The following is a 401,678-nucleotide window of genomic DNA, read 5'->3' on the forward strand; positions in this document are numbered from 1 at the left end:
CCGTCAAATATGGAACGCGCATCGGCTCCAGTTGATGTCGCGATTTCCACGCCACTACAAAAGGTCTCTACATTGGGTAATTGCGGGTGTCTGTGTTTGCCAAAACGCTTAACGACTACTCCATTGGTCACTGGCCACGGCAGTTTCCCTTTATTACTGGTGAAACTGTTTCCTAAGGCCTTTGCCTCTGCCGTTAGTGCAAAGGTGCTGGAGCTACCACCTGTTGCGTCTGCCCCGGAGTTGTTGTTGGAATTCACAATGGCTGCACGAACCAAAGCATCGATCTGGCGGTCTATCTCATCGGCTTGCTTTTGCTTGCTTCTGATTTGACTAGCAAACTTTGACTCGTCCTTTTTAAGCTCAGCCACTAAAGCTTCTTGCTGCTCTTTTTCTTTGCGAAGAGCTTCTTTGGTCTTTTTGTTTTCAGCGATCAAGGCTTGCTTCTGCTTTTGCTGCTCCAAAAGCGACTTGTTGAGCTCTTGCAGCTCAAGGGTCTTACGCTGAATGCTCTCCCCTTGTTCTTTACGGTATTTGGCATATTGGTTCATGTACTGAACCCGTTTGTAGGCTTGTAAAAAGTCCCTTGAGGAAAGTAAGAACATGATGCGGCTTTTGCGGCTTTTGCTCTTATAGCTCTTGACCACCATTTGCGCGTAGTCCTCTTTGATTTGCGCCAATTCTTCTCTGAGTTGATCGATCTTTTTGAGATTCACATTGATCTCTCGAGTTAATAGATTGGCCTGTCTGTTGGTGATTCTGATCAGGTTTTCCTGCGCACGGATGCGCTTATCGATATCCTCTACTTCTGAGAGTACGGAGCGTTCTTTCTTCTGGGTGTCAAAAAGTAAAAGGTTGATCTGCTTGATCTCTTGTAAGATCTCTTGGCGTTTTTCCTCCAGAACAGTGCGTTCATCTTTTTGGGCCTGCGCCTGATTGCTACACAGCAGCAAGGTCAGTAGGCTGATAAAAAGCAGTCGTAAAGTCATTAATCCAGTTGAATTTCAGTAAGTCCGTCTGGCATTGTAAACGGAAATCGAATCGGAATATTTAAATCTACAGAACGAAAATCAATTTCCAAAGTAGTAATTGCGTCATTTTCAGAGGCTTTTATCACCACCTTTTTAGGCAAGACCTGATCATCAACTTTCTGATAGTCTGGGTAGTACATTCTGAGTTTGCGCCCTTTAGTTTCTTGATCAATCCCTTGACTGGCAATTTTAAAGAAATCTGGATTGAGGGCCAGAAAATGGGTGAACAAGTCCAATTCTTGCTTAGGTGCAAGCTTGTATTGATTGTTCTCCACACTCTTTTTATACCCTTGAGATTCTAATTTAAAAATGGATTGGCCCAGAAGGATGTTTTGTGCTTTTTCAAAATCGATCTCCGTACCCAACCAATCACTGATCAAAGCAAAGTCACCGTCAAAATAGGTGCCCCCAATACGCTCGTAATACTGTACTCTATCAGGAGTGATCATGACTTTAGAAAGCGTGATCCCCAAAATGGAAGCCTTGATCCAAATGGCTTTGTTTTTTTCCATTCGCAGACTTACGGTGATATTTTGGGACGATTTTTCATCCTCATAATCCACATTGACCCGCGCAGCCAAAGTCTCAAACTGCGGCTCTGCTGCTTGATGCGTCTTAATGATGTCCTTAACTGAAAAGCCTGGGTTGGCGTCTTTAGAGCCATTAACCAACTTAGCACTTCCGCAGGAACTCAACAGAAAGGCTAAAACAAAGGCGATATGTAGTTTCAATTTTTGCATGTTTATGGAGTACCCAGATCTTGTGCTTTTTTGGCGTATTCTGCAGCTTTAGTGCTGTTGCCTTTCAAGTTATATGCCTTGCTGAGTTGATCGTAAAAGTCTTTTTCTAAGGCCGGATCATCAATGACATAATCCACACCTTCTTCTAGAATTGCTATGGCTGAATCTGCCTTGTCCAAGCCCATCAGACTCACTCCTTGAAGCAAATACAAGAGTGCTTGCGCTGGGTATATCTCCAAGGCGGTCTCACTCAAATCAAATGCCGCTTGATAGGACTCGGCATCAATTTGAAGCAGCAAGGTATTTTTTAAAAGACTGTAGTCCGTATTGTTCGCGGCCACTCCTTTCTGATAGAAATCCAGGGCTTTCTCGCGTTTATCTTGACTCAAGAAGTAATCACCCAATTGCTGCCATAAGGCAGAACTATTCACCGTACTTGAAAAAGTAGTAATGGCCTCATCTAAGGCGCCTTCGTAATTCGGATTTTCAGCCACAAAATCCATAAAGTCTGCCAGCACCTTATACTTGCTAGAAGCGTCTATAGCATCTGCAGCCAACACCTGCTGCATTGAAGATACAGCCTTGTCTTGTTCTCCGTCTCTCAAAGCGAACTTATACAGTGCCAGATGCACCAAATCAGACTCCGGAAAACGGGTCAAAAGCATATTAGCAGCTTCCTGTGCCTTGTCTGAATCACCCTCTGTACTGTAACGGTAAATGAGTTCCAAATAATCTTGCTCGGTAGCTGCATCGCTGTTGGTGATTCCCTCTAATCGGGTGATCTCAGAGGACACATCGCCCGTTATACTGATCACACGCTTGCGCAGTTCGTCACGTTTGGCATTACGCCCCACAGTCTGGTCCAATTCATTGATGAGTTCCATAGCCTCGTCAAATCGAGCGGTACGAACGTACAAGTTGGCGAGGTCTTCTTTATACACGGGATCAAAACTGATCAGTTTTTGCACCACGGGTATGGCCTTCTCATAATCACGCGTCTTGTGATAAACCTCATAGAGTAGCTCCTGCACGTCTTTTCTGCCGGATAGATAGGAATCGCTTTCAATCAAAGCGTTCTCTGCCGCTTCATACTGTTTCAAAGCAAGGTGATTCTTAGCCATTTCATAATAGACCACGGCACGTTGGTCCGTAACAGAACCGGCTGCGCTCATAGCGCTTTCAAGAGCTTCTAAGGCCTTTTCATAGTTCTGAATACCCTTTTGCTTAAGCGCTTCAAAAAAGCTCTCCTGAAAGGCGTCAGACACATTTCCCAGATCATCGGCAAGGATGTCATCGTCTTGAGCAAAACCAGGCACTACCGATCCAAAGATCAGCAGTAAGTATATCAGCATTTGCCCGCCCGTTTTCACCGTCTATTATTTTAATTCTGAGTAGTCTCCAAGGCTAATGGCCTTGAATTGGCCGTTGAAATGGACTTTGTTTCCAATCATAGCTTCTTCTAAAGTAGCATTTTTAATGGTGGTCTCAGATTGTATTATGCTATTTTTAACGTTGGAGCTTTCTATGGTAGTATCCGCGCCAATGCTTACGTGAGGGCCTACAGTGGTATCTTTCAATACTACTCCGGAGGCAATACTGCAAGGTGGAATGATCTCGGCATTCTCCAAACTCACATCGCTAGCGACCAATTCTGCACCTTCCTCATACAAGAAGTTGAGCATCTTAGCATTGGTTTCAACGGTAATCGTTTTGTTTCCGCAATCCATCCAATGATCCACAGTTCCGGTCTTGAAGATCTTACCTTGGGACATCATGCGCTTAATACCGTCATTGATCTGGTATTCACCTCCATTAATGATTTGGTTCTCCAGCACGTATTGCAGCTCCGCTTTTAGCTCACCCACATTCTTGAAATAGTAGATTCCAATAACCGCTTGATCGCTAACAAAGGTTTCTGGCTTTTCTACCAATTCTACAATATGATCATCACTGTTGAGTTTCACCACCCCGTAAGCTTCAGGGTTGGCAACTTTCTTAGTCCAGATCACACTATCGGCCTCTGGATCCAAGGTAAAGCTTGCGCGTATCAAGGTATCTGCATACGCGATTACTGCCGGACCTTCTAGAGAGGGTTCTGCGCACATAATGGCATGACCGGTTCCTAAGGGCTTATCTTGACGGTAAATAGTTCCTTTTGCTCCTAAACTCGTCGCCAACTCAGTCAGACTCTCCTCTACATCAGGACCAAAGAAAGCAGGATCTCCAATTACAAAGGCAACTTCTTCAATAGGTTGATTGAGTATTCCCGCGATATCGCGAACCAAACGGTGAACAATTGGCATCCCAGCAACGGGTACCAAAGGTTTTGGAACTGTTAAAGTATGTGGTCTAAGACGAGAACCTCTTCCCGCCATTGGAACAATGATCTTCATAGTATAAGGTTGATTTTTTCTTTGATTGTTTTTGCTTGAGGCTATTGTTTTCCGGTGCTGCCAAACCCTCCGGCTCCACGCTCGGTTTCACTCAAGGATTGACCCGTATTCCACTGCGCTTGTTCACACTTGGCAATGACCATTTGGGCAACACGCTCCCCATTGGTGATCTTGAACTCCTGATCGGAAAGGTTCACCAAAATTACACCTATCTCTCCACGGTAATCGGCATCAATAGTTCCTGGAGCATTTAGAACGGTTATGCCGTGTTTGGCAGCCAAACCGCTCCGAGGTCTTACTTGCGCCTCGTAGCCTTCTGGCAATTCCATGAAAAGGCCGGTAGGCACAATGGTGCGCTGTAAAGGCTTTAAAACAATAGGTGATTCCAAATTGGCTCTGAGGTCCATTCCCGCAGAACCACTGGTTTCATAAGCCGGCAATTGATGCGCGGACTTGTTGATTATCTTAACTGATACCATAGTGAATTGGAGGTTGGTTAAACGAGCTAATTAATAGCCGCCGTCTGCATTGGGTGCGCTGGGGTAATTGAGCTGTTCACGCTCTGGAATTCCGCTGAATTTAGTATAATGAGTATTTCCGCCTTGCTGATATTGGATCACGCACTCATCCGCAGCGAGTTTAAAACTGTCGTTGAGCTCTGGAACAGGATTTCCGTACTCACCGTTAGGAGCATCACTCATGGTCATGTCTGGCTTTTCTGGATTGGTCCAATGCGCCACATATACCTTATCATCACCGGGCTTAGTAGCGAGTTCTAATAATTGTCCGCGGAAGTATACCGAATCGATCTTTACATCAGCAGCCATTTCAGACACTGGAATGATCAAATAAACACCAGATCCTCCCATTTCTACACCAGCCATCCATTTTTGTGAATAAGCATCCGTGATCGTAAAGGGTGGATCGTTCTCTAATTTCTTATTACTGCAGTCTGAATTCGCCATAAAAACTAGGGCTAACAGCCAAATTCCAAAGGTTCGTAGTTGATTCATAGTATTGTTTTTAGACTCAACTTCAAAAGTCTTGCCATAAAAGTAAGATTTTAAATACTTACTGCTTACAAAAAAGGCTTCCCGTTTCCGAGAAGCCTTAGTTATAATAGCTTTATCAGTGATTATCCGTTCAAGGCCTCTGCACCACCAACGATCTCTAGGATCTCTGCGGTAATAGCAGCCTGACGGGCTTTGTTGTATTCCAAAGTCAAGGAAGCCTTAAGCTCACCTGCGTTGTCTGTCGCTTTGTGCATCGCAGTCATACGTGCTCCGTGCTCACTGGCTACAGAATCACGAATGGCTTTGAACAATTGCGTTTTCAAGCTTTTAGGGATCAATTGCTCCACGATGTACTCTTTGTTTGGTTCAAAGATATAATCGGCAGCTCCGCTAGAAGCATCATCAGACGCTTGTTGGATCGGCAAGAATTGCTCGTGCATCACGATCTGTGTTGCTGCGTTCTTAAACTTGTTGTATACCAACACGATCTGGTCGAATTCTCCATTAGTGAAGATATCCATGAGCTGTTGTGCAATAGCAGCACTGTTCTCAAAGTTTAGATCGTCAAAGATCTCGCTGTTGAAAGTCACAATATTCTCCGTTTTGCTGAGGATGTCATTCCCTTTCTTACCAATGGTCATAAAAGCGATCTCTTTCCCGGCATAAGTAGTCTCTTTCAACTCCTTACACGCCTTAACAATGTTACTGTTAAAGGCTCCGGCCAAACCTCTGTTGGAAGTAATAGCAACCACCAACACTTTGTTCACCTCGCGTTGCTCAGCGAATGCACTTCCACTGTCGCCTTCTAAACTGGCGCTCAAGTTTTGAAGCAATTCAGTAAGCTTGTCAGCATACGGACGCATTGCAGTGATCGCATCCTGAGCTTTCTTCAACTTGGCTGCAGATACCATTTTCATGGCACTGGTAATCTGCATCGTAGAAGATACTGAGGAGATCCTGTTGCGTATTTCTTTTAAGTTTGCCATGTTGCTTTATTCATTGAAGGCTGGCATCCCTTTAAAAGAGATGCCGACCCTGATTATGCTTGATATTTAGCCGAGATCTCTTTGGCAGCAGTTGTCAAAGTGTCGATAACCTCGTCTGTCAATTTTCCTGCTTTAAGCGTATCCAAAGTACCGCGGTGCTTGGTGTTCAAGTATTCGATATAATCGCGCTCGAATTCTTTTACTTTCTCTACAGGAACTTCACGTAGTAAGTTCTTAGAACCTGCGTAGATGATCGCAACCTGATCCTCAACCGTGTAAGGGTCATTCTGAGCTTGCTTCAAGATCTCTACGTTACGCTTACCTTTTTCAATTACGTTCAATGTAGCCGCATCCAAGTCAGATCCGAACTTCGCGAAAGCTTCTAGTTCACGGAACTGCGCTTGGTCAAGCTTCAAAGTACCTGCTACCTTCTTCATGGATTTGATCTGTGCAGAACCACCCACACGAGATACAGAGATACCTACGTTAATTGCTGGACGTACACCCGAATTAAAGAGGTCAGACTCCAAGAAGATCTGTCCGTCAGTAATCGAGATTACGTTTGTTGGGATATATGCAGATACGTCACCCGCTTGTGTTTCAATAATTGGCAATGCTGTTAGGGAACCACCACCTTTTACCTTGTCTTTCAAAGATGCAGGAAGGTCGTTCATATCCTTAGCGATATCATCATCGTTGATCACCTTAGCCGCACGCTCTAGTAGACGTGAGTGTAGGTAGAAAACGTCTCCAGGATACGCCTCACGTCCCGGTGGACGACGTAGCAAAAGAGATACCTCACGGTAGGCTACCGCTTGCTTAGATAGATCATCATAGATAATTAGAGCAGGACGTCCTGTATCGCGGAAGTACTCTCCAATCGCAGCTCCAGCAAATGGAGCATATACCTGCATCGGTGCAGGGTCAGAAGCGTTTGCAGCAACGATAGTTGTATAAGCAAGAGCTCCTTTTTCTTCTAGTGTACGAGCGATGTTCGCAACTGTAGATGCCTTTTGTCCAACGGCAACATAAATACAGTATACGGGCTCACCAGCATCGTAAAATTCTTTTTGGTTGATGATGGTATCGATACAAACAGTAGTCTTACCTGTTTGACGGTCACCAATTACCAACTCACGCTGACCACGTCCTACTGGGATCATGGCATCAACAGCTTTTACTCCAGTTTGAAGCGGCTCGTTTACCGGCTGACGGAAGATTACCCCAGGAGCCTTACGCTCTAGTGGCATTTCAAAAGTCTCTCCTGCAATTGCACCTTTACCGTCGATTGGTTCACCCAAAGTGTTTACCACACGGCCAACAATTCCTTCTCCTACGTTGATAGAAGCGATTCGCTGGGTACGTTTTACAGTAGCTCCTTCTTTAATACCTTTTGATGGGCCTAAAAGTACAACCCCTACGTTGTCTTCTTCCAGGTTCAGTACAATTCCTTCTAATCCGTTTTCGAATTCTACCAATTCCCCATATTGAGAATTAGACAATCCGTATACGCGGGCAATACCATCACCTACGGTAAGTACGGTTCCAACTTCGTCTAACGAAGCTGTAGCTTCGAAGCCGGATAGTTGTTTTTTTAAGATTGCTGAAACTTCAGCTGGATTTACTTGTGCCATATCACTGTTTATTACCGGAGCACTGCTCCGAAAGCGTAATTATTAAATGCTATTACTAAATTCTTTTCTTAGTGTACTCAATTGGTTAGAAATGCTTGCATTGTACTGCATATCTCCAACGCGCAATACGAAACCGCCAATGATCTCTGGATCGATCTCGTTCTCCAGGCTCACGTTATCGCTACCTGTAAGGGTCTTCGCTTTAGCCAACACCTGATCTTTCAAGGCACCGTCTAAAGCAACAGCAGTAGTTACTTTTACCACTTTTACTCCCTGTGTATCGTTATAAAGCCCAATGAAACCTGCGGCTACATCGCCTAAGTATTGGGTGCGCTCATTGGCAGCCATTACTTTGATCAGGTTTTGAGTTGTCTTTTGAGTACCCTTGAACAACTCCAACAAAACAGCTTCTTTATCACTGCTTTTGATAACTGGACTCTGTAGTGCCAATCGCAGCTCTTTGCTCTCGGCTACAGTAGCGTGAACGCCTTGCATGTCTTCAAAGACCGCTTTGACGTTGTTGTCTTCAATAGCTTGCTGCAGGGCAGCCTTTGCATATCGCAATCCTACTTTGCTGCTCTTCATAATTCTAGTTTAGTTTAGCGTCACCTAAAAGGTCCTCAACTAATTTTTGCTGCTTACCAGCATCTGCCAACTCAGCGCGTACCACTTTTTCTGCAATATCTACAGAAAGTGAAGCTACTTGACTTTTAAGATCGGCAACGGCGGCTTTCTTTTCACTTTCGATGGCAGCCTGTGCTTGCGCGATCATTTGATCGGCAGCAACTTTAGCCTCGTCTTTCGCGTCAGCGATCATTTTAGCTTTCATATCACGAGCTTCCTTGAGCATCGCATCACGCTCTGCACGTGCTTCGTTCAACAACTTTTTGTTGTCTGCCTGAAGATTTTCCATCTCCATTTTGGCTTTCTCAGCAGCGTCAAGAGCTCCTTGAATATTGTCTTCGCGCTCGTTAAGTGCGTTTAGGATAGGTTTCCATGCAAACTTTACCATCAAAAAGATCAACAGTAAGAACAAGATGGTCTGCTTAACGAATAAGTCGAGCGAAAAATTTTCTAATAATTGTTCCATAATACTTTATAGTGCTTTAAAACTGTGCGTTAACAAACACTTTCCTGCAACCAACCGTTGCAGGAAAAGTGTAGTTCTTAAGGTTCTTATTTTCCTAAGAAAATAGCCGCGAATGCCAAACCTTCTAAAAGAGCCGCGATAATAATCATCGCAGTTTGGATCTTGTTAGTAGCTTCTGGCTGACGAGCGATACCTTCCATTGCACCTCTACCGATTTGACCTAGACCAATACCAGCACCGATTACGATTAAACCAGCACCTACAAGGTTAGGAACCAATGAAGTAGCTTCTTGAAGAATTGCTAAAGACATAATTGAAATATATAATTAAACAAATAAAATACGTTCTTAGTGATGCTCGTGCTCTTCTACCGCCATCCCAATGAACAACGCTGAAAGCATTGTAAAGATGTACGCCTGAAGAAATGCTACAAGCACCTCGATCAATGTAATGAACATAGACAATACTAGTGACAAGGTTGTTGACCCTACCGCTGTCATGTCGTTCTGCATATTGATCCCGATGGCAATCAAACTCATTACCACAATGTGTCCCGCTGTGATGTTCGCAAACAAACGAACCATAAGCGAGAATGGCTTAATGATCAGCGTTCCCGCCAATTCAATTACAGCCAATAAAGGACGTAGCAAATAAGGTACACCTGGCATCCACAGTTGGTGGCTCCAGAAATGCTTGTTACTGCTCGCCAAGTAAATTACCAAAGTAAAGATGGCTAGTGCAGCAGTTACTGCTAATTGTCCTGTTACGTTAAATCCAAAAGGAGCAAGTCCTAATAGGTTCAAAATCCAAACAAAGAAGAATACCGTTAATAGGTAACCGGTAAAGTTGCGGTAATTAGCACCGATGTTTGGTTTTGCAATTTCGTCTCTTACATAGATCACTAGGGGCTCTAATACACGAGCAAAACCAGTAGGGATCTTTTGAGTTTTATATTGTTTGGCCAAACGACCAAATAAGAATAACATTAATAGACCGATCAAAAGGATACCTAAAACACTCTTGGTAATTGAAAGGTCAAATGGTGCCGTAGCGTTTGTTGGGTGATGTGCATCGTCAAACTCAACGGTTGTGGCTCCTGCGTTAAGCTCGTAGATCTTTCCGTGGATCTTTACAAAACGGCTGCCGCCTTTCTCTACGATCTCTTTCCCTTCGTCATCGTGGTGGAAGGCAGAAGACATAAACGCAGTCAATCCGTTCTCACCCCAAAGAATTACAGGAAGTGGGAATCCAACGTGGCTCTCTTCGCCATCAGGAAAGTGTGTAAATAGGTGAAAATCGTGAGAATCTTTGGTGTGGTGTACAATGTATTCTTCGATCTCTTCTGGGGTGTTAACTGGGTCGGAATGACCGTCCTTCTTAGCATCAGGATCACCCTTTGCAAATGCAGTTAACGAGATAAGAAAAACAAGACTAAAGGTCGTTACTGTTTTTGATAGTAGCTTCATTCTAAATTGCTTCCTTTTGAAGTTATTATAACAACTCCCAAATTTTGGCGCAAAGGTAGGCTTTATTTTCTGTTTAAAACAGCATCATTCTTCATTTTTTGCAACTCTTTTTTCACTGAGCAATCTCGAAATAAAAAAGACTTCAAAAATTAAAGACAAAAACAACGGAATCAATAAACTTATCGCCTCCAGATTTGTAAACGATTCTCCGCTAAATAAATAGGGATTAAAGACAATTAAAAACACCAAAGCCTTTAGCACAACGCTAGCCAGGTAAAGGAATCCCAGCTGATCGGCAAATTTTTGAACTCTGCTTAGCGCTGCTAAAGCAAAACACAAGACCAATGAAAAAATGGAGTTGAAAATGTAAATATCCTGAAGTGGAAAAGGCAATTCACGACCCGAGTCGTTCAAGAAATTAGTGTGTAAAAAAAATGCGCCTATCAGGATCGCCACAAAGACCGCACATGAAATTCCTAGTTTTTTACCCATTTAATTGTCTTTATTGAACCGATTTACGCGATGAATTACAGAAAACATTGACGCAAAAATAGCAACTAAAGTGATGGTGGTTTCTAAGAAGGTGGTATTAAATTTTGAGTCCAGCCAACTGCCGAGCAAATTCCCCAGCCAGATGATCAGACCCATTTGCAGGCCAATACTTGAAAAGACGGCCCAATTTTTCAGTGCTCCGTTCCGTTTTTCCTTTGGCATTTTTTATATAGTATAGATGAGCCGTGTCTTCGGCGCGAGTTGATCCTTTAGTTGGATACAGAAACGTCCTTGCCCTTTTTGGCAGCACGTACTCCAGCCACTGCGGCAGAATCGCTTAAGGCGTTCTCAATGGCGTCTTTGGTCAAACCACCCATAACGCAAGTGGCGTTAAAGCTAGCTCCAGGTTCCACGGCCAATTTATTGGCAAAAACCTCCCCTTCAATCACAGCTGTAGCACGTAGGGTCAAGGTTCCAGCAACGGTAAGTGTTCCAGAGACCTTTCCTTCTACATCAGCATTTTCACAGTGCAGCGAACCCTTGAGCGAGCCTGTTTTCCCCACCACAACCTTAGCAGGAGTGGTCAAATTTCCTTCAACGGAGCCTTCTAATCTGAATCCGCCTTTAGACTTGATATCACCCACAAGGTGAGTGCCTTCGCTGATCTTGTTCTGGTTGGTTCTGGTTTCCATTCCGGGGCGTGATTTTTTATCAGAAAACATAAGTTTTGTATTGGGGATTAATCGGGATTCTCTGTTGACTCCTGCTCAATATAAGCAGCGAGGTTTTTGTGTATTTGGATTACTTTATAGTTGTCTCTACTGATGCTGAAGTATTCCGGCTTTACCTTGTAGCGCTTGTTGTCTCTCAAGAGTTCTCCAAAGCCAAGTGCGCCTAATTTACTGTCTAGACCATGTACCACTACAAAATGCTGCTCTGGCGTGTAGAAGTCTTTAGAAACGCTCATTTGTTGGTAATTCAGATACGTCAAGGCAGAACTGATGGTATCATAAACAGTCTGTGCTGCTTCTTTCTCGTCAGCCTTAAAACTGTAAACCAATTTAAAGGAGTTGCTCGCCGCGTTGTCTAAGAAAGAGCTGTCTTCTAAACGAGGAACAGTCGTTGAATAGATGAACTGCGCTTTTTTACCCTCTTCACTGTTCGGATAGTTCAGTGCGACAAAATTCAGGGCCTTTTTATAGGCTTCAAATCCATCTCTACGCCCAAGAGCTGTAGCCTTAAGCAATTCCAACTTAGGTACAATTTCGTTACCGTTATAGGTAGTAATGTACTGATCACAGCCGGCAATTACTGCGTCGTATTGTGACGCCTCAAATTGGGCAAACAGTTGATTGTATTTAAACTCCGGACTGGATTCATCCGTAGCCAAAGCCGCATCCGGATTATTGATGATCTCTGCATAACGAGAGTCTGGATAATTGGCCGTAATGTCGTTTTTATAATAATCACGGCGGTCCGCATTACCCATCTCGTTATAAATCTTATACAGATTGTATTTAGAAGGCAACACCAAGCGTTCTTCTGGATTCTTGGTCAAAAGTGTTTCCAAACGCTCAGCAGCTAAAGGATACTCTTTAAACTTCTCTTTATAGATCAATCCGAGTTGGTAATAGGCAAAATTCCTGTCTGTGGTCAAGGTATCGATCTTGCCTTGTTCCGTCGGAATGGTTGCCAGATAGGTCTCCGGCTTAAAGCGCGGATCATCCCCAATGGAAAAGCCTTCTGCCGCTACTTCTTCTTCATCTGCAGCACCTAAAGCATTTTTGTCCGAGCGGCGCCAGTCATCTTCTAGCTCACGATCACCCCATCGGCGTCTAAACTCTTGCTTACCATAGGCCACCGTTGTAGTATTGTAGAAATAGAAGGCTCCTGCTTTGTCGGACTCACCGGTTCCTCCTTCAAAAAATTCGTTGTCGGCGAATCCATCACCGCCGTTCTTAGCTTGGTCAATGGAATCTTGAATCGCTTGAGCTCTTAGCGCATCAGTATACTCGGTAAAGTATGCCAAACGCTCTTCCGCAGTCATATTTACCAAAGTCAAAATACTATCATTGGTTGCTGCAACAAGCTCATATTGGATAACATCGTCTAAATTGTCACGCTTCTTCTTAAGACGTCGGTACTCTAAAGTATTCGGTCTCATTTTGACCAAAGTACTGTCGTAATAAGCACCTGCAGTCTGATATTCTGCGCGGTCAAAGAAAATAGTACCCAAGGTCACATAGTTGCGCGCTTGGAGGTAATCATCTTGTTGGTTGGCTTTGATGGATTTGTTGTAGTACTCCATGGCCACCTCAATGCTGTCATTGCTTTGGTGATACACCCCGATCTGATGATAGATCTTATCCAAATACGGACGGTTCTCTCGGTTTTCGGCCAAATCAGTCAGTAGCTCCAAGAAAGCTACCTTATCTCCAGTCTCGTAGTTGAAATTCTTAGCCTTTTCTATATAGGCGTTGATCATGTAAACACGTGGCGTCTTTCTGTTGAGCGCAATGACCTCATCAAAAGCCATATTGGCGCTGTCTGGAAATTGCAATCTGTTGTATAGTTGCCCTTGAATGTAGAGCAATCGCCCTTTGTTCTCGTTGTCTCTGGTGTACTCAGCAGCTGTTTTTATGTAAGGCAATGCAGCTTCTAAAGTATCTAGATTGATATACGCCTGCCCAATCATGGCCGAAGCTTCTGAGAGGTCTTCATCTTCAATCTCTCCGCGCTTGATCATGCGGTTTAGATCATCAATAGCGATCTCTTCATTGTTTAGGCGGATGTTGGCTTTGGCCTTCCAGATCTTGGCCGTGTTGATCTTATCTCCCGTGGGATATTTTGAAAGAACATAATTAAAGGCTTCCAAAGCTGGAATGAAACGCTGGTCAAAATAACGGGCTTTTCCCAAAAGGATAAAGGCCTCATCCATTTGCGGATTGCGCTCTTTTCCATCGATGTACATCGAGTTCTTTTGAATTGCCTTAGCGGCTTTTTCCTCAGCCTTTTCAAAATTCGGGTTTTTGGATTGTCCTGGCAGACTCACATCCTCCAAGATCTCCATGCGTTCTACAGGAAGAATTTCCCAATAGTTATCACGATAAGTATCGGCAAGGGATTTGCGTCCTTCATCAAAGGCCACTTGTCCGTTGTAAAGCTTGTTGTATTCCGCGGCAACGGCATTTAAATTTCGGTTGATAAAACCGTCCTTCTTTGTGGAACAGCTCATGATGCATAAGCTGCAAATCAAAAAAGCGCAGGCCCCGTAAAATCCCCGTTTGAACATGGTGTAATTTTATATCAACTAAACTGAAAAAAGCCTGTTTTAGTATGCGTTTTTCCAGAGAAGGGTAAAAATACATTTCTTTTTCAATTATTGCGGGCTTCGCCCTAAAAAATGAGGCATTTCCACAGATTCTGATGTTTCAAATTGGCAGAATCGTTTGTACTTTTGCAAAAAAAATTGCCATGGCAGACTTTCACGAACTCCAAATTGCAGCTGTAGAACAGCAAACCGATACTGCGGTAAGTTTAAAATTTCAAGTGCCAGCCACTTTAAGTAATGACTATCAATTTGCTGCAGGTCAATATGTTAACCTCAATGCAATTATAGATAGAAAAGAAGTGCGTCGCGCTTATTCTATTTGCAGTTCTCCTAACAGCGGGGATCTGACCGTTTTGGTCAAAAAAGTAGAGAACGGTGTGTTTTCTACCTATGCGAACACCGCTTTGTCTGCCGGAGACTCCCTAAAAGTAGCTACGCCAGAAGGGCGATTTGTACTGCCAGAATCCAAAGCTGCCAATTATTTGTTTTTTGCAGCGGGTTCCGGAATTACACCCATTCTCTCTATGATCTCTGACTGTTTGGAAAACCGCCCAGACACAAAAATGGTCTTGGTTTACGGAAATAAAACTCCTGAAGGCACTATTTTTAAAGGAGTGCTTGAAGATTTGCAAAGTCAATATCCGGAGCGTTTGCAAATAGAATGGATCTACAGCCGTGGCGATGGAGACAACTATCACTTTGGGCGCATTGATCGTAGCAAAGTAGGTTTTACCGTGAATAATAAATACCAGGACACCACTTTTGATGACGCCTTTGTCTGTGGCCCTGGTGATATGATCGATACCGTTATTGAAGCCCTAGCTGATTTTGGAATGGCAGAGCAAAACATCCATTTTGAACGTTTTACAGTTTCTTCTGACGATGATGAGATCACAACTAATGAAGTGCCTGATGGAAATGCGGCTATCACTTTTATCATTGATGATGAGTCTAACACCATCACCGCACCGCATGCTGAATCTGTGCTTGACAGCGCATTAAAACACGATTTGGACGCGCCGTATTCTTGTCAAGGTGGAATTTGCAGCTCATGCATTGCAAGAGTTACCTCTGGAACCGTAGAAATGCGCAAAAATCAAATTCTTACCGATGCAGAAGTTGCAGAAGGTCTAGTACTTACTTGCCAAGCCCACGCTACCTCAGCTCAAGTAACTATTGATTACGACGACGTTTAGTCCAATAAACGCAAGGTCTGAAGGATAATTCCATCCAAGGTAGCTTGTTCCTGTTCCGTTTTTAAGGCGACTCTCATGCCGATGATCGCGTTGTATATGGCGGCTGCCGTACTCTTAGGGTCAATATCTGTCCGGAGTTCATTTTGATATTGAGCTTTCTTGATGGCCATCTCACAGGCTTTTTGTAAATCCCATTGATTTCCGCGTACAATTGCTGCTACGTCTTCATCTACCGCGGCCATTTCTGTTGCTGCATTTACCAACATGCATCCTCTAGGATGAAAATCGTCTATATCCTGTTCAATGATCAAGGTAAAAATAGCCTCCAAGGTCTCTTTAAGATCGGTGGCCGTTTCAATCAAATAAAGATGCCTACCAATGATCCTTTTTCGATACTGATGTAGGGCCTGCAAATACAAATTTCTTTTGTCTCCAAAGGTGTCGTAAAGACTGGATCTACTCACCCCCAAATGGGCCACCAAATCATTGGCAGAAGTTGCGTGATATCCCTTCTTCCAGAAGAGACCCACGGCAGCATCGAGCACATTCTCAACCTCAAATTGTTTGGTTCTGGCCATTAAAAAGCAATTTTTCGAAAAAACGGGGGTTTTTTGCGGTATTCCAAAGGTAGTAATTTATCGGAACATTTGTTCCAATAAATAATAACTCACTGTTTTTCAGTGTTTTAAATATATTCTCTTTGATATCGATGATGAGACCCCCACCTACCATCAGACAAGTGCAAAAATAGGGGTTATGGAACGTTTGTTCCGTAATTAAAAAGGTCGGAACAAACGTTCCGATATTATTAATTGCCTGATTATAAATCTATTACAGATTTTTCAGTACAAGATCTGAAACCTGTTGAGAAGGGATGGAATTTATAGCATTTTCATAGCCAGAAGGGTAATCTTTCCCGTAAACTGAAGTTGGAATTGCGGGATACTTTTCCAGGTCGGGCAACAACCAATTGGTCTCGTTTTGTCCAAAAGGCGCAAAGCCTAAATAAGGATGAGTCACCCCCCAAATGGTGAATACGGGTAAGCCAAAATTTGCTGCCAAATGACCATTGCCACTATCCATGGCCAGCATGCCATCCAAATTGGAAATCAGGTCTAATTCTTGGGGGAATTTGAGCAATCCTGCGACCACCTCGACATGTTTCAAGCCAGAAGCTAATTTTAAAAGTGATTCCCTTTCCGAAGGCCCTCCAAAGAGCAGGGTCTTTAGTTCATTAGATTGATCTAATTGTTCGAGAACTTCACGCATTTGCTCTTCCGAGTAGGATTTTGAACCAAATGCAGCATATGGTGCTATTCCCAAGATCTTTCCGGTCCATCCCTGGAGTAGCTCTAAAGCCGCTTGAGGTATAACTCCACGATCTAAGGGAACAAACTGATTCAAATCTACTGGGAAACCGAGCTCGCCCAATACCTCCGCATATCGCTGGTGTGAGGATTTCAAAGGCTTCCATGTTTTATTGTTTGGTTTGCACAAGGCTTTTTTCGCTGCACGATCTTTGTCCATTTTTGATCGCTTAACTCCGCTAAAGCTCATGAAGGAACGTACCATTTTAGAACGCAGCACATTGTGGCAATCTGCCAAATGGGTCACTCCCAATGCCTTCAATTCCTTGGCCAGGGTACACATGCCTAAAATGCCTTTGTGTTTTCCTTTAACCTCCGCAGCCAAAAAAGAAACATCGGGAATTGCGGCAAATATCGGTTTGTGAAAAGCTTTAGAAACAACAGTAATCTTCAATTCAGGGTAGCTGGCACGAAGGACTTGCACCGCAGGAACGAGCATGGCTACATCACCCATGGCCGAAAGGCGCAAAATGGCAATATGCTGCTGTTTTTCTCCCAAAATTTAAGAATAGGTCTTACTTCTGACCGCGAAGTACTGGGTTAAGCTCGTCGTCGTTGTACATTTTCATCTGTTTGTAGACTTTCATGTACTTATCTCCGGCTTCAATATCTTCTAGAAGTTGATCTATAGCTGTTGAAAGATCTACACGCTGCTCTAAAAGCACGTCCAACTTCTTCTGGCAAGCTGCGCGGTGAGCATCCGTAGCGTCCGTGCGCTCTGCTTCCTCACGCATATGATAGATCTTTAGTGCCAAAATAGACAGTCGATCCACACCCCACGCAGGGCTTTCCGTGTTGATTCTAGCACCCTCTTTAACGGCTACATCCTTGTATTTATCCAGAAAGTAACTGTCAATGTACTCCACCATGTCTGTTCGGTCCTGATTGGAAGCGTCAATCTTGCGCTTTAAGGTCAAAGCTGCTTCCGGATCGATGTTTGGATCGCGAATAATGTCTTCATAATGCCACTGCACGGTGTCTATCCAACATTTGCGATACAGCAAATGCGCCAAAAGATCTTCCTTTTCGTCATATGGATTCGAGAAAGCTTGGTTGACATCATCAGCAATGTGATAGTGCTTGATAACTTCTTGGAAAATGGGGTTTGCCTTGGCAGAAAACATAGTCAAATTTTAATGCAGTAAAGATACATTAAATGACCGTTCTGGCGGCAAAGGGCAGCAAAAGAAAGGCCCACAAGAGTATTTCTGTAATGGGGCGTTGCTGATTGCGCTCTGTCAAGTTAGCCAAGGCCACTCCCAAAGGAAACATCAAAAAGATGAGTGACTGCGTTTGTGCAGGTTGCACTCCAAAAGCGACTAGCCAAGCCACTATGGCCGCAAAAACTATAAAGAGTTGACGTTTTTTTCGGATCAGCATGATCTTGCGAAATCCCAACCAATAGGCAGGTACCACGACGGCAGAAAGCGCCAACAAATATGCTGCCGGCCAGGCTGTTTGCATGGATTTGAATTCTGAAAGATCAAAATTCCAATCTTGAAGCTGAAAATACTGTGGCAGTTGGTCATTTATCACCCAAAATCCCGCTAGATAAATGATTCCAACGGTCAGAACAGCAAAAAACGGTACCAGCCAATTCCGATAATCAGACGCGTCAAACAACAAGACTCCCACAAATACCAGAAGCAAAATGCCTCCGGCACCATACCAGGCTAAAGCTGCAATAGCGATCCAAAAAGTAGCATCATAGAGCTTCTTTTTAACCGATTTTAGACTTTGAAGGCTAATAATTCTCCGAATCGCCATTAAAACCAATACGTGAGCAACCACACCGGTCAATTCCAATTTTGAGATAGGAATCATTGCCAGCAAGAACGAATAGGCTACTACCACAAAGGAATTCTTTTTAGAGAGTTCGTTTTTTCTAACAATAAAATCAACAAGTAAGATGCTGAATATCAGCAATCCAGACATTGACAAGAACTCCAAAATTGCCCAGATGTCATAACCCCGATTGCAGGTGTAGAACCAATCCAAGGCAAAAATCAGTAGTAAATACAGGGAAACCCACAGAAAATTTAACGGTTTAGAAGTTGCGAAAATCCTTGTGAGCATCTAGAGAATTTGTAATTTTGTCAAGTAAATATAAAAATATGAGTTGGAGAGGTTTTTTTGAAGGAATTCAATCATTTTTTGAAAACGTAGCGTTTGCACCGTACGAATGGTTGCGCGCTTTAGAACTTGAAAACTGGTGGTTAGCCAATACAGTAACTTGGCTATTCATTTTGGTAGGATTTGTTGCTTTCTTTTACTGGATGAAGCAATTGCAGATCTTCAACCAAAACAACGAAGAAGACCGCAGCCAGGTTTCTCACTCATTCTTAGGATAAGTCAAAACCGATATCGGTTCTATAATACATCGTATCGAAATGTAGTTTAGCTGCATTTTGGTACGATTTTTTTAGTGCCTCTTTGTAATCATCTGCCAAGGCGGTCACTGCAATAACTCGCCCACCATTGGTCACTACTTGACCTTCTTTTTCTGCGGTTCCCGCATGAAATACTATCGCATCTTCTACATTTTCAATCCCTGAAATAGTTTTCCCTTTTTCATAAGCTTCTGGATAACCTCCAGATACCAACATTACTGTTGTGGCGGCCTGAGGATTCACAGAAAACGCTGTGCTTCCAAGAGTTTGCGTATCCGTTGCCAGTAAAAGATCTACTAAGTCCGACTCAATTCTTGGGATCACTACTTCCGTCTCTGGATCTCCCATACGCACGTTGTATTCAATCACCTTTGGATCATCTCCTACCTTAATCAAACCAATAAAAATGAACCCGCGGTAAGTCAGATTTTCTTCTTTCAAACCATTAACGGTAGGAATTACAATTTGCTGTTCCACCTTTTCAAGGAAAGCCGAATCTGCAAATGGAACTGGGGAAACTGCTCCCATTCCACCGGTATTGAGGCCCTTATCTCCTTCTCCAATACGCTTGTAGTCCTTCGCGTTCGGAAGGATCTTGTAATCTTTCCCATCGGTCAAAACAAAAACGCTCAGCTCAATCCCATCCAAAAATTCTTCAATAACTACCGTACTACTCGCAGCACCAAACTTTTGGTTGGCCAGCATGTTTTCCAACTCTTGCTTTGCCTGGTTGATATCTTCCAGGATCAAAACTCCTTTCCCTGCTGCTAGTCCGTCGGCTTTTAAAACATAGGGTGCGTTAAGCGTCTCTAAAAACTGCTTTCCAGCCTCAAGTGTTTCAGAAGTAAAACTCTGATAAGCCGCAGTTGGAATATTGTGGCGCTGCATGAACCTCTTGGCGTAGTCCTTACTTCCTTCCAATTGCGCAGCCTCTTGAGACGGCCCAACTACAGCTACTGATTTTAACGCTTCATCTGCTTTAAAGAAATCGTAAATACCATCAACCAGTGGTGCTTCTGGACCTACAACAACCAGCTCGATCTTCTCCTGCAAAACCAAGGATTTGATTCCCTCAAAATCACTTACTCCTAAGGCCACATTTTTGGCAATGGCTGCCGTACCGGCATTCCCTGGAGCAACAAATAACCGCTCGCATTTAGGGCTTTGTACAATCTTGTGTGCTAAGGCGTGTTCTCTACCTCCGGAACCGATAATAAGGATGTTCATTTTTGCTGATTTTGACCGAGGGACAAAAATAATTGTTTGTAAATTGACCTACTAATTTTTCGATTTGAATTTGTTCGATTTTACACTTAAAATCAAAGGCTTTCCGCTCGCAGCAGCGCGGGAGCACTTGCAACAAACCCAATCGATTCCTGCAAAAGACAAAGGCGATTACCAAAGAGAGCAAGCGCTTAAAATCGCCAATTATCACCTAAAAAATACCGCTTTTTATCGCGACTTAGTGGGCCGAGAAACCATTACAGATTTCTCTGAACTTCCCTTGTTGACCAAAGCCGATCTACAACAACCCTTGGCCGATCGACTCAGTGAAGAATACACTACGGGCAAGGTCTATGTCAATAAAACTTCCGGTTCTAGCGGGCACCCCTTCATTTTTGCTAAAGACAAATTTGCGCATGCGCTCACTTGGGCGTTCATCATGCAACAGTTTGGGCAATACAACTTGGACTTTAACCGCTCTTATCAAGCGCGGTTTTATGGAATTCCCTTGAAATTTCCGGGCTATCAAAAAGAACGACTCAAGGATCTGTTGAGTCAACGCTACCGTTTTCCCATCTTTGATCTGCAGGAAAAAGAACTTGAAAAAATCCTCAAACAATTCAAAAATCGCAAGTTTGAATACATCAATGGTTACACGAGTTCCATAGTGCTTTTTGCCAAATTCCTCAGAGATAAAGGCCTTGTACTTACGGAGGTTTGCCCGAGTTTAAGACTCTGCCTGGTCACTTCTGAAATGCTTTTTGAGTCTGACAGGATGTTGCTAGAAACACATTTAGGGGTTCCTGTGATCAATGAATACGGCGCCTCAGAGTTGGATTTGATTGCCTTCACGGCTCCCGATGGCAGCTTTGCGATCAACACAGACAACCTCTTTGTTGAGGTCGTGGATGATGCGGGAAGTCCAGTGCATATGGGTAGTCCTGGACGATTGATCATCACCTCTCTATACAATAAAGCGCATCCTTTTATTCGATACGATATTGGAGATCTGGGCATCATAGACGAAGATGAAAAAGGCAAGCCTTATTTAAAAGAACTCATTGGTAGAACTAACGATATAGCCCATCTTCCCAGCGGAAAAACGGTGCCCGGGCTTACTTTTTATTATGTGACTAAAAGTGTTATAGAAGATTCTGGAAAAGTGAAGGAATTTGTAGTGATTCAAAAGGAGATCGATCGATTTTTGGTCCGATATGTTAGTGATCAGGCCCTTACCGAGACGGAAACGGCTACTATGGAAAAAGCTTTGGAAACCTATTTGGAAACAGGACTTCATCTGGATTTTGAACATTGCCAGACCATAGTGAGATCGGCCCGAGGGAAACTAAAACAATTCAGCAGCGAGTACCATGGCTAAACACATTTGCATAGTCAGCAATTATTACCCGCCAGAAATGGGGGCGGCAGCCAATCGCATTCAAATCTTGGCCGAATCTTTATTAGCCCGAGGTATGGAGGTCACGGTACTTTGCCCGCTACCCAACTACCCTTTTGGAGCAATCTTTGACGGCTATCCGCAAAAAGGGCCCTATTCTGAGGTTATTAATGGGGTTCAAACACTGCGTTTGAGCACTTTTGCAACCAAATCCACCAAACCTTGGCTACGGTTTAAAGCCATGGGAGCCTTTGCCAAAAGCGTGAGTAAGCAGCTCAGTAAAGAACACTCCTATGATGCGGTGATCATTCAATGTTCTCCCTTGCTAGTCGGCTTCCGAAGTTTAAAAACGGCCAAGAAACTCGGCTTAAAAACGGTGATCAACATCTCAGATATTTGGCCCTTAGCAGCGGTAGAACTGGGCGCCATGAAAAAAGGGCTCATTTACGCTTGGATGCGCATGATGGAAGTCTATATCTACAAGAATGCAGATTTAATCCTAGGACAGTCTAAAGAGATCCTCAAGCATGTTTCTAAAGAAGATGCGGAAGCTCCTCAGCTGCTTTACAGAAACTTTCCAAGGGTTGAGGCCACCACATTGTGCAAAAGACCAGAAAAGACCGTTAAAGTGATCTACGCAGGTCTTTTAGGAGCTGCCCAAGGTATACTTTCTGTCTGCGAGCAGATTGAGCTGCCGCCACATTGGGAATTACACATTTACGGACAAGGGAACGAGCAAGAAGCGATAGTCGATTACCTCAACAATTCTTCCAAGTCCATTATCTATATGGGCTCGCTCAGCAAAGAAGAATTACACGCCAAATTCGCGGAATATCATTTGGCTTTGGCACCTTTAAAGACTCGAATATACGGTTCGGTTCCTTCCAAACTCTTTGAGCTACCTCACTTTGGGCTACCTGTGATCTTTATGGGAACTGGTGAAGGGGCCGATGTTGTAAAAAACTTTGGATTGGGATGGAGCGTGAAGGGTTCTGATTGGAAGAGTCTCAATAAATTATTAGCTACAATGGATCAGGATAAGTCTGCTTGGCCAGATCCGACGCAATTGCAACAAACGGCTCGAAAGGAATTTACTCCAGAACAGCAGTTGGCTCGCTTGATAGAGCTGTTAAATCAATAGGCTTTTTCATCTCCGCGGATGGCATTGTACACGGTCTGTACAATGATCTTCAAATCCAAAAGCATGGACCAGTTTTCCAAGTAGAAAATATCAAACTTCACACGGTTGATGATATCCTCATCGGTCTCTACTTCTCCACGATACCCAGTAACCTGCGCTAGGCCCGTGATTCCTGGTTTGATGAAGTGACGTACCATGAATTTATCAATGCGTTCGGCATACATATGGGTGTGACTCACCATATGCGGTCTAGGACCCACAACAGACATTTCTCCTTTCAGAACATTGATGAACTGTGGCAGTTCATCCACACTTGTTTTTCTGATGATACGCCCAACGCGAGTAATGCGCTGGTCTCCTCGGGTCACCTGATGTAAATCAGCCATGGGATTAGGGCGCATGGAGCGGAATTTATAACAGAAGAATTCCTTGTAATCCAAACCATTGCGCTTCTGCTTAAAGAAAACAGGGCCTTTGGATTCCAATTTGATGATGATCGCCAAGAGCGGTGTCAGCCAAGAAAGTAAACCAATAATGATGATCAGTGACAAGACAATGTCAAAAGTTCGCTTGATAAACAGGTTGAAAGGCTCCAAGATTGGAATACGTCTCAAGGACAATACCGGTAAATAACCGTAATAGTTGTATTCCAGCTGGCGAGAATAGATCTCTTTGTTGTCTGGAACAAACTTGAGGATCTTTAAATTGTTATCTGCAAAATCAACCAAACTGCCCAATTGGTCGTTGTCTAATTCACCAATTGAAGAGTAGATCTCATCAATATTGTTTGCGATGATAAAGTCAAAGATGTCCTGCATTTCAATGGCCTCTTTACCTTTGAAATCATAGGATTTAATAAGCTGATATCCGTATTCCGGATTGTCGGTAAAAAATTTACGGAGCTGTTCTGTCTTTTGATTCAGCCCTAAAATAATGACGTTTCTGTAGTTTCCTCCAATAAGGCGATAACGCTTCAGTAAATAGTAAATGGCTAGTTTAAATGCACCAATGACACCAAACACCTTCGCTACATAGACCAAGACTTCTCGCGGATCTTGATCCATTTCGTTATAAATGCCAAAGAAGGCAAATACCAACAGTATGAACAGTATGGATTGCAGCCCAATCAAGGAAAGGATCTTAACCACTTTCGTAAAGCGGTAGATCTCGTAGAAATTGGACTTTACCGAGAGTACGATCCAAGCCAAGGAAACAAAAACGATATAGGAATAATACGCTGATTGATCGCTAAAAAACCCTTGTGCCAACCAATGGATAGTAGCCAAATCTATGGCGTACTGTATGGGTCTGATATAACCCGAATATCGTCCTCGTTTAGAAAACACCATTACTTGCGAATGTGCTTGGAAAAGTCTTTGTGCTCGCTTTTAAGCAAATCTTCTGGACTCAAATTTTTAAAATACTCATAGGTTTTTGCCATCCCTATAGCGCGATCTACTTTAGGCTCCCAACCTAAGATCTCACGAGCTTTAGTGATGTCTGGCTGTCTCTGGAGCGGATCGTCTTTAGGCAGTGGTTTAAACACGATCTTTTGATCGGTCCCCGTCAATTTGATGATCTCCTCAGCAAAATCAAGAATAGAAATCTCATCAGGGTTCCCAATATTCACAGGCAGGGTATAATCACTCATCAACAGACGAAACAAGCCGTCAATCTGATCATTCACATAGCAAAAGGAACGGGTTTGTTGCCCATCTCCAAATACGGTGAGGTCTTCTCCGCGTAGCGCTTGACCAATAAAGGCAGGTATTACCCGACCGTCATTGAGTCTCATGCGTGGACCGTAGGTGTTAAAAATACGGGCAATACGCGTTTCCATGCCATGAAAACGGTGATAGGCCATGGTGATAGATTCTTGGAAGCGTTTGGCCTCGTCATAAACCCCTCTTGGCCCAATGGTATTTACGTTTCCGTAGTAATCCTCACTCTGTGGATGCACCAAAGGATCTCCATACACCTCACTAGTAGATGCAATGAGGATTCGAGCCTTTTTCTCCTTAGCCAATCCGAGCAAATTGTGGGTTCCCAAAGAACCTACTTTTAAGGTCTGAATAGGGATCTTTAAATAGTCGATTGGACTCGCTGGAGAGGCAAAGTGCAGTATATAATCCAAGCGGCCCGCCACGTGCACAAAAGTGGTCACATCGTGGTGGTAAAACTCAAAGCGCTCCTTTCCAAAAAGGTGCTCTATGTTTTTGAGATCGCCCGTGATCAGGTTATCCATGGCAACCACTCTTAAGCCTTCTGCTATGAAGCGATCACATAGGTGAGAACCTAAAAATCCGGCGGCGCCAGTGATTAATACGCGTTTGGTCATTAACTGATTTCTTTTCGGCCCACCGAAATATAGTGAAATCCTTCAATAGCCATTTCATTCACGTCGTACAAATTACGCCCGTCAAAGATTACAGGGTGATTCAGATTATCTTTTAATGTATTGAGGTTTGGAGTTCTAAAGATGCTCCATTCGGTATTGATGACCAAGGCATCTGCATTTTCTGTTGCCTCGTACATGGAGTTTGCAAAATTGATCTTGTCACCCACCTTAGCTTTGACATTTGGCATCGCCTCTGGGTCAAATGCAGTGATAGTCGCTCCCAATTCCAAGAGCGCCTCAATCATATAAAGTGATGGTGCTTCGCGGATGTCGTCGGTTTCTGGTTTAAAGGCCAAGCCCCAAAAAGCAAAGTGCTTTCCAGCCACTTGATCTTTAAAATAACGCTTGATCTTAGGCACCATAGATACTTTTTGAGCGTCGTTCACACCAATTACAGCATCTAAGATCTCAAAGTTGTAACCAGCGTCTTTCCCAGCTTTGTGAAGCGCTTTCACGTCTTTTGGAAAGCAGGATCCTCCGTAGCCAATTCCAGGGAATAAAAAGCGGTTTCCGATACGAGAGTCAGAACCCATTCCGGCACGCACCTTGTCTACATCAGCTCCCACAAGTTCGCAGTAATTCGCCACCTCATTCATAAAGGTGATCTTGGTCGCTAGAAAAGAGTTGGCTGCATATTTGGTGAGCTCCGCAGACTTTTCATCCATTACAATGATCGGATTGCCTGAACGAACAAATGGCGCGTACAAACGCTGCATTTCTTTGATCGCTTTTTCATCTGTAGCACCAATAACAATACGCTCTGGCTTCATAAAATCATCTACAGCAAAACCTTCACGTAAGAATTCCGGGTTAGAGACTACAGCAAATGGAACGTCTGTTTGGGCAGAGATGGTTTGTTCGACCAAATCAGCAGTTCCAACAGGCACCGTACTCTTATCTACGATGATCTTATAGGTTTTTAATTGCTTTCCGATGTCTTCCGCAACGCGAAGCACATAAGAAAGGTCTGCAGATCCATCCTCATCCTCTGGTGTTGGCAAAGCCAAAAAGACGATATCGGCATGGTCCAAACCTTCACTGAGCTCCGTAGTAAAACGCAGACGTCCGGCTTTAATATTTCTGTCAAAAATTACATCCAAATGCGGTTCGTAGATAGGAACTTCTCCGTTGCGCATACGATTCACTTTATCCACATCGATATCCACGCAAAAAACGTCGTTGCCAGTCTCTGCCAAGCAGGTTCCTGTCACTAATCCAACGTATCCTGTTCCAATTACAGCTATCTTCATTTGCTCTTTTATTTTTTTTCGGGTTTTCCCCTGAATTTCTCGGTCAAAACTAATACAATAAACTTAAAATTGCCCACCAAATAACGTTTCCACATACGGCCAGGTTCTTGCAAGAATCTGTAGAACCATTCTAAGCCGGAATTCTGCATCCATAGCGGTGCGCGTTTGGTCACTCCAGCAACTACGTCAAAACTACCTCCAACACCCATGATCATGTTTACCGCAGCGAGTGCTTCACGATTCTGATAAAGAAAATTCTCCTTTATGGGAGAGGTTATGGCCACAAACAAGATCTGTGCTCCACTAGCAGCGATATCTGCAGCGATCTGCGGTTCGTCCTGCTTAGAAAAGTAGCCGTTTCGGTATCCGGCAACCAGATCCTCACCGTATTTTTCTTTGTAGATGGAAACCACCTTACTCACCACATCCTCTTTAGCTCCAAAGAGGTAGATCTTGTAGTTCTTCTGATGAGCGAGCTCTACAAGTTTCCCCATTAAGTCAATCCCAGCTACGCGCTCTTTTAGGGGTTGATTGAGGAATTTGGAGGCCCAGATAACGGCCTGACCATCTGCGTTGATCAGATCGGAATTATTCACACTCTCGCGCAGCTCCGCGTCGGACTGCATCTTGACAATCTTTCCGGCGTTAACGGCAACGTGATGTATTTGCTTGCGATCTGCAATGGCCTGATCCACTAGGGCAAGGGTCTGCTCCATGTCCAGATTGTGAATCTGGGTATTTAGCATGTGGATTTTTCTGGCAGTCATGCAGTTCACTTGAGGGCTCGCCGGCAAAAATACGAAATCAGCACCAGCTGGCGGCATAAATTTCGAGGAGTTCTATGCCTTCTAAAAACTGCAGGGAAAACCCTCCTCAAACAAGGGTTTTAAAGCGTTTAATTACATCACACCATCAAAGGCACGAGCATCTTCATTGAGTCTTTTGGAGTTGATGCTGTTGACGATTTTAAGAATGTCCTTTTTGGCCTTTAAATAGTCATTATTCAAATACTGGTGGTTGATCTGTCTTGCGTGAAGATTCGCGCGTTCTTCTTCAGATAGTTCTGCCTTAATCGGAGTCATATCATAGATCTGGAAACGGCACAGTTTGATGCGTTCAAAACAATCTTGGTTCTTGGTCAAAAAGGCGAAGGTCTCTTGAAGATCTTCTGCAGTTTCATCTCGGTATCCAATAAACATAGTTGCTCTAAGACTAATTCCCGCATCTTTAACATCATTGACAAATTGATCCAAGCGCGCCACAGTAGTTCCTTTTTGCATATCGTCCAAAAGTCGCTGCGAGGCAGTTTCCAAGCCAAAGGAAATACGGGTTAGGCCTGCTTTTTTCGCGCGCTTTAATGTTTCTCTATCCAAACCGTTTCTTTTACGATTGTCCACATGAACTGCACAAAACCATATCGGATTCTCAACAATTTTAGGCAAACCATCAATAAGGGCGTTCCAAACCTCAACATTTGAGTTGAGTTTTAGATCTGTAAATGCAAAAATGTTTGTACCTACTTGATCGCTGAGCGCTTGCAGATCTGCAAGTACTTTTTCTTTGGATTGAGACCGATAGGTTCGCCCATTGACCAAAACCACGTCCGTACAGAAATTACACTTTCCCCAACTGCAACCTCGTGCTGTCATGTATGGGATAATTCTGTTTGGGTATTTATCCCAAGGAAAGTCGGAATAATCGGGAACCGGCAGCTCCTCCATCTTTTTGAAAATGTACTCATTGACCTTTGAATGCTCCTCTTGGGTGTAAACCCCAGGATACTTGAATAGATCATTTCCGGCAAAAAAGTCTTGCAAGAGAAGCCCGAGATAGGCATCAATTTCACTTCCAACTACATAATCAACCCCTGGAATGTCCACAAATTGCTTCACATGATTCAGATCATTGAAGGCCGGACCGCCAATGATCACAGGAATATTCAATTGCTTCAAATGAGCCACCACACGCTTGCAAATGGTATAATTCTCCGTGTAAGTAGAGATCAAAACCAGATCTGTATCTTCTGGAATTGCAGCAATCACTGAAGTGGCCAACTTCCGCTTTTTCAAAAACCGTTCTTTGATGTAGGGTAATTTCTCAGCCTGTTGGATCATGCTGCGTACCGCAGTAGATTGGCTAAAGACAATTCGAGATCGGTAATAGTCCATCTTGGTTTCCACCTTCTCCCGTTTGCGACTTTTGATGCCGTTACTCAATGGGCTGATGACCTTTAAATTGAATCCCGCATCGCGGATATATCGCGCTACCAAACCCATAGAAATGGTTGGGTAATAGGAAAAGTTGTTTAGATCGATCAGCGTGATATTCTTGCTGTCCATAGTGAATTACGTTAGTTGTGAAAGCTGAATTAGCGCCGAAAAAACGGCCTCTCTACTAAGTTAACAAAAAATCACTCTTGTTCAACAGCTTGATTTACAATCGCTTCTCTAAGGATCAATAAGTAAACAGGAATACTGGTGTAGGTGAAGAAATTTCCCGATATGAGTACGGCTATGCCCAACAAAATAAAATAAGCATAGTGCACTTTTTGAAGTTTAAAGTTGAAATAGCCCTTAACGTATACCGCCAAATAAACCAGCGCGCCCAAAACACCCCAAAAGAATACAAGGTCTACCAGGTCCATTTGAGATCTAAGACCAAAATCACTCACTCCTCCAAAAAGATAATTTAAAGCCCCCCATTGCTCCTGAATATATGGCCAGGTCTGGTTTAAGAAAAGCTGATCTCGATAAGAAAGCACAGCAGTCACTAAGCCTTGTTCTTCTCGGATTTGAGAAAACATCGGAACTTGATAAAAGAGCACATAAAAACTCGCAATTAGTCCAACTATACCCACAGCAAGAAACTGTTTTTTATAGCGAAACGAGCTGAAAAGAAATAGCAGAATTGCAAACAAAACCAAGCCTAAATACAGGGTTTTGGTCCCAACCAGCAGACTGCTTAGAACAACGATCCAGAATAAGGGATTCCGCCAATATCCGTGGCAGTCTTTAAAATAGCAATACCCTAATGCCACCAGATAGACATAGGTGCTTGTGGCAGAGGTTATAAGCATACCGTTATAACCAAATCGATCTCCCAAATAAGTCTTAAGCACATAAATATCCGTAATAAGACCTATTATCATCAAGGCGAAATTGACCCAAAGAAAGACTTCAAAAAATCGGAATACACTGTTGTGACCTTTCTCATTGGCTGGATATGCATTGAAGAATCCGAAGAGGATCAAGGGAAACATAAAACGACCAAACACCACCAAGTTTTGTTGTTCAAACGGTAGGTTTAAAGTCCACTGGCCAGCAACAAAGAGCAATCCGAGGACCGAAAGCATGACCAAGAACTTATACGTTTTTCGAAACTGAAGCAGTATAAATCCTGCTACAATCAAAGCAATAATTGCCTTTACCCACTGTTGAAGATCAGTGGTATGATCAATATAGCGTTGGTATTTGGAAAAGAATTCCACCACCAAAAAGAGCACAAAGCAAGCAGCAAGTCCAAAGCTGTCCACGAACTTCAACACACTATTGCTATCGGAACGGGCGCTATTCATGGATTAAAGCAATTGATAGTTTTCTGCAGATGTAGACTCAATAAACCGTTGGAGTTGTTTTAGGGAATAAGGCGTAAAGGCTTTTGGATGACCAATAATTACAAAGTTTCTCGCCGAGTCAGCATGCTTGATATAGCGCTTATACGCTTGGTTGAGATAACTCGTCTTGAATCCGTCGATACTGACCACAGAATGCGAAAATTGCGTCAGTAAACGCAAAACATCGCCCTTTTCTTTGGCTATGGCTTGCCCATCTCCAAAAGCGCTGTGATCTGCCCCTCCAAAAAGCTTAATCCAAACAAATTTCCAGAAAAACAGCGGCGAAACTCTATGTGCGCTTATAGGAATCTCTTCAAAAGTGCCTTCTGATTCTGGCACATTCGGATCTTCACTAAAGCGATAGTGTGTGGTATAATCCTCAATATTTCTAAAATCGTAAAACTGATCCTCTGAATTATAATAGCCTCCCGGAAATGCCGTGCTGTCTCGCTTAATTCCATTGGCCAAAAGAGCCTTTCCAATGGGCTCAAAGGGTTGAGCGCTCCAACCTCCTGCCCGATACGAGCTACAAGGCATCCCACTTATTCTGCTTAGAATCTGATGGTATCTTGTTACGATTTCTAAGACCTGCTCCTCTGAAAAATCGGCCAATCGGTATCGAGAAGTATTGATATCCCAGCCGTCTTGTTTGTAAAAGGAATCTTCCCAATGCGGGTGAATGTGCAACTGAATGGCATGTCCATTCACGGATAAGTCCCGTATTTGTCCCGCAATCAAATCATAATCGGCCGCTAACTGAGGAAATTCATCTTTTTGACGCTCCAAGGCCATTAAATACCCAGCATCCACATAAAAGGTGGCTTTAATCTTTAGGGGGTCTAAAATCTTGAGTAGCTCCTGAGTTGGTTTTATCACGCAGGCGGAAACCGTTCCGGTTTGATTTCCGAAAAACAGTTCGTAATCTAAGGTGATAAAAATGTTCACTAGAGGCGGTATTTAAAGATCAATTGCAGGGGTAAATTAAGCAAATAATACAGGATTTGCGCAGGGCGAGATTGTTCACGTTTCCAACTAAAGTCTGGATTGAGCTTAATTTCCTTTGCGGCAGCCATTCGATTTCCTGCAACGATAGGCGGCATATCAAAGGCCTCATTGTTAGCTAACTTCTCGCTTACCGAACTAAGATCAATCCCGACAAAGTCTTGGATTCGCATTAAGCTTTGTTCGGGTTGTTCCACTACAGATTCGTAGCGCAATCTCATGACTTGTTTAGAACCTAGAACCCACTGTGCCAAAAGTCCAAACTTATTGATCAAACTGTAGTAAACCATTGCTGCAAGCGGTTTTTTAGGCGTTTGAACGTTTTTGCCGAAGGAATAGATCACACCGCGAACATCGCGGACCACATAAATGATCTTTACGCGCTTTTTGTCCATTCGAGCCAACTGAAGACCACGAGAAATATACTTTGCTGAATCCAATACCGCGGGGCTTTGATGAACCTGAGCAATAATGTCAAAAAGTGATTTTTGAAACTCTTGATACTTTTTGTTAGAACTCAAAAGCGAAGCAGGGATGTGGCCGTGACCCTCCACTTTATCTCTGTGCTTGTTCCAACGCACCAGCTCTTCTCTGGTGAATTGCGCTTCCATTTGTTTCACAACAGGCGCCCAAAACTCGGATTCGCGCAAGAGTTCACCGTTGCTCAGGGGTTTATCCTCTAAATAATAATCCAGGAACTGATGCATCTCCCCAAGGGTTTGGATCCCCGGAGCGTTACCCAATAAAGTAGCGAGCATGGTGGTACCGCTACGACCTGCGCCCATCAGATAGATGATCTTCACGTTTGGATATTAGTTGATTTAACAAAATAAAGGCCACCAAGATACTCATGTATTTGACGCCAAGCGAGCGTTCCAGTAAACTTTCGGTGATCATAGCTACTAGAATTCCGATCCACAGATAAAAGTCCAACCAATTTTTGGAGCGCCACAAAAGTCGGGTGATCAAGAATATTGCGAGTAGAAAACAGCATAGACCGTAGAGTCCAAATGTGCTTAAGAATTCTACAAATTGATTGTGAGCGTTGTAATTATTCTGAAATGCTATTTCTTCTCCCATCGTCTTGTATGCCTGCATTCGCAGCTCGTTGTCTTCTCCAGGGCCAGGTCCAAATATTGGTGCGTCTTTAAAGACTTCAAAAGATGCTTCCAAGCGATCAAAACGGGTGTTTTCTCGAGCTTTTGCTTCTTCTGAAAAGATATAGAAAAACTTATCCTTCAAATAGTTTGAGGGGTGTAGTACAACAGCGCCCACACAAAGTAAAAGCAAACCTACAGCGCTCAATTGCAACCAACGAATATTGGTTTTCATAATGTAGATCAGCCATAAAATCCCGGCGACCAATAATGCATTACGCGCCACTAATTGGAACAGTAATGTCGTTAGCAACAATCCCACTACAGGCCTCCATTGGCTTTTGAGGTATTGAGTAAAAAATATATGCGCTAACAACCAACAAATGAGCAGTCCCAAATAAGCTGGGTGTCCGTCTTCTAAAGGAGATGTGAAGTTAAAATTCATATAGCGCCAGCGCAGCAAATAACTCAGCGGCTGCTGTTCTGAAATCATGGTTGTGACTACGGGATAATAACAAACAATGGCCAATAAGGTAATTCCAATCAAAAGCCCGTAAAAAAACCATCTCCGAATTTGATGTGCGCGTTCATGTTTGCTCAGTAAAAGCAGTGAAAGCGGTATAACCACCAAAGGCGCGGAGCGCAACAATTCTTTGGTGGCATTGTCCCACTGTCCGTAAAAAAGGCCTGTGATTCGCGGTAAAATGAGCAGTACAGCAATCAATAAAAAGGGTTTGAGCGTGCCAATTTTTGCAGGTTTTTCACTTAAAAATTGCTGTGCCAGACCGCAGGCCAAAATCAGTGCCATGGCTATGGTACTGAACTGGTCTTGAAAGGGCAGTGTGATTCCCAAAGCTATTGTGGCAAACACGAGAAGCTTATTCACGGCTCTTTTTAGGTTGGTATGTGATTTTCCTTGCGTCAATCTAAAACTTGCTTCGTATTAGTTCCCACTTTAAGATTGTCAAAAAGCACATGATGCGTGTGACTGTCTGTCCAATATCTGTACTGACCAAATTTTAAATAGGGTCTTGCTTTATTGTGCATATTGGGCCCAAATGCTTTTGCATCCTTTGCATCAATCAAAGGGTTTGAATTTAGGTTGGCACTGAGGTAGCCTGAGTCATCAAATGCTAGTTGGTAATTGAGTTCAAACAAATTCCATTGGCCTTTTTCAATTGGAGTAGACGCAACTCGGGACCATTTTTTGTCGGCAAAATCTGTATTTAGTTTTCCATTGAGTCCGTAATAAAGCTCTGCAAACAAACCCTCAGGCTTAGAAGTAACATACAGAGCTATAGCTGGCCTGTTGAAAGGTAAATTCTTCTGATAATAGGCCCAAGTTTGCCCCTCCTCTGGCTTTGAATGTATTTGTAGGATCATTGTTCTGCGCCCATTATTGAGGTTGTCTTGATCTAATTCCCAGGACTCAGGAACCATGAACTCGATGGAGAGCGACATCTTATCGTTTACGTAGTATGCATCTAAATCCATGGTCATTTCAGAACGATGGGGGCCTTTTAGGTTCTCCGTTGGGCCGAGTTCGGTTCGGAGAGCCGTTCTTGAATCAATTGTAACTAACTTGTAATAACCAGCAGTAGTTGTAGTGCTTGAAGTGTGATACCCCAACTTATCAGAAAGTGGAAAACGCTCAAAATCCTCTGTGGTCCCAGTATAATGCTCAACAAGCTTCGGATTTTCTAATAACAAAGCTTCTAGTACAGCTGAATATTCTTTATAAAATAATGCGGAAAGATGCACACCGTCTTTCTTAAACCATTTGACATCATCTGCAGGAGAAAAAATCTCTTCAAGGTCCACCAATATGAGGTTTTCTGAGGTAGAAGCGTCCACAAAGTCGCGAATCCCTTGATTGTATTGTTCAGCCCACAACAAGCGAGTGGCGTGATCTCTTTGGGAAGTAGAAACCGGCATGATGGTATGAAGCAAAATCTTGGCAGAAGGAAAATTATCCTGCAGTTTGAGAATTTGCGCTTGCAGTCTTTCCAGCGTTTTTTGTACCGGTTTTTTCCATTCATTAGTCCCAATGTTGATTAAATAATAATCACTTTCAGGAAGGTCATCTAAGGATTTTTGCAGATCAAACAACGTATAATTATTATACGCATGAAAACGATAGCCATTATTGTCTAAATGTTTACCGTTGAACTTTAAGGCCCTTCCAAATAAGACGTCGAGTCCTCTTCTGAGATCTTGAGCTTCTTGAAAGTGAAACTGGGAATCTCCTACAAAACTTAGGCTTACCTCTCCTGATTCTTGCGGATCAAACTCAAAAGACCAAAGCGTTATTTTTTGTTCTTCTTGTTTGTTTTTTGGAGGCAGACTGTGCCATTTAAGATTGTTGTTGATGACAATGGTATTGCCTTGAATTTTAATACTGCTGAATTTGAAAACCGAAGTAAGTCCATTTTCATAACTCACTGCGTAAAATCGGTCTTTGGGAAAATTCAGCTTTAGCGATTTAGCATCAAAAAGGGGTAGACTATCCGCGTCCAAATTGTAAAAAACCAGTTCACGATGAGAAACATGTTTCGCTTTAAAAGTGCCTAGAGAATCTAAGCTATATTTGGGGGGATCTGTATTGATGACCGAAAAATCTACCGCATCGGCTCCAAGGGTGAAGTCAAAGAAATCCTCATAAGCGTCAGGTTCTTCCGCAACAATTGGGAGCTGCTGGTTTTGCTCGGCACAACCCGCGCATATTGCGGTCAAAAACGCAAACACTAATTTGTAAAAGCCCGCTTTTTTCATTTATTCATTTCGCATTCGAATCAGCTTAGCCGGAACACCTCCAACTACACTGTAATCTGCCACGTCTTTAGTCACGACAGCCCCAGCTGCAATGATACAGTGATTCCCTACCGTGACTCCTGCGGTGATGATCACATTGGCTCCTATCCAGACATCGTTACCGATCTTAGTTGAGAGGTAATGCTTACCCTGAACTTGTATAGGAACGTCTATACGATCGTCTTTGTGATTTCTGGAATAAATCTTTATATCGGGGCCCATAATAACATGATCTCCTATGGTCACATTGGCTTGAATCATACTTCTAGTGCCCAATTCTGAATCATAACCAATACTGCTGTTGGGTGAGATCTCCGCGCCCTTTTTGACCCGCAATTTTTTACCGCAACTCTTTAAATAGTTGCGCACCAAAAACGCACGTAAGGCGGGAAAGAACAAGGCATAAGGCCTATAGTCTTCTGGCGTGTTCTTGAAAAACACCACATAGATGAAAAAGAAGAATTTTTTTAGCATTGGTACTCTTTTATCAAGCGTTCACAAATCCGCTCCAAGGCCAATTCTGGAAACGATTGGAGGGCAGCGTTTTGCATCTGTTCGTATTTTTCTTCGGAAAGTTCCTGAGCCGTTTTCATAAGCTCAATGAGCGCCTTCGGATTGGTTCTATCAAAGGTAAATCCGTTCTCGCCTTCACGAACCTGTTCCAGAAACTGTGGTATGTCACTTGTGATCACAGGAGTTGCGCAAAACATTGCTTCTACGGTAACGGTCGGGAAGCCTTCTGACCTTGAAGGTAAGACTAAAAATCGAGCTTGGTTATAGAGGCCTCGAAGTTGTTCGTGGCTCTGATCGATCTTTAGGTCGATCTGATAACCGTCTTCAATCAATGATTCAAACTTTTTTTGATATTCTGGGCCCTTACCTACCACGCAGAAACGAACCTGCTTTCCCATAGCCTCTAAAGCCTCGAAAAAGATGTCGATACCCTTCACATGAAAGAAGGAGCCTACATAGATAAAATCATACTGCTTTTGCGGGTTCTCTTCTGGATAAAAAACACGATTATCAACTCCAACAGGCAGGATCAATTGCTTTTCTACCCCTAATTTTTTGTGGACATTTTCCGCCACGTGGCGCCCAACGGGAACGGCTAAATCCATCTTTTTTGCCAAAAGACGGTACAACCACTGATTCTTTTTATTGACCTGGGCATTGATGTCTCCGCCGTGAAAGGTGACCATCAATTTGGTCTTTGGGTGAAACAATTTGTAGGCCCAAACTGCAACGATCAACGGAACAAAATAATGCAAGTGCACTACTTGATATCGCCTAAAAAGAAAAGGCGTAAAGCCAACAAAAAACTTCAAATACTTCCAAACAGATCCCAAGGCTCCCGTCATGGATCGCTTCATGGCGTATATGGAGATTTCTAGATCGTCTCCAGCCTGTCGCTTAATCTCAACAAATTGATTCTTGACAAAGATTCCCGAGTACTTTTTGGTTGCACTGGGGTACATATTGGACACGATGAGGACCTTGGTCTTACTCATTGGAAGTGGAAAGCTTTCTTTTAGAGATTTTAATTCTGACACCTCCAGTTTTAGGCACTGCCTCTAAAGTAGGATAGGCCTGAATAAAGGCTAAAGCCGTAAACACTATATAGCCCGCGAGCGGTCTTAAGGTAATTCCATTACTGAGCAAGGAGGTGGCTAAATATCCTAAAACAACCCCAATGACCAGGAGTCTAGGCCTTCGCTGTTGTATGACCAACGAGAGCAATAGTCCTAAAAACAGCAAGGTATACGGTAAGCCATTTTCTACTAAGAAGGTCAACAGGTCATTGTGTGAGTTTTTCTCGTCATACCACCAATCGCGGGTGGTGATAAAGTCTGCTCCTTTTCCTTTCCCGAAAGCAAAATCTGCTGCGTTGTAATTTGAAAGCATCTCGTACTTCTTCTCATACATGGTGATTCTACCGGAAGAGTATTTATTCCAGTCAAAGGTTGGTGACAAGAGTACGAAAGCCAGCAGGCCAATCGGGATCAAGATCACCAAACGCAAGATCAATCGCTGAAAGATCTTATGCATGCTAAAGAGCATGGTTCCCATAAAAACTAGAAGGAATACTAGGGCTGATCGTATTTGATAACCAAAGTTCAAAAACAGAAAACCACCCGACAGTACTGCGATCACCGTAAGGTATTGTCGCTTTAAATAAAGCCAGTAACTAATGCCAATTAGGACTCCAACCAAGAGGTAATTGTGCGTGTGAAGTCCCGTGAAGTATACCGGAAGCCAATTACGCCAGTGGTTGTATGAGGGATCAAACAAGGCAATGCCAACCAGAGTAAGGGCAACACAAAGCCAACACAGACCCAACAATAGCGTTTTGAGATTATAGCCGTGTTTGCGATGCTGTACTATTAAAACGCAAAAGAACAAGACCGGAGCGGCGAGCTTTAAAGTATATTCCATACTGTCCAAAAGCCCAATCCCGTTATAGATGGCCGTTGCAATATTAAAAAGCAGCATGGCCCCTATTATACCCAAGCTAAGCAATAGGCCACGTGCATATTTGAGGTTTTTTGCTAAATAAAGTAGCATAAGCGGCAACATGAGGTATTCGATCATTCTACCGATCTCCTTAGGAATTCCTAATGGATTGAATTTAATGGCATTGGGCATAAGATGGCGCTGCCACCAGCCTACTTCCACAAGCAAATAAGCAAAGACCAATTTGAGCACCAGAAGCACCACCAAAGTCTTGACTATGGTGTGATCTACGCGTATGATTTTCTTCCGGCTTTCGCTCATGATTTTAAGATAGATGCAAAAACCCCGCTAAGGTTGCCACACTTTTTTGCGAATATAATAGGCTCCGATGAGTTTGGAAAGTACCACACTCACTGCCGTTGCTGTTGCAACGCCGTAAATTCCGTGAGATTGTACCAAGCTGAGGTTTAAGATCACATTGACAATAAATGCGATAAATAAGATATTCTGCCAATAGACCTGATGACCCGTCATTTGAAACATAGCACTCACAGGTCCCAAGATAGCGTTAATAAGTTGACCGGCGGCTAAAATGATCAAGGCCCAAGCAAAAGGAATGAACTCATCCCCGAAAAGACCCAGAATAAAGCCTTTAAACAATAATATGCCTAAAAACAACCCTAAGGCTACCACAGAGTTTACTAAGACCGTAAATCGAACCATACGCTTAAATAGGCCCATTTCTCCATTGCCAAAAGCAGTGGCGATCTTTGGTGCCAAAATGGAATCTGTGGCCTGCATGGCAAAACTCACCACGGCGGCTACTTTGATCAGCACACTGTAAATACCAACCTCAGCACTGTCCTTAAAAATTCCCAGGATCACACTATCTGCCCATCCGAGAAAAACAATGAGCGAAGCGCTTAAAAGCATAGGTAAAGATTGTTTGACAAAGCTCTTGGTGCGATACATACTCTCCTTGACTACCGGAAATACTGTACGGCGTAAATACACCAGACTAATGACAACCAAAGTCAATACAGCACCTGTATGGGCAATTGCAGCTACAATAGCCTCATCGGGTTCAAAGGCCATCAGCAGGACAAAGAAAAAGATCAGGCTGAATAAGAAACGGCCACCATTGAAAAGAAAAGCGTACAAACTGTTCATGCGCAATCCGCGGAAGATCGCTGCATGCAATAGCACAAAGGAAAACAACATCACACAGGGGGCTGTCCACTGCAAGAATGGGGTGAGTTCTGGATCTTTAAATACTTTAAGGCTGATCAAATCCGCAGCAAAGAAGATCACGGTACTCAGCACCAAGGTGGCCAGCATCAGATAGGGCAACAGTTTAAAATAGATGCCGCGTGCATTGTTCAAATTGTCTTGCAAGGCAAAAACTTTGACAAAGTGCGTGTCTATTCCCAATCGGCAGGCCAGCGAACTTAAGATCATCACCGAAAAGCTCAACGATAAGCGCCCTTGAGTCTCTGGCCCAAAATATTTCACCACAAAATAGATGAACAGATAGCCGCTTAAAAAACCGAGCATACGTATGGCCAAGGCCTTTCCGCCCTTAGCTAAAATCTCTTTGAAGTCTGTATTTAAATTTCGTGGATTAATAATATTAATTCTTTAGCGTTGCAGCCTTACGTCTTCGATACAATAAGACAAATAAAGTCAATCCCCCTATTAGCCCGAAAACAAAGTACATAAATGATCTCTGAAAATCGCTGAATTGGACACTGTTGTTTTGAAGAAAGGCGGATATCTTTGGTTCAGTATCCTCATAAATAGTAGGCACTTCGTTCCACATGGAATGGCCGACTCCATCGAGCAGAATTAGCTCCAAAGAATCTCCTTTTTCAGTAGCCTTATTTGCAAAGGTCCTCAAGTCCTTTGAGCGAATTAATGGATCATCAGATCCAGAAAATATAATACTTGGAACAATTCTCGCCTCACTTTCCATGTAAACATTCCATGGAGAAAACCAAGAAACATCATCATCACCAATTAGATCAGATCCATAACCCAAACTATCATTTCTTATCACGGGAGAATAGGCCACAATTAAATTTGGTCTATATCGAGAAAATGGAGCGAGACTTCGAGGATTTGCTAAACAGGCCGCATAAGCCATTTGACCTCCAACGGATGCACCAATAGCTATAATTTGATCAGGGTCTAAATAAAGCTTATCTGCGTTTGTTCTCAAAAAGAAAATTGCATCCTGAACATCTTCCAAAGCGTCTTGAGGTGTAGCTCCGGGAAACTCCGTGCTGGTTCTATATTCCACCACATAGGATCTTGCGCCCATTTTTGATAAGTCTCTGGCTAAATCCTTAAGCTGAAACCAATTGAAGTCTAACCATCCGCCACCAGATAAAAGCACAAGTGCCGGGGCCATCTCGTCATTTGATATTTGGTTATTAACCCGCATACTCAGTATCCTTAAAGACGAACCATCGGGAGTCTTTTTATAAGGTATAGTATCTTGACCACTGACCTTAATGGCTCCGCAGAAAAGAAGTATTGTAATTAAGCATGTTAGAAGCCGTTTCATCTTATTGAATGTCTATGAAAGAACCTATTTTGTTTATAACAGTCGCCTCACCAACAACTCCTTTGTAACCATCTGAATCATAGATGAAAATGCGCAAACGCTCTATGTCTTTTATAGTAGTCCTTAAGGGCTTATTAAACGGAATACTTAGATCTTCTAAACGGAATGTTAGATTGTCAAAAGCGCGCCCTTTCTCTTGACTTACTGGTGCTAATTGATCCTCTTTGCCAGCCTTTGGATATACTTGTACACTCAAAATATAAGCTCCATTTAAACTGAGGTTTTGTGGTAAGAAATCCAAGCTGAGCTGCAAGTGACCCAGCTTCTGGTGTAGCTTTAGGTCTTTAAAGCCGAGTTGCTCCGTAAAGGCCGTGGTTGTAGAATCTTGATAGAGTAGATTGCCTTCTGTTAATAATACCAACTTGCTGTTAAATTCTTCTTGTTCTGCTTTCCACATGGCTTCTGATGAGCGATCTGGCAAATCATAATATTCATTGATGTATTGCCCCAAATGATTAGAGGATTTCAATGCACCATAAAAGTTTAAATGACTTGCATCTTTAAAATCTGACCGTTTTAGATCTAATTGCTCATAAAATTGGTTTTGATTGATATATCTCACATCATATTTATTCGCCAATGCAATTAGCTCCTCATACATTTGATAGTTCACCCACGGGTATCGCAGGTCGGGTACGGTATAGAGTAATAACTCAAAGTCATGCTTCTTAGACAGTTCAACCAATAGTTCCAATTCTGCTATGTGTTTTGGCTTAATAAAATTCTCTGCCTTCTTGACTACAGGAGTTATTATTTTAAAGTCTTTATAAACCTCTGATAAACTATCATTTAGCGTTTTGTAAGCTCCCATATAACCCCTATCAAAAAAATTCAGATAAGGATCAATTTCCAGCCTTCTGTCTAAATCAATATAATCTTGTTTGTACCAGTCTTTGTGGTTTCGCAAAAAGGGCGAGTATACTCCAGAAAGCTCATTTAAATTGTAAATGTCCCAGCAGCGACGAAACTTTAACCAAGAAGTATTTGATGCAAAATCAAAGGCTCGTAATTGAAATCCCTTGGATACATCAGTCTCTATATCTGCCAAAGACCCTCTAAAAATTTCAACAGCCACAAGCTTCGGAGCGCATGATTTAAGGGCTTCTTCTAAAATAACACTAGAAAGCTCAAGTCTTAATCCATCACTTCCGAAATTAAAACTTCTGCTCTTGGTATGCTTGTCAATGACTGACGGAATAGTTGAGGTAAAAACATGTGAACTTCCTATGAACAGCACGTCAACTTCATTGTTTGCAATAGTTTGCTCAAAAGCCGCCTTAGTATTGTGGAACTTATGATCTGTAGCAAAAACTCGATTTAAATACCAAAATCCACCTCCGAGGAGCAAAACAAAGAGAACAATATTGATTTTTGACTTTTGACCCATTAGAACTGAAAGTAAATGAATTCAGATACGCCTTCTTCCCCATAGATCCCGAAGATCAAAATGGTAAAAACGATAACCATATACAGTACCGGTCTGAAGAAGAATGGAATTTTATCCAATAGCTTTACCGCGCCAAACCTGCGGTGGGTTGCATCAAAGATCAGCAGCAGTAATATTGCGACTAAACCAGCTAAGAATTCGGGTTGGTCAAGCCCCAACTCAAAATAATTGGTAGGCTTGGACCAATCAAAAATACCTTTGGCCACGTACAACGCGTCTGCGGTACTATTCGCTCTAAAGAAAATCCAAGCAAAAGATGCTATGATAAATGTCAAAGGAATAAACACAAGAGTTCCTAAAATACCTTTTCTAGAAACCTTTAAGCCGTGATTATTCATGGCTTTTTCTGCCACTATAAACAAGCCGTGTATGGCTCCCCAGATCACAAAAGTAATGGCCGCACCATGCCAAAGTCCACTCACTAAAAACACGATAAACAAGTTGGTGTAAACACGCAGCTCTTTCTTTCTGCTTCCTCCAAGTGGGATGTACACATAATCTCTAAACCATGAAGATAAAGATATGTGCCAACGCCTCCAGAATTCCGTTATGGATTTAGAAAAATAAGGCGCGTCAAAGTTCTTCATCAGGTCAAAACCAAGTATTCTTGCAGCTCCAATTGCAATATCGCTATAGCCCGAAAAATCACAGTAGATCTGAAACGCAAAGGCAATGGTGGCCACAATCAATGCTCCCCCTCCGTAACTCTCTGGATCATTATAAACTTGATTTACCAAGATCCCTAAACGATCTGCAATGACCATTTTTTTAAACAATCCAAAAGCCATCAACAGCAGGCCAGTGCGCGCAAATCTATAGTTGAATTTATGCGTGACAAAGAACTGCGGCAAAAGGTGCTTTGCTCGTTCAATAGGCCCTGCCACCAACTGTGGAAAGAAAGCAACAAAGGAGAAAAAGGCCAACATATTTTTGGTAGGCTTGATCTTGCCATAGTAAATATCTATGGTATAACTCAGGGTCTGAAAGGTGTAGAAACTGATTCCTACAGGTAAGATGATGTCTAAGGTCGTAGACTCGATCTCACCTCCAAAAAAGCGAAAGCTCTGTACAAAGGAATCAATAAAGAAATTCGCGTATTTGAAGTAAACCAAAAGCCCCAAATTGGAGATCAAACTTACCAGCAACAGTGTTTTTCGTTTGGCTTTTTTATCGGTTTCTCCAAGGGCCTTCCCAACAAAAAAGTCGACGAAGGAACTAAAAATGATCAAGAACAAAAAGCGCCAATCCCACCAGCCGTAAAAGAGGTAGCTGGCTCCTAAAATAAGGACGTTTCTCAAAGTCAACTGCTTGGCAGCTAGCCAGTAAAGCACAAAGAATACTGGAAAGAAAATCGCAAAGTCAATTGAATTGAATAGCACGGGCGCTTCTGGATTTTAGAGCATACCTACAAAGTCTAATTTCTGTTTTTTGTCTCCAATCTGCAAGGATCGGAAGCCTTTGTGACCCACAAGGAACACAATAATATCGGCTTTCTTAACAGCTTCAGTAGGCTCAGTGAGCTCACGCCCGTGCCCGTTTTGTAGATTCGGTTCTACTTGCAAAATTTGATGTCCTTCTTCGATCAAGGTCTCCGTAACGTAAAGCGCTGGAGACTCTCTTAGATCATCAATATCCGGCTTAAAAGCCAAGCCCATACAGGCAATGACTGGCTCGCGTTTATGCTCAATTTTAAAGGCGAGTGCCTTGTTCTTTATTTTTTCAATGACCCATTCGGTCTTGAAATTATTCACCTCACGGGATTTGCGAATGATCTTACTCTGCTCTGGAAATTCAGAAACGATAAACCAAGGATCAACCGCAATACAATGGCCTCCTACTCCTGTTCCTGGGCGTAAAATATTTACTCTTGGGTGTTTGTTTGCCAAGGCGATCATCTCCCAAACGTCTATCCCCGCCTTATCACAGATCATGGAAAGTTCGTTGGCAAAGGCGATTTGATTATCACGCGATGCGTTTTCTACCAATTTGACCATTTCAGCAGTCTTGGCATTGGTTGGGTGCAGGTCTCCGACCACAAAGTGCTTGTAAAAAGCAATGGCTTTTTGGGTGGATTGCTCGTCAATCCCACCTATCGCTCGGTCGTTGTGCTTGAGTTCATGCAACACATTTCCCGGCAAAACACGCTCCGGACAATAGGCCATATAGACATCGCCATTGAGTTCCGGACGTTGCTCGTGGATCAAGGCGCGCATTTTTTCTGTTGTTCCAACAGGTGAAGTAGACTCTAAAATCACCAAAGCACCCTTTTTAAGCGTTGGAATGATCTTTTCGGTAGCAGCGGTCACAAAACTGAGATCGGGCACGTGGTCGTCTTTAAATGGCGTAGGAACAGCAATTAAATAGACGTCAGCTTCTTCTGGTTGCGTAGTCGCGCGTAAATGCCCTTTGTGCACTACGTGATGCACCAAACCGTCCAGATCGGGTTCTACAATGTGAATTTGCCCGCGGTTAATGGTATCTACTACGTGCTGATGTATATCCACACCGATCACTTCCAGTCCGCGACTCGCGATCAATGCTGCAGTGGGCAGGCCAATATAGCCCAGTCCCATCATTACTACTTTTGGTTTATGTGCCATCTTTACAATTGGTTCATAAAACTAACAATTCTTTCACAAGCCTTGCCATCACCATAAGGGTTGTGCAACTGGCTCAGCTTTTCATATTGGGCCGGATCGTCCATCAAACGCTTGGTTTCATTCACGATCAGATCAACATCGGTGCCCACCAACAAAACAGTCCCAGCCTCGACGGCTTCTGGGCGCTCCGTTGTTGTTCGCGTTACCAAAACTGGCTTTCCTAAACTCGGAGCCTCTTCTTGAATCCCACCGCTATCGGTAATGATCAAATAGGCGCGCTTCATCAGCCAAATAAAAGCGGGATACGCCAAAGGATCCACCAAGTGAATGTTAGAAATGCCCTGCAAGTATTCATTCACGGGCCCTTTTACATTCGGATTCAAATGCACTGGATAGACGAGTTCCGCCTCGGGATAGGTTTTTGCAATGGTACTCAGTGCACGGCAAATAGCCTCTAAACCGTCTCCATGATTTTCACGGCGGTGTCCTGTAATGAGAATTAAACGTTTGTTCGGGTCTACGATTTGCTCTAAACTAGCAATCTCCGTATTGGAATAATCAGGCTGTTCCACGATCTCTAAGCCTTTGAACAGCGCATCGATCACCGTGTTTCCGGTGATGCATATATTTTCTTCTGCGGTGTTTTCTCGCTTTAAATTGGCTGCGGATGTTGGGGTGGGCGCAAAATGATAATCCGCGATCTTTCCGGTCAAGGTTCTGTTGAACTCCTCTGGAAAGGGATATTGTCTGTTGAAAGTTCTCAGCCCGGCTTCTACGTGGCAGACTTTTGCGCCGCTGTAAAAAGCTGCAATTCCGGTGGCCGTTGAGGTAGTGGTATCTCCGTGGACGTATACATAATCCGGAGCAAATTCCTCTAAAACAGGCTTCAAGTTTGTAATGATATCTGCCGTTAGGGTGTAGAGGTTTTGATTTGGACGCATAAGCGCCAGGTCATAATCCGGTTGGATGTTGAAAAACTCCAGAACCTGATCCAGCATTTCACGGTGCTGCCCGGTTACACAAACCTTGACCTCCCAGTTGGATTGCTTCAAGGCGTGGTGTACCAAGGGAGCCATTTTTATAGCCTCCGGACGAGTACCAAAAACAATTAAATGACGGCTTTTAGTCATGGTTGATTAGTTGATGCAAACTGGTTTTCCAATTCTGGGGATTCACGCCAAATACCTCCTTGATTTTTTCTTTACTCAAAACACTGTAGGCAGGACGTGCTGCAAATGTAGCATAATGCTCCGTTGAGGCAACTTGATTCTCTCGCTTTTTTGACAATCCAGAGGCAATCGCAATAGCAAAGTCATACCAAGTCGCTTCACCTTCATTGCTGTAATGATAGGTGCCATAATCTGATGCCTTTTCCGAGATGAGTTTCCAGAAAAACTCCGCCAGATCCAAACCGTTGGTTGGAGTCCCTGTTTGATCCGTAGTAATGGTCAGTTCCGCTCCTTCTTCTAATTTCTTCCGAATGGATCTGTAGAAGTTATGCCCATAAGGGCTGTAAAGCCAAGAGGTGCGTACAATAAAATGAGCTTCCAATGCTTCTTTTATTGCGACTTCACCGGCTTCTTTTGAGGCTCCATACACATTAATTGGCGCTGTCGGATACTGCTCAGAATAAGGCTCATTGGCCATTCCGCCAAAAACGTAATCTGTGGAAGGGTGGATCAAAACCGTATGGTGCTTTTCACAGCACGCTGCTAGGTGCCCGACGGCCTCCGCGTTAAGTGCAAAGGCTGCATCGCGGTCAGATTCTGCTTTATCTACGGCCGTGTAGGCTGCAGTATTGATGCAATAGTCAAATTGATGGGTGTCAAACAGTGCTCCAACCGCCTCAGAATCGGTCAAATCTAACTCCTTGCGAGAGGCCCAAAGTACTTGATCGGCAAGAGACCCCGGAACGGTCGCTTTTAAGCATTGTCCAAGTTGACCAGAGGCTCCGGTGATAAGTATGCGCTGGTTGCCCATGATGGTTAGAAGTTAGTTGGATCAAACAACGGCAGGTTCTGATCCTTCTCAGAAACAATTATTTGATCTTTGGGTAGACGCCAATCGATCCCGAAGGTTGCGTCGTCAAAGCGAATTCCTGAATCAGATTCTCGATTGTAAAAGGCATCGCATTTATAGGCAAAGACCGAATAGTCTGAGAGTGTCGCAAAGCCGTGTGCACATCCGCGCGGGATATATAGCTGCTGTTTGTTGTCCTCATCAAGTATGACAGCATAATGCTGACCAAAGCTCGGAGAGTTTTTGCGCAGATCAACAACCACGTCTAGCACTTGACCACTGATCACACGAACCAGTTTGGCCTGCTGATGCGGAGCCGTTTGAAAGTGCAGGCCACGAACTACGCCTTTTTTGGATCGTGATTGATTGTCCTGAACAAAATCAGTAGCAATTCCCGTTAAGGCTTCAAACTTCTCTTTGTGGAAGGTTTCGCAGAAGTAGCCGCGCTCATCCTGGTACACATCCGGAGTGATCAAATAACAATCTTGTATGGGTGTTGGAGTAACTTTCATTTAATCCAATTGCATGAGGTAACTGCCGTAGCCACTTTTAACCAAGGGCGAAGCGAGCTTTTGCAGCTGAGACTTATCGATATAACCCATAGCATATGCCGCCTCTTCTATGGCGCCGATCTTTAATCCTTGTCGCTGTTCAATCACCTCAACGAATTGACTGGCTTGCATGAGAGATTCAAAGGTTCCGGTATCTAACCAAGCGGTTCCTTTGTCTAAGACGGCAACCTGCAGATCGCCCTGTTGTAAATAAACGTTGTTGACGTCAGTGATCTCTAATTCCCCTCGCGCACTTGGCTGAATGTTTTTGGCAATGTCAACCACACGATTGTCGTAGAAATAAATTCCAGGAACCGCATAGTTGGACTTAGGATGCTGCGGCTTCTCTTCTATGCTAACAGCTTTTCCTTCAGCGTTAAAATCAACCACACCATAACGCTGCGGATCATTCACATGATAGGCATAAATAATGCCTCCGTCTGGGTTGTTATTGGCTTGAAGAAGTTCTTTTAGACCGCTTCCGTAAAAGATATTATCTCCTAAGATCAAAGCCACCTTATCATCCCCAATAAATTCCTCGCCAATGATAAAAGCTTCTGCTAAACCTTTGGGTTCTGCTTGGGTGGCATAGCTGAACGAGCATCCCAACTGGCTTCCATCACCTAAAAGGGTTTTGAAAAGCGGAAGGTCTTTTGGAGTGGAAATAATCAAAATCTCACGAATCCCCGCATACATCAAAGTACTGAGCGGATAGTAGATCATCGGCTTATCATAAACAGGCATGAGCTGTTTACTCACAGCAATGGTCAGTGGGTGAAGTCGCGTTCCGGATCCTCCTGCCAAAATTATCCCTTTCATAGGCCAAGTCTGTTTTTGTGGTTTAAATACCAGTTCAAAGTTTTGTCCATGCCCGATTCAAAATGCTCTTGCGCTTCCCAACCCAACTCCGTGGTTATTTTAGAGGCATCAATGGCATATCTAAAGTCATGACCCGGTCTGTCAGTTACAAAACTGATCTGTTCTTTATAAGATTGCCCGTCTTCTCGCGGTGCTTTCTCATCCAATAATTCACAGATGAACTTGGCAATGTAAAGGTTATTGCGTTCGTTCTTTCCGCCAATATTGTAGGTTTCACCGAGTCTGCCTGTAAGCAGTGCTTTATGCACGCCGCGGCAATGATCGGCTACGTAGAGCCAATCTCTAATGTTTTGTCCGTCCCCATAAATTGGAATGTTCTTACCAGAAACGGCAGATCTAATTATAGTGGGTATGAGTTTTTCGCTATGCTGATGAGGTCCGTAATTGTTGGAGCAGTTAGTGGTTACCGCAGGGAAGCCGTAAGTGTGAAAATAGCTGCGCACCAACATATCAGAAGCTGCTTTAGAAGCGCTATACGGACTGTTGGGTGCATAAGGTGTTTCTTCTGTAAAAAGGCCTTCATCTCCTAGGGTTCCGTAAACCTCATCGGTAGAAACATGCAAAAAGCGAGCATGTGTAAAGGTATCTTTAACCTGATTTGGACCGTCCATCCAATGTGTGTAGGCCGCGTGAAGCAATCGGTGCGTTCCCACTACATTGGTTTGTACAAAGGCATCGGGGTTAGTGATGGAATTATCCACATGAGATTCCGCAGCAAAATGCACTACATAATCAAATCGGTGCTCTTGAAATAAATCATGAATCAATTCAGAATCACAAATATCACCTTCAACAAAGTGATAATTTGTATTGCCCTTAGCAAACTCTAGGTTTCTGAGGTCTCCGGCATAGGTCAGCTTATCGAGATTGACCACCTGGTGATCGCTCTCTTCCAAAAGCATTTTTATGTAGTTGGAGCCGATAAAACCAGCTCCGCCGGTAACCAATATGGATCTATTCTTCTGGGGCATCTGCAATGCGTCTTAAGCGTACATACATGAATCTAAAGAACGCCAGTAGACAGAAACCTCCAAATAAGAGTACAGGGAGCATGATCATTCTGCGCTCTGTAAAGCTTCTATCTGAAGGATAAACCGCTAAAGTAGACATAGGAACTACCGTTTGCTCGGTTAAAATAAGCTCCTCTCGCAGCAGTTTTATCTCGTTTTGGATTTCCACTTTAGAACGTATAAGTTGGTCAAAATCGTCATCCTTTTCTACAATATAAGTTCCGCTTCCACTGCCCTGTTTTTTGGTAGCATCCCTAAGCTCTTTGATCAAAGTGTCAATTTGCATGACCGTTTGTTCTTTTGAACTCAATTGATCTTGTAAGTTACCTACAGACATTTGACGCATTTGCTCTATGGCTGGATTGTTATTGATGTACGCCATTAAGGCCTCAATAATCTTCTCCTTACCATTGGCCTTAAAACCAATTTCTACGGTGTGATATCTATAATCCGTATCAAAGGTCTTGTACAAGGCAAACTCGTCATCTTCTTCAAACTCAACATTCTTTAAAACAGACTCCAGGCTTCGGTTGCTGTCTTCAAAACGGCTTACAATGTCTTGCATTCTAACCACTGGGGTAACAGCAATGCTAATGAGCTCCGGATCTTCCATATCCAGACCCACAGCCTCCATAAAGGCTTTGTCACTTTGATCAATCTTCTTTTGGATCAACTCTACGGTTTGGTATAGATAACCTGCTCCGTCAAAGTTTACACGTACCATCACCTTGGCCGTCTTTCCGCGTGCTTCTGACTGTTGCCAGAAGTAGCCTCCAACAGCTCCACCCACAATCAAAATAAGGGCGATATACCAGTACTTCAATAAAAAATCAATAGCAGAGAACGCCAGACGTACCGTATTTCTATAGGATTTGCCAGCAGCACTGAACAAATAGCCTAAATCTATTTCGTCTTGTGGTTGTTGATTGTTACTCATTGTTAGTTAGCTTAATATTTGTTCCAATATCTTTTCTGTGATCAGATATGTGGGTTTTACTCCGGTTGTCCCTAGGCCTCCTGAGGCCAGTGTACTTCCTGTTTTCAAGGGATTATCCGACGCGTAATACGCATAGTTCACACGAACCTTTTTGGCAATACTACCCCGAATCCTCGAAGCCGATTGAATGGCCTTTTGGTAATGTGCTCCTTCCATTTCTAGCCCGATCACATTCCAGGTTGACTGGTGAAAGAACTGCAAAATATCTTTATTCTGCAAGGAGGTTCCCAAAACTGTGATCATGGCTCCAGTGCAAACGTTCACATCGTCATCGGCAAACATAGCCTTTTTCAGTCTGTTCTTAAAAGGATAATTGTCTGCTGTTCCTTCAAATATATGGGCATTCGGGATCATAATATCACCTTTATCCCCTTCTAGAATTCCAGCCTTTCCCATAATAGAAACGGACTCCACGTTCAAAAAGTGCTTTTTGCCTTTATCACATTGATAGGGTTTGAGCAATTCATCCATGGTTTCATAGGCCTGCTCGCCAAAGGCGTAATCCATAACCACGATAATTGGATGCTCATTTGCCGCTGAGGTTGCGTCAGAATCAGTTTTCTTAAAGTCCGGATGGGCTGAAGTATCAAAGATCTGAACGTCAATATTGGTCCCGCTACTGTCCTTCAAGTAGATCATCCCCTCCTTTTGCGCCTGTTTAAAGACCTTGGCTCTATGGGTTTTACTCTCTTCCTTGCTTAAGGTTTGATAGACTTCGAGCGAAGATTTTTTAGTGAATTCTGTTGGTAAAGCACGTTTGGCGTACAAGGTATTCATCACCGAGTGCATATTAGCACTGATGATGTGGATTGGGCGGTCTAACCATTCTTTATTGAAGAGTTCTTTTTTGATGTTATCTGCCCATCGCTCGCCGTGGATGTGATGTCCGAGACGTTCGCGCAATACCGGAGAAAAGGTGATAAGACGTTTGCTGTTGTTTAGATGCTCATCTAAGGCCAACTTTCCTAAATAATATATGATGCTGATGAAGCGATTCGGGTTTTCTTTGCAGCTAAAGCGGGAATAAACATTGCTTACCTCTTCAAAAGTGCGTCCAAGAATGTTTGCAATATGCGTAATGGCGATCTCCTTGTCTACCTGACTGAGCTTGGAGTTCTTCGCAACAGCCTCTTCTACCTTCTTCCAGTCGCGGATGTATTCTCCTTCATCATCGATCAAAACGCGCTCCATGATCTTGTGCGATTCAATATAGAGAAAGGTCAAGTGCGTGAGGATGTCATAGATCTCAGAGCGGCCACGAGTGACCTCAATGTTCATCTGCTCTTTGTCAATTCGGTAACAGTTTCTGCGGCGCTTGGCAGGTACAATCGGTTTAAAGTGTGAGTTGGCATAACCTTCATTGCTGGTCAAATTGATATAACTGCATTCCTCAATGCCATAAGGAAGGCGGTCCATGACATACAACAGCCCGTTGAGCTCTATTTTCTCATCAGCAATGGAGCCGTAGATCTCTGGTTGAAGGGTTAATAATGAATCTCGAAGTGTTTCCCCAGAAACTCCCATGGGTTTGTAGAAGCCGCGGTTGAATAAATGACGCATTGTGATGTACATGCGCTCAATGGCCGCGGTACTTTCTTGGGCTCTGGTTCGTTCTAGCGTTGAATTAACTGCCATACCGATTTTGGTCTCAAAGATACAGAAATTAGCCTTGCAGGCTCAAAAGGGCGTCGGCTATTTTACGATCGTTGGACAGTCTAGGGATCTTGTTTTGCCCGCCCAGCTTTCCCTTACTCTTCATATGAGCCTTAAAACTACCTGGTTTTAATGGGCTTATCACAAGGGTTCTCAGGATTGATCCTTCAATCAGATCCAGATAATAGGTGTTTTGGGCTTGCATTTCTCGGTCAATCCAAGCGGCGATCTCTGATAGGTCATCCGGCAAGGATTCTGCCTCTACCAACCACTCGTGATAAGGCAGTCCAGATTCTGGATTGATCTGCGGAGCTACCGTGAATTCATTGATCTGCAATCCGAATTTATCAATAGCGCTCTTCATGGCCTGCTCCACTTCTTTACCAATGACATGTTCGCCAAAAGCTGATATAAAGTGTTTAATTCTCCCAGAAACAATCACTCGATAAGGCGCTAAACTGGTAAACTGCACAGTGTCTCCCAGATTGTACCCCCACATGCCTGCGGTGGTGGAAATGAGCATGACATAATTCACCCCAAGCTCCACTTCCCAAACAGGGATGCGCTTGGGATTGTCTTTAAAGAAGTCCTCGGCTTTGACAAATTCGTAATAAATACCCGCATCGAGCAAAAGCAGCATTCCTTTCTCGTTTTGACTGTCTTGAAAAGCAAAGAATCCTTCAGAAGCAGGAAACAGTTCAATACTCGGGACAGACCGCCCAATGAGCTGCTCAAAACGCGCTTTGTAAGGTGCAAAATTGACTCCGCCGTAAATGAATAACTTAAAATTAGGAAACAGCTCCCCGACCGGTTTAGCTCCTTGCTCTATCAAACGCTCAAAATACATTTGTACCCAAGAAGGGATTCCGCTTATAACCCGCATATCCTCCTTAATGGTCTCCTCCACAATAGCATCAACCTTGGTTTCCCAATCTTCAATGCAGTTGGTTTCCCAACTCGGCATTCGGTTCTTTTGCAAATAACTCGGCACATAATGCGCAACGATCCCAGATAGGCGCCCCATTTTAATGCCGTTCTTCTCATCCATTTCAGGACTTCCCTGCAAAAAGATCATTTTTCCATCTACAAAATCAGCATTTCCCGTCTCTGCGATATAACAGAGAATCGCATTGCGAGCTGCCTTGATATGTTCTGGCATGGATTCCTTGGTAAGCGGAATGTATTTAGCTCCAGAGGTGGTTCCCGAGGTCTTGGCAAAATAAAGAGGCTTGCCCGGCCATAGAATGTCTGGCTTTCCAGCCACTACCTCATCCACATAAGAGCGCAAGGCTTCGTAATCACGGATCGGGACCTGAGCCGCAAAGTCTTCTGGAGTTTGGATGGCTTCAAAATTATGATCCATTCCAAATCGGGTGTTCTTTGCCGTTTGAACCAAGTTTTGAAGTACTGCTAATTGAGTTTGTTTGGGTGCTTGAGCCCAGCGATCTATGCCGCGTTTTACGCGTTTGGCCAATATTTTCGCTGCAAAGGATTTTAACGACATAAGACCTTAGTCAAAATCAATGAATTGTGAGGGATCAATGGGGTAACCATCGCTCCAGAGTTCAAAATGCAAGTGAGGCCCTGTGGTGAGCTCACCGGTATTTCCCACAATGGCAATCACCTCTCCGGAAGAGACCAGATCTCCTTGTTCTTTACTCAAGGAAGAATTGTGTTTATAGGCTGATATGAGGTTGTTTCCGTGATCAATGATCATCACGTAACCTGTATCAGTGGTCCAACTGGCAAAGATGACGGTTCCGTCTGCAACTGCTTTTACCGGAGCGTCCTTTGCGGCTACTATGTCTACAGCAAAGTGCTTGTTGTTGGGATCATAAGCATCGGTCAAAGTACCGTTCACTGGAGGGAACAACACAAAGTTTTTTTGATTGTCCGATTCAAAAATGTTGTATTTGTCCTCCTGCTCCACTTGGTCACGCAAGAGCGAATCTGCCTTGGATGGATTGAGGTCCACCTCAGAAATATCCACTTTGGCCGCCTCTAAAATAGAATCGCGATTGAAATTCACCGTGGTCACATCTCCGCTTAATACACGTCTAATGGAGGCGATATACTGCTCATTCATGGCCACTACTTGTTGCAAAGAGTCGGTGGTGTAGGCCAGATCTGTTGCTTTGTTCTTTAAAGCTGTTGATGAATACCCAGGAATGTATTCTCTCAAAGGTGTAAAGGCAATGATCAGCGTGGTGATCCCAATGAGAAATAGTGCAAAAAAGGCCGAAAAAACAAAGACGTTCAAACGATTCAGTTTAAAAGAGAAGCGTTCTTCAAAGGTGTCGTCGTTGAGCACTACCAAACGGTATTTATGCAACAACTTGCGCGATATTCGCTGTCTTTTAGATTCTTTCTTGTTCATGAAACCAGACCTTAGAGGCAAAGATAATTAAACGGTACTACTCGGTGCTAAAGTTGGTATAAAAACGCTATTTCTAACGAATTCTTGTTACATTTGTTTAATAATTCAATGACTATGAACGCACTTTTCATTCCTTTGGCAATCGGTTGGCCGCAAATTGTATTGATCGCAGTAGTTGTACTGCTTCTTTTCGGTGGCCGTAAGATCCCAGAACTTATGCGTGGATTAGGAAGCGGAATCAAAGAGTTTAAAGACGCCTCTAAGGAGGACGATTCCAACAAAAAGATCGAAGAATAATCCCGAGTTAGATATATAAAAAAAGCCGCTTTAGAAGCGGCTTTTTTTATGACTTGTTCTCAAACTTGAGCGACTTTAAGATCGCTTCTAGTTCAAATTGGTAATCTCGTTTATCTATGGACGGTGCAAAGGTAAAGCCTTCTACGATCAAGTAGCGATTGTTGGCCTCATCTCTAATGGCATAGTTCACAAAAGGTCCTGCCATCCATTTGTCACGGACTTCCCACGTACCCTTGGTCTCATAGGCAAATTTGCCGTCGATCTCTGACTCAAAAATAAAGGGAGCGTAGGCCTCCTCGGTAATAAAACGTCCGCCCTCATCAACAGTGACATTGTCTCCACCAATAGAGTCGCGCAGTTTGATGATGTTGTTGATCACCTCGCCGTTAGGGTCAATAGCGTCTAATCCTACCTCATAGACAATGATGTTCAAACTCCCGGTGCGAATGTCCTTGCGGATCCACAAGAAATTATCTTCCTCCTTGGCCACACGGTAAGCGGTAGGGATCAACATATTCACCCCCATCTTCTCTTGAAGTGGTGCCGTACTCATTAAGGATTTATTGATTCGACGTTGTTTCTCAGCAATTTCAGTTGCCTTGATGGCCGCAATAATATCTTCTGATTTTTCATTGAGCGTATTGATAAGCCCTTCCTTATCTGGAGCCCCTACAAACACGCCTAACTGCGGCTTTGCATAAGGATTGTTCGCGTAACGCACATAAGTACTGTCTGATTGAGAGAACTGAACAAAGGTGCGGTTGTACTTGGCAAAACCAGAGAATGCCGATGGTGGAATCTGATTCATATTGAACATAGGCTCATCTTGTGGCAAACCGTCTACAGGTGCGGCAAAAACAGACCTCACGGCCTCTCCCACACGGCCTTCCCAAAGGTCATTGCTCATTACAATTTGCAAGTTGTTGATGTTTCCGTTGGATTCGGCGTAGATACGCGCCGGTTCTTTTTCGGAATTAGTACAAGCGGCTAAAACAAGCACGCCCAGCAATGCTAAAAAGTATTGTATTCTCATTGTTTGATTTTTTTACCCCTTTGAGACCTTTAGTTTCATTCCGGGTTTCAAAGCAGTACCACTAATATCGTTCCAAGATTTAATATTCTCCACACTAACTCCAGGAAATTTTTGAGCAATGCTCCAAAGAGAGTCTCCTTGCTTCACCGTGTAGACCTTAGCCCCTTGACTGTTGGTCGTTGTAGTAGCTGCGGAGCTGGTCCGCGCTCTGCCTGGGTTTCTGGGATATATGGTCAGGCGTTGACCTACCCTCAAATTGTCACTTCTCAGATTGTTCCAGCGCCTTATTTGGGATACTCTAACCCCGTATTTATTGGCTATTTTTCCTAAGTAATCTCCGCTGCGTACGCGGTATCGGATCTTTGCATCTTGAGCAACAAACTCCGGCAAGGGCTTTTCGCGTTGCGCGATCTCTTCCGTAGCCAAACCGTAAATAGCATCCTCATTGGCTACAAAGGGACCAATGGCCTGCACGGGTAAACGCAGTACATAATCCTCATCTTTTACCACGGGAATGATCCCTAAGAAGTAACTCGGATTCAAAAACTGCAATTGTTCCACGGGAACATTGGTATATCTAGAGACCTGCTCTAAAGTGATGAGTTGCTTGACCTTTACAGTATCTGTTGCTATGTATGAAGTGCTTTGTTCTGTGGGTTTAAAGCCGTGTTCATCAGCATATTCAAAAAGATACATGGTAGCTAAGAAAGACGGCAAATAACCGGCAGTCTCACGCGGTAAGTTCCCGCGAATGTTCCAATAATTGGTATAACCACCAGAGCGTCTAATGGCCTTAGAAACATTTCCTGGGCCTGAATTATAGGCAGCTAAAGCCAAATCCCAATCTTCAAAGGAATTGTAAAGCGTTTTCAAATACTTACAAGCAGCCTCAGTGGCCATAAGCGGGTCTGAACGTTCGTCCACATAAGAACTCACGTCCAGATCATAGATCTTTCCTGTGGTGAACATAAATTGCCAAAGCCCAGTGGCTCCAACGCGTGATTTTGCAGTAGGGTCCAAGGCAGATTCTACTATGGCCAAATATTTCAGTTCTAGTGGGATCTCATGTCTGTTCAAGGCCTCTTCAAACATCGGGAAGTAGTAATTGGCGCGAGCCATAAGCCTTCCCATAGATCGGCGTCTATTCTTTAAATAGTATTTGATCACACTTTCCAACTGCGGATTGTATTCCACATTGAAAGGCGTTTTAGCATCAATGGCTTCCAGGCGTTCTTTTAAGACCTCCGTGGGAAGTTCTTCATATTCAACGGGCTCGTAATCCAGATCGGTAACTGTTGTATAAAGCTCTTGGTAGAGATCATTATTGGCGAGCTCGCTGAGCCAAAGACTGTCCATTCTGCTTGCCATCGGGTCGTCCTTCAATGCAAAGACAACGGAATCTTTAGTCGTTGTAGAAAGCTCCACGGAACTAAAATCTCCTTGATTTACGGTAGTCATTAAGGTATCAACCACCTGAATGGTATCTCGAGGAAGGTCGGTTCTGGGGTCGTCATTCTCTTGACCAAAAAGCAGGCCGCTGTGACCGAAGAAAAGTAATAAAAAGCAAACAGAAAGGGCTCTCATAAGGTTTTGCAAATTAAGTATTCGCACTGGCAAACACAATTGTTTAACGTTTCTTTGCCCTATTAAAGTACAAAACCCGCCAATTGGCGGGTTTGTGTTTTATTGAATGATCAATTTCTTGGTGGCTGCGCTGGACTCCGAGAAGACCTTCAGCAGATAAACTCCACTAGGAAGGTCAGCGTTCAAGGTGTGCGTTTTCCCTCCTTGATTAAAGGTCCAATCCTTAAGTCGCTTTCCGGTAATGTCATAAAGCGATACTCCTTGAATAAGATCACGACCGTTGTTAGTAAGGGTAAAAGCGCCGTTGGATGGGTTTGGGCTCACACTTAATGTGGTACCCAAACTAAATTCGTCAACGCTCAGGCCATCATCCACTATAAAAGAAACATTGTCCAACATTGCTTTGGAAGGCCCTGTGGCCACTTCTGGAATCGACGCAGTAATACGAATAAAAGCATCTTGTCCTTCAATTCCAGAAAGCAGTCCGCTTACGTCCACAGTTTCTGAATAGCTTACGCTTAATCCTACTGGATCAATGAAATCATCTAACCAAAAGTTAGAAAATGGAGTTCCGTCCATACGGTATAGGTCAATTCTCAACTGACGTGGAATGGTGATTTCTGCCCCCAGAGTGAAGTCAAAATTAGCGGCAAAATCAAAGGAAAAATCTGCAGCGACAATAGTTGCAGGAATAGTGATCATTTGCTCTAAGATCCACTCGGTATTTTCTGTGTTTCCATCAAAAGAAGTATAGGCCGCAAAAGAACCATCTGTAGGGTCTATATCGTCAACAAATCCGCAAACATCAAAGGAATTGGATTGTACGCGCCAGTTCTCAGTACAGCTGGTTGGGCCTCCATCGGTTGAACCAACAGCAGCTATGGTCCATGGGCCTAAAGCGCCATCTTCAAAGCTACCGTTACTGATTAATTCAACTTGTGCGGTTGAAAGGTTTACAGCCGCAAATGCAGCCAAGAAGAGTAGTGTTTTCTTCATAATATCTCAAGTTTGGTTAATACTAACTAGTCTCAAGATATTAAAAAGGTTGCTTAAAAGACTTAAATTATAGTTAATCTAAAATCGCGGCAACTCCAGGAAGCGTTTTCCCTTCTAACATCTCTAACATAGCACCACCTCCAGTAGAAACATAGCTCATACCTTTTGCAAGACCAAATTGCTTGGCCGCTGCTACAGAATCACCTCCTCCAACTAGTGAAAAAGCGCCATTTTCTGTGGCATCAACAATGGCATTTCCTAAGGAAATTGTTCCGTTGGCAAAACTCTCCATTTCAAAGACCCCAACAGGTCCGTTCCACAAGATGGTTTTGGATTGGGCAATCACATTGGCAAAGGCCTCACGTGTTGAAGGGCCTGCGTCTAAGCCCATCCACTGATCTGGAATAGCATCAATTGGACATATTTGGGTCTGAGCATCATTGGCAAAGCCGTCTGCAGCCAAAACATCTGATGGTAAATGAACAGCTACGCCTTTAGCTTCGGCTTGCTTTAAAATCTCTAACGCCAGCTCCATTTTGTCGTCTTCCACTAAAGATTCACCAATGGACCCGCCTTGCGCTTTGATGAAGGTAAATGTCATTCCTCCACCGATGATCAAATGGTCAACTTTGTCTAGGATATTTTCAATGATGGTGATCTTAGAAGATACTTTGGCGCCACCCAAAATTGCAGTTACCGGCTTTTCACTGTTGTTCAAAACCTTATCAACACTCTCAATTTCTTTGGCCAATAGATTTCCAAAGCATTTTAACTCTGGGAAATACTGTGCAATGACCGCTGTAGATGCGTGAGCGCGGTGCGCAGTTCCAAAGGCATCGTTGACATAGATATCTCCAAGGCCCGCCAAAGCTTTGGCAAACTCTGCATCTCCGGACTTCTCCTCAGCATGGAATCTCAGATTCTCTAAAAGAAGGATCTCACCGGGCTTTAAATCTGCCGCAGCAGCTTCTGCCTCTGCCCCGATACAATCGTTTACAAATTTGACATTAACCCCTAAAATATCACTAGCCGTATCTACAATATGACGTAGTGAGAACTCTTCTTGACGTCCACTGGGGCGCCCTAAATGCGACATAAGTATACAACTTCCTCCAGCTTCTAAAATGTGAATGATGGTAGGTTTTGCTGCTTCAATTCTAGTGGTATCTGTAACCTGAAATTCGTCATTAAGCGGCACGTTAAAATCCACGCGGATCACGGCCTTTTTATCTTCAAAATTAATGTCGGCTAGAGTTTTCAAAAGTGGCTGCTGTTAAGGTTAATAATCTATTTTACACACCCATTGACTGAACTTTTCCAATACAATTTGTGGGCTGTAAAGATAGCAGATTTTAGGGTGTTTATATCCTGCTAAAACGTTTATCTTTAGCCCATGCTTTTCGATACGATTTTGGGTCACAAACACCTGGTTACGCATCTGCAGGTCTCTGCAGATCAAGGCCGAGTGCCTCACGCGCAACTTTTTGTGGGTCCCAGTGGGGTTGGTGTCTTACCCATTGCCATCGAATACGCCGCTAAGCTACTGTCTATCAACAATTTAGACAACCAATCTGCTGTAGTCCAGCGTGTTAGGCAATTGCAGCACCCAGACTTGCATTTTGTATTTCCAGTAGCCACCACCACAGAGGTAAAAAGACATCCCGTCTCTGATCTGTTTCTAGATTCTTGGAGAAGTTTTGTGGCGGAGAAACCCTATGGAAGTCTTTTTGAATGGTATCAGCATATTGGGATTGAAAACAAACAAGGACGTATAGGTGTGGATGAGGCTCAAGATATGGTCAAGAAACTCTCTTTAAAATCGCATCAAGGCGGTTATAAGGTGATGATTGTTTGGATGGCTGATAAAATGAACACCGAATGCGCCAACAAGATCTTAAAGTTGGTTGAAGAACCGCCTGCAGACTCTGTTTTGATCTTGATTGCAGAAAATGAAGAGCAGATCATTGGAACCATCCGTTCTCGTTGTCAAAAACTCAACTTTCCCTTATTAGCTCAAGAGGCAATTGCTAGTGGGTTGCAGCAAAAGTTTGATATAGACATGGCCACAGCTCAAGGTTTGGCCAAACGCGCTGAAGGCGATTTCAATAAGGCAGTTCACCTCCACCTGCATGACGGGGACAATGTTCTTTTTGAGCGCTGGTTTTTGTATTGGGTTAGAACGGCCTTTAAAGCCAAAGGCAATAAAATGGCCATCAATGATCTCTTAGCCTGGAGTGAAGAAGTCGCGGGAAGCGGACGGGAAACCCAAAAACAGTTCCTGGCATTTTGTACCGAATTCTTCAGAGACGCCATGCTGATCAATTACGGCGCATCAGAAATTGTTTACTACACTCCGGAGAGTCCAGATTTTGATCTGAAGAAATTTGCTCCTTTTATTCATGAAGGAAATATTCAGGAGATCATCAGCAATATTTCCTCCGCACTATACCATGTGGAACGCAACGGAAATCCAAAAATCATTTTTTCAGATTTAGCGATTTCACTCACTCGTTTGATCCACAAAAAGGCATCATAGGTAAAAATTATCGTAGTTTCTTCTTTTTATAGGCATGCCCTATTAAAAATGGCTTTAAATAAGACGTTTTAAGCGCGTTTTATAAATCTCTAGGGTATATTGTCAATTATGTGTGCAAAGAACTAAGCGGAGCGCTATAAAGAAGAATTAGCGCTTGCGGAGCACATAGATGAGGGAAGAATAGTCTCCCGTACGCCAAGCGGACATATTGGAACGAAATCCATTGAAAAAAGCACGAAACAAATTGGATTTTCCATGTTTGTACTTTTCTGAAAGCAAACTCACATAAAATGAATCAAAGATCATCGGTTTGACCGCCTCCAAAACAAAATCCTCTTGAGTCAATTTCTCAATACTTGTTCTTGAAAAATGCCAAAGGTGACGGGGCACATCAAAAGCGGCCCAATCTGCTCCGTAATGATTGGCGTCCCAACTTTCAAAATTCGGGACAGCAATGATTAAAATCCCCTGATCTTTTAATTGGGTATTGATCCATTTCAGATACTCTTTGGGATTGGGCAAATGTTCTAGCACATGCCATAAAGTAACCGCAGTTGGTCTTGGAATTAATCCACCCGGACGCTCGGCCAATAAATCCAAATTTTTAGCAGCAGCTAATTCACGAGCGTGATCATTAGTTTCAATTCCTGAAACCTTCCAACCTCGTTTTTTAGCTTGATTTAAAAAGTCTCCTGTGCCAGCTCCAATATCTAAAAGTATCCGCTCTCCTACTACATGAGATTCCACCAAATTGATCTTGGAACGGAGCGCCCAATATTTGACCCATTGATATAGTGTGGCTGTTAATCCTTTCTTAGAATCTGTATGGGAAATATACTCCTGACTGTCGTAATATTTGGCAAGGTCATTGGGGATTGGATCCGTATACAACATATTGAGATCCGAATCAAAAAGCAGGTCAAATTCCTCTCCTGTTAAAAAGTGGTCCTTGACTTTAAAGCGCGATTGAAGTACAGATCTGTTGTTGTTCATTAGAAGATGTTCCACGTGGAACATTTAAAATATTATCGGCCCATATATACCAAAAGCACCGAAATATCATTAGGTGAAACGCCACTAATTCGAGACGCCTGAGAGATGGTTGCCGGGCGTATGCTTGTCAATTTTTCTTTTGCTTCAAAGGAAAGTGATTTCAATTTAGAGTAATCAAAATTATCTGGAATCGTAATCCCTTCTAAGCGGTTTAATTTGTCGGCGTTGTTCTTCTCCTTCTCAATATAACCCGCATACTTTACTTGGATCTCTGTTTGCTCCAAGACCTCGTTGGTGAGCTTATGGTCATGAATATAATCAAAGACCGCTGGGATCTTTTTCATATCCTCCATAGTAATTCCTGGACGTGAAAACATACGCACCATTTTATCACTCTGTTTCACCAAAGCACTGTCTTTAGATTCCAGTATGGGGTTTGCCAATTCTGGGCTAACGCTTGTAGATTTAAAGAAGTGAATAAACGCATCCGAGGCCGACTGCTTTTGCTCCATATTCTCTAGACGCTCCTGAGAGGCTAAACCAATTTCATAGGATCTAGGTGTTAATCTAAAGTCGGCATTATCTTGTCTGAGCAAGGTGCGATACTCTGCTCTAGAGGTAAACATTCGATAGGGTTCCTCGGTTCCTTTGGTGATGAGATCATCTATTAAAACACCGATATAAGCCTCACTTCTCTTAAGAATGAATGGGTCTTTTCCATGCACTTTAAGGTGTGCATTGATGCCTGCCATTAGACCCTGAGAACCGGCTTCTTCGTATCCAGTAGTTCCATTAATCTGACCCGCAAAGAACAAGCCAGAAACTAGTTTGGTCTCTAAGGTATGTTTGAGCTGCGTGGGTGGAAAGTAATCATACTCTATGGCATAACCCGGTCTAAAAAACTTCACATTTTCAAAACCAGCTACAGATCTTAGTGCTTTAAATTGTACTTCCTCTGGCAGAGACGTAGAGAATCCATTTACGTAATATTCCACCGTATGCCAACCTTCTGGTTCTACAAAAAGTTGGTGTCGGTCTTTATCTGCAAAACGGTGAATCTTATCTTCTATAGACGGACAATATCTAGGTCCAATACTTTTAATTCTTCCGTTGAACATAGGAGAACGATCAAAGCCTTCTCTGAGTAAATCATGCACCAAGTTACTGGTGTAAGTCATGTGGCAGGAACGCTGCTCTGTTAGAGGTTTTATTTCTGGTAAATAGGAAAATTTTGCCGGGTCTGCATCTCCAGGTTGCTCAGACATTTTTGAAAAGTCCAATGATCTTCCATCCACTCGCGGGGGAGTTCCTGTCTTCATTCTGCCCGCATCAAATCCTAAATCCACAAGTTCTTTAGTGATTCCAGTTGCGGCTCTTTCTCCTGCTCGACCCCCTCCAAATTGCTTTTCTCCAATGTGGATCAAACCATTTAAAAAGGTTCCATTAGTAAGCACTACCGCCTTGGCTTTAACTTCTATTCCCAAGCTTGTTTTTACGCCGACAATTCTATCGCCCTCTATAATCAAACCTGATACCATTTCTTGATAGAAATCAAGGTTGGGCGTTTGCTCCAATAGCGCTCTCCATTCTGCAGCAAATAACATGCGATCACTTTGAACCCTTGGACTCCACATTGCAGGTCCTTTGGATTTATTGAGCATTTTAAATTGAATGGCTGTTTTGTCGCTTACTATTCCACTATAACCACCTAAGGCATCAATCTCACGAACAATCTGCCCCTTTGCAATTCCACCCATGGCTGGATTACAACTCATCTGGGCAATGTTCTGCAGGTTCATTGTGATCAAAAGGGTCTTTGATCCCATATTGGCCGCAGCCGCCGCAGCTTCAGATCCTGCGTGGCCAGCACCGACTACAATAACGTCATAAGATTCAGCAAACATAAGCTCTCATTGTTCCACGTGGAACATTAAAATTAGACGCTGCAAAGATAGTACTTAATAAAATAAGAAAAAAGTAATGAGTTTCTGATTATTCTACTGATTATCAAACAGTTGAATCGCTTTTTCTTCTGCTTCTCGCATTAGGAGTTGATCTGCTTCTGTTTTATCCTTAAAACCCATACAATGTAGGACTCCATGCGCCATGACGCGCGATAACTCTTGCGTGTAGGTTACCTTAAAATCTGTCGCATTATCTTCTACACGTTCTAGCGAGATCAAAATATCAGCTGACACCGTCTTTCCGTAGGTATAATCAAAAGTAATTATGTCTGTGAGGGTGTCGTGATCTAAATACTGTTTATTGACCTCTAACAAATGTGCATCATCACAAAAGAGATAAGAGATGTCCCCCGCTTTAAAGTCATGTAATTCACACAAGGTATTAAGCCACTTTTGAACATGTTCCCACTCCGGAATTTCATACTCCGTGCGATTCTCAAAATTGATGCTATCCATCCTGTCCTTTAAAATAATCTTGAACGCGTTTTTTGTAATCTTGCTTCATCGGCAAGGCCTGACGATTGAGAATTTCGGTAGTATTGAAGTACTTCTTCACATCTAAACTCGATGGCAAAAGTGGATTTGTGTAGTCTTTCTGATTGGTGGTCGCCTCTCGTCTTTGTTCTTTTCCTTGTTCAAAAGTAGCCTCGTCTAACTTCAGCATTTCATATTTCAATTCGGTCATTTTTTGCAAAGTTCGCTCATTGAATCCTTTCTCTAAAAGCTCCTCCTCAATTTCCTCCATTTTTTTGAGAATATCTCCGCCGGCTCCTTTCAGACCTTCTTCACCCATCTTGTCTTCCAATTGTTTTCTGAGCATTTGTTGTTCTTGATAGATACGGAACAACTCCCCGTTCATATCCTCGTCAGAGCCTCCATTACTCTCTCCTGTTCCGTTAGTACTTCCTTGACCCTCTCCTTCTCCATCGCCTTCGCCTTCACCGTCTCCTTGACCCTGACCTTGGCCTTCACCTTCTCCCTGGCCTTGCCCTTCGCCTTCGCCTTCTTGGCCCTGTTTCGTTCCCTTCTTCATTTTCTCGTTAAGGCTCTCTTGACTCTGTATGATGTCTGGCAATTGAAATCCACGTCCTTGACTTCCGCTACCGGAACCTGCGCCCATCATCATTTGGTTTTGCATACTGTTGAGAACACTACTTAACAGCACCGCGAGATCATTGGCTCCTGTTACTGCATACTGCTGGCTGCTAACACCCATCATAACGCGATTTTCAGCCAGACGCTCGAGCGATTTCTCAATATTAAAGGAGACATCTGTGATCAATTCATTGATGCTATTCCCTATCATAGGCTGACGCAATGCCAAAGCAAAAATGGAATCGTCAATATGTTCAAAATGCTGCCTGAGATTATTCTGTGCTTTGAGCTTGGTGGAGAAAATAGCACTGTTGTAATCAATGCGTTTGAAGTCCTCCATTAAGGCCTCTTGCTCAAAGGAGAAAACGACCAAATTGTCCAAGATCTGACGCAGCATATCAATATCCTCTTCCATACCTTCCATAGACGCCCCTGCCATTGCTTGCTGCATTTGCTGACCCATCTCTTGCATTTTTTGCCCGGCTTTTTGTTGCTTAGGGCTGGCCTGTTGCTGTTCGTTATTCTTAAGATCATCCGTGGCGTCTTGCTGGTCTTCTGTAACCTGCTTTTCCCCAGTTTTATCTTGTGGAATGGACATGGGTTCCTTTAAGTCCTCATTATCTTTTCTGAGTTCTTCCAGTTCTTTTTTGAGTTCTTCAAAAGCTTCGTTGAGCTGCTCTTGCGCCTCGCTAGTATTCTCATCTTGCGGCGCATTACTCAACTCCTCTTGCTTCTTACCGAGTTCCTGAAGATCATTTGCGATCTTTTGAGCTTTCTGGGATACATAATAACGTTTGGTGAGTTCCAAAAGCTGTTCTAGGTTCTTCTCCTGATTTTTATTGTTTTTTGCAAGTCGATCTAGCTTCTGGGACAACTCTTCCTTGTTGATCTTATCTTGTACTTCTTGCAGCTCTTTGAGCAACTCCTCATTCTCTTTTAGAAGTTCTTCATTCTCTTTCAAACGCTCTTGCAATTGCTCTTTAAAAGGGTCTTCTTCATCTTGTTGAAACTCGTCTAAATTGTTCTCCAACTGCTTGGAAAACTTTTTCATTAAGGCGTCTTGCTGTTCTTGTCGCTTAAAGAAATTCTCTAGCTTCTTTTTGTCATTCCAGTTGAGATTAGCTTTTTCTTTCTGCGTTTTAGAAAGTTCTTGAAGTAAAGCTTCTCGCTCCTTCATGTCCTTGAGCGTCTCGTCTAAATTGTCAATGGTTTCTTCTTGCTGTTCGAGTTGCTTATCCTCTGTTTCTGAGTCCGTGAGTTCCCGATAGGAATAAATACCACTTTTGCTGCTTTTTCCGCCACGCAGGCCATCGTTGTCAAAGACCTCAAAATAATATTCATAGGCCACGCCCTTTTCAAGGTTCAATTGACCTGGGAAAGTCGCTACAAACTGATCAAAAGTGCCTCCGTTGATGGGTAGATCTTCACGAACAGCCTTAGCTTCTTCTCCGCTTGGATAGTAAACCAACTCAAGCTTACGCAGGCCGTAATCATCAGAAATTCGTCCTAAGAAATAAGTGATCTGGTCATCTATGCTGTCTTGCTGACTGTTGAGTTGAATGTTGGGATATTCATCCTTTACCACGTTGATGGCAAAGTTCAAATTCTCATATTCCTTTAAGTTTTGATTGGACGTAGTTATGGCGTAATCCAAGTCATTGAAAAGCCTTAGATCCTTCACAAAAGAACCCGCATCATCCGCAAAATTGTAGACACTGTCCTTGGTTTTCAGCAAGGCTTGCTGGGTTTGAACGGTCTGTAGCTTCCAGGTAATCTGTGTGCCCTCTGGCACAGTAGCATTGCCTGAATTGGTCAAGACCTCATCGGTCTTTCCGGTATAGCCTGGATAATCCAACTGCATTTCCATGGCCACCAAAGACGGAACTTCAATCACATTCAAAGAATAAGGGATGGACGTCACATTATTAGCCGTTAGACGAAAATCAAGATCTGCATTGGGCCTTTTAAACTCGTACTGAAACAGGCCTGGGCCCACGGGTTTCATTAAAAAACGCTGTCCGTCATAGGTCAAATAAGCCGTTTCTGGAATCACCTCTCCCGAGGTTGCTACGCGTAATGTAAACGACTGATGTTGAATAGCATCTAAAGACTCATTCTCTAAAAAGAAAGCAAAGGGCGCTGGTGGCTCATAGGCCGTATCGTAGTTGACCACGCGCTTGTAGGAATCTGTAAACAGCTCCTTACCGCCTAAAACACTGATCACCACAAAGAGTAAAACAGGAATCGCCACATATTTCAAATAAGGCAAATTACCCGCATAATTTATGGCGCGTTTAAAAGGAATGGGTTCTAATTCCGAAGCTTTTTGGTCTATGCTCGCGGCGAGTAATTCTGATTCCCTTTGGTTTTGGTTCAGCTGAATGACATTGAGCAACTTATCACTAACTTCTGGGAAGTGGTTTCCTATCAGTCGTGAGGCTTCTTCATGGGTAATCCCTTTTTGCAACTGAAACAGTCTGGTTAGCGGAAGGGCAATGAATCGAACAAAAAGTAAAACCTCAACTGCAATAAATGCCCAAAATAGAATAGCGCGACCGCCAGAATCCAACCACAGGAAATGCTCCACCAAAAGCGTGATCAATAAATACAGTAAACCTGTTGCCAAAAACAACAAACTACCCTTGATCAGTGCATTGGTGTAGTATTTTTTAATAAATTGTTCCAGCTTTTGCTGGATGATCCCAAAAGTGCTCATAGCTGGCTCTTACGCGCTTGTAAACTTCTAAATTACAACTTTATTTTCCAGTTCTGTCTGATTTAACAGTCGTTTAAGGAAGCTGCAAAGACCGTACCTATTCCGCAAAAAGCAAGACAAACCCTCAACTTATGTTACAAGATCTAAAATACCTCTCTGCATTTTCAATACCAGCCGTTGCTATTTTTTCCTTTTGGATGGGAGAAAGCTGGGCCTATTTCACGCCTATTTTTGCCTTTGTTCTGATTCCAATTATGGAACTGCTATTGCCTGTAAACACCGACAATCTAGAAAGTGAGCAGGTAGATTCTAAGCTTAAAAATCGATTCTTTGATGTTTTGCTTTATTTGAATCTTCCAATCGTTTACGGAATCATTGGATACTTCCTGTGGAGCCTGTCTTGGGCAGACTACAGCACTGCCGCCCTAGTGGGTTACACCTTCTCTGTTGGGATCGTTTTGGGCGCCAACGGTATTAATGTGGCGCATGAGTTGGGTCACAGAAAAACAGCCTGGGAAAGAACTTTGAGTAAGATGCTTTTACTGCCCGCGCAGTATATGCACTTTTATATAGAACACAATTACGGACATCATTTACATGCCGCTACGGAGAAGGATCCGGCTTCTGCTGCTTACAATCAAACAGTATATTCCTTTTGGTTTACCTCTACGACCAGACAATACAGCAATGCTTGGCAAATTCAAAAACGCTTACTTAAGGCTGACAATTTGAGCTTCTTTAGTCTCAAAAATGATATGTTCTGGTATTTGGTTTTGCAGCTGAGTTACTTTGGTTTGTGCTTTGTGTTTTTTGGACCGGTGGGGCTCCTCCTAGCCGCTGTTATAGCCCTAGTTGGCATACTTCTTCTGGAAAGCATCAACTATATTGAACATTACGGTTTGCGCCGCGCCAAGACCAAAAGCGGTCGTTACGAACGCGTTTCTGAAATTCACTCCTGGAATTCCAACCATGTATTGGGCCGTGTGATCCTTTATGAACTAACGCGTCACAGTGATCACCACTATAAAGCGAGTAAAAAGTATCAGGTTTTGGAGTATCATGAGATCAGTCCTCAACTGCCTTTCGGCTACCCCACTTCTATGGTCTTGGCCATGGTACCGCCACTTTGGTTTAGCATTATGAATAAGCGTGTACCTAAAGAAATGGTAGCGCTGCAGACTGCAGCTTAAGCAAGTATTTTAGTCTAAACTGGCTTAGACTTTCTCTCAATTAAGCGTAAATTTGCGACTTAAATTGAGAGTTATGAGTCGTTCGGTACGCGTACGTTTTGCACCAAGCCCAACAGGGCCACTCCACATTGGAGGGGTTCGAACCGCATTATTCAACTACCTTTTTGCTAAGAAACAAGGCGGCACTTTTGTGCTTCGTATAGAAGATACAGACCAAACCCGTTATGTTCCCGGAGCAGAAGATTATATCATAGAAGCACTAAACTGGCTTAACATTCCTTTTGATGAAGGGCCTGGAAAAGAGGGTGGTTTTGGGCCTTACAGACAGAGCGAACGCAAGGCGAGCTACAAACAGTATGCAGATCAATTGATTCAGGCAGGACACGCATATTACGCTTTTGACACACCAGAAGCTTTAACCGAGCTCCGCGCAACTGCAGAAGCTAATAAAGAAACCTTTTCATACGGCTGGGCCAATCGAGATGGATTGGACAACAGTTTGAATATGTCTGATGAGGATTTGCATGCCCGATTAGAATCAGGAATTCCCTATGTGATCCGCTTTAAAACACCTGCTGACGAAACCCTCACTTTGCAAGACATCATCCGTGGAGAAGTGAAAGTACACACCTCTACCCTAGATGACAAAGTGCTCTTTAAGAGCGATGGTATGCCTACCTATCACTTAGCGAATATTGTAGACGACCATTTGATGGAGATCACTCACGTGATTCGTGGAGAGGAATGGTTGCCTTCCTTGGCGCTGCACTATTTGTTGTACCGATCTATGGGTTGGGATGCGCCAGAATTTGCACACTTACCGCTCATTATGAAGCCTGTTGGTAAAGGAAAACTCTCTAAACGCGATGGCGATAAAATGGGCTTTCCTGTATTCCCGCTACAATGGAATCCACAAGAAGGAGACTCATCTGCGGGCTATCGTGAAGACGGATACTTGCCAGAAGCTGTAGTGAATATGTTGGCTTTCTTAGGATGGAATCCAGGAACGGAGCAAGAGATCTTCTCCCTTGAAGAATTAGTGGAGGCTTTTGATCTCTCTCGAGTAAATAAGGCTGGAGCTAAATTCGATCCAGAAAAAACAAAATGGTTTCAAACGCATTATATCCAACAAAGAAGTGATGCTGAGCTGGCCGCTGAATTTGGACATCTATTAGCGACTAAAAACATCAGCAGCCGTTTGAATATGCCAGCCATTGTAGGCGCACTAAAAGAACGCATCACCTTCACAGAAGACCTTTGGACCCTTGGGCATTACTTCTTTGTGACTCCTGATTCTTATGATACCAAAGCGGCTAAAAAAGCCTTTAAGGAGGACACTCCAGAGCTGATGAAAAAGGTAGTAGAGCTCTTGAACGATGTGGATGATTTTACCGCAGAGAACACTTCAAAAGCTGTAAAAACTTGGATTCAAAGTCTTGAATTGGGCTTCGGGAAGGTGGTGATGCCACTTCGTTTAAGTCTTGTAGGTTCCCTGCAAGGTCCCGATGTCTTTGATATTATGGAGATCCTGGGTAAAACGGAGTCTGTGCGACGTGTTGAAAACGCGATCAGAAATATGGTCTAGAAATAAATAATTCCTCGTAAAGCTATGAGGTTATTATTTCCTTTAAGATCATCCAACTCTGGATTGGTCCCATTGAGTGCGTTGAGGGTATTGGTAAGCCCGCGCATATAAAGCAAACTGATTCTGAATGGCTCAATTCCAAAGGTCAATCCGCCCACCAACCTAAAGTCTATAGTAGAAAGGTTCCTAAGATCTTCCACTCGCGTTAAGGTGTAGCCCGCTACTAAATTATTCTCTTGACTTTCTTCTGCTGGTTTGAATTTTCCTTGTACGGCAATAGCGGGTCCTGCCTCAACACTTAAATGATGTCTAAAGATGTTGTAACTGGCCAAAAACTGCAGTTGCACCGACTGCTGACTCATGTTTACTAGCTCGTCTCCGTTGATTCCAACGGTTTGTATGTCAACCTGTTGATTGTAAAAAGTGACGGCGTAGATGAAATCCATGGTACGGCTGTAAGAGCCACGGGTTTCAAGGCCTAAGGTAAAACCATTAGAGCTGCTCAAAGGCAGATCATCGGTGTCTATATCGGAGAATAAGTAACCTCCAGAAACACCAATTTTATTATAGTTTCTATCATAACCTTGCGCAGCCGCTGAAAAATTTAGCAGTAGGATTGTAACAAATAGGGGGAATATGTGCCTCATAGTATAGCTGAAAGCTGCAAATGTATTGCATTTTTCTTATCTTCTCTTAGTCATTTTAATAACTTAAAAATCAACCCATGGAGTATATTCTTATTGGTCCAGCACTCTTGTTTGGTCTTCTTATTCTTGTCTCTTCCTTTTTTATGGTCAAACAACAGACGGCTGCTGTTGTGGAAAGGTTCGGGCGTTTTGTCGGTATTAGAGGTTCAGGTCTGCGCTTTAAAATCCCACTAGTGGATCGTATTGCGGGTAGAATCAACCTAAAAATTCAACAGTTGGATGTCATTGTAGAGACTAAAACCAAAGACGACGTATTTGTGCGTCTTAAGATCTCTGTTCAGTACCAAGTGATCAAAGACAAGGTGTATGAAGCCTTCTATAAACTAGACAACCCTCACGATCAGATCACCAGTTTTGTATTTGACGTAGTGCGTGCTGAGGTGCCAAAAATGAAACTCGATTACGTTTTTGAGCGTAAAGACGATATTGCAATCGCCGTTAAACGAGAGCTTAACGAAGCGATGGTAAATTATGGGTACGACATCATCAAAACCCTGGTGACCGATATTGATCCAGACGTACAGGTAAAAGCCGCGATGAACCGAATCAACGCTGCCGAGCGTGAAAAAGTAGCTGCAGAATACGAAGCAGAAGCAGATCGTATCAAGATTGTTGCTAAGGCGCGTGCTGAAGCGGAAAGTAAGCGTTTGCAGGGTCAAGGTATTGCAGATCAGCGTCGTGAGATCGCTCGTGGTCTGGAAGAATCTGTAGACGTTTTGAATAATGTGGGGATAAACTCTCAAGAAGCCTCTGCGCTTATTGTGGTGACTCAGCATTACGACACCCTACAATCCATTGGTGAAGAAACCAACACCAACTTGATCCTTTTACCAAACTCTCCGCAAGCGGGAAGCGATATGCTCAACAATATGATCGCCTCTTTCACTGCGAGCAATCAAATCGGTGAAGAGATGAAAAAGCAGAATGCTGCGCGAGGTTTAGGAAAAAATAAATCTGAATAAAGATGAAGCGTTCTATCCTACTAATTCTGCTGCTTAGCTTTGGATTAACCGTTACAGCTCAGACTGAAGATGAACTGAAATCCTTGGCTATTGCACAAGCAAAAATCGCCTGTGAAGCCACAGAGAATTCAGATTATGAAACCCTTTTTGATTATACCATGCCCGAAGTTTTAGAGCTTATGGGCGGACGTGAAAGCGCCTTGGTCATGATGGGGGAAACCATGAAGAACATGGAAAATCAAGGGATCAGCATCACCAGCAGTGAGGTTATTGAAATGACGGGTTTTGCCTATGAACAAGACCAGTATCGCTGTGTGATCAAAAACAAGGTAGTGGTCAAAATGAGTCCGGAGCAATCCACGCAATCCATCTCACATATGTTTGGTGTTTATAACCCTGAGTTAAACCGATGGTATTTCATTGAGGGTGCTCAAGTGAATAATGAAGCCATTATTGGAATGATCCTGCCCGATCTCAAAACCTCTTTGAACATCCCTCCGGATGAACGAAGCATGATAGACAACTAAAAAAGAAAAGCCCCGTAATTCGGGGCTTTTTTTATGATAAGGCTTGTGCTTCTTGGACCAGTAAGTCGTTGCGATCTTCTAAAGCTTTGTTTATAAACTCAGTTGCTTCTGGAGTCTTTTCTTGTCCTTTAGATAGCAATACACCAAGAACTAACATTGCCGCAATACGGGTTCCCGCCTTTTTTGCAGCAGTAGCGAACAAAGGTTCTAGTTCTTTATAGCTCACTTTATCTGCCAACTCAATTATACGACCTCTGGTGGCGTTTCTCTTCTCCTCTGGTAGATTGGTATACTTTTTACCAAGTTGTTTAATTACGTCTATTGCAGCGCGCTCTGGAGCCTGCTGTTTAGGTTTGTTCTGCTGCGGAGCTTGGGGTTTTTGTTTTGCCCAAGTATCACGCAAGCCAACAGTCTTATTAAAGATCAAATTGCTAGGCTTACTGTCTGGATCTACATTGAAATAACCAATTCGTTGAAATTGGAAGTGCTCCAAAACCTTGGCCTCTGCTAGAGAAGGCTCCAACATCGCCTTGCGGATCTTTAAAGAGTCTGGGTTGACAAATTCCATAAAGCTCTTGTCTTTATGAGTGTCTGGAGATTCATCCAAGAACAAACGGTCGTATTCACGCACCTCGGCTTCTATGGCATGGCCTGCAGAAACCCAATGCAAGGTTCCTTTTACTTTGCGCAAACTCGCCTCGGTACCACTGCCGCTCAAACTATCAGGGTCATAGCTACAGTTGATCTGAGTGATATTACCCTCAGCATCTTTCTCGACTGATTCTGCCTTGATGATGTAAGCGCTCTTTAAACGAACTTCTCCTCCTAAAGTCAGCCTAAAGAATTTACGTCCAGCCTCTTCTTTAAAATCTTCTTGTTCTATATAAAGCGTCCCTGAAAAAGGAATCTCTCTATTGCCCGCGTTTGGATCTTCTGGGTTGTTCTCTGTTTCCAACCACTCTTCTTTTCCTTCTGGATAATTGGTTATTACCAACTTCACTGGGTTCAAAACGGCCATCACGCGGTTTGCCACTTTGTTCAAATCTTCTCGAACACAGTATTCCAAATGTGATACGTCAACCAAGTTCTCACGCTTGGCAATCCCAACACTGTCTGCAAAATTCTTGATAGAATCTGGCGTATAGCCTCTACGGCGCATCCCAGAAATAGTAGGCATACGCGGATCATCCCAGCCAGAGACCACGCCTTCTGCCACCAATTGGGCTAGTTTACGCTTGCTCACTACGGTATGAGAAATGTTTCTACGGGCAAATTCGCGCTGTTTTGGGCGTAATTTTGCCGGGTCGTGGATCTGATCTAAAAACCAATCGTACAATTCGCGGTGGGGTAAGAACTCCAAAGTACAAAGCGAGTGAGAGACTTGCTCTACGTAGTCACTTTCTCCATGCGCCCAGTCATACATTGGGAAGATACTCCAATCAGAACCCGTTCTGTGGTGGTGCTTGTGCAAAACGCGATACATCACCGGGTCACGCATAAGCATATTTGGAGAGCTCATATCTATTTTAGCACGCACCACGTGCTGTCCTTCTGGCATCTCTCCTGCTTTCATCTTAGCAAAGAGATCTAAATTCTCTTCTACAGATCTATCGCGGTAAGGACTAGCCACACCAGGCTCGTTAGGAGTTCCTTTTTGCTCTGCAATGGCTTCTGAACTTTGAGAATCCACATAAGCCTTGCCTGCTTTGATGAGTTCTACCGTCCAATCGTAAAGTTCTTGGAAGTAATCTGAGGCATAACATTCCGTATCCCAAGTGTATCCTAACCATTCGATATCACGCTTAATGGCGTCTACAAATTCTTGCTCCTCCTTAGCTGGATTGGTGTCGTCAAAGCGCAAATTTACCGGCGCATTGTAGCGCTCGCCCAAACCAAAATTCAAACAAATGGCAGAAGCGTGCCCCAGGTGCAAATAACCGTTGGGTTCTGGTGGGAATCTAAAACGAAGTTGCTCATTGGAATACGATTTTGAAAGATCGTCTTCAATGATTCGCTCTATGAAATTCAAGGATTTATCGTCGCTCACAGCCTTTGTTTTTAATGACTGACAAAGATACCAAAACCCAAGAATAATATATCTTAGCGGAAAATTTTTTTAGGTGGGAATCATTCGCTTACACAACGTTAGAGTATACGCCTCACACGGCTGTTTGAAAGAAGAAACCATAATTGGTTCTGATTATTTGGTACAATTGCAGGTAGAAGCCGATCTACAAAAAGCCGCCACCACCGATGATCTCAACGATACCGTAGATTACGTACACCTGAACGCAATCATTAAGGAAGAGATGGCTGTACCGAGTAAACTCCTTGAAGTCGTTGCTAAAAAGATCAATACCCGCATCTTAGAAGAGCTGCCAATGGTAAGCAAAACAAAGGTTTGCGTGGCTAAGATCAATCCGCCGATTGGTGGTGATGTAGCTTCGGTTGAAGTTTGTTTGGAAGACCAACGCTAAAATCGCGGGAAACTTCCCGATTTACAACGAATTTTTTTACATTTGCCCTCCACAATGGCATCGTGGCCGAGTGGCTAGGCACAGCTCTGCAAAAGCTTGTACAGCGGTTCGAATCCGCTCGATGCCTCAACAAAAGAAAACCCGCTAAGATTTAGCGGGTTTTTTTATTCTGTAGTTTCTGTTTGCTCCGTCTGGAAATCTTGTATTCCTTGCTTAATTGTTTGGTTAGGGAAGAAACCTTGATAGAGTAAGATCATCCCAAAACCAATAATCAAGATACTCACCCAACGTTTGGTTCTAAAGATAAAGCGAGGCGTGAGTTTAGAACGCAGCTTCTTTGCTAAGGTGATCTTGACCAGATCCGTTGAGAAAAAAACAATCAACACCGTAGCTAAAAACAGGATCACTCCTTGTTTGGAAGCGGTTAAGGCGTTGGCCATGATCATGGTTCCTATCCATCCTGCAAGCACTCCGAAGTTTACGAAGTTCAAAAGGAACCCTTTTAAAAACAGCCCCGGCAAGTTCTTCTTAACACTGACCGAATAATGTTCCCGAACAATTTTAATGAAGGATTTTGAGATCCGTATGTAGGAGATTATCCCGTAGATCACCAGTATAGCGCCTCCAAAAATGATCAGGTTGGGATCATTTTGAAGCTTTTCTAAGATCTTTTCGGTACTGAAATAAACAAATACAATGAAGAGTATATCTGCTGTAAAAGCCCCAATATTGAAGAATAGTGCGGCTTTAAAGCCTTTTGAGATAGCAGTTTCTATCAGTGTAAAAAAGACAGGGCCCAGCGCAAAAGCCAGTACAAATCCATAAACTGCTGCATATAATAAGCCCTCTGTCATACCCCATAAAAGTACAAATATTTACAGGGGTAAAAAGTCAAATGTTTAGAAACCTTAATCCTTAGAATTAGGATATAAAAAAAGCTCATAATCACAAGGAATTATGAGCTTCACAATTGAATATATCTTACTGCTAGTACATGCGCTCAATGCGGCCGCCAGCAAATGTTCTCTTTTTCAATTCGGCAGGTTCTCCGTAGACGTAGATATCTCCACCGGCAGTTACTTTTAATTCTGCTTTGTCTTTAGCGTGAATCTCTGCTTCACCTCCAGCGGCAATAGTTACTTTGGTATATGAGGTAATTAGCTCCTGACCTTCATAAATTCCACCAGTATTCAGAGTGACTTCCTGCCATTCTGTTTTCCCAGAAGTTTCTAAAATTCCACCTGTTACAGCACGCGCTTTAAGACGTTTTACATCCAAACCAACTTTAATGGTTCCTCCTTCTTGAGCACGTAATTCCAGGTCATCTTGAGTTAAAGTTTCATTAACCGTGATATAAGATCCTTCATTGGCGTCAATGGTTTCAATGTTTTTGAAATACACCTCTACAAAGGTGTCATCTCCATTAAATCGACGGTCAATCTCCATACGGATCTTCAATTTTCCGTTATCATTGATGATCTTGACATAATCAACATCTCGCCCTTTAACCACTACGCGATTCTCATCTGCAGGGATCATATTGACTTCAATCAGATCAAAAACTTTAATAGTATTAAAATCTCCGACTTCTTTATTGATCTCTTGGGCAAAGATCTGACTGGTAAAGACCAGAACTATAAGTGTAATTATCTGCTTCATTTTTCTTTAGATTTCTACACTAAGGATAGGGCAGGGCCTGAAATGTTACAGTGCGTTGGGATAATCGTGCTCTTCTCGGTGGCCAATCATATTATAATCCAGCTGCTTTTTCACTAAATCGGCATGCTTTAAAGTAATAAACACTTCATCTCCAAGCTGATACATCAACTTAGTGTTGGCACCAACTACAGCCATTTGGTCACGGTCAAAATCAAAATGATCTTCTTTTAAATCACGCAAAGAAACCATTCCTTCACAACGATTGCTCATGATCTCCACATAGATTCCCCATTCGGTCACCCCAGAGATCACTCCTAAGAATACTTCGTCTTTATACTGACTCATGTATTTAACTTGCATATACTTAATGCTGTCGCGTTCTGCACTTGAGGCGGTATATTCCATATCGCTGCAATGACCACAATCCCGTTCAAATTGATCTTTATCTGCACTCTTGCCTCCGTCTAAATAATGCTGCAACAAACGGTGCACCATTACATCCGGATAACGGCGAATCGGTGAAGTAAAGTGAGAATAATAATCAAATGCCAATCCGTAGTGACCAATATTATCGGTACTGTAGATGGCCTTACTCATGGATCTTATGGCTAAAGTATCTACCAGGTTTTGCTCTTTAGCGCCTTGAACATCTTTTAAAAGCTGATTCAAGGCAGCGGTAGTTGACTTTCTGTCTTTTACGGAGAACCTATGACCAAACTGATGGGCAATGTTACCCAATTGGGCGAGTTTTTCATCATCTGGTTCATCGTGTATACGATACACAAAGGTCTTTGGAGGATCCTGTTTCCCTATGAATTCTGCAACTCTTCGGTTAGCTAAAAGCATAAACTCTTCAATGAGTTTGTTGGCATCTTTAGAGGTTTTAAAGAAGATTCCAGCAGGATTGTTCTGATCATCCAAGTGGAATTTAGTCTCCACTTTATCAAAAGAAATGGCCCCAGCCTGCATGCGTTTTTTACGCATGATCTTGGCTAGAAAATCTAAGGTTGAAATCGCCTCAACCAAAGGTGCTGGAACTTTATAAGCCCCATCACGAATGGAAATATCTTCTGGAATTTCTACCTCAGAAAAAGGAGCTTGCTGCTTGGCTTCAATGACCACTTGAGCTTCTTCATAAGCGTATCGCGCATCAGAATAGGTCACTGTTCTACCAAACCATTGGGATTGGATCTGTGCTTTCTTGTCGATCTCAAAGACTGCAGAAAAGGTGTATTTCTCTTCGTTAGGACGTAAGGAACACGCATTGTTAGAAAGTACTTCTGGCAGCATAGGTACTACTCGATCCACCAAGTAAACAGAGGTAGCACGCTCAAAAGCTTCTTCGTCTAAAATGGTTCCTTCTTGCAGGTAATGAGATACATCGGCAATGTGAATTCCGATCTCAAAATTGCCGTTTTGCAAAACTTGAAAAGAGAGCGCATCATCAAAATCCTTGGCGTCTTTTGGGTCAATAGTAAAGGTTAGAACCTTACGCATATCCCGTCTTTTATCGATCTCTTTTTGTGTGATCGAAGTATCTAAACCATCTGCAAATGCTTGCACCTCAGGTGGAAATTCATACGGCAAACCGTATTGCGCTAAAATGGCATGGATCTCTGTATTGTGCTCACCTTCAGGACCAAAGGTTTTAATAATGCTTCCAAATGGCGAATCTGCAGACTCTGGCCAGTCCTCTAACTTAACCAGAACCTTATCACCATCTTGCGCCTTTCCGATCTTGTTTTTCGGTACAAAAATATCAACCGATAACTTGGAGGCAGAGGTATCTACAAAAGCAAAGTTCTTTTGAATTTGAATGGTTCCTACAAATTCGGTGCGCTTGCGCTCGATCACTCGTGTGATCTCCCCTTCAAGCTTGCCGCCTTTGCGTCTTTTAAAAATATAGACCTCTACTTTATCTCCATTCAATGCACGGTTCAGATTGCCTTGTTTAATAAAGACATCGTCTTGCATGCCTTCTACAATGACATATCCCTGACCTCTGCTGGTCACATCAATAACTCCTTCATGATAGAAAGACTTAGCAACGATCTTAAATTTGCCTCTTTCTCTCTCTTCTACTTGACCTTTAGACTGTAATTGTCGGAGTTTTTTAATGATCTGATTGCGTCCACTAGGATCTGTGACTTGCAATTTTGCAGCGATCTGTTTGTAGTTAAAACTCCTGGAAGGATCTTTTTTAAGGATACTGAGTATGCTTCGGCTAAGATGCTGAATCTTAGTAACTCCTTTTTTCTTTCTTTTTTTCTTTCCCATTGGAAACTTTAAGCGACAAAAGTAGACCAATAAAGCGAGAATGCGTTTTTTAAGCCTAAAAGATTTGGTAAATTAGAACATTGGAACGATTTGAAACCATAGCCATATTCACCTATCCTTCAGAATATACCGTTCTGGAGCATCTGCTTCAGCAACAGGCCATTCGCTACGTTTTCCAAAACGAGACTATGATCTCCGTCCTTCCCTTTCACTCTAACGCCATAGGCGGAATCCGACTCAAAGTTCACCCAGAAGACAAGGACACAGCGATTCAAATCATAGAAGATCTAAAATCCTCAGGAAGCTTACAGATCGTCTAAAGGGTTTTTAACACTATTAATAATATTCTCTTTTTTTCTTTTTTTAAATTGATTTTAATGCTGCTTATTATAGGCTGTTGAAAACTGGTAAAACTTAAGCAGCACTTATTTTGATTCTCTGTATAAATGAGTTTATCTACCAGTTCTCAACAAGATATTACAATACTGAAGTTCTGATTCTAAAAGAATTGCAGTTTGTAATTCACAACTGTGAATAACTCTATCAAAAAGTGGATTTTTAATAAGTAGATCTGTGAACAGCTGTTAGAAAGTTGCTGTATTTTTGTAATAAGTTCATCAAAAGATGGAATAAGAAAAATTGGTTGCTGAGTTGATTTTTATAAGGAACATTTCAGTGGAAACTTCCAAATTTTTTTATCGGTAAGACGTAACATTTTATAAACATTTAATTTACATAAGACCGCTTTTTAAACAATTGTTGAAGCTCAGCACATTAGCAAATTTTACATCGACTAAACTTTTAAAGACAACGCCATTATGAAATTAGCCATTGGAAATGATCACGCCGGAACCGAGTACAAAGCTGCAATTAAAGCGCATTTAGAGGCCCAAGGGCATCAGGTGAGTAACCATGGAACTGATGATAATTCCAGCGTTGATTATCCGGACTTTATCCATCCTGTAGCTACAGAAGTTGAAAACGGTACTGCAGATCTCGGTATTATTATCTGTGGTAGCGGAAACGGTGCAGCCATGACGGCAAATAAACATCAACAAGTTCGTGCAGCCCTTTGCTGGACCAAAGAGATCACTGAGCTGGCCAGACAACACAACGATGCTAATGTATTGAGTATTCCGGCGCGCTTTACCTCTTTACCGCAAGCTATTGCAATGGTTGATGTCTTTTTGGCTACAGAATTTGAAGGCGGACGTCACGCCAATCGCGTAAATAAGATCGCCTGCATGTAAAACGATCATCATGGGCGGGAACCATCATCAAAAAGATACTAAAGGCACTAAACTCGTAGTGTCCATCCTGCTCAATGTGGTAATTACCGCTTCTCAAGTTATTGGAGGTATCATTTCTGGTAGCCTCGCCTTGCTCTCAGACGCGCTCCATAATTTTAGCGATGTACTTTCGCTACTGATCAGTTATGTTGCGGACAGACTTTCTAAACGATCCGCTTCTACTTCCAAGACCTTTGGTTATAAACGCGCAGAGATCATTGCTGCTTTTATCAATTCCAGCACGCTGCTTATTGTGGCAGTGATCCTGATCATTGAATCCATAGAGCGCTTTGTAAATCCGCAGGAAATAGAAAGCAATTTGGTGATCTGGCTCTCTGCAATCGCTATTGTGGCCAATGGATTAAGTGTATTATTATTAAGAAAAGAGGCTGAGACGAATATGAATATGCGCTCGGCTTATTTGCATTTACTCACTGATATGTCTGCATCTGTAGCGGTTTTGATCGGTGGTTTGTTGATGAAATACTACCAAATGTGGTGGGTAGATAGTGTGTTGACATTAGCCATTGCCTTGTATTTGATCTATATGGGATACGACCTTTTTAAGCAATCCCTTAAAGTTTTGATGCTATTCACACCAGAAGGAATTGACATTGAAAAGATCATCAATACGGTCAATCAATACCCAAGCGTAGAAGCGATGCATCATGTCCATGTTTGGCAGGCCAATGAACACGAAACACATTTAGAAGCGCATTTGGATTTAATAGACGATATAAAGATCTCTGAGTTTGACGCTTTATTACTACGGATAGAAGCGTATCTTCATAAAGAATTTAGGATCAATCATGTGAATATTCAACCGGAATTCAATAAAAACGACGCCAAAGATGTCATTGTCCAAGACTGATCTAAAAATAGAAGTAAAGACCTTTGAGCAGCTCAATATTCGCGAGCTTTACGAACTATTGCAGTTGCGTTGTGAGGTATTTGTGGTGGAACAAGATTGCGTATACCAAGATTTAGACGGCAAAGACCAAAAGGCACTTCATATCATTGGAACACGCAACGATAAAATAGTGGCATATACCCGTTGTTTTAAACCGGGAGATTATTTCCCAGAAGCTGCTATTGGTAGAGTAGTGGTAGCAGAAAATCACCGTAAGGACGGTTATGGAAATCAGATCATGACGGCTTCTATTCAGGCTATAAATGAGCTTTACAATACCAGTGTGATTAAACTATCCGCTCAAACCTATCTGATTGACTTTTACAATTCTCACGGTTTTGAAACTACAGGAGATTCCTATTTAGAAGACGGAATTCCACACATAGCCATGATAAAAAAATAGATCATGCGATTTCAAAAAGTGCCGAACACACATCCTGATTTATTGCCTTTGGTTCGCGAGTTAGATGCTGAACTAAAGATCACCGACGGAGAAGATCACGCCTTCTACAATCAATACAACGGTTTGGATGACATTCAACATTTGCTGTTGGTCTATATAGAAAATCGCGCGACCGCCTGCGGCGGTTTTAAAGCTCTAAATGAAACTACGGCAGAAATCAAGCGCATGTATACAGCTGTTGATGCACGCGGAAAAGGCATTGCAAAAGCAGTCCTTCAAGAGCTTGAAATTTGGGCCAAATTAGAAGGCTTTAAGCAATTGGTTTTAGAAACGGGAATCCGTCAGCATGCAGCCATTGCCTTGTATGAATCCACAGGATATATACGAATGGAAGAAAACTACGGCCCCTACAAAGGCCTTGATGAAAGCTTCTGTTTTAAAAAAGAGCTCTAGTCTATTTTAGAATATTCGCGTAGCGCTGAGGGTCATTCAAGACCGCTAAAGCTTCTAAGATCTCTGGGTTGTTCACTACTTGGTATTCATATAGCCCTTCTCTGTAGAAATAACGCTTTAAGATCTCTTGCTCCAACAGCGATATGATCTCTACCTTCTTATCGCGAAGTTCGTTTTGTTTCACCGCGTCTATTTCTGAGCGCAAAGTAGCATACGCCTTTTTGATTTGATCCTGAAGCTCGTCACTCTTTGCCTTGTTAAAGGCTGCGTCAAAGGCTTTCTCAGTTTCGGTCTCGTACTCAAAACCGTTTTTGTTGAGGTATTTCACAAAAGCGTCAAAGTCAGCATTAGAGAAGGAGAAGTTCTCCCAAGAGTCTAGGTTTTTCTTGTAATAATACTCTGTGGCGTAGTTGAAAATAGCATTGTCTCTTAAGAGCGCTGTAGTGATCGGGCTGTATTTAGAGGACTCCAATTGAATATCCGGTAAAATACCACCGCCGTCATAGACGGTACGACCGCCACGCGTTTTAAATGCGTTATACTCGCTAGGTTCTGCTCGCACTGGGTCTCCGTTTTCATCTCGGTTCCAGTAGTCCAAAGCTTGAATACAGCGCCCACTCGGGGTGTAATATCTCGAAATAGTGATCTTGAGCTGGGTTCCGTAGGTAAGATTCTTAGGTCTTTGTACAAGCCCTTTACCAAAACTACGCGCTCCAATAACCACTCCGCGATCCAGATCTTGAATCGCCCCAGAAACGATCTCGCTTGCAGAGGCAGAGCGTCCGTTAACCAAGACTACCAGCGGAATTTCTGTATCTACCGGATCTTGTTGGGTCATATAACTTCGGTTGTATTTTTTGATGACCGATTTTGTCGTGGTGATTACTTCGCCTTTGTCAACAAAAAGGTTCACAACGTTGATCGCCTCATTGAGCAATCCACCCGGGTTGCCACGCAGATCCAGAATGATCTTGGTAGCGCCTTCCTCTTTGAGATCCTCCAAGGCCTTACGTGTTTCAATCGTGGTCTTTGCATTGAATTTACTCAACACAATATAACCCGTATCTCCATTGATCAGCTTTGAAAAAGGAACCGCCTTAATACCTACAGCCTCACGGGTAAGTTGAGTGGTGTACTCTTTACCTTGACGCATATAGGTCAAGCTTACCGTGGTGCCAGGAGCCCCTTTTAAGAGGTCTCCGGCATCATCAGTAAAGTCGCTTAGGGCAATGTTGTCAATTTTTATAATCTCATCGCCCGCTTTTAAGCCCGCTTTGTCCGCGGGATATCCTTTAAAGGGTTCCATCACTAGGATCTTCCCTTTTAGTGTTCTTGCTGAGGCGCCGATCCCGGTGTATTCTCCGGAGTTGTTAATTCTAGCGTCCTCTACTTCTTGCTCATTCCAGTAAACGGTATAGGGATCCAGATCATCCAACATGCCGGTTATGGCTTTGTCCATAAGTTCTGCAGGAGTGGTTTCATCCACATAATTCATATTGAGCTCCTTGAACAGAGTTGTGAAGATCTCTACTTGTTTTGCGATCTCAAAGAAATCGTTTTTAAAAGCCGTGGTCCCGAACAAGATCAGTCCTAAAACAACGGGAATTCCTATACGTTTAACGCGCTTGAGCATAGCATTTATTTTATGAGTTTGTCGATCTAGCAGATCGTTTTAAATAACGTCGTACAAAAAAGAACACCGCCCCTAAGACCAATACAAAAGGCCAGAGGTAAAGCACTCCAATAAAGAAGGTCAACAGGCCGCTCCATCCGCCTTTAAAGGCATTGACGATCTTACTGCCAAATGAGGCTTGCACTTGAGTCTCTACGGTCTCTTTGTAGAATCGCAAGGAGATGGTACTCATGCTCACTTGACTTTTAAGATAATTCAAGCGCCCCTGTTTGGCTTCTATCTCTTCACGAATGCTGGCGAGCTCTCGCTCTATTTCCAGCATCTCTTTGACATTTTTTGCCTTTTTGAGCAACTCCAAATAGCGCTCCTCCAGTTTGCGCTTGGCTTTGAGCCTAGCCTCTAAATCCACGAATTCCTCACCAACATCCCGACGCGAGATGCGCTTGGTGTCAAAGTAGTCAACCCCTTGACCAATGGAATCTACCAAAGGCTCAAAGTTTGCTGACGGAACACGAATTATAAGGTTTCGGTAAACTTGATTGTATGATTTTCCGGTATTGTCGTCTTGTAAATTACCACCGTGGGCAGCGATCGCTTTGCGAATGCGGCTGTAAGTGGCTTCCATATCGCGGGTTTGAAATTCAATCTCCGCGGTCTTGATGATCTTGGCGTCTTTGTTGTCAGTATCATCGTATTCTGCAGTAGGTTCTGTGTTTAGATAGGTGTTCCCATCTACGTCCGCGACAGCCCATTCGTTTGAATCTGCAATTCCCATAGTGCTTGACCCTGAGTCAGAACAAGCTAAAAAAGTCCCAAAAAGGGCGATAAATAAGGTTTTCATCATTCCAATTGTTTTAAAAGTTTTGCCATTGACAGGCGTAATTCAATTAAAGTTGGAAGATTTTTGCCCGTGTATACAAACAACATCAAATACCGTGCAGAAGTTGTATCGATATTATTTTTCTCCAATCGATACGCTTCCCGCATAAGGCGCTTGACCCGGTTGCGATCCACAGCTTTTTTAAAATTCCGCTTAGAGACCGCAAAGGCAGCTTTGTGAACCGCATTTTCTGCGGGCATAAAGCGCATCAGTAAGGGAAACGCCTTAGCCGTTTTGCCTTGTGCAAAAAGAGCCTCGATCTGTTTGCTGCTTTTGAGTCGCTGTGAAGCTGGAAATTTTAACATAGGATAAATGTAACCAATTAAGGCTTTGACAATTCCCAATTATTTCTAAAAACAAAAAAAGTCCTGCATTTGCAGGACTTTTAATGATTTATGATGTGTTGATTTACATCTTCTTCATATTGTCATCGGGTTTGGCATCTGCCATCAATTTTGAAGGATCAATTTCAATGCTTTGAATGGTTTTTCCGTTAGACGGAATTTCAAAATCATAGGTCGGATACGCCCAGGCCCAATCGCTTAAAACCGTGCGATTCACGCCAGCATACGGATTGTCTTTTCCGCCACGCATCATGCGTAGTGGAATATAGAAAGACTCTTGAGACCCATCAGCATAAGTAACCATAAGGTCAATAGGCATTGGCATAAGGCCAGTGCGCTTAAGGGTAACTTGAGTCCCGCCTTCTGAAGCTATAACATTCTCAATTCCGTAGTCAATAGTATTGGTGGTCTGCCCAAAATCTTGCAAGTACCAATCCAATTCCATCCCCGAAACCTTTTCAGCTACTCGAATGAAATCATTCGGAGTAGGGTGCTTAAAGACAAAGTCCTTGTAGTAGCGTTTGATGGTCTTGGCCAAGTTCTCCTTACCGATCACATAGCCCAACTGTGCCATAAATACGGCTCCTTTGCTGTAGGCGGCAATTCCGTAGGCCATGTTGATGTCGTAACGATCGGCATGGGTGGTAAGCGGCTGTTCCTTGCCACTATTGGCCAGGTAAATGTATCCGCGGTAGCTACCTGTATGTGGGTTCTCGGCGTTTTCTCCCATGATCTCATTCATGGCCTCATTGGAAATGTATGAGGTAAAGCCTTCATCCATCCATTCGTGGATCGACTCGTTGGTAGCCAATAGGAATTGGAACCAGCTGTGGGCCATCTCGTGGGCAGTAACCCCCACTAAAGAACCGAATTTACGTTCTCCAGTAATAAGCGTACTCATGGCGTATTCCATACCACCGTCTCCACCTTGGATCACAGAATACTGCTTGTAAGGATAGGTTCCGATGTGGGTATTGAAGAACTCTAAAAGTTCAGCAGTTTTAGGCTGCAATTCTTTCCAATTCTTCAAGTTTTGTTCACTCATGGTCTTCTTGTAATAGAAGTTGAGCGTCACGCCATTGGCTCCCTGATAGGTATCGTGGATATAATCCGGATCGGCCGCCCAAGTGAAATCGTGCACCATAGGCGCATCAAAAACATAGGTTGTCTTGCCTCTTTTTGTGGTAGGCTGTCCAACCAAATATCCGGTTCCTCCAACAACAAAATCCTTATCAATGCTCAAGCTTACTTTCCAATCTCCCCAAACACCGTGGAATTCACGGCCAATGTATGGGTGGGCGTGCCAACCTTGGAAGTCGTATTCTGCCAATTTTGGATACCATTGCGTCATGGAATAAGCAACGCCCTCGGCATTGTAGCGTCCGCTTCTGCGGATCTGTACGGGTACTTGAGCGTCCCACTCCATATAAAAAGTGGTGCTTGCGCCCGGTAAGATCGGCTGGGCCAAATCAACCTCCATAACGGTTCCAACTACATCGTAATTGAGTTCCATTCCGTTTTGGGTCAGTTTCATCGGTTTGATAAATCCGATCTCTTCTGGACTCAATTTGGATATTCTGTCCTTTACCCGCGGATCTGCATCAGCAATAGTTCTGGAACGAACATCCATTTCACTGCCAGGCTGAAAAGCGTTGAAATACAAGTGATAAAACACACGGTTCAACGTATCTGGCGAATTGTTGGTGTATTCTATGGTCTGTTTTCCTTTATACTGATGGCTCTCAACATCAAAGTCGATATCCATAGTATAATCGGCCTTTTGTTGCCAGTATGAAGTGTTGTTCTGCGCAAAGCTGCTCAAGGTCAAGCAACCTACAAGCAGTAAAATGTAAGTTCTCATTATCGTGACATTTTATCAGCCATCAAGATGGCGTTGTACATATTGACCATTTTTCCAGAAGCGGAGATCTCACCAAATGCTTGAGCGTTAGAAGGATCACCTCCTAAAACAACATTTTGAGAAGAGTTCAATCCACTCTTCATCAAGATATCCTTTACTTGAGCCGCAGTCAAATTAGGATAGTAGGAACGAATAACTGCCGCTACACCTGCTGCAGCTGGTGCCGCCATAGAAGTACCTTGCTGATAGTCATAGGTGCTGTTAGGCATGGTTGACCAGATTTTGGTTCCAGGCGCAAACACGTCTACAGAAGTGTTTCCGTAGTTGGAGAAGTTGGCTACCATTTCACTACCGTAATCGTGGTGCAAAGCACCAATGGTGATAAAATTGTCTGAGATCTCAGCACCGTCCAATTCTTGATCGTTTGGATATACCTGAATACCGTCCAAGTCTAAGGCTTCATTACCAGCAGCATTTACGATAAGCACGTCTTTGCTCGCCGCGTATTTGATGGCATCCCAAACCCATTCTGGGTGAGGAGAATAGTATTTTCCAAAACTGGTATTGATCACTTTTGCGCCATTGTCTGCTGCGTATCGAATCGCTAAAGCGATGTCTTTATCGTATTCGTCTCCGTCTGGAACAGCGCGCAATACCATGATCTCAACGTTGTTGGCCACACCGTTCATTCCAATACCGTTGTTGCGTTCTGCAGCAATGATACCGGCTACGTGTGTTCCGTGAGAAACGTCTTCTTTGTCTGCCGTTGGTCCGTCAACATCGTTATTTCCGTATGACTTGTCGTTCCAATCGTCTGGATTGTCTCCAAGAGCACCTCTAAAATCCGCAGTCATATTGAAGTGAGAATCCATGCGCCCACCGAAGTAATCGATCCCTTCTTGAAGCTGATCCAATACATCCGGCACGGTGTCTCCGTAAGTAAGCATTTGCGTCAACATTCCAATTTGCTGCTGCGTAGTAGCATCAGGATTTGCAATTCCTTGCAAGTCTTTAGCGTTGTAGTCTTCTTTGCCTAACTTTTTAGCGATAGCTTCATGAGCCGGTTTAACTTGCGCTAAGATGGCATTGTATTGGTTTAAAGTTCCCTGTACATCGGCAACTTCTTTTTCGTATTCCGCTTTTGCTTTTTGATAGATCGCGTAATCTTCACGATCTGCAGCACTAATGGCAGCCTCTGATTTACCTTCGAATTTAGGCCCTAGTTTGCGCATATAACGAACATATTCCATGTTCTCAGCTACTATATCGCCCAAGAAATTCCAACCGTGGATATCATCAACATATCCATTGTTGTCATCGTCTTTACCATTGTTTGGAATCTCATCTTTATTTACCCAGATCACATCGTCTAGATCTTCATGCTCAATGTCGGTTCCGCTATCAATTACCGCAACGATAACAGTTTCCCCTTTCTTTTTGTTGAGCAGTTCTGCATAGGCTTTGTCAACACTCATTCCTGGAATGGTGTCCATTACTAAGTCTGCAGCTCCCCAACTTTTGGTTTGAGCCTCTGTAAGTGGCGCAACTTTTAAGGGTACTGAATCAATATTTCCAATAGGAGTTGAAACCAATGGAGCTGGACCTCCACAGGAAACCATAAACAGCGATAAACCTAAAGCTGGAATGATCATCTTCTTCATATTCATAGGTATCTTTAATTAAATAGATTATTAAATGTATGTGCTTGGTCAAAGCGCACGCCTTTTTCGGTATGCTTGACCGTGATAATTTCATGATGCGGATCGTGTTCTAAAAACAAGTACAATTCCTCGTTCGCCGCCCGATCCAAAAAAGCAGCTTTTTCATCCAAGGTCAACAACGGACGTGTGTCGTAACCCATCACATAAGGAAGCGGCACGTGGCCGGCTGTCGGAAGCAGATCTGCCATAAACACCAAGGTCTTGCCTTTGTATTTGATGTGCGGGATCATTTGCTTTTCCGTGTGTCCATCGGCAAAAAGTATTCCAAAGCCCAGTTCGCTAGACGCTGCATAAGGCAAACCTTGTGGATCCACAAAATGCAATTGCCCGCTTTCTTGTAGCGGCATGATGTTCTCTTTCAAAAAAGAGGCCTTCTCACGCGCGTTTGGATTCACGGCCCAATCCCAGTGGGATTTGTTGGTCCAGTATTTCGCGTTTTTAAACGCAGGGCGATATCCGCTTTTGTCTGCATTCCAAACTACAGAACCTCCGCAGTGATCAAAATGCAAATGCGTCATAAAGACGTCGGTGATATCATCCGGATGAAATCCGTGTTTTGCTAAGGAGCCCTCCAGACTGTAATCTCCCCAGAGGTAATAATAACCGAAGAATTTTTCGGATTGTTTATTGCCCATTCCGGTATCTATCAAGATCAATCGGTCTCCATCTTCAATAAGCAGACAACGCGCTGCCATATCGATCATATTGTTGGCATCTGCCGGATTGGTTCGCGTCCAAAGCGATTTGGGAACCACGCCGAACATGGCTCCGCCGTCTAACTTAAAATTTCCGGATTCAATAGGGTAGAGGGTCATTCCTTGAACAAAAGTTATGCAAATTACTAAAAGACAAAGACTCTTCCCCGATTAGGCCTCAGATTTTTGGGATTGTTAACGCAGTATTTTAACAATTTTAGCACTATTTGGTTCATTGCCGCCAAATCTTATTATTTTTAGAAAACCAAACCGCAGCACATGATTGAATTAGCAGGGATAATTGTTTTAGGAATTTTGGCCCAATGGGTGGCCTGGAAATTTAAGATCCCCGCCATTTTACCGCTGATCTTGATCGGTTTGTTTGTGGGGCCTATCTCAACCTTGATCTCTGAAGATGGCACCCAATGGATCCAGCCCATTTATAATGGCGATAAAGGCCTTTTCCCAAATCAGCATTTGTTCAATTTTGTGTCTTTGGCTATTGGAATCATTCTCTTTGAAGGAGGATTGACCCTGAAGCGCGGAGAGGTTTCTAAAATTGGTCCTGTGATCGGGAAGTTGATCAGTTTGGGTTCTGTAGTGACCTTTGCGGGAGCGGGTCTTGCGGCTCATTATATTTTTGGCCTAGACTGGCGCATTAGCTTTTTATTTTCTTCGTTGATCATCGTTACGGGTCCTACAGTAATCACACCCATCCTCAGAAATATTCCGCTTAAAAAAGACGTCTCTGCCGTTTTAAAGTGGGAAGGTATTTTGATTGATCCAATCGGTGCTTTGGTTGCCGTATTGGTCTTTGAGTTCATCTCCGTTGGAGGAGACGCAGGCTACACCAAGCAAGCATTGGTGGAGTTTGGAAAGATTGTCCTGATTGGTTTTGCCTTTGGTATTTCTGGTGGATATGCGCTTTATTACGCTATAAAAAAGAAATTCATTCCGCATTATTTACTGAACGTGGTGGCACTATCTGTGGTGCTTTTGATCTTTGTAGAGAGCGATATTTTCGCACATGAATCCGGCCTTTTGGCTGTGGTGGTTATGGGGATGTTCTTAGGGAATAGTGATTTACCCAACCTCAAGGAACTGCTTTATTTTAAAGAGTCTTTGAGCGTACTATTGATCTCCATACTGTTCATTTTATTGGCGGCAAACATTTCCTTAGAAGACCTTTTACTGGTTTACACTTGGGAGACTGCAGCGCTTTTGGCTGTTATTGTTTTTGTATTGAGGCCGATTGGAGTGTTCCTTTCTACCATAGGCAGTAGTTTAAAAACCAACGAGAAACTCTTTATCTCTTGGGTAGGACCTCGTGGTATTGTAGCTGCGGGTATTGCCTCGCTTTTTGGAACTAAATTGGTAGAGCAAGGCGTACGAGGTGCGGAGTATATTACTCCTTTGGTTTTTGCTGTAGTGTTAGCAACAGTACTTCTCAATGCGGCTACGGCCAGACTTTTTGCTCGTTTGGTCGGGGTGTTTTTGACCTCTTCTGAAGCGATTATCATTGTGGGGGCTTCCAAACCCTCACGAGTCATTGGCAGCTACCTTAAAAAGAACAAGCGCGATGTGGTTTTGATAGATACGAATGCCAGCAATATCAGTCTAGCACGTGAGCTCGGCTTGGATTCTATGAATGCAAACATTTATGAAGGCGATTTGACCGACAATATTGAATTCAATGATGTAGGTTTCCTTATAGCTATGACGGGTAATGACGAGATCAACAAATACGCTTTGACCAAGTACAGCGCTACTTTAGGTGAGAACGGATCCTATCGCCTTATGAGTGATGAAGAACGCAAAAAGGGGTTGCAGAACGGCAGCGCTCCAGAAGAGGTGCTTTCTACCACTCATGACTATGCAGATCTAACCCGTGTTGCTAACGAGTTTCCTTCCATTCAAGAGATCGATATTGATTCGGAGGTGGTCTTTCAGCGCCTTTTAGATTATATCTGCGAGCACAAGGATATGGTAGCTTTATTCTTAAAAACTCCAGATGGCGAGCTCAGCTTTATCAACAACTCTTCAGAAATGGACATTGTTGAAGGGTCTCAATTGGCTTACCTAGGCAAGACCATAGACGTTGAAAGTGTTTTGAAAAATGCTTCTAACTAGAAGGCAAAGGGCTGTTTGAAAAATAATCTCGCTAAACGAACGTTCCCATTGACAAAGCCATCCCTTATGAAAAGAGTTATCATCATAACCGCTTTTATTGTTGCCAGTTTTTCTTCTTGTAAGGACGATGATGTTTCTTGCGTGAGCTGCAGCAATGAGTTGACCCAAACCTTTACGCTTTGCCGTGAGGCCAATGGAGATGCCTCGGTCAACGGTGAAGACACCGACACCGATTATGATGTTTACCTCTCGGATCTAACCGAGCAGGGCACCAGTTGTAATTAGTCGTTGAGTTTTAAAACGGCCATAAAGGCTTCTTGTGGGATCTCCACATTACCAACCTGACGCATACGCTTCTTCCCTTTTTTCTGCTTTTCCAATAGCTTTCTCTTACGAGAGATATCACCACCATAACATTTGGCAGTAACGTCTTTTCTAAGGGCTTTTACCGTCTCACGAGCAATGATCTTGGCGCCAATAGCCGCCTGAATTGGAATATCAAATTGCTGTCTTGGAATAAGCTCTTTAAGCTTTTCACACATCTTTTTCCCAATGTCATAGGCATTGTCCTTGTGTAAGAGTGCAGAAAGGGCATCTACGGTATTGCCGTTGAGCAGCACGTCTACTTTTACCAAGTTTGAAGTGCGCATTCCAATAGGTGCGTAGTCAAAGGAGGCGTATCCTTTAGATACCGTTTTGAGTCGGTCGTAGAAGTCAAATACAATCTCCGCCAAAGGCATATCAAAAGAAAGCTCCACACGTTCTGGAGTCAAGTAATTTTGATTGGTGATCTGTCCGCGCTTTTCTATACACAGGCTCATTACCGGCCCAACAAAATCAGACTTAGTAATGATACTTGCCTTAATGAATGGCTCTTCCACACGATTCATGGTAGAAGGTTCGGGAAGATCAGAAGGGTTATTCACCAAAATCACCTCATCTGGTTCTTTGTTGGTGTATGCGTGATAAGATACGTTAGGAACCGTAGTGATCACGGTCATGTTGAACTCGCGCTCCAATCGCTCCTGAATGATCTCCAAGTGAAGCATCCCCAGGAATCCACAACGGAATCCAAAACCAAGGGCTGCAGAACTCTCTGGTTGGAAAACCAAAGAAGCATCATTGAGCTGCAGCTTTTCCATAGAGTTTCTCAGTTCTTCATAATCCTCAGTATCTACAGGATAGATCCCAGCAAATACCATCGGTTTTACATCTTCAAAACCTTCAATCATTTTGGTTGTAGGCTGCTTTGCGTCGGTAATAGTATCACCCACTTTTACATCACGAGCATCTTTGATCCCTGTGATGAGATAACCTACATCTCCCGCGCCTACTTTTTGTTTCGGAGCTTGTTTGAGCTTGAGGGTTCCAACCTCATCGGCAAAATAGGTTTTTCCTGTCGCCATGAATTTGATCTGTTGCCCTTTGCGGATCTCGCCATCAATCACTCTAAAGTAGGTTTCCACTCCGCGGAAAGGATTGTAAACAGAATCAAAAATCAGCGCTTGCAGCGGGGCTGCAGGATCTCCTTGAGGAGCAGGAATGCGCTCAATAATGGCGTTTAAAATATCTTCAATACCAATGCCCGTCTTGGCGCTGGCAGGAATTACCTCTTCGGCATCGCAACCTAAAAGATCAACAATGTCATCAGTTACTTCTTCTGGATTTGCACTCGGAAGGTCAACTTTATTAAGCACCGGAATGATCTCTAAGTCATTCTCCAAAGCCAAATACAAGTTAGAAATGGTTTGCGCTTGAATGCTTTGAGCGGCATCAACAACCAAAAGCGCTCCTTCACAAGCAGCGATAGATCTTGAAACCTCATAGCTAAAATCCACGTGACCTGGGGTGTCAATGAGGTTCAACACATAAGTCTCTCCTTCATACACATACTCCATTTGGATCGCGTGACTCTTAATGGTGATCCCGCGTTCACGTTCGAGATCCATATTGTCCAAGAGTTGGTTTTGACTCTCACGTTCAGTTACCGAACCCGTATATTCCAAAAGTCTGTCGGCCAAGGTAGATTTTCCGTGGTCGATATGCGCGATGATGCAAAAGTTGCGAAAGTGCTTCATATACTTGCCTTTGGGGCGATTTTTGCGCAAAGATAATGCAAAAGCGCGGCTTTTAGTAGCATTTTGTAAGAATCTGATTTTGCGTAATTTTGCAGCCAATGGCCAAGATAGGAGATATAGACGTAGGCGAGTTCCCTTTATTGCTCGCACCGATGGAAGATGTAAGTGATCCGCCGTTCCGCGCATTATGCAAAGAACAGGGCGCAGACGTGGTGTATACGGAGTTTATTTCATCAGAAGGACTCATCCGCGACGCAGCAAAGAGCGTGATCAAATTGGATATATATGAAAAGGAGCGACCTGTTGGGATTCAGATCTTCGGAGCCAATATGGATTCCATGCTGCAATCTGTAGACATTGTAACAGCATCCAAGCCAGACATCATTGACATCAACTTTGGGTGTCCGGTAAAAAAAGTGGTTTCAAAAGGAGCCGGCGCTGGGATTTTAAAAGACATTGATCTGATGGTGAAACTCACTAAGGCCATGGTAGAACGCACGCACTTGCCTGTAACGGTAAAGACGCGCTTGGGTTGGGACCATGACAGCATTAAGATCGTTGAGGTTGCAGAACGACTCCAAGATGTAGGTTGTAAAGCTATCTCGATTCACGGAAGAACGCGCGCCCAAATGTATAAAGGCAATGCGGATTGGCGCCCTATTGCAGAGGTAAAGAACAACCCGCGGATGCACATTCCTGTTTTTGGCAATGGTGATGTGAACACCCCAGAGCGCGCTGTTGAAATGCGCGATCAGTACGGATTAGACGGGGCGATGATCGGTCGTGCCAGTATTGGTTACCCTTGGTTCTTTAGAGAGGTAAAGCACTATTTTGAAACCGGAGAGCACTTAGCACCACCAACACTTCAAGAACGTGTGGAGGCAGCTAAACGTCACTTACAAATGTCCATTGATTGGAAGGGTGAAAAGCTCGGAGTTTTTGAAACCCGACGTCACTACACCAATTACTTCAAAGGAATTCCTCATTTTAAAGAGTACCGTACAAAAATGGTGACCAGCGATCATTCTGCTGATGTCTTTGCCACTTTTGATGAGGTTTTGGAACGCTTTGCGGATTTTCAATTTGTCTAGATCCTAGAGAGCATCTTTTCATTGACGTTTCTGGAAGCAATATTGGCGGCTATCACGCCCAAGATCAACATGGTTGCTAAGACCACCACAGCATTTAAGAGCGTGGGTTTAACCGGATAAGCTAAGGTTGCGGTGATGGCTACCCAGCCAAATTGCAATTGACACCAAACGATAATAAAGCCTAGAGCAAGCCCAATGGCACCACTAACAGCGGTCAATAGGACTCCTTGATAATAGAAGATCTTTCTTATCTCAGACCCCATTAGCCCGAGGTTTTGCAGCGTTTTTAAGTTTCCTTTCTTATCCAAGATCATCATGATGATGGCTCCAATCACATTGAAGAGCGCAATGATCAATACCAGAGTAAAGATCAAATAGACCGCAACATTCTCTGTGTTGAGCATTTTGTAGAGTGCATCGTTTTGTTGCAGGCGAGTTTTAATATCTACTGGATTTCCAAAGTGTTGTGCCAGGGCTGTTTTGACGACTTCGGGATCAGCGCCAGGGTTCAGCTTGATCTCCAATCCAGAAATGGTATTCTCATCATAGTCTAAAAGCCGTCGCGCCAAATTGATGTCTGCAAATATATAAGTGTCGTCTACGTCTTCATTTACATTATAGACTCCTGTAACTACCACGCGTTCTTTTCTAAAGGCTTGCTGCGGATCTAAAATTTGGCCTGTTCCCGGTTTGGGCGCGTAGATCTCCAGCAGCTCGCTGTAGTCATAGGTTCCCAGAGATAGCTTTACAGAAGTTGTGAGACCAATTACCGCTTCATTCTCACCGCTGCGAAACCAATCGTTAATAAAAAGAATGCTGTCTACGGGCACAACAGCCTCAAAACGGTCATCGACACCCTTTATGGTCGCAATGTGATTCTTGCCTTTAAAGTTTAGATAAACGCGCTCTTCAATGATCTCCGTAACCGCCAAAACTCCGTCCGTAGTTAAAATGGCTTGGCGTAGATTGGCATCCGTTCTAATGGTCTTACCACTTTGTGGGTAGACTTTAAGATCGGCATCAAAAACGTTAGTAAAACTCAACGAAAAATCGCGTAAGCCAGCAAAACCAGAAAGTACTATATACAAGGCGGCAGTGGCTACAATTACGCCCACAGCGGCAATGCGCGTTATTTTGTTAATGGCGTTGTTGTTGCTTTTGCTCCAGAGGTAACGCCTTGCAATGTAGAATGGCGTATTCAACTTAGGATTTTTTTCTTCTCCCGAGTAGATCCGGATTTTTGACAGGGTCCAGTTCCCCTTCCAGGGCTTTCTCTATAGATTCAATATACTCTAGGGAGTCGTCTAGGTAAAAGATCAGGTCCGGCATTTTTCGCAACTGGTCTCGGGTAAGTTGTGCCAACTGATGTTTGATGTTTGGTGTCACCGTTTTGATCTCCTCCATCATGGCCTTGGCGTGTTGAGCCGGAAAAATGCTCAAATAAACTTTGGCAATGGATAGATCCACAGTCACATTCACTTTAGTGACAGACACGACAACTTGGGTCTGCCCAGCCTCACGCAACATCTTTTGGATCAAGTTTGCGATATCGCTTTGCAGGATGCCTGCTATTTTTTTCTGCCGATTGCTTTCGTTCATAGGACAAAAGTAGCATATTTACTTATTGAATACATTATTCTAGCACAATTGAAATTAATATTAATGACAAAAATTGAACACATAGGAATTGCCGTGAAGGATCTAAAATCCGCAAACAAAGTATATGCCGCACTTTTAGGCAAACCCCATTATAAAGTAGAATCGGTAGAGTCAGAAGGGGTGGACACCTCATTCTTTGAGTGTGGAGAGTCTAAAATTGAACTTTTGGCCGCCACCAACCCAGAGAGCCCCATCGCCAAGTTTATTGAGAAGCGGGGAGAAGGGATCCACCACATCGCTTTTGCTGTAGATGACATAGAAGCGGAGATCGATCGGCTTAAAAAAGAAGGCTTCCGCGTTTTGAATGAAACCCCTAAGCAAGGGGCTGACAATAAAATCATTGCGTTTTTACATCCAAAATCAAGTAATGGTGTTCTTGTAGAGTTGTGTCAGGAGAGAAATTGAATTAAATAGTTTGCGGATCAATTAACTAATTTTACATTTGCACACTAATTCAGGACCCATAGCTCAGCTGGTTAGAGCACCTGACTCATAATCAGGGGGTCGAAGGTTCGAGCCCTTCTGGGTCCACTAGATTGTAAAATAACTGTTACTAATTCGCTTGGAAAGAAGCTTTTCCTTTGCGATTTTAAAAAAATTAGTACATTAGAACCCGAATATGCGACCCCAAATCGTAAAAATAACAGTCTTAGGACTGTGTTTGCTGTTGCCCCAAACAATAGCTGCCCAGAGTCCACCACCGCCTACGGGCCCCCCGCCACCGGGGCTTCCCATAGATGCATCAAGTTTTGTATTGCTTATTTTTGGTGTCGCGCTAGGTATCTTTATTGCCTACAGAAGAAAACGTCTTAGCTAGATTGTTTTAGCAATTTCTGAACGTATTTTCCCACAACATCAAATTCCAGATTGACCGTATCGCCTGCTTTAAGCGCGTGAAAGTTTGTATGCTCATGCGTGTAGGGAATGATCGCCACACTAAATTCGGTATCCGTACTGTCAACTACAGTAAGACTTACGCCATTTACCGTAATTGACCCTTTTTCTATTGTGAGGTTTCCTGGAATCAGATCATGTCTAAATCTATAGGTCCAAGAACCGTCTAAGGTTTCAGTTGCGATGCAGGTCGCTGTTTGATCTACGTGTCCTTGAACAATGTGCCCGTCCAAACGTGCCCCCATTTTCATGGCGCGTTCTAAATTTACACCACTACCCACAGCGAGTTCTCCGAGATTGGATTTTTGAAGGGTTTCATCTATAGCCGTAACCGTATATTGATTGCCATCAATGGCCACTACCGTGAGACAAACACCGTTATGAGCCACACTTTGATCGATCTGTAGCTCTGGCGTCATTTGCGCCTGCATGCTGATGTGGATATTTCCGCCATCGCGCTCAATTTTCACTACTTCTGCTACTTCTTCAATGATCCCTGTAAACATCTTAATATTGTTGTTAACTTTGTAGTACAAAAATACGAATAATCGCCCAGCTGTTATTGCTGAACTAAAGGCGGTTTAAGACCCAAAGGCTTTGAGCAAAAAAGAACAGATCACAGTAGGAATTTCCATAGGAGATCTCAACGGAATTGGCGGAGAGATCATCCTTAAAACCTTTTTGGATTCCCGTATGTTGGAGTTCTGCACGCCAGTGATCTTCGCTTCAGTTAAACTGATGTCTTTTTACAAAAAGCATTTTGGATTGCAAATGAATTTGCACGGCATTCACAAGTTGGATCAGATCGCTCATAAAAAGATCAACGTCTTTAATGTTTGGAAGGAAGGGGTGAATGTCCAATTTGGAGAAGAGCACCCAGAAGCTGGAGCTTACGCCATAAAGAGCTTTAAGTCTGCAGTGCGCGCCTTAAAAGAAGACAATATTGATGTTTTGGTCACCGCGCCAATTCACAAACACAACATTCAAGCAGAAGACTTTAAATTCCCTGGCCATACGGATTATCTCAATCAAGAGTTAGAGGGTAACAGTATGATGTTTATGATCAATGAGTCTTTGCGCGTGGGTCTTTTGACGGACCACTTACCGGTAAAAGATGTTTCTGCAGCCATTACACCAGAGCTCATTGAGACCAAGATCAAAACAGTCACCCAAACCTTAAAACAGGACTTTGGTATTATTACGCCAAAAGTTGCCGTTTTGGGGATCAACCCACACACCGGTGATAATGGCGTAATTGGAAAAGAAGACGATGAGGTAGTACGGCCAACTTTGGCCAAACTCAATGAGGAAGGGACTTTAGTATACGGGCCGTATGCGGCGGATAGTTTCTTCGGAACCAAGAATCACTTAAATTTTGACGCCATCATTGCCGCCTATCACGACCAAGGCTTAGTGCCCTTCAAAACACTATCCTTTGGACAAGGGGTGAACTATACGGCGGGACTTCATAAAATTCGCACCTCTCCAGACCACGGAACAGCTTATGATAAGGCCGGAAAAGGCGAGGCCGATCACACTTCTTTTAAAGAGGCGGTCTTCAGTGCTATTCAAATCTATAAGACCCGACAAGAATATTTAGAGTTGAGCGCTAATCCTTTGCAGAAAAGAGCCCGTAAGGTTTTAGCGAAGAAAAGATAGACCAGCAATACTCCAGCAGAAGTGATTCGAATTTTTCGCGTTGAAGTGAAAATTGAAATTTTTGTGGAAGGGAGCAGTGTTTTTTGAGCTGCATAGCAGCGCTACGGAGCGATAAAAACGCAAAGCACAGCCGCAAAAGGGCAATTTTTTAACCAACGGTGAAAAGTTCTAATAACTTCTAAATAAATTATTATCTTTGCAGCCGTCTTTGATAGAGACGGGATCGTAAACGAGTTGATTGTGAAGGAATTAAAAGCATATACTATCCCGTTTGTGGGCCTTAAATTAGGCGCCCATCAGTTTGACTATCAGATAGACAACGCGTTCTTTGAGCACTTTGAATATGATGAGTTCCATCAGGCCGACGTAAAAGTTGACCTAGAACTGGAAAAGAAAAGCACCCTTTTGGACCTGCATTTTCAGTTTGAAGGAACCGTCAACATCAATTGTGACTTGACCAATGAGCCTTATGATCAGCCGATTTCTGGCAATTTTGACCTCGTGGTTAAATTTGGACAAGAGTACAATGATGAAGAAGAAGATCTTTTGATTTTGCCTCACGGCAGTTACGAGGTTGAAATAGCACAATATATATATGAGAGTCTTGTGCTAGCTGTTCCAGTAAAAAGGGTTCATCCCGGAGTTGCAGACGGCACCTTGAAATCAGAAGCTCTAGAAAAGTTAGAAGAACTCAGTCTGAACAGTCAGGCAGAACAAACTGACGAGGATCAAACAGATCCGCGTTGGGACGATTTAAAGAAATTATTAACGGATAAATAAATAAGTAATGGCACATCCTAAGAGAAAGATCTCTAAAACCAGAAGAGACAAGCGCAGAACGCATTATAAAGCTACTGCACCTCAATTGGCCACTGATCCTACTACAGGAGAAACGCACTTATACCACAGAGCGCACTGGCACGAAGGAAAGCTATACTACCGTGGACAGGTTCTTATCGACGATACCGAGTCTGCAGAAGCATAGTAGTACCTGTTTTGTAAAATATTACTCTCGCGGTCAAATTTTTTGATTCGCGAGAGTTTTTTATTACAAGAAGCCAAAAATGTCACAAATGAGCCAATTTTGGCTTGTTTTTGTCTAAAATTCGTTATTTTCACTTCCTTTTAAGGCAATAATGCCTTTTTTTGTGTACTGAATTCTGTAAAATGAGTAAGATCACAGCAGCTATTACCGCTGTCGGGGGCTACCTGCCAGATTACGTACTGACCAACCAGATTCTGGAAACTATGGTTGATACGAACGACGAATGGATTACCACCCGTACCGGAATCAAAGAACGCCGCCTGTTAAAGGACAGCAATAAGGGAACTTCTTATTTGGCCATCAAAGCCGCACAAGATGTCCTTGAGAAAAGCGGCACCGACCCAAAAGATATTGACATGGTCATTATGGCCACAGCGACTCCGGATATGCCGGTAGCAGCAACAGGCGTTTACGTAGCCTCTCAGATAGGAGCCGTAAACGCTTTTTCATATGATTTAGTTGCGGCTTGCTCAAGTTTCCTTTACGGAATGTCTACGGCAGCGCGCTATATTGAATCTGGGCGTTATAAAAAAGTACTGCTCATTGGAGCAGACAAGATGTCTTCAATCATTGATTATGAAGATCGTGCCACTTGTATCATCTTTGGTGATGGCGGTGGCGCTGTGCTTTTTGAGCCTAATGAAGAAGGCTACGGATTGCAAGATGAGGTCCTGAGAAGCGACGGTATTGGCCGCGAGCACCTGAAGATCGACGCAGGTGGATCAATCCTTCCTGCATCTCATGAAACCGTAGACGCCAAAAAGCATTATGTGTTCCAAGACGGAAAAACAGTATTCAAATTTGCCGTATCCAATATGGCAGACGGTGCTGCGAAGATCCTAGAACGCAACGAACTAACCGGCGATGATGTTGCCTGGCTGGTTCCTCATCAAGCTAACAAACGCATCATAGATGCTACCGCCCGCCGTATGGGGTTGGATGACAACAAGGTGATGATGAACATTGAGCGTTATGGGAACACCACTTCGGCAACCCTACCGCTTTGCCTATACGATTACGAAAAACAGCTTAAAAAAGGAGACAAATTGATCTTTGCCTCTTTTGGAGGCGGATTTACCTGGGGCTCTATTTATTTGACCTGGGCATACGATTCATAAAAACCACAACCTAATAAACTAAAAAACAAAATCCGATGGAAATTAAGGATATTCAGAATCTGATCAAGTTTGTAGCCAAGTCTGGCGCAAACGAGGTAAAATTGGAGACGGACGAGTTTAAGATCACCATCCGTACTGGGATGGAGAGCAAAGGCCCTGAGGCCACTTACATTCAGCAAATCCCTGCTGCTGCTCCTGTTGCCGCTGCACCTGTTGCTGCTGCTCCAGCTCCGGCTGCTGAAGCCGCTGCGCCTGCTGCAGAAGCTGCACCTGCGAGTGACGATTCAAAATACGTTACGATCAAATCCCCTATTATTGGAACCTTCTATCGCCGCCCGGCGCCAGACAAACCAATGTTTGTTGAGGTAGGAGACAGTATAGGTAACGGCGATGTGCTTTGTGTTATTGAAGCCATGAAGCTGTTTAACGAGATCGAATCAGAAGTGTCTGGTAAAATTGTGAAGATCCTTGTTGAGGATTCTTCTCCAGTTGAATTTGATCAGCCACTATTCTTAATCGACCCATCATAGTCAAATCGGATTACATAGTGTGTTAGTCAGTCTGGACTGATGCAAAAAATCACAGTGTTATGTTTAAAAAAATACTGATTGCCAATCGGGGAGAGATCGCTTTGCGCGTTATCCGAACCTGTAAAGAGATGGGTATTAAGACGGTAGCTGTATATTCTACTGCCGATGCCGACAGTCTTCACGTGCGTTTTGCAGATGAGGCTGTGTGTATTGGACCGCCTGCGAGTTCAGAATCCTATCTAAAAATATCGAACATCATCGCTGCAGCAGAGATCACCAATGCTGACGCGATTCACCCCGGATACGGGTTTTTATCTGAGAATGCGAAGTTCTCTAAGATTTGTGAAGAGCACGAGATAAAATTCATCGGTGCCTCCGCAGAAATGATTGACCGTATGGGAGACAAAGCTTCTGCAAAAGCCACGATGAAAGCTGCAGGAGTACCTTGTGTTCCTGGTTCAGACGGTGTAATTCCAGACTTTGAAACCTGTAAAAAGCTCGCAGTTGAGACAGGATATCCTGTTATGCTTAAAGCTAGCGCCGGTGGAGGAGGAAAAGGAATGCGCGCCGTTTGGAAAGAAGAAGATCTTCAAGCTGCCTGGGAGTCTGCTCGCCAAGAGAGTAAGGCTGCCTTTGGAAACGACGATATGTACATGGAGAAACTCATTGAGGAGCCACGCCATATCGAGATCCAAGTAGTTGGAGATTCTACAGGAAAAGCTTGTCACCTCAGTGAGCGTGACTGTTCTGTACAGCGTCGTCACCAAAAATTAACGGAAGAAACTCCTTCTCCATTCATGACAGATGAGTTGCGTGATGCCATGGGTAAAGCCGCGGTAAAAGCAGCAGAATACATCAACTATGAAGGAGCTGGAACGGTAGAGTTCCTAGTAGACAAGCATCGCAACTTCTACTTCATGGAAATGAACACGCGTATTCAGGTAGAACACCCGATTACCGAAGAAGTTGTTGATCACGATTTGATCCGCGAGCAGATCAAAGTAGCTGCTGGGGTAAAGATCTCCGGAAAGAACTACTATCCGCAATTGCACTCTATTGAGTGTCGTATCAACGCTGAGGATCCTTATAACGACTTTAGACCTTCGCCAGGGCGCATCACCGTTTTGCATGCACCGGGAGGACACGGAGTTCGCTTAGATACTCACGTATACGCCGGATACATGATTCCACCGAACTATGATTCTATGATCGCGAAGCTGATTGTTACTGCGCAAACGCGTGAGGAGGCGATCGCTAAAATGAAACGTGCGCTAGACGAGTTTGTTATTGAGGGAATCAAAACGACCATTCCATTCCACCGTCAACTCATGGAAGAAGACGCCTACGTAGAAGGAAACTATACCACGGCATTCATGAACGACTTTGAAATGCGCGAACCAGAAGAAGAGTAACACTTCTTTTTGAGATATTGAGAAATCCGGAGTCTTTTGGCTTCGGATTTTTTTATTTTTAGTCCATGCGAGAAGGCTATTTTAAACACATGGCTTTTGTAGTGACCTCTGTTATAGTGGTCGCTATTGGGCTCAAGACTTTGGGAGTATATTTTGCGTTCTCTATTCCGCTGTTTATGGTCATTTTTATCATCATTGCTAAAAAGTCTAAGAAATGACGCTTTCCTATTGGGAACATAAAACTTGGTTTAAGGATATTGATTTCGCGATTATTGGAAGCGGCATCGTGGGCCTTTCTGCAGCTTTGGCTTTACGCACTCGATTTAGTCAAGCCAAGATCACCGTTTTGGAGCGTGGAATGCTGCCTTCTGGAGCCAGCACTAAGAATGCAGGCTTTGCTTGTTTTGGAAGCGTTTCCGAGCTCTTAGACGACCTTTCTTCGCATAGCAAGCAAGAAGTATTAGAGTTGGTTAAAAGGCGTGTCAACGGTCTGGAAAGTTTAAAATCACTCTTAGGTACCACTGCCTTGGCCTTTGATCCCTGTGGCGGTTATGAGTTATTTACTCAAGAAGACACGGAGCTCTATGAAGAAAGTCTAACCGCTATATCAAAATTAAATGCTCTACTCGATCCTATCTTTAAGGCTCCTGTTTTTAGCGCGGTAGCTAATAGCTTTGGATTCAATCAGCTTCAACCGAAGCTCATCTTCAATCAGTTTGAAGGAAAGATAGACACCGGAGCTATGATGCAGGCCTTGATCCGAAAGGCGCAGGCTCATAATATTCAAATCATCAATGGTGCGGCAGTCACCGCTATTTCTGACGATGAGTCTGGAGTGAAATTGCAACTCAATGGCGGTACGGAGATCTCTGTTGACCGCTGTTTGATAGCTACCAATGGTTTGGCCGGAGGTCTGTTGCAAGAAGATCTTAAACCGGCAAGAGCGCAAGTTTTGATCACCGAACCTATTCCAGACCTTCACTTTAACGGCACCTTTCATTTAGACCGCGGATATTATTACTTCCGCAATATTGACAACAGAATTCTCTTTGGCGGTGGACGCAATTTGGATGTGGACGGAGAGACCACTACAGTCATGGAGACCACAGAGCGCATACAAAACGCCTTAGATTTACTGTTACGCCATACGATTTTACCCGGGAAAGACGTTAAAATTGAACAGCGCTGGAGCGGTATTATGGGAGTGGGCAGTAAAAAAGCGCCCATTGTCAAGCAGCTTTCCAACCGTGTTTTCTGCGGAATTCGCCTAGGCGGAATGGGAGTTGCCATTGGTGCGGATACCGGCCAGGCGTTGGCCAATCTAATTGATTAATGCGCAAATTCATTCGTTTTCTATTCAAGAGTTTCTTTTGGTTTTTGGTCTTGTCCAATCTCTGGGTTTTGGCGTATCGTTATTTGCCTGTTCCAGCAACACCTTTAATGGCTATTCGATATTTCCAACAGGAGGAACCTGCGCCAGTACAACATCAGTGGATCGCTTTAGAACAGATCAATCCTGAGCTACAAAAAGCGGTGATCTGTGCGGAAGATCAGCAGTTTTTAAATCACAAGGGTTTTGATGTAGCAGCCATTAAAAAAGCCCAAGCCAGCAATAAAGAAGGCAAGGCATTACGCGGAGCGAGCACCATCAGTCAACAAACGGCAAAGAATGTCTTTTTATGGCCTCAGCGTTCATGGGTTCGGAAAGGATTTGAAGCGTATTTTACTTTTTTGATCGAGATTTATTGGAGCAAAGAGCGCATTTTGGAAGTCTATTTGAACAGTATTGAATTCGGCCCGAGTGTATACGGCGCTCATGCTGCAGCTCAGCATTGGTTTGACAAAGAAGCAGCAGATCTCAGCAAGGATCAGGCCACGGCCCTAGCGGCTATTTTGCCCAATCCTAGAAATTATCAGCCTGTAAATCCATCAGCTTATATTGCTAAGAGAAAACGCTGGATCAGCAAGCAGATGATTAACTTTGGACCTTTGGAATTTGAATCAGAAACACCCAACGACCTTGGTGCCAAATAAAGAAGACTTATTACAGCTATGTCATGCCTCACTCGATAAGCGGTTGAAAGGCCTAAAGCAGGCGCAAGCGGCTGTGGACGAATCTATGTCTGGAGCCGTAAAGAGCAGCGCCGGAGACAAACACAATACGGAGCGCGCTCATTTGCAATTGCAAAGTGAGAAATTGGGGCAGCAGTTCAAAGTCTTAGACCAGCAGCGCTTGGTGCTTTCAAAAATTATAACGGATTCCGTGACGGGAAGAGTTCATTTAGGCAGTTTGGTAGAAACTGATCAGCAGTGGTATTTCTTGTCGATTCCTGCTGGAGCTTTAGTCTCAAAAGATCAAACCTATTGGGCCATTGCGCCGCAGAGTCCAATTGGGCAACTGTTGTTAGGAAAAGCGGTAGGCGATTCGTTTTCTTGGAACGGCAAGAGCCAAGAGATCAAGGCAATTTATTAATCGTCATCACGCGTCGCGTCATAGACCTCAATGTTCAAGGATGCTGCAATGCCATCAGCCTTGTGCATAGCATCTTCTTTTGTTTCTCCTTCATAGACCGTGATGTGCTTGTTCCTTTGATAAAACAAGTTGATGCGGTAGACCGTCTTTCCCATAGCTGCTTCAGCAACCCAAACGCGGGCGCGATAGTTTTTGGTCGTTTTAAATACAGACACGTATTCAATCTCAGGAAGGGGTTTCCAACTACCAATAGTCACTCCCCATACCGAATACAAGTGGCGGTATTTCTTTTCAAAGACGTTTACTTCCGCTCCTTCTCTTAAGGATAAACGCGCTGCAACCCCCATTAAGATCAGGCCAAACATAGTGCCTTGGGTAAGCAAATACGCTCCTAAAAGCACTACTGCGATGGAGAAGACCACTTTTATTTGTGGAATAGGGTTTAAAAAGCGCATTAATCTTGAATTTTTAGGTGGATTTGAGTACCCGATTCTAGAGCGTCTGATGCGTTGAAAAAATACTCTTGAGGTCCGTTTTTAGCATGAATAAGATAGTGACTTCCTTTGAAATAACTGGCGTGCACAGTGGCAGAGAAATCGGCAGGTTCAGAGACTGCCACTAGTTGATGTGGGAACAAATAGCGCCCGTCTTCAAGCGCGTTGATCTCTCCAAAGAATCCCGCTTGGTATGCGCTGGAGACGTTTTTATACAGTTCTTGTGGAGGTCCGTAAAAGGAAACGCTTCCTGCTTCTAGAATCAAGACCTTATCTGCAAAACTCAAGGCCTCATTGGCGTCGTGCGTAGCGGTAATGCAGGTGATTCCTTCCTGTTTTAAGTAATTGTACAAGAGCCGCCTTAAACGCGAGCGTCTAAACTCATCTATATGGGCAAAAGGCTCATCCAAAAGCAGGATTTCAGGAACCAAGGCCAAGGCTTTCGCAATGGCCACCCGCTGCTTTTGACCCCCGCTCAGTGACTTGACTTTTTGTTTGGCAAATGGTACCAGGTCTAAAAGCTCAAGCAGCTGCTCAGTTCTTGTGGCTTCTTGCTCCGGATTGCGTCTGGAAAAATGTTCTTGAATATTCTCATTAACTGTAGTGTAGGGCATCACATTGGCTTCTTGAGCTACTAGCTTCATATATGGAGCGCCAGGAACCAATTGATCTTTGGGCCCTAGAACAGGATCGCCTTTCCATTGAATGTGGCCAGATTGGAGATCCATTAGACCATAGATCAAGTGGAGCAGGGTTGATTTACCACTCCCGCTTTCTCCCAGAATGGCTAAATGTTCCCCAGCTTCCAAATGGAATTTAAGAGGACCCAACAGCTGCTCTTGTTGGTCATAGCCGAATTGTTCAATGGAGACTTCAAGCATAGAAAAAAGCCCTTGCTTGTTGGCAAGGGCGTTTATGTTTTATCCTTTCACTTTTGAACTGACATCTTCTGGCAGTACGCGGTAACCCATATTGTAGAGGGTAAAGCCAAAGAGGTCTGCATAGAGTTCAATGGTTTTACTCACTGGAGTTCCAGCGCCGTGACCGGCATCTTTTTCAATACGGATCAATGTTGGATTGGCTCCTCCGTTCTTGGCTTGCAGTTCTGCAGCAAACTTAAAACTGTGGGCTGGTACCACACGATCGTCATGATCTGCAGTGGTGACCAAAGTGGCTGGGTAGTTAACACCTTCTTCCACATTGTGTACTGGGCTGTATCCTAAAAGATAATCGAACATCTCTTTGGAATCTTCTGAGGTTCCGTAATCATAAGCCCATCCTGCACCGGCGGTAAAGCTGTGATAACGCAACATGTCCAAAACTCCTACTGCAGGTAAGGCTACCTTCATCAAGTCTGGGCGTTGGGTCATTACGGCTCCAACTAAAAGACCTCCGTTAGATCCACCGCGGATCGCGAGGTATTCTGAAGAGGTGTATTTGTTTTCAATCAAGTATTCTCCTGCAGCAATAAAGTCGTCAAATACATTTTGCTTTTGCATTTGCGTACCGGCATCGTGCCAAGCTTTTCCGTATTCACCACCACCTCGAAGGTTAGGCACGGCATAAACTCCACCTTGTTCCATCCAAACGGCATTAGCAATGCTAAATCCAGGGTTTAAAGAGATATTGAATCCACCGTAGCCGTAAAGAATGGTTGGGTTTTTACCGTTGAGCTCCAAACCTTTCTTGTGGGTAATGATCATCGGCACTTTTGTTCCGTCCTTAGAGGTATAGAAAACTTGAGTGCTTTCATAATTATCTGGATTGAAATCTATGGCTGATTTGCGATATAGCGCAACTTCACCGCTGTCTGCTTGGTAGGTGTAAATGCTGCCTGGCGTGTAGTAATTGGTAAAGCTGAAGTAGATCTCGTTCTCTTCTTTTTTAGAGAAGAAACCGCCTGCTGAACCGATTCCCGGTAATTCAACCTCACGTACCAAAGTACCGTCATAGTTGTACTGCATCACCTTAGAGATGGCATCTACCGAGTATTCCGCAAAGATATATCCTGCTCCCGTAGAAGGGCTCAATACGTTCTCTGTTTCTGGGATCACATCTACCCAATTGGCTGGATTGGGATCTGTTGCTGAGGTTTTAACGATACGCTGGTTAGGAGCGTTTAGATTAGTCACTAAATAAAGAGTGTCTCCATCGTTATCCAACATATACGTATCGCTATCTACATTGTCAATTACGGTGATCAATGGGCGATCGGGATTCTCTAGGTCTTTTAAGAACATTTTGTTCCCGGAGGTTGAAACCGAGGCAGAAATGGCTAACCATTTGTTGTCTTCAGAAACGCCACCGCCAACATAACGGTGCTTTTCAGCTTCTGTTCCTCCAAAGACTACTGGATCTGCTCCTTGATCTGTTCCTAATTTGTGGTAGTACAGTTTGTGCTGATCGGTCTTTGCAGAAAGCTCGCTACCTTCTGGCTTATCATAACTCGAGTAATAGAATCCTTCATTCTTATACCAAGAAATACCACTGAATTTCACGTCGCGTAAGGTGTCTTCAATGATGGCTTTTGAAGCAACATCCATGATCAAAATCTTACGCCAGTCGCTTCCCCCTTCAGAAATACTGTAGGCTGCTAAGGATCCATCCTCAGAAAAACTCAGCCCAGAAAGGGAAATGGTTCCATCCTCTTTAAAGGTATTCGGATCTAAGAAAACCTCTGCAGTACTTGGGTCGTCCCCAGTTTTGTAGCGGTAGACCACGTACTGGTTCTGCAAACCGTCATTCTTTCTAAAGTAGGTATAGTCTCCTTCTTTAAAAGGCGCAGTAACTTTTTCATAGTTCCAGATAGATTCCAAACGCGATTTGAGTTCTTCGCGGAATGGAATGGTATCTAAAAATCCGTTGGTCACTTCATTTTGGGCGTCTACCCAAGCTTCTGTTTCTTCACTTCTGTCGTCTTCTAGCCAACGGTAAGGGTCAGCTACATTGACACCAAAGTAAGTATCTACGGTGTCTACTTTTTTGGTTTGATGATATTCCACTGTGGGTACGGGTTCTGGGGTATTTTCTTGGCAACTCATTGCCACTACAGCCAAGAGGACTGCTCCAAATAATCTCTTCATCTAAATTTAGTTTTACGGGCCTAATAAGCAGCCGATTGCCAGCTGAATTTTAAGGCAGCTAAAGGTAAGAAAAACTAGCGTTGCTGCATTGCTGCAAAAATCAGTTTAACAGCAACTTAAGAGCTCGTCTCAAGTAAACAGTGGGGTGTAGGCTTTCCAGTATTTATAAATCAGTAACGCATTGAGTCCGGCTACAACCAAAGCAATGCCAATATCTGGCAAGTCTAAAAAGACGTGAAACAGTACAATGTTCAAGGAAATGGGCGCGAGTAATATAAGTGCAAAAGGAACCCATTTATTCAATAAAAGCATCAGGCCTACCAGAATTTCTAAAGCACCTACAATATAGAGCACATAGCCTGTGGCATCTAGTGAGGTCATAAATTCTGCGGCTCGAGGCGGGAATTCTGGTGGTGTTAAAAATTCAAAGAATTTGTTGGCTCCAAAAGCCAATAAGGCAAGGCCTAAAAGCCACTTTAAAATTTTAGAAAAGGTGGAATTCATAGGGCGGTGGTTAGTTAGTGAGCTGCGCATGAGCGCATTACTAAAGATAATAAAAATAAAAAACCCTGTGATCTGGTGACCACAGGGCTCAATTTTGAGAAGTGTATTTCTCTTATTTCTTCAAGAACTGTTTGTTGATCACAGCTCCGTTAGTTTCAATCTTTAAAACATAAGCACCAGTAGCTAGCGCTGCAACATTGATGGTTTGGTTACCCACTGTTCCAGACTGTACTAAAGCACCGTTTAGGTTATAGATGTTGTACTGAGCATCGTTAAGCGGTGTTCTGTAATCCAATTGCAACAACTCTGTAGCAGGGTTAGGGAAAACAGTTAAGGCAACTTCATTAGTTTGCTCCTCAACACTCAAAGGTTGACCTTCATAGATAGTCAAAACTTGATCTACAGCAACATCTTCAAAAGTGTCCACAGTACCTGATGGCCACTTAACAACCAAAGTGTTGATGTTAGTCGCAGTTCCCAATCCGAAGTGTGTATTGAGCGTGCTCAAGAAACGGAATCCTTCTCCGTTACGCACATCACGGATCTGTGTTCCGGCATCTGTAGTCAATTCAATTCGAGCTCCAATACCGTTCACATTACTTGGATCTCCCACCGTGTTGATGGTCAACCAGTGGTTGGCGTTCCCGTCATTATAACGGATAAAGCCTGAGTTGAAAGCGTCTACAAAACCGTCGTTGTTCAAGTCTCCAAAAGCTCCGTTGCTTCCACTAATGGCTCCAAAGGAAATAGTAGTAAAGGTTAGATCACCGTTTCCGTAAAGGATGTTCCCGTTAGAGGCGATATCCAAGAAACCGTCGTTGTTGAAATCGTGCGTAGCGTTCTCAATTCCAGTAGCCGTAACTGACAATACACCAGAAGCAGCGGTTACATCAGTAAAGGTATATCCAGATCCAGGACCGTTATTACGCATAAGTTTGTGCGCTCCAGAACTTGCTCCGACAAAGACATCCATATCTCCGTCGTTATCAAAATCTCCCCAAGCAGAAGACCAAGTTTGCATCGGGTCTGCCAAGCCAATGGCTACGCCGTTCTCTGTAAAGGTACCGTCTCCATTATTTCTGTGCATTTGGTTGGTTCTACGTGCAACCTCTCCACCACACTTAGCGATGAACATGTCTAAAAGACCGTCGTTGTCGTAATCGATCCATACAGATCCGTAGTTACCCCCAGAAGGGTAATCCCCTAAACCACCTTGGTTAAAGGTCAAAGCTCCGGTTCCGTCATTAATGTAGTATACGTTAGGAGCAACATCGTGACACACAAAGGCATCCATGTTTCCATCGTTATTGATGTCTACAAAGTTGGAACGCTGAGAGAATACGAATTCAGGTCCTGAAACCTCAACAAATCCGCTCCCTGTTCCGTCAGAACGCATAAAAGTTACTCCACTTCCACCTCCGTAAAGCAAATCGGTGTATCCGTCACGGTTGTAATCAGCTGCAGCTAAACTCCAAGAAGGTGTGTAGTTTGCAGAGGATGTTGAAATGTTACGAGTCACGAAAGTTCCGTCGGGTTGTTGTTCCAAGATGTTCACGTTGGTAGAACTGATCGAAACGATATCGTCCAGAAAATCTCCGTTCATATCCACAACAGCTCGGTTAGATCCCGAGGTAGATACAGAAGAAAAACTGAAGCTAACCGGATCCACACTACCCGCAGAATCCTGGGCAAAAACAGCACCTACCGTAGTCAAGGCAAGGATGCTTAGCATAATTTTTTTCATGTCATTTTTTAGTTAAGTGTTTAACGTTGTTTAGTCGCAAGTTCCCGTAAGTGAGTTGATCCAGGCTTCCACCATGGCAACTGCTTGGTCATCGCGTATAGTTCTGCCCAAAAGGGGCATGCGGTATTCTTCTGCTTCTGAGTTCATTCTAAAGTATAAAACAGAAGTGTCAATATCGCCAGGGACCACGATCTGAGTGTTGGGTGGAATCGGAGTTTCCGGATCCACACATACGCCCAAATTCACGTTGTCCGCAGTTTCATTAAAGGCAAAGCGCACCGGGCGATAGTCACAATGACGATCGTCTGAATGGCAATGCGCACAATTTATATCTACATAAGAGCGCATGCGCAAGCTGATGGGCTGCGAAGTGTCTCTCCAGTCAATTACGGTTTGTATATCGGCAGGCAGGTTATCTGCCAGATAGCCCATGGCTACCATTTTTTGCAGCTGATTGCTCACGCCATCACTGTAGGCATAATCACTGTTGATGTGTTGTGGTTTGAGTCCAATGGGGATCGGATCTAATTGTGTTTTATGGCAGGTAAAGCATTCCGCTTCTGACGGGATGCGGTAATTGATGGTGCGCTCCACACCTTCTTGCAGCCAAGTTACCTCCGTGAAATCTCCGTCGAGATTCAAGGTCGCTTCTGTTTGCTCATCGTTCCAGATGTATTCTGCAAACTCCCAACCAGAGGCCTTACGATAGATCAAACGGGTTTCGATGATTCTCGTATTGCCCTCAGGCAACACATTGTCATAATAGAAGGTCTTGATCAAAATGGTTCCAACCGGCATGTCTAAAAGCTCGTAAGACTCTGTAAAATTCGCTTGAGCTCCATCAGGCATCCAAATGAAACGTTTCTTTAAGGCATAGTCCGTAAATAAAGTACTTATGGGTTTGTATGGCAGCACACCATAAACCGGGAGCTGATCTGCCATGGCCCCATCAAAGAAATTGTAGTCTGATAGGTTGTCGTACGGGAATTGCTCCAAATTGAAGTTTACCGGACTTACTGGGGTAACGTTGATTCTCAAGGTTGCTCCAACGCAATTATCGGTTCCATCCTCGCAAATATTGTAAGTGAAAGTGACCTCCCCAACGGTGAATCCGTCTGCAGTGTATTCAATAAGATCATCGCTTGGATCGTCTGGAGTGTTGTTCGGGTCAAGGATATTTACACTGCCAGAGGTTGCCGCAGAAACACTCAATGAACCTGTTTGAGGCACATTTTCATCGTTGGTAAATACATTTATAGAAATGGTTGCATTTTGTGCAACAACAGCCGTGTCATCTACCGCCACATAGGTCAAGGGCGTGTAGCCGTTATCGTCAGAATTACATGCTACCAAAGCCAAAAAGGCAAGGCAGAGTACTCCTATCCTTTGAATAAGGTTGATCATGGTTGGCACATTAGTGTAAATATTAAACAAGAACGGGACAAAAAACCCTACCTCCCAAGCATTTAACAAAACTATTGCAAAAAAAACAACCATCCGCAGGGATGGTTGCTATTCTATCATTTCTGATAGGGCTATTAAGAGAACATGGGTTTATATGCGTCCCAATGTTTGTACATCAAATATCCGTTAAGCAATGCCACTAAGATGGCAGGGCCGATGTTTGGCAAATTCAAAAAGGCGTGGAACAAGACAATGTTGATTGAAATAGGCACGAGCATTACTAAGGCTAGCGGCACCCACTTTCTAATGACTAAAAGCAATCCTACGACTACCTCAGTGAGGCCGACAAGGCCCATCAAATACCCTTTACCAACATCTGTTGCGTTAGAATAACGCAGCGCGGTGAATAAATATTCAGCTTGTGGATATCCAGAAAAGTCAAAGTCTTGTAGAAACCAGAAGAATTTGTTGAATCCAAAGAGCAACAACATCAGTCCTAGTCCAACGCGTATAATAAGATTTAAATATTTCATTTTAACTGTTTTGGGTTGATTATGAGGTCTTAGACGAAGCCTCCCCAAACAGCTTACAAAAGTTTCTCCCGGTCCAAATGCTGAGCAATCTGAACCGCATTGGTCGCAGCTCCTTTTCTCAGATTGTCACTCACGATCCATAGGTTCAAACTGTTTGACTGACTCAAGTCCCTTCTAATACGCCCTACAAATACGTCGTCTTTATGATGCGCGTAGATCGGCATAGGATACGTGTTGGTATCAGGATTGTCCTGTACCACCACGCCTTGAGTTCCCGCAAGCAAATTGCGGACCTCATTGAGCTCAAAGTCGTTTTCAAATTCAATGTTGACAGATTCGGAGTGGCCACCTTCTGTAGGGATGCGCACCGCTGTAGCCGTTAAGGCAATGCTTTTGTCATTGAGGATCTTTTGAGTTTCTCGAACCAATTTGAACTCCTCTTTAGTATATCCGTTGGATTCAAAGACGTCACAATGCGGCAGGGCATTGCGGTAAATGGGATAAGGATAGGCCATCTCTCCTTTGACACCGCTCACCTCGTTGTTCATTTGCTTTACAGCTTTGCTACCCGTACCAGAAACAGACTGATAGGTTGAGATGACAACACGCTTAATCTTGTATTTGTTATGCAAGGGCTTAAGCACCATTACCAATTGAATGGTAGAACAATTTGGGTTAGCTATGATTTTATCCGAGGCTGTCAAATCATAGGCATTGATCTCTGGAACCACCAAATTGATATCCTGTTCCATGCGCCAGGCGGAGGAATTGTCTACTACGGTACAACCAACTTCAGCAAATTTTGGCGCCCATTCTTTGGAAGTATCCCCTCCAGCAGAGAATAGTGCCAACTGTGGTTTCATTTCAAGTGCAGTTTCCATACTCACCACCTTAAACTCTTTGCCTTTATAGGCTACAGGTTTTCCAACCGATCGCGCTGAGGCAACTGGAATGAGTTCTTCAATAGGAAAATTGCGTTCTTCTAAAACGCGGAGCATGACTTGGCCAACCATTCCGGTGGCCCCAACAACTGCTACTTTATACATGATTTAAAATTTAAAATGCAAAAGTACAGCAAGCCGTCAAAAGGAAATCAAAAAAGAAGCATAAAAAAAGCTGCCTTGGGGGAGGCAGCTTTGCTATCTAATCTTAAAAGAGATTATTTTTTAAGTAGGTCTCTGATCTCTGCAAGTAATTCTTCTTGCGATGGTCCTGCCGGAGCTTCTGGAGCCGGCTCTTCTTTCTTCTTGGTCTTGTTGTAAGCCTTAACGATCATAAACAGTACGAATCCTACAATCACCAAGTTGATGATGGCATCGATCCAGTTACCGTAAGCAATCGCATTTTCTGGAGTAGACACTGTACCATCAGCAGCTACAACAGCTTCTGTCAATACAATCTTGAGATCTGTAAAGCTGACACCTCCTGTGAAATGACCGATCACAGGCATCATGATGTCGCTCACAAATCCTTTAACTACTGCAGATACTGCACCAGCAAGAATAACTGCTACTGCTAGATCAATGACGTTACCCGTCATGATAAAATCTCTAAATTCTTTTAACATGGAATATTGATGTATTAGTTAATTGACTACAAAGTACTAAAAACTAAGGCGGAATGTTAAAAGCAGTGGCTAAGTTTTTAACACACTTATCGAAGAACGACACGTTTTATTCGACCACCAACTGCAGTCAATAACTCATAGGAAATCGTGTTGGCTTTTTTGGCTAAATCTTCTGCGGATTGAATCGTGCCAAATACTTCCACTTCATCACCTTCTTGGCAATCAATTTCGCTAACATCAACCATGATCATGTCCATACAAACATTACCGACAATTGGGGCTTGTTTTCCGTTGATGATAACAGTTCCCACACCTTTTCCAAGGGCTCTTGGCAAACCGTCTGCATGTCCAATGGGAAGTGTTGCCATTTTCATGGGTGATGCAACCACATGACCGCGGTTGTAGCCAATGCTATCTCCCGGCTGCAAATTGTGGATCTGACTGATCACAGTTTTTAGTCGCATCACTGGCTTGAGTTCGCGATCTAATTCTGGAGCATTTGCGTATCCGTAAAGACCTATTCCGCTGCGAACCAGATCATAATGCGCTTGCGGGTAATTAAGAATCCCAGAAGTATTGGTAGCATGCGCAAAGAATTTTTGATCTCCTAAAGCACGTAATTTAGGAAGGACCTCGTCAAATGCTGCAAGTTGACCCAAGGTGAAGTCGCGTTCGGCGGCATCTTCACTGGCGGCTAAATGTGTGAAAGCAGACCGTAAGGATAAAAACTCGCTCTTATTCACGAGATCTGCGGCTCTCGTTGCTTGCTGCGGATCAAATCCGAGTCTGTTGAGTCCAGTATTTATTTTAAGGTGTACGGGATAGGCCACTAATTTCTGATCGCTGGCAAACCTGCTAAAGGCTTCCAATAGTCGCTCCGAATAAATACTCGGCTCCAGGCACTTCGCGACCATCAACTCAAAATTGACGGGTTGTGGGTGTAAAACCAGTATGGGCAAAGTCACTCCAGCGTCTCTTAAGAATAATCCTTCATTTACATAAGCTACAGCTAGGTAATCAACACCAAGTTCTTGCAATTCCAGAGCCACGGTAGTAGCATCTCCCCCATAGCCGTTGGCTTTGACCACCGCGAGCATTTTGCAATCTGGGTTGAGTTTTGATCTTAAGAAATGGTAATTATGATGCAAGGCACCCAGGTCCAGTTCCAATACGGTTTCTGAAACTGAACTCATGCTTTTTTCTGTTTGGGCGAGATCTGCTCAGGATCTTTAACTTCCATTTTTGAGAGCTTTTCACGCAGGTTGGCCTTGTAAAAGGCAGCACGACTCAAAGGTTCGTATTCATCAGTTTCTCCTAGTAGAACCAAATTGTCATTGGCGGATTTGCGATAAGAATACTGCGCTAGGTTTCCCGTTCGGGTACACACAGCATGTACCTTGGTAACGTATTCTGCTGTGGCCATAAGTGCGGGCATGGGTCCAAAAGGGTTGCCTTTGTAATCCATATCCAAGCCGGCCACGATCACGCGAATACCGCGATTGGCAAGGTCATTACAGACCTTGACGATCTCATCATCAAAGAACTGTGCCTCATCAATTCCAACCACATCGCAGTTGTCTGCAAGGATGGGAATATTCGCAGCAGCAGGAACCGGAGTGGAGAGAATTTCGTTGCTGTCATGAGAAACTACCATTTCCTCGTCATAACGACGATCCACCGCTGGTTTGAAGATCTCCACGCGCTGTTTTGCAAATTGAGCGCGCTTGAGTCTGCGGATCAATTCCTCTGTTTTACCAGAGAACATAGAGCCACAGATGACTTCTATCCATCCAAACTGTTCTTGTTGATTTACGGTGTTTTCGAGAAACATTTTGTAATTTACTACACGAAAAAAGACATATTTCCGTTAGGATTAACGGGTGGCGTAAAGGTAACAAAACGTCCAAATAAAAAGGAGCTAATTTGATAAGTTATGGGTTGAACATTACATTTTTAGATCGCAATCAGACTAACAAGACCGATCGTGTGATTTATTCAATTCCAAAACTTCAGTAAAGTGAGAAAAATGAACAAGACTATCCATGCCGAATTGCGCGAGTTGGCACAGGAAATACTAGACGGGCCTAAGGTGCTGAGTGCCGTAGAGCTCAAAGGGAAGGCTCAAAGACTTTATGAAAAACTCATCATCCTAAGCCATTTAGAAGCTCAGGTGGGCGTTGATCCATTGACCACTCCAGTGCCTGATAAAGAATCTTTAGACTCTAAGAGTTATCGGGAGCAAAATTGGTTTACAGAACCAAAGCCGGTTGAAAAACCAGCACACGATGAAGAACTTGTAGAGCCGCTCATTGAAAAGATCAAAGACATTGTAGCTCAAATGCCGGAGGAATCACAAAAGGTCGATGCGCTTTTAGAAGATATTCTGCCCAAGCCTAAATACGTCAAGAATGATTTGGAAGACCTTGCTGCAGATTACAAACACACGCCTGTGTTTGAGCGCAAACAAGAAGCTCCGCCTACATCGGTAGAGACTCCAGAGCCTCCAACGCAAGAAGTTGCAGAGACCACAAACAACACGGTTGACAAACCACGTTCGCTTAATGAGGCATCTGCTGCAGGGGCACAAATTGGACTCAATGACCGCATTGCTTTTATCAAGCATTTGTTTGACAACAAACCAGAAGATTATGCGCGTGTGATCTCTCAACTAGACACCTGCGATTCCTTTGAGCAAGCTCAAAACTTTATTCAATTACAAGTAAAACCCGAGTACAATTACTGGTTGGATAAACAAGAGGTTGCAGAGCGTTTTATGAGCATCATTGAGCGTCGCTTCTAAGCCGATGAATCCCGGGAAACTCATTTATTGGTCCAGCACCGTGGCCATTTGTTTGATCATGTGCTATTCTGCCAGCATGTATTTTTCCAACACAGAAATGGTTGAAGGCTTCTTTAGACGCTTCAATTACCCGGATTACTTAGTTATTCCTTTGGCCGTTGCCAAGATCTTGGCTGTGGTCATGATCTTATGGCGCAAGATCCCTTGGGTTACCGAATGGGCATATGCCGGTCTCTTCTTTGATTTGGTTCTTGCCTTCTTTGCCCACGAACGTTTGGGAGATTCGGTTACCTTTGTACTGTTGGCAGCTATTGCTCTGCTGACTTCGTACTTTTTTGGTAAATACTATAGATGAACGCTTCGCTTTATTTAGTTCCCACTCCTATTGGTAATTTAAAGGATATCACCTTGCGCGCTTTAGAAGTGCTGCAAGAGGCTAGCTTGATCTTAGCAGAAGACACGCGTACCAGCGGAAAGTTACTCAAGCATTACGATATTGCCACACCCATGCGTTCTTATCACATGCACAATGAGCACAAGGCCACAGCGGCTATTGTTGCTCAAATGCAGGCAGGACAGACTGTGGCTATGATCTCTGATGCGGGAACTCCGGGAATTAGTGATCCTGGTTTTTTGTTGGTTCGAGAAGCCTTGGCTGCGGGTTTGCAGGTGGAATGCCTTCCTGGTGCAACTGCTTTGATTCCAGCTTTAGCCGCAAGCGGTTTGCCTTGCGAACGTTTTGTTTTCGAGGGATTTTTGCCGGTCAAAAAAGGACGTGCCACGCGTTTAGATAGTCTTAAAGAAGAGTCCAGAACCATGGTCTTTTATGAATCTCCGCATAAGTTATTAAAGACCCTCACGCAGTTTGAAGAGCTGTTTGGCGGAGACCGCAAAGCCGCTGCTGCCCGCGAGTTGACCAAGCTTCATGAAGAGATTGTCCGTGGGAGTTTAAGCGAAATAAAAAGGCACTTTGAAACCAAAGCGCCTAAAGGTGAATTTGTATTGGTAGTAGCCGGAGCTTCTTAAAGGTGCTTCCCTTTATTCCAACCGTGCTTTCCTAAATACTGATTACCGCTTTCTACAGCACCATCTTCAATAGAAGTTCCCATAGAGTCGTTCCAACGGTTCAAGTATCCAAACAAGGAAATCACTCCTAACATTTCAACGATCTCGCCTTCATCCCAATGTTGGTAGAGACGTTCTTTGATCTGCTCGTCTACTTGATTAGGAACTAAAGAAGCTGCCAGTGAAAAGTCAAGGGCTGCGCGTTCAGCTTCACTAAAAGCCGGATGAGTACGGTATTCCCAAATGTTGTCCAATTGCTCTTGTTCTGCTCCATAGCGTTCTGCAGCGCGAATGGCATGCGCTTGGCAATAACGACAACCCGTACTGTTGCTGCTTACCCAAGCGATCATTCTCTTAAGGGCAGAGGTCACTCGACCTTCATTGGCCATAACCGCTTTGTTGAGGTTGATAAACGCTTTGCTAATGGCCGGTCTGCGTTGCATGGTCAGTACGCTGTTTGGGCAAAAGCCAAGGGTTTCGTTGAAAAATTTGGCCAGTTCGGCGGTTTCCGGATCGTGGTCCGGAGAAAGTGGAGTCACTAAAGGCATGGGTTCAATTTTTTATGTTGTGAATTTACAAATTTAAGGCGTTGAAAAGCGGGAAACCTTACATAAAAAACCGCAATTTGGCTACCTTTACTCCTGTAGTCATATCCTCCTTAATCAATCGCATCCCATGCAATGGAACCTTAAAGAAATACCTCCTCAACAAAGTGTTGACCAACTTAGAGATGCCCTAGGCATTCCCGAGGTTGTCGCTACTTTATTGGTGCAACGGGGGATCACTTCTTTTGATGCTGCTAAGGAATTCTACAGACCTTCTTTGGATGCCCTGCACGATCCTTTGTCTATGTGTGATATGGACAAGGCGGTAGCTCGTATTGAAGCCGCAATTGCCAATGAGGAATTGATCATGGTTTATGGCGATTACGATGTGGACGGCACCTGCAGCGTAGCTTTAATGGCTTCTTATTTGCTGAGTTATTACGACAGAGTTTCCACCTATATTCCAGACCGATATGCAGAGGGTTACGGCGTGTCTTTGCAGGGCATTGATTTTGCCAGTGATAATGGAGTTGGCCTTATCATCGCTTTAGATTGTGGTGTAAAAGCGATAGAACAAGTGGCCTACGCTAAAGAGCGTGAGATAGACTTTATTATTTGTGATCACCATTTACCAGGAGACCAACTTCCGGATGCTGTTGCTGTCTTGGATCCCAAGCGATCGGATTGCGATTATCCGTACAAAGAACTCTGCGGATGCGGGGTAGGTTTTAAGCTGATCCAAGCCTTAGCTGCTCAACGCAATTTGGGAATTGACTCTCTATTGCCCTATTTAGATTTGGTGGCAACAGCTATTGCGGCAGATATTGTACCTATGACAGGAGAGAACCGGGTATTGGCGGCGCACGGTTTGCAGGTAGTCAATCAACGACCACGAGCGGGAATCAAAGCACTTTTAGCGCAGCGAGATAAAACCAGTTTTGACATTAGTGATCTGGTTTTTGTGGTTGCTCCGAGGATCAATGCTGCGGGTAGAATGAAGCACGGGGATTATGCGGTTGCCCTGCTCATGGCAGACTCTGTGGATTCTTGTTTGGGATTCGCGCAAGAGATCGAGGCCTTTAATACTTCAAGGCGTTCCACAGATGAACAGATCACCGCAGAAGCTTTGGCTAAAATATTGGATCAAAAAGAAGAAGATCGCGCCACTACAGTGGTATACGAGCCACATTGGCACAAAGGCGTAATTGGGATCGTAGCCTCTCGACTTATAGAAAACTACTACCGCCCCACATTGGTGATTACCAAATCTGGAGAGCAGCTGGCAGGTTCTGCCCGCTCCGTAAGTGGCTTTGATGTGTATCAAGCTTTAGACGCTTGTAAAGAACATATGATTCAATTCGGGGGTCATAAGTACGCTGCTGGCTTCACCTTAGACGAAGCTCAATATCCTGCGTTTAAGGCTGCTTTTGAAAAGGTGGTGGCGCAAACTTTGGACGAATCTTTAAAGACCCCTCAGCTCAGTGTTGACTTAGAGCTGAAACTAGAAGACATCACCCCAAAGTTCTACCGATTGATCAAACAGTTTGCTCCTTTTGGTCCCGGGAACCGTACGCCAGTCTTTGTAAGTAGAAATTTAAAAGACTCGGGTTGGGCCAAGCAGGTCGGATCGGATCAGTCTCATTTGAAATTCAAGGCTACCGATGGTCAATACAGCTTTGACGGCATTGGATTTGGATTGGGCAAAAAGCTTGACCTTCTTCAAGACAAACAGTCTTTTGATCTGGTTTATTCCTTAGATGAGAATCATTGGAACGGTAATGTGAGCCTGCAATTACGTGCTAAGGACCTTAAAAGTTCCGATTTATAAGGCGGTCTCGTAGAATTGTGTACTTTTATTCTTGGATGCGATACCCGGTATCGTTGCAACTAACGCAATTTTTAGGGGGATGAAACAGATCATCATTTTTTTGTTGCTCATTATAGTGGGAATTATGGGCTACAACGCTTACAGTAAATACAAGAGGTTCAACCCGCCCGGGTCTGAATACCAAGCCAATAAACCCATCGATCTCAATTACTTTGATGCAAATGTAGTAACGGACTATTATAGAGCCGTTGCGCGACTAAATGGTTATGCAGCACAAATGTGGAGTTTTCACGGTATCGATGTAAGAGCCCCCAAAAAAGATAACGCGGCTACCCAAGAGGCTTTGGTAAAATATGAGGAGCTGATGGCCTCGGTAAAAGCCTTAGAGGCAAAGCTAGAAGAATCTGCTTCTCTTAAAGAACAAGGCTTGACCAATCAGCAAATAAAGTCCTTGGGTCAGAACGAGCCTAAGTCTGCAGAAGGTCAAAAAACTAAAAATCAGATGCTTTTAGACTGGTTAAGTCAAAGCCCGAAAGACTTTGATTTTGGTATGGGTGAACAAGGCCCCTTGGTGTTTGAATTGCAGGGCATTTTGATCAAAATGGGCTATGAGATGGAACACGATGGTATCTTTAGAATTGCAACCTCAAGTGCTCTAGAGGCTTTTGAAACTAAAAATGGTTTTTATGCTGATGGCCGTATGGATCCCATTACCGCCTACGCGCTTTTGACTAACTAAGAATCAGCCTCAAAAGTCTTTAAAGAAAAGGACTCGCCGTCAAATTCACCATAAGTATAATGGTTGATCCAATCACCCAGATTGATATACCTTGAGTGATCACCCACCTGAATTTCCATAGGGAGGTGTCTGTGACCAAAGATGAGGTAATCGTAATGTTTGGTTTCCAGTTTGCGCTTGCAGTATTGTACTAACCATTCCTCGTCTTCTCCCAGGAACTTCTTGTCTTCGTCTCCAGAGATGAGTTTATTCTTCACAGATAAATACTGAGCGATCCGCATGCCTATGTCTGGATGTAGCCATCTAAACAACCAGTTGAAAAACGGATTGGTGAAGACTTTCTTCATGCGTTTGTAACCCTTGTCACCAGGGCCCTTGCCGTCTCCATGTCCTAAAAGGAACTTCTTCCCGTTGAATTCAAACTCCTCATTATCTCTGTAAGTTGGAATGTTTAATTCATCCTCAAAATAGGATTTCATCCAAAGGTCGTGATTGCCCACAAAGAAGTAAATGGGTATGCCGCTATCGCGAATCTCGGCCAACTTGCCAAGCACACGAACAAAGCCTTTTGGCACGACGGTCTTATATTCAAAATAGAAATCAAAGAGATCTCCGAGCAAGAAAATTGCGGCAGCATCTTGTTTTACATCATCCAACCAACGCACAAATTTCTTTTCGCGAGGCATACTCTGCTCAGGCGTTGGAGCGCCTAAGTGGTTGTCACTGGCAAAGTAGATTTTCTTTCCTGCAGGAATTTGCATGGGTTAAAGATAGTAAATGCGCTTCTAGTTCTCAGAAGCAAACCATTCCGCAAAGCTGGTTGCGGTCTCTTGAAGTTTTAAGGAATGTAATTTGATGTCTTTTGGCAGGCGTTTCGCGATCTTTTCTGCAAAGTCAATCACCATCATTTCACTGGTGGGTTGATAGTCTACCAAGAGCACATTGTGCCCGCGATCTTGCAGCTCTTTGGCCAGCTCAACATGCGGGGTGTTCTTATTAAAAACCGTGGCGTGATCAAAGACCTCAACGATCTCCTCTTTTACGATCTTTTTTAGATCTCCAAAATCGATTACCATCCCGTGTTTGACGTGATTTGGATCGGTAATGGGTTGTCCAATCACAGTCACATAAAGGTTGTAGCTGTGCCCGTGTACATTACGGCATTTACCGTCATAACCCCAAAGGGCATGTCCTGTTTCAAAAGAGAATTGTTTGGTGATTCTGATGTTGCTCATAAGTCCGCTCCACTAAGAGCAGCAAAAGTACTAAAGAACAGCCAAATATTCTTTTTAGAAGCTCAGAAAGACATTTCAGCAGAAAGACTTGGAGAATATCTGAAGAAATAAAGATATTGAGGCTTCAAAATACAATCCGATCAAAATTCCTCCTCACATTAGACTCTTAGCTTTTATTTTATGGCTTCCGTTGCAGGCCATTTCCAGTGATCTAAATTACTGGGATAAGGCTCCCGAACAAATCGAAAGTTATACTCAGCAAGACACCTTGCGACTCAAACTAATTTATGGAATGATGCAGTATAACAATATGCGCAACATCCAAGCCAATGAGGCACTCTTAGAAGAAGCTGAGCAAATCACCGAGCAATTCGCAATGCCTAAATACCAGATCAAACTCTTGATCAATCAAGGGGAGCAATTGACCTTGGCCGGGGATTATAAAAATGCGATGATCAAGCTTTTGGAGGCCTTGGAAATGCTGGAAGAACATCCAAACACAGAAGATTTTGTCCATTTGCAAATAGCTCGGACCGAGGTTTTAAGAGAGCAAAAGATCTATGAAAAAGCTCTGGAGGAAATGCAGCGCGCCTTGGCGGTTTTAGATCCAGAAAGGCACCACTTTTTATTGGGATGGGCCAATATGCAGTTTGCCAATATTTATACTAACCTTTATGAAGATCCTCGGTACATAAAGGCCGAGCAGCACTTGGATGAGGCCGAAAAGTTCTTTTCTGTTGCAAAATCACAGACAGGGTTAGGACTGGTAGCCGTAAAGCGGGCACGCTATTTCAAAAACACGCTTTTTTCTAAATCCAATGCCGCAAAGGATCGCGAAGGGGTTTACAACCGTGTTTTGAACCTGGCGGATGAGTCTATGAACTATTATGAGCCGCTTTCTCAGAGTGCCAATATCGCTTATGCAGAATACACCAAAGCCACTGCAGCATCCATAATGGGGCTTCATGAGAATTCAATTCCATTTTACAAAGCTGCTTTGAAGAGCTATCAAAAATCTGAGAATTTATTTTTTCTCATGAAGATCCACCAACATCTTTTTGTAGCCTATTCGATCTTGGGTAATCAGCAGCAGGCCATGACAGAGAATCGGAAATTTGTGAAGCTCAAGGACAGTATTTTCGGGATGGAAAAGCGACAGCTCATCGCAGAGGCTGAGACCAAATTCGAGACCGAAAGGATTCAATCAGCCAAAGAAAAGGCAGAGATCGAAAGCAAACGCAATCGCAATTATTTAATTGGTTTAGGAGTGATGTCCTTGCTGTTACTAAGCTCAGGGATCTTCTATATTGGGCGAAGTCGGGCTCAGAAAAAAGCAGAACTCATTGCTCTAGAACTCGGAGAGACACAAAAGCGCTTGGCCTTAGAAAAACAGTATCGTGATAGTGAGCTCAAAGCTCTAAAAGCACAGATGAATCCGCATTTTATCTTCAATGCGCTCAACTCTATTCAGGAATATATCATCCTCAATGAGAAGGAGTTGGCCGGAGATTATCTGGGTAAATTCGCCGATCTGATGCGCAAGTATCTCAACTACAGTGACGCTGGTTTTATCAGCCTACAAGAAGAAGTAGACACCTTAGAAATGTATTTGGAATTGGAAGCCATTCGTTTTGAAGACTCTTTGAGTTACCGCGTTGAAATAGACCCGGAGCTCCCGGATGAATTCGTCAAGATCCCAACCATGCTCATCCAGCCCTATGTGGAGAATGCCATAAAGCACGGCTTGTTGCACAAAAAGCAAGACCGTCAGCTCAAAGTTGAATTTGCGATGGAAGATGCAAAGACCGTGCGCTGCATAATTGAAGACAATGGTGTGGGAAGAGCTCGGGTAAAAGAGATCCAACAGCAAACCCAAAACAAGCGAAAAGGCTTTGCCACCAAGGCAACGCAGTCTCGATTGGAACTGCTGAATTACCAAAAATCTCAAAAGATCGGGGTGGAGACCATTGACCTTTTTGATAAAGAAGGAATCGCCTGCGGAACCCGAGTTGTATTGTCCATTCCTATTAAAAAAGAATTGTGATGAAGTGTATCATCATTGATGACGAACCCAAAGCGCGACGCCTATTGCGTATTCTTGTTGAAGAGAATTGTCCTAAGATCACTGAGATTTTGGAGGCAGGAGACTTGTTGTCTGGTGTTGAGATAATCAAAGAACAGGAACCCAGTATTGTCTTTCTGGATATTGAAATGCCGGAACATTCTGGTTTGGAGATCTTGGAATTCATAGAGAAAGATGTGGTCAATTTTGAGATCATTTTCACCACAGCCTACAGTGAATACGCCATTGAAGCTTTTCAATTGGCCGCGGTAGATTATTTGCTCAAACCAGTAAGGCCTGCTCAGGTAAAACAAGCCGTTGAAAAAGCGGTGAACCTATTAGGCAAGTCTCAGATCAATGAGAAGCTGGAGTCTTTGAGAAGCACTTTACTTAAAGGAGAATTCAATAAGATCGCTTTGCCAGTCAGTGATGGAGTCCAATTTGTTCCCATAGATGAGATCATCCTTTTAAAGGCTGAAGGCATGTATACTACTTTTTACACCCAAGCAGGTGAGTTGGTGGTGAGCAAACCGCTCAAGAACTTTGTACCAACCCTACAGGAGAAAAGCAATTTCTATCGTCCACATCGTTCGTATTTGATCAATCTCAAGTACATCAAACAGTACGTAAAAAGTGATGGTGGTTATATTGTTATGGACAATGACCAGCAGGTTTCCATAAGCAGAGACAAGCGGGATGAGTTCTTTGCTTTTATCAGTAATCTGTAGGTTTCTTTAGGCTGATGGGATTCAGCAATTCAAATTGACATTTCAGCAATTCGCGACCGCTTAAGGGCTTGATTAGGGCTAGCTTAGCTTCCATAATCAAACCGTCACACGATGAAACTAATCAAAAATTTAATGCTCCTTTTTGCCATCAGCTTTTTTGTGGTAGGCTGTGAGCAAGAACTATTACAAGAAGAAGTATCCTCTGAAGAAACCGCTACAACCGTTCGCGGCAAAGCTGCTGATGCCTTTATCCGCAGAGGAAAACTCAAGCAACGCCCCCGCTTTGGCTACAAAGTAGTCACTGTTGTTGCAGACATCAATGACCTTGTACAACGCATTGATGGAGAGGTATTCAGCACCAATGAATTTATCCCTACAATTGACATTTATTCTGCAGAGGCCACTGCCTTTGACGGAGAAGATAAAAAGTTTATCTTTAATGGTTTAGACTTTGAAAATGGAAGTCCGAACGGCTGGCCAATCAAGCAAAAGATCAGTTTTTATGATATGGAAGATCAACAAGTTGGGACTCCACAAGAACTTTGGTTAACGCCTCAAGACGATGATGGAGTAGATATTTTGTCCGTTAAGATCAAGCAAAATGGCCCAAGAGGAGCTTATAAGATCAAAACTAAGATCCAAGCTGTTGACAGCACAGATTCTTCTACTGTCACTTATTATTTCACAGCCATTAGCGAAGATGGAATGTTAGAGAAAGACAAGACCGTTGGTTACGAACCATCGGATCGCGTTTACAGTTTTAAGGAAGTTACTGGACTCTCAGCAGAGACAGAATCTATTGAATATAACGATGGTGAGGACCTTCGTAGTAAGATCAATCCAGAGACCAATTCTGTTGGAGTTATTGTTGAGGTAAGAAACGAGCTTGGACAAATCATGGATGACGACCTTTTTGTAGTCAATATTGAAAACACGGCTCCGGAGGGCATTCAGATCAAAAACACCAAGCACAGAGTTCGCACCAACGGCAACAGCGTTATTCGCGTGAAGCTAGAAGGTACTGACGTGGAACAAGCCAGCTATGTGGAATGGCCAGAACTAGATGGTGGAGGTCGCGTGAAATTGAACGCAACCGGGGAGTTAGACTTTGAATTCGTATCAGATCCTCAGCCTATAGAAAATGTAAGTATTGGAGATTTCTATCAAGTTCCATTGAGCGTTTTCAATGAAGGTGGAGAAGTTATTGCCGTTCTGGAAGCAGAATTCAATGTAACAGGGCCAACACCTACGGACCCAGTCACTTTTGGAACTCTAGCTATTCAAAGCATGGCTGGAGGCGATGCTTATGAAATGAGCATTTCCGCACTAACTATTGGAGATGCTGATGCGAACCCAATCGAGTTCATGACAGTGATCTTTGAAGAACCTTTTGAAGGGCCTGCCCCTCTAGAAACAGAGGTAAATTTGTCTTTTATGGGGATAGATGGCGATTTACCTACCTACGGTCGTGGCGACATTGTATTTGAAGCCGCACCTATAGGTTTTCCTTATCCGGTTAAGATCCTTGCCTTTGATGTGGAAGGCAACGTAATAGCGGAAACAACACAGGAAGTTGTGATAGAAGAGTAGCTCTTCAATGTTCTAAGCCTCGGTCTTTGGATCGGGGCTTTATTTTTTGGCCAAGACGTAGTACTTATTTTTATACTTGACAATCAAGGCCAAGGCGCGATAAAGGATCCAAACCAGCAGCGCATACCAGATCCCATCCATCTGCAGATCAAAATACTTACTGATGAATAGCGTCGGGATGAAACCTAAAATCGTGGAGCCGAGTAATACGTTACGCAAGTATTTCATCTCACCCAAACCTTTAAAGACCGCATCTAAAGTAAAAGCCATAGCACTAATCGGCATCGACACTAAAACATACCAAAAGATATCGTTGTATACAGCGAGCACTTCGGGTTCTTTATTGAATAATACCCCCAACGGCGTGTAGAAAATGATACCAACGGTGATGAGGATTGCACTGACCACCAAGTTGTAACCGCAGACCTTTTTGGTGAGTGACCACAAACCTTTATAATCTTGTCCTCCTAGCAAACGCCCGCCAAGTATATTCCCAGCCGCACCGTATCCGTCTAAGAAAAAGGCCGCAAAAAGCCAGAGGTTTATGGCAATGGTATATCCCGCAATTTCATTATCCCCGAGAGAAGTAGCCTCTCTAACGGCCAAGATCAAAGCGGCGTTCAAGGCTAAAGAGCGCACCACCAAGTTCCCCCACATACTCACCAAACGCTTGACTTCTGGGTGGAGGGTTTTTTTAAAGCGGAGTGAAACTTTGGTTTTTGTTTTGAGCAAAACCGTAACTAAAATGGCCATCACAGCCTGAGCGATCAAACTGGCCCAAGCAGCGCCTTTAATGTTCATGGGGTCGATAAGTCCTTCTACACCATAGACCAAGGCAAAGTCTAGAATGATGTTAACCACCACGCCCGTTGTGGCCACAATCATCGGCCAAAAGGTGTTTTGCAGGCCTCTAAAAATCCCAAAGATGGCAAAGGTGTATAGCGTTAGCGGGAAGCCCCAAACACGAATGTTGTAATAGTCCACACTGTAATCCAGTATGCGTCCGTCTGCCTCCATTAGAATGAATATCTGACGGGAAAAGAAATAGGTTGAGGCCAAAATGATCAGGCTTGTCAGCACATTGAAAAAAACTGCTTGTGCCGGGAAGCTGCGGAGTTTTTCCAAATTCCCTGCTCCTAAATTTTGACTGATTATCGCTGTGATTGCGGACCGTGACTGCCCAAGCACCCAAATAAAGGTAGAGAGCAGTGTCCCCACAATTCCAGCCGCTGCCAGGGATTCTTTTCCAAACTCCGGTATATTCCCAACTACGGCCGTATCTGTAAGAGATAACACCGGTTCTGCAATACCAGAAATAATTGCTGGAATCGCCAGTTGCTGAATCCTTTTAAACGAGATATCAACCAAGACCTTTAGTGTTTAAGGGCAGTTCGTAACAGTAAAAAGGATGCTCGCTCTGTTTTGGGAAATAGATATTACCCAAACGTTGATATCCACGGGCTTCATAGAATTTTTGATTCCGATGGTTTTGACTAAAAGTATCCAAACGCACGGAGGTCACATTATTGACCTTGGCCAGACCTTCTGCAAAATCCATAAGCGAACGCGCCAAACCTTGTCCCTGGAATTGCGGATGCACCGCCAGGCGATGAATATAGTACTGTTTAGCGTCTTTGGTCAACCAATCGATCTCTTGATATTCTTCATCCTTGAGGGTGGAAATGGTAATGGTTCCCGCAAGGATGTCATCTTGGAATAAAAGGTAGAGTTCTTTGCGTTTTAAGTCGTTTTCAAAAGCTGCTTTTGAAGGGTAATGTGCATTCCACTGATAGATGCCTCGGGAGATCATATCCTGAGCGCAAGCCGCTGTGAGGGCCAGTATTTGCGGTATTTCTTCTTTTTTTGCGAGCCGAATCATTAATTCGCATTACTTTTGTGTAAAGGTAATTAAACCCACCACCAAAATGAAGAAGATAATCGTACCGGTTGGAAACACCGAAAACGGAATCAACAATTTGAACTATGCTGTAAAGTTTGCCTCCATGAGTGGAGCCACAGTTTACCTCGTAAACCTTTACAGAGAGTTCTCTAAAGTTGGGGGTCTTACCAAGGTCAATGAGTTGCTACATGAAGAGAGTGAAGCACAACTGCAAAAGATCATTGACTCGGTTGATACGGGAGATGTAGAAGTACTTGCTCGTGCTATCAAAGGAGATCCTTTTGATGGTATTACCCGAATTGCCAATCAATTGGAGGTAGATCTTATGATCGTTTCTCCTCAGAGTATTGACATTAAAGATGAGGTCTACTTAGGCAGCATTACCGGAAAGATCATCAAAGAAACAGACATTCCTGTTTTGGTGATCCCACAAGATTATATCTTTAGAAAGGTTGAAGTGATCCTTATGGCCATTAAAAGTGGTAGAATCGTAAAAGAAGGTTTGTTGGACCCACTTAAATCCATGCTGAACCTATTCTCTGCTAAACTCAACGTATTGCACGTGATCACTCCAGATGCTGATGAGAATGACCTAGAACACGATGAAGCATTAAAGGAATTGGAAAGCAACACCAAAACCACAGAAAACGCTACTATCTATCAAGGAGTATTGGAGCACTTCCAATCCAACAATCCGGACATGCTTTGCGTGATCCGCAGAAAGCGTGGATTCTTCCAAAAGCTGTGGGAAACCTCAGCAGTTATGAAAAAAGACTTTTACACCAGCAAACCTTTGCTGATCTTAAGCGGGCAAGAATAAAATTTTACTATTTTTGCTTCCCACAATGGGGATGTAGCTCAGTTGGCTAGAGCGCTTGACTGGCAGTCAAGAGGTCGTCGGTTCGAATCCGATCTTCTCCACCAGATTTAGAAGGGTCTTACAGGAATGTAAGGCCCTTTTTTATTTTCATTTGCACACAATTTGCACGCAGTTTAATCTATTGTAAATCACAGTATAATTATTAATTTTAAGAGAAATGATTTATTCAGGAGATGAAAGTGATTTGTTTACAAGATGAAGCTTTTTATGCGCTTGTCGAAGAAGTAGTAACTCGAATAAAAGAGAAGCACGATGTAAAAGAGGATAAGTGGATTAATACTGAGAAAGCTATGCAACTTTTAAATATCAGAAGTAAGACGACTCTCCAAAAACTGCGGGATAATCAAGAAATAGTATTCACTCAGCCACAGAGGAAGATTATTTTATACGATCAAGAATCAATTATAGAATATCTAGAACGAAATGTGAAAAGTTGATATGAAAGATCTATATGTAACAGGAGTCAATCATGGATTTATTTTGGGTCAATATAGGACTGACTTAATTAAATCTCTATTGGAAACGGATAATGAAACAATCTATATTGATGGTTTAAGAGCGGGGTTTTCAATTTCTCAAGAGAGAACACATGTTAAACGCAAAGCTGAACTAAGAGATATCAGAATGAAAAATAAAGATTTGGATCTAGAACGTTAGTTATTTTCTAGTGATTGCATTATAACTTTCATTTTTAAAACTTCTCTTCTTTTTCGATAATTCTTGCTTTTGTAGAAAGAAACAAAGGCTAGTGAGCCTATATTCAAGTTTTGTTCTAAGCCGTATACAATGTCTAAAAGCTTGTTGTAATCTCCACTTAACTCAAAAGAGTAAGAGACTACGGTTCCATTATTATTTTCAAATCGATGAGGCTCACCGAATTCAACAATTTTAATTGAACTATTATCTTTTTGTTGGTTAAGATATTCTAAGAGCCCATTTTGTATAGTTGTATTCCTTAGATTATTATTCTCCAAGATTGAATCAGCGTGCTTTTCCCGTTGAGATAATTGTAGATTTAGCTCCGCTAGACTAGCTAAACTAACCCCATTTTGTTCAAGCTGAGTCACCTCTTCAGAAAGCAATAATGTCTTTTTAAATGCCAATTGATAGCATAAGACAAAGCTCATAACAAACACTCCGGTAAGCACAAGAATTTTGCGGTCTAAGATCATTGAGGCTGAAGTTTAATGGTTAATGAGAAGATGGAAGAAGATCTCGATTCATCTGAAAACCCATCAACCTGAGTAGTTAAAATAAATCTCAATTGCTCAATATCAGAAATCCATTGTGCAAATTTCTTTGGATTGTTCGTAGTCCCATGTATATAAATGTGGTCCCCGAGAATATTGATCTCTTTGTCGGCACGAATGCTTCCTACCAGGGGCTGGTAAGTAAATTCAATTAGCTGAATATGATTTGGCACAGTGGCGACAATTCGATTCAAATAAAATGAAGACTTAGATCCTGAGTTTGAAAGTATTGATTTAACTATTGCTTCTTTTTGCTCAAGATCGCTTTTTCGAGAGGCATAATTTTCTTGTTGAGTCTTAATTAGCTGCTCTTGCTCAGTTAGCATTTGCTTTTTCGCGTAAAGGCTATTAAACACAATTGCATTGATTAGTAATAATGTGAATAGAAAAGCCCCCGCAATTTTCCATCCTCTTGAGAAGATCTGTTTGCCTCTGAAGCTTATTTTAAGACTCTGAGCGAGCTTAGCCAGATTTGTGTATGGATTGTCAACTAAATAATTCGAAAGTGCCGAGAGCGCGATTAAATGCGCTGATTCTATTTGGTCTGATTGAATTTTGACTTTTTCACTCCTTTGTGGCACGGAAGCGTAGTTCACGATTCCTTCATCATCAATGTCAACCGTTCCCGACGCACAGGGTATTTTGTGTGGTTCCTTGAAAATAGATTTTATACTACTGAGGCTTGAAAAGCCAAGAGAGACACCAACAACATTTATATTCTTTTCATTTAGGGAGGCTACTATTTTTTCAACAGCGGTTTTGCGACAGATAGCAATAAAAAAGCCACTTTTTCCTTTGACTGCATCAAAGTAAAAATCATCTAAGCGAATACTCGGAAAAGCCTTCAATATCAAATCTTCCGAATAAGAAGACTCCTTTGGTAAATGCTTAATAAGGACCTGATTGGTATTTATGACTAATGTGCAGTGCCTTTGTTTTCCTATCCAATTAGTAAGTTCTTCATCACTTTTAAGTGTCGATGCAGCAATCTCAGTAAACCAATTTTCCCTTCTATCCGCTTTGAGCGCATGATATAAGGGCATACCTTCAAATTCTGAAAACTCGATACAGGCATATTTAGAGCCATACAAACCATATGTCCTAAATCCTTTAATCACTAACGAATTACTGTTGGTTTAATAAGGACCGTTAAATTTCTCTTGGTATCTTCTCTTCGGCGTTTACTGAAAAGCCATTTAATGACAGGAATTCTTGCCAAAAAAGGAACGCCTGACCCAGTATCATCCTTAATGATTTGTTCAATCCCACCTAGCACCGCAACATCCTGGTCTTTCATGATCAGAATTGAAGAAAACTCTCTGGTATTAATATCTGGTGGAGCGTCATCGGCGATTCTGGTTCCACTAAAACTTGATTGAACTACTCGAACATCCATCGTAATTTGGCCATCTGCAGAAACAAATGGATTAAACTCAAGAGCTAATTCTGCGGTGATTGGCAAATAGTTTACTATCGTATTTGTTTGCGGGTTTTGGCTGCCGATGATCGTTTGATTGGTAATTGTGTAATAGGTAGTTTGACTGGTTGATAGATATGCCTTGTGACCATTCAATGCACTTAGCTGTGGAGTAGATAAAATCTTAATATTACCGTTGGTTTCATTAGCCTTGATATCAACATAGAATTCGGGCAATACCTTTCCTAGATTAAGACTTCCAAAACCATCAAAACCACCAATAATTCGGTTCACACGATCAGACCCCAAGCGTATGTCAGTTGATGGGAATATTGAGCCAGAAGTAGAAGACGGTTCTTCACCTAGTCCAAATGAAACTCCCGCTTCAACTAAAGCGGTGCGATCCACTTCCATAATCATTACTTCAATTAAAATGAGTGGAACTTTTCGATCTATCTGAGCCAGAAACTCTTTGAAACGAGCTACTTGCACTCCAGGGCCGCTAACCACAAAACTATTGAGCTGATAGTCAGTTTTTATAATGAGTCCCTCACGTATGCTCTCTGGGATCAGGGTTTCCAGAGATAATTTCTTAGTTGATACCAGTCCTGTTTGAACCCCTCCACTTTGAGTTGCAGGTTGCGCTGTTGAAACCCCAAAGCGCGATGAGCCTGTAGTAAAAGATTGGTTGAGTTGCTGGGTGAAGGAACGTTTTGGGTCCTCTAAAATATTTATCGAACGATTAAGAAGCGGAATTACCTCAAGTTGTTTTAACGTCAACTGATCATCAGTTCCGTAATAATAGATATTATCTTCTCTACGGAAGGTAAAGGTTGGTGCGCTTTGAGTTGCCCCTCGAGTAGTTCCAGAAGCTGTTTGACTATCAATGACAGCACTCTCGAAAATACGATTCAAAAGCAAATCGTAGCTAATGGCATTAGCCTTAACGCTAGCAACACCCGCACCATCGAGTGGCGAGGCTGTGAAAACCGATAAACCAAGCTCATCACTTAAGGTATAGATAACATCTGCAATTGGTGTATTTTGAAGGTCAACTTCAACTATACCTGCAACAGAATCAAGAACGCGATAGTAGAAACTTCGACCAATTCGTCTTTGTGGGCGTTGACCACCTTGAGCTCCAGCCTGAGCTGTATTGGTGCTATAATCAGCTTCAAAAACATAGAACCCATCTCTGGAAACCGTCAGATTTAATCCATTTGTCTCTGCAAGCTTGGCAAGGCCAACATCTAGGTTCACATCGTTTAGATAAAGCGTTAGGGGTGTGGCTACTAGTCCCGGAGAAAACAACAAGTTTTTGCCCGTTTCATCCATTATTTTACGAAATACACGCTCCAGCTTATCATTCTTCAAATCAAAACTAATGGTATTTCGATCCGCTTTAAAAAAGACACCCACGACACGTTCATCAGCTGTTGGAGCCATGTATTTTTTAAACGACATGATATTACCGGTAAAACGTATATCTAGTTCATACTCTTGGGTTAGAAATACGAGGATATCCTTTACAGAAACATTTGGGAAGTTATTGATTAGCGTAATGGATTCGAGCTCTGGATCGACATTCACATTTAAGCCGTGGATGTCTGCAATTGCTAGTAAAAATGTAGATAATGAGGTGTTTGAAATACTAATATTGAGCGTTTCATCCAGCCCCGGGGTACTAACAGAAAGGATCTCCAGCTGATTTTTAATGCTTTGTGTCCGGGTGTCATTCTGTCCATGGGCGGAGAAGACATATGCAACTAGAAATATTACGAGTAAGAGTCTTTTCATTGATGCGATTTTAATAATGCGTAGACTTCATCGATACTGGTTACTCCAGCATTGACTAGACGAAGCGCATTACTTTTGAGGGTTTTAATTTCTTTTCGTTCTAAATATTCGTCAATTTGAAGTTGATTATCTCTGATTGAAAGCTCAAGTTCTTCATCAATTGGAAGTACTTCATACACCGCTATTCGTCCTTTATACCCAGTATAGTAGCAGTGTTCACAACCAACTGCCTTATAACTCGCCGTTATGGTATTCAGGTCAAATTCTCTTGGGACATCTTTACTGGTTACGCTATGAGGTTGTTTGCACTTTGGACACAGTTTTCTGACTAGTCGCTGAGCAACACTTAGAGATAATGTACCTGCGAGAAGGTACGATGGCACTCCCATGTCGATAAGACGAGAGATGGTAGCCCATGCTGAATTAGTGTGGATAGTTGAGAGCACTAAGTGACCCGTTAAAGCAGCCTTTATCGCCATGTTAGCCGTCTTTTCATCACGGATCTCACCAACCATAATTATGTCTGGATCCTGTCGCAAAAAGGTGCGTAATGCTTTAGGGAAATCAAAACCTATGTCCTCCTTCAGTTGGACTTGATTGATGCCTTCAAGAGTATACTCAATGGGATCTTCTATTGTTACAATATTAGAGCGCTCTTCATTTAGCTTCTTTAAAGTACCATAAAGAGTAGTCGTTTTTCCAGATCCTGTAGGACCAGAAATCAAGATAATACCATTGGGGTCCTTAATAGCTTCCAAGTAAGTAGCCAGCTCTTCACGTGAAAATCCGAGATCTTTGAGGTCAGCTGCTTCAGAATTGCGCTGAAGAATTCGAAGCACCACTTTTTCACCATACAAAGTGGGCATTGTAGAAACCCTGAGGTCGTAATTCTTATTGCCTTCATTAATGCTAATACGGCCGTCTTGAGATATTCGTTTTTGCGATATATCAAGATCTGCTTTAATCTTTATTTGATTAACAAGCTCTGGATACTTAGTGAGCGGCACCTCATATTGGGTTTTCAGATTCCCATCAAGCCTAAACCTAATTCTCCCAAAGGACTCATAGGGTTCAATGTGAATATCACTACTCCCAAACTCTTGTGCAGAGGTAAGTAATTGTTCAAGAAAATCTTGGTCCCCAAGAGTTAGCGCTCGCCCACCAATTGACTCTCGGTAATTTGCTGATAAAAAACTATTAATGAGCTCTTTTGATGATACTTCTAAAGTAAATGGGAATTCTAAAACAACTTTTAATTCAGTCTCCAAGGAAGTTAAATCAGCACTATCGGTGAGAAGCACCACGTGACCGTTTGATCCGGCTTTAGGAACAATACGGTAATGAAAGGCCTCTTTAGAACCTATACGCTGTTTTAGCGATACGGGAAGCTGAAATTCACTCATCTACTACTGATATATGTTGGGGGACCACCCAAACCAATTACTCAAGTATACACCTAGTAAGAACAAGGCCATGGTTCCGGCAAGGGGGAGATATTTCGAGCCAGACTTGAGTCTTAAAAATAAGGAAATTATCACTGAAAAAAGAAGCGAAAACACAAAGAAATTTAGAAAACTGAGTGTTGGAAAACTTACCGCGAAGGCAAAGAAAAAGAGCACATCTCCAAGTCCTAAGGTGCCATTGATAAATGGTTTCTTTAATTTAAACTTTGAATACGCATAAAGACATAGGATTATGATTCCAATAAGAGCCAAATTAGTCAGCAAAGCCTTTATTACATCCATCCAGCTGCTATTTGACACAAAGAGGCAAAAACCAAAGGCTGCCATGACAGGAAACAGAAACCAATAAACAGCCCTGGTTTGAAAATCTTGGACTACAATAACAAGGAGGACAAAGGCTAGTAGTATTTTTACTGCCAAGATCAATCTTTGACAATTTCAGTGGGTCGACCATCTTGATTGATCTGCCAGATATTCATAACGCCATCTCCATCAAAATCTTGAACAGCTTCAGCTTGCACGGTAAAGCTAGAGGCATCCGCAGAGAGCACCTCGTATCTGTAAAGAGCGGTGCCGCCCATATCAACTGTTTTGGGATGAACAAAGTCTATTTGATCCAGCTCCATAGAGTACTGACTATTTGAATAATAGTAAAACGTCTGCAGCTGAGCGATATGCTTTAAATTTAATTTGGCTTCTTGAGATTTAGCCTTAGTAATTAAGGGCATTAAGTTTGGATATGCGATCAACATGATTGCCCCAATAATAGCTAAGACGACAAGCATTTCATTCAAGGTAAATGCAGGAACTTTTTCGTTACGCAAATTTCTATATCGCATGGAACTAAAATACAATTTGTGATTGGCTTATAAAAGGGAAAATCCCTTAAAAATCAGAGCTCATTCAGTTACAAATTCTCATCGCTTTTCATATCTTTAAGTATGCTTAGAATACTACTTTTCAGCCTGATCATAGTTACGACTTACTCTTGTGAGGAGACCATTTTTGAACCAGATATTTCCGAGGATGCCGTGTCAATTTTAGCTCCAGTTGATGGAGTTACCATTGACAATGAAACCACACGATTCAGCTGGAACGGTATTGATGGCGCAACCGAATATCGTATCCAAGTGGCGACGCCTAATTTTGAAAATGCTACTCAAATTTTGACGGATTCTGTGGTAGATCAATTTTCGCTGGAAATTCGTTTGTCTTCCGGAAGCTACCAATGGCGAGTTCGCGCTCAAAATAGCGGACATCAAACCCCTTACACAACAGCTACATTTACCGTTGAATAAAAGATGAAGGTGAATAAAACAACATATCTTCTCTTAGTTGTAGTTCTTGGAATCTGGGGGTACTTTATCGTTTCGTTGGTGAGTGATCTTTCTGGTGATGACGCATTGGACACTTCTTCATTGAAGGGCGGCACTATTACAACCTATGAGTCAAAAGAGAAGGAGCGCTTTGAACTCATCGAGAATCCAAGAGATCCTTTTTTTGGAACAATGAATGAGGCACCAAAAAATACTTCTGCTGCTAAAACTCAGTCGACATCTACAAAAGCCAATTGGCCATCAATCATCTATAAAGGAAAAGTGAGCGGTTCAAAAAATGCTACTAGATATATACTTGCAATAAACGGAAAGGAGTACCTAGTCACTAAAGGACAGGTAATCACAGACGTCACACTGATATCAGGGGATACCGAGGCGGTTAAGGTGCGATTCGAAGGGCAGACTAAGACGTTCGCAAAGCAGTGAAATGGTTAATGCGCATACAAGCTTCCGCACTATATTTTGCACTTTTAGCAGCAACCTTAATAGCTCTACTTTTGAGTTCTTTTTTACTGCTGAGTAAAACCCAACGCATATTTCAAATTAAAAACCTTTCAATCCTCAACAGTTTGGAGGCCGTCACTCAAGGTCTTGACATGGCACTTTCAGGCACTAATTATGATGCCTATAGTTATAACGATCGTAGTGTCAAAATTAAACAGGATGCTTGGGGCGGCTTCTTTTTATTCGAGGCTCAAGATACCACTGATAGCTTTGGGCTTCAAAAACAGGCCTTGACGGGTGGGATATTTAAAGAGCCAACTTCAATAGTGCTTAAGGATAATTTTCTTCCACTTGTAGTAGCTGGAGAGGCTCGCATTGAAGGAACTGCACTCCTTCCCGAACGTGGCGTAGAGTCGGCCGCAATTGCGGGTAAGTATTATCTGGGTGAAAAGCTCATTTTTGGAAATTACCGAAACGTTTCATCCATTAATTTTCCTCGTCTAGATCCTAAGTGGCTCTCCAAGACAGACTCACTTATCACTACAATTCCTGAGTCAGGCATTTCACTTTCAACTGAAATTAAAAAGACCTTTAGCGGTAGCGTGTCACATGTTTTCAGTACTGATCCTTTATGGATAGACCAGAACATAGGCGGGCAGGTTATTATTCAATCATCCTCCACGGTTAATATTACAAAACAAGCCAACCTTAGTGATGCCTTGATTATTGCTCCAAAAGTAATTATAGAAGATGGCGTTACGGCGAGGCTTCATGTTATGGCAACGGACTCAATACTTGTTGGCAACCAAGTTGATCTTAAATATCCGTCATCGCTTGTATTGATTGATAAAAGTGGGGAAGAGATGACTGGAAACGTTAGCTTTATTGGTGAAGCCAAGTTTGGCGGGAATATTATCTACTACAACTCTGAGAGTAACGATGAAATCCTCAATACTAATATCGGTACAAATGAAAATACAACAATTATTGGAAGCATTTATGCCAATGGCGCAGTGGAATTGCTGGGACAATTACAAGGAACATTGATTTGCTACTATACGGTGGCAAATCAAAACAGTCAAAAATATCGCAACTATATTTTCAACGGACGCATTATCACTGAAAACCTCCCCAGAAAAATCGCTGGGCTCCCATTAGAGAATAACCCTCAAACAATAGCTAAGTGGTTATATTAAAAAAGATAAGAGCAGCAACACTTATGGAAACGCTCACGGCAGTTTTAATTGTAGTCGTTGTGTTTTCCATTGCAAGCGCTTCGTTGCAAAACATCTATGGTGCTGAAGTAAAGAATAATGATGATCTGTTCAGAAATCGACTAAAGGAGCTAGCCTACTTAGCTAAGAACAATAAACTGTCCTACCCGTTTTTAGAAGACACAACAGCATGGAATATTTATCTGGAGAAAAATGAAGATGAAATAAAGCTTACTGCTCAATGGAAGAAGGGCAGATCAACTATAACTCAAATCTGGCAGAATAATGATAAGATTTAAAAAGTTGCCCGCATATACCTTATCAGAAGTACTTGTGGTGCTTGCTCTGACAGCCATAGTTGCCGCTTTGAGTTTTAGCGCCCTTGGTTTTGTAAAAAGAAGTTTAGGTTTAATTGAGACTAATTATGAGTTTGCCAATGCTTATAGATCTCTTGAATTAGAGATATCTAACGATTTTGCAAAGTCAGAATATATAAGTACTCGTGACAGCAACACCTTGGTTATTAGTAATCCAGTTGAAACCATTGAATATGAATTTGGAAATGAATTCCTCATTAAAAACAAGGATACTCTCTACACTGGTCCAATCGATGTAGAGTTTTACAGAGTAGGAACTTCCACCCAAAAAGGGATAGTTGATGCCATGAAATTGATATTTTCAGTCAATGATAAAACTTCTTTATTCATAACTTCACTTAGTAGCAGTGAATCCAAACTAGCAGCCTTTGGAAATTGAATTTGAAAATACAAGAACATCACGCAAGGAGCAACAAAATGGCATAGAACAAATTCTCAACAAAGAGATTAATTTGTTTGGTGGTAGTTTTAGCTCTAAAAAGAAAGAGTATTTCTACAGGGAACTCTCTATCCTTATGCAGTCTGGGGTAAGTCTCAAAGCCGCTCTTGAGATTATGCTGGAAAGCCAAGAAAAGAAGAAAGATAAAGCCTTTATTGAAAGACTTATTACCAAAGTAGTATCTGGGAAATTATTATCGGAAGCCATTGCAGATGAACCCGGTTTTAGTAGCTATGAACAACATGCCCTTAGAATAGCGGATAGGACAGGGCAGAAGGAAGTCATCACTTCAGATCTTTATCATTACTATTTAAATAAAAACAAACAACGTCGACAACTATATGGATCTCTAACCTACCCGATTATCGTAATGCTCACAGCAATTGGAGTAACCTTTTTTATGCTCAAGTTTGTCGTGCCTACTTTTCAAGATACGTTCAGACAGAACGAGGTTAATTTACCAGGAATTACAGAGTTTATAATAGGGATCTCAGAGTTCGTATCAACAAACGGTTGGATGCTATTTTTTGGTAGCCTATTAATTATTTTGTTGTTTAGTTTAATTCGTAAAACAAATGCTTACAAACGCTTTATTGGAAAATTTGTACTGCGGGTTCCGCTCATTGGAAACCACATAAAACGAAGCTACATCGTGCAATTTACTCATGCAATGTCATTGCTCACTAAATCAAAAGTTCCTCTGGTGACAGCTCTTGGCTTAGTGAAAGAAATGATTGCATTTTATCCTCTGTCCAGCGCGCTCTCGAAAGTAGAATCGCAAATTATGAATGGTGAATTACTTCACAAAGCCTTTGGTAGAAATCCTTTCTTCGAAAAAAAGATGATCGCCCTTTTAAAAGTTGCAGAAGAAACGAGTCAAACCGAATATATTTTCAATAAACTCTACGAACAATACAGAGATGATCTGGTTTATCAATCAAGACAATTATCGAATATTCTTAATCCTGTCCTTACACTTCTGGTAGGATTTGTAGTAGGAATTATTCTATTAGCAATGTACCTACCAATGTTTCAATTGAGTAGTTTAATAGAATGAATGTAAACCTCGTAAATTCGATTTAATGAATTAATGAAAATGTTCTTTTTACATAAAGTTGATCTTTTTAAATCAGAAATAGTATTTGTATTTTCTGGTATAATTTGGATGTTTAACTCTAATCTGTTTTATTAGCTTTGGACTGATAATGGAATCTTAGAAGAAAGAATGAAAAAGGAATTACTATTTAAAATTGAGTTAGCTGTTGAGCTGCTAACATCATACACAGGATTACTTACTCGAGAAAAAATCATTACTCTTTTTAAACAAAATGGCATAACTGATGATTTGGCTAAAAAGGTGTACATATTCTTACCAATAGTTTTCTGTAAAAATTTGCTTCCATCAATTGCCTTCCCGAAAACTTATATCGAACAAAAGCCAGATGGCAAGCAAATAAGGAAAAAATTTGACGAAAATGACATATATAAATTAATTGAAATCTCCGCAGATAGTTATTTTGCTAGAGAACCGGATGGCGAAATAGTTTTGAAAATAGCGAGCCTAAGTTCCGAATTTAAAGCTGTAAATGACCTTCTGAATAAAGGAGGCGAATTGGAAAGAATAAAACTTACTGAAACCATAATTATATTTTAATAACTGTTATTGTTTCTCTTGACAAGATTATTCTAAATCAATTTGTTATATATTTTGACACAGACAAGCAATTAGATAATAGAATAAATAGTGTTGAAATGTCTACTTTATCTTTCGAGATGCGAAAACACCGAGGTGCAATTTTCACATGGCGGGATAATTTCTCCAGTTCGAGGACGAATAGCATCGGTAAATTTCACTTGACTAGGCAGAGCATTAGGTCTTTTAAGAAGAACTTCGTTCGCCGCCCTAAACTCGCCACAACATCCAACAGTATTTCCAGAAGTGGTTTTATTCCCTATTCCTCCGAGATCGTCTGCAGCTTTTTGCAAAACAGGAGCGATTTCAGATGGTGGGCTTCCGCTAGTGGCAATTGAACTTACCCCATCTAGTTCAGCCCCTACAACTGTCGCCGGTGAACTACCCGTTGCTTGGAGATCATCCGCAATCGACGCGACCTCAGCTTGTAGTCTACCACTTGCGCCAGCACTTGCTGCATTGTCCGTAGAATTAATAATATTCTTGGCGACTTTATTAGATACACCACCAAAATTACCCGTAGAAAAGCCAACACCTTGTCCTCCCATGCTACCTTGGATGGTATAAAGGTCTTTGGTAGTTTCAAAAGCTCCTCCTTCAGCATTTTGATATGCCTTGGAAACTGCTGTGACGGTGTTACTCATCATTTGGATATCATTTCTCAAAGGTTGAGTGAATTCGTTCATGGCGTTGCTCGTCCTTGTTGTTAAAGCACTACCCTGAGTTTGCCATGACTTTAACTTGTTATAAACTTTTATTAACCATTTAGGCGGATCTATACTTGCAATGGGCGCCATACCGTCTGGATCGATATAGAAAACTGGATTGTCAAAGGCAAAATTGTAAGGTGAGTGTCTTCTCATCTGATCGGCCAATGGGTCAATATTCATCCAACGCCCAATAGAAGGATCATAATTCCTCGCTGAAATGTCATACCAATTAATTCCAAGTTGGTTGTTGAACTCTTTGCCGCCAAACTTCCAATTTTGCGCGATGCTATTCCCTCCAGAAATAACATTATTGTAGCCTTTTTGTTCTAATCCGAAGGGGTAATAATTCGATTCTTCAACTATTTCTGTAATAGCAACAGCACCGTCATTATTTGAGTCTGAATAACTTAAACGAATATTACCCAAATGATCTTTATACTGAAAGACATATTGATATTCTATTCCTCCTCCTAAAAGTGAGACAGGGTGAATATAGCCCTCGGGTTGATTTAAAAATTCCAGCGTTCCATCCGTATATTTGAATCCACTTGAATACTCAGTGGTTAAATCTATCAAGTTTGATGAATCAATAACCCGTTTAGCTAGTTTTATTCCACTCGCACTGTAAGTATATATTATTGTTTCTTCTACTCCAGAACCTATATCGTTATTGTTAAATACTACTTTGGTGGGTAGGTTTAAATGATTGTATTCAATTGTTGTAATGCCTTTATTGGCATCAGTAATCAAATTTCCGTTAATGTCATAGGTAAAGTCATCTACTCCTCCAAAGACGGTGTGATCGTTTCCGTCGTTAAAGCCTTCTGAAGCCCCACTACCTGTTGCATTGTCAGCGACATTGATCAATCTATTGCCATCATATTGATAGACGAGCTCATCCCATCGTTTTCTTCCTGTCCCAACATTACCATTTCTAAACAATCCTTGAATGTTACCAACCATATCGTAACTCACGCTCCACAGCCCGTAATCTTCGTTTGTATCAAGCGTTGGTCCACTAGAGCTGTTGGCTTTGGTTATTCTACTAAGATTGTCGTATGTATAAGTATAGCTGCGCTTTACATCATCATTTGATGTTTGCCAGATGGTCTGCGCTATATTTCCGTTGTACAGCGGTACAGCTCCTGCAGCAAGCCCCTCAATACCTGTATAGTTTATATTAAATGACCACAAGTCTGTATTGCTAAAATCACCAAGATCTTCAATGGGGTTAATCTCTTTCAACCAACCTCGAATGTTGTAAGTATAGTCTACTTCTTGGAGTACCTTGTCAATATTCGTAGCATAAAACTGAAGCCCTTCAATAGCAGCATCATGGGTATAAAAACTAACATCTCCTATTAGTGGTGGGTTCACTCCTCCTGTAGGCTCTGTATGAACAACAATTCCGTTTTGTATGAATTTAATATCATCACCTTCTCGTTCTACAGCTAAGATGTCACCAATTTGATAATCCAGATATCCCGTAGGATAATTTGATCCGATCTTAACTCTGTATTTATGCTCACCGGACAGAGTCCTTACGTGGAACGCATAGTCAATATCTCCAGGCCCATGAGTAGTATTAATATCGTTTAGTCCAATCATAAACACTCGAGCCGTATCCACAACCGTGAATTGTAAACCGCCGTCAATCATTATTTTTCCGATCGTCGCAATACCAGCATTCCATGCGTCGTTATTACCAGGGTCATCCTTTTCAATGCGTCCAGTTGCGCTTACATTAACACGGACTCCTCCCGTTAATCCACTGGCGAAAAGCTCGCCGCCGACCTTCTTTTTTATCAATTGACCCAGTTCATCATATGTATTATCAGCAATTAATTCTAAGCCCGATCCATTAAAATCCTGCAGATGTGTTAACAATCTATTGCGATGATCATAAGTATAATAATCCCAAGTTGATAAAGGTGAGTTACTTCCTTTGATGTGAACACTAAGTGAATATTCTGTATTTCCAATGAAGTCAAGTTTAGCTGAGAATTCATCAGTTGTATCGAGAAACTCATTTACTGAATAGGTGTAATGGTTTCTCCCTTTATCATCATAAGCCATCACCGTACTGATCCAATCTGAAGTGTTAAGCACCTTCGTTTTAGATATAGTCTGTAAGCCAGAAACGTCATTCGCAACGTTTTGAGAAAAGATATCTGTGGGTACAGAAAATCCAGTAGGTAGATCTACATAAGAATCATAGTAACTAATAGTCAATAGATCCATATTAGTTTCGTCATTTGGAAAAACATTGTTTGTATAATACACGGAAGTTCCCCCAATACTTATGGCTGTCGATGAAGCTTCATTATAGACGCTTAATCCGCTCATGGCAGTAACTAATTCAAGGCGCGTTTGCACAGTATTATAGATTCCCGTATACGCGACACGTCCTAGATCATCGTATTTTGTAAATAGCCACTGATTATTGGCCTTCAAATTCCCATCTTGAGTAAGGACAGGTCTATCAAGTGCATCGTATACGAGATATTCTCTTGCTTTTCCTGGGAGTTGTTTTTCTACAGGTCGATTACGATAATCATACTGGTATTGATAACAGTAGTTTGAAAGCTCTAAAGCACTAATACCATCAGACACATCAACAGATGGTGGAATTACGAAGCTTAAGTTTCCGTAAATATCGAAAACATAATGCGTGTCATGAGCGACTCCCTCATTATAAGTTCGTTTTAAAACTACGCGACCGTACTTATCAGTATACTGTACTGCCGTATTGTTATTACCACTTGAAGGATTCCAGTTTTCGTCCTTGGTAATAACTTTTGTTAAACTAGCAGCAGGGTAATATTGTCCGTTATCAACTAAAGTGGGGACATAATTGGCATCTAAACTGACTGAAAACAGGGGTACTTCATTCCCAGCGTTAGCGCTGTATTCCATTTTTACTGTATGGTCAGCATCTGAAGTTGGATCGAGCCTCCATGCTTCTCCTGGAGCACCTGTTTCCAATTCTCGGGACTGTGGTGATAACTCATATCTAACTTCTTGATATGGGTTGGGATCCGTCGTGTTTAAATCAGAGGGGTACTTCGTTAAATAGTAACTATCTAAATTAGAGATAACAATTCCATTATCACTCATATCTAGCGTGGTATTCGCTATAATTTGGTTTGGATCTGCGTATGGTAAATACTGTTTTGTCTGCCTGCCTAGATGATCATACTGCATCACAGTGATAATATCTTGATAGGACCCGCCACCATTATGGTCTATGGACTGGATAGGTCTACCTAAACCATCGACATAAGTGATAGTTTCTATTTTTCCAGCGTCTGGGGTAGTAGCTTGATTTCCGTTCGTAACAGCTACATTATAATTGATACTGTGCACATAATTCTCAGTAGTTGTTTGTCCAATCAAAACAATTGGAAAAACCAATAAAAAATAAACTAGCTTTTTCATTTTTGTTTCGATTTAGTTGTTTTTGTAATTGTATTGATACTCCTGTAGTATATTACCATCTTGATCTTCGACGCGTATTAGTCTTTGCATACTGTCATAGAAGTAATTCATGGTGTACCCTCGTGGGTCTTGGGAAGATAATACACCGACTAAAGGTTCGTGTTTATAGCTAGTCACCAACGCTCCAGAGAGATTTCTAAGCGCTATCTCCTGAGCTGAATTTAATCCTTCGGTAACTATGAACCCTGTGCCAAATTCTGGCAGTGCTTCAATTTGAGCGTAAGTTGCATTTTGAACCTGGGCAACGACATAGCGTTTATCGTATCCCCAAATGTATGCTGTTGGTGGGCCACCTGTTTGCCTTGTTTGGACGACATTACCATTGACATATCGTTCAATTTGAATTCTTGCTTCTAGAATTTGATTTCCTTTGGCAGTTTGAACTTCTTCAGGATAAATCCCGTCAAACAAGGTCTTTTTAGATGAAACCAACGTATCGTTGATATAACGGTAAGTCTCTACAGGTATGGCAACCATATTACTGCTTCGAAGTGAACTATATTCACTCGTAAATTGGCCAGGATACTTCATAACTGAACGAACGAGCCTTCCTTGACTATCAGCAACAAGAGTCTCTTTTAGAAGAAAGGAGTTAAAGTCTCCTGATAATAGATCATCATCGTAATACGTGTAGTCTGTGATAGTTATAATTGTATCAATGACGCCAGTGCTTAAATACACACGTTCAGAACTCTTTGTTTGTGACACATTACCTGTATTTCCATAAGCCGATGTGAAATAAAACTCTTGACGAGCAATAGCTGGTGTACAAAGGTCCGCACCAACACCTTCTGTAGTGCAAGAAAGTGGTGGAGTAACATATACATATCCCTCCAAACTGTTCGGCCCTGTAGTGAAGGTGCCAGGTTCCAAGCTTATATACCATTTACCATTACCATCCTCACGCGGTATTGGAAACATATTATTGTTGCTCTCAACTGTTCTTAGCCATAACCCTGCATTTGAATAGAAGGGTTGTTTCACATAGCTCGTTTCTTCGATGTACTTTGTGGTTTCGGAATTTGTTGGATTAACAATTCCATCAGATATAGTCTTTTTTGATTTTCCTAGTTTGTAGTCTGTAGAGTAATAGTTTGGTGTTTGCTTACCTTCAATGGTATAGGTGAAGATACCATTAAAATAAGAGCCATAATTTTCTATGTAAAACGCATTGGAGGTGGTAATGGATTCTGAGCCTCCTGTAAAGTCTACTATAGTTTCATTTACACTTGGATATGCAATATGAGGACCATCAGTGCCTGAAGCGTATGAGCTTCTATGCAAAATTTTCGCTATTTGTTCTCCACTGGGAGCCGTCGAATATTGATTGGAATAGTACTCATAAATGGGCTGAGAAATCACCACACCAGTGGCATAAGAATAGGTCTTTTCCATGGCCAATACTCCTGTGCTTTCATAATCCTTGATGTTTTCCACGCGTACACCAGCCTTAACCACTTCTGTGCTTCCTGTACTGCCAGTGGTCAGCACATTGCGGCCCAAGTTGAACACGGTGGAGCTTCCAGCTTCAGGATTAACTAGAGTGATTTGATAACACCCTGCATCTAAACTCAAGCTTTGATTTTCGACACCAAAAGCATGAGCTGTAGTGCTGCGATAAATCACATCATCCACATCAATCAAAAGACGGCCATAGAGAGGCCCGATATCAACAATCTGATCATAGGTAAGGGCTGCAGGCATTCGTGCACCCCCGCAAGAGCTTATATCACTGCGTTTAAATAAAATAATATCCTTGCCAGGATTGTTGGCAACAGTATTAAGTAGGGCCAGATTAAACAAGTAGGTGTCATTATCAGGTACGTTAAAAACCAAGTGACTAATTAATGGTGGACCACCAACTGAGCCATACATATCTTGACATCCGATCGTAGGACACTCTGAACCTGCCCAAGCTCCCGCTCCAACGATTCCACCATCTAAGGCAAGGGATCCTATGTTCTCGTAGCTATACTGATCTTGAACTTCAATAGGATTTACATAATTTGAACGGTTGGGGCCGTACGTAAACTCACTAAACCCACCTGTTGGGTAGGTGATTTTTTTTAACATCCCGCGTTTAGCCTTTTCAAAATCAACAGTTCTATCGGCACCATCTATCACACCTGGGTGGAAAAACTTTGGATATAAAACAGTATTAGTTTTTCCATTGAAGTAGCCATAGTAATCCTGACCCAAATTGTCCAAAGAGGGCATTGAGTTCTCTAATTCATATTCAAAATCGTAGCTATTAATTGCTTGATTACTTCCATCTTTATACGTTATTCCTTCAAGCTGTAAGCGTATATCACTTTGAGGTGTAGAAGGACTTGGAGTGATTGTGGAAGATGTTTTGAAATAATCATATTCGAGCTCAATGATTCTTAGTTTATCTCCTGTACCATAATCACTAAATACATTTACCCGTTCAACCTTGTTATTAAAATCAATATCATAACGAATTCCTAAGTCAAGGGTTATTACAATTTCTCCATTATGCTTTATCGTCGTTAAGTGAAATTGATTCACCCAGCTCTGTGATGAAGCACTCGCTGATTCCTTTGTTGGAGAAAATTCGGCATAGTCTAGTTGTATGTCATCGTACGCAGCAATCCCAGTTATTTGATTTGTTACTTGAGACACAAACGTGGCTGGTGCAGGACTCTGATATTCACCTAGATTCGTATATTCAAATTCATAAATGTCTTTTCCCGTAGGTGAGATTACCTTAGTGAGCAACCAAGAAGAGTTGTATTTCCTTGTGAGTCCGTAGGAGAATCTGGCATCGGGATTCACATCATTTTCAGATCGAGTATACTCTGCCTGTTCTAATTCATAAATAGTTCCATCATCTCCAGTAATGGTCCATTTTGTTATTGGCGCTATACCAGACCCATATAGTTTGTGGGCGTCCACTTTTATACGTGGGTTGTTGAGAGGTACCGGCAATCGTGTTTCAATATCAAAAACAAAAGTTTCACTTATTCCTAGAGCGTTGAAACTAAAGTAGTCAGCTTGTGTATCGTAATGACCGTCATTGATTTCTTTTTTAAACTGAAGTGACGCAATTGCATCTGCCTTTGAATTAAAGAGTTTGTGCTCACTTTCATAGGACAAGATCCCCGATCTAACTACATCATCCCAATGAGTCTTGTATTTTGTAACGGTTTCTCCTGCACCATCAAAAAAATCATCTGGCATACCGTTAACGATCCGCGAAACACGACCTCCAACATTAAGATTCCAAGACAAGCCAACATTAGAAGCGACCTGTTCAACCTTAACTCCAGTTGCATCATATGTCAGAGAAATGGGTAAATCCAATTCTCTACCTGGATATACATAAACAGGCACTGAAATATTGGGAGATCCCGTGAACATATTTACCTCAGTATTGCCGTATTTCTCGAAAGCTGCGGCTTCTGGAGTCTTGGGATTAGCGATAATTTTGTTTATTTCTTGTCCGGGATCGAAGGAATCATCCTCAATTTGGGCAGTAGCTGGTACGCTAAATAAAATGATAGATAGCACAATGTAGTGCCATATGCTGATGGTGCGCATATGATATAAATTTGCGGTTTATTAAGATGTATTTTTAAGAAAGAAAATTTCTTATCGGGGAGTTGAGATAAAGATAAGCGACAATCTCCAAATATTCATACGTGATTCCACGTATAACCATTTACACAAGAGAAATCTCACTTAAATCGAAAATATACTACTGACAAACAGACTATTATGAAATTTTAAATATTTGTTAAAGAATAATGAATTCATAAATCTGTAGTTAGAATTTTAAGGCAAAATCGATCTCATTATATTCTGAAGGTTCCGATTTAGATTGATTTCAATAGCTTTTGCATACCTCGATAATCAAGAAGACCCATTTGCGTTCGTATTTGCTCTCTGAATTCTTTAGCTTCTTTTGAAAAGTAGGAGCTAGTGATTAGTAACCCGGCAGTGGCCCGATCTGCTTGCACCGTTCCATATAGTTCTCTAACATATCGAACACCCACAGGTCTGTCTGCAGAGAAGTTTTTACATTCAACATAATACACAAACTCACCAAATAATGAGTTTTGTACTATGTACATATCCTTACCTCCATCCCTTGTTGCTTTGGTTCCAACAACATCAAAACCTTGTTTCGCCATCAACTCTAAACTGAGTTCTTCAAATTTTCTGTGGCCGATTTCATGAATCAGCTCGGGATATCTCTTTACCCGGTCCAGAAGGTCGGTATTTACTACCTCAATTTTCGTAATCAATTCCGGCTTGGGGGGAAGGTAAATGGAACTTTCTTCTTTCTTAAAAGGTTCCAAGGTAGGCATCAGGAATTCCGAAGGATTCTGCAACACCTTAAGGTACTCCTTGAGTAGTAGCGGGTTATAATAAACTGAGCCTGGATAGGTAGTAAGTGCAGAGTTGAATTCTTCAAAGAAGGTTTCAACAGTATCAACGTCACCCAATGCTATTGTTGCTAATATTGTTGCTTGGGGTTTTGTAAGTCCTTGAACGTATATAAGCTGTGGCCTAGTATTATCTGGAACGAAGATGTCATCTCCAATGGTAATTAACTTTGGGCGCTTCTCTTTTGGGACCTTGTAGTAAGGACGTATATATGAGTTGATTATGTATTCCGAGTTTATGCTAGTATTATCAATCACAAACAGCTGTTGTTGTTTTTGTTCAAGAGCGTACTTTAACCAACTATCATCAACTATACGTGTATTTGTGCTACTTATAATTCTGCTATTGAGAACATGACAATTCTGCCTTTGTATGCCTAAAGTGCTTATTTCTGCTAATTGGTCAAGAGCACTGGCAACTAAACTTGTTTTGCCACAGCCACGTTCTCCATACACATGAATATGATTGTGAGCAATTAACGCACTCGTAAGTTGTACGTTAAATTCAGGTATAGGGAGTATGTAGTCATCTATATCCATGCTCTTATTCAGTAGCCTAAATATGGCAGTTTTACTCTTAAAGGGTATTACGTTAAATCTTTAGTGATGACGCTGTCATCCTCTTTTTTATCAAGAATGATTATAAAATTAACATTGTATCACGTAGGGGAGTAGAATTATAAATATATGAAACGAATCGAATAAATTCCTTTGTGAAACATATTCTCATTATTAAAAATGCCATAAAGCGGATAAACAAAAACACCCAAAAGTGCTTTTCTCAGCGATATATGAGTTAAATGGCCCGGTGACTTGATGCGAGTATTGAGTTGTAGATCGGATAGGGAAAACAAGCGTTCTTCATTTTTATAAAATAAAAGGAAGACGAGACCGTCTTCCTTATTTAGTTTTCCCAGCTTAAATAAGACTCTTTGGTAAGAATGATATGATCTAAAAAGCAAAAGTCTAATAACTTAGATCCTGCGATTACTTTTTTGGTTAAATCGCGATCGGCTTTGGAAAATTCTAGCTTGCCACTTGGATGGTTATGGCAAATAATTATTGCAGATGCATTAGTCAATAGAGCTAATTGCCAAATTTCTCTGATAAATACCTGAACTCCTGTTGACGTACCTATACCGATAGTGGCCATACCTAAAACCTTGTTCGCATTGTTCAAGAGCATAACCAAGAATGCTTCTTTATAATCAATAAAATCGTTGTCAATAAAAAAACGAAAGTGATCAGCAGCTTTTTGAGGTGAGTCAATTAAAGGCATCTTGTCAAAAATGGGACGCTTGTACCGTATACCAATTTCATAGGACTCTTGTTGCTCTCTGACCATCGGTAAGCTACGCACTGATCTTCTGTTCGCGTCCCTTTTATTGAGTTCTGAAACAGCATCCTTTTGTGGAATGCCGATCATATCAATGTTCTCTAGCTTTCTTTCGTTTTGCGCAGATTGTTCTGTTGATTTATGAGTACTCATGCTATTAATTTTTTATGTTCTCTCACATGATAGCAGAGGTGGATATGTCGTAAAAGCACCGCAATCAGAAGTACTCTTTGTACACTATGGAGGTAGCGGTGAAAGGCAGGCACGGTTGACCATGAATCATCATGCGAACGATCATGTGGTATTTTGGCATGAGAACAAAGTCTTCATAAGTAAATGGCTTGTAATATCGAGCCATCTCTCGTGATAGGAATAAACCATCTTCGGCCGAGGTTCTCATGATAATGAGATTGCCAACGTTTGAAAAAACAGTCTGTTTGACACTGGGTTCAAGCGATGAAAGACTTTGAAACGCCATACATACTTGAATACCTGCTTTCCTCAGTTCTTCGAGAATAGAAACAATCCCGGTATTTGAATTCGATGCGTAATTCTGGGCTTCATCAATGTATATGGTGATAGGTATTCTTTGGTCTGTAGGTGTGTTTAAACGAGCGAATCCAGCTAGCATGATTCCCGTAATAAATAGGTTTCCAATAAGCTCTGAAGCCCCGCCTATCGCACCCTTGTTGTTATTCACAAACACCAACTTGGATTCATTAATCGCCTTTAAGATTGAAAGAGAATTTTCGTTATAAACAAGTAGATTTTTTAGCTGTGGATAGGCGAGAAACTGAAACAGTTTATAAATAGGAACAAAATCGAATTTCGGAGTATAGAGTTTAAACTGTTTGGTGAAGAAGTGCTTTACCTCTTTGTTCTTGATGTGCTTCGAGATGTCACTCCTAAAATCTTTGTCTTGCAGTAGCCTTAAAACATCCTGAAAAGTGAATGCTCCCGGAGATTCTAAGAGCGCCATGATGGAATTAAATAAAATGTATCCCATCTTGTCACCAAATGACTTTTTCTCCACCAATCGTTCTAAGATCTCCACCATTCCGCTGGCTACCAGTGCGCGCTTGGACTCTGAGACTTTGCGAAGGGGATTGTATCCAATTCCATTAACCTCTATGTCGGTCAAATCAACATCAATAACATCGCCCTGTCTTTGGGTGGGAACGAAGTTCTTGATAGATTCGACCAGTGATCCGTGTGGGTCAATGACGATACACCCCCATCCATTCTCAAGATCATTAATGATAAAGGATTTTAGGATGTTACTTTTACCAGACCCCGTTTTTGAGATGATTGCGGTATGGTACTGAGTATCTTCTGGAGTTCGGATTCCAAAGACCTTGTGATGTTCTTTGGTTCTGAAATTGGTCTTGGCGAAGTACTTAATCTTTTTAGGATCTCGATCATGCATGAGCTCAAGTTTAGCTCAACGATAATCTCCTGCATAACACCTAAAAATCCCACCTCGCATTTTCGCTGTTCGCAAGTGGATGTTTAGACATTTGCTCTTTCAGGTGCTCGTCGGAAGCAAAGAGATAGATGGCTGTTGTTTTTATGTCACTATGCCCCATCATTTTTGAGAGGCTGTAGATATCACAGCCACCTTCGAGCATGAGTCTCGCAAAGGAGTGTCTCAATTTGTGGAGGCTAAAGTTAATTCCGCTCTCTTTTTTGAGTCGATCCACCATATTTTTGAGTCCATAGATCGTAAATCCAGTGTTTCGCTTTGCACTAGTGAATAGCTCTGGACAGGTTTTCCGAAGTTTATGACGCTCCTCTAAATAGCGTCTAAGTTTTGATATTAAGCTTGGGTGAAGGGGGATGAATCGGTCTTTGTTTCCTTTACCTCTTCGAATCAAAAGTACCTTACGATCAAAATCTAAATCAGTGTAGTGTAGGTTAACAAGTTCGCTTCGCCGAACGCCAGTAAACAGAAAGGTTGCAAAGATGGCTTCGTTACGTCGGCGAATAAAGTTTGAAGGGTAGGGGTAGTTGGCAACGAACTCGAGCAGCCGATTAATCTCTGCCTTTTTTAAGCACTTAGGGAGTTGCCTCGGAAGTTTAGGGAGTTCTATACCAAGAACTGGGTTTTCTGAGATCAACCCTCGCTGCATGCAGTATCTGAAAAACACCTTCAGGCGCATAAAGTGCGTTCTGAAGGTCGCTGCACTCCAGTTTCTCTTCACCCGACCCATGTAAAAATAGTGCCTGGTGTTTTCAGGAGTTACTTGGTCAATGGATGATAAATTGAGATCCCGAAAGAGTTGGGAAATAGAACATTTTGCCGTTTGTGCTGAAGCTGGTGAACAGCCTTTGAAGTGAATTTCGTGTTCACAAAATTCATGGATTAAGTTTGAAATAGTCATAGTAATTGGATGACCTTCAACAACATTTTTGAGCCTCCCCACTGTTTGGATGGAATCACCTGCAGATGGATTTTCATGAAATCCCCTTATTTTTTCGGGTAATTTGGGAGTAGGGCTCGAAGAAAAAAATTATCAGTGACGCGCTCTAACCACCTGAGCTACACGCGCAGTAAATTGGCTTATCCTGTAAGGGTTTTAGCCGAATTTAGCGAAAAATGGGGTGTGAAAGTTTGGACCACATCACCATTTAAGTATTTAAAGTTTTGATGTCGAAGTAAGTATTAAAAAGTCGAATAAAAGCTTAGTTGCACAGGTTGTAAATATCTCATTGATGCCTGTGCTTAAGGATAAGTCTAACACACTATTTTAATTTTGAAAGCTCTTTCTTAGGTAAAAGATTTAGGAGTCGTTATCCGTTTTGGATTTAGCATCACTTTTAACAAATTCAGAAAATTTCTTCTGAAGCCAAGCAAATACTTCTAATGTGAACACTCCACCAATAAGGGCTAGACTATAAAACACCTTGTTGTTACCAGACTTGAATTTGAAATCAGGTAATACTTCAGAAACAACTATAGTCAGAAGTCCAACGCAGGTTCCTAGAACAAGGATTGGGTAAAGGTTTAATTCCTCAATTTCGGGGCTCTTTTTTAGCCAAAAGATTAAGACACGAATAATCGAACCTAATAGACCAAAAGCCATAAGAGTTAGGATATAACTGAAAGTGCTTCCGGGATTGTGGTATATTGGATAGAAAAAAATTAAATTTTCATATTCATCAGTTGCTTCTTGATAAAGGATATTATCAGAGATTGTGTTGCCAACTTCAACTAATTGTGCAGGCTTTGTCTGAGCCTGTTCAAATTTTTCATCAATAAGAATACTTGCAATGCCACCAATTACCAAGTACAAGGATATTAATAAGCTTATCGTTATGATAATTATATTACCTCTACCCATTACTTAATCTGTATTTTTCATCTTCATCGTGAACTTCTTGTTCTTGGAGCTTACTTTTCTTCTTATCACAGTGTTTGGGTTCTGTGTGAGAGGTGCAACACCAATATCGTGATGTAATCCCGTCTGGAGATAAAACAAGGGTATGATACTCAGTTCTCCCAGGATTAAAAATTTCATTTGAAAATCCTGAAAATGATATTTCAAGTGTTGAGTCTAAATGAATGGTAATTTCAAAAAAACCATCAAAATCAGTCTGAGTGCCAACAGGTGACACTGTCAGTAATGATCCATCCGCAAATTTTTCAATTATGTTTACTGTGGGCAAGGGCTGACCAGTTTCGTCAACCAATTGCCCTGTAATTGTTTTGAATTCTTGACCAAATGCCGAAAGACTCAAAAAAAGGCAAAGCCATAAAGGGAGCAATGAATGCTTCATATTAGGATAAAATTTTTGAAAGAGATATCCTAACTTACAACTTAAGAAGTTCGGTTTGAATATTCTTCTTATAAGCCTCTAAAAGCTTTTGAACACTTTTGTATTCTTGTGAATTCTCGTCTAACTCATTCAATTTTTTAGAAAGTTCATTTGCCTTTTCTCGATACTTTAGGTCATTGTAAAGTTCTAAGGCTTCTTGAATTACTTCAATGGTTTGACCCTGAGCATCAGTGCCATAAAACTTTTCTAAAATAGAGGCCGAGGCGATAGTTGGGGTGAATGATTTCAAATCGGCTCTTTCCCTTCCATCAAGACTGATGAGGATATAAGGAGCGTCCCCTCCGTAAGATTTTTTTGATGTTTTATGGACCAATCTCATTTCTGTGGCACCACCGAAATGTACTTCCTGAGGAATGTAATCTTTAAACTCATATGAATGTCTCGGATCAATGATTGCAATGTGTCTCGATTTTGCTACAATTTGTCCAGGACTATCCAATCTAATATCTAAGTCACCTCTGAAGTATGGTTTTGACTCAAATAGTGCTTTACCCAATTTACCAATCATTCCGCTGATAAGGCTTCCTGCTAATAGGACTGAAGAGGCAGGAGCAAATACCGGAATACCTCCAGCTTTTGATAACAGACCCGCAATATTCCCAAAAGTTTCTTCATTGAAGGTGTCCGCTACTAAACTGAAAGAACATAAAATTGTGCCCATATCAAGAGCAGGAGTGTAATAGACAATCGGAGAACCTTGATTTCTTGCACTAGGTTCGTAATATGTATTATCCTCAATGCGTTTAACTATTTGATTTATTGCCTTAGGCGCCTCATTATGTGTAATAACAGACTTCACACTAGAAACAACCAGGAGATCCTTTTTACCCAAAAATTTATTGGGAGCATCACCAGTATATACAGTTAAAATCTCAATACTTAACGGTTTGCCAATTTCGATTGGTTTAAAATCTGGGCGTTCAAATTCTTGAGCCTTAATTTCTCCATGATCAACCGTTAGATGAAAATCAGTGCCTTCTGTAACTGCCTTATTGAAAGCTTCTAATTCACCCGTTAGTGTTTTTCTTTTAGCTTCATCTTCGAAAACAGGAACATCTCCCACATAATAAATTAGTGCCATAGCTAGACAAATTTTAGTTAATTAAAACTTTCTTAGGGAGATAATCTAATAAGATCAGAAAGCGGTTTTAGCTCGGACGAGCCTGATTGTCAAGGTATAAAAAAAATTAAATTAATCCTAACTGGCTATTTTTCTCATAGTAGATTAATGTATTTAAGTGCGTCTCTTGTCTGAATTGATCTTAAATATCGTTCAGTCATTCGAAGTGAAGTATGACCCAGAAGCTTCATAATCGTTGTTGGGTCGGCTCCAGCTTTAGCCATATTGCAGCTAAAGGTGTGGCGAAAGCGATGTAAATGGAATGATACTCCGGAGAGTTTTTCGTATTTGGATACCCAATGCTTCAATCCATGCTGAGTAAAGGCAGTTCCTCGCTTGCAAGATACAATCAAAGAAGGGTGGTAAATTTCTTGCTTAGAGCGAATATTTAAGTAGCCTTCCAAGGTTTGTCTTAGTTTAAAATTAATTGGGATGTATCTTGAATATTTGGACTTTGAAGTTTCTTTATTGATAAAAATTGAGTTTTGTTCTAGGTCAATGTCTTGAACTTTAAGTCCAAGTAGTTCACCTCTTCGAATACCTGTGAATATTAGTAGATTGAGAATGGTTAAATCTCGAATTTTCTGCCAAGTATCTTTACTGTTCTTCATGGTAATTGCTGCTATAATTTTGGAGATCTCATCTTGAGTTAGAGACTTTAGGTCCCGGTATTCTGGAGCACGCGGCTTAGGTACAACAGATGAAATACTTCTATTCTCAATGAATTTGTTTTTTTCAAGCCAATTGAAAAAAACCATAAGCTTTCGGTAATAGGTATCGAGTGTAGAAGGTTTGATGCCAATTTTCATCACACTTCCAACCATACGCTGTCGCTGAGAAACACGCGTAAAAAATTGCACAACATTTTGGGCACTGAGATCTTCTAAAGTTGCTACTTCAGGCATGTATTTACAGAAGGTATTGAAAACCTCCGTGTATCCTTTGATGGTTTGTGGGCTGAGTCGCTTTAAATATTGGCACTCCTCAATGAACTTTTTAAAGGTAATCTTGAGTTCGTTGGTTTCTTGTGTAAATGGATTGATGCATGGTTGAATAGTCATAATTCCATACTAGGGCATATAAAAGAATCGTGATAACACCACCACCTGATGTGGTGAGTGGCAGTGGTATCACTTGAAGAATTATCGATTATTAATAGATTTTCATCTTTTTCAACAATCTGTAATAAATCTTTACAAAAACCGCTGTGATACCGGTTGATGCACCAGGAGTCCAATACGTTAAGTCTGTTTCTGTTGAAAACACTTTAATACCCCATAGCACACCTGAAAATAAACCAAACAACACGATGATTATAATCGAAAAGTTGAGGTGCCTACGAATTACTTTCTGATTTTCAGAATTGGCAGGGGAGTTGTGAAGATTGTAATATTCTCTTAATTGACTCTCCGACATTTCGTTTCCGTCCGACAGTGTGTTCCATGAGAAAAAACGAAACTTCGATGATTTAATTGAAAACCAAATCAAAGCCAATAGTTGAACAGCGATTAACAATAATATTATAAGTTCCATTTTTTTCTTTTGTTTATTAAAACGATAGAGTATCCGTTATTTTGAAAACCACAGACTAATTGATATTTAAGAGTCAATAAGTCCATTTGATCGTTTCGCTTATCGGCTTCAATCATTGCCTCTTTGATTTTATCTATCATCGCGTTTTTCTCAGTTACTATTGAATTACGGAGTCCAACTAAATCATACTTTGACGATATATTTTGAGCTACAGCGCAGAAGTATTCCTTAATGAACCTTGAGATTAATGGATGTTGAATTGAAAACCCTAATTCACTGTTGTATGAAACCATGTTAGGAGTGTAGAAGTTAAAGATGTTCCAATAAACCGCGTAGTAACCCTTACATGAAAATAAATAGACAATTTCATCATTAGTCTCTGGCATAAAGCTACGCCACCATCGAGGAGAATTGATTCGATTATCAATGAACCTCTGTTTTCCTGTTGTTGCATTTTTATAAGCATGACAAATCAAAATTGAACTATCACGACAAACGCATTCTGTACGATTTATATCTTTAGGATTTCGAATTAGACTACAAGCCTTAATCAATGTAATTAACCGCTTAATTACCACGTTATCCAGATCCTCTTCTAACGAGTAGTATACTTCGCCCTTTTTTTTCTTAAACCAACCCATTATTTGAATCTTCTTAAGAAGTTATTGTGCATTATCATTCCATGAATGTAGGTTTCAATAAAAGCCCTGCCGACTTCACTGTCAGGTGTGTTTATTTCCTTCCTTAATTCATTATAGGAATAATCCTTTCCATCAAAATTATAGCCACCTTTTGTTTTTGAGAGTATTTCTAATTCTTGATCAATAAGTCGAATAATATCATCTCGTTTAGGCCCCTCATTGATCAATATTTTAGGAGATTCTTTACTATTAATTGATTCCAAGCCGCTTTGTTTACCCTTAAAATAAGGCTCCATTAAATCTTGAATATCTAAGAGCACTTGATCCAGACCAGAGCTTTTATCAAAAATGGATCCATTGAATTCATTTATTTTATCCTTTAGCTGGAAATGTCCCCCTTCTCCGGTGTAAATAAACAAGTGGTAAACATGTTCAGGAAATATTCTTACAATGTAATTTAACAAATCAATCCCGTGTCTTTCCATACTAAAATCAGCGATCAAAATGGCTTCCTGATATTTCTGGCACGCTGCTTCATACTTTACTTGGTCTTGAAAAAAGAATACATTGTCAATCAAGTAATCTAATTCCTTTAGACCTGATACATCGTCTTTCATAGTTTCTATTTCTCTTTTTTTGTCGTCGATGACAAGAATTGGAAATCCGAAAACTATTTTTCCTTTGCTCTGGTTTGAAACTGCTTTGCTCATTGTCAAATTCTTGGAATTAGTATTGTTACTTTAAAACCCCTGTTTTTCCTGCGATCAGGGTTGGTCATAATTGAGTTTACCGCAGGAGATTCGAAAAAGATATATCCATTGAAATGATCTATCATCTTTGATATTATAAATAATCCATATCCACGCCCATCTCCTTTTTCAGAATATCCTAATTCAGAGATTAGTGTTAAATCCTTAGATGTGCCTATTCCGTCGTCTTCAAATTCAATGCGGACAAATTTTTTACTTTCGTCCTTTGGAGAAATTCTGTGTGTTTGTTCTTGATTAAATTGCTCACCGGTAACTACTCGAGTTTTAACATAGATTATAAAACTTTTTGATTTTGTGCGCCAAGTAGCTTCTTCGGCATTTCTAATGATATTGTCAAAAATTTGGAACAATCCTACCTCGTAGAAGCGCACATAACAGTTATTGGCATATGATGCCTTAATCGTGTACTTATTTCTAGGGTGATCCCTTTTATGCCATAAAAGTGAAAGCTCTATAATTCTATTAACATTTACTGTTTTGACGTTATTCGACTCTATTTTGCTTGTAAAATCAGTAAGATTCAATTCATCGATGTGCTGTATATCGATGGAATTTTTGAATATGGTATTACTCGCTTCTTGAATAAGGCGTATTCGCTGGAGCATGATGGCTAAATTTTCTAGCTTTTTGACTACTGAAGCACGATTGAACTCTGAATCCTTATTGCTTTTATCTATAGCTGGAATTATGCGCTTACTTACTTCGTTGTAAGACAACTTTATTAATGGTGTGGATTCATGAAGACTTAGACCTAGAATTTTCTCATAAACTGAAATTTGAAGTTTCCGGTTAACATTTAGTATTATGAGGCGGTAAAGCCATAGTGCAATTAATATCTTGGCCAATGCACTTAGAATCCAACCTATAGTTGTGACTGTAGCGGCTTCAAAAAGGATGTCTTTTGTAAGTGAAAAGAACTGTAATGAGGAGTAAGTTCCAAATCCAAGATATATCAACGTGTTGAATCTTGATTTAAGCGTCCCTTTTAAATAGTAATAACCTAAATAACCAATACAAAAAGCTCTTATTAGCCTAAACAAAATATCGACTATTAGGAACTTTCTAAATAGAATTTCAATAATTACCAGAATTGCTAGTAGAAAACAATATGCCAAGGTTAGTTTACCTTTAGTAACACCCCACTTATTCTGATATTCCTTAAATTTTCCGAAAGCCCTTGCCGAGTACAAAAGGAACAGACCACACATGACTAGATCCAATTCTTGAATCAAAACGCCAAAATGATCGTCAGAAATAACCCTCGAAAAATCAAATATACTCTGTAAAAGTATTAATATGACTATGAGTGAATTGACCCCCCATCCTAGGGCTACCTTACTAGAATCAATCTTTCCATCAATCTTTGAAAATTCACGTGTAAGATAAAAAAGTAGGCCTATAACCGGAATTTGAATACCGAGGAATACCAAAAGGAGTTCAGACATAAAACTAAATCGATAAAACTCCTGATATACAGGAGTTTAATTAGCAGTGCTTACAATCGAATGCACTAAAAGAACGATTTGGCAAGCAATGATGAGCGTGATAACTAGTACGTCCGCAACCTCCATTACTGTATCTCTTTTATGTTTCATGTCTTAATAGGTTTTAAATACTATATCATAATTTTGATCGGTATGAAATAGTTGTATTCCTACGTCATTAGACGTTTGAAATTACTTAAAAATCTTATATCTAATTCTTAAGTAATTCACAAAGACATTAAAAAAATTGCCAAATCAACTGGGGAGAATTCAAATATATCTTTTTTTTTGGATTTTCAAAAAAGGGATTAATCTTCAAGACTAATAAAATATTGGACCACACTCTATAACAACATCTCTACCTATTAAAAGACAATGAAATAGTCAAGAAGCATTAATTATAAAATGAATGCTCTCGCATTCATTGCTTTTGATATCCTATTTATCCACTTGTGATCCACAGTATTAACTTGCCAATCGGTGGTATGCATAAATTCTATCAAGCCCTATAATACATAAAGCACCAGTTCTAACCCCTGGTGCTCCATGTTATATGACAAACAAAACTTCAAAACTGGCTGAGCTCAGAACTCAAGCCGGTATTTCATTACACGATCTTGCATACTTGATTAAGATAAGCCCAGGACATCTTCAAAGAATCGAAGACGGTCATAGCGAACCTTCGGTAAGGGTTGTTTCAGTTTATCATATGCTCTTCAGAGCACCTTTTGAGATAATGCTGACAGATCTGTATGCGCATCTGTTCGCACAGCTCTTGGAGCAAAGCCAAGGGCTTATCGCCGATTTAAAAAAGCGGCAATCTCCAAAGAGCACTTATAGAATAGAATCTTTGCAAAAAATTGTCAATTCATTAAACCAGACAGATTATGAGTTTGTCAACTAGGGTGGTGCCTACCAAGGTGGTAAGTATTTATCCCTATACCCGAGGATTTGCCTATGCGGTAATGGATTCTCCGGTAAACTTGATTGAGTTCCGGCTTTTTGAATTAAAGAAATTGGATGTAAACCGAATTGTACTTCTTGTACTCGAAATTGTTGAGAAGCATCAACCTGTAACGGTAGTTCTAGAAGATACCAATTCGAAGTATTGCAGAAAAGGTGCTCGAACGAAGCAGTTGATTCGCGCAATTGCATTAGCGGTGAAGAAGAAATCTGTGGAGATCGATTTTATCTCAAGGGATAAAGTAAGACAGATTTTTCGAAGATGGAACGCCAAAAACAAATATGAAATTGCGGAAGTTCTGATCAGAAATATTTATCAGCTTGGTGCCATTAAAATGGAAAAACCAAAATATCCAGGAAGAGAGCCTAATGTGGAGGCGGTGTTTTCGGCTGTGTCATTTGCAATAGTCAATTTCTTTAGCAACTAACTTATATATTGAATTTTTGATTATTGATTTTAAATAAATCTATTTGGTCTGTTAGGAGGCAGAATGAGTACATGTTCAGTTATTCCAAGTCATTACTTCATACCTTCCGGTTTGCCTATTGAAGTACTGAACACTATCCAAATTGAACACTTTGAGCGTCTCTTCTCCAACCTTAAGGGCACTTTGATCATAAAAATAATCTTTAAGCTGTTCAATAGTACGAATTCTTAAACTGATGTTGTTTGGAAAAAGATCGAACAATATTTCGTATTCTGCTAAAGCGTTATCTACTTCTTGTTTTCTTAAAAAGATAGCAGATTTCCAGAAATACGCATCTACATGGCGGGGATAGTGTTTTATTTCTAAGTTTAAGTGCTCTATCGCAGAATCATAAAGCTCCATCGATAAGTAAGAGTCGCCTATACTGAAATTTACATTTGGAGTGAGTGAGTCTAGCTTAAAAGCTTTTTGGAAATAATGAAGAGCTTTATTGTGGTCATTCATAGCACTGTATTGAGTGCCAATATTGTGATAAATAAACGAACAATCTTTGCAAAATGATATTGCTAACTTCAAAGTTTTAACCGCTTCTTCAAAGTCTTTATGAATGTTTTGATATCTACTTTTTACATTAAGCAATCGAGCTTTGTCGATATCTTTAGATGCAATATCAATAACCTCATCCATGGTTTTAAGAGCAGAATTGTAATTTTTTTCTATGAAGTAGTTATAACGTGCAATACCCATGTATGCATCGATAAAACCTGGATCAACTTTTTTAGCTTCGCTAAAGTAGTGTAGCGCCTCACTATTATTTAATCTAATTAAAAAGTCACCAATTAATTGATAAGATCGAGATAGGTTGAATTCGTCCAAAGAAAAATCAAGAAGTGAATAGGCATTTTCTAATCCTAAATCTAAATTTCCTTTTAGTCCATAAACTAAAGAACGCAACTTTATATAATCGAATTTATCAACTCCGATGTCTGATATTAAATCTAAATAGTCTTCAGCCTGTTCTGCATCTCCTTGCTTCAAACTTATTGACGCTGAATGAAGATAAATAACATATTCTATGTCTTCTAAAAGTACGCCTCGTGAAAAATCGTTGAACGATACCGTTTCATATTGACTTTGAACACCATCCATATCATAATCGGAGAATTCTTTAAATCGTCTTGAAACGAAGTTTACTCTGACCTGTGCATTGTTTGTGGTGGATTCAGAGTCTAACTCTTTGGTAGTTCCATAGATTAGATGATCTGCGCCATATTCGGTCATCACCCTTCTGTAGTAAGATTGTTCATCACCATCTTGGCTGTTTTTATCATAAATGAAATTGTGACAATAATGTATATCAAGGTTTAGGCTGTCAATATTGTTTAAATAATTTAATCGCTCCTCAATTTCAGCACCAATATCCATGAATTTTCCTTCAATTGCAACGCGTCTTTCCAAAGGAATTATTAGTACTTTAAATTTATCGGTGTCTTCTATATTGAATGTACAACTCTCTACAATAGATTCATTTGTTACATCCTCGGTTTGGTTAACTGGAATTTGTTGATCAATAACAGAGTGTTTCAATAGACGAACAGACAAAAAAACTAACAATATCATTAAAGTAATTACCCGAATAACGGGCCAAAATCTGTTGGTAAGTGTATTACCCCATTTTCTACGGTGTGTATTATTAGAAAAGGTGTTCTTTTGGTTGTCTAATAATTTAGCATTGGCTTCGCCAACATTAATCTCAGGCGTATTCATCTTATTTTCTACAATACAAAAGTTCCAATTCTCATCTAGATTGATATCATATTGATTAAAGGGCTCTGCTAGCTCATTCTTTATATGATTTATCTTGGAGATAAACTGGTTAAATACCTCCCTGTCTTTTGCTTTATGGTTGCGAATGGTTATCAGATCAAAAAAGTCCTTTAAGTTTTGAATTGTATGCCTTTCTTTGAAATCATGTTTTTTATCCTTCTTGTAGAAAAAGAAGCATAAAAATGTGATTAATACTCGAACAGTAAACTCGATTTCATCTTTTTCAGGAAGCTCAATGTTTCTATAAATATTATCTGCTGATGTAAATGATAATTCAAATTTTTGATCGCTTTTGCTGTCCCTTATTTGTTCTAATAATTGATCGGCAGCATCTCGGCATATAATTCCAACTTTACGATCTAGATTTCGATTGGTTGGTAGAATTGTCCTAAAAAACTTCGTTTTGTTCGACACAACGAACTTGGTGTGCCGTTCTTCTTTTTGACTCGCCATATAATAAAAGTAGCGAATTTTCAACTTCCATAACTACCTCCGAAACTTCCATAACTACTTCCGAAACTTCCATAACTACTTCCTAATTATTGCTTTACAGTATTCCTAACTATGCAATGTCGAAAGCAAAAACCACCCCGAAGGGTGGGTCGCCAACGACGTCAAAACAACACTTTGACATCTTGACTTATTCAATTGAGAACTCGACCTCTCAATCGAATCTATAGGATTCTATCAATTCAGATATAATCCGTCAAGACTTCAAAGTGGTCTTAAATGAAACTCATTTTAAAACCACTGAGATGAAAAATCTTCAAAACTTAGAGAGCCGTTGTTCATTAACAACAAAAAAGATTTACCAACTTCTTCTCAAGGCCAACCGGCTAATTCATTGCCCAATCCATCGTGAGGCGGGCAACGAAATCATCTCCCAAATTGAGGCCATGGCAATTAATCCTGAAGAACGCCTCTTTTGTTATTACCTCAGCTCACGTTACTTCTATCTCTCATATATGGAGAATGAGGACTTGGAATTTCTGGAATATGCGCATGATTTCCTAAATGATCTAGTTCAGTTTGCATTTGACAACGGGATAAAAGTTACAAACCGAATGCACTTTATGCGTGCGCGCGTAAAACATATTCTGTCCAAGTCTGTTTGGGAGGAAGAACGTGTTGAATGGCTTGTCATAAAAGCTAACAAGATCGTTACTCATATTCTTAAAAAGGACCCGTATAACGAAGAATACCTTGAGCTTCAACGACAACTTGCGGCATAAGTTGGTACCAAGAGAATTATTGGTTCCGAATTCACTCATCCCAAATTCAATATTAAGAGATTCCAGTGTTATACTTAAATCAAATCATTCAACGATGAAAACAAAAATCAACTCTTACAAAGACGACTTCACAAGGCTCGTCGATTCAGAACTATCGGAACATATTGTCCAGCGAGACATTTCTCATCGAAAGAAACACCAAGGCACTGCCCAAAAACTGAGTACTCTGGACTATAGATCGCTACCGGAGACGGCCAAGATCTTAGACTATATTGGTGGTATTACTGCAGATTACCAATTAGATGTAGACCATGTCGACGCTCGATTGAGCGGTGGACTCCAGAAGGTAAAAGGGCAATCGCATGTAGAGGACTCCAAAGAAGCAATGGCGGATGTGGACAAAAAGATCAACAAAATCAATCAGGAGCTGGCACCATTGGTTGGTAAACTGGATGAGCAAGCAAAGAAATATGAACCCGCAATCCGAAAGTTTAATTGGTTTATCGCACCTATGATCATATTTATCTCGGGATTAGAACTGCTAGCTAATTTCCAGATTTTCTCTCTATTGGGGGGCGGATTGATCTCAAATATCGCTACCGCTGTCCTAACAGTAGTCTTTGTTCATTGGTATGGGTATTTCTCGCCATCAAAAGTTAAGAATTACGGAAAAGGAGATCCTAGAAGAGAACTACTCATTTTTCTTGGATTCTGCGCGCCTTTATTTGTCTTGTTCTGGCAACTTAGCAGTATGCGAATAAGGTATTTAATTCAGCTCAATCCCAAATTAGATGGAGTATTGGTAGCTAGTCCACTTGTCTTTGTCATTATAAATATGCTGGCGTTCATCATTATTTATTGGCTAGTTGCATACTATCTTCAGCCTAAAGAGGTTGTGAATCGGTACAAAAATTACAAAAGAGACCGTAAGGCAATTGTAAAGCTAGAGGTTAAGAAAAAGGAATTTCAGGAACAGCGAAATAGAATTGCCCCAGAACTTCGGGGAAAGCTTACCGATCGGTACAATGTTTTACTCTTAGGAAAGCAAAAAGAGCGAGAAATTCAAACCCGCATGAGAACCTGCTTTGAGGAGTTCAAATCAGAACTTTTCTTAAAGACCAATGGAGCCTGCGCAAAGTTATTTACCGGTGACATTGAAAAGGACCTGCCGCAGCTGCGGCTCAACTACCAAGATGTTCAACCACAAATTCAGGCATCATGAAGTATATATTATCACTTTTATTGGTGGCAACTCTTTGCGGTTGTATCCAGAATACTGAGAAGCCTGCGATTGCAATTACAATCCTAGCAGATAGGACCGATACTATTATTCCTCCTCCTCAACCAGGTATGGTAAAAGAGATTGTAGAAAGGAATTCTGATAAAAATGCTCGAGTTGTATTTAGGTTCCAGAACATTGGAAACACAGACTATAATTCGACCTATGTTATACGATCAGACGGACACTCTTTATTAGACAATGAACTTATTGCTCAAGCTGAGCAGCAAGAATTCTACGAGCAGATCGATTCGCTCATTATAAAGGAGAATGGTAAGCAGTTTACGTATAATACCAGTAGCATTTTTGTGCCACTCGCTCATCAATTGCGAACTATTAAAAACGAGACTGCCAAACAAAAGGTTATTGTCCTTTTCAGCGACTTGGGCGAGATTTCTGACATCTACAATATACTGATCGCTAAAAATCGTAGCAGGATACTGGAAGATCCTCAAGTCGTGGCCGTGGAGATAAGACGACAATTAAACATAGTAGATCTGTCGGGAGTACAGTTATACATCGTGAACTTTCCAAAAACTAGAGAACAGAATAGAATTTTTAGTGCGATGTGTGCTGTCTTACAGGAAGTATTCAACGACTCCGGCCTTGAAATTCATATTGGCATGGATCAACAATTAAGTTTTTAGCCATGTCTAAGGAAATCGGAAGAGTGTTAATGGCGGCCATCAGACAATTGTTGGAGGCCTTATGGAAGCTCCTTCTTTTGTTCATTCATATAGCTGCGAAAGCAATTGAACTCACGGCTTCCTTGGTGTCTCGGTTAACTGCAAATTTGTTGAATTAGATTCTTAAAAAATGAAACTGCTATTAGAAATAATTGAACAAGCCTTCTTCGGTGGAAGCGAATTTCTCGGGGGTGGAGTCGACGAACTATTCAAAAAGAAATCCAAGCTATTAGAAGCAAAGTTCGGAAATGAATATGAACTTCTGTCACGCTATAATCAAGGATTTGCTCTCGGGACGAAGCGGTTTACAACATTACAGAGCAGGCAGAACCTTTTGCTATTTGCAGCCTCAGGAGTTGGTAAAACGTCAGTCTGTCTTATTCCGAGCGCTATATCTGTTTGTACATCGAAATTGGGAGCGAGTATGATCATTAATGATCCATCAGGAGAATTGTCAGTTCTTGTTTACCTACTACTTAAAAACGGATATACAGTTTTAAAATTCGATCCAAATGATCCTAAAAAATCAATTTACTACAATCCACTGACTCGAATAAAGAACAAATCAGATATTCAGAAGATAGCTAGAATGTTGGTTAAAAAATCAACTAAAGAACTGGATTTTTGGGCCGTAAAGGCAATAGAATTAATTGCTTTAATCATTGAATTTTTGATTGATCATGCGCCTAAAGTGAATCAGAACCTGGCTAATGTCTATTATTTACTTCAAAACCTCGCAGGCAATGAAGATGTAATAAATGGCTTGTTCATCGAAAAGGCCACCGAGCAACAATGGATAGCCTTTAAAAGCGTAATCGCCAATAGTCCAAATACGAAAGCGTCTATAGTGAGTAGCGCCTTGAGTAATTTGTCTTGGTTGGGGTCAGACCCAGTTCTGTGTGACCTTACTAGCGTAGATACCTTCAATGTATCTCACATGCGAATTGAAAAGACAGTACTCTTTTTAAACTGTCCGTTAAATGATATGGAACATTATTCGGTTTTATTGGGTCTTTTCTTTGAGCAGGTATTTACTGAGGTGTTTAGTTCGCTCCCACAGGAAGAGGACAAGGACATTTACCTGCTGATTGATGAACTTTCCACGATTCCGCTACCTAATTTGGCAAGTGTCATATCGAATGCTCGGAAATTCAAAATGCCCATTTTGGGGGTTTTACAATCCGAAAATCAATTATATGAGAATTACGGTCAATACAATGCAAAAACGATAATAAACAACGCCTGCAGGGTCTATATGACTGGACTTACCGATGAATGTGAACGCCTTGAAAAGACCTTGGGAACATTCCAATACTATGAGGATAAGGATAAAAAGGTGGTCCGCAGCCGACCATTGATGACTTCAGATGAGATTCGTACTATGCCTCAAAATCGAGTGATAGTTCTGCCTAACGGAGGAATGCGACCATTGTTTGTAAAAGTGAAGCCATACTATAAGATCCCTAAATATCTGCGTTTTTTAAAAACCGAGGCTCCAGAAGATTATATGCCGCTGCAGTCTGCTGACTACAAAGTTCAGTATTTGTCATTGGAAAAATATAAAAACCAGTAGCTATGAAAAACAGAACACATTTTGACCCTGGGAAGATTTTATTCTTTGTTGAACAGATTCTGGAGGCATCATTAATATCTCTAGAGAACTATGCGGATAAAGCCCTCTTGAATAGTGGAAAAAACAAATCTCTATCTAAAGAGAAGTATCTAGAACATCTGCCGGACTACGATAATCGTTTTGACCCAAGCGACACGATCATAGATCAATCTGTATTAATCTCAAAACGATCTAAAGAGTTAGAACGAATCAGAGATGAAAACGATCAAGAGTTAGATCTTGAGACTGAATAGGTCACCGATATGGGCAAATTATACAAAAGCGTCCACGATTATTTAGACGAGGTCTTTGCTGACTTCGACCCTACGGATCAAGAAATTGCAGAGGCCAAAAGGACCTATTGGAGGGAGTATAACCGCCGCCTAATCGCTTGTCGCCGAAATAAATACAAGGAGTTTGTCGTTAGGCTTGATAAGCAGACTCTAGCCCTAGTGCGATCTAATATGCCTAATGAGAAATCAGTAACTCAGTTTTTGCAAAAGTTAATAGTTCAAATATTGACCAAGTCTAAGCATGTGTCTTCTCCAATAGACACAGCTTTAATTGAGCAGCAACTTTTTTTAATAATTGAAGATTTAAAGGAGTTGATTGAAGATGAAGCAAAAAATGAAAAGGTGGAACATTTAATAAGTCGCATTACGAGTTGCCTGACTGCAATAGAATACACTTTTGATTATAAAGAGTAAAACATATAAACGGACGTCTGCTTTGGAGCCCATCTTTGAGTATCTGCTCAGAGACCCCGAAAAGGATGGCGGTTTTGTAATTACCAAGTTTGTTAAAGGAAGTGATCGCAGCCCAAAATCTTTAGCGAAACAATTCGAACGCAACGAGACCTATCGTAAGATTAAGCGAAAGAACAATGTTGTTCTGTACATGGACATCCTGTCATTCCATCAATCCGATGGATACATTTCAAACGAAATACTCCAACGCATTACTAAAAAATATTTATCTCTTCGTGCCCCTTTATCAATAGCGTTGGCCACCGTTCATCGTCATGAAAAATCACACACTCATCTTCACATTTGCTATGGAATTGAGTATAGAACTGGAATATCAGTAAGAATTTCGAAGAACAACTTTCAGAACAAGATCAAGCTTCCTATGGAGCAGTTTCAGCGTGAACAGTTTCCAGAACTCAAGTACTCCGAGATCGATCATACCAATTCGAAAAAAAAAGAGCAGTAGTCAAAGATGTTGAGGCCCAGATGGAACTCCGGGGAGTAATTTCGAATAAGCAAATTCTTAGTGCCATTTTGGAAGAAACTTTTTTGAATGCTTCGTCAAAACAGGATTTTTATTTACGACTTAAGCAGAAAAACTTAGAGTTGTACAGCCGTGGAGGTCAGTTTGTTGGCATAAGCTTGAACCGGAGGTTTAGATTTAAAACTCTAGGATATACTGATGAACTATTGAGAGAGCTGGACAAATCACACAACAAAACCAATCGTTTAACGCAACTCCAAAAACTAAAGGAAAATCATAAAAGACATTTGCCCAACCGGGAACGTTAACCATTGTCTTTTATGCGGCCTGTCCTAAGTCGAAAGCAAACTGCGTAAGCAATCTTTTAGGACAGGCGGGCTCAAAATAACTCAAGTCGCTACGCTTTTAAGACATTTTGAGGCAGGATTGCATTGTGACCGTCACAAGCTCCATATCACAATGCGATCCTGCTAGGGAGACCCTAGAACCCCAGAACGTATTATTGCTTCACAATGCGTTTGAAGACGAAATTCTCGTTTGTTGTAATTTTTAAATTATAGATTCCTGAAGAGACAGAACTAAGGTCGATAGAGGTTGTACTCGATGTGAGGACTTTACGACCAGAAATATCATAAACTTCGAGTTCAATAACTGGGAAAGAAGATGGTAGTTGGACTTTAATAATCCCATTTGTCGGATTCGGCCAAATAACTGCATTATCCAAGCTAAATCTATTAATGGAAAGCACACAATTCTCGGAACTATCGTAAGGGTCCGTTCCACAATCAAACTCTTCACCGTTGGTTGAATCATCACCATCACAGTTAGCTGCTCGCCAAATTGGATTTGTTCCGTCATACCCAGTTGTGCCAGGACCGAAGTTTGGGTCGCAGGGATCTGCAGGATCACTACCGGTGAAATACTCGTCCAGGTCTAAAATTCCATCACCATCGTAGTCTCCTACATCGCAGGCGTCACCAATACCGTCTCCATCAACATCATTCTGATCTGGGTTTGGATCTAGTTCACAATTGTCAAGGTCATTGGGGATGCCGTCATTGTCGATGTCGTTGATTAGGTTGCGGTGCCAAGTGATTGTGGTATTAGTTTCAGACAAAGAGATAATGTCGGTAAAGCCATCTTGATCGAGGTCGGCTAGGGCAAAAATAGTAGCCAGTGGACTGGTAAAAACTTCGTCATACTCTGTAAATACACCAGACCCGGTATCATCGTTCAGTGCGATAAGAATGTCTTCCGCGGAGAAGCTTGAGTAAACAAGATCCGGATATGTGTCATTATTAAGGTCTGTTGATTCAATTTGAGCTTGATTGAATGCGCCTCCTATAGTTTGTTCTAAAGTGACGCTCTCGTCGCCATTATTGCTGTACCACCTTACAAAGTCTCCAGGGGCAGAGGTTACTGCGATGTCTATGAGGTTGTCATTGTTAAAGTCGTTCATGGTAAGGCCATTGAAGAATAAATCACCATCTACAAGAATTTCCGTGCCACCGGTGGTGCTTCCTCCTGTGCCATCACCTTCGATCCAGGTTACATGACGTTGAAATGTTGGAGTTGCTACGGTTACGATCAGGTCAAGTATTCCATCATCGTTTATATCTCCAGGCTTAATATTACTTGGATCACCACTCAGAAAGGCAATGGTCTGAATTGGAGCGTAAGAACCGTCTCCCAGATTTTTGTACCAATGCACTCGTGCAAGGAAATCTGGTTCTCCTAGTATAATGTCTTTTAAACCATCCTGATCCCAATCAATGATTTCTAATATGGATGGAAAGTCACCCAACACAGGTGTGTCCACTGGAGTTCCAGAGTCAAAGTTACCTGTTCCGTCTCCTAGGTATTGCGTGATCATTTCTGAACTGTTTTCCACGATCACAACATCTAGGTTTCCGTCTGCGTCTGCGTGCGTGAGTTTTGCACCTAACGTTTCGAATGAACCGATAGATCGAATGGTTTGAATGGGTTCAAAAGTTTGATCTCCATTATTTTCAAGCCAGCCTACAGCATAATTACCACCACCGATATTTAGGGTTACTAATAGATCTAGGTCGTCATCATTGTCAATATCTCCTATGTCAAGGCTAATGGCACCGTTGGTACCTGGATTGTTAAATAATTGATCGTTGCCAAAAGTTACGGATTGGGCAATTGTAGTTCCAGAGATTAAGAGAGCTAGAAAAGTGTTACCGAGCGTATTCATTTGTAGGGTCTTTAGATATTAAATTTACAAATAATGTTTATAAATGTGGTAAAATATATGTTGTAATTTAAAATATCTTCAAACATCATCTTTGTTTTAAAGACAACAGTGATGGCAATTAAAAACTCCCCAGAGAGCAATGGGCTAGATCCTAGGATAATGGCTATATCAAAAAAGCTAAAACAAATGCGTATTGAAGCAGGTTATACTTCATATGAAAACTTTGCCGTTGATAAAGGCCTACAACGCATGCAGTATTGGAGAATGGAGAAGGGGAGTAATTTTACGTTTACGAGTTTCCTAAAGATTCTTGACGCCCACAAAATAAGCCTTGCTGATTTTTTTCGGGATTTTAAATAGTGCTGTGTTTAGTTCATTAAGCACAGTTTAATCCATAGCTACATGTAGTAGTAATACTTATTTGGTGGGTTATCTATATCTTCAGGCAGATACTGAATGATTTCACCCACTTTCTGAGAAAATTGTAAGGTAATTGGGAATGAGTCGCAGTAATGCGCATTGTTAAAGTTCATCTTTGTAAGCGCGAAAATCTCTTTACATATTTCCTTAATTGGCGTATCACCAATGTTTTCAATTCGAAGCGGAGCCGGAATGAATGGTCCCGGGTAGGTATTGTAATATGGTATAAACCCTGACGTATAAAGAACAGCTTTTTCTTCACTAATTTTTATGAAGGTTCCTCGCAAAACTGGGTAATTTCCAGTTCTCAGCACCCGAATTTTAGTTGGTTTTACTGTAACTAAATCATAATCTGCATCTGGGCCAAGTGTACGCTCAATTCCCTCAACTAAACCACCAAGCTCATCATAATCAGGATGAACGTAGGAATCCCAAAAATCACTGGTTTTGTGAATCACAACACGCTTAGGAGTATGTTTGTTAATCTTCTTATATTGTTCAAGAACATTCGAAATAAGCTCACGGGCATAACCACGGTTTAAATGTGGGGTTGCCACTCTGGTTTTATAGGTATTCCATTCAAACTGTTTACCAGTAAAGACAAGACCTTTCCCATCTTTGTTGAATGCCTGAGCGATGCTCGAGCGCATATGGTTATCGTCTACCTCGTTAACTCTGTGAAAGCTAATACCAAGGTAGCAAGTATCAGGGTCAATATCCTTGATCGTCCAGGGAGTGCAGTTGGCCGTCTTATAATATTGGGCAACACAATAATTCCACGCTACCATTGAGGTATCCTGCATACTCTCCTTCTTCTCAGTAATCGTCTGTTCTAGTATTAGTTGAACCGGAATATTTTTATCCAATGATAATACTTCAGCCTTTAGAAAACGTCTGAAATTGATCCATGTGTTGTCAACCTTAACCGTAGATAACTCCTCATAAACTTGCTTACTTATAACCATAACAACTATATCAGGAATTACTGAAACGTTATCCTCTGTGATCTCCTGATATGCATTTTTGTAGAGATCAACTACCGACATTACTTTTTCCGATTTCTGAGTTTCGGACGAAAGTATCTCCAGTATATCCCGTTCTTTTATTACAAAGTCATTATCTGGATCGTTGAGAAACTTACATTTGAAGCAGCTTTCCTCATTAAAACCAGGAAAGTCTGGGTTGAGCTTTTTATTAACTCCTTCGTAAACAATCTCCTCGTCTTCTTCAGACTCATCGAACAGGGTTTCTTCACTGTCTTTTCTAGAACCGGATAAGCTATTGAGTTTGAATTTGGCAGTTGACTCAATCGGTGATGAAAATTTATCAATCATTTCTTTGTACAGACTTATCTCTTTCTTCGTACCAACAATGGAATAGTGAATCTCCGAACGATGTGTATTATTCGATAAAGAAAAAAAACCGGTTGCAGCAATACCTTTCTTCGGATCATCACATAAAAAATCATTGGCAAACTCAAGTAACGGCTCGTCTAATATTTCTACCCTCATATCTCGTCGAATAATGTTGTTTGACCTGTATTTTCGATCTCCTTGATTTGAGAGGCTGAGCGAGATTCAACAATGCTAAATGGAGCTCGAATAGTCTCAAATCCAAGAATCTGAAGTTTATTTTTTTGGTTCTCGTAAAAAAGTTCCAAATGCCCACGAGAAATGAAATTACGAAGGAAGTATATATGGTTTAAGAACTGTGTATTTCTCTCGCTTTGCTTTAATCGATTTGTGAGTTTAGTAATTCTTTTCTTATCAAACAGCGGGACACTTCCATCTTCAGTATATAAATACTTTGGGTCAATAATGACATACAATTTGCCTTCGATCCATTCGAAGTGAACTTCAAAAGCCAAATGTTTATAGAATGATGTAGACTCATAATAGGTATATTTAGAAACCACCATTCTTGCATCTTTCCTACCAGATTTGCCCTTTGAGACTTCTTTCCGATACACATCGGTTACCGCATTTTCCCTTACTTTGGACTCACGCGGGTGATCATTCACTTTGGCAAAGTAGTATCGTTTAAAATGTTTGTCAAAGTAAATTTGCTTGTGTCGTAGCTGACTACGTAGGTATTTATTTACAATTCGAACCACAGTGTTTCTTGCGACCTGTCCAGATTTTACAAACTCCTCCATCTTAATCTTAGTCACGTCCAGAGATTCGAGAATATTCTCACGAAGGGTTTTGTTGTATCGCTCAAGTCGGTCTAAATAATATAAATTATTTGATTCAAGACTGAACTCTGGAGTAGGATATAGATCATGCTCTTTTATAACCCTAAAGATGTCATGTGGGTCTGTGAACTTACTTTGATATTTGTAAATTAAGGGTGGAAGGGAAACTTCAAAAAAGTTGAAGTGTAGATTCTCGCCTTTACCATAGTTGATGCGACTAATAAATTCTTGACCAGTTACTTCAGCAATATTTGGTTTACCTGTCAACAGATCTTTTTGTTTATCAAACAAAATCCTATGGGTTTTTCGATTCTTTAAGACTTGGCCTTTCTCTATTTTTTTTGCGTAGAGTACTTTTTCATTCTCAAAGTACACAACTAAGATTACTGGGAGGGAATGATTTTCCCAATACTTCATGTCATTTCTGTTGGCTAAGAACTCAAATGAGCTGCAGGTTTCTTTAGCTATATAGCTCTTCATTTTGGTAGATTTTAACTGCACCTTCATAACTTTAGAAGTTGCTTCAATCTTACCCGCCTTAGTTATCTCTGTTATTTCAATTTCCCCATCGACTCCGTAATCATGTTTGGTCTCTTCGCGCCATAAAATAACGGGACTGTGATCTACACAGTATTTGGCAAAGGCGATTACTCCTTTTTCCGCCGTAATGTGACTAGGGCTGACAAACTTACTCATGTTAGAATATTCGTTTACTCAATGAGACTAGAATAAGTCGCCTCACTGACCGCAAATGGGGAAAGTCAAATATAACGATAAGTTCACACTAATAATAGACTGAATAGATTTGCCAATTAAGCAAGAATAAGATTGGATTATTAATGAATAATCTAATTATTAGGAACCTCTAGAATTGAAATAGCACATTTTCGTTAAATGTTTTTTTAATTCAAGAACACATTTAAAAAGTACACTAATCCTCTAGAAAAGAACAATCGGTATTTAAGTTAATTAAATTCTCAAAATAATCCTCCGTGATAATGTTATTTAATCCGATCTTGTAGGTACCGTATGATGAATAGTTTACATCGAGGTGATCAAGTGGGTGGAGTTTTCCATCCTCTCTTTGCGGATCATGATCATACCGGATATATGCAGGTTCAGAATGAAATATTTTCTCGAGCAAGTCCAATCCAGTGGACTCAAAAGCTGTTGATTCAAGATAAAAATCTACTAGAGATTGGTTCAATTGAAAACTTCCATCATTTAATATTGAGTTTGCAAATGACACATTTTGACTATCTATTTTGATGCCTTCGTAGGTCGTTATTTCTTCTATATCATTATTGCTATCAAGTAATAAGATAAAAGGGAAAGATACACTAAAGTATTTTCCGTCACGATATAAGAAAACCCTGCTCATTTTGTCCACAACAACTCGAATTTGTGATTGACATTCATCTAAATCTACATCTTCCAAGTCTTTTTCAATTAAAAGATATTGAATAGTATTAAGAATTAGTCTAACGTAGTCTGCTTTCTCTCTTATAGGAAAAAAGAAGTTCTTTTCTTGAAACGGAAGAATGCCCTTCACAATAACTTTCATAGAACTCTTCCTTTTAAATACTTCATATTATCTAGAATGAACTCACGTAATGTATGCTTGTCTGTATCTATCATATCCATCTGCTGAGTTGCGACAAGTAATTTTTGGTGATACTTCTTTTCAATTTTTAGCTCCTCAAAAATCTCAACCATAAGATCATAATGAGAAATCTTTCTTAAATTTGATTTGAATCTCGTGCGAATATTTGCTTTCTCCTCTTCCGAAGGTTCTTCAATGATCATCTCTTGATATTTTACTATGTGTTCTAAACCACTTTTCATACCATCTGTTAATCCTGAAAATAGAACGTCTTCTTGTGTAACTAGGAATGATTTTATAAATGACCTAGTTAACATCGTGTATAATGAATTACGATAACTAGGATTATTAGAAATACTTTGGGTAATGCATATCACAAAAGGGAATTCCAACCCTTTAACATTGTTGCGATTACTAATTAGAACGGTATTGTGTATCTTCTCCTTTGAATCATATGCCTTATTCACGTTCCAACCAATATCTTTTTCAATTTTATACTCAATAAGGTCGGCGAGCTTAAAAATGTGCTTACTCTTATCTAGTAAAATAATTCCTATATCATCTGGTTGGACTGTTTCGTTTTCTTCTCTAATTTCATTTATTATTTCCACTACAGTGGCTGGTAATGATTTCCCAGTTTCAATTATTCGGATACTCTCGAACTCATCATCTAGATCTTCAAATCGTCTCAAAGGTTCTCTTCGAAGATGATAGTGTGAGTCTTTTATCTCAACATTATATCCACAGTCTTTCCATTCTTTTTCTTCTAACCAACGGAGTTTAGATTCTTCAAAAAGCCCCATGCCTAGACCATGTGCAAACATTAGAGTTTTTGGATCAGTCCTGTAACATTTGCCCAACAAGAAATTAGGTTCAATTGTACCCGAGATTTTTTCGTCAAAAATGCTCTGAAAAATATCTCCAGCTATGTAAATTCGTTTTTCCGTTACTAAATCACATAGTTCAAAGAAATTCTCGTCGAAATCTTGACTTTCATCTATGAACATATAGGTGAAAGCTCGTTTATGATCACCTTCTGGAAATTTTTCTTTTATGTCATTTATTGCTAATTCGCAAGCTTTGCTAAAAGACATTTGAAATGACCAACTATAGAATGGTATTTTATAAAAATGACTAATATATCGATATGCCCCGGAGTTTGGGTATGAATTTGACCCCCAAGCATTATTGCACCATAATCTAGAATCCCACTCAATTTGTTGTTCAACTTTCATGAAATTGAAGAAATTTGGTATTCTCTTTTTTAAATTGTCAGCCAGAATTTTGTTATGACAAGTAAAAAAAATTTTGGATTCAGAATCGTTGATATATAAGTCCTTAAGTTTATGTAAAAGAAGTTCGGTTTTACCTGTTCCTGAAAGTCCTTGAATTCGAATTTTTCTGTGATCTAAGTTTCCATAGATGAATCTGGTTTGATCACCATCAAACAACTGAATCTTTTGCTTTACTTTGTCTAGTGTAGTTTTAGGGACATCTTCTTTTACTCGGTCAATGTCATTAATACTCCCGATAAAAAGTGAGATTAAGAGGTCCAGCTTCTTAATATCTTCATCGGTATTTAATGACAAATCATTTAAAAATTCACTTACATCGTTTATTTCAGTTGAATTAAATTCCGAATCAATTAGAGTTGTTCTCCATTTTCTTGGTCTTCCTAAAATCTCTTTGTATAAATACTTATCCGAAATCGACCAAATATCAGCAATAACATCATCAACATAGTCTTCAAATTGATCTTTATTATCCCCGTAGTCTAATATGGCAATTTTGTTCTTGGGTGATAATACGATTAGTGCGTTGGTATAATGATAAGAGTATTTCTGATCGGTTAACGGCCTGTCTATTACATAAATTAGTATTTGGTTTTCTTCAGAGTAGTTTTGAAGTAGGTCAATAAGATCAGCGTTTGAAGTATTTTTTTCGGCTTGTAAATAGAAATAACTACTCATGTTTTATAGTTTGAATAATTTTGATGGCAGTTTCTTGAAAAAGCCAAGATTGTCAAAAGCAAGTAACTACTCTAAATGTTTAGTTTCTAATCTTTCAAGATCTAAGGTAAGATTTTCGTTATCAAATCCTGATAAGCATCTAAAACATTATTTGGCAACGACTTTAAATAAGTCTGTGTAGTATTCAACTTAGAATGTCCCAGCATCTCTGAAATAGCCATAACTGGAACTTCTTTGAGCAACGCCTGAGTCGCAAAGCTGTGTCTAGACACATAGGATGTCAATTTCTGGTCGATTTCACATAATTCACCTAACTCCTTCAGTTTTCTGTTATAAGCCCTTAGAGCCCATCTAGCATCGTCCAGTTGATTCTCGAGTTCATCTCTTTTTACGATTGGCAGGATGAAATCATCCTTATCTTTTCCTTCAAGGTAGTATGTAAGAAGTTCTTCTAGCTGAGGTGTAATTTTAATATCATAGAGTTTTCCTGTTTTACGGCGGCGGTATTGGATGCGGCCATCTATCATATTAGAAACTCTTAAAAACGCCATATCCACGAAAGAGATTCCAAAGAGCATATATGATATCAGAAAGTAATTCCGTGCATGGAAAAGCGAGTGCTCATTTCCAATTTCTAAGCTGAGTATTTTTTTTAGCTGCTCTTCATTAATTGCGCGCTTCTCAGTCGGCTTTTGACGAATCTCATACCTATTGAACGGATAAGCCTCTTGTTCGATTATTCCCGCCTTGATGCCACGGTTATAAATAGCTCGAATGGTTCGCATATATGACGCCAAGCCGTTGAGGCTGTTACCGGATTTAGATAAATGGTATTGTTCAAACTTCTTTAGAAAATCGTAGTTGAGTTCATTAAATCGTAATTCCTTGGGGTGAAAGCTTTTCAAAACCGAAAGAACTGCTTCATAAGACCGGGCGTTCCCGAATCTTTGACTAGCCCGCATTTCTTCAACTAGAGAATGCCCAAATTGATAAAATGACTCGAACTGGTTTTGGTTTACGATCTTCTCCTTCACCTGGCCAACTGATAAATACTGTAGCTCACCCTTTTCATCTAACCCGTTGATGATATCCATCGCATTTGCTCTGACTTTAAGCAGCTGATTATTTAATCTGCTTACGGAAGAAGTCCTAGGATAGGTCTTTTTTACTTCTCGTTTTTTATCGTCCCAATAGGTGGGTAGGATGGAATGACCGGTGCTAATAGAAGTAGATTTACGCTGATGACTAAGCCTTAAAATGATAGGAAATGTCCCATCTTTTTTCTTTCTTCGTTTATCTAAGCTAAGTATTATGCTGGTTTTCATGATATTAAAGATAAAATATTTGCACGCAATTTGCACGCAAAATCTGTATTTATTTGAACTCTTATGAGTATGTGTGATTCATAAGTAATTGATAATCAATTAATATTAGTTCATATTAACACATATCGATGCGTTTTCATCTTGACTGGCAGTCAAGAGGTCGTCGGTTCGAATCCGATCTTCTCCACATCAAGCAGAAAATCCACACCGAAAGGTGTGGATTTTTTTATACCGAAAAGCGTGTTGAAAGTTTACTTTCATAAACGCTAGGAGGTATAAAAAAATAAACCAACCGCAGGTTGGGTTGATTTTCTATTTGCAGTAGTGCGAGAATGTTCGGAAGCGCGCAGCGAATCCGTGCATAAACTGCCAGCGCGGCAGTCTGGCACCTTCGCTAAAAATGTCTACCAGACATTTTCTGAACGCTCGGTCCTATTTGCAGGAGTGCGAGTAACTTTGGATCATTTTCTGAAAGAAAATGAATCCCGAGAGTGCGAGTCACTTCGGAACATTCAACGTTAGTTGAATGAATCCGAAGAGTGTGTGAATGTTCGGAAGATTGAACAAAGCCAATTCAATCTGACATCTATGTCCTCTCAAAAACCCTAATCCACGCTCAAACCTAGCAACCGCAACATTTCTTGAACCCCCATTTCTTCTATTTTAGTAGCAGTGAAGGTCATGGTGAAGTTATCTGTAACAAGCTGGTATTTAAGGTAGGGCCGCTCGGTCATTTTATAGAAATCAGCCAGGTAATACTCCACATGATTATTCAATAGGCGATAATCGAGCTTGGGAGCATTTTCACTGGCACAGAAATAAACTAGTACTTCTTCACCAGATTTAATGTCTTTGGAATAATACTCATAACAGCTGCTTTCTAGGTCTGCAAGAACTTCTGATTCTACCTCTTTAAAGTTAAGTAGCTCCAGCGAGTTACCAGTTGTGTCTAAACGATCCCAGATGTCTTCTCCATTAGCATCGACAAAGAGAAGTTCACCTGCTTTTTGAGAGTAAAGCTGATACATAGTAGGGTCACCGTTTGCATCGAGATATTTTCTTGCAGTATCTCCTGTAGGCATGTAAAACATAAGTGCTTGTTCTCCATATTGGGTTAAATAATTAACCCGATTTGCAATGCTGAAGTCTTTTTCAAATTCAAAATCGATGTCAAAAGTTACTACACCCGTGAAGGTTTGGGCTGTAGTAGCAGTCGTAGCGAAGAGTACTAGAAAAAGAGTGAGGATTTTGAGATTTTTCAAAACAATACTTAAAATGAAATTCAAAGATACCGAATAAGCACAATCGACAAGCTTTGAAGCAGCACCGCACGCATTAGACAGAGTCTGGCGCTAGCGTACGGTCACTTCACCAAATTTTATTGTTTTGGTGAGCTCCTGCTAGCACCAAAAACCACTCGATGACCGTATCTAAACTCCCCCATCCCCGCGCCAGCGATAGCAGCGGCATCCTTTCTGCGTAGCGGAAAGATATAGCGGATAGCGCGTCCGTGAAATGAACTCTGTTCTACTTCACGGGGCGTCCAAATAACCTCCATTAGAACAACAGAATAGGTTAAATTATATATAAACTTACCCCAATCTGTTACATAAGTCGTAACTCTGTATACTAATTGTTAGAAACGCGGTGAAATTGCTATGAACACTCGAAAATTCTACTTTTTAATTCTATTTGCTTTGTTTATTTCTGAGGCGATCGTGGCTCAGACCATCACCGTTAGCGGTAAAGTAACCTATCAAGACAGCCCTCTTATTAAAGTGAACATTCGCGTGGTGAACACCAATCAGGGAACCGAAACAGCTGCAGATGGAACTTATCAGATCAATGCAGAGGTGGGTCAGACATTAAAGTTTAGTCATGTGGGATTCAAAGATGTGGAGATCCTTTTGGAAGAGACTTCCACGGTTCTCAATGTACCTATGGATGACTTTGTGGAAAGCTTGGATGAGGTGGTGGTTACTGCGGATGCTCCAGCGCCAAAAGAAGATGACCTTGAGGTGGTCATGAATGTGAAGTTAGCAGCGCCATTTGGGAGGAAATTCAACCCTGCCGCTCATGGAGGTGTGGTTTATTATTTGGATCAACGGGAGATCCGCATGCTGGCTAACCCAGATTTGAATTTAGCCTTAAAGGATCGTTATGCCGGAGTGAAAGGTCCTTTTACTTGGATGGTGGATGATATTGAATGGAACGAGGCTCCGGTGATCGCTTACAGTGAGATTGTACAGATGTATTTGGCCAATGTTCCGAACGTGGGCCCTACGGTATTTATCCGTACCGTTAATGCGCCAGAGCAGCTTGCTGCCAAACGGGCCAAGGAAGCGGAGAAATATAAAAATCAGAATTACTATAGCGGAGATGCGGTGAGTTACGGAGGCAACACGGCGAGTAGCGACACTATGGCTATGCGCACTATTAGTGGGACCATTCGTTATTTGGATGCTCCCATTGGCGACGTAAATATTCTAGTCATGGGCACAACCCGAGGGACTAAAACCAATGCCCGTGGACGCTACAGCATTGAAGCCAAACCCGGAGAGACCTTACAGTTCAGCCATGTGGCTTTTAAGCCCATTGAGATTCTTATTGAAGACATCACCAGCCGGGTAGATTTAGAAATGATTGAGGTATCTAACGAGTTGGATGAGGTAGTCATTACAGTAACTACAGTGGAAGGCCTCTCAGAAAAGCGGCGCAAAAAAGCAGAGCGTCCATTTGAAACATCTCGAGGACGTTTTGACCCGTCGAAGGCAGGCTATGCCGTTGGGGTGGTAGACGGAGATGAGCTGAGTAATACCTATTCTTCATTAAAAGAAGCCTTGAAAGGCAAAATTTCTGGTTACTCTGTTGGCGTGAATGGACGTGCTTATTTAAGAGGCGGTTCCTCTTCAGCAACACAAGACTATCCTGTTGCTTGGGAAGTCGATGGCGTCTTCACTACCGATGAACCCACTTATTTAGACCTCACCCAGATCGATCAGATCTATGCGCTAAAATCTTTGGCGGCTACCACAAAATATGGAACTCAAGGGGCTGGTGGAGTTATTGTGATCAAGACCAAGTACGGCAGTTTTAATGCAGCCGAGAAGAAAAAGCAAGAAGACTTAGCCAAATTGCAGAACCAGAATTATTATTCAGATGATGCAGCCGGTTATGGTGGAATTGCAGAAGCAGACAAGCCGATTTTAGACGCGCTAAAGGCCAAAGGTTCTGCAGAATCAGCTTTACAGTATTATATGAAATCGCTTCAGGACTCGCTTGCCAATTATGGGCAAGGCCTTATAGTAGCCAGATGGTTTGCCCAGCAATATGGGGATCTGTCCAATTCGCAAATGGTGCTGGAGGCGCTTTCTAACAAGCATAATAAGAATCCAGAGATTCAAAAGGCCATTGCCTATTTCTACCAGGAATTGGGAATGACCAAGGCTGCTGTTGAGCAGTATAAAAAGGTGGCTCGTTTACGTCCAGAATATGCACAATCCTTTAGAGATCTGGCCAACGCGCATTTAGAGAACAGTCAGTTCGTTTTGGCTTGGCGCGTGTATATGAGTTATATTTTGGGTGATAATGATATTAGTGGAGAAGGAATTGGGAAGACCATCTATTCAGAGATGGAATACATCTACTTTAACCGAAGCAATCAAGCCAAGATCAAGGAAAAGTTTGTTCCCATTCACGACGATATTCAAGACTTCCGGGCCGATGTTCGTTTGGTCTTTGAGTGGAATACTTCGGAAGCTGAATTTGACATTGAGTTTGTGAATCCAGAGCGACGTGCCTATTCTTTCAATCACTCCTTGGCAGACAATCAAGACCTGATCACTGATGAGAAGACTAAAGGCTATTCCAGCAAAGAGTTCTTTGTGGAGGATCTCCAAAACGGAGAATGGCTTGTGAATTTCACCTATCGCGGCAACAAAAAGCCCGAACCTACTTTTGTGAAGTTAACAGTCTATTACGATTGGGGGAAACCTTCTCAGCGTCAAGAAGTTCGGGTGTATAACTTTCAAGATCAGCGTGTTAAGTTGCAGCTCTTACGCCTAACCGATACACTTTTGGCCGTGAACAACGATTAAGTCCTTAACAGGAATTTATCAGCGAGAGGGTTCATTTTAACAACGCCTTATCAGTATCGCCCCGCAGATTTCCCGAGTTTAGCGCATGCTTTCTAATCAACGCATATGGATACTGGGCCTGCTGTGCCTAGTGGGTTTCAACGCCCTAGCCCAAAGACTTGAAGGGCGTGTCACTGATGAACAAGGCCGATCTTTGGAGGGAATCACGGTACTTAATTTAACCCGAGTGAAAGGTACGGTAACCAATGAGCGGGGCAATTATTCCATTGGTTATGACGATGGAGATACGATTCTATTTGCAGGATTGAGTTTTTCCAACTTTGAATTTGTGGCCAAAGATCTTCCAGAGGATCTCGGGCCGATCAACATCACCATGACTCCAGAAACCACTGAACTCGATGAGGTGGTGGTGCGTTCGGATCAGCTCTCTGATGAGCAGATCGCGGAGATCATCGAGCAGAATTTTGGAGCGATCATGCCGACCAAGGTCCTTTCTAATGCGGAGAAAAAGCTCTATACTGCGTCAAGTTCTGCCGGCGGTTTGGTGCCTTTTGATCTAATTCTCAATACTATCAATGGACGCATTAGAAAGCTCAAAATGCTCAATAGTTGGGAAAAACAAGACGTTATCATTGACGAGTTGCAGGCTGCGATACCAGAGGAATTTTTGAGGGAAGAGTTGGGGCTGGAGGAAGTAGAGGTCTATCCGTTTTTGCTCTATTGTGTGGAGACCTCCGTCAAAGTGCCAACCCCTGAAGAAATGAATTTGAGTCTCATTGAGTTCCTTTTGGCCAAATGGAAACAATACCAGGAACAGCGGGATTAAATTTGGATTTCTCCCCTGGCAGTCATAGCTTGCTTTGAGATAACTAATGCGATTTATGACCAACAAGTACTTTCTTTTACTGTGCCTTTTCACCCTCAGCACTTCAATTTTTGGGCAGTCAGAATACCGAGTTGATCTAATCCCGGAGGCATTAAAAGAAGACGCCAACAGCACTACTGTAACAGAGACTTATGAGTTGGAGATCGCAGATCACCAAAGCATTGTTTACAAACACAAGCGGGTAGTCACGGTTTACAATAAAGGAGGAGATTCTGATGCGGTGGCTTACGCCAGTTATGATGACGACCGCAGAATCTCCAAGCTCTCTGCTACCATACTAGACAAGAATGGAGAAGAAATAGAGCGTTTTAGAAAGCGAGATTTTGAAGATATCAGCGCCGTCGATGGTGGCACCCTATACAGCGACAGCCGCTTGATGGTTTTGCAGTACACCCCGACACAGTATCCGTATACCTTAGTTTTTGAGTCAGAAACGCAAAGCAAAGACACCTTTTATTTGCCTACATGGAACCTCATTGATTATTACGATTCTTCCATTTGGAATACCCGCTTTGTGGTAAAATACAATCCAGATCTCGGTTTTAGATATAAGGTCTTTGACCCTGAAGGAGTTTTTAAGATCAATGACAGTGAAGGCTTATTAGAAATCTCAGCCAGTGACATTAGTGCAACAAGTGCTGAGGAAATGGGCCCTTCTCCCTGGGAATTTATCCCAAACGTTCGTGTTGGTTTAACTCATTTTAGCCTAGATGGCATAGAGGGAAGGGCATCCAATTGGGAAGAGCTCGGCGCTTGGCAATATAGAAATCTAGTTGCGGGCTTAGACGGTTTGCCACAGGATGTGGTTTCTAAGGTGAGCGCTTTGGTTGCAGATGCTCCAAATACCAAAGAAAAGGTGCGCCGCATTTATGAATTCATGCAAGACAATACGCGCTATATCAGCGTGCAATTGGGTATTGGTGGCTTGCGTCCTTATCCTGCTGCAGAAGTGATTGAGAAAGGTTATGGCGACTGCAAAGGTTTAACCAATTTAACCATGGCTTTGTTAAACAGTCAAGGCATAGAGGCCAATTATTGTGTGGTTTGGGCCGGTCGAGATCAGAAAAGCATAGATGCTGATTTTGCTTCTTTACAAGGCAATCACGTGATCTTAAATGTGCCTTTAGAGGATGAAGAATTATGGCTGGAATGCACCAGTCAAACCATGCCCTTTAACTTTTTAGGCGACTTTACAGACAATAGAAATGTGGTGGCTCTTACCCCTCAAGGTGGCGTCATTAAGCGTACTCCAAATTACACCGTAGGTGATAATACCTTAGATACCAACGGAACGTTCACACTAGATGATTCAGGGACTATTTCTGGGGTGGTCAGCTTGTTTTCTAAAGGAATTCAATACGACAATAGAAGCGCTATGGTCTCCAAGGATCAGAAAGACCGCATCAGCAGTTACAAGAATTACTGGCGCTATGTAGACAACCTGGACATTGTAAACATCACACTAGAAGAGGACAAAGAAGAGGTCAGTCTGAGAGAGGAAGTGCTTTTTAGTGCTGCGGATTTTGCCAACTTCTCCAATGAAAAAGTAATAGTCCCGGTCAATGTGATGGACCGCTACACCTATATCCCGAGACGCTACAAAGAGCGTACACAAGAAGCCGTTATACTTCGTGGCGGTGTGGACAACACCAATTTTAGTATTGAGATTCCAGAAGGCTATAGCGTAGAATCCTTGCCTGCTCCAAGGAGCATTGAGTCTAAATTCGGCTCCTACACCTTGCTCGTTTTACCCGATGGTGAAGGCGCTGTGCAAGTGAATCGGAGCTTGGTGCTGCAAAGGTTTAGAGCCACTCCAGAGGAGTACAAAGAACTCAGAGGCTTTATGAGATCTGTGGCCCGCAGCGATGCGGCAAAGATGGTACTCATTAAAAAGTAGCCTGACAAGCATCACGCAAAAACCCTATAAAATCTTAATATTTAGCCCGTTGGTGTTAAAATACACGGTGCTGCATGGTTTTTTTGTACCTTAAAAGTTCAATAAAACTAACCACATATGGCAAGCCTTACTATAACAATCAATGGGGAATCCCGGACCATAACCGCCGCGCCAGAAACACCACTACTTTGGGTGTTGCGTGATGAACTGGGTATGGTCGGAACAAAATTCGGCTGTGGGATCGGTCAATGCGGATCCTGTACAGTACACTTGGACGGCAACGCAGTTCGCAGTTGTCAACTTCCAGTTTCTGCTTTGGAAGGAAAGAAGATCACCACTATAGAAGGCCTATCAGAAGCAGGAGACCATCCGGTGCAAGTGGCTTGGAAAGAAGTAGACGTTCCGCAGTGTGGCTATTGCCAAGCAGGACAGATCATGACGGCCTCGGCCTTTTTGGCACAGAATCCCAGTCCTTCATCAGAAGAGATTCGCAACGCCATGCACGGCAATATCTGTCGCTGTGCTTCTTACAATAGAATTGAAAAAGCTGTTGCACAAGCAGCTCAAAACTCTTAAACCTTAGACGTCATGGAAAACAACCAAAAACTTACCTTCAGTCGTCGTGGTTTTATCAAAACTTCGGCCTTAGCTGGTGGCGGAATGCTCATTGGCTTCAATTTATTTCAGGCTTGTAAAGAAGCTGCTCAACCCCCAGTTGATATTGCTTCGTTGAACTTTAACGATTTCAATGCCTTCATCAAGATCTCAGATGACGGCTATGTCACCATATTTTCGCCCAATCCAGAGATCGGTCAAGGAGTAAAGACCTCCATGCCCATGATCATTGCAGAAGAGTTGGATGTGCCTTGGGAAAAGGTTCATGTAGCTCAAGGGATTTTGGATACCAAGAATTATCAGCGCCAAGTAGCCGGAGGGAGTCAATCGATTCGCTTCGGATGGGATGCTCTCAGACAAACGGGTGCAACGGCCAAGCAGATGCTCATCAATGCCGCAGCAGCTCAATGGGGAGTTGATGCTTCCACTTGCAGCGCGAGTCAGGGAGTTATCACTAACGCCAACGGAGACAGTCTGCATTACGGTCAAGTAGTGAATCAAGCTGCTGGCCTAGAGGTCCCAGAGAATGTGACTCTTAAAGAAACTAAAGATTATACCATCATCGGAACCGATACCCGAAACGTGGATATCGACGAGATCATTACCGGAAAGCCGCTCTTTGGCTTGGATTATACGGCTGAGGGAATGGTTTACGCCTCCGTAATGCGTCCACCCGCTTTTGGGAATGCATTAGAGAGCTTTGATGATGCTGATGCCCGAGCTGTTGCTGGGGTTATTGATGTGGTGAGCTACGATAACAAAATCGCCGTATTGGCCAACAATACCTGGGCTGCCATGCAAGGCAAAAAGGCTCTTAAGGCCATTTGGAAAGCAGATGGCACTTTAGAGAGTACCGCTGATCACGACAGGATTCTCAATGAGATCTTGGACGGCAACTCTTTTGATACGCGTAGAGAAGACGGAGATGTGGCGGCTGCTTTTGCCGCTGCGGATGAGGTGGTAGAACGCACCTATGAATCGCCTTTCTTGCCGCACAATTGTATGGAACCTATGAACTTCTATGCCAACGTGACTGCAGATCGAATCCATTTGGTTGGACCTATCCAAACTCCAGCTGGAACCGCTGCACGTGTAGCACAATTGCTGGATCGCAATGCAGAAGAAGTTCATCTAGAGATGACTCGTATGGGAGGTGGTTTTGGCCGCAGACTCTACGGAGACTTTGTTATGGACGCTGCTCAGATATCTAATTTGGCTCAAAAACCCGTTAAGGTGGTTTACAGCAGAGAAGACGATATGACCGCGGGGATTTACCGCCCTGCTATCAAGTATCGCATTGCGGCTTCATTGAAAGACGGTGAGATCACTGGATATCATTTGAAGGAGGCAGCGATCAATTCCAATATGTACGGTTTGATCCCGCACTTCTTCCCTGCAGGGGCTATTTCGAACTACAAAGTAGATACGGCCAATTACCAGAGCAATATTACTATTGGGGCTTGGAGAGCTCCCTATACGAACTTCTTGGCTTTTGCAGAGCAGACCTTCTTTGATGAGATTGCAGGCAAACTCGGTAAAGACGCCGTTCAAATGCGCTTAGACCTTTTAGAGAATGTAAAAGACAATACGGATGAGAATATTCAGTATTCGGGCAAACGTATGCAAGATACCATTAGACTCGCTGCAGAGAAAGGCGGATGGGGCAACGCTCCAGAAGGTGTTTATCAAGGTTTTTCTGCCTATTACAGTCACAACACACACGTTGCAGAATTGGCAGAGGTAGAGATTGAAAACGGCTACCCAGTTGTAAAACGCGTTACGGTTGCAGTAGACTGCGGAATTGTGGTCAATCCTTTAGGTGCGAAGAACCAAATTGAAGGAGGTGTCATTGACGGAATAGGCCACGCCATGTATGGAGATTTTGGTTTTGACAATGGCCGTCCTACTTCTAATAATTACGACACTTACCGTCTGATTCGAATGAAAGAGACCCCGCAGGTAGATACCTATTTTGTAGATAACGGCTTGTCACCAACAGGACTCGGAGAACCCGCTTTGCCACCAGCAGGTGCAGCAATTGCCAATGCTATTCACGCGGCCACTGGCCAACGTTTAATGAAACAACCATTTGTCAATGATTTGGAACCTGCCAAAATGAAAGAGGTGATCGGTTTCACGGTACCACTTCCTGGGCAAATGGAGAACTGCTAAAGTCCGTATTTGTTTTTGAGTTTTTGGTAGGCCTCGGGTGTATCTAGGTCCTCATAGTCTTTTTGAACGCTATGAGAAGCCAGTCTTATTCCCTCAAGTTTAAAAAGTTGTTTGGCGCCAAGATCACCATCCAATTGGCTTAGCTTTTCAAAGAGTGAATCTTTAAATATTGCGGGCACTCCTTGCAAGTCTGGGTATTGCGTACAGACAATATCCGCTTCACTGCTTACGAATGTTTCTATCAGACCTTTAAGGTTATCAGCAGTAATTATCGGCATGTCCGCGAGTAAAACCAAAACTCCTTTTGGAGGTCGATTCATTAGGGTCTTGATTCCAAAAGCTAGGGAATTACCCATACCACGTTCCCACTCTGGGTTTTGAGTTATTTGTATAGCGTGGCGCTGAGTAATTTTTTCAAGGCTGATATGCTCTGCGCCGCTTATCAAAACAATATGCTTGCAGACAAGTGCTTTAGCCTTTTTAATGATACATTCCAAAACAGTGCTATCTCCCCAAGGCAAAAGCATCTTTGGAGTACCCATTCGGCTGGATTTTCCAGCAGCTAAAATCAGTATGGAAATTTCTGAACTCAATTAGTCGTGGATGCCGCTTTTCTTGTCTTTGAGCGATTGCGGTTCTTGTCCGCGCATGACGGCTAAGATCTCCGCAATTATGGAAATACCAATCTCATGAGCCGTTTCTGCTCCGATATTGATCCCGGCAGGTCCATGCAGCATTTCAATGAACTCTGGCGCTACTTCTGGATAGTGTTCTAAAAGGCCATCAAAGAGCTTTTCACGGCGCTTTTTAGGGCCTAGAAGACCGATATAAGCCGCCGGGCCATCAATGAGTGCCCCTAAGTATTTGAGGTCCTTAGAGAAACTGTGAGTCATAAGCACCACCGCGGTTCTATCATCTACTTGGGTTGGAGTTATCTGTTCCGGATTTAAATGATAAAAGTTAGTCGCTCCTGGAAAATTTTGAATGGATTTATGGTCGTCTAAAGGTGCTATAAGATCAACGCGAAACCCAACCGCTGCTGCAAGTTGCGTTAAGGCCACGGCATCGTGTTCAGATCCAATGATGGTCAGTCGAATACTCGGAGTGATGGACTGCGTAAAAGTTTCTTCACTTGCCTGATCAAAAGGCGCTCCATGTACGGCATGTTCTCCTGCATCACTAAAATAAAAAACGGATTGCGCCAGATCTTGCACTCCTTCAGCTCTACTAAATGTACTAGTGATCTCAAAGGCTTTTCGGGAGTGATCTTGGGCTTTTAAAGCGTTTAGAATTTGCTCTGGATCAGTGACGGGTTCTATCAGAATATACAGCAGTCCTTCACACCCCAAGCGGTAGCGACCGTCATAATGCATCATTTTTGGTGCGCCAGACTTAAAGACTTCATCAGCTTGTCTTAGAATATCTTTTTCTACACAGCCGCCACTTACAGCTCCAAACATTTCACCGTCTTCGTTGATAAGCATGCGCACGCCCGGTCTGCGATAAGAAGAACCTTCTAAAGCAACTACGGAGGCCAGCACCGACTTTTTATCCGCCTTGGCGGCTTCTGTCGCCTTAGTAAAAATGTGAATTAATTCGTGAAGCATCCTTAAAAATAAGGATTCGTTTGTGTTCTGAAACCCTAACAAAGTTAAAACCTTTTAAATCCCAACAGATTTACTCCTGAGTTCCTGATTTACCGACAATTATCGTTATATTTGATTGGATATAACGCTACATGGTAACGGTATCAGAAGCCATACAACTCATAACCAACAACGTAAAGTCATCAGCTAAAATGGAGCAACGTACTTTAAGCAGTGCGTTGGACAATGTTTTGGCTGCAGACGTGGTCAGTCCTATCAGCATGCCTCCTTTTAGGCAATCTGCCATGGATGGCTACGCTATTTGTTCACACGACAGTATGGAATACACCGTTGTTGGAGAAGTAGCAGCTGGTTCTCAAGATCATCCTCATTTGAATAGAGGAGAAGCGGTACGCATCTTTACCGGCGCGGCGGTGCCAGATACGGCAGATCGTATAGTTATTCAAGAGAAAGTTAATCGCCAAGAGGATCACATTCTTTTAGAGGAAGCGTTTAGACTTGGGGCCAATATTCGTCCCATTGGTGAGCAGCTTCACAAAGGCGATCCAGTTATGGGCGCAGGAATGCGCATCACACCAGCGGGTATTGGTTTGTTGGCTGGCGTAGGAGTTGCAGAAGTTACGGTTGCGACTAAACCTCGAGTAGCTATTGTGGTTACTGGAGACGAACTTAAGGCCGCTGGAGAACCCTTAAACCGCGGTCAAATTTACGAAAGCAATGGCGCGATGTTGGCTGCCGTGCTAAGCGATAAAGGATATAATGATTCTCAGGTATTAAAAGCTGAGGATGATTTAGAGGTATTGACAAATACACTACAGCAGGCCCTAACAGAAGCCGACGTGGTGTTAGTCTCTGGCGGAATTTCCGTGGGTGACTATGATTTTGTCAAGACCGCACTGAACAATTTAGGTGTACAGCAGGTTTTTTACAAGGTAAAACAGAAGCCTGGAAAACCTTTATTGTTCGGTAAAAAAGAGCAGAAACTGGTATTTGCACTCCCCGGAAATCCAGCCTCGGCACTAAGCTGTTTTTACGTTTATGTGCTCCTGGCTTTGCGGTTATGGGAAGGAGATAAGCAAGCTTCATCCCGATTCCAGTTTGCCAAAATAGAATCAAATTACCACAAAAAAGGAGACAGGGCACAGTTTTTAAAAGCGAAGAAAGGCGCAGACAATACCGTTGCAATATTGGATGGACAGGCGTCTTCCATGTTGCAAAGTTTTGCGGCCGCCGACGCTTTAGTGTTTTTAGACGAGGAGGTATCCTACGTTGACCAAGAATCCCTGGTTCCTTACTTAAACATTCTGTAATGGAACTAACTTTAAAGTACTTCGGTAGAATTGCTGAGCTAACCGGCAAAACCGAAGAGATCCGATCTGCAGCGGTAGAGACCGTTGATGAATTGGACTCTGTATTGCGCAGGGAATACCCTGGATTATCAATGGCAACCTACACTATTGCTGTAGATCATGAGATTGTTCAGCCTTCATTCCCGTTAAAAACAAAGGTAGAGGTGGCCTTACTACCTCCTTTTTCAGGTGGATGAATATGAATCGTTACCAACGACAAATACAATTAGAAGATGTAGGCCCTAGCGGTCAAGAGGCTTTGGCAAAGGCTAAGGTCTTGGTTGTTGGTGCAGGTGGGTTAGGTAGCCCGATTCTCCAGTATTTAGCAGCAGCAGGAGTAGGTACTCTAGGCGTTGCAGATATGGATACGGTTGCGCTATCTAATTTACACAGGCAATTGTTGTATTCCACTCAAGACGTTGGAAAACCGAAAGTCTTAGCCGCTCAAGAGCGACTTAAATCACTGAATCCAGAAATTGAGATCAAGACCTACCCAGAAGGGGTGCACACGGAAAACATCATGCCGATGATAGTCTCCTATGATTTGATCATTGACGGGACAGATAACTTTAGTACGCGTTATTTGATCAATGACGCTTGTGTAAAGAGCAATAAAGCATGGATTTATGGAGCGCTCTTTAAGCACCAAGGTCAGTTTGCTTTGTTCAACCACAGAGGCGGCCCGTGTTATCGTTGTTTGTATCCCAAACCTCCAGCTGCTGGTGAGGTTGCAGGCTGCAATATACTGGGAGTCCTTGGGACGGTTGCGGGTATCATTGGACTACAAATGGCTCATTTGGCCCTGCAAACGATCATTTGGCCTGAGGAGGTGCCCAATCGGTCAGTATTTTACGTGAATCAACAGAATTTTTCTGTGCAACACCTCAAAATGGACAAGAACCAAAGCCTTTGTGATAATGTGCAGTCAGATTCTTGGGAGTTACCGCAGACCAATGCCGTGACAAACTGTGATTCACCACCCAATACACTTAGCTTGAAAGAGGCTCTCCTGTTAGATCAAGCCTTGTTTTTGGATGTTCGAGATACTGAAGAGCAACCTAAGATTGCGTCTGTGGATCTGCAAATTCCAGTAAGAGAGCTGGAGCTCCGCTTGAAAGAACTAGATAAAGAAAAAACATATATCGCTTTTTGTAAAAGCGGTCAAAGGGCCAAAGCGGCTGCGACCCTTTTAAAAGAGCATTATTTTGAGGCAGTATATGCCTTGAGTGCTAGTGCACAACATTTAAAAAACGCTATCGAAAACGAAAATTCAACAACTAATGAAGTCTATTAAAAATGTGTTCAGAGAGGGCCCTATAAGCCCCGAATTTATAGCCGATTCCATTGCTAAACATCAAGTAAAGACCGGCATTGGAGCACACAATATCTTTTTGGGTCAGGTACGTGCTGATCAGGCGGGTGATTCTGCCGTGGGAGCTATAGAGTATACGGCCTACACTGAAATGGCCAACAAGGTCATGCATGAGATTCGCGAGCGAACCTTTGAAGAGTTTGACCTGACTTGCATGCACATTTACCACAGCTTGGGCTTGGTTAAGACGGGAGAGGTGTGTTTGTTCGTCTTTGTCTCTGCACCGCACCGCAAGGTGACCTTTAGAGCATTAGAATATGTAGTGGAGGCAATAAAGGCTGAGGCTCCAATTTTTGGAAAGGAAATTTTAGAGAATGAATCTCATAAATGGAAAGTCAATAATTAATGGTAGATATAACCCATAAAGGAATAACATTACGTACGGCAGTTGCTCAGGCTATAGTACGAGTTGGCTCCGAAGAAACCTTGACAGCGATCAAAGAAGATCGAGTGCCCAAGGGCAATGTACTGGCAATGGCCAAAGCTGCTGGTTTTTTAGGCGTTAAAAAAACACCGGCCCTTTTACCAGATTGCCATCCGCTACCCATAGAGTTTACGGCGGTAGATTATGAGTTCAAGGAGCTGGAGCTACACATTAATATGACTGTTAAAACCTTATACAAGACCGGTGTTGAGGTGGAGGCTATGCACGGTGCCAGTGTAGTGGCTTTGACCATTTACGATATGTTGAAACCCATTGATAAGGCCGTTAGTATTCACGAGATTAAACTCTTGGAGAAAACTGGAGGAAAGTCCAGTCACAGAAAGCGGCTTTCAAGAAAGGTAAAAGCTGCGGTTGTGGTATGTTCAGACAGCATTTCGCAAGGAGATAAAGAAGATAAGGCCGGCAAAGCTATAGTAGCGCAATTGAATGAGCACGGGCTGGAAGAAATAGATTATCAGATCATTCCCGATGAGGCCGATAAAATAACCGAGGTTTTAGATCAAGCACGGGGAGCGGGCTGTCAATTGGTAATCTACACTGGAGGTACAGGTCTTTCACCCAGAGATGTCACTCCAGACACCTTAGAACCCTTGTTGGAGCGCAGAATTCCCGGAATGGAAGAAGCTATTAGAGCTTACGGTCAAGAGCGTACGCCATATGCTATGTTATCGCGCTCCATGGTTGGAACTATTGGTAACACCTTGATCATGGCTTTACCCGGTTCAACTAAAGGAGCACAAGAGTCTATGCAAGCGGTATTTCCTGCGGCCTTGCATTTGTTCAACGTAATGGGAGGAGAAAGGCATGACTGATACGAACATATTAACGGATAAATACGGCAGAAAGCACTCCTATTTGCGTATTTCGCTAACGGAGCGTTGCAATTTACGCTGCACTTACTGTATGCCCGAACACGGCGTAGCTGTGAGCCCTTGGGGAAAACTCATGTCTCCAGATGAGGTATTTGAAATTGCCAAGCGTTTTGTCGGGATGGGTGTCACTAAAATTAGGCTGACTGGCGGAGAACCACTAGTTAGAAAGGATTTTGGGCAGATTTTAGAAAAGTTATCCACCTTAGATGTAGAACTTTCTTTGACCAGTAACGCTGTGATCATTGATCGTTATATCGATCAACTAAAAGCGGCAGGAATAAAGACTGTGAACATCAGTCTGGATTCCCTCCATCCTACTAAATTCAAGACCATAACTCGCAGAGACAATTTTGATAAGGTAAAACAGAATATTGATAAGTTAATCCAAGAAGGCTTTAAAGTGAAGATCAATTGCGTGCTGATCAAGGGCTTTAATGATAATGAGATCATTGATTTTATTCGATATACCCAGAATAACCCTGTTACGGTAAGGTTTATTGAGTTCATGCCTTTTGATGGAAATCGATGGAATAGAGACAAACTGGTTTCGCACGAAGAGATTCTCAATATGGCCTTTGCGGAGTGGTCTGCCACGGGTGTGGAACGCTTGGTAGATGAAGCTCACGATACTTCCAGAAACTATAGTGTGCACGGCTTCCAAGGTTCATTTGCAATAATCAGCACGGTAACTAATCCCTTCTGTGACAGTTGCAATAGAATTCGCCTTACCGCTAACGGAAGAATCAAGAATTGCCTGTTTTCTAATTCGGAGGTCGATTTGTTGACCACCTTTAGAGAAGGTGGAGATATTACCCCCTTAGTAGCTCAAGCGATTCAAGCAAAAGCCCCGATACGCGGAGGTATGTCTACCGATGAATCATTCAGCGATCCCAATAATTACAACCAAAACCGGAGCATGATCGCTATTGGCGGTTAGTCTTTATAGAACTCAATCAAAGCCTCAACGACCAATTGCATGTGCTCAGGCAGCTCAGATTCCGGATAAGGATGTTTCATGCCAAAAACGTGGTCCGCTCCTGGAATGACTTTAAGAATGCTCTGCGGATTCCAGCTGTGCAGGGCCTCAGCTTCTTTTAGCGTAACCGTTGGATCTTCGGTGCCATGGATGATCAGATGTGGGATATTAATGGATCTAACGGCTTTGTGAATGGTCAGTCGGTCTTCATGGGCTATAAAATCGGTGTAGAATTGATACTTATGAGGCAAAAGCTGACCGGTTCTGCTGTTTTCAATGTAGGTTATGCCTTTTTCCTGCCATTGCTTAAAATGCTCGGTACCCTCTAAAAATCGTACGCGATAATCACTTACCGAGGCTAAGGTTGCCACCTTATCAATACGCGAATCTTGGCCAGCTGTGAGACTAACAATTCCGCCTCCGCGGCTGTGTCCTAAGAGATACAACTTCTGATCAGGCGCTTCAAAATGATTGATCACCAGCTGTAGATCGTCCATTTCTATGCTGTAATTATTCTCTGAGAAAGCCTCGAGATCGGGAAAGTCTATAGGCTGTTCTACCGTTCCTCCATTGTGTGAAAAATTAAATCGGACAAAATCAAAACCCGCCCGGGTCAAGGATTCAGCCATTAAGTGCCAACCTCCCCAGTCCTTGAATCCTTTATATCCGTGACAAAAGATGATTAGCGCATGCTTCTTAGCACCTTGCGCTGGATGAAAGTTGCCAATTATAGGTCTGCCGTGATCGGGTTCTAACTGAAAGCTTTGAGTCATTTATACTTCTTTTTCTGTAAATGGAATTTCTGGGTCAAAGATCTCAACAAAGAGCTGATTGAGTTCTGTAATAAAATGTTCTAAGGTCGCTTCATTGAGTTGATTGTCTACTTGACGACTGCCTTGGGGTTTATAGCCAAAGCTCATAAAGTCCTGAGATTGGCTGCGGAATGAGATGATCCCCGCACGATCTGGAATGATTCCGAACTCAAGCTTATACATCAAAGCGTAGAGCAAGACTTGAAAGGCCTTGCTGTATTTGTAATCAGTGATCATTAAGTCCCACTCAGAGAGCTGTAGTTGTTTGGGTTCTACTTTACCCGTTTTATAGTCTATGATGCGCAATTGCCCATCTAATTTGTCAACGCGATCGGCTGTGCCCCCCAGGTTTATTGGACCTATTTGAGGATGCGTGTACACCACGGATAAAGGCATTTCTAAGGCGATGAGTTCTATTTGACGATTGGCAGCAAGCAGGGCCAAGTCACTTTCTATTGCAAATTGAACATACTTCTGGGCTACTTCAAAAACAATGCGATTTTTACCCGCGTTAAAGTGTTTCCCCAAATGCTTTACGCTCATATCTGCAACCACTTGAGGCAATTTGGGAAGCAACTTCTTAAGCTGATCTTGTTTGAGTAAGCCACCAACAAAGGGCGTATAAAGTTGCTCAATGGACTCATGAACAATGGACCCTAAAGTATTAAGAGCAATATCTTCTTCCAGAATTTCTGCGGGACGGACCTTTAGTAATTTCTCTGCATAGAAATCTATGGGATTCCTGATGTAGTTGATAAGACTGGAAGGGCTGAATTGTTTAGCAGCTAACTCTTTAAGCCTGTTAATTACCTCTGGAGTCTTGGCCACAGACTTGAGTTGTACGCTCTGCGACTGCATGCTTGAGCTGATAATATGTTCTTGAATATTATGCATAGCTCCATAGGTGCGTAGCTGTTTGATCAAACGACTTTCTTCTTTGGTATTAAATCCGCTTCCCACAGCTGTATAATACAGATCAATGTGCTGGCTTCTGTGTAGCAGACGGTAAAAGTGATATACAAAGATGGCGTCCTTCTCAAAGGTAGAAGGCAAGCCGTATTGATACTTCATATCATTGGTGATATAAGACGGCGCCATGCTCCCGCTGGGCAGATAACCTTCATTTACCGAGGTCATGATCACCCGCTTAAAATCAAGTGCTCTGCTCTCCAGAACTCCCATAATTTGTAAACCATCATAAGCGTCTCCTTGAAAGTCTATTTGTTGTTTTGACGCCAATTGCCTGAATATGTTCCGAAGCGATTCTAAGGAACTGATAGACCCGTAACGCTCTTGCATATTTTGGAGTTGTACGCAAACCTCAACCAGTTTATTTGCTGCAGTTCTGTGGATATCATTGGTCACGTGAGTCAAGGGTCGGAGTAATGCTTCTAATCGTTTTATCGCTACGACAGGATCTGTTGGCCAAGGATCAAAAATAAGTTTGAGCTGGTCTTGATCTTGGTCGCTACTACCAGCCAAGAGTTCGTCGGCGCTAATACTGATCTGATTCGTAGCGATCATGCGCTGCATTAAGGCTGTGGGTTTTTCAATGACCAACTGGGTTACAGGATGCTCCAAAACCTTGAATAATAGCTTGTAATAGTAGCTCTTCGGATATCGAATATGAAGCTCTAAAATAGCCAGCGTCCATAGTGTGAGCGGCTGGTGCTTTAAACTCACTCCCATGGTCACGTTGACCTTGTTGATCGTGTTGGGAAGCGAATTCAAAAGCGGTAAGAGTAATTGTTCATCTGCCAAAACAATTGCGGTGTCTTTGAGCTGCTCTGTTGGAATATCACCAAGGGTATTGCCAATTTCTTTTACTTGGTCTAAAGGGTTAGCGGCTTGAATTAAGTTGATCTGTTTTGGGCTGCTGTAATGGTCGCTTACAAATAAGGGTTTTTGATTTTGGTAGTAGCCCCATTCTTGGAAATAGCGCCGCATAAAGAGTGAAGCGCTGTGGGCTTTATCATTTATAAAGTGTTTGTCGGCATCCCAAAAGACAAAGTGATTTCCCTGAGCCAAGAATTCTTGGAAGAGCGCTTGTTCTGCATTGTTCAAAGCATTGAATCCTAAGAAGGCATGCGGACGATCACCTTGTGCATCAAAATAGAAACTGAGTTGTTCTACGGCCTCACGATAAACCATTCCTTGATATCCCAAGCCCTTAGCACTTAGAGCATCCTTTAAGTCCTCATAATATGCTGGTAATTGATTCCAGAATGACAAATAGGCTTGAATGAGTTCTGATTGACTTTCTTGCAAAGACCAGTGGTTCAGTTCTTGCACGCTCGCCAAATAAGCAAAAAAGGAATCCGAAGGAACTAAGTAACGATCTATCTCATTGAAATCAGCAAGTAGAATCGTGGCCCAAGAGCTAAAGGTGTCAAAATCATCCTTAGGCTGGTCGGCTTGTCTTTTTAAGTAGACCTGATAACATTCAAAGAGCAGTGGCAGTTCATCAATAATCTGCAGATCCGAGAGCTCTTGAATAAAGGTTTCAATCGGTATGATATCTGGTAAGAAGGAGGCAGTATGCTGTTTCTGCTGAATACACTGCCGCAGAAAATTACCCGCGCGTATACTGGGAACTATACAACGCAATTGTGCTATATCGTCAACTTGATCGGTTAAGTGATCCCAGCATTGGGCAATGAATGACTGCATTGTATAAAAATAAAAAACGCCCCCGATAACCGGAGGCGTTTTTCTATGTATTTAAGGGATTTCTTATTTCTGCAAAGAAATCTCTACACGTCTGTTTTCTTGACGTCCAGCTCTAGTGTTGTTAGAAGCAATTGGACGAGACTCTCCGTATCCTACAGAGATCAAACGAGATCCTTCCATACCAATAGTAGTAAGGTAAGACTTCACAGAAGCAGCACGCTCTTCAGATAGCTTCTGGTTAGTAGAATCTCTACCTACACTGTCAGTGTGTCCTTCGATTACGAAAGTAGTCGTTGGGTATTCTTTCATGATGTCAACGATGTTTTGAAGAACAGCGTAAGACTCTTGACGAATAGTAGACTTTCCAGTATCGAAAAGGATAGTTTTAGAGTACTCGTTCAAAGTGTTGATTACCTCTACAGTAACTTCTGGACATCCGTCGTTAGCAACAGTACCAGCAACATCAGGACAGTTATCGTCTTTGTCTAGTACACCGTCACCGTCAGAATCTGGCCAAGGGCATCCGTTGTTAGCAGCAGGTCCTGCTTCGTTAGGACAGTTATCATCAGAATCTTTGATTCCGTCACCGTCAGCATCAGGACATCCTCCTAAAGACTTAAGACCAGCTACAGTAGGACAAGCATCGTCCGGATCAGCAATACCATCACCGTCAGTGTCAGGACAACCGTTGAATTCAGCTGCACCAGCTACGTCAGGACAAGCATCGTTACGATCCTCGATACCATCACCGTCAGAATCAGGACATCCGTTGAACTCAGGAAGACCTGGAGTTTCTGGACACTCATCGTCTTTGTCATAGATACCGTCACCGTCAGTGTCTTTTCCACCGAAAGTGAAGATCACACCAGCAGAGTGCTGGAAGTGACGAATTCCGTAAACATCTTCGAAGGCATGCTTGTAAGTAGACTCAACGTTGATACCGAACTGCTCGCTCAACCAGAAACGGAATCCAGCTCCGAAGTTCATAGTACCAAATCCGATGTCATCTACCCAAGTGTAACCACCACCAACTCCAATTACTGGATCTAGCCATCCACCTGGACCACCGATCACATCTTTGAAGCTGTAGCTAATACGACCGTCAGCAGCATAGTAAGAAAGATCTTCTACTCTGAAGTCACCAATTTTGTTGATACGGTTTACAGATCCTGAAGCGGTCAAAGTAAGACCAGAACCAACATAACGTCCAACAGAAACTTTAGAAACAACAGGAATAATGTTCCAGTGGTCGTTTACGTTGAAGAACTCTTGCAAGAAGTTTGCTTTAGTTTGAATTGGAGTTCTTCCCACGTCCTCAGTTCCAACTGGGAAAGTATCCACAGCGTTGAACTCGATGCCGAAAGCCCAAGGATTGTTTTCGTCTTGTGCATTCACAGTACTTAACCCTAGGACAAGCAAGGAAGCAACTAAAAATCTGCTAAGATGTTTCATATTAGAAAATTTAATTTTTTTAAGTGTTAATTGAAGCAAAAATATGTTGTTAAATTTTATTAACAAAAGCAAATCTACTAAAAATTTTGTAATAAGCTTTTATTATAGAGCCTAATTAGGTTTTTAGCCGATTACATTTAACTTTTTACCCACTTTTTTGAAGGCTTCTATCGCCTTGTCAAGATGCTCTTTTTCATGGGCTGCAGATAGCTGTACTCGGATGCGTGCTTTTCCTTTCGGAACGACCGGATAAAAGAACCCAATTACATAAATTCCTTCTTCCAATAATTGGTCTGCCATTTGCTGAGACAATTTAGCGTCATAAAGCATTACAGGCACAATGGCTGAATCTCCATCAATGATATCAAAACCAGCCTCCATCATACCTTTCTTAAAATAAGCGGTATTGGATTCCAATTTATCACGCAGGCTGGTATCGTTAGAAAGCATGTCAAATACCTTAATAGATGCACCAACTATAGCTGGGGCCAAAGAATTCGAGAATAAATAAGGCCTTGATCGTTGGCGCAGCATTTCAATGACCTCCTTCTTGGCAGTGGTGTAACCTCCCATGGCGCCTCCCATTGCTTTACCTAAGGTTCCAGTAATGATATCAATACGCCCCATTACGCCTTTTTCTTCTAGGGTTCCACGTCCTGTTGGGCCAATAAAACCTGTAGCGTGGCACTCATCGATCATCACTAGAGCGTCGTATTTATCTGCCAAGTCGCATATCTCATCTAAAGGAGCTACCAAGCCGTCCATAGAGAAAACCCCGTCTGTCACAATGATCTTAAAGCGCGCTCCGGCCTCGTTGGCCGCGATGAGTTGCTTTTCAAGATCTTCCATATTGTTATTCTCATAGCGGTAACGAGCTGCTTTACACAACCGAACTCCATCAATGATGGAAGCGTGGTTCAAGGAATCAGAGATGATCGCGTCTTCTTTGGTCAATAAAGGCTCAAACACCCCGCCGTTGGCGTCAAAGGCTGCCGCGTACAAAATAGTGTCCTCAGTTCCGTAATAATCGGCGATCTTTTGCTCTAAGGTTTTGTGTATGTCCTGAGTTCCGCAGATAAAACGCACCGATGACATCCCAAAACCATGGGTGTCCATCGCATCTTTAGCTGCTTGAATGACCTCGGGATGTGAAGAAAGCCCCAAGTAGTTATTGGCGCAGAAGTTCAACACGGTTTCTCCCGTGCTGATGCTGATTTCTGGACCTTGCGGTGAGGTGATCACACGCTCCTTTTTAAAGAGGCCGGCTTCTTGAATTGCTTCGAGCTCGTCTTGCAGATGCTGCTGTATTTTTCCGTACATGAGAAGGTTTTTTACAAAGGTATTCAATCCCTGAACCAATTACCAAGTCTCGAGTTTGATTTCTTCTTGTACGTAAACGAGTATTTTTTTGAATTCCTTGAAGCCGAGTTGTTCCAAGGCGGATTGATATCGATCTAACTGTTGTTTGTATGTAGGGTCGGGGCTTCCAAACTTGTAATCAATGATTACTACCTGGTCTGCCTCAAAGACCAAACGGTCTGGACGGTGTATCTCCCCGGTCTGATCGATGATTGCGGCTTCATTTTTAGAATCCACCCCAACTTTAAAGTAAGGGCTCAGTTCAGGGTGACCAATTACCTGCAGGAGCAGTGCGTGATCTGCAGCCAGTTGTTTTCTGGAATAGCGTGCTACAACCTCTAGTTTTTCAAACAACCGAGGCAATTCTTCCTCATTATCTATTTTGGAAAGCCAAAGGTGGAGTCGGTTCCCGCGTTCTTGAGCCAAACGGGTCTCTTGTTGGTATTTCTCCCTTGGGCTGGCAATAAGACGGATCTTATTGACGCCTTTATCAGTGCTTATAAAAGGTGATGCTGTCTCGGGCTCAGCGACTTTTTGAGTTTCTTTTGCTAAAGGGGTTCCCCAACTGTAATGGGCTTGTTGTGTTTCATTTTGTTGTTCCAGATACATCCGCAGCATGCCTCCAAAAGATCGAAGGTCTGCTTTATCCGTGCTGCTGAGCAGATGCAACTGCTCTTCAGCGCGCGTCAGGGCTACGTACCAAACATTCAGTTCATCAAATAGGCGTTGCTCTAAGTAGGATTCATAGGTCTGGGGATCCTGTGTTTTTAAGGCTGTGATAGGGAGGTGAAATTCTGTAAATCCGCAGTAATGCTCGGGATCAACCGCATACCACAAGTATTCATTGCGTTTGTTGATCAATTCTGAATCCGTAAAAGGAATAATCACCACAGGGAATTCCAAGCCTTTGGATTTGTGCACGGTCATGAGCCGAATGGCATCCATATCTTCTGGGAATTGAAGACTGGCCGCATCTTCTTGTTTTTTCCAGTCCTCTAGAAAATGCGTTGTGGCATTGTTATTTTGTTGTTCAAAACTACGCGCCATATCCAAGAAATGCCGTTCATAGGCAGAGACCTGCTCTTGCAGATCAAAGCATCGGATCAAATACTCCAAGGCTTCATACAGTCCCAGACTGTTGAGATGTTCTAAAGAGAAGTTGATCTGCAATTCTTGAAGCGTTTCACTAAGAGCGGAAACCTCCTTTCGACTTACTCTTTCTAACCAGGAGTGATCTTGCTGCTTGTTTGGATGAATTTCCAAGTAGTTCCATAGAAAATGCAGGCGCGTTTCTGGGTCTTGGACATTTTCTCTCAGCCTCAAACCGCTCAGAAAGAATTGAACCATCCCAGATTCCTTTAATAATAGGCTGTCTGGAGAAACTACAGGATAAGTCTCTTGCAAGGCTTGTGCTAGGATCTTACTGTCGTCCTTTTTTCTGGTAAGCACACAAATGTCTTTTAAACGGTATCCGTGTTCCAGACACTGACTGATTCGCGATTTTACGGCTTCAATGTATTGAGGTTCGCTTTCTTCTCGTTTTGCTGCTTCAAAAAAGTCAATACTGACGTAGCCTCCAATTTTGTCGCTGATCTCTTGCTCTGCTTGGTCTTCATAACAATCCCGATACGGTCCTTGTGGCAAATGTGCTCCTAAGAATTTGAAAAGCCCGTTGTTGAACTCAATGACCTTGCTATAGGAACGCCAATTTTTCCCGAGTTCTTTTAGGTCTCCAGAGATAGCAAAGGGCGTCTGACCCGCACTTAAGCCTAAGAACTGTTCTGGCAGTCCGCCGCGCCAGCGATAAATGGATTGTTTTGCATCTCCTACCAGGAGTAAGCTTCCTTGCTGCTGACTCTGATCTTCTTGGGCGAGCGCGTTGTCTATCAACGGAATCAAATTGTTCCATTGCATGGCAGAGGTATCCTGAAACTCGTCAATGAAAAAATGACGGTAGCGCTCACCTAAGCGCTCGTAAATAAAAGGCGCTGGCTGAGATTTGATCTCCTGATGTATGCGGCGATTGAATTCAGCTACGGTGACCAAATTCCGATCTTCTTTGATGGCTTGATATTCCTGCTGAATATAATTGAGTACAGTAAGCGGTATAACCTCTCGGTAGAGTCGTTGGAACCAATCTGCAGCTATGGCCTGCTCTTGGGCAGTATGAAAAAGCTCAATGAGCTGGTCCCGAATTTCATCTATGGTTGCCTTGACCCAATCCTCTTGGGTTTTGGTGTAGAAACTGTAGCTTTCAATCTCCTGCTGCCATTTGGCTTCCCATTTTACGGAAGCTCCGGTGCGGAGTTTTTCCATAAAGTTGGGATAGGCGCCTCGACTAAAATGGGACGCATTCAAATCTTTAGAATGAATTAGTTCCAGCGCATTCTCGGCTGCCTTGACCACACTTTTTTGGAATTTGTCTTTCTGTGTTTTCAGTAAAGCAGTTAAGGCCTTGAAATCCTCTGTCTCTTTGGTTTGCAATCGGTTTAAGGCCTCAAAGCTGTTTTCATTCAGCAGTATTTTGGCCTTTTCCAACAATTGTCTTGTCGGGTCCCAACTCCTGTCCTCTTCTGTATTTTGCAAGGCAAAATCTACCAAGGTTTGCGTTAAGAATGCATCTGATCCCGTTTGGGCTAGAACCGCTTCAACGGCCTCTTGCAGGAGCAAGTCAGCCTCCGTGGTCACTTCAAAATCCGATCGCAATCCTAGATCCTTAGCGAAAGTTCTAAGCAAACGGTGGTTGAAACTGTCAATGGTCTCCACGGCAAAAGCTCCATAGTTATGCAACAGATCTTTCAGGACGCGTGCAGAACTTATCGCTAATTGATCTGGTTTGACATCAAGGCTGGCGCTTATCTCATGCTGCATAGGCGTGAGTTTGTCGTTTTGCTGATAGCCTGCAAAATGCACCAATTGCTCCAAAATCCTTGATTTCATCTCGGCAACTGCTTTATTGGTAAACGTAATAGCTAAGAGGGATCGATACGCATCAGCATGAGTTCCTTTCAGTATTTGACAGAGGTATTGTTTGACCAAAGCAAAGGTCTTTCCGCTTCCTGCGGAGGCGGCATATACAGTAAAAGGTGAATTGGTAGCTGTAGCTTTGATGGGTAAGGAATTGAGATGCACTTAAATTTAGGTATAAATCTAGATTATTCCCGCATAACAATCTTATAATATAGAAGCTTAATTGTCCCCCAGCTTATTCGTATCTTTATACCACTTAAAACAAGAAGTTTAATAAAAAACACAGAAATATGTCATTTGAACTACCAGCCTTACCATATGCCCACGATGCGCTTGAACCGCACATTGATGCGCGCACCATGGAAATCCACCACGGAAAGCATCACGCAGGATATACCAACAAGCTAAACGCAGCTATTGAAGGGACTGACCTTGCCGGTAAGTCCATTGAAGATATTTTACAAAACCTAGACATGTCTAACGGCGCTGTGCGCAATAACGGAGGTGGATTCTACAACCACCGTTTGTTTTGGGAAGTAATGTCTCCAAACGGTGGAGGAAATCCATCTGGAGCACTAGCCGACGCCATTAACGAAGCATACGGAAGCTACGAAGGATTCAAAGATGCCTTTGCTGCTGCTGCAGGAACGCGTTTTGGATCTGGATGGGCCTGGTTGTGCGTACACCCTGGTGGAAAAGTAGAAGTGTGTTCTACGCCAAACCAAGACAATCCACTGATGCCAGATGTGGCTTGTGGAGGAACTCCTATTATGGGAATCGATGTTTGGGAGCACGCTTATTACCTAAACTACCAAAACCGCAGACCAGATTACGTACAAGCGTTCTTTAACGTGATCAACTGGGACCAGGTTTCTAAAAACTACGAGGCAGGTAAATAATTTTATCCGCCTTTAAATAATAAAGCCACTTCGAAAGGAGTGGCTTTTTAGTTTTGCGCAAGAGGTAAGAGTGTCCATTGAGGATTTTCCGGCTGATGCGTTTTGGCAAACTCCTCTGGAGGCATAAGCCAATACTGATCGTCATAATCAAACTCAAAAAGGTAGGTGGTCAAATCGGTGTAACCTGCAGCCCAAGTGGCATCACAGAGGTACCATTTGTCATCCAGTTTTACCGCATTCCAAGAGTGGTTCGGGATTTTAAGACGCTCAATTTTGAGTTTATTGATAGGGCCGTATCCATCCACAATAACCGCTTCAATACCTGCTAATTCTGCCATTTCCTTGATTAGATAAGAGTAGCCACTACAGGTAGTGCGTTTCTTTTTTCTCAGGATCTGAAAGATCTCCTTTTTGAATTGGTTGTTCCACGTTGCCAGCGCCAAACTGTCTGTATGCAGCTTGCGACGCATTTTGTCATTCTCCAGCATCATGGGGTAATCACCTTTGATGTTTTGACAGACCCAGAGGTAAATGGCTCTAAACCGTTCCACGTCTGTAGCTAAAGGAGCCGTTAATTTGTGTACCAAAATAGGCAGCGCATAAAGATCTTCGCCTTTATGATCACGCGCGAGCGCTTCTGCACGAGTGAGATCGACTTGGTCAAAATCACTGCGCTGCGCCTGCGTGGTCACCACAAAGGCAAAGATGATTATTTGCAAAAGTTTTCGCATCGCTTATTGTTGCTCTGGATCGTCTGCTTTTTTAGACGGTTCTGTGCGCAAGGCGGCAATGATCACTACCGGATCGTCCGCTAGAATTGGATTGACAAAAGTAGTGTCGGCTCCAATGGTCACCTCGGCATCCTCCAGACCCAAGGAAGTAATGATGAGGACATCATTCTCATTGAGCTCACTTGGAAATACAAATTTCCCATCTTCATCGGTCAACACATATTCCAGAGAACCCTTTAAAATAACCGTGGCTCCTTCTAAAGGTCCATCCACACTAGAGACTTGGCCACTAACGGTGCGTGTCTGTCCAAAGGCAGGATTTGCAAATAGGCCTAGCAAGAGGCAAAGCCCTAGAAAACTTAAAGGCTTAATGTGCCTTTTCTTAAGATTAAATACTGATTTCATAAGATCATTTTTTTACGTTTCCCTTAAAACTAGACCAGCCAATTGTTAATGGAAAGTTAGAATGAGGGAAGCTGCCCTTTGATTGAGCGAACAGGCCAAGACCTTCACCTTAAAGAAAAGCAAAATATACTTTTACTGCAACATGAATGCCCGAGTAGAGCGGCAGCTTATTTCTTTTTCTTCTTAGGTTTGGGTACTGGTAATTCTGCGACGGTACATTGCACTAGCCCACAAAGCCATTTACTGTCATCCAATTGTTCTTCAATCAAGAAGGAGTTTTTGGCACCAGGGTAAGCGGGAGCTTCAGTGGGCTCACCTATGTAGGTGCGGCCAGCCTGAGTTGGTTTGATAAAGAATTTATCATCACACACCATCCCAAAGAACTTGCCGTCACAGTACAGGCCGTATTCTCCAAACATCTTTTTGCAGACGATGTCACCCGCTGGGCTAATTTGCTCCACTACGTATTCAATAAAATAGGAATCTGATGCCATAATCATTCAGTTATAGCTCTAAGGTACACTAAAGACTCAAATAATAATTCAGGGCAATCCAAAATCGGTGGGATGCGGGTCCGTCCAGAAACGAATTGATCCGATAGTCCAACCCAAATTCCAGCTTCTTTTTGTCTGTAATGCTGTACCCTAAAAAGGGGGTGAGACGGACTTCTAAATCATAGGAGCCTGATTCAAATTGGTTGAGGTATTCGTTGTTGACCTTAAGGTAGAATTCTTTGGGATCAACCGTTTCTCCGTTAAAGGGAATTTGAGAAGCCAAACGGTAGCGCAATCGAAATTCCGGAGCACTTTGAGAATTAAAGGTCTGATCTGCAGCAATGCGATGCGAAAGCCTAAAACGCGGCAAGTTATTGGTCCAAATATATTGCTGAATACTGCGGTGAACGATCTGATCCCCTCGAACTCTAAAAAGATAACCCACCGTGATAGTCTTGTTATAGGCCACTTTCTTGGCCAATAAGGTCGTGAAATCGGTGAGGATATAATCATACTCAAAAGGATTGTCCTCTTCAAACAAACCTTGTTCAAAGGCTTGTCTGGATTCCACTTTGAAATTGATCTTATAGCCCTGCTTTAAACCTTTGTTCAAATTAATAGCAGGCAAGATCCCGAATTGGTATTCGCTTTGTGCATTCACGGCGGTCATGAGTAAAAGGACCACCAATGTTGTATAGGCCTTTTTAATACTCAATGTTGTCTACGTTCTTGGGAATGAACTCTGCGGATTTTATGTAGTTGCCATCGGCATCAAAGAGAATTTCAAAGCGCTTATAGCGGCCTTTGTCTTTGGTGTGGATCACCACTTCGTAGCGCAGTTGCAGGGCCGATGCATCTAAGCGACCGTGCAGCCACTCAAAGACATCGTGGGTGGCGCCTGAATATTGAAACTGCAATTTATCCAAACTGTAGCGCGTAAACTGCTCTTCTAAATAGTCTTCCATGCGCTGACGAACTGGTTCTGGAGCTTGCTTCCAACGGTGGTCGATCTCTATGTCTTCCAAATTGCCATCGGCATCAAATTCAATGCTGTAGCGTTTGCCATTAAAACGTGTTTTAGCCTCTACTGAAGTGCCGCCCAAAAAGTACTCCTTATACCAACGTACCTTTTTATTGAAGGGTGCAGTGTCTATGAATTCCAAGGCGATTTTAGGCACTTCAGATCGAGAAATGCGGACCTCATTTTCAAACTTTTGCTGTCCGAAGCTCATGGAAGGAATGAGCATCAGAAGCAGAAGAATAAAGGAATTTTTGAGCAGTGACATCGCGATTAAATCTTACCTAAAGATACGGCGCAAGACGATAATAAATGATGGTTGAATGAAAAATGTTTACTGAGGTCAGTCTCCAGCAATTGGAGAGCCAAAAAGACCTACAGCCATTTCCATAAAAAGTAGAATGGCGAAAAACACTATGGCCAGAACAAGGAGTCCCTTGTTCTTTTGATTTTTGAACTTGCGTAGGGCAATTTCTACAATTAGTGCAGTACCTATGATCAAAAAACCGGCGATGATAAAATCCTCTTTTCCCCAATTCATCTCAGGACTAAGTTGCGTGGCCACTGCAGGGAGCAGCAGTAAGCTTAGACCGCCCGCGAGTAAAGTAAGAAGCCTTTTGTTTTGTGTGATCATTTGCATTAAGTAATTGAATTAAAGATAGTTAAAATAGTTTAGTTGTACCAAACTGCGTATCGTTTTCTACGGAGTTCTAAGGCCAGCGCTTCTTCCATTTTAAGGGCGGCAGCTCGGTTGGGTAAGGGATTGAGGTGATTGTATAAGCTAGGGCGTAAATAAAGCCCGTATTTTTCAACGAGTTTGGATGAGATCTTATGACCTTTTTTACTGATGTAGCCCGACTTGTGCTGCGCGAAACGCTCGCGGGGACTGGTGCTGGTCATGCCTACATACAAGCATTGCAGCACTCCATTGAATTGTGGATTGGCATTGCGGAATTTCGCACTCTCTGTAAAAACCTTTTTGGAGAGTTCTACAACGTAAACATAGTATTGGGTTTTGGGCATAAGGGTTTATTTATTAAGACCATAAAGCTCAATAGGCACAACTTTGGTAAAGATCGAGTCGGTAAAGAAGTATTGGTCTCCAGCTCCATTATCCCAACCAAGAATGCCATAGGCCTTACTGAAAAGTAGCGGCCCAATTCCATGAATGATATCTCCTGGTTCGTCATATAGATCAAAACTAGGATCATTGGGATACATACCTTCTTTAATGAGGTCAATTTTACTAGGGCCGTAGTGCAGTTGATTTTCAACAAGGTCAAAACGAAATGACATATTTCTGTTTTGATCTTCTGTGTTGGTATAATTATAAATGAAGATACTATCTCGGTCTATTACCTCTAGTGTATACGATTCTCTTGAAAAGCTGGAATCAATTCTGAATATTTCAAGAGTTCTTTCTGAGATGACCGTCGAATCAGACTTTGACCCTACACTTAAAAATAGAGGAAGAGCGAACGGAGCAAGTGCTAATAATCCGAGAAATACCATAATTACAACCCAAAGCTTTTTCGACATAGTCTTGAAAATAGTTGAAGAAAACTAAGTCATTTTTATCGCAACTCAAAGAATAGGTGACGAAAACCAAACATCCAGTGGATGTTTGAATGAGGCAGCCGCGTAAGCGGAAGGCCTGAGTTATGAAACTCGCTTATACCTTTGTTATTGAAAACGACCTTTATGGACTTCTATCGGTTCTTCAGTGAAGTTGTTTTGATCGATTTAGTTGCTAGAGTGACGAGAGTTTACAAAGAATGTAAAACGTCTTTTCTGTGGGTTTTGTAGCTTCTTTTAAATTACAAAACCCACAGAAAAGCCACCCCTTCTCCGTATTTGGGGCCCGAAATTCTTTAATGCTAATGTGATGAATTGAAAGAGGTATAACTTGGGGACTTCCTTGATTTTAGCGCATAAAAAAAGATTGGTGAAATGAAGTTTTACAAAGTAAAACCAAACATCCAGTGGATGTTTGAATGAGGCAGCCGCGTAAGCGGAAGGCCTGAGTTATGAAACTCGCTTATACCTTTGTTATTGAAAACGACCCTCCAGACAATTTTGAGTAAATCAACTTACAAAACTGCCTGGAGGGCCACCCCTTCTCCAGAATTTGGCGCATAAAAAAAGGTAAACGAGAGTTTACCTTTTTTTGCCCCAAATCTACCATGAACTTAACCTACTTATGCTATGGTAAGCTCAAATATAATCTAATAAATCTCAGTAATTCTTAATTATTAGATAAAAAACCGGTTAAATCGTTAAAAAGCATTTTCTGCCGAAATAGTTACGGTTAAACCTCAGTAAAAGGTAGGTTTTATAAGGCTTTTCCTACAATTGTAAAGATTTCTTACAAAACTAACATTGTCAATTTAGGGAGCAAAAAAGTGAGTTTTTGGGTTTTATAACCCCGTTTGACTTTTGAATTTTCCGTCGCCTTCATTGATGAATTTATAAAGACTAGTTTCTGCTTGAAGACTATTGCTGTTTTGAGCGGCAATGACAATATCCAGATCACTGTCTTTGTCGGCATCGGTTTTAATAATGAAAAACTCATCAGCACTATCAATAGTAATGATACCTATTGTCTTTGGGTCTGATCCATCATTGTCTTGATAGGAAATTGTTGCTACGCTAGATAGACGTTCTTTGGTCAAGGTGATCCTTTCCAGTTTACCGTCCTGGTCAAAATCCGCATGAACCACCTCTATTATAGGTTCTGATTCTATGAGTTGAAAGGAATTGGTTGATGAGCTGCTTTGTCCAAAAGACAGTACAGGAAATAATCCCAATAGCCCTAAAGTGATTAGTTTTTTCATAGCTAATTGATTTTACGTGATAGCTAAAAGTAAAAAATACCACTTTTACAGCATACTAGGGTAATGTTAAAACTCTGACAAACAACAAGTTTTAACAAATCCTTTTAGGGCTGCAGAGTTGCTTGAAAGTCTTTAAAGCTATTAAATCGGCCGTTGATCTTTCCCCCTTCTGTAATGAGGATATAGGTTGGAAAAGACCAAATAGTGAGGTCCTTGGTCAATTTGGCCGCATGTTCATCCACCACTTCGCGGTAGTTTGGCCATGTATACTGGTATTTGTCCAAATAGTTCTTCCAGATATCGTGGTCTTGATCTCTTGAGATACCAATTAGTGTGATGTCGTTATTTTCAAAAACCTCCATATTTTGAGCTATCTGCTTATGATCACGTATACAAGGAGGGCAAGCTACAAACCAAAAATCCAATAGATAGGTTTTGTTCGGATCTAAGTTCAGCCCGCTGATTTTTTTTTCGAGCGTGGTGTATTCATATTGCGCAATTTCAACTTCATCCACGTTCAAGGTGCTTTCTAAACGACTGAATGCACTCAAAAAATGAGTTTTAATGGAATCGGGTTGTTTTTCATAGACGGGTAAGAGGGCCTTTAGTTTGACTTTATCATTTTGATTCCTGCTGATGTAGTTCAAGGCGATGATGTGTGAAAAAGGATGCTCAATATTTGACTCAATTTGTTGGAGCAAAAATTTATCAAAGCTCAAGGAGTCTACTTGAGCCTCTTTCATTTGCTTGTACTGCTCAGAAAAGGCCATGGAGGAATAATACATTTCTGAGTTTATGACGGTATCAATCTCAAAGCGATCTGCCACACTGCCCTTTACTATAACCTCCTCACCATCTAACCAGATCTGCTGTGTTTTGCGCTTTCCGTTAATGTACACGCCTATATTGTAGAGGTCGTTGATGTTCTTTTTGAAGTTGTGTTTAATGGTCGATTCAAACGGTAAGTGGTGACTGTCGGTTTGGCCAATATCAGAAATCCAAACGCTGTCTATTTGCTGCTCGCTGCTAATGGTCAAGGTGAGATCAAATCCTTTGGGTTCCTCTTTAGCGCTGTCACAACTGTAAAGTGCAATCAGTAATAATACCGGAATCAGTCTTTTCATGGGTTAGTGATTAAAAGCAGGGAGTGGTTATACACAATGAACGTATCTTTTTGAGAAGTATTTTATTGCAGGCAACTGTGACAGGTCAACGCCTGAATTAAACAACTCGCTTATACCTTTGTTATTGAAAACGGCCTTTATGGACTTCTGTCGATTCTCCATTGAAGTTGTAGAAGTTGAATTAGTGGCTAGACTAGTGAGAGTTTACCAAGAACGTGATACGCCTTTTCTGTGGGTTTTGTAGCTTTAAATAAATTACAAAACTCACAGAAAAACCACCCCTTCTCCGTATTAGGGGCTCGAAATTCTTTACTGCTAAAACGATGAATTGAAAGGGGAATAACTTGGGACTTTCCTTGACTTTGTTCCAATAAAAAAAGATTGGTGAAATGAAGTTTTACAAAGTAAAACCAAACATCCAGTGGATGTTTGAATGAGGCAGCCGCGTAAGCGGAAATCATTAGATTTTATGGACAAGCCAAATAGATTGATCGTTCACTTTATTCCAATAAAAAAAGGTAAACAAGAGTTTACCTTTTTTTGCCCCAAATCTACCATGAACTTAACCTACTTATGCTATGGTGATCCAAATATAAGCGATTCGAGTAATTCTCAATAAGGCTTTTCCTACTTTTAGATTAAGGACGCCCTAAATTCGATTAACGACAGGCCTATCGATAAACGGCTCGTTTTTTTAACAGATTTTAGTAGGCACGCTCTGGGTTGCCTTCAAAGAAGTTGATGTACGCCTGATTTACAACACGTTTCCCTCCAGGAGTTGGGTAGTCACCGGTGAAATACCAGTCTCCCAAATTCTTTGGACAAGCTTCGTGTAGCTTCTCCACAGATTGGAACAACACCTTGACCTCGGCATTCACTGAATCTCCGTCTGCGAGCAGCTCAGCAATTTTATCAGAAAGCTCTTGATCGCTAAACGGCGCATAGAGTTCTTTGACATAATTGGTCACTTCTGCATCTGGTAAGTGGTGTTGGGCTTTACATTTCTTATAGATTTCCTCTACCACACTTGAAGTCCCTCGGTCTTCATGCAAGGCTAAGGCAGCTTGAAAAGCCACAAAATCCTCCAATCGCGCCATATCAATTCCGTAGCAATCTGGGTAACGGATCTGCGGTGCAGAACTCACCACTACAATCTGCTTGGGATTGAGGCGATCTAGCATTTTAAGGATACTCTTTTTCAAAGTGGTCCCGCGTACAATAGAATCGTCAATGATCACCAAATTGTCCGTCGGTTTTACCACCCCGTAAGTCACGTCGTAAACGTGTGCCACCAAGTCATCACGACTGCTGTCTTCTGTGATGAAGGTGCGAAGCTTCACATCTTTAATGGCAATTTTTTCCGTTCGAATTTTGCGCTCTTGGATCTCCAAGAGTTTTTCTGGAGTTAAAGAAGCAGCTTCTTCCAAAATCGCTTTGTTCTTCTGCTGATTCAGTTCATCCTGAGCAGCTTCCACCATACCGTAGAAAGAAGTTTCTGCAGTATTGGGAATGAAAGAGAACACCGTATTTGTGGTATCGTGATCAATGGCTTTAAGAACATCGGGCATTAACAGGCGCCCTAATTCTTTACGCTCTTTATAGATCTCAGCATCAGATCCTCTGGAGAAATAAATACGCTCAAAAGAACAAGATTTGCGCTCTAAAGGCTCTAAGATCTGAGAGATCTTTACTTGCCCAGATTTGCGAACAATAATGGCGTGTCCAGGCTCGAGTTCTTCAACAGCGTCAAAAGGAACATTGAAAACCGTTTGGATCGCTGGGCGTTCTGAGGCTACAACGACTACTTCGTCATCCTTGTAAAAATAAGCCGGTCTAATGCCCGCAGGATCTCTCAGTACAAAGGAATCACCGTGGCCAAGAAGTCCAGCCATAGCATAACCACCGTCCCAATCTCTAGAGGATTTACGCAGCACTTTTGCCACGTTTAAATTGTCTACTATATAAGGAGAGGCGTCTTTTTTATTAAGCCCTTTAGATTTTGCTTGTTTGTATAGCTTGCGCACCGCATCGTCCAAGAAATGCCCGATCTTTTCCATCACGGTAATGGTATCGGCCTTTTCTTTCGGGTGCATTCCCAGCTTGATCAAATTATTGAACAGCTCATTGGTATTGGTCATATTGAAGTTACCCGCAATGATCAGGTTGCGGTGCATCCAGTTGTTTTGACGCAAGAATGGGTGAACATTCTCCACACTGTTTTTACCAAAGGTACCGTAACGAACATGCCCTAAAAGCAACTCGCCTATGTAAGGAATATTCTTTTTCTGAGCTTCTACATCATCTGCGTATTCAGGATGTTCGGTGAGTTCAGTATTGATGCGCTCATTGATCTGAGAAAAGATGTCTTGAATCGGTTGAGAAGCGTGAGAACGCACACGAGAAATGTAGCGTTGCCCAGGTTCCACATCGAGTTTAATACTCGCGAAGCCAGCACCGTCTTGCCCACGGTTGTGCTGCTTTTCCATCATCAGATACATTTTGTTGACCCCGTAGAAAGCGCTTCCATACTTCTTCTTGTAGTAATCTAAAGGCTTTAGCAATCGGATCATTGCAATCCCACATTCGTGTTTTAATGCGTCACTCATGGTTGTATTCCTTTCAATAAAAAACGCCCGTAATTGGGCGCGTGTTAGTCTATCTCTATTTCAAATTGAGTCAATTGTTTGAACTGCATCAAGCGCTGATGCACCTCGGCTTTACTCAAGTCTTCCATGCGTCTGGTCCCAAATTTCTCCACACAGAATGAGGCCAAACAAGAACCGTAAATGATGGCTTGTTTCATGGTTTCAAAATTGATGTTCTCTACCTGAGACAGGTAACCTGAAAAGCCACCTGCGAAGGTGTCTCCAGCTCCTGTTGGGTCAAACACTTCCTCTAAGGGCAGTGCTGGCGCATAGAAAATCTCGCTCTCATCAAAAAGAAGTGCTCCGTGCTCTCCTTTTTTGATCACCACATATTTAGGACCCATTTCACGAATCTTCTTGGCTGCTGTTACTAAAGAGTATTCTCCAGTAAGCTGACGTGCTTCTTCATCGTTAATGGTGATCACGTCGATCTTTTTAATAACATTCAGCAGCTCATCCCAAGAGTTGTCCATCCAGAAGTTCATCGTATCTAAAACGATCAGCTCCGGCTTTTGCTCCATTTGCTCAATCACGCCCAACTGAATGTTTGGGTGCAGGTTACCCAGCATCACTACACGTGCGTCACGGTAGTCTGCAGGAACCACAGGGTCAAAATCGGCAAGAGTATTGAGTTCTGTTACTAAGGTGTCTCTGGAATTCATGTCGTGGTGGTATTTACCACTCCAAAAGAAGGTCTTCCCGTCAGGAACAACCTCTACACCTTCAATGTTGAGGTCCTTTCCTTTGAGCATGTCTAAATACGACTGCGGAAAATCTCCTCCGACAACAGATACCAAGGCTGCATCCGTGTTGAACTGAGAAGCAGCTAAGCCAATAAAAGTCGCTGCTCCACCGAGTATTTTATCGGTCTTCCCAAATGGGGTTTCAATGGCGTCGAAAGCTACGGTTCCAACGATCACTAGTTTACTCATAATTTGCCTTTGGTTCTGCGCTGCAAATATACATTCTTAATTCCGAACCTCAAGGGGTTGTTGATTCGCATCCGAGCCTATTAAGGTTGTACCGCCAAACGCAGTTCTCTAAAGGTTTTAAGCGGGCCTTTGACCAAAAGTGCGTTAACCACAAAGGGCGGTAAGTTGCCGTTGGGATCAATGAACATGATCTGAGTGACTTTGGTCTTCCCGTCCATTTCTTCCAACAACCAATATCCCATGAGCTCATTGATGCGGATCATATTGTCTTGCTCTGGGAGCGCTGCGGGAGCTCCTTCCAAGAGTAATTTCACTTTATTTTGATTGATTCTCTTTACAGTGAGTAAGGTGATTACATCTCGATCTCGAACCGGCCAAGGCAGTGATTTTTGGGCGTAAAAGAGGTGTTTGTCCTTTTCTGGTGAGCGCAAATAATAGCTTACTCCAGATTCACACCTATCGTTGTAGGCCGGGGCTGTCAATAATTCATGGATGACAGCTTCCATGGGGGCATTAACTGTGGTGATAGCCTTGTACTCTTTAATTGATTTCTGCGGAGTATCTCTAGTGAAGATCTCAATTTGATCCACAGACTTTTTGAGTTCCCATTGCTGCTGAGCGTTGAGTTGCAGCACAGAGCAAAGGATCAATAATTGAACAATCTTCTTCATAGCAATTTTTATCCTTTGGTAGGAAAACTGCCTTAGTCATTACAAAGAAGCTGTTAAAAATGAAGGGAATGGGACTACTTTCTGCCGAAATCTGCTGGAATCTCACCCCAAGCCTTGGTCTCCCATTTGGCAATTTTAGTCTTGTATTTGTGGGTCTTCAACCAGTGTTCGGCACGAGCAATGAGTTCAAAGAGTTGCTTATTGGCAGCCGTGCGTTTGAGTTTGGTATTGCACTTCTTGCGTTTGACCCATCCCCAGGCAATTCTGGAGTCGGTATAAAGCATCCGATCACTCTTGATCTTATCCAAATAAGCCAGGCCATGCACTAGCGCAAGGAATTCTCCTACATTATTAGTGCCTTGTTTGAAAGGGCCCTGATGAAAAAGTTGTTCCTTGGTTTGGGTGTCCACTCCGCGGTATTCCATAAGGCCAGGATTTCCGCTAGAGGCTGCATCTACCGCGATGGAGTAGAGTTCAGGTTCGCCAAAGGCCGCCTTCTCTTCTGGGGTTAGGGTTTTTTTCTTAGAACCGCCTTTACCTTTATAATCCTCGTACTCGCCTTGATAGTAGGCCTTTTGCGCTTCTAATCGATTCTCAAAAGATTTGTATTGGGCTCCTTTCACCCCTTTAATAGCCTTTTGACAGGCCTCCCAGGTTTCAAAGATCCCAGTTTGAAGGCCATACCAAACTACGTAGTATTTTTTCTTCTTGGCCATTATTATAAGGAGAGGATCAAGTTTTCTAGAACTTGAGGGAAGTGTTCGTATTCCAATTTGTGGATTTTCGCAGCTACATCCTCAGGACTGTCTTCTGGCGTCAAACGGGTCTTGGCCTGAAAGATGATGCCACCCTCATCATAGTGTTCATTTACGTAGTGGATGGTGATCCCGCTTTGGGACTCTCCGTTTTCAACAACTGCTCTATGCACGTGCATTCCGTACATGCCTTTCCCGCCATATGCGGGCAATAAGGCCGGATGGATGTTTATAATCTTGTCGGGGAAATCAGCCACCATATATTCAGGGATCTTCAATAAGAATCCGGCAAGTACAATGAGATCGGGATCAATTTCTGATAGTTTTTTACCGATGATCTCCGGGTCGTTGAGGTCGGTTTTTGAAAAGGACTGGGCAGCTACATTTAAGGCCTCAGCACGAGCTAAAACTTTGGCATCCTTCTTGTTAGACAGCACTTGAACCACCTCGGCGGTCTCCGTAGCCTGGAAGTATTTGATGATGTTTTCTGCGTTGGTACCGTTTCCGGAGGCAAAGATCACAATTTTGGGCTTCATAGACCGTAAAATGGGGGGTTTGAAACAAGTAAATTAGTATAAATCACAAAAGTAAGGCAAATCAGAATTACTTCTATTAAAATTGATTACATTGGAGTTACATTTTGTAGCCAAAATGCTGTTTTAATTTAAAATATTTTATTTTTGCCACTTAATTAAAACCTTAAAAACAAACATTATGTCAGACATTGCATCACGAGTAAAGGCGATTATCGTTGACAAACTAGGAGTTGATGAAAACGAAGTAGTTAACGAAGCGAGTTTTACAAACGATCTTGGAGCCGACTCATTGGACACTGTAGAGCTTATCATGGAGTTCGAAAAAGAATTCGATATCCAGATCCCAGATGATCAAGCAGAAAACATTGCCACTGTAGGACAAGCAATTTCATATATAGAGGAAGCCAAGTAAATTTTACTATGGAACTTAAGCGAGTAGTAGTTACAGGACTTGGAGCCTTAACCCCAATCGGAAGTAATATTCAAGAATATTGGGACGGTCTTTCTAATGGAAAGAGCGGCTGTGCTCCTATTACCTATTTCGATACGGAGAAATTCAAAACGAAATTCGCCTGCGAGCTTAAGAACTATAATCCTCAAGATCATTTTGACCGCAAAGAAGCCCGTAAATTAGATCGATTTGCGCAATATGCTTTGGTCTCATCAGATGAAGCCATCAAAGACGCTGGTATCAACCTAGAAGCGGTTGATAAATTTAGAGTTGGTGTTATCTGGGGAGCTGGTATTGGTGGGCTACAGACCTTTCAAGATGAAGTTATAAATTATGCAGAAGGGGATGGAACACCGCGTTTCAACCCCTTCTTTATCCCCAAAATGATTGCTGATATTGCCCCAGGTAATATCTCGATCAAACACGGGTTCATGGGCCCGAACTACACCACTGTATCCGCATGTGCATCATCGGCTAACGCCATGATCGATGCTTTGAACTATATCCGATTGGGTCACTGCGATGTGATCGTTACGGGTGGTTCTGAAGCAGCAGTCACTATTGCAGGTATGGGTGGTTTCAATGCCATGCATGCCCTTTCTACAAGAAACGAGAGTCCTGAAACTGCTAGTCGTCCTTTTGACGCTACGCGCGACGGATTTGTACTTGGTGAAGGAGCAGGCGCATTGATCTTGGAAGAATACGAGCACGCAAAGGCTCGTGGCGCTAAGATCTATGCTGAGGTTCTTGGTGGTGGCATGTCCAGCGATGCCCACCACATGACTGCACCACATCCCGACGGTATTGGAGTGGAGGCTGTAATGCTGAACTGTTTAAAGAACGCAGGACTGAATCCAGAGGAAGTTGATCACATCAACACTCACGGAACTTCTACACCTTTAGGAGATGTAGCTGAACTTAAAGCGATCTCAAAAGTGTTTGGAGACCACGCGAACAACATCAGCATCAATTCTACCAAATCAATGACTGGGCACCTTTTAGGGGCTGCTGGGGCTATTGAAGCCATCGCTTCTATCTTGGCGATGCAACACGACTTGGTTCCTCCTACGATCAACCACACTACTGTAGATGAGAACATCGACCCGAATTTAAATCTTATACTCAACAAAGCAGAGTCACGTGAAGTGAAAGTTGCCATGAGTAACACCTTCGGTTTTGGAGGGCATAACGCTTGCTTGTTGTTTAAAAAAATGGAGGCGTAAGACTTAATGACTTCCATACGAAACATATTCAATTCCCGTGCTGAAAAGGACGGGAATTTTTTTCGCGCTATAAAGAAGATTCTGGGCTTCGCTCCTGGGAATTTGGCCTTTTATGAAGAGGCATTTACCCACCGTTCTATGAATCAAAAGGACGACGACGGCATACAACAGAACTATGAGCGTTTGGAGTTTTTAGGCGATGCGATGTTGGGCGCTGTTATTGCTGCTCATCTGTTCAAGAAAGTACCTCACGGCAATGAGGGTTACCTCACTAAAATGCGCTCTAAAGTAGTCAGTAGAGAGCATTTGAACGAGTTGGGAAGAGACTTGGATCTGGTCAGTATGGTGCGTACCAATATTCCAGTTGAGAATTTTAGCGGTAACATTCACGGCAATGTTTTTGAAGCCTTGATCGGAGCTATTTATTTAGACAAAGGATACAAGTACTGCGAGCGTTTTATCCACAAGCGCGTCATCAAGCCCTATGTGGATATCCAGAAGCTGGAAGGCAAGATCATTTCCTATAAGAGTTTGCTTATTGAATGGTGTCAGAAGCATAAGAACAGCTTCAAATTCATGGTCTATGAAGACAACGGCAATGACGATCTCAAGCATTTTGCCGTAAAACTGACCATAGATGATCGCGTAATGGCTAAAGCCCGTGCTACCTCTAAAAAGAAGGCCGAAGAGCGCGCCGCCAAGCGTGCCTATTACAAACTTCAACGCAGAATTGAAGGCGATAAGCAGGCGGCAGAGGCCGCCCAAACTTCTCAAGACAAATGAGTACGCTCAAGTTAGAATTGACCTTAGACGACGACCTTGACAACAGCGTTGTTGTGGCAATACACTGTAGCGAACCCGACTTTAGAATGGCTTATAAGATCAATCAAATCTTGCAGCTCAATTTGCAGCGAGAAACCCAAGATCTGGAGTTTGTGTATGCCGAGGGAAAAGCAGAATATCCCTTCTTTTATTTTGACGATTGGACCCACGATAGGCAGTTCCATTTGGTAGCCAATTCCACAGAACTTTTAGTAGATAAACCCTTGGCTCTGAGCGCCGATCTCTTTGGTGAAACCGGTGGCCCTAAAGCCAGAAAAGTGCATTTATTGCCCGAATTAAAACAGGCAGATTACCTCTTAAAGATAACTTCAACCAAGAATAACCATTCCGAAAACGTTATAGTTTCAAGAATTAACGAAATTGCTCAAGTTATTACCGCGTATGTCGTAGATTTACAATCGGTGAAATCGAAAAGCAACTTAATTTTTGAGTAATGCCTACCCAAAAGAAGACTAAAATTGTGGCCACTTTAGGCCCTGCAACTTCCGATCGTGAAGTGCTAAAAGATATGATCCTTGCCGGGGTCAATGTGTTTAGAGTTAATTTCTCTCACGCCAATTATTCAGATGTAGAAGAGCGTATCGCCATGATTCGTTCCCTGAATGAAGAGTTGGATATTTCTACAGCTATCCTTGCTGACCTTCAAGGACCTAAACTCCGTGTTGGGATCATGAAGGAAGAAGTGGTGGTGAGTCCTGGCGATACCATCAAGTTTTGCACAGGAGAGGAATTTGAAGGTACTTCGAAAAAAGTCTATATGAATTACGATCAATTCCCTGCCGATGTAAAGGTTGGAGAACGTATTCTTTTAGACGATGGGAAATTGATCTTTGAAGTGGTTGCTACCGATGGAAAATCAGAAGTAAATACAAAAGTACTTCAAGGAGGACCTTTGCGCTCTCGCAAAGGGGTTAACCTGCCAAATACGGACATTTCTTTGCCAGCCCTAACGGAGAAAGACCGCGAGGATGCTGTCTTTGCGATCTCTCAGGACGTGGATTGGATAGCGCTTTCTTTTGTGCGCCACGCAGACGATTGTAAACAACTCAATGCGCTTATCAAAGAGCACAGTGAATACAAGATCCCGATCATCTCAAAAATTGAAAAGCCAGAAGCTGTAAAGAACATCGATGAGATCATCGCCTATTCAGACGGATTGATGGTGGCTCGTGGAGATCTAGGGGTAGAGATCCCTGCACAGGAAGTTCCTTTGATTCAAAAACAGTTGGTACACAAGGCTAAAAAGGCGCGTATTCCGGTGATCATTGCTACGCAAATGATGGAAACCATGATCTCTTCTTTAACACCAACACGTGCAGAAGTGAATGACGTTGCCAACTCGGTAATGGACGGCGCAGACGCAGTGATGCTCTCTGGAGAGACCTCTGTTGGGAAGTATCCGGTTGATGTGATCAAGACCATGTGCAAGATCTGCAAAGGAGTGGAAGCCTCTCCGCTTATCAAAGTTCCACAGAATCCACCGCACATTAAAACGAATCGTTATATCACTAAGAGCATTTGTTATCACGCGGCTTTGATGGCCAATGAGATCGATGCACGTGCTATTTGTACCTTGACCAATAGTGGTTATACAGCCTTTCAGATCTCTGCTTGGAGACCGGCTGCGCACATTTTGGTATTTACCTCTAATAAGCGCATACTGTCGCGTTTGAACTTGCTTTGGGGTGTTCGTGCCTTTTACTATGATAAGTACGTAAGTACTGATGAGACTGTAGAAGACGTGAATCGTATTGCCACTGCAAAGAACTATGTGGTAAAAGGGGATTATCTGATCAACTTGGCGGCTATGCCGATCGTGGATAAGGGAATGGTAAATACCCTCCGCGTTTCTCAGGTATAAAAAAAGACCCCGAAGGGCCTTTTCTTTATTCAAACATTCTATTTATAAGCACGGATCTGTTGGATCTTCATGCCTTTTTCTGTGGCTGTGATACTCACAGTGCGCTTTACCTTTTTGGCATCATAGCTGTATTGTAGCTCCACCAAACCATTGGCATTGCGGGTTACGTTAAGCGCATCAAACCAGCTGTCAGTTTCTTTTTTAGGCCCTTTGATCTGTTGGGTCTCTTTCCCGGTTTGTTTTGGGAAGGTGAACTCGTTAGGGATATCGAAGATCTTCTGAGCAATAAAATAAGCTTCATGCCATTCAGCTCCAGGAAGCATTAAGGTCTCCGTATTGACCGGTTTGCTCGCCGTGCCTCCATTGGCTTCTACGTAGCTAACATTTGGATAGGCCTCTTTGAGCTCCTTGGCATAGCCGGCAGGCAACATATCGTCTTCAGGAGGAAAATACTTAGACAGGTATCCGTTAAAGACATAACCGCTTTTTCGGTTAAAGTTGACCTTGTCCATCCCGCCTTTGATATTATTGACCTTCATGGTTTGCTGTGGCTCATGCTCAAGCACTTCCAGTCGCGTCCCATAAGGGATTATAGCGAGTTTCTCACTGTTGAGATTATTGAATGCGCGTAAGCTCAATCCCGTGCGGGCAGTGACGTAGAGATAGGTCGTTTTGACTTCTTCCATCGCCTCCCCGACTTCTTTGAAGTCTTCGGTCATGGCCAACTGTTCGTTGATCACGCTCTGCGTTTCTGATTCTTGAATTTCTTGAGGGGCTTCTTTACAAGCTACTAGGGTGAGCGCCCCTAAAAGGGCTAGGCTCGATAATTTTACTGTGTTCATCTTTGCAAGTTTTAGCGTTAATAAAAATGTTATCGTAGCTTTCTTTGCAAGGAATTGCAGTCTTTATTTTGGGTGTTGGATGCCCGGTTTGTTTTTATAACGTCGCCGGACAAAATAAATTTTTCAAAGGATGTGCCAATTCTTGGTTTTTGGTCTTTTTTAGGACTTTTTTAACGAAAAGACCTCCTTTTTGGTCTAATTCTGCTCAATTTTGGTCAAAACTTGGTCAATCCAATAGGACTGAGAATCCAAATATTGATCGGGAGCGATCCCAATTTCCTCATATTCAAGGTATTTTTCATATTTCGAGCTCGTCAAACCCAAAGAATACCCAAAGCAGGGTGTAATCAAACTAGGCTTGGAATAGTTTCCAAAGCCATAGGCCAAGGCGCCACGGGTATTTTCCCCATAAGTGGTTAGCCTAAGTTGTTTCTTAGCTTTCAAGAGGAAATGCTCTGCATTACTACCCACATAAATGTTTTGGATCAGGTGGAATTCGAGATCCTTTTTGCGCTTTTTGAACAATTTTAGAAAGGGATCTGAGGTTCTTGGGCCTCCGCCGCCATTATTTCTAAGGTCCAATATGACCTTTCCAGAGGTTAGTTTTTCCTCCAAGACCTCAAGCAGCTCCATGGCCTGTTTATAGGTGTCATTGTCTCCTCCAAAATCCCCTAAACGCACATAGTGGATTCCGTTGCCGTAGTCTTCATATTGAAAGGTGTCGCCTTCCAAATAGTAGTTGTTGGAAGCCCAGTCTGCAGCTGCTTCCTCTCGTACCCAGCGTTCTGGATACAATCTTCCATTAACCAGATTAACTTCATTGCGCTGCGGTTGGTGGTTTCTGTTGTAAAATACACCCGAATAATATTCACCTGTTTTGCGTAGTGCAAACTTTAAGGTACCCGCTGGCCAATCTTCGTGTTGACTTTCCAATATATATCCGCCATAATCAAAAGTGGCATCATTTATCTTAACCACAGCGACACGGTATACTCCGGCTAGATCGTAAATTCCGGTGATCGGGTCATCAGTTGTGGTTACAGCATTTGAGGTCAAGGCCTCCGGAGAACCCTCATAAAAAGGACTAAGACTTGTATAGTCTCGATCTTCATTGCGGTCAACTATGTAAATATGATTGTCTTTGACCACATCCAAATAAGTTTGTAAATAATACAAACAGTTCAGTTCAATGTTCTTATCCTTAGCGATCATATCCTTTAGACCTGCAATAAGCACTCGGTCCGCCATTGGAGACTTCCATTGCGATTTGAAACTTGGAGCAGCTTTGGCTTGTTCAACAACATAGTCCAATTCGCTGGCGCAGTTGCAATTCTGAGCAAATCCAACACTAAAAATTAAGAGGAATAGTAGGCTAAAAGTAGCTTTCATGGAATGATGGTTTTATGTGATATTAATAGTGATTTGGGGAAATTGTTACACTAAAATTCAAATTTTAATTGTTCGCTAATGCTGTCTTTTTCTATGGGTTTGTCTGATTTGTCGTTATTCAAATTGGAGATGGATATTCCCAGCAATCTCACCGATTCTTTGAGCTTTTCTTGATACAAAAGCCCTTTGACTTCCTCCAAGATAAGTTCGGCGGTTGCAATATAAAAAGGAAGTGTTTTGCTTCTGGTTTGTAGACTGAAATCACTGTACTTGATCTTTAAGGTGACCGTTTTCCCAGCGATCTCACTCTTGCCCAAACGGCGCTCAATCTCTTCTGCAATGCCTTGCAGACGTTCCAACATAAATACTTCTGAGGTTATGTTTTCACTAAAAGTGCGTTCAGCAGCTAGGGATTTTCGCGTTCGGTCTGGTTTTACTTCAGATCGATGGATTCCGCGAACCACATCAAAATAGTATCCTCCGCTTTTTCCAAAATGCTGATCTAAGAAATCTCGGGAGCGCTCTTTAAGATCGGCTCCTGTAAAGATTCCCATCTGATACATTTTCTCTGCAGTGACCTTACCCACTCCGTAGAACTTGCGAATATCCAAGGCTTCTAAAAAAGCCTCTACCTCTTCTGGCGGCACTGTTTTTTGCCCATTGGGTTTATTGACATCACTGGCCACCTTGGCAATGAACTTATTGATCGAGATTCCTGCAGAAGCATTCAAGCCAGTTCGCTCTTTGATCTGCGCGCGGATCTCACGGGCAATCAGGGTGGCGCTGGGATTTCCTTTCTTGTTTTGAGTGACGTCCAAATAGGCTTCATCCAAAGAAAGCGGCTCCACCAGATCGGTATATTCAAAAAATATCTTTCTAATCTTTCTGGAGATCTCGGTGTATCGATCAAAGCGCGGCTTTACAAAGATTAGATCGGGGCAGTTACGTCTTGCTATAACACCGCTCATGGCGGAGCGCACTCCGAATTTTCGAGCTTCGTAACTGGCTGCACTGACCACCCCACGCTTGGAACTCCCGCCCACGGCGATGGGTTTTCCTCTCAGCTCCGGCCGGTCCAATTGTTCCACAGAGGCGTAGAAGGCGTCCATGTCCACATGAATTATTTTCCGATTTGCCAGGCCAGCTTCCATCCCATAAATTTATGATATCTTCGTTAGACTTCAGTAGCAAAACATGGTAGAAGTAGAGCGAAAATTTTTGGTAAAATCCACGGCCTTTAAAGCCTTAGCTGCCCAAGTTGAGCAGATCGAACAGGGCTTCCTCTCAACGGATCCAGATCGGACAGTCCGTGTGCGTTTGGTTGATGGGCGCGGGGTATTGACCATTAAAGGCGCTAGCAGTGATGACGGCACTTCCCGTTTTGAATGGGAACGAGAAATTCCTGCCGATGAAGCCGAGCATTTGCTAAGTATCTGTTTGCCGGGAAGCATTCGTAAAGCGCGTTATCGCGTGCCCGTAGAGCAGGTCACTTTTGAGGTTGATGTGTTCTTCGGAGCCAATGAAGGCCTTATTGTTGCAGAAGTAGAACTGACCCGTCCGGACCAGGACTTTCCCAAACCAGACTGGTTGGGAGAAGAAGTCACTGCAGACGCTAAATATTACAACAGTCAACTATCTAAAAACCCCTATTCAACATGGGAAGATTAATTACTTTACTCGCGCTAACCAGCCTGCTTTTGGTGGGTTGCAATCAGAAACGATACGCTCAAGATGACATGGATATAGAAGGCATTGACCTTGATGAAGCGTTTGAAGAAGTGGAGGTCAAGCCCTCTGTAGCGCAACAGAAAGCCGCATTACTCAAAGATGGTTTTGAGATCTTTGATTATGTAGATGAGGCTACCGGTGATACCATCATCATGCAGAAATACTTTATGGCTTTTTTAAAGAAGGGTCCAAATCGGGATCAGCCTAAGGCAAAGGCAGATAGCTTGCAAGCCTTGCACATGGCGCATCTAGGACGTATGTATGAGCTGGGCTATGCAGATCTTTCGGGTCCCTTTGATGATGAGAGTGACATCAGCGGCATAACCGTTTATAATGTTCCTACCTTAAAAATGGCCGATTCATTGGCCAATATGGACCCTATGGTCAAAGCAGGGCGCCTGGTCATTGAGATCCATCCTTGGTGGGCGGGAAAAGGCTATCCGTTGCGTTAACCGATAAGTGCAGCCTTCATTTGACTCACTACAGATTCATTGGAATGTAGTTCTCCTTTTTTTATCGCTGCGGAGTGAATCGCTCCGAACCCCTTATCGCTGAATTTTGAAATGTTCTCTGGGCGGATACTCCCTCCAGGCATAATAGTAATCCGATCTCCGAACTCGGTTTGCCATTGCGTAAGTTTTTCCAAACCTTCCACAGCGGTTTGAGCTCCTGCAGAGGTAAGAATACGAGTAAATCCCATAGCAATTAATTGCTCTATGGCAGTGTCAGGATCTGTCATTTCATCAACGGCTTTATGAAAGGTGATCTCCAAATTTCCAGCAGCCTCAATCATTGCATTTATAGCTTCAATGTCAAGTTTGCCATCAGCAGTTAGGGCGCCAATAACCACGCCCTGAGCGCCTAGATTTTTGACTTTTTCAATGCTGCGGATCATTTGCTGGATCTCTTCCGCAGAAAAACAAAAATTTCCTCCACGCTTACGTATCAAGACTTGAGTGTCTATTTGAAATTGATTGAGAACATCTGTTAGAAGTTCCATGGAAGGAGTTACCCCTCCGAGGTCCAATTGCTCACAGAGTTCAATCCTGTCTGCGCCACCGTGAACGGCCGCACGAACAGATTCTAAACTTGGGGTACAGATCTCTAGCAACATTACTGCATCACAATTTCGTCCAGAAAGGTCCAGGCTTTGTTGCCAGCTCCTTGCTTCCCTTCTGGAATGATCCCATAATTTGGAATGTCAATTCGGATCCTAGTGATCATTTCTTCTGGCATCCCGAAGACTTCATTGGCCACATTAGACGTAGAGTCTTTTTTGATCATGGCTGTGGTGTTGTAAGCACGGCCATCGGCCAGAGTCGCTCGGATTTGACTTTTAGTTGGTGCATAGATCCACTGCCCAGGAGCGTGATAGAACCCGAGTTTTAGCGAATTGAGTTTAACAGGAGTTTCGAATCGAATATCTACTCGGAGATCGTCTCCCCAAAAGCCCAACCACTCTTTATCTCCATGCCGGTTTTTACTTCCATAGACTCCGTTATTCAAAGCTGCAACTCCTCCGCTATTGTAGGCCGGATGCGGTTTTTTGTCAAGTTTTATGGTGGCATCAATGCCTTTGTGTAAAGTGAAGTCTTGTCTAAAATTGACTAGATCAGCGTCTGTTTGACCCTCAAAACGGGCTTCAAGAATGGCGGAACGCTCTACCATTATGGGCTCGCTATAATCAATCCAAGCCTGTTCATTAGACCAACGATACTGTATCTTTTGATCCGGCAGAGGACCGTTAAGGCTAATGCGTAGTTTGTCTTCTTTGTTTATTTCTGAAGTGATCTTTTGCAGCGGATTGTAATAGCTTCTTCCCATTACATCCAGCCTGTCCAAGAGCGGTTTGAGCCTTCTTAGGAAATCTGGATAGGACTGCTCTGGATCTTTTTTAGCCCCACTCCAAACCACCTCTGCCATGGCCATGGTTCTTGGGTAGGCCATATACTGCATCTTTTCTTCTGAGGTCATATATTCGGTCCAAACATTCCCTTGAGCTCCTAAGATCAATTGGGCTTGTTTGTTGTTTAATTCCGAAGGGATCGGATCAAAACTGTAGACCTTTTCCAACGGCAGAAAGCCGCCAATGGCCAAAGGTTGATCTTCTGAATCGTCTTGATAATAGTCAAAATAAGCATGAGAAGTTGGACTCATAATTACGCCGTTTCCTGATTTGGCAGCCGCAATTCCGCCTTCCACTCCACGCCAAGACATAACCGTAGCCGTTGGGTCCAAACCACCTTCTAAAATCTCGTCCCAACCCAATAGCTTTTTACCTTTCCCGTTGAGGTAACCCGCAATTTCACTCACAAAAAAGGACTGCAGTTCGTGCTCGTCTTTTAAATTTTGTTCCCGGATCAATTCTTGACAAAACTCAGAACTTTTCCAACGCGCTTTGGGCGCTTCATCTCCACCAATGTGGATGTATTCTCCAGGGAATAAGGCAATGACCTCGTCCAAAACCCCAAAGAGAAATTCGAAGGTTTCTGGTGTTGGACAGAAGATATCTTCAAAAACACCCCATTTGGTTGCCACATCTATCGATTCTCCAGTGCATCCTAATTCAGGATAAGCGCTGATCGCCGCTCGCGCATGCCCTGGCATTTCAATTTCAGGAATCACCTCTATGCTCAAAGATTGGGCATAGGCCACTACTTCTTTGATCTGCTCTTGGGTGTAGAATCCTCCGTAGCGTTTCCCGTCAAATTTTTGAGGTTGGTCGTTGTAGTGCCCAATTAGGGTTTCACTTCTGTAACCTCCGTGCTCAGTGAGTTTAGGGTATTTTTTAATCTCAATGCGCCATCCTTGATCGTCGGTCAAATGCCAGTGAAAACGGTTCATTTTTAGCATTGCCATTACATCTAGATAGCGTTTAACCGCATCTACCTCAAAAAAATGTCTGGAGACATCCAAATGCATGCCGCGATGTTTGAATTCTGGTCCGTCCTCTATACTGAGGCCAGGTAGTGCAAACTGCTCATAATCCAATACCCTATCAGCTTCAAAAGCAGCAGGAAGTAATTGCCTCAAGCTTTGTAATCCATAAAAAGCCCCAGCAACGTCCTTGGCGTAAATACTGATTTGTTCCTTGTCAATTTGAAGTTTATAGTGCTCATCTTCTAGAGTATTGTCACTGATGATCTTCAATTGAGCCGCATCAGAATTAGAAGCTCGTTGAACGGAAAAACTAGAATTTAATGCAAAGTATGATTCCATAAACGGAGTGACCTCTTCCGCAAAAGAGTCCACAAAGTAAGCGAGCTCCGCAGGCCAAATGAACTGCGCATCAGTAGCCTCAATAGATTTAGGTGCGGGAATGATAGCCACCTCTTCAAAAGCGAGCTTGGGAAAGTCTTCTTGCTCGTCGCAACTGACTAAAAACAGCAGGCAGCCAAGGAGCGAAATTCGTGTGAATACGGCAGTAAAATGCATTAGGGTTTGGTTCGGTTCTTCGCTAAGTTACGGATTCCGAATATGAATTTCATGGCTGATCTCATTTCCGTCCGCATCCACTACAGTGAGCAAATGATTGCCAGCTTTAGGCAGTAAGGCCATTTCATGGAATACATCTGTAGTGCCTAGATACGTTTTGTTTAAATACCAATACAAGGTGGTTTCGGATTTTCTGTGTGCCACTTTAAAGACCACTTCATTGGGTTGTTGGCTAAAATCTTGCGCTAAAACTATGTCTGAGGTCTCCTTGGGAAAAATAAACTCCATATTGGGCATTTCTGCAGGAAAGCAGCCGGGTTTATAACTCGGTAATGCTTTGTATTCCGGATGATTCTTAGCGTAGTAATGGGCTACATATGGCGGCAAAACAAACCAACTTTCATTTTTGATCTGTGTGGCAGGATAGCAGTCCAAATTGACCTGATATTTCCTTTCAGCGTCTAAGAAAATACTTTGATGATACGAGCAACTCAACGTGAGTACTTTGGCATCGGCGACCCACTTTTGCTCGGTGTGCTGGCAATGCGGACCCGCAATATGCCCACTTTTACTGCACAGGGTTCTTTGAACCATATCATCAAAGGGTTTAGCAAAGAATTCAGACTTGGGCAGTTGGTCAAAAACCTCAAAGAGCAAAGGTGCTGCAGCTTGTACTCCGGTGAGTCCTGGCCGACCTTCACCATCAGCATTACCAGCCCAAACACCTACAGTATATTTTGGAGTCACCCCTACAGCCCATGCGTCTTTAAAACCATAAGAGGTTCCTGTTTTCCACGCTATTTGTTGCGCCCCATCAAAACTGTCCCAAAGTTCTTGTCCAAAAGGGCGATTGACCTCTTGCAAGGCTTCAAAAGTGTTATAAATACTACCCGCAGTCCAAATTGGGGCTTTAAAATCTAGGGAACCGAGATCGGGTGATTCATTTAATTGCAAGACGGGAGCATGGAATTCCTGAGTACGGTATTGAGAAGATTCTTGATCAAAATGAATCAAGGTCGCTCCTAAACCTGCATAGGCAGCAGTTACTTCCCAGAGCGAGGCTTCAGCACCGCCCAAGATCAAAGAGAGTCCGTAGTGATTGGGCTGCTGATTGATGCTGTTGAAGCCGGCTTTTTTCAACTTTCTGTAAAAACGCTCCAAACCATAAGATTCCAACAGGCGAACCGCTGGGATATTCAAGGAGCGCGAGAGGGCTTCACGCGCACTAATAACTCCTTGAAAGTCCTTATTAAAATTCGTTGGGCTGTAACCATTTATACTGGTGGGGACATCTTTAACCAACATGTCAGGCAATAGACTTCCTTCTTGCAAGGCACTTGCATAAAGCAGTGGCTTTAAGATACTCCCTGTGCTGCGTCGGCTTCTAATAATATCCACATTGACTTGATGTGCTGCGGAGGTCGGACTGTTGCCAACATAGGCCAGCACTTCTCTACTGTCGGTCCCTAAAACCAAAACGGCAGCATTGTGGATTTCATTAGACGCTAAATTGCCGTGATGTAAACGCATGCTGTTGTTCAGCTGTACTTGGAGCTTGTACTCCAAGGTCGTCACAATTCGTTGTCCCGGTTTTTCCTTTACCATACGATCCAAAAGGTGAGGAGCCAATTGAGGTAAGGGCAGCGGCTTGCCGGGTAAAGGCTCTTGGATTGAAAGCTCATAATCTGTTGCGCTGATCTCTCCGCGATCCATCAGTTTTTTGAGCAGGCGATTGCGCTTTATTAGCAATACCTCATGACCTTTCCCTGGGTACACAAGGGCTGGAGCATTCGGCAGCACCGCTAAGGTGGCCATTTGACCCCAACTGAGTTCAGCCGCTGGTAAGCCGTAGTAGCGCCAGGCGGCCGTTTCAAGACCGATCACATTACCGCCAAAAGGCGCGTGGGAGGCATAAATGCTCAGAACTTCTTCTTTGCTGTAACTAAACTCCAGGCGCGTGGCCTGCACCATTTCAATGAGTTTTTCTGAGTAAGTTCTCGCCTTATTATCTCTGGACAGACGGATCACTTGCTGGGTGAGCGTACTCCCCCCACGGCGCGAATCTGTCGTCAAATTATTCCACAACGCCTTGGTCACAGCCACTGGATTCACGCCAGGGTGCTGGTAGAAATACTCGTCTTCAAAAAGCAGGATACAGCGCTTAAATTTATAGGGAACACTGTCTGTTGCGGGGAATCGCCACTGGCCATCCGCAGCTATTCTGGCGCCTAACAAAAAGCCTTCCCGACTTTCAATAACTGTTGAGGTCGGAGCTTCAAAAAGCACTTTGGGCAGGCAGAACAGCCAATACCCAAAGGCTATTAGAAGCAGGCTTCGCTTAAAGCCTAGCCATTTGAAAAATGATATGGTTCGCTGTTTTAGCTGCATATCTTATTGCTTGACGTTGATCCATTGCCCTTTCAAGCGGGCATAATAATTATCGCTATACATTGTAGCTACATGAGTGCCCGCCAAATAGTATCGGCCTAAATAAGAGGCATTCACCGTCATCTCAAAGGTCATGGACTTGCCTGCTCTTAGATCAAAGTAATAGTTGACGCGATCGTCTCGGATGTCTGTATAGCGCGCAGGATTCAAATTGCTCTGAGCAGCATCGGTAAAGCTGGTATTTACAATTTCCCAACCGCTCGGAATCAATTGTGTCAATGACAGATCGCGCAAATGGTCAATAGAACTGTTGACCACATTGATCTGAATTTTGAATTCCGTGCCTTGTCTAAGGTCGCTAATGTCTAGTTTATTGCCGTCCTTGTCCAAAAACTGCGTTCGCAAAGAGAGGTTCTTGGTTGCGCTGGATTCTGCACCCATAGGGTAACGCCCGCGTTGAATTAAAGAAGCATACACTCGGCTGCCTCCGGGATTATTTAAACTGATGGTATTATCACCCATTACAAAGGAAAGCTCCTCAAGCAGCATACTCTTTTCAGAGCTTAAGCTGCGGCTTTGTCCATTTTGATCCAGACTGACCGTAAAGGCTTTCCCTCCATTGATCTTGACCATTTTTCCTAGAGCTAATAAACTGTATGAGGTCTCCTGCGTACTGAGCCAATTACGACTGCTGAGTCGTGCTGCAATGGATTCTGCCATTTCTCGTTCGCGAGAATCTTGGACCAAAGTCATGATCTCTAGCGCCATGGCCATATTGCGTAGCGCCGAGCCATAGGTGTACCAGCTGTCTGTATAATCATTGAATTTTAGTGTGGCTCTATCCAACAATTCTAAAGCGGCTTTTTTGTTTCCAGTGAGTGCGTAGGCACCTGCCAATCGCCACAAGGCTGCATTGGTGAGTCCAGAACTTTTACGGAGTCTATTCATGGCCGCTAGTTCCGGTTGTCCGGCTAGAGCCAAGGTATACAAACGATAAGCCTGAGCATGCGTTGTATTGTATGAATGTGCCGCTTTGCGCCATTGTTTAGCTGCTAAGCGTTGGTAGCGCACCCAATTGGATAAGAATCCTACTGGCAGGGTATAACCTTGTTGCTTAGCCTCCAACATGAAGTGCCCGGCATAGGAAGTTCCCCAATCACTTGATGTTGATTCTCCCATCCAATAACCCAGTCCACCCGTACCGTTTTGGAATCGCCCTAAACGTCTAATGGCACTCTTAATATTCTCTTCCGTTTGTCTAGCCTGAGTAGAACTCATACTTACCAAATCCTTGAGATAAAGTTGCGGGAAGGCTCCAGAGGTGGTTTGTTCTACACAACCGTGCGGATAGCGGATCAGATAATCCAAGCGCTTTTCAAGGTTCATCGGTGGAATTGTGGAGAGCTCCAAAGTCACTTTGTTGCTTCCAGCTGTTCCAAAAGGAGTGAAGTTGATCTGCTGCTTGGCTCCGGGTTCTACCGTATAGATCTTTGCAGTTCTGCTGATGGGATTCGGGTTGTAGATATCAATTTCTAGAGGATAAGAAGCTTTGTGCGCACCACTTTGCGCCAATACTTTGATCTCTTGCACCTCGTTACTGGCCTGAATTTCATATTCAAAATTGACAATTTGCTCTCCCGGTTTATCAAAACGAACCGTTTTAACAGCATCACCCACAGGTTTGAGACCGTCCGTTGTTTCTATGCGGATCTCAGCTTGTTTTACCTTTGGATCCATAGCGAAGACAGTCACTGGGAGCGTTAGTTTTTCTCCCGGAGACAGCTTGCGCGGCACGGAGGCCAAAACCATTAGCGGTGTTCTTACCGGGGTTACTTGTTCTGCCCTGCCATAAGCTTGTGTGGCATTGTCTCCTGCTACCACCATGGTCTTTACCGAGCCGATATAATTAGGCATGGTCAAGGTATGGGTAGCAGACTGTCCTGCTTCAAGCTTGAAAGGACCTAAATAGCTCACTACTGGTTTAAAGCGATCAGCCTTTCGGTTTTTAGCGCCAGCGGCTTCATCACCACCTCCCACTGCAAAAACATTATCCACCTGCGTTGAGAAGGCACCCATGACCAAATCATAAATGTCAAAGGTTTTCACCCCAAGTGCTTGACGTGCGTAAAAGGCCTTGTGTATATCTGGAGTGCTAAATCGAGTCAGATCCAAAAGTCCTTCATCTACAACGGCTATGGTGTAGGTCATGGCCTTTCCGTCAGTCTCAGAAACGGTCACCATATAATTGGATTCCGGTTTGAGTTCTTGAGGCATGCTCAGTTGTGGTGACAGTTCTGTTTCTGGGTTGTTTACCATGATCGGCACCACCCCATAAAGCCGCATGGGCAGATCGTTTTTGGTACGCTCATGAGGTTGTAAAAGCGAGATGTTCACATACACATTCGGTGCCATTTCCGCAGTGATCTCAAATTCATAAGTAGTGCTCTTCTCTTGCGTTGTAACCCACTCATAATTCAAGACTTCTGTACCATTTTCTATGCTGATCAGCGCCGTGCTTCCCAAACTTGAAGGGAATTGAATGCGCGCCTTTTCACCCACGGTATAGTTGTCTTTGTCTGCATTGAACAGGAGCATTTTTGCACTTTCTGAACCAGCCTGCCCAGTTTGCCACCAATCTTTAAAGAAATAAGAGGTGATCCCTGTAGCATGTCCGGAGGCTTCATCCATCACTCGGATCAAATAACGGCCACGCTCCTCATCTGCGATCTGTAGGTTGAAAGTGCCTTTTCCGTTGGCCGCTGTTATAACCTCAAATTGCTGCTTGGGTCTGTAAACGCTGCTGTTTTCGTATCGAGATAGATTATCGCGCCCACGGTTCCACCACCAACGCCAAGAGATCTCAAAGACTTCAACGGTGAGTTTTCTGTTCGCTGCCGGCTTTCCTTGGGCGTCCACAGTAACCACTTCAAATTCATGATCCCTACCAGTCTCAAAGGAACCATATCTACCCAATTTGGGTGATTTAAGCCCCACAAAGTTTGTATAGGGAGCTAGGGATTTGTTGATCACATCAATGGAGAAATCGCCTCCACCTTCATAAACCTTGGTAACAAAAGATGCCTTAAGCATGCCCGGGGCCTTATCGTTGAGTTGAATGGTTTCTGAAAAGTCCAACTGTCCTTCACTGTTGAGATCGCCCTCCATAAAGCTGAATTGTGAAGTGTCAAAGCTGCGAACAGGATCATTGAAGCGATAGTTGCTATAGTCTTTAAAGGGAGCTGAGGCTTCTGCCAAAGTCAATTCCAGAGTCGCTTTGAGGTTGCGAGCAGGTGCCCCGTGCAACCAAGAACTTTGCAAACGGCCTGCAATAGGTTTCGTCGCTTCAAGTACAGTATCGTCAAAATCGAGTTGCACTTTAAGTCGATTCGGTTTGATGGTCGCTACCCTCAAGGTTTTTCCAAAACTGGCTCCACCCACTTTTACTGTTGCGTTCCAATTGCCTGTCGGCGCCTCTGCTGAGGTGGCAATTGGGAAGTAATAGAAACCGTTTACGCTTCCCCGAACAACCCTGCGCTCGACAAGTTTTCCGCGAGCGTCCGTCAGTTCTAATTTTACAGGATGATCTTCTGGTAAGGGATTGACCGCATCGTTCAAAACAAAGGTCAAGTGGATGCTGTCTCCAGGACGATGCACACCGCGCTCGGTGTACAAAAATCCTTTCAGTCCCTTTTGTACGCTGCCTCCAGAAACATCGAACTTACTCAAGGAAAGCGCCATGCCATCATCCACACGGGCATAGGCATAATTTGAACCATTTTGAGCTACGACAAAAGCCGCTTTCTCATCGGTATCAAATACAATTTTGCCTTGTCCATCTGTGGTGCGTTGGGCTATGACTTGCTGCTGATAGTTGTAAAGTCCAACTTGAACGTTGCCCGTAGGCCTGGAGCTGATCAAGTTATTGGTGAACACATGATAGGTACTGTTGTTCCCTTTTTTAACTGTGATCCCAAGATCAGAAGCGAGGAGATTGGTACGCACCAAACGCTCATCATTATAGTAGGCGGGGTGGCAGGGATTTTCGCGCTCTTGCCAGTTGTAAGTGTAGTTGCGCCAGCGGTAAATTTCATTGTCCCAATAGCGGGTTTCTAAAGCGTCTTCCTCAGCATTATCTAGACTGCCATCCTTGGGAGAGTCGTCGTAGTATTCTTCGTAGTATTCGTCTTCATATTCGGCCTCTTCTCCGGCTAAAACAGCTTCACAAGCAAACATGCTGTACTGTGGCTTGAAGCTAAATTCAACGCGATACAGGCTTCCCGGACTGGCTTGGAAAAGCTCGGTTAGGTCCAAAGCATGGGCCTTCCAACTGTTGGTTGCACGCAGGTTGGTATCTACCAGTGATAGGGTCTTTTTAGCTACACGTCTACCCACGCGTCGCAAATAGTAGTCTTCTGAATTGCTCAACAAAGACTCTTGCAGAAATTGCAAGACATTATCTTGAAAGATCTCTACTACGCGCACATCTACCTGAGCCAGGTTAACCGTTTCAAAATAGATGGGGTTGTTTTGCGCATTGGGTAAAATGGTTCCTTTAGAAAGTAGACGCACCTCTGGTTTGAGAGGGTCAAAAGAAACAGCTTCTGTATAACTGCTTTTTAGCTCATAACCATCTGTGTTTTTAAGGCCCGCAAAAACGGTAAGATTCATGCTTCCTTCGGGTCTTGTGGCGGGATAGATCAGTAGCGAATTTCCATCAGCTTCAAAACGTAAATTCTCATCGCCGCCCAAACTTACAAGGCCTCTAAAATCCTGATCTTCATCAATAGGGTCGGAGAAATTAATGGACATTCTGGTGCTTGGCGCCTGAGAAATACTCACATCTAAAACCGTGAAATTGTTACGGCCTGGAATGGTAAAAGAGGTTACATTACTATTGTCTGCCCCTATGGGTTTTCCATCCCAACTAATTGCAATTTGGCTGTCTTCCTCTGCGCGATTGATGCTATCAATCACAAAGCTGTAAAAGTTATTGGCTCCACTAAGTGAGTCCCATTTGATGCTGAGTTTGGATCCATTTTGAATAGCGCTGATGAGCTTTCTAGCCTCTGACAGATACAGTCCATCTGCAGATTGAAGATTGCCCTGCAGAAACTGATAATTTTTGTCATAAGACTGTAATTGCCCCAGATCTATTTTAAAGTTGGGCTTTATGGTCTTAAAGGAAAATGTGAATTGACGTTTGTCCGCGGGGAGGTCTTCTAAAAAGTCAGAGAGCTTTACGGTGACCGTGTATTCCGTGTCGGCTTTAAGGGGTTCATTCGGACTAAAAACCAAAGAGCGACCGCTTTGAAGCTTTAAAGTTCCCTCAACCTTAGGACTGATCTTGAAACTGCTTGCTGACAGGTCTGCTTCGGCATCAAAATTAGGTAGTGCCCTTAAAAAATCTAGCACCACAGGAGCGTGAACAGAGCGTACGCCTTGGGTGTGATAAGAGAGGTAGTCTCGGTATTGAAATAGTTGATCGTCTTGAGAAGATTTAGGCTTACAGGCAGTTGCGAGCAGTAGTAAAATAAGACTCGCGCGGAATAGTGACTTCATAGTCGGAGATGGTTTAACGTCAGTAATTAAAGGTACAAAAACTCTAGGTCCATAGCGGACCGGTTAATTCCTGAAGTTAAAGTGTAAGGCCTTCGGAATAAGGCTCGTCGGTGGTTGAAGACACTTAGATAACGCAGCTTTTTTTAATTGCGTATGCAGCAGGTTTGAATTTGGGAAGAGTTTAACTAAGCACCCCTTCTAAGTTTTGAGTAATGCCTTTTGATAGATCTCCAGAATTTGTCCGTTTCCTGTGTGTTGGGAACCCTCACTGAACTCAAAAGTGTCGCCCACGGAGAGTTTTCCCTTAAAGTGATCAAAGGATAAAATTGCAATGTCTGCAATAATGGTTTCACCTGGTTTTACCGAATCTCGGCCTATAAATTCTTGATGACCGGAGGTATAATAAGTTGGTTCAAAAGGAAATCTTATGGTCGGTCTTATTCCAGAGTTGGCAGGATGGGTTCGACCGCCTTCTTCAGTAGAAAAATAATCGAGCTTGGCCCGAAAATGAAAATCACTGGTTCTCATAAAAGCGATTATTGCTCAAAATCATACTCCCGTTCCACTTTACAGACCCGCACTTTATAGCTGGAATACCATTGGGTCTTCCCCATTTTCTGAGCTAAAAGATGATCGGCTTGTTGTTTCCATTGCGCAATGGCCTCTAAAGAATCCCAATAACTCACGGTGATCCCCAATCCGCTACGCGCACTTTCAATGCCTAGATAGCCCGCCTGTTGCTCAGCGAGCTCTTCCATCAGTTGCGCCGTGGCCGAATAACCTTCTAAGTCATCGGTTTGATAACTGCTGAAAATAACCGCATAGTAGGGTGTTGTCATGGAACCCATCAGTCTTTATAAATACCAATAACTAGATCACCAGCAGCGTTCATATGAGCGCGGTACATGCCTGCAGTATTGAATTCCATAGCGATGTTACCGTCTTTGTCAATAGCAACAATACCACCGTCACCTCCAAGACCTCCAACTTTATCGTGAATAACTGTACGAGCTGCATCTTGAACGCTCATGCCTTTATATTCCATTAGCGCAGAGATATCATGGGCCACCATGGCACGAATAAAGTATTCGCCCCAACCGGTAGAGGACACTGCGCAAGAGGCGTTGTTGGCGTAAGTTCCGGCTCCAATAATTGGTGCATCACCAATTCGGTTCCAACGCTTGTTGGTCATTCCTCCTGTTGAGGTTCCCGCGGCAAGATTGCCGTTTTTATCTAGAGCTGCACAACCTACAGTTCCGAATTTATAATCCTTGATATAAGGGTCTACAAAGGCAGTTTTATCGTCGTGATCTAACTGAGTCTTTTGTTGTTCTTTAATGCGCTGCAAACTGTTGTAGCGATTCTGGGTGAAGAAGTATTCCGGATCCACCATTTCAATTCCGCGAGTCTCTGCAAAGATCTCCGCGCCTTTCCCGGCTAGCATTACATGGTCAGAATTGTCCATTACCTCGCGGGCCAGATCAATGGGGTTTTTAATACGAGTGACTCCAGCCACAGCTCCAGCATTGAGTGTTTTTCCATCCATGACGGAGGCGTCCAGTTCGTTGGTTTCTTCATGCGTGAATACCGCGCCTTTTCCTGCATTGAATAGCGGAGAGTCTTCCATAACATTAATGGTGGCCGTTACCGCATCCATGGCGTCGCCACCTTCTTCCAAGATCTTATGCCCAACGCGAATCGCCTTTTCCAAGGTTTCCTTGTATGCGATTTCTAAGGAGTCGGTCATATTCTTCTTTAATATGGTACCCGCCCCTCCGTGAATGACAATCCCAAATGTGGGTTCAGTAGAAGTCGTTTCTGAAGTGTTTGCTTGCTGATTTTGAGTAGAATCTGAGTTATTTCCGCAGGCGATCAGCAGTGAAAATGTTAAAACTGAAAAAATTTTTCGAATCATGATTTCGGCGCTTAGTGTCTTACGAATATACACTAAAAAGCCCACAGTTACTGGCATAGTCAAAATTCTAGATTGTAGGAAATTAATATTACATTCTGACATAAAATATCGATGAAATGCATAATTCATAGCTGAAATGCAATTATTTAGATTTTTTTTCTATATTTGAACCAGCATCAAGCCCCAAATCTGATGCTCCCCGTATTATGAACCTACTTAGAACCAGCCTCATGGCAGTGGTCTTACTTTTTGTGGCCACTTCCTGCTCCAAGGACGAAATTCCTGTGGAGCCAGAAACGAACTTTTCTGTGGATCTCAGCTTGGCCAACAAAACAGATTGGACCATGGCAAATGACATTCTCGTCTTGGTGAATGATCACCGCAGAAGCTTGAACCTTGAACCCATAAAGCTAGATCGCCAATTGGCAACAGCTTATGCGGTTATGCACACCGAATACATGATCGATAACGAACGCATTAGCCATGATGGTTATGCACAGCGTTCTCTGGCACTTCAAAATGATGGCGCTCAGAGCGTGGGTGAAAACGTTGCCCGCGGCTACCGATCTGCAGAAGATGTGGTCAATGCATGGCTCAACAGCCAGTCACACCGTCGCGTAATTGAAGGTGATTACACTCATTGCGGCTTTGGTGTTATGCAAGATTACAGAGGAACGTTTTACTTTACACAGCTCTTCTATTCGGAATAATTACGCTTAGTCACGCACTTTTATATTCGCCGGAATCGCCGTACTTTTAGTGTCAATCACTAATTATACGGCGCCATGGCACTATCAAGACCCTTTAATCTAAACAACTGGTTGGAAGAGAATCGCGAGCTTCTCAAACCGCCTGTTGGCAATAAAAATCTCTACGTCGATGCTGATGATTATATCGTTATGGTTGTGGCGGGTCCTAACGCGAGGAAGGATTACCACTACAACGAGACCGAAGAGCTCTTCTATCAATTAGAAGGAGAGATTGAGGTGGTTGTCCAGGAAGATGGCCAACGCGTTGTTATGCCGTTGGGTCCTGGAGATATGTACTTACACCCGGCTAAAACGCCGCACTCTCCTGTGCGCAAAGAGGGTTCTATTGGTTTAGTTATTGAGCGCAAACGCGCTGGGCAAGGGTATACCGATGGCCTTTTGTGGTTCTGCGATAATTGCAACCACAAACTTCACGAAGTCTATTTTGAACTCCACGACATAGAAAAGGACTTCCTTACACACTTTAAAGAATTCTACAACTCAGAATCGTTGAGAACCTGCGATAATTGTGGGCATCAAATGGAGGCAGACGCCCGTTTTACAGCAGATTAAACTTCCTTTAAGAATTTGGCGAAATCGTTTGCGAATGACTAACTTCGCAGCACAATTTTATTGTCAAAATTTATATGAAATGAACACAAACAAATTTAATTGTTAGTGAACCTACAGTAATAATTAAATTTTTTGTGTGAAAGCGAAGCGGTTGATCTATGCAGATAATTTTTATTTGCTTGATTGCCACACTAATAAAAATTATCAAATAGATGAAAGCAGTTGCAACGTCCTTTGGAATGGACAAAGCCCTTAAAGCACTTGGTCTTGAGGGGGTAAATCAAGGAACATCAACAGGATCTGATTGGTTCTCTTCTGGAGATGAGATCGCCTCGTATTCTCCGGTAGATGGACAGTTGATCGGAAAGGTGACCACCACCACCAAAGAGGACTACGAAAAAGTAATGCAAGCTGCGACCACAGCTTTTAAAAGTTGGCGTGTAATGCCTGCTCCGCAACGCGGAGAAGTGGTGCGTCAATTTGGAGAAGAGCTACGCCGATTGAAAGAGCCTTTAGGAAAGCTTGTTTCTTATGAAATGGGTAAATCCTACCAAGAAGGTTTGGGTGAGGTTCAAGAAATGATCGACATCTGTGACTTTGCTGTTGGGCTTTCGCGTCAATTGCACGGACTTACTATGCACTCAGAGCGCCCGGGACACCGTATGTATGAGCAATATCATCCACTTGGAGTAGTTGGGATCATCTCGGCCTTTAACTTCCCAGTAGCCGTTTGGTCTTGGAACACGGCTTTGGCTTGGATCTGTGGAGATGTATGTGTTTGGAAGCCGTCTGAAAAGGCGCCACTTTGTGGAGTTGCTTGCCAAAAGATCGCTGCTCGTGTTTTTAAAGAAAACGGATTGCCAGAAGGTATTTCATGTCTGATCAACGGAGATTATAAAGTGGGTGAATTCATGACTACAGACGGCCGTGTACCACTCGTTTCTGCAACAGGATCAACTCGTATGGGGAAAATCGTTGCTCAGACTGTAGGAGCGCGTCTTGGAAAGTCCTTGTTAGAATTAGGAGGAAACAATGCGATTATTGTTACCCCAGATGCGGATATTAAAATGACCGTGATCGGTGCTGTGTTCGGTGCTGTGGGTACTGCAGGACAGCGTTGTACTTCTACCCGTCGATTGATCATTCACGAAAGCATTTACGATCAAGTGAAGAACGCCGTAGTAGATGCATACAAGCAATTGCGTATAGGAAACCCACTAGATGAGAACAACCACGTAGGACCTCTTATTGATACGGATGCAGTTGCGATGTACCAAAAAGCCTTGGACAAGGTAGTTGAAGAAGGTGGGAACATCGTAGTACCTGGAGGTGTTCTAGAAGGAGAAGGATACGAAAGTGGTTGTTATGTAAAACCAGCCATTGCAGAGGCTGATAACTCTTATGAGATCGTTCAGCACGAGACCTTTGCGCCAGTATTGTACTTATTGAAGTATTCTGGAGATGTTGAAAATGCCATTGAAGTTCAAAACGGAGTTGCTCAAGGATTGTCATCTGCGATCATGACCAACAACTTGCGTGAAGCGGAGCGTTTCTTATCCCATGCAGGATCTGACTGTGGAATCGCTAACGTGAATATCGGAACCTCTGGTGCAGAGATCGGTGGTGCTTTTGGTGGTGAGAAAGAAACTGGTGGTGGACGCGAGTCTGGTTCTGATGCTTGGAAAGTGTATATGCGCAGACAGACCAACACCATTAACTATACTACAGATCTTCCACTGGCTCAAGGGATTAAATTCGACTTGTAGTCGCGGACTAAATCAGATTGATTTAGTATTTTCATAGACCAAATTACGGTTTATGGATAGAAGAGATTTTTCAAAGAATATGGCCCTTGCTGCCTCTACGGTTGGCTTGGGCCTTTTTAGTTCCTGCAAAGAACACCCTCAAGGCGAACAAGAGAATGTCTGGGTTTCAGAATTTGAAGAGGGCTATTCGGTGTCTGATGAGCTCTCAAAACGTATGTATGACAAGGCGCTAGAGATCACCAAATCAAAAGTGCGAGGAGGCGATAGCGAACCTTTCTTTAAAGAACCTTTTATAGACGCGGCCTTTTCTCCCAACATCTTTTTATGGGACACCTGCTTCATGTGTTGTTTTGCTAAATATCACATGGACGAGCTACCGGTATATCAGGCCTTGGATAATTTCTATGACCGGCAAGAAGAGGACGGTTACATCTGCAGAGAGTATCGTCAAACCGGCGAACCGCTTTGGCCTAAAACGCATCCGGTTTCTATCAATCCACCACTTTTGGCATGGGCAGAATGGGAACTCTATCGCGTTTCTCAAAACAAGCAGCGCTTGGAAGATGTGTATCCCATACTTTTGAAGAATTTTGACTTCCATGTGAACACCTATCAAATGGAAGACGGACTCTTTTATGGAGATACTTTAGGTATGGGGATGGACAATATTCCCAGACAACCTCGGGATTGGGAGCCTACAGAAGGCAATGGCTTAACCCACCATGAGTTGGGTGATAAACTCGCTGCCATGAATGAAAGTCCGGAAGTTAAGCTCAATTACTTCATCAAAGAATATGTCAACACCAAACAAGGCGTGTGGAACAAACAGGCGCGTCTGGTTGATTTCTCTGCGCAAATGGGCATGTTTGCCCTGCAATTGATTGATATTGCGGATGCTATTGGTCAGACTGATGAGGTAGAGCGTCTCAAGGCATTTCACGCAAAGCTAAAGACAGACATCAATACACATTGCTGGTCAGAAGAGGATCAATTCTATTACGATCTCGGATTTGGCAAGCAGGTAGTTCGTCGTCATATTGGAATGTATTGGATGCTTCTTGGCGAGCTGGTTCCAGAAGAGCGCATGGAGTCGTTTTTGGGCTATCTATCGGACCCCGAGGAGTTTTACAGGTTGACACCATTACCTGCACTTTCTGCTGCCGACCCGGACTATGTGGGTTGGGGCGATTACTGGCTAGGCGGCGTTTGGGCGCCGACAGTGTATATGGTTTTAAAAGGATTGGAGCGTATCAGGAAAGATGAGCTCGCCAAAGATCTTGCTACAAAAGTATATCGTTCTGTGGCAACAGTCTTTGAAGCCACCGGTACTTTCTGGGAGAACTATGCTCCAGACTTGGTCGCTTATGGAATGCCTGCTAAGAAGGACTTCTGCGGATGGACGGCATTGATCCCGATTGCAGTGTATCACGAATTCATAAAATCATAATCAGCATGGCAAATTATAAAGCAAATCATTATCCAATAATTACAGTTGCAATGGACGGAACCGTTTTGGGTTATGATGCGATGGCAAAAGCACATCCACTCTCCAAGCCAGGAATGGCCAGTGATATTTCTGTAGGTCCAGATGGCACACTCTGGATGGTATCTACAGAAACAGATCCCGACGCTGGAGGCAAGAAGATCTATTGGAGCAATGCGGATGGCAAATGGACAGAAATTGACGGAAAAGCTCCCGGAGGATTCCGTGTATCAGGCTGTGAAAACGCTTCTTGTGTATACATCACTAACAATTACGAGCTGTATGGATACAACCAAGAGAAGTCGTCCTTTAAACTATCTGAGCATGTTTATGATATAGATTATAGCCACGGATATTATTGGGGATTGGTTCCGGAAAAACCGGGAGGGATTCCAGTATTACAATTCGCTTCTAGTAATAACGCTCCTTTACAATGGACAGTATTTAAAGGTAATGTAGAGGTGACAAGTATATCGGCCACAGATCAGGCCTGTGTGGCTTTGGTAGATCAGATTCCGACCTTATTCAAGTTAAAAGGTCAGGTACAATCGCCAATGTTCCCCGGAATCACGCAGCGCGCCATGCAGATCAGTTCTAAAACTACTACCAATGCCATTGTGAGTTTTGAAGCGAGTGAGCAAGGGAATCAAGTGCTTGTTTTGTCCTCCTCTCCCTCTGAGCAAGAGGCTTATCGACCTATTGGAGATATTCAAGCCGTAAAAATGACCACCTCTTATTTTATTCCCGTTTAATTTCTCCCTGATTCGTCAGGATAGAACTCTTGAACAGGGTCACTGGTGTAAATCGCTTTGGTTGCCACATCAATTGCAGAAAGCGGCCCTTTATAGGCAGCCGCGGTATCTATATTCCAAACAGTTGCGCAATTCACCACGCTTTGCTCGCCAATTTTGGTAACGGGAGTATGACCAATGTAGATCTCCTTGAATAGCTTCAACCTTTTGGGGTATCTGGGATGATCCTCGGGCATATTAGGATCAAGAGCACAAGCCATTTCCCATAGGGTTCGGTCCCAATAAACCATATTAGGGTAGTATTCATGCTGAGGCCCATGGGGATTGGTGAATCCTGCGTGGACAAAAAGGCGGTTGTCCTCATCGATCCAATAGTTCACCAATTGGTCCAAGAATTCTACATGTTTGGCTTTATAGGCTGCGGATTTGTCCGAGTAATTTGCCTTGGTCACTTCTCCGCCTGCCGCTAACCACAAGGGATTGTTGGAATGCACTTTAAGGTGTTGGGATAATAAGTAGTCGTGATTTCCGCGGATAAAGATGCACTTATGTTGCTCGGCAAAATCAATTAAAAACTCAATGGTATTGGCTGCATCACTCCAACCGTCCACATAATCACCTAGAAAGACAAAGGTATCCTCCGCAGTAAAAGGAATACGCTCTAAAAGCTGCTTTAACGCCTTAAGACCACCATGGATATCACCTATTGCGTATGTGCTCATTGTTGTTTGTCTGCCAGATCTATAAAAAAGATGATCAACACGATAGCCGCAATAATTCCTACCACTAGGAAGAAGATCTTCCAGAAGGAATACGGGCGCTGCCCAGAAAGCGCTCCAGTTTGTCCATTGACAAAGAAGTTGTACTGCTTGCCTTTAAAGTTGTAGGCGCTGATATAGATCGGCAGCAAAATATGCTTAAAGGTCTCATCGGTAAGTTTCATATTCATAGAAGACACCCGCTGAGTGTCTCCGCCAATATCTCTACACACCCAGTTGTGGGCAATACGCTTGGCTTCTTTGTTGGATTCAATATGTCCTTCTTTAAGTGGAATGGTGTACTTCTCTGTGACAAAACCGGCCAAAAAAGAACTGTCAAAGGCTTGAAGTTCTTTGAGATTCCAACGCGCAATTTTGTTGGGAATTCGCCCGGATTTTTGCTGAGAGGCTTTGATCAGGGTGTCGTCTACAAACCCAGAAATACTTCCGCTTGCGGGAGACCAACGGGTTCTGCGTTCCTGTCTCATGCGCGTGACCGTTTTTCCATTGACCGTCGTGGTATATGGAACCGAAACGTAATAGTAGTCCCCGCGTTGCCCCGTGTAGGTGGCAAAAAGTTGGGCGTCAAAGGTCCAATAAGGCACATAAAGACCTTTGGTGAACTGCGGATCTAAGGCTGCTTTTTGGAGCTTGTTCGGCGCAAACCACAGCTTTTTCACCCAAGCCTTAAAAATGGTGTGCGCCTTTTCTTTGGTGAGCTGAAAAGGCACTATAGCCCCAGGAAGAATCCAAGCTTCTTTTTGCTGGTCTTCAATGATCAGCGGCATGCTGCAATACACGCAATGCAAGGATTTGTAAGTCTCTTCTATATGCTGATTGGCTCCACAGTTCTTACACTGAATTAGGGAGATTACTTCACTGTGAGAGAGGTGCCCAAGTTCTTCCAAATACGGACGAAGTTCCAACTCTTCAAAGCTATTCTCATCTGTCGTAATGGTTTCACTGTGGCCACAATATTCACATTGCAACTCGGTGGTACCAGGCGCATACAGCAGTTCCGCCCCGCAATTGATACAGGCCTTCTTTAATTCTGATTTAGACTTGGGCTGTGCAGCCTCCATCGGTTATGTGGGTTCTGAGATTAAGCAGGCAGTGGCGGTGGGGTCGCTCCTCCTAAAAAGGCTTTTAATTCTTCAACGTCTTTCAAGGGCGCCCAGGCTCCCATGCCTTGCTTCCAAACCAAGGAATCTTTGTTCACGGTTCGGTTGGCAAATAATGCGCGTAATTGCTCAAAACTAACAGGTCCGGCTTGTTGTCCGTTGTAAGCGTAATAGTATTGTACTGCTGCTGGCATTGGTGGCGGCACGGCTCCTGTGGGAGCCGCTGCAGGCGCTGCAGCTTGTCCTGTAGTTCCCATGAGGCCTCCCATTTGTTGGGCGAGCACAAAGCCCATTCCCATGCCCATTCCGGCGCCGGCAGTTCCGCCTTCGTTGGCGGCTGCCGCCTCGATGGCTTTGGCTGCTTTGAACTTAGCGAGTTTGTCCAGATCCAGTTTGTCAATACGGCTGTATTCAAAGATCTCCTTTTTAAGATCTTCCGGCATAGAGACATTTTCAATAAAGAATTTCTCCAGCGAGATCCCGACACTTCCAAATTCAGGTTGCATGACCTCTTTACAGGTTTCACTGAGTTCGGAAGCGTTTGCTGCATAGAGTTCGATCGGTAAATTAGCCTCTCCAATAGTATCTGTAAAACGAGTGGCGATCAAACTTTTAAGGTGCTCGTTGATCTCAAAGTTGGTAAAGTTGTTGTCCGTTCCAACAATGTCCACGATGAACTTTCCAGGATCATTGATCTTAAAGGCATAGGTTCCAAAGGCTCGGATCTCCACCAATCCAAAACGATCATCGTTTAGTGTGATCGGGTTTTTAGTTCCCCATTTCTCATCGGTGAATAAGTGAGTGTTTACAAAATAAACCTCAGCCTTAAACGGACTGTTGAAACCGTACTTCCATCCTTTTAGAGTAGCGAGGATCGGTAGGTTCTCGGTGTTTAAGGTATAGGTTCCCGGTTCAAAGACATCGGCCAGCTCTCCTTCATTGATAAAGACCGCTGTTTGTCCTTCACGCACAATGAGTTGTGCCCCGTTCTTAATTTCATTCTGATAGCGTTCAAAGCGATGACAGATCGTATCATCCGTATAATCCAGCCACTCAACAATGTCAATAAATTCGTTGCTGAGTTTCTCTCTAATCTTGTCAAAAAGCCCCATAGGTAGATAGTGTTTAATGTTGATGGTTAAAGATAGGAAATTAGCGACTTAATTGGGTTATCAAAACTTTACTTAACCGCGCTTCCGTTTGATTAGTGTACTTGGACGGATTTTGTTACACTTTGTACAGTCAACCCTCAGCTATACTTGACTTTTCTGAGGATTCTAATGCACTCTCTGTAGGATTCATAAACCGATTTGCTGTAGGCTTTTAAATAGGGTTTAGCCTCAACCAAGCGATCCTTGGCATCAGAAAAATCGTTGAGGTAGCAGATCAAATACGTACTGGGTAGATTACGGATGTCTTTGGTCTCCATTTTTGTCAATGGAATTTGTTTTTTGAGCTTTTCCAAAAGGGCATTGCTGGCGTTGTAAAAATGATGCAAGGTCTTTTTATCAAACTGTGGTGGGTCAAAAAGCAATTCTGTATCAATGGTGTAAGATCCGTTGTCCTCAAATTTAATGACCACCTCTTCTAAAGGGTAGTATTTAGTCTGATTGTTTAGCCCCAGCGAGACGTATTCCACAATTTTGAAATAGTCGTCATTGTACTTTATGCTGACCTCATCCAGGGCAGAATAGAACAATCGCTTCTGCTCGTTGATCAGCTCAATATCCACTCGTGAATAATAGGTTTCTTCATCCACTTCTTTGGTATGGCCGGCCCAACAAAGCACGAACAGCTCCTTAAAAACGCGGTAGTGGGAGGGCATATCGGAATGTCTATTATTGATAAAATCAATAACTCCATCCAACGTAAGCTCTATATTGTTTCTGGCGTGCTGCTCTATGGCCGCAACGATCTCAGAATTGTGATCCACCAATTCAATGTCAAAGACTTGTGGTTTGGAGATACTGCCCTCTCTAAAGAACACCGTGCCACCCCAATACTTCCAGATGTTTTTGCGTAAGGAAGTGATCTCGTTTATGGGTCTAATCGTCACCAATCCCACTACTTTTCCGTCTTCTAAATCTGGGAAGTTGATGTTCTCGTATTGGATCTGAGGCGGATTGGTCAGGTAGGCGTTGATGAGGTTTTGGATCTTAGAATCGTCAAAGAAGTCCACCCCCAAAATCTCGTTATTATTGTCCTCAACCCCAATAATGATGTATGAATTGTTAGCTGGATTGGAGTTACTCAAAGCACAGATGTGCTTTAAAAATTTGGCTTTGCCTTCTTTGGATCCGATGTCGATTTTACGCTTTTTGTCATAGAAACTGCTCTCGTCATTGTGGGCGAGCAGGTATTTGACCAAAAGGCGTTTGTTGATCATTCTTTAGACGCTCTTGTTTACGATCATGGATGACGCCTGATCCACACACATCAAGGTGAGATCGGCGATGTTTACATGAGGAGGTCTGGTCACGGCGAACCAGATCGCTTCTGCGACATCTTGAGGTTTTAAAGGCGTGTAACCTTGGTAGACTTTATCTGCCTTTTCAGTATCGCCCTTAAAGCGCACCTCGCTAAATTCTGTTTGTACCAAGCCTGGATTTACCGCGCCAACGCGGATTGGAGTTCCATTGAGATCCATTCGCATACCTTGGTTAATGGCATCAACGGCATGCTTGCTAGCACAATAAACATTGCCTTTGGGATACACCTCTTTACCCGCGGTAGAACCAATATTGATGATGTGTCCCTTCTCTCGGGCTAACATTCCTGGTAATACTGCTTGAGTTACATAAAGCAGGCCTTTCACGTTGATGTCAATCATGGCATCCCAATCGTTGCTGCTGCCGTTTTGTATAAGGTCCAAGCCGTGTGCGTTTCCAGCATTGTTGATCAGTATATCTAATGTTTTGAAGGACTCGGGAATGCTCGCAATAGACTCATTTACAACATCTTGGTTGCGAACATCAAATTGTAGCGTGTGTACTGCAGTCAATGCAGATAGTTCTTGCGCAATGCTTTCTAAACGCTCGGTTCTGCGTCCGCACAGAACCAATTTTACGCCTTCTTTAGCCATAAGTCTAGCAGTGGCCGCGCCAATCCCTGAGGTTGCACCGGTAATTAAAGCAATGGAATTTTTCATCTTTTAAGGCAATTTTAATGTTGAAAATAATGCAATTTTTTGCACTTTTAGATGCGCAAAATTTCACTCCTGAATCCAAACGTTATTTTCCTCTTAAAAACAGGTCTTAAAATTTATAAAAATCGCTTATTTCTCAGGCATTAGCGCTCGTTATCTTATCAAGAACTTTTAACCAACTGTTAACAAGAGTTTTCGCAGAAAATGGGCAATTTGCGCATACTAAAATTACCATCTAAAAAAATTCAGAAAAAAGAGCATTTATGGAACAAGCTACGGCAAGTGTTGATATAGGAGCATTAAATGCAAAAATAGAACAAGAGAGCGCCTTTGTGGACCTGCTTACTTTGGAAATGAACAAAGTGATCGTGGGGCAAAAGCATATGATAGAGCGCCTTTTAATAGGACTACTCGGGCAAGGACACATCTTGCTTGAAGGGGTGCCGGGTCTAGCAAAGACCTTGGCCATTAATACCTTATCTCAAGCAGTACACGGCAGTTTTAGCCGTATTCAGTTTACTCCGGATCTACTTCCGGCGGATGTGATCGGAACCCTGATCTACAACATCAAAGAGAACGATTTTAGCATCAAGAAAGGACCGATCTTCGCCAATTTTGTCTTGGCAGATGAGATCAACCGTGCGCCCGCCAAGGTGCAATCGGCCTTACTGGAAGCCATGCAAGAAAAGCAGGTGACCATTGGGGATGAAACCTTCAAATTGGACCGACCATTTCTAGTAATGGCAACCCAAAACCCTATTGAGCAGGAAGGAACTTATCCACTGCCAGAGGCTCAGGTTGACCGTTTTATGCTAAAGACCGTGATCAACTATCCGCAGCAGGCAGAAGAGCAATTGATCATTCGTGCTAACCTCAAAGGAGCCTTTGAAAAGGTAAACCAAGTGGTGACGTTAGAACAGATCACAAGGGCGCAACAAGCTGTTCGTGACGTGTATATGGATGAAAAGATCGAGAAGTACATCCTGGATATCATCTTCGCTACACGTAATCCGAAGCAATACGGATTGAGCGAATTAGAAGGCTTGATCGGATTTGGAGCTTCGCCTCGTGGTAGTATCAATTTGGCCATGGCCTCTAAGTGTTATGCATTCATAAAGCGCAGAGGTTATGTAATTCCAGAAGACGTTCGTGCTGTGGTACACGATGTATTGCGCCATCGCGTTGGAATTACCTATGAGGCTGAAGCAGAGAATATCGACTCCGTAGCCATTATCAACAAGATTGTCAATCAGATCGAAGTACCATAGAAGCGCACCTTACTAACCCAGACAAACCCAAGTCAGCAGAGTAATGGATACAGCAGCACTTCTTAAGAAAGTTCGCAAGATAGAGATCAAAACCCGCCGCCTGAGTGACCACATCTTTGGGGGTGAGTATCACTCTACCTTTAAGGGTCGTGGTATGACCTTTAGCGAGGTGCGTCAATACCAGTACGGTGATGACGTACGTAATATTGACTGGAACGTTACGGCGCGTTACAACGAACCTTATGTGAAGGTCTTTGAAGAGGAGCGCGAACTTACCATGATGCTGTTGGTAGACGTCAGTGGTTCCGAACTTTTTGGTACTAAGGAGCAGTTCAAGGAAGAATTCATCACCGAGATCGCTGCGACCTTGGCTTTTTCCGCATTGCAAAACAACGACAAGGTTGGACTGTTGCTCTTTTCAGATCAAATCGAACTATTTATTCCGCCTAAAAAAGGAAAGTCTCACATCTTGCGCATCATTCGAGAGTTGTTGGAACACGAGCCTAAAAGCCGCAGAACAGATCTTGATCAGGCTTTGAAGTATCTGATCAACGTCATGAAAAAGAAGGCCATTGTTTTTGTGCTTTCTGATTTTCTCACTGATGATTACAAGGACACGGTAAAACTTGTTGGCCGTAAGCACGACTTGACCGGAATCCGCATTTACGATCCTCGGGAGGAGGAAATTCCCAATCTAGGAGTGGTACAGATGCTAGACGGAGAAACCGGAGAGACTCTTTTGGTCAATACCGGATCCAAATCCGTCAGAAAAAATTATAACCGTTATTACCGCGATCGTGTGGAATATTTTCAAGAGGTGTTCTTGAAAAGTGGTAGCGGACAACTCTCTTGTAGAATCGATGAGAGTTATGTGAAAAAACTATTGGGATACTTTAAAAACAGAGCCTAAGTTGTCTAATTGCAAAACATACAAGCCGTTTTACACGGGGCGAATCATCGCCCTGCTGCTATTTTTTGTGGCAGGCTATACGCAGGCCCAAGTTAGAGCAGAATTAGACTCCACCAAGATCAAGATCGGGGAGGAATTGCGTTACCGATTGGTAGTGGAATCAGACTCGACAGATCTCGTGCAAATGCCCGAGGGGCAGACCTTCCTTCCCTTGGAGGTCATTGAGAGTTATCCTATTGATACGGCTTACAACCAGCAGCGACAAACACTGATCAAGGAATACGGATTGACCCAATTTGATTCTGGGCAGTATTTGATTCCAAGACAGCGCGTGATCATTGGTGAGAAGGCCTTCTTTACCGATTCCCTCTTGGTTGAGATAGAAGATGTGGTTGTAGATACCACCAAGCAAAAGATGTTTGATATCCGCGAGAAGATGGATGTAGGTAGCCGTCCGGCGAGCTTTGTTTGGTTGTGGATCTTATTGGCCGTTGCTGCTATTGGTTTTGGGATCTATTGGCTCTTAAAACGCAAAAAAGAATTGGAAGAGGCCGAGGAGTTGATTCCTGCCTATGATGAGGCTATTGCGGCCTTAAAGGCTTTGGACGACTCCCCTTTATCTGCACAAAAGGGTTCTAAGGATTATTATTCTGCCTTGACAGAAATCGTAAAGCGCTATTTGGACCGCGAGGTTGATGCTACGGCCTTAGAAAGCACTTCTGAGGAGCTTATCACTCGCTTACAAATGCACAAAGATGCAGGCAGTTTTGCCTTTAGCGATAATATGATCAGAGCTTTAGATAGCATTCTAAGGCGCGCTGATTTGGTGAAATTTGCCAAGCAAGAAATCGCTCAGGAGATCGCCGCGGCAGATCGTCAAGAAATTGAACAGGTGGTCAATCTAACTAAAGAAGCTATTCCAGAACCCACGGAAGAAGACCTTTTAGAAGATCTCGAGTATCAAGAAGAACTCCGCAGAAAAGAGGTGAGAAAGCGTTGGATCTTAGGAAGCCTTGGAGGAGTTACGATCATTTTGTTAGCCATAGTGATCACGGTCAATGTGATGGGCTATCAAGAATTTAAAGAGACCTTCATTGGTGATGCTACTAAAGAGATGCTGGAAGAAGGCCAGTGGTATACGAGTGAATACGGTGATCCTTTGGTGATACTAACCACTCCAGAGATCCTGTATCGCGTTGATGTGGAGCTGCCCGATGGCGCAGAAGCTCAGATTAAAGATGTTGATTTATTCCAATTGGGTGAAGAAAGTGATGAGCTTTCGGTAACGGTGAACGTCACGGAGTACAATACGCCTCAGCAGGCAGATATAAAGAGTAAGATTGATGAGGTCCTGCAGATCTTTGAGGAGAACGGAGCTCAGAATCTTTTGATTAAAGACGAATCCTTCAATACCGGAAAAGGCCTGAGCGGAACTCGCGTTTTTGGCTCTTTCAACGAGACAAAATCCAACGGAAAAAAAGGAAGAAAGATCAAATACGAACATTATTTCTTCTCGCAACCTGGCTTGCTGAGTCAAGTGAGAATACTCTATGACGGAGAAGATCCATACATGGAAAAGGTGGTGAAACGCATCACAGAATCTATAGAACTAGAAGTAAACCAAAGTTTACCGCAAATAGGAGGCGCCCGATGATCGCATTGAATTTTGAATTTGTAAATCCAGAACTGTTCTGGCTCCTGCTTTTGGTGCCGGCGGCAGGGGTATGGTATTATTTCAAGCGCGACAAGCAAACGGCTTCCTTGCGTATCTCTAGTTTAAACGGATTTAAGACCAGCAGCAACTTGTTGGGAAAACTTAAGCCACTACTATTTATACTGCGGATCGCAGCCTTAGTGATCTTAATCACGGCTATGGCAAGACCGCGAACCTACAGCGAAAACTCCAGAACCAAGACTACTAAAGGAATTGATATTGTTATGGCTATTGACGTTTCGGCAAGTATGCTTGCTAGAGACTTAAAACCAAATCGTTTGGAGGCCCTTAAAAAAGTAGCTTCTCAGTTTATCAGCGAACGCCCTAACGATAGAATTGGTTTGGTTGAGTACGCCGGAGAGAGTTATACCAAGACACCGCTTACCAGTGATAAGACCATCGTTCTGTCTGCCATGAAATCCATTAGATACAATCGTATCATTGAAGGTGGAACCGCCATAGGCATGGGATTGGCTACCTCCATCAATCGTCTTAAAGAAAGCGAAGCCAAAAGCAAGGTGATCATTCTGCTTACCGATGGGGTGAACAATACAGGTTTCATCGATCCGAAGATCGCTAGTGAACTCGCGGTAGAATTCAATATAAAAGTATACACCATTGGTTTGGGAACCAATGGTTTGGCTATGTCTCCTATAGGTCAAAAATCCAACGGAGATTTCCACTACGGAAAAACACCTGTTCAGATTGACGAGGACCTCTTAAAGGACATTGCCGCCCAAACGGGAGGAAAATATTTTAGAGCTTCCAGCAACACCAGATTGGAAGAGATCTATGACGAGATCAACACTTTAGAGCGCACGGAAATCGAGGAATTTAAGTTCACTACCTATAGCGAAATGTTTCGCAATTTGACTTTGGTGGCCTTTGGACTCTTATTGATGGAAGTGCTATTACGTTACACCCTTTTTAGAAGTTTTGTCTGATGATACAGTGGGAAGAAATGACATATTTCTATTTGTTAGGCGTAATACTGGTCCTTTTGGTATTGCTGCTTGGCGTGCTGTATTGGCGTAAGCGTACCCAGCGTCGTTTTGCCAATCAAGACTTGTTGGACAGACTTTCTCCAGAGCGTTCAAGTATTAAAACTTGGTTAAAGGCCCTTGTTTTGGGGCTGGCTTTTGTTAGTTTGGTTTTGGCCTTGGTCAATCCAAAGATCGGAACGGAGTTAAAAACCATTAAACGAGAAGGAGTTGATCTGGTTTTTGCTTTAGATGTTTCAAAAAGTATGTTGGCGGAAGACATTGCGCCCAACCGCTTGGAGAAGGCTAAAAAACTCATCAGCGAGGTGATCAATACCCTTGGTGGGGATCGGGTTGGAATTATAGGCTATGCAGGAAGTGCGTTTCCGCAATTGCCTATTACCACTGACTTCGGGTCGGCCAAGATGTTCTTGTACAATATGAACACAGACATGGTGTCTTCTCAGGGGACGGCCATCAATGAGGCCATCAATTTGGCCCAGACCTATTACAACGACGAGGAGCAGGTCAATCGCGTGCTTTTTATTGTTTCTGATGGAGAAGATCATGTTGGTGAGGTGACCGAAGTAGCCCGAGAGGCTGCAAAACAAGGCATAACCATCTACACCATTGGTGTTGGAGAAGATAATGGTGAAGGCGCGTGGATCCCGATCAAGCGTGACGGAGTTTTGATCCGTTACAAACGTGATGAAAACGGAGAGCGCGTGCGCACTAAGCTCAATGAGCAAACCTTGAAAGACATTGCAGAAGCGTCTGGAGGGGCTTATTTGAATGGTAACAACACAACGGACTTAGTGGAGGGAGTCAACGAGATTTTGAACAATTTGGACAAATCTACTTTTGACGCTCAACAAGTCGCAGACTTTAAAGATCAGTTTCAATGGTTCTTAGCGGCGGCTGTCTTCTTTTTGCTGTTGGATATTTTATTTTTAGAACGAAAGACCGCTTGGTTACGAGGGTTGAATCTTTTTAACGAAAAAGACACATGAGAACATCATTGAAGATCATACTGTTTTTATTGTTTGCAGGAGCGAGCCAATTGAGCTTTGCCCAAGAAGATCCTGAAGCATTCGCGAAGAATTCTCAAACTTATCGCGCTGATGCAGATGTGGCCATCAACAAAGATGAGTTTATCGATGGGGAGGCCTTGTACAGAAAGACCATTTCTATGGAACCTCAAGTTGCAGCCAGTAAATACAATTTGGGTAACGCCTACTATAAGAAAGACAAGAATCAAGAGGCTATGCGACGCTTTGTGCAAGCAGCAGAAGTGGCTACCTCTAAAAGTGAGAAGCACAAGGCATTCCACAACTTAGGGAATACCTTGATGAATTCTCAGCAATACAAAGAAGCTGTGGAAGCCTATAAAAATGCGCTTCGCAACAATCCCACGGATGATGAAACGCGATACAATCTGGCCCTAGCTAAGGAGATGTTGGAAAAGGAGCAGCAGAACGGTGGCGGCGGAGAAGGCGATGACGAGAACGAGGATAAAGACGATGAGGATAAGGATGAAGGCGACCAGGGAGATCCTAAGGATGAAGGAGAGCAAGAAGATCAGCAAGATCAGCAAGACCAGAACGATCAGCAGCAACAGCAAGATCAACCTGGGGACGAGCAAGAAAAGAATGGAGATCCTAATAAACCCGATCAGCCTCAACAGCAGCCTCAGCAACAACCCGGGCAGCTTTCCAAAGAACAGATAGAATCGCTGCTCGAGGCTATGAATAATGAAGAGCAGAAAGTTCAGGAGAAAATGAACGTCAAAAAGAAAAAAGGACCTAAGGTCAAATCAGAGAAGGATTGGTAAGATGGAGAAGATGAGATCGATACTAGTAATTTTAATTGCGCTTTGCGGATTCCAAGGTTGGGCCCAGGTGCAATTCAATGCCTCAACGAGCAAGGAAAAGTTGGGCATCAATGAACGTGTCCGAGTCGATTTTCAAATGAACAAAGACGGTGACAACTTTACGCCGCCCGATTTTGATGGATTCCGAGTGGTTGGAGGACCCAATCAGTCGGTAAGTAATACCTACATCAACGGGAAGAAGACCTATTCCAAAACCTTTAGTTATTTCTTATCTCCCATGTCTCGTGGGAAGTTTACCATCAAGCAAGCAACCGTAGAGATCGATGGAGAGTTGTACAAAACACTTCCGCTTACCGTAGAGGTCACTGCCGCTGTTGATGTGCCTAAGGATGGGAACAATGCAGAATATGTGGCCAGTGAAAATGTGCATTTGGTGGCCGAGGTTTCCAAGCGCAACCCCTACCTCAATGAAGCCATAGCAGTCACTTATAAGCTTTATGTTTCTGAAGATGTTAGCGTGACTCGTGCCTGGCGAGAAATAGACATTCCTAAGTATGCTGACTTTTGGAGTCAGGTTAAAGAGAACCAACAGCGTCGCGTCTTTGAAGGAAAGTTCAAAGGTCGTAATTACCGCTATGTCATCCTTAAAACGGCGGTACTCTATCCGCAGAAAACCGGAGAACTCAATATTGAACCCTTAGTGTTGGATGTTCCCGTAGAGGTTTTAAGCAATAAGCGCGATTTCTTCGGGCGTAGATTGACCACTACAGTTAATCAAACGGTAGCTGCAGGAAATTTAACTATAGATGTGAAGCCGCTTCCGGAAGAAGGCAAACCGGCCAACTTTACTGGAGCTGTTGGAGACTTTAAATTCAATATCAGTGCATCTCGCAATCAAGTGGATGCTAACGAATCCTTGGAGATTCGCGTTGAAGCAGAAGGTAATGGTAATCTCAAGTTATTCAACCTGCCCGAACTCACTTTGCCGAGCACTTTAGAGGTTTATGACCCCAAACGCGAGGAAAACATAAAGACAAATTCCAGCGGAATGAGTGGTTCTATTGCCACTACTTATACCGTAGTGCCTCAATATAAGGGAACCTATCCGGTTCAACCGCTGCGCTTCTCCTATTTTGACTTGGCCACAGAGACCTATAAGACCATTACTTCTGATGGAACTGTGATCACGGTGGAGAACGGACCGGTTTCTTCAGACTCCACAGCAGATGATAATACCGCCACGGCGAGCAGCGGAACCAAGAACATCATTCAAACGGGAGATCAGTTCAACTATATCAAACTAAAATCTTCCTTGCAGCCTATTGCATCACCGACCTTTTTCAAATCACCTTTGTATTGGTCGCTAATGGGAGGACCTTTATTGCTAATCCCGATCTTCATTATTGCCGGAAAGAAACGTAAAGAACGCTTGGCAGATGCAGAGGGACAACGCAAGCGCAAAGCAGATAAATTGGTTAAGAAATACCTTTCTGAGGCCAAGAAGAACCTCGGGAATTCCGCGATGTTCTACGAGTCTTTGGAACGTGCTATGCACAATTATTTACGCGCTAAACTCCGCATTGAAACCACAGAGATGGCCAAAGAGAAGATCGCTCAAATGTTGGAAGAAAAAGGTGCCGATACGGATTCGATCACACAATTTATTGAACTGCTCAAGAGCTGTGAATTTGCACGATATGCTTCTGGAGCGAGCAATAATGTAGCCTCAGATTATGAAAAGGCAACTTTGGTTGTCACTCAACTCGATAAACAATTGTAATGAAAAGGATACTGCTTCTAATACTGTTGTTTGTTATCGCACCCTTAAGTGCGCAAGACGCTAATGCGCTTTTTGAATCTGGAAAGGAACACTACAAAGCCGATGCTTTCCAAGAAGCTATTGATGACTGGAAGGCTGTTTTGGATCAAGGACAGCACTCCAAAGCATTATACTTCAACTTGGGTAACGCATACTATAAACTGGGCGAGGTTGCTCCGAGTGTCTATTACTATGAAAAGGCCTTGCAACTAGACCCAACAGATAAAGAGGTCTTAAACAACTTGGTTTTTGCCCAGAATCTGCGCGTGGATGTCATTGAACCTTTGCCTAAGACCGTTTTTGCCAGAACTTATGACAACACCATTGGAAGTTTAAGCAGTGTTATGTGGGCGTGGCTTTCTGTTGGTTTTATTATTGCAGGAGTGTTCTGTTTTCTGGGGTATTACTTCTCCGGAACCACCTCACGCAAACGCCTGTTGTTTGTGGGAACTTTTGTGCTGCTAGGTTTGACGCTATTCAGTTTTACTGCGGCTTATATGACCTATTCTGATGCTCAAAAGGAGCGTTTGGCCATTGTTTTTTCAGACAGTATGGAAGTTCGAGAAGCTCCTAAGAAGACCGGAACCATTGCATTTGAATTGCATGCCGGCACTAAATTGGAGATCATTGACCAAGATGGAGACTGGGTGCGTATTAAACTCAGCAATGGAAAAGACGGCTGGGTGGCTGCCACCGCCGTTAAAGAACTCTAATTCTCTTCGTTTAGACGCAGATCTTCTTTAGTATCGTCTATGATCTGTTTAGCATCTTCAATGAGATCGGGTAGTATTGCCGGAGCGATAGGCTCAATATTGGCATAGAGGATGGAATCTTCTTTGCGTTCTTCCGTGAGGATAAATCCAGACATCCCCCAATTGTTGAACCACATGAGTGCTACAGAAAGTATAAAGACCATCTTGAGTCCGCCGAAAACCGCACCTAATAGCTTATTGAGAATACCCAAGGCTGCGAAATCTGCAATTTTGGTTAAGACCTTTCCCGCCATTTGAATGGCTACAACTATGATCAAGAAGGTAATGGCAAAGGCAGACAGGTTGATGTATTTCTGTTCCCAGTCAAAGGAATTCTCCAACCAATTGCCTGCGTATCCAGAGAAGTATATCGCTCCAAAAACACCAGCAACCACACCGATAAGTGAAGCTACTTCTACAAAAAGACCTTTCTTCCAACCGCCCCAGGCTGCAAGACCAATGATCACCACCAGGGCTAAATCTAAGCTATTCATGTTGCTAATTTGCAATAAATATACAAATCAAACGCTGGGCTGCGTATCTTTGTTGTTCAATCCACAGTATGTCAAGAGATCCATTACTTAAAGAGCGTTGGGAAGCGGTGACCGCGATGATCAGTGAGCGTTTTGCTGATGGCGCCCCTATGGACCTGGATGCGATCATCTACCTGATCGGTCTACAGGAATTTGGACAATTTGACCGTCGCTTTAAAAAGGACGACAAGGTCAATCTCATGCATATTGCCATTTGCCGTCTGTTGGAGCCCTATGGCTACTACCGCTTTGATTTTGAAGATGAAGACGGCTGGCCGCATTATGAAGTAGTTACGCCTTTACCCCCTTTGAAGGCTGGAGAGCAAACCGTGCTCATGAAAGAAGCCATTGTACAATACTTCCTAGAAAAAGAAGTCATTGAATAAGTGGGCCTTATTGGGCATAAAATTTTAAATTTGCCCTCTGCAAAGAAGATAATGATGCAAGATCAGATCAATAAGTACATAGACGAAGTAAAAGGATTCGCTACCGAGACCGCCGATGAGCTGGAAGCTTTTCGTATCAAGTTCTTGGGTAAGAAGGGAATTCTTCGTGGTTTGTATTCGGATTTAAAAGAAGTTTCTGCAGATCAGAAGCGGGATTTGGGACAGGCTATCAATGCTCTGCGCCAAGCCGCTGATGAGAAATTGCAAGAGATCAAAGATTCCATGGAATCTCAAAGTACGGTTCAAGGTCAGTTTGGTGATTTGAGTCGACCTGGGAATCCATTACACGTAGGTTCAAGACACCCGATATCGATTGTAAAGAATCGTATCATTGAGATCTTCTCAAGGATTGGATTCAACGTGTCTGAAGGACCAGAGATCGAGGATGATTGGCACAACTTTACCGCTTTGAACTTGCCGGAATATCACCCAGCGCGTGATATGCAGGATACCTTCTTTATCCAAACAGATCCAGATATCTTGCTGCGTACGCACACCTCTTCTGTGCAGGTGCGTTATATGGAGAACAATCAGCCGCCTATTAGAACCATTTCTCCGGGCCGTGTATATAGAAACGAGGCTATTTCAGCCCGTTCGCACTGCTTTTTCCATCAAGTGGAAGGTTTGTACATTGATAAGGATGTTTCCTTTGCAGACCTTAAGCAAACGCTTCAGTATTTCACTACGGAATTGTTCGGAAAATCAAAGATCCGTTTGCGACCTTCTTACTTCCCATTTACAGAACCATCTGCAGAAGTTGACGTGTATTGGGGCTTGGAAACCGAGACCGACTATCGCATGACCAAAGGAACCGGTTGGTTAGAGATCATGGGATGTGGTATGGTAGATCCAAACGTTTTGGAGAACTGCGGAATTGACTCGAAAGAATACTCCGGATTCGCCTTTGGAATGGGGATCGATAGAATTGCACTTTTGCTGCATCAGATCTCAGACATTCGAATGCTCAGCGAGAATGACATCCGCTTTTTACAACAATTTAAAGGCTCCCTTTAAGCCATGCGAAAAGATATTGAGATCCCTGAGGTAACTCGGGTTCACATTGTTGCCGTACGCGAATGGGACAAGGAATTCTTGGCTCAAAACTGGTATGTACATTTGATCAACGATTGGGATCAAGTCTTGCAAACCACTTTGGTGATGTCTCGCGGAAACGATTCAGACCGTAAAACCTCTACCTTAAGACACGGCCTAAACGATGTGGCTCCAGGAACTTCAGCCAAGATTGAATTGCTCCCGGATGAGGTCTTAGGCTTTACTAACGAGTACTTACTCACTTTCTTTGCAGACGGCAAACTCTACGATAAGACCTTTGTATTTGAGCCTTACAGTGTAAAAGAAGAGCTGGCGCAGGAACTTCCAGTGATGGAAGAGTCTGGGGTAATGGCTAAGTAAGCTTATCGGCTAACTTTTTAAACACCTTTTTGGGCTCCTTTCCGTCGTATAAAACGGCGTACACCGCGTTGATAATCGGCGTTTTTGCTTTTTTCTTTCCGTGAGCCTGATTGAGTTTGTAGGCGCTTTTTGTGGCGTAATAGCCTTCGGCGACCATGCTCATTTCCATCATGGCGCTCTTGACAGTATATCCCTTCCCGATCATGTTCCCGAACATACGGTTTCTACTAAAGGTGGAATAGCCGGTTACCAAAAGATCACCTAAATAAGCAGAGCCATTAATGTCCCGCTTCATTTTGTGCATTTTCTTCACGTAGCGCTTCATCTCTCGGATGGCATTACTCATCAGTACCGATTGGAAGTTGTCTCCATAGCCCAAGCCGTGGCAAATTCCAGCTGCCAAGGCGTAAATGTTCTTAAGCATGGCGGCGTATTCCGTACCAATGATATCATCACTGATATTGCATTTAATATAGTGGCTGCTGAGCTTATCGGCTACCCAAGCGGCTTTGTCTTGATCTGCACAAGCAATGGTCAAATAGGAAAGGCGCTCTAAAGCCACTTCCTCAGCGTGACAAGGCCCTGTGATCACTCCGATGTTCTCAAAGGGAATGTTGTAATGGGTAAAAAAATGATCCCCCACAATCAGGCTGCTTTCTGGGACAATTCCTTTAATGGCAGAGAAAATGACCTTGTCCTCTAAAGACTCTTTGGCTTTGTCTAATTCACCCTGCAAAAAGGCCGATGGAATGACAAAGATCAAGAAGTCCGCATAACGGATCATCTCGTCTATATCATTGCTCAAAACCAACTTTTCGGTCTCAAATTCAACCGAACTTAAGTAGTTGGGATTGTGCTTTTGTTTTTTGATGTGTTCTAAGGCATAAACGGAACGCATATACCAGCCCAGCTCGTCCACATTTTCTGTGAGCATCTTTACAATTGCGGTAGCCATACTGCCACCGCCAAAGACCGCGATTTTAGGGGTTTTTGCCATTACTGCTATTTGGTTCTCAAAAATAATCAATTAAAAATAGCTCACAATTAACTGTATATCAATGAATTGTAAGTTTGGCACGCTGTTTGGTTTTTACTAACAGAACTTTAATACCAAGATTATGAAGACACTAAAGACACTCTCAGTACTTGCCCTTTTGGCCCTTAGTTTTACGGCCTGTTCGACGCAGGTTATTTATGAAGACGATGTTGTCGTGGTGACGGATCCAGATCCAGTTCCGGTACCTCTATCTGCGGTATTGAATTCCCATGAATTGTGGTACGTAGATATCAATCGTACAACAGGAAGCGGAGAGATCCCATTCTTGCAGAAGGCTTTCACGGTTTCATTTTTGAACGGAACGCTTTGGGCAAATAACAATCTCGTGGGGATCGGTAGCCAAGGAAATGGCTTTGGATTGGACGTTGGTTTTTATGATGTTTTGGAATACGATTACATCCTAGAAGTAAACCACGATCTGGACGGGTTTTATCCGCTTGAGATCACTCCACTGAGTAACAATGAGATCCGCGTGTATTATCGTCCGGGGAACATCAGTTATACCCTGGTGGGCTATCAGAGAAACACCTTTGATTACGACCTGGTTTTCTACGACAATATCCATTACTTCCTACAAGAGTATGTGGCTTGGGAAAATGTAGCGACCAGTGACTATGGAGCAGAGAATCCTTTTGATAAGGAAAACTTCTTACAGTTCCTTCCTGCTGGAGGTTTAGATAATTTTAGGAGTTCTAAAGACCCACTTGGCACGAATATTGATTTAATATTTTGGGATTACGAAGGGGTCTATAATGTAGCTGATGATGCCGGTGACCCCTACATAAAATATTTAACACTAGATTATGATTATTTGGGCAATGAATACTTTGAACTCCACGTTATCAATGACAGCACCATCGAACTATACCACCCGCAATCGGGCACGTTATACCGATACAAAGGGCGGGGGTACATACAGTACAAGAGAGCCGAAGTTAAACGCCAGAGTAAAGCGGACATACAGGCTCAAATAAAAGAGATAGTTAAGACATAAACAGTTTTTTGGTTGGTTATTTAGTTGGGAATCGCTCCTTTAAAAGTTAATAGAAGTGTTAATTTTTAGGAGCGGTTCTTGTTTTGTAGCTTCACGTAACCAGCGATTCTATTCAAGCGCTCTCCCATGTATTGATAGAGTTTACTTGATTACATTTATAAATTCAACTACATAGCTCTGTTAGAGCGCTTCAAAATGTTTTAATTTTAATGGGGAGGGGATGTAAATTCCCGGATTTTAAAGCTAAAGGGTTGATGAAAACCGGCACTAAGGACAACTACTTATAAAAATTCATCTCGTCCAAATACACCCAAACATCGTGGGGTAAAAGAGGGCGGATGTTCTTCCCAGCAGCAATCCCTTTGCGGATCGCAGTAGCCGAGATTTCCATAATTGGAGCTGCAACACGTTGCACTTTCGGGTGATTCTCCCAATCCGGATCTACGGTGCCTTCAGAAATGCGCGGATAAACATACAGGTCGTGACGCTCGGCTATAACCTCGTAGTTCTTCCATTTGGTAAAGCTCTTGAGATTGTCTTCACCCATGATCAGCGCAAATTCATGATCGGGATACTTCTCCTCCAAATACGCCAAGGTATTTACGGTGTAGTTAGGCTGTGGTAGGCCAAATTCAATATCGCTGGCTTTCAGTTTTGGGTATTCCTCCACTGCAATACGCACCAAGGTCAAACGGTGATGATCTTCCAGTAGGGTACGTTTCTTTTTATGCGGATTGTGGGGCGTAACTACCATCCAGATCTGGTCCAGGTCTGAATATTCTGCCATATGATTGGCAATGGCCAAATGCCCAATATGGATCGGGTTAAAGGTGCCAAAGAACAGTCCAATCTTCTTTCCCAACGCCGCTTAAGGATTTACAAAATCGTCCACTAGATCTTCGGCCTCTTCCAAGGCGTGCTCCAGATGGTCGTTTAAGATGATGTGATCAAACTGAGGTGCAGTAGCCAGTTCTACAGAGGCTTTGGCAATGCGCATGTCTATTTTGGCCTTGTCTTCGGTACTGCGTTTTTTGAGTCGGATCTTGAGCTCGTCTATGCTTGGAGGCTTTACAAAAACCGCCAAGGTTTGTTCCGGGAATTTGCGTTTTAGGCGCAAACCTCCTGCCACATCAATATCAAAGATCACGTGCTTACCTTCAGCCCACAGACGTTCAACTTCGGTCTTTAGAGTTCCGTAGAAGTTATCGCGATAGACCTCTTCCCACTCTAGGAAATCTTCGTTTTTAATGTGTTGTTTAAAATCTTTGAGCGATAAGAAATAGTAGTCGATCCCGTCTTTTTCAGTCCCGCGAGGTTCCCGACTGGTCGCTGAAATTGAAAAAGCCAAGTTGAGTTTCTCTTGCGCTAAAAGATGGCGAACAATAGTCGTTTTTCCACTGCCACTCGGCGCAGAGAAAACAATGAGTTTACCTTGGTGATCTCCGTTCATTAGAGTACGTTCAGACATTGTTCTTTGATCTTCTCCAACTCGTCCTTCATACGCACAACAATCTGTTGCATGGGCGCGTAGTTAGATTTAGATCCTATAGTATTGATCTCACGACCCATTTCTTGGGAGATAAAGCCCAACTTCTTTCCGTTGGATTGCTTCCCGTCCATGGTTTGGATAAAGTAATCCAAATGACTTTGCAGGCGCACCACCTCTTCATTGATGTCGTATTTCTCCAAATAGTAGATCAATTCTTGTTCAAATCGATTTTGATCCACTTGTTCTTTAAGGTCGGATACGGCCTTGGTCAAGCGTTCACGGACACTATCCATACGCTCCGGATCCATAGTTTTCACAGCTTCTAAGTGCTCACTGATGTTTGCTACGCGTTGACGGAAGTCCTTCTCTAGATCGGCCCCTTCACTTTGACGATAATTTGCAATAGCTCCTAAAGCATTTTCTAAGGCTTCTAAGATGGAAGCGTATTCTTTAGGGTCGATATCCTCGCGCTCGGTCTTGAGTGCGTCTGGAAGGCGCACAGCCATCTGCAAATGATCCATAGCATCTCCCGGAACTACTTTGTTGAGCTGACGGATGTATTCTTGAACCACAGCGCTGTTGATACTTGTTGAAGTTGCTTCCCCCGTGAGTTCTACAAACAGTCCCAGATCGATCTTACCACGCATTAAGGCTTTGGAGACTTTGTTTCTGATCTCCAACTCCTTTTCCCGGTAGTGAGAAGGAATGCGAGCGTTCAGGTCTAGGTTCTTACTGTTGAGCGATTTGAGCTCAATGGTGATTTTTTTGTTAGGAAGGTTTACAATGGCCTTTCCGTAACCAGTCATGGATTGTATCATACTGCGCTGATTAATACTGGGCAAAGGTAAGAAATAGCGGCCTACTTGGGCTTGCCGTCTTTATCAAATCGCGATTTGAGTTCACGCTCCGTAAAAACCAATATCAATAACAAGAGTAAAGAATGACCCGTCAGGGTGATTAAAATGTTCAAATGCGGATAGAACAGATAGCACAAAAAGGGAAGTACAAAACTGTAAAGCGTGATCTTGATCATCAGCAGACTGGAATAGTGATTGGCAAAATCCCAAGTTGCTTGTGACTTCATTGAATTAGGCGTTCGGTATCCGTAAAGCGAATTGATCTTCTTTGGTGGATATTTTTTAAAGAGCCACGCCAGTAAGATCATCACGCCTAAATAGCCCAGCGATACGTAGAGTTCTATAGCGTCAGTCATTGAGAAAGGTGCAAATTTTTTGTTCGCTGTAATATAAGTTATTTGGAGCAACAAAACCCACGTGACCTCCAGCTTCTGGGACCTCCAGAAACAAGTGATCTGAGTTTTTAGCAATCTCTAGAGGATAGCTTCCGGCCTTTTTGAGAAAGCTGTCATTGGCAGCATTGAGCAGTAAACTTGGAGTTTCCAAGTCGGTTAAAAATTGCCCACAACTGTTTTGGGTGTAATAATCAAGAGCGTCTTTAAAGCCGTGCGCAGGCGCCGTATATTGATTGTCAAAAGCTAAAAGCGAATCTATGGCACGAACCGTTTTATGATCCATTCTGTCTGGGAAGTCAATGGCCTTTTGGTGAAGTTTTTGTTTTAGACTGCGGAGGAAAACCGTGCGATACAACCAATTCTCCTTCCGATTCAATGCCAGTAAGGTTCCTCTAAGATCAACCGGTGCAGAAACAGCAACCGCTTTATCAATAGCCTCCCAACCCTTTGCTTTACTGCCTAAGAACTTCAACAGGAGATTCCCACCCAAACTGAAACCTACCAAGCCCATTTTGGAAGGCGCATACTGTTGCTTGACATGCTGAATTAAAAACTCTAAGTCCTCTGTTCTTCCCGCATTGTAGGAATAATACATTCGGTTTGGACTCCCACTGCATCCTCTAAAATTAAGCGCGACTATATTCCAGCCTGTCGCTTCCAAAGCTTGCGCAGCACCCTTCATATAAGAACGGGTTGAATTCCCTTCCAATCCGTGTAAAAGGATAGCGAATTTGGAACTGCTTTCCTTGACAATCAGATCAATGTCTACAAAGTCACCATCGGGTAATTCCAAGCGTTGTCGCTGCTGATACGGATTGCTCACACGGCGGATTTTAGCCGAGTAGATTGTGGACAAATGTCCGTTTGAGATCCAAGAGGCAGGTTGGTATGAGGGGGTGACTTGCGGCATCGTCGCGAAATTACTTATTGTTTCGCAAGTTCAATGGCTTTTTCTAAAACTTCATCCCGTCCAGCTCTTAAACCCTCAATGCTTGGCTGAATTTCTACATCTATTGCAATGCCTTCTCGTTGAGACAGGCGCCCATCAGGATACATGATACCCAAGCCAGATATGGCCGTTTGATATCCGCCTAAATAATTAAACACTAACACATTGCCATCTGCGCCAGCGGTTTGACTGCCTAGGGTGATCACGTTGGGTGCAGTCTGAAGCGCCATGGCCGTAAACTCAGACCAACTGATGCTTTCCTGATTCACCAAAAGAATGACCTTGCCCTCAAAAGCGCGTTTGCTACTTTGGGTTTCGGGGCCTTTGTCAAAGTAGAATTTCCCGGGATAGTTGAAGTTGGGCTTAAAGATCTTGGCAAAAACACGGTCCTGAGTATTTAAAAATTGCGTGGTTCTGTAAAGCGTTTGTGTGGGGTAATTTCTCACATCGATAATGATGGCTTTTTTGTCTTTGAATTGCTTGAAGATCTTACTGATCTCTTTGCCTCCCAGACTGATCATATTGATATAACCCACTTCATCATCCAGGCTTTTAGAGCTGGGGTTGAGCTCTGGATCTCTATAGTTAAAACGATCAAAGGCGTAGCGTTCTGAGCTGATTTCAAGATTTTGATCCCCTCTTTGAACTGTTAAGTTCAGAGGGCCGGTTCCCGCATTGAGCAAGTCATAGTAAATGCGGATGCGGCGGTGGTTGTCATTGGAGCCGCCTCTATAAGGCCAAAGAGCCTCCACAGCAGCGGTAACCTCCTCGCCGTTAATGTGTGTGATGACATCGCCGAGTTTTAAGTTGTTCTGAGCTGCCAGCCCTTCATCGTAATAGGCAAACACCACCATTTTCTGCTCAATATTGGTTACGCGAACCGGCAAGTATTGCCCTTTTTTATTAGCGTCTAAGCTGATCCAAGCGTGGGAATCATCAACAAAGGCAATCAGTTTCTTTATGGCTTTGTGATAGGCTTCCAAATCACTTGCGGATTTGAATTCAGGGATCATGGTTTTTAGAACGGCACCCCAAGAGGTGTCGTTGAGGTACTTATACGGATAGTAGTACTCAATCAGGTTCCAATATTTAAAGAGTCCCAAAAGGCGTTCGGCCTCTTTTGGAAATCCTATATCTGGATAGATAGGTTCATTAGTGATTTGCACTTGACCAGCCGGTCCCGCACTGACGTAATGATTGCCGTTTTGTGCTCGGTTTTGACGGATGTGATTCAGCTTGGAGATGAGTTCCACAGAAAAAACGGTACTGTCGTTGAGCCAATTCAGATCAAAGTTGGCCTCAAAATAGTCTCCACCTTCTTCACAGGAATTGCATGGGTTAATGGTCCCTAAGGATTCGATCCAACTTAAATAAACTTGAGAAAGATCAGCTTTGTTTTCTGCTTCGACCACCTTTGGATATAGGTTCAAAAGCTGTTGATCCCAATTGAATTGACCAGCAGCCACATTGGGATGATAGTATTTTAGATAACCGTAAAGCTTCCCGAGAGAACTCAGTTTATCAGTAACACCCAGATTAGTTTGAGCAAAGCTCCATTGTAAAGGAAAGGTCAGTAAAATCAATAGAAGAAGCTTGCGCATCGGCAGTAGAATAAAGGGCTGAAATTACACAATTAAGCCATTCAAAAAGACTTACAAAATGTGAAGAGAAGTGTTAAAGTTTATAAAAACAATTATAATGAAACGATTGTTTCAATATATTTGTATCAGAATTTCAAAACATGCCAAGAACAGAAGTATTTGATAGAGCAGATGTGATCCAAAAGGTGCAAGCCGTCTTTTGGAGCAAAGGCTATAACGGTACTTCTATGCAAGACTTGGTGGATGCCACGGGGCTCAACCGCAGCAGTATCTACAATTCATTCGGCAGTAAGCACGAGCTGTTCATGCTCAGTTTAAAATCCTATCACAAGCAAAACCTAGACGGAATTGATCAAATGATTGAGCGTTCTGAATCGCCTTTAAAGGTCCTCAAGGACTTGTTTCAAAGCGGTATTTCTGGGGCCTGTGACAGTGAAAACAAAGGCTGTATGTTGGTGAATTGTACAACAGAATTAGCCAACAAACAGGCTGATGTACAACACTGGCTAACCGGCAGCAATGCTAAGATGCACTTGAGATTCCGCAATCTGCTGGAGGCAGCTCAAGAAGCTGGCGAACTAAAAGCAGACGCAGATGTGGATCTGTTGGCGCATTATTTATTGATGAGCTTGCAAGGTTTGCGTGTGAATGGCCTGACCAATCAAGATCCGCAGTTGTTGAGTCAGCTGGTAAAACAAATATTTAAAAACATCACCTAAAATTTTTTTAATCAATAATGAAACGAACGTTTCAAAATAAATCAAAATCATGAGTAATCTTAAAGACAAAGTAGCAGTAATAACAGGAGGTAATTCCGGAATCGGACTGGCCACCGTCAAAGAATTTTTAAATCAAGGCGCTAAGGTAGTTTTCTCGGGTCGTCGTCAGGAGGCTTTAGATGCAGCCAGCGCTGAATTAAGCGGAGACTTTAAAGCTGTTTTGGCAGATCAAGCCAATCCGCAGGACAGCAAGCGTCTCATTGAGGAAGCGGTTAACGCTTACGGGAAGATCGATGTGCTTTTTGCTAACGCAGGGGTAGCGCAGTTCTTACCTGCAGATCAAATTGACGAGGACTTCTTTGACAACCAATTCAACATCAACATTAAAGGCCCAGCCTTTTTGACCAAAGAGGCTATTCCTCACCTCAGTGAAGGAGGAAGCGTGATCTTCAACACTTCTATTGTGAATCAAAAAGGATTTGCAGGCACCGGAGTATACACGGCTACCAAAGGGGCTTTGCGCTCTTACGCTCGTGTATTGACTTCAGAATTAGCGCCAAAGGGCATTCGCGTGAACTCCGTGGCTCCAGGGCCAATCGGGACTCCTATCTACAACAAAATGGAAGGAATGACCCAGGAAGAAGTACAGCAAATGGGCGCTGGATTTGCAGAAAGCGTGCCGTTAAAGCGCTTTGGTGAGCCGCAAGAAGTAGCTCGCGTAGTGGCCTTTTTGGCAAGCCCAGAAGCCTCTTATGTCAATGGAATTGAAGTAGAAGTTGATGGCGGAATGAGCCAGATCTAATGGGAACCGCATTCCGTTAAAAAGGCGCCTGTTGCGGGCGCCTTTTTTATTTTTTGATCCGCGGAGCCAATTCAAAAGAAGTATCTTTGACAAAAGTTTTTGCCTATGTACCTCAAAGAATTTGAGATCCGTTGGAGCGATATTGATGCCAATCGGCATTTAGCCAACAGTGCCTACGTTAATTTCATGTCCCACACCCGAATGAGCTTCCTCATTGAGCGAGGCATTGATATGAAAGCCATGGCCAAACATCAAATAGGGCCTGTGGTCTTTAATGAGAACATCTTTTACTTCAAGGAAGCCTTTCAAGGGATGAAGATTCGCGTGAGTTTTGAGTTAGGCGGAGTGAGTCAGGACGGAACCTTCTTTAAGTTTGTGCACAATTTCTACGATCACAAAGGCCGCAATATGGCGCATTGTGAAATGGTGGGTGCTTGGATCAATTTAATGACACGAAAGCTTACGCCGCTTCCGGAGGACTTGATGGCCCTACTGGAAGAGTCTCCAAAGACAAAAGACTTTAAATGGCTCACTAAAGAAGACATGAGGGCCGCGGGCAAAATGCCTATTGACCTGGAAGAATAAAAAGAAAGCCCGCTATCTCAGCGGGCTTTTTCTTTACATGCCGTCATAGAAGAATTGCTCTTTAACAATTTTGTTGTCGGCCACACGATAGACTGCGATCTGCGAACTCTGCGAACGGTCTCCCGTGGGTTTAAAGGTGGTGTCTAAACTCATCTTTACGGAGAACCAATTGTCTGCAACTACGGCAGGCTCTGCCTTAAAGGCGTGGACTTCAAAATTCTGTTCCCACCATTCTCCTTTTTTAGCAACGGCTTCCATACCTTCAGAAACCGGGTTCTCTCCATGAGGTTCAATGCTCACAATATCTGGGCTGTATAATTCGGTGTAGCAGCGTTCAAAATCGCCTGCATTACACCAATCCACTAAGTTATTGGCTATTTGTTCTGTAGTCATGATTTAATTGTTTAGGATAGAACTTAAAGATAGTTCATCGCAGCTAGGAATTTATCAAGACTACGTTAATTTTAGGTTTGTTTTGCTGCGGATTTTTTCTTCCGACTCGACAGATAAACACCCGCAAAGATCATGGCAGCGGCGCCAATTCTGAGGCTGTTCAAGGTGTCTGCTCCCGCCAAGACTGCAAAGGCCGTCGCGAGAACGGGTTGCAAATAAATAAAGGCACCAATGGTAGATGGACTCAATTCTTTAAGCGCAAAAACGTTTAGCAAATAGGTCATAAAAGTGGTTCCTACTACCACAAAACTCAAGCCCCAGATCTGGTTCCAATCCAGTCCGGTCCAATCTACAGCGGCAAATTCATTCCAACCTACGGGCAGGTTCATAAATACCGCAAAAAGGAAGAACCATTTCATCAAGGTGATGGAACTGTACTTAGACACCAAGGGCTTTACCATGATCAGATAGACCGAATAGCTCGCAGCATTGATAATGAACAACAAATTACCTAGTGGGATATTGGGCGCATTGGGCTGGGTTTTAGCGCCAAATAGGATCAGCAATAAGGCTCCTGCCAATCCAATACCAATTCCGGTTGCTTTGATCCAGGTGATCTTTTCCTTTAAAAAGATTGTGGATAAGATCAGCAATAAAACTGGAGACAGCGTGATGACCACCGAACTGTTGATGGGCGTGGATAGACTCAAGCCTTTAAAGAACATCAGCATATTGATCACCATCCCAAAAGCGGCACAACCAAGAAAGCGAAGCCAATCTTTTTTGTCCACCTTCTCCCTGGGAAAGAACAGACTCACCAACCAGAACAAGGCAGCAGCACCCGTCACGCGGAGCACTATAAAGCCATAGGCTCCAATAACATCGGGCATTAGGCCTTTGGCAATGGTGTGATTAATGCCGTAAATGGTACTGGCAGCCGTTGCGGCTAAAAGGGCGAGCCATCTTAAGTTTTTCATGATAGCGCTTCAGACGCAGCAGCGACGACTTTCTTACTGTTACCCACAAAGATTTGATCGTCTAAAACCAAAACGGGGCGCTTCAAAAAGGTGTAATGATCTAAAATAAGCTCGCGATAGTCAGATTCACTCAGGGTCTTTTCATGCAAACCGCGTCCGCGATAGAGTTGAGCACGTTTGCTAAATAAAGCCTCGTAACTTCCGGCCAATGCTTTCATATGATCCAATTGATCTGCAGTGATGGCCTCTGTTTTAATGTCTTGTAGGGTCACATCCGCAGGGAGAGTCCATTCAGAAAGAATACGTTGACAAGTGTTGCAAGTAGACAGGTGAAATACAGTGCGCATAAGGTTGGTTTTGGTTGATTTACGTGCTTTACAAAAATACGGCAATCCATTCCAAATGAACTACCTTTAAGAAAAATTTGAACATGGAATTCAGCATAGACACCACCTACAAAACCCGTAAGATCTTGGACGGGTTTTTAGAAAACCTCAGTTTGGAACAACTCAATACGGTTCCACCTAATTTTAGAAACAATATCTTTTGGAACATCAAGCATGTGGTGGTGACCCAACAACTTTTGGTGTATAATCTTTCTGGATTACCCATGTCCCTCACGGAGGATGAAGTTGCCGGCTATCGCAAAGGCAGTCAGGTGACGGGAGATGTAGATCAAGAGGCTGTAGACCTTTTGAGAAAACAACTTTTTAGTTTATTGGACAAGACCCGAGCCGATTACAACAAAGGACTCTTCAGTCGCTACAAGGAATACACGGTGACCACAGGCACTACTTTAACTGACGTGGATGAGGCCATTGAGTTCAACAACTTCCATGAAGGCCTGCATTTAGGTTATGTGATGGCTATAAAGCGGGCACTGGGATATTGAGCCACGGCCCAATCTGCTTCCAAGTAAAGGCTAAAGTGGCTGGACCGTCAGCATAACTCCCGATGCTGTAGGTTGGGTAATAAAAAACCATCCCAGACTCGTTAAAGCCGTAGGTATCTGGCAAGAAGAAGGTATCCTCATCAAACAAGAATTGACCGCTGCTAATGTTGGCATCTAAGGCAATGCCGTTTTGGGTGCGGAATTGACGTTCTGCAAAAGCGGTGAATTCTTCCACATCATCAATGAGTTCCAGCAGGCTGTAAGCTATTCCCGTTTCTGGATTGAGGTTCAAATAAGACTCGCTGCCGTATCCGTGAGCGCCACCGGTGTAGGTATAATAAACCGTGCTGAGACTAATAAGGTCCTCGTTTTGAAAACTCACTCGGTGTTCCAGTTCCAATTGATAGGTCAAGGCATCTTCTGGGAAATCTCCGTAATAATCTTGAAAACTCTTGACAAAGGCATCTAAAGCGGGTTGTACTTCCGATATCAAACTGTCTCCCGGCATCACGGCGCTAGAGATGATCTCTCCCAATTCTTGCTCTATTTGCGCGTTGATCACTGTAGATCGCGGATCTGCCTGATCTGCTTCCACATAAAACACAGAGATCTCCGGGCATTTGCTCTGATCACAAAGGCTCAGCGCTCCAGGGCTGACCTCTTTTTGAACAAAATTCAGGCTGCTTTGATCACTACACGCGGTAAGGATCAGCAAAGAAAGTAAAACGAAGGACAGACGAATTTTCACAAGAATCATTTAAAGCATTAAAGGTAGCCACTTATTTAATAATGAGTTGGAGATAGCGTATTTTTATAAAGTAAATTTTAGCCCATGAAATTTAATACCAAGACCATCCACGGAGGACAACATGAAATAGACCCAGCTTATGGCTCGGTAATGCCTCCCATCTATCAGACCAGCACCTACTCCCAAACCACACCAGGAGGTCATAAGGGACATCAGTACGCCCGTTCCAGTAATCCAACAAGATCTGCATTAGAAGGATCGCTGGCGGCTTTAGAAGGCGGAAACAACGCTTTAGCCTTTGGCTCAGGCTTGGCAGCTATTGATACGGTGCTCAAATTACTCAAGGCTGGAGATGAGGTGGTCTCTACCAATGATCTCTATGGCGGGACCTACCGACTCTTTACACAGATCTTTGAAAAGTTCGGTGTCAAATTTCACTTTGTGGGGATGCAAAGTGCAGAAAAGGTGGCTTCTTATATCAATGAGAATACTAAGTTGATCTGGGTAGAAACCCCAACCAATCCCATGCTCAATATCATTGACATTAAAGGAATTGCTAAGGTTGCCAAGGCCAATAAGGTGCTCTTGGGTGTGGACAATACATTCGCTACGCCCTATTTACAACAACCTTTAGATCTGGGTGCCGATATAGTGATGCATTCTGCTACTAAATACCTCGGAGGCCATTCTGATGTGATCATGGGCGCTTTAATTGTTAAGGACCAAGAGTTGGCAGATAGGTTGTATTTCATTAGAAATTCCAGCGGAGCGGTTCCCGGTCCTCAAGATTGCTTTTTAGTATTACGCGGGATAAAGACTTTGCATTTGCGGGTACAGCGCCATTGTGAGAATGGACGCGCAGTGGCGGAGTTTTTAAGAAGTCATCCGAAGATCGATAAGGTCTATTGGCCTGGATTTGAGGATCACCCTAACCACGATATAGCAAGATCCCAAATGAAGGACTTTGGCGGCATGATGAGTTTTACGACGGTGGAAGATTCCTATGAAGGAGCAGTGAAAGTGGTGGAAAAGCTCAAGATATTTACCCTGGCAGAGTCTCTGGGTGGCGTAGAATCTTTAGCGGGACATCCAGCGAGTATGACGCACGGTTCTATTCCTAAAGAAGAACGTGAGAAAAACGGAATAAAAGAGTCTTTGATCCGCCTGAGTGTGGGGATCGAAGATGAAGAAGATCTAATTGCTGATTTAAAGCAGGCCCTGGATTAATCCAAGTAGTAGATATATCCAACTTGAACCCAATAGATCCAGTCGTTGAATTTATCTGCGGGATAGGCCTCATCGTCTGGATTCAAACCATCAACCCAGTTAGAAAGGTAGTAGTGCCAACGCGACTCCAATACCAAATCACTCAAAGGACTAAGTTTAAAACGAGTACCAATTCCCCAAACGATAGACCAGGTATTGTCTTGCTGGTCATTCACACCACCAATAAATGGGTCAAAGGTGTTCTCTGGTGAGAGTCCAATAATTCCCGGCTGCTTAGAAGTAGTGCGTGGGTTAAAACTTACATAGTGGAATCCAACGCCAACATAAGGCGCCCAGCGGTAAGCTCCGGCCACATAGTCTCTAATGCTCAAAGGAAAGTATTCCAATCCGGTTCCGATCTCAAATACCTGTGCACGACCTTCCATATCGCGTAAGTCTTGTCCTTCATCAGACGGGCTTTCTGCCTCTTCTCCAAAGTGATTCAGCTTGGTGTAATGAAAGTCGATCTCCGAACGAACCTTGAAGTGATCGCTAAAGTAGGTATCACGTGCATAACAGTTACAATCCGCTCTGTAAGCGAAGTTGATGTAGTGAACAAGGGCAAAACCAATACCCATGTTTCCGCTGTTTGTTTCGAAATTATTTCGGAGTCCGTAGTCCGATTGGAAGGCTACCGGACCGGATAGAAGACCTACTTCGTGCGAAAAGCCAAGTTGGCCACGTACGACAGAACTGCCCGCTAAAAATAAGACGAAGACCAAGAATGCATATCTGGTTTTCATGGAATTACGGATTGATTTGAGACATAGCAAATATATAAAAATACCCTTAACAAGGAAATTAAGGTTTTTTTAAGTGCGAATTTTATGAAAAATAAAGCCCCATTTATTGAGATAAGCTATCTTTGCCGAGATTTACGCAAACGTTTTCGTAAATCCAGTTAGTTTCCCCTTTTGGGAACGACGAATCAACCGTAAATTGCATATTTAGCGGCCTGTAAGAGAAAAACCCTTGCAGGTTAAATCAAACTAAAAATGAAACAAAGCATTAAAGACTTTATCGATGCGGTAGCTGCAGACAATCCGAACGAACCGGAATTCATGCAAGCCGTGACTGAGGTAGCAGAAACTGTGATCCCTTTCATTGAGTCCAACGAAAAATACCAAAACGCCAAGTTGTTAGAGCGTATGGTAGAACCAGAGCGCACCATTCTATTCCGTGTGCCTTGGATGGATGATGAAGGTAACATCCAAGTAAACAAGGGATACCGTGTAGAATTCAATTCTGCCATTGGACCTTATAAAGGAGGTCTTCGTTTTCACCCATCTGTGAATTTGAGTATTCTAAAGTTCCTCGGTTTTGAGCAAGTATTCAAGAACAGCCTTACAACCTTACCTATGGGTGGTGGTAAAGGTGGATCTAACTTCAACCCAAAAGGAAAGTCAGATGCAGAAGTAATGCGTTTTTGCCAAAGTTTTATGACCGAATTGGCGCGACACATAGGTCCTGACACGGACGTACCTGCCGGTGATATCGGAGTAGGTGGTCGTGAAATTGGTTATATGTTTGGACAGTACAAGCGTCTTCGCAACGAATTTACGGGAGTTTTGACCGGTAAAGGTTTGGCTTACGGTGGATCTTTGATCCGTCCAGAAGCTACGGGTTACGGGAACGTATATTTTGCAGAAAATATGTTGGGAACTCGCGGAGAGAGCTTCCAAGGAAAGACCGTTTTGATCTCAGGTTCTGGTAACGTAGCGCAGTTTGCTTGTGAGAAAGCGACTGAGCTTGGTGGAAACGTAGTAACTATGAGTGATTCAGGTGGATTCATCCACGATCCAGATGGAATCGATGCCGATAAATTGGCCTTCATCATGGACCTTAAGAATAACAAGCGCGGGCGTATCAAAGAATACGTGAACGAGTATCCATCGGCTAAATTCTTTGAAGGCGAGCGTCCTTGGGGAATTGCTGGAGATATTGCACTTCCTTGTGCCACTCAAAACGAATTAAACGGAGATGAGGCCAAGACCTTAGTTGACAACGGAGTTTTCTGTGTTGGTGAAGGTGCAAACATGCCTTGTACTCCAGAAGCCATTGAAGTGTTCCACAAAGCGAAGATCCTTTTCTCTCCTGGAAAGGCCTCTAACGCTGGAGGTGTAGCCACTTCTGGATTGGAAATGTCACAGAACTCTTTGCGTATGAACTGGACGGCGGAAGAAGTTGACGAGCGTCTACACAAGATCATGAATGATATTCACGATGCTTGCGTTAAGTACGGGAAAGACGGTGACGGTTATGTAGATTATGTAAAAGGAGCTAATGTTGCTGGCTTTGTGAAAGTAGCAGATGCTATGCTCGCACAAGGCGTGGTATAAATTCTCCTTTATAGAGATAGTAAAGCCGTCGAAGCAACAGTTTCGACGGTTTTTTTGTTGGTTATAAAAAGAGTGAACTGTCTTGGGGTTATATCTAGTAAAGCGAAAAATTAGAGTTTTGAGTTATGTTGAAGGATTTTTCGAGTTGCATAGCAGCGCTACGGAAGGAGAAAAAGGCGAAGACAGAACTTAAAAGAATATTTTTTTAGCAAATAGATATAAGCTCAAGACAGTTCTAGCAATAAAAGCTATTTTAGCGTGTTATTTAGAAGAAAAGCTTACGGCATGCGCGCTGCATTATATTTAGTTTTCCTGCTGATGGGTCTCACGGCAACTGCTCAAAATTTTGAAGACAGTTGGACGGGTTTCTTTTCCTATAATACCACTGTGGACATTTCAGAAGGTCCCGATGAGCTCATTGTCGCAGCAGAGAATGCCTATTTTGAACTCGATCTTACCACACGAGACCTCACCACAACCTCTTCTGTTCAAGGGCTTTCTGGGGAAGAGATCTCTACCATTTATTACAGCCAAGCCAATAATTTAACCATTGTCGGTTATGCCAACGGCCTTTTAGAGGTGGTTTTGGAAGACGGCGAGGTAGTGACCGTTGTAGATATTTTGGATGAATTGGCCGTGCCGCCAGACGAGAAGCGGATCAACCATTTCTACGAATTCGAGGATATTTTATACATCAGCACGGATTACGGAATTTCTGAATACGATCTAAGCGCTCTTGAATTTGGAGACACCTTTTTTATAGGAGCCGGCGGGACGCGTCTGCGCATTGTGCAAACCACCGTTGTAGATGGATTCATCTATGCTGTGGCGCCATTAGAAGGTTTAAAGCGAGCCGATCAGTCCAGCCCAGACCTCATAGACTTCAATCTTTGGGATACCGTAATAACCGCTCAACGCGGAGTAGTGAATTTTGACGGTACCTTGTATTTGTCTCGATTTGCGGGACAGATCTCTAGACAGAATGAAGGTGGAGGCTTTACATTGCTGGAAACCTTGGATGAGGGAATCATTGACTTTAGAGCTACGGATCAATACTTGATCGCTACTACGCTCACGCAAGTACATGTTTACAATACCGATTTTGAAAAAGTAGCCTTTATAACGGGTTTGCCTGGCTTTGAATACCGACTCAATGCAGGTTCTGCCAAGAATGGCAATATTTATATGGGAACCCGCGAATTTGGAATTCTCGAAGTGCCTTTTGGTACCAATACACCCACTCAAGTGCTGCCGGATGGACCTTTACAAAACCGCGTATTTGCTATTGATGCTGCACCCAATCAGCTTTACGCTGCCTTTGGTGATGTGACGGTGTCTTTCAACCCCTTCCCGCTCAGCCGTTTTGGGATGAGTCGTTTGTTCAACGATTCTTGGCGCAATTATAGCTATGACGATATCTTCCAAGCCAATGATATTGTGAATGTGACCATCAACCCTGCAGATACCTCGCAGGTTTACTTCAGCTCCTTCAATTCAGGCCTTTTGGAATTACGAGAAGGTACGCCTACCATTATCTATGACGATAGCAATAGTCCCTTGGAAACCATATCCACAGAGATCACAGACATTCGTATCTACGGAGCCGATTTTGACCGAGAAGGTAATTTGTGGTTTGTACAATCCTTGGTAGATGACGGATTAAAACGAATTACTCCCGGCGGAGCCATATCTTCTGTAGATGTGACCTCTGTCATTCCCAGCAGCGACCCGGATCTGGCCTTGACCGAACTCAAAGTGAGTCGTGAAGGCTTTGTTTATTTTGGGAGTGCGCAGAACGGGGTGATTGCTTATAATCCGCTCTCTGGAGAGTTCAGAAAGATCGCAGAAGGTATTGGAAGCGGAAACCTGCCCTTTAATGATGTTCGCGCTTTAGCCTTTGACAACAACAACCGACTTTGGATAGGAACTACGCAAGGTTTGCGGGTGTTCTTTAACGTGGGTGGAATTTTTGAGGAAGGCAGTAATATTGACTCCAACCAGATCATCATTTTAGAGAATGGCGTGCCTCAGGAATTGCTTTTTGAACAGCCTATAACCGATATTGAAGTAGACGGCTCCAACAACAAATGGGTAGCCACGGCAACTTCCGGGGTCTTTTATTTCTCTGCCAACGGGCAAGAGACTTTACTCAGATTCACCAAAGACAATTCGCCCTTGCCTTCAAACAACATTCAAGACATTGCTATTGACGGACTCAGCGGACGTGTCTACTTTGCTACCACCAACGGCTTAGTCGCCTTTAATGGCCGCGCTACAGATCCTAGAGATGATCTTCAAGGGCTTTATGCCTTTCCAAACCCGGTACGCCCAGAATACAGCGGTCCTGTGACTATTGATGGTCTTACAGAGGGTGCCAACGTCAAGATCACAGACTTGGAAGGGAACTTGGTTTTTGAGCAGACCTCAGAGGGAGGCAGTGTGCAATGGGATACCACTGCTTTTGGTAAGTATCGCGTGCGCTCTGGAGTGTATTTTATTATGGCGACTACAGAGGACGCTTTGGAGACCAAGGTCTCTAAAATCATGATTGTTCGCTGATGCATGTCACTACGCCTGCACTGGTTATTTCTTCTTTAAAATACGGCGAGGCCGACCTGATCGTAAAGTGCTATACGCGGCAAGCGGGCTTGAAATCTTATTTGCTTCGCGGCGTGCTCAAAAGCAAAAAAGGTAAGCTTAAAAAGGCGCTCTTTTTACCCTTGAGCCTTTTGGAGATCGAGGCCAATCACAAAGACAATCGCAATTTAGAATACATCAAAGAGGCGCGACTCTTAGTACCTTATCAAGAGCTGCACACCGATATCATCAAACAGACCTTAGTGATGTTCCTAGCAGAGATGCTGCAGCATTCCATTCAAGAAGAAGAACCCAACAAACCGCTCTTTGACTATTTAGCCGAGTCTTTTGTATGGCTAGATGAAGCCAAGAGCTACGCCAGTTTTCACATTGTTTTTTTGTTGCAATTGAGCCGATATTTGGGCTTTTATCCAGACGATCAGGCCATGGAACTGCCTTGTTTCCATTTACTTGAAGGTAGATTCACCGAGCCGGTCATTGACCCCATGTGCAATTGCGATGAGGTGGTGAGTCATTTTAAGCAGTTTTTCGGTATAGATTTTGATGCTTCTACAAGCGTCAAAGTGCCAAAATCAGGCCGATTGGAGGTGTTAAATTTGCTATTGAGGTATTATCAGCTACATTTGCAAAATTATAAAGCACCCCAGTCTTTGACGGTGTTGAATCAACTGTTTTAGTTTCATGCGAAATACCCTGTTTGCGCTCTTATTTTTGGGGGGATTAACGCTGTGCAACGCCCAGACAATTCAGGTGGTTAGTGATGCTGACCAACAACCTATTTCTGGGGTGGCCATCTATACCTTCAGCAAAGATTTTGCGACCATTACAGATTTGGACGGAAAGGCCAATCTGGATGCGTTTCCGCAAAACGAGCCCATTATTTTTCAGCATATTTCGCACAGTACGCGTCAACTCAGAAAATCGCGTATCATTCAAGAGAACAATCGCGTAGTACTTACCCAAGATTCCGATCAATTGGATGAGGTAGTACTCTCCGTGACCAAGTTTGTTCAAGACAAAAAAGACATTGCCCAAAAGGTATTGACCGTGTCTCAAAGGGATGTGAGTATGTTCAATCCGCAGACCTCTGCAGACCTTTTAGAAACCAGCGGCCAGGTCTATGTCCAAAAGAGTCAATTGGGTGGTGGAAGCCCAATGATCCGTGGATTTTCAACCAATCGAGTTTTAATTGCTGTGGATGGAATCCGCTTTAACAACGCCATATTCCGTTCTGGAAACGTACAGAACGTCATCTCCATTGATCCCTTTACCGTAGAGCGCACGGAGGTTATCCTCGGCCCCGGTTCTGTGGTTTACGGCTCCGATGCTGTGGGTGGGGTAATGAACTTTTTTACCCAAAGACCTGGATTTTCTTTTGTAGATGGTATGTCGCTCTCTGGGAATGCCTTTACACGTTATTCTACGGCCAATAATGAAAAGACGGGTCATGTCGATTTCAATATCGGCATGAAAGAATGGGCCTTTCTAAGCTCGGTTACTTTCAGTGATTTTGACGATTTGAGAATGGGCTCTCGCGGTCCGGATGATTATTTACGCCCAGATTTTGTGGAGCGTATTGGTGGAGCCGATGTGATCTCAACCAATGATGATCCTGAGGTGCAAGTAGGAACAGGCTACAGCCAATTCAACCTGATGCAAAAGGTGCGTTACAACCCGAGTGCGCGTTGGGATTTTGATCTAGGCCTATTCTACACTTCAACAGGAGATGTACCGCGCTACGACAGACTCATCCGAAGAAGAGAAGGACAATTGCGCTCTGCCGAATGGTTCTACGGACCACAGGAGTGGTTAGCCACCAAGCTGCAGGTGCAGCACAAGGCAGAAAACGGCATTTTTGATGAGGCTAAATGGATCGGAAGCTTTCAGCAGTTTAAGGAAAGCCGCCACGATCGTGACTTTGGTTCAGACATTCTCTTTGAAAACTTTGAGCGCGTTGCAGCCATTAATACCAACTTGAACTTTAACAAGCAGATCGGTACGGCCAGTCTGTTTTACGGAGCAGAATACGTCTACAATAAGGTCTTCTCTCGCGGGCAACAAGTCAACATTCTAGACGGCAGTAGTGCGGCAACTGCAGCACGATATCCGGATGGATCCACTTGGCAATCTATTGCAGCCTATACCAGTTTGCAGTGGAAGCTAAGTTCGCAACTGAATTTTCAAGGCGGACTGCGCTATAGCCATGTGCTCTTGAATGCGGATTTTGACAATACCTTCTTTGACTTGCCTTTTGACCAAGCGGAGATCAATACAGGGGCCTTTACGGGCTCGGCTGGATTGGCTTGGAATCCTAACCCTACCATCGGTTGGAAGTTGAACTTCTCTACTGCCTTTAGAGCGCCAAACATTGATGATGTAGGGAAGGTCTTTGATTCAGAACCCGGTTCTGTAGTAGTGCCTAATCCAGACTTGGAACCTGAATATGCTTATAGCGGAGAATTGGGTGTCACACTGAATTTTGAAAATGTAGTTCAAATTGACGCCACTACTTTTTATACGCATCTAGACGATGCCTTGGTACGCCGAGACTTTAGTTTAGACGGCCAGACGGTCATTGATTATCAAGGCGAGCCGAGTAACGTACAAGCCATCCAAAATGCCGGAGAAGCCCGCGTTTACGGTTTTGAAGCCGGTTTAAACATCAACTTTACAGATTACCTCCGCCTGAGATCTCAATACAGCATTACCGATGGCTATACGGAGGAAGATGACGGTTCAGAAGCGCCAATACGCCACGCTGCGCCTCCTTTTGGAAACACCCGCTTGACCTACCGCGGAAAGAAATTAACCTTAGACGCTTTTGTGGAATACAACGGCCAGTTTGACTTTACGGATCTCGCTCCGAGTCAACAAAACAATGCTTTCCTCTACGCTTTGGATGAAAACGGCAACCCCTTTGCTCCAGATTGGGTAACCCTAAATTTTGGGGCACAATATCAACTCAGTGAAGCCCTACTCTTTACGGCAAATCTGGAGAACATCACCGATCAGAGATACCGTCCGTATTCTTCTGGAATTGCTGCTCCAGGGAGGAATTTGATTATGGCTGTTAAGTATTCTTTTTAGATACTTTTTTCATCGATAAAAAAGTATCCAAAAAATCTAGCGACACAAACTCGCATTTGCAAAACTACGCCAACCGCCTCCACAGATACATTGGAGGCTCCTGGGCTTAACAGCCCAGATCGGCACAATGCATCTTCTTGCCACCTGCTGCTGGCTTGTTTTGCTAAAAGCTCGCTTGAGAGTCGCGTGATCAGGTAATTAATATATTATCGATGCGGTGGGAGGTGTTTAATGCTGTCTAATTATTAGTTATCTTCAATTCGTTAATTAATACATCCCCGTTTGCAATTCTTTTACAAAGGCCCTAAGAAGCATTACAACTCCATTGATTTCTTTAGTGGCTGTGCCATTTTTGTGGGCTTTGCGGCGTTTATTTTCTTTCTGACCCTTTTAGATGATATTGAAGATTTGGGCGATCACGCCTTTGAGATCATCATGTTCGTTATTGTTGCTGGAGTGACTGTGGCTGGAGTGTTTCAGAAAAAAGCCAAACTGCACAACACCAGATTGGTGATAAAAAATGATGTCCTCCGCGTGAAAAAGGAGCTCACCATTCCTATGGAAAAGATCAGGCTGGACCTTTATAAAAAAGATGGAACCTTTGTTCGATATCACCTGTATGATACGCAAGCTAAGGTGGCTATCTATTCTATTTATGAAGATGATCTTTCTAGATTCATCCAAGAAAATTACGCGGATATTACCTCAGAATATACCGTAGACAAAACAATGGGAGGCGAATCTGTCTCAACCCTTGTAGCTGGCACACGCACCTTGTCTTATAGTCTTTCCACGGGTAAATACACCATTTCCGAGAATGAAGAAACCGTATTGGATCAGCTTCCGGAATTCTACAGCTATGACGGTAAGTACAAGGGTAAGGCTTAAAACTTAATCAGTGTTTAACCGTAGATATCACTAAAGTCAGCGACTTCTACCACCGTAACCCCTAAGTTGTCCATAAGATTATTGACGGCGGGTTCGGGCTTGTCTTTGTTGACGTACCAAACGTTCATAGGTTTGCCGAGTTTATTGAAATAACGGCGGCGTTCAATCAGCAGCCAACGCAAAAAGACCTCGTCAGATCCGTAACCCAAACCAAAGATGATCACGGGTTTGTTGAACCATATGTCCAACCAGGTCATATGGCCTTGCCATTCGCCTTTTCTGTGGGTATTGTCCAAACGTCCGGCTCCTGTGGTGATGAGTTCACGAGCGCGCTCAGCGGCTCCCATATAATCAGTGAGGCCCAATCGGATCGAATCAAAATAACGCACGTCTCCATGCACCTTCCAAATGCCAAAACCGCCGCAGGGTTTTGTCAATTCCTCAAGGCTGTAATAAGACTTCCAAGGGTAAAAACGAGTAAATCCTTTAGACTCGATATGATGGATCTTTGCGCCAATAGAGGTTTCAAAACCCGCATCAAAATTGGTGGTGAGCACAGGAGCGTCGTGTTCTTGGGCGAGCTCCATCAAGCGTTTATGAACACTCAAATCGGCTCCTGGCTTTAATTGAAGACTTTTCACCACGCGTTTTTTGACATTGGTGCGTGGCTTCGCATAGAGTTGGATCAGATCATAAACCTCGGTATTGGAAAGTTCATCTACCGGAAAGGCAATGCGCTTGTCTCCGGCATCAATCAGTAACTGCTTCCAAGAGGGCATAATGCCTGCAGCCAGGTTTGGACCGTTTCCTATTAAAAAAGCGGCTTCAGGGTTTTTTACTAAAATTTTTTTTATGGCTTTCATAGACTATCCGTTTGTCTTTTTAACTGAGCTCTGACTTAATATCACGGACTAGTCCGTGCACCTTTTCTGTTACTTTTTTCATTGCCAAAAAAGTAACCAAAAAGTCTAGCCGTACTTAAAATGTCATTTATCACATTTCCTCTTACGAAGTAAATGTGATAAACCCCTCGGTTTTTCTGAGTCGCAGGCCGCTCCGCGTCCTTCTTGCGACATCGAATCGAACAAACCTCGGTTGCCATGGGTAGCACGGCGTTTATGGAATCAGAAAGTAAAATAAAAATAAAAGAAAGCAACAGCGTATAACTACTTGAATTGAAGTAACAAAAAAACCGCTTTATCGTCTCAATAAAACATCCGAGGCAACTATTGAGGCAAAATTTACGTCTTATATCCGGATGCAAACAAAACCATCATGAAACAAATCTTTTCCATTTTACTTACCGCAGGAGCCCTATTGGCCTCCGCCATTGCAAACGCTCAAGGGTATCAAGCCACAGTTGTGGATGCTAAAACAGGGGAGCCTGTTCCTTTTGCAACCGTTCAGACGGGAGAACACAGCGGAACCATTACCAATGATGAGGGCGTCTTTGCGCTTTCTGAGTCTCAAGTAGCCAAGTTACAGGACAGTATTTACATCTCCTCCATGGGCTATGAGAAGATGGGATTGTGGATTGATGCCAATGCGCCGGCGCAGATTCAGCTGCCGCAAAAGACCAATGAATTGAGACAGGTTTTGATCACTGCTGAGGATTTAGATGCTGATGAGATCTTGGAGCGCATCAAAGCCAATATGGCCGACAACTACAAAGCGCCTCTAAGCCGCTATAAGTTCTTTTTTAGACAGAGTGACTACACCAATATGGAGCAATTGCAGTTTACGGTTAAAAAGAGCAGTATTCCCGAGTTGAACCAAGAACTGATGAATCAGATCACGCGTGCGGCCGCTCAAAACGAGTGGTACTACCGCGAGACCTTGGGAGATTTTTACGGTAATTACAACGGCTTTAAAGTCTCGGTTGACAAAGCTGCAGAGCTTTATGATAAGAACAAAGATGTGTCCTTAGACGGCCTTTCTGACAAGCTGGAGCGTATCTTCCAAGAAAACGTAAAGCGCGATTCTTACCTAAAGATCAAATCAGGGATCTTTGGTACTAAGGTGCAATTGGATTCCGCCAAGAATGCAGAGAGCGCTGAGCCAGATCCTATTGTGACTGTGGAGACTGAGAACACCCAAAGACCCGATCACACCGCTCAGGTCACGGCGCGTTTGGATGAGCTTTACACCCAATTGTTTTTCAATGAAGACACGGAGTTGGACTTTTTAGAGAAGTCTAACCGTTATAAATGGGCGCTTGACGGCTATACGTTTATCAATGGAGAGCCGGTATGGATCCTGCACTTTACGCCTAAGGGGAAAAAGGATTTTGAGGGCACACTATATGTAAATACAGATGATTATGCGATTATGCGTTTGGACTTTACCAACGTGCGCCCAACCAATAGTTTTGGGCTGTTAGGGATCAAATGGCGCCGTAATGTACTGCGTGGTAAGATGCTCTTTACTGCGGATGAAAACGGTCACTACCGCCCACAATACCTGGAGCTGGAAGACGGTGAATACACCTCTGTGGACCGCCCGCTTAAGGTGATAGAAAAGAACAAGAATGTTAAAGGCCGCCGCAAGCAAAATGAGCTTTCTATGGATATGCTCGTAGCCGTAAATAGCTTGACTAAGTATGAGTTTGTGGTTTTTGATGCCGAGTCTATAGATGAAGGGGTTTACGCTAGCGCTAGGCCGAGTTCTGGGATTCAACCCACTTATTTAAGTGCTTATGATCCCGAGTTTTGGAGTGGTTATAATATACTTGAGCCGAATCAAGCTATTCAGAGTTTTAAAGTTCTTGAAGAATAGTCTTTAACCTTCACAATTGGTCATTTAACCTTATTCTTTCTTCTTTTATGATACTTTTTCCATCGATGATTACTTAAGGAATAATGTCCAGTGGACATTAAGACTGAAGTACCTCCAAAAAATCTAGCGACACACTTTCGACTCTAAAATCTACGCTACCCTCAGCCACAGCTGTTCAGAGTTCGCTCTCGGCTATGCCGTTCGCTATTCCGAACAGCTTTCTGCCTATCTGCTGCTAGCTTGATTTTTACGAGCCGAAAGTGAGAGTCGCGTTATCAGGCAAATATTTTGTTATCGATACGGTGGGACGGTTTGAATAAATCTTCTGCCCATCTGCTGCTAGCTAGATTTTTACGAGTCGATAATGAGAGTCGCAGCTTAAAGACATAAAAAAACCGAAGCTGTTGGGCTTCGGTTTTCTGTTGGAATATATAGGCTAGTGGCCTAGAATGAATTGACGACTTCTTCTACGGCTTCCAAGTTTTTTACGTCTTGCAAACTGTTTTTAATTCCGTCCATTTGTTTGTTGAGCATGCTGCTTACTTCTGGACTAAAATTGGTTTCTTCTAAGGTGTTGGAATAAGTGTCCAAGCTGGCCTTTTCTCCGCGGATGCATTCGTTCAAGATAGATTCGTCCGTGGTTCCGCTAATAAAAGCGCGGGTGTCCATCCAGCTGCGGTGTAGGGCTGCTTTGGTTGATCCGCTAGAGACGGGGGTCTCATTCATGCTTCTAATTTCTCTGTCCAACTCATTGGCGAACTGTGAGCGTTGCGCTGCACGTCGCTTTAAGAATTCGGTGAGATAATCATCTTTGGCCAATTCCATAGCTTTTTTGTATCCAGCCTCGGCATCATAGGTACGTTCCAAGAGGTCGTTTAGACTGTTTACTTGATTGTCGTGAATGTTTTCTTTTGCTTTTTCTAAAGTCGTCTTCATTTTCTTTCTTCTTTTTTAGATTAATAATCAATTCATCTATAGTATAACAGCCAGAAGCCCTCATGTCAAGTATTTAGAGGGGTTTAGCAAAGGTTTAACGGAATGGGGTGGGTATGTTAAGGGGTTTTAAGAAATTTTTGGAGAAAGAGCTTTCCGCTGACGCGGGTACCAAACTTAAACGTCCACCGGACGTTTAGTTTTTTCAAAAACATCGTTTGGTAAGGTGATGAATTTATGGTGTCATACTTTTTAGAACACTTGAATGTCATATCTAAAATTGACTTTTATACTAAATCGCTCAGTTATCACCCTAAATGAATCAAGATTTTCACCCTCAACACAAAGAATTTCTTGTGGTTCAATAATAATGCTCATTGGGGAATTAAACTTATAACCAAGAATATCATTAATGAAATTTTTAGTAGAGTACTCAAATCTCATGGGTCTTTTTAGTTTAAGGGCATCTTGCACTTCCACTAAAAAGTTAGTTCCATTTAGCTCTTTAAAAAAATCTGTTTCTCGCGAATCTACCATTAATTCGTCGGAATTAGCGAATTGTATAAAACTGTCAAAACTGGGCGTCAGTTGATTGAATGAATAAAATTCTGAAAACGATTTTTTTATAAAATATCCTCCAAATCTACAGTTGGTATTTTCTTCACAGTAGTGGGACAATAATCTGTACGTCTCAATAATTACACGATAACCATGATCTTCTCGTGTATAGTTAAATCCTCTTCTCCAGTATATTAAATCTCGTTTTGACATAAGTAAATTCTATTACTAAATTGTTGAACCGTCGCGCTGCGCTCAAACAACCACTGGATGTTCGGGTTCTTTGAAATGTCGCTCTCAAGGAACCTAATGCTGCTATTCGGGCGTTTAAAGTTGAGGAAGAGTAGGGTTCATGTTTGAGCAAACTTCCTAAGCCACTTTTCCACACCATCGTCGTTCTTGTTATACCATTGTGTTGAAACAGCATAACAATATCCATCGCGTTCAAATTCATACTTCCAAGTCCATCGTGCTATATTGTTATGATCTTTGATGGCTTTTTGTTTTATTTCTGATTGACTGTTTAATGGAAGCCGAACAAAAATGGGATAGTTGTTATTAAAAATCTGTTTGCTGTATTCAGGCTTGCAAAGCCTGTCTAATTCTTCTAGAGGAATATGTTGGGCCTTTTCTGTAAGTCTTATTTGAATCTCAGTGTTGTTGTATTTTCCTCCTTGGCGAGGTCCTTTAGAGGGGTTTAAAGGCTGAGATATAGGCCTTTTCTTTTTAACTGGCTTTGCTTTGTCAGCTTTTATTTTGCTATCATACTCCCTATGACAGTCTTTACAAAGGACCAAAATCACCTCTTCAATCGGGCTATGAGCTTTAATGAATTGCTCTTCAAATTCCCGCAAGTTTACGGAGTAAGCATCTCCAGTCTTGTATTGATCTAAGATTTGATCAATAATCACATTTCTTTCTTTGCCATGTACGTGAGCTGCATCTAGGTTTTTCTTCTGGACTATTCCACAATGCTCGCACTTGCCTATTTTGCTTTTATGATTTTTAGCGAGGTATTGTACTGTGTTGCGAAGTCTGGGGCCGATGAATTTTTTGAATTCCTTTTTAGTGCCTGAAAAGCTGGGAAAGTCCGTATCTACCTTCACAGACTTGGGTGTATTGTTAAAAGGATTAAATAGCTTCATATAAATCTACACTAGTAATACTCCTTTATATAAGCATAAGCCCTATCAAACAGCATTTGATCTTTAATTTTGTATTTGGCCCAAATTATTTTTCTAAGTGAGCTTTGAACCTCTCTTTCTCCTTGATTAGAATGCTGCCAGCCTGGGAAACGCACACTTCGAACAATTGCGTCAATGTCTGTCACTATTCGTTCAACAACCGCTGGAGTTTGATCTGTCTTTAATTCTAAAAACAACTCTGTTAAAGCGGATTTTGGCGATTTTTCTTGTATTAATGCTTCGAGTTCTTTTTCTGCCTGGACAGTTTCTTTAGCAAGCTTGCAGAGTTCTTTTACAAATTCTATTGAGGTAATTAAACCTTGTTCTGCGCGATTTCGCAGTTCCTCAAGTCGCTCACTAAGCTTAACAAACTTTGGGTCGCCAGCATGTTTTTTAAAGCGTTTAATGAGAATTTTTTCGAGTTTCTTGGCATGCTTGGGGTCTGGATTGTTGAAGATTTCTTCAATTACATCGGCATCTAGGCGAAACTCAGATAAGTCATGAACCTCACCCACATGCGTGTTTTCATGCATGATTTTTAAGGTCATTGGACCGTGGGAATACCAAAGTAATTTCCCAACACTGTCAGAAGCTGGTCTAACTGATTCATAGACTTGAGAAAGCCATTTGTAGTCATCACTATAAATATCCAGAATACGGTCTGGTGATAGGGACTCCCATAACTTGGACAAGTATTTGTAGTCTTTAGCAAAAGCATCTTTTTTATCGTCAGTGTTGATTGCATTTTGTGCAGCTTCCAAGCCTTCAAAACCGTCTAGAGTCCTATCTACACCTTCAAAATGAGCCAGCGTATCTGCAACTGCTTTGGGTAATTTAGATCGTAATTCAGACAGGTTGGTAATTACCGTTTTTACACTTTCTTCATCGAATTGAAGTGCTTTAGCCGCATCATCAAAAACACCAAAATAATCAACTATACGGCCAATGGACTTGCCTTTGTATAATCTATTGGTTCTACAAATAGCTTGGAGTAAGGTGTGGTCTTTAATAGATTTGTCCAGATACATGGTTTGCAGAATAGGAGCGTCAAACCCAGTAAGTAGTTTGGCCGTTACAATGATGAATTTAAGATCGGATTGCGGATCATTAAACTCATCTACTATTTTTTCTTGCCTTGATTTATCAATGCCCCACTTCTGTTTGAATTCTAAAGGGTCGTTGGCAGAAGTAGAGATAACTACCGTACTGGCCTCTGTTGGAAAATGCTTGTCTAGTTCTTCCTTGTATTGGACACAGGCGTAACGGTCTGGAGTTACTATCATGGCTTTAAAACCATGTGGCTCCACTTTTTCGCGGAAGTGTTGTGCAATATCTTTGGCAATTTTCTCAACACGTTCAGGAGATTTTAAGAAAGCAGCCATCTTTGCCGATTTCTTATTTAAGGCATCAGCTTCTTCATCAGAAAGTGCAGCACTTTCTTTAAATTCTTCCATCGCCTTATCTATGCTCTCTTTATCTACGTGAACGTCAATTAATCGAGGCTCAAAGTGTAAAGGCAACGTTGCTTCGTCTCTAATGGAATCTTGGAAGGTGTAGCGTGACATATAGCCACCGGTATCTTCTTCGGCACCAAAGGCCCAAAAAGTATTTTTATCGGCTTTGTTAACTGGAGTACCTGTTAGACCAAAAAGAAAGGCATTAGGGAGAGAAGCTCGCATTTGCCTGCCCAGATCGCCTTCTTGGGTTCTATGCGCCTCATCAACCAGTACGATTATGTTGTCTCTGGTATTCATGTTTGGTTTGGCATCACGGAACTTGTGAATCATAGAGACAATAATCTTCCTAGTATCTCGTTCTAGCAGCTGTTGCAGCTCTTTAATATTATCTGTGGTCTGCACATTGGCGATGTCTGCAGCATTGAATGTACCGCTTATTTGAGTATCTAAGTCTGTTCTGTCAACTAGTATGATTACTGTTGGACTTTTCAGCTCAGGTATACGACGTAGCTTTTGAGCTGCAAAAACCATTAAGAACGACTTACCCGAGCCTTGAAAGTGCCAAATAAGCCCTTTTTTGATCTGTCCTTCTTTAACACGCTCTACGATTTTGTTAGCTCCTTCGTATTGCTGAAAGCGCGGAATGATTTTTATTCTGCGTTTTTTCTTGTCTGTTGAGAAAAGTGAAAAGTTTCTCAAAATATCAAGCAATCTTTCTGGGCTTAGTAGATCTGAAAGCTCTTTGCCTACCTCACCAAGCCCAAGCTTTTTAGCTATGGCATCTTCGTCATTTTCTAACCTCCAAGGCGCCCAAAAATCTAATGGGCAACGTACGGCCCCGTAAAAAAGCTCCTTTCCCTCAGTGGCAAAGGATAGAATGTTAGGCACAAACAATTGTGGCACCGCATTTTCATATATCTCATGAATCTCATGCGCGCCGTCTAACCAACTAATGGATGATCTAATGGGTGTTTTAGCCTCGCCAACAACCACTGGAATTCCATTGATAAGCAAAACAACATCTGGAATCTTGGTTTCTCTGTGGCGAATTCTAAACTGGTTGGTAACTATATAGTTGTTGTTCTTAAGATTTTCAAAGTCAACTAATCGAACAGGGACGTGCCTGTTGTTCTCACCAAAAGGCATGGTTTTTTCTCCAGACAACCATGTAAAAAACTCTTCGTTGGCCTTTACCAGCCCCACTTGGTTCACCGCAATAAGCACCGCTCTTAGTTTGTAGATAACCTCGTCGGCCAAATCTGGGTGGGAGGTAATTTGCGGGTTTAAACGAATTAGCGCTTCTTTAAGCTCATTTTCTACTAAGACCTCATTAACCGAACGCCCCAGTTGTTCTGGCGTTTTGTAAACCCAATATGCATTGCCGCCCAATGGAGCTTCATTTACCTCTTGGGCATTCAAGTTTACACCACTTAGTTGGTGGATGATGTAGTGTTCTACGCTATTGAGTTCGTTGAAAGACATGCGTCACTTAGTTAAGGTCATAATTTTCACGATCTACGCGTTCTCTCTCAATGTTTTTATCGATCCTATCAATCAGAGAACTTAGAAAGTTCTTGAATTCATTACTTTCAATATCATTTAGTTTTTCTAAAAGTAATTTTCTCTCTTCGTACAATTTCTCGGCAGAAATACCGTGAATTGAGTAGTTAATGAATTTCGAAGATAGAACCTCTCGGACTTCTTTAATATCTGCGTTTTCCCTTACTAATTTCAAGGCTATTGGATCCCAAACTCTTTGTTGCTCATCGTTCACAAAATCAATCCTCATGTATTTTAATGCAATTACTGGATAACTAGAATCAAGTTTGGACCAATTATATAATTTACTATTCTCGAACTTGTAATGGTTTAAAAAATTGTTTAAACCAAAATTGCTCTGAACCTTTCTGGTGCTCAAGTACTCTCCCAGAAATGGCCATGAATTGTCCCAGTAGTTTTGAAACAAATGATGTAATAAGCGGTCAACAATTCCTTCATTTCTCATACTGTAATCCTGGTATTCAATTAGAATTTCTTTTGTAAGAAAATGAATTCGTTCTGGTTCTGGATCATCCTTTAAGGACGATATTATTAAGTCTTCAATATGAAAACTAGAATTAATAGAAGTTCTGAAACCGAGTAATTTATTTACCCATAGGAGTTCATTCAGATGGTCTTTTAATTCCGCCCAGCGATTGTTATTTCTACGTAGTAATTCCCAGATGAGCTGTAATGCAAAGGAGTGATTTATATCCTTGATCCACGCGGTTACTCTTATGACCTCTTTGGAAGTTAAAGGAGAGAGATTTACATATTCTATATTATTTAAAAGACTAGGTTTATTCGTGAAAATCTCCTTACACTTATCAATATCTTCGGCTTTGATAGAATTCAAATGGTTGATAGCTCGTATTCCATGAATTGTAGTAGCATTATTGGAAATTAGTAGGTCAATTGCACTTCTAGTGAATTCGTCGTCCCCTACGCCAATTATAAAACCCATAACAAAGGCCGAGTTATGTATTTTCGGATCAATTTCTAAATATGACTCATATACGGCCTTTAGAATTTCATCTCTATTCGTGACCTTTTTTCCTAAGACTTCCGCAAAAGCAAATGTTTGTCTCTGATCGCCTTGCAGTAAAATCCCTAAATGTTGAATCCAATCTACTTTTTCATCAATGAAACGAGCAGCCAACTCTTGAGCTTTGGATTTAGAAATATCTTGATACTGTCCTGTAGCCGTCATAACGTTTACCCAAGGTGCTTTTACAACCAACGCTATAAGTTCACCTTCGGGTGTTTCCGGATAATACTTTTCTAACAGATTATTAACCCTTTTAAAAACATCATCCTTTAATTGATATCGATCAGATATTAATGGGACGAGCTTCTCTCGTAAAGAATCCGATAGACCATTTTGTTCAGCTATTTCTTCAATAGCATCTAGCATAGAATTCGATGAGCCTTCAATTAGTTGTTCTTGAAGTCGGAATATGATAGCTTCTAGAGCAGCCTCGTTCATTGGGTTATCCTTGTCTACAGTTATTCCTTTAAGTTTATCAATAACACTATCCCAGTAATTATTGGCCTGATCTGAAGAAGGATAAAATTGATTTTCTTTAATGGCTTCTTCATCTGTTCTCAAACTTCCTCTAAACTGATAAGCTTTCATTGCACGACTATAAGCACTTATAATAATGTCTGACATACCATGGTTGTCTTCTAATTGTTGCAATAATTCCAATCGATTATCTAAGCTTAAACAGGTGTCAGCCAAAACTGTTTGAAACATGCCAATGAAAGAGTAAGACGCTTTTTGCTTTAAGGAGGTTTCTTTATTTGATAAATCAAATAATAAATTGATTGCGTCCACTGCCGTAGCTTCAATATGAGCTAGTTTTTCTAAAGTTTCAACTGTGTGCCAATCAGTCTCAATTAGTTGTGACAAATCCATTACATTCTACCGATTTTATCTTTCATTATTTCTAATACAACTTCTGGAAAAGTTGTTGCAAGCATTTCCAAAAATTTTGCCCCATTCGGACTATCAACAAACGAATTGTCACTTAATATTCCTGAAGGCCCTGTTATGTGATCTAAATTTTTCTGTATTTCAAGAAGTTTGAGGAAAGGTCTCTTGAAAAAGTACCAAAGACGAGCATTGGAAACACCTTCTATAATTTCATCTAGATTATCTACATCATTGTTTATCCAATTATTTACTAAATCGTTTCGGAAGCCATTCTGTACTATATAATTTCCCTTTCTCTTAATTAGATTTTTAGATTCTAGTTCTTCAATCAAATCCTCCAAATTTTGCTCAGATGTCTTGATAAAAAGGGTATTAATTGTTTCCAACTGATTTGCATATTGCCCAGAAACCCCGACTTGTTCGAATAATCCCACGGCGGTTAGGAAAGAAATTGCGCCCTTTTTCAAGTTTTCAGGTCCTACCAATCTTTCAATTAGTTCCAATGACGGTTTTGATAGGTCTTCTGCACTTGCGCCTTTATTAATCAATGAAATAAAAGTCTCAAGGTCATTTTCAACTGCTTCAGAAAGAATAGAGACTTCCATAGAAGGGAACCGAGATGCGGCTGTGGCATTAAATACTTCGTCCTTAAGACTGCTTTCGACTAGGAGTTTATTGGCAGTTGTGACTTTATTTTCACTATCTAAGGTTTCAATTGTTAATAATCTAACCTTTGAGTTTTTAAAGTATTTGGCTAATTGATCGTGATACTTATCTGAACAATTGTCAACCACTAACCATTTGTGTTGATCCATATCCTTTAGCTCTGCAAGTTGCTTAGAAATGTCACCACCAACGGCGCTATCCGTATCGTGATAAACTATACGATCTTCAGAAATGAGATCCGTCGTCGTGCCATCTTCTCGAAAACTCTCCATTACGAGTCTTGTTTTACCTATACCTTCACTACCAACTATCCTAATTGGCTTATTAGCATTCTCCATTAGGAACCTAATTTCTCCTATTAGTTTTTTAGCGTAAGGTGTATCCTGATATGGAAATGGGTGATCGTTTAACCATTGCGAATAGATCATTAAAGGCCTAAGCTTTTCAATTTGATAGGCAATACTTGCTTTTATAGCGAAACGTATTGCTCCTTCAAGAGCTTTTGATAGACTATTGAATTCTTTTTTAAATTTTGCTGATTTAAGAGCTCTTTCATTAGACAAATTATATGTTATTGGCCATCTTAAACCGGACATGTCAACTGGCAATTCAGAGGGGTCGCCAAATGCGGTATTCATAACTAAAACTGTCCTGTCAAAATCCTTTAGAGCCCAAGAGTAACCTGTTTCAAGGAGTACGTTAGGATTTGGCGCTGGCTTTAGATTGACGGGCTTATTAATTTCTATTAAGTATACTTTAGAATCTTGGAAAAAATTAATTCCCTTCGATTGCCAGATTTTTGAAGATGTATAAGTTATGTCACCTATAAAAATATCCGAACTTCGGGACTGTTTTAACATGGTTTCAGCAAGAGGAGGATTACCTCCAATTTCATAAAACCCCTCTACTAAGTCAATTTTATATTCCGTTACTCGAGAAATGGCATCAACTATGGCATCTCGAATAAACTTGTGATTAAGTTTCGCATCTATATCAGATTGGTATGAATAAAAAACGCGATAACCCATTTAAAAAATCTGATTAATTAGACTTCTTTGAAGTGATTTAGAGCTTTCTACTTGACTCCTAATGACTTTGTTTGATTCTTCCAATTGATCCAACTTATTTGATTCAACGGCAATAATTTCTTTGTTTTTAGGAATAGATACTTTGAATTCGTCTACATCTTTAGGTGTAATAGCTGGATAGCTTGTTCCTGTCATCCGGTCTTCGCAATATCTAGTGAATCTTTTTGAGAAGAACTGATGGAATACGAAACGATTTAAATTAGAATCATTCATCTTAATAATTGCGGTGCCTGTTGAAGCTATTATATCCTTTCCGTTTTTAACAAATGCAAATGCTTTTTGATATGGACGAACCATGGCTAGAACAATGGAGTTGTCAGTAACAACACGTTTCGCCCTACTGGGTGCTTCACAATACTTCATTCTTTTTAGCTCTCCGATAATTTTGGGCTCAACGATACTAGCCAAATCCAAATATTTAAATTCGTAATTAGGATCAGTTTTGGAATTCAATGAATTGGAGTTAATGGAAGAAATTTTACCAAGCTTAATGAACTCCCATTCTATGTTCTTTTTTGAAAATAGATTATCTACTAAATTAAAATAAGCGTTGTCCAACTTATTTAATAAATACAGTTCCTTCTCCACCACCTCATCCATCGCCCAAAGCAGTTCAGCAATTTTGGCTTGTTGGTCTTTGGGGGGGAGGAGGAATTCGTAGTTGGCTAAATCCTTGAATTTTACACGAGGTGAAAGTCCGCCAGCAGAATGCTTTATTGCATAGTCAAAGAATTTTTCATTTTGCACTATAAACGGCAATAGTTCTGGCATTAAATCATCATTGGCTCTCAATACGGTAATATCACCTGAGCATATGCCGCTAAATTCAGCTTGTGCTGCTTTTTTTAGATAAGCTCGTCTTCTACCAAATAGAACATCTCCTTTGGTAAATTTTTTTGTAAAGGTTGTAGTTTCTTCAATACCCGCAGAGTTCTTCAAGTGAATATTCTCAGATTCTATATGCTCCAAGCCTACAACATGCTCAACTCCCTCAGCAAGTGGGTTTTTACATGACTCTTTGGGCTCGTAGATAACATCACCAAATTTGACTAACGTCCAATCGGTTTTATCAATTGATACTTTTTGCTCTAGCACGGCTTCCATTAATTCTCTAAAACTTTAAATAATTCGTTCATTGAATCCTGTAGTTCTAAGCCAGAATTCTCCCAATTTTCATAAGCGGTATCAAATGCTAGAATTTTATCCGCATCACTTTTCGCAGGTTGAATATATAGGCTTACAGACATATTTCCTTTGTTATTTAAAACCTCGCTAACATCCCTTAAAGAAGAAAAGTTTTTAATGTTGTTGAACTCCTGATAGGCACTAAAGATTTTTTCTATATGCTCCTCCTTCAGAAAACCCATTGTTTTTTCTTGTTTAACCTCTTCTACCGCATTAATAAAGAGAATTTTGTTTTTTCGTTCTTCGGATTTTCTTGTCTTCGTTATCAACAAACATGCTTCCATTGGGGAATTATAGAACAAGTTTGGTCCTAAACCAATTACACACTCAACGAGATCTGCCTCTATCATTTTTCGTCTCATTGCAGCCTCAGATTCTCTAAATAAAATGCCGTGCGGCCATAAAGAAATAGAGCGACCATTTTCTGCATCTAAACTTTGCTGAATATGCTGCTGAAAAGCATAGTCTGCACAGCCTTGCGGTGGTGTGCCCCAAATATTACGACCGTAAGGATCATTGTTAAAAGCTTTTTGGTCCCAGGCCTTAATAGAGTACGGTGGGTTGGCTAAGATTACATTAAAGGTTTTTAATTGGTCGTTATGTAAAAAGGCTGGGTTGGCCAGCGTGTCACCACGTACAATACTAAACTCTTCTATGCCGTGCATAAACATATTCATACGGGCAATAGCCGAGGTAATCAGGTTTATCTCTTGGCCATATAACTTCAGGGTACGGTATTCCTTACCTTCTTCTTTTAAGTGGAGTGCACAGTTTAGTAAAAGCCCTCCAGAACCACATGTTGGGTCATAAACAGATTCTCCGGGCTGTGGGTCCATAATCATGGTCATCAGCTTTACTACCGTTCTGTTGGTGTAGAACTCTGCGGCTGTATGGCCGCTATCGTCCGCAAATTCTTTTATTAAGTATTCATAGGCGTTACCCAGTTTATCGTCTGGTATATTCCTTAAGCTTAATTTATGCTGGGAGTAATGTTCAATTAGGTTGGTAAGCGTCTCGTCACTCAAGCGGTTTTTATTGGTCCAAGAGGCGTCACCAAAGATTCCATAAAGGGTATCTGGGTTGGCTTTTTCTATGGCGCGCATGGCATCTTGCAAAGCCATACCCACATTTACCGTGGTTTCACGCACGTCATTCCAATGAGCTCCTTCGGGTACTTGAAAATGGTGATGCTCTGCAAAAGCAGCGTACTCTAAATCACCATCGCTTTCTTCTAAGGCCTTCTCAAATTCCTCATCATACACATCGCAAATGCGCTTAAAGAAAAGCAGCGGGAAGATGTACTGTTTGTAGTCTCCAGCATCAATAGTACCGCGCAGTAAAACTGCAGCACCCCAAAGGTATTTTTCTAGTTCTTGTTGGGTCATTTATTTATTACTTCAAACATTGTTTTTAATGATTTAATATCATTATCAGTCAAATCATTAATAATCAATTGATACATAAATCTATCATTCAAAGAAGTTATCATTTTTTCCGCCATCCACTCGCAATGAAATATCCGATTCGCAGAAACTTCTTTGTTGTTAACTATGTGTTGGATTAAAAATAGTTTTTGCGCGGGATTATTTTCTAAATACGGCCATATCTTGCTAACATTAAATTCAGGATGTCTTTGACTATACTCTATTTCAAAAACAACTAGCCAATCATTGATAATCGCATAATTGTCAGCCTTACCTATTCCGGGGCCGTAATTGAATTCTGAGTTCGATAAAGAAAGACCAAACTTTTGAGCGATATTATTACTATACAGAATATTTCTTTCTTGTGTCTGCCCCACTATTAAATGAATTTCTTCAAAATGGATTTGAACTTCTCTTCTGCAATCAAACTTTCCTCCCAGGCTTGTTTTAAATCTGCTAAAGCGTCCTCGACAGAAGGTAAATTGTCTTCAATTATTTTTTCCACATAAAGAGGAATGTTGAGGTTGTAGTCATTCTCCTCAAGATCTTCTATTGATGCCACTTTTACATGGTTCTCAACGTCTTCATAATTCTTAAACCAGTCAAAAATTTGGTTTACGTGTTCAGCTTCTAAATAGTTTTGAGCCCGGCCAACTCTTACTTGGTCAGATCCATCAATAAACAAGACTTTCCCTTTCTTGTTAGCCTCTTTATTCTGTTTAAAGACCATGACACAAGCTGCTAGCTGAGTACCGTAGAAAATGTTAGGCCCTAAACCAATAACAGCTTCTAATAAATCTTGTTCTAACAGAGCTTTTCTAATTTTTCCTTCCGCCCCTTTTCTAAACAGCGCACCGTGAGGTAGAACAACTGTCATACGACCCGTGCTATTCATAGATTTGATCATATGCTGCACCCAGGCCATGTCGCCATTTCCTTTGGGAGGCACCCCGGCAATGTTTCTGCCAAAAGGATCATTGGCCCAGTTTTCTGCTCCCCATTCTTTTAATGAGAAAGGGGGATTGGCTATTACACAATCAAAAGTCTTCAAGCCGTCTGCTTCAAAGAAAGCTGGATTCCTCAAGGTGTCTCCACGAACAATTTGAAAGTCTTCAATGCCGTGTAAGAACATATTCATTCGAGCAATGGAACTGGAAGTTAAGTTCTTCTCTTGTCCGTAGAGCTTCAATGTGCGGTAATCGTAATTCTCTTCTTTTAAGTGGTCTACGCACTCTAGCAGCATTCCACCAGTTCCACAAGCAGGGTCGTAAATGGACTCGCCTTCTTTAGGGTCTAAAATCAAACCTAAAAGATGAACCACGGAACGTGGAGTATAAAACTCCCCCGCCTTTTTATTGGTTAAGTCTGCAAAGTGTTTAATCAAATACTCATAAGCTTGCCCCAGAATGTCTGGTTCAACCAGTTCATTAGATAAAGTATATTGAGAAAAGTGTTCAATGAGATCAATCAATAAACGATCAGAAAGTTTGTTCTTGTTAGACCATTGGGCATCTCCGAAAATTCCATAGAGATATTCTTGGTTGGCTTTTTCAATGCCTCGTAAAGCCTTTTCAATTGCCAAACCAACGTTCGTTGTAGTTTCACGTACATCTTTCCAATGACAGTCCTCCGGAATTTCAAATCGGTGAAATTCTGGTAAACTGGCGTACTCAATGTCACCGTCAGATTCTTTTAAAGCAATTTCGAACTCTTCGTCATAGACATCAGAAATTCGTTTAAAAAAGAGCAAGGGGAATATGTAAACCTTAAAATCTGAAGCATCAACCGGTCCTTTAAGTATCCAGGCGGCTTTAGATAAATATTGTTCTAGTTGGGAAATGGTAAGCTTTTCGCTCATCAAAATATTATTAATCAATCTATTTGCTCCTTCAAGCGTATACTCAAAGAAGTTCACGAGTTCTAAAAATTGCAATCAGAAATTTTGACTACAGGGGAGGTTTAAAGTTAAACAAACCTACTCAAGTAAAAAACCTTTGAGGGCATCGGTTTTTCCATAATTAATCTTCCCACCCACACAGCGTTCTACCCATATTTCTGGCTTCCTCTAGGCTTACTTTATAAACCTTGGTGGAGCATCTTGAAAGGCCTCGGCAATCCTTGTCGTAATGGTATCGTTTGCTTTTGGGGCCTTTACAGACATAAACACTGCCTGCGTTAGGGCCAAACGAGGTGCTCAGTACAAAGACCAGGGTAACAAATACTAATACTAATTTTTTCATAGGGGTGTATTTATTAGTATCTCCATTCCCAAGGTGGGATAGGAGTCTTGTCTGCCCATAAACCGAGTTTTTGTTCACGGGCTGTGTCTTCCATTTTTTGGAGGTTTTGGTCTTTGGAGTATTTGCGGTAATGCCAGGCCAAACCGTTTTTTAAAAGCTCTTCATTTAAAATCTTGCCCTCGTCATAATACACCCAGCCTATATAACGGCCGTAGCGATCTTTCCCTTGAGTTTTTACCCTTACCTCTTTCCCGAAGATAGCCTCTGACGCAAAACCCTTAGCTTTTGTTGAAAAAGGCTGCTTGCGTTCAGGGCAGTCTATACTCGCCAATCGGATCTTGTGAGTTACTGAATCCTTGGTCAACAGTTTAAATGTGTCCCCGTCAGTTATAGCTATGACTTTGCCGCTGAGGGTTTCTTGGTGATACTGAGAGCTTTTGTTTAGCTCAATTGAGTTTATTGGTTTGAAGCCACTAAGGACAATAAGCAATACAACAATGTGTGCTTTATGAAGCATTGATTAGGAAGTCTTTAATTACTTTATCTACACTTGATGGGATATCAGTTGACTTAATTTTATACTTTTTTATTCCCATTTGTTTAAACCAATTTTCCCAATAAGCGTTTAATACATCCAATTCGTAAGGGTTGGAAGGATTTTTTGTGTCAAGACCTAGTACTAATACTTCTAAGTCCTCTAGACCTTCAGACGCAGGAATAAAACCATAATCTCCATTTTCCATTTTTGCCTTCCAATCAGAGCTGTTTAAAGGCAAAGTCTTGGTGTACTTAGGGGTAAGATAGGAAGTTCTATTTTTTTCACGCATGACAGTTTGATCGTAGTACATATAACCATCGGTTAAAATGATAAGTATGTTCCTGTGGCAACTGCTTATGCAATAGTCGTTAACATGATCTTTAAAGAATCTCCAAATATCAGAGCCAGGGTAACCTTGTTTTTCAATAGCGTCCGCTTGAGCGTAACTGTACAATGTAGAGGGCAGCGAATTGTACTTCTCAAAAGTGTTTTGAATTTCCGCTTGAGGAGAGTCTTTAGTGAAAGTAACCTCTAATTCATGAGCTATTTCATTAATTTTCTTGTTGCTCGGTTCTGGGTTAAAATAAAGCTTCAACCGATCTTCTAAAAAAATCAGTTTTTTGCTTTTTACATGGTCCAAGTAGGCTTCAGAAATACTTGCCAGATATGCAGAGTCTTTGGAAATAACCTTATTGTCTTCAATACGATCAGAAAGGTCTAAAAGCACACTAATGTTGAGGTTATTTACTTTGTTATTCTGTATATGTTCTAGACATGGTCCTGAATTGGACGCGGTACTTTTTTTGGCAGTACTTTTTTGTGTCGGTTCTTCAATACAAGAAAAGCAAAGAAGTAAGAACATCAAGCCTAGGATTTTTGATTTAAGTCTCATTATTACAGGGTCTTAGTATATACTTTGTTTTGGTAGTTATCTACATCTAGATCAAGCTTCTTTATATGGTCATCATAGACTTGACGACATTCGTCTAAGTAAGATCTTGTCTCGTCATGTCCCATGGCCAATGAAGCGGAAATATATTCTTGCCAGCCTTGTAAGTACTCGGCGGAAAGCGCTTTGTAATTGCGAATAGGTAGAATAAAACCGTCAATGATATTTTCAAGTTCAGAACAACGTTCCTTTATGGTACGTATCTCTTTATTGATGATTTCAATAGCATCTTGAATTTCCTCTTTGCTTCGCTTTGTATTGTTAATTTCTAGTTGAATACCATCTATGAATCGCTGGATTTTATCACGATCAGAATGTTCTTTCATTACAAAATCAAAGACCAATCCCCAGATGATATAAGAAATGAATCCAGCGAAAATGATAACCCAAAAGCTAGGGTCCCGAAAGGCATAAGCTATTGAAAATACGGGGTCTTCATAGGTCTTATTTAGATTGTAAATCTTCTCATCAATGAGGTAAGCAAGAATGGCATCAAATAAAAAAGTTACTACAAAGAGTAAAATGACTTTTAAAACGTTCAATCGACTTTTTTTGTGTTGGAACATGTGAATTAAGTATCCTAATCCAAAGAACACAAAGGGAATAAATATGATGAATCCTAACTCAAGCAGCCCATCTTCATAAGCAACACTCAAGGCTTGAGGATAGAACATTCCACCAAAAAGATCTACCGATGGATTAAAATCTCTAAAAAATCCTGAATACGATGTAGAGACGTAAAAGATAAACAGGTATACGCTCAGTGGAATTAAAAAGGATAAGCCGATCCAAAACTTAGCGGTAGATCTATTATCAACGGGAATTCCATAATCCCTAGGGTTTTTGCGCGCATTTATAGCGTCTTGTTTAAGCCTCTCTATATGATTGTTTATCTCAGATTTTTGGACTTTTAGTTGTTCTTTTTCTTCCTCTCGATTGAGGAGAGTGGTCCTCTTGCCTTTCAATTCCGTCACATAAGGTTGCTTGAGCTGATTTTGTTCTGCGTCTTCTTCCTTGCACTTGTTTTCGAATCTATAGTAAATGGCATCCAGACTAGCCTTCAAATTTTCAGATCGTCCTCGACAAGATCGTGAGGAGTTTTTTCCATCATGGAAATAGGTTATTCGTTGCTCTTCAAATGTGGTGGTCTGTTCTGAATTGCTTTCTTCCTTAGTATTCTTAAGTTGGGTAAGTTTTTTAAGTAGTCCCATAATTGCTAATCTTATAATTCTTTCAATATCTCTTCCTTATTCATCCCTTGCTTGGCACAATCCAATAAATAATTACTTAAATCTTCAATGTTCTCATCCAGAAATTCGAACTTCCGGCAATACTTTTTTAGAGTGTTCAGTTCATCATCTGTGATAACTTCATCAGCCCAAATCATTACGGCGAAATCATATAAGTATTCGATTCGTTTTTCAATGGTCTGAGGTATAGTTACTTCACCGCGGTGACCAATGAGAATGTCATCAAGTTCTTTTCTGGAAATATTTCTTTCTTCTGCAAAGCCATAGAGGAGCTGCATCTCTCTGGCACTGAATTCCTCATCCGATAATGCTATTTGATAAAGTCTTAAGAAGTGACTCTTTATTTCAGCTGTGATTGGATAGTGTTTCATGTGTAATTGTGTTAATAGTATTTGTCTCTACCGTGGGCTTTTGAGGATCTTTTAGTGGACACCTTTACATTGGACTTTTTTGCTTTTTTCTGAGTTTCTAGAATGAATAGAATTCCGCAAATCAAATCAACAACGATCCATTTATACTTTTCATAGGTGAAAATCGGAATCACTGGGTTGAATAAATACGCGATCAATAAAAAGACTAATAGTTTAGAAGTGTCCTTCCTTTTATTCCATGCAATGATTAATGCGCCTAGTGTAACAACCCATCTTAAAACCCAGTAATACCAGGAAGGGAAAGGGAGGAGCGCTAGAAATAATATTCCCGCACATATCCATGCAATTATATTCAAAGGGATTAAACTAGAATTGGTGGTCAAGGTGATGGTTTTTAGCTATGCTTGAATCAAACCTACTCAGACCTTTCAATATTTCCTTACGGAAAACCGCATTACTCCTTGGCTAACTACTTAAAAACCTAATGTTTGTGGAGGCTTTACGGTTGATATTATTTACTAATTTATGGGTGACGTGGCAGTGATATCAACGAATTCTTTGTTTGAATAGGTCACTTACTTCTTCCCATTCAATTTTCTCACCGGTTCGTGTAATTAAGAATTTTATCGAACTAGAGTTATTGATTGAATACCCTGGTCTACAGTTTTTATATCTAAGCTTAAAAGCTTTCAGTCCAGCACTAAGACCATTTGTCTTCGTAATATGGTAGACATGGTTTGAACAAGATTCTTTATAAATGCATTTAGGTCTAAATCCCTTGGGAATTAGTAACCAATAAAATCTAATAATTATCAGTAGTAATATCTTCATTAAACTTGATAAAAGACTAACATTTGTAGACTTAAATTATATCCTGGCTTACCCCCTAAGCCAAAACATCCAGCTTCAGGATGAACGAAGGAAGAAACACTTTCAAGGCGTTGATATGTCCATCCTCGCTCGGCATAATTAACAATCATCTCTTCGAGCTGCTTAGAAGCTTGTTCAGACTTATTTCCTTTAGGGTTTAAGACGGGTGTGAATGGTATTACTTTGTATTTCATATTAATTAAATTCAAGTTTAGTTGACATTGATAATACAACCATTGCCTTTGTTGATTCAATAGTAATTTTAATAACTGTAAATACGCTACGGGAACCCGTAACACCTTGATTTTAAATAATCCCCAAGTCCTTAACTACGGCAATTAAATGAGTGGTATTGTTCGCCTTGAACTGAATTTTTAAAGTATTAATCCGTTTTTCAATGGAGCTGAGACTGCTCGGAGAAATACTGTTACTTTTAAAGTAATTACTGATTTGATCCTGTGATAGCCCCTCTGCTAATTGTTGTAATAGGGCAACATCAAAATCAATAATATCTAGGGGATCCGGAGATTTGACAGATTTAGCAATAGACTCAGAAAAATAACGCTCGCCTTGATGAACAGCCATGATTGCAGCACGCAAATCTTTTAAGCCTCGCCGGCCTTTATTGACAAAGCCTTGAACACCAAATCGCTCAATTAAATAGCGTGCCTTGTGTCCGCGATCTTCAACAGAAAAAACTATGACAGGAATATTTATTTCTTCTTTTTTGAGCTTTGCAATGAGTTGCTCTCCACCTTCTAAGGATGTAGTTCTATGATCCTTCGCAAAGGATAAATCGGTAATCAATAAATCGAATGGAGTTTGATCCAGTTGTGAACGTTTGATTTTTAAATAAGCCTCATCACAATAAGTCACCTGCACATACTGTTGAATATCTAATTCTTTAAAAACATTAGACAATCCGTGGTTGACACTATCGTAATCTTCAGCTATCAAAATTTTTTTAAACATCTCACAAGTGTATTTGGGCGTTGAAACCATTTTTAGGACTCGATTCAAAAGTAAATGAACCGCCTAAGGCAGCAATACGGTTTTCCGCATGCCCCAAACCACTGACTGTTTCAATTATGGCACCTATACCGTTGTCCTTGTAATTAATCTTGACCTGTTTAGCATCTTGTGAGAAGGAAATTACAATAAACGTAGCCTCGGCATATTTACGAGTATTATTGAGTAATTCGGCTAAAACACGATACAAGGCCTCTGCTTTTTGACGTGGAAAATTGGTCCAATCAACTTGAGACAAGTTTTTTGTGACGACTTGTGTATCTCCTTCTTTATATTCATTGAATAATCGGGTAATACTGGAAGGAATGCCTTCAGAGAAGTCTATCATTCCAATGGACTTAGAAATATCTCGGGTTTTTTCATAAACTATCTCCAAAGCATCTAGTACTTCTTTCTTTTCCAAGTCTTCAACATTAACACGATTCATCAATCTATATACATCGTTAGAAATATTGTCGTGTATGTCTGCAGCTATTCGTTCTTCGGCTTGAGTTACGGCCAGCCTTTTTTTCTTTTTGATCTTCTCTATGTAGAGCACGACGACCATAACACTAATTATTAATGCACAGATGAGAACATAATATACTATTGAATTTTGGAAACCCTTTTCAATCAACGCCCTTCTGGCTTCAAGGGACTCGTTTTCTGCTTCGGCTATTTTGAATCTAAAATATGTGTAATCTTTCTGTGTCTCTCGTTCTTGTTCTGCAATACTGTCAGATAGTGTCTTGTACGCGATTCCGTAGTCTGATGGATTTAGTTCGAGCAAAAGGCTTAGTGCTTCTTTTTTATAGCTTCTATCTGGTATGGCGTTTGAAATATTCAGGGCGAGTTTAGCATACTTTAAGGCAGAATCTTGTTGATCCTCTCTTAAGAAATGCTCTGTTAAATGACGATAACTTGAAAAGGTTTTGTCTGCGTTATTTAGATGCCTACGATATTTGAGACCATTATATAGAAAGCGTAAAGCACTTGTATCATTTATTTTTGATTTGACATTTCCTAAGTTGTCCAGAATATTGCCTTTTTCATAACTTGAAGCTTCAATTCTGTAAATTATTTCTAAAGCAGAACTGTAGGTTTCAACAGCCTTTTCTGGAAGATTGATTTCACTGTAAAGGTTGGCGAGATTATTCAGAATGTAAATGCTATCGGACGGGGATTTACTTTCGTATAAAGCGTTTTGATAGAGAGTTTTAGACTCCTCATCGAATCCTTGCGCCTTTAACACAATGCCCAATAAACATTTAAATCGTACTCTTGCGTTTTTGCTCCAATCATCCTCAAGCTTAATTACTATTTTCAGGCCTTCTGTTGCGTTTGTTTGAGTGTTTTCTAGATCCCCAAGATCATAATACCAGTTAGCCATTTCCTCGTGAATCCAAGCAATGAATTGTTGATCGAGTTTATTTTCCAATTCACTGAAATTCTCTTCTAAATATTCAAGGGTGGTTATTATTTGAGTTTTGTCGTAATCATTTACATCTGAGATCATTTTAGAGATACTGTCTCGCTTGGTTTGTGCATAGCAAGAATGGCCTGCATCAACTGCTAAAGTCAGGAGGTTAATAAACAAAAAGAGGAACAAATGTCGTAGACGATTCATTCCTCTAAATTTATAATAATTAATAGGTAATCCCTATAGGTTAATTCCCCCCATTTGGCGGTGGTGGTGGCGGTGGCGGCGGAATAGGATCATCCTCTCCACAGCACGACTGTAATTGAGTTTCTTGATTTTGCAGCTCTTGCGGAGTGCATGATTGCAGCCCCACATTGAGGAAAACCGTAAAAATAAATATGAATATTTTCTTCATTTTGAATCTATTAAAATTTGGACAATGGATTCCTTGCCCGGTCTAAATGGACCAGGTAAGTCTGCGATGTCGTTTCGCGAAAAATGAAGAGGCGTCCCTCCTCGATTTTGAGAAGTGGGGAGCGTTAATTGACTTTTGTAGATCCCTTCTCACAGAATCTTAAAGCCGTCAATTGCAGCTCCCGTAAAAGAGTCAATCAGTTATTTCAGAATACCCGTTCTGAAGCGGGCTTTGCTGATTGATGAGGTGAAATACGCCATTTGTTATTGGAAGGTCTGAAAATAAAATGGAAAAGATCTCGAAATCTTTTTTCGAGAAAATTTCGATAAATTAACTAGCTTAAAAACTAAAGTAATTCCCTCATGCACAATAAATTAATACTTGAATCCTTTAGCAAGGCTCAAGAAAAAACCGGATCTGACCAAAGGCAGAAAAATGCCAGAGAATTATCAAATTTTATATCCACGCTTACTGAAAATGGTCTTGGTGAAGACAGATTAGCTCAATTGCATCGTGCTGCAAAAAATTCCGAAGGCATAGTTTTAAGGACCGAGATTGAACAGGCTTTATTAGAATATCTTGGTTTTGATAATATGGATGATTTCCGTCGTGCTCAACATGAGGATCCTATCACAAAGACTTTATTAAAGGAATTATGGTCAAAGTGTTGGTTTAAATTTTTTGTTTACCATTTAGTCCTATTGATTATTGCCAGCAGTGTGTATGTCTCAGCTACGCGACAATGTTGGATGGTTTGGGAGGGAGATCGCTACGTTCAAGTTGATTTTGATAACGGAAAATACGGTACTCGACTCAAAATCTGCAAAAAAGAACGACTCAAAAATTTTAGGCAAATAAAGGCTGAATGTGGTGTTACAGAGTTTTTTAACCTCGAGGGTAATCCAAAGATATGGTATGGCAAGAATAGGAATGGTGATTTGGAATATTTTACCGACCTCGGTTTACATCCTGAAACGGGAAAAACATTAAAGCCAATAACTCAATACATGATCAATACGCATATTTGCAACTAGATTAGTTCCGGAATATAAAGCGGTGTTTGTGATTTGAAAATATTAACGTCCCACTGCGACTCCACTTAAAGCTCGTAAAAATCAAGCTAGCAGGAGTCGGGCAGAAAGCTGTTCGGAATAGTGAGCGGCTAAGCCGTGAACGAACTCTGAACAGCTGTGGCTGCGGGTAGCGTAGATTTTAGAGCTGAAAGTGTGTCGCTAGATTTTTTTGCATCCTTTTTTCATCGATGGAAAAAGTATCTGAAAGAAAATAAAGTTTAGGTCAAAAGACCTTTTGGTGGTGCTTCAAGAAAGATGTTCACTGGACATCTTTCTTTCACCAATGCGGCAATGGGAAAAGTATCAGAAAAGAAAATAAATTAAGGTCAAAAGACTTTTTTGAGACTAAAGCCTGCCGCTTCGCGGGTACCTTCATCGAACATCCACCGGATGTTCGGTTTTGCAAAACAAAACTTCATTGCGGTAATATCTCGATACGATTTGCCTGCAGCAAATCACTCGATAACCGTAAAACTTTCATTCCATGGCGCCACTCGATAACCTCACCGAACAAAGTTTTCAAAGAAAACCAAATGTCTGGTAGACATTTGAGAGAGGCACCCGCGTTAGCGGAATGGACTATTTACTTCTTATAAGCCGCTTCTATCATAGCCGTGATATCTGCATCATTGGCAATAAAGGGATCCAAAAGCTCCTTTTTACACTCCTCCATAAGGGCATTTGCGATCTCCATCTCAGCTTCAGATAGGCTCGCTTGAGCCATAAGATCAATAGTGCCAGATTCTATTCCTTTGGCAACTGCACATTTGTAAATGCGTTGTCCGTAATCCCCTTGCGTGGCGCGATCTTTAAAGAGATAGTCCTGTAATTCGCCGTCCTCATAAAGCGCCACAAAGGAATAATCGCTCTGTCCCAAGACCTCATAAACGGTTTGAACCATAACATTGAGTTCGCCAAATTGTTCTCGGTAAGCCTGAGAAACCTGTGCAGAAACAGCGTCTTTCATCTCGCTCATCTTCAATTCGGCCTTATATCCCGCTTCCGCCACGTTGGCGTCAGAATCGTTGATTTGCTTGCTTTTTTCTTTTAGGGCGATGAACTCCGGATTGTTATCTAGCGCTGTTTCCATACTGTCCGTATAGACCTTAAAGGCCGCTTGTTTGGCTTTAAAATCTGGCACAGCCAAATTGCTGAGGTAACCAAAATCTGCACGCGCCCCTTTGGTTTGGGCTTGCAGGCTAGATCCAAAAATCAGTAGACAGAGGGCAAAAACAATCCGATTCATAAACATAAATATCTGGTGTCTAAGATAACGAAAATGCCTTCTCTTAAATTGCTTGGGATGATTCTCGCTATCTAATACCGCCGCCTTCCGCGGTAAAGCGAGGTTTGTTCGGGGCAAGGTCCGTTTGATCAATTTGAATCTGTTCCACTGCGGCTTCACTTGAAGTTCGTTAAAATCAAGCTAGCAGGAGTTGGGTTTATAGCTGTTCGGAATAGTGAGCGGCTAAGCCGTGAACGAACTCTGAACAGCTGTGGCTGCGGGTAGCGTAGATTTTAGAGCTGAAAGTGTGTCGCTAGATTTTTTTGCATCCTTTTTTCATCGATGGAAAAAAGGATGAATAAAGGTGTAAGGACTAGTCCTTGAAAAGATTAACGCCTCTTAATCAAAAGAAATTCCTTAAATCTCTATTTCAGAAAAAGAAGTAATTACCCTATCCGCAAGCCTGTAATCCTGCCCTGTAGAATGCGCAGAATTAAAAGCATAACAATAAATCCCCGCAGCTTTTGCAGCCTTTATCCCGTTGGTGGCGTCTTCAATGACAAAACAATCCTCTGGTTTATGCCCCGCCATTTGTGCCGCTTTTTGAAAGATCTCAGGATGTGGTTTAGACTTTGGCAGGTCTGCGCCAGAGATCTTGCCCACAAAATATTGATCCAACTCAAACCGATCAAAGACCCTTTTGATGTTTTCCATAGAGGCTGATGAGGCCACGACCAGCTTTAATCCTGCCTCGTGAAAACGGATCATAGCATCTCTTACCCCATCAATGAGTTGCAAATTGGGGCTGTTGTCAAACAGTTCGTAGAAAAACATACGCTTAAGGCGTGTTAACTCCTGTGCCGACTCTGCAGTATTGAATTGCGCAACCAACTCATCACTGATCTCTTTGGTGGATCTACCGGTAAAACTTTCGTAGAGTTCATCAGAGACCTCAATGCCCACTTTTTCAAACATCTTAAAATAGGCCTCATGGTGTAGGGGTTCAGAATCGATGATCACCCCATCCATGTCAAAAAGTACAGCTTTAGCGTTTTTCATACCACGAAGTTAGTTCATAATCATGAGAAAGCCATTCGATGTCCGTATAGGTCTATTCCGACATTGAAAACGTCCCACTGCGACTCCACGAAGCTCGTTAAAATCCAAGTTTTAAAATTTGCCGCCTTCCGCGATAAAGCGAGGTTTGTTCGGTGCGAGTACCATTAGATAAATTTAAAACCGTCCCACCGTATCGATAACAAAACACGCCGTTAATAATTCTGAGATTGCGGAAGAATTTAGGCGGGTTTTGTGGTTTCTGGAATTGTTAGCGATGCAATAAGTATCTGTAGTAAAAAATCGATTTCGGTGGGACTAGATTTTTTGGATACTTTTTCATCGATGGAAAAAGTATCAGAAAAGAAAATAGATTAATGTCAAAAGATTTTTTTGCGATACTTCACTCACAATGTCCACTGGACATTACTCCTTCAGTAGTCTCATCAATGCAAAAAAGAAAGGTAAAAGATGCAAGGACTTGTCCTTGATGAATAAAGCACATAAAATTGATTTTAAAGACTTTAACCCTCTATTAACACAAAAATCCAACTAAAAATGCTACACTAAAGGTTATGATACAGATAGATAAAAAGAACAACATTGAGCTGCTGGAACAATCGGTGCAGCATTTACAGGACAAAGGATTCGAGGACATTAAAGCCGATCTGGACGGCTATGAAACACCTAAGAGCTTTCGCAGAAAAGGTTCCGATCTGGTGATCACTCCAGACATCACCGCTAAACGCGACGGGCGCAAGCACTTCTTTGAAGTGAGCGTGAAAAGCGAAAAACCCACCCTGCTTAAGACCAAGTGGCGTTTCCTCGATGTGATGACTGGACTAAAAGACCATCGATTTAAAATCATTACCGCGCGAGGGCATTACAGTTTTACTCGTCAAATGCTAGACGATCTCAACCTAGAGAAAAAACTGATAAAATTGAATTAGTCAAAAACTACAAACCAGCCAAAAGGCTGGTTTTTTATTTGTTTAAAGTAAGCTTTCTACATTGTCGGTTCAAATTCAAAGCCGTTCCACTGCGGCCCCACTTGAGGCTCGTCAAAATCAAGCTAGCAGGAGTTGGGTATTAAGCTGTTCGGAATAGAGAGCGGCACCGCCGTGAACGAACTCTGAACAGCTGTGGCTGCGGGTAGCGTAGATTTTAGAGGTGAAAGTGTGTCGCTAGCGCTTTTGGATACTTTTGCCGCAATGGGAAAAGTATCGTAATAGAAAAATAAGAATAAGTCAAAAGACTTTTTAGCGGTGCTTCACTCGCAATGTCCACTGGACATTGCTCTTTCAGTAATTTGGGCGATGCAAAAAAGAAAGGTAAAAGTTACAAGGACTAGTCCTTGAATCAACCTCAAACATCATCAAATCATTAACACTCCTTATAAACCCTGAACCCAAAGGAAATTTGACCAAAATTCCGTAATTTCGCTCCCTTATAAAAAAAGACCTATAAATGAGCGCGAAATTTGCTGAATATAAAGGACTTGACCTTCCCAAAGTTGCGGAAGAAGTACTTGATTTTTGGAAGCAAAACCAAGTGTTTGAACAGAGTGTAACCAGCCGCGAGGATGGAGAACCGTTTGTGTTCTTCGAAGGACCTCCATCGGCCAACGGATTGCCTGGAATTCACCACGTTATGGCGCGCGCCATTAAGGACATTTTTTGCCGATACAAAACCCAAAAGGGTTACCAAGTTAAGCGTAAAGCAGGTTGGGATACCCACGGACTTCCTATTGAGTTGGGGGTGGAGAAAGAACTCGGCATTACCAAAGAAGACATTGGCAAAAAGATCACTGTAGAGGAGTACAACGCCGCTTGTAAAAAGGCTGTAATGCGTTATACAGACGTTTGGAACAACATGACCGAACGTGTAGGATATTGGGTAGATATGGACGATCCGTATGTGACCTATGAGCCTAAGTATATGGAAACCGTTTGGTGGCTTTTAAAGAACATTTACAAGCAAGATCTTCTATACAAGGGTTATACCATTCAACCGTATTCGCCAAAGGCGGGGACAGGATTGAGTTCACACGAGCTGAATCAACCAGGAACCTACCAAGACGTTACCGATACCACCGTTGTGGCTCAATTTAAAGCCATCACCGAGACTTTGCCAGCCCAACTGCAGCAGTATACCGATCTGCATTTCTTGGCTTGGACTACCACGCCTTGGACGCTTCCGTCAAACACCGCTTTGACCGTTGGGCCAAAGATCGAGTACTCGGTTGTGAAGACCTACAATCAATATACGTTTGAACCCGTGACTGTGGTTTTGGCCACGGCCTTGATCGGGAAGCAATTCAGCGGGAAGTTTGAAAAAGCTGAAGATGAAGCCGCTTTAGCAGCCTATGAAGCTGGAGCTAAAAAAGTGCCTTATTTGGTGGTAGATACTATTGTTGGAGCAGATTTGGTGGAGAGCCGTTATGAGCAATTGCTCACTTACGCCTTGCCAAATGATAATCCGCAAGACGCCTTCCGCGTGATCTCTGGAGATTTTGTTACCACAGAAGACGGTACAGGTATTGTACACACGGCACCGACCTTTGGTGCAGACGATGCCAAGGTAGCCAAAGAGGCTAGCCCAGAGGTGCCGCCACTATTGGTTAAGGATGAGAACGACAACTTAGTGCCTCTAGTAGACCTGCAAGGACGTTTCCGTCCAGAAGTGGGTGAATTGGGTGGCAAATATGTCAAGAACGAATATTACACGGATGGAGATGCGCCAGACAAAAGCGTAGACGTGGAGTTGGCGATTATCCTGAAGACCGACAATAAAGCCTTTAAGGTGGAGAAGTACGTCCACAGTTATCCAAACTGCTGGCGTACGGACAAGCCTATTTTATACTATCCTTTGGACAGCTGGTTCATTAAAGCGACTGCTTTTAAGGACCGCATGTTTGAACTCAATCAGCAGATCAACTGGAAGCCTAAAGCGACTGGAGAAGGACGTTTCGGGAACTGGCTTTCAAACGCTAACGATTGGAACTTATCACGCTCCCGTTTTTGGGGTATCCCACTACCGATCTGGCGTACTGATGACGGCAAAGAAGAACGCATCATAGGTTCTGTTGCAGAGCTCAAAGAAGCCATGGCAGAAGCTGTGAGCGCTGGTTTTATGGAAGCCGATCTGTTTGCCGACTTCGTTGTGGGCGATATGAGCGAGGAAAACTACGCCAAAGTAGACCTGCATAAAAACATTGTAGACCAGATCACCTTGGTGAGCCCATCCGGCAAGCCGATGAAGCGTGAAAGTGACTTGATAGACGTTTGGTTTGATTCTGGTTCTATGCCCTATGCCCAGTGGCACTATCCTTTTGAGAACAAGGAGATGGTTGAAAACACTTGGCGCAAGGCAGATTTCATTGCAGAAGGAGTGGACCAAACCCGTGGTTGGTTCTACACCCTGCACGCCATTGCCACCATGACCTTTGATGATGTGGCTTACAAGAACGTAGTTTCAAACGGTTTGGTTTTGGACAAGAACGGACAAAAGATGTCCAAGCGTTTGGGCAATGCCACCGATCCTTTTGAAACCTTAGACAAATACGGACCAGACGCCACCCGTTGGTATATGATCCAAAATGCTAACCCTTGGGACAACCTCAAGTTTGACATTGACGGGATTGGTGAGGTTCGCAATAAATACTTCGGGACGCTTTACAATACGTATAGCTTCTTTAGCCTGTATGCTAATTTGGACGGCTTCAATTACAGTGAGCCAGATGTGCCTGTTGCAGACAGACCAGAGATCGATCGTTGGATCCTCTCGGAACTCAATACCCTTATAAAAGTAGTGGATGACGCTTACGCAGATTACGAGCCTACCAAGGCCGCGCGAGCCATCTCCAACTTTGTTCAAGAGAACTTGAGTAACTGGTATGTGCGTTTGTGTCGTCGCCGTTTCTGGAAAGGGGCTTACGGTCCGGATAAGATCTCGGCCTACCAAACCTTATACACTTGTTTGCACCGTGTGGCGCAATTGAGTGCGCCTATTGCTCCGTTTTATATGGATCGATTGTATCAGGATCTCAATGCGGTTTGTGGCTTGGAATCGGCTACGTCGGTTCACTTAAGCGATTTCCCTAAGGCCGACGAAGCCTTGATCGACTCCGCTTTAGAGCATCGTATGCAGAAGGCGCAGACAATATCTTCTTTGGTACTCTCGTTACGCAAGAAAGAGCAGATCAAAGTGCGTCAGCCTTTGCAGCGTATTATGATCCCTGTATTGGATGCTACGGATAAAGCCGAGATCGAACTCATTGCAGACTTGGTTAAATCCGAAGTAAACGTAAAAGAAATAGAACTGCTTGACGATGCCAGTGGTATTTTGGTCAAGCAGATCAAACCGAATTTCAAGGTCCTTGGGCCTAAATTTGGAAAAGACATGAAAGCCGTTGCAGCCGCGGTTTCGCAATTCACTCAAGAGGACATTCAAACCATTGAAAAGGACGGTGAAATGGCAGTTGTAATTAATGAAAAAAATATTATTTTAGGCCTGCCTGACGTGGAGATCAGCTCGCAGGACATAGAAGGATGGCTCGTGGCCAATAACGGCCCCCTCACAGTCGCCTTAGATGTTAGCATCACTCCGGAGCTCAAGAGCGAAGGCATCGCCAGAGAATTGGTAAACCGCATTCAAAATGTACGTAAGGATTCGGGCTTTGAAGTCACTGATAAAGTATCAGTAACCATCCAAAAAGTCCCAGAACTGGAAGCTGCGGTCGCTGCTAATCTGGAATATATTAAAACGGAAACTTTAACCGCGAGTCTCGAGTTCGCCGATGACCTAAAAGAAGGCACGGAAGTTGCATTTGACGACATAGAAACCCGACTGGCGATAAAAAAATATTAGGACTATGGCGCAAGATTTGAAAAACCGCTACAGCGACAAGGAACTAGAGGAGTTCCGCAAGATCATCACAGAGAAGATGGAGAAGGCCCAACAACAATTAGAGTTGATTGAAAGTGCCTATAAAAACGATTCCAACAACGGAACCGATGATACCTCGCCGACTTTTAAGGCCTTTGATGAAGGTTCTGAAGTGATGAGCAAAGAAGCGAATTCTCAATTGGCCATCCGCCAAGAGAAGTTCATTCGCGATTTAAAGAATGCACTGATCCGTATAGAAAACAAGACTTATGGCATTTGCCGTGTGACCGGAAAATTGATCAATCCGGAACGCTTGAAATTGGTTCCTCACGCTACCTTGAGTATTGAGGCCAAAAACATGCAGAAATAATACAGACGCCCCGTTTTGGGGCGTTTTTTGTTTATGTCTCGATTTCTTCTGATCCTATGTACGCTGCTGTGTTCCCTCACAGCGACTGCCCAAATTGAAACCATCAAAGATGTTGATGCTTCTGCCTTGGAGGTATTGCAAGTAGACGTAGACAATATTGCGCGTTTGACGGTTCGCGCTGGCCAAACGGATCGCTTTAAAGCATTTATGAATACGGAGGGAGAATTTGCTCAGGAACTCGTTCTCAATATTTTTGAAACGGGTGGTACCTGGAGCGTGAACATAGGTTTTGCTCCTGGATTTTTGCCAACAGATGATAAACTGGGTGCGCACAAGGTCATTTCGGCAGAACTTACTTTAGAAATCCCCGAAGGAAAATATTTAAACGTCTCCGGACGTTGTTTAAGAGTGGCTTTAAGTGGCGGGTTCTCCGTGGTAGAATTGAGGCTTGATGGCGGGAACATAGATGCTAAGAATTTTTTGGCCTCTGGAGTTTTGGAGACTTTAGATGGAAATGTTCGTATTAAAGGGCGAACAGGACTCTTCGCAGAAACTGTGGGACAACCCGATAAGATTGCTAATGAATTACCGCAAAGTGGAACCCACTTTATTCGTGTTGTATCACCGCAAGGGAGTATCAACCTCAAAGCCAAAAATTAGTGTATTTTTGTAGCCTTAAAACTCGCTGATGTCTTTAAAGAAAGCAGGTATTATCATTTTTCTCGTTTTGCTGATCGATCAGGTGAGCAAGATCTATATCAAGACTCATTATCAATTGCATGGAGGATTTAGCGTTTTGGGCCAAGACTGGTTCAGAATCTACTTTATTGAGAATGAAGGAATGGCCTGGGGAGCCAAAATTCCTGGGCAATATGGTAAGTTGTTTTTAACCCTGTTTAGACTGGTTGCCATAGTTGGAATTGGTTATTGGCTATGGGATTCTGTAAAGAAACAAACCTCCCGAATTCTTACTGTAGCAGTGTCTTTTATCTTTGCTGGAGCCTTTGGAAACATCATTGATTCCGTGTTTTACGGGATGATCTTCAACGATTCTTTAGGGCAAGTGGCTAGTTTTATGCCTGCAGATGGTGGTTATGCACCGATCTTCTACGGGAAGGTAGTGGATATGCTTTATTTCCCGCTGTGGTCGGGGGATCTACCGGAATGGCTGCCGTTTTGGGGAGGCGAACGTTTTACCTTCTTTGAACCGGTATTCAATATTGCTGATGCCTCGATTACCTGTGGAGTACTAATGCTGTTGGTGTTCCACCGCAAGGCGTTTCCAAAGAAACCAGACACTGTAGCTTCGCTGTCTGACGACTAAAATTTATAAACCTTTTCTGGACTGATGCAGTAATTCAAGGGAACATCCGTTGGATCATTAGGTATGTCCTGCTCGGGAGGGAAAAAAGAAAGTCCAATTTTGATCACTTTTGGATCGCAATCCGCCAGAAAACGATCGTAGAAGCCTTTGCCATAACCCAAACGATTTCCTTTTAGATCATAAGCCAGTAAGGGAATAAACACAACTTGTAGCCTTTGAGCAGGGATCTCTATCCCGTCTAGTGGTTCGGGAATGCCCCAAGCATTAGGCTTAATAACCGTATGGTCTTCCAAGAGATAATGGGTAAGGCTGGAATCTTCAAAATTGCTTTTGGAAACCACCACACTCTTGTCCTTGCCTTGTAGTATGTGTAAAAGGTATTCCGTATTGACTTCTAACTGTCGGGCAATGGGGAGGAACAAATGATAGTATTGAGACTCCCAAATGGGCAAAGTCAAAGCCTGATTGGCAATGGCCAAGCTGAAGTCTTCACGCGTCTGTTCTGATAAGTTTTGGCGCTTGGTTTTATACGCCTTTCTTAACGCTGCCTTGGTCATTGGTTTTCTGTAGAGATGTGGAACAGAGCGTCTCCTTGATAGACAATAGGCGCTTCATTCACATTGATCACATAGCCCGCCGCGTTAGATCTGATCCAGTAATGCACCTTGCCATATGGATCCGTGATATGGCCCAAGACATGCCCAACAGGAACATGTTCTCCAGCCTTAACGGAGGGTTTGAACATACCAGAAGTAGAGGCTCTCATCCATCGACTTTGCGTGATCACCACCGATTTATTCTTAGGAGAACTCACCTTGAATTTAGAGCGCAACATGCCCAATTCATTCAAGACGCGTTTGGCACCATTGACTCCTGTATTGCTCACCACATTGTCTATGCTGTTGGACTTTCCGCCTTCAAAGAGCAAGGCGGTGATGTCGTTTTTCTCACAATAACTGCGGAAGGATTTCTTGATATTCTTGGAATGCAGAATAAAAGGTGCATTAAAGATCTCTGCCAATTGATTCTGTCTTTTGTTTTGTCCGGTGATGCGTATGTGCGGTACGTTGAATCTGCTGGAACCGCCCGTGTGAAAGTCCATGCAGTAATCAATATGCGGCATGATCTGTTTGGTGAGTTGATAGGCAAATTGAGAAGCTAAAGAGCCCGATCGGCTGCCTGGAAAGACTCGGTTGAGGTCACGCCCGTCTGGAAATTCTCTCGACTTTTGAATGAACCCAAAGATGTTCACAATAGGAATACAAACAATGGTTCCCATTTTAGGTTTGTTGATCCCTTTGGCAATCAATTGCCGCACCACTTCAATCCCGTTGACCTCGTCTCCGTGAATCCCTGCGGTAAAGAGCACTGTAGGGCCATCTTTTTTGGCGCGTTCAATAATAATGGGGACGTCAATCTTGGTCTGCGTATGCAGGGTTGCCGTGTTGAGATTGATCTCTACGGAGGCTCCAGGAGCGATTTCCTCGCCACAGAGCTCCAAAAATTTTGCTTGGTCTTTCGCCATTAGCGTTTATTTCTTTCTATATAGCTGATGAAGTGCCGGGCCACATCTATACCGGTTGTATTTTCTATACCTTCTAAACCAGGGGTGGAATTGATTTCCAACACCAAAGGCCCGTTTGCAGAAGGCAAGATATCTACTCCGCAGGCGCCTAAACCGAGGGTTTTGGCAGCTCTCACGGCCAGCGCTTCTTGTTTAAAGTCTAGTTTCACAGGAATTGCAGAGGCCCCCCGATGCAGGTTGGATCTAAAATCTCCATCCTTGCTTTGCCGTTTCATAGCCGCAACCACATTGCCACCCACTACAATGGCGCGCAGATCGGTTCCTTTGGATTCTGCAATGAACTCCTGCAGCACATAACGCGCTCCAAGACTGTTTAGTGTCTCTAAGGTAGAAAGAGCGCTCTGTCTGCTTTCCGCCAAGATCACACCTTGTCCGTGAGTGCCTTTTAAGAGTTTGATGATCACCGGATAAGAACTCCATCCGTCCAGCATTTGCTCCGGGTCCCGACTGTTGCCTAAAATGGTCATGGGTGTGGGAATCCGTGCTCGTGAGAGCAATTGGAAGCAGGTCCATTTGTCTCTTGAGGTAATGATGGATTCACTACTTACCGTACTAAAAACCCCTTGGGCTTCAAAGTGCCGCACTACAGAAGAACCAAAATAGGTATTGCTGGCGCCTATTCTGGGAATAATCGCGTGCAGATCGTCCACTACATCGCCTAAATAATGCACCTTAGGTTGCCCATCTTCTATACTGAGCATACAATGCGTCGGATCAATGATCTCCACATCGTGGTTGTGCAGTTCGGCCGCTTTGAACAGACTTTGGGTCGAGTACAATTGCGCGCCGCGCGATAAAATGGCGATATTCATGTGCCGCTTCAAATGATTTGCTACTGCAAAATAGCAAAAAATCAGCCGCTTAGCGTCACATTAGAAACTATAGGTGATCTGTCCGCGGATAAAACGAGGCGTTCCCGGGGTAAAGTGGATCTCTTCCACAGGTACAGCTTCATTCTGTAAACGGCTGTTAGTGGCAAACTGTGTTTCTTCCCATTCGGTGTCAAAAATATTCTCAACCGAGATACCAAAGCGCCAATTGCCAACGCTGTAAGCGATGTTCGCATCCGTAATAAAATATCCAGCTGCGACAATGGAATTGTCTTCATTAGCGGGTCTGTCGTCTATAAAACGATAGCGCAATCCACCACTGAAACCATTGGTGAGATCAACAGTGGCACTTCCTGTTGCAGTCCAAGAAGGCGCTAAAGGAATACGGTCTTCCCCAGATGGAGCTTCCAGACTACGTGCATAAGCGTAATTGAGGTCTTGTTGCAAATACAACCAAGGTGTAGGTTGATAGCGCAAGCCCAGATCGAATCCTAAACGTCTAGTCTCTCCGCTGGGTTCCACCACAGCCTCATCGCCCACGTAAACAAATTCTTGTTCCAGATACAAATGCCAAAGTGCAAAGTTCACAAACAGTTTTTCACTGGGTTTAAAGTTGAGCCCAAGGTCTGTTCCAAAGGCTTTGGGTAAAGTACTGTCAACTGCTCCGGGCGTGACCGAAACTCGCGAATCATTGGAATGAAAGCCCAACCCGTTCTTTAAATAGAATTGCAACTCGCTTTTAGGCTGATAGAAGAGGTTGAATTTTGGACTCAGGCGCAAAGTCGTTGCCGTTTGATTGCTAAAGGTTGGAGACAGTCTGTCTGTGTAGTCAAACTGAAAACCGTCCAAGCGCAGCCCCGGATTAAAGCGCCATTTGCCGAGGGTTATATTTGCTGAGGCAAAGAGGAATCCGTGGGTTTGATCCACGTCTCCAAAAGCCAATTGTTCCAAGGTTTCTTTGCGATTTTTGGTGCGTGACAGTTCCAGATCGTCTACATTATCATAACGCAATCCGGCTCCAATTTGATACTTCACGACTTGTTGACCGAAGTTGAATTTATGATCTAAAGTGGTTTGAAATCCCATAAGTTCTCGGTCTTCAAACTGTCTGATCTGATCTCCATCCACCGGATTTTCCAAAAAGAAGGTAAAATTGGAGAACAACTCAAAATCATAACGGGAATAGTAAAGTGTTGAGTTCAGTTTACCTCCGTTATTGAGGCGTTTAAAATGATTGAACACTAAGTTAGATCGGGAGGTATTTCCACCTTCCGTATCGTCTATAGCACCAAAGCGATCAATCTGCCCGCTGCGCACGGCTCGCCATGGAATTTGCCCGGAAGCCGTCCATTTACTGCTAAAGTGAGAGGCAGTGATTTCAAGTTTTTCTTCATTGCTGATTCGGGTATTGAATTTGGTAAAGAGGTTTACGCGGTTAAAGTTCTGCGGACTGATAAATGGCCCGTCAAAAGCGTTGAAGGATCCTGCCGCATAGGCTTGGGTCTTGTCTTCATCTAAAAGTTTAAAAAGCCCTACTGTCCTGAAAGAGGCAAAGTCTCCGTAGCTCACGCTAATGCTGCTGCGATCAATTCTGTCTTTGGTATTGAAGGCCACATAACCCGCAGTAGTAAAATCTCCGCGATGGGCCTCATAAGGTCCTTTCCCAAAGTCTATATTGCTCAAGGTCTCTGGGATCACAAAATGCAAATCGCTATAGCCTTGCCCATGGGCGTGAGAGACCATATTTACAGGAAGCCCGTCCACGCTCAAGTTTATATCTGTTCCGTGATCAATGTCAAAGCCTCGCAAGAAGATCTGCTCGGCTTTTCCGCCTCCTGCGTGTTGGCCAATGAATAGTCCAGGTACTCTTTGTAAAAGCTTTTGGGAGGATTGTTCCGGATTGAGTTTAAGATCTACATCTACCATTTGTACATCAAGGGGAACCCCTGGACTGATCACAATTTGGTCCAAAGAAAGGCGGGAAGCTTCCAGCACCCATAGATTGTTTGGTTTTTGATTGAAATCCGCAGCGGTAAAGCTCAAGGTCTCGTAACCTATGTGCGAAAATTGAATGGTATCCGTTTGCTTGAACTCGGAGAGTTCAAAGTAACCGTTGGCATCGGTATGGGTATGGGTGTTGTTGGTAGTATTGATCACCACCACATCTTGCAGGGGTGTTGCAGATGCATCTTGGATGGTTCCGCTGAGGTTCTGTGCTGTAAGGCTAAATCCCATCAGCAAAAAAGAAAAAAGCAATAGTTTGTTGCGCATGGCAAAGATTTTTGTCGGTTCTATTTTAGATACGCAAGCACAGCCACCTTGGATTTTGAAAAGGGCTGTTTTTTGAAAATGGAGGTAAAAACTCTGCAGCAATGACACCAGCAATATTGCAGACATCCTGTATCTTTGGGTTATGGATCAGGCTTCTGTAAAACTTCAAATTTCTACTCTTCCCGATGCTCCAGGCGTGTATCAATACTATGATGAGGCGGGCAAGTTGCTCTATGTGGGGAAGGCGAAGAATTTAAAGAAGCGGGTCTCTTCTTATTTTACCAAACAGCACGACAACGGCCGGATTCGGGTGATGGTCAAAAAGATCGTCAAGATCAAACACATTGTGGTGGAGACCGAAAGCGATGCTTTGCTCTTGGAGAATAATTTGATCAAGAATCAGCAGCCGCGCTACAATGTGTTACTCAAAGACGACAAGACCTATCCCTGGATCTGTATTAAAAAGGAGCGTTTTCCGAGAGTGTTTCCAACGCGGCGGGTGATTAAAGATGGTTCCGAGTACTTTGGTCCGTACACCAGTATGAAGACCGTGCATACCCTTTTAGATCTGATTCGAGGCTTATATCCGTTGCGCAATTGCAATTACGATCTGGCCCAAAGCAAGATCGATGCAGGCAAATACAAAGTCTGTCTGGAATTTCACTTGGGCAATTGTTTGGGGCCTTGCGAGAACAAGTATTCAGAAGATCAATACAATCAGAATATCGATGCCATCCGCCAGATCATCAAAGGAAACTTTAAAGATTCCATTGGTCGCTTCAAGCAACAAATGAAAGATCACGCTGCTGCCATGGAATTTGAGGACGCCCAACGGATCAAAGAGAAACTCACCGTTTTAGAGAATTATCAGGCCAAATCGACCATAGTCAATCCAAAGATCAACAATGTGGATGTGTGTTCCATTGTTTCTGATGAGAGCTACGGTTATGTGAACTTTTTACAGCTTTCTTACGGTTCTATTGTGCGTTCGCATACCTTGGAGATGAAAAAGAAATTGGATGAATCTGATGAAGAACTGCTGAGTTTGGCCGTGGTAGAAATGCGACGGCGTTTTGATTCCCAGAGTAAGGAGATCTATTTGCCTTTTAAGTTAGATTTAGGAGACGACATCAAGGTGCATGTTCCAAAGATGGGTGATAAGAAACATATATTGGATCTGTCAATCCGCAATGCGAAGTATTATCGCATGGAGCGCTTTAAGCAGACCAAGATCACAGATCCGAACCGTCATGAGAATCGTATCATGGCTCAAATGAAAAAGGACTTACGCCTTTCAGTAGAGCCTCGACACATTGAGTGTTTTGACAATTCAAATATTCAAGGGACCAATCCGGTGGCGGCCTGTGTGGTCTTTAAAAATGGAAAGCCTAGCAAACGTGATTACCGCAAATTCAACATCAAGACCGTGGTAGGTCCAGATGATTTTGCCTCCATGGAAGAGGTGGTGTATAGGCGTTATAAACGTCTGTTAGAGGAAGAGCAACCTTTGCCACAGCTCATTATCATTGATGGGGGAAAAGGCCAGTTGTCATCGGCATTAAAAGCGCTTGAGGCTTTGGATTTACGTGGGAAGATCGCCATTGTAGGTATTGCCAAGCGTTTGGAGGAATTGTTCTTTCCAGACGACCCGATACCCTTGTATTTGGACAAGAAGTCAGAGACACTTCGCATTATACAACAGCTCAGAAATGAGGCCCACCGATTTGGAATCACCTTTCACCGCGACAAGCGTAGCAAAGAGGCTTTAGAGACAGAATTAGAGACCATTCCGGGTATTGGTGAGAAAACCGTGATCACCTTATTGCAACATTTTAAAAGCGCAAAGCGGGTTCGCAACGCAACCTTTGAAGAATTGGAGCAACTTGTAGGTGTGAGCAAGGCAAGTTTGATTGCTCGACATTTTAATATCACCCCCTAGATCATGCAACTGCGCGCTTTTTTTCTCCTTTTTATTTTTTTGCTGAGTGGCATTCTCAATGCACAAGATCAATCGCAGGACCTTAAAGTAGGCTTGGTATTGAGCGGTGGTGGCGCCAAGGGTTTGGCGCATATTGGAGCGCTCAAAGTTATTGAAGAATCGGGTATTCGCATTGATTATATAGGCGGCACAAGTATGGGGGCTATTATTGGTGGACTCTATGCTGCGGGCTATTCGGCTACGCAGTTGGATTCCATTTTTAGAGCGCAGGACTTTGATAAGCTCATTCAAGATGAATTACCGCGAGACGCACGAACCTTTTATGAGAAGGCCGATGCCGAGAAATATGCCATAACCCTTCCGTTTGATGGATTTAAAGTAGGTGTGCCCGCCTCTTTTTCTAAAGGGCAGAACGTATACAATTTACTTTGGCAGCTCACCCAACATTTAAGCGGCGAAGTAGATTTTACCCAAATGCCCATTCCCTTTTTCTGTATGGCTACAGATGTTGAATTGGGAACTCAGGTCATGTTGGAATCGGGTTATTTGCCGCGAGCTTTGACCGCCAGTGGCGCTTTACCTTCCTTGTTTAGCCCGGTAGAATTGGACGGGCGCGTTTTGATAGACGGAGGAGTGATCAACAACTATCCTGTAGATGAGTTGCGCGCCAAAGGCATGGACGTGATCATTGGGATCGATGTGCAAGATGAACTCCGTGACCGAGAGCAGTTGGCCTCGGGATTGGATGTTTTGGTACAGATCAACAACTTCAGGACCATTCAGGCCATGGATACCAAGATTCCAAAGACAGACATTTACATCAATCCGGCCATTGATAATTTTACGGTGGTCTCTTTTGATCAAGGCGATGCCATTGTTCAATCGGGGATTGATGCCGCGCTGCAACAGTTGGATGCCATGAAGGAATTGGCTGCTAAGCAGCAAAATCGACCTCAGGAATATAAAGTAAATCGACCCTCAGAAACATTAAAGATCAACCGCGTGGACATTAGCGGGAATGAAAAATACACCCGCTCCTATGTTTTAGGGAAATTGCGACTAAAATCTCCATCGGAGACCAGTTTTGCACGTTTTAGTGATGGGGTAAAAAACTTGATGGCTACGGGGAACTTTCAGGCCATTGATTACGATTTTAATAAAACTGCAGACGACTCCACTCAGGTTTCCATCACCCTTAAAGAAAGTAAAAGCCGTATGCTCTTGCGTTTGGGCGCTCATTACGACAACCTCTACAAGAGTGCCGCGCTGGTCAATATGACCTTTAAGCGGGTATTGACCAATAATGATATTGTTTCCTTAGACCTGATTGCCGGAGATAATATCCGCTACAATTTTGACTATTATGTGGACAAAGGGTACTACTGGAGTATTGGATTGCGGTCTTATTTGAACGAATTTGAGACCAATGTGCCTCAAGAGTTGTTTTTAGGCGATGTTATTGACCCAGGACCTTTGAACGAGCTGGCCTTAGAGTACTTTGAGTGGACCAATCAAGTCTATGTGCAAACCCTTATTAGTAATGCTTTTGCCTTTGGGGTTGGGGTGGAACACAAGCGCTTCAATCAGTTTAGTGACACTTTTGGACTCACTCCAGGGGAATCCCGCACCTATTTTGACGAGACCGATTACGGCAGTTTGTTGGGCTTTTTGAAGTACGATACACGAGACGATGTTTACTTCCCGACCAAAGGATTCTTCTTTGAAGGCCAAATGAATGTGTATCTCACCGCCTCAGGCAGGAACGACCGCTTCAATGAGTTTTCTATTGCTAAAGCTCGTTTGGGTGGCGCCAAGCGTTTTGGAGATTTCACCGTCTTTGTGGGTACAGAAGGCGGCTTTAAAATTGGAGATGATTCTACCCGCACCTTTGACTTCTTTTTAGGCGGATACGGTTTTAGGCAAACCGGGAACTTGATGCCTTTTGTTGGCTTAGAACCTTTGAGTTTTAGAGGAGATACTTATTTAAAGGCAGACCTGCGCTTAGACTATGAGATCTTTACAAAGAACCACCTTTTTGGCATGGTCAATATTGCCAATATCGGCAACAATCTCTTTACCAATAACCAGTGGATTGACGGGATTGATTATTCCGGATACGGACTGGGTTATGGTTTTGAAACCTTTGCCGGACCGCTCCAACTCATCTACAGTTATTCTCCAGAGGTGGCGGAAAGCAATTGGTATGTCTCACTCGGCTTCTGGTTTTGATAACCTGAATTGAACAGTAGAAGATCTGTTGCGTTTTTAATTACTTCAAAAGCAAACACTGCGTTTTACTTTTCAATTTCAACGTAGCGCTGCTATGCTGAAATTGAGGCAGCAATTGCTTTTTTTGTACTTTAAATCCTCACTACGACATTCTACCGCCCTATTCAGGTTGTATTATTAAGTTAGACTACTGATCGCACGCATATTTTTTCGATATTTGTGTAATGGCATTCAAACGCAATAACAGGCTGTTTTTTAAGCTACGAGACAGACTCAAGCGCAATCCGGAGTAAGGAATTGTACGGCCCGCAGGAGTAAAGCCTGACTATTTACTAACGTAACAATTCAAACAGATGCCTTTTTATCATTCTTTAGGGAAGATCCCACCTAAGCGACACACCCAGTTTCGCAAACCAGACGGCACGCTTTATGCCGAACAGCTCTTTGGTACCATTGGCTTTGACGGAATGTCCAGCAATTTGTACCACGAGCACCGACCGACTCAGGTCAAATCTATTGACAAACAATACAGCGTTGCCCCAAAAGTGGCGCGCGAGAACAATATGCAATCCTTGCGTTTACACGGATTCAAGGTGCCTCCTACGGCAGACTATTTAGAAAGCCGTAAGATCATCTTGACCAATAGCGATTGCAACATCATCTTAGCGGCTCCAACAGAGTCTCAAAAAGACTATTTCTACAAGAACACCGATGCCGATGAACTGATCTTCATCCACAGGGGAAGCGGAAAGCTGCGCACCCATATGGGGAACTTGGATTTTAAATACGGAGATTATCTGCTCGTACCGCGTGGAATCATTTACAAAATCGAGTTTGATACTGATGACAACCGCCTGTTCATTGTAGAATCATACCGCCCAATTTACACGCCCAAGCGCTATCGCAATTGGTTTGGACAACTTTTGGAACATTCTCCTTTCTGTGAGCGCGACCTCCGCCGCCCGCAGGAGTTGGAAACACACGACGAGAAAGGCGATTTCTTGATCAAGATCAAAAAGCAAGATGACATCTTTGATATGGTCTATGCCACGCATCCTTTTGATGTGGTAGGTTATGACGGATACAACTATCCGTACGCCTTTTCCATTCACGATTTTGAACCCATAACGGGACGCATCCACCAGCCACCACCAGTGCATCAGACCTTTGAGACGGACGCTTTTGTGGTGTGTTCCTTTGTACCGAGACTTTACGACTACCATCCGCAGAGCATACCAGCACCTTACAATCACAGTAATATAGACAGTGATGAGGTGCTCTATTATGTAGATGGCGATTTTATGAGCCGAAACGATATTGATGCCGGTCATATCTCTTTGCACCCCGCCGGAATTCCTCACGGACCGCATCCTGGGGCAACAGAGCGCAGCATTGGACAAGTTAAAACGGATGAGTTGGCCGTAATGGTAGATACCTTTAAACCGTTAAAGGTGACTGAAGAAGCCATGAAGATCGCAGATAACGATTATTTCAAGTCATGGCTGGAGTAAGACATAAAAACATACTGTCTACACATTGTAGGGCGATGTGGTAAGGAATGCTTTTTCTTATCAAGCCTTTATTTACATCACCCTTAAAACTAAAAACAATGATTACAGATAATACATCACAAGCTTTAGAGAAAATTGTTCCTCAAGCCGATGACTTTTTACCACTATTAGGAACCGATTTTGTAGAACTCTATGTAGGTAACGCCAAGCAGGCCGCCTTTTATTACGAGCACGCCTGGGGTTTTACTCCAATTGCCTACAGCGGCTTAGAAACTGGAAACAAAGACACGGTGTCTTATGTTTTGCAACAAGATAAAATTCGATTGGTACTCACCTCACCTTTAAAACCGGGAGGTCCGATCAACCAACACATCAATGATCACGGAGATGGAGTAAAGGTTGTGGCCCTTTGGGTAGACGATGCCAAAAAGAGTTTTGAAGAAACGGTGAAGCGCGGTGCAGAACCTTATATGGAACCTACCACCAGAGAAGATGCCAACGGAAAAGTGGTGCTTTCTGGTATTCATACTTATGGAGAGACCGTTCACGTTTTTGTAGAACGTTCTGCCTATGACGGACCTTTCTTGCCTGGGTATAAGGCTTGGGATAAGCCCGTAAATGCTAAGAATGTTGGGCTCAAGTATATTGACCACATGGTAGGAAATGTAGGTTGGAACGAGATGAACAAATGGTGTGAATTCTACGCCAAAGTGATGGGCTTTGCTCAATTAGTCTCCTTTGATGACAACGACATCTCTACAGAATATACCGCCTTGATGAGTAAGGTGATGTCTAACGGTAATGGGCGCATTAAATTCCCGATCAATGAACCAGCCGAGGGTCGTAAGAAATCTCAGATTGAAGAATATATTGATTTCTACAACGGTGCCGGAGTACAGCATATCGCCGTGGCCACAGATAATATTATTGAAACTGTGGGGCAATTGCGTGACAATGGAGTAGAATTCCTCTACGTGCCAGAGACCTATTACGATACCGTTTTGGACCGTGTGGGTGAGATTGATGAAGATCTGGAACCGCTTAAGGAATTAGGTGTTCTTATTGACAGAGATGATGAGGGTTATTTACTGCAGATCTTTACTAAGCCCGTTTTGGACCGCCCAACGATGTTCTTTGAGATCATTCAGCGCAAAGGCGCCCAATCCTTTGGAAAAGGAAATTTCAAAGCGCTCTTTGAGGCAATTGAACGTGAACAAGAAGCCCGTGGAACCTTATAAAAAAGCTAAATAATAGTTAAAGGCGGGCTTGCTATCCGCCTTTTTCCTACTTTTTGGAATGGAACTTGTACTCCCCCTATAAAACACATAATGCCCACCTACTATGAAACGCATATTAACCCTTGTCTTACTGCTTGCTGTAAGCGCTAGTATAGCCCAGTCTAAAAAGGCTTATGGCGATGGCGAATGGTTCCGTTTTAGGATACATTACGGCCTAATCACTGCTGGTTACGCTACCCTCGAAGTTGACCAGGAAACCTTGAATGGCAAATCTGTTTATCATGTAAAAGGAGAAGGGCGCACTACAGGAGTCACTAGACTGTTCTTCAACGTGGAAGATTATTACGAATCCTATATCGATACCGATAAGGACATACCTTATCGTTTTATTAGAAAGATCGATGAAGGCGGACACACCAAGGACATTCAGATCGATTTTGATCACGAGACCAATCAGGCGTTGGTTTTCAATAAAAAGCACAACAATAAAGAGACTTTGAGTTTTCCAAAGGATGCTCAAGATATGGTGTCTGCTTTCTACTATTTGCGCAACCGTTTGGATGTGTCCAATATGCAGGAAGGCGATGTAACCGAGATGAATATGTTCTTTGATAAGGAGAACTATAAATTCCGCTTGAAGTTTTTGTATAGAGAAACGCTCAAAACTAAATTTGGGAAGGTGCCGTGTATGGTCTTTAGGCCGTATGTGCAAGCGGGACGTGTTTTTAAAGAGAAGGAAAGTCTCACCGTTTGGGTCTCCGATGATGACAATCGTATTCCGGTGCGCATAAAGGCGAGCTTGGCTGTGGGGAACCTCAAAGCCGATCTTGTGGAATTCAAGGGGTTAAAACACTCCTTTAAACTAGAAGTAGATTAGCGTCTATGGATCAAGAACTAAACAACCAACTCCAGAAATTAGAAGAAAAGTTTAAAAACTCCGGACAGGACATGAAATCCTATCTGGACGGTTTGCTTTACGACCGCTACCTAACCTATTGGGATTATATTCATTTAGACACTTTATTGAGTTTACAGATTCCGCGGACGTATTTCCCGGACGAGGAGATCTTTATTGGTTATCACCAGATCACCGAACTCTACTTTAAGCTTATCATTCACGAGCAGAAGCAGATCATAGACGACAAGCTTCAGCAAGCGGAATTCTTCACTAAAAAGTTAGAACGTATCAACAGATACTTTAGGATCTTGATCGATTCTTTTGATGTCATGATCCGTGGGATGGAAAAGGAGCAATTCTTAAAATTCCGCATGTCACTTTTGCCTGCAAGCGGATTTCAATCGGCCCAATACCGCATGATCGAATTCTACAGTACGCCTATGGAAAATTTGGTTCATGTATCGGTTCGAGAGCACTATTCAGAAGCAGATTCCATAGAAGATATGTATGAACAGATCTACTGGAAACGCGGTGCGACCGATATAGAAACTCAAAACAAGACCCTTACTTTAAAGCAGTTTGAGTTTCGCTATACCCCGCGATTTATTCGAATCATGAATGAGGTCAAAGGCCAGACCTTATATCACAAATATTTGGCCTTACCAAAGAACGAAAAAAATAACCCAGCCCTGATAAACGAATTGCGAAAATTTGACGTTAACGCTAATGTCAATTGGTTGCTTATGCATATGGGTGCTGCCTTTAGGTATCTGCACAAGGAGGGCAAAACGGTCTTGGCAACCGGAGGAACCAATTGGAAAGATTTTCTTCCACCAAGTTTTCAGAAAATCCATTATTTTCCCAATCTTTGGACTCCCGAAGAGAAGGAGAATTGGGGGCGTGAGTGGGTGACTCATGCTTATAACAGCGCAAAAACCAAACAACATTGAAAAGATTATTGTGGCTAAGCGCAGTACTTGCACTGTGCTGGGCTTGTGAAAAGGAGAAACCAGTAGAAGAAGTTGCCACCATTATCGAGGCCCCTGTGATAGAAGAGGCCTACGGATTTATTCTCAACGATTTTAACGTAGTACGCGATACGGTTCGCAACGGCGATACCTTTGGCGTGATCATGGACAATCACCATGTTCCTGCTGCTCAGGTCTACAGCGCTGTAGAAGCCGTTAAGGACAGTTTTGACGTGCGCCGAATTAACGTGGGTAAACCTTATGTAGGTCTAAATTCTAAGGACAGCCTAAATACCGCTCAAGTTTTCATCTATGAAAACAGTAAAATTGAATACACTGTAGTTGATCTGCGCGACACTATTGCTAAGGCCTATCACGGCCGCAAACCGATCACCCTTGTTGAGAAAACAGCCTTTGGCGTGATCAACAGTTCGCTGTCTGAGGCTTTGGACGAGGTAGGCGTTAGCCCTGTGATGACCGATAAACTCGCCAGCATCTACGCCTGGACCATTAACTTCTTTGCACTTCAAAAAGGAGATCGATTTAAGGTGGTCTATACGGAACGCTTTATCAATGATTCCATTCCTGCGGGAATTGATGAGGTCAAAGCCGCTTATTTTGAACACAAGGGAACTCCGCTACTCGCTTTTAGCTTTGTGGAGAATGAAGATCTCGGCTTGGATTATTATGATGAAGAGGCCAACAACCTGCGCCGGGCATTCTTAAAGTCGCCCATCCGATTCAACTACAGACTTTCCAGCCGATACAACCTAAAGCGACGCATTGCCTATTACGGTTATAAAGTGCGTCCACACCGCGGGACCGACTTTGCAGCGGCAGTAGGGACTCCCATCATCGCTACAGCGGACGGAACGGTTACCGAGTCAACTAGACGCGGGGGTAATGGGAAGTACGTAAAGATCAAACACAACAGTACCTATTCTACGCAATACCTCCACATGAAAGCCCAAAATGTCAAGGTCGGGGATTTTGTAAGACAAGGCGACGTTATTGGTTGGGTTGGAATGACCGGAAATACTGGAGGGCCTCACGTTTGCTATCGTTTTTGGAAAAACGGGGAGCAAGTAGATCCTTTTTTACAAGATTTGCCAGCCTCTAAGCCCTTGGCAGACTCCCTTAGACCTCAATACTTCGAATACATCAAGCCTTTAAAGGAAAAACTTGATTGTATAATTTTTTAGGAAATTCTTAAAAAACGGTTAATAATTATCTGATAGTTAATGATTTCTGTCAGATTTTCAACGGTATTATGCCGTATCTTAAGAAAGTATCAAAAAGTGCTTATTTAACCTTAAGGTAATGTTAAAAGTGCGCACTTAGTAATACTTTTGTACCAATCAAAATTAACTGTTTTATGAGAAAAATTACTTTCTATTTAACCGTGGCTTGTTTGTTGCTCGGCGCAAGTGCATTTGCGCAAGGGGTAACTACAGGGGGCATGAACGGTCGTGTCCTTGACACCAATGCCGAACCTCTGTTTGGGGCGAATGTGGTTGCTGTCCACACTCCCACAGGGACAACTTATGGTGCGATAACCGATTATGACGGTTTTTATCGTATCTCTAACATGAGAGCAGGTGGTCCTTACACTGTGACTATCTCTTACGTAGGATTTGAAGACTTCACCAGAAACGGAGTGTTCTTGCAACTAGGTAACTCGCAAAAAATCAGTGTAAACCTTGCTGAATCTGCTTCTGCACTTGACGAGGTTGTGATCGTTGCACAGCGAAACAATGTTTTCGATTCCAAGAAAACAGGAACGCAAACCACAGTAACCTCTAGGGATATTGCAACACTACCTGCGGTTACTCGTTCTATCGCTGACTTTGCACGTATTACTCCGCAAGCACAGCTTACGGAAGGTAACGACGGATTCTCTATCTCTCTTGCAGGTCAGAACAACCGTTACAACGCTATCTATATTGATGGTGCTGTAAACAATGACGTTTTTGGTCTTGCAGGATCAGGTACTAACGGTGGACAGACTGGTGTTAACCCATTCTCTGTGGATGCGGTTGAATCTTTCCAGATCAACATTGCGCCGTTTGATGTACGTCAATCTGGTTTCTCCGGAGGTTCCATCAACGCCATTACGCGTTCTGGTACCAATGAAGTTCAGGGATCTGCTTACTTCTATCTACGTAACCAAAGCCTAGCTGGAAAAACTCCAACAGGTCTAGTAGATGAAGGTGAAGCTCGCGAAAGCCTTGACGATTTCTCTGCTCAGCTTTACGGAGTTCGTGTTGGAGGTCCAATCATCAAGGACAAATTGTTCTACTTCATCAACTATGAGCGTCAGGACGAGGAAACTCCTCAGCCATTTAACTTCAGCCAGTATGAAGGACGTTCTTCTTTGGAAGACTTGAACGGTTTGGTGAACTTCTTGCGTTCTACTTACGGGTATGACCCAGGAATCTTTGACGCTAACACGCGTACCTTGACTTCTGATAAGGTAACTGCTAAGTTAGACTACAACTTGAACAACGCTAACAAGTTTACCCTACGTCACTCTTACGTAAAGGCAGACAACTTGGAAGCGCGTAACTCAAACCCATTCCGTATCGGATTCATCAACGGTTCTGAGGAGTTCATTACTACGACTAACTCTACTGCTTTTGAGTGGCGTTATTCTGGAACCAACGTAGCTAACAACTTGGTAATTGGTTATACTACAGTGCGTGATGACCGTGATCCTTCTGGTAATCCATTCCCAACTGTAGACATTCAGGATGGAAACGGAACTATCTCTTTTGGATCTGAGCCATTCTCTACTGCGAACTTGTTGAACACGGATGTATTTACCATCAACAACAACTTCGAGATCTATTCAGGGCGTCACACCATTACCTTGGGTGCGAACTTTGAATACGCTAAAGTGAAGAACTTGTTCTTCGCCTTTAACTTTGGTGACTATACTTTTGAAGACGAGTTTGATGACAACGGAGTGCTTATCTCTAGTGGATTGGAGCGCTTCTTGACGGGTCAACAAGCAGACGTTTACCAGCACGGATATTCCCTGTTGGGTAACGGTGCTGTAGGTGATGAGTCTGCTGGTGCTGCAGAATTCTCTGCTTCTCAGCTAGGATTCTACGCTCAAGATGATTTCCAAGCAACAGATGACTTGAAATTGACTTTCGGTCTACGTGTTGACATTCCTTACTGGGAAGATGGATTGGCTAATGATGACTTTAACAACCGTACTATTCCATTATTGGAAGCGGCTGGAAAAGATCTTCAAGGAGCTCGTGTAGGGCAGACCATTCGTGCAAACCCATTGTTTGCTCCACGTCTTGGATTCAACTGGGATGTGAACGGAGAGAGCAAGACTCAGGTTCGTGGTGGTTTAGGAGTATTTACTTCAAGACTTCCATTGGTATGGCCTGGAGGAACTTACAACAACAACGGTATCACCGGTGGATTTATGTTTGAGTTCGGTCAAGACTTTGAGCCAGACGTGAACAACCAGTTTGAAGATCCAGCTCCAGGTTCTGGAGGTGTTGGAGGAAACATTGACCTAATTGCCGAAAACTTCAAGTTACCACAGGTAATGAAGTACAACATTGCGGTAGATCAAAAACTTCCTTTCTGGGGGCTTATCGCTACAGCAGACTTCTTATATACTGACGTAATTAGTGACATCGAGTACCGTAACCTTAACCTTAAAGGCCCAACGGGTTCTTTAAATGGTGCGGACAACCGTCCAACATATGACCGTCGTGATGAGATTGACGATACGTATCAGCGTATCATCCTAGCTTCTAACACTACGCTAGGTCATGCTTATAACGTAACTGCAACTATCCGCAAGCCATTTGAGAATGGATTCCAAGGACAAGTATCTTGGTCTTATGGAGATTCCTTCAAAGTATTTGATGGAACTTCTTCTCAGAACTCTTCTCAGTGGAGAAACCGTCAGACTGTAAACGGAAAGAACAGAGACTTCATTGACACACGTTCTGATTTCTCTCTAGGACACCGTATTACTTCTAACGCTTCTTATGAGATCTCTTGGAATGACAACGTAAAGACCACTATTGGATTCTTCTACGAAGGTGTTCAAGGAAACCCATTCAGCTACACCTACCGTGAAGGACGTGACCTGTTGAATGACGACTCTCGTGACAACGCACTTATCTACGTTCCTGCTAACCAAGGTGAGATCAACCTAGTTGATCAATCTGCAGACGGAGGTCTTACAAGTGCTGAGCAGTGGGCCGCTCTTGATGCGTTCATTGAAGGTGATGACTACTTGCGTTCACGCAGAGGTCAGTACGCTGAGCGTAACGGAGACCGCGGACCATGGAGCCACGTTATTGACTTCAAACTGTTGCAAGACTTTAGCTTGAAGATCGGACAGACAAAGCACACCTTCCAGGCGTCTTTGGATATCTTCAACTTCACCAACTTGTTGAACAAAGACTGGGGTCAGCGTAACTTCGTCCCAGGAAACGTTGGATTGTTAACTACAGTAACTGCAGGACCAGATCCAGCCTTTACTTTCGATCCTACTCAGTTTGACGAAGGAGTTCGTGTAATTGATGACTTCGGATTGCAATCTTCAAGATGGCAAATGCAGCTTGGATTGCGTTACCTATTCAACTAAGCCGGATAGGTTAAGCAAAACAGCTTAAACAAATATTTAACCCTGCAGTAGAACTAAGTTCACTGCAGGGTTATTTTTTATGTCTTACCTTTGTGTAAACAACTTCAATAAACCATGTACACCACCGTTCAGTTTTTACATTCATATTGGGCCTATTTGGTCGTTCTTGTGGTCTTTTTAGCCACCTTCAACGCCTTACTCGGGTTTTTTAGCAAACGTGATTACGGCGCCAAGGACTTTAGAATTTCCCTTTTCGCTTTGATCGTTACTCACATTCAACTCTTGATCGGATTGGTGCTTTATTTTGTTTCTCCGCTAGGATTTAAATCCATTAGCGCTAATGGCATGGGAACCGTGATGAAAGACTCTGTATTGCGCTTAAATGCAGTGGAGCATCCAACGGTAATGTTGATCGTTGTCGCCTTAATCACAATCGGATATTCAAAACACAAAAAGAAATTGGTCTCCAGACCCAAGTTCAAGACTTTGATGATCTTTTACACCCTCGCGTTTATACTGCTATTGAGCCGTATTCCTTGGGGACAATGGTTTGATTAATCTTTTGGCGCATGCTGCTGCGCAGCACCGGGCTTTCCACACTACGTGGTAGTTTGTTGCAATCCCTTGCGCGTGAATTGCGCGTTAGTATTAAAAGATTTCTTTCCGCTTACGCGGGTGCTTCGCTTAAAAGCCCACTGGGCTTTTAATTTTGTTGTACAAAATATCGCTCACCAATTTTTTGCATTGCCCAAATTACTGAATGAACAATGTTCAGTGGACATTGTGATTGAAGTACCGCAAAAACTCTAGCCTCTCCCGAACATGATTTTTCTCGCTTGCATAACTTGGAATTTATGCAAGCTCAAAAACCGAATTGCTCGGCTAAAAACGGTCCATGGCTTCCCGTTTTCTTAACGCCTTACAATTACTATCAAGCGGTGCTGGCGGTATTATGATTTGTATTAATGCTTTTTTTGCCCCTTCTGCGTAACGTCTGTAGGTGAGCAAAGATCGGTAAGATAGTAGCAACTTAGTTGCTACTTCAGATTTTGCGAACGGTTTTACGCTTAGATTACAGTGAGTTAAGAAATCGAAGCGTAAAAACAGACTTTGAAGGGGCTAGTCCTTTTGGTCACTTTTGCGGCAATGGGAAAAGTGACATGAAAATGGTTTTCGGTACTCACCGAGAAAATCAAAGCCTCGCTCGAAGTCGCCGACTATATTTATAAAGTTTGTTTAATAATACCTAAACCTGCCTTCTCGCACGTTTATTTCTGCGATTGCGGTGATATCTTCCGTTTCTGGTAAAGAAGGTGACAAAGCCCCAAATAAGGCAAATGGCCCCAATGAGAAGAAAGATCTCTTTAGCTTCTGATGGAATATTCATACCAGTAAAGTACGAATTCTTTTATGAAAAGGAGCTAAGTTGCTCTAGTTCATCTCCTTAATCAAATAAACCAAAACAGGAAAGTGATCGGAATATCCACCGGTAAAACCTCCGTTGGCAAAAGAGCGGTACGGATAGCCTTTGTAGCGTCCTCTTGGGTTAGAGAGATAAGCTTTGTTGTAGATCTCCGCCTTGTAGTAGCGATAGCTGCTGTAGTCCTCTTCCAAAAGCGCATCAGACAAAATGATCTGATCAAAAAGATTCCAACCGTCGCGATACGCTAAAGTTCCAAGGCCTTTTTTGAACATGGCTGCCATTGGGTTGTACAATTCCTTTGGACCAACCTTGTCTTTATTGGCTTTGGCGCCCAGTGTTTTCTTGACGCTTTTGTTGGTTGGATCGTCATTGAGGTCACCCATAGTGATGATCTTCGCGTAAGGATCCGCACTGTGCAGGGAGTCAATAATACTTTTATTGAGTTCTGCAGCTTGCACACGCTTGTAGCGGCTACGCGCCTCTCCTCCAGAACGAGATGGCCAGTGGTTCACAATAACGTGGATCAAATCGCCATCAAGCATCCCAGAGACCACCAACTGATCACGCGTATAAACGCGCTTGTCACGATCTTCATTATCATAAATGATCAAAGGCTTGGCTTCGTAGTTGGTCGGAGTGAAAAGCGCTTTTTGGTACAAGAGCGCTACATCGATCCCACGACGGTCTGGAGAATCAAACTGAATGATCCCGTAATCATAAGGCAACAACTCGGGCTGGTTCACCAAGTCTTCCAATACCTTGCGATTTTCTGTTTCTGCCACCCCAATTAGTGCTGGAGCAGTTCCGGTCACGTCTCGGCCTACATCAGCAATAACCTTAGCCATATTGGCCAATTTAGCGGCGTATATTTCTTCGGTCCAGTGGTCGCGTCCATCTGGCGTACGGTCGTCATCATAAGTGATGGGGTCGTCTTCTGTATCAAAGAGGTTTTCTACGTTGTAAAACGCAATGGTATTAACCTTATATGATTTCTGTCCCTGAGCCAGCATCGCTGTGGTAATCAAGCAAATAAGTCCAAAAACAAGAGGTCTGATATTCATCGTAAGCTGCAATATTATATTTATGTAAAGGGCTAAACAAAAGCCGAGCCAAAAGTAGTTATTCTCATCAAAAGACTTAGTTTTGTGCGCTATTAATTAACTATTTAATAATTCAATTCAACTACTAAACAGCATGAAGAAATTCTTTGCCAGCCTGTGTCTTGTTTTGATCTGCGGATTTGCCTCAGGACAGACTCAAGTAACAGGTGTTGTTGTTGATACCGATTCCAGTGAGCCTATAGAAGAGGTTCGGGTTCTCATCAAAGGAACTGTACTGGGAAATCTGACAGACGCTGATGGTCGTTTTGAGATCGCCGATCCAGAACTTCCGCTTGGGGAACAAGTCTTAGTGGTATCAAAAAAGGGGTATCTTACCCAGCAACTGCCCATAACGATTCAAAGTGGGCAAACCGTGAACATCGATCGTATTTTGATGGAAATTGACCTCACTGAGGTGGAAGCGCAAATTGGGATCATCAGTCTTTCTGACAACCAATTAGATGATGAAAGCAGCTCTGCTTACAACATCTCTGGGCTACTCCAAGCATCAAACGACGTGTTTTTGAACGCAGCAGCCTTTGATTTTAGTGCCACTTTCTTTAGACCTCGCGGCTATGATAACGCCAACGGGAAGGTATTGATCAACGGTATTGAAATGAACAAACAATTCAACGGACGCCCGCAGTGGTCTAACTGGGGAGGTCTTAATGACGCTCAGCGTAACCGTGAATTTACTATGGGCATCAAAGCCAACGAATACCAATTTGGTGACTTGGCTGGGGTGAACAACATTGTAATGCGCGCCAGTCAGTACAGACAAGGCGGACGTGTGTCTTACGCCATGGCCAACAGATCTTATGCCGGACGTATTATGGGATCCTACAACAGTGGGGTGAACCAGAACGGTTGGGCTTACAGCATCTTATTGTCGCGTCGTTTTGGAGATGAAGGATATATCCACGGTACTTTTTACGATGCCAATTCCTTCTTTGCATCCGTAGAAAAAAAGATCAACGACAACCACAGTTTGAACTTCTCAGCGCTTTATACGCCAAACCGCAGAGGCCGTTCGGCTCCAGTGACTCAAGAGATCCGCGACCTTAAAGGAATCCGTTACAACCCAAACTGGGGAGATCAAAACGGAGAGCGTCGCAACAGCCGTGTTCGTGATATTGAAGAGCCGGTGATCATGTTGAACCACTATTGGAACATCGGGGAGAATACTACCTTGAACACTAACGTAGCCTATCAGTTTGGAAAGATCGGGAACAGCCGTATTGACAACGGAGGTACGCGTTTGGTAGAGTTCAATGGGCAAGAGGCTTACTTAGGTGGAGCGCGTAACCCGAACGCAGATTACTACCAAAACCTACCGAGTTTCTTTTTACAAGACGCCAGCCCAACAGCACAGGATTTTCAAAACGCCTTTTTGGCTCGCCAGAGTTTTGTGAACGGCGGTCAATTAGACTGGACAGCGCTTTATCGCGCCAATGAGATCTCTGTAGCTAACGGTGGAAACGCCATCTACGTATTGCAGGAAGATCGCACAGACGATACGCAGTTCACTGCTAATACTATCTTAAGTACGCAGCTTACAGAGAACATCACGCTTAACGGGTCTTTGAACTACCGCAACCTAAAGAGTGAGAACTTTGCAGAGGTAAAGGACCTTTTAGGAGCTAACGGATACTTAGATGTAGATTTCTTTGCTGGAGATGATTCTAACACAGACATCGGGCTAAGAGCGCAGTCAGACTTGAGAAATCCAAACCGTTTAGCAGGTCTTGGAGATCGTTATAAGTACAACTACGAGATCAATGCCGATGTGATCACTGGGTTTGCTCAGGCACAGTTCAAGTACAATAAGGTAGACTTCTTTGTTGGAGCCAATATCGGTTCTACCAGCTATCAACGTACCGGACTTTTTGAAAACGGAAACTACCCAGGAGCGAGTTCTTTAGGAGACAGTGAAAAAGTTAACTTTAGTACTTACGGTATTAAAGGAGGATTGACCTATAAGGTAACCGGACGTCACTTGATCGACTTTAATGGAGCTTATTTCACCAACGCGCCAAGCATCAGAAATACTTTTGCGAACGCACGTCAAAACAACATCATTGCAGATGGAATTGAAGAGGTGAAGATCCAAACTGCGGACTTGAGCTATATCTATCGCTCACCGATCGTAAAAGGACGTATCACTGGTTTCTATACACAAGTACAAGACGGATCTGACATTGGGTTCTTCTTTACAGAGAATCAATTTGGTGCTACTTCTTCTGCCTTTACGCAGGAGGTAACTACCGGAATTGATCAACGTCACTTGGGTGTTGAACTTGGAGTTGAAGCTCAGCTTACTCCAACGGTAAAGGTTAAGGCTGCCGCTTCTGTAGGTCAATACATCTTTACTAACAATCCGAATGTGTCTTACTACAGTGATGACTTCATTGATTCTTCTACAGGTTTGCCATCTTTGGAACCATTCACTATTGGAGATGGAACCGCCAAGCTTAAGAACTACCACGTAGCGGGTGGTCCTGAACGTGCTTACCAGATCGGTTTTGAGTACCGCGATCCAGATTTCTGGTGGGTAGGATTGACAACCAACTACTTTAGCAATGCTTATGTAGATGCCAGTACGCTTCGTAGAACAGACGCCTTTACTCAGGATGTTGACGGATTGACCTTCAACGATTACGATCCGGAAGTAGCACGCGGATTGTTGCAACAAGAGCAGCTGGACGATTACTTCTTAGTAAACGTAGTAGGAGGTAAATCTTGGAAAATCGGAGACTATTTTGTTGGGTTCTTTGCAACGATCAACAACGTCTTGGACCAAGAATACATCACTGGTGGATTTGAGCAATCTCGTTTGGCCAATTACCGCGATGTATTAGACGATCAGAACAATGCAGGTGGTCCTGTATTCGGAAACCGTTACTTCTTTGGTAGCGGCACGACATACTATCTCAACTTATATTTACGATTTTAATAGCTTTTAAAAAATTAATCATGAAAATCATGAATCTATATAAACTAATGGCCGTGCTACTTTTTGTAGCCGTAGGATTCTCCTGTGTTCAGGACGATGAATTTGACCTACCGAACACCAACGTAGACATTGTTGAGGTGGACGGAACTGTAATTACTTTGGATGCCCTTCGCGGTATCTTTGAACAAGCGCTTGCCGATGGCGATAGCGAAGTAACTTTTGATGCCGATGACAACTTGGTTGTAGAAGGATACGTAGTATCTAGCGACGAAGGTGGAAACTGGTTTGAGGAAATTGTTATTCAAGACAAAGCTGAAAACCCAACTACGGGTGTGAAAGTATTGGTAGATGTGAATCCACTATTTACTCGTTTTGAAAAAGGACGTAAGATCCTTGTAAAACTAGACGGATTGACTCTAGCAGTTACTAATGGAGTTCTTGGACTTGGACTAGGTGGAGGAGACTTCATCGACAAATTGCCTCCATCAGTATTGGTAGGTGAGGGATCTGATGAGAACCGGTGGAGAATCTTCAGAACAGAAGAGGTTGCCACTATCGTTCCTCGTGAGACGACTTTGGCTGAGATCAGCGCTTCTGGTGATGACTCTGCTTTAGAGAACGTTTACATCCGCATTAGCGATGTTCAGTTCAACAGAAACGACGTATTGGGTGATAACCCATTGACCTTTGCTGCGGAGCCAACAGATGAGTTTGACGGAGACCGTACCCTAGAAGGTTGTGAAGGAGGTACAATCACTGTACAGACTTCTACTTTCGCAGACTTTAAAGCACTATTGTTGCCAAACGGACGTGGATCAATTGACGGGATCCTTTCTCGTGACTTCTTTGACGATTTCTATACTTTGGTGATTAACGAGCCAGCTGATGTTGCCTTTGGCGATGTTTCTGAGCGTTGTGACCCTGACTTCACAGCATGTACGGGTCCTTCAGGAGGTGGTTCTACTTTTTTTAGCGAGGACTTTGAAGGAATCGGTAGTCTTGCTGATCTAGAAGCTGCTGGATGGACTAATGTAAACACTGTTGGTGGAAGCACCGAGTGGGTATTGGGTACTTTTAGCGGAAACAACTATGCGCAGATCACTGCATTCTCTTCTGGAGAAGACACTATTGAGTCTTGGTTAGTAACTCCTGGAATTGATATGGATGGAACTACTGCAGAGGAATTGATGTTTGACGTTCAAGCTAACTTTGACAACGGTACCGTATTGAGCGTACTATTCTCAAATAACTTTACTGGAGACCCAACTACAGCAGACTGGAACCTCTTGGATGCTTCAATCCCAGTTGGTCCTTCTGGTGGATTCGGAAGCTTTGAAGGCGTAGGTCCTGTAAATGTATCTTGTTTAGAAGGAACCGTACACTTTGCATTCTTGTACACCGGATCTGAATCTGGAGCTTCAACTCGTTACCACGTGGATAACGTAGAAGTGACTGGAATCTAGTTTTATGAAAGATCTGCGCTCTGAGCGCTAGAATTTATAAAACCAATATATTATAAAAAACCCCTGCACTTTTGTGTGGGGGTTTTTTTATAATTTTAAGGTGATTCAGGTACTCTCATAAATATTTACTGAATTAAAATTGCTAGATATGAAAAAAACAAGTTCCTTTTTCTTCTGTCTTTTTGTAGTATTTCATGGACTGGGGCAATTTTCAGAAAATCTCTTAACAGATCAGATTGAGGATCCAAGAATAGTTCGTATTGCAGATGCAAACCAAGACGGAACTAATGATATTTTCATTGGCGCTATTCCTGGTCAAGTGTATTTCACCTATGGCATAGGTGAAGGAGGAACCTATGCTGATCCATCACTCTTATTTAGCTATCCACCGTGTTGTACTGCTCCGTTCGATATAGAATTAAACGATTTAGATGCCGATGGAGACTTGGATGTTTTAGTAAGTTATGCAGACGATGGCACCTTTGGATTATTCCGACTTTACATGCAAGAAGGGGACTCAGGTATCTATGAGGCGGGGAGCAATTTAGGAAATTGGGAAGAGGGTAATTTTGTCTTGTTTGATTTCAATGGAGATGGACTTAAGGATTTCGGAAGAGGCTCTATATGGAATACGGATCTTCGCGTTCGCTTGAATCAAGGGGATGGTAGTTTTTCAAGTTTTGTAACGCTTGCAGACAATTCCTTTAATGGGTTCAAATATGACTTTTTAGATTTTGACCTCGATGGAGATACGGACATTTTAACAATTGGTGCTGGGCGACTGGCTAGTATTCAACAACCCGAAGTTTGGGATGAAATCTGGCCAACAACTGTTTTGTTCACAGATCTAGGAAATTTTGGAGATTTTGAAATTCTCGACGTAGATGAAGACGGGGATAAAGATTTAGTCATTGCCAATAAAACAGCAGGTGCGTTGCAATGGGCTGAAAATACAGACGGCTTGTTTACTTTAAGTCCTTTAATGACCATTCAAGACGGAATGACAGGCTTGAGTGAGGTTGAGCTTGGTGATGTAGATGCGGATGGCTTACCGGATATTCTCATTTCTTTATTTAGTGAGAGTAAACTTTCTTGGTTTAAAAACATTGATGGGAGTTCAGAATTTGGTTCTGAAGTAGTTATCAGTGATTCTGAAGATGGCATTGGGCGTCTTGTAGTTGGAGATTTAGATAACGATGGAGATAGCGATATCCTTACCTATAGCAGTACTACAGATCTAGTAAAATATTGGATCAATGAGACTATTCTGAGCACACCAGAGTTCGAAAATTCATTGGCCATCTATCCAAATCCATCAAGTGAACTTCTGACCATTAATTCAAAACAAGAATTCAAACAATACCGAATTTATTCAATCTTGGGACAATTAGTAAGAGGTGATAGTTTTTCAGAGCAAATAGATATTTCTCAATTGCGGAAAGGCATATATTTCCTAGAACTAACTACGTCGATGGGCCAAAAGCACATAGGCCGTTTCATAAAACTTTAGTGCCTTTGAAGTAGTATTACAATGCAAAGACGAAAATTCATCAAACGATCTGCCCTTGGGACCTTAGGGCTTGGACTACTCACAGGACTTTACACTTGGCAAATAGAACCCTTTTGGTTGGAGTTTGTAAAAAAGAAAATGCCCATTGCCAATCTGCCTGATCATTTGGTGGGAAAGACCCTCATGCAGATCAGTGATGTTCATGTGGGGAATCGATTTGACTACAATTACATAATAGACTCCTTTAAAAAAGCCCAGGACCTTAACCCTGATTTTGTGGTCTACACCGGAGATTACGTCAGTTATGAGGACGAGCAACAATTTGATCAATTAGCCACCGTACTGAAGCACGTGGTAAGAGGTTCGCTAGGAACTGTTGGTATTCTAGGGAATCATGACTATGGCCACAATTGGAGGCAACCGTCCGTAGCTAAGCAGATAACGGACCAACTAGAGGGTTCAGGAGTCCAAATTTTGAGGAACGCTCAAAAAGAATTATCGGGTTTGAACATCATAGGGTTTGACGATTTATGGGCAGTGAATTTTAAACCTGCAGAGGTGATGCAATATTATGATCCTTTAAAAGCCAATTTGGTGCTTTGCCACAATCCTGACGTCTGTGATCTGGACGTTTGGAACAACTATCAAGGATGGATCTTAGCAGGCCACACTCATGGAGGACAATGCAAAGCGCCCTTTTTAAAGGCTCCTCTATTGCCCGTGAAGAACAAGCGTTATGATCAAGGGGAGATTGATTTGAATGACGGAAGAACGCTCTATATCAATCGGGCGATTGGTCATTTGTGGCAGGTTCGTTTTAATGTGCGACCGGAGATTACCCTGTTTGAACTTCAACAAGCTTAATCGCATTAAAAAACCCTCCAAAGCTTGTCGCAAGGGAGGGTTCATTGGTTGGTTAGTTATTGTCTTTTTCGAGCAATTCCTAGTTTATTTCTTTACGATGATAAAGTCAGAGCGGCGGTTTTGTTGGTGCTGCTCATCTGTACATCCGCCAGAGCAGTCTACTAATGGATCACTTTTACCTTTTCCGATTCCACTGATGCGGCTTGCGTCAATCCCTTGAGAGATCACATACTGTACAGTAGATTGTGCTCTGCGCTCAGAAAGCTGCATATTGTATCGGTTTCCACCACGGTTGTCTGTGTGACTTTCCACGCGGATCACCATATCAGGATACTTCTTCATGATCTGAACCAGTTTGTCCAATTCAAAAGCAGCCTGTGGCTTGATGTTCGATTTATCAAAGTCAAAGAAGATCGGCTCTAATACTACTCGATCGTCTTGAATGATCTCTTCAATTGGGTTAAGTGCAATGCGTACTTCGTAAGGTCCGTTCTCTGAAGAACTTGCCATAGCTGTTCCGCTTTCGTACTCGGCCTTTTCTGCCGTTAGGGTATAGTTAGTATCACATTCTCCCATAAACTCAACCTTTCCGTTGCCATCAGTCATTTTAGACCCTAAACGGTTACGGCTGCTATCGTAGATGTCTACTTTCGCATCAGCAAGTGGTGCTCCAGTATCTCCATCTACAACGGTGATCATCATATTCACATCACATGGAGGAATACCCGCCACTTGGTAGATATCGTCACTTCCTTGACCGCCTTCACGATCAGAAGAAACGAATCCGCTCATGCTAGCTTCGTCATACATAAAAGCGAAGTCATCTCCACCACTGTTCACAGGAACTCCTAGGTTGGTGATCTTTCCACCTTCAGCTTTGAATACATCCAAGCCTCCAAGGCCAGGGTGTCCATCACTAGAAAAGAATAGAGTGCCAGAATCTGCAATATGTGGGAATACTTCTTTCCCCTCAGTATTAACAGCCTCAACATTCTGAGGTGATCCGTAGGTTCCATCAGCATTTACACTTACCATATAAATGTCAGCCATTCCTTTTCCGCCCGGCATATCAGACACAAAATAAAGCGTCTTTCCGTCTTTACTCAAGCAAGGGTGAGCCGTAGAGTACTCGCTGCTGTTAAACGGTAGCGGCTTTACATCAACCCATTTTCCGTTTACCAATTCTGCCGTGTAAAGATTCAGTTGGTTCACACCTTCTTCGTCTTTTTCATACTTCCCTTTGAAGTAGTTGTTTCGGTCAAAATAAATGCGTTTTCCGTCTGCAGAGAATGCAACAGTTCCTTCGTGAAACTTAGTGTTTACATCTCCAGGAATCAATTCCGCAGAACCAATAGTCCCATCGGTCCAGTTTGCCGCGTAGATATCTAGGAACGGTTGGTCGTTCCATCCGTAATCTCTGCGTTTTGTGTTACGCGCAGAAGAGAAATACATGGTGTTGCCACTCATAGTTCCGCCAAATTCAGAGAACTCTGAGTTGATGTCTCCTGCGTTCTCAACAGTGAACTGCGGGGTGTTGTTCAATAGCCCTGGAATGTAATCCGGGTTTTTCATGAATTCCTGAGCACGCTTGTCTCTAGGCTTCATTCCAGCAAATTTCTTCATGACATCGTTAGATCCAGAGAAATCTCCGTTGGCCTTCAAACTCTGTGCGTAGTTGTATACAGATTCTGCATCTACATTGCCATCTGTCATGATGCGCTTGTAGTAAGAGGCAGCTTTTTCGGTGTCATTAATATTGTAGTAACTATTGGCCAAGCGCTCGTAAACATAAGAGTCGGCTTTTCCGCGAGCGATTAGACGCTCATAGTCTTCAATAGCTTCGGTATACTCCAAGCGGTCGTAGTGCTTGTCTGCCGCCTTGGTGTCTCTGTTCTGAGCAGTCAGGCTGGCCGTGCTTACCGTAAGTGCGAATATAAAGAGGTATATTTTTTTCATGTTCTTCGAAGAATAGGATTAGAAATATCTAGGCGACTTGAGCACGCGCTTGTTGAGGAAGATATCAAAGGTTAGAATGATTTCGTGCGATGCGCTGGTAACCACATCCAGGTCAGAAACTACGCTGTCATAGGCGTAACCAATTCTGAAGTTAGGAGTAGCTTGGAAACCGATAAGACCACTGAAAGAGTCGTCTAAACGGTAAGAAGCACCCAGCTCGAATTTTTCGTAGAACAGTGCGTTGAGGTTCGCATCAAAAGAGAAGGGAGCATCAAAGGCCCCTTTAACCAAAACATGTGGCTTAAGCTTCACGTTTTGAGAAAGATCAAATACATATCCTGTAGCGGCAAAGAAGTGATTGGTTTCAGAACCGTACTTCAAACCGTTTTCATCCAAGTGAACCGAGTTTAACAAGTTCGGTACAGATACAGATACGTAGAATTTATCGGTGTAAAAGAAAGCACCCGCACCAATGTTCGGGTAGGTATTATTAATGTCTTGAGAAAAGAATGGATCTCCAGGATCGGTCAACAACAGTGTAGACAAGGCCACATCGTGAAAAGTAGCACCTGCTTTAAGACCTAAGGCCAACCTTGCATTGTCACTCACCTGTAAGGTGTATGAGAAATCAACAAATACGTTGGTTTCTTTAACGGGTCCTAATTCATCCTTGATGGCAGAAAGTCCTAAACCAGTCTTCTCGCCTATGGGAGCATGACCAGAAAATGTGATGGTTTCCGGAGCCCCATCGAAACCAGACCATTGTCTGCGGTAGAGTGCCGTCATCGAAAGGGATTCTTTAGACCCGGCATAGGCAGGGTTTATCACATTCATATTATACATGTACTGGGTGTACTGGGGGTCTTGCTGAGCGTCAGCATCCTGTAAACCAAGAACACAAAATACGAGAAGTAGCGTGTAGAGTTTTTTCATTCTTGTTTAGTTATATCAATGCAAAATTTTGATGTTTCACGCTTGGTTTTTAAAGCCTCAAGCGGCTTTACTGGCTGCGGCGCCTAACCAAATGAAACACTAATTTAACCAAAATTATGATAGTTCAACCGAGTAACTACAATAATAGATAAGCGGCATAATTCATCGACAAACGCGGGGTTGAAATCCTAAAATTTATGAATTGTAAAGCTGGCGTAGACGGGAAAGTGGTCGCTGAATCCGCCCAAATGTTTTTTCCCAACATAGGTTCTGAAAGGATTTCCTTTGAATCGCCCGCTGTATTCCCTGAGGTATATCGGGTCGAAAATTTCTGCCTGCTCAAAGCGCAATCCGAACTTGTCTTTACTGCGCAAGGATTCACTCACTAAGATCTGATCAAATAGATACCAACTGTCCCGATATTTGGAACTCCCACGTTTTCTCGTGTGGAGTTTTTCCATTGGATTGTAGAAAGATTCCGGCACCAAATGCTCTTTAATACTTGCAGAATCAGGGTTGTCGTTAAAATCACCCATGATCACCAGATCGGCCTCTGGTTCTGAAGCGCGAACCTCATGCACCATTTCCAGACAAGTCTGAGCTGCTTTTATCCGTTTGTATTCGGTGAGTTCAGCTCCTGCGCGGCGCGAAGGCCAATGGTTGACCATTAAATGAACGGGAGCTCCGTCAAGAAGTCCTTTTACGTAGAGGATGTCACGGGTGTAGTCGCGTTCTCCGTCTGGATTGTGAATCAGCACGGCTATGGTTTTGCTCTCTAAGACTTCAAAATGCGTATCTCTGTAGAGTAAGGCCGTATCAATTCCGCGCTCATCTGGGGCGTCAAAATGCACATATCTATATCCTAATTTACGCAGGTGTTTGCTGCCTACAAGATCGCGGATCACCGTTTTGTTCTCTACCTCTGCAATCCCAACAATGGCTGGGGGTTCACCCAATTCATCCGCGCCAATTTTTGCAATGACAGAGCCTAGTTTTTTGAGCTTTTTCTCATAGCGTTTACGGTTCCAGCGCTTTTCTGACTTGGGTGTGAAGTCGTCATCGAGCGTATAAGGATCGTCATGGAGGTCAAAAAGATTCTCCAAATTGTAAAAAGCAATGTTATGGCGTTTCATGCGGTTGATTGAAGTACTTGGTCAAATTACAAAAAATCGACGCAATTGCCCTTTTTAAAGGGATTTGAAGCTTTAAAAAACAATCAGAATTCCGCTGTTTTGTACCTTTGCACTTATGCTAGAGCAAAAAGAAATAGCTTACGAGAATACAGTTTTGGTTGGGATCGTGACTCAGGGTCAAGATGCTGACACCCTTGAAGATTATTTAGACGAGCTTCAGTTCTTGGCCTACACGGCTGGAGGTGAGGTAAAGCGTCGTTTCACCCAACGTATGGAGCGCCCGAATCCCAAGACCTTTATTGGTAGTGGAAAGATGGAAACGCTTATGGAATACGTCAAGGAAAACGATATTAGTACGGTGATCTTTGATGATGAGCTGACACCGGCTCAGCAAAACAACATTGAAAAGTTGCTGCGCTGTAAGATTTTAGATCGCACGGGATTGATACTGGACATCTTTGCCCAAAGGGCCAAGACCAGTTATGCTCGTACTCAGGTGGAGTTAGCCCAATACGAATATCTCTTACCGAGACTTACAGGTCTTTGGACGCACTTGGAACGTCAACGAGGTGGTATTGGAATGCGCGGGCCTGGAGAAACGGAGATTGAAACGGACCGTCGTATTGTGCGGGATAGAATCGCCTTACTCAAAAAGAAACTACAAACCATTGACAAGCAAATGGCTGTGCAGCGCGGTAATCGCGGGGCTTTGGTTCGTGTGGCTTTGGTGGGATATACCAACGTAGGGAAGTCTACCTTGATGAACGTGATCTCTAAATCCAATGTCTTTGCCGAGAATAAATTATTTGCCACCCTTGACACTACGGTTCGTAAAGTGGTGATTGGCAATTTGCCTTTCCTGCTGAGTGATACCGTAGGGTTTATCAGAAAGCTGCCAACCCAATTGGTGGAGTCGTTTAAGAGTACTTTGGACGAAGTACGCGAGGCGGATCTGCTTTTGCATGTGGTGGATATTTCTCATGCGAATTTTGAAGAGCACATTGAATCGGTAAACGCAATTTTGGACGAGATCCATTGCACCGATAAGCCAACACTCATGGTCTTTAACAAGATCGATGCCTACACCCATGAGACCATCGCAGATGATGACCTTACTACCGAGCGCACTACAAAGCACAATACGCTGGAGGAGTGGCAACGCACTTGGATGGCTCGAGCCAATGGTGATGCAATCTTTATATCAGCTTTAAACAAGGAGAACCTGGAGGAGTTTAGAAAAGTTGTATATGAAAAGGTGCGTGAGATACACATCACACGCTTTCCTTACAATCACTTTTTGTATCCTTCTTATGAAGAGAATCAAGAATAAAAGAAAGCCGCTTTTTCAAGCGGCTTTCTTTTTGTTTTCAATAATGAGGATTTAGAACTTGTAGTTCACACCAAAGAGCCAGTAGCTCTGCAGGTCATTATCAATATTGTCAAAGGTTGGCATAGCATCACCTTCCATTACATTGGCCAAAGCGTTTGCCAAAGCCTCTTGCTGGTTTCCTCTTAGACCCAATTCAAATCCAATTCCGATTCCTTTCCAAAGTGTGTATCCCAAAGAGTTGATCCAAGTCCAGTTTGATAGATCGCTAGACTCGTAGCTTTGGAAGGCAGATAGGTTAGACTTCAAATTCAACTTCCCAAAAGAACGGGTGTAATCTACCAAGATCTTCGCACCCAATGAAGAGTTGTAAACGGCATCATTGTCTGCAAATACAAAGTTGTAGTTCAACGGATGCACGACAACTACCAAGTTTTCAATGGGCGTCCATGTAACACCGACACCAAGGTCTAAATATCCTGGGTCGTTGAAATTACTCAAAAGGGTAGAGCGGTATTCTGCCAAACCTGAAACAGCCAAATTCTTGGCAATGTTGCGTCCGTAAAGCGAGGTGATGTTAAACACATCTGTAGCTTCTTGGAAACTGTCGTCGTCTGTTGGATCGTCTTGATCATCAAACTTTACCCATCCCACGTTTACATTTAAGGCGTTGCGCCAAAAGAATTTTTCTTGCTTGAGGTTAGCAAAACTGTTGAAGGTAATTCCAATGTTTCCTGAAGATACATTTGGAGTTCCTTGAGCATACCAGTTGCTGAATTCAGAAAGGCTGAAACCAACAGTTCCGAACGCTCCAAATTTCCAGCCTGGAAGTGCGTCCAATTTAGATTGCAGGCCATCAGCGCGTTTTTGAATGGCGGCAATTGAGTCTTTTTTTGCTGCAATGGCAGACTTGAGTTCTCCTTCTGTTTCTTGAGCCCAACTTAGCGCTGGTAAAACCAACAGGGCAAAAAGTAGTGCAATTTTTTTCATTGCTCGTCTGTTTTAAAATTTGAGTAGGGCGCTAAACCCCAACGGATTAGTTACCCTGCAAAGATACGGTATATAATTCCTGTGGAAATTGCCTGAGATGAAAGTTTAGAAATTTGGACGAAAGGACGTAATTGTTCGACGTCTTACTTGCGCTTGTAGACAGGAACCGAAGAACAGGCTTCTCCAAACAGGACGCTTTTTGCAACACCTTGTAAGCGATTGCTTAAGGTAATAAGGGCCTGCTCTGGAATATCTCGATCCCCACAGCCTTTGATGATTACTGGTCTATCCTGATACTCACTCAGGTCAAGACCTTCCATATAGCGCTGTGCGTAGGTGGTCATGGCCGTAGCGTTATCACCCAATACAACTAATTTAGCCAAAGGATTCACAGTAGCCGCAACCAACATGAATGCCCAGCCCGGGAGTATGGCATCGGTGCTACAATAAAGGGCAACTACCTTGTCTTTATAATTGGAATGATCGGCTGCTTCTAAAGCTGTTCTGAATTCTTTTTCTTTAAGAATGAATCCGCCTGTAAGCCATTGGGAAATGTCTAGTTCCGCCACTTGGATCTCTGGAAATAGTTCTTCCATATCCAGGTTGACCAAAGGACTCTTCGCCACGCGATTTACAATAGGCTCTTCCATGATTTTAGGCTTTGTTTTGGGCGTAAGTTCTCAAGCCAATTGCAGTCTCTTTCTCAGATTCAATATGAGTAAGTACTATATCGTCAGAAATGACAATGGGCTCCTCTTTTGCCCCTGTATGCAACTGCTGATAGGTGTCAATATCCACCTGTTGGCGCTGCGTGAGTTGATCGCTAAGGTCCAATTTTGCAATACCAGCTTTCCAGTCTGTACCAACGGTTCCTGTAAATACTTTGGATTTGGAACCGCTTCCGTAAGCAATGAATCCGAGCTGTTTACCGCTCAAGTCTGTTTGGTCCGCTTCAGCATGCATCAGCAAACTCACTAAGGCCATAAATATAGAGGCGGTGTACATATTTCCAATAACCGAAGATGCTCTTTCAGTTATCTCTATATGATCTGCCACAAATTTGGTGTATAAACTCGATTTAGCCACAGCGCGTTTCCAGCCTTTTGGGTCTTCTTCTGGAGATCCAACCTCCTCGATCAATGCATCATAAGTTGGCGTTCCAGAGATCCACTCCAACCAGTTACGCAAAATGATTCTGCGCCCGTGATAAGCATAGGGTAGGTGAAACACCAAGTAGTCCCAATTCATGAAATTCGCACTACTTTCTTGTTCTTTATAATGCGCTAAAGCCTCGGTGATCCTGTCGGAATAGCAAGCATTGGAGTATTGTCCGTCAAAAACAGGCTCTTCTCTGTAGACATTCACAATTCTATGCGGATCAGACCACAGGGATCCTGTTTGTTCTGTTTTTGGTAGCGCGATGTCAGCCGCGTCAGTAAGTTCCTTTAAAAGGTCTTTTTTGACAAAGCTGCGGCGCGGTTTGAAGAAATCACCCACACTTTGCATGCCAACTCCCCAAGTATCATCAATGCTGACAATTCTAGGGTTAGCCGTAATTAGTGTAGCTACTGCACCAGCACCTTGAGTGTATTCTCCTGTAGAGTGAAGTTCGTATTTAGACAAGTCAGACGCAATGACAATAGCCTTTCTGTTCTGTCCTCCTTTAACCCAATCCAAACAGTTTTGCAATGCATCTACAGCACCCACGCAGGCAAAGGTCAAATCAACTACATCACAGTTTTTAAAGCAGCGATTGCCGTACTGCCGGGCTAAGCGCTGTTCCACATATTCTGTGGCGTAAGTTGCTGTGGGTTTGGAACCGTCTACTGCACTTTCTGTCCCAACATAAATACGTCCAATCTCGCGAGGATCAAGGCCGTTGTCGTTTATGAGTTTCCAGAGTGCATTTGCAGCAAAACTCGCTGCGTCCTCGTCGGTGTCGGGCAAAGCCATTTGCTCCAGACCCAGTCCTTTTCTCAGTTTCTCATAAGGGATTTCTCGTGCTTCTGCCAGATCTGCAATATCCAAGTACAATTTCGGGATATAGACAGCCAGGGCGTCGATTCCGTATGTCGTCATGCCTGTAATTTTTACAACATGCCCAGTTCTAGCTTGGCTTCTTCGCTCATCAGGTCTTGACTCCAAGGCGGATCAAAGGTGATCTCCACTTCAGCGTCTTTCACTGCTTTGATGGATTTAACCTTGTCTTCAACTTCCTTGGGAAGCGTTTCAGCTACCGGGCAGTTTGGTGTGGTTAGCGTCATTAGTATTTTTACGTCCATGTCTTCATTGACCAAGACGTCGTAAATCAGTCCTAATTCATAAATATCAACTGGAATTTCCGGATCAAAAATGGTCTTTAAGACCTTTACGATCTTTTCTCCAAGTTCGGCGGTATCTACAGTTTGCTCGCTCATATTTATGCCTTTAATTGAGATTGATACGCCACGGCGTATAATTTGATTTGTTTGATCATTGAAACCAAGCCATTGGCTCGGGTTGGAGACAAATGCTCCTTGAGGCCTATCTCATCCACAAAAGCGAGATCGGCATTGACAATTGCTTCTGGGGATTGTCCAGAGAACACACGGATCAGCAAAGCCACAATACCTTTGGTAATTATGGCATCACTATCTGCAGTAAGCATAACCTTGCCGTCTTGAAGTTCGGCATGTAACCAAACTTTAGATTGACAGCCTTTAATGATGAATTCATCGGTTTTGTACTGCGGATCGATCAAAGGCAATGATTTCCCCAAAGCGATCATGTGCTCGTAGCGTTGCATCCAATCTTCAAAGAATGCAAACTCGTCAATTATTTCTTCTTGAATTTCCGCTATGGTCATTCTGCTATTTTTTCCAATTGCATTAAAACGGTAGTTCCGTTCATCAAATTCAATTTACCGTCGTCAGCAGCAGCAACGCCATTGACTGCAGTAAGTCCTTGAATAAACTGCTTTTCTAGGTCCATGCGTCCTTCACAGAACATCTTAGTGGATCCCAAAGCTTCAATGGATATACTGGCTTCATTCTGGGTAAAGTTTCCAAACAACTTATTGCATCCAGATGACCCATTAACACTGCTGGTGCTGGGGTCAAAGATCAATTCCATTCCTTGATCGGAATAGGCTTGTCCGTTCATAGAAACTACCTTGTAGTTACCGTTGAGGTTCATATCTGCTTTGGATTTACCGCTGGCTGCGCTTTGTTTACTGCCGTTACAACTCAACATCAAGCCGAGTACTAATAATGTCGCGATTCGCATAGACTTCAAATTTAGGTTTAAATAAGCATTTGCTGTGCGCGTTTTACTCCAGCTACCAATCGATCAATTTCCTCGGTAGTGTTGTAAAATGAAAAGGACGCTCGTACGGTCCCTGGAATCTTATAGAAGTCCATAATGGGCTGCGCACAGTGGTGTCCGGTTCGCACTGCTATACCTAATTTGTCAAGAATGGTGCCAACATCATACGGATGCACGCCCTCTAAATTAAAAGAAATAACTGAGGTCTTTGCTTTTGTCGTTCCATAAATACGTAATCCTGGAATGGTCAAAAGCTGCTCGGTTCCGTATTCTAATAATTCATTCTCGTAATCTGCAATAGCTTGCAAGCCAATGGAATTTAGGTAGTCAATGGCAATTCCAAAAGCAATTCCGCCAGACACATTGGGTGTACCGGCTTCAAATTTGTGTGGCAATTCTGCATAGGTGGTCTTTTCAAAGGTCACCTCCTTGATCATCTCACCGCCTCCTTGATAAGGAGGAAGTTTGTTGAGCCAAGATTCCTTGCCGTATAGGAAACCAATTCCTGTTGGTCCGCACATTTTGTGTGCAGAACTCACGTAGAAATCGGCGTCTAATTCTTGTACATCCACACTTTGGTGCGCGCAAGATTGTGCTCCATCAATCAATACCGCTGCTCCGTGCTCATGCGCTTGGGCAATGATCTCCTTTACAGGATTGATCGTCCCTAACGCATTGGAAATATGATTGACAAAAACCAGTTTGGTGTTGTTGTTCAAAAGCGCCTGATAATCTTCCATGATCAAGGTTCCGTCCTCGTTCATTGGAATTACCTTTAAGCTCGCTCCAGTGCGTTCACAAAGCATTTGCCACGGGACAATATTGGAGTGGTGTTCCATGGCAGAGACCAAGATCTCATCACCGCTTTTAAGCAAATGACTAAAACCATTGGCCACAATATTGATGCTGTGCGTGGTTCCCGAAGTGAAGATCACTTCGTGTTGTTTTTCTGCCCCGATGAATTTCTGAATCTTTTTACGTGCAGCCTCATAAGCATCTGTAGCCTCTTGTGATAGGGCGTGTACACCGCGGTGAATATTCGCGTTGTAATTGCTGTAGTAGTCTACAATACTGTCAATGACCACTTGTGGTTTTTGAGACGTGGCGGCGTTGTCAAAATAGACCAAAGGATAACCGTTTACCTCGCGCTGAAGAATAGGAAACTCTTTGCGGATAGCAGTTACATCAAAGGGTATTTTGGCTGTTTGATTCATCTAAATTTAGGGCTATATATTACAGATCAAATCCGAGTTGAACGCCAATCTTGTCAGCGATCAATCCGTTGATTCTATTTTTCAGTTCTGGGATCTTTACACTTTCTAAAACGTTGTTAGCAAAGGCGTACATCAAAAGAGCATTGGCTTCTTTCTTCCCAATTCCGCGTGAACGTAGATAGAAAAGTGCATCTTCATCCAACTGTCCAATGGTACAACCGTGAGAACATTTTACATCATCTGCAAAGATCTCTAACTGTGGCTTGGCGTTGATCGTTGCCTTGTCACTGATCAAGATATTGTTGTTCTGCTGGAAGGCATCGATTTTCTGAGCGATCTTATCTACCATCACTTTACCGTTGAATACACCCACTGCAGAATCGTCATAGATTCCTTTGTAGTCTTGATGACTTTCACAGTTTGGTGACTGGTGATGTACCAAAGTAGAGTGGTCCACGTGCTGCTTCTTCTCAATAATGGTCACCCCTTTCAAGGTAGAATCACAGTGCTGTCCTTGCTGGTAGAAGTTCAGGTTGTTTCTGATCAGTTTTCCACCAAAAGAGAAGGTGTGTACACGGCAGTTGCTGTCTCGCTCTTGCTTGATGTAAGTGCTGTCAATTAGAGAAGCGGTCTCTACATCGTTCTGTACTTTGTAATAATCAATATATGCGCGCTTTTCAGCAAAGATCTCTGTGACCGAATTGGTCAAGATAGGATGCTCTGCTAAGCTTTGATGTCGCTCAATGATCTGCACATGTGCGTTCTCACCAACGACTATCAAGTTACGCGGTTGGATCATCAGTGCAGCTTCACTACCTGTAGCAAAGTTGATGATCTCAATAGGTTTTTCTACTTCTTTGTGCGCCGGAATAAAGATGTAAGCACCCTCTTTGGCAAAGGCCGTATTGAGTGAGGTGATGCTGTCCGTTTCCGCAGCTTTGTTGAAATAAGCTTCAATTACCGGACGGTATTTGTCTTTACTCAATGCTGAAGACAGTAGACAAACATCAATACCCTCGTGTGTGGTCTCAGACAAGAAAGAGGAGTAAACACCATCTACAAAAACAACTTTGTAGGTATCTACATCATGCAAGAAGTATTGCTTCACATTCTTGTACTCCAAAGTGTTTGACTTCTTTGGAAAAACGGTGTAGTCCGCTTTGAGCATTTTGTCAAGCGGCGTGTATTTCCAAGCTTCGTGCTTGCGCGTCGGGAAGCCTGTATTCTCAAAGTTCTTTATGGCTGCAGAACGGATATCATGAATCAAGTGCTCTTGATCCAACGAATCCTCATAGGCCATATAAGAAGAGATCAATTTATCTTTTAAACTCATCCTTAAGCCGTTTTAACTTCTTCTTTGATCCAGTCGTATCCTTTCTCTTCTAGCTTAAGGGCTAAATCCTTGTCTCCAGACTTTACGATCTTCCCATCCATGAGTACGTGTACTTTGTCTGGTACGATATAGTCCAAAAGACGCTGGTAGTGCGTAATGACCAATACGGCATTGTTTTCACTGCGGAGTTTATTCACTCCGTTTGCAACAATGCGCAAGGCATCGATATCCAAACCAGAATCGGTCTCATCCAAAATAGCCAACTTAGGTTCAAGCATTGCCATTTGGAAGATCTCGTTACGCTTTTTCTCACCTCCTGAGAATCCTTCGTTCAAAGAACGGGATAGGAACTTGCGGTCAATCTCTAACAAGGCCGCTTTTTCTCGGATCTTCTTCAACATCTCCGCAGCAGGCATCTCTTCCATGCCTTGAGCTTTGCGTGTTTCATTGATGGCGGTCTTCACAAAGTTGGTTACCGATACTCCCGGAATCTCTACTGGATACTGGAAAGAAAGGAACACCCCGTGATGGGCGCGCTCTTCTGGATCCAATTCTGAAATATCTTCTCCTTCTAACAGTAAGTTGCCTTCTGTCATTTCATAGTCCTCGTTTCCTGCAATCACAGAGGCCAAGGTACTTTTTCCAGAACCGTTTGGACCCATGATAGCGTGTACCTCTCCGGCACCGATCTGCAGGTCAATTCCTTTTAGAATGTCTTTGTCTTCTACACTTGCGTGCAAATTTTCTATCTGTAACATCTTACTGATTTGTTTCTTCAATTTCTATATCCGGTCCGACAGACGTCGGGCTTACTTCTACAATTCTCTTTATGGTCAAGATGGAATCCCAACCCTCTGTATTGGCAGGTTTTGCTTCTACCACAGCTTCCAGGGTAACCGGAACCATGTCAAAAGGAGTCTTTTGCCAATTAGCAGCTTTGGTGGCTAGCTCTTGGGTCATTGCATCGTTTTTGACGGTATACATAACCTCATTCACTTCCAATACTGCGTTGTCTTCAAAAAGCAAAAAGTTGCCTTTATATGTTTTTGTATCTGTCGATTGCTCATCAGCACAGCTGGCCAGAAGAGCGAAAACGAAAAATAGGGTGGCTAGTTTTCTCATGCTTATCCGACTGAGCCTTCAAGGCTGATTTCTAATAATTTCTGAGCTTCCACAGCAAATTCCATCGGAAGTTTGTTCAAAACTTCCTTACTGAATCCGTTCACGATAAGCGCAATCGCCTTTTCGGTGTCAATACCGCGTTGGTTACAGTAAAAGATCTGGTCTTCCCCGATCTTACTCGTAGTAGCCTCGTGTTCTATGGTTGCTGATTTGTTCTTCGCCTCAATGTACGGGAAGGTATGTGCTCCACACTCGTTACCCATTAGCAGCGAGTCACACTGCGAGAAGTTACGCGCATTCTCTGCTCTGGAATTGATCTGCACCAATCCGCGATACGAGTTCTGCGATTTTCCAGCAGAGATTCCTTTGGAGATGATCGTACTGCGGGTGTTTTTCCCAAGGTGGATCATTTTGGTTCCTGTATCTGCCTGCTGGTAGTTGTTGGTTACAGCGATGGAGTAGAATTCTCCAATCGAGTTGTTTCCTTTAAGCACACAGCTTGGGTATTTCCAGGTTACTGCAGATCCAGTCTCTACCTGTGTCCAGCTGATCTTGGCATTAGTTTCACAAAGTCCACGCTTGGTCACAAAGTTGAAAACTCCACCCTTTCCGTCTTTTCCTCCAGGATACCAGTTTTGTACGGTGCTGTACTTAATTTCTGCATCATCCAAGGCAATGAGCTCGACCACTGCGGCATGCAATTGGTTCTCATCACGCGAAGGCGCTGTACACCCTTCCAAATAACTTACGTAAGAACCTTCATCAGCGATAACCAGCGTTCTTTCAAACTGTCCGGTTCCGGCCTGATTGATTCTAAAGTAGGTGGAAAGCTCCATTGGGCATCGAACACCCTTTGGGATGTAACAGAAGGATCCGTCACTAAATACTGCCGAATTCAAAGCGGCGTAGAAGTTGTCTCGCTGTGGCACCACAGATCCGATGTACTTCTTTACTAGTTCTGGATGCTCTTGGATGGCTTCTGAGATGGAACAGAAAATAATTCCCTTCTCGGCCAAAGTCTCTTTGAAAGTTGTTGCTACAGAAACGGAGTCCATAACGATGTCCACGGCAACTCCGGCAAGCTTCTTTTGCTCTTCCAAGGAGATCCCGAGCTTGTTGAAAGTCTCCAACAATTCTGGATCTACTTCATCCAAGCTCTCGTATTTAGCCTTCTTTGCAGGAGCCGAATAGTAAGAGATGGCTTGAAAATCGGGTTTGTCGTAGTTCACATTGGCCCATTCTGGCTCTTCCATTTCCTGCCAATAACGGAAAGCCTCTAGACGCCATTCGGTCATCCATTCGGGCTCTTCCTTCTTTTTAGAAATGGCGCGAACAATATCTTCGTTCAATCCCACTGGAAAGGTATCGGACTCAATATCGGTGTAGAATCCGTACTCGTACTCTTTGGTCTCGAGTTCCTTTTTTAAATCGTCTTCAGTAAACTTATTCATGGATTGATTGCTTAAAAATTAGAGCGAAAAGCTTTCTCCGCAGCCACAGGTTCTGTTAGCGTTGGGGTTATTGAATACAAAGCCTTTGCCGTTGAGTCCTCCGCTGTATTCCAAGGTGGTTCCCACCAAGTACAGGAAGCTGCGCTTGTCTACCAATATGCGAACAGCGTTGTCTTCAAAGATTTTGTCTTCATCTGCTTTGCTGTTGTCAAATTTGAGTTCGTAGGACAAGCCAGAACAGCCACCACTTTTCACGCCTACGCGCACAAAATCTGTGGTAGCATTAAAGCCCTCTTCTTGCATGAGTTGGGCCAGTTTGGTTTTTGCTATATCACTTACTTTGATCATTCCTCTATAGACTGATTGTAAATTGTATGCAAATATACGGCAAAACGCGCTGTGTTTAACGTTTTAACATATTATTAAAACGCATGGAATAATAAGGGTTTTCGATGATTCTGACCTAGAATTCTGCGAAGCGTTCGTCGAAGATAAAATTGTCGTCTGTCAGGGTTTTTAGAAAGGCGATGATCTGGGCTTTTTCTGCCTCCGTCAAAGGGATTCCCAAACTGCCGTCAGCGTTTCTTAGCAGCGGATCTAAAGTTGGGCTGTCAACAATTCCGTCGGAATAATGATCCAATACAGCCTCCAGATCTGGAATCCGACCGTCATGCATATAGGGGAAAGTCGCCTCAATATTGCGGAGGCTCGGCACCTTAAACTTTAGGCTATCGCTCGGCTGTCCCGTCACGCGAAAACGCCCGACATCATTGAATTCAGGGTCAATGCTCAGGCCATTGTTTCTATAGGTCTGATCCGTTTGTAATACACCAGAATGACAACTGGAACACTTGGCTTCAAAGAGGCCTAAACCAGCTGTTTCGTCTGTGGTGAGGGTAGTGCCATCATTGCGTAAAAAGCGGTCGTACTTACTGTCTGCAGACACCATCATGAGCATGAATTGAGACAACGCCTTGAGAATATTATCAGGATCTATTTGCCCATTTTCAAAGGCCGCAGCAAACATTTCAACATACTCAGGATCTTGACTCAAGGTGGTCACAATATTGTTAAAGCTGTTGTTCATCTCTACTTCCGCAGTGATGGGTATAATAGGCTGCGCATCCAAGTGCCCAGCAGCGCCGTCCCAAGTGAATTCTTCCATAAAAGCCAAGTTATGAAGCGGTTGTGCATTGCGTTTTCCAATAGCACCGTTCACACCGTGACTCGTAATGTGAGTGTGATGGGTAAAGGCAAAGGCTTGTATGTGACAGAATCCGCAGGAAACTACGCCATCAGAGGCCAAACGGCCATCGTAAAACAGCTTTTTACCCAGCACAAAACCGTTTTGAGTAGGTGGGTTTTGGCTCAGGTCATAAGTGAGGTCAGGGAAGTAATCCGGAATCTCTAGATTGAGCGCTACATCTACTTCTAAGGTCTCCTCTAAAGGATCATCGGCCATCGGTGCATCCTCATAGGGCTCGTTCTCCCCACAGGCGCTCAAAAGCACAACTAGAAATAATATGTAAAACTGTTTGATCATCATTTACTCGGCAGAAAATGCTGTTGAAATATTGCTTGCAATAATTGGCGCATAAACAGGATCCACCTGAATGTCATCTTTCTCTTGCAATGAAAAATTCTGAAGGCCTGCATCAAAAATTCGGGCAACGTCAAAGATCAGATTTATATTGCTGGTATTATCGTTTACGGTGAAGTCCGTGGCTAGATCTAATTCAATGGTCTTGTAGTTGTCTAGCGTGGTTCCGTGAGATCCTACATGAATGATAAAAGGCGCGTCGGTGGTGGTGTCAGTATCGTATTCACCTTCAAATTTGATGAATTTATATCCTGCTGACCAGCTCCAAAGCATGCCCGTCTCTTCTGCCGTTGGGATGAAATTATTAACCCCATTGAGCGGATAGTTGGATTGATCGACTCCAAAACCAAAACGGATTTTGTTGTATTTGCGGCCATCCACATCTGGGATGCTCAAAGTCTTGCTACCATTATCGGCCTCATTGACCACAAAATAGCTTTCACTTTGAGGCACCACAAATTCTTGTCCATTGGCGCCAATAAGCACAATGTCACTGATGATGTATTTTAACTCATTTACACGATAAGAATCACCAGAGGCATTGGTATAGGTTTGTGAGGACAAGATCAGATCATTGCCCGCAACCTGATTTTTAAAAACGAGATTAACCTCCCCAGGCGCGGCCTGATTATCGTCAGATTTACAACTAATTAAAGCTGCAAGAGCAAAGGTTAAAAGCAATATTTTTTTCATCATTTATACTTTACAATCAAGGCGTCTTTTCCGCCTTTGTTTAAAATTATATCACCGTCGGAGCTGTCTGTATCGCCCACAACAATCAGCGCGTTGGCACCGATAGGAGCACAATCATTAAAGAGTTCAACCCCAGAACCGCCTACGCTGTCTTGCCAAACCAAGTCTCCAGAGGCTGTGGTCACAATCACCCAAGCATCGTTTTGACCTTGGTTGGTTCCGACTTGACCATCACTACTTCTGGTGGTTCCTGCCATAATGAGTTCTCCGGTACCCATTTGATTTACAGCGCGAGCCGATTCAAACAAGCTGCCACCGTAGCTCTCTTCCCAGAGGAAGTTTCCGCTACTGTCAAAAGCCACGGCCCAAAGGTCTGCGTTGCCTTTAGGAGAAGATACATCGCCGTCTGCACTTCGGCTGTCGCCAACCATTACGTAGGTTCCAGGTGTTGATTCTATCAAGCCATAGGCAATGTCAATTTCAGAGCCGCCAAAGGATTTTTCCCAAACCAGGTCTCCGCTGTCGTTGATTTTTACCGCCCAGTAGTCATAACTACCTTTAGGACTAGAAATGTCAAAGTCATCACTTTCGGAGGCTCCAGTCATTAAAAATCCACCGTCTTGCGTTTGCAGTACTTGATAGCTTCTGTCATTATTTGTTCCGCCAAAGAATCTTCTCCAAATAAGTTGGCCGTTGGCATCTAAACGCATGCCCCAGAACTCTCCCACACCGTGTTTTGGCGCTGCGGATGGAGCGCTTGCAAATCCATCGTTTCCAGCGCCTCCACTGGCTGTAATGTCCAAAAAGCCGCTTACAAAATAGCCGCCGTCTGTCGTTTGAATCACGGAACTCGCCTGATCGCTGCCTGCAAAGCCATAACTCTGCTGCCATTGCAGATCACCGCTCGCTGAAAGTTTTACGATCCAATAGTCTTGAAAGCCTGCGTTTTCTGTAGCATCACCGTCAGCAGATCGGCTAAAACCGGCTATAGCGAAACCGCCATCGGCAGTTTCAATGATATCCGCGCCGCGATCATCGGCAGAGCCACCATAAGTTCGGCTCCAAACCATTGCGCCGTTAGCATCGAGCTTCAGAACCCAATAGTCGCTGTCTGTTGCAGTTTTATCCGTTATATCGCCGTCATTACTTTGAGTGTATCCCAAAACGGCAAAGCCTCCATCAGCAGTGGCAACCACCGCATTTGCAATGTCATCTCCAGATCCACCATAAGTGAATTGCCAGTCTACTATTCCTTCAAAGTCGGGAGTTTGCCCACTGTCATCTGTAGTGTCATCGGTTTGTCCACTGTCATCGGTATTGTCCGCAGGCAGATCGCTCTCGGAACAACTGTGTAGTCCAAAGACTAAAAATGCTATATACCAATACTTTCTGATCATCTATCGTTTCATGAGTTTTTGAGCTGCCGCATCATTTACCTGCAGCACATAAAATCCAGCGGAGAGATCGCTCACATCTATATTGATGGTCTCTAAGCTGTTGTTGAATTCAATATCTTTTAGCAATTGACCAGTTAAATTGAAAATCTGGACATGCTCAATGGGCGCTCCGTATTGAACCGTGAGTTGTTCTTGCATGGGATTTGGATAAGCCATCGCCTCCAAAATTTCAGCATCTACAGTACTTAAAACACTGTTGTCTCGAACTAAAAAGAATCCGTTGTCTTGATCTGAAACTACAATGTTCCCACTATCAAAGAAAGGATAAACATTCCAGGAACCATTTCCAGTACCTGCGTTATCACTACTTGGCCAAGTATCAAAATAGTGCGATTCCACAACCGTTCCCGTGTCGATTCCAGAAAGATCTAAAATGCGCAATCCTGCTCGGTAACTTGCCAAATAGAATTGATCTCCAACTACGTACCCGTTGTGATCGGTGGCTGGGTTTTGACTGAAGTAATTGAAAGCAAATACGGGATTGTCAAGATCAGAAACGTCAAAAATGATGGTCTTGGTTTCAAAACCAAAAATGATCTCATCCACCTCATCGGCCAACAAGAAATAACTTTGATCTTCCGTGAGCCAACCTTGGTGCGTATATCCAATGTCACTGTAGTCTACCGCCGATAGTAATGTAGGATTGTCTTTATCGGTTACATCTACAATAACCACTACGTTTTCATTACTTCCAAAAAAGAGCTCCTTGCCTGTGTGCTCGCTGTCTGGGCCACTGTAAGTGACAATTTGAGCATCGTGGGTATAACCGCTATCGGCATAACCTCCTGCAAACTGAGGGCTCAAAGGCGATTGAATATTCACCATATGAATTCCTCCGCTAAAGGTGTCGGTTCCTATGGCATAGGCAAAGCCAGTATCTTCATTAATGGCAATATTGTGGGCGCTTCCGAATCCTGAATAGTGCGCATCTTCATCAAAGGTGACCGGTGGGCTACTCACAGTGCGTAGGCGTGTCAGATCAAAGACCTGCATGCCGTGTCCATCCGCTTCGCTCACGACAAATGCGTGGTTGTTATAGACTTTAATATCGCGCCAAATGCTGGGGTCTGTAAAGGTGGGAAGCTTGCCCAGATATACCGTGTTTAACGGATCTGAAATATCTACAAAGGCGGTTCCATTGCTGAGTCCAATGATGGCGTATTCGTTTCCGGTCTCTGGATCGGTCCAGCCCCAGTTATCATTGGCCAAACTGGCATCGAAGTCAGCTAGCGGAATTCGATCCATAAGGTCAAGGCCGTCACAAGGAAAACCATCGGCAGAACCAGATTCACAAGGGATCTGGCCCATGACCAGATTAGTGCTTATAAAAAGCAGCGCGAGTAGTGTCTTTTTCATGAAATAGCAATTAGTATGCTAATTTAAAACAAATTAGTCGGGTCTTACCCTACTGCCTTGCAACGATAAAAAGACCTCCAGTGATATCACTTACAATGATGTTACCACTCGGGAGGTAGGGATAGACGCTCCAAACTCCATTGAAAGATGCATCATCATTGTCTGGGTGAGTGTCAAAAAAAGCGAGCTCGGTCATGGAAGCAGAGCCGATATCGCTCAGATCGATCTGTCTAATTCCTGCCGTATAATTGGCCAGGTAAAAATCATTATTCAGTACATAACCGTTGTGGTCAATGGCAAAAGTTGGTCCTAAATACGTGGTGTGAACCACAGGATCATCCAGATCAGAAAAGTCAAAAACAATGGTTCTGCTTCTTACCCCAATTTGAACTTCATCCAATTCATCACCCAGTAAGAAGTAACGCTGGTCTTCTGTGAACCAACCTTGGTGGGTATACCCTACATTGGTATACGAACTGCTGGAAATTGGAATGGGATTGGTCTTATCAGTGATATCTACAATTACGATCTCATCTTCATTGCTGCCAATAAAGATCTCTTTCCCCAGGTGTTCGGTGTCTGGGCCATTATAGGTCACCACTTGCGCATCATGGGTGTAATTACCATCTGCATATCCGCCTTCAACTACGGGGTTAATAGGATCTTGAATGTTGATAAAGAGCGGTCCTCCCTCAAAGTTACTGGCTCCAACCGCATAGGCATAACCGGTATCTACATTAATCACTATGTTGTGAGCACTCCCAAATTCCGTCAAAAGTGCATCGGCACTAAAGGTTTCTGGAGGGCTGCTCACATCGCGAAGCTTAGTGAGATCAAAGACCTGCATGCCGTGACCAGAAGCTTCTGCAACTATAAAAGCGTGATTGTTGAACACTTTGATATCGCGCCAATTACTCGAGGTAGAGGCGGTGGGTAGCTTTCCTAAATAGATGGGGTTGGACGGGCTGCTGATGTCAACAAAAGCAGTGCCGTTATTAAGGCCCATTAGCGCGTATTCTTTCCCGGTGGACGGGTCTACCCAGCCCCAAGAATCGTTTCCGCGAGTGGCTGAAAAGAGTTCGATAGGAATCTGGCTCATCAGATTCATGCCAGAACAGGGATAGACCCCGGCTTGTCCGCCTTCACAGGCTAAAAATCCAATGATACTTGGGCCATCATCTACAGGGTCATCACCACTGTTGTCATTGTCATTGGTTACAGGGTCTGTAGGACGGCCGTCATCCGAAGAACAACTGCTGAGCCCAACAAGGCTGAGAGACGCCATTAGCATCCCAAATACTAGTTTAGTCTTTAAAGTTACCATACCTTTGCAAATTAAAGATTATCAACATACTTAAGGGTATCTGGCATGTTAAAAAACAAGGACGAATCGCGCACTCCGCTCTCTGAATTTGGTGAATTTGGACTCATTGATCACCTCACCAAACACTTCGAGATCAAACACGAAACTACCGTAAAAGGAATTGGTGATGACGCTGCTGTTGTTCAAGAAGAGCAACAAATGGTAGTCACCACGGATTTATTGGTAGAGGGGGTTCATTTTGACCTGAGTTATATGCCCTTAAAGCATTTGGGTTATAAGGCCGTTGTGGTAAATCTATCCGATGTCTATGCGATGAATGCTGAGGCCAAACAGATCACGGTTTCTATAGCCGTATCTAATCGATTCCCGGTTGAGGCTCTGGAAGAACTCTATGCAGGGATCAAAACCGCTTGTGATATATATAAGGTAGATCTGATAGGTGGTGACACGACCAGTTCGGTCACAGGCTTGATCATTTCTGTCACCGCCATGGGTGCGGTTGCCCCTGGTGAGGCAGTGCTTCGCAGTGGTGCCCAACCGAACGATCTTTTGGTGGTGACGGGAGATATTGGTGCGGCTTATATGGGCTTGCAAGTGTTGGAACGTGAAAAAGAGGTCTATAAGGTAAATCCAAACATGCAGCCAGATCTGGAAGAGTATACCTATCTATTAGAACGTCAACTCAAGCCAGAAGCGCGTAAGGACATTCGTGAATTATTAAAGGCTCTTGAAGTTAGCCCGACAGCGATGATTGATGTTAGTGACGGACTGTCTTCTGAGATCCTACACCTTTGCAAACAAAGCCAAGTAGGGTGTAATTTGTATGAAGATAAGTTGCCTTTGGATCCGCAGTTTATTGCTGTCTGTGAAGAGTTTGAGGTAGATAGTACGACCATGGCGCTCAATGGTGGAGAAGATTATGAATTACTCTTTACCATAAGCACATCTGAATTTGATAAGATCAAAGGGAATCCCCATTTAACGGTCGTTGGTCATATGACGCCAGAAAATGAAGGGGTGCACTTAATTACTCGAGCCAACACAAAAATTCCAATTGTTGCCCGAGGTTGGAATGCCTTCAATAAAGAAGAAAATCAAGAATAAATTTCGTTGAGGTAGGTTCTAAAACGATTGTTGGTTTGTCTCCAGTATTCGTTTAACGGCACCTTGCGCCCGTAGCCGTCATCTGTAAATTCTTTTTTACAGCAATTGCAGCGGTATTCGTTGATCTGAAAGTGATGTTTTTGGGTCAGTTGGTATTTGTGACCGACTATTTTGCAGCGGAGGATTTTACTAAACATAAGTAGGTTAATGTGTAACGTTAGGCAATCTGTATTTGGAGCGTCTAGTGAAGAGATCGCGTAAGCACTCATTGATCTCGCGGGTCTTGTTGGTGAGGCGTTCCAATTTTCCCTGCGGATTGGTACTGAATTCTCCTTTACAATTAGAGCAGCAGTACTCACTCACAGAGTCAGTGACCTTTTGTTTTAGGACTAAATTGTGCCCGAACATCTTACATCTAAGCTGTCCGATTGAACTGGTTTTAGCGGTAGGTGTTTTCATAGTTTCTGCGTTGGGGATCAGAAAGATAGAAATAAATGCAAAAAACACGATAAAAAGTCAAAAAAAATCGATGAAATGCACTATGAAGTGAATTTTGTTAAGAAAATTCGTACTTTATCGATGTTTTCAAAGGGGCTCATATGCCCACCTTCAAGGATTAACTTTTGATTTTGATGCTGGTTGACGGCCTCTGTGAGTGCAGAAATATTCACCAGAGGATCTTGTTTACCAATGACCAAATAGCTGTTTTGCTTTCTTTTAAAGAAAAGAGCAGATCTATCTGGCCTGTGAATCATAGCTTCTGTTGCAGCAATGATCGCCTCCGCAGTCATTAGGCTTGCCTTTTTAATTAGATCATCAATTGTGGGCTGCATGACTTTTCGCACCGAGGTCGGGAAAAGACTCGGAATCACCGTGCGCACAAACAATTTAGGATCCTCTTTAATTACGCTTATGGCCTGACGCCTTTTTTGCTTTCGCTCCTCAGTGTCTGGATAAAAAGTACTGTTGAGTAAGCACAGTTTATCAACACGTTCAGGAGCCATTTCTGTCAGAGCCAAAGCTACATATCCGCCCATGGAATGTCCTGCCAAGTTGATTTGATCGGCTTTGAGGTAATCCAGTACTTTAAGGACATCTTTGGCAAAGGACTCCATAGTGGCCTCCTCGCTCAGACCCGATCTGCCGTGTCCAGGTAAGTCAATACATATGACACGAGCGTGCTCAGCAAGATCATTCACTAAGCCATCCCACATGCTGTGATCTTCCAAAAAGCCATGCAAGAGCACTAGGTTTGGTCCCGCACCTTGAACGGTGTAAAAAAGACTGTCCGAATTTTGGAGCTTGGTCATAATGTGTATCTTGGGGTGCGCTAGCTAAACGATGAGCAAATCTAAAGAATTACTCCTTACCGCCTTTGCACTTTTCGCGCTCTTTTTTGGAGCGGGAAATCTTCTGCTTCCCCCATTATTAGGATTTAAGGCGGCAGACAATTGGCCGATTGTTGTGGCGGGATTTGCCATTACTGCTGTGATCATACCTATTATTGGGATTTACGCTCATGCCAAGTTGCAGGGAACCATGTTTGATTTTGGAAAGAAGGTATCCCCTCTTTTTAGTTCTGTATTTTGTATCGTGGTCTACGCCATATCTATTGCAATTCCTGCTCCAAGAACAGCGGCGGCTACCCATGAGATCGCAGTTTATCCTCTGCTGGAAACGCCATCTTGGCTCACCAGTATGATTTACTTTGCCCTAGTGTTGGTCTTTGTCTTGAACCGATCAAAAATCATGAGCATTATAGGGAAGTATTTGACTCCACTTATTGTCATCATGCTTTTGGCCGTTATTGGAATAGGAATGTTTGCTAGCGAAGCCATTGTACATGAAGCTACAGACCTATCGCCTTTAACTACAGGAGTGCTTGAAGGTTATCAGACCTTTGATGCCATTGGTGCGGCAGTTGTGGGTGCAGTGATCATCATCTCATTAAACTTACGCGGTCATACAGATTATCACTTTAAGAAAGAACTCATCTGGAAGGCTGGCCTAATTGCTGGCTTAGGCCTTTTGATCATGTATGCAGGACTGATTGCCTCCGGAGCCTATTACGGGAATGATATCCTGGGAGCTGAAGGTATGAGCAGTACCATGCAACGCGCCACACTTTTGCGCGGAATCATTCAAGGAACTTTAGGGACTCAGGCCAACACTTTATTGAGTTTGCTTTTGGCTTTGGCCTGTTTTACAACTGCTGTTGGAATCATTGCCGGAGCGGCTGATTACTTCAAAGGAGTCTTTAATAATTCCAATCGGGTTTATAAACTCACTGCTATTATTGGGTGTGTGCTCGGGGTGGTTATTGGACAGTTGGATTTTCATTCCATCATTGTAGTGGCTATTCCTGTTCTGGCTTTTATCTACCCTTTGACTATTGTTTTGATTCTGCTCAATGCACTTCCAGACCGATGGGCATCAGCGCGTGTTTTTAAAGCGGTCGCAATAGTCACTTTTCTATTTAGCATGCCTGATGTGATCTCTGGAATTTGGGGCGCTGACCTTTTAGGAACATCCCTTTCTTGGTTGCCATTATCTGAGTTCAGTTTAGGTTGGGTCTTACCTGCTTTGCTGACCTTCGTTTTAGCCAACTTTTTATTCAAGCCTGAGACGAATTGACGTTCATTTGCTTAAATCAATACTTTCTTAACATTTTGGTGATTTTTCGAAATCGTTGTAGTAGTTAATCGGTTTAAAATCAGCTGTTAAATTGAGCTAAAAAAGCTGCGGATATCACATTTTTCCTCGATCAAAATTTCAAATATTTTCCTAAGTAGCTTCTAAAATTAGGAATCTGATAATTCTTTAGAATTACCCCTTGTTTTCATTTGGAAGGTTATTGTCCTTGGCTACATTTACCTCGTTAGTAAAAACACTGATTATGGCTATTACAAAGCAATTTTTAAAGACCAAGCCGGTATGTAAAGTAACCTTTACCGTACCTGCAGAAGAGGCCAACGAAGTAAAAGTAGTTGGTTCCTTCAACGAGTGGGATCAAAAAGCCACTCCGCTTAAGAAACTAAAGAACGGAACCTTTAAAGGAACTGTGAATCTAGATAAAGGTGCCTCTTACGAGTTTCGTTATTGGATCGATGGCGCATACGCCAACGACGAACAAGCAGATGCATACCAGTGGAACGACTTTGCAGGTGCAGACAATTGTGTCTTGAACCTCTAAGGTCTGGTAGTATTTAGTTCAGATGAGCCTCTCACTTTTTGAGAGGCTTTTTTTGTACCTTGTTTTGAAGCTATTTAACCCATTCAATACTGGTTAAAAAATTACCCTTTCCGCACCTGTTCTGTGCTTTTTTATTGGTTCGTAGCGCTGCTATGCACCGCAAAAAAGGCTTCAAACAGTCACAAAAATGGTTAATTTTCACTTCAGTTTGAATAGATTAAATAACTTCCATTCTCTCAGCTAAAAATTTAAGCTTATGAAAAAACTACTCTTCCTATTCGCATTTTGCCTTTGCTCCATTACTTACGCTCAAGATTATAAGAAAGATCTCGATGCTGTGGTCGCAGCTTCTGAAGGGTATATTGATATCTTTTATAAAGGCGATACCGCTTTGGCTTATACCTATATTGATAAGAGCTTACGCAAAGTTGGATGGCGCTATAACCCAGACGGCAAAAATTATTCAGATAATTTGGAATTACCCTTCGATGAAGTGATTGATCTGTCAAAGCGCCTAAAGAAACGCCCTATTCCAAAGGAGGCCCAAGCAACGCGAGCCGTTGAGGTTTTAGAAGTTAATGATAAGATCGCCATTACAAAGGTCACCGCCGCTTGGGGAATAGATTATCTCAACCTAGTCAAGAAAGACGGCAAGTGGAAAATCATCAATATTGTCTGGCAATCAGCGCCGCAGTGGACGTACCGACCGGAGGATTAATTGTGGACAAGTTAGCGGCGACATTGAGACATGAAAAGTCGACCAAGAGTTACCCAGATTCATAAATCTGAGTTTCTCAATGTTTGAAACATTTCAAACAATTGGTAATTTATTGCGGGGAGGGGTTAGCACCCCTTAGGATAATATCCACTTTTTATTTCAATTCCGATTATTAAAAGAGACGGAAAATTGACCTCCAATTCAGAGGCGTTAGATAAAACTCCAAACTCTTTGATAAAACAGGGAAATGCGACGAGAAATTAAGAGTTCATGATCTCCTCGATCTCCTCAACCTCAATTGGGATATTGCCCATCAAATTATGTGGAGCACCACTTTCTTGGACAACTACATCGTCTTCTAAACGCACGCCAAATCCTTCTTCCGGAATATAGATTCCCGGTTCCACGGTAAAGACCATATTCGCAGTCATGGGTTCCCAAAGAATACCGTAATCGTGGGTGTCTAAGCCAATATGATGTGAGGTTCCATGCATAAAGTACTTTTTATAGGCCGGCCAGTTTGGATCTTCGTTTTGCACGTCGGCTTTGTCAATTAGGCCCAGACCTAAGAGCTCTGAGGTCATCAATTTACCAACCTCGACGTGATACTCCTTCCAGAGCGTTCCGGGCACGAGCATTGCCGTTGCCTCATCCTTTACTCTATTTACCGCGTTATAAACTGCTTTTTGACGGTCAGTAAAACGACCGTTCACAGGTATGGTACGAGTCATATCACTGCTGTAGTTGGCGTATTCTGCGCCTACATCCATTAGGATCAGATCACCATCCTTACACTGTTGATTATTCTCGATATAGTGCAGTACATTGGCGTTACTTCCGCTTGCAATAATAGGCGTGTAGGCAAATCCTTTGGATCGGTTTCTGAGGAACTCGTGCATATATTCAGCCTCGATCTCATATTCCCAAACTCCAGGCTTTACAAAATCCAATACGCGACGGAATCCTTTTTCAGTGATAGTACATGCGGTTTGCATCAAATCCAATTCAATCTGATGTTTTACTGAACGCAGGCGTTGTAAAATAGGATTGGCTTTCGCCCAGCTGTGTGCTGGGAATTGCGCTTTGGTCTTAGCTATAAAACGATCCTCTCGAGTTTGCGTCTCCACAGCTTGACGGTAGTGTTCGTTGGTGTTGAAATAGATCATTTCGGCCTGAGTCATAAGTTCAAAGAAGATCTTATCAAAGTCCTGCAACCAATAAACCGTTTTGATCCCTGAGGTTTCAAAGGCTTTTTCTTTGGTGAGTTTTTCACCTTCCCAAACAGCTATATGAGCATTGGTCTCACGTAGGAACAAGACCTCTCGGTGCTTTTCTTCTACCGCATCCGGAAACAACACTAAAATGCTTTCTTCCTGATCCACTCCGCTTAAAAACAAGATGTCTCTATGCTGATTGAAAGGCATGGTGCTGTCCGCACTCACAGGATAGATGTCATTACTATTGAACACCGCAATACTTTTAGGCTTCATGGCTGCCATAAAGTTCTTACGGTTATAAATGTATAAGCTGTTGTCTATTGGATGGTATTTCATGATCTTCAAATTGAGCCTTAAAAGTAGCAAAACTCACCGTTTAAAGGGCTTAGGTTTGATGTTAAACTTCATTAAAAATTTTTGTGCTGGGAGCCCTAAGTCGTACTTTAACCTGCTGAACTCATTTTTGCTTTTAACGTTTAAGCGAAAATGGAAGGTTTTAAACTTGGTTGAAGACTTTTTTGAGTTGCATAGCAGCGCTACGGAACGATAAAAAGACAAAAACCAAGATTGAAACGGCAATTTTATAGCAAATGATAAAAGCGTAAATTAGTTCATTAACCAACCATTGTAAAAAAAATGCGACACTACCTTCTCGCGCTGGGAATGCTCAGTTTTAGTTTTCTAAATGCGCAAACCCCAGCCACTTCTGCGGCTCAAGTAGAAGCCGGTATCCAAGCCAAAGCTCAACTTACAGAATCATCAATTGTCAAAAATTTACCCTTTACCAACATTGGCCCAACGGTCATGAGCGGGCGAGTAGTAGATTTAGCAGTCAATCCAGATAACCCTACGGAATTCTACGTAGGTTACGCCAGTGGCGGTGTTTGGTATACCAACAACAACGGAATTTCATTTACTCCAGTATTGGATAGCAGCCCTACTCAAAATGTAGGAGATATTGCTGTAGACTGGAAAAACGGCACCCTGTGGGTAGGAACTGGAGAGGTCAATGCCTCGCGTTCTTCTTATGCCGGTATTGGTTTACTCCGATCTGATGACATGGGTAAAACTTGGACCAATGTTGGTCTAAAAGATTCGCATCACATCAGTAGAATTTTGATCAACCCAAACAACCCAGATGAGGTTGTGGTTGGCGTAGCAGGTCACTTGTACTCTACAAACGCTGAGCGCGGGGTTTTCAAGACCATGAATGGTGGTAAGACCTGGAACAAGGTGCTTTTTATCAATGACCAAACGGGTATTATTGACGTAGCAGTTGATCCGAATAACTTCAACAATATGTACGCTTCTTCTTGGGATAAAGACCGAAAGGCGTGGAATTTTAGAGGGAGTGGAAACGGAAGTGCTATTTATAAATCCACAGATGCAGGAAACACTTGGACCAAGGTTAGTGTTCCTAATAGTGGTTTCCCAACGGGGGAAGGCGTGGGAAGAATTGGTTTGTCTGTTGTGGATGGAAACACGGTTTACGCTATACACGATAACCAAGCGCGTAGACCAGACACTGGTGGGGGTCGTCCGAGACCAGGCTTGTCCAAAAATGATTTTAAAAGCATGCAGAAGTCGGCCTTTTTACAGCTTGATGACAGCAAACTCAATGGATTCCTAAGAGAGAATCGATTCCCACAACAATACCAAGCAAACAATGTAAAGCAGATGGTTCGAGCGGGTAGCTTAGAACCTAAGGACTTGGCGCTTTACCTTGAAGACGCCAACAGTCTTTTGTTTGACACTCCTGTAATTGGGGCGGAAGTATATAAAAGTACCAATGGTGGGAAGACCTGGAAAAAGACGCATGATGGGTACTTAGAAGACTTGTATTATTCCTATGGATATTACTTCGGAATGATTCATGCCGACCCGAGCAATTCAGACAATATCTATATCTACGGCGTACCGATCTTAAATTCTAAAGACGGAGGAAAGACCTTTAAATCTATTGTTGGGGATAATGTCCACTCAGATCACCACGCGCTTTGGATCAATCCAAATATGCCGGGTCACTTGATCAACGGTAATGACGGAGGGGTGAATATCACTTATGACGACGGTAAAACTTGGATGAAGAACAACACCCCTTCTGTGGGTCAGTTCTATGCGATCCAAGTGGATAATGAAAAGCCCTACAATGTTTATGGAGGTTTACAAGACAACGGAGTTTGGAAAGGATCCAGCAACAATACAGAGTCTACACGTTGGCATTCAAGTGGAGATTACGGCTATGAGATGATCATGGGCGGTGACGGGATGCAGATCCAAGTAGACAATAGAAACACAGATATAGTTTACACCGGATTCCAGTTTGGAAATTACTTTAGACTCAATTTAGAAACGGGAGATCAAAAGCGTCTCTCTATTAGACACAAATTGGGTGAGCGTCCGTATCGATTCAACTGGCAGACGCCAATTTTACTGTCTCCGCACAATCAAGACATTTTGTATTTAGGTGGAAACAAACTGATGCGTTCCATGAATCAAGGGGATGATTTTGAAGCTATTTCTGGCGATTTGACCACTGGTGGGAAGAAAGGAAATGTCGCTTATGGAACCTTGACCACAATTAGCGAGTCTACCTTCCAATTTGGAATGATCTATACGGGTAGTGATGATGGACTCATTCATTTGACTCGTGATGGTGGTGCTTCTTGGTCAAACATTTCTTCTGGTTTGCCGAACGATCTTTGGGTATCTCGCGTTGAAGCTTCCAAGCATAAAAAAGCGCGTGTCTATGCCTCTTTAAACGGTTATCGTTGGGATGATTTTACCGCTTATGTGTATATGAGTGATGATTTTGGAGCAACTTGGAAGAACATCAGTAGTAATTTACCGGCCTCTGCAGTTAATGTCATTAAAGAAGACCCTGTGAACATGAACGTTTTGTATGTAGGTACAGACAACGGAGCTTATGTTTCTATGGATCGTGGAGAAAGCTGGCATCCGTTTAGTGAAGGCTTGCCAAATGTGGCAGTTCATGATCTGATCATTCACCCAGAGGCTTCTGAGCTTATCTTGGGTACGCACGGCCGTTCTATTTACAAAGCAGATATTTCCATGCTTCAAGCGATGAATGCCGATGTGATGAATAGTGTTGTGGTAAAGGCGATGGAACCTGTGAATCATTCCAGAAGATGGGGTGCTTCCTTTGGGCAGTGGTATGATGCCTACGAGCCAGAGGTGTCTTTAGAGTTTTACAGCCCAGCGTCTGGCAAGGCTACGGTGACCATCACCAATGCCAATGGTGTTGAAGTTCAAAGCATGCAAATGGACGCCGACAAAGGCTTCAACGCAGTAGCTTATGATCTGGCTATGAGCAGCAAAGCACAAAAGGCCCTGAGCAAAGACAAATCCGCGGGAATCTATCCAGGACAAAACGGAAAATACTATCTACCAAAAGGCGATTACAAGGTCACTGTAGCTGTCGGGGGAACCTCCGCTAGTTCAGGCTTAAGCATCAAGTAGATAGCGTATTTATAATAAATCTAAATAACGAGGGAATCAAACTTTAATTCTTGGGTTTGATTCCCTTGTGTCGTAAATTTGTACCACTAAAAAGTAATCGCAATCCTATGGGAATTTTATCCTCTTCAATTGCCCGTAAAGTCGCCATGGCGCTTTCGGGATTGTTTCTTGTAGTTTTCTTGACCCAACACTGTGTGATCAATTTGACCTCAGTCTTAGATCCAGATACCTTTAACAGCTGGTCTCATTTTATGGGGACCAACGGTTTGGTGCAGTTTGCTTTGCAGCCTGTTCTGATCTTTGGGGTAGTTTTTCACTTTGTGATGGGATTTGCTCTCGAGCTGAAAAACAGAAGCGCAAGAGCGCATAAATACGCCATGTATAAGGGCAGCGCCAATGCCTCATGGGCATCTAGAAATATGATCATTTCTGGAATTGTAGTATTGGCTTTCTTAGGACTTCACTTTTACGACTTCTGGGTTCCAGAAATTGTACACAAGTATATCGAAACGCATCCGGAAGATCCAACACGTTACTATGCAGAAACCGTGCACAAGTTTGAAAGTCCAATTCGTGTAGGGCTGTATGTGCTAGCTTTTGCATTGTTAGCAGTTCACCTTTGGCACGGATTTTCTTCCAGTTTCCAATCGGTTGGATTCAACAACAAATACTCCAAGGCGCTTAAAGGCTTTACCAAAGCTTTTGCTATTGTGATCCCGTTGTTGTTTGCTGTGATTGCGCTATACCACCACTTTAATCAAATTCCACATTAATACTATCGCATATGTCAGTTCTAAAATCAAATGCACCTGCAGGACCACTAGCCGATAAGTGGACGAAACATAAAAACGACATTGACCTGGTAAACCCAGCCAACAAGCGTAATATTGACGTAATTGTCGTGGGTACTGGTTTGGCCGGTGGATCTGCCGCCGCAACCTTGGCAGAGCTTGGGTACAATGTAAAGACCTTCTGCTATCAAGATTCTCCTCGACGCGCGCACTCAATTGCAGCGCAAGGAGGGATCAATGCAGCAAAGAATTATCAAGGGGATGGGGATTCTACTTACCGCCTTTTTTACGATACCATCAAAGGAGGAGACTATCGTTCCAGAGAAGCCAACGTTTACCGTTTGGCTGAGGTTTCCAGCAACATTATTGACCAATGTGTTGCTCAAGGAGTACCTTTTGCTCGTGAATACGGAGGTCTTCTGGACAACCGCTCTTTTGGAGGGGTTCTGGTATCGAGAACGTTTTACGCTAAAGGGCAAACAGGGCAGCAATTGTTGCTTGGAGCCTATTCAGCCATGAACCGCCAGATCAATCGCGGAAAGATCAAAGCGTTTAACCGTCACGAGATGCTAGACCTAGTGATCGTGGACGGCAAGGCACGTGGAATCATAGCTAGAAACCTTGTAACTGGTGAATTAGAGCGTCACTCAGCGCACGCTGTTGTGATCGCTTCTGGAGGATACGGAAATGTATTCTACCTATCCACAAACGCCATGGGAAGTAACGTAACTGCTTCATGGAAGATCCACAGACGCGGTGCTTATTTTGCAAACCCATGTTTTACGCAGATTCACCCAACATGTATTCCAGTTTCTGGAGACCATCAGTCTAAATTGACCTTGATGTCAGAGTCTTTGAGAAACGACGGACGTATCTGGGTGCCTGCTAAGAAAGAAGACGCTGAAGCTATCCGTGCAGGAAAGCTCAAGCCGACAGAATTAAAAGAAGAAGATCGCGATTACTACTTAGAGCGCAGATATCCTTCATTTGGGAACCTAGTACCTCGTGACGTTGCTTCGCGTGCAGCCAAGGAGCGTTGTGATGCTGGATTCGGAGTGAATAAAACAGGAGAGGCAGTTTATCTTGACTTTGCCGCCGCTATTGAGCGTTATGGAAAAGAGCAAGCAGCCATCCAAGGAAATCAAAATCCAACCAAAGAAGAATGGTTGGCTCTTGGTGAAAAGGTGATCGAAACTAAATACGGAAACCTCTTCCAGATGTATGAAAAGATCGTGGATGAGAACCCGTATAAAACCCCAATGATGATCTACCCTGCGGTACACTATACCATGGGTGGGATTTGGGTAGACTATAACTTGCAAACCACTATTCCTGGGTGTTATGCTGCTGGAGAAGCAAACTTCTCCGATCACGGTGCGAACCGCTTAGGGGCTTCTGCCTTGATGCAAGGATTGGCAGACGGTTACTTTGTGTTGCCGTATACCATTGGAGATTATTTAGCTGATGATATCCGTACAGGCCCTATCAGCACAGAGACTCCTGAGTTCGAAGAAGCAGAGAACAATGTGAGAACAACCCTAGAGAAGTTGGTCAATAATAACGGAACCAAATCCGTAGATTATTTCCACAAGCGTTTAGGGAAGATCATGTGGAACGAGGTAGGAATGTCTCGTAACGCAGAAGGACTTAAAAAGGCTATGGCCGACATCAAAGCGCTTCGCGAAGAGTTCTGGAAAGAAGTTCGCGTGCCGGGAGAGATGGACAGCATGAATCCGGAGTTAGAAAAAGCCATGCGTGTTGCTGACTTTTTAGAGCTAGGAGAGTTGTTTGCAAAAGACGCTTTAGATCGTAACGAATCTTGTGGGGGACACTTTAGAGAGGAATATCAAACCGAAGAAGGTGAGGCACTCAGAGACGATGAAAATTATATGTACGTAGCAGCTTGGGAGTATAAAGGCGAGCCAGCAGATGCAGTTCTGCACAAAGAATCGCTTGACTACGATAATATAGAAGTAAAAACCAGAAGTTATAAATAAACCGTTATGAACTTAACACTTAAAATCTGGAGACAAAAAGATGCCCAGTCCAAGGGTTCTATGCAAACCTATTCCATTTCTGGAGTTGAAGGCGATATGTCTTTCTTGGAAATGCTGGACGTACTCAATACGCAACTTATAGAAAAAGGTGAGGAGCCTGTAGTATTTGATCATGACTGTCGTGAAGGAATCTGCGGATCTTGTTCGCTAATGATCAATGGAGAGCCTCATGGGCCAGACCGATTGGTAACTACTTGCCAATTGCATATGCGCAAATTCAACGACGGTGATACTATTGTCATTGAGCCGTTCCGTGCAAAAGCATTCCCAGTGATCAAAGACCTTATGGTAGATCGCTCTGCTTTTGATCGCATTCAGCATGCAGGAGGATATATCTCTGTAAACACTTCAGGAAACACTATTGACGCTAATGCCATTCCAGTTGAGAAGGCAGACGCAGACGCTTCCTTTATGGCTGCGGCTTGTATTGGTTGTGGAGCTTGTGTTGCAGCTTGTAAGAACGCAAGTGCTATGCTCTTTACCTCTGCTAAGGTGAGTCAGTTTGCACTCTTGCCTCAAGGAAAGGTAGAGGCCACACGTCGTGTACTTAACATGGTGGAGCAAATGGACAAGGAAGGATTTGGTAACTGTACCAATACTGGAGCTTGCGAGGTAGAATGTCCTAAAGGAATTTCCTTAGAGAACATTGCCCGCATGAACCGCGAATACCTTGCCGCAAGCGTTAAAGGTTAAATTTAAATAGCGCGTAAATGCTGGTTGTCTGAACCAGGATTCTGAATGCGCTGTAAAAAGATATTTTTGAGGATGGTCTGTTTGAACTTGGTGATGTCGTAAGGCTTCACGATGATATCATTCATACCAGCCTCAAAGATTGTAAAGCGCACCTCTTCAATTTCCACAGCCGTCAAGGCTAGAATCGGGATAGACTTATTAAAGATTCGGATCTCCTTGGTGGCCTGAATTCCATCTTTTACTGGCATATTGATATCCATCAGGATCAAATCAAAGTTATGTGCTTTGGTAAGGTCCACTGCCTGTTGGCCGTTCTCAGCTATCATACAATTTACTTGATGCTTCTCTAAGATCTTCTGAGTGACTTTTTGGTTGATGCGATTGTCTTCTACAACCAAAATAGACTTGCCAATTAGATTTTTGGTATCAATCATGGCTGTAGATTCTTCTTCTGGCGCATCACTGACCAGGTCAAATCCTAGGGAGAAGCTAAAGGTCGATCCTTTACCTGCTTCACTTTCTAGATTAATGGTTGATTGAGATTTGGCGAGCAATTTCTTCACAATAGGCAAGCCCAGACCAGTACCTTGGTAGTTGTAATTGTCTTCCTGTCCGATCTGCAGGAATTCGTCAAAAATGTCGGCCTGCTTTTCTTTGGCAATACCAATACCCGTGTCAATCACGCTAAAGCGCACATTCACTGTTTTATCAGACATGTATTCTTTAATCACCTTTACTGTAATAGTTCCGTTTTCTGTGAATTTACAGGCGTTGCTGATAAGGTTCATGAGAACTTGGGCCAACTGCATGGCGTTTCCGCGCACTGTGGTGGGCAATTCGTGGTCTACTTCCAATCGGAAGGTGTTCTTGTTTTGGATTAGTAAATATTCAAACGAGCCGGATATCGTCGTAATCAATTCTCGCAGTTTAAATACCGAATGATCATCCTCATCTTGACTCTTAGAATCGAGTTTATTGATCTGAAGCACATCGTTGATCAATGCCAGCAGATAATCCGCAGAGAATTTAAGAAGACTCAGATCCTTTTTGTGTTTACTCAAGGACTCGTCTTCCATTAAAAGTGTGCTCAGCCCGATTACCCCGTAAAGTGGTGTGCGTAATTCGTGACTGACTGTAGAGAAGAACTTGGTCTTGGTTCTGCTCATGCGTTCGGATTCTTCCTTGGCTTTCTTGTACTCCCGATTCTTGATTTTTAGCTCCTGAGCAAGCTGCTTTCTGTTGCGATATGCGAAATAAAGCAAGATCATAGACAGCAAGAAAAATACAGAAAGTGTAATGAGGTAATTGTTCAGCTTGCTTTTGTTGTCAAGCATGGTTTTTTGCAGGTCCTGCTCTTTTTGAGCTGCCGCCATATCCTTTTTGTACTCATCTACCTGAAATTTGGCTACCATCATTTCAGTCTCTGTAGAAGCAAGATCGTTAAGGTTCTCGCGGAGGTAGTTGGTATATTGTTCCTGCATTTCAAAAGCTTCCTTGTACTTTTCTTGTGCAAACAGACTCTCGCTGTAACCAAAATATGCTGACTCTAATTCTACCTTAAGGTCGGCCGCAGTGGCTTCTTTGATGACCTTTTTGTAATAGATGTCCGCGCTTTCATAATCTTCCTTGACCAAATAGTATTCTGCTGTGAGGCCATCCAGTCCTATTCCAAAGGATTCGTGGTCGTGGTATTTATGGAGCGCTTTTGATTTTACAATATGCAGATAGGCTTCTTGGTATTTTTGTAGGTCCATGGCCGTAAGGGCAGCGTTGTAATGCGCTTTCGCCAATCGCGTGGAATCTTTGATCAGCGTGAAACCTTCTATGGCCTTTTGATGGAAATCCATGGCTCTATTGTAATCGACATTTACAGAAGAGTACATATTGGCTAGGTCCATATAGGATAGCGCAACGGCTGTATCATTCTTAGCCTCCAAGGCGTATTTTTGAGATTTGATAAAGCTTTCCTTGGCATTGACCGTATCAGTAATCACCAAATAATCATAGGCCAAATTCCGATAAGCCAAGTGCAAAAGCTCGGGCTTTTTCAAATAGTTGGCAGCAGCCAATAAGGAAATATTGAGCTTTAAAGACTCTTTGTATTGTCCATTGAAATAATAGAGATCGGAAGTATCAATCAACGCACGAAACTCCCTTTCTGAAAGGTGTTTCTTTCCTTCTGTCAGATTCTGCGCAGTAGCCTTGCTGAGGCAAAAAAGCAGAATAAATGACGCGAAGTAGCGACATACGGGGTACCACTTAAGCATAGGTTTTCGATAAATTCGGGGTGAACAAACATATAAAAAAACAATGTAAAAACCTAAGAGTCAGCATTTTTTGAGGCCTCTTGGAATTGTTTTATCTTTATGTTGATGAATTCCAAATTGCCAAACACCCCCGTCAGTATCTTTAGTGTAATGTCTGCCATGGCACGAGAACACAATGCACTTAACCTCTCGCAGGGCTTTCCGAATTTTGAAATAGACCCGTATTTACATCAGTTGGTGAGTGAATCCATGCAGCGCGGAGAGAACCAATACGCGCCCATGCCGGGTTTGTTAAGGCTTAGGGAACGCATCGCAGAAAAGGTGTTCAATGCTTCCGGGCGCACTTATGATCCAGGTTCCGAGATCACGGTGACTGCTGGTGCGACGCAGGCCATTTACACCGCGATTACCGCACTCGTGCATCAGGGTGATGAGGTGCTCATTTTTGCTCCGGCTTATGACTGTTATGAACCTGCCATAGTGCTTCAAGGGGCAAAGGCAGTAGCCGTTCAACTAGAAGCGCCAGAATACCGGATCAATTGGGAGGAAGTAGAAAAACATATTTCGCCCAAAACACGAATGATCGTTGTCAATACCCCGCACAATCCCAGCGGAACTTTGATGAGTGAGTCAGACATGAAGCAGTTAGAAAGACTCGCCATAGCCCATGACCTTTGGGTGCTGTCTGATGAGGTTTACGAGCACATTGTCTTTGACAGACAAAAACATTACAGCGCAGCGGCGTTTGAGGGTTTAGCTGCGAGAAGCACCATCACCGCTTCTTTTGGAAAAACCTTTCATACCACGGGATGGAAGATGGGCTATTGTTTGGCGCCAAAGGCTTTGATGGAGGAATTCCGCAAAGTACATCAATACTTGGTCTTTAGTGTGAACCATCCTATGCAGCAGGCCTTGGCCACATATTTGGAGGAACCTTCCAGATATACCAGTTTAGGAAGTTTCTATCAGCAAAAACGAGACTTATTCCTCAAGGGATTGGAAGGAACCGATTTTAAAGCCATTCCCAGCGGAGGCACTTACTTTCAAATGGTAGATTACAGCAAGATCTCTGAGCAAAACGATATTGACTTTGCCCGTTTTTTAACGGAGCAATACGGTCTTGCAGCTATACCAACCTCTGTATTCAATTTAGAAAAGAAGAACCACTTTATGCTGCGTTTCTGTTTTGCGAAAACAGAGCAGACTTTGCAGCAAGCCGCTGAGATCATACAAAAAATACAACCGCAGTTGGCCTAAGGCTAACGCCTAAACAATTACAAATAAGCTATGCAAGCCGAATTTATAAATGCCGTAAGAGAAGCCCGCTTAGAGGATATTAAGTCCTTTTTGGCTCAGCAACCTGTTCTGCTCAATGGAAAAGATCAACGCGGATCAACTGCCTTACTGTTGGCTACCTATTACGGTCATCAGGAAGTAGTGGATTACTTACTCAGTTTAAAACCAGAATTAGATGCCCAAGATCAGGCTGGGAATACCGCTTTGATGGGTGTTTGTTTTAAAGGATATTATCCTATTGCTGAAAAACTGGTAAGCGCCGGTGCCAATGTGAATGCAACCAACTTTAATGGGGCTTCTGCATTGATCTATGCAAGTATGTTCAATAAAGCTGATCTGGTTGCTCTTCTATTGAAAAATAAGGCAGACACCACCCAAAAGGACGAACGCGGATTTACGGCCACAGATCACGCAAAAAGTCAAGGCTATCAAGAAATTGTTGACCTTATCGCCTCCTATGAGTAAAAAAGATCAATTGCAGGTCGGGATCCTACAGCAAGACCTTGTTTGGGAGGATCACGAGGCCAATAGGGACCGCTTTGAAAAAGTACTTGAAGGTTTTGCTTCTGAGTGTGACCTGCTTGTTTTGCCAGAGATGTTCACCACAGGTTTTAGCATGAATGCTGCGGAATTGTGGGAGCCTGTTGATGGGCCTACCACCCAATGGATGCAACAAATGGCAGCCAAATACAATTCAGCAGTTACTGGAAGTATCATCATAAAGCAGGACGATCACTTTTACAACCGACTGCTTTTTGTCTATCCTGACGGGCAGTATAAAACCTATGACAAACGCCATTGTTTTACCCTTGCGGGAGAGCATGAGGTATATACAGCAGGAACCCAGCGTTTACAAGTTGAATTACACGGTTGGCAGATCTGCCCGCTGATCTGTTATGACCTCCGTTTCCCGGTCTGGGCGCGCAATACCTCCAATTATGATTTACTGCTTTATGTTGCTAATTGGCCCAAAGCGCGCATTAAAGCTTGGGATACTTTATTGCAGGCCCGTGCCATTGAGAATATGAGTTATTGTGTGGGAGTGAATCGGATTGGTGAGGACGGCAATGGCTATCCTTATGTAGGACACTCCGCCGTTTACGATCCTTTGGGAGCCCAATTATCTACAACAGATTTTGAAGCGCCTATCGCAGAGATGGTCAGTTTAGATGCAGCCTATCAAGATAAGGTTCGTGACAAATTGCGCTTTTTGAATGATCGCGATTCTTTTACTCTGGAAGTCTAAAGGTCACTTCTCTAACCCAATTGGAGTTCATTTCTTCCGCACCCTCGGTATAGAAAACGGGTTCTGCCTGAGTTTTATCTAAGAAGTTACCGGGATCCCATCGGCCGTTACCATTCAGATCATAAATAACACGGATGTAGTATTCTCCAGGAGCGATGTATTGGAATTTTACCGGTTGAGCGGCTGTGATGTAATAGGAATCATCAAGTTCCCCGTTGGATTTGACCAAATCAACAATGAGTGGGTAGGATTTGGCATTGGCAATATTCACGGTCAAGGTTCCAAAATCACTGTAGTTCTGTGTGCCTACTCTAAAGCTCAGGGTGTCATTTTTGTTTCCAAAATAGTCTGTCAAAGCTCCGGGAAGCATTTCTATATTGTAGGTTTGAGCCTCTGCGTAGTCAAAAGGAAATTCCACAAGATTGTACAAACGGTCTATGCTGTAATCAAACGGAATTTGCATGGAATCCTTATTGGTGATCTTGATGCGGTCTGTTAAGACACTATCTATCGGCGTATCACTGACCAAGGTGAAGGTTTGGTCAAAATCTATACGGCCTGATTTTTCTGCGCGCACATTCAAGGTATCCATATTAAAATCACGCCAGCGCAACACCAAGGTGTCTAAATAACTCTGATTGTAAGCGTGGAATACCAAGCTGTCTGCCTTGATTTTTGGACGAATCCAAAGGCGTAAACTGTCGCGTTCTCTGTCTTTGGTCTGTAAGGTCTCAAAACCAGTTGCGGGTTCTACCATTTCGATCTTTAAACTGTCAGCCTCACCGCGATACCCAAACAACACTTGCCCACCAGAGACTTGAACAGGTCGTTCTAGATTGTACTCCAAAACCTCCTTAAAAAGCGTTAGTTCATAGGTAGTGTCTGCGGGAACTTCAATGAACTCTTCCAAATACCCGATCTTATCTTGCCCAGGTTCAAAGGTGTAATTGAAGTTGGAATCTTTCATGGCGGTCAACAAATAGCGGCCCGCCTTCAAGTTCTCCAAAGAGAATCCTGAGGTGCTGTCCGTAACGTTCGCGATATAATATGGCTTCTCTAAAAAGACCACAGAATCTGTGTAGGTAGAATCAATTTGATACAGCATTACGGTCAACTCCTTCTCTGGCTCGCGTAAAAAGGCATCTTTAACGCGTCCGCTTACAGAAAGACTATCTATATAAGAACCCGTTGAAAAGACGTAGCGGTAATAAGGATATTCGTTGTTCTCATTATTGTCTGCAATACTCTTCCCAAAATTGATGGCGTAGGTGGTATTGGGTTTTAAAGTATCGTTGATCTTGATCTTGATGAATTTGGCCGCACCTAGCGGTGAAATGTCTGGCGGATTGTCAAAGGGAGGTGAGACGATCAATTGTCTAGAGGCGTTATTCAGCCTTACATATTCATCAAAGTAGATGCGAATTTCCTTGGCGTCAAAATTCACGCTGTAATTCTCCGGCACCGTCCGCACCACCACAGGAGGAATAGTATCTCTCGGGCCGCCTTCTGGACTTCCTTTTTTTGCGCATGATGCAGGGCTTAAGGTCAATAGACCAGCGCAAATCAGAATAAGAAAGGCTTTAAGGAAAGCGGGCATGTTCATAATCGGCAAATTAACAACTATCTGGCTTTTTACACGGACAAAACAACTACTTTTTTGGGTTCCGATCTATTCAGAGATAGCAATAGTAGCAAAACTCAGTTTGAAATCCCCTTTGTTTAACAGCACTTTTGCACAGGCTTCTAAAGTGGCGCCGGTGGTGACAATATCATCGACCAATAAAATGTGCATATTCACAGACAATTCCAGTTTGTGATTGACCTCAAAGTGATGTTCGCGTTTAAAACGGCTGCTTCGACCTAATTTTACCAAGGAATGCCTGCTGTCTCTACGAATCAAGGCCTTGCTATTTACGGGTGAATTCAACTGTTGCCCCAGGCTTTGAGCAAACTTTTCCACCTGATTGTAGCCACGTTTGCGTTTTCTTTTATTGCTGAGGGGTACTGGAATGATCAAATCAAAGTGTGTAGCAGGCTTTAATTGTCGCAGCATGGAACCCATCCGCAGACCAAAAAAGACTCCTAATTGTTGTTGACCTTTGTATTTCAATTGATGTAAAAGGCGCTGGGTTAGATTGGTTTTTTCAAAACGCAAGAGTGTAAAGGCACTTTCTATGAGCAAACGCCCGTAGAATTGCCTAACAAAAGCATTATCTTTTATATTCTTCGGGAAGCAAATGGGCAGTTCATTTTGACAATTCACACACAACACCTGTGAACCATCAGAGAGTCTACGGTCACAACCGCAACATAAGTGCGGAAAAAACAGCTTTAACATTTTAGAAAGGATTATTCGCCAAAATGAGGCGTTATATGGGAAGTGACTGCTAACTTTGCATTCTCACAATCAAGGAAATATAATAAATAAATATATTATGAGTACAGAAAACAGCACAACGAAGTTTAAAGTGCTAGTAGGCGTTTTAGCCTTTTTACTTATTGCCCTAGGTATTTACACAGTAAGCTTATACAACAGCAGCCGTGAAACAACCAATAGCCTAACAGAGGATAAAGTAAAGATTGAGTCAGAATTAGAATCGCTCATCAAGGAATACGATGTTGTGATCCAAGAGAACGATATTAAAGACAAGGATCTTCTAGCTGCCAGACAGCGCATTGAAGTTCTTTTGGATTCGGTTAAGGATTCAGAGGCCAATATGGCATTGATCCGTCGTTATCGTTCGGAGATCGGACGTCTAAAAAACGAACGTCTGGAGCTTTTTAAGCGAGCTGATAGTCTTATCGCATTAAATCAAGTCTTGTTGACAGAAAGAGATAGTACCGCGACCATTCTCTCTCAAACATTGAGAACAGTAGATTCCGTAGCCATTGAGAATCAAACCCTAGCCGAGACGGTGGCTAAAGGGGCAGAAGTTAAAGTGGCTGATCTAGCTGCAGAAGCTGTTATTGTTAGAAACAGCGGGCGCATTGTAGATACGCGTAGAGCGAGCCGTGCTGACAAGGTGCGTTCTTGCTTTACCTTGACGGAGAATGCCATTGCCAGCCCAGGAGATCGTTTGCTTTTGGTGCAGGTGATCAACCCTAAGAACAATGTTTTGGGAGATAAGGCTGTAATGAACTTTGAAGATGATACTTCTTTGACTTACAGCGCAACGACTAAGGTGTTTTATGAGAATGAGGAATTGGATGTTTGTGTAATGGTCAATGCTGCCGAGGAAGACTTGGTTAGCGGATTGTACACCATCAACGTTTTTGACGGATCAAAACAAGTAGCTTCAACTACCCTTACCCTCAAGTAAATAAGATCCTTAAAAAAACAGAGCCACTGCGATGCTATCGTAGTGGCTTTTTTTATTTTTGCGCCATGGCACAAAACGACGATCAATTCAAACGCGTTGTATCACACGCAAAAGAGTACGGATATATCTTTGGATCTAGTGAGATCTATGACGGACTGAGCGCAGTCTACGACTATGCGCAAAACGGAGTCGAACTCAAAAAGAACATCAGAGAATACTGGTGGAAATCCATGGTGCAAATGCATCAGAACATAGTGGGGATCGATGCTGCAATCTTAATGCATCCAACCACTTGGAAGGCCTCTGGCCACGTCGATGCCTTTAACGATCCGCTTATTGACAACAAAGACTCTAAAAAGCGTTACCGCGCTGATGTTTTGATTGAAGATTATTGCGAAAAGCTCAATCAGAAAGCACAAAAAGAGATCACCAAAGCCCGCAAGCGTTTTGGAGATAGTTTTGATGAGCAGCAGTTTGTGGAGACCAATCCACGGGTGATCAAATACAAGACGCAGCAGAAAGAGATCATGGAGCGCATGGCGCGTTCTTTAGACAATGAAGACTTGGCCGATGTCAAAGCCTTGATTGAAGAGCTGGGTATTGCAGATCCTGTTTCTGGTTCTAAGAACTGGACCGATGTGAAGCAATTCAATTTGATGTTCGGAACCAAGTTAGGAGCCTCGGCGGAATCAGCTACGGACCTTTACTTACGCCCAGAGACCGCACAGGGAATCTTTGTGAACTTCTTAAATGTGCAGAAGACTGGTCGTATGAAAATTCCTTTTGGGATTGCTCAAACCGGAAAGGCTTTTAGAAATGAGATCGTCGCGCGACAGTTCATCTTTAGAATGCGTGAATTTGAGCAGATGGAAATGCAATTCTTTGTACGTCCTGGAGAAGAGCTTAAATGGTACGAGTATTGGAAAGAGACTCGATTAAAATGGCACCTTTCCCTAGGAATGGGCGCAGAGAATTACCGTTTCCACGATCATGAAAAGCTCGCTCACTACGCCAATGCAGCAGCAGATATAGAGTTTAATTTTCCTTTCGGCTTCAAAGAATTAGAAGGAATTCACTCCAGAACAGACTTTGATCTCAAAGCGCATGAAGAGCATTCGGGTAAAAAGCTACAGTTCTTTGATCCGGAATTGGGTGAGAGCTATGTGCCTTACGTAGTGGAAACCTCTATTGGATTGGATCGTATGTTCTTGGCAGTGCTTTCACACAGTCTGGAAGAAGAGCAATTGGAAGATGGCAATTCAAGAACAGTGCTCAAGTTGCCTGCCGTTTTAGCTCCTGTTAAAGCCGCGGTACTTCCTTTGGTAAAAAAGGACGGTTTGCCAGACTTGGCTAAGTCTCTGGTTGATGAATTGCAGTGGGATTTCAATGTGCTTTACGATGAAAAAGACGCCGTTGGACGCCGCTACCGCAGACAAGACGCATTGGGGACTCCGTTCTGTATTACGGTGGATCACCAATCCTTAGAAGATCAGACGGTAACCATCAGACATCGGGATTCTATGCAACAAGAACGCGTTGCGATTTCTGAGGTCTCAAAAATTATTGGTCAGGCCGTTGCGGTCAAGACATGGATGGATAAGTAATCCCTAGCTACTGAGTAGGCTATTTTTAACAACTTTACTTTCAAGCTTTTAGAGAGATGACTGCTTCTTAATTGATGTAGGTCTCTGAATTATAGTGCTGATAATCAATGCGATATTTGTCAATTTGAGCCAAAATTATTGGTCCAATTCGTTGTTGTTTTAGTGGAAAGCCCTTACATTAGATGACTTTTTAACTAATGTGCTGACTAAAAACTAAACTTTAACATGAGACTGAAAAATTATCTTTCGGTACTGCTGTTGTTATTTGGAGTGTTAACGCTTCAAGCGCAAGAGGGACCGATGTCATTTGGAACAGTAGATAAGATGACTTATGTGGAGCCATTATCCACACGTTCATCATTAATTCCTGCTGTTGATGATCCACGCGAAGTACAAGACGGACGTATCCGTGCTAGCTGGGTTAAGTCTGTTCCTGGAAAAGGAGTAGATTTCAACGCTGAGCTAAACGCTTCAAAGAGAAACATCTTAGAAGGAGCTATTCCTTCAAGAGGTGTTGATTTCTCTTTTACGGCTGCTTTTACTTCCTCTTCTCCAACAGATCCTGCTGGAGCAATTGGACCTAACCACTACTTTGCTGTATTCAACACTGGATTCCGAATTTTCGAAAAAGACGGTACTCCATTGACTGGACAGCTTTCTCCTTTGAACATTTTCCCAGATCCAGGATGTTGTGACCTTACGGTATCTTATGACAACGCTGCAGATCGTTGGGTAGTTACTTTCTTAGGTGGTGGTGCTCAGATCGCTGTATCTGACGGGCCAGACCCAGTAACTTCTGGATGGTTCGTATATGAGGTGTCTACAATTAATGACTACCAAAAACTTTCTGTTTGGAGTGATGGATACTACATCACCGATAACAACGCGAACCCAACACAGCGTATCACCGCTCTTGAGCGTGATGCAATGCTAGCGGGTGACCCTGGAGCTCAGACCATCACTTTTGGTCTTCCAGACATCGCTACTAATGGTTTCTACAGCCCACAGGCATTCAACGTGTCTAACGCTGATCTTCCTGCTACAGGATCTCTTCCTATTGTATTTGTACAAGATGATGCTTTCTCTGGAGTAGATCCAGGAAACGACCACATTGGTCTTTGGGAGATCGACGTGGATTGGGTAACTCCAGGATCTTCTACAGTATCTGGAAAGCAAGAAATTCCACTAGATCCTTTTACTTCTGTATTTGACGGTGGATCTTTCTCTAACCTACCTCAACCAGGTGGTGTATTGATCGATGCGATCCAGTCTACTATTATGAACCAGGCGCAATTCCGCAAGTTCCCAACGTACAACTCTGCAATCTTCAACTTTGTAGAAGACACAGACCCAACTGGTGGTAAACTAGCGGGTATTCGTTGGATCGAACTGCGTCAAGACGGTGACGGACAGCCTTGGTCTTTGTTCCAAGAAGGTACTTACAACGCTCCTGATGGAAAGCACGCTTGGATGGGATCTATGATCATGGACAACCAAGGTAACATTGGTATGGGATACATGGGTATGTCAGGACCAACTACTTCATCTACTGTTTTTGCAAGTAGCTACTTTACTGGTCGTTTGTCTTCAGACCCAGCAGGTACTATGTCTGTAGCTGAGACTTTAATCGAGCCAGGTACTGGAAACTTCCCGAACCTTCGTGCGGGTGACTACAGCAAGATCGATGTTGATCCAACTGACGATCAAACTTTCTACTTCAACAATGAGCAGATCATCTCTGGAGGACGTGCTAACATTGTTGGTGTTTTCAAACTAGCTGCTGAATTTGACAACGACACTGGAGTTGTAGCTATCGTTCAGCCAAGTGACGGAACCTTGAGTACTACTGAGACTGTTGAAGTATTGGTAAGAAACTTCGGTATTCTTCCACAAACTGATATTCCTGTTTCTTTCTCTGTTGACGGAGGAGCGCCTGTAAGTGAGCTTGTTCCTGGTCCTGTTGGATCTGGAGAGACTGTATCTTACACCTTCACTGCAACTGCAGACCTAGGAACACTAGGTACTACCTATACTTTAACGGCTAGAACTGATCTTGCTGGTGATGAGTTCCCAGACAACGATGAGGTTTCTAAAGACGTAACTTACCTAGAGCCAAACGATGTTGGTGTGACTGCATTGAACAGCCCAAATTCAGGTTCTGGATTGACAGCTGCTGAAACGGTAACGGTAACGATCACCAACTTTGGTGGAGAGCCACAAACGTCTATCCCAGTATCTTTCGCAATTGACGGAGGTGCGCCAATCACGGAGACATGGACTGGTTCTATCGCAACTGGTGAGACAGACACTTACACCTTTACTGCTACGGCAGACCTTTCGCTTCTTGCTACTTATGAATTCGTAGTAGGAACTTCTTTGGCTGGTGATGCTGATACTACAAACGATGCGATCACTGTTGAGGTTGAGAACACCGTTTGTCAACCAGAAAGTGATTGTGCTGGATTTGGTGATGGTGTGACCATGCTTCAATTGGCAGATCAAGACATTACAGTAGACTGTAGTGATTCTGGATATTCAGACAACACAGATATCGTATTTACCTTCATGCTAGAAGACAATCCATTTGATGGAGTACTTCAAATGGGATGGCCAGATTCATCTTACGCAATGTGGATTGACTGGAACGATAACTTTGTATTTGAACCAACAGAGATCGTTGAGACTGGAAGTGTTGCAACAGCTGACACTGACTTCCCATTCAACATTGATCTATCTGTATTCCCAGGTTTGAATACTGGTGAGCACTTGATGCGTGTTCGTGGAGAAGATACTGACCAAGCTGGTAACGTATTGGATCCTTGTGACGATCTTGCATTTGGTAGAACAAACGACTTTACTGCAAACGTAACTGGAGTATTGGGTGTAGATGAGCAAGGTATTGCAGATGCTGACCTTATCATCACTAGCTCAAACCAAGAAGTGTTTGAAATTACTTTGAGCAACCCTCAAATTACAAGCGACCTAAACATTCAGGTACATAACGTAATGGGTCAAAAGATTCTTTCTAATATGATTTCTAATCAGGGAGGAACTTTTACCTACACATTAGATATGTCTTACGTATCTACAGGCGTTTACTTAGTACGTGTTGGTAATGCCAAGTACGGAAAGGTTAAGCGTATTATAGTTAAGTAATTAACTAACCAACCAACCCTAGAAGGCGGAATTTTTATTCCGCCTTTTTTTGTATCTCAGAAATACTGACGGGACTCGCCATATCGCAACGGTTCATACGTCTAAGACGGCTAAATTTTACCCAAACTTCCAATTGATCTTTTTTGAATTCTTCTTTTAGGTCGATGGGATCCAAGTATTCGTTCTCCAATTTAATCACCACAGGACAGCCCGCTTCTTGCGGTTGTACAATCACGGTGGCGGCGGTAAATCCTGCTTCGGTCATCATTTGTGTTTTAGCGGCTTTGTCAGCCTCAGAGGTAGTGGTCTGCTGACTCGAATTACAAGAGGCAGAAAGGCAAAAGGCTAAAGCAAAAAGCGCGAGTAATGGTTTCATATGCGGTGGTTTTCAAATGCAAAGTACAAAGAACGTACCGAACTAGAAAAAGGCGCGCAATTGTACGCTTCCTGTATGTATGGCTTTGCTCTGCTCACTTTTTCTCCCAAAGTAGGAGAGGTTTGCATCTAGATATTTGGTGATCTTTTGCTGCAATAAAAGGTTCCAAGTAAAGTTAGTTCCCGGTTGTAAGCCTTCTAGAATTTGATAGGCTACAGGAGAGAATGCACTCCCGCTATAACTGTTATCAATGTAATTGAATTCTGCAGTGATTGAGGAATTCTGCGATTTATTATAGGCAAAAAGCACGGTGAACCGATGTTGGTCTAGGGCTTCTTCTCCCAAGCCATTGGACTTACCGGTAAAGGTGTAGCCTACGTCCAAGCGCGTGGTTTTATTCCACAAGTAAGAGAGTTTTGGATTATAGGTCTCCGTTTGAATCTCAAAGTTCCTGCTGGGGAAGTTCTCTGCCAAGCTTTCACTGTCAGACCAAGTGCTTCTCGCGTTAAGCAGAAAGAAGGTGCCTATCTTGTGATTGAAATTAAGCTGATGACTCCTGATTCTGTTTTCTTGTAAACCTGTGGCCAGTAAATTCTTGTTTGCTGTGCTGAGGTAGGTATAACTCGTTGTATATCGTTGCTTCCCCCGATTGAAGAACAGCACATTCTTAAAGTTGAGTTGAAGCCCCAATTGATCGTCTCCGGCATCTTCAAACGGGTTGATCTTGAATCGGCCTTCATTTCTGCGCACACTGCGATCAATTAAATAAGAGGCTTGGTTGTAGAATTGAGAAAGGATCTTTTTAAACTTGTTCTCGCTGTTGGTCCATTGCTTGGGTTGCAAAGTGATACTTTGACTAAAGGCGTTTTGATTGATGGGGACAAAGGTTCTGTTGGGCAGCAGCACGCGCACGTACTCGGCTTCATCTTGGAATTGGGCGATCTCAAACTCATCCAATTCCTGAATTCCGTTCTCGTTATAATCGTTCCAGGTATAGATTCCTTGTCCGGGTTCAACGGCCACATAAGTGAATTCTTGCTGCGGAATCACCCCACTGTTGGATTCAAAAAGCGTAGTCCCCACTACAGCACCTTTCCAAAGGCGTTGGTTGTAACTCAAACGCCCGTTGAGCACTTGTTCATCGGGCATCTCTGTTTGATCAAAACGCGTGCGTCGGAAATTGGCAATCAGGCTTAATTGCGTGGCCTGCGTATTGAAGATCTTGGTCTTTGCATAGTAAGATTCTGCGCTGGCAACGCGTTGCAATTGATTGCTCACCACACTATCCGTAACGCGGTTGATATAACCGATCTCCACATAAACTTTGGTGGAATCTCCAACTCCAGCATAGGCCTGATATTCCGTGAATTTTTGACTCAAAGGAGTTAGGGAATCGTTGGGTGTGGCTCGTTGTTGGTTATCCTCAAAATTGAACTTACCACCCACCCAATAGGCGCCAAAATTTTGACGAGTATTGACAAACACACGGGCAAACTCCGACTTTAAACTGTCTCCGGAACTGCTCAGTACACTGGCATTGATGAAAGCTAGAGTGTTTTTATGCTTGAGATTGCTGTTGAGAACGTGTCTGGTACCGTTAAAGCTTCCGTCAAAGTCTAAATACTGAAATTCATAACGAGCTGCCCCCCATTTTTTTAATGCGCCTTCTAAACCACCAATGGCATAGGTTTGATCTCCTGTGGGCATGAGTAGGTTCCAATCTCGGGTAAATTCCACATTAAACAAACGTTCAATGGATTGATATTCCTCTTGCAGGTAATTGACGTTGGCAAAAGCATCCAAACGCGTGGCTAGACTGTCTTTGCGCACCAAAGATTGCGCTAAGGTTAATCGTGTGGCGAGTCCATTGTTGTCATTATCATCAATATCAGAAAATAGATTCCGGTCGCTTCTACTGGCACTGAGTTCAAAACCAATTTGCGTTTTTTCAGTTGGGCTGTAACTTCCGTGAATACCGCCTACTTGCAGTAGTGTTGGAGCTACCAATGGCACCACAGGTTCATAATCTCCTTGAGGCACTCCTCCTACGGGAGGCACGAATTCAAAGATCCTACTGATGGTATTTTCTGATTGGATCACGTAGTTTCCGTTATTGGCTCCAACAAATGAAAAGCGCACATTGAAAAGTTCATCATCTGGATTGTCTGAGAATACAAAGGCCTCAATGCCAGCAATGGTTTCTCTTCGGTATAGAATTTTATTTTCTGAAAAGGTATCTGGCACAGCTGATGGTGCGTTCATTAAACTGAGATCGTCTCCTGCGTTTTGAAGTACACCGACCTGTTCTTCTGTCAAGTTTTGTTGTAAGGGTTGATTTTTAGCGTCGGATTCGCTGTAGGCATAAGCGCTGATCTGAAAGTTATCATTGCTGTAACCGCCGTTTCCGTAACCGATAAAGCGCGTGTAGTTGCGGTCCGTGAATTGATATTCCACTACGATTCGCATGGAAGCATTTATAGGGAAGGTTGGGTTGAATCTGACCTCTCCCGCATTGTAATCAATTACGTAGTCTTTGTTCTCGCCGCGCTCCAAAAGCAGTCCGTTCACAAAGACGCGTTCACTACCAGAAATGATCAAAATGAACAATTCCCCGTTTGGACCGACCAGTTTATAAGGTCCTTGGTTTCCTTCTTGTCCCGCAAAGGTACTTCTGCTAAAAACCCCTCGAACCAAAGCGCCAGCAACTCCAAAATGAGTCTTGCTGCTGTCTTTATGCGTTAGTGTTCCACCAATGGAGATCCCTTGGATCTTTTTGGTGAAGTTTCCAAAATAGGTTCCGCTTTGATTCAGGTTGATATCACCAGCTCGAATGTTCCAATTCTTGCCATATAATTCTACAAAGATCTGGTCAAACTCGTCGAGATTTTGGGAGTAACCTCCTTCTTGAGTAGGAATATTTGCATCTTGAATGGAGGCGCGAATGGAAACCTTTTCACTCAGCCGACCGGTGATCTGTAGATCCAATTCTGAATTGACCACCGCATTCTGATTGTTTCCAATGGTGACCCCTCGGGTAATGCTCCCGTTGGCATTCAGGCCTTGAAAAGGGGTGCTGTTACGGCGGGTTGTGGCTTGTTGTAAACTGTACAATCGGTCTATATTGCCCGAATTACTCACAATCAAATTCGGGTCCAGGTTGGCGTATCTGCGCGTTAAGAATTGGGGATAGCGTTGGTATCGGATCTCAATACTATCTGTTTGAACGGAGCTATTCAAGCGCAGTGTGGCACGTGTAAAATCCATTTGATAGTCCGAGGGTTCTAGCCGAGTTCCATCCGAAGAAAACACCTCAAAAAAACTTGGATTCACACTAACGGAATCAACGGTAATACTATCACTCTTTGCTACTCGAATACTACGACGCAGGCCTTCTTGAGCAAAGAGGCTCTGGCCCGTGAAAAGCAGCCCGATAAGGAGTAGTATTAACCTCAAATATTGTAATCTTTTGGCGGAGTTTGAAACCTTTTATAAATGCAGTTAACAATACCCGCCCATTGGCATGACGAATCTATTGGATTTAACGCGATATCCCCTTTGTTATTTTGCGATTGCATAGCCAATAACCAACCCAAAGCCTGTGTTTTTAACTTCAAAACCAGGGATGCCTTCAAAGAGTTGACGCCCCGTAGGATACCAGAACAAAGAGGCGAACAAACGATCGATCTGATAGGTTGCAGAGATGCCTACGGTTCCTGTAGATGTTTTTCCTTCAAATTCAATATTACTTCCGGTTTCTGTATACAAGGGTTTAGATAAATTCAGCCCAAAATAATATCCAGCACCAAAGCGGAGTTGTTCATCTTGACCCGTAAAGAAACCGTATTGTAATTCTAAGCCTGCGAGTATGGTTTGTTCTTCTAGAGTTACCCGTCTGGCTAAACTCTCATCTAAAAACCCAAAGGTCTCCTCAAAATCGTAGTTCAGGCTGTGATAACGCAAACTCGTATTGATGATGATCTCATTAGAAATAGCTGGAATGATGTATTTGACATTCACACCGAGCGTTGGTGTAACTCCAAATTGCTTGGCCTCCGCATTGGAGCGGGTGATATTTACGCTATTAAAATTCGCTCCACCAAAAACATCAAATCCAAAACGGTTGGAAAGCACACGCCCGCTTTGTTCGCTGCCGCTTTTATCTAGGCATCTGTTGAGCTTTCTAAAAAAGCTGATCAGTTGTGTGCGCTCATAATTCTCAGGAACTTTCAGGTTTGCTTGACAGGTATTGAGGGCTTGAAGCTGTCTTCGGTAGGCATTGTTGCCCACAATAACGGACTCGCTGCCCGGTTTTAAAGCAGCTTTAAAATTGAGCGAGTTAATGGTCTGCCCGTTGTCATCAGAATAAAAGAAAGCCTTGTAAACATCATCAAAATACTCGTAGAGGGTGTAAGGACCTGTTAAGAGTTCGCGCAATAATACGGTCTGAGTAGTGAAATTAAAGTTGGAATCAGCGGTGAGATCCTCCAAGCGTTCTGAGCTTTTATCAAAGGTCACGTTACGTCTCACAAAACGCAAAGATCCGTCGGCACCAAACTCTTGGATCTCATTTATAGGAATCTCGGAGACCTCCTCTCCGTTCTTGACCATAAGTACTTCATTAGACCAACTGCGCCATTCTTTCTTTTCAATTTGAGTTTCGTAACGTTTGCCGTCATTATCTATGTAGTAGCCCGGCATAAATCGAACTTGAGCAGTAAGACCAATCACACTAAAAAGGCTTAAAAGTAGCAGTGCGCGTATTTTCATAAGGACAAATAATTGAGTTAAAGTTAAAGATACAGCGCTAATTTCAATTCCTTAAAATTTAGATGCAATAGTTTCCTTAATGGTCTGGGTGTTCCCGAGCATAGTTCTTAACTTCGCTAAAACAAGAAGTAAAACCCATGAAGATCATCTCCTATAATGTCAACGGTATCCGCGCAGCTATGAACAAGGGCCTTACGGACTGGTTGCAGGCCGCGAATCCGGATGTGTTTTTAATTCAAGAGACCAAAGCCATGCAAGAGCAGGTAGATACAGCTGCCTTAGAAGCGGCGGGTTATCCTTATCACTATTGGTTCAGTGCAGAAAAGAAAGGCTACAGTGGAGTAGCAGTGCTTTGCAAAGAAGAACCCAAAAATGTGGTCTACGGAACTGGGATCGATTATATGGACAGCGAAGGGCGTAACCTGCGTGTGGATTTTGAAGATGTCTCTGTGATGAGTCTCTATTTGCCGAGTGGAACCAATGATGCCCGTCTTGGATTCAAGTTCAAGTATATGGATGACTTTAGAGCCTATATTGATGGGTTGCGAGAAGAAGTACCCAACTTAGTGATCGGGGGAGACTACAACATCTGTCACGAAGCTATTGATATTCACGATCCCGTGCGCAACAAAAAGGTTTCTGGTTTCTTACCCGAAGAACGCGCTTGGCTCGATGCCTTTATGAAGAGTGGTTTTGTGGATTCATTCAGACACCTCAATAAAGAACCGCATAACTACACCTGGTGGAGTTACCGCGCCAATTCAAGAGCCAATAACAAAGGCTGGCGCATTGACTACAATTTGGTTTCAGAACCATTGAAAGAGAACATTAAACGCGCGGTGATCTTATCAGAAGCGGTACACAGTGATCACTGTCCGCATATGGTAGAGCTTGGATTTTAACGAATAAATTGCATTTGAATGAGATATAAAGAACTTCCTGGAACTGGAATTGAAGTAAGTAAGATCTGCCTGGGTAGCATGACTTGGGGCGAGCAAAATTCTCTAGAAGAAGGTTTTGCGCAGATGGATATGGCCTTGGATATGGGTGTTAATTTTATTGACACTGCAGAGATGTATTCTGTGCCGGGCCGTGCAGAAACTCAGGGAAGCACAGAGACCATCATTGGAAATTGGTTTGCCGAGCGTGGGAATCGTGACAAAGTGATCTTGGCCACCAAGATCGCAGGGCCGAGTCCTACTTTTAAACACATTAGACCCAATCTTGGTTTTTCTGCGGATGCTTTAGAGGACGCCTTACACAAATCTTTGACGCGTTTGCAGACAGATTATATCGACCTTTATCAACTCCATTGGCCAGAAAGAGCGGTCAATATTTTTGGGGTTCGCGATTATAACCACACGCCCAATGCACGTTGGGAAGACAATATTGGGGAGATCTTAGATCGATTGGAAGGGCATGTAAAGTCTGGGAAGATCAGACATATTGCCGTGAGTAATGAAACGCCTTTTGGATTGATGCGCTATATGGAAGAGCACCGTAAGGGGAAACTAAAGATCGTATCTACCCAAAATGCTTACAGCTTATTGCAGCGCAGAGATGAGATTGGCCTATCTGAAGTATTGCAAATGGAAGACATCGGTTATTTGGCCTATTCGCCCTTGGCCTTCGGAGTGCTTTCTGGAAAGTATTTGAACGGAGCCATGCCGGCAGGAGCTCGTGTGACCTTGTTTCCTAATTACAATCGATATAACTCAGACGCCTCTTTAGCCGCTACGCAAGAGTATAAGAATATTGCAGAAAAGCACGGTATGAGCCTCACTCAAATGGCGCTTGCCTTTGTGAGCGACAGACCGTTTATGACCTCAAACATCATTGGTGCGACCAGTTTGGAGCAATTAAAAGAGAATATTGAAAGTATTGATATTCAACTTTCTGATGAGGTAATCCGCGCCATCAACGAGGTACACAGCAAAATGCCGAATCCAGCGGCTTAGTACGTTATATAGATATATCCAGAAAGATCTTTTCTGCCTTCTATTTTAAACACGTAATAATAGGTTCCAACAGGTAATGGTTCGCCACGGTTGCCCAAAGTAGTGCGTCCGCGGGAGATTCCGTCAAAGGAGTTGTCATAGTTTCTTTTGCGGAAAACTTCAACACCCCAGCGATTAAATATCACCAATTCATTAGTCGGTAATCCTTCAACACCTTCTATCACAAGAAAGTCGTTCAAGCCATCACCGTTAGGGGAGAGCGCTTGATAAACTAGAACACTGCCGTCCGCCTTTTGAACAGAACCCAAAGTCAAGGCCGCGTAGTTGTCCGGTCTGAAGGGTTCTGAGGTGATTGTCCCGTTGTTTAGATCTCCGCTTACATCGGTGTTCCCCAAGTCAATCCACTTTTCTAAAGAAGGATCAAAACCTACAACACGCAAATTCTCAACTTCTGCTGCGATAGCATCGGCGCCACTTTCATCGTCCCAACTTAAAGTCGCGGTTGTTTCCGTGGATGCATTAAGATCCCAATACTCCTCAACGTTGATCACGGCCAAACTCGGAACAAAGTTATCTGTGTCAAAGTTGCCGCTGAGCGTTGTTGGGAAGTTCGGATCTTCAAAAAAGTAGGCCGCACGATAAACCGTGGTGGTGAATTCTTCAGGGCTTACACGTAAACTTCTCAACTTAGAATCATCTCCAACGGGAAATACAAAATCAAGATCTCCAGTGTAAGTAGAATAACCGTCAATATGGTTGTCATCAGATTCTCCTAAATAGACGCTGTCCGGGCCAAAATCCAAGCTTATTACAGGCGTGTCTCTAGGCGTGAAAATACGTCCATTGGTAAACTCCAGCAGTTCTGCAACACCTAGGTTAACCTGCAAAGAAAGGTCGTTGAGTACATCAACTTCCACCGTATTAAAGATCACTGGATTGAAACCAGAGACCTGTAAGGTGCGATCTTGATGGTAGAATCCAGCAAAACCTGGATTATCATCAAAATTTCCGTCGTTGATCACATCTGTGTGAAACCCAATAGCGGCCTCTTCATGCACCTTCACATTGCCAAAATTGTGAAAGCCATCTTGGGCAAACCCAAGCGCAGTACTCAATAAAAGTATATATAAACTACGCATGGCTCTTATTTGTAAGCGGTGAACAAGACAACTACGCTTTCGCTATTGATGTCTGAGGGTTGCACATTGTTCACTGGGTTTCCACTACTAGCTGTTATTGTTCCTAAGGTATAGGTTACCGTTAAGTCAAAACCGTCGGTATTAAATGTTGAGAGGCTCGCTGTGATCTTACCAAGTGAGTCACCATTTTGATTCCCATAGCGTAAACCGATACAGTTTGAACTCGATGAGAATCTAGAGATGTCGTTGATCGAATTACCGCTTCCGCCAACATAGATAACTTGTTGTGTAATGCCTCCAGTATCATTGCGTGCAAACCCGTTCATGGTTCCGAAGGAATTGCTGATACCGCGAGCGTTGTTTCCAACTCCATTGTCAGTGTCAATATCCAAGCTTTCTATGTTTGCGTGTGCTACAAAGGTCACTTGAGAAGGCTCAAAGGGTAAACCGTCCACTGTGGTTGTCCCGGAGGCAGAGATGATAAACATTCCTGTGTAAACAGTTGGCCCGTCATCAGTTGCAGCAACAGATAGGTCATAGTCATTTCCAGATGCAGTAACAGTAACCGAACCATCTGTTGAGGTGATGGTTTGCAGTTCGTTGGTAGCATCGGCATCGGCATCATCTACGTTAAGCGTGATGGTGTTTCCATCTTCGATCTCAATATTACCAGCGGTACCGTCGGTAGAGATTTCCTGATCGTCCGTGCTTACCCCTGAGATGTCGATGGATTGATCACCACCTCCGTCAGTTACGGTAAGGGTAGTTCCATCAAAAGCGATTCCGGTGTTGAATTCGTTGGTTGCATCAGCATCGGCATCATCTACGTTAAGCGTGATGGTGTTTCCATCTTCGATTTCAATATTACCCGCAGTACCATCGGTAGAGATTTCCTGATCGTCCGTGCTTACCCCTGAGATATCGATGGACTGATCGCCACCACCGTCAGTTACGGTAAGGGTAGTTCCATCAAAAGCAATACCTGTGTTGAATTCGTTGGTAGCATCAGCATCGGCATCATCAACGTTTAAGGTAATGGTGTTTCCATCTTCGATTTCAATATTACCCGCAGTAC

At 42.8% G+C, this 401,678-nt stretch carries 364 protein-coding genes, 3 tRNA genes and 1 pseudogene (1 of these 368 only partly in view); 144 read left to right on the forward strand and 224 right to left on the reverse strand.

The genetic code is table 11. The features are described 5' to 3' along the window. From POW22_RS01880 to porW, 16 genes are all read right to left on the reverse strand, one after another. Positions 1-986, reverse strand: the 5' portion of a protein-coding gene (locus POW22_RS01880) for a murein hydrolase activator EnvC family protein (RefSeq protein WP_272830772.1). Its footprint begins 244 nt before the window's first position; only the first 986 of its 1,230 coding nucleotides appear in the window; its start codon is at positions 984-986; the stop codon falls past the left edge of the window. Beyond that, complete coding sequence (gene lolB1 / locus POW22_RS01885; protein WP_272830774.1) at positions 986-1,759, reverse strand: lipoprotein insertase outer membrane protein LolB1; 774 nt, start codon at positions 1,757-1,759, stop codon at positions 986-988. Before lolB1 ends, POW22_RS01880 begins: the two co-directional genes overlap by 1 nt. Positions 1,760-1,770: 11 nt before the next feature. After that, on the reverse strand, positions 1,771-3,120 hold the full coding sequence (locus POW22_RS01890) for a tetratricopeptide repeat protein (RefSeq protein WP_272830775.1): 1,350 nt from the start codon (positions 3,118-3,120) through the stop codon (positions 1,771-1,773). Positions 3,121-3,144: 24 nt separating this feature from the next. Continuing rightward, the gene (locus tag POW22_RS01895) at positions 3,145-4,161 is read right to left on the reverse strand and encodes a sugar nucleotidyltransferase (RefSeq protein ID WP_272830777.1); all 1,017 of its coding nucleotides are present in this window, start codon (positions 4,159-4,161) and stop codon (positions 3,145-3,147) included. A 41-nt stretch (positions 4,162-4,202) separates the two neighbouring features. Further along, positions 4,203-4,640, reverse strand: a complete 438-nt coding sequence (gene dut, locus POW22_RS01900; RefSeq protein ID WP_272830778.1) for a dUTP diphosphatase — start codon at positions 4,638-4,640, stop codon at positions 4,203-4,205. 30 nt (positions 4,641-4,670) lie between these two features. Further along, on the reverse strand, positions 4,671-5,174 hold the full coding sequence (locus tag POW22_RS01905) for a hypothetical protein (RefSeq protein ID WP_272830779.1): 504 nt from the start codon (positions 5,172-5,174) through the stop codon (positions 4,671-4,673). 122 nt (positions 5,175-5,296) lie between these two features. Continuing rightward, positions 5,297-6,160 (reverse strand): ATP synthase F1 subunit gamma, encoded by an 864-nt coding sequence (gene atpG, locus POW22_RS01910; RefSeq protein WP_272830782.1) that lies wholly within the window; start codon positions 6,158-6,160, stop codon positions 5,297-5,299. A gap of 53 nt (positions 6,161-6,213) precedes the next feature. After that, on the reverse strand, positions 6,214-7,794 hold the full coding sequence (gene atpA / locus POW22_RS01915; RefSeq protein ID WP_272830783.1) for a F0F1 ATP synthase subunit alpha: 1,581 nt from the start codon (positions 7,792-7,794) through the stop codon (positions 6,214-6,216). A gap of 42 nt (positions 7,795-7,836) precedes the next feature. Beyond that, positions 7,837-8,379, reverse strand: a complete 543-nt coding sequence (atpH, locus tag POW22_RS01920) for an ATP synthase F1 subunit delta (protein WP_272830785.1) — start codon at positions 8,377-8,379, stop codon at positions 7,837-7,839. A 4-nt stretch (positions 8,380-8,383) separates the two neighbouring features. Beyond that, on the reverse strand, positions 8,384-8,884 hold the full coding sequence (locus POW22_RS01925) for a F0F1 ATP synthase subunit B (protein ID WP_272830787.1): 501 nt from the start codon (positions 8,882-8,884) through the stop codon (positions 8,384-8,386). Positions 8,885-8,970: 86 nt separating this feature from the next. Further along, positions 8,971-9,195, reverse strand: a complete 225-nt coding sequence (gene atpE / locus POW22_RS01930) for an ATP synthase F0 subunit C (protein ID WP_087523796.1) — start codon at positions 9,193-9,195, stop codon at positions 8,971-8,973. 36 nt (positions 9,196-9,231) lie between these two features. Continuing rightward, entirely contained in the window at positions 9,232-10,350 is a 1,119-nt protein-coding gene (atpB, locus tag POW22_RS01935) for a F0F1 ATP synthase subunit A (RefSeq protein ID WP_272830791.1), read from the reverse strand. A gap of 84 nt (positions 10,351-10,434) precedes the next feature. Continuing rightward, positions 10,435-10,842: a DUF6168 family protein gene (locus tag POW22_RS01940; RefSeq protein WP_272830792.1), complete on the reverse strand. Its 408-nt coding sequence runs from the start codon at positions 10,840-10,842 to the stop codon at positions 10,435-10,437. Next, positions 10,843-11,064 carry an AtpZ/AtpI family protein gene (locus tag POW22_RS01945; protein ID WP_272830793.1) on the reverse strand — a complete coding sequence of 74 codons (222 nt, stop codon included), beginning with the start codon at positions 11,062-11,064 and terminating at the stop codon, positions 10,843-10,845. It abuts the gene before it with no gap. 47 nt (positions 11,065-11,111) lie between these two features. Continuing rightward, entirely contained in the window at positions 11,112-11,534 is a 423-nt protein-coding gene (locus POW22_RS01950) for a bactofilin family protein (protein WP_336407697.1), read from the reverse strand. Between the two features lie 47 nt (positions 11,535-11,581). After that, positions 11,582-14,077, reverse strand: a complete 2,496-nt coding sequence (gene porW, locus POW22_RS01955) for a type IX secretion system periplasmic lipoprotein PorW/SprE (RefSeq protein WP_272830795.1) — start codon at positions 14,075-14,077, stop codon at positions 11,582-11,584. Between the two features lie 239 nt (positions 14,078-14,316). Here porW and POW22_RS01960 point away from each other — a divergent pair, with 239 nt between their 5' ends. Then, the gene (locus tag POW22_RS01960; RefSeq protein ID WP_272830797.1) at positions 14,317-15,369 is read left to right on the forward strand and encodes a ferredoxin--NADP reductase; all 1,053 of its coding nucleotides are present in this window, start codon (positions 14,317-14,319) and stop codon (positions 15,367-15,369) included. On the opposite strand, the gene POW22_RS01965 is transcribed toward POW22_RS01960, so the two are convergent. From POW22_RS01965 to POW22_RS01980, 4 genes are all read right to left on the reverse strand, one after another. Next, complete coding sequence (locus POW22_RS01965; protein ID WP_272830798.1) at positions 15,366-15,947, reverse strand: TetR/AcrR family transcriptional regulator; 582 nt, start codon at positions 15,945-15,947, stop codon at positions 15,366-15,368. The genes POW22_RS01960 and POW22_RS01965 overlap by 4 nt on opposite strands. Positions 15,948-16,200: 253 nt before the next feature. Beyond that, the gene (locus tag POW22_RS01970) at positions 16,201-17,235 is read right to left on the reverse strand and encodes a glycosyltransferase family 9 protein (RefSeq protein ID WP_272830799.1); all 1,035 of its coding nucleotides are present in this window, start codon (positions 17,233-17,235) and stop codon (positions 16,201-16,203) included. A gap of 16 nt (positions 17,236-17,251) precedes the next feature. Then, complete coding sequence (locus POW22_RS01975; RefSeq protein WP_272830801.1) at positions 17,252-17,860, reverse strand: DUF4254 domain-containing protein; 609 nt, start codon at positions 17,858-17,860, stop codon at positions 17,252-17,254. Positions 17,861-17,888: 28 nt separating this feature from the next. Beyond that, positions 17,889-18,812, reverse strand: coding sequence for a hypothetical protein (locus tag POW22_RS01980; RefSeq protein WP_272830803.1), 924 nt, complete (start codon positions 18,810-18,812; stop codon positions 17,889-17,891). Between the two features lie 38 nt (positions 18,813-18,850). Here POW22_RS01980 and POW22_RS01985 point away from each other — a divergent pair, with 38 nt between their 5' ends. Beyond that, positions 18,851-19,087, forward strand: coding sequence for a DUF6341 family protein (locus POW22_RS01985; RefSeq protein ID WP_087523806.1), 237 nt, complete (start codon positions 18,851-18,853; stop codon positions 19,085-19,087). On the opposite strand, the gene purD is transcribed toward POW22_RS01985, so the two are convergent. After that, positions 19,079-20,353 (reverse strand): phosphoribosylamine--glycine ligase, encoded by a 1,275-nt coding sequence (gene purD, locus POW22_RS01990; protein WP_272830806.1) that lies wholly within the window; start codon positions 20,351-20,353, stop codon positions 19,079-19,081. The genes POW22_RS01985 and purD overlap by 9 nt on opposite strands. A gap of 64 nt (positions 20,354-20,417) precedes the next feature. Here purD and POW22_RS01995 point away from each other — a divergent pair, with 64 nt between their 5' ends. Then, positions 20,418-21,728 (forward strand): phenylacetate--CoA ligase family protein, encoded by a 1,311-nt coding sequence (locus POW22_RS01995; protein ID WP_272830808.1) that lies wholly within the window; start codon positions 20,418-20,420, stop codon positions 21,726-21,728. After that, a complete protein-coding gene (locus POW22_RS02000) occupies positions 21,721-22,887 on the forward strand; it encodes a glycosyltransferase family 4 protein (protein WP_272830810.1) in 1,167 nt (388 codons plus the stop codon). Before POW22_RS01995 ends, POW22_RS02000 begins: the two co-directional genes overlap by 8 nt. On the opposite strand, the gene POW22_RS02005 is transcribed toward POW22_RS02000, so the two are convergent. From POW22_RS02005 to POW22_RS02135, 27 genes and pseudogenes are all read right to left on the reverse strand, one after another. Then, the gene (locus POW22_RS02005) at positions 22,881-24,236 is read right to left on the reverse strand and encodes an undecaprenyl-phosphate glucose phosphotransferase (RefSeq protein ID WP_419180989.1); all 1,356 of its coding nucleotides are present in this window, start codon (positions 24,234-24,236) and stop codon (positions 22,881-22,883) included. The two genes, POW22_RS02000 and POW22_RS02005, sit on opposite strands and share 7 nt — an antisense overlap. After that, complete coding sequence (locus POW22_RS02010; RefSeq protein ID WP_272830812.1) at positions 24,236-25,225, reverse strand: UDP-glucuronic acid decarboxylase family protein; 990 nt, start codon at positions 25,223-25,225, stop codon at positions 24,236-24,238. The genes POW22_RS02005 and POW22_RS02010 overlap by 1 nt, the downstream gene beginning before the upstream one ends. Then, positions 25,225-26,535, reverse strand: coding sequence for a UDP-glucose dehydrogenase family protein (locus tag POW22_RS02015; protein WP_272830813.1), 1,311 nt, complete (start codon positions 26,533-26,535; stop codon positions 25,225-25,227). Before POW22_RS02015 ends, POW22_RS02010 begins: the two co-directional genes overlap by 1 nt. Positions 26,536-26,543: 8 nt before the next feature. Further along, positions 26,544-27,302, reverse strand: coding sequence for a WecB/TagA/CpsF family glycosyltransferase (locus tag POW22_RS02020; RefSeq protein WP_272830814.1), 759 nt, complete (start codon positions 27,300-27,302; stop codon positions 26,544-26,546). Positions 27,303-27,434: 132 nt separating this feature from the next. Beyond that, on the reverse strand, positions 27,435-28,874 hold the full coding sequence (locus tag POW22_RS02025; protein ID WP_272830815.1) for a B12-binding domain-containing radical SAM protein: 1,440 nt from the start codon (positions 28,872-28,874) through the stop codon (positions 27,435-27,437). Positions 28,875-28,945: 71 nt separating this feature from the next. Continuing rightward, positions 28,946-30,109 (reverse strand): hypothetical protein, encoded by a 1,164-nt coding sequence (locus POW22_RS02030; RefSeq protein WP_272830816.1) that lies wholly within the window; start codon positions 30,107-30,109, stop codon positions 28,946-28,948. Positions 30,110-30,112: 3 nt separating this feature from the next. Then, entirely contained in the window at positions 30,113-31,093 is a 981-nt protein-coding gene (locus tag POW22_RS02035; RefSeq protein ID WP_272830817.1) for a polysaccharide deacetylase family protein, read from the reverse strand. Beyond that, positions 31,093-31,953, reverse strand: a complete 861-nt coding sequence (locus POW22_RS02040) for a sulfotransferase (RefSeq protein WP_272830818.1) — start codon at positions 31,951-31,953, stop codon at positions 31,093-31,095. The genes POW22_RS02035 and POW22_RS02040 overlap by 1 nt, the downstream gene beginning before the upstream one ends. Continuing rightward, positions 31,919-33,133: an O-antigen ligase family protein gene (locus POW22_RS02045; protein WP_272830819.1), complete on the reverse strand. Its 1,215-nt coding sequence runs from the start codon at positions 33,131-33,133 to the stop codon at positions 31,919-31,921. The genes POW22_RS02040 and POW22_RS02045 overlap by 35 nt, the downstream gene beginning before the upstream one ends. Before the next feature lie 35 nt (positions 33,134-33,168). Then, positions 33,169-34,980 (reverse strand): heparin lyase I family protein, encoded by a 1,812-nt coding sequence (locus tag POW22_RS02050; protein WP_272830820.1) that lies wholly within the window; start codon positions 34,978-34,980, stop codon positions 33,169-33,171. 48 nt (positions 34,981-35,028) lie between these two features. After that, positions 35,029-35,187: pseudogene (locus POW22_RS15425) on the reverse strand (DapH/DapD/GlmU-related protein); the annotation flags it as partial. 338 nt (positions 35,188-35,525) lie between these two features. Then, entirely contained in the window at positions 35,526-36,566 is a 1,041-nt protein-coding gene (locus POW22_RS02060; protein WP_272830823.1) for a glycosyltransferase family 4 protein, read from the reverse strand. Next, positions 36,559-37,830: a hypothetical protein gene (locus tag POW22_RS02065; protein ID WP_272830824.1), complete on the reverse strand. Its 1,272-nt coding sequence runs from the start codon at positions 37,828-37,830 to the stop codon at positions 36,559-36,561. Before POW22_RS02065 ends, POW22_RS02060 begins: the two co-directional genes overlap by 8 nt. A 27-nt stretch (positions 37,831-37,857) precedes the next feature. Further along, positions 37,858-39,063 (reverse strand): oligosaccharide flippase family protein, encoded by a 1,206-nt coding sequence (locus POW22_RS02070; protein WP_272830827.1) that lies wholly within the window; start codon positions 39,061-39,063, stop codon positions 37,858-37,860. Between the two features lie 76 nt (positions 39,064-39,139). Further along, complete coding sequence (locus POW22_RS02075; RefSeq protein ID WP_272830829.1) at positions 39,140-40,075, reverse strand: alpha/beta hydrolase; 936 nt, start codon at positions 40,073-40,075, stop codon at positions 39,140-39,142. 1 nt (position 40,076) lies between these two features. Beyond that, the gene (locus POW22_RS02080; RefSeq protein WP_272830831.1) at positions 40,077-41,522 is read right to left on the reverse strand and encodes a hypothetical protein; all 1,446 of its coding nucleotides are present in this window, start codon (positions 41,520-41,522) and stop codon (positions 40,077-40,079) included. After that, on the reverse strand, positions 41,522-42,961 hold the full coding sequence (locus tag POW22_RS02085; protein ID WP_272830833.1) for an MBOAT family O-acyltransferase: 1,440 nt from the start codon (positions 42,959-42,961) through the stop codon (positions 41,522-41,524). Before POW22_RS02085 ends, POW22_RS02080 begins: the two co-directional genes overlap by 1 nt. A 15-nt stretch (positions 42,962-42,976) precedes the next feature. Then, positions 42,977-44,182, reverse strand: a complete 1,206-nt coding sequence (wecC, locus tag POW22_RS02090; RefSeq protein WP_272830834.1) for a UDP-N-acetyl-D-mannosamine dehydrogenase — start codon at positions 44,180-44,182, stop codon at positions 42,977-42,979. A 2-nt stretch (positions 44,183-44,184) separates the two neighbouring features. After that, the gene (wecB, locus tag POW22_RS02095) at positions 44,185-45,312 is read right to left on the reverse strand and encodes a non-hydrolyzing UDP-N-acetylglucosamine 2-epimerase (protein WP_272830836.1); all 1,128 of its coding nucleotides are present in this window, start codon (positions 45,310-45,312) and stop codon (positions 44,185-44,187) included. Then, positions 45,305-46,162: a dTDP-4-dehydrorhamnose reductase gene (rfbD, locus tag POW22_RS02100; RefSeq protein WP_272830837.1), complete on the reverse strand. Its 858-nt coding sequence runs from the start codon at positions 46,160-46,162 to the stop codon at positions 45,305-45,307. Before rfbD ends, wecB begins: the two co-directional genes overlap by 8 nt. Positions 46,163-46,167: 5 nt before the next feature. Beyond that, positions 46,168-46,713: a dTDP-4-dehydrorhamnose 3,5-epimerase gene (gene rfbC, locus POW22_RS02105; protein ID WP_272830838.1), complete on the reverse strand. Its 546-nt coding sequence runs from the start codon at positions 46,711-46,713 to the stop codon at positions 46,168-46,170. Then, positions 46,714-47,571, reverse strand: coding sequence for a glucose-1-phosphate thymidylyltransferase RfbA (gene rfbA / locus POW22_RS02110; RefSeq protein WP_272830839.1), 858 nt, complete (start codon positions 47,569-47,571; stop codon positions 46,714-46,716). Next, entirely contained in the window at positions 47,568-48,602 is a 1,035-nt protein-coding gene (rfbB, locus tag POW22_RS02115) for a dTDP-glucose 4,6-dehydratase (protein ID WP_272830841.1), read from the reverse strand. Before rfbB ends, rfbA begins: the two co-directional genes overlap by 4 nt. Then, complete coding sequence (locus POW22_RS02120; protein ID WP_272830842.1) at positions 48,586-49,578, reverse strand: hypothetical protein; 993 nt, start codon at positions 49,576-49,578, stop codon at positions 48,586-48,588. The genes rfbB and POW22_RS02120 overlap by 17 nt, the downstream gene beginning before the upstream one ends. 6 nt (positions 49,579-49,584) lie before the next feature. Then, positions 49,585-51,273 carry a DUF6909 family protein gene (locus POW22_RS02125; protein WP_272830844.1) on the reverse strand — a complete coding sequence of 563 codons (1,689 nt, stop codon included), beginning with the start codon at positions 51,271-51,273 and terminating at the stop codon, positions 49,585-49,587. Between the two features lie 28 nt (positions 51,274-51,301). Beyond that, positions 51,302-52,795 carry a GH3 auxin-responsive promoter family protein gene (locus tag POW22_RS02130; RefSeq protein WP_272830847.1) on the reverse strand — a complete coding sequence of 498 codons (1,494 nt, stop codon included), beginning with the start codon at positions 52,793-52,795 and terminating at the stop codon, positions 51,302-51,304. 6 nt (positions 52,796-52,801) lie between these two features. Beyond that, positions 52,802-53,668 (reverse strand): M23 family metallopeptidase, encoded by an 867-nt coding sequence (locus tag POW22_RS02135; RefSeq protein ID WP_272830848.1) that lies wholly within the window; start codon positions 53,666-53,668, stop codon positions 52,802-52,804. Between the two features lie 114 nt (positions 53,669-53,782). Between POW22_RS02135 and tatA the strand changes: the two genes are divergently transcribed. Further along, entirely contained in the window at positions 53,783-53,965 is a 183-nt protein-coding gene (gene tatA / locus POW22_RS02140; protein WP_272830849.1) for a twin-arginine translocase TatA/TatE family subunit, read from the forward strand. A 46-nt stretch (positions 53,966-54,011) separates the two neighbouring features. Here tatA and POW22_RS02145 read toward each other — a convergent pair whose 3' ends face one another. The 4 genes from POW22_RS02145 to POW22_RS02160 form a co-directional block, all read right to left on the reverse strand. After that, on the reverse strand, positions 54,012-54,998 hold the full coding sequence (locus POW22_RS02145) for a DUF4837 family protein (RefSeq protein ID WP_272830850.1): 987 nt from the start codon (positions 54,996-54,998) through the stop codon (positions 54,012-54,014). Between the two features lie 12 nt (positions 54,999-55,010). Continuing rightward, positions 55,011-56,582 (reverse strand): LysM peptidoglycan-binding domain-containing protein, encoded by a 1,572-nt coding sequence (locus POW22_RS02150; RefSeq protein ID WP_272830852.1) that lies wholly within the window; start codon positions 56,580-56,582, stop codon positions 55,011-55,013. A gap of 99 nt (positions 56,583-56,681) precedes the next feature. Further along, positions 56,682-57,578 (reverse strand): T9SS type A sorting domain-containing protein, encoded by an 897-nt coding sequence (locus POW22_RS02155; protein WP_272830853.1) that lies wholly within the window; start codon positions 57,576-57,578, stop codon positions 56,682-56,684. Positions 57,579-57,651: 73 nt separating this feature from the next. Further along, positions 57,652-58,839: a phosphoglycerate kinase gene (locus tag POW22_RS02160; RefSeq protein WP_272830855.1), complete on the reverse strand. Its 1,188-nt coding sequence runs from the start codon at positions 58,837-58,839 to the stop codon at positions 57,652-57,654. Between the two features lie 132 nt (positions 58,840-58,971). Here POW22_RS02160 and POW22_RS02165 point away from each other — a divergent pair, with 132 nt between their 5' ends. Continuing rightward, the gene (locus POW22_RS02165; RefSeq protein ID WP_272830857.1) at positions 58,972-60,114 is read left to right on the forward strand and encodes a DNA polymerase III subunit; all 1,143 of its coding nucleotides are present in this window, start codon (positions 58,972-58,974) and stop codon (positions 60,112-60,114) included. Between the two features lie 147 nt (positions 60,115-60,261). Here the strand turns inward: POW22_RS02165 and POW22_RS02170 are convergent, their stop codons facing one another. The 4 genes from POW22_RS02170 to POW22_RS02185 all read right to left on the reverse strand — a co-directional run bounded on the left by POW22_RS02170 (position 60,262) and on the right by POW22_RS02185 (position 66,882). Continuing rightward, positions 60,262-61,107, reverse strand: a complete 846-nt coding sequence (locus POW22_RS02170; protein WP_272831840.1) for a class I SAM-dependent methyltransferase — start codon at positions 61,105-61,107, stop codon at positions 60,262-60,264. A 32-nt stretch (positions 61,108-61,139) separates the two neighbouring features. After that, a complete protein-coding gene (mnmG, locus tag POW22_RS02175) occupies positions 61,140-63,011 on the reverse strand; it encodes a tRNA uridine-5-carboxymethylaminomethyl(34) synthesis enzyme MnmG (protein ID WP_272830859.1) in 1,872 nt (623 codons plus the stop codon). A gap of 93 nt (positions 63,012-63,104) precedes the next feature. Then, entirely contained in the window at positions 63,105-63,527 is a 423-nt protein-coding gene (gene ybeY / locus POW22_RS02180; protein WP_272830862.1) for an rRNA maturation RNase YbeY, read from the reverse strand. Beyond that, complete coding sequence (locus tag POW22_RS02185; protein WP_272830863.1) at positions 63,520-66,882, reverse strand: DUF4175 family protein; 3,363 nt, start codon at positions 66,880-66,882, stop codon at positions 63,520-63,522. Before POW22_RS02185 ends, ybeY begins: the two co-directional genes overlap by 8 nt. Positions 66,883-67,013: 131 nt before the next feature. On the opposite strand from POW22_RS02185, the gene POW22_RS02190 reads away from it, so the two are divergent. Beyond that, positions 67,014-68,072, forward strand: coding sequence for an alkane 1-monooxygenase (locus POW22_RS02190; RefSeq protein ID WP_272830864.1), 1,059 nt, complete (start codon positions 67,014-67,016; stop codon positions 68,070-68,072). Between the two features lie 73 nt (positions 68,073-68,145). Further along, positions 68,146-69,657, forward strand: a complete 1,512-nt coding sequence (gene gltX / locus POW22_RS02195; RefSeq protein ID WP_272830865.1) for a glutamate--tRNA ligase — start codon at positions 68,146-68,148, stop codon at positions 69,655-69,657. Here gltX and POW22_RS02200 read toward each other — a convergent pair. Continuing rightward, entirely contained in the window at positions 69,654-70,304 is a 651-nt protein-coding gene (locus tag POW22_RS02200; protein WP_272830867.1) for a hypothetical protein, read from the reverse strand. The two genes, gltX and POW22_RS02200, sit on opposite strands and share 4 nt — an antisense overlap. 77 nt (positions 70,305-70,381) lie before the next feature. Between POW22_RS02200 and POW22_RS02205 the strand changes: the two genes are divergently transcribed. Next, positions 70,382-71,326: an SPFH domain-containing protein gene (locus POW22_RS02205; protein ID WP_272830868.1), complete on the forward strand. Its 945-nt coding sequence runs from the start codon at positions 70,382-70,384 to the stop codon at positions 71,324-71,326. A gap of 2 nt (positions 71,327-71,328) precedes the next feature. Continuing rightward, the gene (locus POW22_RS02210) at positions 71,329-71,853 is read left to right on the forward strand and encodes a hypothetical protein (protein WP_272830870.1); all 525 of its coding nucleotides are present in this window, start codon (positions 71,329-71,331) and stop codon (positions 71,851-71,853) included. 31 nt (positions 71,854-71,884) lie between these two features. On the opposite strand, the gene POW22_RS02215 is transcribed toward POW22_RS02210, so the two are convergent. Continuing rightward, entirely contained in the window at positions 71,885-73,900 is a 2,016-nt protein-coding gene (locus POW22_RS02215) for a glutamine--tRNA ligase/YqeY domain fusion protein (protein ID WP_272830872.1), read from the reverse strand. A gap of 73 nt (positions 73,901-73,973) precedes the next feature. On the opposite strand from POW22_RS02215, the gene folB reads away from it, so the two are divergent. Next, positions 73,974-74,330: a dihydroneopterin aldolase gene (gene folB, locus POW22_RS02220; RefSeq protein WP_272830873.1), complete on the forward strand. Its 357-nt coding sequence runs from the start codon at positions 73,974-73,976 to the stop codon at positions 74,328-74,330. Positions 74,331-74,386: 56 nt separating this feature from the next. Continuing rightward, a tRNA-Cys gene (locus POW22_RS02225) sits at positions 74,387-74,457 on the forward strand. A gap of 37 nt (positions 74,458-74,494) precedes the next feature. Here POW22_RS02225 and POW22_RS02230 read toward each other — a convergent pair. From POW22_RS02230 to rnr, 3 genes are all read right to left on the reverse strand, one after another. Next, positions 74,495-75,184: a LysE family translocator gene (locus POW22_RS02230; RefSeq protein WP_272830874.1), complete on the reverse strand. Its 690-nt coding sequence runs from the start codon at positions 75,182-75,184 to the stop codon at positions 74,495-74,497. A gap of 133 nt (positions 75,185-75,317) precedes the next feature. Continuing rightward, the gene (locus tag POW22_RS02235; protein ID WP_272830876.1) at positions 75,318-75,989 is read right to left on the reverse strand and encodes a head GIN domain-containing protein; all 672 of its coding nucleotides are present in this window, start codon (positions 75,987-75,989) and stop codon (positions 75,318-75,320) included. 45 nt (positions 75,990-76,034) lie between these two features. Next, positions 76,035-78,266 carry a ribonuclease R gene (gene rnr, locus POW22_RS02240; protein ID WP_272830877.1) on the reverse strand — a complete coding sequence of 744 codons (2,232 nt, stop codon included), beginning with the start codon at positions 78,264-78,266 and terminating at the stop codon, positions 76,035-76,037. An 80-nt stretch (positions 78,267-78,346) separates the two neighbouring features. Between rnr and POW22_RS02245 the strand changes: the two genes are divergently transcribed. The 5 genes from POW22_RS02245 to POW22_RS02265 all read left to right on the forward strand — a co-directional run bounded on the left by POW22_RS02245 (position 78,347) and on the right by POW22_RS02265 (position 81,321). Beyond that, positions 78,347-78,586, forward strand: coding sequence for a DUF2007 domain-containing protein (locus POW22_RS02245; protein WP_272830880.1), 240 nt, complete (start codon positions 78,347-78,349; stop codon positions 78,584-78,586). A gap of 498 nt (positions 78,587-79,084) precedes the next feature. Then, positions 79,085-79,516 carry a ribose 5-phosphate isomerase B gene (gene rpiB / locus POW22_RS02250; protein ID WP_272830882.1) on the forward strand — a complete coding sequence of 144 codons (432 nt, stop codon included), beginning with the start codon at positions 79,085-79,087 and terminating at the stop codon, positions 79,514-79,516. 10 nt (positions 79,517-79,526) lie between these two features. After that, positions 79,527-80,426, forward strand: coding sequence for a cation diffusion facilitator family transporter (locus POW22_RS02255; RefSeq protein WP_272830883.1), 900 nt, complete (start codon positions 79,527-79,529; stop codon positions 80,424-80,426). Continuing rightward, entirely contained in the window at positions 80,407-80,868 is a 462-nt protein-coding gene (locus POW22_RS02260) for a GNAT family N-acetyltransferase (protein ID WP_272830884.1), read from the forward strand. Before POW22_RS02255 ends, POW22_RS02260 begins: the two co-directional genes overlap by 20 nt. Positions 80,869-80,871: 3 nt before the next feature. After that, positions 80,872-81,321, forward strand: a complete 450-nt coding sequence (locus POW22_RS02265) for a GNAT family N-acetyltransferase (protein WP_272830886.1) — start codon at positions 80,872-80,874, stop codon at positions 81,319-81,321. A 1-nt stretch (position 81,322) separates the two neighbouring features. On the opposite strand, the gene POW22_RS02270 is transcribed toward POW22_RS02265, so the two are convergent. The 6 genes from POW22_RS02270 to POW22_RS02295 all read right to left on the reverse strand — a co-directional run bounded on the left by POW22_RS02270 (position 81,323) and on the right by POW22_RS02295 (position 88,575). Further along, positions 81,323-82,954 carry a S41 family peptidase gene (locus POW22_RS02270; protein WP_272830889.1) on the reverse strand — a complete coding sequence of 544 codons (1,632 nt, stop codon included), beginning with the start codon at positions 82,952-82,954 and terminating at the stop codon, positions 81,323-81,325. A gap of 10 nt (positions 82,955-82,964) precedes the next feature. After that, the gene (locus POW22_RS02275; protein ID WP_272830890.1) at positions 82,965-83,798 is read right to left on the reverse strand and encodes a DUF4349 domain-containing protein; all 834 of its coding nucleotides are present in this window, start codon (positions 83,796-83,798) and stop codon (positions 82,965-82,967) included. Next, positions 83,795-84,139, reverse strand: a complete 345-nt coding sequence (rnpA, locus tag POW22_RS02280) for a ribonuclease P protein component (RefSeq protein ID WP_272830892.1) — start codon at positions 84,137-84,139, stop codon at positions 83,795-83,797. Before rnpA ends, POW22_RS02275 begins: the two co-directional genes overlap by 4 nt. 103 nt (positions 84,140-84,242) lie before the next feature. After that, positions 84,243-86,039: a M1 family metallopeptidase gene (locus POW22_RS02285; RefSeq protein WP_272830893.1), complete on the reverse strand. Its 1,797-nt coding sequence runs from the start codon at positions 86,037-86,039 to the stop codon at positions 84,243-84,245. Then, on the reverse strand, positions 86,039-87,706 hold the full coding sequence (locus tag POW22_RS02290; RefSeq protein ID WP_272830894.1) for a S8 family peptidase: 1,668 nt from the start codon (positions 87,704-87,706) through the stop codon (positions 86,039-86,041). The genes POW22_RS02285 and POW22_RS02290 overlap by 1 nt, the downstream gene beginning before the upstream one ends. Positions 87,707-87,714: 8 nt before the next feature. Further along, a complete protein-coding gene (locus tag POW22_RS02295; protein ID WP_272830895.1) occupies positions 87,715-88,575 on the reverse strand; it encodes an MBL fold metallo-hydrolase in 861 nt (286 codons plus the stop codon). 159 nt (positions 88,576-88,734) lie between these two features. Here POW22_RS02295 and POW22_RS02300 point away from each other — a divergent pair, with 159 nt between their 5' ends. Beyond that, positions 88,735-90,585, forward strand: coding sequence for a cation:proton antiporter (locus tag POW22_RS02300; protein WP_272830897.1), 1,851 nt, complete (start codon positions 88,735-88,737; stop codon positions 90,583-90,585). A gap of 66 nt (positions 90,586-90,651) precedes the next feature. Beyond that, entirely contained in the window at positions 90,652-90,870 is a 219-nt protein-coding gene (locus tag POW22_RS02305) for a hypothetical protein (RefSeq protein WP_272830899.1), read from the forward strand. Here the strand turns inward: POW22_RS02305 and lepA are convergent. Further along, positions 90,867-92,663 (reverse strand): translation elongation factor 4, encoded by a 1,797-nt coding sequence (gene lepA / locus POW22_RS02310; protein ID WP_272830902.1) that lies wholly within the window; start codon positions 92,661-92,663, stop codon positions 90,867-90,869. The genes POW22_RS02305 and lepA overlap by 4 nt on opposite strands. A 98-nt stretch (positions 92,664-92,761) precedes the next feature. On the opposite strand from lepA, the gene dusB reads away from it, so the two are divergent. Beyond that, a complete protein-coding gene (dusB, locus tag POW22_RS02315) occupies positions 92,762-93,754 on the forward strand; it encodes a tRNA dihydrouridine synthase DusB (RefSeq protein WP_272830905.1) in 993 nt (330 codons plus the stop codon). Here the strand turns inward: dusB and POW22_RS02320 are convergent. Together POW22_RS02320 and rbfA are read right to left on the reverse strand one after the other, a co-directional pair. After that, entirely contained in the window at positions 93,751-94,956 is a 1,206-nt protein-coding gene (locus tag POW22_RS02320; RefSeq protein WP_272830907.1) for an ABC transporter permease, read from the reverse strand. The genes dusB and POW22_RS02320 overlap by 4 nt on opposite strands. Before the next feature lies 1 nt (position 94,957). Continuing rightward, the gene (rbfA, locus tag POW22_RS02325; RefSeq protein ID WP_272830910.1) at positions 94,958-95,353 is read right to left on the reverse strand and encodes a 30S ribosome-binding factor RbfA; all 396 of its coding nucleotides are present in this window, start codon (positions 95,351-95,353) and stop codon (positions 94,958-94,960) included. Positions 95,354-95,416: 63 nt separating this feature from the next. Here rbfA and mce point away from each other — a divergent pair, with 63 nt between their 5' ends. Beyond that, complete coding sequence (gene mce / locus POW22_RS02330) at positions 95,417-95,818, forward strand: methylmalonyl-CoA epimerase (RefSeq protein ID WP_272830912.1); 402 nt, start codon at positions 95,417-95,419, stop codon at positions 95,816-95,818. Positions 95,819-95,870: 52 nt separating this feature from the next. Further along, positions 95,871-95,944, forward strand: a tRNA-Ile gene (locus POW22_RS02335). A 278-nt stretch (positions 95,945-96,222) separates the two neighbouring features. On the opposite strand, the gene POW22_RS02340 is transcribed toward POW22_RS02335, so the two are convergent. Beyond that, the gene (locus POW22_RS02340; protein ID WP_272831841.1) at positions 96,223-96,813 is read right to left on the reverse strand and encodes a riboflavin synthase; all 591 of its coding nucleotides are present in this window, start codon (positions 96,811-96,813) and stop codon (positions 96,223-96,225) included. 91 nt (positions 96,814-96,904) lie between these two features. Here POW22_RS02340 and pdxA point away from each other — a divergent pair, with 91 nt between their 5' ends. The 10 genes from pdxA (at position 96,905) to POW22_RS02390 (ending at position 104,544) form a co-directional block, all read left to right on the forward strand. Continuing rightward, positions 96,905-97,966: a 4-hydroxythreonine-4-phosphate dehydrogenase PdxA gene (pdxA, locus tag POW22_RS02345; RefSeq protein WP_272830914.1), complete on the forward strand. Its 1,062-nt coding sequence runs from the start codon at positions 96,905-96,907 to the stop codon at positions 97,964-97,966. 240 nt (positions 97,967-98,206) lie between these two features. Continuing rightward, entirely contained in the window at positions 98,207-98,746 is a 540-nt protein-coding gene (locus POW22_RS02350; RefSeq protein ID WP_272830916.1) for a YceD family protein, read from the forward strand. A 7-nt stretch (positions 98,747-98,753) separates the two neighbouring features. After that, positions 98,754-98,951: a 50S ribosomal protein L32 gene (gene rpmF, locus POW22_RS02355; protein ID WP_272830918.1), complete on the forward strand. Its 198-nt coding sequence runs from the start codon at positions 98,754-98,756 to the stop codon at positions 98,949-98,951. A 182-nt stretch (positions 98,952-99,133) separates the two neighbouring features. Beyond that, positions 99,134-100,129, forward strand: coding sequence for a beta-ketoacyl-ACP synthase III (locus tag POW22_RS02360; protein ID WP_272830920.1), 996 nt, complete (start codon positions 99,134-99,136; stop codon positions 100,127-100,129). A 35-nt stretch (positions 100,130-100,164) separates the two neighbouring features. Further along, on the forward strand, positions 100,165-100,659 hold the full coding sequence (gene accB, locus POW22_RS02365) for an acetyl-CoA carboxylase biotin carboxyl carrier protein (RefSeq protein WP_272830923.1): 495 nt from the start codon (positions 100,165-100,167) through the stop codon (positions 100,657-100,659). Positions 100,660-100,718: 59 nt separating this feature from the next. Next, positions 100,719-102,071 carry an acetyl-CoA carboxylase biotin carboxylase subunit gene (gene accC, locus POW22_RS02370; protein ID WP_272830925.1) on the forward strand — a complete coding sequence of 451 codons (1,353 nt, stop codon included), beginning with the start codon at positions 100,719-100,721 and terminating at the stop codon, positions 102,069-102,071. Between the two features lie 65 nt (positions 102,072-102,136). After that, positions 102,137-102,289 carry a hypothetical protein gene (locus POW22_RS02375; protein WP_272830927.1) on the forward strand — a complete coding sequence of 51 codons (153 nt, stop codon included), beginning with the start codon at positions 102,137-102,139 and terminating at the stop codon, positions 102,287-102,289. Continuing rightward, positions 102,286-103,404, forward strand: a complete 1,119-nt coding sequence (locus POW22_RS02380) for an NAD(P)/FAD-dependent oxidoreductase (RefSeq protein ID WP_272830929.1) — start codon at positions 102,286-102,288, stop codon at positions 103,402-103,404. Before POW22_RS02375 ends, POW22_RS02380 begins: the two co-directional genes overlap by 4 nt. Continuing rightward, a complete protein-coding gene (gene mtgA / locus POW22_RS02385) occupies positions 103,404-104,105 on the forward strand; it encodes a monofunctional biosynthetic peptidoglycan transglycosylase (protein ID WP_272830930.1) in 702 nt (233 codons plus the stop codon). The genes POW22_RS02380 and mtgA overlap by 1 nt, the downstream gene beginning before the upstream one ends. Positions 104,106-104,148: 43 nt before the next feature. Then, a complete protein-coding gene (locus POW22_RS02390) occupies positions 104,149-104,544 on the forward strand; it encodes a GreA/GreB family elongation factor (protein WP_272830931.1) in 396 nt (131 codons plus the stop codon). On the opposite strand, the gene POW22_RS02395 is transcribed toward POW22_RS02390, so the two are convergent. From POW22_RS02395 to POW22_RS02445, 11 genes are all read right to left on the reverse strand, one after another. Further along, positions 104,541-104,999: a hypothetical protein gene (locus POW22_RS02395; RefSeq protein ID WP_272830932.1), complete on the reverse strand. Its 459-nt coding sequence runs from the start codon at positions 104,997-104,999 to the stop codon at positions 104,541-104,543. The two genes, POW22_RS02390 and POW22_RS02395, sit on opposite strands and share 4 nt — an antisense overlap. Beyond that, positions 104,999-105,919 carry an ABC transporter ATP-binding protein gene (locus POW22_RS02400; RefSeq protein ID WP_272830934.1) on the reverse strand — a complete coding sequence of 307 codons (921 nt, stop codon included), beginning with the start codon at positions 105,917-105,919 and terminating at the stop codon, positions 104,999-105,001. Before POW22_RS02400 ends, POW22_RS02395 begins: the two co-directional genes overlap by 1 nt. 39 nt (positions 105,920-105,958) lie before the next feature. Beyond that, positions 105,959-108,121: a prolyl oligopeptidase family serine peptidase gene (locus POW22_RS02405; RefSeq protein ID WP_272830936.1), complete on the reverse strand. Its 2,163-nt coding sequence runs from the start codon at positions 108,119-108,121 to the stop codon at positions 105,959-105,961. Between the two features lie 129 nt (positions 108,122-108,250). Then, positions 108,251-108,625 carry a DoxX family membrane protein gene (locus POW22_RS02410; RefSeq protein WP_272830937.1) on the reverse strand — a complete coding sequence of 125 codons (375 nt, stop codon included), beginning with the start codon at positions 108,623-108,625 and terminating at the stop codon, positions 108,251-108,253. 112 nt (positions 108,626-108,737) lie between these two features. Beyond that, the gene (locus tag POW22_RS02415) at positions 108,738-110,369 is read right to left on the reverse strand and encodes an FG-GAP-like repeat-containing protein (protein WP_272830938.1); all 1,632 of its coding nucleotides are present in this window, start codon (positions 110,367-110,369) and stop codon (positions 108,738-108,740) included. Positions 110,370-110,399: 30 nt separating this feature from the next. Next, positions 110,400-111,773 (reverse strand): Ig-like domain-containing protein, encoded by a 1,374-nt coding sequence (locus POW22_RS02420; RefSeq protein ID WP_272830939.1) that lies wholly within the window; start codon positions 111,771-111,773, stop codon positions 110,400-110,402. A 134-nt stretch (positions 111,774-111,907) separates the two neighbouring features. Beyond that, entirely contained in the window at positions 111,908-112,306 is a 399-nt protein-coding gene (locus tag POW22_RS02425; protein WP_272830941.1) for a DoxX family membrane protein, read from the reverse strand. A 53-nt stretch (positions 112,307-112,359) separates the two neighbouring features. Continuing rightward, positions 112,360-113,352 carry an aspartate-semialdehyde dehydrogenase gene (locus POW22_RS02430; RefSeq protein ID WP_272830942.1) on the reverse strand — a complete coding sequence of 331 codons (993 nt, stop codon included), beginning with the start codon at positions 113,350-113,352 and terminating at the stop codon, positions 112,360-112,362. Between the two features lie 113 nt (positions 113,353-113,465). Further along, complete coding sequence (gene mscL, locus POW22_RS02435) at positions 113,466-113,873, reverse strand: large-conductance mechanosensitive channel protein MscL (protein WP_272830945.1); 408 nt, start codon at positions 113,871-113,873, stop codon at positions 113,466-113,468. 86 nt (positions 113,874-113,959) lie between these two features. Then, positions 113,960-115,066, reverse strand: coding sequence for an alanine racemase (gene alr, locus POW22_RS02440; protein ID WP_272830946.1), 1,107 nt, complete (start codon positions 115,064-115,066; stop codon positions 113,960-113,962). After that, positions 115,063-115,704, reverse strand: coding sequence for a thymidine kinase (locus tag POW22_RS02445; RefSeq protein WP_272830948.1), 642 nt, complete (start codon positions 115,702-115,704; stop codon positions 115,063-115,065). Before POW22_RS02445 ends, alr begins: the two co-directional genes overlap by 4 nt. Before the next feature lie 195 nt (positions 115,705-115,899). Here POW22_RS02445 and POW22_RS02450 point away from each other — a divergent pair, with 195 nt between their 5' ends. The 3 genes from POW22_RS02450 to rsmI are packed head-to-tail and all read left to right on the forward strand — an operon-like array spanning position 115,900 to position 117,699. After that, entirely contained in the window at positions 115,900-116,673 is a 774-nt protein-coding gene (locus POW22_RS02450) for a hypothetical protein (RefSeq protein ID WP_272830949.1), read from the forward strand. A 4-nt stretch (positions 116,674-116,677) separates the two neighbouring features. After that, positions 116,678-117,028, forward strand: coding sequence for a DoxX family protein (locus tag POW22_RS02455; RefSeq protein WP_272830950.1), 351 nt, complete (start codon positions 116,678-116,680; stop codon positions 117,026-117,028). After that, positions 117,025-117,699 (forward strand): 16S rRNA (cytidine(1402)-2'-O)-methyltransferase, encoded by a 675-nt coding sequence (gene rsmI, locus POW22_RS02460; protein WP_272830952.1) that lies wholly within the window; start codon positions 117,025-117,027, stop codon positions 117,697-117,699. The genes POW22_RS02455 and rsmI overlap by 4 nt, the downstream gene beginning before the upstream one ends. On the opposite strand, the gene POW22_RS02465 is transcribed toward rsmI, so the two are convergent. After that, a complete protein-coding gene (locus tag POW22_RS02465; RefSeq protein WP_272830953.1) occupies positions 117,696-118,286 on the reverse strand; it encodes a carboxymuconolactone decarboxylase family protein in 591 nt (196 codons plus the stop codon). The genes rsmI and POW22_RS02465 overlap by 4 nt on opposite strands. Positions 118,287-118,413: 127 nt before the next feature. Between POW22_RS02465 and recJ the strand changes: the two genes are divergently transcribed. Both recJ and POW22_RS02475 read left to right on the forward strand, forming a co-directional pair. Next, on the forward strand, positions 118,414-120,111 hold the full coding sequence (gene recJ / locus POW22_RS02470) for a single-stranded-DNA-specific exonuclease RecJ (RefSeq protein ID WP_272830955.1): 1,698 nt from the start codon (positions 118,414-118,416) through the stop codon (positions 120,109-120,111). Between the two features lie 79 nt (positions 120,112-120,190). After that, entirely contained in the window at positions 120,191-120,850 is a 660-nt protein-coding gene (locus tag POW22_RS02475; protein WP_272830956.1) for a peptidoglycan-binding domain-containing protein, read from the forward strand. Here POW22_RS02475 and POW22_RS02480 read toward each other — a convergent pair. Then, positions 120,847-121,611, reverse strand: coding sequence for a UDP-2,3-diacylglucosamine diphosphatase (locus POW22_RS02480; protein ID WP_272830957.1), 765 nt, complete (start codon positions 121,609-121,611; stop codon positions 120,847-120,849). The genes POW22_RS02475 and POW22_RS02480 overlap by 4 nt on opposite strands. A 24-nt stretch (positions 121,612-121,635) precedes the next feature. Then, positions 121,636-122,085, reverse strand: a complete 450-nt coding sequence (locus tag POW22_RS02485; protein ID WP_272830958.1) for a 6-pyruvoyl trahydropterin synthase family protein — start codon at positions 122,083-122,085, stop codon at positions 121,636-121,638. Between the two features lie 268 nt (positions 122,086-122,353). Here POW22_RS02485 and POW22_RS02490 point away from each other — a divergent pair, with 268 nt between their 5' ends. The 3 genes from POW22_RS02490 to POW22_RS02500 all read left to right on the forward strand — a co-directional run bounded on the left by POW22_RS02490 (position 122,354) and on the right by POW22_RS02500 (position 126,465). After that, positions 122,354-124,129, forward strand: coding sequence for a sensor histidine kinase (locus tag POW22_RS02490; protein ID WP_272830960.1), 1,776 nt, complete (start codon positions 122,354-122,356; stop codon positions 124,127-124,129). Next, positions 124,129-124,875: a LytR/AlgR family response regulator transcription factor gene (locus POW22_RS02495; protein WP_272830962.1), complete on the forward strand. Its 747-nt coding sequence runs from the start codon at positions 124,129-124,131 to the stop codon at positions 124,873-124,875. The genes POW22_RS02490 and POW22_RS02495 overlap by 1 nt, the downstream gene beginning before the upstream one ends. A 111-nt stretch (positions 124,876-124,986) precedes the next feature. Continuing rightward, positions 124,987-126,465: a hypothetical protein gene (locus tag POW22_RS02500; RefSeq protein ID WP_272830964.1), complete on the forward strand. Its 1,479-nt coding sequence runs from the start codon at positions 124,987-124,989 to the stop codon at positions 126,463-126,465. 39 nt (positions 126,466-126,504) lie between these two features. Here POW22_RS02500 and POW22_RS02505 read toward each other — a convergent pair whose 3' ends face one another. Both POW22_RS02505 and POW22_RS02510 read right to left on the reverse strand, forming a co-directional pair. Further along, positions 126,505-127,833, reverse strand: coding sequence for an MATE family efflux transporter (locus tag POW22_RS02505; protein ID WP_272830966.1), 1,329 nt, complete (start codon positions 127,831-127,833; stop codon positions 126,505-126,507). Continuing rightward, positions 127,826-128,344, reverse strand: a complete 519-nt coding sequence (locus tag POW22_RS02510; RefSeq protein ID WP_272830968.1) for a GNAT family N-acetyltransferase — start codon at positions 128,342-128,344, stop codon at positions 127,826-127,828. Before POW22_RS02510 ends, POW22_RS02505 begins: the two co-directional genes overlap by 8 nt. Before the next feature lie 46 nt (positions 128,345-128,390). Here POW22_RS02510 and POW22_RS02515 point away from each other — a divergent pair, with 46 nt between their 5' ends. The 4 genes from POW22_RS02515 (at position 128,391) to POW22_RS02530 (ending at position 129,902) form a co-directional block, all read left to right on the forward strand. Further along, positions 128,391-129,185 carry a universal stress protein gene (locus tag POW22_RS02515; RefSeq protein WP_272830969.1) on the forward strand — a complete coding sequence of 265 codons (795 nt, stop codon included), beginning with the start codon at positions 128,391-128,393 and terminating at the stop codon, positions 129,183-129,185. Between the two features lie 27 nt (positions 129,186-129,212). Beyond that, positions 129,213-129,289 (forward strand) — tRNA-Ala (locus tag POW22_RS02520). A 129-nt stretch (positions 129,290-129,418) separates the two neighbouring features. Then, positions 129,419-129,682, forward strand: coding sequence for a helix-turn-helix domain-containing protein (locus POW22_RS02525; RefSeq protein WP_272830970.1), 264 nt, complete (start codon positions 129,419-129,421; stop codon positions 129,680-129,682). A 1-nt stretch (position 129,683) separates the two neighbouring features. After that, entirely contained in the window at positions 129,684-129,902 is a 219-nt protein-coding gene (locus POW22_RS02530) for a hypothetical protein (protein ID WP_272830971.1), read from the forward strand. On the opposite strand, the gene POW22_RS02535 is transcribed toward POW22_RS02530, so the two are convergent. The 5 genes from POW22_RS02535 to POW22_RS02555 all read right to left on the reverse strand — a co-directional run bounded on the left by POW22_RS02535 (position 129,899) and on the right by POW22_RS02555 (position 136,011). Then, positions 129,899-130,417: a hypothetical protein gene (locus POW22_RS02535; RefSeq protein ID WP_272830972.1), complete on the reverse strand. Its 519-nt coding sequence runs from the start codon at positions 130,415-130,417 to the stop codon at positions 129,899-129,901. The genes POW22_RS02530 and POW22_RS02535 overlap by 4 nt on opposite strands. Further along, positions 130,414-131,613: a hypothetical protein gene (locus POW22_RS02540; RefSeq protein ID WP_272830973.1), complete on the reverse strand. Its 1,200-nt coding sequence runs from the start codon at positions 131,611-131,613 to the stop codon at positions 130,414-130,416. Before POW22_RS02540 ends, POW22_RS02535 begins: the two co-directional genes overlap by 4 nt. Then, a complete protein-coding gene (locus POW22_RS02545; RefSeq protein WP_272830974.1) occupies positions 131,613-133,709 on the reverse strand; it encodes a type II secretion system protein GspD in 2,097 nt (698 codons plus the stop codon). The genes POW22_RS02540 and POW22_RS02545 overlap by 1 nt, the downstream gene beginning before the upstream one ends. Next, entirely contained in the window at positions 133,706-135,112 is a 1,407-nt protein-coding gene (locus POW22_RS02550; RefSeq protein ID WP_272830975.1) for a GspE/PulE family protein, read from the reverse strand. The genes POW22_RS02545 and POW22_RS02550 overlap by 4 nt, the downstream gene beginning before the upstream one ends. Positions 135,113-135,594: 482 nt before the next feature. Beyond that, complete coding sequence (locus POW22_RS02555) at positions 135,595-136,011, reverse strand: type IV pilin protein (protein WP_272830976.1); 417 nt, start codon at positions 136,009-136,011, stop codon at positions 135,595-135,597. 102 nt (positions 136,012-136,113) lie between these two features. Between POW22_RS02555 and POW22_RS02560 the strand changes: the two genes are divergently transcribed. From POW22_RS02560 to POW22_RS02590, 7 genes are all read left to right on the forward strand, one after another. Then, positions 136,114-136,470 (forward strand): hypothetical protein, encoded by a 357-nt coding sequence (locus POW22_RS02560; RefSeq protein ID WP_272830977.1) that lies wholly within the window; start codon positions 136,114-136,116, stop codon positions 136,468-136,470. Positions 136,471-136,473: 3 nt separating this feature from the next. Further along, the gene (locus POW22_RS02565; protein WP_272830978.1) at positions 136,474-136,935 is read left to right on the forward strand and encodes a hypothetical protein; all 462 of its coding nucleotides are present in this window, start codon (positions 136,474-136,476) and stop codon (positions 136,933-136,935) included. A gap of 8 nt (positions 136,936-136,943) precedes the next feature. Beyond that, positions 136,944-138,149 (forward strand): hypothetical protein, encoded by a 1,206-nt coding sequence (locus POW22_RS02570; RefSeq protein WP_272830979.1) that lies wholly within the window; start codon positions 136,944-136,946, stop codon positions 138,147-138,149. After that, a complete protein-coding gene (locus POW22_RS02575) occupies positions 138,137-138,466 on the forward strand; it encodes a hypothetical protein (protein WP_272830980.1) in 330 nt (109 codons plus the stop codon). The genes POW22_RS02570 and POW22_RS02575 overlap by 13 nt, the downstream gene beginning before the upstream one ends. Then, positions 138,453-138,923, forward strand: coding sequence for a PulJ/GspJ family protein (locus POW22_RS02580; RefSeq protein ID WP_272830981.1), 471 nt, complete (start codon positions 138,453-138,455; stop codon positions 138,921-138,923). Before POW22_RS02575 ends, POW22_RS02580 begins: the two co-directional genes overlap by 14 nt. After that, positions 138,913-140,040, forward strand: a complete 1,128-nt coding sequence (locus POW22_RS02585) for a type II secretion system F family protein (RefSeq protein ID WP_272830982.1) — start codon at positions 138,913-138,915, stop codon at positions 140,038-140,040. Before POW22_RS02580 ends, POW22_RS02585 begins: the two co-directional genes overlap by 11 nt. 168 nt (positions 140,041-140,208) lie before the next feature. After that, positions 140,209-140,637, forward strand: coding sequence for a hypothetical protein (locus POW22_RS02590; RefSeq protein WP_272830983.1), 429 nt, complete (start codon positions 140,209-140,211; stop codon positions 140,635-140,637). A gap of 107 nt (positions 140,638-140,744) precedes the next feature. On the opposite strand, the gene POW22_RS02595 is transcribed toward POW22_RS02590, so the two are convergent. From POW22_RS02595 to POW22_RS02655, 13 genes are all read right to left on the reverse strand, one after another. Beyond that, positions 140,745-144,824 (reverse strand): DUF6443 domain-containing protein, encoded by a 4,080-nt coding sequence (locus tag POW22_RS02595; RefSeq protein ID WP_272830985.1) that lies wholly within the window; start codon positions 144,822-144,824, stop codon positions 140,745-140,747. Positions 144,825-144,836: 12 nt separating this feature from the next. Continuing rightward, complete coding sequence (locus POW22_RS02600) at positions 144,837-148,445, reverse strand: RHS repeat domain-containing protein (protein ID WP_272830986.1); 3,609 nt, start codon at positions 148,443-148,445, stop codon at positions 144,837-144,839. Positions 148,446-148,720: 275 nt separating this feature from the next. Next, complete coding sequence (locus tag POW22_RS02605) at positions 148,721-149,833, reverse strand: restriction endonuclease (protein WP_272830987.1); 1,113 nt, start codon at positions 149,831-149,833, stop codon at positions 148,721-148,723. Positions 149,834-150,197: 364 nt separating this feature from the next. Further along, entirely contained in the window at positions 150,198-150,782 is a 585-nt protein-coding gene (locus POW22_RS02610) for a JAB domain-containing protein (RefSeq protein ID WP_272830988.1), read from the reverse strand. A gap of 64 nt (positions 150,783-150,846) precedes the next feature. Then, positions 150,847-152,055, reverse strand: coding sequence for a type IV secretory system conjugative DNA transfer family protein (locus POW22_RS02615; protein WP_272830990.1), 1,209 nt, complete (start codon positions 152,053-152,055; stop codon positions 150,847-150,849). A gap of 40 nt (positions 152,056-152,095) precedes the next feature. After that, positions 152,096-153,010 (reverse strand): tyrosine-type recombinase/integrase, encoded by a 915-nt coding sequence (locus tag POW22_RS02620; RefSeq protein WP_272830991.1) that lies wholly within the window; start codon positions 153,008-153,010, stop codon positions 152,096-152,098. A 399-nt stretch (positions 153,011-153,409) separates the two neighbouring features. Then, on the reverse strand, positions 153,410-153,922 hold the full coding sequence (locus POW22_RS02625) for a hypothetical protein (RefSeq protein WP_272830992.1): 513 nt from the start codon (positions 153,920-153,922) through the stop codon (positions 153,410-153,412). 40 nt (positions 153,923-153,962) lie between these two features. Next, complete coding sequence (locus POW22_RS02630) at positions 153,963-154,406, reverse strand: peptidase associated/transthyretin-like domain-containing protein (RefSeq protein ID WP_272830993.1); 444 nt, start codon at positions 154,404-154,406, stop codon at positions 153,963-153,965. Between the two features lie 34 nt (positions 154,407-154,440). After that, positions 154,441-155,547 (reverse strand): hypothetical protein, encoded by a 1,107-nt coding sequence (locus POW22_RS02635; RefSeq protein WP_272830994.1) that lies wholly within the window; start codon positions 155,545-155,547, stop codon positions 154,441-154,443. Between the two features lie 134 nt (positions 155,548-155,681). Beyond that, entirely contained in the window at positions 155,682-156,647 is a 966-nt protein-coding gene (locus POW22_RS02640) for a tyrosine-type recombinase/integrase (RefSeq protein WP_272830995.1), read from the reverse strand. A gap of 459 nt (positions 156,648-157,106) precedes the next feature. After that, positions 157,107-157,760, reverse strand: a complete 654-nt coding sequence (locus POW22_RS02645) for a hypothetical protein (protein ID WP_272830996.1) — start codon at positions 157,758-157,760, stop codon at positions 157,107-157,109. Next, positions 157,760-158,470, reverse strand: a complete 711-nt coding sequence (locus POW22_RS02650) for a hypothetical protein (protein ID WP_272830997.1) — start codon at positions 158,468-158,470, stop codon at positions 157,760-157,762. Before POW22_RS02650 ends, POW22_RS02645 begins: the two co-directional genes overlap by 1 nt. 2 nt (positions 158,471-158,472) lie before the next feature. Further along, positions 158,473-159,975 (reverse strand): ATP-binding protein, encoded by a 1,503-nt coding sequence (locus POW22_RS02655; RefSeq protein ID WP_272830998.1) that lies wholly within the window; start codon positions 159,973-159,975, stop codon positions 158,473-158,475. A 592-nt stretch (positions 159,976-160,567) separates the two neighbouring features. Between POW22_RS02655 and POW22_RS15430 the strand changes: the two genes are divergently transcribed. Next, complete coding sequence (locus POW22_RS15430) at positions 160,568-160,918, forward strand: helix-turn-helix domain-containing protein (RefSeq protein ID WP_419180990.1); 351 nt, start codon at positions 160,568-160,570, stop codon at positions 160,916-160,918. Then, entirely contained in the window at positions 160,902-161,405 is a 504-nt protein-coding gene (locus tag POW22_RS02660) for a hypothetical protein (protein ID WP_272831000.1), read from the forward strand. The genes POW22_RS15430 and POW22_RS02660 overlap by 17 nt, the downstream gene beginning before the upstream one ends. Before the next feature lie 75 nt (positions 161,406-161,480). Here POW22_RS02660 and POW22_RS02665 read toward each other — a convergent pair whose 3' ends face one another. Next, positions 161,481-163,685: a tetratricopeptide repeat protein gene (locus POW22_RS02665; RefSeq protein ID WP_272831001.1), complete on the reverse strand. Its 2,205-nt coding sequence runs from the start codon at positions 163,683-163,685 to the stop codon at positions 161,481-161,483. Between the two features lie 302 nt (positions 163,686-163,987). On the opposite strand from POW22_RS02665, the gene POW22_RS02670 reads away from it, so the two are divergent. The 7 genes from POW22_RS02670 to POW22_RS02700 all read left to right on the forward strand — a co-directional run bounded on the left by POW22_RS02670 (position 163,988) and on the right by POW22_RS02700 (position 169,253). Then, a complete protein-coding gene (locus tag POW22_RS02670; RefSeq protein WP_272831002.1) occupies positions 163,988-164,464 on the forward strand; it encodes a hypothetical protein in 477 nt (158 codons plus the stop codon). A gap of 94 nt (positions 164,465-164,558) precedes the next feature. Further along, positions 164,559-165,686, forward strand: a complete 1,128-nt coding sequence (locus tag POW22_RS02675) for a hypothetical protein (RefSeq protein ID WP_272831004.1) — start codon at positions 164,559-164,561, stop codon at positions 165,684-165,686. Beyond that, a complete protein-coding gene (locus tag POW22_RS02680; RefSeq protein ID WP_272831006.1) occupies positions 165,683-166,390 on the forward strand; it encodes a hypothetical protein in 708 nt (235 codons plus the stop codon). Before POW22_RS02675 ends, POW22_RS02680 begins: the two co-directional genes overlap by 4 nt. A 169-nt stretch (positions 166,391-166,559) precedes the next feature. Next, positions 166,560-168,002 carry a type IV secretory system conjugative DNA transfer family protein gene (locus POW22_RS02685; protein ID WP_272831008.1) on the forward strand — a complete coding sequence of 481 codons (1,443 nt, stop codon included), beginning with the start codon at positions 166,560-166,562 and terminating at the stop codon, positions 168,000-168,002. Positions 168,003-168,004: 2 nt separating this feature from the next. Continuing rightward, the gene (locus POW22_RS02690) at positions 168,005-168,295 is read left to right on the forward strand and encodes a hypothetical protein (protein WP_272831010.1); all 291 of its coding nucleotides are present in this window, start codon (positions 168,005-168,007) and stop codon (positions 168,293-168,295) included. Positions 168,296-168,304: 9 nt separating this feature from the next. Next, positions 168,305-168,748 (forward strand): hypothetical protein, encoded by a 444-nt coding sequence (locus POW22_RS02695; protein ID WP_272831011.1) that lies wholly within the window; start codon positions 168,305-168,307, stop codon positions 168,746-168,748. Between the two features lie 22 nt (positions 168,749-168,770). After that, positions 168,771-169,253, forward strand: coding sequence for a relaxase/mobilization nuclease domain-containing protein (locus POW22_RS02700; protein ID WP_272831012.1), 483 nt, complete (start codon positions 168,771-168,773; stop codon positions 169,251-169,253). Between the two features lie 517 nt (positions 169,254-169,770). Here the strand turns inward: POW22_RS02700 and POW22_RS02705 are convergent. After that, positions 169,771-171,492, reverse strand: a complete 1,722-nt coding sequence (locus POW22_RS02705) for an FG-GAP-like repeat-containing protein (RefSeq protein ID WP_272831014.1) — start codon at positions 171,490-171,492, stop codon at positions 169,771-169,773. A gap of 111 nt (positions 171,493-171,603) precedes the next feature. On the opposite strand from POW22_RS02705, the gene POW22_RS02710 reads away from it, so the two are divergent. Further along, positions 171,604-171,852: a hypothetical protein gene (locus POW22_RS02710; protein WP_272831015.1), complete on the forward strand. Its 249-nt coding sequence runs from the start codon at positions 171,604-171,606 to the stop codon at positions 171,850-171,852. Positions 171,853-171,890: 38 nt separating this feature from the next. Here POW22_RS02710 and POW22_RS02715 read toward each other — a convergent pair whose 3' ends face one another. From POW22_RS02715 to POW22_RS02745, 7 genes are all read right to left on the reverse strand, one after another. Further along, positions 171,891-173,423, reverse strand: a complete 1,533-nt coding sequence (locus POW22_RS02715) for an argonaute/piwi family protein (RefSeq protein WP_272831016.1) — start codon at positions 173,421-173,423, stop codon at positions 171,891-171,893. Next, the gene (locus POW22_RS02720; RefSeq protein WP_272831017.1) at positions 173,420-174,802 is read right to left on the reverse strand and encodes a DUF4365 domain-containing protein; all 1,383 of its coding nucleotides are present in this window, start codon (positions 174,800-174,802) and stop codon (positions 173,420-173,422) included. Before POW22_RS02720 ends, POW22_RS02715 begins: the two co-directional genes overlap by 4 nt. 235 nt (positions 174,803-175,037) lie before the next feature. Beyond that, positions 175,038-175,670, reverse strand: a complete 633-nt coding sequence (locus POW22_RS02725) for an STM2766 family helicase-associated protein (protein ID WP_272831018.1) — start codon at positions 175,668-175,670, stop codon at positions 175,038-175,040. Next, positions 175,667-177,679, reverse strand: coding sequence for an STM2767 family DEAD/DEAH box helicase (locus tag POW22_RS02730; protein ID WP_272831019.1), 2,013 nt, complete (start codon positions 177,677-177,679; stop codon positions 175,667-175,669). Before POW22_RS02730 ends, POW22_RS02725 begins: the two co-directional genes overlap by 4 nt. 101 nt (positions 177,680-177,780) lie before the next feature. Continuing rightward, positions 177,781-179,004, reverse strand: coding sequence for a site-specific integrase (locus POW22_RS02735; RefSeq protein ID WP_272831020.1), 1,224 nt, complete (start codon positions 179,002-179,004; stop codon positions 177,781-177,783). A 605-nt stretch (positions 179,005-179,609) separates the two neighbouring features. Beyond that, positions 179,610-180,266 carry a hypothetical protein gene (locus POW22_RS02740; protein WP_272831021.1) on the reverse strand — a complete coding sequence of 219 codons (657 nt, stop codon included), beginning with the start codon at positions 180,264-180,266 and terminating at the stop codon, positions 179,610-179,612. 116 nt (positions 180,267-180,382) lie between these two features. After that, positions 180,383-180,562, reverse strand: a complete 180-nt coding sequence (locus POW22_RS02745) for a hypothetical protein (RefSeq protein WP_272831022.1) — start codon at positions 180,560-180,562, stop codon at positions 180,383-180,385. 100 nt (positions 180,563-180,662) lie between these two features. Here POW22_RS02745 and POW22_RS02750 point away from each other — a divergent pair, with 100 nt between their 5' ends. The 5 genes from POW22_RS02750 (at position 180,663) to POW22_RS02770 (ending at position 188,671) form a co-directional block, all read left to right on the forward strand. Next, on the forward strand, positions 180,663-183,101 hold the full coding sequence (locus POW22_RS02750) for a carboxypeptidase-like regulatory domain-containing protein (protein WP_272831023.1): 2,439 nt from the start codon (positions 180,663-180,665) through the stop codon (positions 183,099-183,101). A gap of 85 nt (positions 183,102-183,186) precedes the next feature. Next, positions 183,187-183,927, forward strand: a complete 741-nt coding sequence (locus POW22_RS02755; protein WP_272831024.1) for a carboxypeptidase-like regulatory domain-containing protein — start codon at positions 183,187-183,189, stop codon at positions 183,925-183,927. 55 nt (positions 183,928-183,982) lie between these two features. Then, positions 183,983-185,884 (forward strand): DUF3857 domain-containing protein, encoded by a 1,902-nt coding sequence (locus tag POW22_RS02760; RefSeq protein ID WP_272831026.1) that lies wholly within the window; start codon positions 183,983-183,985, stop codon positions 185,882-185,884. 117 nt (positions 185,885-186,001) lie between these two features. Beyond that, entirely contained in the window at positions 186,002-186,460 is a 459-nt protein-coding gene (locus tag POW22_RS02765) for a (2Fe-2S)-binding protein (RefSeq protein ID WP_272831028.1), read from the forward strand. Between the two features lie 12 nt (positions 186,461-186,472). Further along, positions 186,473-188,671, forward strand: a complete 2,199-nt coding sequence (locus POW22_RS02770) for a xanthine dehydrogenase family protein molybdopterin-binding subunit (protein WP_272831030.1) — start codon at positions 186,473-186,475, stop codon at positions 188,669-188,671. Here the strand turns inward: POW22_RS02770 and POW22_RS02775 are convergent. Together POW22_RS02775 and POW22_RS02780 are read right to left on the reverse strand one after the other, a co-directional pair. Next, positions 188,668-189,264, reverse strand: coding sequence for a nucleotidyltransferase family protein (locus tag POW22_RS02775; RefSeq protein WP_272831031.1), 597 nt, complete (start codon positions 189,262-189,264; stop codon positions 188,668-188,670). The two genes, POW22_RS02770 and POW22_RS02775, sit on opposite strands and share 4 nt — an antisense overlap. Further along, complete coding sequence (locus POW22_RS02780) at positions 189,265-190,278, reverse strand: XdhC family protein (protein ID WP_272831032.1); 1,014 nt, start codon at positions 190,276-190,278, stop codon at positions 189,265-189,267. A gap of 131 nt (positions 190,279-190,409) precedes the next feature. Between POW22_RS02780 and POW22_RS02785 the strand changes: the two genes are divergently transcribed. Genes POW22_RS02785 through moaA form a run of 6 tightly spaced genes read left to right on the forward strand, consistent with a single transcriptional unit; the run spans position 190,410 to position 195,253 of the window. After that, the gene (locus tag POW22_RS02785) at positions 190,410-191,588 is read left to right on the forward strand and encodes a molybdopterin molybdotransferase MoeA (protein WP_272831033.1); all 1,179 of its coding nucleotides are present in this window, start codon (positions 190,410-190,412) and stop codon (positions 191,586-191,588) included. After that, positions 191,588-191,824 (forward strand): MoaD/ThiS family protein, encoded by a 237-nt coding sequence (locus POW22_RS02790; RefSeq protein WP_272831034.1) that lies wholly within the window; start codon positions 191,588-191,590, stop codon positions 191,822-191,824. The genes POW22_RS02785 and POW22_RS02790 overlap by 1 nt, the downstream gene beginning before the upstream one ends. Positions 191,825-191,826: 2 nt before the next feature. Further along, positions 191,827-192,921, forward strand: a complete 1,095-nt coding sequence (locus tag POW22_RS02795; protein ID WP_272831036.1) for a HesA/MoeB/ThiF family protein — start codon at positions 191,827-191,829, stop codon at positions 192,919-192,921. Continuing rightward, the gene (locus POW22_RS02800) at positions 192,908-193,345 is read left to right on the forward strand and encodes a molybdenum cofactor biosynthesis protein MoaE (protein WP_272831038.1); all 438 of its coding nucleotides are present in this window, start codon (positions 192,908-192,910) and stop codon (positions 193,343-193,345) included. The genes POW22_RS02795 and POW22_RS02800 overlap by 14 nt, the downstream gene beginning before the upstream one ends. Continuing rightward, positions 193,345-194,256 carry a bifunctional molybdenum cofactor biosynthesis protein MoaC/MoaB gene (gene moaCB / locus POW22_RS02805; RefSeq protein WP_272831040.1) on the forward strand — a complete coding sequence of 304 codons (912 nt, stop codon included), beginning with the start codon at positions 193,345-193,347 and terminating at the stop codon, positions 194,254-194,256. The genes POW22_RS02800 and moaCB overlap by 1 nt, the downstream gene beginning before the upstream one ends. Further along, positions 194,249-195,253, forward strand: coding sequence for a GTP 3',8-cyclase MoaA (gene moaA, locus POW22_RS02810; RefSeq protein WP_272831041.1), 1,005 nt, complete (start codon positions 194,249-194,251; stop codon positions 195,251-195,253). The genes moaCB and moaA overlap by 8 nt, the downstream gene beginning before the upstream one ends. Here the strand turns inward: moaA and POW22_RS02815 are convergent. From POW22_RS02815 to POW22_RS02835, 5 genes are all read right to left on the reverse strand, one after another. Beyond that, a complete protein-coding gene (locus POW22_RS02815) occupies positions 195,250-196,065 on the reverse strand; it encodes an alpha/beta hydrolase family protein (RefSeq protein ID WP_272831043.1) in 816 nt (271 codons plus the stop codon). The two genes, moaA and POW22_RS02815, sit on opposite strands and share 4 nt — an antisense overlap. Then, the gene (locus POW22_RS02820; RefSeq protein ID WP_272831044.1) at positions 196,066-198,774 is read right to left on the reverse strand and encodes a PD-(D/E)XK nuclease family protein; all 2,709 of its coding nucleotides are present in this window, start codon (positions 198,772-198,774) and stop codon (positions 196,066-196,068) included. 63 nt (positions 198,775-198,837) lie between these two features. Further along, the gene (locus POW22_RS02825) at positions 198,838-200,226 is read right to left on the reverse strand and encodes an OmpA family protein (RefSeq protein WP_272831046.1); all 1,389 of its coding nucleotides are present in this window, start codon (positions 200,224-200,226) and stop codon (positions 198,838-198,840) included. Between the two features lie 123 nt (positions 200,227-200,349). Beyond that, a complete protein-coding gene (gene kbl / locus POW22_RS02830; protein WP_272831047.1) occupies positions 200,350-201,546 on the reverse strand; it encodes a glycine C-acetyltransferase in 1,197 nt (398 codons plus the stop codon). 39 nt (positions 201,547-201,585) lie between these two features. Further along, positions 201,586-204,717 (reverse strand): UvrD-helicase domain-containing protein, encoded by a 3,132-nt coding sequence (locus POW22_RS02835; protein ID WP_272831048.1) that lies wholly within the window; start codon positions 204,715-204,717, stop codon positions 201,586-201,588. Positions 204,718-204,845: 128 nt separating this feature from the next. On the opposite strand from POW22_RS02835, the gene POW22_RS02840 reads away from it, so the two are divergent. Continuing rightward, the gene (locus POW22_RS02840) at positions 204,846-205,454 is read left to right on the forward strand and encodes a superoxide dismutase (protein WP_272831049.1); all 609 of its coding nucleotides are present in this window, start codon (positions 204,846-204,848) and stop codon (positions 205,452-205,454) included. A 47-nt stretch (positions 205,455-205,501) separates the two neighbouring features. Here POW22_RS02840 and POW22_RS02845 read toward each other — a convergent pair whose 3' ends face one another. From POW22_RS02845 to purN, 15 genes are all read right to left on the reverse strand, one after another. Then, entirely contained in the window at positions 205,502-206,185 is a 684-nt protein-coding gene (locus POW22_RS02845) for a transglutaminase domain-containing protein (RefSeq protein WP_272831051.1), read from the reverse strand. Positions 206,186-206,188: 3 nt separating this feature from the next. Next, on the reverse strand, positions 206,189-206,590 hold the full coding sequence (locus POW22_RS02850) for a carboxypeptidase-like regulatory domain-containing protein (RefSeq protein ID WP_272831053.1): 402 nt from the start codon (positions 206,588-206,590) through the stop codon (positions 206,189-206,191). 167 nt (positions 206,591-206,757) lie between these two features. Continuing rightward, the gene (locus POW22_RS02855; RefSeq protein ID WP_272831055.1) at positions 206,758-207,084 is read right to left on the reverse strand and encodes a TfoX/Sxy family protein; all 327 of its coding nucleotides are present in this window, start codon (positions 207,082-207,084) and stop codon (positions 206,758-206,760) included. A gap of 28 nt (positions 207,085-207,112) precedes the next feature. Next, a complete protein-coding gene (locus POW22_RS02860; protein WP_272831057.1) occupies positions 207,113-207,799 on the reverse strand; it encodes a DUF2490 domain-containing protein in 687 nt (228 codons plus the stop codon). Next, entirely contained in the window at positions 207,789-208,370 is a 582-nt protein-coding gene (locus POW22_RS02865; protein ID WP_272831058.1) for a hypothetical protein, read from the reverse strand. The genes POW22_RS02860 and POW22_RS02865 overlap by 11 nt, the downstream gene beginning before the upstream one ends. A 75-nt stretch (positions 208,371-208,445) precedes the next feature. Next, positions 208,446-208,643, reverse strand: coding sequence for a hypothetical protein (locus tag POW22_RS02870; RefSeq protein ID WP_272831059.1), 198 nt, complete (start codon positions 208,641-208,643; stop codon positions 208,446-208,448). A gap of 131 nt (positions 208,644-208,774) precedes the next feature. Then, positions 208,775-209,125, reverse strand: coding sequence for a ribose-5-phosphate isomerase (locus POW22_RS02875; RefSeq protein ID WP_272831060.1), 351 nt, complete (start codon positions 209,123-209,125; stop codon positions 208,775-208,777). 6 nt (positions 209,126-209,131) lie between these two features. Next, the gene (locus POW22_RS02880; RefSeq protein WP_272831061.1) at positions 209,132-209,641 is read right to left on the reverse strand and encodes a hypothetical protein; all 510 of its coding nucleotides are present in this window, start codon (positions 209,639-209,641) and stop codon (positions 209,132-209,134) included. 878 nt (positions 209,642-210,519) lie between these two features. After that, positions 210,520-210,936 carry a hypothetical protein gene (locus tag POW22_RS02885; protein ID WP_272831062.1) on the reverse strand — a complete coding sequence of 139 codons (417 nt, stop codon included), beginning with the start codon at positions 210,934-210,936 and terminating at the stop codon, positions 210,520-210,522. Positions 210,937-211,040: 104 nt separating this feature from the next. Next, positions 211,041-212,060, reverse strand: a complete 1,020-nt coding sequence (locus POW22_RS02890; protein ID WP_272831063.1) for a TlpA family protein disulfide reductase — start codon at positions 212,058-212,060, stop codon at positions 211,041-211,043. 704 nt (positions 212,061-212,764) lie between these two features. Beyond that, complete coding sequence (locus POW22_RS02895; RefSeq protein ID WP_272831064.1) at positions 212,765-214,666, reverse strand: amidophosphoribosyltransferase; 1,902 nt, start codon at positions 214,664-214,666, stop codon at positions 212,765-212,767. A gap of 44 nt (positions 214,667-214,710) precedes the next feature. Then, entirely contained in the window at positions 214,711-215,637 is a 927-nt protein-coding gene (locus POW22_RS02900; RefSeq protein ID WP_272831065.1) for a PfkB family carbohydrate kinase, read from the reverse strand. An 80-nt stretch (positions 215,638-215,717) separates the two neighbouring features. Beyond that, positions 215,718-216,308, reverse strand: coding sequence for an START domain-containing protein (locus tag POW22_RS02905; RefSeq protein WP_272831066.1), 591 nt, complete (start codon positions 216,306-216,308; stop codon positions 215,718-215,720). A gap of 74 nt (positions 216,309-216,382) precedes the next feature. Next, positions 216,383-217,024, reverse strand: coding sequence for a ribonuclease H family protein (locus POW22_RS02910; protein ID WP_272831068.1), 642 nt, complete (start codon positions 217,022-217,024; stop codon positions 216,383-216,385). A 2-nt stretch (positions 217,025-217,026) separates the two neighbouring features. Next, positions 217,027-217,599, reverse strand: coding sequence for a phosphoribosylglycinamide formyltransferase (gene purN / locus POW22_RS02915; protein WP_272831070.1), 573 nt, complete (start codon positions 217,597-217,599; stop codon positions 217,027-217,029). A gap of 178 nt (positions 217,600-217,777) precedes the next feature. Here purN and POW22_RS02920 point away from each other — a divergent pair, with 178 nt between their 5' ends. Genes POW22_RS02920 through pyk form a run of 5 tightly spaced genes read left to right on the forward strand, consistent with a single transcriptional unit; the run spans position 217,778 to position 221,977 of the window. Beyond that, positions 217,778-218,011, forward strand: coding sequence for an acyl carrier protein (locus tag POW22_RS02920; protein ID WP_034259990.1), 234 nt, complete (start codon positions 217,778-217,780; stop codon positions 218,009-218,011). An 8-nt stretch (positions 218,012-218,019) separates the two neighbouring features. Further along, positions 218,020-219,273 carry a beta-ketoacyl-ACP synthase II gene (gene fabF / locus POW22_RS02925; protein ID WP_272831074.1) on the forward strand — a complete coding sequence of 418 codons (1,254 nt, stop codon included), beginning with the start codon at positions 218,020-218,022 and terminating at the stop codon, positions 219,271-219,273. A gap of 6 nt (positions 219,274-219,279) precedes the next feature. Beyond that, on the forward strand, positions 219,280-220,056 hold the full coding sequence (gene rnc, locus POW22_RS02930) for a ribonuclease III (protein ID WP_272831075.1): 777 nt from the start codon (positions 219,280-219,282) through the stop codon (positions 220,054-220,056). Then, positions 220,053-220,550 (forward strand): IPExxxVDY family protein, encoded by a 498-nt coding sequence (locus POW22_RS02935; RefSeq protein WP_272831076.1) that lies wholly within the window; start codon positions 220,053-220,055, stop codon positions 220,548-220,550. The genes rnc and POW22_RS02935 overlap by 4 nt, the downstream gene beginning before the upstream one ends. Then, a complete protein-coding gene (gene pyk, locus POW22_RS02940) occupies positions 220,550-221,977 on the forward strand; it encodes a pyruvate kinase (protein ID WP_272831078.1) in 1,428 nt (475 codons plus the stop codon). Before POW22_RS02935 ends, pyk begins: the two co-directional genes overlap by 1 nt. A 38-nt stretch (positions 221,978-222,015) precedes the next feature. On the opposite strand, the gene POW22_RS02945 is transcribed toward pyk, so the two are convergent. From POW22_RS02945 to dinB, 3 genes are all read right to left on the reverse strand, one after another. Next, complete coding sequence (locus POW22_RS02945) at positions 222,016-222,819, reverse strand: SH3 domain-containing protein (RefSeq protein WP_272831079.1); 804 nt, start codon at positions 222,817-222,819, stop codon at positions 222,016-222,018. A 195-nt stretch (positions 222,820-223,014) separates the two neighbouring features. Next, positions 223,015-224,208, reverse strand: a complete 1,194-nt coding sequence (locus POW22_RS02950; protein ID WP_272831080.1) for a hypothetical protein — start codon at positions 224,206-224,208, stop codon at positions 223,015-223,017. Between the two features lie 50 nt (positions 224,209-224,258). Beyond that, positions 224,259-225,359 carry a DNA polymerase IV gene (dinB, locus tag POW22_RS02955; RefSeq protein ID WP_272831081.1) on the reverse strand — a complete coding sequence of 367 codons (1,101 nt, stop codon included), beginning with the start codon at positions 225,357-225,359 and terminating at the stop codon, positions 224,259-224,261. 43 nt (positions 225,360-225,402) lie between these two features. On the opposite strand from dinB, the gene POW22_RS02960 reads away from it, so the two are divergent. After that, positions 225,403-225,876 (forward strand): CYTH domain-containing protein, encoded by a 474-nt coding sequence (locus tag POW22_RS02960; protein ID WP_272831082.1) that lies wholly within the window; start codon positions 225,403-225,405, stop codon positions 225,874-225,876. After that, a complete protein-coding gene (locus POW22_RS02965; RefSeq protein WP_272831084.1) occupies positions 225,864-226,388 on the forward strand; it encodes a YciI family protein in 525 nt (174 codons plus the stop codon). Before POW22_RS02960 ends, POW22_RS02965 begins: the two co-directional genes overlap by 13 nt. On the opposite strand, the gene POW22_RS02970 is transcribed toward POW22_RS02965, so the two are convergent. The 7 genes from POW22_RS02970 to POW22_RS03000 all read right to left on the reverse strand — a co-directional run bounded on the left by POW22_RS02970 (position 226,385) and on the right by POW22_RS03000 (position 239,233). Continuing rightward, complete coding sequence (locus POW22_RS02970; RefSeq protein ID WP_272831085.1) at positions 226,385-227,050, reverse strand: copper homeostasis protein CutC; 666 nt, start codon at positions 227,048-227,050, stop codon at positions 226,385-226,387. The two genes, POW22_RS02965 and POW22_RS02970, sit on opposite strands and share 4 nt — an antisense overlap. After that, on the reverse strand, positions 227,050-229,371 hold the full coding sequence (locus POW22_RS02975; protein WP_272831086.1) for a beta-N-acetylhexosaminidase: 2,322 nt from the start codon (positions 229,369-229,371) through the stop codon (positions 227,050-227,052). Before POW22_RS02975 ends, POW22_RS02970 begins: the two co-directional genes overlap by 1 nt. A 27-nt stretch (positions 229,372-229,398) precedes the next feature. Further along, on the reverse strand, positions 229,399-231,759 hold the full coding sequence (pbpC, locus tag POW22_RS02980; protein WP_272831087.1) for a penicillin-binding protein 1C: 2,361 nt from the start codon (positions 231,757-231,759) through the stop codon (positions 229,399-229,401). Positions 231,760-231,762: 3 nt separating this feature from the next. Further along, entirely contained in the window at positions 231,763-237,318 is a 5,556-nt protein-coding gene (locus tag POW22_RS02985; protein WP_272831088.1) for an alpha-2-macroglobulin family protein, read from the reverse strand. 198 nt (positions 237,319-237,516) lie between these two features. Continuing rightward, positions 237,517-237,846, reverse strand: coding sequence for a hypothetical protein (locus POW22_RS02990; RefSeq protein WP_272831089.1), 330 nt, complete (start codon positions 237,844-237,846; stop codon positions 237,517-237,519). 8 nt (positions 237,847-237,854) lie between these two features. After that, positions 237,855-238,157, reverse strand: coding sequence for an antibiotic biosynthesis monooxygenase family protein (locus tag POW22_RS02995; RefSeq protein ID WP_272831090.1), 303 nt, complete (start codon positions 238,155-238,157; stop codon positions 237,855-237,857). A gap of 8 nt (positions 238,158-238,165) precedes the next feature. Continuing rightward, entirely contained in the window at positions 238,166-239,233 is a 1,068-nt protein-coding gene (locus POW22_RS03000; protein WP_272831091.1) for an isoaspartyl peptidase/L-asparaginase family protein, read from the reverse strand. Between the two features lie 206 nt (positions 239,234-239,439). Here POW22_RS03000 and POW22_RS03005 point away from each other — a divergent pair, with 206 nt between their 5' ends. From POW22_RS03005 to POW22_RS03025, 5 genes are all read left to right on the forward strand, one after another. After that, positions 239,440-239,943, forward strand: a complete 504-nt coding sequence (locus POW22_RS03005) for a CAP domain-containing protein (protein ID WP_272831093.1) — start codon at positions 239,440-239,442, stop codon at positions 239,941-239,943. Positions 239,944-240,018: 75 nt separating this feature from the next. After that, on the forward strand, positions 240,019-240,555 hold the full coding sequence (locus tag POW22_RS03010) for a 3-hydroxyanthranilate 3,4-dioxygenase (RefSeq protein ID WP_272831095.1): 537 nt from the start codon (positions 240,019-240,021) through the stop codon (positions 240,553-240,555). Between the two features lie 212 nt (positions 240,556-240,767). Further along, positions 240,768-242,321 carry an L-piperidine-6-carboxylate dehydrogenase gene (gene amaB / locus POW22_RS03015; RefSeq protein ID WP_272831097.1) on the forward strand — a complete coding sequence of 518 codons (1,554 nt, stop codon included), beginning with the start codon at positions 240,768-240,770 and terminating at the stop codon, positions 242,319-242,321. Positions 242,322-242,373: 52 nt separating this feature from the next. Next, entirely contained in the window at positions 242,374-243,768 is a 1,395-nt protein-coding gene (locus tag POW22_RS03020; protein ID WP_272831098.1) for an MGH1-like glycoside hydrolase domain-containing protein, read from the forward strand. Between the two features lie 5 nt (positions 243,769-243,773). Continuing rightward, on the forward strand, positions 243,774-244,556 hold the full coding sequence (locus POW22_RS03025; RefSeq protein ID WP_272831099.1) for a hypothetical protein: 783 nt from the start codon (positions 243,774-243,776) through the stop codon (positions 244,554-244,556). Here the strand turns inward: POW22_RS03025 and POW22_RS03030 are convergent. From POW22_RS03030 to POW22_RS03050, 5 genes are all read right to left on the reverse strand, one after another. Beyond that, positions 244,553-245,278 (reverse strand): metallophosphoesterase, encoded by a 726-nt coding sequence (locus tag POW22_RS03030; protein WP_272831101.1) that lies wholly within the window; start codon positions 245,276-245,278, stop codon positions 244,553-244,555. The genes POW22_RS03025 and POW22_RS03030 overlap by 4 nt on opposite strands. Continuing rightward, positions 245,275-246,396, reverse strand: coding sequence for a TFIIB-type zinc ribbon-containing protein (locus POW22_RS03035; RefSeq protein ID WP_272831102.1), 1,122 nt, complete (start codon positions 246,394-246,396; stop codon positions 245,275-245,277). Before POW22_RS03035 ends, POW22_RS03030 begins: the two co-directional genes overlap by 4 nt. Before the next feature lie 20 nt (positions 246,397-246,416). After that, on the reverse strand, positions 246,417-247,547 hold the full coding sequence (locus tag POW22_RS03040; protein WP_272831103.1) for an SPFH domain-containing protein: 1,131 nt from the start codon (positions 247,545-247,547) through the stop codon (positions 246,417-246,419). Positions 247,548-247,684: 137 nt separating this feature from the next. Beyond that, positions 247,685-248,821, reverse strand: coding sequence for an ATP-binding protein (locus tag POW22_RS03045; protein WP_272831104.1), 1,137 nt, complete (start codon positions 248,819-248,821; stop codon positions 247,685-247,687). Positions 248,822-248,824: 3 nt separating this feature from the next. Beyond that, positions 248,825-249,583 carry an SDR family NAD(P)-dependent oxidoreductase gene (locus POW22_RS03050; RefSeq protein ID WP_272831105.1) on the reverse strand — a complete coding sequence of 253 codons (759 nt, stop codon included), beginning with the start codon at positions 249,581-249,583 and terminating at the stop codon, positions 248,825-248,827. Positions 249,584-249,843: 260 nt separating this feature from the next. Between POW22_RS03050 and POW22_RS03055 the strand changes: the two genes are divergently transcribed. From POW22_RS03055 to POW22_RS03090, 8 genes are read left to right on the forward strand one after another with little or no spacing between them, the layout of a single operon-like run. Continuing rightward, positions 249,844-250,848 carry an AAA family ATPase gene (locus POW22_RS03055; RefSeq protein WP_272831107.1) on the forward strand — a complete coding sequence of 335 codons (1,005 nt, stop codon included), beginning with the start codon at positions 249,844-249,846 and terminating at the stop codon, positions 250,846-250,848. Between the two features lie 43 nt (positions 250,849-250,891). Continuing rightward, positions 250,892-251,758 (forward strand): DUF58 domain-containing protein, encoded by an 867-nt coding sequence (locus POW22_RS03060; protein WP_272831108.1) that lies wholly within the window; start codon positions 250,892-250,894, stop codon positions 251,756-251,758. A 1-nt stretch (position 251,759) separates the two neighbouring features. After that, positions 251,760-253,412: a DUF4381 domain-containing protein gene (locus POW22_RS03065; RefSeq protein ID WP_272831109.1), complete on the forward strand. Its 1,653-nt coding sequence runs from the start codon at positions 251,760-251,762 to the stop codon at positions 253,410-253,412. Beyond that, positions 253,409-254,416 carry a vWA domain-containing protein gene (locus tag POW22_RS03070; RefSeq protein ID WP_419180991.1) on the forward strand — a complete coding sequence of 336 codons (1,008 nt, stop codon included), beginning with the start codon at positions 253,409-253,411 and terminating at the stop codon, positions 254,414-254,416. The genes POW22_RS03065 and POW22_RS03070 overlap by 4 nt, the downstream gene beginning before the upstream one ends. Beyond that, complete coding sequence (locus POW22_RS03075; protein ID WP_272831110.1) at positions 254,416-255,462, forward strand: VWA domain-containing protein; 1,047 nt, start codon at positions 254,416-254,418, stop codon at positions 255,460-255,462. The genes POW22_RS03070 and POW22_RS03075 overlap by 1 nt, the downstream gene beginning before the upstream one ends. Continuing rightward, entirely contained in the window at positions 255,459-256,283 is an 825-nt protein-coding gene (locus POW22_RS03080) for a tetratricopeptide repeat protein (protein WP_272831112.1), read from the forward strand. Before POW22_RS03075 ends, POW22_RS03080 begins: the two co-directional genes overlap by 4 nt. Positions 256,284-256,293: 10 nt before the next feature. After that, positions 256,294-258,063 carry a BatD family protein gene (locus tag POW22_RS03085; protein ID WP_336407698.1) on the forward strand — a complete coding sequence of 590 codons (1,770 nt, stop codon included), beginning with the start codon at positions 256,294-256,296 and terminating at the stop codon, positions 258,061-258,063. Beyond that, positions 258,063-258,815, forward strand: a complete 753-nt coding sequence (locus tag POW22_RS03090; protein WP_272831115.1) for an SH3 domain-containing protein — start codon at positions 258,063-258,065, stop codon at positions 258,813-258,815. The genes POW22_RS03085 and POW22_RS03090 overlap by 1 nt, the downstream gene beginning before the upstream one ends. On the opposite strand, the gene POW22_RS03095 is transcribed toward POW22_RS03090, so the two are convergent. Continuing rightward, the gene (locus tag POW22_RS03095) at positions 258,812-259,348 is read right to left on the reverse strand and encodes a CvpA family protein (RefSeq protein WP_272831116.1); all 537 of its coding nucleotides are present in this window, start codon (positions 259,346-259,348) and stop codon (positions 258,812-258,814) included. The two genes, POW22_RS03090 and POW22_RS03095, sit on opposite strands and share 4 nt — an antisense overlap. A gap of 68 nt (positions 259,349-259,416) precedes the next feature. Here POW22_RS03095 and POW22_RS03100 point away from each other — a divergent pair, with 68 nt between their 5' ends. Genes POW22_RS03100 through POW22_RS03110 form a run of 3 tightly spaced genes read left to right on the forward strand, consistent with a single transcriptional unit; the run spans position 259,417 to position 261,246 of the window. Beyond that, on the forward strand, positions 259,417-259,773 hold the full coding sequence (locus POW22_RS03100; RefSeq protein ID WP_272831118.1) for a hypothetical protein: 357 nt from the start codon (positions 259,417-259,419) through the stop codon (positions 259,771-259,773). A 54-nt stretch (positions 259,774-259,827) separates the two neighbouring features. Continuing rightward, positions 259,828-260,847 carry a phenylalanine--tRNA ligase subunit alpha gene (pheS, locus tag POW22_RS03105; RefSeq protein ID WP_272831843.1) on the forward strand — a complete coding sequence of 340 codons (1,020 nt, stop codon included), beginning with the start codon at positions 259,828-259,830 and terminating at the stop codon, positions 260,845-260,847. A 3-nt stretch (positions 260,848-260,850) separates the two neighbouring features. After that, positions 260,851-261,246, forward strand: a complete 396-nt coding sequence (locus tag POW22_RS03110) for a hypothetical protein (RefSeq protein ID WP_272831119.1) — start codon at positions 260,851-260,853, stop codon at positions 261,244-261,246. On the opposite strand, the gene POW22_RS03115 is transcribed toward POW22_RS03110, so the two are convergent. Then, on the reverse strand, positions 261,239-262,243 hold the full coding sequence (locus POW22_RS03115) for an NAD(P)H-dependent glycerol-3-phosphate dehydrogenase (protein WP_272831120.1): 1,005 nt from the start codon (positions 262,241-262,243) through the stop codon (positions 261,239-261,241). The genes POW22_RS03110 and POW22_RS03115 overlap by 8 nt on opposite strands. A 121-nt stretch (positions 262,244-262,364) precedes the next feature. Between POW22_RS03115 and POW22_RS03120 the strand changes: the two genes are divergently transcribed. Further along, positions 262,365-263,297 carry a nicotinic acid mononucleotide adenyltransferase gene (locus POW22_RS03120; protein WP_272831122.1) on the forward strand — a complete coding sequence of 311 codons (933 nt, stop codon included), beginning with the start codon at positions 262,365-262,367 and terminating at the stop codon, positions 263,295-263,297. A gap of 277 nt (positions 263,298-263,574) precedes the next feature. On the opposite strand, the gene nadD is transcribed toward POW22_RS03120, so the two are convergent. The 6 genes from nadD to POW22_RS03150 are packed head-to-tail and all read right to left on the reverse strand — an operon-like array spanning position 263,575 to position 268,588. After that, entirely contained in the window at positions 263,575-264,159 is a 585-nt protein-coding gene (gene nadD / locus POW22_RS03125) for a nicotinate (nicotinamide) nucleotide adenylyltransferase (protein ID WP_272831123.1), read from the reverse strand. A gap of 6 nt (positions 264,160-264,165) precedes the next feature. After that, positions 264,166-264,765 carry a guanylate kinase gene (gene gmk, locus POW22_RS03130; RefSeq protein ID WP_272831124.1) on the reverse strand — a complete coding sequence of 200 codons (600 nt, stop codon included), beginning with the start codon at positions 264,763-264,765 and terminating at the stop codon, positions 264,166-264,168. Further along, positions 264,747-265,604 (reverse strand): YicC/YloC family endoribonuclease, encoded by an 858-nt coding sequence (locus POW22_RS03135; RefSeq protein WP_272831125.1) that lies wholly within the window; start codon positions 265,602-265,604, stop codon positions 264,747-264,749. The genes gmk and POW22_RS03135 overlap by 19 nt, the downstream gene beginning before the upstream one ends. Positions 265,605-265,645: 41 nt before the next feature. Continuing rightward, the gene (locus tag POW22_RS03140; RefSeq protein ID WP_272831126.1) at positions 265,646-265,999 is read right to left on the reverse strand and encodes an SdpI family protein; all 354 of its coding nucleotides are present in this window, start codon (positions 265,997-265,999) and stop codon (positions 265,646-265,648) included. Further along, positions 265,992-266,948 (reverse strand): YheT family hydrolase, encoded by a 957-nt coding sequence (locus tag POW22_RS03145; protein WP_272831127.1) that lies wholly within the window; start codon positions 266,946-266,948, stop codon positions 265,992-265,994. The genes POW22_RS03140 and POW22_RS03145 overlap by 8 nt, the downstream gene beginning before the upstream one ends. A 14-nt stretch (positions 266,949-266,962) precedes the next feature. Beyond that, positions 266,963-268,588, reverse strand: coding sequence for a S41 family peptidase (locus tag POW22_RS03150; RefSeq protein ID WP_272831128.1), 1,626 nt, complete (start codon positions 268,586-268,588; stop codon positions 266,963-266,965). A gap of 140 nt (positions 268,589-268,728) precedes the next feature. Between POW22_RS03150 and POW22_RS03155 the strand changes: the two genes are divergently transcribed. The 3 genes from POW22_RS03155 (at position 268,729) to POW22_RS03165 (ending at position 270,694) form a co-directional block, all read left to right on the forward strand. Beyond that, positions 268,729-269,307, forward strand: a complete 579-nt coding sequence (locus POW22_RS03155) for a TetR/AcrR family transcriptional regulator (RefSeq protein ID WP_272831130.1) — start codon at positions 268,729-268,731, stop codon at positions 269,305-269,307. Between the two features lie 49 nt (positions 269,308-269,356). Continuing rightward, a complete protein-coding gene (locus POW22_RS03160) occupies positions 269,357-270,109 on the forward strand; it encodes an SDR family oxidoreductase (protein ID WP_272831132.1) in 753 nt (250 codons plus the stop codon). Between the two features lie 105 nt (positions 270,110-270,214). Then, a complete protein-coding gene (locus tag POW22_RS03165; RefSeq protein ID WP_272831133.1) occupies positions 270,215-270,694 on the forward strand; it encodes an acyl-CoA thioesterase in 480 nt (159 codons plus the stop codon). 33 nt (positions 270,695-270,727) lie between these two features. On the opposite strand, the gene POW22_RS03170 is transcribed toward POW22_RS03165, so the two are convergent. The 3 genes from POW22_RS03170 to POW22_RS03180 all read right to left on the reverse strand — a co-directional run bounded on the left by POW22_RS03170 (position 270,728) and on the right by POW22_RS03180 (position 272,411). Continuing rightward, positions 270,728-271,087 (reverse strand): nuclear transport factor 2 family protein, encoded by a 360-nt coding sequence (locus tag POW22_RS03170; RefSeq protein WP_272831134.1) that lies wholly within the window; start codon positions 271,085-271,087, stop codon positions 270,728-270,730. Between the two features lie 71 nt (positions 271,088-271,158). Further along, entirely contained in the window at positions 271,159-272,064 is a 906-nt protein-coding gene (locus tag POW22_RS03175; RefSeq protein ID WP_272831135.1) for a DMT family transporter, read from the reverse strand. Beyond that, the gene (locus POW22_RS03180) at positions 272,061-272,411 is read right to left on the reverse strand and encodes an arsenate reductase family protein (protein WP_272831136.1); all 351 of its coding nucleotides are present in this window, start codon (positions 272,409-272,411) and stop codon (positions 272,061-272,063) included. The genes POW22_RS03175 and POW22_RS03180 overlap by 4 nt, the downstream gene beginning before the upstream one ends. 83 nt (positions 272,412-272,494) lie before the next feature. On the opposite strand from POW22_RS03180, the gene POW22_RS03185 reads away from it, so the two are divergent. Next, a complete protein-coding gene (locus POW22_RS03185) occupies positions 272,495-272,956 on the forward strand; it encodes a DinB family protein (protein WP_272831138.1) in 462 nt (153 codons plus the stop codon). Here POW22_RS03185 and POW22_RS03190 read toward each other — a convergent pair. Beyond that, positions 272,931-273,704: a DUF3298 and DUF4163 domain-containing protein gene (locus POW22_RS03190; protein WP_272831139.1), complete on the reverse strand. Its 774-nt coding sequence runs from the start codon at positions 273,702-273,704 to the stop codon at positions 272,931-272,933. The genes POW22_RS03185 and POW22_RS03190 overlap by 26 nt on opposite strands. An 84-nt stretch (positions 273,705-273,788) precedes the next feature. On the opposite strand from POW22_RS03190, the gene POW22_RS03195 reads away from it, so the two are divergent. Further along, on the forward strand, positions 273,789-274,931 hold the full coding sequence (locus tag POW22_RS03195) for a trans-sulfuration enzyme family protein (RefSeq protein WP_272831140.1): 1,143 nt from the start codon (positions 273,789-273,791) through the stop codon (positions 274,929-274,931). Here the strand turns inward: POW22_RS03195 and POW22_RS03200 are convergent. After that, entirely contained in the window at positions 274,928-275,713 is a 786-nt protein-coding gene (locus tag POW22_RS03200; protein WP_272831142.1) for a THC0290_0291 family protein, read from the reverse strand. The two genes, POW22_RS03195 and POW22_RS03200, sit on opposite strands and share 4 nt — an antisense overlap. A gap of 252 nt (positions 275,714-275,965) precedes the next feature. Here POW22_RS03200 and gdhA point away from each other — a divergent pair, with 252 nt between their 5' ends. From gdhA to POW22_RS03225, 5 genes are all read left to right on the forward strand, one after another. Further along, positions 275,966-277,309 carry an NADP-specific glutamate dehydrogenase gene (gene gdhA, locus POW22_RS03205; RefSeq protein WP_272831143.1) on the forward strand — a complete coding sequence of 448 codons (1,344 nt, stop codon included), beginning with the start codon at positions 275,966-275,968 and terminating at the stop codon, positions 277,307-277,309. Positions 277,310-277,594: 285 nt separating this feature from the next. Beyond that, complete coding sequence (porZ, locus tag POW22_RS03210) at positions 277,595-279,868, forward strand: type IX secretion system anionic LPS delivery protein PorZ (RefSeq protein ID WP_272831144.1); 2,274 nt, start codon at positions 277,595-277,597, stop codon at positions 279,866-279,868. After that, positions 279,868-280,584 carry a DNA repair protein RecO gene (gene recO, locus POW22_RS03215; protein WP_272831145.1) on the forward strand — a complete coding sequence of 239 codons (717 nt, stop codon included), beginning with the start codon at positions 279,868-279,870 and terminating at the stop codon, positions 280,582-280,584. The genes porZ and recO overlap by 1 nt, the downstream gene beginning before the upstream one ends. 4 nt (positions 280,585-280,588) lie before the next feature. Next, a complete protein-coding gene (locus POW22_RS03220) occupies positions 280,589-282,994 on the forward strand; it encodes a TonB-dependent receptor (RefSeq protein ID WP_272831146.1) in 2,406 nt (801 codons plus the stop codon). A gap of 282 nt (positions 282,995-283,276) precedes the next feature. Further along, on the forward strand, positions 283,277-283,882 hold the full coding sequence (locus tag POW22_RS03225) for a hypothetical protein (RefSeq protein WP_272831147.1): 606 nt from the start codon (positions 283,277-283,279) through the stop codon (positions 283,880-283,882). A gap of 14 nt (positions 283,883-283,896) precedes the next feature. Here the strand turns inward: POW22_RS03225 and POW22_RS03230 are convergent, their stop codons facing one another. Then, positions 283,897-284,745 carry an SIR2 family protein gene (locus POW22_RS03230; RefSeq protein WP_272831149.1) on the reverse strand — a complete coding sequence of 283 codons (849 nt, stop codon included), beginning with the start codon at positions 284,743-284,745 and terminating at the stop codon, positions 283,897-283,899. Positions 284,746-285,157: 412 nt separating this feature from the next. Between POW22_RS03230 and POW22_RS03235 the strand changes: the two genes are divergently transcribed. Continuing rightward, a complete protein-coding gene (locus POW22_RS03235) occupies positions 285,158-286,657 on the forward strand; it encodes a carboxypeptidase-like regulatory domain-containing protein (RefSeq protein WP_272831150.1) in 1,500 nt (499 codons plus the stop codon). Between the two features lie 444 nt (positions 286,658-287,101). On the opposite strand, the gene POW22_RS03240 is transcribed toward POW22_RS03235, so the two are convergent. From POW22_RS03240 to POW22_RS03330, 20 genes are all read right to left on the reverse strand, one after another. Then, entirely contained in the window at positions 287,102-287,593 is a 492-nt protein-coding gene (locus POW22_RS03240) for a ferritin-like domain-containing protein (protein ID WP_272831151.1), read from the reverse strand. A 249-nt stretch (positions 287,594-287,842) separates the two neighbouring features. Next, positions 287,843-288,361 (reverse strand): hypothetical protein, encoded by a 519-nt coding sequence (locus tag POW22_RS03245; protein WP_272831152.1) that lies wholly within the window; start codon positions 288,359-288,361, stop codon positions 287,843-287,845. Positions 288,362-288,498: 137 nt separating this feature from the next. Further along, positions 288,499-289,293: a hypothetical protein gene (locus tag POW22_RS03250; RefSeq protein WP_272831153.1), complete on the reverse strand. Its 795-nt coding sequence runs from the start codon at positions 289,291-289,293 to the stop codon at positions 288,499-288,501. 11 nt (positions 289,294-289,304) lie between these two features. Further along, a complete protein-coding gene (locus tag POW22_RS03255) occupies positions 289,305-292,271 on the reverse strand; it encodes a type I restriction endonuclease subunit R (RefSeq protein WP_272831155.1) in 2,967 nt (988 codons plus the stop codon). A 7-nt stretch (positions 292,272-292,278) separates the two neighbouring features. Continuing rightward, complete coding sequence (locus tag POW22_RS03260) at positions 292,279-294,246, reverse strand: hypothetical protein (RefSeq protein WP_272831157.1); 1,968 nt, start codon at positions 294,244-294,246, stop codon at positions 292,279-292,281. Next, positions 294,246-295,958, reverse strand: a complete 1,713-nt coding sequence (locus POW22_RS03265; RefSeq protein ID WP_272831158.1) for a hypothetical protein — start codon at positions 295,956-295,958, stop codon at positions 294,246-294,248. Before POW22_RS03265 ends, POW22_RS03260 begins: the two co-directional genes overlap by 1 nt. Further along, a complete protein-coding gene (locus POW22_RS03270; protein WP_272831160.1) occupies positions 295,959-297,122 on the reverse strand; it encodes a restriction endonuclease subunit S in 1,164 nt (387 codons plus the stop codon). After that, positions 297,122-298,588, reverse strand: coding sequence for a type I restriction-modification system subunit M (locus POW22_RS03275; RefSeq protein ID WP_272831162.1), 1,467 nt, complete (start codon positions 298,586-298,588; stop codon positions 297,122-297,124). The genes POW22_RS03270 and POW22_RS03275 overlap by 1 nt, the downstream gene beginning before the upstream one ends. Then, entirely contained in the window at positions 298,585-299,004 is a 420-nt protein-coding gene (locus POW22_RS03280; RefSeq protein WP_272831163.1) for a hypothetical protein, read from the reverse strand. Before POW22_RS03280 ends, POW22_RS03275 begins: the two co-directional genes overlap by 4 nt. A 2-nt stretch (positions 299,005-299,006) precedes the next feature. Beyond that, on the reverse strand, positions 299,007-300,485 hold the full coding sequence (locus POW22_RS03285; RefSeq protein ID WP_272831165.1) for a type I restriction-modification system subunit M: 1,479 nt from the start codon (positions 300,483-300,485) through the stop codon (positions 299,007-299,009). A gap of 160 nt (positions 300,486-300,645) precedes the next feature. Then, positions 300,646-300,867 (reverse strand): hypothetical protein, encoded by a 222-nt coding sequence (locus POW22_RS03290; protein ID WP_272831166.1) that lies wholly within the window; start codon positions 300,865-300,867, stop codon positions 300,646-300,648. A gap of 13 nt (positions 300,868-300,880) precedes the next feature. Beyond that, positions 300,881-301,231, reverse strand: coding sequence for a thermonuclease family protein (locus tag POW22_RS03295; RefSeq protein WP_272831168.1), 351 nt, complete (start codon positions 301,229-301,231; stop codon positions 300,881-300,883). Positions 301,232-301,373: 142 nt separating this feature from the next. Continuing rightward, positions 301,374-302,297, reverse strand: a complete 924-nt coding sequence (locus POW22_RS03300; RefSeq protein ID WP_272831170.1) for a hypothetical protein — start codon at positions 302,295-302,297, stop codon at positions 301,374-301,376. Between the two features lie 2 nt (positions 302,298-302,299). After that, a complete protein-coding gene (locus POW22_RS03305; protein ID WP_272831171.1) occupies positions 302,300-303,565 on the reverse strand; it encodes a hypothetical protein in 1,266 nt (421 codons plus the stop codon). Between the two features lie 11 nt (positions 303,566-303,576). Beyond that, positions 303,577-303,975 carry a hypothetical protein gene (locus POW22_RS03310; protein WP_272831172.1) on the reverse strand — a complete coding sequence of 133 codons (399 nt, stop codon included), beginning with the start codon at positions 303,973-303,975 and terminating at the stop codon, positions 303,577-303,579. 11 nt (positions 303,976-303,986) lie between these two features. After that, positions 303,987-304,358: a DUF6804 family protein gene (locus POW22_RS15435; protein ID WP_419180992.1), complete on the reverse strand. Its 372-nt coding sequence runs from the start codon at positions 304,356-304,358 to the stop codon at positions 303,987-303,989. A gap of 163 nt (positions 304,359-304,521) precedes the next feature. After that, positions 304,522-304,806, reverse strand: coding sequence for a membrane protein insertion efficiency factor YidD (gene yidD, locus POW22_RS03315; protein ID WP_272831174.1), 285 nt, complete (start codon positions 304,804-304,806; stop codon positions 304,522-304,524). Then, entirely contained in the window at positions 304,806-305,039 is a 234-nt protein-coding gene (locus POW22_RS03320) for a hypothetical protein (protein ID WP_272831175.1), read from the reverse strand. Before POW22_RS03320 ends, yidD begins: the two co-directional genes overlap by 1 nt. 112 nt (positions 305,040-305,151) lie before the next feature. Beyond that, entirely contained in the window at positions 305,152-305,817 is a 666-nt protein-coding gene (locus tag POW22_RS03325) for a response regulator (RefSeq protein WP_272831176.1), read from the reverse strand. 1 nt (position 305,818) lies between these two features. After that, complete coding sequence (locus POW22_RS03330; RefSeq protein WP_272831177.1) at positions 305,819-307,480, reverse strand: tetratricopeptide repeat-containing sensor histidine kinase; 1,662 nt, start codon at positions 307,478-307,480, stop codon at positions 305,819-305,821. Positions 307,481-308,050: 570 nt separating this feature from the next. Between POW22_RS03330 and POW22_RS03335 the strand changes: the two genes are divergently transcribed. Further along, positions 308,051-308,722, forward strand: coding sequence for a hypothetical protein (locus POW22_RS03335; protein ID WP_272831178.1), 672 nt, complete (start codon positions 308,051-308,053; stop codon positions 308,720-308,722). A gap of 622 nt (positions 308,723-309,344) precedes the next feature. Here POW22_RS03335 and POW22_RS03340 read toward each other — a convergent pair. Beyond that, the gene (locus POW22_RS03340; RefSeq protein WP_272831179.1) at positions 309,345-310,007 is read right to left on the reverse strand and encodes a hypothetical protein; all 663 of its coding nucleotides are present in this window, start codon (positions 310,005-310,007) and stop codon (positions 309,345-309,347) included. Between the two features lie 396 nt (positions 310,008-310,403). Further along, positions 310,404-311,045 (reverse strand): HAD family hydrolase, encoded by a 642-nt coding sequence (locus tag POW22_RS03345; protein WP_272831181.1) that lies wholly within the window; start codon positions 311,043-311,045, stop codon positions 310,404-310,406. A gap of 572 nt (positions 311,046-311,617) precedes the next feature. Between POW22_RS03345 and POW22_RS03350 the strand changes: the two genes are divergently transcribed. The 5 genes from POW22_RS03350 (at position 311,618) to POW22_RS03370 (ending at position 317,623) form a co-directional block, all read left to right on the forward strand. Beyond that, the gene (locus POW22_RS03350) at positions 311,618-311,992 is read left to right on the forward strand and encodes a hypothetical protein (RefSeq protein ID WP_272831183.1); all 375 of its coding nucleotides are present in this window, start codon (positions 311,618-311,620) and stop codon (positions 311,990-311,992) included. Between the two features lie 517 nt (positions 311,993-312,509). Then, a complete protein-coding gene (gene ileS, locus POW22_RS03355; RefSeq protein ID WP_272831185.1) occupies positions 312,510-315,911 on the forward strand; it encodes an isoleucine--tRNA ligase in 3,402 nt (1,133 codons plus the stop codon). A gap of 4 nt (positions 315,912-315,915) precedes the next feature. Then, positions 315,916-316,299: a TraR/DksA family transcriptional regulator gene (locus POW22_RS03360; protein ID WP_272831186.1), complete on the forward strand. Its 384-nt coding sequence runs from the start codon at positions 315,916-315,918 to the stop codon at positions 316,297-316,299. Positions 316,300-316,332: 33 nt separating this feature from the next. Then, positions 316,333-316,959: a hypothetical protein gene (locus tag POW22_RS03365; protein WP_272831187.1), complete on the forward strand. Its 627-nt coding sequence runs from the start codon at positions 316,333-316,335 to the stop codon at positions 316,957-316,959. A gap of 28 nt (positions 316,960-316,987) precedes the next feature. Then, on the forward strand, positions 316,988-317,623 hold the full coding sequence (locus POW22_RS03370) for a lipoprotein signal peptidase (RefSeq protein WP_272831189.1): 636 nt from the start codon (positions 316,988-316,990) through the stop codon (positions 317,621-317,623). Here POW22_RS03370 and POW22_RS03375 read toward each other — a convergent pair. From POW22_RS03375 to POW22_RS03390, 4 genes are read right to left on the reverse strand one after another with little or no spacing between them, the layout of a single operon-like run. Continuing rightward, complete coding sequence (locus POW22_RS03375; protein ID WP_272831191.1) at positions 317,620-318,180, reverse strand: 5-formyltetrahydrofolate cyclo-ligase; 561 nt, start codon at positions 318,178-318,180, stop codon at positions 317,620-317,622. The two genes, POW22_RS03370 and POW22_RS03375, sit on opposite strands and share 4 nt — an antisense overlap. Next, positions 318,177-319,148 carry a succinylglutamate desuccinylase/aspartoacylase family protein gene (locus POW22_RS03380; protein WP_272831192.1) on the reverse strand — a complete coding sequence of 324 codons (972 nt, stop codon included), beginning with the start codon at positions 319,146-319,148 and terminating at the stop codon, positions 318,177-318,179. Before POW22_RS03380 ends, POW22_RS03375 begins: the two co-directional genes overlap by 4 nt. After that, positions 319,148-320,020, reverse strand: a complete 873-nt coding sequence (locus POW22_RS03385; protein WP_272831193.1) for a RimK family alpha-L-glutamate ligase — start codon at positions 320,018-320,020, stop codon at positions 319,148-319,150. Before POW22_RS03385 ends, POW22_RS03380 begins: the two co-directional genes overlap by 1 nt. Positions 320,021-320,080: 60 nt before the next feature. Then, positions 320,081-322,309 carry a TonB-dependent receptor gene (locus POW22_RS03390; protein WP_272831194.1) on the reverse strand — a complete coding sequence of 743 codons (2,229 nt, stop codon included), beginning with the start codon at positions 322,307-322,309 and terminating at the stop codon, positions 320,081-320,083. 142 nt (positions 322,310-322,451) lie between these two features. On the opposite strand from POW22_RS03390, the gene uvrC reads away from it, so the two are divergent. The 9 genes from uvrC to POW22_RS03435 all read left to right on the forward strand — a co-directional run bounded on the left by uvrC (position 322,452) and on the right by POW22_RS03435 (position 336,274). After that, the gene (gene uvrC / locus POW22_RS03395; RefSeq protein WP_272831195.1) at positions 322,452-324,248 is read left to right on the forward strand and encodes an excinuclease ABC subunit UvrC; all 1,797 of its coding nucleotides are present in this window, start codon (positions 322,452-322,454) and stop codon (positions 324,246-324,248) included. 39 nt (positions 324,249-324,287) lie between these two features. Beyond that, positions 324,288-326,477 (forward strand): patatin-like phospholipase family protein, encoded by a 2,190-nt coding sequence (locus tag POW22_RS03400; RefSeq protein ID WP_336407699.1) that lies wholly within the window; start codon positions 324,288-324,290, stop codon positions 326,475-326,477. Between the two features lie 353 nt (positions 326,478-326,830). Then, positions 326,831-327,988 carry a homogentisate 1,2-dioxygenase gene (locus POW22_RS03405; protein ID WP_272831198.1) on the forward strand — a complete coding sequence of 386 codons (1,158 nt, stop codon included), beginning with the start codon at positions 326,831-326,833 and terminating at the stop codon, positions 327,986-327,988. Positions 327,989-328,086: 98 nt separating this feature from the next. Further along, positions 328,087-329,226, forward strand: coding sequence for a 4-hydroxyphenylpyruvate dioxygenase (gene hppD / locus POW22_RS03410; RefSeq protein WP_272831199.1), 1,140 nt, complete (start codon positions 328,087-328,089; stop codon positions 329,224-329,226). Between the two features lie 103 nt (positions 329,227-329,329). Continuing rightward, a complete protein-coding gene (locus tag POW22_RS03415; RefSeq protein ID WP_272831201.1) occupies positions 329,330-330,103 on the forward strand; it encodes a DUF3108 domain-containing protein in 774 nt (257 codons plus the stop codon). Between the two features lie 5 nt (positions 330,104-330,108). Further along, complete coding sequence (locus tag POW22_RS03420; RefSeq protein ID WP_272831203.1) at positions 330,109-331,074, forward strand: tryptophan 2,3-dioxygenase family protein; 966 nt, start codon at positions 330,109-330,111, stop codon at positions 331,072-331,074. Beyond that, positions 331,071-332,294 carry a peptidoglycan DD-metalloendopeptidase family protein gene (locus POW22_RS03425; protein ID WP_272831204.1) on the forward strand — a complete coding sequence of 408 codons (1,224 nt, stop codon included), beginning with the start codon at positions 331,071-331,073 and terminating at the stop codon, positions 332,292-332,294. Before POW22_RS03420 ends, POW22_RS03425 begins: the two co-directional genes overlap by 4 nt. Before the next feature lie 173 nt (positions 332,295-332,467). Continuing rightward, complete coding sequence (locus tag POW22_RS03430) at positions 332,468-335,716, forward strand: TonB-dependent receptor (RefSeq protein ID WP_272831206.1); 3,249 nt, start codon at positions 332,468-332,470, stop codon at positions 335,714-335,716. 114 nt (positions 335,717-335,830) lie between these two features. Continuing rightward, positions 335,831-336,274, forward strand: coding sequence for a hypothetical protein (locus POW22_RS03435; protein WP_272831207.1), 444 nt, complete (start codon positions 335,831-335,833; stop codon positions 336,272-336,274). 873 nt (positions 336,275-337,147) lie between these two features. Here POW22_RS03435 and POW22_RS03440 read toward each other — a convergent pair. Beyond that, on the reverse strand, positions 337,148-338,194 hold the full coding sequence (locus POW22_RS03440; protein WP_473087788.1) for an endonuclease/exonuclease/phosphatase family protein: 1,047 nt from the start codon (positions 338,192-338,194) through the stop codon (positions 337,148-337,150). Between the two features lie 139 nt (positions 338,195-338,333). Here POW22_RS03440 and POW22_RS03445 point away from each other — a divergent pair, with 139 nt between their 5' ends. The 4 genes from POW22_RS03445 to POW22_RS03460 all read left to right on the forward strand — a co-directional run bounded on the left by POW22_RS03445 (position 338,334) and on the right by POW22_RS03460 (position 345,029). Continuing rightward, positions 338,334-341,192 (forward strand): carboxypeptidase-like regulatory domain-containing protein, encoded by a 2,859-nt coding sequence (locus tag POW22_RS03445; RefSeq protein ID WP_272831209.1) that lies wholly within the window; start codon positions 338,334-338,336, stop codon positions 341,190-341,192. A gap of 29 nt (positions 341,193-341,221) precedes the next feature. Continuing rightward, a complete protein-coding gene (locus POW22_RS03450) occupies positions 341,222-342,655 on the forward strand; it encodes a DUF5689 domain-containing protein (protein ID WP_272831210.1) in 1,434 nt (477 codons plus the stop codon). Between the two features lie 148 nt (positions 342,656-342,803). Next, a complete protein-coding gene (locus POW22_RS03455; protein ID WP_272831212.1) occupies positions 342,804-344,165 on the forward strand; it encodes a T9SS type A sorting domain-containing protein in 1,362 nt (453 codons plus the stop codon). A 21-nt stretch (positions 344,166-344,186) separates the two neighbouring features. Continuing rightward, positions 344,187-345,029, forward strand: coding sequence for a metallophosphoesterase (locus tag POW22_RS03460; protein ID WP_272831214.1), 843 nt, complete (start codon positions 344,187-344,189; stop codon positions 345,027-345,029). A gap of 84 nt (positions 345,030-345,113) precedes the next feature. Here POW22_RS03460 and POW22_RS03465 read toward each other — a convergent pair whose 3' ends face one another. The 3 genes from POW22_RS03465 to POW22_RS03475 all read right to left on the reverse strand — a co-directional run bounded on the left by POW22_RS03465 (position 345,114) and on the right by POW22_RS03475 (position 349,051). After that, entirely contained in the window at positions 345,114-346,985 is a 1,872-nt protein-coding gene (locus POW22_RS03465; RefSeq protein WP_272831216.1) for an OmpA family protein, read from the reverse strand. A gap of 18 nt (positions 346,986-347,003) precedes the next feature. Further along, the gene (locus POW22_RS03470) at positions 347,004-347,918 is read right to left on the reverse strand and encodes a PorP/SprF family type IX secretion system membrane protein (RefSeq protein WP_272831218.1); all 915 of its coding nucleotides are present in this window, start codon (positions 347,916-347,918) and stop codon (positions 347,004-347,006) included. A gap of 188 nt (positions 347,919-348,106) precedes the next feature. Beyond that, the gene (locus POW22_RS03475) at positions 348,107-349,051 is read right to left on the reverse strand and encodes an endonuclease/exonuclease/phosphatase family protein (RefSeq protein ID WP_272831220.1); all 945 of its coding nucleotides are present in this window, start codon (positions 349,049-349,051) and stop codon (positions 348,107-348,109) included. A gap of 115 nt (positions 349,052-349,166) precedes the next feature. Between POW22_RS03475 and hflX the strand changes: the two genes are divergently transcribed. After that, complete coding sequence (hflX, locus tag POW22_RS03480) at positions 349,167-350,381, forward strand: GTPase HflX (RefSeq protein WP_272831222.1); 1,215 nt, start codon at positions 349,167-349,169, stop codon at positions 350,379-350,381. A 51-nt stretch (positions 350,382-350,432) separates the two neighbouring features. On the opposite strand, the gene POW22_RS03485 is transcribed toward hflX, so the two are convergent. From POW22_RS03485 to POW22_RS03565, 17 genes are all read right to left on the reverse strand, one after another. Next, positions 350,433-351,368: a DUF3078 domain-containing protein gene (locus POW22_RS03485; RefSeq protein WP_272831223.1), complete on the reverse strand. Its 936-nt coding sequence runs from the start codon at positions 351,366-351,368 to the stop codon at positions 350,433-350,435. 143 nt (positions 351,369-351,511) lie between these two features. Continuing rightward, positions 351,512-352,018 (reverse strand): DUF2480 family protein, encoded by a 507-nt coding sequence (locus tag POW22_RS03490; RefSeq protein WP_272831225.1) that lies wholly within the window; start codon positions 352,016-352,018, stop codon positions 351,512-351,514. 4 nt (positions 352,019-352,022) lie between these two features. Beyond that, entirely contained in the window at positions 352,023-353,447 is a 1,425-nt protein-coding gene (locus POW22_RS03495) for a hydroxymethylglutaryl-CoA synthase family protein (protein ID WP_272831227.1), read from the reverse strand. A gap of 11 nt (positions 353,448-353,458) precedes the next feature. Next, positions 353,459-353,785: an SUF system Fe-S cluster assembly protein gene (locus tag POW22_RS03500; protein WP_087524039.1), complete on the reverse strand. Its 327-nt coding sequence runs from the start codon at positions 353,783-353,785 to the stop codon at positions 353,459-353,461. A 2-nt stretch (positions 353,786-353,787) separates the two neighbouring features. Continuing rightward, complete coding sequence (locus POW22_RS03505; protein WP_272831231.1) at positions 353,788-354,213, reverse strand: SufE family protein; 426 nt, start codon at positions 354,211-354,213, stop codon at positions 353,788-353,790. Further along, positions 354,210-354,632 (reverse strand): META domain-containing protein, encoded by a 423-nt coding sequence (locus POW22_RS03510; RefSeq protein WP_272831232.1) that lies wholly within the window; start codon positions 354,630-354,632, stop codon positions 354,210-354,212. The genes POW22_RS03505 and POW22_RS03510 overlap by 4 nt, the downstream gene beginning before the upstream one ends. A 17-nt stretch (positions 354,633-354,649) precedes the next feature. Then, entirely contained in the window at positions 354,650-355,885 is a 1,236-nt protein-coding gene (locus tag POW22_RS03515; RefSeq protein WP_272831233.1) for an aminotransferase class V-fold PLP-dependent enzyme, read from the reverse strand. A 19-nt stretch (positions 355,886-355,904) separates the two neighbouring features. Beyond that, positions 355,905-357,218 (reverse strand): Fe-S cluster assembly protein SufD, encoded by a 1,314-nt coding sequence (gene sufD, locus POW22_RS03520; RefSeq protein ID WP_272831235.1) that lies wholly within the window; start codon positions 357,216-357,218, stop codon positions 355,905-355,907. Positions 357,219-357,220: 2 nt separating this feature from the next. Next, complete coding sequence (gene sufC, locus POW22_RS03525) at positions 357,221-357,976, reverse strand: Fe-S cluster assembly ATPase SufC (RefSeq protein WP_272831236.1); 756 nt, start codon at positions 357,974-357,976, stop codon at positions 357,221-357,223. 1 nt (position 357,977) lies between these two features. Further along, positions 357,978-358,340: a hypothetical protein gene (locus POW22_RS03530; RefSeq protein WP_272831238.1), complete on the reverse strand. Its 363-nt coding sequence runs from the start codon at positions 358,338-358,340 to the stop codon at positions 357,978-357,980. A 2-nt stretch (positions 358,341-358,342) separates the two neighbouring features. Next, the gene (gene sufB, locus POW22_RS03535; protein ID WP_272831239.1) at positions 358,343-359,791 is read right to left on the reverse strand and encodes a Fe-S cluster assembly protein SufB; all 1,449 of its coding nucleotides are present in this window, start codon (positions 359,789-359,791) and stop codon (positions 358,343-358,345) included. 18 nt (positions 359,792-359,809) lie between these two features. Further along, the gene (locus POW22_RS03540; protein ID WP_272831240.1) at positions 359,810-360,139 is read right to left on the reverse strand and encodes a HesB/IscA family protein; all 330 of its coding nucleotides are present in this window, start codon (positions 360,137-360,139) and stop codon (positions 359,810-359,812) included. A gap of 115 nt (positions 360,140-360,254) precedes the next feature. Continuing rightward, positions 360,255-361,334, reverse strand: coding sequence for a cytochrome-c peroxidase (locus tag POW22_RS03545; RefSeq protein ID WP_272831241.1), 1,080 nt, complete (start codon positions 361,332-361,334; stop codon positions 360,255-360,257). Positions 361,335-361,337: 3 nt separating this feature from the next. After that, entirely contained in the window at positions 361,338-362,084 is a 747-nt protein-coding gene (locus tag POW22_RS03550; protein WP_272831242.1) for an MbnP family protein, read from the reverse strand. Beyond that, a complete protein-coding gene (locus POW22_RS03555; protein WP_272831243.1) occupies positions 362,084-363,481 on the reverse strand; it encodes a hypothetical protein in 1,398 nt (465 codons plus the stop codon). Before POW22_RS03555 ends, POW22_RS03550 begins: the two co-directional genes overlap by 1 nt. Then, a complete protein-coding gene (locus POW22_RS03560; RefSeq protein WP_272831244.1) occupies positions 363,482-364,897 on the reverse strand; it encodes a choice-of-anchor B family protein in 1,416 nt (471 codons plus the stop codon). It abuts the gene before it with no gap. A 49-nt stretch (positions 364,898-364,946) separates the two neighbouring features. Continuing rightward, positions 364,947-366,182 (reverse strand): choice-of-anchor B family protein, encoded by a 1,236-nt coding sequence (locus tag POW22_RS03565; RefSeq protein ID WP_272831245.1) that lies wholly within the window; start codon positions 366,180-366,182, stop codon positions 364,947-364,949. 84 nt (positions 366,183-366,266) lie between these two features. On the opposite strand from POW22_RS03565, the gene thiL reads away from it, so the two are divergent. After that, the gene (gene thiL, locus POW22_RS03570; RefSeq protein ID WP_272831246.1) at positions 366,267-367,325 is read left to right on the forward strand and encodes a thiamine-phosphate kinase; all 1,059 of its coding nucleotides are present in this window, start codon (positions 366,267-366,269) and stop codon (positions 367,323-367,325) included. Here thiL and POW22_RS03575 read toward each other — a convergent pair. The 3 genes from POW22_RS03575 to POW22_RS03585 all read right to left on the reverse strand — a co-directional run bounded on the left by POW22_RS03575 (position 367,316) and on the right by POW22_RS03585 (position 368,635). After that, positions 367,316-367,522, reverse strand: coding sequence for a hypothetical protein (locus POW22_RS03575; RefSeq protein WP_272831247.1), 207 nt, complete (start codon positions 367,520-367,522; stop codon positions 367,316-367,318). The genes thiL and POW22_RS03575 overlap by 10 nt on opposite strands. Positions 367,523-367,529: 7 nt before the next feature. Then, positions 367,530-367,784 carry a hypothetical protein gene (locus POW22_RS03580; RefSeq protein ID WP_272831248.1) on the reverse strand — a complete coding sequence of 85 codons (255 nt, stop codon included), beginning with the start codon at positions 367,782-367,784 and terminating at the stop codon, positions 367,530-367,532. Positions 367,785-367,864: 80 nt separating this feature from the next. Continuing rightward, on the reverse strand, positions 367,865-368,635 hold the full coding sequence (locus POW22_RS03585) for an alpha/beta fold hydrolase (RefSeq protein WP_272831249.1): 771 nt from the start codon (positions 368,633-368,635) through the stop codon (positions 367,865-367,867). Positions 368,636-368,666: 31 nt separating this feature from the next. On the opposite strand from POW22_RS03585, the gene brnQ reads away from it, so the two are divergent. The 3 genes from brnQ to POW22_RS03600 all read left to right on the forward strand — a co-directional run bounded on the left by brnQ (position 368,667) and on the right by POW22_RS03600 (position 371,236). Next, entirely contained in the window at positions 368,667-369,959 is a 1,293-nt protein-coding gene (brnQ, locus tag POW22_RS03590) for a branched-chain amino acid transport system II carrier protein (RefSeq protein ID WP_272831250.1), read from the forward strand. A 262-nt stretch (positions 369,960-370,221) separates the two neighbouring features. After that, positions 370,222-370,518, forward strand: a complete 297-nt coding sequence (locus POW22_RS03595) for an isoamylase early set domain-containing protein (protein WP_272831251.1) — start codon at positions 370,222-370,224, stop codon at positions 370,516-370,518. Positions 370,519-370,774: 256 nt separating this feature from the next. Next, a complete protein-coding gene (locus POW22_RS03600) occupies positions 370,775-371,236 on the forward strand; it encodes a nuclear transport factor 2 family protein (protein WP_272831252.1) in 462 nt (153 codons plus the stop codon). A gap of 260 nt (positions 371,237-371,496) precedes the next feature. Here POW22_RS03600 and POW22_RS03605 read toward each other — a convergent pair whose 3' ends face one another. Then, a complete protein-coding gene (locus POW22_RS03605) occupies positions 371,497-372,789 on the reverse strand; it encodes an aminopeptidase P family protein (RefSeq protein WP_272831253.1) in 1,293 nt (430 codons plus the stop codon). Positions 372,790-373,089: 300 nt separating this feature from the next. On the opposite strand from POW22_RS03605, the gene POW22_RS03610 reads away from it, so the two are divergent. The 4 genes from POW22_RS03610 (at position 373,090) to POW22_RS03625 (ending at position 379,474) form a co-directional block, all read left to right on the forward strand. After that, complete coding sequence (locus POW22_RS03610; protein ID WP_272831254.1) at positions 373,090-375,933, forward strand: WD40/YVTN/BNR-like repeat-containing protein; 2,844 nt, start codon at positions 373,090-373,092, stop codon at positions 375,931-375,933. Positions 375,934-376,040: 107 nt separating this feature from the next. Continuing rightward, on the forward strand, positions 376,041-376,706 hold the full coding sequence (locus POW22_RS03615; protein WP_272831255.1) for a succinate dehydrogenase cytochrome b subunit: 666 nt from the start codon (positions 376,041-376,043) through the stop codon (positions 376,704-376,706). Positions 376,707-376,717: 11 nt separating this feature from the next. Beyond that, positions 376,718-378,721: a fumarate reductase/succinate dehydrogenase flavoprotein subunit gene (locus POW22_RS03620; protein WP_272831256.1), complete on the forward strand. Its 2,004-nt coding sequence runs from the start codon at positions 376,718-376,720 to the stop codon at positions 378,719-378,721. A 6-nt stretch (positions 378,722-378,727) separates the two neighbouring features. Then, positions 378,728-379,474: a succinate dehydrogenase/fumarate reductase iron-sulfur subunit gene (locus tag POW22_RS03625; protein WP_272831257.1), complete on the forward strand. Its 747-nt coding sequence runs from the start codon at positions 378,728-378,730 to the stop codon at positions 379,472-379,474. A gap of 2 nt (positions 379,475-379,476) precedes the next feature. Here POW22_RS03625 and POW22_RS03630 read toward each other — a convergent pair whose 3' ends face one another. Then, the gene (locus tag POW22_RS03630; RefSeq protein ID WP_272831258.1) at positions 379,477-381,741 is read right to left on the reverse strand and encodes a response regulator; all 2,265 of its coding nucleotides are present in this window, start codon (positions 381,739-381,741) and stop codon (positions 379,477-379,479) included. 105 nt (positions 381,742-381,846) lie between these two features. Between POW22_RS03630 and POW22_RS03635 the strand changes: the two genes are divergently transcribed. The 3 genes from POW22_RS03635 to POW22_RS03645 are packed head-to-tail and all read left to right on the forward strand — an operon-like array spanning position 381,847 to position 384,283. Further along, on the forward strand, positions 381,847-382,998 hold the full coding sequence (locus POW22_RS03635; RefSeq protein WP_336407700.1) for a methionine aminotransferase: 1,152 nt from the start codon (positions 381,847-381,849) through the stop codon (positions 382,996-382,998). A 30-nt stretch (positions 382,999-383,028) separates the two neighbouring features. Next, a complete protein-coding gene (locus tag POW22_RS03640; protein ID WP_272831260.1) occupies positions 383,029-383,502 on the forward strand; it encodes an ankyrin repeat domain-containing protein in 474 nt (157 codons plus the stop codon). Then, positions 383,495-384,283 carry an amidohydrolase gene (locus POW22_RS03645; RefSeq protein WP_272831261.1) on the forward strand — a complete coding sequence of 263 codons (789 nt, stop codon included), beginning with the start codon at positions 383,495-383,497 and terminating at the stop codon, positions 384,281-384,283. The genes POW22_RS03640 and POW22_RS03645 overlap by 8 nt, the downstream gene beginning before the upstream one ends. On the opposite strand, the gene POW22_RS03650 is transcribed toward POW22_RS03645, so the two are convergent. Further along, positions 384,267-385,886 carry an Ig-like domain-containing domain gene (locus POW22_RS03650; protein ID WP_272831262.1) on the reverse strand — a complete coding sequence of 540 codons (1,620 nt, stop codon included), beginning with the start codon at positions 385,884-385,886 and terminating at the stop codon, positions 384,267-384,269. The two genes, POW22_RS03645 and POW22_RS03650, sit on opposite strands and share 17 nt — an antisense overlap. 66 nt (positions 385,887-385,952) lie before the next feature. Next, complete coding sequence (locus POW22_RS03655; RefSeq protein ID WP_272831263.1) at positions 385,953-386,621, reverse strand: ComF family protein; 669 nt, start codon at positions 386,619-386,621, stop codon at positions 385,953-385,955. 97 nt (positions 386,622-386,718) lie between these two features. Between POW22_RS03655 and POW22_RS03660 the strand changes: the two genes are divergently transcribed. The 3 genes from POW22_RS03660 (at position 386,719) to POW22_RS03670 (ending at position 392,363) form a co-directional block, all read left to right on the forward strand. Next, positions 386,719-387,603: a V-type ATP synthase subunit I domain-containing protein gene (locus POW22_RS03660; RefSeq protein WP_272831264.1), complete on the forward strand. Its 885-nt coding sequence runs from the start codon at positions 386,719-386,721 to the stop codon at positions 387,601-387,603. Positions 387,604-387,668: 65 nt separating this feature from the next. Beyond that, positions 387,669-389,207 carry a glycine--tRNA ligase gene (locus POW22_RS03665; RefSeq protein ID WP_272831265.1) on the forward strand — a complete coding sequence of 513 codons (1,539 nt, stop codon included), beginning with the start codon at positions 387,669-387,671 and terminating at the stop codon, positions 389,205-389,207. A gap of 225 nt (positions 389,208-389,432) precedes the next feature. Continuing rightward, positions 389,433-392,363, forward strand: a complete 2,931-nt coding sequence (locus POW22_RS03670) for a T9SS type A sorting domain-containing protein (protein ID WP_272831266.1) — start codon at positions 389,433-389,435, stop codon at positions 392,361-392,363. Between the two features lie 34 nt (positions 392,364-392,397). On the opposite strand, the gene POW22_RS03675 is transcribed toward POW22_RS03670, so the two are convergent. From POW22_RS03675 to POW22_RS03685, 3 genes are all read right to left on the reverse strand, one after another. After that, on the reverse strand, positions 392,398-392,739 hold the full coding sequence (locus POW22_RS03675) for a hypothetical protein (RefSeq protein WP_272831267.1): 342 nt from the start codon (positions 392,737-392,739) through the stop codon (positions 392,398-392,400). A gap of 42 nt (positions 392,740-392,781) precedes the next feature. Continuing rightward, entirely contained in the window at positions 392,782-396,192 is a 3,411-nt protein-coding gene (locus tag POW22_RS03680; RefSeq protein ID WP_272831268.1) for a hypothetical protein, read from the reverse strand. A 105-nt stretch (positions 396,193-396,297) separates the two neighbouring features. Then, a complete protein-coding gene (locus POW22_RS03685; RefSeq protein WP_272831269.1) occupies positions 396,298-397,506 on the reverse strand; it encodes a hypothetical protein in 1,209 nt (402 codons plus the stop codon). Between the two features lie 137 nt (positions 397,507-397,643). Between POW22_RS03685 and POW22_RS03690 the strand changes: the two genes are divergently transcribed. Further along, positions 397,644-398,408: an exodeoxyribonuclease III gene (locus POW22_RS03690; RefSeq protein ID WP_272831270.1), complete on the forward strand. Its 765-nt coding sequence runs from the start codon at positions 397,644-397,646 to the stop codon at positions 398,406-398,408. A gap of 18 nt (positions 398,409-398,426) precedes the next feature. Further along, entirely contained in the window at positions 398,427-399,464 is a 1,038-nt protein-coding gene (locus tag POW22_RS03695) for an aldo/keto reductase (RefSeq protein ID WP_272831271.1), read from the forward strand. Here POW22_RS03695 and POW22_RS03700 read toward each other — a convergent pair. Next, complete coding sequence (locus POW22_RS03700) at positions 399,461-400,603, reverse strand: T9SS type B sorting domain-containing protein (RefSeq protein WP_272831272.1); 1,143 nt, start codon at positions 400,601-400,603, stop codon at positions 399,461-399,463. The genes POW22_RS03695 and POW22_RS03700 overlap by 4 nt on opposite strands. A 5-nt stretch (positions 400,604-400,608) precedes the next feature. Continuing rightward, positions 400,609-401,678, reverse strand: a 1,070-nt coding sequence (locus POW22_RS03705) for a hypothetical protein (RefSeq protein ID WP_272831273.1), incomplete at its 5' end; no start/stop codon positions are given.

The sequence above is a fragment of the Gilvibacter sediminis genome (genome assembly GCF_028561565.1).
In the GTDB taxonomy this organism is placed as follows: domain Bacteria; phylum Bacteroidota; class Bacteroidia; order Flavobacteriales; family Flavobacteriaceae; genus Gilvibacter; species Gilvibacter sediminis.

What these genes read in the sequence shown, in the direction of transcription:
- POW22_RS02960 (WP_272831082.1), top strand. Translation starts at nt 225,403, where the DNA reads ATGGTAGAAGTAGAGCGAAAATTTTTGGTAAAATCCACGGCCTTTAAA.
- POW22_RS03230 (WP_272831149.1), bottom strand. Translation starts at nt 284,745, where the DNA reads ATGAAAGCCATAAAAAAAATTTTAGTAAAAAACCCTGAAGCCGCTTTT.
- sufC (WP_272831236.1), bottom strand. Translation starts at nt 357,976, where the DNA reads ATGTTACAGATAGAAAATTTGCACGCAAGTGTAGAAGACAAAGACATT.
- POW22_RS03050 (WP_272831105.1), bottom strand. Translation starts at nt 249,583, where the DNA reads ATGAAAAATTCCATTGCTTTAATTACCGGTGCAACCTCAGGGATTGGC.
- POW22_RS03430 (WP_272831206.1), top strand. Translation starts at nt 332,468, where the DNA reads ATGAGAAAAATTACTTTCTATTTAACCGTGGCTTGTTTGTTGCTCGGC.
- POW22_RS03075 (WP_272831110.1), top strand. Translation starts at nt 254,416, where the DNA reads ATGATACAGTGGGAAGAAATGACATATTTCTATTTGTTAGGCGTAATA.
- POW22_RS03010 (WP_272831095.1), top strand. Translation starts at nt 240,019, where the DNA reads ATGGCACTATCAAGACCCTTTAATCTAAACAACTGGTTGGAAGAGAAT.
- POW22_RS03640 (WP_272831260.1), top strand. Translation starts at nt 383,029, where the DNA reads ATGCAAGCCGAATTTATAAATGCCGTAAGAGAAGCCCGCTTAGAGGAT.
- POW22_RS03170 (WP_272831134.1), bottom strand. Translation starts at nt 271,087, where the DNA reads ATGACTACAGAACAAATAGCCAATAACTTAGTGGATTGGTGTAATGCA.
- POW22_RS03620 (WP_272831256.1), top strand. Translation starts at nt 376,718, where the DNA reads ATGTCAGTTCTAAAATCAAATGCACCTGCAGGACCACTAGCCGATAAG.
- POW22_RS02405 (WP_272830936.1), bottom strand. Translation starts at nt 108,121, where the DNA reads ATGAAGAGATTATTTGGAGCAGTCCTCTTGGCTGTAGTGGCAATGAGT.
- POW22_RS02285 (WP_272830893.1), bottom strand. Translation starts at nt 86,039, where the DNA reads ATGAGAACTTACATTTTACTGCTTGTAGGTTGCTTGACCTTGAGCAGC.
- POW22_RS03330 (WP_272831177.1), bottom strand. Translation starts at nt 307,480, where the DNA reads ATGAATCGTCTACGACATTTGTTCCTCTTTTTGTTTATTAACCTCCTG.
- POW22_RS03180 (WP_272831136.1), bottom strand. Translation starts at nt 272,411, where the DNA reads ATGCGCACTGTATTTCACCTGTCTACTTGCAACACTTGTCAACGTATT.
- POW22_RS02025 (WP_272830815.1), bottom strand. Translation starts at nt 28,874, where the DNA reads ATGGACAGCAAGAATATCACGCTGATCGATCTAAACAACTTTTCCTAT.
- POW22_RS03655 (WP_272831263.1), bottom strand. Translation starts at nt 386,621, where the DNA reads ATGTTAAAGCTGTTTTTTCCGCACTTATGTTGCGGTTGTGACCGTAGA.
- POW22_RS02000 (WP_272830810.1), top strand. Translation starts at nt 21,721, where the DNA reads ATGGCTAAACACATTTGCATAGTCAGCAATTATTACCCGCCAGAAATG.
- POW22_RS02060 (WP_272830823.1), bottom strand. Translation starts at nt 36,566, where the DNA reads ATGAGTAAGACCAAGGTCCTCATCGTGTCCAATATGTACCCCAGTGCA.
- POW22_RS02770 (WP_272831030.1), top strand. Translation starts at nt 186,473, where the DNA reads ATGGAAAACAACCAAAAACTTACCTTCAGTCGTCGTGGTTTTATCAAA.
- POW22_RS02235 (WP_272830876.1), bottom strand. Translation starts at nt 75,989, where the DNA reads ATGAAGCAGATAATTACACTTATAGTTCTGGTCTTTACCAGTCAGATC.
- POW22_RS03550 (WP_272831242.1), bottom strand. Translation starts at nt 362,084, where the DNA reads ATGAAAAAAATATTGCTTTTAACCTTTGCTCTTGCAGCTTTAATTAGT.
- POW22_RS02765 (WP_272831028.1), top strand. Translation starts at nt 186,002, where the DNA reads ATGGCAAGCCTTACTATAACAATCAATGGGGAATCCCGGACCATAACC.
- POW22_RS02265 (WP_272830886.1), top strand. Translation starts at nt 80,872, where the DNA reads ATGCGATTTCAAAAAGTGCCGAACACACATCCTGATTTATTGCCTTTG.
- amaB (WP_272831097.1), top strand. Translation starts at nt 240,768, where the DNA reads ATGAAAGCAGTTGCAACGTCCTTTGGAATGGACAAAGCCCTTAAAGCA.
- POW22_RS03455 (WP_272831212.1), top strand. Translation starts at nt 342,804, where the DNA reads ATGAAAAAAACAAGTTCCTTTTTCTTCTGTCTTTTTGTAGTATTTCAT.
- POW22_RS02170 (WP_272831840.1), bottom strand. Translation starts at nt 61,107, where the DNA reads ATGAACAACAACAGATCTGTACTTCAATCGCGCTTTAAAGTCAAGGAC.
- moaA (WP_272831041.1), top strand. Translation starts at nt 194,249, where the DNA reads ATGACTGATACGAACATATTAACGGATAAATACGGCAGAAAGCACTCC.
- POW22_RS03135 (WP_272831125.1), bottom strand. Translation starts at nt 265,604, where the DNA reads ATGATACAATCCATGACTGGTTACGGAAAGGCCATTGTAAACCTTCCT.
- POW22_RS03255 (WP_272831155.1), bottom strand. Translation starts at nt 292,271, where the DNA reads ATGTCTTTCAACGAACTCAATAGCGTAGAACACTACATCATCCACCAA.
- POW22_RS02135 (WP_272830848.1), bottom strand. Translation starts at nt 53,668, where the DNA reads ATGAACAAGAAAGAATCTAAAAGACAGCGAATATCGCGCAAGTTGTTG.
- POW22_RS03495 (WP_272831227.1), bottom strand. Translation starts at nt 353,447, where the DNA reads ATGACGACATACGGAATCGACGCCCTGGCTGTCTATATCCCGAAATTG.
- POW22_RS02535 (WP_272830972.1), bottom strand. Translation starts at nt 130,417, where the DNA reads ATGATCTTAGACCGCAAAATTCTTGTGCTTACCGGAGTGTTTGTTATG.
- porW (WP_272830795.1), bottom strand. Translation starts at nt 14,077, where the DNA reads ATGAGCTGTTCCACAAAGAAGGACGGTTTTATCAACCGAAATTTAAAT.
- POW22_RS03285 (WP_272831165.1), bottom strand. Translation starts at nt 300,485, where the DNA reads ATGAGCGAAAAGCTTACCATTTCCCAACTAGAACAATATTTATCTAAA.
- POW22_RS03360 (WP_272831186.1), top strand. Translation starts at nt 315,916, where the DNA reads ATGGCGCAAGATTTGAAAAACCGCTACAGCGACAAGGAACTAGAGGAG.
- POW22_RS02680 (WP_272831006.1), top strand. Translation starts at nt 165,683, where the DNA reads ATGAAGTATATATTATCACTTTTATTGGTGGCAACTCTTTGCGGTTGT.
- POW22_RS02295 (WP_272830895.1), bottom strand. Translation starts at nt 88,575, where the DNA reads ATGACCCTCTACCCTATTGAATCCGGAAATTTTAAGTTAGACGGCGGA.
- POW22_RS02005 (WP_419180989.1), bottom strand. Translation starts at nt 24,236, where the DNA reads ATGGTGTTTTCTAAACGAGGACGATATTCGGGTTATATCAGACCCATA.
- POW22_RS03115 (WP_272831120.1), bottom strand. Translation starts at nt 262,243, where the DNA reads ATGGCAAAAACCCCTAAAATCGCGGTCTTTGGCGGTGGCAGTATGGCT.
- alr (WP_272830946.1), bottom strand. Translation starts at nt 115,066, where the DNA reads ATGAGTTCAGTTTCAGAAACCGTATTGGAACTGGACCTGGGTGCCTTG.
- POW22_RS03145 (WP_272831127.1), bottom strand. Translation starts at nt 266,948, where the DNA reads ATGCCGCAAGTCACCCCCTCATACCAACCTGCCTCTTGGATCTCAAAC.
- POW22_RS02530 (WP_272830971.1), top strand. Translation starts at nt 129,684, where the DNA reads ATGAAAGATCTATATGTAACAGGAGTCAATCATGGATTTATTTTGGGT.
- POW22_RS02840 (WP_272831049.1), top strand. Translation starts at nt 204,846, where the DNA reads ATGTCATTTGAACTACCAGCCTTACCATATGCCCACGATGCGCTTGAA.
- ileS (WP_272831185.1), top strand. Translation starts at nt 312,510, where the DNA reads ATGAGCGCGAAATTTGCTGAATATAAAGGACTTGACCTTCCCAAAGTT.
- POW22_RS02290 (WP_272830894.1), bottom strand. Translation starts at nt 87,706, where the DNA reads ATGAATATGAAGAAGATGATCATTCCAGCTTTAGGTTTATCGCTGTTT.
- POW22_RS03080 (WP_272831112.1), top strand. Translation starts at nt 255,459, where the DNA reads ATGAGAACATCATTGAAGATCATACTGTTTTTATTGTTTGCAGGAGCG.
- dut (WP_272830778.1), bottom strand. Translation starts at nt 4,640, where the DNA reads ATGGTATCAGTTAAGATAATCAACAAGTCCGCGCATCAATTGCCGGCT.
- POW22_RS02445 (WP_272830948.1), bottom strand. Translation starts at nt 115,704, where the DNA reads ATGTTTCTCGAAAACACCGTAAATCAACAAGAACAGTTTGGATGGATA.
- POW22_RS03290 (WP_272831166.1), bottom strand. Translation starts at nt 300,867, where the DNA reads ATGAAAAAATTAGTATTAGTATTTGTTACCCTGGTCTTTGTACTGAGC.
- POW22_RS03585 (WP_272831249.1), bottom strand. Translation starts at nt 368,635, where the DNA reads ATGACCAAGCTCCAAAATTCGGACAGTCTTTTTTACACCGTTCAAGGT.
- POW22_RS02015 (WP_272830813.1), bottom strand. Translation starts at nt 26,535, where the DNA reads ATGAAGATAGCTGTAATTGGAACAGGATACGTTGGATTAGTGACAGGA.
- POW22_RS03665 (WP_272831265.1), top strand. Translation starts at nt 387,669, where the DNA reads ATGGCACAAAACGACGATCAATTCAAACGCGTTGTATCACACGCAAAA.
- POW22_RS02275 (WP_272830890.1), bottom strand. Translation starts at nt 83,798, where the DNA reads ATGATGAAAACCTTATTTATCGCCCTTTTTGGGACTTTTTTAGCTTGT.
- POW22_RS03610 (WP_272831254.1), top strand. Translation starts at nt 373,090, where the DNA reads ATGCGACACTACCTTCTCGCGCTGGGAATGCTCAGTTTTAGTTTTCTA.
- POW22_RS03110 (WP_272831119.1), top strand. Translation starts at nt 260,851, where the DNA reads ATGCGAAAAGATATTGAGATCCCTGAGGTAACTCGGGTTCACATTGTT.
- kbl (WP_272831047.1), bottom strand. Translation starts at nt 201,546, where the DNA reads ATGTACGGAAAAATACAGCAGCATCTGCAAGACGAGCTCGAAGCAATT.
- POW22_RS02145 (WP_272830850.1), bottom strand. Translation starts at nt 54,998, where the DNA reads ATGAGAATACAATACTTTTTAGCATTGCTGGGCGTGCTTGTTTTAGCC.
- POW22_RS02735 (WP_272831020.1), bottom strand. Translation starts at nt 179,004, where the DNA reads ATGAAAACCAGCATAATACTTAGCTTAGATAAACGAAGAAAGAAAAAA.
- POW22_RS02815 (WP_272831043.1), bottom strand. Translation starts at nt 196,065, where the DNA reads ATGACTCAAAGCTTTCAGTTAGAACCCGATCACGGCAGACCTATAATT.
- atpA (WP_272830783.1), bottom strand. Translation starts at nt 7,794, where the DNA reads ATGGCACAAGTAAATCCAGCTGAAGTTTCAGCAATCTTAAAAAAACAA.
- POW22_RS03670 (WP_272831266.1), top strand. Translation starts at nt 389,433, where the DNA reads ATGAGACTGAAAAATTATCTTTCGGTACTGCTGTTGTTATTTGGAGTG.
- POW22_RS02545 (WP_272830974.1), bottom strand. Translation starts at nt 133,709, where the DNA reads ATGAAAAGACTCTTACTCGTAATATTTCTAGTTGCATATGTCTTCTCC.
- POW22_RS02935 (WP_272831076.1), top strand. Translation starts at nt 220,053, where the DNA reads ATGAGTACGCTCAAGTTAGAATTGACCTTAGACGACGACCTTGACAAC.
- POW22_RS03245 (WP_272831152.1), bottom strand. Translation starts at nt 288,361, where the DNA reads ATGTCAAAACGAGATTTAATATACTGGAGAAGAGGATTTAACTATACA.
- POW22_RS02730 (WP_272831019.1), bottom strand. Translation starts at nt 177,679, where the DNA reads ATGAGTAGTTATTTCTATTTACAAGCCGAAAAAAATACTTCAAACGCT.
- POW22_RS02525 (WP_272830970.1), top strand. Translation starts at nt 129,419, where the DNA reads ATGAAAGTGATTTGTTTACAAGATGAAGCTTTTTATGCGCTTGTCGAA.
- POW22_RS02715 (WP_272831016.1), bottom strand. Translation starts at nt 173,423, where the DNA reads ATGAGGGTAGAAATATTAGACGAGCCGTTACTTGAGTTTGCCAATGAT.
- POW22_RS02485 (WP_272830958.1), bottom strand. Translation starts at nt 122,085, where the DNA reads ATGAGCAACATCAGAATCACCAAACAATTCTCTTTTGAAACAGGACAT.
- mscL (WP_272830945.1), bottom strand. Translation starts at nt 113,873, where the DNA reads ATGTTAAAAGAATTTAGAGATTTTATCATGACGGGTAACGTCATTGAT.
- POW22_RS03505 (WP_272831231.1), bottom strand. Translation starts at nt 354,213, where the DNA reads ATGACCATAGCGGAAATTCAAGAAGAAATAATTGACGAGTTTGCATTC.
- POW22_RS03660 (WP_272831264.1), top strand. Translation starts at nt 386,719, where the DNA reads ATGAGTACAGAAAACAGCACAACGAAGTTTAAAGTGCTAGTAGGCGTT.
- POW22_RS02360 (WP_272830920.1), top strand. Translation starts at nt 99,134, where the DNA reads ATGAGTAAGATCACAGCAGCTATTACCGCTGTCGGGGGCTACCTGCCA.
- POW22_RS02270 (WP_272830889.1), bottom strand. Translation starts at nt 82,954, where the DNA reads ATGCTCAAGCGCGTTAAACGTATAGGAATTCCCGTTGTTTTAGGACTG.
- POW22_RS02415 (WP_272830938.1), bottom strand. Translation starts at nt 110,369, where the DNA reads ATGAAAAAAATTATGCTAAGCATCCTTGCCTTGACTACGGTAGGTGCT.
- POW22_RS01965 (WP_272830798.1), bottom strand. Translation starts at nt 15,947, where the DNA reads ATGGCCAGAACCAAACAATTTGAGGTTGAGAATGTGCTCGATGCTGCC.
- POW22_RS02900 (WP_272831065.1), bottom strand. Translation starts at nt 215,637, where the DNA reads ATGAGTAAACTAGTGATCGTTGGAACCGTAGCTTTCGACGCCATTGAA.
- POW22_RS03685 (WP_272831269.1), bottom strand. Translation starts at nt 397,506, where the DNA reads ATGAAAATACGCGCACTGCTACTTTTAAGCCTTTTTAGTGTGATTGGT.
- POW22_RS03250 (WP_272831153.1), bottom strand. Translation starts at nt 289,293, where the DNA reads ATGAAGCTATTTAATCCTTTTAACAATACACCCAAGTCTGTGAAGGTA.
- POW22_RS03470 (WP_272831218.1), bottom strand. Translation starts at nt 347,918, where the DNA reads ATGAAAAAACTCTACACGCTACTTCTCGTATTTTGTGTTCTTGGTTTA.
- POW22_RS02645 (WP_272830996.1), bottom strand. Translation starts at nt 157,760, where the DNA reads ATGGGTTGGTTTAAGAAAAAAAAGGGCGAAGTATACTACTCGTTAGAA.
- POW22_RS02230 (WP_272830874.1), bottom strand. Translation starts at nt 75,184, where the DNA reads ATGACAGAGGGCTTATTATATGCAGCAGTTTATGGATTTGTACTGGCT.
- POW22_RS02800 (WP_272831038.1), top strand. Translation starts at nt 192,908, where the DNA reads ATGAAGTCTATTAAAAATGTGTTCAGAGAGGGCCCTATAAGCCCCGAA.
- POW22_RS03625 (WP_272831257.1), top strand. Translation starts at nt 378,728, where the DNA reads ATGAACTTAACACTTAAAATCTGGAGACAAAAAGATGCCCAGTCCAAG.
- POW22_RS02130 (WP_272830847.1), bottom strand. Translation starts at nt 52,795, where the DNA reads ATGTCGTTAAAATCCTTTGCAGCGAAAATATTGGCCAAACGCGTAAAA.
- POW22_RS02605 (WP_272830987.1), bottom strand. Translation starts at nt 149,833, where the DNA reads ATGGATATAGATGACTACATACTCCCTATACCTGAATTTAACGTACAA.
- mce (WP_272830912.1), top strand. Translation starts at nt 95,417, where the DNA reads ATGACAAAAATTGAACACATAGGAATTGCCGTGAAGGATCTAAAATCC.
- POW22_RS15430 (WP_419180990.1), top strand. Translation starts at nt 160,568, where the DNA reads ATGACAAACAAAACTTCAAAACTGGCTGAGCTCAGAACTCAAGCCGGT.
- POW22_RS02865 (WP_272831058.1), bottom strand. Translation starts at nt 208,370, where the DNA reads ATGTCACTGCTCAAAAATTCCTTTATTCTTCTGCTTCTGATGCTCATT.
- POW22_RS02705 (WP_272831014.1), bottom strand. Translation starts at nt 171,492, where the DNA reads ATGAATACGCTCGGTAACACTTTTCTAGCTCTCTTAATCTCTGGAACT.
- POW22_RS02425 (WP_272830941.1), bottom strand. Translation starts at nt 112,306, where the DNA reads ATGAAATATTTAAATCTTATTATACGCGTTGGACTAGGACTGATGTTG.
- POW22_RS02905 (WP_272831066.1), bottom strand. Translation starts at nt 216,308, where the DNA reads ATGAAGAAGATTGTTCAATTATTGATCCTTTGCTCTGTGCTGCAACTC.
- recJ (WP_272830955.1), top strand. Translation starts at nt 118,414, where the DNA reads ATGCAATGGAACCTTAAAGAAATACCTCCTCAACAAAGTGTTGACCAA.
- accC (WP_272830925.1), top strand. Translation starts at nt 100,719, where the DNA reads ATGTTTAAAAAAATACTGATTGCCAATCGGGGAGAGATCGCTTTGCGC.
- POW22_RS02550 (WP_272830975.1), bottom strand. Translation starts at nt 135,112, where the DNA reads ATGAGTGAATTTCAGCTTCCCGTATCGCTAAAACAGCGTATAGGTTCT.
- POW22_RS01975 (WP_272830801.1), bottom strand. Translation starts at nt 17,860, where the DNA reads ATGTTTTCTGCCAAGGCAAACCCCATTTTCCAAGAAGTTATCAAGCAC.
- POW22_RS02845 (WP_272831051.1), bottom strand. Translation starts at nt 206,185, where the DNA reads ATGCGAAAACTTTTGCAAATAATCATCTTTGCCTTTGTGGTGACCACG.
- POW22_RS02255 (WP_272830883.1), top strand. Translation starts at nt 79,527, where the DNA reads ATGGGCGGGAACCATCATCAAAAAGATACTAAAGGCACTAAACTCGTA.
- dusB (WP_272830905.1), top strand. Translation starts at nt 92,762, where the DNA reads ATGGCCAAGATAGGAGATATAGACGTAGGCGAGTTCCCTTTATTGCTC.
- POW22_RS02850 (WP_272831053.1), bottom strand. Translation starts at nt 206,590, where the DNA reads ATGAAATCAGTATTTAATCTTAAGAAAAGGCACATTAAGCCTTTAAGT.
- POW22_RS03390 (WP_272831194.1), bottom strand. Translation starts at nt 322,309, where the DNA reads ATGCGCAACAAACTATTGCTTTTTTCTTTTTTGCTGATGGGATTTAGC.
- POW22_RS02340 (WP_272831841.1), bottom strand. Translation starts at nt 96,813, where the DNA reads ATGTTTACAGGGATCATTGAAGAAGTAGCAGAAGTAGTGAAAATTGAG.
- POW22_RS03030 (WP_272831101.1), bottom strand. Translation starts at nt 245,278, where the DNA reads ATGAGCACATACGCAATAGGTGATATCCATGGTGGTCTTAAGGCGTTA.
- POW22_RS03450 (WP_272831210.1), top strand. Translation starts at nt 341,222, where the DNA reads ATGAATCTATATAAACTAATGGCCGTGCTACTTTTTGTAGCCGTAGGA.
- purN (WP_272831070.1), bottom strand. Translation starts at nt 217,599, where the DNA reads ATGAAGCCCAAAATTGTGATCTTTGCCTCCGGAAACGGTACCAACGCA.
- lepA (WP_272830902.1), bottom strand. Translation starts at nt 92,663, where the DNA reads ATGAAGCACTTTCGCAACTTTTGCATCATCGCGCATATCGACCACGGA.
- POW22_RS02660 (WP_272831000.1), top strand. Translation starts at nt 160,902, where the DNA reads ATGAGTTTGTCAACTAGGGTGGTGCCTACCAAGGTGGTAAGTATTTAT.
- POW22_RS03465 (WP_272831216.1), bottom strand. Translation starts at nt 346,985, where the DNA reads ATGAAAAAAATATACCTCTTTATATTCGCACTTACGGTAAGCACGGCC.
- POW22_RS03000 (WP_272831091.1), bottom strand. Translation starts at nt 239,233, where the DNA reads ATGATTCGAAAAATTTTTTCAGTTTTAACATTTTCACTGCTGATCGCC.
- POW22_RS03085 (WP_336407698.1), top strand. Translation starts at nt 256,294, where the DNA reads ATGAGATCGATACTAGTAATTTTAATTGCGCTTTGCGGATTCCAAGGT.
- POW22_RS03150 (WP_272831128.1), bottom strand. Translation starts at nt 268,588, where the DNA reads ATGCGCAAGCTTCTTCTATTGATTTTACTGACCTTTCCTTTACAATGG.
- POW22_RS02150 (WP_272830852.1), bottom strand. Translation starts at nt 56,582, where the DNA reads ATGAGAGCCCTTTCTGTTTGCTTTTTATTACTTTTCTTCGGTCACAGC.
- POW22_RS02990 (WP_272831089.1), bottom strand. Translation starts at nt 237,846, where the DNA reads ATGAGAACCAGTGATTTTCATTTTCGGGCCAAGCTCGATTATTTTTCT.
- moaCB (WP_272831040.1), top strand. Translation starts at nt 193,345, where the DNA reads ATGGTAGATATAACCCATAAAGGAATAACATTACGTACGGCAGTTGCT.
- POW22_RS03045 (WP_272831104.1), bottom strand. Translation starts at nt 248,821, where the DNA reads ATGATCAACAAACGCCTTTTGGTCAAATACCTGCTCGCCCACAATGAC.
- POW22_RS03095 (WP_272831116.1), bottom strand. Translation starts at nt 259,348, where the DNA reads ATGAATAGCTTAGATTTAGCCCTGGTGGTGATCATTGGTCTTGCAGCC.
- POW22_RS02590 (WP_272830983.1), top strand. Translation starts at nt 140,209, where the DNA reads ATGAAAAAGGAATTACTATTTAAAATTGAGTTAGCTGTTGAGCTGCTA.
- POW22_RS02375 (WP_272830927.1), top strand. Translation starts at nt 102,137, where the DNA reads ATGCGAGAAGGCTATTTTAAACACATGGCTTTTGTAGTGACCTCTGTT.
- POW22_RS02665 (WP_272831001.1), bottom strand. Translation starts at nt 163,685, where the DNA reads ATGGCGAGTCAAAAAGAAGAACGGCACACCAAGTTCGTTGTGTCGAAC.
- POW22_RS02745 (WP_272831022.1), bottom strand. Translation starts at nt 180,562, where the DNA reads ATGGAGGTTATTTGGACGCCCCGTGAAGTAGAACAGAGTTCATTTCAC.
- POW22_RS03595 (WP_272831251.1), top strand. Translation starts at nt 370,222, where the DNA reads ATGGCTATTACAAAGCAATTTTTAAAGACCAAGCCGGTATGTAAAGTA.
- POW22_RS02450 (WP_272830949.1), top strand. Translation starts at nt 115,900, where the DNA reads ATGAACAAGACTATCCATGCCGAATTGCGCGAGTTGGCACAGGAAATA.
- POW22_RS02630 (WP_272830993.1), bottom strand. Translation starts at nt 154,406, where the DNA reads ATGAAGCATTCATTGCTCCCTTTATGGCTTTGCCTTTTTTTGAGTCTT.
- POW22_RS03415 (WP_272831201.1), top strand. Translation starts at nt 329,330, where the DNA reads ATGAAACGCATATTAACCCTTGTCTTACTGCTTGCTGTAAGCGCTAGT.
- POW22_RS02165 (WP_272830857.1), top strand. Translation starts at nt 58,972, where the DNA reads ATGCTTTTCGATACGATTTTGGGTCACAAACACCTGGTTACGCATCTG.
- POW22_RS03385 (WP_272831193.1), bottom strand. Translation starts at nt 320,020, where the DNA reads ATGAATATCGCCATTTTATCGCGCGGCGCGCAATTGTACTCGACCCAA.
- POW22_RS03270 (WP_272831160.1), bottom strand. Translation starts at nt 297,122, where the DNA reads ATGGAAGCCGTGCTAGAGCAAAAAGTATCAATTGATAAAACCGATTGG.
- POW22_RS02785 (WP_272831033.1), top strand. Translation starts at nt 190,410, where the DNA reads ATGGTAACGGTATCAGAAGCCATACAACTCATAACCAACAACGTAAAG.
- POW22_RS02260 (WP_272830884.1), top strand. Translation starts at nt 80,407, where the DNA reads ATGTCATTGTCCAAGACTGATCTAAAAATAGAAGTAAAGACCTTTGAG.
- tatA (WP_272830849.1), top strand. Translation starts at nt 53,783, where the DNA reads ATGAACGCACTTTTCATTCCTTTGGCAATCGGTTGGCCGCAAATTGTA.
- POW22_RS03025 (WP_272831099.1), top strand. Translation starts at nt 243,774, where the DNA reads ATGGCAAATTATAAAGCAAATCATTATCCAATAATTACAGTTGCAATG.
- POW22_RS03175 (WP_272831135.1), bottom strand. Translation starts at nt 272,064, where the DNA reads ATGAAAAACTTAAGATGGCTCGCCCTTTTAGCCGCAACGGCTGCCAGT.
- POW22_RS02580 (WP_272830981.1), top strand. Translation starts at nt 138,453, where the DNA reads ATGATAAGATTTAAAAAGTTGCCCGCATATACCTTATCAGAAGTACTT.
- POW22_RS02080 (WP_272830831.1), bottom strand. Translation starts at nt 41,522, where the DNA reads ATGGGTCAAAAGTCAAAAATCAATATTGTTCTCTTTGTTTTGCTCCTC.
- POW22_RS01895 (WP_272830777.1), bottom strand. Translation starts at nt 4,161, where the DNA reads ATGAAGATCATTGTTCCAATGGCGGGAAGAGGTTCTCGTCTTAGACCA.
- POW22_RS03375 (WP_272831191.1), bottom strand. Translation starts at nt 318,180, where the DNA reads ATGACCAAGGCAGCGTTAAGAAAGGCGTATAAAACCAAGCGCCAAAAC.
- POW22_RS03650 (WP_272831262.1), bottom strand. Translation starts at nt 385,886, where the DNA reads ATGAACATGCCCGCTTTCCTTAAAGCCTTTCTTATTCTGATTTGCGCT.
- POW22_RS03645 (WP_272831261.1), top strand. Translation starts at nt 383,495, where the DNA reads ATGAGTAAAAAAGATCAATTGCAGGTCGGGATCCTACAGCAAGACCTT.
- POW22_RS02190 (WP_272830864.1), top strand. Translation starts at nt 67,014, where the DNA reads ATGTTACAAGATCTAAAATACCTCTCTGCATTTTCAATACCAGCCGTT.
- accB (WP_272830923.1), top strand. Translation starts at nt 100,165, where the DNA reads ATGGAAATTAAGGATATTCAGAATCTGATCAAGTTTGTAGCCAAGTCT.
- POW22_RS02475 (WP_272830956.1), top strand. Translation starts at nt 120,191, where the DNA reads ATGAAACAGATCATCATTTTTTTGTTGCTCATTATAGTGGGAATTATG.
- POW22_RS03300 (WP_272831170.1), bottom strand. Translation starts at nt 302,297, where the DNA reads ATGAGACTTAAATCAAAAATCCTAGGCTTGATGTTCTTACTTCTTTGC.
- rnc (WP_272831075.1), top strand. Translation starts at nt 219,280, where the DNA reads ATGACTTCCATACGAAACATATTCAATTCCCGTGCTGAAAAGGACGGG.
- rnr (WP_272830877.1), bottom strand. Translation starts at nt 78,266, where the DNA reads ATGGGAAAGAAAAAAAGAAAGAAAAAAGGAGTTACTAAGATTCAGCAT.
- POW22_RS03545 (WP_272831241.1), bottom strand. Translation starts at nt 361,334, where the DNA reads ATGATCAAACAGTTTTACATATTATTTCTAGTTGTGCTTTTGAGCGCC.
- mnmG (WP_272830859.1), bottom strand. Translation starts at nt 63,011, where the DNA reads ATGTTTGCTGAATCTTATGACGTTATTGTAGTCGGTGCTGGCCACGCA.
- POW22_RS03120 (WP_272831122.1), top strand. Translation starts at nt 262,365, where the DNA reads ATGAAGACACTAAAGACACTCTCAGTACTTGCCCTTTTGGCCCTTAGT.
- POW22_RS02075 (WP_272830829.1), bottom strand. Translation starts at nt 40,075, where the DNA reads ATGAAACGGCTTCTAACATGCTTAATTACAATACTTCTTTTCTGCGGA.
- POW22_RS02210 (WP_272830870.1), top strand. Translation starts at nt 71,329, where the DNA reads ATGAAGCGTTCTATCCTACTAATTCTGCTGCTTAGCTTTGGATTAACC.
- yidD (WP_272831174.1), bottom strand. Translation starts at nt 304,806, where the DNA reads ATGAAGATATTACTACTGATAATTATTAGATTTTATTGGTTACTAATT.
- POW22_RS02555 (WP_272830976.1), bottom strand. Translation starts at nt 136,011, where the DNA reads ATGCGATATAGAAATTTGCGTAACGAAAAAGTTCCTGCATTTACCTTG.
- rpiB (WP_272830882.1), top strand. Translation starts at nt 79,085, where the DNA reads ATGAAATTAGCCATTGGAAATGATCACGCCGGAACCGAGTACAAAGCT.
- POW22_RS02515 (WP_272830969.1), top strand. Translation starts at nt 128,391, where the DNA reads ATGAAGAAGATAATCGTACCGGTTGGAAACACCGAAAACGGAATCAAC.
- wecB (WP_272830836.1), bottom strand. Translation starts at nt 45,312, where the DNA reads ATGACTAAAAGCCGTCATTTAATTGTTTTTGGTACTCGTCCGGAGGCT.
- POW22_RS03370 (WP_272831189.1), top strand. Translation starts at nt 316,988, where the DNA reads ATGTCTTTAAAGAAAGCAGGTATTATCATTTTTCTCGTTTTGCTGATC.
- POW22_RS01925 (WP_272830787.1), bottom strand. Translation starts at nt 8,884, where the DNA reads ATGGAACAATTATTAGAAAATTTTTCGCTCGACTTATTCGTTAAGCAG.
- POW22_RS02455 (WP_272830950.1), top strand. Translation starts at nt 116,678, where the DNA reads ATGAATCCCGGGAAACTCATTTATTGGTCCAGCACCGTGGCCATTTGT.
- POW22_RS02670 (WP_272831002.1), top strand. Translation starts at nt 163,988, where the DNA reads ATGAAAAATCTTCAAAACTTAGAGAGCCGTTGTTCATTAACAACAAAA.
- fabF (WP_272831074.1), top strand. Translation starts at nt 218,020, where the DNA reads ATGGAACTTAAGCGAGTAGTAGTTACAGGACTTGGAGCCTTAACCCCA.
- hflX (WP_272831222.1), top strand. Translation starts at nt 349,167, where the DNA reads ATGCTAGAGCAAAAAGAAATAGCTTACGAGAATACAGTTTTGGTTGGG.
- POW22_RS03675 (WP_272831267.1), bottom strand. Translation starts at nt 392,739, where the DNA reads ATGAAACCATTACTCGCGCTTTTTGCTTTAGCCTTTTGCCTTTCTGCC.
- POW22_RS01905 (WP_272830779.1), bottom strand. Translation starts at nt 5,174, where the DNA reads ATGAATCAACTACGAACCTTTGGAATTTGGCTGTTAGCCCTAGTTTTT.
- POW22_RS02910 (WP_272831068.1), bottom strand. Translation starts at nt 217,024, where the DNA reads ATGGCCAAGAAGAAAAAATACTACGTAGTTTGGTATGGCCTTCAAACT.
- POW22_RS03265 (WP_272831158.1), bottom strand. Translation starts at nt 295,958, where the DNA reads ATGGGTTATCGCGTTTTTTATTCATACCAATCTGATATAGATGCGAAA.
- POW22_RS03100 (WP_272831118.1), top strand. Translation starts at nt 259,417, where the DNA reads ATGTCAAGAGATCCATTACTTAAAGAGCGTTGGGAAGCGGTGACCGCG.
- POW22_RS03485 (WP_272831223.1), bottom strand. Translation starts at nt 351,368, where the DNA reads ATGAAAAAAATTGCACTACTTTTTGCCCTGTTGGTTTTACCAGCGCTA.
- POW22_RS01940 (WP_272830792.1), bottom strand. Translation starts at nt 10,842, where the DNA reads ATGGGTAAAAAACTAGGAATTTCATGTGCGGTCTTTGTGGCGATCCTG.
- POW22_RS03445 (WP_272831209.1), top strand. Translation starts at nt 338,334, where the DNA reads ATGAAGAAATTCTTTGCCAGCCTGTGTCTTGTTTTGATCTGCGGATTT.
- POW22_RS02430 (WP_272830942.1), bottom strand. Translation starts at nt 113,352, where the DNA reads ATGTATAAAGTAGCAGTTGTTGGGGCCACCGGAATGGTTGGCCAAGTC.
- POW22_RS02675 (WP_272831004.1), top strand. Translation starts at nt 164,559, where the DNA reads ATGAAAACAAAAATCAACTCTTACAAAGACGACTTCACAAGGCTCGTC.
- POW22_RS02565 (WP_272830978.1), top strand. Translation starts at nt 136,474, where the DNA reads ATGAAGGTGAATAAAACAACATATCTTCTCTTAGTTGTAGTTCTTGGA.
- POW22_RS03635 (WP_336407700.1), top strand. Translation starts at nt 381,847, where the DNA reads ATGAATTCCAAATTGCCAAACACCCCCGTCAGTATCTTTAGTGTAATG.
- thiL (WP_272831246.1), top strand. Translation starts at nt 366,267, where the DNA reads ATGTTAAAAAACAAGGACGAATCGCGCACTCCGCTCTCTGAATTTGGT.
- POW22_RS01960 (WP_272830797.1), top strand. Translation starts at nt 14,317, where the DNA reads ATGGCAGACTTTCACGAACTCCAAATTGCAGCTGTAGAACAGCAAACC.
- POW22_RS03340 (WP_272831179.1), bottom strand. Translation starts at nt 310,007, where the DNA reads ATGAATCGGATTGTTTTTGCCCTCTGTCTACTGATTTTTGGATCTAGC.
- rnpA (WP_272830892.1), bottom strand. Translation starts at nt 84,139, where the DNA reads ATGTTAAAATTTCCAGCTTCACAGCGACTCAAAAGCAGCAAACAGATC.
- purD (WP_272830806.1), bottom strand. Translation starts at nt 20,353, where the DNA reads ATGAACATCCTTATTATCGGTTCCGGAGGTAGAGAACACGCCTTAGCA.
- POW22_RS03060 (WP_272831108.1), top strand. Translation starts at nt 250,892, where the DNA reads ATGGATACAGCAGCACTTCTTAAGAAAGTTCGCAAGATAGAGATCAAA.
- POW22_RS02465 (WP_272830953.1), bottom strand. Translation starts at nt 118,286, where the DNA reads ATGCCTTTAGTGACTCCACTTTCTCCGGACCACGATCCGGAAACCGCC.
- POW22_RS02030 (WP_272830816.1), bottom strand. Translation starts at nt 30,109, where the DNA reads ATGAATAGCGCCCGTTCCGATAGCAATAGTGTGTTGAAGTTCGTGGAC.
- POW22_RS02510 (WP_272830968.1), bottom strand. Translation starts at nt 128,344, where the DNA reads ATGATTCGGCTCGCAAAAAAAGAAGAAATACCGCAAATACTGGCCCTC.
- sufD (WP_272831235.1), bottom strand. Translation starts at nt 357,218, where the DNA reads ATGAGTTTAAAAGATAAATTGATCTCTTCTTATATGGCCTATGAGGAT.
- POW22_RS02855 (WP_272831055.1), bottom strand. Translation starts at nt 207,084, where the DNA reads ATGGCATCAGATTCCTATTTTATTGAATACGTAGTGGAGCAAATTAGC.
- POW22_RS02400 (WP_272830934.1), bottom strand. Translation starts at nt 105,919, where the DNA reads ATGCTTGAAGTCTCCATTGAACAATTCGGCTATGACCAACAAGAGCAG.
- POW22_RS03540 (WP_272831240.1), bottom strand. Translation starts at nt 360,139, where the DNA reads ATGATCAAAGTAAGTGATATAGCAAAAACCAAACTGGCCCAACTCATG.
- gltX (WP_272830865.1), top strand. Translation starts at nt 68,146, where the DNA reads ATGAGTCGTTCGGTACGCGTACGTTTTGCACCAAGCCCAACAGGGCCA.
- POW22_RS02870 (WP_272831059.1), bottom strand. Translation starts at nt 208,643, where the DNA reads ATGAATTGGGGAAAAGAGGATTTTATCATCGCCGGTTTTTTGATCATA.
- POW22_RS02795 (WP_272831036.1), top strand. Translation starts at nt 191,827, where the DNA reads ATGAATCGTTACCAACGACAAATACAATTAGAAGATGTAGGCCCTAGC.
- POW22_RS03325 (WP_272831176.1), bottom strand. Translation starts at nt 305,817, where the DNA reads ATGTTTAAAAAAATTTTGATAGCTGAAGATTACGATAGTGTCAACCAC.
- POW22_RS03510 (WP_272831232.1), bottom strand. Translation starts at nt 354,632, where the DNA reads ATGCGAATCGCGACATTATTAGTACTCGGCTTGATGTTGAGTTGTAAC.
- POW22_RS03575 (WP_272831247.1), bottom strand. Translation starts at nt 367,522, where the DNA reads ATGTTTAGTAAAATCCTCCGCTGCAAAATAGTCGGTCACAAATACCAA.
- POW22_RS02950 (WP_272831080.1), bottom strand. Translation starts at nt 224,208, where the DNA reads ATGAAAGCTACTTTTAGCCTACTATTCCTCTTAATTTTTAGTGTTGGA.
- POW22_RS03305 (WP_272831171.1), bottom strand. Translation starts at nt 303,565, where the DNA reads ATGGGACTACTTAAAAAACTTACCCAACTTAAGAATACTAAGGAAGAA.
- gmk (WP_272831124.1), bottom strand. Translation starts at nt 264,765, where the DNA reads ATGTCTGAACGTACTCTAATGAACGGAGATCACCAAGGTAAACTCATT.
- porZ (WP_272831144.1), top strand. Translation starts at nt 277,595, where the DNA reads ATGCGCGCTGCATTATATTTAGTTTTCCTGCTGATGGGTCTCACGGCA.
- POW22_RS03345 (WP_272831181.1), bottom strand. Translation starts at nt 311,045, where the DNA reads ATGAAAAACGCTAAAGCTGTACTTTTTGACATGGATGGGGTGATCATC.
- POW22_RS02410 (WP_272830937.1), bottom strand. Translation starts at nt 108,625, where the DNA reads ATGAATTCCACCTTTTCTAAAATTTTAAAGTGGCTTTTAGGCCTTGCC.
- POW22_RS03155 (WP_272831130.1), top strand. Translation starts at nt 268,729, where the DNA reads ATGCCAAGAACAGAAGTATTTGATAGAGCAGATGTGATCCAAAAGGTG.
- POW22_RS03600 (WP_272831252.1), top strand. Translation starts at nt 370,775, where the DNA reads ATGAAAAAACTACTCTTCCTATTCGCATTTTGCCTTTGCTCCATTACT.
- POW22_RS02305 (WP_272830899.1), top strand. Translation starts at nt 90,652, where the DNA reads ATGAAAAGAGTTATCATCATAACCGCTTTTATTGTTGCCAGTTTTTCT.
- POW22_RS02995 (WP_272831090.1), bottom strand. Translation starts at nt 238,157, where the DNA reads ATGACAACACCCTACTATGCGGTTATTTTCAGCAGTTATCAAACCGAT.
- atpE (WP_087523796.1), bottom strand. Translation starts at nt 9,195, where the DNA reads ATGTCTTTAGCAATTCTTCAAGAAGCTACTTCATTGGTTCCTAACCTT.
- atpG (WP_272830782.1), bottom strand. Translation starts at nt 6,160, where the DNA reads ATGGCAAACTTAAAAGAAATACGCAACAGGATCTCCTCAGTATCTTCT.
- POW22_RS03695 (WP_272831271.1), top strand. Translation starts at nt 398,427, where the DNA reads ATGAGATATAAAGAACTTCCTGGAACTGGAATTGAAGTAAGTAAGATC.
- gdhA (WP_272831143.1), top strand. Translation starts at nt 275,966, where the DNA reads ATGAAACAAAGCATTAAAGACTTTATCGATGCGGTAGCTGCAGACAAT.
- POW22_RS02760 (WP_272831026.1), top strand. Translation starts at nt 183,983, where the DNA reads ATGACCAACAAGTACTTTCTTTTACTGTGCCTTTTCACCCTCAGCACT.
- POW22_RS03055 (WP_272831107.1), top strand. Translation starts at nt 249,844, where the DNA reads ATGGAACAAGCTACGGCAAGTGTTGATATAGGAGCATTAAATGCAAAA.
- POW22_RS03365 (WP_272831187.1), top strand. Translation starts at nt 316,333, where the DNA reads ATGTCTCGATTTCTTCTGATCCTATGTACGCTGCTGTGTTCCCTCACA.
- POW22_RS03275 (WP_272831162.1), bottom strand. Translation starts at nt 298,588, where the DNA reads ATGACCCAACAAGAACTAGAAAAATACCTTTGGGGTGCTGCAGTTTTA.
- POW22_RS02615 (WP_272830990.1), bottom strand. Translation starts at nt 152,055, where the DNA reads ATGCATGATCGAGATCCTAAAAAGATTAAGTACTTCGCCAAGACCAAT.
- POW22_RS02635 (WP_272830994.1), bottom strand. Translation starts at nt 155,547, where the DNA reads ATGGCACTAATTTATTATGTGGGAGATGTTCCTGTTTTCGAAGATGAA.
- ybeY (WP_272830862.1), bottom strand. Translation starts at nt 63,527, where the DNA reads ATGGATAGCATCAATTTTGAGAATCGCACGGAGTATGAAATTCCGGAG.
- rsmI (WP_272830952.1), top strand. Translation starts at nt 117,025, where the DNA reads ATGAACGCTTCGCTTTATTTAGTTCCCACTCCTATTGGTAATTTAAAG.
- POW22_RS02500 (WP_272830964.1), top strand. Translation starts at nt 124,987, where the DNA reads ATGAAACTAATCAAAAATTTAATGCTCCTTTTTGCCATCAGCTTTTTT.
- POW22_RS03005 (WP_272831093.1), top strand. Translation starts at nt 239,440, where the DNA reads ATGAACCTACTTAGAACCAGCCTCATGGCAGTGGTCTTACTTTTTGTG.
- rfbD (WP_272830837.1), bottom strand. Translation starts at nt 46,162, where the DNA reads ATGGGCAACCAGCGCATACTTATCACCGGAGCCTCTGGTCAACTTGGA.
- POW22_RS03630 (WP_272831258.1), bottom strand. Translation starts at nt 381,741, where the DNA reads ATGCTTAAGTGGTACCCCGTATGTCGCTACTTCGCGTCATTTATTCTG.
- POW22_RS02985 (WP_272831088.1), bottom strand. Translation starts at nt 237,318, where the DNA reads ATGAAGTCACTATTCCGCGCGAGTCTTATTTTACTACTGCTCGCAACT.
- POW22_RS02300 (WP_272830897.1), top strand. Translation starts at nt 88,735, where the DNA reads ATGATTGAATTAGCAGGGATAATTGTTTTAGGAATTTTGGCCCAATGG.
- brnQ (WP_272831250.1), top strand. Translation starts at nt 368,667, where the DNA reads ATGAGCAAATCTAAAGAATTACTCCTTACCGCCTTTGCACTTTTCGCG.
- pbpC (WP_272831087.1), bottom strand. Translation starts at nt 231,759, where the DNA reads ATGCAGCTAAAACAGCGAACCATATCATTTTTCAAATGGCTAGGCTTT.
- POW22_RS03220 (WP_272831146.1), top strand. Translation starts at nt 280,589, where the DNA reads ATGCGAAATACCCTGTTTGCGCTCTTATTTTTGGGGGGATTAACGCTG.
- POW22_RS02695 (WP_272831011.1), top strand. Translation starts at nt 168,305, where the DNA reads ATGGGCAAATTATACAAAAGCGTCCACGATTATTTAGACGAGGTCTTT.
- POW22_RS03035 (WP_272831102.1), bottom strand. Translation starts at nt 246,396, where the DNA reads ATGGAGGCTGCACAGCCCAAGTCTAAATCAGAATTAAAGAAGGCCTGT.
- POW22_RS02710 (WP_272831015.1), top strand. Translation starts at nt 171,604, where the DNA reads ATGGCAATTAAAAACTCCCCAGAGAGCAATGGGCTAGATCCTAGGATA.
- POW22_RS03605 (WP_272831253.1), bottom strand. Translation starts at nt 372,789, where the DNA reads ATGAAATACCATCCAATAGACAACAGCTTATACATTTATAACCGTAAG.
- POW22_RS02945 (WP_272831079.1), bottom strand. Translation starts at nt 222,819, where the DNA reads ATGAACACAGTAAAATTATCGAGCCTAGCCCTTTTAGGGGCGCTCACC.
- POW22_RS03200 (WP_272831142.1), bottom strand. Translation starts at nt 275,713, where the DNA reads ATGAAAACCAGATATGCATTCTTGGTCTTCGTCTTATTTTTAGCGGGC.
- POW22_RS02065 (WP_272830824.1), bottom strand. Translation starts at nt 37,830, where the DNA reads ATGAGCGAAAGCCGGAAGAAAATCATACGCGTAGATCACACCATAGTC.
- rpmF (WP_272830918.1), top strand. Translation starts at nt 98,754, where the DNA reads ATGGCACATCCTAAGAGAAAGATCTCTAAAACCAGAAGAGACAAGCGC.
- POW22_RS02650 (WP_272830997.1), bottom strand. Translation starts at nt 158,470, where the DNA reads ATGAGCAAAGCAGTTTCAAACCAGAGCAAAGGAAAAATAGTTTTCGGA.
- rfbB (WP_272830841.1), bottom strand. Translation starts at nt 48,602, where the DNA reads ATGCCCCAGAAGAATAGATCCATATTGGTTACCGGCGGAGCTGGTTTT.
- POW22_RS03160 (WP_272831132.1), top strand. Translation starts at nt 269,357, where the DNA reads ATGAGTAATCTTAAAGACAAAGTAGCAGTAATAACAGGAGGTAATTCC.
- POW22_RS02920 (WP_034259990.1), top strand. Translation starts at nt 217,778, where the DNA reads ATGTCAGACATTGCATCACGAGTAAAGGCGATTATCGTTGACAAACTA.
- POW22_RS02420 (WP_272830939.1), bottom strand. Translation starts at nt 111,773, where the DNA reads ATGATCAACCTTATTCAAAGGATAGGAGTACTCTGCCTTGCCTTTTTG.
- POW22_RS03020 (WP_272831098.1), top strand. Translation starts at nt 242,374, where the DNA reads ATGGATAGAAGAGATTTTTCAAAGAATATGGCCCTTGCTGCCTCTACG.
- hppD (WP_272831199.1), top strand. Translation starts at nt 328,087, where the DNA reads ATGATTACAGATAATACATCACAAGCTTTAGAGAAAATTGTTCCTCAA.
- POW22_RS02890 (WP_272831063.1), bottom strand. Translation starts at nt 212,060, where the DNA reads ATGAAAAGACTGATTCCGGTATTATTACTGATTGCACTTTACAGTTGT.
- POW22_RS02825 (WP_272831046.1), bottom strand. Translation starts at nt 200,226, where the DNA reads ATGAAACATCTTAGCAGATTTTTAGTTGCTTCCTTGCTTGTCCTAGGG.
- POW22_RS03405 (WP_272831198.1), top strand. Translation starts at nt 326,831, where the DNA reads ATGCCTTTTTATCATTCTTTAGGGAAGATCCCACCTAAGCGACACACC.
- dinB (WP_272831081.1), bottom strand. Translation starts at nt 225,359, where the DNA reads ATGGAAGCTGGCCTGGCAAATCGGAAAATAATTCATGTGGACATGGAC.
- POW22_RS03460 (WP_272831214.1), top strand. Translation starts at nt 344,187, where the DNA reads ATGCAAAGACGAAAATTCATCAAACGATCTGCCCTTGGGACCTTAGGG.
- POW22_RS02610 (WP_272830988.1), bottom strand. Translation starts at nt 150,782, where the DNA reads ATGAGTACTCATAAATCAACAGAACAATCTGCGCAAAACGAAAGAAAG.
- POW22_RS03435 (WP_272831207.1), top strand. Translation starts at nt 335,831, where the DNA reads ATGTACACCACCGTTCAGTTTTTACATTCATATTGGGCCTATTTGGTC.
- POW22_RS03195 (WP_272831140.1), top strand. Translation starts at nt 273,789, where the DNA reads ATGAAATTTAATACCAAGACCATCCACGGAGGACAACATGAAATAGAC.
- atpB (WP_272830791.1), bottom strand. Translation starts at nt 10,350, where the DNA reads ATGAAGCTACTATCAAAAACAGTAACGACCTTTAGTCTTGTTTTTCTT.
- POW22_RS03040 (WP_272831103.1), bottom strand. Translation starts at nt 247,547, where the DNA reads ATGGGGCTTTTTGACAAGATTAGAGAGAAACTCAGCAACGAATTTATT.
- POW22_RS03350 (WP_272831183.1), top strand. Translation starts at nt 311,618, where the DNA reads ATGATACAGATAGATAAAAAGAACAACATTGAGCTGCTGGAACAATCG.
- POW22_RS02880 (WP_272831061.1), bottom strand. Translation starts at nt 209,641, where the DNA reads ATGTCGAAAAAGCTTTGGGTTGTAATTATGGTATTTCTCGGATTATTA.
- POW22_RS02020 (WP_272830814.1), bottom strand. Translation starts at nt 27,302, where the DNA reads ATGACTGCCAGAAAAATCCACATGCTAAATACCCAGATTCACAATCTG.
- sufB (WP_272831239.1), bottom strand. Translation starts at nt 359,791, where the DNA reads ATGAATAAGTTTACTGAAGACGATTTAAAAAAGGAACTCGAGACCAAA.
- POW22_RS02655 (WP_272830998.1), bottom strand. Translation starts at nt 159,975, where the DNA reads ATGTCTGAACTCCTTTTGGTATTCCTCGGTATTCAAATTCCGGTTATA.
- POW22_RS02495 (WP_272830962.1), top strand. Translation starts at nt 124,129, where the DNA reads ATGAAGTGTATCATCATTGATGACGAACCCAAAGCGCGACGCCTATTG.
- POW22_RS03500 (WP_087524039.1), bottom strand. Translation starts at nt 353,785, where the DNA reads ATGAGCGAGCAAACTGTAGATACCGCCGAACTTGGAGAAAAGATCGTA.
- POW22_RS02965 (WP_272831084.1), top strand. Translation starts at nt 225,864, where the DNA reads ATGGGAAGATTAATTACTTTACTCGCGCTAACCAGCCTGCTTTTGGTG.
- POW22_RS03555 (WP_272831243.1), bottom strand. Translation starts at nt 363,481, where the DNA reads ATGATCAGAAAGTATTGGTATATAGCATTTTTAGTCTTTGGACTACAC.
- POW22_RS03090 (WP_272831115.1), top strand. Translation starts at nt 258,063, where the DNA reads ATGAAAAGGATACTGCTTCTAATACTGTTGTTTGTTATCGCACCCTTA.
- POW22_RS01890 (WP_272830775.1), bottom strand. Translation starts at nt 3,120, where the DNA reads ATGCTGATATACTTACTGCTGATCTTTGGATCGGTAGTGCCTGGTTTT.
- POW22_RS02640 (WP_272830995.1), bottom strand. Translation starts at nt 156,647, where the DNA reads ATGACTATTCAACCATGCATCAATCCATTTACACAAGAAACCAACGAA.
- POW22_RS01985 (WP_087523806.1), top strand. Translation starts at nt 18,851, where the DNA reads ATGAGTTGGAGAGGTTTTTTTGAAGGAATTCAATCATTTTTTGAAAAC.
- POW22_RS02790 (WP_272831034.1), top strand. Translation starts at nt 191,588, where the DNA reads ATGGAACTAACTTTAAAGTACTTCGGTAGAATTGCTGAGCTAACCGGC.
- POW22_RS01980 (WP_272830803.1), bottom strand. Translation starts at nt 18,812, where the DNA reads ATGCTCACAAGGATTTTCGCAACTTCTAAACCGTTAAATTTTCTGTGG.
- POW22_RS02750 (WP_272831023.1), top strand. Translation starts at nt 180,663, where the DNA reads ATGAACACTCGAAAATTCTACTTTTTAATTCTATTTGCTTTGTTTATT.
- pheS (WP_272831843.1), top strand. Translation starts at nt 259,828, where the DNA reads ATGCAAGATCAGATCAATAAGTACATAGACGAAGTAAAAGGATTCGCT.
- POW22_RS02395 (WP_272830932.1), bottom strand. Translation starts at nt 104,999, where the DNA reads ATGCGCTTTTTAAACCCTATTCCACAAATAAAAGTGGTCTTCTCCATC.
- POW22_RS03515 (WP_272831233.1), bottom strand. Translation starts at nt 355,885, where the DNA reads ATGAATCAAACAGCCAAAATACCCTTTGATGTAACTGCTATCCGCAAA.
- POW22_RS02560 (WP_272830977.1), top strand. Translation starts at nt 136,114, where the DNA reads ATGCTTAGAATACTACTTTTCAGCCTGATCATAGTTACGACTTACTCT.
- POW22_RS03565 (WP_272831245.1), bottom strand. Translation starts at nt 366,182, where the DNA reads ATGGCGTCTCTCAGCCTTGTTGGGCTCAGCAGTTGTTCTTCGGATGAC.
- POW22_RS02155 (WP_272830853.1), bottom strand. Translation starts at nt 57,578, where the DNA reads ATGAAGAAAACACTACTCTTCTTGGCTGCATTTGCGGCTGTAAACCTT.
- POW22_RS03475 (WP_272831220.1), bottom strand. Translation starts at nt 349,051, where the DNA reads ATGAAACGCCATAACATTGCTTTTTACAATTTGGAGAATCTTTTTGAC.
- POW22_RS03580 (WP_272831248.1), bottom strand. Translation starts at nt 367,784, where the DNA reads ATGAAAACACCTACCGCTAAAACCAGTTCAATCGGACAGCTTAGATGT.
- POW22_RS02895 (WP_272831064.1), bottom strand. Translation starts at nt 214,666, where the DNA reads ATGAGTGACGCATTAAAACACGAATGTGGGATTGCAATGATCCGATTG.
- POW22_RS02725 (WP_272831018.1), bottom strand. Translation starts at nt 175,670, where the DNA reads ATGAAAGTTATTGTGAAGGGCATTCTTCCGTTTCAAGAAAAGAACTTC.
- POW22_RS03140 (WP_272831126.1), bottom strand. Translation starts at nt 265,999, where the DNA reads ATGACTGACGCTATAGAACTCTACGTATCGCTGGGCTATTTAGGCGTG.
- POW22_RS02380 (WP_272830929.1), top strand. Translation starts at nt 102,286, where the DNA reads ATGACGCTTTCCTATTGGGAACATAAAACTTGGTTTAAGGATATTGAT.
- POW22_RS03490 (WP_272831225.1), bottom strand. Translation starts at nt 352,018, where the DNA reads ATGGAAGAGCCTATTGTAAATCGCGTGGCGAAGAGTCCTTTGGTCAAC.
- POW22_RS02595 (WP_272830985.1), bottom strand. Translation starts at nt 144,824, where the DNA reads ATGAAAAAGCTAGTTTATTTTTTATTGGTTTTTCCAATTGTTTTGATT.
- POW22_RS03335 (WP_272831178.1), top strand. Translation starts at nt 308,051, where the DNA reads ATGCACAATAAATTAATACTTGAATCCTTTAGCAAGGCTCAAGAAAAA.
- POW22_RS03240 (WP_272831151.1), bottom strand. Translation starts at nt 287,593, where the DNA reads ATGAAGACGACTTTAGAAAAAGCAAAAGAAAACATTCACGACAATCAA.
- POW22_RS02685 (WP_272831008.1), top strand. Translation starts at nt 166,560, where the DNA reads ATGAAACTGCTATTAGAAATAATTGAACAAGCCTTCTTCGGTGGAAGC.
- POW22_RS02125 (WP_272830844.1), bottom strand. Translation starts at nt 51,273, where the DNA reads ATGGCAGTTAATTCAACGCTAGAACGAACCAGAGCCCAAGAAAGTACC.
- recO (WP_272831145.1), top strand. Translation starts at nt 279,868, where the DNA reads ATGCATGTCACTACGCCTGCACTGGTTATTTCTTCTTTAAAATACGGC.
- wecC (WP_272830834.1), bottom strand. Translation starts at nt 44,182, where the DNA reads ATGGCACATAAACCAAAAGTAGTAATGATGGGACTGGGCTATATTGGC.
- POW22_RS03320 (WP_272831175.1), bottom strand. Translation starts at nt 305,039, where the DNA reads ATGAAATACAAAGTAATACCATTCACACCCGTCTTAAACCCTAAAGGA.
- POW22_RS02200 (WP_272830867.1), bottom strand. Translation starts at nt 70,304, where the DNA reads ATGAGGCACATATTCCCCCTATTTGTTACAATCCTACTGCTAAATTTT.
- POW22_RS03185 (WP_272831138.1), top strand. Translation starts at nt 272,495, where the DNA reads ATGGAATTCAGCATAGACACCACCTACAAAACCCGTAAGATCTTGGAC.
- POW22_RS02690 (WP_272831010.1), top strand. Translation starts at nt 168,005, where the DNA reads ATGAAAAACAGAACACATTTTGACCCTGGGAAGATTTTATTCTTTGTT.
- POW22_RS03530 (WP_272831238.1), bottom strand. Translation starts at nt 358,340, where the DNA reads ATGAGAAAACTAGCCACCCTATTTTTCGTTTTCGCTCTTCTGGCCAGC.
- POW22_RS02970 (WP_272831085.1), bottom strand. Translation starts at nt 227,050, where the DNA reads ATGTTGCTAGAGATCTGTACCCCAAGTTTAGAATCTGTTCGTGCGGCC.
- POW22_RS01945 (WP_272830793.1), bottom strand. Translation starts at nt 11,064, where the DNA reads ATGCCAAAGGAAAAACGGAACGGAGCACTGAAAAATTGGGCCGTCTTT.
- POW22_RS03070 (WP_419180991.1), top strand. Translation starts at nt 253,409, where the DNA reads ATGATCGCATTGAATTTTGAATTTGTAAATCCAGAACTGTTCTGGCTC.
- POW22_RS02185 (WP_272830863.1), bottom strand. Translation starts at nt 66,882, where the DNA reads ATGAGCACTTTTGGGATCATCCAGCAAAAGCTGGAACAATTTATTAAA.
- POW22_RS03690 (WP_272831270.1), top strand. Translation starts at nt 397,644, where the DNA reads ATGAAGATCATCTCCTATAATGTCAACGGTATCCGCGCAGCTATGAAC.
- POW22_RS02480 (WP_272830957.1), bottom strand. Translation starts at nt 121,611, where the DNA reads ATGCAAATTCCTGCAGGAAAGAAAATCTACTTTGCCAGTGACAACCAC.
- POW22_RS03380 (WP_272831192.1), bottom strand. Translation starts at nt 319,148, where the DNA reads ATGGCGAAAGACCAAGCAAAATTTTTGGAGCTCTGTGGCGAGGAAATC.
- POW22_RS02755 (WP_272831024.1), top strand. Translation starts at nt 183,187, where the DNA reads ATGCTTTCTAATCAACGCATATGGATACTGGGCCTGCTGTGCCTAGTG.
- POW22_RS02010 (WP_272830812.1), bottom strand. Translation starts at nt 25,225, where the DNA reads ATGACCAAACGCGTATTAATCACTGGCGCCGCCGGATTTTTAGGTTCT.
- POW22_RS02885 (WP_272831062.1), bottom strand. Translation starts at nt 210,936, where the DNA reads ATGAAAAAACTAATCACTTTAGGGCTATTGGGATTATTTCCTGTACTG.
- POW22_RS03165 (WP_272831133.1), top strand. Translation starts at nt 270,215, where the DNA reads ATGTACCTCAAAGAATTTGAGATCCGTTGGAGCGATATTGATGCCAAT.
- POW22_RS02070 (WP_272830827.1), bottom strand. Translation starts at nt 39,063, where the DNA reads ATGCTCGGTTTTTTAAGCGGCTATCTGTTCATCTATTTTGTGGTGAAA.
- POW22_RS03235 (WP_272831150.1), top strand. Translation starts at nt 285,158, where the DNA reads ATGAAACAAATCTTTTCCATTTTACTTACCGCAGGAGCCCTATTGGCC.
- atpH (WP_272830785.1), bottom strand. Translation starts at nt 8,379, where the DNA reads ATGAAGAGCAGCAAAGTAGGATTGCGATATGCAAAGGCTGCCCTGCAG.
- POW22_RS02975 (WP_272831086.1), bottom strand. Translation starts at nt 229,371, where the DNA reads ATGCATTTTACTGCCGTATTCACACGAATTTCGCTCCTTGGCTGCCTG.
- POW22_RS03560 (WP_272831244.1), bottom strand. Translation starts at nt 364,897, where the DNA reads ATGAAAAAGACACTACTCGCGCTGCTTTTTATAAGCACTAATCTGGTC.
- uvrC (WP_272831195.1), top strand. Translation starts at nt 322,452, where the DNA reads ATGGATCAGGCTTCTGTAAAACTTCAAATTTCTACTCTTCCCGATGCT.
- pyk (WP_272831078.1), top strand. Translation starts at nt 220,550, where the DNA reads ATGCCTACCCAAAAGAAGACTAAAATTGTGGCCACTTTAGGCCCTGCA.
- POW22_RS02820 (WP_272831044.1), bottom strand. Translation starts at nt 198,774, where the DNA reads ATGCAGTCATTCATTGCCCAATGCTGGGATCACTTAACCGATCAAGTT.
- POW22_RS02620 (WP_272830991.1), bottom strand. Translation starts at nt 153,010, where the DNA reads ATGACTATTTCAAACTTAATCCATGAATTTTGTGAACACGAAATTCAC.
- POW22_RS03260 (WP_272831157.1), bottom strand. Translation starts at nt 294,246, where the DNA reads ATGGATTTGTCACAACTAATTGAGACTGATTGGCACACAGTTGAAACT.
- POW22_RS01950 (WP_336407697.1), bottom strand. Translation starts at nt 11,534, where the DNA reads ATGGAAACCAGAACCAACCAGAACAAGATCAGCGAAGGCACTCACCTT.
- POW22_RS02120 (WP_272830842.1), bottom strand. Translation starts at nt 49,578, where the DNA reads ATGAGTAACAATCAACAACCACAAGACGAAATAGATTTAGGCTATTTG.
- rfbC (WP_272830838.1), bottom strand. Translation starts at nt 46,713, where the DNA reads ATGAAAGTTACTCCAACACCCATACAAGATTGTTATTTGATCACTCCG.
- mtgA (WP_272830930.1), top strand. Translation starts at nt 103,404, where the DNA reads ATGCGCAAATTCATTCGTTTTCTATTCAAGAGTTTCTTTTGGTTTTTG.
- POW22_RS02720 (WP_272831017.1), bottom strand. Translation starts at nt 174,802, where the DNA reads ATGAGTAAGTTTGTCAGCCCTAGTCACATTACGGCGGAAAAAGGAGTA.
- POW22_RS03700 (WP_272831272.1), bottom strand. Translation starts at nt 400,603, where the DNA reads ATGCGTAGTTTATATATACTTTTATTGAGTACTGCGCTTGGGTTTGCC.
- POW22_RS02875 (WP_272831060.1), bottom strand. Translation starts at nt 209,125, where the DNA reads ATGCCCAAAACCCAATACTATGTTTACGTTGTAGAACTCTCCAAAAAG.
- POW22_RS03420 (WP_272831203.1), top strand. Translation starts at nt 330,109, where the DNA reads ATGGATCAAGAACTAAACAACCAACTCCAGAAATTAGAAGAAAAGTTT.
- POW22_RS03310 (WP_272831172.1), bottom strand. Translation starts at nt 303,975, where the DNA reads ATGAAACACTATCCAATCACAGCTGAAATAAAGAGTCACTTCTTAAGA.
- rbfA (WP_272830910.1), bottom strand. Translation starts at nt 95,353, where the DNA reads ATGAACGAAAGCAATCGGCAGAAAAAAATAGCAGGCATCCTGCAAAGC.
- POW22_RS03615 (WP_272831255.1), top strand. Translation starts at nt 376,041, where the DNA reads ATGGGAATTTTATCCTCTTCAATTGCCCGTAAAGTCGCCATGGCGCTT.
- POW22_RS02570 (WP_272830979.1), top strand. Translation starts at nt 136,944, where the DNA reads ATGCGCATACAAGCTTCCGCACTATATTTTGCACTTTTAGCAGCAACC.
- POW22_RS02600 (WP_272830986.1), bottom strand. Translation starts at nt 148,445, where the DNA reads ATGCGCACCATCAGCATATGGCACTACATTGTGCTATCTATCATTTTA.
- POW22_RS02205 (WP_272830868.1), top strand. Translation starts at nt 70,382, where the DNA reads ATGGAGTATATTCTTATTGGTCCAGCACTCTTGTTTGGTCTTCTTATT.
- POW22_RS02780 (WP_272831032.1), bottom strand. Translation starts at nt 190,278, where the DNA reads ATGCTTCACGAATTAATTCACATTTTTACTAAGGCGACAGAAGCCGCC.
- rfbA (WP_272830839.1), bottom strand. Translation starts at nt 47,571, where the DNA reads ATGAAAGGGATAATTTTGGCAGGAGGATCCGGAACGCGACTTCACCCA.